The 457,128-nt window shown below is 59.4% G+C and carries 408 protein-coding genes, 10 tRNA genes, 1 other RNA gene and 7 pseudogenes (2 of these 426 cut by a window edge); 239 read left to right on the top strand and 187 right to left on the bottom strand.

Annotated features, from left to right (window positions below):
- A protein-coding gene (gene prpD / locus AB4P91_RS23785; protein WP_395603842.1) for a 2-methylcitrate dehydratase crosses the window boundary here: on the top strand, positions 1–929 show its 3' portion. It extends 556 nt beyond the left edge of the window; the window shows 929 of its 1,485 coding nt (coding positions 557–1,485); its start codon lies off the left edge, out of view; its stop codon occupies positions 927–929.
- An 8-nt stretch (positions 930–937) separates the two neighbouring features.
- Here prpD and AB4P91_RS23780 read toward each other — a convergent pair whose 3' ends face one another.
- Positions 938–1,852, bottom strand: coding sequence for a DMT family transporter (locus tag AB4P91_RS23780; RefSeq protein WP_395605001.1), 915 nt, complete (start codon positions 1,850–1,852; stop codon positions 938–940).
- Positions 1,853–1,965: 113 nt separating this feature from the next.
- Between AB4P91_RS23780 and AB4P91_RS23775 the strand changes: the two genes are divergently transcribed.
- A complete protein-coding gene (locus AB4P91_RS23775) occupies positions 1,966–3,375 on the top strand; it encodes a PLP-dependent aminotransferase family protein (RefSeq protein WP_395603841.1) in 1,410 nt (469 codons plus the stop codon).
- Between the two features lie 121 nt (positions 3,376–3,496).
- Here the strand turns inward: AB4P91_RS23775 and AB4P91_RS23770 are convergent, their stop codons facing one another.
- On the bottom strand, positions 3,497–4,315 hold the full coding sequence (locus tag AB4P91_RS23770) for a pyruvate, water dikinase regulatory protein (RefSeq protein ID WP_042558495.1): 819 nt from the start codon (positions 4,313–4,315) through the stop codon (positions 3,497–3,499).
- Between the two features lie 174 nt (positions 4,316–4,489).
- Between AB4P91_RS23770 and ppsA the strand changes: the two genes are divergently transcribed.
- The 8 genes from ppsA (at position 4,490) to AB4P91_RS23730 (ending at position 12,740) form a co-directional block, all read left to right on the top strand.
- Complete coding sequence (gene ppsA, locus AB4P91_RS23765) at positions 4,490–6,865, top strand: phosphoenolpyruvate synthase (RefSeq protein ID WP_150597026.1); 2,376 nt, start codon at positions 4,490–4,492, stop codon at positions 6,863–6,865.
- A gap of 186 nt (positions 6,866–7,051) precedes the next feature.
- Positions 7,052–8,041 carry an alpha/beta fold hydrolase gene (locus tag AB4P91_RS23760; RefSeq protein ID WP_395603840.1) on the top strand — a complete coding sequence of 330 codons (990 nt, stop codon included), beginning with the start codon at positions 7,052–7,054 and terminating at the stop codon, positions 8,039–8,041.
- Positions 8,042–8,270: 229 nt separating this feature from the next.
- Positions 8,271–8,762 carry a ribonuclease E activity regulator RraA gene (rraA, locus tag AB4P91_RS23755; protein ID WP_100847899.1) on the top strand — a complete coding sequence of 164 codons (492 nt, stop codon included), beginning with the start codon at positions 8,271–8,273 and terminating at the stop codon, positions 8,760–8,762.
- Between the two features lie 21 nt (positions 8,763–8,783).
- The gene (locus AB4P91_RS23750; protein WP_395603839.1) at positions 8,784–9,779 is read left to right on the top strand and encodes a zinc transporter ZntB; all 996 of its coding nucleotides are present in this window, start codon (positions 8,784–8,786) and stop codon (positions 9,777–9,779) included.
- Between the two features lie 63 nt (positions 9,780–9,842).
- The gene (locus tag AB4P91_RS23745; protein ID WP_008076827.1) at positions 9,843–10,091 is read left to right on the top strand and encodes a hypothetical protein; all 249 of its coding nucleotides are present in this window, start codon (positions 9,843–9,845) and stop codon (positions 10,089–10,091) included.
- Positions 10,092–10,093: 2 nt separating this feature from the next.
- Positions 10,094–10,918, top strand: coding sequence for a mechanosensitive ion channel domain-containing protein (locus tag AB4P91_RS23740; RefSeq protein WP_008048604.1), 825 nt, complete (start codon positions 10,094–10,096; stop codon positions 10,916–10,918).
- Positions 10,919–11,007: 89 nt separating this feature from the next.
- Positions 11,008–11,598, top strand: a complete 591-nt coding sequence (gene sigX, locus AB4P91_RS23735) for an RNA polymerase sigma factor SigX (protein WP_042558499.1) — start codon at positions 11,008–11,010, stop codon at positions 11,596–11,598.
- Between the two features lie 107 nt (positions 11,599–11,705).
- On the top strand, positions 11,706–12,740 hold the full coding sequence (locus AB4P91_RS23730; protein ID WP_042558500.1) for an OmpA family protein: 1,035 nt from the start codon (positions 11,706–11,708) through the stop codon (positions 12,738–12,740).
- 74 nt (positions 12,741–12,814) lie between these two features.
- On the opposite strand, the gene cobA is transcribed toward AB4P91_RS23730, so the two are convergent.
- The 8 genes from cobA to AB4P91_RS23690 all read right to left on the bottom strand — a co-directional run bounded on the left by cobA (position 12,815) and on the right by AB4P91_RS23690 (position 24,905).
- Positions 12,815–13,582 (bottom strand): uroporphyrinogen-III C-methyltransferase, encoded by a 768-nt coding sequence (cobA, locus tag AB4P91_RS23725; protein WP_395603838.1) that lies wholly within the window; start codon positions 13,580–13,582, stop codon positions 12,815–12,817.
- 14 nt (positions 13,583–13,596) lie between these two features.
- Positions 13,597–16,311 carry a molybdopterin-dependent oxidoreductase gene (locus AB4P91_RS23720; RefSeq protein ID WP_395603837.1) on the bottom strand — a complete coding sequence of 905 codons (2,715 nt, stop codon included), beginning with the start codon at positions 16,309–16,311 and terminating at the stop codon, positions 13,597–13,599.
- Complete coding sequence (gene nirD / locus AB4P91_RS23715) at positions 16,311–16,628, bottom strand: nitrite reductase small subunit NirD (protein WP_042558503.1); 318 nt, start codon at positions 16,626–16,628, stop codon at positions 16,311–16,313. Before nirD ends, AB4P91_RS23720 begins: the two co-directional genes overlap by 1 nt.
- On the bottom strand, positions 16,625–19,078 hold the full coding sequence (nirB, locus tag AB4P91_RS23710; protein ID WP_150594602.1) for a nitrite reductase large subunit NirB: 2,454 nt from the start codon (positions 19,076–19,078) through the stop codon (positions 16,625–16,627). Before nirB ends, nirD begins: the two co-directional genes overlap by 4 nt.
- A gap of 420 nt (positions 19,079–19,498) precedes the next feature.
- Positions 19,499–21,169 (bottom strand): protein kinase, encoded by a 1,671-nt coding sequence (locus AB4P91_RS23705; RefSeq protein WP_395603836.1) that lies wholly within the window; start codon positions 21,167–21,169, stop codon positions 19,499–19,501.
- Positions 21,170–21,176: 7 nt separating this feature from the next.
- Positions 21,177–22,388 (bottom strand): NarK/NasA family nitrate transporter, encoded by a 1,212-nt coding sequence (locus AB4P91_RS23700; RefSeq protein WP_150597032.1) that lies wholly within the window; start codon positions 22,386–22,388, stop codon positions 21,177–21,179.
- Positions 22,389–23,102: 714 nt separating this feature from the next.
- Positions 23,103–23,678, bottom strand: a complete 576-nt coding sequence (locus tag AB4P91_RS23695) for an ANTAR domain-containing response regulator (protein WP_042558507.1) — start codon at positions 23,676–23,678, stop codon at positions 23,103–23,105.
- 15 nt (positions 23,679–23,693) lie between these two features.
- Positions 23,694–24,905 carry a CmpA/NrtA family ABC transporter substrate-binding protein gene (locus tag AB4P91_RS23690; RefSeq protein WP_395603835.1) on the bottom strand — a complete coding sequence of 404 codons (1,212 nt, stop codon included), beginning with the start codon at positions 24,903–24,905 and terminating at the stop codon, positions 23,694–23,696.
- A 235-nt stretch (positions 24,906–25,140) separates the two neighbouring features.
- Here AB4P91_RS23690 and AB4P91_RS23685 point away from each other — a divergent pair, with 235 nt between their 5' ends.
- Positions 25,141–26,160, top strand: a complete 1,020-nt coding sequence (locus AB4P91_RS23685) for a quinone-dependent dihydroorotate dehydrogenase (protein WP_395603834.1) — start codon at positions 25,141–25,143, stop codon at positions 26,158–26,160.
- Positions 26,161–26,336: 176 nt separating this feature from the next.
- Here the strand turns inward: AB4P91_RS23685 and rmf are convergent, their stop codons facing one another.
- Positions 26,337–26,552, bottom strand: coding sequence for a ribosome modulation factor (rmf, locus tag AB4P91_RS23680; RefSeq protein WP_003223300.1), 216 nt, complete (start codon positions 26,550–26,552; stop codon positions 26,337–26,339).
- Between the two features lie 531 nt (positions 26,553–27,083).
- Between rmf and rlmKL the strand changes: the two genes are divergently transcribed.
- Together rlmKL and AB4P91_RS23670 are read left to right on the top strand one after the other, a co-directional pair.
- Complete coding sequence (rlmKL, locus tag AB4P91_RS23675) at positions 27,084–29,354, top strand: bifunctional 23S rRNA (guanine(2069)-N(7))-methyltransferase RlmK/23S rRNA (guanine(2445)-N(2))-methyltransferase RlmL (protein ID WP_150594606.1); 2,271 nt, start codon at positions 27,084–27,086, stop codon at positions 29,352–29,354.
- A gap of 146 nt (positions 29,355–29,500) precedes the next feature.
- Positions 29,501–31,885 (top strand): diguanylate cyclase, encoded by a 2,385-nt coding sequence (locus tag AB4P91_RS23670; protein ID WP_395603833.1) that lies wholly within the window; start codon positions 29,501–29,503, stop codon positions 31,883–31,885.
- A 139-nt stretch (positions 31,886–32,024) separates the two neighbouring features.
- Here the strand turns inward: AB4P91_RS23670 and dacB are convergent, their stop codons facing one another.
- Positions 32,025–33,485 carry a D-alanyl-D-alanine carboxypeptidase/D-alanyl-D-alanine-endopeptidase gene (gene dacB / locus AB4P91_RS23665; protein WP_210622361.1) on the bottom strand — a complete coding sequence of 487 codons (1,461 nt, stop codon included), beginning with the start codon at positions 33,483–33,485 and terminating at the stop codon, positions 32,025–32,027.
- A gap of 234 nt (positions 33,486–33,719) precedes the next feature.
- Between dacB and AB4P91_RS23660 the strand changes: the two genes are divergently transcribed.
- Complete coding sequence (locus AB4P91_RS23660) at positions 33,720–34,064, top strand: YggL family protein (RefSeq protein ID WP_042558513.1); 345 nt, start codon at positions 33,720–33,722, stop codon at positions 34,062–34,064.
- A 351-nt stretch (positions 34,065–34,415) separates the two neighbouring features.
- On the opposite strand, the gene AB4P91_RS23655 is transcribed toward AB4P91_RS23660, so the two are convergent.
- Entirely contained in the window at positions 34,416–35,606 is a 1,191-nt protein-coding gene (locus AB4P91_RS23655) for a benzoate/H(+) symporter BenE family transporter (protein ID WP_395603832.1), read from the bottom strand.
- Positions 35,607–35,962: 356 nt separating this feature from the next.
- Between AB4P91_RS23655 and AB4P91_RS23650 the strand changes: the two genes are divergently transcribed.
- Complete coding sequence (locus AB4P91_RS23650; protein WP_150594610.1) at positions 35,963–36,727, top strand: GntR family transcriptional regulator; 765 nt, start codon at positions 35,963–35,965, stop codon at positions 36,725–36,727.
- A 182-nt stretch (positions 36,728–36,909) separates the two neighbouring features.
- Here the strand turns inward: AB4P91_RS23650 and guaD are convergent, their stop codons facing one another.
- From guaD to xdhA, 4 genes are all read right to left on the bottom strand, one after another.
- Complete coding sequence (gene guaD, locus AB4P91_RS23645; protein ID WP_150597037.1) at positions 36,910–38,214, bottom strand: guanine deaminase; 1,305 nt, start codon at positions 38,212–38,214, stop codon at positions 36,910–36,912.
- 13 nt (positions 38,215–38,227) lie between these two features.
- Positions 38,228–39,085, bottom strand: coding sequence for a xanthine dehydrogenase accessory protein XdhC (gene xdhC / locus AB4P91_RS23640; protein WP_150594611.1), 858 nt, complete (start codon positions 39,083–39,085; stop codon positions 38,228–38,230).
- Positions 39,086–39,203: 118 nt separating this feature from the next.
- Positions 39,204–41,603 carry a xanthine dehydrogenase molybdopterin binding subunit gene (gene xdhB / locus AB4P91_RS23635; protein WP_395603831.1) on the bottom strand — a complete coding sequence of 800 codons (2,400 nt, stop codon included), beginning with the start codon at positions 41,601–41,603 and terminating at the stop codon, positions 39,204–39,206.
- Complete coding sequence (gene xdhA / locus AB4P91_RS23630; protein WP_150594613.1) at positions 41,596–43,050, bottom strand: xanthine dehydrogenase small subunit; 1,455 nt, start codon at positions 43,048–43,050, stop codon at positions 41,596–41,598. Before xdhA ends, xdhB begins: the two co-directional genes overlap by 8 nt.
- 267 nt (positions 43,051–43,317) lie before the next feature.
- Here xdhA and AB4P91_RS23625 point away from each other — a divergent pair, with 267 nt between their 5' ends.
- The 6 genes from AB4P91_RS23625 (at position 43,318) to ffs (ending at position 52,601) form a co-directional block, all read left to right on the top strand.
- Positions 43,318–43,977 (top strand): GntR family transcriptional regulator, encoded by a 660-nt coding sequence (locus tag AB4P91_RS23625; RefSeq protein WP_042558520.1) that lies wholly within the window; start codon positions 43,318–43,320, stop codon positions 43,975–43,977.
- A gap of 2 nt (positions 43,978–43,979) precedes the next feature.
- A complete protein-coding gene (gene smc / locus AB4P91_RS23620) occupies positions 43,980–47,468 on the top strand; it encodes a chromosome segregation protein SMC (protein ID WP_395603830.1) in 3,489 nt (1,162 codons plus the stop codon).
- A gap of 246 nt (positions 47,469–47,714) precedes the next feature.
- Positions 47,715–48,575, top strand: coding sequence for a cell division protein ZipA (zipA, locus tag AB4P91_RS23615; protein WP_150594615.1), 861 nt, complete (start codon positions 47,715–47,717; stop codon positions 48,573–48,575).
- A gap of 86 nt (positions 48,576–48,661) precedes the next feature.
- Complete coding sequence (gene ligA, locus AB4P91_RS23610; RefSeq protein ID WP_395603829.1) at positions 48,662–51,025, top strand: NAD-dependent DNA ligase LigA; 2,364 nt, start codon at positions 48,662–48,664, stop codon at positions 51,023–51,025.
- Positions 51,026–51,193: 168 nt separating this feature from the next.
- Positions 51,194–52,357: a putative zinc-binding metallopeptidase gene (locus AB4P91_RS23605; protein ID WP_150596836.1), complete on the top strand. Its 1,164-nt coding sequence runs from the start codon at positions 51,194–51,196 to the stop codon at positions 52,355–52,357.
- A gap of 147 nt (positions 52,358–52,504) precedes the next feature.
- Positions 52,505–52,601: signal recognition particle sRNA small type (gene ffs / locus AB4P91_RS23600), an RNA gene on the top strand.
- A gap of 209 nt (positions 52,602–52,810) precedes the next feature.
- On the opposite strand, the gene AB4P91_RS23595 is transcribed toward ffs, so the two are convergent.
- On the bottom strand, positions 52,811–53,560 hold the full coding sequence (locus tag AB4P91_RS23595) for a substrate-binding periplasmic protein (protein WP_395603828.1): 750 nt from the start codon (positions 53,558–53,560) through the stop codon (positions 52,811–52,813).
- 144 nt (positions 53,561–53,704) lie between these two features.
- On the opposite strand from AB4P91_RS23595, the gene dnaX reads away from it, so the two are divergent.
- The 5 genes from dnaX to AB4P91_RS23570 all read left to right on the top strand — a co-directional run bounded on the left by dnaX (position 53,705) and on the right by AB4P91_RS23570 (position 59,523).
- Positions 53,705–55,792 carry a DNA polymerase III subunit gamma/tau gene (dnaX, locus tag AB4P91_RS23590; RefSeq protein WP_395603827.1) on the top strand — a complete coding sequence of 696 codons (2,088 nt, stop codon included), beginning with the start codon at positions 53,705–53,707 and terminating at the stop codon, positions 55,790–55,792.
- Positions 55,793–55,860: 68 nt separating this feature from the next.
- Positions 55,861–56,199 carry a YbaB/EbfC family nucleoid-associated protein gene (locus tag AB4P91_RS23585; protein WP_042558527.1) on the top strand — a complete coding sequence of 113 codons (339 nt, stop codon included), beginning with the start codon at positions 55,861–55,863 and terminating at the stop codon, positions 56,197–56,199.
- 263 nt (positions 56,200–56,462) lie between these two features.
- Positions 56,463–57,497, top strand: coding sequence for an NADP-dependent oxidoreductase (locus tag AB4P91_RS23580; protein WP_150594620.1), 1,035 nt, complete (start codon positions 56,463–56,465; stop codon positions 57,495–57,497).
- Positions 57,498–57,563: 66 nt separating this feature from the next.
- Positions 57,564–58,166 (top strand): recombination mediator RecR, encoded by a 603-nt coding sequence (gene recR, locus AB4P91_RS23575; RefSeq protein ID WP_150594621.1) that lies wholly within the window; start codon positions 57,564–57,566, stop codon positions 58,164–58,166.
- Positions 58,167–58,374: 208 nt separating this feature from the next.
- Positions 58,375–59,523, top strand: a complete 1,149-nt coding sequence (locus tag AB4P91_RS23570; protein ID WP_395603826.1) for an acyl-CoA dehydrogenase family protein — start codon at positions 58,375–58,377, stop codon at positions 59,521–59,523.
- A 135-nt stretch (positions 59,524–59,658) separates the two neighbouring features.
- Here the strand turns inward: AB4P91_RS23570 and AB4P91_RS23565 are convergent, their stop codons facing one another.
- Positions 59,659–60,207: an adenine phosphoribosyltransferase gene (locus tag AB4P91_RS23565; RefSeq protein WP_028621413.1), complete on the bottom strand. Its 549-nt coding sequence runs from the start codon at positions 60,205–60,207 to the stop codon at positions 59,659–59,661.
- A 78-nt stretch (positions 60,208–60,285) separates the two neighbouring features.
- The gene (gene fnr, locus AB4P91_RS23560; protein WP_042558531.1) at positions 60,286–61,020 is read right to left on the bottom strand and encodes a fumarate/nitrate reduction transcriptional regulator Fnr; all 735 of its coding nucleotides are present in this window, start codon (positions 61,018–61,020) and stop codon (positions 60,286–60,288) included.
- A 154-nt stretch (positions 61,021–61,174) separates the two neighbouring features.
- On the opposite strand from fnr, the gene AB4P91_RS23555 reads away from it, so the two are divergent.
- Positions 61,175–61,657 carry a hypothetical protein gene (locus tag AB4P91_RS23555; protein ID WP_395605000.1) on the top strand — a complete coding sequence of 161 codons (483 nt, stop codon included), beginning with the start codon at positions 61,175–61,177 and terminating at the stop codon, positions 61,655–61,657.
- Here the strand turns inward: AB4P91_RS23555 and hemN are convergent.
- The 14 genes from hemN to ccoN (AB4P91_RS23485) form a co-directional block, all read right to left on the bottom strand.
- The gene (gene hemN, locus AB4P91_RS23550; protein ID WP_150596843.1) at positions 61,654–63,036 is read right to left on the bottom strand and encodes an oxygen-independent coproporphyrinogen III oxidase; all 1,383 of its coding nucleotides are present in this window, start codon (positions 63,034–63,036) and stop codon (positions 61,654–61,656) included. The two genes, AB4P91_RS23555 and hemN, sit on opposite strands and share 4 nt — an antisense overlap.
- 195 nt (positions 63,037–63,231) lie before the next feature.
- Positions 63,232–63,915, bottom strand: a complete 684-nt coding sequence (locus tag AB4P91_RS23545; protein ID WP_039770036.1) for a sulfite exporter TauE/SafE family protein — start codon at positions 63,913–63,915, stop codon at positions 63,232–63,234.
- The gene (gene ccoS / locus AB4P91_RS23540; protein ID WP_042558535.1) at positions 63,908–64,120 is read right to left on the bottom strand and encodes a cbb3-type cytochrome oxidase assembly protein CcoS; all 213 of its coding nucleotides are present in this window, start codon (positions 64,118–64,120) and stop codon (positions 63,908–63,910) included. The genes AB4P91_RS23545 and ccoS overlap by 8 nt, the downstream gene beginning before the upstream one ends.
- A 22-nt stretch (positions 64,121–64,142) precedes the next feature.
- Positions 64,143–66,593 carry a heavy metal translocating P-type ATPase gene (locus tag AB4P91_RS23535; protein ID WP_395603825.1) on the bottom strand — a complete coding sequence of 817 codons (2,451 nt, stop codon included), beginning with the start codon at positions 66,591–66,593 and terminating at the stop codon, positions 64,143–64,145.
- Between the two features lie 206 nt (positions 66,594–66,799).
- Positions 66,800–67,339, bottom strand: a complete 540-nt coding sequence (locus tag AB4P91_RS23530) for a FixH family protein (protein ID WP_395603824.1) — start codon at positions 67,337–67,339, stop codon at positions 66,800–66,802.
- Between the two features lie 11 nt (positions 67,340–67,350).
- On the bottom strand, positions 67,351–68,766 hold the full coding sequence (gene ccoG / locus AB4P91_RS23525; RefSeq protein WP_150688368.1) for a cytochrome c oxidase accessory protein CcoG: 1,416 nt from the start codon (positions 68,764–68,766) through the stop codon (positions 67,351–67,353).
- Positions 68,767–69,207: 441 nt separating this feature from the next.
- Positions 69,208–70,191: a cytochrome-c oxidase, cbb3-type subunit III gene (ccoP, locus tag AB4P91_RS23520; protein ID WP_150594628.1), complete on the bottom strand. Its 984-nt coding sequence runs from the start codon at positions 70,189–70,191 to the stop codon at positions 69,208–69,210.
- Positions 70,188–70,373: a CcoQ/FixQ family Cbb3-type cytochrome c oxidase assembly chaperone gene (locus tag AB4P91_RS23515; RefSeq protein WP_003175465.1), complete on the bottom strand. Its 186-nt coding sequence runs from the start codon at positions 70,371–70,373 to the stop codon at positions 70,188–70,190. Before AB4P91_RS23515 ends, ccoP (AB4P91_RS23520) begins: the two co-directional genes overlap by 4 nt.
- A gap of 5 nt (positions 70,374–70,378) precedes the next feature.
- Positions 70,379–70,987 (bottom strand): cytochrome-c oxidase, cbb3-type subunit II, encoded by a 609-nt coding sequence (gene ccoO / locus AB4P91_RS23510; RefSeq protein WP_150594629.1) that lies wholly within the window; start codon positions 70,985–70,987, stop codon positions 70,379–70,381.
- Positions 70,987–72,429 carry a cytochrome-c oxidase, cbb3-type subunit I gene (gene ccoN, locus AB4P91_RS23505; RefSeq protein WP_042558542.1) on the bottom strand — a complete coding sequence of 481 codons (1,443 nt, stop codon included), beginning with the start codon at positions 72,427–72,429 and terminating at the stop codon, positions 70,987–70,989. The genes ccoO (AB4P91_RS23510) and ccoN (AB4P91_RS23505) overlap by 1 nt, the downstream gene beginning before the upstream one ends.
- Positions 72,430–72,913: 484 nt before the next feature.
- A complete protein-coding gene (gene ccoP / locus AB4P91_RS23500) occupies positions 72,914–73,864 on the bottom strand; it encodes a cytochrome-c oxidase, cbb3-type subunit III (protein WP_150594630.1) in 951 nt (316 codons plus the stop codon).
- Positions 73,861–74,058 carry a CcoQ/FixQ family Cbb3-type cytochrome c oxidase assembly chaperone gene (locus tag AB4P91_RS23495; protein WP_150594631.1) on the bottom strand — a complete coding sequence of 66 codons (198 nt, stop codon included), beginning with the start codon at positions 74,056–74,058 and terminating at the stop codon, positions 73,861–73,863. Before AB4P91_RS23495 ends, ccoP (AB4P91_RS23500) begins: the two co-directional genes overlap by 4 nt.
- A gap of 3 nt (positions 74,059–74,061) precedes the next feature.
- The gene (ccoO, locus tag AB4P91_RS23490) at positions 74,062–74,670 is read right to left on the bottom strand and encodes a cytochrome-c oxidase, cbb3-type subunit II (RefSeq protein ID WP_150594632.1); all 609 of its coding nucleotides are present in this window, start codon (positions 74,668–74,670) and stop codon (positions 74,062–74,064) included.
- 10 nt (positions 74,671–74,680) lie between these two features.
- Complete coding sequence (gene ccoN / locus AB4P91_RS23485; protein WP_395603823.1) at positions 74,681–76,105, bottom strand: cytochrome-c oxidase, cbb3-type subunit I; 1,425 nt, start codon at positions 76,103–76,105, stop codon at positions 74,681–74,683.
- Between the two features lie 94 nt (positions 76,106–76,199).
- Here ccoN (AB4P91_RS23485) and AB4P91_RS23480 point away from each other — a divergent pair, with 94 nt between their 5' ends.
- The gene (locus AB4P91_RS23480) at positions 76,200–76,880 is read left to right on the top strand and encodes an alpha/beta family hydrolase (RefSeq protein WP_395603822.1); all 681 of its coding nucleotides are present in this window, start codon (positions 76,200–76,202) and stop codon (positions 76,878–76,880) included.
- A gap of 1,162 nt (positions 76,881–78,042) precedes the next feature.
- Positions 78,043–78,408: a DUF6124 family protein gene (locus tag AB4P91_RS23475; protein ID WP_150594635.1), complete on the top strand. Its 366-nt coding sequence runs from the start codon at positions 78,043–78,045 to the stop codon at positions 78,406–78,408.
- Positions 78,409–78,643: 235 nt separating this feature from the next.
- On the opposite strand, the gene AB4P91_RS23470 is transcribed toward AB4P91_RS23475, so the two are convergent.
- The 3 genes from AB4P91_RS23470 to inhA all read right to left on the bottom strand — a co-directional run bounded on the left by AB4P91_RS23470 (position 78,644) and on the right by inhA (position 81,973).
- Complete coding sequence (locus tag AB4P91_RS23470; protein WP_150594636.1) at positions 78,644–80,209, bottom strand: PAS domain-containing methyl-accepting chemotaxis protein; 1,566 nt, start codon at positions 80,207–80,209, stop codon at positions 78,644–78,646.
- Positions 80,210–80,311: 102 nt separating this feature from the next.
- On the bottom strand, positions 80,312–81,103 hold the full coding sequence (locus AB4P91_RS23465) for a CPBP family intramembrane glutamic endopeptidase (protein ID WP_150596847.1): 792 nt from the start codon (positions 81,101–81,103) through the stop codon (positions 80,312–80,314).
- Positions 81,104–81,286: 183 nt separating this feature from the next.
- Complete coding sequence (gene inhA / locus AB4P91_RS23460) at positions 81,287–81,973, bottom strand: isonitrile hydratase (protein ID WP_150688371.1); 687 nt, start codon at positions 81,971–81,973, stop codon at positions 81,287–81,289.
- Positions 81,974–82,062: 89 nt separating this feature from the next.
- Here inhA and AB4P91_RS23455 point away from each other — a divergent pair, with 89 nt between their 5' ends.
- Entirely contained in the window at positions 82,063–83,046 is a 984-nt protein-coding gene (locus AB4P91_RS23455) for a GlxA family transcriptional regulator (RefSeq protein ID WP_395603821.1), read from the top strand.
- Here AB4P91_RS23455 and AB4P91_RS23450 read toward each other — a convergent pair.
- From AB4P91_RS23450 to AB4P91_RS23430, 5 genes are all read right to left on the bottom strand, one after another.
- Positions 83,015–83,914 (bottom strand): alpha/beta fold hydrolase, encoded by a 900-nt coding sequence (locus AB4P91_RS23450; protein ID WP_395603820.1) that lies wholly within the window; start codon positions 83,912–83,914, stop codon positions 83,015–83,017. The genes AB4P91_RS23455 and AB4P91_RS23450 overlap by 32 nt on opposite strands.
- A 12-nt stretch (positions 83,915–83,926) precedes the next feature.
- Complete coding sequence (locus AB4P91_RS23445; RefSeq protein WP_150594641.1) at positions 83,927–84,559, bottom strand: BRCT domain-containing protein; 633 nt, start codon at positions 84,557–84,559, stop codon at positions 83,927–83,929.
- A 12-nt stretch (positions 84,560–84,571) separates the two neighbouring features.
- Complete coding sequence (locus tag AB4P91_RS23440) at positions 84,572–84,961, bottom strand: hypothetical protein (RefSeq protein WP_395603819.1); 390 nt, start codon at positions 84,959–84,961, stop codon at positions 84,572–84,574.
- A 253-nt stretch (positions 84,962–85,214) separates the two neighbouring features.
- Positions 85,215–87,041 (bottom strand): glycoside hydrolase family 15 protein, encoded by a 1,827-nt coding sequence (locus AB4P91_RS23435; RefSeq protein ID WP_395603818.1) that lies wholly within the window; start codon positions 87,039–87,041, stop codon positions 85,215–85,217.
- Positions 87,034–87,834, bottom strand: a complete 801-nt coding sequence (locus tag AB4P91_RS23430; RefSeq protein WP_150594644.1) for an SDR family oxidoreductase — start codon at positions 87,832–87,834, stop codon at positions 87,034–87,036. Before AB4P91_RS23430 ends, AB4P91_RS23435 begins: the two co-directional genes overlap by 8 nt.
- Before the next feature lie 270 nt (positions 87,835–88,104).
- On the opposite strand from AB4P91_RS23430, the gene AB4P91_RS23425 reads away from it, so the two are divergent.
- On the top strand, positions 88,105–89,277 hold the full coding sequence (locus AB4P91_RS23425; protein WP_395603817.1) for an MFS transporter: 1,173 nt from the start codon (positions 88,105–88,107) through the stop codon (positions 89,275–89,277).
- 46 nt (positions 89,278–89,323) lie between these two features.
- On the opposite strand, the gene AB4P91_RS23420 is transcribed toward AB4P91_RS23425, so the two are convergent.
- Entirely contained in the window at positions 89,324–90,457 is a 1,134-nt protein-coding gene (locus AB4P91_RS23420) for a cupin-like domain-containing protein (RefSeq protein ID WP_395603816.1), read from the bottom strand.
- Between the two features lie 129 nt (positions 90,458–90,586).
- Between AB4P91_RS23420 and AB4P91_RS23415 the strand changes: the two genes are divergently transcribed.
- The 5 genes from AB4P91_RS23415 (at position 90,587) to AB4P91_RS23395 (ending at position 123,552) form a co-directional block, all read left to right on the top strand.
- A complete protein-coding gene (locus tag AB4P91_RS23415) occupies positions 90,587–91,324 on the top strand; it encodes a thioesterase II family protein (RefSeq protein WP_150594646.1) in 738 nt (245 codons plus the stop codon).
- A gap of 243 nt (positions 91,325–91,567) precedes the next feature.
- Positions 91,568–103,981, top strand: coding sequence for a non-ribosomal peptide synthase/polyketide synthase (locus AB4P91_RS23410; RefSeq protein ID WP_395603815.1), 12,414 nt, complete (start codon positions 91,568–91,570; stop codon positions 103,979–103,981).
- Complete coding sequence (locus AB4P91_RS23405; protein ID WP_395603814.1) at positions 103,981–117,498, top strand: non-ribosomal peptide synthase/polyketide synthase; 13,518 nt, start codon at positions 103,981–103,983, stop codon at positions 117,496–117,498. The genes AB4P91_RS23410 and AB4P91_RS23405 overlap by 1 nt, the downstream gene beginning before the upstream one ends.
- Entirely contained in the window at positions 117,495–120,725 is a 3,231-nt protein-coding gene (locus AB4P91_RS23400) for an amino acid adenylation domain-containing protein (RefSeq protein WP_395603813.1), read from the top strand. Before AB4P91_RS23405 ends, AB4P91_RS23400 begins: the two co-directional genes overlap by 4 nt.
- A 337-nt stretch (positions 120,726–121,062) precedes the next feature.
- On the top strand, positions 121,063–123,552 hold the full coding sequence (locus AB4P91_RS23395) for a TonB-dependent siderophore receptor (protein ID WP_150594650.1): 2,490 nt from the start codon (positions 121,063–121,065) through the stop codon (positions 123,550–123,552).
- A gap of 171 nt (positions 123,553–123,723) precedes the next feature.
- Here the strand turns inward: AB4P91_RS23395 and AB4P91_RS23390 are convergent, their stop codons facing one another.
- The 5 genes from AB4P91_RS23390 to pvdM all read right to left on the bottom strand — a co-directional run bounded on the left by AB4P91_RS23390 (position 123,724) and on the right by pvdM (position 133,416).
- Positions 123,724–127,887 (bottom strand): amino acid adenylation domain-containing protein, encoded by a 4,164-nt coding sequence (locus AB4P91_RS23390; RefSeq protein ID WP_395604999.1) that lies wholly within the window; start codon positions 127,885–127,887, stop codon positions 123,724–123,726.
- A gap of 126 nt (positions 127,888–128,013) precedes the next feature.
- Complete coding sequence (locus AB4P91_RS23385; RefSeq protein WP_395603812.1) at positions 128,014–129,675, bottom strand: cyclic peptide export ABC transporter; 1,662 nt, start codon at positions 129,673–129,675, stop codon at positions 128,014–128,016.
- Between the two features lie 151 nt (positions 129,676–129,826).
- Positions 129,827–130,735, bottom strand: coding sequence for a formylglycine-generating enzyme family protein (locus tag AB4P91_RS23380; protein WP_150594653.1), 909 nt, complete (start codon positions 130,733–130,735; stop codon positions 129,827–129,829).
- A 33-nt stretch (positions 130,736–130,768) separates the two neighbouring features.
- The gene (locus AB4P91_RS23375) at positions 130,769–132,049 is read right to left on the bottom strand and encodes an aminotransferase class V-fold PLP-dependent enzyme (RefSeq protein ID WP_395603811.1); all 1,281 of its coding nucleotides are present in this window, start codon (positions 132,047–132,049) and stop codon (positions 130,769–130,771) included.
- Complete coding sequence (pvdM, locus tag AB4P91_RS23370; protein ID WP_395603810.1) at positions 132,046–133,416, bottom strand: pyoverdine-tailoring dipeptidase-like protein PvdM; 1,371 nt, start codon at positions 133,414–133,416, stop codon at positions 132,046–132,048. The genes AB4P91_RS23375 and pvdM overlap by 4 nt, the downstream gene beginning before the upstream one ends.
- 196 nt (positions 133,417–133,612) lie before the next feature.
- On the opposite strand from pvdM, the gene AB4P91_RS23365 reads away from it, so the two are divergent.
- On the top strand, positions 133,613–135,232 hold the full coding sequence (locus tag AB4P91_RS23365) for a PvdJ/PvdD/PvdP-like protein (protein WP_395603809.1): 1,620 nt from the start codon (positions 133,613–133,615) through the stop codon (positions 135,230–135,232).
- A 123-nt stretch (positions 135,233–135,355) separates the two neighbouring features.
- On the opposite strand, the gene AB4P91_RS23360 is transcribed toward AB4P91_RS23365, so the two are convergent.
- The 3 genes from AB4P91_RS23360 to AB4P91_RS23350 are packed head-to-tail and all read right to left on the bottom strand — an operon-like array spanning position 135,356 to position 139,904.
- The gene (locus tag AB4P91_RS23360) at positions 135,356–136,750 is read right to left on the bottom strand and encodes an efflux transporter outer membrane subunit (RefSeq protein WP_395603808.1); all 1,395 of its coding nucleotides are present in this window, start codon (positions 136,748–136,750) and stop codon (positions 135,356–135,358) included.
- 7 nt (positions 136,751–136,757) lie between these two features.
- Positions 136,758–138,731 (bottom strand): MacB family efflux pump subunit, encoded by a 1,974-nt coding sequence (locus tag AB4P91_RS23355; RefSeq protein WP_150688392.1) that lies wholly within the window; start codon positions 138,729–138,731, stop codon positions 136,758–136,760.
- Entirely contained in the window at positions 138,732–139,904 is a 1,173-nt protein-coding gene (locus AB4P91_RS23350; RefSeq protein ID WP_395603807.1) for an efflux RND transporter periplasmic adaptor subunit, read from the bottom strand.
- A 319-nt stretch (positions 139,905–140,223) separates the two neighbouring features.
- Here AB4P91_RS23350 and AB4P91_RS23345 point away from each other — a divergent pair, with 319 nt between their 5' ends.
- From AB4P91_RS23345 to AB4P91_RS23315, 7 genes are all read left to right on the top strand, one after another.
- Positions 140,224–140,706, top strand: coding sequence for a sigma-70 family RNA polymerase sigma factor (locus AB4P91_RS23345; RefSeq protein WP_150594660.1), 483 nt, complete (start codon positions 140,224–140,226; stop codon positions 140,704–140,706).
- Positions 140,707–140,838: 132 nt separating this feature from the next.
- Complete coding sequence (locus AB4P91_RS23340; protein WP_150596866.1) at positions 140,839–142,173, top strand: lysine N(6)-hydroxylase/L-ornithine N(5)-oxygenase family protein; 1,335 nt, start codon at positions 140,839–140,841, stop codon at positions 142,171–142,173.
- A gap of 704 nt (positions 142,174–142,877) precedes the next feature.
- A complete protein-coding gene (gene mgtA / locus AB4P91_RS23335) occupies positions 142,878–145,577 on the top strand; it encodes a magnesium-translocating P-type ATPase (protein WP_395603806.1) in 2,700 nt (899 codons plus the stop codon).
- Between the two features lie 223 nt (positions 145,578–145,800).
- Positions 145,801–147,009 carry an EAL domain-containing protein gene (locus AB4P91_RS23330; RefSeq protein ID WP_395603805.1) on the top strand — a complete coding sequence of 403 codons (1,209 nt, stop codon included), beginning with the start codon at positions 145,801–145,803 and terminating at the stop codon, positions 147,007–147,009.
- An 85-nt stretch (positions 147,010–147,094) separates the two neighbouring features.
- Positions 147,095–147,517 carry a chemotaxis protein CheY gene (locus AB4P91_RS23325; protein WP_395603804.1) on the top strand — a complete coding sequence of 141 codons (423 nt, stop codon included), beginning with the start codon at positions 147,095–147,097 and terminating at the stop codon, positions 147,515–147,517.
- A gap of 135 nt (positions 147,518–147,652) precedes the next feature.
- Positions 147,653–148,279 carry a response regulator transcription factor gene (locus tag AB4P91_RS23320; protein WP_150594665.1) on the top strand — a complete coding sequence of 209 codons (627 nt, stop codon included), beginning with the start codon at positions 147,653–147,655 and terminating at the stop codon, positions 148,277–148,279.
- Between the two features lie 10 nt (positions 148,280–148,289).
- Positions 148,290–151,508, top strand: a complete 3,219-nt coding sequence (locus tag AB4P91_RS23315; RefSeq protein WP_395603803.1) for a transporter substrate-binding domain-containing protein — start codon at positions 148,290–148,292, stop codon at positions 151,506–151,508.
- Positions 151,509–151,525: 17 nt separating this feature from the next.
- Here AB4P91_RS23315 and dkgB read toward each other — a convergent pair whose 3' ends face one another.
- A complete protein-coding gene (dkgB, locus tag AB4P91_RS23310; RefSeq protein WP_395603802.1) occupies positions 151,526–152,329 on the bottom strand; it encodes a 2,5-didehydrogluconate reductase DkgB in 804 nt (267 codons plus the stop codon).
- A 367-nt stretch (positions 152,330–152,696) separates the two neighbouring features.
- On the opposite strand from dkgB, the gene AB4P91_RS23305 reads away from it, so the two are divergent.
- From AB4P91_RS23305 to AB4P91_RS23295, 3 genes are all read left to right on the top strand, one after another.
- Positions 152,697–153,563 (top strand): pirin family protein, encoded by an 867-nt coding sequence (locus tag AB4P91_RS23305; RefSeq protein ID WP_150688398.1) that lies wholly within the window; start codon positions 152,697–152,699, stop codon positions 153,561–153,563.
- A 125-nt stretch (positions 153,564–153,688) separates the two neighbouring features.
- On the top strand, positions 153,689–154,483 hold the full coding sequence (gene xth / locus AB4P91_RS23300; protein WP_395599072.1) for an exodeoxyribonuclease III: 795 nt from the start codon (positions 153,689–153,691) through the stop codon (positions 154,481–154,483).
- A gap of 100 nt (positions 154,484–154,583) precedes the next feature.
- A complete protein-coding gene (locus tag AB4P91_RS23295; RefSeq protein ID WP_395603801.1) occupies positions 154,584–155,426 on the top strand; it encodes an arylamine N-acetyltransferase in 843 nt (280 codons plus the stop codon).
- Here AB4P91_RS23295 and AB4P91_RS23290 read toward each other — a convergent pair.
- From AB4P91_RS23290 to AB4P91_RS23280, 3 genes are read right to left on the bottom strand one after another with little or no spacing between them, the layout of a single operon-like run.
- Positions 155,408–155,833, bottom strand: coding sequence for a DUF4952 domain-containing protein (locus AB4P91_RS23290; RefSeq protein ID WP_395603800.1), 426 nt, complete (start codon positions 155,831–155,833; stop codon positions 155,408–155,410). The genes AB4P91_RS23295 and AB4P91_RS23290 overlap by 19 nt on opposite strands.
- Positions 155,834–156,583 (bottom strand): hypothetical protein, encoded by a 750-nt coding sequence (locus tag AB4P91_RS23285; protein ID WP_395603799.1) that lies wholly within the window; start codon positions 156,581–156,583, stop codon positions 155,834–155,836.
- Between the two features lie 49 nt (positions 156,584–156,632).
- Positions 156,633–157,127, bottom strand: a complete 495-nt coding sequence (locus AB4P91_RS23280; protein WP_150594673.1) for a PAAR domain-containing protein — start codon at positions 157,125–157,127, stop codon at positions 156,633–156,635.
- 207 nt (positions 157,128–157,334) lie between these two features.
- Between AB4P91_RS23280 and AB4P91_RS23275 the strand changes: the two genes are divergently transcribed.
- On the top strand, positions 157,335–158,861 hold the full coding sequence (locus AB4P91_RS23275) for a nucleobase:cation symporter-2 family protein (protein WP_150594674.1): 1,527 nt from the start codon (positions 157,335–157,337) through the stop codon (positions 158,859–158,861).
- 121 nt (positions 158,862–158,982) lie between these two features.
- Here AB4P91_RS23275 and AB4P91_RS23270 read toward each other — a convergent pair.
- Positions 158,983–159,058 (bottom strand) — tRNA-Asn (locus AB4P91_RS23270).
- Between the two features lie 219 nt (positions 159,059–159,277).
- Between AB4P91_RS23270 and AB4P91_RS23265 the strand changes: the two genes are divergently transcribed.
- On the top strand, positions 159,278–159,508 hold the full coding sequence (locus tag AB4P91_RS23265; RefSeq protein ID WP_042558588.1) for a hypothetical protein: 231 nt from the start codon (positions 159,278–159,280) through the stop codon (positions 159,506–159,508).
- Here the strand turns inward: AB4P91_RS23265 and AB4P91_RS23260 are convergent.
- Positions 159,505–159,705: a hypothetical protein gene (locus AB4P91_RS23260; RefSeq protein ID WP_115147584.1), complete on the bottom strand. Its 201-nt coding sequence runs from the start codon at positions 159,703–159,705 to the stop codon at positions 159,505–159,507. The two genes, AB4P91_RS23265 and AB4P91_RS23260, sit on opposite strands and share 4 nt — an antisense overlap.
- 224 nt (positions 159,706–159,929) lie before the next feature.
- Entirely contained in the window at positions 159,930–161,126 is a 1,197-nt protein-coding gene (locus tag AB4P91_RS23255; protein WP_150594675.1) for an amino acid aminotransferase, read from the bottom strand.
- Positions 161,127–161,462: 336 nt separating this feature from the next.
- Between AB4P91_RS23255 and uvrB the strand changes: the two genes are divergently transcribed.
- The 13 genes from uvrB (at position 161,463) to AB4P91_RS23190 (ending at position 173,164) form a co-directional block, all read left to right on the top strand.
- On the top strand, positions 161,463–163,478 hold the full coding sequence (uvrB, locus tag AB4P91_RS23250; protein WP_115147583.1) for an excinuclease ABC subunit UvrB: 2,016 nt from the start codon (positions 161,463–161,465) through the stop codon (positions 163,476–163,478).
- Positions 163,479–163,630: 152 nt separating this feature from the next.
- Positions 163,631–165,112, top strand: coding sequence for a glutamate--tRNA ligase (gltX, locus tag AB4P91_RS23245; protein WP_150596876.1), 1,482 nt, complete (start codon positions 163,631–163,633; stop codon positions 165,110–165,112).
- Positions 165,113–165,361: 249 nt separating this feature from the next.
- Positions 165,362–165,437: transfer RNA gene (locus tag AB4P91_RS23240), tRNA-Ala, on the top strand.
- A gap of 79 nt (positions 165,438–165,516) precedes the next feature.
- Positions 165,517–165,592 (top strand) — tRNA-Glu (locus AB4P91_RS23235).
- A gap of 53 nt (positions 165,593–165,645) precedes the next feature.
- Positions 165,646–165,721 (top strand) — tRNA-Ala (locus AB4P91_RS23230).
- 81 nt (positions 165,722–165,802) lie between these two features.
- Positions 165,803–165,878: transfer RNA gene (locus AB4P91_RS23225), tRNA-Glu, on the top strand.
- A gap of 181 nt (positions 165,879–166,059) precedes the next feature.
- Positions 166,060–166,599 (top strand): TetR/AcrR family transcriptional regulator, encoded by a 540-nt coding sequence (locus AB4P91_RS23220; RefSeq protein WP_150594676.1) that lies wholly within the window; start codon positions 166,060–166,062, stop codon positions 166,597–166,599.
- Between the two features lie 30 nt (positions 166,600–166,629).
- Entirely contained in the window at positions 166,630–167,463 is an 834-nt protein-coding gene (locus AB4P91_RS23215; protein WP_150594677.1) for an alpha/beta fold hydrolase, read from the top strand.
- Positions 167,464–167,510: 47 nt separating this feature from the next.
- Complete coding sequence (locus AB4P91_RS23210) at positions 167,511–167,954, top strand: thioesterase family protein (protein WP_150594678.1); 444 nt, start codon at positions 167,511–167,513, stop codon at positions 167,952–167,954.
- A 95-nt stretch (positions 167,955–168,049) separates the two neighbouring features.
- Positions 168,050–169,009, top strand: coding sequence for a tRNA dihydrouridine synthase (locus tag AB4P91_RS23205; protein ID WP_395603798.1), 960 nt, complete (start codon positions 168,050–168,052; stop codon positions 169,007–169,009).
- Positions 169,010–169,130: 121 nt separating this feature from the next.
- Complete coding sequence (locus tag AB4P91_RS23200) at positions 169,131–169,577, top strand: Hsp20 family protein (RefSeq protein ID WP_150594680.1); 447 nt, start codon at positions 169,131–169,133, stop codon at positions 169,575–169,577.
- 186 nt (positions 169,578–169,763) lie between these two features.
- Positions 169,764–170,462 (top strand): DUF1266 domain-containing protein, encoded by a 699-nt coding sequence (locus tag AB4P91_RS23195; protein ID WP_395603797.1) that lies wholly within the window; start codon positions 169,764–169,766, stop codon positions 170,460–170,462.
- Complete coding sequence (locus tag AB4P91_RS23190) at positions 170,459–173,164, top strand: DUF805 domain-containing protein (RefSeq protein ID WP_395603796.1); 2,706 nt, start codon at positions 170,459–170,461, stop codon at positions 173,162–173,164. The genes AB4P91_RS23195 and AB4P91_RS23190 overlap by 4 nt, the downstream gene beginning before the upstream one ends.
- Here the strand turns inward: AB4P91_RS23190 and AB4P91_RS23185 are convergent.
- The 3 genes from AB4P91_RS23185 to AB4P91_RS23175 form a co-directional block, all read right to left on the bottom strand.
- Positions 173,161–174,852 (bottom strand): Hsp70 family protein, encoded by a 1,692-nt coding sequence (locus AB4P91_RS23185; protein WP_395603795.1) that lies wholly within the window; start codon positions 174,850–174,852, stop codon positions 173,161–173,163. The genes AB4P91_RS23190 and AB4P91_RS23185 overlap by 4 nt on opposite strands.
- Before the next feature lie 85 nt (positions 174,853–174,937).
- Positions 174,938–178,216 (bottom strand): PAS domain S-box protein, encoded by a 3,279-nt coding sequence (locus tag AB4P91_RS23180; RefSeq protein ID WP_150594684.1) that lies wholly within the window; start codon positions 178,214–178,216, stop codon positions 174,938–174,940.
- 69 nt (positions 178,217–178,285) lie between these two features.
- On the bottom strand, positions 178,286–179,176 hold the full coding sequence (locus AB4P91_RS23175; RefSeq protein WP_395603794.1) for a LysR family transcriptional regulator: 891 nt from the start codon (positions 179,174–179,176) through the stop codon (positions 178,286–178,288).
- Between the two features lie 148 nt (positions 179,177–179,324).
- On the opposite strand from AB4P91_RS23175, the gene leuC reads away from it, so the two are divergent.
- The 23 genes from leuC (at position 179,325) to AB4P91_RS23060 (ending at position 204,443) form a co-directional block, all read left to right on the top strand.
- Positions 179,325–180,755: a 3-isopropylmalate dehydratase large subunit gene (leuC, locus tag AB4P91_RS23170; RefSeq protein ID WP_150594685.1), complete on the top strand. Its 1,431-nt coding sequence runs from the start codon at positions 179,325–179,327 to the stop codon at positions 180,753–180,755.
- 2 nt (positions 180,756–180,757) lie between these two features.
- Positions 180,758–181,402, top strand: coding sequence for a 3-isopropylmalate dehydratase small subunit (gene leuD, locus AB4P91_RS23165; protein WP_150594686.1), 645 nt, complete (start codon positions 180,758–180,760; stop codon positions 181,400–181,402).
- A gap of 137 nt (positions 181,403–181,539) precedes the next feature.
- Positions 181,540–182,313, top strand: a complete 774-nt coding sequence (locus tag AB4P91_RS23160) for a class I SAM-dependent methyltransferase (protein WP_150594687.1) — start codon at positions 181,540–181,542, stop codon at positions 182,311–182,313.
- Between the two features lie 63 nt (positions 182,314–182,376).
- Entirely contained in the window at positions 182,377–183,459 is a 1,083-nt protein-coding gene (gene leuB / locus AB4P91_RS23155) for a 3-isopropylmalate dehydrogenase (protein WP_395603793.1), read from the top strand.
- 66 nt (positions 183,460–183,525) lie between these two features.
- On the top strand, positions 183,526–184,638 hold the full coding sequence (asd, locus tag AB4P91_RS23150) for an aspartate-semialdehyde dehydrogenase (protein WP_042558607.1): 1,113 nt from the start codon (positions 183,526–183,528) through the stop codon (positions 184,636–184,638).
- Positions 184,639–184,899: 261 nt separating this feature from the next.
- The gene (locus AB4P91_RS23145; protein ID WP_150594689.1) at positions 184,900–185,910 is read left to right on the top strand and encodes an aspartate-semialdehyde dehydrogenase; all 1,011 of its coding nucleotides are present in this window, start codon (positions 184,900–184,902) and stop codon (positions 185,908–185,910) included.
- 209 nt (positions 185,911–186,119) lie between these two features.
- The gene (locus tag AB4P91_RS23140; RefSeq protein WP_150594690.1) at positions 186,120–188,777 is read left to right on the top strand and encodes a FimV/HubP family polar landmark protein; all 2,658 of its coding nucleotides are present in this window, start codon (positions 186,120–186,122) and stop codon (positions 188,775–188,777) included.
- 275 nt (positions 188,778–189,052) lie between these two features.
- Positions 189,053–189,877 (top strand): tRNA pseudouridine(38-40) synthase TruA, encoded by an 825-nt coding sequence (gene truA / locus AB4P91_RS23135; RefSeq protein ID WP_042558610.1) that lies wholly within the window; start codon positions 189,053–189,055, stop codon positions 189,875–189,877.
- A 65-nt stretch (positions 189,878–189,942) separates the two neighbouring features.
- Complete coding sequence (locus AB4P91_RS23130; RefSeq protein WP_395603792.1) at positions 189,943–190,563, top strand: phosphoribosylanthranilate isomerase; 621 nt, start codon at positions 189,943–189,945, stop codon at positions 190,561–190,563.
- Positions 190,564–190,763: 200 nt separating this feature from the next.
- Complete coding sequence (accD, locus tag AB4P91_RS23125) at positions 190,764–191,684, top strand: acetyl-CoA carboxylase, carboxyltransferase subunit beta (RefSeq protein ID WP_016984535.1); 921 nt, start codon at positions 190,764–190,766, stop codon at positions 191,682–191,684.
- Entirely contained in the window at positions 191,681–192,988 is a 1,308-nt protein-coding gene (gene folC, locus AB4P91_RS23120; protein WP_395603791.1) for a bifunctional tetrahydrofolate synthase/dihydrofolate synthase, read from the top strand. Before accD ends, folC begins: the two co-directional genes overlap by 4 nt.
- Positions 192,972–193,622 carry an SPOR domain-containing protein gene (locus AB4P91_RS23115; RefSeq protein ID WP_395603790.1) on the top strand — a complete coding sequence of 217 codons (651 nt, stop codon included), beginning with the start codon at positions 192,972–192,974 and terminating at the stop codon, positions 193,620–193,622. Before folC ends, AB4P91_RS23115 begins: the two co-directional genes overlap by 17 nt.
- A gap of 98 nt (positions 193,623–193,720) precedes the next feature.
- Entirely contained in the window at positions 193,721–194,281 is a 561-nt protein-coding gene (locus tag AB4P91_RS23110) for a CvpA family protein (protein WP_042558615.1), read from the top strand.
- 41 nt (positions 194,282–194,322) lie between these two features.
- A complete protein-coding gene (gene purF, locus AB4P91_RS23105) occupies positions 194,323–195,828 on the top strand; it encodes an amidophosphoribosyltransferase (RefSeq protein ID WP_042558616.1) in 1,506 nt (501 codons plus the stop codon).
- Positions 195,829–195,908: 80 nt separating this feature from the next.
- Positions 195,909–197,120: an O-succinylhomoserine sulfhydrylase gene (locus AB4P91_RS23100; protein ID WP_150594694.1), complete on the top strand. Its 1,212-nt coding sequence runs from the start codon at positions 195,909–195,911 to the stop codon at positions 197,118–197,120.
- Positions 197,117–197,893, top strand: a complete 777-nt coding sequence (locus tag AB4P91_RS23095; RefSeq protein ID WP_150594695.1) for an SDR family oxidoreductase — start codon at positions 197,117–197,119, stop codon at positions 197,891–197,893. The genes AB4P91_RS23100 and AB4P91_RS23095 overlap by 4 nt, the downstream gene beginning before the upstream one ends.
- A 183-nt stretch (positions 197,894–198,076) precedes the next feature.
- A tRNA-Val gene (locus AB4P91_RS23090) sits at positions 198,077–198,152 on the top strand.
- Between the two features lie 55 nt (positions 198,153–198,207).
- A tRNA-Asp gene (locus AB4P91_RS23085) sits at positions 198,208–198,284 on the top strand.
- A gap of 94 nt (positions 198,285–198,378) precedes the next feature.
- A tRNA-Asp gene (locus tag AB4P91_RS23080) sits at positions 198,379–198,455 on the top strand.
- Between the two features lie 413 nt (positions 198,456–198,868).
- Positions 198,869–201,700, top strand: coding sequence for a xanthine dehydrogenase family protein molybdopterin-binding subunit (locus AB4P91_RS23075; protein ID WP_395603789.1), 2,832 nt, complete (start codon positions 198,869–198,871; stop codon positions 201,698–201,700).
- The gene (locus tag AB4P91_RS23070; protein WP_042558620.1) at positions 201,693–202,232 is read left to right on the top strand and encodes a (2Fe-2S)-binding protein; all 540 of its coding nucleotides are present in this window, start codon (positions 201,693–201,695) and stop codon (positions 202,230–202,232) included. Before AB4P91_RS23075 ends, AB4P91_RS23070 begins: the two co-directional genes overlap by 8 nt.
- A 2-nt stretch (positions 202,233–202,234) precedes the next feature.
- The gene (locus tag AB4P91_RS23065; protein WP_395603788.1) at positions 202,235–203,470 is read left to right on the top strand and encodes a c-type cytochrome; all 1,236 of its coding nucleotides are present in this window, start codon (positions 202,235–202,237) and stop codon (positions 203,468–203,470) included.
- Position 203,471: 1 nt separating this feature from the next.
- Complete coding sequence (locus AB4P91_RS23060; RefSeq protein ID WP_150594698.1) at positions 203,472–204,443, top strand: XdhC family protein; 972 nt, start codon at positions 203,472–203,474, stop codon at positions 204,441–204,443.
- An 82-nt stretch (positions 204,444–204,525) separates the two neighbouring features.
- Here the strand turns inward: AB4P91_RS23060 and AB4P91_RS23055 are convergent, their stop codons facing one another.
- Positions 204,526–205,809 carry an FAD-binding oxidoreductase gene (locus AB4P91_RS23055; RefSeq protein ID WP_150594699.1) on the bottom strand — a complete coding sequence of 428 codons (1,284 nt, stop codon included), beginning with the start codon at positions 205,807–205,809 and terminating at the stop codon, positions 204,526–204,528.
- A 182-nt stretch (positions 205,810–205,991) separates the two neighbouring features.
- On the opposite strand from AB4P91_RS23055, the gene AB4P91_RS23050 reads away from it, so the two are divergent.
- The 3 genes from AB4P91_RS23050 to AB4P91_RS23040 all read left to right on the top strand — a co-directional run bounded on the left by AB4P91_RS23050 (position 205,992) and on the right by AB4P91_RS23040 (position 207,662).
- Positions 205,992–206,068 (top strand) — tRNA-Val (locus tag AB4P91_RS23050).
- A gap of 189 nt (positions 206,069–206,257) precedes the next feature.
- On the top strand, positions 206,258–206,488 hold the full coding sequence (locus tag AB4P91_RS23045; RefSeq protein WP_150594707.1) for a hypothetical protein: 231 nt from the start codon (positions 206,258–206,260) through the stop codon (positions 206,486–206,488).
- A 718-nt stretch (positions 206,489–207,206) separates the two neighbouring features.
- Positions 207,207–207,662, top strand: a complete 456-nt coding sequence (locus AB4P91_RS23040; protein WP_395603787.1) for a DUF2214 family protein — start codon at positions 207,207–207,209, stop codon at positions 207,660–207,662.
- Positions 207,663–207,882: 220 nt separating this feature from the next.
- On the opposite strand, the gene csrA is transcribed toward AB4P91_RS23040, so the two are convergent.
- Positions 207,883–208,077, bottom strand: a complete 195-nt coding sequence (gene csrA, locus AB4P91_RS23035) for a carbon storage regulator CsrA (RefSeq protein WP_003179932.1) — start codon at positions 208,075–208,077, stop codon at positions 207,883–207,885.
- Between the two features lie 250 nt (positions 208,078–208,327).
- Here csrA and AB4P91_RS23030 point away from each other — a divergent pair, with 250 nt between their 5' ends.
- Positions 208,328–208,696, top strand: coding sequence for an SPOR domain-containing protein (locus AB4P91_RS23030; protein ID WP_150594709.1), 369 nt, complete (start codon positions 208,328–208,330; stop codon positions 208,694–208,696).
- Between the two features lie 85 nt (positions 208,697–208,781).
- Entirely contained in the window at positions 208,782–209,693 is a 912-nt protein-coding gene (locus AB4P91_RS23025; RefSeq protein WP_150596891.1) for a siderophore-interacting protein, read from the top strand.
- 50 nt (positions 209,694–209,743) lie between these two features.
- On the opposite strand, the gene AB4P91_RS23020 is transcribed toward AB4P91_RS23025, so the two are convergent.
- The 3 genes from AB4P91_RS23020 to AB4P91_RS23010 form a co-directional block, all read right to left on the bottom strand.
- Positions 209,744–210,433 (bottom strand): endonuclease, encoded by a 690-nt coding sequence (locus AB4P91_RS23020; protein WP_150594711.1) that lies wholly within the window; start codon positions 210,431–210,433, stop codon positions 209,744–209,746.
- Positions 210,434–210,437: 4 nt separating this feature from the next.
- Entirely contained in the window at positions 210,438–210,707 is a 270-nt protein-coding gene (locus AB4P91_RS23015; protein WP_090282667.1) for a DUF1654 domain-containing protein, read from the bottom strand.
- A gap of 199 nt (positions 210,708–210,906) precedes the next feature.
- The gene (locus AB4P91_RS23010) at positions 210,907–211,995 is read right to left on the bottom strand and encodes an asparaginase (protein WP_150594712.1); all 1,089 of its coding nucleotides are present in this window, start codon (positions 211,993–211,995) and stop codon (positions 210,907–210,909) included.
- A gap of 348 nt (positions 211,996–212,343) precedes the next feature.
- Here AB4P91_RS23010 and AB4P91_RS23005 point away from each other — a divergent pair, with 348 nt between their 5' ends.
- From AB4P91_RS23005 to AB4P91_RS22970, 8 genes are all read left to right on the top strand, one after another.
- The gene (locus tag AB4P91_RS23005; RefSeq protein WP_150594713.1) at positions 212,344–212,790 is read left to right on the top strand and encodes a hypothetical protein; all 447 of its coding nucleotides are present in this window, start codon (positions 212,344–212,346) and stop codon (positions 212,788–212,790) included.
- 202 nt (positions 212,791–212,992) lie between these two features.
- Positions 212,993–213,949, top strand: a complete 957-nt coding sequence (locus AB4P91_RS23000) for a sugar ABC transporter substrate-binding protein (RefSeq protein ID WP_150594714.1) — start codon at positions 212,993–212,995, stop codon at positions 213,947–213,949.
- Between the two features lie 55 nt (positions 213,950–214,004).
- On the top strand, positions 214,005–215,558 hold the full coding sequence (locus AB4P91_RS22995) for a sugar ABC transporter ATP-binding protein (protein ID WP_395603786.1): 1,554 nt from the start codon (positions 214,005–214,007) through the stop codon (positions 215,556–215,558).
- Entirely contained in the window at positions 215,555–216,532 is a 978-nt protein-coding gene (locus AB4P91_RS22990) for an ABC transporter permease (RefSeq protein WP_150594716.1), read from the top strand. Before AB4P91_RS22995 ends, AB4P91_RS22990 begins: the two co-directional genes overlap by 4 nt.
- Before the next feature lie 3 nt (positions 216,533–216,535).
- Positions 216,536–217,555 carry a LacI family DNA-binding transcriptional regulator gene (locus AB4P91_RS22985; protein WP_395603785.1) on the top strand — a complete coding sequence of 340 codons (1,020 nt, stop codon included), beginning with the start codon at positions 216,536–216,538 and terminating at the stop codon, positions 217,553–217,555.
- A 24-nt stretch (positions 217,556–217,579) separates the two neighbouring features.
- Positions 217,580–218,497, top strand: a complete 918-nt coding sequence (rbsK, locus tag AB4P91_RS22980) for a ribokinase (protein ID WP_150688419.1) — start codon at positions 217,580–217,582, stop codon at positions 218,495–218,497.
- On the top strand, positions 218,494–218,898 hold the full coding sequence (gene rbsD / locus AB4P91_RS22975) for a D-ribose pyranase (protein ID WP_150594719.1): 405 nt from the start codon (positions 218,494–218,496) through the stop codon (positions 218,896–218,898). Before rbsK ends, rbsD begins: the two co-directional genes overlap by 4 nt.
- A gap of 31 nt (positions 218,899–218,929) precedes the next feature.
- Positions 218,930–219,958, top strand: a complete 1,029-nt coding sequence (locus AB4P91_RS22970; protein WP_150594720.1) for a nucleoside hydrolase — start codon at positions 218,930–218,932, stop codon at positions 219,956–219,958.
- Between the two features lie 30 nt (positions 219,959–219,988).
- Here AB4P91_RS22970 and AB4P91_RS22965 read toward each other — a convergent pair whose 3' ends face one another.
- The gene (locus tag AB4P91_RS22965; protein ID WP_395603784.1) at positions 219,989–220,195 is read right to left on the bottom strand and encodes a hypothetical protein; all 207 of its coding nucleotides are present in this window, start codon (positions 220,193–220,195) and stop codon (positions 219,989–219,991) included.
- A 132-nt stretch (positions 220,196–220,327) separates the two neighbouring features.
- Between AB4P91_RS22965 and AB4P91_RS22960 the strand changes: the two genes are divergently transcribed.
- Positions 220,328–220,633 carry a hypothetical protein gene (locus AB4P91_RS22960; RefSeq protein WP_042562020.1) on the top strand — a complete coding sequence of 102 codons (306 nt, stop codon included), beginning with the start codon at positions 220,328–220,330 and terminating at the stop codon, positions 220,631–220,633.
- Positions 220,634–220,798: 165 nt separating this feature from the next.
- A complete protein-coding gene (locus AB4P91_RS22955) occupies positions 220,799–221,116 on the top strand; it encodes an I78 family peptidase inhibitor (RefSeq protein WP_395603783.1) in 318 nt (105 codons plus the stop codon).
- Positions 221,117–221,187: 71 nt separating this feature from the next.
- Here AB4P91_RS22955 and AB4P91_RS22950 read toward each other — a convergent pair whose 3' ends face one another.
- Positions 221,188–221,400 carry a cold-shock protein gene (locus tag AB4P91_RS22950; protein WP_003179963.1) on the bottom strand — a complete coding sequence of 71 codons (213 nt, stop codon included), beginning with the start codon at positions 221,398–221,400 and terminating at the stop codon, positions 221,188–221,190.
- 287 nt (positions 221,401–221,687) lie between these two features.
- Positions 221,688–221,990, bottom strand: a complete 303-nt coding sequence (locus AB4P91_RS22945; RefSeq protein ID WP_042558691.1) for a hypothetical protein — start codon at positions 221,988–221,990, stop codon at positions 221,688–221,690.
- A gap of 370 nt (positions 221,991–222,360) precedes the next feature.
- On the opposite strand from AB4P91_RS22945, the gene thrS reads away from it, so the two are divergent.
- The 9 genes from thrS to AB4P91_RS22900 all read left to right on the top strand — a co-directional run bounded on the left by thrS (position 222,361) and on the right by AB4P91_RS22900 (position 229,813).
- The gene (thrS, locus tag AB4P91_RS22940; protein WP_395603782.1) at positions 222,361–224,283 is read left to right on the top strand and encodes a threonine--tRNA ligase; all 1,923 of its coding nucleotides are present in this window, start codon (positions 222,361–222,363) and stop codon (positions 224,281–224,283) included.
- Positions 224,283–224,834 carry a translation initiation factor IF-3 gene (infC, locus tag AB4P91_RS22935; RefSeq protein ID WP_176469887.1) on the top strand — a complete coding sequence of 184 codons (552 nt, stop codon included), beginning with the start codon at positions 224,283–224,285 and terminating at the stop codon, positions 224,832–224,834. The genes thrS and infC overlap by 1 nt, the downstream gene beginning before the upstream one ends.
- Before the next feature lie 59 nt (positions 224,835–224,893).
- The gene (rpmI, locus tag AB4P91_RS22930) at positions 224,894–225,088 is read left to right on the top strand and encodes a 50S ribosomal protein L35 (protein ID WP_002553160.1); all 195 of its coding nucleotides are present in this window, start codon (positions 224,894–224,896) and stop codon (positions 225,086–225,088) included.
- Positions 225,089–225,116: 28 nt separating this feature from the next.
- Positions 225,117–225,473 (top strand): 50S ribosomal protein L20, encoded by a 357-nt coding sequence (gene rplT / locus AB4P91_RS22925; RefSeq protein ID WP_042558693.1) that lies wholly within the window; start codon positions 225,117–225,119, stop codon positions 225,471–225,473.
- A gap of 109 nt (positions 225,474–225,582) precedes the next feature.
- Positions 225,583–226,599, top strand: a complete 1,017-nt coding sequence (gene pheS, locus AB4P91_RS22920; RefSeq protein ID WP_003226365.1) for a phenylalanine--tRNA ligase subunit alpha — start codon at positions 225,583–225,585, stop codon at positions 226,597–226,599.
- 26 nt (positions 226,600–226,625) lie between these two features.
- Positions 226,626–229,004 carry a phenylalanine--tRNA ligase subunit beta gene (pheT, locus tag AB4P91_RS22915; RefSeq protein WP_150594722.1) on the top strand — a complete coding sequence of 793 codons (2,379 nt, stop codon included), beginning with the start codon at positions 226,626–226,628 and terminating at the stop codon, positions 229,002–229,004.
- Positions 229,005–229,007: 3 nt separating this feature from the next.
- A complete protein-coding gene (ihfA, locus tag AB4P91_RS22910) occupies positions 229,008–229,310 on the top strand; it encodes an integration host factor subunit alpha (protein ID WP_002553164.1) in 303 nt (100 codons plus the stop codon).
- The gene (locus AB4P91_RS22905) at positions 229,291–229,647 is read left to right on the top strand and encodes a MerR family transcriptional regulator (RefSeq protein WP_003179985.1); all 357 of its coding nucleotides are present in this window, start codon (positions 229,291–229,293) and stop codon (positions 229,645–229,647) included. The genes ihfA and AB4P91_RS22905 overlap by 20 nt, the downstream gene beginning before the upstream one ends.
- An 89-nt stretch (positions 229,648–229,736) precedes the next feature.
- Positions 229,737–229,813 (top strand) — tRNA-Pro (locus AB4P91_RS22900).
- A 69-nt stretch (positions 229,814–229,882) separates the two neighbouring features.
- Here AB4P91_RS22900 and AB4P91_RS22895 read toward each other — a convergent pair.
- The 6 genes from AB4P91_RS22895 to AB4P91_RS22870 form a co-directional block, all read right to left on the bottom strand.
- Complete coding sequence (locus AB4P91_RS22895) at positions 229,883–231,064, bottom strand: tyrosine-type recombinase/integrase (RefSeq protein ID WP_395604998.1); 1,182 nt, start codon at positions 231,062–231,064, stop codon at positions 229,883–229,885.
- Positions 230,950–231,351, bottom strand: a complete 402-nt coding sequence (locus AB4P91_RS22890; protein ID WP_224790571.1) for a hypothetical protein — start codon at positions 231,349–231,351, stop codon at positions 230,950–230,952. The genes AB4P91_RS22895 and AB4P91_RS22890 overlap by 115 nt, the downstream gene beginning before the upstream one ends.
- Before the next feature lie 44 nt (positions 231,352–231,395).
- Positions 231,396–231,725 carry a hypothetical protein gene (locus tag AB4P91_RS22885; protein ID WP_395603781.1) on the bottom strand — a complete coding sequence of 110 codons (330 nt, stop codon included), beginning with the start codon at positions 231,723–231,725 and terminating at the stop codon, positions 231,396–231,398.
- Positions 231,726–231,980: 255 nt separating this feature from the next.
- The gene (locus AB4P91_RS22880) at positions 231,981–232,205 is read right to left on the bottom strand and encodes a hypothetical protein (protein WP_395603780.1); all 225 of its coding nucleotides are present in this window, start codon (positions 232,203–232,205) and stop codon (positions 231,981–231,983) included.
- A 70-nt stretch (positions 232,206–232,275) separates the two neighbouring features.
- Complete coding sequence (locus AB4P91_RS22875) at positions 232,276–232,677, bottom strand: hypothetical protein (protein WP_395603779.1); 402 nt, start codon at positions 232,675–232,677, stop codon at positions 232,276–232,278.
- Entirely contained in the window at positions 232,674–233,063 is a 390-nt protein-coding gene (locus tag AB4P91_RS22870) for a hypothetical protein (protein WP_395603778.1), read from the bottom strand. Before AB4P91_RS22870 ends, AB4P91_RS22875 begins: the two co-directional genes overlap by 4 nt.
- Before the next feature lie 188 nt (positions 233,064–233,251).
- Here AB4P91_RS22870 and AB4P91_RS22865 point away from each other — a divergent pair, with 188 nt between their 5' ends.
- Complete coding sequence (locus tag AB4P91_RS22865) at positions 233,252–233,497, top strand: hypothetical protein (RefSeq protein WP_060766146.1); 246 nt, start codon at positions 233,252–233,254, stop codon at positions 233,495–233,497.
- Positions 233,498–233,582: 85 nt separating this feature from the next.
- Entirely contained in the window at positions 233,583–233,828 is a 246-nt protein-coding gene (locus AB4P91_RS22860) for a hypothetical protein (protein WP_060766145.1), read from the top strand.
- Between the two features lies 1 nt (position 233,829).
- On the opposite strand, the gene AB4P91_RS22855 is transcribed toward AB4P91_RS22860, so the two are convergent.
- Complete coding sequence (locus tag AB4P91_RS22855; RefSeq protein WP_395603777.1) at positions 233,830–234,423, bottom strand: hypothetical protein; 594 nt, start codon at positions 234,421–234,423, stop codon at positions 233,830–233,832.
- A gap of 107 nt (positions 234,424–234,530) precedes the next feature.
- Between AB4P91_RS22855 and AB4P91_RS22850 the strand changes: the two genes are divergently transcribed.
- Entirely contained in the window at positions 234,531–235,148 is a 618-nt protein-coding gene (locus AB4P91_RS22850) for a hypothetical protein (protein ID WP_395603776.1), read from the top strand.
- 136 nt (positions 235,149–235,284) lie between these two features.
- On the opposite strand, the gene AB4P91_RS22845 is transcribed toward AB4P91_RS22850, so the two are convergent.
- A complete protein-coding gene (locus tag AB4P91_RS22845) occupies positions 235,285–236,013 on the bottom strand; it encodes a hypothetical protein (protein ID WP_395603775.1) in 729 nt (242 codons plus the stop codon).
- A gap of 98 nt (positions 236,014–236,111) precedes the next feature.
- Between AB4P91_RS22845 and AB4P91_RS22840 the strand changes: the two genes are divergently transcribed.
- Positions 236,112–236,465 carry a hypothetical protein gene (locus tag AB4P91_RS22840; protein ID WP_395603774.1) on the top strand — a complete coding sequence of 118 codons (354 nt, stop codon included), beginning with the start codon at positions 236,112–236,114 and terminating at the stop codon, positions 236,463–236,465.
- Positions 236,466–236,505: 40 nt separating this feature from the next.
- Here the strand turns inward: AB4P91_RS22840 and AB4P91_RS22835 are convergent, their stop codons facing one another.
- The 9 genes from AB4P91_RS22835 to AB4P91_RS22795 form a co-directional block, all read right to left on the bottom strand.
- Positions 236,506–236,895 (bottom strand): hypothetical protein, encoded by a 390-nt coding sequence (locus tag AB4P91_RS22835; RefSeq protein WP_395603773.1) that lies wholly within the window; start codon positions 236,893–236,895, stop codon positions 236,506–236,508.
- Between the two features lie 81 nt (positions 236,896–236,976).
- Positions 236,977–237,498 carry a hypothetical protein gene (locus tag AB4P91_RS22830; RefSeq protein ID WP_395603772.1) on the bottom strand — a complete coding sequence of 174 codons (522 nt, stop codon included), beginning with the start codon at positions 237,496–237,498 and terminating at the stop codon, positions 236,977–236,979.
- Positions 237,499–237,500: 2 nt separating this feature from the next.
- On the bottom strand, positions 237,501–238,163 hold the full coding sequence (locus AB4P91_RS22825) for a lambda exonuclease family protein (protein ID WP_395603771.1): 663 nt from the start codon (positions 238,161–238,163) through the stop codon (positions 237,501–237,503).
- Positions 238,163–239,152, bottom strand: a complete 990-nt coding sequence (locus tag AB4P91_RS22820) for a RecT family recombinase (protein WP_395603770.1) — start codon at positions 239,150–239,152, stop codon at positions 238,163–238,165. Before AB4P91_RS22820 ends, AB4P91_RS22825 begins: the two co-directional genes overlap by 1 nt.
- A gap of 55 nt (positions 239,153–239,207) precedes the next feature.
- Entirely contained in the window at positions 239,208–240,335 is a 1,128-nt protein-coding gene (locus AB4P91_RS22815) for a hypothetical protein (RefSeq protein WP_395603769.1), read from the bottom strand.
- A gap of 278 nt (positions 240,336–240,613) precedes the next feature.
- Positions 240,614–240,808 carry a hypothetical protein gene (locus AB4P91_RS22810; protein ID WP_060766136.1) on the bottom strand — a complete coding sequence of 65 codons (195 nt, stop codon included), beginning with the start codon at positions 240,806–240,808 and terminating at the stop codon, positions 240,614–240,616.
- Positions 240,805–241,056 (bottom strand): hypothetical protein, encoded by a 252-nt coding sequence (locus AB4P91_RS22805; RefSeq protein ID WP_060766135.1) that lies wholly within the window; start codon positions 241,054–241,056, stop codon positions 240,805–240,807. The genes AB4P91_RS22810 and AB4P91_RS22805 overlap by 4 nt, the downstream gene beginning before the upstream one ends.
- Positions 241,053–241,289 carry a hypothetical protein gene (locus AB4P91_RS22800; protein ID WP_395603768.1) on the bottom strand — a complete coding sequence of 79 codons (237 nt, stop codon included), beginning with the start codon at positions 241,287–241,289 and terminating at the stop codon, positions 241,053–241,055. Before AB4P91_RS22800 ends, AB4P91_RS22805 begins: the two co-directional genes overlap by 4 nt.
- A gap of 577 nt (positions 241,290–241,866) precedes the next feature.
- Positions 241,867–242,139 carry a hypothetical protein gene (locus AB4P91_RS22795; protein ID WP_150596909.1) on the bottom strand — a complete coding sequence of 91 codons (273 nt, stop codon included), beginning with the start codon at positions 242,137–242,139 and terminating at the stop codon, positions 241,867–241,869.
- 509 nt (positions 242,140–242,648) lie between these two features.
- On the opposite strand from AB4P91_RS22795, the gene AB4P91_RS22790 reads away from it, so the two are divergent.
- Both AB4P91_RS22790 and AB4P91_RS22785 read left to right on the top strand, forming a co-directional pair.
- On the top strand, positions 242,649–242,960 hold the full coding sequence (locus tag AB4P91_RS22790) for a DUF1654 domain-containing protein (RefSeq protein WP_047304417.1): 312 nt from the start codon (positions 242,649–242,651) through the stop codon (positions 242,958–242,960).
- A 103-nt stretch (positions 242,961–243,063) separates the two neighbouring features.
- Complete coding sequence (locus AB4P91_RS22785) at positions 243,064–243,498, top strand: hypothetical protein (protein WP_047304410.1); 435 nt, start codon at positions 243,064–243,066, stop codon at positions 243,496–243,498.
- A gap of 92 nt (positions 243,499–243,590) precedes the next feature.
- On the opposite strand, the gene AB4P91_RS22780 is transcribed toward AB4P91_RS22785, so the two are convergent.
- Positions 243,591–244,454, bottom strand: coding sequence for a S24 family peptidase (locus tag AB4P91_RS22780; RefSeq protein WP_395604997.1), 864 nt, complete (start codon positions 244,452–244,454; stop codon positions 243,591–243,593).
- Positions 244,455–244,537: 83 nt separating this feature from the next.
- Here AB4P91_RS22780 and AB4P91_RS22775 point away from each other — a divergent pair, with 83 nt between their 5' ends.
- The 12 genes from AB4P91_RS22775 to AB4P91_RS22720 all read left to right on the top strand — a co-directional run bounded on the left by AB4P91_RS22775 (position 244,538) and on the right by AB4P91_RS22720 (position 250,612).
- Complete coding sequence (locus AB4P91_RS22775; RefSeq protein ID WP_047304406.1) at positions 244,538–244,777, top strand: hypothetical protein; 240 nt, start codon at positions 244,538–244,540, stop codon at positions 244,775–244,777.
- 29 nt (positions 244,778–244,806) lie between these two features.
- Positions 244,807–245,007, top strand: coding sequence for a hypothetical protein (locus AB4P91_RS22770; RefSeq protein WP_039012569.1), 201 nt, complete (start codon positions 244,807–244,809; stop codon positions 245,005–245,007).
- 384 nt (positions 245,008–245,391) lie between these two features.
- Complete coding sequence (locus AB4P91_RS22765) at positions 245,392–246,126, top strand: phage antirepressor protein (RefSeq protein ID WP_395603767.1); 735 nt, start codon at positions 245,392–245,394, stop codon at positions 246,124–246,126.
- On the top strand, positions 246,123–246,425 hold the full coding sequence (locus AB4P91_RS22760) for a hypothetical protein (protein ID WP_395603766.1): 303 nt from the start codon (positions 246,123–246,125) through the stop codon (positions 246,423–246,425). The genes AB4P91_RS22765 and AB4P91_RS22760 overlap by 4 nt, the downstream gene beginning before the upstream one ends.
- Positions 246,425–247,231: a hypothetical protein gene (locus AB4P91_RS22755; RefSeq protein ID WP_395604996.1), complete on the top strand. Its 807-nt coding sequence runs from the start codon at positions 246,425–246,427 to the stop codon at positions 247,229–247,231. Before AB4P91_RS22760 ends, AB4P91_RS22755 begins: the two co-directional genes overlap by 1 nt.
- Positions 247,221–248,027, top strand: coding sequence for an ATP-binding protein (locus AB4P91_RS22750; RefSeq protein ID WP_395603765.1), 807 nt, complete (start codon positions 247,221–247,223; stop codon positions 248,025–248,027). The genes AB4P91_RS22755 and AB4P91_RS22750 overlap by 11 nt, the downstream gene beginning before the upstream one ends.
- 1 nt (position 248,028) lies before the next feature.
- The gene (locus AB4P91_RS22745; RefSeq protein ID WP_395603764.1) at positions 248,029–248,460 is read left to right on the top strand and encodes a hypothetical protein; all 432 of its coding nucleotides are present in this window, start codon (positions 248,029–248,031) and stop codon (positions 248,458–248,460) included.
- A complete protein-coding gene (locus AB4P91_RS22740) occupies positions 248,457–248,858 on the top strand; it encodes a recombination protein NinB (RefSeq protein WP_395603763.1) in 402 nt (133 codons plus the stop codon). Before AB4P91_RS22745 ends, AB4P91_RS22740 begins: the two co-directional genes overlap by 4 nt.
- Entirely contained in the window at positions 248,858–249,025 is a 168-nt protein-coding gene (locus tag AB4P91_RS22735) for a hypothetical protein (RefSeq protein WP_395603762.1), read from the top strand. Before AB4P91_RS22740 ends, AB4P91_RS22735 begins: the two co-directional genes overlap by 1 nt.
- On the top strand, positions 249,022–249,603 hold the full coding sequence (locus AB4P91_RS22730; protein ID WP_395603761.1) for a recombination protein NinG: 582 nt from the start codon (positions 249,022–249,024) through the stop codon (positions 249,601–249,603). The genes AB4P91_RS22735 and AB4P91_RS22730 overlap by 4 nt, the downstream gene beginning before the upstream one ends.
- Entirely contained in the window at positions 249,600–250,181 is a 582-nt protein-coding gene (locus tag AB4P91_RS22725; protein ID WP_395603760.1) for a hypothetical protein, read from the top strand. Before AB4P91_RS22730 ends, AB4P91_RS22725 begins: the two co-directional genes overlap by 4 nt.
- Positions 250,182–250,309: 128 nt before the next feature.
- Positions 250,310–250,612 (top strand): hypothetical protein, encoded by a 303-nt coding sequence (locus tag AB4P91_RS22720; RefSeq protein ID WP_395603759.1) that lies wholly within the window; start codon positions 250,310–250,312, stop codon positions 250,610–250,612.
- Between the two features lie 571 nt (positions 250,613–251,183).
- Here the strand turns inward: AB4P91_RS22720 and AB4P91_RS22715 are convergent.
- Complete coding sequence (locus AB4P91_RS22715; RefSeq protein ID WP_115148295.1) at positions 251,184–251,381, bottom strand: hypothetical protein; 198 nt, start codon at positions 251,379–251,381, stop codon at positions 251,184–251,186.
- 181 nt (positions 251,382–251,562) lie between these two features.
- Here AB4P91_RS22715 and AB4P91_RS22710 point away from each other — a divergent pair, with 181 nt between their 5' ends.
- Genes AB4P91_RS22710 through AB4P91_RS22700 form a run of 3 tightly spaced genes read left to right on the top strand, consistent with a single transcriptional unit; the run spans position 251,563 to position 252,769 of the window.
- Positions 251,563–251,934 (top strand): chemotaxis protein, encoded by a 372-nt coding sequence (locus AB4P91_RS22710; RefSeq protein WP_150594750.1) that lies wholly within the window; start codon positions 251,563–251,565, stop codon positions 251,932–251,934.
- Positions 251,934–252,272 (top strand): hypothetical protein, encoded by a 339-nt coding sequence (locus AB4P91_RS22705; protein WP_150601495.1) that lies wholly within the window; start codon positions 251,934–251,936, stop codon positions 252,270–252,272. Before AB4P91_RS22710 ends, AB4P91_RS22705 begins: the two co-directional genes overlap by 1 nt.
- Positions 252,269–252,769: a DUF2514 family protein gene (locus tag AB4P91_RS22700; protein WP_395603758.1), complete on the top strand. Its 501-nt coding sequence runs from the start codon at positions 252,269–252,271 to the stop codon at positions 252,767–252,769. Before AB4P91_RS22705 ends, AB4P91_RS22700 begins: the two co-directional genes overlap by 4 nt.
- A 30-nt stretch (positions 252,770–252,799) precedes the next feature.
- Here the strand turns inward: AB4P91_RS22700 and AB4P91_RS22695 are convergent, their stop codons facing one another.
- The gene (locus AB4P91_RS22695; protein ID WP_115148298.1) at positions 252,800–253,030 is read right to left on the bottom strand and encodes a hypothetical protein; all 231 of its coding nucleotides are present in this window, start codon (positions 253,028–253,030) and stop codon (positions 252,800–252,802) included.
- An 865-nt stretch (positions 253,031–253,895) separates the two neighbouring features.
- On the opposite strand from AB4P91_RS22695, the gene AB4P91_RS22690 reads away from it, so the two are divergent.
- The 12 genes from AB4P91_RS22690 (at position 253,896) to AB4P91_RS22635 (ending at position 263,496) form a co-directional block, all read left to right on the top strand.
- Positions 253,896–254,519: a putative metallopeptidase gene (locus tag AB4P91_RS22690; protein ID WP_395603757.1), complete on the top strand. Its 624-nt coding sequence runs from the start codon at positions 253,896–253,898 to the stop codon at positions 254,517–254,519.
- Between the two features lie 30 nt (positions 254,520–254,549).
- Positions 254,550–255,011 (top strand): DUF2280 domain-containing protein, encoded by a 462-nt coding sequence (locus tag AB4P91_RS22685; RefSeq protein ID WP_310407443.1) that lies wholly within the window; start codon positions 254,550–254,552, stop codon positions 255,009–255,011.
- The gene (locus AB4P91_RS22680; RefSeq protein ID WP_395603756.1) at positions 254,998–256,299 is read left to right on the top strand and encodes a terminase large subunit domain-containing protein; all 1,302 of its coding nucleotides are present in this window, start codon (positions 254,998–255,000) and stop codon (positions 256,297–256,299) included. Before AB4P91_RS22685 ends, AB4P91_RS22680 begins: the two co-directional genes overlap by 14 nt.
- A gap of 8 nt (positions 256,300–256,307) precedes the next feature.
- Complete coding sequence (locus AB4P91_RS22675) at positions 256,308–257,726, top strand: DUF4055 domain-containing protein (protein WP_395603755.1); 1,419 nt, start codon at positions 256,308–256,310, stop codon at positions 257,724–257,726.
- The gene (locus tag AB4P91_RS22670) at positions 257,716–258,762 is read left to right on the top strand and encodes a phage head morphogenesis protein (protein WP_395603754.1); all 1,047 of its coding nucleotides are present in this window, start codon (positions 257,716–257,718) and stop codon (positions 258,760–258,762) included. Before AB4P91_RS22675 ends, AB4P91_RS22670 begins: the two co-directional genes overlap by 11 nt.
- A 648-nt stretch (positions 258,763–259,410) precedes the next feature.
- Positions 259,411–260,121 carry a hypothetical protein gene (locus AB4P91_RS22665; RefSeq protein WP_395603753.1) on the top strand — a complete coding sequence of 237 codons (711 nt, stop codon included), beginning with the start codon at positions 259,411–259,413 and terminating at the stop codon, positions 260,119–260,121.
- A 12-nt stretch (positions 260,122–260,133) separates the two neighbouring features.
- Entirely contained in the window at positions 260,134–261,102 is a 969-nt protein-coding gene (locus AB4P91_RS22660) for a major capsid protein (protein ID WP_395603752.1), read from the top strand.
- Between the two features lie 49 nt (positions 261,103–261,151).
- Entirely contained in the window at positions 261,152–261,736 is a 585-nt protein-coding gene (locus tag AB4P91_RS22655; protein WP_395603751.1) for a hypothetical protein, read from the top strand.
- Positions 261,737–261,776: 40 nt separating this feature from the next.
- On the top strand, positions 261,777–262,166 hold the full coding sequence (locus AB4P91_RS22650; RefSeq protein WP_395603750.1) for a DnaT-like ssDNA-binding protein: 390 nt from the start codon (positions 261,777–261,779) through the stop codon (positions 262,164–262,166).
- Positions 262,167–262,169: 3 nt separating this feature from the next.
- Positions 262,170–262,529: a hypothetical protein gene (locus AB4P91_RS22645; RefSeq protein ID WP_198833647.1), complete on the top strand. Its 360-nt coding sequence runs from the start codon at positions 262,170–262,172 to the stop codon at positions 262,527–262,529.
- Positions 262,529–263,104, top strand: coding sequence for an HK97 gp10 family phage protein (locus tag AB4P91_RS22640; protein WP_395603749.1), 576 nt, complete (start codon positions 262,529–262,531; stop codon positions 263,102–263,104). Before AB4P91_RS22645 ends, AB4P91_RS22640 begins: the two co-directional genes overlap by 1 nt.
- On the top strand, positions 263,101–263,496 hold the full coding sequence (locus AB4P91_RS22635; RefSeq protein ID WP_395603748.1) for a hypothetical protein: 396 nt from the start codon (positions 263,101–263,103) through the stop codon (positions 263,494–263,496). Before AB4P91_RS22640 ends, AB4P91_RS22635 begins: the two co-directional genes overlap by 4 nt.
- Here the strand turns inward: AB4P91_RS22635 and AB4P91_RS22630 are convergent.
- On the bottom strand, positions 263,493–264,110 hold the full coding sequence (locus AB4P91_RS22630; RefSeq protein ID WP_395603747.1) for a hypothetical protein: 618 nt from the start codon (positions 264,108–264,110) through the stop codon (positions 263,493–263,495). The two genes, AB4P91_RS22635 and AB4P91_RS22630, sit on opposite strands and share 4 nt — an antisense overlap.
- 105 nt (positions 264,111–264,215) lie before the next feature.
- On the opposite strand from AB4P91_RS22630, the gene AB4P91_RS22625 reads away from it, so the two are divergent.
- The 3 genes from AB4P91_RS22625 (at position 264,216) to AB4P91_RS22615 (ending at position 265,935) form a co-directional block, all read left to right on the top strand.
- Complete coding sequence (locus tag AB4P91_RS22625) at positions 264,216–265,136, top strand: phage tail tube protein (protein WP_395603746.1); 921 nt, start codon at positions 264,216–264,218, stop codon at positions 265,134–265,136.
- A 71-nt stretch (positions 265,137–265,207) separates the two neighbouring features.
- A complete protein-coding gene (locus AB4P91_RS22620; protein ID WP_395603745.1) occupies positions 265,208–265,693 on the top strand; it encodes a hypothetical protein in 486 nt (161 codons plus the stop codon).
- 2 nt (positions 265,694–265,695) lie between these two features.
- Complete coding sequence (locus AB4P91_RS22615) at positions 265,696–265,935, top strand: hypothetical protein (protein WP_204895553.1); 240 nt, start codon at positions 265,696–265,698, stop codon at positions 265,933–265,935.
- Positions 265,936–265,956: 21 nt separating this feature from the next.
- Here the strand turns inward: AB4P91_RS22615 and AB4P91_RS22610 are convergent, their stop codons facing one another.
- Positions 265,957–266,352, bottom strand: coding sequence for an Arc family DNA-binding protein (locus AB4P91_RS22610; protein ID WP_336352968.1), 396 nt, complete (start codon positions 266,350–266,352; stop codon positions 265,957–265,959).
- Positions 266,353–266,392: 40 nt separating this feature from the next.
- Between AB4P91_RS22610 and AB4P91_RS22605 the strand changes: the two genes are divergently transcribed.
- From AB4P91_RS22605 to AB4P91_RS22535, 15 genes and pseudogenes are all read left to right on the top strand, one after another.
- Entirely contained in the window at positions 266,393–266,629 is a 237-nt protein-coding gene (locus AB4P91_RS22605) for an Arc family DNA-binding protein (protein ID WP_395603744.1), read from the top strand.
- The gene (locus AB4P91_RS22600) at positions 266,527–267,570 is read left to right on the top strand and encodes a phage antirepressor N-terminal domain-containing protein (RefSeq protein ID WP_395603743.1); all 1,044 of its coding nucleotides are present in this window, start codon (positions 266,527–266,529) and stop codon (positions 267,568–267,570) included. The genes AB4P91_RS22605 and AB4P91_RS22600 overlap by 103 nt, the downstream gene beginning before the upstream one ends.
- Before the next feature lie 90 nt (positions 267,571–267,660).
- Positions 267,661–267,999, top strand: coding sequence for a superinfection immunity protein (locus tag AB4P91_RS22595; protein WP_064361189.1), 339 nt, complete (start codon positions 267,661–267,663; stop codon positions 267,997–267,999).
- A gap of 54 nt (positions 268,000–268,053) precedes the next feature.
- Entirely contained in the window at positions 268,054–271,005 is a 2,952-nt protein-coding gene (locus tag AB4P91_RS22590) for a phage tail tape measure protein (RefSeq protein ID WP_395603742.1), read from the top strand.
- A gap of 19 nt (positions 271,006–271,024) precedes the next feature.
- Positions 271,025–271,609 carry a hypothetical protein gene (locus AB4P91_RS22585; protein ID WP_395603741.1) on the top strand — a complete coding sequence of 195 codons (585 nt, stop codon included), beginning with the start codon at positions 271,025–271,027 and terminating at the stop codon, positions 271,607–271,609.
- The gene (locus tag AB4P91_RS22580) at positions 271,609–272,211 is read left to right on the top strand and encodes a hypothetical protein (RefSeq protein WP_395603740.1); all 603 of its coding nucleotides are present in this window, start codon (positions 271,609–271,611) and stop codon (positions 272,209–272,211) included. The genes AB4P91_RS22585 and AB4P91_RS22580 overlap by 1 nt, the downstream gene beginning before the upstream one ends.
- Before the next feature lie 2 nt (positions 272,212–272,213).
- Positions 272,214–272,612, top strand: coding sequence for a DUF6950 family protein (locus tag AB4P91_RS22575; protein ID WP_042559958.1), 399 nt, complete (start codon positions 272,214–272,216; stop codon positions 272,610–272,612).
- Positions 272,609–275,735 (top strand): annotated as a pseudogene (locus AB4P91_RS22570) (DUF1983 domain-containing protein). Before AB4P91_RS22575 ends, AB4P91_RS22570 begins: the two are co-directional and overlap by 4 nt.
- Positions 275,732–276,055, top strand: a complete 324-nt coding sequence (locus tag AB4P91_RS22565) for a hypothetical protein (RefSeq protein WP_395603739.1) — start codon at positions 275,732–275,734, stop codon at positions 276,053–276,055. Before AB4P91_RS22570 ends, AB4P91_RS22565 begins: the two are co-directional and overlap by 4 nt.
- Positions 276,055–276,720: a hypothetical protein gene (locus AB4P91_RS22560; protein ID WP_395603738.1), complete on the top strand. Its 666-nt coding sequence runs from the start codon at positions 276,055–276,057 to the stop codon at positions 276,718–276,720. The genes AB4P91_RS22565 and AB4P91_RS22560 overlap by 1 nt, the downstream gene beginning before the upstream one ends.
- A 19-nt stretch (positions 276,721–276,739) precedes the next feature.
- On the top strand, positions 276,740–277,738 hold the full coding sequence (locus AB4P91_RS22555; RefSeq protein WP_395603737.1) for a phage tail protein: 999 nt from the start codon (positions 276,740–276,742) through the stop codon (positions 277,736–277,738).
- Positions 277,739–277,749: 11 nt separating this feature from the next.
- Positions 277,750–278,079 (top strand): hypothetical protein, encoded by a 330-nt coding sequence (locus tag AB4P91_RS22550; protein WP_395603736.1) that lies wholly within the window; start codon positions 277,750–277,752, stop codon positions 278,077–278,079.
- Entirely contained in the window at positions 278,076–278,441 is a 366-nt protein-coding gene (locus AB4P91_RS22545) for a phage tail protein (RefSeq protein ID WP_395603735.1), read from the top strand. The genes AB4P91_RS22550 and AB4P91_RS22545 overlap by 4 nt, the downstream gene beginning before the upstream one ends.
- A gap of 62 nt (positions 278,442–278,503) precedes the next feature.
- Positions 278,504–278,929: a cell wall hydrolase gene (locus AB4P91_RS22540; RefSeq protein ID WP_395603734.1), complete on the top strand. Its 426-nt coding sequence runs from the start codon at positions 278,504–278,506 to the stop codon at positions 278,927–278,929.
- Positions 278,929–279,444 (top strand): lysis system i-spanin subunit Rz, encoded by a 516-nt coding sequence (locus AB4P91_RS22535; RefSeq protein ID WP_395604995.1) that lies wholly within the window; start codon positions 278,929–278,931, stop codon positions 279,442–279,444. Before AB4P91_RS22540 ends, AB4P91_RS22535 begins: the two co-directional genes overlap by 1 nt.
- A 26-nt stretch (positions 279,445–279,470) precedes the next feature.
- On the opposite strand, the gene AB4P91_RS22530 is transcribed toward AB4P91_RS22535, so the two are convergent.
- The 4 genes from AB4P91_RS22530 to AB4P91_RS22515 all read right to left on the bottom strand — a co-directional run bounded on the left by AB4P91_RS22530 (position 279,471) and on the right by AB4P91_RS22515 (position 283,883).
- Entirely contained in the window at positions 279,471–281,447 is a 1,977-nt protein-coding gene (locus AB4P91_RS22530; protein WP_395603733.1) for an acyltransferase family protein, read from the bottom strand.
- Positions 281,448–281,748: 301 nt separating this feature from the next.
- Positions 281,749–282,081 (bottom strand): hypothetical protein, encoded by a 333-nt coding sequence (locus tag AB4P91_RS22525; RefSeq protein WP_395603732.1) that lies wholly within the window; start codon positions 282,079–282,081, stop codon positions 281,749–281,751.
- 78 nt (positions 282,082–282,159) lie between these two features.
- Complete coding sequence (locus AB4P91_RS22520; protein ID WP_016774031.1) at positions 282,160–282,369, bottom strand: hypothetical protein; 210 nt, start codon at positions 282,367–282,369, stop codon at positions 282,160–282,162.
- Between the two features lie 329 nt (positions 282,370–282,698).
- The gene (locus tag AB4P91_RS22515) at positions 282,699–283,883 is read right to left on the bottom strand and encodes a tyrosine-type recombinase/integrase (RefSeq protein WP_395603731.1); all 1,185 of its coding nucleotides are present in this window, start codon (positions 283,881–283,883) and stop codon (positions 282,699–282,701) included.
- Between AB4P91_RS22515 and AB4P91_RS22510 the strand changes: the two genes are divergently transcribed.
- On the top strand, positions 283,868–284,506 hold the full coding sequence (locus AB4P91_RS22510) for a hypothetical protein (protein ID WP_395603730.1): 639 nt from the start codon (positions 283,868–283,870) through the stop codon (positions 284,504–284,506). The two genes, AB4P91_RS22515 and AB4P91_RS22510, sit on opposite strands and share 16 nt — an antisense overlap.
- 72 nt (positions 284,507–284,578) lie before the next feature.
- On the opposite strand, the gene AB4P91_RS22505 is transcribed toward AB4P91_RS22510, so the two are convergent.
- The 3 genes from AB4P91_RS22505 to AB4P91_RS22495 form a co-directional block, all read right to left on the bottom strand.
- Positions 284,579–284,896, bottom strand: coding sequence for a hypothetical protein (locus tag AB4P91_RS22505; RefSeq protein ID WP_395603729.1), 318 nt, complete (start codon positions 284,894–284,896; stop codon positions 284,579–284,581).
- Positions 284,897–285,094: 198 nt separating this feature from the next.
- Positions 285,095–285,403 carry an ead/Ea22-like family protein gene (locus AB4P91_RS22500; RefSeq protein WP_047302523.1) on the bottom strand — a complete coding sequence of 103 codons (309 nt, stop codon included), beginning with the start codon at positions 285,401–285,403 and terminating at the stop codon, positions 285,095–285,097.
- Positions 285,404–285,473: 70 nt separating this feature from the next.
- The gene (locus AB4P91_RS22495; protein ID WP_395603728.1) at positions 285,474–286,139 is read right to left on the bottom strand and encodes a hypothetical protein; all 666 of its coding nucleotides are present in this window, start codon (positions 286,137–286,139) and stop codon (positions 285,474–285,476) included.
- 102 nt (positions 286,140–286,241) lie between these two features.
- Here AB4P91_RS22495 and AB4P91_RS22490 point away from each other — a divergent pair, with 102 nt between their 5' ends.
- On the top strand, positions 286,242–286,787 hold the full coding sequence (locus AB4P91_RS22490) for a hypothetical protein (protein WP_395603727.1): 546 nt from the start codon (positions 286,242–286,244) through the stop codon (positions 286,785–286,787).
- Here AB4P91_RS22490 and AB4P91_RS22485 read toward each other — a convergent pair.
- Both AB4P91_RS22485 and AB4P91_RS22480 read right to left on the bottom strand, forming a co-directional pair.
- On the bottom strand, positions 286,784–287,341 hold the full coding sequence (locus AB4P91_RS22485; RefSeq protein ID WP_395603726.1) for a hypothetical protein: 558 nt from the start codon (positions 287,339–287,341) through the stop codon (positions 286,784–286,786). The genes AB4P91_RS22490 and AB4P91_RS22485 overlap by 4 nt on opposite strands.
- Positions 287,338–287,919, bottom strand: coding sequence for a hypothetical protein (locus tag AB4P91_RS22480; RefSeq protein WP_395603725.1), 582 nt, complete (start codon positions 287,917–287,919; stop codon positions 287,338–287,340). Before AB4P91_RS22480 ends, AB4P91_RS22485 begins: the two co-directional genes overlap by 4 nt.
- A 49-nt stretch (positions 287,920–287,968) precedes the next feature.
- Between AB4P91_RS22480 and AB4P91_RS22475 the strand changes: the two genes are divergently transcribed.
- Complete coding sequence (locus AB4P91_RS22475; RefSeq protein WP_395603724.1) at positions 287,969–288,625, top strand: hypothetical protein; 657 nt, start codon at positions 287,969–287,971, stop codon at positions 288,623–288,625.
- Between the two features lies 1 nt (position 288,626).
- Here the strand turns inward: AB4P91_RS22475 and AB4P91_RS22470 are convergent, their stop codons facing one another.
- A complete protein-coding gene (locus tag AB4P91_RS22470; RefSeq protein WP_395603723.1) occupies positions 288,627–289,577 on the bottom strand; it encodes a phosphoadenosine phosphosulfate reductase family protein in 951 nt (316 codons plus the stop codon).
- A gap of 80 nt (positions 289,578–289,657) precedes the next feature.
- On the opposite strand from AB4P91_RS22470, the gene AB4P91_RS22465 reads away from it, so the two are divergent.
- Both AB4P91_RS22465 and AB4P91_RS22460 read left to right on the top strand, forming a co-directional pair.
- On the top strand, positions 289,658–290,131 hold the full coding sequence (locus AB4P91_RS22465) for a hypothetical protein (RefSeq protein ID WP_395603722.1): 474 nt from the start codon (positions 289,658–289,660) through the stop codon (positions 290,129–290,131).
- 95 nt (positions 290,132–290,226) lie between these two features.
- The gene (locus AB4P91_RS22460; RefSeq protein WP_395603721.1) at positions 290,227–290,442 is read left to right on the top strand and encodes a hypothetical protein; all 216 of its coding nucleotides are present in this window, start codon (positions 290,227–290,229) and stop codon (positions 290,440–290,442) included.
- Here AB4P91_RS22460 and AB4P91_RS22455 read toward each other — a convergent pair.
- The 4 genes from AB4P91_RS22455 to AB4P91_RS22440 all read right to left on the bottom strand — a co-directional run bounded on the left by AB4P91_RS22455 (position 290,429) and on the right by AB4P91_RS22440 (position 292,246).
- A complete protein-coding gene (locus AB4P91_RS22455) occupies positions 290,429–290,803 on the bottom strand; it encodes a hypothetical protein (protein ID WP_395603720.1) in 375 nt (124 codons plus the stop codon). The two genes, AB4P91_RS22460 and AB4P91_RS22455, sit on opposite strands and share 14 nt — an antisense overlap.
- A 74-nt stretch (positions 290,804–290,877) precedes the next feature.
- Positions 290,878–291,342 (bottom strand): hypothetical protein, encoded by a 465-nt coding sequence (locus tag AB4P91_RS22450; protein ID WP_395603719.1) that lies wholly within the window; start codon positions 291,340–291,342, stop codon positions 290,878–290,880.
- The gene (locus tag AB4P91_RS22445; protein ID WP_395603718.1) at positions 291,339–291,581 is read right to left on the bottom strand and encodes a hypothetical protein; all 243 of its coding nucleotides are present in this window, start codon (positions 291,579–291,581) and stop codon (positions 291,339–291,341) included. Before AB4P91_RS22445 ends, AB4P91_RS22450 begins: the two co-directional genes overlap by 4 nt.
- A 2-nt stretch (positions 291,582–291,583) precedes the next feature.
- The gene (locus tag AB4P91_RS22440) at positions 291,584–292,246 is read right to left on the bottom strand and encodes a lambda exonuclease family protein (protein ID WP_395603717.1); all 663 of its coding nucleotides are present in this window, start codon (positions 292,244–292,246) and stop codon (positions 291,584–291,586) included.
- A gap of 45 nt (positions 292,247–292,291) precedes the next feature.
- Between AB4P91_RS22440 and AB4P91_RS22435 the strand changes: the two genes are divergently transcribed.
- The 3 genes and pseudogenes from AB4P91_RS22435 to AB4P91_RS22425 all read left to right on the top strand — a co-directional run bounded on the left by AB4P91_RS22435 (position 292,292) and on the right by AB4P91_RS22425 (position 294,248).
- Entirely contained in the window at positions 292,292–292,624 is a 333-nt protein-coding gene (locus AB4P91_RS22435; RefSeq protein ID WP_395603716.1) for a phage tail protein, read from the top strand.
- Positions 292,625–292,686: 62 nt separating this feature from the next.
- Positions 292,687–293,112: pseudogene (locus tag AB4P91_RS22430) on the top strand (cell wall hydrolase).
- A 473-nt stretch (positions 293,113–293,585) separates the two neighbouring features.
- Positions 293,586–294,248, top strand: coding sequence for an SGNH/GDSL hydrolase family protein (locus AB4P91_RS22425; RefSeq protein WP_395603715.1), 663 nt, complete (start codon positions 293,586–293,588; stop codon positions 294,246–294,248).
- Between the two features lie 40 nt (positions 294,249–294,288).
- On the opposite strand, the gene AB4P91_RS22420 is transcribed toward AB4P91_RS22425, so the two are convergent.
- Complete coding sequence (locus AB4P91_RS22420; protein WP_395603714.1) at positions 294,289–294,738, bottom strand: hypothetical protein; 450 nt, start codon at positions 294,736–294,738, stop codon at positions 294,289–294,291.
- A 383-nt stretch (positions 294,739–295,121) separates the two neighbouring features.
- Positions 295,122–295,297: pseudogene (locus AB4P91_RS22415) on the bottom strand (site-specific integrase); the annotation flags it as partial.
- A gap of 144 nt (positions 295,298–295,441) precedes the next feature.
- Here AB4P91_RS22415 and AB4P91_RS22410 point away from each other — a divergent pair.
- On the top strand, positions 295,442–295,744 hold the full coding sequence (locus AB4P91_RS22410) for a hypothetical protein (RefSeq protein WP_395603713.1): 303 nt from the start codon (positions 295,442–295,444) through the stop codon (positions 295,742–295,744).
- A 218-nt stretch (positions 295,745–295,962) separates the two neighbouring features.
- On the opposite strand, the gene AB4P91_RS22405 is transcribed toward AB4P91_RS22410, so the two are convergent.
- Entirely contained in the window at positions 295,963–296,412 is a 450-nt protein-coding gene (locus AB4P91_RS22405) for a hypothetical protein (protein WP_150594793.1), read from the bottom strand.
- 366 nt (positions 296,413–296,778) lie between these two features.
- Here AB4P91_RS22405 and AB4P91_RS22400 point away from each other — a divergent pair.
- Positions 296,779–296,946, top strand: a pseudogene (locus tag AB4P91_RS22400) (phage holin family protein); the annotation flags it as partial.
- A gap of 152 nt (positions 296,947–297,098) precedes the next feature.
- On the opposite strand, the gene AB4P91_RS22395 reads toward AB4P91_RS22400, so the two are convergent.
- From AB4P91_RS22395 to AB4P91_RS22385, 3 genes are all read right to left on the bottom strand, one after another.
- Complete coding sequence (locus AB4P91_RS22395) at positions 297,099–297,836, bottom strand: SGNH/GDSL hydrolase family protein (RefSeq protein WP_191624502.1); 738 nt, start codon at positions 297,834–297,836, stop codon at positions 297,099–297,101.
- Between the two features lie 232 nt (positions 297,837–298,068).
- Complete coding sequence (locus AB4P91_RS22390; protein ID WP_395603712.1) at positions 298,069–298,557, bottom strand: NADAR family protein; 489 nt, start codon at positions 298,555–298,557, stop codon at positions 298,069–298,071.
- Positions 298,558–298,808: 251 nt separating this feature from the next.
- Positions 298,809–299,087, bottom strand: coding sequence for a hypothetical protein (locus AB4P91_RS22385; protein WP_395603711.1), 279 nt, complete (start codon positions 299,085–299,087; stop codon positions 298,809–298,811).
- 153 nt (positions 299,088–299,240) lie between these two features.
- Between AB4P91_RS22385 and AB4P91_RS22380 the strand changes: the two genes are divergently transcribed.
- From AB4P91_RS22380 to AB4P91_RS22370, 3 genes are all read left to right on the top strand, one after another.
- Positions 299,241–299,570, top strand: coding sequence for a hypothetical protein (locus tag AB4P91_RS22380; RefSeq protein WP_150594795.1), 330 nt, complete (start codon positions 299,241–299,243; stop codon positions 299,568–299,570).
- Between the two features lie 80 nt (positions 299,571–299,650).
- Positions 299,651–300,103: an anti-virulence regulator CigR family protein gene (locus tag AB4P91_RS22375; RefSeq protein ID WP_395603710.1), complete on the top strand. Its 453-nt coding sequence runs from the start codon at positions 299,651–299,653 to the stop codon at positions 300,101–300,103.
- A gap of 118 nt (positions 300,104–300,221) precedes the next feature.
- Positions 300,222–302,033, top strand: a complete 1,812-nt coding sequence (locus AB4P91_RS22370) for an ABC transporter ATP-binding protein (protein WP_395603709.1) — start codon at positions 300,222–300,224, stop codon at positions 302,031–302,033.
- Here AB4P91_RS22370 and AB4P91_RS22365 read toward each other — a convergent pair.
- The 3 genes from AB4P91_RS22365 to AB4P91_RS22355 form a co-directional block, all read right to left on the bottom strand.
- A complete protein-coding gene (locus AB4P91_RS22365) occupies positions 302,030–302,974 on the bottom strand; it encodes an alpha/beta hydrolase (protein ID WP_150597424.1) in 945 nt (314 codons plus the stop codon). The genes AB4P91_RS22370 and AB4P91_RS22365 overlap by 4 nt on opposite strands.
- A gap of 112 nt (positions 302,975–303,086) precedes the next feature.
- The gene (locus tag AB4P91_RS22360; RefSeq protein ID WP_395603708.1) at positions 303,087–304,085 is read right to left on the bottom strand and encodes an NAD(P)H-quinone oxidoreductase; all 999 of its coding nucleotides are present in this window, start codon (positions 304,083–304,085) and stop codon (positions 303,087–303,089) included.
- A 61-nt stretch (positions 304,086–304,146) separates the two neighbouring features.
- Positions 304,147–305,337: a YbfB/YjiJ family MFS transporter gene (locus AB4P91_RS22355; protein WP_395603707.1), complete on the bottom strand. Its 1,191-nt coding sequence runs from the start codon at positions 305,335–305,337 to the stop codon at positions 304,147–304,149.
- A gap of 110 nt (positions 305,338–305,447) precedes the next feature.
- On the opposite strand from AB4P91_RS22355, the gene AB4P91_RS22350 reads away from it, so the two are divergent.
- Together AB4P91_RS22350 and AB4P91_RS22345 are read left to right on the top strand one after the other, a co-directional pair.
- Positions 305,448–306,323 carry a LysR family transcriptional regulator gene (locus AB4P91_RS22350; RefSeq protein WP_150594801.1) on the top strand — a complete coding sequence of 292 codons (876 nt, stop codon included), beginning with the start codon at positions 305,448–305,450 and terminating at the stop codon, positions 306,321–306,323.
- 251 nt (positions 306,324–306,574) lie between these two features.
- Positions 306,575–307,045, top strand: a complete 471-nt coding sequence (locus tag AB4P91_RS22345) for a hypothetical protein (protein ID WP_395603706.1) — start codon at positions 306,575–306,577, stop codon at positions 307,043–307,045.
- A gap of 47 nt (positions 307,046–307,092) precedes the next feature.
- Here AB4P91_RS22345 and AB4P91_RS22340 read toward each other — a convergent pair whose 3' ends face one another.
- Positions 307,093–307,815: a pirin family protein gene (locus AB4P91_RS22340; protein ID WP_395603705.1), complete on the bottom strand. Its 723-nt coding sequence runs from the start codon at positions 307,813–307,815 to the stop codon at positions 307,093–307,095.
- A 220-nt stretch (positions 307,816–308,035) separates the two neighbouring features.
- On the opposite strand from AB4P91_RS22340, the gene AB4P91_RS22335 reads away from it, so the two are divergent.
- On the top strand, positions 308,036–308,986 hold the full coding sequence (locus AB4P91_RS22335; RefSeq protein ID WP_150597419.1) for a GlxA family transcriptional regulator: 951 nt from the start codon (positions 308,036–308,038) through the stop codon (positions 308,984–308,986).
- Positions 308,987–309,076: 90 nt separating this feature from the next.
- Positions 309,077–310,546, top strand: a complete 1,470-nt coding sequence (locus AB4P91_RS22330; protein WP_395603704.1) for an ATP-binding protein — start codon at positions 309,077–309,079, stop codon at positions 310,544–310,546.
- Here AB4P91_RS22330 and AB4P91_RS22325 read toward each other — a convergent pair.
- Both AB4P91_RS22325 and AB4P91_RS22320 read right to left on the bottom strand, forming a co-directional pair.
- A complete protein-coding gene (locus AB4P91_RS22325) occupies positions 310,511–313,435 on the bottom strand; it encodes an ATP-binding protein (RefSeq protein WP_395603703.1) in 2,925 nt (974 codons plus the stop codon). The two genes, AB4P91_RS22330 and AB4P91_RS22325, sit on opposite strands and share 36 nt — an antisense overlap.
- A 134-nt stretch (positions 313,436–313,569) precedes the next feature.
- Positions 313,570–314,001, bottom strand: coding sequence for a helix-turn-helix domain-containing protein (locus AB4P91_RS22320; RefSeq protein ID WP_150594807.1), 432 nt, complete (start codon positions 313,999–314,001; stop codon positions 313,570–313,572).
- A gap of 212 nt (positions 314,002–314,213) precedes the next feature.
- Here AB4P91_RS22320 and AB4P91_RS22315 point away from each other — a divergent pair, with 212 nt between their 5' ends.
- From AB4P91_RS22315 to ycaC, 6 genes and pseudogenes are all read left to right on the top strand, one after another.
- On the top strand, positions 314,214–315,137 hold the full coding sequence (locus AB4P91_RS22315; protein WP_150594808.1) for a LysR family transcriptional regulator: 924 nt from the start codon (positions 314,214–314,216) through the stop codon (positions 315,135–315,137).
- 2 nt (positions 315,138–315,139) lie between these two features.
- Positions 315,140–315,262, top strand: a pseudogene (locus tag AB4P91_RS22310) (metal ABC transporter ATP-binding protein); the annotation flags it as partial.
- Between the two features lie 114 nt (positions 315,263–315,376).
- A complete protein-coding gene (locus AB4P91_RS22305; RefSeq protein WP_150594809.1) occupies positions 315,377–315,793 on the top strand; it encodes a DoxX family protein in 417 nt (138 codons plus the stop codon).
- Positions 315,786–316,412 carry an antibiotic biosynthesis monooxygenase gene (locus tag AB4P91_RS22300; RefSeq protein WP_395603702.1) on the top strand — a complete coding sequence of 209 codons (627 nt, stop codon included), beginning with the start codon at positions 315,786–315,788 and terminating at the stop codon, positions 316,410–316,412. The genes AB4P91_RS22305 and AB4P91_RS22300 overlap by 8 nt, the downstream gene beginning before the upstream one ends.
- A gap of 31 nt (positions 316,413–316,443) precedes the next feature.
- Positions 316,444–318,282, top strand: a complete 1,839-nt coding sequence (locus tag AB4P91_RS22295) for an amidohydrolase (protein ID WP_150597416.1) — start codon at positions 316,444–316,446, stop codon at positions 318,280–318,282.
- A 72-nt stretch (positions 318,283–318,354) separates the two neighbouring features.
- The gene (ycaC, locus tag AB4P91_RS22290; protein WP_150594812.1) at positions 318,355–318,978 is read left to right on the top strand and encodes an isochorismate family cysteine hydrolase YcaC; all 624 of its coding nucleotides are present in this window, start codon (positions 318,355–318,357) and stop codon (positions 318,976–318,978) included.
- 220 nt (positions 318,979–319,198) lie between these two features.
- Here the strand turns inward: ycaC and AB4P91_RS22285 are convergent, their stop codons facing one another.
- Together AB4P91_RS22285 and AB4P91_RS22280 are read right to left on the bottom strand one after the other, a co-directional pair.
- A complete protein-coding gene (locus AB4P91_RS22285; protein ID WP_395603701.1) occupies positions 319,199–320,626 on the bottom strand; it encodes a mechanosensitive ion channel domain-containing protein in 1,428 nt (475 codons plus the stop codon).
- 63 nt (positions 320,627–320,689) lie between these two features.
- Positions 320,690–321,706, bottom strand: a complete 1,017-nt coding sequence (locus tag AB4P91_RS22280; RefSeq protein WP_150597414.1) for an alpha/beta hydrolase — start codon at positions 321,704–321,706, stop codon at positions 320,690–320,692.
- A gap of 132 nt (positions 321,707–321,838) precedes the next feature.
- Between AB4P91_RS22280 and AB4P91_RS22275 the strand changes: the two genes are divergently transcribed.
- The gene (locus AB4P91_RS22275) at positions 321,839–322,738 is read left to right on the top strand and encodes a LysR family transcriptional regulator (RefSeq protein WP_150594815.1); all 900 of its coding nucleotides are present in this window, start codon (positions 321,839–321,841) and stop codon (positions 322,736–322,738) included.
- Positions 322,739–322,809: 71 nt separating this feature from the next.
- Here AB4P91_RS22275 and AB4P91_RS22270 read toward each other — a convergent pair whose 3' ends face one another.
- The 3 genes from AB4P91_RS22270 to gspG form a co-directional block, all read right to left on the bottom strand.
- Positions 322,810–323,343, bottom strand: coding sequence for a hypothetical protein (locus tag AB4P91_RS22270; protein ID WP_395603700.1), 534 nt, complete (start codon positions 323,341–323,343; stop codon positions 322,810–322,812).
- A gap of 75 nt (positions 323,344–323,418) precedes the next feature.
- Positions 323,419–324,606 carry a type II secretion system F family protein gene (locus AB4P91_RS22265; protein ID WP_150597412.1) on the bottom strand — a complete coding sequence of 396 codons (1,188 nt, stop codon included), beginning with the start codon at positions 324,604–324,606 and terminating at the stop codon, positions 323,419–323,421.
- Between the two features lie 14 nt (positions 324,607–324,620).
- Positions 324,621–325,049: a type II secretion system major pseudopilin GspG gene (gene gspG / locus AB4P91_RS22260; protein WP_150597411.1), complete on the bottom strand. Its 429-nt coding sequence runs from the start codon at positions 325,047–325,049 to the stop codon at positions 324,621–324,623.
- A 206-nt stretch (positions 325,050–325,255) separates the two neighbouring features.
- Here gspG and AB4P91_RS22255 point away from each other — a divergent pair, with 206 nt between their 5' ends.
- The 22 genes from AB4P91_RS22255 to AB4P91_RS22150 all read left to right on the top strand — a co-directional run bounded on the left by AB4P91_RS22255 (position 325,256) and on the right by AB4P91_RS22150 (position 349,910).
- A complete protein-coding gene (locus AB4P91_RS22255) occupies positions 325,256–325,864 on the top strand; it encodes a lytic transglycosylase domain-containing protein (RefSeq protein ID WP_395603699.1) in 609 nt (202 codons plus the stop codon).
- 202 nt (positions 325,865–326,066) lie between these two features.
- The gene (gene mnxG, locus AB4P91_RS22250; protein WP_395603698.1) at positions 326,067–331,892 is read left to right on the top strand and encodes a manganese-oxidizing multicopper oxidase MnxG; all 5,826 of its coding nucleotides are present in this window, start codon (positions 326,067–326,069) and stop codon (positions 331,890–331,892) included.
- Positions 331,893–332,805: 913 nt separating this feature from the next.
- Positions 332,806–334,728: a cytochrome D1 domain-containing protein gene (locus AB4P91_RS22245; RefSeq protein WP_395603697.1), complete on the top strand. Its 1,923-nt coding sequence runs from the start codon at positions 332,806–332,808 to the stop codon at positions 334,726–334,728.
- 10 nt (positions 334,729–334,738) lie between these two features.
- Positions 334,739–335,389, top strand: a complete 651-nt coding sequence (locus AB4P91_RS22240) for an SCO family protein (protein WP_150597407.1) — start codon at positions 334,739–334,741, stop codon at positions 335,387–335,389.
- Positions 335,386–336,006: an SCO family protein gene (locus AB4P91_RS22235; protein WP_150594822.1), complete on the top strand. Its 621-nt coding sequence runs from the start codon at positions 335,386–335,388 to the stop codon at positions 336,004–336,006. The genes AB4P91_RS22240 and AB4P91_RS22235 overlap by 4 nt, the downstream gene beginning before the upstream one ends.
- Before the next feature lie 9 nt (positions 336,007–336,015).
- The gene (locus AB4P91_RS22230) at positions 336,016–337,566 is read left to right on the top strand and encodes an ABC transporter substrate-binding protein (protein WP_395603696.1); all 1,551 of its coding nucleotides are present in this window, start codon (positions 336,016–336,018) and stop codon (positions 337,564–337,566) included.
- Positions 337,567–337,581: 15 nt separating this feature from the next.
- Positions 337,582–338,343, top strand: coding sequence for a SurA N-terminal domain-containing protein (locus AB4P91_RS22225; protein WP_395603695.1), 762 nt, complete (start codon positions 337,582–337,584; stop codon positions 338,341–338,343).
- Positions 338,344–338,564: 221 nt separating this feature from the next.
- On the top strand, positions 338,565–339,098 hold the full coding sequence (locus AB4P91_RS22220) for a response regulator (RefSeq protein ID WP_042559804.1): 534 nt from the start codon (positions 338,565–338,567) through the stop codon (positions 339,096–339,098).
- Between the two features lie 83 nt (positions 339,099–339,181).
- Complete coding sequence (locus tag AB4P91_RS22215) at positions 339,182–340,888, top strand: GspE/PulE family protein (protein ID WP_047300533.1); 1,707 nt, start codon at positions 339,182–339,184, stop codon at positions 340,886–340,888.
- Entirely contained in the window at positions 340,869–341,672 is an 804-nt protein-coding gene (locus tag AB4P91_RS22210) for a hypothetical protein (RefSeq protein ID WP_395603694.1), read from the top strand. The genes AB4P91_RS22215 and AB4P91_RS22210 overlap by 20 nt, the downstream gene beginning before the upstream one ends.
- Position 341,673: 1 nt before the next feature.
- A complete protein-coding gene (locus tag AB4P91_RS22205; RefSeq protein ID WP_395603693.1) occupies positions 341,674–342,219 on the top strand; it encodes a PilN domain-containing protein in 546 nt (181 codons plus the stop codon).
- A complete protein-coding gene (locus AB4P91_RS22200) occupies positions 342,206–342,754 on the top strand; it encodes a GspMb/PilO family protein (RefSeq protein ID WP_395603692.1) in 549 nt (182 codons plus the stop codon). The genes AB4P91_RS22205 and AB4P91_RS22200 overlap by 14 nt, the downstream gene beginning before the upstream one ends.
- Positions 342,754–343,272, top strand: coding sequence for a hypothetical protein (locus tag AB4P91_RS22195; protein ID WP_115146746.1), 519 nt, complete (start codon positions 342,754–342,756; stop codon positions 343,270–343,272). Before AB4P91_RS22200 ends, AB4P91_RS22195 begins: the two co-directional genes overlap by 1 nt.
- On the top strand, positions 343,269–345,116 hold the full coding sequence (locus AB4P91_RS22190) for a secretin N-terminal domain-containing protein (RefSeq protein ID WP_395603691.1): 1,848 nt from the start codon (positions 343,269–343,271) through the stop codon (positions 345,114–345,116). Before AB4P91_RS22195 ends, AB4P91_RS22190 begins: the two co-directional genes overlap by 4 nt.
- A gap of 2 nt (positions 345,117–345,118) precedes the next feature.
- Positions 345,119–345,592 (top strand): type II secretion system protein, encoded by a 474-nt coding sequence (locus AB4P91_RS22185; protein WP_150688436.1) that lies wholly within the window; start codon positions 345,119–345,121, stop codon positions 345,590–345,592.
- 5 nt (positions 345,593–345,597) lie between these two features.
- Entirely contained in the window at positions 345,598–345,972 is a 375-nt protein-coding gene (locus AB4P91_RS22180) for a type II secretion system protein (protein ID WP_150594830.1), read from the top strand.
- Positions 345,947–346,486: a type II secretion system protein gene (locus AB4P91_RS22175; RefSeq protein ID WP_150594831.1), complete on the top strand. Its 540-nt coding sequence runs from the start codon at positions 345,947–345,949 to the stop codon at positions 346,484–346,486. Before AB4P91_RS22180 ends, AB4P91_RS22175 begins: the two co-directional genes overlap by 26 nt.
- Positions 346,483–346,875 carry a curli production assembly/transport protein CsgE gene (csgE, locus tag AB4P91_RS22170; protein WP_150594832.1) on the top strand — a complete coding sequence of 131 codons (393 nt, stop codon included), beginning with the start codon at positions 346,483–346,485 and terminating at the stop codon, positions 346,873–346,875. The genes AB4P91_RS22175 and csgE overlap by 4 nt, the downstream gene beginning before the upstream one ends.
- Positions 346,872–347,303 carry a curli assembly protein CsgF gene (locus AB4P91_RS22165; protein WP_150594833.1) on the top strand — a complete coding sequence of 144 codons (432 nt, stop codon included), beginning with the start codon at positions 346,872–346,874 and terminating at the stop codon, positions 347,301–347,303. The genes csgE and AB4P91_RS22165 overlap by 4 nt, the downstream gene beginning before the upstream one ends.
- Positions 347,304–347,332: 29 nt before the next feature.
- Positions 347,333–348,205, top strand: a complete 873-nt coding sequence (locus tag AB4P91_RS22160; RefSeq protein ID WP_150594834.1) for a CsgG/HfaB family protein — start codon at positions 347,333–347,335, stop codon at positions 348,203–348,205.
- 1,167 nt (positions 348,206–349,372) lie between these two features.
- Positions 349,373–349,750: a DUF6124 family protein gene (locus tag AB4P91_RS22155; RefSeq protein WP_395603690.1), complete on the top strand. Its 378-nt coding sequence runs from the start codon at positions 349,373–349,375 to the stop codon at positions 349,748–349,750.
- The gene (locus tag AB4P91_RS22150) at positions 349,743–349,910 is read left to right on the top strand and encodes a hypothetical protein (protein WP_191626420.1); all 168 of its coding nucleotides are present in this window, start codon (positions 349,743–349,745) and stop codon (positions 349,908–349,910) included. The genes AB4P91_RS22155 and AB4P91_RS22150 overlap by 8 nt, the downstream gene beginning before the upstream one ends.
- Positions 349,911–350,012: 102 nt before the next feature.
- On the opposite strand, the gene AB4P91_RS22145 is transcribed toward AB4P91_RS22150, so the two are convergent.
- The 6 genes from AB4P91_RS22145 to AB4P91_RS22120 form a co-directional block, all read right to left on the bottom strand.
- On the bottom strand, positions 350,013–350,282 hold the full coding sequence (locus AB4P91_RS22145; protein ID WP_150594835.1) for a type II toxin-antitoxin system RelE/ParE family toxin: 270 nt from the start codon (positions 350,280–350,282) through the stop codon (positions 350,013–350,015).
- Entirely contained in the window at positions 350,272–350,478 is a 207-nt protein-coding gene (locus AB4P91_RS22140) for an antitoxin (protein ID WP_150594836.1), read from the bottom strand. Before AB4P91_RS22140 ends, AB4P91_RS22145 begins: the two co-directional genes overlap by 11 nt.
- 300 nt (positions 350,479–350,778) lie before the next feature.
- Complete coding sequence (locus AB4P91_RS22135; RefSeq protein ID WP_150688438.1) at positions 350,779–352,230, bottom strand: curlin; 1,452 nt, start codon at positions 352,228–352,230, stop codon at positions 350,779–350,781.
- Between the two features lie 28 nt (positions 352,231–352,258).
- A complete protein-coding gene (locus AB4P91_RS22130) occupies positions 352,259–352,723 on the bottom strand; it encodes a curlin (protein WP_150594838.1) in 465 nt (154 codons plus the stop codon).
- Positions 352,724–352,804: 81 nt separating this feature from the next.
- Positions 352,805–355,036, bottom strand: coding sequence for an Ig-like domain-containing protein (locus tag AB4P91_RS22125; protein WP_395603689.1), 2,232 nt, complete (start codon positions 355,034–355,036; stop codon positions 352,805–352,807).
- Positions 355,037–355,071: 35 nt separating this feature from the next.
- Positions 355,072–356,418, bottom strand: coding sequence for a hypothetical protein (locus AB4P91_RS22120; RefSeq protein WP_395603688.1), 1,347 nt, complete (start codon positions 356,416–356,418; stop codon positions 355,072–355,074).
- 410 nt (positions 356,419–356,828) lie between these two features.
- Here AB4P91_RS22120 and AB4P91_RS22115 point away from each other — a divergent pair, with 410 nt between their 5' ends.
- The 3 genes from AB4P91_RS22115 (at position 356,829) to AB4P91_RS22105 (ending at position 361,498) form a co-directional block, all read left to right on the top strand.
- Positions 356,829–358,277 (top strand): sensor histidine kinase, encoded by a 1,449-nt coding sequence (locus AB4P91_RS22115; RefSeq protein WP_395603687.1) that lies wholly within the window; start codon positions 356,829–356,831, stop codon positions 358,275–358,277.
- A gap of 322 nt (positions 358,278–358,599) precedes the next feature.
- Positions 358,600–360,093 (top strand): sensor histidine kinase, encoded by a 1,494-nt coding sequence (locus AB4P91_RS22110; RefSeq protein WP_395604994.1) that lies wholly within the window; start codon positions 358,600–358,602, stop codon positions 360,091–360,093.
- On the top strand, positions 360,062–361,498 hold the full coding sequence (locus AB4P91_RS22105) for a sigma-54-dependent transcriptional regulator (protein ID WP_395603686.1): 1,437 nt from the start codon (positions 360,062–360,064) through the stop codon (positions 361,496–361,498). Before AB4P91_RS22110 ends, AB4P91_RS22105 begins: the two co-directional genes overlap by 32 nt.
- Before the next feature lie 123 nt (positions 361,499–361,621).
- On the opposite strand, the gene AB4P91_RS22100 is transcribed toward AB4P91_RS22105, so the two are convergent.
- Entirely contained in the window at positions 361,622–361,972 is a 351-nt protein-coding gene (locus AB4P91_RS22100) for a hypothetical protein (RefSeq protein WP_042559780.1), read from the bottom strand.
- 156 nt (positions 361,973–362,128) lie between these two features.
- Between AB4P91_RS22100 and AB4P91_RS22095 the strand changes: the two genes are divergently transcribed.
- Positions 362,129–362,926 (top strand): class I SAM-dependent methyltransferase, encoded by a 798-nt coding sequence (locus AB4P91_RS22095; protein WP_395603685.1) that lies wholly within the window; start codon positions 362,129–362,131, stop codon positions 362,924–362,926.
- 153 nt (positions 362,927–363,079) lie between these two features.
- Here AB4P91_RS22095 and AB4P91_RS22090 read toward each other — a convergent pair whose 3' ends face one another.
- The 16 genes from AB4P91_RS22090 to AB4P91_RS22015 form a co-directional block, all read right to left on the bottom strand.
- Positions 363,080–363,772 (bottom strand): N-acetyltransferase, encoded by a 693-nt coding sequence (locus tag AB4P91_RS22090; RefSeq protein ID WP_150597388.1) that lies wholly within the window; start codon positions 363,770–363,772, stop codon positions 363,080–363,082.
- Positions 363,769–364,959 carry a GNAT family N-acetyltransferase gene (locus tag AB4P91_RS22085; protein WP_395603684.1) on the bottom strand — a complete coding sequence of 397 codons (1,191 nt, stop codon included), beginning with the start codon at positions 364,957–364,959 and terminating at the stop codon, positions 363,769–363,771. The genes AB4P91_RS22090 and AB4P91_RS22085 overlap by 4 nt, the downstream gene beginning before the upstream one ends.
- Positions 364,960–364,963: 4 nt before the next feature.
- A complete protein-coding gene (locus tag AB4P91_RS22080) occupies positions 364,964–365,653 on the bottom strand; it encodes a GNAT family N-acetyltransferase (protein WP_150594849.1) in 690 nt (229 codons plus the stop codon).
- Positions 365,654–365,715: 62 nt separating this feature from the next.
- On the bottom strand, positions 365,716–367,635 hold the full coding sequence (locus tag AB4P91_RS22075; RefSeq protein WP_395603683.1) for a hypothetical protein: 1,920 nt from the start codon (positions 367,633–367,635) through the stop codon (positions 365,716–365,718).
- Positions 367,632–368,939 carry a lipopolysaccharide biosynthesis protein gene (locus AB4P91_RS22070; protein ID WP_395603682.1) on the bottom strand — a complete coding sequence of 436 codons (1,308 nt, stop codon included), beginning with the start codon at positions 368,937–368,939 and terminating at the stop codon, positions 367,632–367,634. Before AB4P91_RS22070 ends, AB4P91_RS22075 begins: the two co-directional genes overlap by 4 nt.
- Positions 368,936–369,937: a polysaccharide deacetylase family protein gene (locus tag AB4P91_RS22065; RefSeq protein ID WP_395603681.1), complete on the bottom strand. Its 1,002-nt coding sequence runs from the start codon at positions 369,935–369,937 to the stop codon at positions 368,936–368,938. The genes AB4P91_RS22070 and AB4P91_RS22065 overlap by 4 nt, the downstream gene beginning before the upstream one ends.
- Before the next feature lie 13 nt (positions 369,938–369,950).
- On the bottom strand, positions 369,951–371,087 hold the full coding sequence (locus tag AB4P91_RS22060) for a glycosyltransferase (RefSeq protein ID WP_150597383.1): 1,137 nt from the start codon (positions 371,085–371,087) through the stop codon (positions 369,951–369,953).
- The gene (locus AB4P91_RS22055; protein ID WP_395603680.1) at positions 371,080–372,048 is read right to left on the bottom strand and encodes a glycosyltransferase; all 969 of its coding nucleotides are present in this window, start codon (positions 372,046–372,048) and stop codon (positions 371,080–371,082) included. The genes AB4P91_RS22060 and AB4P91_RS22055 overlap by 8 nt, the downstream gene beginning before the upstream one ends.
- Entirely contained in the window at positions 372,045–373,412 is a 1,368-nt protein-coding gene (locus AB4P91_RS22050) for an O-antigen ligase family protein (RefSeq protein ID WP_395603679.1), read from the bottom strand. The genes AB4P91_RS22055 and AB4P91_RS22050 overlap by 4 nt, the downstream gene beginning before the upstream one ends.
- On the bottom strand, positions 373,409–374,494 hold the full coding sequence (locus AB4P91_RS22045; protein WP_150597460.1) for a glycosyltransferase family 4 protein: 1,086 nt from the start codon (positions 374,492–374,494) through the stop codon (positions 373,409–373,411). The genes AB4P91_RS22050 and AB4P91_RS22045 overlap by 4 nt, the downstream gene beginning before the upstream one ends.
- 2 nt (positions 374,495–374,496) lie before the next feature.
- Positions 374,497–376,089: a Wzz/FepE/Etk N-terminal domain-containing protein gene (locus AB4P91_RS22040; RefSeq protein ID WP_150594857.1), complete on the bottom strand. Its 1,593-nt coding sequence runs from the start codon at positions 376,087–376,089 to the stop codon at positions 374,497–374,499.
- A 16-nt stretch (positions 376,090–376,105) separates the two neighbouring features.
- Positions 376,106–377,128: a polysaccharide biosynthesis/export family protein gene (locus AB4P91_RS22035; RefSeq protein WP_150594858.1), complete on the bottom strand. Its 1,023-nt coding sequence runs from the start codon at positions 377,126–377,128 to the stop codon at positions 376,106–376,108.
- A gap of 21 nt (positions 377,129–377,149) precedes the next feature.
- Entirely contained in the window at positions 377,150–377,797 is a 648-nt protein-coding gene (locus tag AB4P91_RS22030) for a CpsD/CapB family tyrosine-protein kinase (protein ID WP_150594859.1), read from the bottom strand.
- Positions 377,797–378,543 carry a sugar transferase gene (locus AB4P91_RS22025; protein WP_150597380.1) on the bottom strand — a complete coding sequence of 249 codons (747 nt, stop codon included), beginning with the start codon at positions 378,541–378,543 and terminating at the stop codon, positions 377,797–377,799. Before AB4P91_RS22025 ends, AB4P91_RS22030 begins: the two co-directional genes overlap by 1 nt.
- A gap of 18 nt (positions 378,544–378,561) precedes the next feature.
- The gene (locus AB4P91_RS22020; protein ID WP_395603678.1) at positions 378,562–379,599 is read right to left on the bottom strand and encodes an NAD-dependent epimerase; all 1,038 of its coding nucleotides are present in this window, start codon (positions 379,597–379,599) and stop codon (positions 378,562–378,564) included.
- Positions 379,596–380,948, bottom strand: coding sequence for a UDP-glucose dehydrogenase family protein (locus AB4P91_RS22015; RefSeq protein ID WP_395603677.1), 1,353 nt, complete (start codon positions 380,946–380,948; stop codon positions 379,596–379,598). Before AB4P91_RS22015 ends, AB4P91_RS22020 begins: the two co-directional genes overlap by 4 nt.
- Before the next feature lie 389 nt (positions 380,949–381,337).
- Between AB4P91_RS22015 and AB4P91_RS22010 the strand changes: the two genes are divergently transcribed.
- The 7 genes from AB4P91_RS22010 (at position 381,338) to AB4P91_RS21980 (ending at position 388,774) form a co-directional block, all read left to right on the top strand.
- A complete protein-coding gene (locus AB4P91_RS22010; protein ID WP_150597378.1) occupies positions 381,338–383,035 on the top strand; it encodes a sulfatase-like hydrolase/transferase in 1,698 nt (565 codons plus the stop codon).
- A gap of 373 nt (positions 383,036–383,408) precedes the next feature.
- Complete coding sequence (locus AB4P91_RS22005) at positions 383,409–384,062, top strand: ABC transporter ATP-binding protein (protein WP_150594864.1); 654 nt, start codon at positions 383,409–383,411, stop codon at positions 384,060–384,062.
- Entirely contained in the window at positions 384,059–386,530 is a 2,472-nt protein-coding gene (locus AB4P91_RS22000) for an FtsX-like permease family protein (RefSeq protein WP_395603676.1), read from the top strand. The genes AB4P91_RS22005 and AB4P91_RS22000 overlap by 4 nt, the downstream gene beginning before the upstream one ends.
- Positions 386,520–387,587, top strand: a complete 1,068-nt coding sequence (locus AB4P91_RS21995; protein ID WP_395603675.1) for a lipocalin-like domain-containing protein — start codon at positions 386,520–386,522, stop codon at positions 387,585–387,587. The genes AB4P91_RS22000 and AB4P91_RS21995 overlap by 11 nt, the downstream gene beginning before the upstream one ends.
- A 79-nt stretch (positions 387,588–387,666) precedes the next feature.
- The gene (locus tag AB4P91_RS21990; protein WP_150594867.1) at positions 387,667–387,909 is read left to right on the top strand and encodes a hypothetical protein; all 243 of its coding nucleotides are present in this window, start codon (positions 387,667–387,669) and stop codon (positions 387,907–387,909) included.
- A gap of 11 nt (positions 387,910–387,920) precedes the next feature.
- Positions 387,921–388,103, top strand: a complete 183-nt coding sequence (locus tag AB4P91_RS21985) for a hypothetical protein (protein WP_150594868.1) — start codon at positions 387,921–387,923, stop codon at positions 388,101–388,103.
- An 86-nt stretch (positions 388,104–388,189) separates the two neighbouring features.
- Complete coding sequence (locus tag AB4P91_RS21980) at positions 388,190–388,774, top strand: hypothetical protein (RefSeq protein ID WP_395604993.1); 585 nt, start codon at positions 388,190–388,192, stop codon at positions 388,772–388,774.
- A gap of 342 nt (positions 388,775–389,116) precedes the next feature.
- Here the strand turns inward: AB4P91_RS21980 and AB4P91_RS21975 are convergent, their stop codons facing one another.
- On the bottom strand, positions 389,117–389,944 hold the full coding sequence (locus AB4P91_RS21975; protein WP_150688454.1) for a glycosyltransferase family 2 protein: 828 nt from the start codon (positions 389,942–389,944) through the stop codon (positions 389,117–389,119).
- Between the two features lie 226 nt (positions 389,945–390,170).
- On the opposite strand from AB4P91_RS21975, the gene AB4P91_RS21970 reads away from it, so the two are divergent.
- Positions 390,171–390,983: a VanW family protein gene (locus tag AB4P91_RS21970; protein WP_395603674.1), complete on the top strand. Its 813-nt coding sequence runs from the start codon at positions 390,171–390,173 to the stop codon at positions 390,981–390,983.
- Between the two features lie 45 nt (positions 390,984–391,028).
- Here the strand turns inward: AB4P91_RS21970 and AB4P91_RS21965 are convergent, their stop codons facing one another.
- Both AB4P91_RS21965 and AB4P91_RS21960 read right to left on the bottom strand, forming a co-directional pair.
- Positions 391,029–391,640 (bottom strand): hypothetical protein, encoded by a 612-nt coding sequence (locus tag AB4P91_RS21965; RefSeq protein ID WP_395603673.1) that lies wholly within the window; start codon positions 391,638–391,640, stop codon positions 391,029–391,031.
- A 32-nt stretch (positions 391,641–391,672) separates the two neighbouring features.
- Positions 391,673–391,855, bottom strand: a pseudogene (locus tag AB4P91_RS21960) (hypothetical protein); the annotation flags it as partial.
- 76 nt (positions 391,856–391,931) lie between these two features.
- Between AB4P91_RS21960 and AB4P91_RS21955 the strand changes: the two are divergent.
- A complete protein-coding gene (locus AB4P91_RS21955) occupies positions 391,932–392,924 on the top strand; it encodes a formylglycine-generating enzyme family protein (RefSeq protein ID WP_395603672.1) in 993 nt (330 codons plus the stop codon).
- A 36-nt stretch (positions 392,925–392,960) separates the two neighbouring features.
- On the opposite strand, the gene AB4P91_RS21950 is transcribed toward AB4P91_RS21955, so the two are convergent.
- From AB4P91_RS21950 to AB4P91_RS21855, 20 genes and pseudogenes are all read right to left on the bottom strand, one after another.
- Positions 392,961–393,164 (bottom strand): hypothetical protein, encoded by a 204-nt coding sequence (locus AB4P91_RS21950; protein WP_150594873.1) that lies wholly within the window; start codon positions 393,162–393,164, stop codon positions 392,961–392,963.
- Between the two features lie 133 nt (positions 393,165–393,297).
- Positions 393,298–393,567 (bottom strand): hypothetical protein, encoded by a 270-nt coding sequence (locus tag AB4P91_RS21945; RefSeq protein WP_395603671.1) that lies wholly within the window; start codon positions 393,565–393,567, stop codon positions 393,298–393,300.
- A 17-nt stretch (positions 393,568–393,584) separates the two neighbouring features.
- Positions 393,585–394,556 (bottom strand): tetratricopeptide repeat protein, encoded by a 972-nt coding sequence (locus tag AB4P91_RS21940; protein WP_395603670.1) that lies wholly within the window; start codon positions 394,554–394,556, stop codon positions 393,585–393,587.
- 223 nt (positions 394,557–394,779) lie between these two features.
- Positions 394,780–396,777 (bottom strand): hypothetical protein, encoded by a 1,998-nt coding sequence (locus AB4P91_RS21935; RefSeq protein ID WP_395603669.1) that lies wholly within the window; start codon positions 396,775–396,777, stop codon positions 394,780–394,782.
- A gap of 38 nt (positions 396,778–396,815) precedes the next feature.
- Positions 396,816–397,556 carry a hypothetical protein gene (locus AB4P91_RS21930; protein ID WP_395603668.1) on the bottom strand — a complete coding sequence of 247 codons (741 nt, stop codon included), beginning with the start codon at positions 397,554–397,556 and terminating at the stop codon, positions 396,816–396,818.
- Between the two features lies 1 nt (position 397,557).
- Positions 397,558–398,391, bottom strand: a complete 834-nt coding sequence (locus tag AB4P91_RS21925) for a DUF4123 domain-containing protein (RefSeq protein ID WP_395603667.1) — start codon at positions 398,389–398,391, stop codon at positions 397,558–397,560.
- Entirely contained in the window at positions 398,376–400,454 is a 2,079-nt protein-coding gene (gene tssI, locus AB4P91_RS21920) for a type VI secretion system tip protein TssI/VgrG (RefSeq protein WP_395603666.1), read from the bottom strand. The genes AB4P91_RS21925 and tssI (AB4P91_RS21920) overlap by 16 nt, the downstream gene beginning before the upstream one ends.
- 132 nt (positions 400,455–400,586) lie before the next feature.
- Positions 400,587–400,769: pseudogene (tssD, locus tag AB4P91_RS21915) on the bottom strand (type VI secretion system tube protein TssD); the annotation flags it as partial.
- A gap of 67 nt (positions 400,770–400,836) precedes the next feature.
- Entirely contained in the window at positions 400,837–401,982 is a 1,146-nt protein-coding gene (locus tag AB4P91_RS21910; protein WP_395603665.1) for a DUF6708 domain-containing protein, read from the bottom strand.
- 221 nt (positions 401,983–402,203) lie between these two features.
- Positions 402,204–403,283 (bottom strand): DUF6708 domain-containing protein, encoded by a 1,080-nt coding sequence (locus AB4P91_RS21905; protein WP_318190970.1) that lies wholly within the window; start codon positions 403,281–403,283, stop codon positions 402,204–402,206.
- 36 nt (positions 403,284–403,319) lie between these two features.
- The gene (locus tag AB4P91_RS21900) at positions 403,320–406,640 is read right to left on the bottom strand and encodes a toxin VasX (RefSeq protein WP_150597375.1); all 3,321 of its coding nucleotides are present in this window, start codon (positions 406,638–406,640) and stop codon (positions 403,320–403,322) included.
- The gene (locus AB4P91_RS21895) at positions 406,637–407,536 is read right to left on the bottom strand and encodes a DUF4123 domain-containing protein (RefSeq protein ID WP_150597374.1); all 900 of its coding nucleotides are present in this window, start codon (positions 407,534–407,536) and stop codon (positions 406,637–406,639) included. Before AB4P91_RS21895 ends, AB4P91_RS21900 begins: the two co-directional genes overlap by 4 nt.
- A complete protein-coding gene (gene tssI / locus AB4P91_RS21890; protein WP_150597373.1) occupies positions 407,529–409,571 on the bottom strand; it encodes a type VI secretion system tip protein TssI/VgrG in 2,043 nt (680 codons plus the stop codon). Before tssI (AB4P91_RS21890) ends, AB4P91_RS21895 begins: the two co-directional genes overlap by 8 nt.
- Positions 409,572–409,703: 132 nt before the next feature.
- Positions 409,704–410,219, bottom strand: coding sequence for an Hcp family type VI secretion system effector (locus AB4P91_RS21885; RefSeq protein WP_007919523.1), 516 nt, complete (start codon positions 410,217–410,219; stop codon positions 409,704–409,706).
- A 358-nt stretch (positions 410,220–410,577) separates the two neighbouring features.
- Positions 410,578–411,966, bottom strand: coding sequence for a VOC family protein (locus AB4P91_RS21880; RefSeq protein ID WP_150596716.1), 1,389 nt, complete (start codon positions 411,964–411,966; stop codon positions 410,578–410,580).
- 88 nt (positions 411,967–412,054) lie between these two features.
- Positions 412,055–413,275 (bottom strand): glycolate oxidase subunit GlcF, encoded by a 1,221-nt coding sequence (gene glcF, locus AB4P91_RS21875; protein ID WP_150596715.1) that lies wholly within the window; start codon positions 413,273–413,275, stop codon positions 412,055–412,057.
- A 2-nt stretch (positions 413,276–413,277) separates the two neighbouring features.
- Positions 413,278–414,327 carry a glycolate oxidase subunit GlcE gene (gene glcE, locus AB4P91_RS21870; protein ID WP_150596714.1) on the bottom strand — a complete coding sequence of 350 codons (1,050 nt, stop codon included), beginning with the start codon at positions 414,325–414,327 and terminating at the stop codon, positions 413,278–413,280.
- Complete coding sequence (gene glcD / locus AB4P91_RS21865) at positions 414,327–415,826, bottom strand: glycolate oxidase subunit GlcD (RefSeq protein WP_395603664.1); 1,500 nt, start codon at positions 415,824–415,826, stop codon at positions 414,327–414,329. The genes glcE and glcD overlap by 1 nt, the downstream gene beginning before the upstream one ends.
- Entirely contained in the window at positions 415,823–416,749 is a 927-nt protein-coding gene (locus AB4P91_RS21860) for an alpha/beta fold hydrolase (protein ID WP_150596712.1), read from the bottom strand. Before AB4P91_RS21860 ends, glcD begins: the two co-directional genes overlap by 4 nt.
- Positions 416,750–416,770: 21 nt before the next feature.
- A complete protein-coding gene (locus AB4P91_RS21855) occupies positions 416,771–418,225 on the bottom strand; it encodes a flavin-containing monooxygenase (RefSeq protein WP_395603663.1) in 1,455 nt (484 codons plus the stop codon).
- A 196-nt stretch (positions 418,226–418,421) separates the two neighbouring features.
- Here AB4P91_RS21855 and AB4P91_RS21850 point away from each other — a divergent pair, with 196 nt between their 5' ends.
- Positions 418,422–419,495 carry a diguanylate cyclase gene (locus AB4P91_RS21850; RefSeq protein ID WP_395604992.1) on the top strand — a complete coding sequence of 358 codons (1,074 nt, stop codon included), beginning with the start codon at positions 418,422–418,424 and terminating at the stop codon, positions 419,493–419,495.
- A 368-nt stretch (positions 419,496–419,863) separates the two neighbouring features.
- On the top strand, positions 419,864–420,166 hold the full coding sequence (locus tag AB4P91_RS21845; RefSeq protein WP_047300569.1) for a hypothetical protein: 303 nt from the start codon (positions 419,864–419,866) through the stop codon (positions 420,164–420,166).
- A gap of 117 nt (positions 420,167–420,283) precedes the next feature.
- Here AB4P91_RS21845 and AB4P91_RS21840 read toward each other — a convergent pair whose 3' ends face one another.
- From AB4P91_RS21840 to AB4P91_RS21805, 8 genes are all read right to left on the bottom strand, one after another.
- Positions 420,284–421,153, bottom strand: coding sequence for an oxaloacetate decarboxylase (locus AB4P91_RS21840; protein WP_042559747.1), 870 nt, complete (start codon positions 421,151–421,153; stop codon positions 420,284–420,286).
- Between the two features lie 196 nt (positions 421,154–421,349).
- The gene (gene astA / locus AB4P91_RS21835) at positions 421,350–422,384 is read right to left on the bottom strand and encodes an arginine N-succinyltransferase (RefSeq protein ID WP_395603662.1); all 1,035 of its coding nucleotides are present in this window, start codon (positions 422,382–422,384) and stop codon (positions 421,350–421,352) included.
- Between the two features lie 61 nt (positions 422,385–422,445).
- A complete protein-coding gene (locus tag AB4P91_RS21830) occupies positions 422,446–423,462 on the bottom strand; it encodes an arginine N-succinyltransferase (RefSeq protein ID WP_150595574.1) in 1,017 nt (338 codons plus the stop codon).
- A gap of 118 nt (positions 423,463–423,580) precedes the next feature.
- Complete coding sequence (locus AB4P91_RS21825) at positions 423,581–424,930, bottom strand: APC family permease (RefSeq protein ID WP_150595573.1); 1,350 nt, start codon at positions 424,928–424,930, stop codon at positions 423,581–423,583.
- A gap of 82 nt (positions 424,931–425,012) precedes the next feature.
- Positions 425,013–425,765 carry an N-formylglutamate amidohydrolase gene (locus tag AB4P91_RS21820; protein ID WP_042559743.1) on the bottom strand — a complete coding sequence of 251 codons (753 nt, stop codon included), beginning with the start codon at positions 425,763–425,765 and terminating at the stop codon, positions 425,013–425,015.
- On the bottom strand, positions 425,749–427,080 hold the full coding sequence (locus tag AB4P91_RS21815; RefSeq protein WP_395603661.1) for a glutamine synthetase family protein: 1,332 nt from the start codon (positions 427,078–427,080) through the stop codon (positions 425,749–425,751). The genes AB4P91_RS21820 and AB4P91_RS21815 overlap by 17 nt, the downstream gene beginning before the upstream one ends.
- Positions 427,077–427,721 carry a cysteine hydrolase family protein gene (locus AB4P91_RS21810; protein WP_150595570.1) on the bottom strand — a complete coding sequence of 215 codons (645 nt, stop codon included), beginning with the start codon at positions 427,719–427,721 and terminating at the stop codon, positions 427,077–427,079. Before AB4P91_RS21810 ends, AB4P91_RS21815 begins: the two co-directional genes overlap by 4 nt.
- Positions 427,722–427,723: 2 nt before the next feature.
- The gene (locus tag AB4P91_RS21805) at positions 427,724–428,578 is read right to left on the bottom strand and encodes a MurR/RpiR family transcriptional regulator (protein ID WP_150595569.1); all 855 of its coding nucleotides are present in this window, start codon (positions 428,576–428,578) and stop codon (positions 427,724–427,726) included.
- 330 nt (positions 428,579–428,908) lie between these two features.
- Between AB4P91_RS21805 and AB4P91_RS21800 the strand changes: the two genes are divergently transcribed.
- The gene (locus AB4P91_RS21800; RefSeq protein ID WP_395603660.1) at positions 428,909–429,478 is read left to right on the top strand and encodes a histidine phosphatase family protein; all 570 of its coding nucleotides are present in this window, start codon (positions 428,909–428,911) and stop codon (positions 429,476–429,478) included.
- Positions 429,478–430,233, top strand: coding sequence for a precorrin-6A synthase (deacetylating) (cobF, locus tag AB4P91_RS21795; RefSeq protein WP_150595567.1), 756 nt, complete (start codon positions 429,478–429,480; stop codon positions 430,231–430,233). The genes AB4P91_RS21800 and cobF overlap by 1 nt, the downstream gene beginning before the upstream one ends.
- A 217-nt stretch (positions 430,234–430,450) precedes the next feature.
- On the opposite strand, the gene AB4P91_RS21790 is transcribed toward cobF, so the two are convergent.
- From AB4P91_RS21790 to AB4P91_RS21780, 3 genes are read right to left on the bottom strand one after another with little or no spacing between them, the layout of a single operon-like run.
- Positions 430,451–431,632, bottom strand: a complete 1,182-nt coding sequence (locus AB4P91_RS21790; RefSeq protein ID WP_395603659.1) for an acetyl-CoA C-acetyltransferase — start codon at positions 431,630–431,632, stop codon at positions 430,451–430,453.
- Positions 431,633–431,643: 11 nt separating this feature from the next.
- Complete coding sequence (locus AB4P91_RS21785) at positions 431,644–432,309, bottom strand: CoA transferase subunit B (protein ID WP_150595565.1); 666 nt, start codon at positions 432,307–432,309, stop codon at positions 431,644–431,646.
- 24 nt (positions 432,310–432,333) lie between these two features.
- Positions 432,334–433,032, bottom strand: a complete 699-nt coding sequence (locus AB4P91_RS21780) for a CoA transferase subunit A (protein ID WP_150595564.1) — start codon at positions 433,030–433,032, stop codon at positions 432,334–432,336.
- Between the two features lie 179 nt (positions 433,033–433,211).
- On the opposite strand from AB4P91_RS21780, the gene AB4P91_RS21775 reads away from it, so the two are divergent.
- From AB4P91_RS21775 to AB4P91_RS21765, 3 genes are all read left to right on the top strand, one after another.
- Entirely contained in the window at positions 433,212–434,087 is an 876-nt protein-coding gene (locus tag AB4P91_RS21775; RefSeq protein ID WP_395603658.1) for a LysR substrate-binding domain-containing protein, read from the top strand.
- A gap of 155 nt (positions 434,088–434,242) precedes the next feature.
- On the top strand, positions 434,243–435,601 hold the full coding sequence (locus AB4P91_RS21770) for an MATE family efflux transporter (RefSeq protein ID WP_395603657.1): 1,359 nt from the start codon (positions 434,243–434,245) through the stop codon (positions 435,599–435,601).
- An 84-nt stretch (positions 435,602–435,685) separates the two neighbouring features.
- A complete protein-coding gene (locus tag AB4P91_RS21765; RefSeq protein ID WP_395603656.1) occupies positions 435,686–436,243 on the top strand; it encodes a YceI family protein in 558 nt (185 codons plus the stop codon).
- A 15-nt stretch (positions 436,244–436,258) separates the two neighbouring features.
- Here the strand turns inward: AB4P91_RS21765 and AB4P91_RS21760 are convergent, their stop codons facing one another.
- Entirely contained in the window at positions 436,259–437,296 is a 1,038-nt protein-coding gene (locus AB4P91_RS21760) for an AraC family transcriptional regulator ligand-binding domain-containing protein (protein ID WP_395603655.1), read from the bottom strand.
- An 8-nt stretch (positions 437,297–437,304) separates the two neighbouring features.
- The gene (locus tag AB4P91_RS21755; protein ID WP_150595559.1) at positions 437,305–438,219 is read right to left on the bottom strand and encodes a GGDEF domain-containing protein; all 915 of its coding nucleotides are present in this window, start codon (positions 438,217–438,219) and stop codon (positions 437,305–437,307) included.
- 403 nt (positions 438,220–438,622) lie between these two features.
- Here AB4P91_RS21755 and AB4P91_RS21750 point away from each other — a divergent pair, with 403 nt between their 5' ends.
- From AB4P91_RS21750 to AB4P91_RS21725, 6 genes are all read left to right on the top strand, one after another.
- On the top strand, positions 438,623–441,166 hold the full coding sequence (locus tag AB4P91_RS21750) for a TonB-dependent receptor (RefSeq protein ID WP_395603654.1): 2,544 nt from the start codon (positions 438,623–438,625) through the stop codon (positions 441,164–441,166).
- Between the two features lie 60 nt (positions 441,167–441,226).
- Entirely contained in the window at positions 441,227–443,131 is a 1,905-nt protein-coding gene (locus AB4P91_RS21745) for a phytase (RefSeq protein ID WP_395603653.1), read from the top strand.
- 90 nt (positions 443,132–443,221) lie between these two features.
- Positions 443,222–443,932, top strand: a complete 711-nt coding sequence (gene tolQ / locus AB4P91_RS21740; RefSeq protein ID WP_150595556.1) for a protein TolQ — start codon at positions 443,222–443,224, stop codon at positions 443,930–443,932.
- A gap of 14 nt (positions 443,933–443,946) precedes the next feature.
- The gene (gene tolR / locus AB4P91_RS21735) at positions 443,947–444,393 is read left to right on the top strand and encodes a protein TolR (RefSeq protein WP_395603652.1); all 447 of its coding nucleotides are present in this window, start codon (positions 443,947–443,949) and stop codon (positions 444,391–444,393) included.
- The gene (locus AB4P91_RS21730; RefSeq protein ID WP_395603651.1) at positions 444,390–445,205 is read left to right on the top strand and encodes an energy transducer TonB; all 816 of its coding nucleotides are present in this window, start codon (positions 444,390–444,392) and stop codon (positions 445,203–445,205) included. The genes tolR and AB4P91_RS21730 overlap by 4 nt, the downstream gene beginning before the upstream one ends.
- 211 nt (positions 445,206–445,416) lie before the next feature.
- Complete coding sequence (locus AB4P91_RS21725; protein ID WP_395603650.1) at positions 445,417–446,103, top strand: GNAT family N-acetyltransferase; 687 nt, start codon at positions 445,417–445,419, stop codon at positions 446,101–446,103.
- Positions 446,104–446,208: 105 nt separating this feature from the next.
- Here the strand turns inward: AB4P91_RS21725 and AB4P91_RS21720 are convergent, their stop codons facing one another.
- Positions 446,209–446,847, bottom strand: coding sequence for a TetR/AcrR family transcriptional regulator (locus AB4P91_RS21720; protein WP_395603649.1), 639 nt, complete (start codon positions 446,845–446,847; stop codon positions 446,209–446,211).
- An 85-nt stretch (positions 446,848–446,932) separates the two neighbouring features.
- Here AB4P91_RS21720 and AB4P91_RS21715 point away from each other — a divergent pair, with 85 nt between their 5' ends.
- On the top strand, positions 446,933–447,520 hold the full coding sequence (locus tag AB4P91_RS21715; protein ID WP_395603648.1) for an NAD(P)H-dependent oxidoreductase: 588 nt from the start codon (positions 446,933–446,935) through the stop codon (positions 447,518–447,520).
- Positions 447,521–447,606: 86 nt separating this feature from the next.
- Here AB4P91_RS21715 and AB4P91_RS21710 read toward each other — a convergent pair whose 3' ends face one another.
- The gene (locus AB4P91_RS21710) at positions 447,607–448,548 is read right to left on the bottom strand and encodes a class I SAM-dependent methyltransferase (protein WP_395603647.1); all 942 of its coding nucleotides are present in this window, start codon (positions 448,546–448,548) and stop codon (positions 447,607–447,609) included.
- A 198-nt stretch (positions 448,549–448,746) separates the two neighbouring features.
- On the opposite strand from AB4P91_RS21710, the gene AB4P91_RS21705 reads away from it, so the two are divergent.
- From AB4P91_RS21705 to AB4P91_RS21695, 3 genes are all read left to right on the top strand, one after another.
- The gene (locus tag AB4P91_RS21705) at positions 448,747–449,160 is read left to right on the top strand and encodes a response regulator (RefSeq protein ID WP_150596697.1); all 414 of its coding nucleotides are present in this window, start codon (positions 448,747–448,749) and stop codon (positions 449,158–449,160) included.
- A 77-nt stretch (positions 449,161–449,237) separates the two neighbouring features.
- Entirely contained in the window at positions 449,238–449,906 is a 669-nt protein-coding gene (locus tag AB4P91_RS21700) for an HAD-IA family hydrolase (RefSeq protein WP_395603646.1), read from the top strand.
- Positions 449,907–450,112: 206 nt separating this feature from the next.
- A complete protein-coding gene (locus AB4P91_RS21695) occupies positions 450,113–450,712 on the top strand; it encodes a DinB family protein (RefSeq protein WP_395603645.1) in 600 nt (199 codons plus the stop codon).
- Here the strand turns inward: AB4P91_RS21695 and AB4P91_RS21690 are convergent.
- Together AB4P91_RS21690 and AB4P91_RS21685 are read right to left on the bottom strand one after the other, a co-directional pair.
- Positions 450,627–451,553: a LysR substrate-binding domain-containing protein gene (locus AB4P91_RS21690; protein WP_395603644.1), complete on the bottom strand. Its 927-nt coding sequence runs from the start codon at positions 451,551–451,553 to the stop codon at positions 450,627–450,629. The genes AB4P91_RS21695 and AB4P91_RS21690 overlap by 86 nt on opposite strands.
- Before the next feature lie 290 nt (positions 451,554–451,843).
- Entirely contained in the window at positions 451,844–452,740 is an 897-nt protein-coding gene (locus AB4P91_RS21685; protein WP_395603643.1) for a LysR substrate-binding domain-containing protein, read from the bottom strand.
- Positions 452,741–452,852: 112 nt separating this feature from the next.
- On the opposite strand from AB4P91_RS21685, the gene AB4P91_RS21680 reads away from it, so the two are divergent.
- Genes AB4P91_RS21680 through AB4P91_RS21670 form a run of 3 tightly spaced genes read left to right on the top strand, consistent with a single transcriptional unit; the run spans position 452,853 to position 455,103 of the window.
- On the top strand, positions 452,853–453,875 hold the full coding sequence (locus AB4P91_RS21680) for an aldo/keto reductase (RefSeq protein ID WP_150595544.1): 1,023 nt from the start codon (positions 452,853–452,855) through the stop codon (positions 453,873–453,875).
- Entirely contained in the window at positions 453,872–454,669 is a 798-nt protein-coding gene (locus AB4P91_RS21675; protein ID WP_150596692.1) for an SDR family NAD(P)-dependent oxidoreductase, read from the top strand. Before AB4P91_RS21680 ends, AB4P91_RS21675 begins: the two co-directional genes overlap by 4 nt.
- Before the next feature lie 23 nt (positions 454,670–454,692).
- Positions 454,693–455,103, top strand: a complete 411-nt coding sequence (locus AB4P91_RS21670; RefSeq protein WP_150595542.1) for an SRPBCC family protein — start codon at positions 454,693–454,695, stop codon at positions 455,101–455,103.
- A 108-nt stretch (positions 455,104–455,211) separates the two neighbouring features.
- On the opposite strand, the gene AB4P91_RS21665 is transcribed toward AB4P91_RS21670, so the two are convergent.
- Positions 455,212–456,606 carry a HAMP domain-containing sensor histidine kinase gene (locus AB4P91_RS21665; RefSeq protein WP_150595541.1) on the bottom strand — a complete coding sequence of 465 codons (1,395 nt, stop codon included), beginning with the start codon at positions 456,604–456,606 and terminating at the stop codon, positions 455,212–455,214.
- Positions 456,584–457,128, bottom strand: the 3' portion of a protein-coding gene (locus AB4P91_RS21660; protein ID WP_150595540.1) for a response regulator transcription factor. The gene runs 139 nt beyond the window's last position; only the last 545 of its 684 coding nucleotides appear in the window; its start codon lies beyond the right edge, outside the window; the stop codon is at positions 456,584–456,586. Before AB4P91_RS21660 ends, AB4P91_RS21665 begins: the two co-directional genes overlap by 23 nt.

The following is a 457,128-nucleotide window of genomic DNA, read 5'->3' as shown; positions in this document are numbered from 1 at the left end:
AACTGATGGGCGCCAATCGCGAGCAGATGTTGTCGGCGCTGTCCCATGCATTTGCCGACGGTCAGGCGCTGCGCACCTACCGTCATGCACCGAATGCGGGCTCGCGAAAATCCTGGGCCGCGGGGGATGCGGCCAGCCGTGGCGTACGTCTGGCCGACATCGCCATGCGTGGCGAGATGGGCATTCCCGGTGTGTTGAGTGCCAAACAGTGGGGCTTTTACGACGTACTCTTCAGCCACACCAACAGCGACCTGGCGTTGAAGCCGGAAGACAAACGCGCCTTCGCTTTCTCACGGCCGTTCGGCAGTTATGTGATGGAAAACGTCCTGTTCAAGATCAGCTTTCCCGCCGAGTTCCACGCGCAAACTGCGTGCGAGGCAGCGGTGACGTTGCATCCGCAAGTGCGCAATCGACTGCACGAAATCGAGCGAATCGTCATCACCACCCACGAATCGGCGATCCGCATCATTTCCAAGGTCGGGCCGCTGGCCAACGCTGCCGACCGCGATCACTGCATTCAGTACATGACCGCCGTGCCGCTGGCCTTCGGCAACCTGATCGCCGAGCAGTACGAGGACGATTTTCACAAAGCTCATCCGATCATTGATGTGCTGCGCGAGAAAATGCTCATCGTCGAAGAGCCGCGCTTCACCCGCGAATACCTCGAGGCCGACAAGCGCTCGATTGCCAACGCCGTGCAGGTGTTTTTCAAGGACGGCACTAGCACCGACAACGTCGTGGTGGAATACCCGATCGGTCATCGCCGCCGCCGGGCGCAGGGCATTCCTTTGCTGGAAGACAAGTTCAAGGCCAACCTGGCAACGCGCTTCACCGGCCAACGTAGCGCCGAGATCCTGGCGCTGTGCAAAGATCAGGCGCGGCTGGAAGCGACGCCAGTCCACCGCTTCGTCGACCTGTTCATGATCTGACGAAAGCCCTACAGGGACGATTTGCGCCATTTTTCGACAGGCAGTTTGGTGATCGCAAAACCGCTCAACAAAATCGCCGAATAGATCATCAGCTCCCGGGACAGGGGTTGCCCTTCGTACCAGGCGCCGATGATCACGGCGAACACCGGGAAAATGATAAACACGAACGACAGAATGATCGGGCTGAGGCGTTTAAGCAGCAAAAAATAAACGATGAATCCACCCACCGACGCCACCAGCCCGAGATAGAACAGGGCAGCCCATGAGCGCGCGGTCACGTCCTGGAAGCTCGGCGCTTCGAAGCTCAATCCGACAATAAATAACATCAGCCCGGCGATGCCGATCGGCAGCGTGTTGTAGGTGATCACGCTGATGGCGCTGCCGTGTTTTTTCGTCACTACGTAGCACAACGCATGCATGACGGCTGCGCAGAGAATCGCCAGCACACCCAGCCATTCCGCCTGATCAAGGTGCAAGCCCTGGCTGCGAATGATCATGAACAGACTGGCGAAGCCGATGGCGATGCCGAGCATTTGCGACGGATAGATTTTCTCGCGCAGAAACAGTGCGCTGAACATCAGGATAAACACCGGCATGCAGCTGAACAGCAGCGCCGTCAGGCCAGACGACACGTGCATCTCGCCATAGTTGAGCAGGTAATACGGCAGGCTGAAATACGACAGCGTAACGAACACAAAAAACCAGCGACTTTGGCGCGGAAACAGCAGGGGTTCCTTGCGCAACACCGCGAAGCTGAGGAACAGCGGGAAGGCAATCAGAAAGCGCAGGCCGGCAGCGGTCAGTGGCGGCACGCTTTCCACGGCAATCTTGATCCCCAGCCACGTGGTGCCCCAACTCAGACAAACGATGAGAAACAGGGTGCTGGTGATCAATCCGGCAAGCCAGGGTTTGCTGATGTTCATTGGTGAGCTGACGACAGTTGACATGTAGGGTGCTCCGAGCGAGGAATTGACCTCATTACTGAAAAGGTCTATTCCTGATTGAACCTGTTTTCAATACGCTATTAGGGGCGAGAATGACTGTCAAAGTAAGTATTGCCATGGTGTCAATCCTTCGCGACGGCCTCGTCAATGGCGTCGGCGTCAAGTACAAACGCTTGGCCGATGCGGTCGAAAAGGCCATCGGCGAGGGCGTTATCGAGGCAGGTTGCAAGCTGCCACCGCACAGACTGTTGGCCGATAGTCTTGGCGTCACCATCGGCACCATCAGTCGTGCTTACGGCGAGCTGGAGCGTGTCGGGTTAGTCGTGGCCCGCGTAGGAGACGGCACCTATGTGCGTCAGCGCGGGATGGAACGGCCGCAGGACAAAGGCTTTCGCAATGTCAGCGACGAGCCGCCAGCGTGTTTCGACATGAGCCGCAACCAGCCGATCCCCGGTCAGGAAGCAGCGTTCATGCGCGAGAGTCTTGTTGAACTGGCCAATGATCCGGGCCTGTTACAGCAATTGACCGGGTATACCGCCGAAAGCGGATTGGCCAGGCACCGGGTGGCGGGGGCGGTCTGGTTGCGCCACGGGAATTTCGTGCCGCACGCCGATCAGGTGCTGTGCGTCAACGGTGGCCAGCACGGTTTGCTGTGCGCCCTGATGGCTTTGCTCAAGGCCGGCGACACGGTCGTGACCGAGCATTTGTCCTACCCCGGATTGATCAGCGTCGCACGTCAACTCGGGATAAAACTCATCGGCGCCGCGATGGATGACGAAGGACTGTTGCCCTCGGCGCTGGAGGACATTTGCCGTCAGCATCGGGTGGCGGCGGTGTATTGCACGCCAACGATCCAGAATCCTACAGCCGCTGTGATGTCGATCCTGCGGCGCGAGGCGATTGCCGAGGTGTGCCGCCAGCACAATCTGCTGATTATCGAAGACGAAGCCCATGCTGTGCTCGACCACCAGCGCCCGCTGCCATTGAGTTATTTCGCCCCCGAGCGTGCGGTGCTGATCGGCAGTCTCAGCAAGGCCGTTTCGGCGGGTTTGCGGGTCGGTTATCTGCATGCGCCGCAGGCGTTGATCGTGCGTATCAGCTCAGCCATTCGTGCAACGTGCTGGATGGCCAATCCGCTGTCGATGGAGGTGGCGCGCCTGTGGATCGAAAACGGCATGGCCGAACGTTTGCTGGATGAGCAGATCACGGAGATTGGCCGCCGCAAGGCGTTGGTTGCAGGTGTGCTGGACGGCTTGAACTACAAGACGCACACCTACAGTCCGCACTTTTGGGTAGAGGTGCCCGAGTTGTGGCGAGCGTCGCAGATTGCTGCGGAATTGAAAGAAAACAACTATCTGGTGGCGACTGCCGAGGCGTTTGCGGTAGGGCATGCGGCGGTGCCGCAGTTTATTCGGGTGAGCGTGTGTAATTCGGTGGGGAATGACGGATTGTTGCTTGGCGGTTTCGAAGCTTTGGCCTGGGCATTAACAGACATCGTGTAATCGTTCATCGCGGGCAAGCCCGCTCCCACAGGTTTCTCTGGTGTTTGCAACATTCACATTCACAACAAATCCCTGTGGGCGCTGGCTTGCCAGCGATGGCGTCAGATCAGACACCGCAAAACTACTTGAACCGTCGCTCCACCCCTTTCTCCACCAGAATCTTCGCTGAGATCTCTTCCACCGAAAAATGTGTGGAATTGATGTTCGGAATGTTTTCGCGGCGGAACAGGTTTTCCACTTCGCGCACTTCGAATTCGCACTGGGCATAGCTCGAATAGCGGCTGTTGGGTTTGCGCTCGTTGCGGATCGCGGTGAGGCGGTCCGGGTCGATGGTCAGGCCGAACAGCTTGTGCTGATGGGCGCGCAGGGCGGGCGGCAGTTGCAGGCGCTCCATGTCGTCTTCGGTCAGCGGGTAGTTGGCCGCGCGGATACCAAATTGCATGGCCATGTACAGACACGTCGGCGTCTTACCACATCGCGACACGCCCACTAGAATCAGATCGGCCTTGTCGTAATAGTGCGTGCGGGCGCCGTCATCGTTGTCGAGGGCGAAGTTCACCGCCTCGATCCGCTCCATGTAATTGGAGTTGTGCCCGATCGAATGCGACTTGCCGACAGTGTAGGAAGAATGCTCGGTCAATTCCTGCTCAAGCGGGGCGAGGAACGTCGAGAAAATGTCGATCATGAAACCATTGGACGTTGCGAGAATCTCACGAATGTCCTGATTGACGATGGTGTCGAAGATGATCGGGCGAAAGCCGTCGGTTTCGGCGGCTTTATTGATTTGTTGTACCATGGCCCGCGCTTTATCCACGCTGTCGATGTATGGTCGCGTGAATTTGCTGAAGGTAATGTTTTCGAACTGCGCCAGGAGGCTTTGACCCAGGGTTTCGGCGGTAATGCCGGTGCCATCGGAGATAAAGAAAGCAGATCGTTTCATTTGCACCTTGGGCCTTAAGCTAATAACGAATCTTGGATATGATAGGCGCGATTTGCCGGCCGCCATTGGCCTGCATTCTCACTTATTTTCCAGGTCCAGGCCATACAACCGGCCAACGCTCCCCCGAGCAGCCGGTTTCTGAGCTTTTCCAACACAGTTAGTGGAGAGATCACCTTGGTAGAGTACGTAGTTTCCCTCGATAAGCTCGGCAAACACGATGTTGAGCATGTGGGGGGCAAGAACGCATCCCTGGGCGAGATGATCAGCAACCTGGCGGGTGCCGGTGTGTCGGTCCCCGGCGGCTTCGCCACCACCGCCCAGGCCTATCGCGACTTCCTCGAACTGAGTGGCCTCAACGACCAGATCCACCAGGCCCTCGACGCGCTCGATGTTGATGACGTCAACGCACTGGCCAGGACCGGCGCGCAGATCCGTCAATGGATCATGGACGCCGAATTCCCGGAAAAACTCAATACCGAGATCCGCACCGCGTTCGCCGCGCTGTCGGCCGGCAACCCTGACATGGCCGTGGCCGTGCGTTCTTCAGCCACTGCCGAAGACTTGCCGGACGCATCCTTCGCCGGTCAGCAGGAAACCTTCCTGAACATCCGTGGCGTGGAGAACGTTATCCGCGCTGCCAAAGAGGTGTTCGCCTCGCTGTTCAACGACCGTGCGATCTCCTACCGCGTGCATCAGGGCTTCGACCACAAACTGGTCGCCCTGTCTGCCGGCGTGCAGCGCATGGTGCGTTCGGAAACCGGCACCGCCGGCGTGATGTTTACCCTCGACACCGAGTCCGGTTTCCGTGACGTGGTGTTTATCACCGGCGCTTACGGTCTGGGCGAAACCGTCGTTCAAGGCGCGGTGAACCCGGACGAATTCTATGTCCACAAGGGCACGCTGGAGGCCGGTCGTCCGGCGATCCTGCGTCGCAACCTGGGCAGCAAAGCCATCAAGATGATCTACGGCGAAGTCGCCACGGCCGGCAAGTCGGTCAAGACCATCGACGTCGACAAGGCTGATCGCGCGCGTTTCTGCCTGTCCGACGCTGAAGTCAGCGAGCTGGCCAAGCAGGCGATGATCATCGAGAAGCACTACCAGTGCCCGATGGACATCGAGTGGGCCAAGGACGGTGACGACGGCAAGCTGTACATCGTGCAGGCCCGTCCGGAAACCGTGAAAAGCCGCACCCAGGCCAACGTCATGGAACGTTACCTGTTGAAAGAAACCGGCACCGTGCTGGTTGAAGGGCGTGCCATTGGCCAGCGCATCGGCGCCGGTAAAGTGCGGATCATCAAGGACGTGTCCGAGATGGACAAGGTCCAGCCGGGCGACGTACTGGTTTCCGACATGACCGACCCGGACTGGGAACCGGTAATGAAGCGCGCCAGCGCCATCGTGACCAACCGGGGCGGGCGTACCTGCCACGCGGCGATCATCGCCCGTGAGCTGGGCATTCCAGCCGTTGTCGGTTGCGGCAACGCCACCCAGTTGCTGAAGGATGGCCAGGGCGTAACCGTGTCCTGCGCTGAAGGCGACACCGGTTACATCTTCGAAGGCGAATTGGGCTTCGACATCAAGAAGAACTCCGTGGACGCCATGCCTGATCTGCCGTTCAAGATCATGATGAACGTCGGCAACCCGGACCGCGCCTTCGACTTCGCGCAACTGCCGAACGCCGGTGTGGGCCTGGCCCGTCTGGAGTTCATCATCAACCGCATGATCGGCGTGCACCCTAAAGCGCTGCTGAACTACGACGGTCTGCCGCAGGAAATCAAGGACAGCGTCGACAAGCGTATTGCCGGCTACGACGATCCGGTTGGCTTCTATGTCGACAAACTGGTTGAAGGCATCAGCACCCTGGCAGCAGCGTTCACTCCGAAGAAGGTCATCGTGCGTCTGTCGGACTTCAAGTCCAACGAATACGCCAACCTGATCGGCGGCAAGCTGTACGAGCCGGAAGAAGAAAACCCGATGCTGGGTTTCCGTGGTGCTTCGCGTTACATCAGCGAATCGTTCCGCGATTGCTTCGAACTCGAATGCCGCGCGCTGAAACGCGTGCGCAACGAGATGGGCCTGACCAACGTCGAAATCATGGTGCCGTTCGTGCGCACCCTCGGCGAAGCCAGTCAGGTTGTTGATCTGCTCGCAGAGAACGGCCTCAAGCGCGGCGAAAACGGGCTGCGCGTGATCATGATGTGCGAATTGCCATCCAACGCGATTCTGGCTGAAGAGTTCCTCGAGTTCTTCGACGGTTTCTCGATCGGTTCCAACGACCTGACTCAGCTGACGCTGGGTCTGGATCGTGACTCCGGGATCATCGCGCACCTCTTCGACGAGCGTAATCCGGCCGTCAAGAAGCTGCTGTCGAACGCGATTCAGGCGTGCAACAAGGCTGGCAAATACATCGGTATCTGCGGTCAGGGCCCTTCCGATCACCCGGATCTGGCCCGCTGGCTGATGGAGCAGGGCATCGAAAGCGTGTCGCTGAACCCGGACACTGTGCTGGAAACCTGGTTCTTCCTCGCGGAAGGCCAAGCGCAGGCTTGATGGTTATGTGAACGGGTCGCTGCCCCTGAGGGAGCGAGCTTGCTCGCGAAGACGGACTGACATTCAACATCGATGTCGACAGATGTACCGCTTTCGCAAGCAAGCTCGCTCCCACAAGGGGCGGGGCTTTGAGATTGAAGTAGGGCGAGCGCCTCCGGATGCCGCCCTTTTTTGTGCAAGAGCATTATGCAAAGCAGCAGCAACCTATTTCCTGTCGCCCTGATCAGCGCCGAGCGGCGCGGCGATCTGAGCGAAGACGTTTATCGTCTGAAACCCGGCAACAGCCCGGACTGGTCCGTAGAAATCGCCGTCACCCGTTTGGGTATGGCCGATGAACCGGCGGTACGTGGTGTGCCGGTCATTCTGTTGCACGGCAGTTTTTCCAACCGACGCTTCTGGTTCTCGCCCAAAGGTCTGGGGCTAGGCGCTTATCTGGCGCGGCTGGGCTTCGACGTGTGGATTCCGGAGATGCGCGGTCACGGTTTATCGCAGCGCAACGAGGAATACCGCAGGAACCGTGTCGCCGACTACGCCAGGTACGACCTGCCGGCAATCGCTGCATTCGTGCGAGAGCAGAGCGGGCAGGTGCCGCACTGGATCGGCCATTCGCTGGGCGGCATTACCCTGGCGGCGGCTCTGGGTGGCGAGTATCTGGGCGAACCCGCCGTGGCGTCGGCGGCGTTTTTTGGCACTCAGGTCAGCCGTACTTACTGGCCGCTGAAGATTCCGCCGGTTGAATGGAGCGGTCGCTTCATTCTCAAGCGTTTCGCGCAGTTGTCGGGCTCACGTCTCAAGCGCGGACCGGAAGACGAGCCCATCGGCCTGGCCATCGAGAGCATGCGCTGGTACGGCCTGTTCGGCCGGTTTGGTTACAAGGACAAAGATTGGTGGGCCGGTCTGGCTGATGTTCACGTGCCAGTGCTGGCGGTGAGTGCAGCCGGGGACCATCAGGATCCTGCGTGGGCTTGTCGCAAACTGTTCGAGCAGATTGGCTCTGAGCACAAACAGTTCATCAATCTGGGGCGCGAACAGGGCTTCAACGATAATTTCGGCCATGTCGAAATGTTAGTAAGCAAGGCTGCACAGACGCAGGTATGGCCACTGGTGGCACGCTGGTTGAACGATCAGCACACGCCGTTACTGGGTGAGAAGCCGGATCTGGCGGCAGCGGTCTGAGTCGCGAGGCGCTGAAAAAAGGCCATTTCGTTCGGGTCGGCTTGCGGCTAAGATATGACGCATTGTGCGGTTCTGGTCACTTTTAGTGGCTGATTTGCTATTACGTTTCAGCGTTTGTTCAGGTTCGTTCAGCGACCCTTGCATGAACTAAGGTAAACAGCGACTGCCGGAACTCGTCTCACAAGAGTGCGTCATCCTTGATCGTCTTCCTTTTTACAGGAGTTTTTCGATGAACCATTACCTCACGCCTGACCTGTGCGACGCCTATCCGGAGCTGGTCCAGGTGCTGGAACCGATGTTCAGCAATTTCGGCGGCCGTGATTCATTCGGCGGCGAAATCGTGACCATCAAATGCTTCGAAGACAACTCGCGGGTCAAGGAGCAGGTCGAGCTCAAAGGGAATGGCAAGGTACTGGTGGTCGACGGTGGTGGTTCGCTGCGTCATGCCCTGCTGGGGGACATGCTGGCCGAGAAAGCCGCGAAAAACGGTTGGGAAGGGCTGGTGATCTACGGTTGCATCCGCGACGTCGATATCATCGCGCAGACCGATCTGGGCGTGCAGGCCCTTGCTAGCCACCCGAGGAAGTCCAACAGGCGCGGGCTCGGCGACCTTGACGTTCCAGTAACTTTCGCCGGAGTGACGTTCCACCCGGGCCACTACATTTATGCGGACAACAACGGCGTGATCATCTCGCCGAGCCCGCTGAAGATGCCTGAATAAGCTTTTGACAAAGGGATGAGGATGTTCGAGGAAGAAAACGCGCAATGGGGGCTGGTGCATGCCCTGGTGCTGGACGGTAGAGGCGGTGCGCGTTCGATAGCCCGGACTGAGCTCGACGATTTGCAGCTACAGGCCCATGAAAGTCTGTGGCTGCACTGGGATCGCAGTCATCCGCAAACGCAGACCTGGCTGCGCAAATCCAGTGGCCTGAACGAATTCTCCTGCGACTTGCTGTTGGAAGAGAACACTCGACCGCGCCTGTTGCCGTTGCCCGATTCCGAATTGCTGCTGTTTTTGCGCGGCGTCAACCTCAACCCGGGTGCCGAACCGGAAGACATGGTCTCGGTGCGGATTTTCGCGTCTGCCCAGCGCGTTATTTCCCTGCGTTTGCGCCCGTTGCGCGCCACGGATGAACTGCTGACGATTCTGGCGGAGGGCAAAGGCCCGAAAACGTCCTCTGAGCTGATCCTGTATCTGGCGCAATTCCTCACTAATAAAGTGCAGGATCTGGTCACTTGCCTCTCGGAAGTCGCCGATGAGGAAGAAGAAAAGATGGATGCCGACGAACGGTATACCCCAGAGCACGGATCGATTTTGCACATCCGTCGAAGGGCGGCTGGACTGAAGCGGTTTCTCGCTCCACAGCGGGATATTTTCGGCCAGATGACGCGGATAAAACTGCCGTGGTTTGTCGATGATGATGCCGATTACTGGAACGAGCTGAACAACAGCCTGACCCGTTATCTGGAAGAACTCGAATTGACCCGAGAGCGCGTGGGGCTTGTCCTGGAGGCAGAAGACCGGCGTTTGAGCGTGCGCATGAATCGCACGATGTACCGCTTCGGGATCATCACCTGCATCTTTTTGCCGATGAGTTTTATCACCGGGCTGTTGGGTATAAATGTGGGCGGAATTCCGTTCGCGAGCAGCCCTTATGGTTTCCTGATCGCCTGCTTGACGGTGCTTGCCATGGCCTTCGGCCAATGGTGGTTATTCCGTCGTTTGCGCTGGGTCTGAACATGGCGCATGTGACCCGACCAAATCTGCCCGCGTCTTTCACAGACATCACGAGAGGTGCGTATGCACGATCCGTTTGAACAGTCTTTGCGCGACATGCTCAACGCCTCGCCGTCCAGCCGTGACGACGATGCGTGTCTGGGCCGCGTACTCAAAACCGCCAACCGCCAGGTCGGCGCGGGTGATCTGTTTAGCCTGCTGGGCCGCTGGCTGCCCGCGCTGATGATCGCCCTGAATAACGGATCGGCCCATGTCTCGCCGGTTTCCCGTCTTCGTAAACCTACCGCTCGCACTGCTGATAAGGCTGATTGAATATGGAACTTGATCTCTGGACTCAGAGCCTCGTCACTGCAATGACTGCGTTGTGGACCAAAGTCGCCAACTTCATCCCGAACCTGTTCGGCGCACTGGTGGTGCTGCTGTTGGGTTTCGTCGTGGCCAAGTTGCTCGATACCTTGCTGTCCAAATTGCTCGCTAAATTGGGCCTCGATCGCCTGATGGGCGGCACCGGGCTGACCAAGTTGCTGTCGCGCGCAGGGCTTCAGGTGCCGATCTCGACACTGATCGGCAAGATCGTTTACTGGTTCGTGCTGCTTATTTTTCTGGTTTCTGCAGCAGAATCCCTTGGCCTTGAGAGAGTTTCAGCTACGCTCGATATGCTGGCGCTGTATTTGCCGAAAGTATTTGGCGCAGCCCTGGTGTTGCTGGTGGGTGTTTTGCTCGCGCAGTTGGCCAATGGGCTGGTCCGTGGGGCGGCAGAAGGCGTAGGCCTGGACTACGCTTCGGGGCTGGGGCGAATCGCTCAGGGGCTGGTGATCATCATCAGCATCTCGGTCGCGATCAGTCAGCTTGAGGTCAAGACCGACCTGCTGAACCATGTGATTGTCATCGTATTGATTACCGTTGGTCTGGCGGTTGCGCTGGCCATGGGGTTGGGAAGCCGGGAAATTGCCGGTCAGATTCTTGCGGGAATCTATGTGCGTGAGTTGTACCAGGTTGGGCAACAAGTGCGTGTTGGCGAGGTCGAAGGCCAGATCGAAGAGATCGGCACGGTTAAAACCACATTGCTGACCGATGAGGGTGAGCTAGTCTCTCTTTCCAATCGGATCCTGCTGGAACAGCATGTGAGTAGCCGCTAATCCGGCAAACCCTGCTAATGTATGCCGCCGCGAATGCCAGCTGAGGCTGGTTGCGGCGGACATTGACCTGACTGTCGGCACGACTTGTTTTGAATAAAGCCCAAACGCTATCTACGCGCTACGACCCCCGCGAGCTCTCTGATGAGGAGTTGGTCGCGCGCTCGCACACCGAGCTGTTTCACGTGACGCGTGCCTATGAAGAACTGATGCGGCGTTACCAGCGAACATTATTTAACGTCTGTGCGAGATATCTTGGGAACGATCGCGACGCAGACGATGTCTGTCAGGAAGTGATGTTGAAGGTGTTGTATGGCTTGAAGAATTTCGAGGGGAAATCGAAGTTCAAAACCTGGCTGTACAGCATCACTTACAACGAATGCATCACGCAGTATCGGAAGGAACGGCGAAAGCGTCGCTTGATGGACGCATTGAGTCTTGACCCCCTCGAGGAAGCGTCCGAAGAAAAGGCGCCAAAACCCGAGGACAAGGGCGGGCTTGATCGCTGGCTGGTGTATGTGAACCCGATTGACCGCGAAATTCTGGTGCTACGATTTGTCGCAGAGCTGGAGTTTCAGGAGATCGCAGACATCATGCACATGGGTTTGAGTGCTACAAAAATGCGGTACAAACGCGCTCTAGATAAATTGCGTGAGAAATTTGCAGGCATTGCTGAAACTTAGTTCAGCGCAAATATCTCTTACGTGTAGGCAAGTTCTGATAGACTTGCCGCCGAGTTGTCCCCCGGTTTGCGGGACTGCTTCACAATCACCAGATGGGGATTTAACGGATGAAACTGAAAAACACCTTGGGCTTGGCCATTGGTTCTCTTATTGCTGCCACTTCGTTCGGCGCTCTGGCACAAGGCCAAGGCGCAGTTGAAATCGAAGGCTTCGCTAAGAAAGAACAATTCGACAGCGCTCGTAACTTCAAGAACAACGGCAACCTGTTCGGCGGCTCGATCGGTTACTTCCTGACCGACGACGTTGAACTGCGTCTGGGCTACGACGAAGTGCACAACGTACGTGCCGACGACGGCAAGAACGTAAAAGGCGCTAACACCGCTCTGGACGCTCTGTACCACTTCAACAACCCGGGCGACATGCTGCGTCCGTACGTTTCGGCCGGTTTCTCTGACCAGAGCATCGACCAGAACGGTTCGAACGGTCGTAACCGTTCCACTTTCGCCAACGTTGGCGGCGGTGCCAAGCTGTACTTCACTGACAACTTCTACGCCCGTGCCGGCGTTGAAGCTCAGTACAACATCGACCAAGGCGACACCGAGTGGGCTCCAAGCGTCGGTATCGGTGTGAACTTCGGTGGCGGCTCCAAGCCTGCTGCTGCTCCAGTTCCAGCACCAGCTGAAGTCTGCTCCGACAGCGACAACGATGGCGTTTGCGACAACGTTGACAAGTGCCCAGACACCCCAGCCAACGTAACTGTTGACGCTGATGGCTGCCCGGCAGTTGCTGAAGTTGTTCGTGTTGAGCTGGACGTTAAATTTGACTTCGACAAATCTGTTGTTAAAACCAACAGCTACGGCGATATCAAAAACCTGGCTGACTTCATGAAGCAGTACCCATCCACCACCACTACTGTTGAAGGTCACACTGACTCCGTCGGTCCTGACGCTTACAACCAGAAACTGTCCGAGCGTCGTGCAAACGCCGTTAAGCAAGTTCTGACCAACCAGTACGGTGTTGAATCGTCCCGCGTTCAGTCTGTTGGCTACGGCGAATCCCGCCCAGTTGCTGACAACAAAACTGAAGCTGGCCGCGCTGTAAACCGTCGCGTAGAAGCGCAGGTTGAAGCTCAAGCTAAGTAATTAGCTGCCGCTCTGAGAAAAGCCCGGCTTAGGCCGGGCTTTTCTTTGTCTGCGATTTGGTAAAGCGTCAGCGCCTACAGGGCGCATGCACTCTCGGTGTGGACGCTCCCGCAGACTGCGATCTTTTGATCTTGCGTAACAGCAGCAACAGCACCAATCACCAGAATCGCTGGACTTTTCAGCTCAAACGCAGAGGCATCCAACTCCATCGCCATCAAATCACTGCGGCACTCACGCTGATGTGGCAACGAGGCATTTTCGATCATCGCTACCGGCGTATCCTTCGCCATCCCCCCCGCCAACAATTGCTCACGAATCTCGCCGAGCTTGGCCACACCCATGTAGATCACCAGCGTCGTCCCGCCTTGCGCCAGTGCCTGCCAATTTAATTGGCTGTCATCCTGCGTATGCGCAGTCACCAGCGTCACGCCGCGCGCGACACCGCGCAGGGTCAGGGGAATATCGCACTGCGTCGCACCGGCCAGCCCGGCGGTGATGCCGTTGACCAACTCGACCTCGACGCCACGCTCGCGTAACCACTGCGCCTCTTCACCGCCACGACCGAAGATGCACGGATCACCGCCCTTGAGCCGCACCACGCATTTGCCGTGACGGGCGTAGCGCAACATAAGACGATGGATGAAGGCCTGCGGCGTCGAGCGGCAGCCACCGCGCTTGCCCACCGCAATGATTCGCGCGGCGGGGCAGTGTTCCAGCACGGCGTCGTTGACCAGGTCATCGATCATCACCACATCGGCTTCACGCAGGGCGCGCACGGCTTTGAGGGTCAACAGTTCCGGATCACCAGGGCCTGCGCCCACCAACCAGACTTTCGCATTCATGGTGTCTTCCCTCATCAAATGACGGCAATCGGCTGCACGTTGGCGGCCAGCAAGCGCTTTATTTCCGGGACGCACGAGCCGCATTGCGTGCCGCATCCCAGTTGATTTTTCAAACCCTGCAGGTCAAGTCCTTGGCCAATACCGGCGCAGACTGCGTTGAGGCTGACGTTGTTGCAGTTGCACAAGGTTTTATCGTGACTGACCTGCGCCCCGGCGTTGCCCGGCGGCGCGCTCATTGGCGCCAGCAGCCAGCGTCGCAGTTGTTCATCCGCGCGACCTTCCAGCCACAAACCTTGCAGCCAGTGTTGCGCGAGGGTTTCGCCAGCCAGGCGAATGGCGGTAATCCGGCCGTTTTCAATGCGTACACGCTTGCCGATGGCCCGGCGCGGGTCGTCATAGGCCAGTACGGGGCCATCGATCAGCGACAGACATTCGTCGATCTCACCCAGCAACTGCGGGTCCGGTGCCGAGCCGCTGGCAGCGCGTATCAGCAATGCCGGGCGTTCACGTCCGACGAGGCTCAGACTCACGTAGGAAAACGCCTCGCACAGGGGTCGTAGCGTCTCGAAATGCTGTTGAACATCACCCTCGATCAGTGCGAAGAGTTGCCACGGCAGATTGACCGACTCCAAGCGCACACCGCTGTGTTTGAGTTCCGGCTGCTTGGACAAAGGGTCGAAGGCCGGCAGCGTCACGCTATTCACGCCGCCCTTGAGAAAGCGATCGCCCCAGTGCATCGGCAAAAAGGCCTGGCCCGGACGCACACTGTCATCGCTACCCACCGCAACGATCACGGCGCCTCGACGACTTTTAAGATTGACCAGATCGCCCGGCTGCAAACGGTGCCGGCGCAGTTCGTCCGGGTGCAGGCTCAATACCGCTTCGCTGACATGACCGAACAGTTGCGCCGCCGTGCCGGTGCGGCTCATGCCGTGCCATTGATCGCGCAGGCGGCCAGTGATCAGCGTCAGCGGGAAGCGCGCATCACGCTGCTCCTTGGCGGCGCGGTAAGGGTCGGCAATGAACTGCGCGCGGCCGTTAGCGGTAGGAAAAATACCGTCGCTGTACAACCGCGCTGTTCCGTGCCGGGCGCCAGCGGGGAAGGGCCACTGTTGCGGCCCGATCTGGTCGATCAGTGCATGACTGATCCCGCAGAGATCCAGATCACGCCCGCGGGTAAGCAACTTGAATTCATCGAATAGCTGCGAAGGTCGATCGAAGGCAAACAGGCTCGGGTGCTGCGGGCGCAGACGTTTCTCCAGACGCTGTGCGAAATCCACCGTAATTGCCCAGTCTGGCCGCGCTTCACCCGGTGCGAGAATGGCTTTGCGTACGTGGGAAATGCGTCGCTCGGAATTGGTGACCGTGCCTTCCTTCTCGCCCCAACTGGCGGCGGGTAATAACAGGTCGGCGAATGCAGCTGTTTCAGTGGTGCGGAAGGCTTCCTGCAATACCACGAACGGACACGCCTGCAGTGCTGCGCGTACCGAGTTTTGATCCGGCATCGATTGCGCAGGGTTGGTGCAGGCAATCCACAATGCCTTGATCTTGCCGCTTCGCACCTGTTCAAACAGTTCGACAGCGCTGAGCCCGGTGCTTTCCGGCAACCGATCGACGCCCCAGTAAGCCGCGACTTCAGCACGGTGCTCGGGGTTGGCCGCATCACGATGCCCGGGCAGCAGATTGGACAGACTGCCGGTTTCCCGCCCACCCATGGCATTTGGCTGACCGGTGAGAGAGAAAGGTCCTGCACCCGCACGACCGATTTGCCCGGTAGCCAGGTGCAGGTTAATCAGCGCGCTGTTTTTTGCGCTGCCGGCAGTGGACTGGTTCAAGCCCATGCACCACAGCGACAGAAAACTCGGCGCCGTGCCCACCCATTCAGCGCATTGCTGCAGTTGCTCGACACTGATCCCGCACAACTGCGACACCATCTGTGGCGTGTAATCACGTACCAGGCTTTTCAGCTCGGCCAGACCTTCGGTGTGGGCGTTGATGAAGTCGCGGTCGATCCATTCTTCCCACAACAGCAGGTGCAAAATCCCATGGAACAAAGCGACATCGGTGCCAGGCAGAATCGCCAGATGCAGATCGGCCAGATCGCAGGTGTCGGTGCGCCGTGGGTCGATGACGATGACTTTCATCTGCGGACGGCGCGATTTAGCCTCTTCGAGCCGACGAAAAAGTACCGGATGGGCGTAGGCCATGTTACTGCCGACGATCATCACGCAATCACTGAGCTCCAGATCTTCATAGCTGCATGGCGGTGCATCGGCGCCGAGACTACGTTTGTAGCCGACCACGGCCGAAGACATGCACAGGCGTGAATTGCTGTCGATGTTGTTGGTGCCGACCAGCGCCCGCGCCAGTTTGTTGAAGGCGTAATAATCCTCGGTCAACAGCTGTCCGGAGATGTAGAACGCCACACTGTCCGGGCCGTGTTCGGCGATGGTCTCGGCGAACACATTTACAGCATGGTCCAGCGCCGTGTCCCAGTCGGTGCGGCTGCGTGCGAGCGCTTTGCCCAGGCGCAATTCCGGATACAGCGCCCGCGCTGCGAGGTCGCCGGTCAGGTGCAGGGTCGAGCCTTTGCTGCAGAGTTTGCCGAAGTTGGCCGGATGCGCCGGATCGCCACTGACGCCGAGGATGCGCTCGCCGTCATGCTCGATCAGTACGCCGCAGCCGACCCCGCAATAACAGCAGGTCGAGGCGGTCGTCTGGCGGTTCATCAGATAGCGTCCCGCAGGGCCAATTGCACCCGGCCGTTTTCAACCCGCGCCGCGTGATGGTGGGCGCACCCGATATCAGGCGCCTGGGCTTCACCGGATTGCAGGTCGATCTGCCAGTTGTGCAGCGGGCAGGCCACACGTTTGCCGTAAATCAAACCTTGTGACAGCGGGCCGCCCTTGTGCGGGCAGCGGTCGTCGAGTGCGAATACTTCGTCGTCACTTGTACGAAAAATCGCGATGTCACCTTTGGGTCCGGCAATGATCCGCGAACCGAGGGTATTGATCTCTTCCAGGGCACAGATATCGAGCCAGTTCATGCCGGCACCTCCAGGTTTTTCACAGGGATCACGTCAAATTCTTTCTTCAATTGCGGCTGCGCCAGTCGCTCTTTCCAAGGGTCCTGCTCAAACGACAGGGAGAATTGCAGGCGCTCGTTCAACGCTTTGCGACGCTCGGGGTCTTCAAGCACGGCTTTCTTGATGTGCTCCATGCCGACCCGTTGCAGGTAGTGCACGGTGCGTTCGAGGTAAAAGGCTTCTTCGCGATAAAGCTGCAGGAATGCGCCGTTGTACTCGCGGACTTCTTCGGCGGTTTTCAGCTTGACGAAGAATTCGGCGACTTCCGTTTTGATCCCGCCGTTGCCACCGATGTACATCTCCCATCCGGAATCGACGCCGATGATTCCTACGTCTTTGATCCCCGCTTCCGAGCAGTTGCGTGGGCATCCGGAGACAGCCAGTTTCACTTTGTGCGGCGACCACATATTGAACAGGTCATGTTCAAGCTCAATGCCCAGTTGCGTCGAATTCTGCGTGCCGAAGCGGCAGAACTCGCTGCCGACACAGGTTTTCACCGTGCGAATCGATTTGCCGTAGGCGTGGCCGGAGGGCATGTCGAGATCCTTCCAGACGCCGGGCAAATCCTGTTTCTTGATGCCCAGCAGGTCGATGCGCTGACCGCCGGTGACCTTGACCATCGGCACGTTGTACTTGTCGGCGACGTCGGCAATTCGGCGCAATTCCGAAGGGTTGGTCACACCGCCCCACATCCGTGGCACCACTGAGTAAGTGCCATCCTTCTGGATATTGGCGTGGGCGCGCTCGTTGATCAGGCGCGATTGCGGATCGTCCCTGGCCTCGCCCGGCCAGGTGGAAATCAGGTAGTAGTTGAGCGCCGGGCGGCATGTCGCGCAGCCGTTTGGCGTGCGCCAGTTGAGGTAGCTCATGGTGCCGGCGATGGTCAGTAGATGTTGCTCGCGGATCGCCTGGCGGATCTGGCCGTGATTGAGGTCGCTGCAACCGCAGATGGCTTTTTCGCTTTTCGGTTTGACGTCCGCCGCGCCGCCGACGGTGTTGATCAGGATCTGCTCGACCAGCCCCGCGCAGGAGCCGCAGGAACTGGCCGCTTTGGTGTGTTTCTTCACGTCATCGACGCTGAACAGACCGTGTTCCTGAATGGCTTTGACGATGGTGCCCTTGCACACGCCGTTGCAACCGCAGACTTCGGCGGTGTCGGCCATGACCATGGCTTTGTCCTGGCCCTGATGTCCTACGTCGCCGAGGGCGTTTTCGCCAAACATCAGGTGATCGCGGATCTCGCCGATGACGTGATTCTCACGAATTTGTCGGAAATACCAACCGCCATCTGCCGTATCGCCGTACAGACAGGCGCCCACCAGAACGTCATCCTTGATCACCAGTTTTTTGTACACCCCGCCGATCGGATCAGAGAGGGTGATGGTTTCGGTGCCTTCGCCGCCCATGAAGTCGCCGGCGGAAAACAGGTCGATGCCGGTGACTTTCAATTTGGTCGATGTAACCGAGCCCTGATAGCGGGCGAAACCCAATTGCGCGAGGTGGTTGGCGCAGACCTTGGCCTGTTCGAACAACGGTGCCACCAGGCCATAAGCGATGCCGCGGTGGCTGGCGCATTCGCCGATGGCATAGACGCGCGGGTCATAGGTTTGCAGGGTGTCGTTGACCAGAATGCCGCGATTGCACGGAATGCCGGCCTTTTCCGCCAGTTCAGTGTTGGGGCGGATGCCGGCGGCCATGACCACCAGATCAGCTGGGATGATGTCGCCGTTCTTGAATTGCACCGAGCCGACCCGACCGTTGCCGGCATCGTGCAGGGCCTGGGTTTGCTCGCACAGGCGGAAATGCAGGCCACGGGATTCGAGAGCGCTTTGCAGGAGTTGGCCGCTGGTCTTGTCCAGTTGCCGCTCCAGTAACCACTCACCGAGATGCACGACGGTGACGTGCATGCCGCGCAGCATCAGGCCGTTGGCAGCTTCGAGGCCGAGCAGGCCACCGCCGATCACGACGGCGTGCTTGTGGGTTTTGGCGGTGTCGATCATTGCCTGGGTGTCGGCAATGTCGCGGTAGCCGATCACGCCGTGCAAGGTGTTGCCGGGAATTGGCAGAATGAACGGCGTCGAGCCGGTGGCGATCAGCAGTCTGTCGTACTCGGCTTCAGTGCCGTCCTCGGCAATCACCCGGCGCTTGACCCGGTCGATTTCCACCACTTTGCGGTTGAGCAGCAGCTTGATGTTGTTTTCCAGGTACCAGTCGAGGTCGTTGAGCACGATCTCCTCGAACGTTTGCTCACCGGCCAGCACCGGCGACAACAGGATGCGGTTGTAATTGGTATGCGGCTCGGCGCCGAAGACTGTGATGTCGTACAGCTCGTTGCTCAGCTTGAGCAGTTCTTCGAGGGTACGGACGCCGGCCATGCCGTTGCCGATCATCACCAGTTTGAGTTTTTTCATCAGGTTCTCCGGGGAGCGGCGGCTGGCCTCTTGTGGGCTTCAGGCCTTGCTCGAGAAATTTTGCGCAAACAAAAAAAGGCGTCCCGCTAGTTGCCTAGCGAGGACGCCTTTGTCCTGGTCCCGTTCTCTCGGGGAGCCCAGCCTTCGTCGTTGAAGGTTGGACTTTATGTGTGTGTTGAAAGGGCTAATGCAGTGGTTGTGCCAAGTCGGAGTAAGCCGGGTTTATTGGGGGGGCGCGGGTGGTGGATGGTTGTCTATGCACCGAATCGAAGCGAGTTGCTCGTTAGTGGGGCGAAAAACGGACGGATTTTTGAGTGGATGGGCGGGCGCTTTCGCGAGCAAGCTCGCTTCCACAGGGGGATTTGTGAACGCCATAGATCCCTTGTGGGAGCGAGCTTGCTCGCGAAAGGCGCGACTCGGTCAACCATGAAACAGTAAAACCAGCAGCACCAGATTGCCCAACAGCGCCACCAGCGCCATCGTCCGCCAGACCTTCACCGGCTCGCGCTCCAGCAGTGGTCTGGGGCGCACGCTCAAGCTGCGCCGCTCACCCTGTTCCAGTACCAGCAACCATTCTTCTGCCGTTTCAAAACGCTGTTGCGGGTCGGCAGCAACGCCGCGCTCCAGGCCCTGCGCCAGCCACTCCGGCAGATCGGGGCGGTAGCGACTGGCACTGACCGGCAAGCCAAATCGCGGCCGTTGAAAGGCTTCGATCTCGCCATAGGGAAAGTGCCCCGTGAGCAGGAAATACAGGGTCACGCCCAGCGCATACAGATCCTGTTGTGCGCCGGGCGGGTCACCGCGAAAGGCTTCCGGGGCGATATAGCTTGGAGTTCCCGGCAAAGTCGAAACAGCGTCTTCGGACAGGCCGGGACAGTAGGCCAGACCAAAATCCAGCAGGCGTAACTCACCATCGTCACCCAGCAGCAGGTTCTCCGGTTTGATATCCCGGTGCAGAATTTGCCGCCGATGCAGCAAGCCCACCGCACGCAGCAGTCGTTCTGCCAGTTCATGCCACTTTGCCAATGGTAACGGCCCGCTTCGCTGGAAAAGCTGCGCCAGGGTCGTCCCCGAATATTCCCGCATCACGTAGTACAAATGCTGACGCTGAAGGCACGCATGGACTTCAGGAAAATGCCGACCGGCCACGCGTTTCAGAAACCATTCCTCCGAAAGAAGCGCTTGCCCGGTCTGTGGATCATCTGCCAGTCGTGCGGGCAGGGTTTTCAGCAACCATGGCTGACCTTGGTCGTCGTGCACGCGATAGAGCAGTGATTGCTGACTCTGGCTGACAATTTCTTGCACCTGCCAGCCTTCGAAAGACTGACCGGATTTCAGCGGCGGGGGCAGCGGCCACTGCTGAAGATGCATCAGCGCATCGCCGATGTTCGCTTCACCGACGGCATCTACCCGCACCAGCAAGGCGCTGGCGTTGTCTTGACTGCCGGCCAGATGCGCGGCGTGCACCAGCGTGTTTGCCGCGCTTTGCAGATCCGGCTGGTCGCGCAGGATCGTTGCAATGGCGGTATCGCCCAACGTCGACCACACGCCGTCGCTGAGCAGCACGAAACACTCGCCCGCGCGCAATTCGCCGTCGAGAAAATCCAGCACCAGATGCTGATCAAGCCCTAACGCACGTTTGAGCACATGCTGCATGCCCGGCTGCTCCCAGACATGATCGTTGGATATCCGCTGCAAGCTGTCGGCATGCCAACGATAGACCCGACAATCGCCTACGTGGGCCAGGGTAAAGCGCCTACCGCGAATGACCAAAGCGCTGACAGTGGTGAGCAACGGTTGCCCACCGCCGTTGGCCTGCAACCAGCGATTTTGCGCCAGCAGCAGGCGATCCAGTGCCTGGGCCACGCTCCAGGTTTCGGGGGTGGCGTAGTAGTCGAGGGCCAGCGCCTGCAAGGTCGAGCGCGCAGCCAGTCCGCCATCGGCGCACTGGCTGACACCGTCAGCGATGGCGAACAGGTAACCCTTGCTAGCCGCCAGCGCCGGGGCGGGCGTGACCAGACGCAGGGCGTCCTGATTCTCCGCGCGCGGGCCGGTGGCGCTGGCTTCGGCGAAACTCAGTTGCAGGGCCATTCAGGTCTCAGACTCGAGCCGCAGTCACGGCCGCCGAACCCCAGGTGGTTCTCCAGCGCCGCTTGACGCCGTGCAGGCCAAACCACGCCAGCACGCCAAGGCTGGCGAACAGCCACAAGGCCAGTTGATAGCTGCCGGTGCTCTGTTTGATCGCGCCCATGCCTGCCGCCAGCGCAAAACCGCCGATACCGCCAGCCATGCCGATCAGCCCGGTCATCACGCCGATCTCAAGACGAAAGCGCTGCGGCACCAGTTGGAAAACTGCTCCGTTGCCTGCCCCCAAACCGAGCATGGTGCAGACGAAAAGTGCCAGCGCCGCGTAGGAACTCGGCAGATTGAAGCCGACCGCTGCGATGCAGATAGCCGCCACGGTGTACATCGCCAACAAGGTGCGAATGCCGCCGAAGCGATCCGCCAGTGCGCCTCCCAATGGCCGCATCAGGCTGCCACCGAATACGCACGCAGCGGTGTAGTAACCGGCGGTGACCGGGCTCAAGCCGTACTGATCGTTGAAGTAACCGGGCAGGGCGCTGGCCAGGCCGATGAAGCCGCCGAAGGTGACGCTGTAGAAAAACATGAACCACCAACTGTCGCGGTCACCCAGGGCTTTGAAGTAGTCGGCCATGGACTTGGCTTTCGGGCGTTGCGGGGCGTTTTTTGCCATCCAGGCGAACAGCACCAGCGTGAGGATCAATGGGATCACTGCGAAGCCGAAGACGTTGCTCCAGCCGAAGGATGCGGCCAGTATCGGCGCGAGCAGTGCAGCGAACACGGTGCCGGAGTTGCCCGCGCCGGCAATGCCCATGGCTTTGCCTTGATGCTCAGGCGGGTACCACTGCGACGCCAGCGGCAGCGCTACGGCGAACGAAGCGCCGGCCATGCCGAGGAACAGACCGAGGATCAACGCCTGTTCGTAACTGTGAATACCGAGTTTCCAGGCACCGAACAGCGCGCAGATGACGATGACCTGGCCGATCAGCCCGGCGGTTTTCGGTGACAGCCGATCCGCCAGCATGCCCATCGCGAAGCGCAGCACGGCGCCGGCAAGGATTGGCGTGGCGACCACGAGCCCGCGCTGTTGCGTGGTCAGGTGCAGGTCGGCCGCGATCTGCACCGCCAGCGGGCCGAGCAGGTACCAGACCATGAAACTCAGGTCGAAGTAGAGGAAGGCCGCGAACAGGGTCGGGGTATGGCCGGATTTCCAGAAGCTTTTATTCATCGCGCACCTCAGCTGTAAAGAGTCTCGAGAAGGAGTCATGAGTCAGCAAAGTGGGGCGCCACCACGGCCGCACCACCGGCCCCGGGCTGTGGGGCCAAAAACGCAAAAACGCCGCTACCTGATTCGCCGGGTGGGGCGAGCGGGTCAGCGACGTCTTTGTCGTAGGTGGGGCAACCGCCGTTGGTTACCTGTGTGGAATGTGTAGCGAGATTTGTGCCAACAGCCGAAAAAATCAAAAGCCCCTCACCCTAACCCTCTCCCGGAGGGAGAGGGGACTGATTGGGGGATGCTCGCGAAGTACACCGAGCTGTGATTTTCCGCTGTGAATCCATAATCGACTCGGTCTTTCACGTCGATGTTTAGCGTCAGGCATCTCGGTCAGTCCCTCTCCCAGAGGGAGAGGGGACTAATTGGGGGATGCTCGCGAAGTACACCGACCTGTGATTTTCCGCTGTGAATCCATAATCGACTCGGTCTTTCAGGTCGATGTTTAGCGTCAGGCAGCTCGGTCAGTCCCTCTCGCGGAGGGAGAGGGGACTGATTGGGGGTTGCCCGCGAAGTACACCGACCTGTGATTTTCCGCTGTGAATCCATAATCGACTCGGTCTTTCAGGTCGATGTTTAGCGTCAGGCATCTCGGTCAGTCCCCTCTCCCTCTGGGAGAGGGCTAGGGTGAGGGGCTTTTGATGTTCAATCGCGCAGGCTCCACAAACTTCAGCCGAGCAATTCACTCATCGCAATAATCTGCTCCGCCACCTGAATCAGCTTCTGCTGGCGGCTCATGGCCTGGCGCCGCATCAGGGTGTAGGCCTCTTCCTCATTGCAGTCCTTCATTTTCATCAACAGCCCCTTGGCCAGTTCGATGCGTTTGCGCTCCGCCAGTTGCTGATCGCGGGCGTGCAACTGCGCACGCAACGCCTGATCACTCTCGAACCGCGCCATGGCCACATCGAGAATCGGCTGCAAACGTTGTGCGTGAATGCCTTCAACGATGTAGGCACTGACCCCGGACTTTATCGCCTGACGCATCACGCCGGGGTCATGCTCGTCGGTAAACATCACGATGGGGCGTGGCTGGTCGCGGCTGACCAGCACCACTTGCTCCATGACATCGCGGCTCGGTGACTCGGTATCGATCAGGATGACGTCCGGGCGCACGGTTTCGACGCGTGCGGGCAGGTCGATGGTCAGGCCAGACTCGTCAATCACCTCAAAACCGGCCTCGGTCAGCGCCGCTTTCAGGCGTCCGACTTTTTTCGCTGTGTCGTTGATCAGCAGAATGCGCAGCATGTTGGCGGTCTCCTGTCAGCGGCGGGCGAGAAGGGGAGCATCGTCGCTCAGGGCGTGCAGCTTGAAACTGCGCGCGTAACCGGCCGGATCACTGCCATCCCAGATTTTGCCGTCGAGCAACTGACTGCTGCGCATGTCCGTGCCCCGTGCGGCAACGCCCACAGCGGTCGCTGCGTCGCGATAGAGGTCCAATTGCTGAACCTGACGCGCCACGGCGAGGTAATCCGGGTCTTCGCGCAGCAAGCCCCAGCGGCGGAACTGGGTCATGAACCACATGCCGTCGGAGAGATACGGCAGATTGACTTCGCCGTTGCCGTGAAAGCGCAAGGCGTGGGGATCCTGCCAGCGATGGCCGAGGCCGTCGGCGTACTCACCGAGAAAGCGGGGTTCGATGCACGAAATCGGCGTATCGAGATATTCCGGGGCGCTCAGCAGTTGTGCGGTGCTGCGGCGATTCTCCTGGCTTTCTTCGATAAATCGGCTGGCTTCGAGGATCGCCATCACCAGCGCGCGCGCGGTGTTCGGGTATTGCTCGACGAAGGCGCGGGTGCAGCCGAGGACTTTTTCCGGATGATCGGGCCAGATGGTCTGGCTGGTGGCCAGCGTAAAGCCGAGATCCTGCTGCACCGCGCTGGCGGCCCACGGTTCGCCGACGCAAAAGCCGTCGATTCGTCCCGCTTGCAGGTGCGCAACCATTTGCGGCGGCGGCACGACCACGCTGTCGACATCCTGTAACGGATGAATGCCTTGGCTCGCCAGCCAGTAATAAAGCCACATCGCGTGCGTGCCGGTCGGGAAGGTCTGGGCGAAGGTCAATTTTGCGCGGGATTGGTGCACGTGGCGATCCAGCGCTTCAGGACTGCTCACGCCGAGGCTTTGCAGGCCGTGGGAGAGGTTGAGGCTCTGACCGTTTTGGTTGAGGCCCATCAACACGGCCATGTCGGTGGATACGATGCCGCCGATGCCCAAATGCACGGCGTAGATCAAACCGTACAGGCTGTGGGCGGCATCGAGTTCGCCGCTGACCAGTTTGTCGCGCAGGTTGGCCCATGAAGTCTGACGCTTGAGGTTCAGGGTCAGGCCATAAGGCTGAGCGAAACCCTGAGTGGCGGCCACCACCACCGAGGCGCAATCGCTCAGGGCCATGAAACCAAGGTTGATCGCAGTCTTTTCCGGAGCATCGCTGCCGTTGACCCAGGCCAGCGGCCCGATGGAGGGTTCATTCATCGCATGCACCTGCAAAAGCCGCCTTCAAAAAAAACGCCGCCACCGGTTTTGCGCAGGCAAAACCCCATGACGACGCCATTGTCCTTGCCCGTACGCCGCCATTGGCGTGCGGGCTGATGGCAAGCAGGGTGCAAGGCATATGCCAGTCGCGTCGATTTGCGCGTGCGCCTCGCGCGGGGGGGCGATGCCCGGCTATAATCGCCGCCTCTTTTCGCCGCCCGAGTCATCGCCGCCCATGTACACCCTGGCCCGTCAGCTGTTGTTCAAACTTTCCCCGGAAACCTCCCACGATCTGTCGCTGGATCTGATCGGCGCGGGTGGACGTTTGGGCCTCAACGGTCTGCTGTGCAAGGCGCCAGCGAAGTTGCCGGTGACGGTCATGGGCCTGGAGTACCCCAATCCGGTGGGTCTGGCGGCGGGGCTGGACAAGAACGGCGCGGCCATCGACGGCTTCGCGCAGTTGGGTTTCGGTTTTGTCGAAATCGGCACCGTGACCCCGCGTCCGCAGCCCGGCAACCCGAAACCACGGATTTTCCGCCTGCCGGACGCCGAGGCGATCATCAATCGCATGGGCTTCAACAATCTGGGTGTGGATAACTTGCTGACGCGGGTAGCAGCGGCCAAATACAAGGGCGTGCTGGGCATCAACATCGGCAAGAATTTCGATACCCCGGTTGAACGCGCGGTTGACGATTACCTGATCTGCCTGGAGAAGGTCTACGCCCACGCCAGTTACATCACCGTCAACGTCAGCTCGCCGAACACCCCGGGCCTGCGCAGCTTGCAGTTCGGCGATTCGCTCAAGCAGTTGCTGGCGGACCTGGCCACGCGCCGCGCCGAACTGGCCCTGCGTCATGGCAAGCATGTGCCGCTGGCGATCAAGATTGCCCCGGACATGACCGACGAAGAAACCGCGCAGGTCGCGCAAGCGCTGATCGAAACCGGGATGGACGCGGTCATCGCCACCAACACCACGCTGAGCCGGGTTGGTGTTGAAGGCATGGTGCATGGTGACGAGGCGGGCGGCCTGTCCGGTGCGCCGGTGCGTGACAAGAGCACCCACACCGTGAAAGTGCTGGCGGCTGAGCTGGGTGGACGTTTGCCGATCATCGCAGCGGGCGGCATCACTGAAGGCAAGCATGCTGCTGAGAAGATCACTGCGGGTGCCAGTCTGGTGCAGATTTACTCGGGCTTCATTTATAAGGGCCCGGCGCTGATTCGTGAATCGGTGGATGCGATCGCGGCATTGCGCTGATCAAACCGACACACCAGTGATTTCGCTCCCACAGGTTTCGTCTCGGCACAAGAAACTGCAGGCATAAAAAAGGGCTCCTCGAAGGAGCCCTTGGGCCGTAGCCCGCCGTCCGGGAGGGACGTGCGTGTTTAATGCGTTGCAAATTCAGATTGTCGTGTCGGAATAAATGCCCTGTGTCAGCCGACGGCGTGAAGTTCGTTGAGTCTGTGGATTCCCGCAGTGCCGGTCATACCGTCCCAGTTGTCGCCGCGTCCTTCTCGCCAGCCGTTGATCCAGGCTTGACGTACCGACGGTAGAGTAAATGGGCAAAGCTCACGGGATTTACCACCAACGCCATATTGATATCCGCGCAAAAATGCTCTTTCCAACGGATCACGCTTAAGTCTTCTCATAGGGTGTTTCCCTCACTTGTTGACTGTATGTGTCGCGTTGACCTCAACCGAGGTCTGGCAGAAAAACTCTGCCGGGGGCGGCTCGCTGCCGGCGTGGCGAGCCAAGGTGTTGACGCCGTTGCGACGTCAACCTGTGCTCAGTTCTAACCAATGAGTCACACCGATGGAATGACCGATTTGTCATAAGAACGTAACGAATAGGATGCTATGGCAATAAGTAACTGCGTATTTGTTCAATGTTTATTGAGCAAACCCCGGTATGATCGGCACCGCGCTGCATGATGGGCTTAATCCTTTAGTGAGAATGACCCACGATTGCACTGGGGTACTATTCGACGAAGGGTTGCTTTGAGTCATTTTGTTGCTTCAACTTTTTTCTCTGTCCTTGCATCTAAGCTCTTTTAACCCGAGCAGCAGGGATGGGACGGCACACCTTCGTGCCACGCGGGCGTTCTTTTAGAAAAGCGCCTGATTGAAAACCGGATCGGCAATGCGTTGCCGGTTCACATAGCCAAAGGCTCTGGAAATACCATGTCCGACCAATTCGAACTCTTCCTCACGTGCCCCAAAGGTCTTGAAGGCCTGCTCATCGAGGAAGCCGTCGGGCTTGGCCTTGAAGAAGCCCGCGAGCACACCTCCGCCGTGCGTGGCATGGCGACCATGGAAACCGCCTATCGTCTGTGCCTCTGGTCGCGCCTGGCCAACCGTGTGTTGCTGGTGCTCAAGCGCTTCCCGATGAAGGACGCTGAAGACCTGTACCACGGCGTGCTCGACGTCGAGTGGCAGGACCACATGCTCAGCGATGGCACCCTGGCTGTTGAATTCAGCGGCCACGGCTCGGGCATCGACAACACCCACTTCGGCGCCTTGAAGGTCAAGGACGCCATCGTCGACAAACTGCGTACCCCGCAGGGCGACCGTCCGTCGATCGACAAGCTCAACCCGGACCTGCGCATTCACCTGCGCCTGGATCGCGGCGAAGCGATTCTCTCCCTCGACCTCTCCGGCCATAGCCTGCACCAGCGCGGCTACCGCTTGCAGCAAGGTGCAGCGCCGCTGAAGGAAAACCTCGCGGCAGCCATCCTGATCCGTTCCGGCTGGCCGCGCATTGCTGCCGATGGCGGCGCGCTGGCTGACCCGATGTGCGGTGTCGGTACGTTCCTGGTCGAAGCGGGGATGATCGCCGCCGACATGGCGCCGAACCTGCGTCGTGAGCAGTGGGGCTTCACCGCATGGCTGGGCCACGTGCCGGCGCTGTGGAAAAAGCTCCACGAAGAGGCGACCGAACGTGCGGCCGCCGGTCTGGCCAAGCCGCCGTTGTGGATTCGTGGTTACGAAGCTGACCCGCGCTTGATCCAGCCGGGCCGCAACAACGTTGAACGTGCCGGCCTGAGTGAGTGGATCAAGATCTACCAGGGCGAAGTGGCGACGTTCGAGCCGCGCCCGGATCAGAACCAGAAAGGTCTGGTGATCTGCAACCCACCGTACGGCGAGCGTCTGGGCGACGAAGCCAGCCTGCTGTATCTCTACCAGAACCTCGGCGAGCGTCTGCGTCAGGCCTGCCTGAACTGGGAAGCCGCGGTGTTCACCGGTGCGCCGGATCTGGGCAAGCGCATGGGCATCCGCAGCCACAAACAGTATTCGTTCTGGAACGGCGCACTGCCGTGCAAGCTGCTGCTGATCAAAGTCACTCCGGATCAGTTCGTCACGGGCGAGCGTCGCACCCCGGAACAGCGTCAGGTCGAGCGTGAGCAAGCAGCTTACGACCAGACGCCGGACGAGCCGCAAGAACGCAAGTTCAACAAGAACGGCAACCCGATCAAACCTGAGCCTGCACCGGCTCCGGTGGTCGAGCAAGCGCGCTTGAGTGAAGGCGGGCAGATGTTTGCCAACCGTCTGCAGAAAAACCTCAAGGCACTGGGCAAGTGGGTCAAGCGCGAAGGCATCGATTGCTACCGCGTTTACGATGCGGACATGCCGGAATACGCGATGGCCATCGACCTGTACCACGACTGGGTGCACGTTCAGGAATACGCCGCGCCGAAATCGATCGACCCGCAAAAGGCTTCGATCCGCATGTTCGATGCGTTGGCAGCGATTCCGCAGGCGCTGAACATCGACAAGAGCCGCGTGGTGGTCAAACGCCGCGAGCGCCAGAGTGGCACCAAGCAGTACGAACGTCAGGCGGCGCAGGGCAAGTTCAATGAAGTGACCGAGGGCGGCGTCAAGTTGCTGGTCAACCTCACCGACTACCTCGACACCGGGCTGTTCCTGGATCACCGGGCGATGCGCCTGCGCATTCAGAAAGAAGCCGCCGGCAAGCGCTTCCTCAATCTGTATTGCTACACCGCGACTGCCAGCGTGCACGCGGCCAAGGGCGGTGCGCGCAGCACCACCAGCGTCGACCTGTCAAAGACCTACCTCGACTGGGCGCGCCGCAACCTGTCGCTGAACGGCTTCTCGGACAAGAACCGCCTGGAGCAGGGCGACGTGATGGCGTGGCTGGAAAGTTGCCGCGAAGAGTACGACCTGATCTTCATCGATCCGCCGACCTTCTCCAACTCCAAGCGCATGGAAGGCATTTTCGACGTGCAGCGTGATCAGGTGCAGTTGATCGACCTGGCCATGGCCCGCCTGGCGCCGGGCGGCGTGTTGTATTTCTCCAACAACTTCCGCAAGTTCCAGTTGGAAGAGAACCTGGCCGAGCGTTACGCGATTGAGGAAATCAGCGCGCAGACCATTGATCCGGATTTCGCGCGTAACGCCAAGATTCACCGCGCATGGAAAATCACGGCTCGTTGACGCTGCAAAGGATTGGATCCACAGAGCCTTGATTTTTAAAGGCTCTTGGATCTGATCAACGCTAGCCAAATTGATGGCTAATAGCTATAAACTCACTCATGGCCAATGGGGGTTCCCCCGCAATGCTGGCGTAGTGAGTTGCCCTTATGTCGTTGCACCCCGTGCGTCCGAAGATTCTGGGTTTCATCAGCGAAGACGTCTCGGCCTGGCTGGTCGCGATGCTGGTATTGCTCGCCGGCGGGATCCTCACGGGGCTGCTTGCCTGGGCCACGTTCAGCCAGTTTGAACAACAACTGCGTCAGCGCTTTCAGTTGCTGGCCAATGAGCGTTACAGCCGCATCGAAGAGCGATTTCAGGACCAGGAGCAACGCCTCGACGGCCTGCGCCGCTTCTTCACCTATTCCCAATCGGTGTCTCGCGCCGAGTTCGATGGTTACACCCGACCCTTGTTACTGCGCACCCAGGCCTATTCGTTTGCCCTCAGGGTCAGTGCTGCCGAACGCGCCGAATTTGAGCAGCGCGTGCGTGAGGAAGGCCTGAGCACGTTTACGATGCGCGAGCTCAATGAACAGAGAGAATTGCAACCGGCGTCCCCCCGAGATGAATACGTGCCGGTGTTGTACAGTCAGACCCAAAGCCGTCTGGGCTCGCCGCTGGGCTACGATTTGCTCGCGCAGCCGCTGCGCCGCGACGTCCTGCAGCGCGCCGATGAGCTGCGTACCCTGGTCGTCTCGCAACCGATGCATTTGGTCAGTGTCGAGCCAGCTTATGCTCGCGGGGTCTTGCTGGTGGCGCCAGTCATTCGAGAGGGGCAGCAAAAGCCTTTCGGCTATGTGATGGCCGTGATCAGCATGCGTCAGTTGCTGGCGGATGGTTTGCCGGACGCGCTCCATGACTACCTTTCGGTGCGCATTCTCGACCTGTCGATCCCTGAGCAGCACGAGGTGCTCTACGAATCGGCCAACGATCCGGCACCCAGTGCTCTGGCCACGACGCGGCTGGTACGTATGGCCGATCACGACTATCAGGTGGATATCCTGCCGAGCGACGCTTTCATGCAGGCCAACCACTCGTCAGTGGGGAGTGTGCTGATTCTCGGTGGATTACTCAGTCTGCTGCTGAGTGCGTTGTTATATGTGCTGGTCAGCCAGCGCCAGCGAGCCTTGCATCTGGTCGAGCAGCGCACGCAAGAGTTGCACGACAGCGAACAGGAACTGCGCGGCACGCACGGCCAGTTGCGCGGCGTGCTGAATGCCGCAACGCAGGTGGCGATCATCGCCACCGATCTGCGCGGGGTGATCAGCACTTTCAACCCCGGCGCCGAACAGATGCTTGGCTACCGCAGCGATGAGGTGGTCGGCCGCATGACCCTGGAGAACCTGCATTTTCCGCGCGAGCTGATGGCCCGCGCGGCGGAATTGAGTGCGCGTTACGGCAAGACGATCCCGACCTGTCACGCGATGCTGGTCGAAGGCGGCGAAGTCGGCGGGCACGAGGCGCGCGAGTGGACGCTGATCTGCCAGGACGGCAGTCACCTGCCGGTGAACATGCTCGCCACCCCCGTGCTGGATGAGCAGGGCCTGTGGGTCGGGCATCTGGCGATCTGCATCGACATCACTGAGCGCAAGCGTGTGCACGAGGCGCTGGCGGCGCGTGATGTGCTGCTGAAAAAGCTTAGCGCTCACGTGCCCGGCGGCATTTACCAGTTCAAGATGGAATTCGACGGTCGCTTCAGTGTGATCTATGCCAGCGACGGCATTCGCGAGATCTACGAACTCGAACCGGATGTGCTGCTGCTTGATGCAGAGGCCATTTTCTCCCGTATCTATCCGCAGGACGTGATCCGCGTGCGCGCCTCGATTCGGGCATCCGCGCATAGCCTCAGCCCATGGCGCGAGGAATACCGCGTGCAGTTGCCCGTACGCGGTCTGCGCTGGGTGCGTGGCGAGGCGACGCCGGAGGAGCTGCCCGGCGGCGGCGTGCTGTGGCATGGCTATATCTCGGACATTTCAGATTTGAAGCGCGTGGAGGAGGAACTTCGGGCGCTGTCGATCACTGATTCGTTGACCGGTATTCACAATCGTCGCTATTTCCAGGAGCGCCTGACCACCGAAATGGCCCGGGTCGAGCGCGGTGGCGGTGAACTGTCGGTGATCATGCTCGACATCGACCATTTCAAACGGATCAACGACCTGCACGGGCATGCTGTGGGCGACCGGGTGCTGCAAGCCGTGTGCGAGCGCATCGGCCATCGCTTGCGCCGCACGGATGTGTTCTGTCGCTTGGGTGGCGAGGAATTCATGGTGCTCTGCCCGGACATCGACGGCGAACACGCGTACATGCTCGCTGTGGAATTGTGGCAGGGGTTGCGCAGTGCGCCGGTTGATGTGGTCGGCGTGGTGACCGCAAGCTTCGGTATCGCCAGTTGGCGACCGGGGGAGGGCGCTGATTCGCTGTTGCTGCGCGCGGACTACGGGGTGTACGCGGCGAAGCAGGGCGGGCGGGACCGGGTCGAGCGGCAGATGAATTGATATTGAACACAGCACAAACCCTGTGGGAGCCGGGCTTGCTCGCGAGAGCGTCAGTTCAGTCAGAATCCTTGGTGACTGACCCTGCGCTATCGCTGGCAAGCCAGCTCCCATAGGGTTTTAGGGTGTTGGCGGGACTGGATTACAAGACGGAAGCCGTCTGCGGCAGCTTCGGCTGGCGATACAGATCCAGCAGCACCTGATCCAGCACCGACGATGCACCAAACGGCGCTTTGTCGTTGAGGATCGCCACCACCGCCCACGTGTTGCCGTTGACGTCGCGGCTGAAACCGGCGATGGCTCGCACGGTGTTCAGGGTGCCGGTTTTGACGTGGGCTTCGCCGCGCATAGCGGTGGTCTTCAGGCGTTTGCGCATGGTGCCGTCGGTGCCGGCAATCGGCAACGAGCTGATGTACTCGGCGGCATACGGGCTGTGCCAGGCGGCTTGCAGCATGTTCGCCATCTCACGGGCGCTGACCCGTTCGGCACGGGACAGGCCGGAACCGTTCTCCATCACCAGGTGCGGTGCGGTAATGCCTTTTTTCGCCAGCCACTGACGAACTACGCGCTGCGCTGCCCTGGCGTCGTCACCGTCGGCGTCGTTGCGGAACCTCTGGCCCAGGCTCAGGAACAGCTGCTGAGCCATGGTGTTGTTACTGTATTTGTTGATGTCGCGGATGATTTCCGCCAGATCTGGCGAGAATGCGCGAGCCAGCAATTTGGCGTTGCTCGGGGTCGGCGCGAGACGATCCCTGCCCTGAATGCTGCCACCCAACTCCTTCCAGATCGCACGAACGGCGCCCGCGGTGTAGGTCGCGTGGTCGAGCAACGACAGGTACGTCTGCGAGCTGCAACCTTCACCCAACTGGCCGCCCACCGTCACGGTCACGCTGCCATCGGGCTGTGGCACCGGGTTGTAGCGCACACCGCCGGTGCATTGCTTGGAGGGGAGTGCTTTAACGGTGTTTTCGATGCGGATACTGGCGATCGGCGGTTCCACCGAGATCAACACTCGGCCACCGTCATTGCGGGCGACGAAGCGCAGGGCCTTGAGGTTGACCAGCAGCGAGTCGGGTTTGACCAGAAACGGCTTGTTCTGGTCATTGCCGTCATCGTTGAATTCCGGCAGCTGTGGCTGCACGAAGAAATTGCGGTCCAGCACCAGATCACCGGTGATCTGCGTGACGCCGTTGGCGCGCAGATCGCGCATCAACAGCCAGAGTTTTTCCATGTTCAGCTTCGGATCGCCGCCACCCTTGAGATAGAGGTTACCGTTGAGGATACCGCCGCTCAGAGTGCCATCGGTGTAGAACTCGGTTTTCCACTGGTGGTTGGGGCCGAGCATTTCCAGCGCCGCGTAGGTGGTCACCAGTTTCATGGTCGAGGCCGGGTTGACCGACACATCGGCGTTGAACACGGTGGCTGTGCCTGGGCCATCGAGCGGCACCATTACCAGCGACAGGGCGTTAGGCTGCAGTTTGCTCGCCTTGAGGGCTTTTTCGACGTTGGGGGTGAGGGCTGTATTGATTGGGGCAGCAGAGGCAGGCAGGGCCAGAGGAAGAAATAGGCCGGCGAAAAAAAGTGGACGCAACGATTTGATCATGTGAAATAAAACCCTGCAAAAGAGGGGGAGAAAAACGAGGACATGGATGAAAAAGCCCTCAGTGGTCACGAAAGTGTCGGCATTATGCCCCAAGGTGTAACTGCTTGTGCCGTCCCCGGGGTGGCTAATCACTGATTTTTTTACAGGCGGTCGGCCGCGGTGTCCAGAGAGTCGGGCAAATGACGCCTTAAACTGGTAAAGTGCCGGCCGTTATTACTTAAGAGGATTGTTCCAATGGCGACTAACCGTTCCCAGCGTCTGCGCAAAAAACTGTGCGTTGATGAATTTCAAGAGCTGGGTTTCGAGCTGAACCTGGACTTCAAAGAAGACTTGTCCGAAGAAGCCATTGACGCTTTCCTCGAAGCCTTCATCAAAGAAGCCATGGAAGCCAATGGTCTGGGTTATGTGGGCGGCGACGACTTCGGTCTGGTATGCCTGCAGAAGCGTGGCTCGGTCAACGAAGAGCAGCGCGCTGCTGTTGAAGCCTGGCTGAAAACCCGTAGCGAACTGACCGGTGCAACCGTCAGCCCGCTGCTGGACGTTTGGTATCCGGAAAAGCCGATCAACGCGGCTAAGTGATACTGAAAAAAACGGCGACCTGAGGGTCGCCGTTTTTTTTGCCTGGCGTTTGGGTGTTCGGCTTTGGATTTGCGGTGGAGCGGCCCCTCACCCCAGCCCTCTCCCGAGGGAGAGGGGGCCGATTGGTGGATAGTTGAAAACCTGCATTCAGCTCGGTATTCCAGGTCGGTGCGCATTCGGCAAACCACTCCGTCAGTTCCTTCTCCCTCCGGGATTGAGGGAAAGGGAGACGATGTGTGGGGTGTTCAAGGTTTGCATTCAGCTCGGTATCCCAAGTTGGCGCACCTTGCCAAACAACCCGATCAGTTCCCTCTCCCTCCGGGAGAGGGCTAGGGTGAGGGGCTTTTGATCTTACGCTTTACCCCAATTCAAAATCACCAGCGTCACAACCCCCGCAACAATCCCCCAAAACGCCGAACCGATGGAAAACAGCGTCAACCCCGACGCCGTCACCATAAACGTGATCAGCGCCGCTTCGCGTTCCGTCACTTCAGTCATTGCGATGCTCAAGCCATTGATGATCGAACCAAACAGCGCAAGCGCCGCAATTGACAGCACCAGTTCCTTCGGCAGCGCGGCAAACAGCGCCGCCAACGTTGCGCCGAACACCCCGGCGATCCCGTAGAAAATCCCGCACCACACTGCGGCGGTGTAGCGTTTGTTGCGATCTTCGTGGGCATGCGGCCCGGTGCAGATTGCCGCGCTGATGGCGGCGAGGTTGATGCCGTGTGAACCGAACGGCGCCAGTAACAACGAAGCGATGCCGGTCGTGGTGATCAGCGGCGAGGCCGGGACGGTGTAGCCGTCGGCGCGCAGCACGGCAATGCCGGGCATGTTCTGCGAAGTCATGGCCACGACGAACAGCGGAATGCCGATGCTGATGGTGGCCGCCAGCGAAAAGTGCGGCGTAGTCCACACCGGCGTTGCCACCTCCAGATGAAAACCGCTGAAGTCCAGCAGTCCCATGAAGCCCGACAGCGCGGTGCCGATCAGCAGTGCGGCGAGCACCGCATAGCGGGGCGACAGGCGTTTGACCAATAAATAGGTGAAGAACATGCCCAATACCAGACCGGTGCGGTGTTGCGCGGCGACAAAGATTTCGCTGCCGATCTTGAACAGAATCCCCGCCAGCAAGGCTGCCGCCAGCGATGCCGGGATCTTCTTCATCAGCCGTTCGAAACTACCGGTCAGCCCGCAGATCGTCACCAGCACCGCGCAGGTGATGTAGGCGCCGATGGCTTCGCCGTAACTCACGCCGCCAAGACTGGTGATCAACAACGCCGCGCCGGGTGTCGACCAGGCAATGGTGATGGGCGTGCGATAGCGCAGCGACAGGCCGATCGAGCACACCGCCATGCCAATCGAAATTGCCCAGATCCACGAAGAAATCTGCCCGCTGGTCAGGCCCGCCGCTTGCCCGGCCTGGAACATCAGGACCAGGGAGCTGGTGTAACCGGTCATCATCGCAATGAAACCGGCGACGATGGCCGAGGGCGATGTGTCCGCGATGGGGCGCAGTCGGGTGCGGGTGATGTCATTCATGACAGCGGTGTTCCTTATACAAATGAAGATGTCCGTCACACCAATGAACCATTGTGGGAGCGAGCTTGCTCGCGAAGACGGTATATCAGGCGACATCTGCTTGCTGACACACCACCTTCGCGAGCAAGCTCGCTCCCACAGGGGATTGAGCGTCAAAGGCGGATTCTGCTATCAAGCCTAAACTCAATCGTAACGAACCGTTGCAATACAGCCGTGGTCACAAACAGCCATACAGTCGTGTTGCCACCATCCATTGTGTACAATCGCGCTGTTTTTTACGCGATACTTGCCAGCGACCTACTGTGCCGTATTACAGTCACGGTCTATTCGCCGCAGTTCTCCCGACTCGAGTGCCCATGAACGAACAGTTGCAACCCCTCAAGAAACAACCGCGAGCAGGCAAAGCCGGCCGCAGCGGAACCCAGGACGATATTGTCTACGCGCACATCTTCGAGGCCATCCTCGAACAGCGTCTGGCGCCCGGCACCAAGTTGAGCGAAGAAGCGCTGGGGGAAATCTTTGGGGTCAGTCGCACCATCATTCGCCGCGCGCTGTCGCGTCTGGCCCATGAAGGTGTGGTGCTGTTGCGGCCGAACCGTGGCGCCGTCGTGGCCAGCCCGAGCGTGGAAGAAGCGCGTCAGGTGTTCATGGCTCGCCGTCTGGTCGAACGCGCGATCACTGAACTGGCCGTGTTGCACGCCACCGCCGAACAGATCGCCGAATTGCGCCAAATGGTCAACGACGAGCGCGACAGCTTCTCGCGCGGTGATCGCGGCGCCGGTATTCGTCTGTCGGGCGAGTTCCATCTGAAACTGGCGGAAGCGGCGAAAAACGCACCGCTGGTCAGCTTCCAGCGCAGCCTGGTCTCGCAGACCTCGCTGATCATTGCCCAATATGAAAGCGGTAACCGCTCGCACTGTTCTTACGACGAACACACCCAACTGATCGACGCCATTGAAGCGCGAAACGGTGAGTTGGCGGTGGATCTGATGATGCATCACATGGATCACATCGACAGCAAGCTCAACCTCGATGAGGAAGGCGCGTCGGATGATCTGCATGCGGTGTTCTCGCATTTGTTGCAGACCAGGAAGCCGGGGCGTCCTGCGGCCAAGCTTTGAGCTGATACCGAGTCGATCCTAATCGCTGGCAAACCAGCTCCCACAGGATTTTGTGGGGTTAGCAAATCTGCGATTCACCGAGAAACCTGAGGGAGCTGGCTTGCCAGCGATGCAATCTGACAGGCAACAAAAAATCCCCCGGGGCTGAACACCACCGGGGGATTTTTTTTGCCTGTGAAAACTTAGCGCTGATGCACCAGCGCACCCGCCGCATAAGTCTGCTGCACGGTCCGGTCATCGCCCAGCGTCATCAACACAAACAAGGTCTCGGCAATGTTATTCGCCTGTTTCAAGCGATAGCTCAGCAACGGCGTGGCGTTGTAATCCAGCACCAGGAAGTCAGCGTCGCTGCCCGGTTGCAGGTTGCCGATCTTGTCTTCCAGACGCAGCGCCCGCGCGCCACCCAGGGTCGCCAGATACAACGACTTGAACGGACTCAAGCGCGCACCCTGCAACTGCATCACTTTGTAAGCTTCGTTCAACGTTTGCAGCAACGAGAAACTGGTGCCGCCACCCACGTCAGTGCCCAGACCCACGTTCAACTTGTGCTTTTCGGCCATCGGCAGATTGAACAAGCCGCTGCCCAGGAAGAGGTTCGACGTCGGGCAGAACGAAACGGCGGAGCCGGTTTGCGCCAGTCGCGCACATTCGTCGTCGCACAGGTGCACGCCGTGGGCGAATACCGAGCGCTCGCCGAGCAGCTGGTAGTGATCGTAAACGTCCAGGTAGCCCTTGCGCTCCGGGAACAGTTCCTTGACCCACTCGATTTCCTTGAGGTTCTCGCTGATGTGGGTCTGCATGTACAGATCCGGGTATTCATTCAGCAATTGCCCGGCGAGGGTCAGTTGCTCCGGGGTGCTGGTCGGCGCGAAACGCGGGGTGACCGCATAGTGCAGGCGACCCTTGCCGTGCCAGCGCTCGATCAGCGCCTTGCTCTCGACGTAGCTGGATTCGGCGGTGTCGGTCAGGTAGTCCGGCGCGTTGCGGTCCATCATCACTTTACCGGCGATCATCCGCAGATCGAGTTTCTCGGCCGCTTCAAAGAACGAGTTCACCGACTGCGGATGAACGCTGCCGAACACCAGCGCCGTGGTGGTGCCGTTGCGCAGCAGTTCCTTGACGAAAATATCAGCCACTTCATCGGCGTGCGCCTTGTCGCCGAACTGACTTTCGCAAGGGAAGGTGTAAGTGTTGAGCCAGTCGAGCAGTTGTTCGCCGTAGGCGCCGACCATGCCGGTTTGTGGCAGGTGGATGTGGGTGTCGATAAAGCCCGGAGTGATCAGGGCATCTTGATAATGGTTGATTTCGATGTCTGCCGGCAGCGTCGGCAGCAAGTCGCTGGCGTGGCCGACGGCGCTGATCTTGCCGCCATCGACCACCAGCAGGCCGTCCTCGAAATATTCGTAGGAGGCTTCGATGCCGACTTCGGCAGGGTCGGCAATGCTGTGCAGGATGGCGGCGCGGTAGGCTTTGCGAGTCAGAGGCATGAGGGTTCTCTAATCAATTTGAGGCTTTGAGTTTGGTGGCCTGACTGCGGCGCGAAAGGGGCAGCAGTTTGGCAATCGGTTCGGCGCTGGCGGTGTGCTGGCCGAAATTGGCGTTATAGGTGGCGATGATTTCGCCGGCGATGGAGATGGCGATTTCCACAGGCAACTTGCCTTTGACTTCGCCAATACCCATCGGGCAGCGCATGCGTTGCACGACGCTGGCGTCGAAGCCGCGGTCACGCAGACGGTGTTCGAACTTGGCGCGTTTGGTCTTCGAGCCGATCAGGCCGAACCAGGTGAAATCGTTGCGCTTGAGGATCGCGGCGGTGAGTTCCAGATCCAGCTGATGATTATGAGTCATGACGATGCAATAGCTGCCGGCGGGCAGGTCATCGATTTCATCCACAGGCTCTTCGGCGACGATTTTACGGACGCCGTGGGGAATCTGCGCGGGGAATTCTTCTTCCCGGGAATCGATCCAGCGCACCCGGCAGGGCAGGCTGGCGAGCAGCGGCACCAGGGCGCGACCAACGTGGCCGGCACCGAACACGGCGATCTGCGCTTGCACCTGGCCCATCGGTTCGAACAGCAACACCGTGGCGCCGCCGCAGCACTGGCCCAGACTGGCACCGAGGCTGAAGCGCTCCAGATGAGTGTCCTGCTTGCCGCTGGCGAGCATCTCGCGAGCGATCTGCATGGCTTTGTATTCCAGGTGCCCGCCACCGATGGTGTCGAAGATCTGGCGGGCGCTGACGACCATTTTCGAGCCGGCATTGCGTGGCGTCGAGCCGAGCTCTTCGATGATCGTCACCAGCACACAGGGCTCACCCTGGTTCTGCAGGTCGGCGAGGGCGTCGATCCAGTTGTACATAGTTCACCCCTACAACATCGTTGTCTGTTCCGGCCTCTTCGCGAGCAAGCTCGCTCCCACAGGACAATGCTTTACATATGTGGGAGCGAGCTTGCTCGCGAATGGCCGCGCCTCGGTCTTAAAGCGGAGCCAGCTCGGTTTCAGCTTCGACGGCCTTCACCGCTTTCAACTGCCGCATCTGCTCACAGCCCCACAACACCCGCTCCGGGGTCGCCGGGGCATCGATCTGCGGTTGATGCTTGTAGTCACCAAGGCTCGCCACGGCGTCCTTGATTGCACACCACGCGGCAATACCGAGCATGAATGGCGGCTCACCAACGGCCTTGGAGTGGAACACGGTGTCTTCCGGGTTCTTGCGGTTTTCCACCAGTTTCACTCGCAGATCCAGCGGCATGTCCGCCACCGCCGGGATCTTGTAACTGGCCGGGCCGTTGGTCATCAGCTTGCCCTTGTTGTTCCAGACCAGCTCTTCCATGGTCAGCCAGCCCATGCCCTGGACGAAACCACCTTCAACCTGACCGATGTCGATGGACGGGTTCAGCGAGGCGCCGACGTCGTGGAGAATGTCGGTACGCAGCATCTTGTATTCGCCGGTCAGGGTGTCGACGATCACTTCGCAGCACGCCGCGCCGAAGGCGAAGTAGTAGAACGGACGCCCACGCGCCTGGCTGCGGTCGTAGTAGATTTTCGGGGTCTTGTAGAAGCCTGTGCTCGACAGCGACACCTGATTGAAATACGCCTGCTGGATCAGCGCTTCAAAGGTCAGGATGTGATCACGAACGCGTACATGACCGTTATGGAATTCGACATCTTCCTCGCTGACTTTGAAGTGCCGTGCGGCGAACTCAACCAAGCGTTGCTTGATGATCTCGGCGGCATTCTGCGCGGCTTTGCCGTTGAGGTCGGCGCCGCTGGAAGCAGCGGTCGGCGAGGTGTTAGGCACCTTGTCGGTATTGGTCGCGGTGATCTGCACGCGATCGATTTCGACCTGGAACACTTCGGCCACAACCTGCGCGACTTTGGTGTTCAGGCCCTGGCCCATTTCGGTGCCGCCATGGTTCAGGTGGATGCTGCCGTCGGTGTAGATGTGGATCAAGGCACCGGCCTGGTTCAAGAAACTCGCGGTGAAGGAAATACCGAATTTCACCGGGGTCAGCGCCAGGCCTTTTTTCAGGATCGGGCTGTTGGCGTTGTAGCGACGGATCGCTTCGCGGCGCTCGTGATACTGGCTGCTTTCTTCCAGTTCGGCGGTCATTTCCTCGAGCATGTTGTGCTCGACGGTCTGGTAGTAGTGGGTAACGTTGCGCTCGGTCTTGCCGTAGTAGTTGGCCTTGCGCACCGCGAGTGGGTCGAGGTTCAGATGACGGGCAATCGCGTCCATCACTTCTTCGATCGCGACCATCCCTTGTGGGCCGCCGAAACCCCGGTAGGCGGTGTTCGAGGCGGTGTTGGTCTTGCAGCGGTGACCGTTGATGGTCGCATCGCCCAGGTAATACGAGTTGTCCGAGTGGAACATGGCGCGATCGACAATCGACGCCGACAAGTCTGGTGAGCAACCGCAGTTGCCGGCCAGGTCCATGTTGATCCCGTGCAGGCGCCCGGTGCTGTCGAAGCCGACATCGTACTCGACATAGAACGGGTGACGCTTGCCGGTCATGAGCATGTCTTCGACGCGCGGCAGACGCATCTTGGTCGGCTGGCCGGTGAGATGTGCAACCACTGCGCACAGGCACGCCGGGCTTGCCGCCTGAGTTTCCTTGCCACCGAAACCACCGCCCATGCGACGCATGTCGACGACGATTTTGTTCATCGACACGTCGAGCACTTCAGCGACCAGTTTCTGCACTTCGGTCGGGTTCTGTGTCGAGCAGTACACAATCATGCCGCCGTCTTCGGTGGGCATGACCGAGGAGATTTGCGTCTCCAGGTAGAAATGTTCCTGACCGCCAATGTGCAGCGTGCCTTGAATGCGATGATCGGCCGTCGCCAGTGCGGAGACCGAATCGCCACGCTGGTGGGTGTGGCTGTCGAGGACGAAGTGGCGCTTGCGCAGCGCTTCGACCACATCCAGCACCGGTTCGAGGTCTTCGTATTCGATGATCGCGGCCATCGCTGCCTTGCGTGCGGTTTCCAGATCTTTCGCCGCCACGGCGAGCACCGGTTGCCCGACAAATTGCACATCGTCGATGGCCAGCAACGGGTCGCCCGGCATCAGCGGGCCGATGTCTTTCAGGCCCGGGACGTCTTCGTGGGTGATGGCGATGCGTACGCCTTCGAAGGCATAGCAAGGGCTTGTATCAATGCTGATGATCTTCGCGTGGGCGCGGTCCGACAGGCGTGCGTACAGGTGCAGCTGATTCGGAAATTCCAGGCGATCATCGATGTACTGCGCTTCACCGGACACATGTTTGGCGGCGCTGTCGTGCTTGACGCTGCGGCCGACACCGGTGGTCAGGTCCTGGGCGAACAATTCGGCCAGTTCAGCCTGGGTCTTCTCTACGGCGTGATGGTTAGACATAAGCGGTCACCCGAGTCTCGATGTGCGGTGTTTGCAGTTCGATGAAGTATTTGCGCAGCAGGTTCTGCGCGCTGAGCAGGCGATATTCCTTGCTGGCGCGGAAGTCCGAGAGCGGCGTGAAGTCTTCGGCCAGGGCAGCGCAGGCGCGTTCGATCACGGCGTTGTTGAACGGTTGGCCGATCAGCGCGGCTTCGCAAGCGGCGGCGCGTTTGGGGATCGCGGCCATGCCGCCGAACGCGACGCGGGCATCGCTGATCACACCGTTTTCGATGCGCAGATTGAACGCGGCGCAGACGGCAGAGATGTCGTCGTCCAGACGCTTCGAGACTTTATAGGCGCGGAACAACTGCTCGGCGCTGGCACGCGGGACGATAATCTTCTCGATGAATTCGCTTTCCTGACGCGCCGTGACGCGGTAATCGATGAAGTAGTCTTCCAGGTTCAGGGTGCGCCGGGTTTCGCCTTTGCACAGCACGATCTGCGCGCCGAGGGCGATCAGCAGGGGCGGCGAATCACCAATCGGCGAGGCGTTACCGATGTTGCCGCCGAGGGTGCCCTGATTGCGGATTTGCAGGGAAGCGAAGCGGTGCAGCAATTCGCCGAAATCCGGGTACTCGGCGTTCAACGCTTCGTAGCAGTCGGAAAGGCTGGTGGCGGCGCCGATTTCGATGCGGTCATCAAAACTGTCGATGCGCTTCATTTCGGCGACGTTGCCGACATAGATCATCACCGGCAGCGTGCGGTGGAACTGGGTGACTTCCAGCGCCAGGTCGGTGCCGCCCGCCAGCAGGCGCGCTTGTGGGTAAGCATCGTAGAGATCGGCCAGATCGGCGACGGTCAGCGGCACCAGGCAGCGCTTGTCGCCGCTGTTGAGTTCGCCGATATCGGTGGGGGCAATGGCTTTGAGCCGGGCGATGGTGTCCGCTTCGCGGGCGTCGAACTGATCCGGTTGCTTGGCGCAGCACGACTGCTCGGCAGCGGCCAGAATCGGCCGATAGCCGGTGCAACGGCAGAGGTTGCCGGCCAGCGCTTCGTGGGCCTTGGCGCTATCCGGCGCATCGCTGTTCTTCTGCAGCGCGAACAGCGACATGACGAAACCGGGGGTGCAGAAACCGCACTGCGAACCGTGGCACTCGACCATGGCCTTCTGCACGCTGTGCAGTTCGCCTTTGTGCTTGAGGTCTTCAACGCTGATCAATTGCTTGCCGTGCAAGGACGACACGAACGTCAGGCATGAGTTGAGGCTGCGATAGCGAATATGTTCGCGACCGTGGTCATCCGTCTGCAACTCGCCGACCACGACGGTGCAGGCGCCGCAGTCACCGCTGGCGCAACCTTCTTTGGTGCCGGATTTGCCGACGTGTTCACGCAGGTAATTGAGCACAGTCAGATTCGGGTCCAGGGCGTGCTCGCTACGGAGTTCCTGGTTAAGTAAAAACTGGATCACGGAAGGCCTCGCAGACTCATTATTGTTGTTAAGCGACTTGAGCCGAATTTAGCAGCTCTGACTTTTCGGTCAATGGTTTTCTGACTTAAAGGTCAAGAAAATGCATTTCGTCGATCAACAACCTGTCTATTCAGTATTGACCCTCATCGAGTCCCCTGCCTTTTTGCGGGAATCGTGCCAAAAACCGCTGAGTGGGCACTCCGCCATGACCTTGCATTTGCGCTACACTGCGCCGCTTGTGCAGATCGATAGAATTTGAAGGACACCATGACGTTCAAGGCCCCGGACAGCCTCGCCGAGCAAATTGCTCACCACCTCGCCGAACGCATCATTCGTGGCGAAATGAAGCCGGGAGAGCGCATCCAGGAACAGAAGGTCACGCTGGCGCTCAACGTCAGCCGCGGTTCGGTCCGCGAAGCCTTGCTGATCCTCGAGCGCCGCCACCTGATCGCGATCCTGCCGCGCCGTGGCGCGCATGTCACCGAACTGACGGCGCACAAGGTGCAGAGCCTGTGCACGCTGATGAGCGAGCTGTACATCCTGCTCGGCAATTCGGTGGCCAATGGCTGGCAGGTCCAGTCGGACATGGCCCCGTTCGTGCAGATTCAGCAGCGCCTGACCGCCAGCTACGAGCGTCAGGACATCCGCACGTTCGTCGATGACAGTTTCAACGTCATGCGCGCCGCGTATCCGTTCGCCAACAACCCGTACCTGCAAGAAACTGTCGAGAACCTCCAGCCGGCCATGAGCCGCGCGTACTTCCTCGCCCTCGAACAGCGCAAGGCGGAAATGAGCGAGTTCCTCGAACTGTTCGAGCGCCTGCTGGCTGCCGTGCTCGCCCGTGACCTGCCGCAGATCCGCATCGTGCTGACGGCTTACGCCCAGCGCAGCTGCGATCTGGTGGTGTCTGCCCTGACGGTCGCCTAAGCGTGCGGCTCAAGTGCATCAAACTGGCGGGATTCAAATCCTTCGTCGACCCGACCACGGTGAACTTCCCCAGTAACATGGCGGCGGTCGTCGGGCCGAACGGTTGCGGCAAGTCGAACATCATCGACGCCGTACGCTGGGTGATGGGCGAAAGTTCGGCGAAAAACCTGCGTGGCGAGTCGATGACCGACGTCATCTTCAACGGTTCGACCAGCCGCAAGCCGGTGAGCCAGGCGAGTATCGAACTGGTGTTCGACAACTCCGACGGCACGCTGCTGGGCGAATACGCGGCTTACGCGGAGATTTCGATTCGCCGCAAAGTGACCCGCGACAGCCAGACCACTTATTACCTCAACGGCACCAAATGCCGTCGCCGTGACATCACCGATATCTTCCTCGGCACCGGTCTGGGCCCGCGCAGCTACTCGATCATTGAGCAGGGGATGATCTCCAAGCTGATCGAGTCCAAGCCTGAAGACCTGCGTAACTTCATCGAAGAAGCGGCGGGCATCTCCAAGTACAAGGAGCGCCGGCGCGAGACCGAAAACCGCATCCGCCGCACCCACGAAAACCTCGCCCGTCTGACCGACCTGCGCGATGAGCTCGAACGTCAGCTCGAACGCTTGCACCGTCAGGCCGAGGCCGCCAGGAAGTATCAGGAATTCAAAGCCGAGGAGCGTCAGCTCAAGGCGCAACTGTCGGCCCTGCGCTGGCAGGATCTGAACGATCAGGTCGGCCAGCGCGAGTCGATCATCGGCACCCAGGAAATCAGTTTCGAAGCGCTGGTCGCCGAGCAACGTAACGCCGACGCGGCGATTGAACGCTTGCGCGACGGGCATCACGACCTGTCCGAACGCTTCAATCTGGTGCAGGGCCGCTTCTATTCGGTCGGCGGTGACATCGCCCGGGTCGAGCAGAGCATTCAGCACGGCCAGCAACGTTTGCGTCAGTTGCAGGACGACTTGAAAGAAGCCGAGCGCGCGCGACTGGAGACCGAGTCGCATCTGGGCCACGACCGCACGTTGCTGCTGACCCTTGGCGAAGAGCTGGACATGCTCACCCCCGAGCAGGAAATCACCAGCGCTGCTGCCGAAGAAGCCGCCGCTGCACTCGAAGATTCCGAAAGCGTCATGCACGGCTGGCAGGAGCAGTGGGACGCCTTCAACCTCACTGCTGCCGAACCGCGGCGTCAGGCCGAAGTGCAGCAGTCGCGCATTCAGCAGCTCGAAACCAGCATGGAGCGTCTGGCCGATCGCCAAAAGCGCCTCGGCGAAGAGCGTGCGTTGCTCTCGGCGGACCCCGAAGACGCGGCGATCATGGAACTCAACGAGCAGCTCGCCGAGTCCGAAGCGACCCTTGAAGATTTGCAGACCAGCGAAGAAGCCCAGGTCGAAAAGCTTGAGCAACTGCGTCAGGAACTCCAGCAGGCGCTGGCCGCGCAGCAACAGGCGCAGGGCGATTTACAGCGCCTCAATGGTCGCCTGGCCTCCCTTGAAGCCTTGCAGCAAGCGGCGCTCGATCCGGGCACCGGCACCGCTGAATGGCTGAAGGAACACAACCTCGCTGAGCGTCCGCGTCTGGCTGAAGGCCTGAAGGTCGAGGCCGGTTGGGAGCTGGCGGTAGAAACCGTGCTCGGCGCCGATCTGCAAGCGGTGCTGGTCGATGATTTCAGCGGCTTCGATTTGTCCGGGTTTACACAGGGCGATTTGCGCCTGCTCAGCCCTGGCACCGACGGCGTGCGGGTGGCAGGCAGTCTGCTGGACAAAGTCGAGGCGCAGATCGATCTGTCGCCGTGGCTCGGTCAGGTCAAACCGGTCGACAGTCTGGAGCAGGCATTGGCCCTGCGCGGCCAGTTGGGCGTCGGGCAGAGTGTGATCAGCCGCGACGGCTATTGGGTCGGCCGGTACTTTTTGCGCGTACGACGGGCCAGTGAAGCGGAAAGCGGCATGCTCGCCCGTGGCCAGGAAATCGAAGCGTTGCATCTTGAACGCGAAGAGCGTGAAGCCACGGTCGAAGCCATGGAAAACCGTTTGCAAACCCTGCGCGCGCAGCAGCGTCAGCAGGAAAACGGTCGTGAGCATCTGCGTCGTTTGCTGCAAGACGAAGCGCGTCAGCAAGGTGAACTGAAAGCGCAACTGTCCGCCGGTAAAGCGAAGGCGGAACAGCTGACATTGCGTCGTACCCGTCTGGATGAAGAGCTGGTCGAACTCGGCGAACAACGTGCGCTGGAGCACGAACACATCGGCGAAGCGCGCATGCATTTACAGGAAGCCCTCGATGCGATGGCGCTGGACACCGAGCAGCGCGAGTTGCTGCTGGCCCAGCGCGACAGCCTGCGCGAACGCCTCGACCGCGTGCGTCAGGAAGCGCGGCAGCACAAGGATCACGCGCACCAACTGGCCGTGCGTCTCGGCTCGCTGCGCGCGCAGCACGACTCCACGCGCCAGGCGTTGGAACGTCTGGAAATGCAGTCCGAGCGTCTGACCGAAAAGCGTGAACAGCTGAGTCTGAATCTGGAGGAGGGCGAAGCACCGCTGGAAGAACTGCGCCTGAAACTCGAAGAGCTGCTCGACAAGCGCATGACCGTCGATGAAGAACTCAAGACTGCGCAGATCGCGCTCGAAGATGCCGACCGCGAACTGCGCGACGCAGAAAAGCGCCGCACGCAAGCCGAGCAGCAATCGCAGCTGATCCGTGGTCAGCTCGAACAGCAACGCATGGAGTGGCAGGCCCTGACCGTGCGCCGCAAGGCCCTGCAGGATCAACTGCTCGAAGACGGCTACGATCTCAACGGCGTGCTCGCCACATTGACTGCGCAAGCCAGTGAACGCGAAGCCGAAGAAGAACTCGAACGGATCAATGCGCGGATTCAGCGTCTGGGCGCGATCAACCTCGCGGCCATCGACGAATACACGCAACAATCCGAGCGTAAACGTTATCTGGATGCGCAGGACGCCGATTTGGTCGAAGCGCTGGAAACCCTGGAAAACGTCATCCGCAAGATCGACAAGGAAACCCGTAACCGTTTCAAAGATACCTTTGATCAGATCAATGGCGGATTACAGGCGCTTTTCCCAAAAGTTTTCGGTGGTGGCCGCGCGTATTTGGAACTGACGGGCGAAGATCTACTCGATACAGGGGTGACGATCATGGCGCAGCCGCCAGGGAAGAAGAACAGCACCATCCATTTGCTCTCCGGCGGGGAAAAAGCCCTGACCGCGCTGGCACTGGTTTTTGCGATCTTCAAGTTGAACCCAGCGCCGTTCTGCATGCTCGATGAAGTTGACGCGCCACTGGACGACGCTAACGTTGGACGCTACGCACGCTTGGTCAAAGAGATGTCGCAGACCGTGCAGTTCATCTATATCACCCACAACAAGATCGCCATGGAAATGGCCGAACAGTTGATGGGCGTAACGATGCATGAACCGGGCTGTTCGCGACTGGTAGCGGTGGATGTCGAGGAGGCGATGGCAATGGTGGACGCCTAGCGGCGCAGCTTTGAGCTACAAGCTAGAAGCTTGCGGCTCGAAGCCTGAGCGAAGCGAGCCCACAATTTGCGCAGCGATTTCGACAGACGGTGTAAAGTTGTCTATGGTCGTGCTAGTTTAATGTCAATTTTTCGTATACGTGGGCAAAACGCCTGTCAGAACATAGAGTTGGCGCCACGTTTTAAAGCGGTTTGCACAGTGTAAACCCCTTATTTTTCAGCATTTTTTATAGAGGCACGGGATTACATGGAAATCGGTCTGCGCGAGTGGCTGATCGTCATCGGCATCATTGTGATAGCCGGTATTCTTTTCGATGGCTGGCGCCGGATGCGCGGCGGCAAGGGAAAACTGAAATTCCGCCTTGATCGAAGTTTGTCCAACCTGCCGGACGAGGACACCAGCCCTGAGCTGTTGGGCCCGGCCCGCGTACTGGACACACACAAGGAACCGCAACTGGACGAGCACGATCTGCCGTCGGTGAGCATGCCGGCCCGCGAAGCACGCGAGCCTCGCGAATCCGGCGCCAAACGTGGCAAGCGCGGCAGCAACGGTCCGGCCCAGGGCGACCTGAACCTCGATCTGGATCTGGACGGCGGCCCGAGCTTCAGCAGCCGTGACGACTTCGTAGAAGACGCCAAGCCAGCGTCTGCTGCGGTCGAAAAGGATCAACCGCAAGCCGAAGAAGTCCTGGTGATCAGCGTGATTTGCCGCGACGCCGCCGGTTTCAAAGGCCCGGCGCTGTTACAGAACATTCTGGAAAGCGGGTTGCGTTTTGGCGAGATGGATATTTTCCACCGTCACGAAAGCATGGCCGGCAATGGTGAAGTGCTGTTCTCCATGGCCAATGCGGTCAAGCCGGGCATCTTTGATCTGGACGACATCGACCATTTCAGTACCCCGGCGGTGAGCTTCTTCCTTGGCCTGCCAGGTCCGCGTCATCCGAAGCAAGCCTTCGACGTGATGGTGGCCGCAGCCCGCAAGCTGTCCCAGGAATTGAACGGCGAGCTGAAAGATGATCAGCGCAGCGTTCTGACCGCGCAGACCATTGAGCACTACCGTCAGCGCATCGTCGAATTCGAGCGCCGCGCCCTGACCCAAAAGCGTTGATTCCAAAGGTTGCCTCGCTATCCGGGGCAATCAGCAATATAGATTGAGCAGCCTCGGCTGCTCTTTTGCTTTATGAGAGAACACCCATGACCGCCGCCAAAAACCGCATTCTAGAGCTGCGCGCTGAACTCGATCAGCACAACTACCGTTATCACGTCCTCGACGAACCGAGCATTCCGGACGCCGAGTACGACCGGTTGTTTCATGAGCTCAAGGCGCTGGAAGCGGCCAACCCTGACCTGATCACCAGCGATTCGCCCACCCAGCGCGTCGGCAGCGTGGCGCTCACCGCATTCACGCAGGTACGTCACGAAGTGCCGATGCTCAGCCTCGGCAACGCGTTTGAAGAAACCGATATGCGCGAGTTCGACCGTCGGGTGACCGAGGGTCTGGACTTGCCTGCCGGTGATCTGCTCGGCGGCGGCTCGGTGGTGGAATACAGCTGCGAGCCGAAGCTCGATGGCCTGGCGGTCAGCCTGCTGTATCAAAATGGCGTACTGGTGCGCGGCGCCACGCGCGGTGACGGCACCACCGGCGAAGACATCAGCGTCAACGTGCGCACGGTGCGCAATATTCCACTGAAGCTGCACGGCGAAGGCTGGCCGGCGACCCTGGAAGTACGCGGTGAAGTGTTCATGTCCAAGGCTGGTTTCGAGCGTCTTAACGCCTCGCAACTGGAAGTCGGCGGCAAGACCTTCGCCAACCCGCGTAACGCGGCGGCCGGCAGTCTGCGTCAGCTCGACTCAAAGATCACCGCCAACCGTCCGCTGGAATTCTGCTGCTATGGCATCGGTCAGGTCTCTCACGATATTTCCGACACGCACATCGGCAACCTCAAACAGTTGCAGAAGTGGGGCATGCCGATCAGTCATGAACTGAAGCTGGCCAAGGGCATTGGCGAGTGCCTGGATTACTACCGCGACATCGGCGCACGGCGTAACGCGCTGACCTACGAAATCGACGGTGTGGTGTTCAAGGTCAACAGCATTGCCGATCAGCGTGAACTGGGCTTTCGCGCGCGCGAACCACGTTGGGCGATCGCGCATAAATTCCCGGCAATGGAAGAACTCACTGAGTTGCTCGACGTGGAATTCCAGGTGGGCCGCACCGGTGCCGTCACCCCGGTCGCACGTTTGAAACCAGTCAAGGTTGCGGGCGTCACCGTGGCCAATGCGACGCTGCACAACATGGATGAAGTCGCACGACTGGGTCTGATGATCGGTGACACCGTGATCATCCGCCGCGCCGGCGACGTGATTCCGCAAGTGGTGCAAGTGGTCACCGAACGCCGTCCGGAAAATGCGCGGCCGGTAGCGATCCCGGAAAACTGCCCGGTCTGTGGTTCGCACGTCGAGCGCACGCAGCTGATCAAACGCAGCAAAGGCAAGGAAACCGTCAGTGAGGGCGCGGTGTATCGCTGCGTCGGGCGGCTGGCCTGTGGCGCGCAACTGAAGCAGGCAATCATCCATTTCGTCTCGCGTCGCGCGATGGACATCGAAGGCCTGGGCGACAAGAGCGTCGAGCAATTGGTCGACGAAGGTCTGGTCAGTTCGCCGGCCGATCTGTACGCACTGAAGTTCGACGAGATCGTCGATCTGGAAGGCTTCGCCGAGGTCTCCAGCAACAAATTGCTCACAGCCATTGCCCACAGCAAGCAGCCGGGGCTGGCGCGCTTCATCTACGCGCTGGGCATTCCCGATGTCGGCGAAGAGACCGCCAAGGTGCTCGCGCGCTCGCTCGGTTCGCTGGAGCGTGTGCAGCAAGCCTTGCCGCAAGTGTTGACCTACCTGCCGGATGTGGGTCTGGAAGTGGCACACGAGATTCACAGCTTCTTTGAGGACGCGCATAACCAGCAGGTGATCAGCGAATTGCTGGGCCATGGTTTGCAGATTCAGGATCAGGGCGAGTTGGGCGCCGAGTTCGCCGCCAGCACCACGCTCGGTGGCTTTCTCGACAAGCTGCACATCCCCTCGGTCGGCCCGGGCGGGGCGCAAAAACTGGCGGACAAGTTCGGTTCGCTGGAAGCGGTGATGAACGCCGACTGGCTGGACATGCGCCAGGCGTTGCCGGAAAAGCAGGCGAATTCGGTTCGCGAGTTTTTTGCCGTGCCGCAGCATCGTCAGCTTGCCCTGGACGCCGAGAAACAGCTGCGTGATTTCGGCATGCATTGGGAGAGCGAGAAGAAAGTTGTCGAAGGCTTGCCGCTGTCCGGCGAGACCTGGGTGCTGACCGGCAAGGTCGAGTTGATGAGTCGCGATGTCGCTAAAGATCACCTCGAAAGCCTGGGCGCGAAAGTGGCTGGCTCCGTGTCGGCGAAAACCCATTGCGTGGTTGCGGGGCCGGGTGCCGGTTCGAAACTGACCAAGGCCAATGAGCTGGGCGTGAAGGTGATGGATGAAGAGGCGTTTATCGCCTTCCTCAAAACCCATGGCTTGAACGTTCAAGATTAAAACATCGCAGCCTGCGGGGTCAGTGTTTCGCCACGTCTATGTGACCGTACACTGATCCCCTGTAGGAGCTGCAGCAGGCTGCGATCTTTTGATGTTCCCCAATTGAAGCGCGGAACGATGTTGTCATGGCAATGATCTAGTCTTGGCAAGCCCCAGGGAGAGATCGCCATGTACCGCTTTTTCGAGCAGCTCAGTTCTCGCATCGTCGCGCCGTTCATGGCCGAGTCTTCACGCAACAGCAAAGTCTGGCCGTGCCGCTGCGGTCAGTCGCTGTTCTTTCGCAACAGCCAGTGTCTGGCCTGCAACGCCTTGCTCGGTTATCAACCCGAAGAAAGTCGCCTCACCTCGCTGCAGCCGGGCCCGAACGAGGGCACCTGGACGCTCGATGTCGATCCCGGGGCCGGCCTGTTCCGTCGCTGCGCCAATCTCGACACGCCCGCCGCGTGCAACTGGTTGCTGGCCGCCAACGATCACGACACCCTGTGCGTTGCCTGCAACCTCAATCGCACCATCCCCGACCTGTCCGTCCCGGAAAACCCCGAGCGCTGGCGCAAGGTTGAAATCGCCAAACGTCGCTTGGTCGCGCAACTGATCACCCTCGGCCTGCAGGTCATCCCGAAAACCGTGGATGAAGACGCCGGGCTGGCCTTCGACTTCATCGGCGTCGACCTCGAAGGCAACGCGCCCATGACCGGTCATGCCAACGGCCTGATCACCCTCGACATCAAAGAAGCCGACGACGCCCACCGCGAGCAGGTGAGGGCGCAGATGCACGAGCCGTATCGCACGCTGCTCGGGCATTTTCGTCATGAGGTCGGACACTATTACTGGGACAGGTTGATCGCCAACGGCCCGTGGCTCGACTCTTTTCGCAACCTGTTCGGCGACGAGCGCGCCAGCTACGCCGAGGCGCTCGACCGCCACTATCAACAGGGCGCGCCGCTGGACTGGCCGCAACACTACGTCAGCGCCTACGCGACCATGCACCCATGGGAAGACTGGGCGGAAACCTGGGCGCATTACCTGCACATGATGGACGCAGTCGATACCGCGCTGGGTTTCGGCATGAGCGCGCGTGAGATGGACTTCGACTATCAGCCTTTTCCGACCAGTACGTTGTACGACCCGGAACACCCGGGTGGGGAGGCGTTCCTGGCATTCGTCAACGCGTGGATCGAGCTGGCAGGCATGCTCAATGAACTGTCACGCAGCATGGGTCAGCCGGATTTCTATCCGTTCGTGCTGCCGGCGCCGGCGATTGCCAAGCTGCATTTCATTCATCTGGTCATCCAGCAGGCGGGCGGCAGGGCGGACGAGGTGCTGGCCCTGTAGAAGCTGCCGCAGGCGGCGGCCATTTCGGGCATAACGCATGTCCTTGAACCTGCTCATATTTTTTATCTGCAACCAACGGTTGTAACTTCGTCTCAGATAGGTACAATGGCGCGGCTCGCCGATAGGCAAGCGTCGTTATGGTGACCCCATCGGTCCCCCCGCAACGATTACCCGTGAACCTGGTCAGAGCCGGAAGGCAGCAGCCACAGCGGGAACATTGTGTGCCGGGGTGTGGCTGGTGGGGTTACCACCTTAACGAACAATCGAACGCTTCAACCGAACTGCATGGGTTTCGCCCACTGCGGTTTTTTTGTGTCTGGGATTTATCAAATCAGCACTAATTTCAATGTTGACGATGACCCTGTGGGAGCCGGCTTGCCAGCGATAGCGGTGGTCCAGATTCATCTATTTGACTGATATTCCGCCATCGCTGGCAAGCCAGCTCCCACAGGGTTAGTGGGTGTTTTCGGGTTTGCCGGTATACAACCGGATAATCTCATCAATCTCCCCCGACATTTTCATCCGCAGCAGCGTGCGCAATATCCTCTGCGCTGGCACGTTCGGATCATTCCTCACATAGCAGCCGACATGCTGCTCCTGTAGCACCGCCACGCCGTGCAGTTGCTGTTCGAAGGGCAGACGCTGGTTGAACCAGTCCAGTGTCCACTGGTTGCTCACGGCGTAGCGATAACGCCCGGCCAGCAGTTTTTCCAGCACCTGTTCCTGATTGCGCGCATCTTCGCGTTGCAGTTGATCGGCATCGAACAGCGGTTGCAGGGTTGGGTAGGTGTAACCGAGTACGGTGCCTATCGATTGGCGGGGCAGGTCAGCCGGGTCGAGTGTGTTCGGCAAACCCTGGCGGCTGATCAGCAAATCTCGCTGAAACAGCAGCGGCAGGCTCCAGATGTAATCGCCGGACTGATTCGGCTGCCACGACTGTGCGGCGTAGCAACGCACATCAATCTCGCCGTGTTCCATCGAGCTCTGCACCCGCGTGCGCGGCAGGACGACAAACTGCGCTGGCACGCCGACTTGGGTGGCCAGGCTGAGCATGATGTCGTACAGGATGCCCTGAGTCGGGTGGCCGCGTTCCAGTTGTACAATGGGCATCGCCCAGCTGTCGGGCACGACGAAACGCAGCGGTGTTTCCGCTGCCGTGACGCTCAGGCTCACCCCTAGCATTGCCCCCATGGCCCAACGCATAAACGCTCCGGTAATTCCGATCCCGAGCCTATGAAAGCCTCTGCTCATGCAGCTTAGCCATATTAGAGAAGGACACCGGATGCAATTTTGCCCTTGCTCCGCTAGCATTAGCCGCTTCAGCTTCCTTCGTTGCGACGGTTTTCGATGAGTTATCAGGTTCTTGCACGTAAATGGCGTCCGCGCTCGTTCCGCGAAATGGTCGGCCAGACCCATGTGCTCAAGGCTCTGATCAATGCCTTGGACAGCCAGCGGCTGCACCACGCGTACCTGTTCACCGGTACGCGCGGGGTGGGTAAAACCACGATTGCGCGGATCATTGCCAAATGCCTGAACTGTGAGACAGGTATCACTTCCAGCCCGTGTGGCGAATGTTCGGTGTGCCGCGAAATCGATGAAGGCCGTTTTGTCGACCTGATCGAGATCGACGCCGCCAGCCGCACCAAGGTCGAAGACACCCGCGAGCTGCTCGATAACGTGCAGTACGCGCCGAGCCGTGGGCGCTTCAAGGTCTACCTGATCGACGAAGTGCACATGCTCTCCAGCCATTCCTTCAATGCGCTGCTCAAAACCCTCGAAGAACCGCCGCCGTACGTCAAGTTCATCCTGGCGACCACCGACCCGCAGAAACTTCCGGCAACGATTCTTTCGCGCTGCCTGCAGTTCTCGCTGAAGAACATGACGCCTGAGCGCGTGGTCGAGCATTTGACCCACGTGCTCAGCGCCGAAAACGTGCCGTTCGAAGACGACGCACTGTGGTTGCTGGGTCGTGCCGCTGACGGCTCGATGCGTGATGCCATGAGCCTGACCGACCAGGCCATCGCCTTCGGCGAAGGTAAGGTCATGGCCACCGACGTGCGGGCGATGCTCGGCACGCTGGATCACGGCCAGGTCTACGATGTGCTGCACTCGTTGATCAAAGGCGATGCCAAGGCGTTGCTCGAAGCCGTCCGTCACCTGGCCGAGCAGGGCCCGGACTGGAACGGCGTGCTTTCGGAAATTCTCAATGTGTTGCACCGCGTAGCCATCGCTCAGGCGTTGCCGGACGGTGTCGACAACGGCCATGGCGACCGTGATCGGGTGTTGGCATTGGCACAGGCCTTGCCGGCCGAAGACGTGCAGTTCTATTACCAGATGGGCCTGATCGGGCGCCGCGATTTACCGCTGGCCCCCGACCCGCGTGGCGGCTTCGAAATGGTCTTGCTGCGAATGTTGGCCTTCAGGCCCGCGGACACGGTGGACGCGCCGAGACAACCGCTAAAGCCAGTGGGGATCAGCCAGGCCACAGTTGATTCCGCAAACTCCGTGGCTGCCGCGCCCAAGCCTGACGTTGCGCCGGTGGTCGCTGCGGCTGTTACGCCAACGCCAGTGGCTGCACCTGCACCTGCGCCAGTCTCCGCCCCGGCTCCCGAGCCTGTGGTTGCAGCTGAGCCAGAACCAGAGCCCGAGCCGGTCGCCGTCGAAGCCGTCGTCGACCTGCCCTGGGACGATCCGGTAGAACCTGAACCCGAGTCGGTGCAGCAACCTGCCGTCGAGCCCATGCTGGAAACCGCCGCCGAGCAGCCTGACCTGCCGCCGATGCCGCTACCGACCCCGGACAGCGTCGTTCCGGATGCGCCAGAGTGGGCCGCGGCGCCGATCCCTGAGCCGAGTGTTGCCGAAGTCGATGCCGCCACACCGGGCATGGACGCGGACGATGAGCCGCCGCTGGATGAGGATTACATCGAGCCGGACATGGATTCGGCCTACAGTTACCTCGACGAACTGGCCAGCGAACACGCCGCAGAGCCGGCCCCGGAACCCGAGCCTGAGCCCGCCGCGATGCCGGCCACAGGTTTGGCGTTGCAGTGGCTGGAGTTGTTCCCTAAATTGCCGATCTCGGGCATGACTGGCAGCATCGCCGCCAACTGCACATTGATCGCGGTCGATGGCGACCATTGGTTGCTGCACCTGGACCCGGCGCACAGCGCCTTGTTCAACGCCACTCAACAGCGTCGTCTCAACGATGCGTTGAACCAGTACCATGGCCGCACGCTGGGCCTGACCATCGAACTGATCAAGCCTGAGCAGGAAACCCCGGCACAGGCTGCTTCGCGTCGGCGCGTCAACCGCCAGCGCGAAGCTGAAGAGTCGATCCACGGTGATCCGTTCATCCAGCAGATGGTTCAGCAGTTCGGCGCGGTCGTGCGAAGCGATACTATTGAACCTGTCGACGCTCTGGTCACTCAGGGCTAATAACTGAAGGCGTTTGGTGTTAATCGCCGGGCGCTGTTTTTGATCCAAGTACTTTTGAGGTGATTCCCATGATGAAAGGTGGCATGGCCGGCCTGATGAAGCAGGCGCAGCAGATGCAGGAAAAAATGGCCAAGATGCAGGAAGAACTGGCCAACGCCGAAGTCACCGGTAAGGCCGGTGGCGATATGGTCACCGTGGTGATGACCGGTCGTCATGACGTGAAAAGCGTCAGCATCGACCCAAGTCTGGTTGAAGGCCTGAGCGAAGACGACAAGGAAATGCTCGAGGCCGTTGTTGCCGCCGCCGTCAACGACGCCGTGCGCAAGATCGAAGCCAACAGCCAGGAAAAAATGGGCGGCATGACTGCCGGCATGAACCTGCCAGCGGGTATGAAACTGCCATTCTGATTCGCCATCCGGCGGCAGATGAGCTACACAAAATGCCAGGCATTGCGCCTGGCATTTTTGTTTCTGACCGATGAGATGCGTGTTGACGGTGAGGGCGCCTTCGCGCGCAAGCTTGCTCCCTCATTTGAAATGCATTTCCCTGTGGGAGCGAGCTTGCTCGCGAAGAAGTCACCTCGGTCTGATTGAAACAACATCGAACCCGTCACGACCACAATGGTCTGCTCCCTATACCCCAGAATTCATCATTCACAGGAGACGCTGACATGTCCGACCCTCTGACCCTCAACCAGCGCTTTGTGCTGGCCTCGCGCCCGGTTGGCGCGCCGACCCCCGAGAACTTTCGCCTGGAGCGCGAAGCCCTGCCGGATCTCGAAGACGGCCAGGTGCTGCTGAAGACCCTGTACCTGTCGCTCGATCCCTACATGCGCGGGCGCATGAGTGACGCACCGTCCTACGCCGCCCCGGTACAAATCGGCGAGGTTATGACCGGTGGGGCTGTCAGCCGAGTCGAGCGTTCGCGTCATCCGAAATTCCATGAAGGTGATTTGGTCGTCGGTGCCACCGGGTGGCAAAGCCACAGCATCAGCGACGGGCGCGACATCATGCCGATCCCTTCCGGTCTGCCGAGCCCGTCGATGGCCCTTGGGGTGCTGGGCATGCCCGGTATGACCGCGTACATGGGCCTGATGGACATCGGGCAGCCGAAAGAAGGCGAAACTCTGGTGGTGGCTGCCGCATCCGGCGCTGTCGGCTCGGTGGTCGGCCAAGTGGCGAAGATCAAGGGCCTGCGCACGGTCGGCGTGGCCGGTGGCGCCGAGAAGTGCAGGTACGTGGTCGAGGAATTGGGTTTCGACGCTTGTATCGATCACAAGGCTGCGGATTTCGCCGAGCAACTGGCCAAGGCCTGTCCAGATGGCATCGATATCTATTACGAAAACGTGGGCGGGCATGTCTTTGACGCCGTTGTCCCGCTGCTCAATCCCAAGGCGCGTATTCCGCTGTGCGGCCTGATTGCCGGGTACAACGCCCACGAAGCACCACAAGGCCCGGATCGCTTGCCGATGCTGCAACGCACGTTGCTGACCAAGCGTGTGCGTATTCAAGGCTTCATCGTGTTCGACGACTACGGTGATCGTCAGCCGGAGTTCATCAGCCACATGGTGCCGTGGGTGCGCGACGGCAAGGTCAAATTCCGTGAAGACGTGGTGGAAGGCCTGGAGCAGGCGCCCGAGGCGTTTATCGGTCTGCTGGAAGGACGCAACTTCGGCAAACTGGTTGTGCGGGTTGCCCAGGACTGAGTATTTGACGCTGGCCAGAGGCGCGGGTATAAACCGCGTCTCGTTGTTTTGTCGGACTTTTTACCCATGAGCTTCAGCCCTTTGATTCGCCAACTGATCGACTCCCTGCGAATTCTGCCGGGTGTGGGTCAGAAAACTGCCCAGCGCATGGCGCTGCAGTTGCTCGAACGTGACCGCAGCGGCGGTACGCGCCTGGCCCAGGCGCTGAGCCAGGCCATGGAAGGGGTGGGGCATTGCCGCCAGTGCCGGACGTTGACCGAAGACGATCTGTGCCCACAGTGCGCCGATACCCGCCGCGACGACACGTTGCTGTGCGTGGTGGAAGGACCGATGGATGTTTACGCGGTCGAGCAAACCGGATTCCGTGGGCGTTACTTCGTGCTCAAGGGGCATTTGTCGCCGCTGGACGGCCTCGGGCCTGAGGCCATCGGCATTCCGCAATTGATCGCGCGGATTGAAGAAGCGGGTACGTTTACCGAAGTCATCCTGGCCACCAACCCGACGGTGGAGGGCGAGGCGACGGCGCATTACATCGCTCAGTTGCTCAACAACAAAGGCCTGATCGCTTCGCGGATTGCCCACGGGGTACCGCTGGGTGGCGAGCTGGAACTGGTGGACGGCGGGACGCTGGCGCATTCGTTTGCCGGGCGTAAACCGATCGCGCTCTAAATCCTCATTGCCTGTTGTGGCCCCATCGCTGGCAAGCCAGCTCCCAGAGTGATTTCGGTCGCTCACAAATATTGTGTACACCAAAGAAACCTGTGGGAGCTGGCTTGCCAACGATGCAGGCGCCTCGGTCTATCAGGTTCACACAATATTGTTGAAAACCAAGCAAGCGCTCGGTTAACGTCGGCGAACTCTTCGATGGAGCTCGCCCATGCCTGCCTTTCAGGAATACTTCGACCCCAGCCACCAAATGGTCCGCGACAGCGTCAGACGTTTCGTCGAGCGCGAGGTCCTGCCGGATATTGATGCGTGGGAAGAAGCCGAAAGCTTCCCCCGTGAGCTGTACCTGAAAGCGGGTGCCGCCGGCATCCTCGGCATTGGCTATCCCGAAGCACTGGGCGGCAGCCATGAAGGCGATCTGTTCGCTAAGGTGGCCGCCAGTGAAGAGCTGATGCGCTGCGGCTCTGGTGGCTTGGTAGCCGGGCTCGGCTCGCTGGATATCGGCTTGCCGCCCATCGTCAAATGGGCGCGACCTGAAGTGCGCGATCGCGTTGTGCCGCAAGTGCTCAGCGGCCACAAGATCAACGCGCTGGCCGTCACCGAGCCCGGCGGCGGTTCCGATGTCGCCAACCTGCAAACCCGGGCCGTGCGCGACGGCGACTTCTACCGCGTCAGCGGCAGCAAGACCTTTATCACCAGCGGCGTTCGCGCCGACTTCTACACTGTCGCGGTGCGTACTGGCGCGCCGGGTTTTGGCGGCATCAGTCTGCTGCTGATCGAGAAGGGCACGCCGGGTTTCACCGTTGGCCGGCAGTTGAAGAAAATGGGCTGGTGGGCATCGGACACGGCTGAATTGTTCTTCGACGATTGCCGGGTGCCTGTAGGAAACCTGATCGGCGCTGAGAACATGGGCTTCGCCTGCATCATGGGCAACTTCCAGAGCGAACGGCTGGCGTTGGCACTGATGGCCAACATGACCGCGCAGCTTGCGCTTGAGGAGAGCCTGAAGTGGGCACGCGAGCGTGAAGCGTTTGGCAAGCCGATCGGCAAGTTTCAAGTGATCAAGCATCGCCTCGCCGAAATGGCCACGGCGCTGGAGGTGTCGCGTGAGTTCACTTACCGGCAAGCGGCGAAAATGGCAGCGGGGCACAGTGTGATCAAGGAGATTTCCATGGCCAAGAATTTTGCTACGGACACCTCGGACCGCATCACCACGGAGGCAGTGCAGATACTCGGTGGCTTGGGTTACATGCGTGAAAGTCTGGTGGAGCGGCTGTATCGGGATAACCGCATCTTGTCGATCGGCGGCGGGACGCGGGAGGTGATGAACGAGATCATCGCCAAGCAAATGGGGCTTTGAATCCTGGGTGAGGCTGCTGGCCTCATCGCTGGCAAGCCAGCTCCCACAGGTTTTTGGGGCATACACAATATTTGTGAACGACCGAAATCCCTGTGGGAGCTGGCTTGCCCGCGATAGCTTCAGTACAGGCGCCGCTTACTTATCGGTCAAGGCAAACTGCGTCAGGCAGAACGTCGGAATCCCCATATCCTGTAGACGCTGCGAACCATTCAGCTCCGGCAAATCAATAATTGCCGCCGCCTCATGTACCCGTGCGCCCATGCGCCGAATCAGGTTGGCCGCCGCAATCAGCGTGCCGCCGGTGGCGATCAAATCATCAAACATCACCACCGAGTCGCCTTCGCACAGGCTGTCGGCGTGCACTTCCAGGAAGGCTTCGCCGTACTCGGTCGCGTAACCCTCAGCCAATACGTCGGCCGGCAGTTTGCCCTGCTTGCGGAACAGCACCAGCGGCTTGTTCAACTGATAGGCCAATACCGACCCGATCAGAAAGCCGCGAGCATCCATCGCGCCGATGTGCGTGAAGTCGGCTTCGACGTAGCGGTGAGCGAAGCTGTCCATCACCAGGCGCAGGGCCGTTGGCGACTGGAACAGCGGGGTGATGTCGCGAAAGATCACGCCCGGTTTCGGGAAGTCGATCACGGGGCGGATCAGGGATTTGATGTCGAAGGAGTCGAAGACCATCGTCGAGGTGTCCTGGCAGGGCTGCAAACGGCGCAGTATACCCGCGGCTGAATCGATTCGCTCGGCCGCGGGTCGAGATCAGCCTTCCAGCGAACCGCCAGCCAGGGCGCAGAGCTGGATCGGATCGAGAATGTGGATCTCTTTGCCTTCGGCAGCGATCAGTTGGTTTTGCTGGAAACGGGTGAATACGCGGGACACGGTTTCCACCGCCAGGCCCAGGTAGTTGCCGATTTCATTGCGCGACATGCTCAGGCGGAACTGATTGGCCGAGAACCCGCGAGCGCGGAAGCGTGCCGACAGGTTGACCAGGAAGGTCGCGATACGCTCGTCGGCGGTTTTCTTCGACAGCAGCAGCATCATTTGCTGGTCGTCGCGGATCTCGCGGCTCATCACGCGCATCAACTGCCGGCGCAGCTGCGGCAGTTGCAGGGCCAGTTCGTCGAGGCGCTCGAAAGGGATTTCGCACACCGAAGTGGTTTCCAGTGCTTGAGCGGAGACCGGGTGTTTCTCGGTGTCCATGCCGGACAGGCCGACCAGTTCGCTCGGCAGGTGGAAGCCGGTGAGTTGTTCTTCGCCGGAATCGCTCAGGCTGAAGGTTTTCAGGGCGCCGGAGCGTACTGCATAAACGGAATCAAACGTGTCGCCCTGGCGGAACAGGAACTCACCCTTTTTCAACGGGCGGCCGCGTTTCACGATTTCGTCCAGCGCATCCATGTCTTCCAGATTCAAAGAAAGTGGCAGGCAGAGAGGTGCCAGGCTGCAATCCTTGCAATGGGCCTGGTTGTGAGCGCGCAGTTTGACTGGCTCGGACATTTCTTCAATCCTTGTGGGAAAACACACATAAGCCGTAAGGGTAACTCACGGGAGGACATTCAGGCCAGTCAATGGCGAGTTTGTCCCGCGGGTGTAAAGCCGCAGGGCCATTGGCCGATAAACTGTTATCAGAGCTTTGGAAGGAACCGATTCAATGGCTGCCATTGGTACACTGGGCCCCGCTAGCAGCGGTGTTGAGGCAATGTCGGACACGTTTAAAAATGTCGACGACAAAGACCACGACGCCGAATCGACTACACAGGCAACCCCGACCTTGGTCGAAGGCGTCAAAGTGTCGCTGTCCGGTGCTTCAATCGAAAGATCGGCCGGTTCCGGTGGCGATAATCGCGACATCGAAGAGAGCGGCTTGCCCGAGAACATCCAGCAACTGCTGAAGATGATCCGTAAATTGCAAAAACAGATCGCCGAGAAAAAGGCACTCATCGAAAAGATCATGGCCGACAAGCGCCTTTCCAACGAAGAAAAGATCATCAAGGTTGCCGCTCTGCGCGGCGCAATTGCCGCGTTGAACACTGGTCTCATTACCGCCAATCTGGCTTTGTCCAAAGTGGTGGGGCAGTCGGGTCTGACCTCTGATCAGAACATGAAAGTGGGTTCGCTGTTGATGAAAAACTAGATGACCCGCGAGAAGCGCTGGCGATTCTGCTGTTCAAGGTAAGCGTCGAAGACCATGCACACCGAGCGCACCAGCAGTCGTCCGGCCGGCAATACTTCGATTCGCTCGCGATCAAGGGTAATCAAGCCATCCTTGGCCATCTCTTGCAGTTGAGGCCACAGAGCGCCGAAGTAACCTTGAAAATCGATGTTGAACTGTTGCTCGATCTCGGCGAAGTCCAGGCTGAAATTGCAGATCAATTGTTGAATCACTTCCCGCCGCAGCCGGTCGTCGGCGTTACACACCAAGCCACGGCTGGTCGCCAGTTGCGCTGAGGCGAGGGTGTTCTGGTATTCGTTGAGGTCGCTGCTGTTCTGGCAGTAAAGGTCGCCAATCTGGCTGATCGCCGACACACCCAGCCCCACCAGATCGCAATGACCGTGGGTGGTGTAGCCCTGGAAGTTGCGCTGCAAGGTTTGTTCTTCCTGGGCGATCGCCAGTTCGTCGTCGGGCAGGGCGAAGTGGTCCATGCCGATGTAGCGGTAGCCGGCGGCGGTCAGTTGTTCGATGGTGCGCTGGAGCATTTCCAGTTTTTGCGCAGGGCTCGGCAGTTCATGACCGTTGATCCGCCGCTGTGGCATGAAGCGTTCCGGCAAGTGCGCGTAGTTAAACACCGAGAGCCGATCCGGCTGCAGGCTGATGACTTCTTCCACCGTGCGGGCGAAGTTCTCCGGGGTCTGTTTGGGCAGGCCGTAAATCAGATCGATGTTGATCGAGCGAAATTGCAGCGTGCGCGCGGCGTCGATCACCGCGCGGGTTTCTTCCAGGCTTTGCAGGCGATTGACCGCGCGCTGCACTGCCGGGTCAAGGTCTTGCAGACCAATGCTGACGCGGTTGAAGCCCAGTTCGCGGAGCAGGCCCATGGTCGACCAGTCGGCTTCACGCGGGTCGATTTCGATGCCGTAATCGCCGGAGTCATCGTCCAGAAGATTGAAGTGCTTGCGCAGATGCGCCATCAATTGGCGCAGTTCGTCGTGGCTGAGAAAGGTCGGCGTACCGCCGCCGAAGTGCAGTTGCTCGACCTTTTGCGCCGGGTCCAGGTGGCAGGCAATCAGCTGGATTTCCTGCTCGAGCCGTTGCAGATACGGCAGGGCGCGGCCGCGATCCTTGGTGATGACCTTGTTGCAGGCGCAGTAGTAGCAAATGTTCGCGCAGAACGGCACATGAACGTACAACGATAGCGGGCGCTGGGCTTTACGGCTGTCGCGCAGGGCATGGAACAGATCGAACGTGCCGACCTGACTGTTGAATTGCACGGCCGTCGGATATGAGGTGTAACGCGGCCCCGCCAAATCGTAGCGGCGGATCAAATCGGTGTCCCAACGAATGGCGTCGAGCATGCGGGCATTCCCCGGATAGGCTGGCAGTGTGGCGAGTCTAGGGGCGGGCGCGGCGGGGCGTCTTGATTTGCATCAACGGGGAGGATTTGCGTTGGTCATGCGGGCCTCTTCGCGAGCAAGCTCGCCCCCACAGGGGATTTGAGGTGTACACAGACCTGTGGGAGCGAGCCTGCTCGCGAAGGCCGCGCCGCGGATCTAATGCCCCATCAACCAATGCTGATGCGGACCGGGCAATGTCCATATGCCGAACAGAATCACCAGCAAACCGCCGGCCATTCGCACGCTGCGCTTGCGCAACAGCGCCGTCACCCGTTCGGCGGCGAGGCCGGTGGCCAGCAACACCGGCCACGTGCCGAGCCCGAAGGCGAGCATCAACAACGCACTGTCCAAGGCATTGCCCTGGCTCGCTGACCACAGCAACGTGCTGTAAACCAGTCCGCACGGCAACCAGCCCCATAGTGCGCCAAGCAGCAAAGCACGCGGCAAGCTCGACACGGGCAGTAAACGATTGGCCACGGGCTGAATGTAGCGCCACAAACCGCGACCGAGGCTTTCGATACGAGTCAGACCGCTCCACCAGCCTGCCAGGTACAGGCCCATGGCAATCAGCAGCAACCCGGCCAGTACGCGCATGAACAACGCGGCCGGGCTGTTGGCCACGGCCCACCCGGCGAGGCCGATCAGCAATCCGGCCGTGGCATAGCTGAGGATGCGCCCCAGGTTATACGCCAGCAGCAAGCGAAAGCGTCGACTGCGTTGTTCCTTGGGGATCGCCAGGGTCAGCGCGCCCATCAAGCCGCCGCACATCCCCAGGCAATGGCCGCCACCGAGCAATCCGAGGATCAGCGCCGACACCAGCAGTGGTGCCAGTTCAAGCATGAGGAGGGGCCTTGTCGTCCGGTTTCTGCGCGCGGGCTTCGTCCACCGCAGCGGTGTGGTTCGGGTCCTGATCATCGAACAGGATACTGTGGGCCGGACCGTCGAGGTCGTCGTACTGGCCGCTGTCCACCGCCCAGAAGAAGATGTACACGGCGATGGCCACGATCAGCAGGGCGGCCGGGATCATCACGTAGAGAGCTGGCATCTGTACTCCATGCCCGCGCGGCTCAGGCCGGCAGCGGGCGGGTTTCTGATCGGGCGCAGGCTTGCGGCGAACTCGGCAGGCGAGTCAGGCGCAGGGCGTTGAGCACCACGGTCAACGAACTGATCGACATGCCGACCGCGGCCCACACCGGGGTGATCCAGCCGAGGGCGGCGAACGGCAGCATGAGGCCATTGTACAGCGCGGCCCACAGCAGGTTCTCGATGATTACCCGACGGGTGCGCCGCGCCAGCGTGAAGGCTTGCACCAACGCATCGAGGCGATTGGACAGCAGCACCGCATCCGCGCTGGTCTTGGCCAGATCGGTGGCCGACCCCATGGCCACGCTGATGTCGGCGGCAGCCAGCACCGGCACATCGTTGACGCCATCGCCGAGCATCAGCACTTTGCAACCTTCCTTGTGCAGTTGTTGCAACACTTGCAGCTTGTCATCTGGACGCAAGCCACCACGGGCCTCATCAATGCCCAATTCGGCGGCGACACTGGCGACCATCGGCGAACTGTCGCCGGACAGCAGTAATGTGCGCCAGCCACGCGCCTTGCACGCGGCGAGCAGGGCGGGCGCATCGTCGCGCAGGCGATCGTCGAGCACGAACCACGCCAGCGGCCCCGAACCATCACCGAGCAGCAGCCATTGGCCCGGCTCATCCGGCATCGCCGGGGCGGCGGCGGCACTGAGGGCGCAGACAAAATCAGCCTGACCGATGCGCAAACGTTGCTCGCCGACAATGCCTTCGAGGCCAAGCCCCGGCGTGCTGTGGACGTCTTCAGCGGCCAACGGTGCCCGGCCGAACGCGCGGGCAATGGGGTGTTCCGAACGGTTTTCCAGCGCGGCGGCGAGGCTCAGGCATTGGTTACTGTCCAGTGCGCCCAGAGGACGAATCGAGCGCAGCACCAGGCGACCTTCGGTGAGCGTGCCAGTCTTGTCGAAAATCACCGTGTCGATCTGATTCAAGCCCTCCAGCACATGGCCGCGCGTCAGCAGCAGACCGAGTTTGTGCAGGGTCCCGGTGGCAGCGGTGAGTGCAGTGGGTGTCGCCAGTGACAGCGCGCAGGGGCAGGTGGCGACCAGCATGGCGAGGACGATCCAGAACGCCCGCGACGAATCCAGCTCCCACCACAACAGGCCGATGGCGGCCGCAGCGATCAGTGACAACAGCAAAAACCATTGCGCGGCGCGGTCGGCGATTTCCGCCAGTCGCGGTTTTTCGGCCTGAGCGCGATCCAGCAAACGAACGATGGCTGACAGCCGGGTGTCTTGGCCCAGGGCCAGCACCTGCACGGTCAGCGCGCCTTCGACATTCAGCGTGCCGGCAGTGACCGCATCACCCGGTACCCGCGGTTGCGGCAGGTACTCGCCCGTCAACAGTGATTCGTCGATGCTCGACTGGCCGTCGAGAATCTTGCCGTCTGCCGGCAGGATCGACCCGGGTTGCACCAGAATTCGCTCGCCCAGCCGCAACTCACTGAGGAGGATGCGCTCGCTCTGGCCGGCCTCATCGAGACGCAGGCATGAGGCTGGCAACAGATTGACAAGCTGTGCGGTGGCGGCCGCAGTGCGTTCCCGGGCCCGACGTTCCAGATAACGTCCAGCGAGCAGGAACAGCGCGAACATGCCGACCGCATCGAAATACAATTCGCCGACGCCGGTGATCGAGGTCCAGATTCCGGCGATATAGGCGCTACCGATCGCCAGTGAAACCGAGACATCCATGGTCAGATGCCGCGTACGCAAATCACGCATGGCGCCCTTGAAAAACGGCGCGCAACTGTAGAACACGATCGGCGTGGTCAGGAACAGCGCGACCCAGCGCAGGATGGTGTGCAGCTCGGGGCTGAGGTCGATGTTGAATTCCGGCCAGGTGGCCATGGTCGCCATCATCGCCTGGAACCACAGCAATCCGGCGACGCCGAGTTGGCGCAGGGCCAGACGGTTTTCGCTGGCCAGTTGCTCGCTGGCGCGGTCAGCCTGATACGGGTGCGCGGCGTAACCGATGTGGCGCAGTTCGGCGAGGATCTGGCTGAGCGGCAATTGCCCATCGGCCCAGCTCACGTGCAGGCGATGGTTGGACAGGTTCAATCGCGCCTCGGCCACGGCGGGCAGCGTGCGCAGGTGCTTCTCGATCAGCCAGCCACAGGCGGCGCAACTGATGCCTTCCATCAACAGGGTGGTTTCGGCCAGATCGCCTTCGTGGCGGACGAAAGGTTTTTGCACGTCGGCACGGTCGTACAACGCCAGTTCATCGACCAGTTGCACCGGCAGCGCCTCGGGGTTGGCCGAGGCTTCGCTGCGATGCTGATAGTAGCTTTCGAGCCCGCCGGCCACGATGGCTTCAGCCACAGCCTGACAGCCCGGGCAGCAGAATTCGCGCGGCTCCCCGAGTACGGCGGCGGTAAAGCGGCTGCCGGACGGGACGGGCAGGGCGCAGTGGTAGCAGGGGAGTGGGGTGGTCATGGCATCGTCTGGGGGGTTAGCCCTTGCATGTGGGTTGTCCGCTTGCCCTCACCCCAGCCCTCTCCCGGAGGTAGAGGGAGCCGATTGATGTGAGCCGGAAAAACAGGTTCAGTCGCCGCTATCGTCACTGCCGTACACCAGGCATGTAAGCGCTAGAGAACAGTCGCCTCTCCCTCTGGGAGAGGGTTAGGGTGAGGGCTTTTGATCTACTTCTTCAGGTCTTCGGCGCCCTGCAGTGGTTCATCACCCAGCAGCAGATCCTTGTCATGGCTGACCAGTTCTTCTTCGAACATCCGCCAGATGTGCTCGTCCTGCGTGCCCAGCAACTCCACAAAGCGGCGACCTTCGACTTTATCGTTCAACTGGCCGATGTAGCGCCCCGATTCAGTTTCGCTGCGGGTCAGGACGATCTTGCGATCCTTCTCCGGCTGAGTCGGCGAGATCAGATTCAGCTCGAGGGTTTTCGGTTGGCTGTCGCCGCTTAAACGCAGGTCGACTTCGCCGGTCACGTCATCCAGAAACACCGCCGCGCGCATCCTCAGGGTTTGCGCCAGCAACTCGCGATCCAGCGAACGGTTGATGCCTTTGCCAGCCTCGTAATAGTTGTCGTTGACCAGATTGTCCGGGTTATTCACCGCGATGGTCACCATGGACAGGGTCAACGTCACCGAACAGGCCAGTATCGCGATGATGATCCATGGCCAGAGGTGCTTGTACCAAGGGCTTGCGGCGTTTGCTGCGGGCATGTTCAGTTCTCTCAACGAATTTGTGGGCCGATGAATCGGCTCTTGGCTTCAACGTGGACGCTGTCGTCATCGGCATCCTTGAGGATGAATTTCACCTCGTTGGTGCTCGACGGCAGTTGTTCCGGCGCGCTCGACAGTTCTACCGGCATGGTAAAGATATCCCCGGCGGCGACCTTGATCTCGCGCTTGCCTTGCAGACGCAGGTCCGGCAGACCAGTGGCTTGCAGCAGGTAGGTATGGTCGCGCTGATCCTTGTTCATGATCTTCAGGCTGTAGACGTTTTCGATCCGGCCTTCGGCGTTTTCGCGGTACAGCACGCGGTCCTTGCTGACGTCGAAACCGACCAGCGAGCGCATGAAAAACGCGCCAGCCAACAGGCTGATCATCGCCAGCAACACCACGGCATAGCCGATCAGGCGTGGCCGCAGTTTATGGGTTTTCTGGCCGGACAGGTTGTGTTCGGTCGTATAGCTGATCAGGCCACGCGGGTAATCCATCTTGTCCATGATGCTGTCACAGGCGTCGATGCAGGCGGCGCAGCCGATGCACTCGATCTGCAGGCCGTCACGGATGTCGATGCCGGTCGGGCAGACCTGGACGCACATGGTGCAATCGATGCAATCGCCCAGGCCCATGGCCTTGTAATCGACACCTTTCTTGCGCGGGCCACGGCTTTCACCACGGCGCGGGTCGTAGGAAACGATCAGCGTGTCCTTGTCGAACATCACGCTCTGGAAGCGTGCGTACGGGCACATGTAAATGCACACCTGCTCGCGCAGCCAACCGGCGTTGCCATAGGTGGCAAGGGTGAAGAAGCCGACCCAGAAATACGACCAGCCATCGGCTTGCCCTGTGAAGAACTCGAACACCAGTTCGCGGATCGGCGAGAAGTAGCCGACAAAGGTCATACCGGTGACAAAACCGATCAGCAACCACAGCGTGTGTTTGGCGCATTTGCGCAGCAACTTGTTGCCGCTCATCGGCGCCTTGTCGAGCTTGATGCGTTGGTTGCGGTCGCCTTCGGTGACTTTCTCGCACCACATGAAAATCCACGTCCACACACTTTGCGGACAGGTGTAGCCACACCAGACGCGTCCGGCATAAACGGTGATGAAAAACAGCCCGAACGCGGCGACGATCAGGATCCCCGACAGCAGGATGAAATCCTGCGGCCAGAAGGTCGCGCCGAAAATGAAGAACTTGCGTTCCGGCAGGTTCCACCACACGGCCTGATGGCCGCCCCAGTTCAGCCACACCGTCCCGAAATACAGCAGGAACAGGCCGGCACCGCCCATCATCCGCAGATTGCGGAACAGGCCGGTGAAAGCACGGGTGTAGATTTTTTCTCGAGAGGCGTAAAGGTCGACGCTGTTGTTCGCGTTTTTACTCGGTGGCGTGACGTCGTGTACCGGAATCTGGTTACTCATCATTGCATCCCACGGCAGTGGAAAAATGCCTCGGTCGATACGTGCGAACCGGGGTCAGAAAGGGTGTTGCAGTGGCGCAATGATACGCCTGTAACGCCGATGAACGGGTGCGACCTTTGGTCGCGTTGGGGAAAAATCCGGAATGGTGTAGCGAATGTAACAAAGCATGATGCAGGTCAATTGACTATAGACGAATCCTCCGTGCCACTGCCTACCGTCTCAACCGAAGCGCAGCGAGAGATGCTGCGCTCCAGTCCAGCCTTACTTGATAGCAAGCTTCGCTACTGATCGAAAGTCGTTCAATGTGCATCAGGTGTCTGACAATAACTGGCCATCACACAAGGTGATCGCCACTGTTGCGGTTCGCTGACAGCGACCATGGGCTGAAACGAAAACGGCCCCGTCAAATGACGGGGCCGTTTTTTGCTTCAAGCTTTGGCCTTACTCGGCGTTCGCTTCCGGTGCTTTTTCACCGTGGGACAGGCTGTAAACATAAGCCGCCAGCAGGTGAACCTTGTCGTTGCCTTGCAGCTGTTCTTGTGCAGGCATCTGGCCCTGCCGGCCGTAACGGATGGTCTGCTGCAGTTGCGCAAAGCTCGAACCGTAGATGAACGCGCCCGGGTGGGTCAGGTCAGGTGCGCCCATTGCTGGCGTACCTTTACCGGCCGGACCGTGGCACGCCACGCAGTTGGCGGCGAACAGTTTCTGGCCATTGGCGACGTCTGCCTTGGCACCTTCCGGCAGCTTGCGACCATCGAGGTTGGTGACCACGAAGGCAGCGACATCGGCCACGCCTTGCTCGCCGATCACTTCAGCCCACGCCGGCATGACTGCGTGACGGCCGCCCATGATGGTGGTCTTGATGGTTTCCGCTTCACCGCCCCAGCGCCAGTCGGCGTCGGTCAGGTTAGGGAAGCCATAGGCACCCTTGGCGTCGGAACCGTGGCAGACCGAGCAGTTGGAAGCGAACAGGCGACCCCCCATCTTCAGCGCTTGCGGATCCTTGGCCACTTCTTCGATTGGCATGGCAGCGAACTTGGCGAAGATCGGACCGAACCTGGCGTCCGAACGAGCCATTTCCTTTTCCCACTCGTGCACGCCAGTCCAGCCGGTCTGGCCGTTGGCGAACGCAGTCTGCTTTTCGGTATCGAGATAGTTGTAGCCCGGCAGCAGGCCTTTCCAGTTACCCAGGCCCGGGTACAGCACCAGATAACCCAGTGCGAAGATGATGGTGCCCACGAACAGCATGAACCACCATTTCGGCAGCGGGTTGTCGTATTCCTCGATCCCGTCGAACGAGTGGCCGACCGTCTCATCCGTCTGCTCGCTGCGTTGGCCCTTGCGGGTCGACAGCAACAGCCAGGTCAGGGCGAAGATGGTGCCAAGACTGAGGACTGTGACGTACAGACTCCAGAATGTAGTCATTCTTTGTTACTCCTAGAAGCTTGCTCGACGTGCTTGATGGCTTCGGGATCATCCGCAAAAGGCAGCAAGGTCGCGTCTTCAAACTCCGACTTGCGCTTGGGGCTGAACACCCACAACGCCAGACCGATAAAGGCCACCATCACAACAACGGTGCCCAGGCCACGAATCATCCCGATATCCATCTAAATCACCGTTTGCTTTTGATGATGGTGCCCAGGCCTTGCAGATAGGCCACCAGCGCGTCCATTTCGGTCTTGCCCTTCACGGCATCCTGAGCACCGGCGATGTCTTCATCGGTGTAAGGAACGCCGAGCGTACGCAGGACCTCCATTTTCTTGGCAGTTTCCTTGCCGTCGAGCTTGTTTTCCACGAGGAACGGGTAAGCCGGCATTTTCGACTCAGGCACCACGTTGCGCGGGTTGTATAAGTGCGCACGTTGCCAGTCATCGGAGTAACGGCCGCCGACACGGGCCAGGTCCGGACCGGTACGCTTGGAACCCCACAGGAACGGGTGGTCCCAGACGCTTTCACCGGCAACCGAGTAGTGGCCGTAGCGTTCGGTTTCGGCACGGAACGGACGGATCATCTGCGAGTGGCAGCCGACACAGCCGTTGGCGATGTAAACGTCGCGGCCTTCCAGTTCAAGGGCGGTACGCGGCTTCATGCCTTCGACCGGCTTGTTGGTAACGTCCTGGAAAAACAGCGGTACGATCTGGGTCAGGCCACCGATGCTGACGGCGATGACCATGAAGAAGGCCAGCAGGCCAATATTCTTCTCGACAGCTTCATGCTTCATCAGTGAGCTCCAACGACAGCGATCTGGGCAGCGGCTTCGGCTTCAGCCGGGTTCGAGGCGCGCACGGTGCGCCAGACGTTGTAAGCCATCAGCAGCATGCCGCTGGCGAAGAACGCACCGCCCAGGGCACGGACGATAAAGCCCGGGTGACTGGCTTGCAGCGCTTCGACGAACGAGTAGGTGAGGGTGCCGTCATCGTTGATTGCACGCCACATCAAACCCTGGGTGATGCCATTGACCCACATCGACGCGATGTAGAGCACGGTACCGATGGTCGCGAGCCAGAAGTGCGCGTTGATCAGGCCGACACTGTGCATCTGCGCACGACCGAACAGTTTCGGGATCATGTGGTAGATCGCGCCGATCGAGATCATCGCCACCCAGCCCAGAGCGCCGGCGTGTACGTGGCCGATGGTCCAGTCGGTGTAGTGCGAGAGCGAGTTGACGGTCTTGATCGCCATCATCGGCCCTTCAAAGGTCGACATGCCGTAGAACGCCAGCGATACCACGAGGAAGCGCAGGATCGGGTCGGTGCGCAGCTTATGCCAGGCGCCCGAGAGGGTCATCATGCCGTTGATCATGCCGCCCCAGCTTGGCGCCAGCAGGATGATCGACATCGCCATGCCGAGCGATTGTGCCCAATCCGGCAGCGCGGTGTAGTGCAAGTGGTGCGGGCCGGCCCAGATGTACAGGGTGATCAGTGCCCAGAAGTGCACGATCGACAGGCGATAGGAGTAGATCGGACGTTCGGCCTGTTTCGGCACGAAGTAATACATCATCCCCAGGAAGCCGGTGGTCAGGAAGAAACCCACGGCGTTGTGGCCGTACCACCACTGGATCATCGCGTCGGTCGCGCCCGAATAGGCGGAGTAGGACTTGAACAGATTCACCGGCAGGGAGGCATGGTTGACGATGTGCAGCATTGCGGTCACGACGATGAACGCACCGTAGAACCAGTTGCCGACATAGATGTGTTTGGTTTTGCGCTTGGTGATGGTGCCGAAGAACACCAGACCGTAGGTGACCCAGACAATGGCCAGCAAAATGGCGATCGGCCATTCCAGTTCCGCGTATTCCTTGGTGGTGGTGTAACCCAGCGGCAAGGTAATGATCGCGCCGACGATTACCGCTTGCCAGCCCCAGAAAGTGAAGGCGGCGAGGCTGTCGGATATCAGTCGCGTCTGGCAGGTTCGCTGCACGACATAGTAGGAAGTGGCAAACAGTGCACAACCACCGAAGGCGAAAATCACCAGGTTTGTGTGCAACGGGCGCAGGCGTCCAAAGCTCGTCCACGGCAGACCGAAGTTCAATTCCGGCCAGACCAGTTGCGAGGCGATGAAAACACCGAGCCCCATGCCAAGGATCCCCCAGACCACCGTCATGATGGCGAACTGGCGGACTACCTTATAGTTATAAGCAGTCGGACTGATTGCTGTGCTCATTCTAAGGTTCCACGGTTTGGGTATTTTATTAGGATGTAATTCGGCCGCAAGTATGGGCAAAGCAGGGGGTCATTGCAACGCGCCATGACCTGGGTCAATGCTTTCCAACGCTGATTCTGCGGCCTTTCCATACGCCGCGTAAGGACAAAATCGACCTCGGACAAAATGTCGCAGCGGATGAAAAAAGCGAGGGGTTCAGGTCGCTTGTAACGAGGTGTGTTCAAACGGTCCGTTCGGCTGACGGATGGCAATCGTCTCGACAGCCGGTATCTACCGGCGTTTGCGGCCACATCAGTCAGCCATTTCGCAGAACACAGTGGTTAGGGTCGACCTGGAACCGGCGCGAGCCAGTCCTCATCGAGCAAGCGTAGACCCGAATCAGGGGAACCGAAAGGCGAGGGTATGAAGGGTGCGACAATGCGTCGCAAAGGGGCAGGAAACTGCCGCACCTTAATCGGTGCGGCATAGGTGTAGGCAATAGGGTCTATTTGTTGTCTTCAGTTATAAGTTTTTCTGTGCTCAATCCGTGGCTCAGGCTGTACACATAAGCTGCGAGCAATTGCACCTTGTCGTTACCCAGCAGTTCGTTTTGCGCCGGCATATGGCCCTGACGACCGTGGCGAATGGTTTGTTCAAGCTGAGTGAGGCTGGTGCCATAGATAAACCCGGCCGGGTGCGTCAGATTCGGCGCGCCCATGGCTTCGGTGCCTTTGCCGGTTGCCCCGTGACACGCCACGCAAGTGGTGCTGAAGGCTTGCTGTCCGGCTTGCAGATCAGCCTTGCTGTCGGCAGGCAACGGCAGGCCGGCGAGTTCGTGACGCACGTACGCCGCGACGTTCTTCACGCCCGCTTCGCCCAACACTTCGCCCCAGGCCGGCATGGCTGCCACCCGGCCACCCAGGATCGTGGTCTTGATGGTGTCGGCATCGCCGCCCCAGCGCCAATCGCTGTCGGCGAGGTTAGGGAAGCCGAACGCGCCTTTGGCGTCGGAGCCGTGGCACACCGAGCAGTTGGAAGCGAACAGACGGCCACCCATTTTCAGCGCCTGCGGATCCTTTGCCACTTCTTCCACCGGCATGGCGGCGAACTTGGCGAAGATTGGTCCGAACCTGGCGTCAGCCTTGTTCATTTCCTTTTCCCACTCATGCACGCCGGTCCAGCCGTCCTCGTAACCCGGCAGGACGCCTTTCCAGTTGCCCAGGCCCGGATAAAGGATCAGGTAGCCCACGGAAAACACCAGCGTGCCGGCGAACAGCATGAACCACCACTGCGGCAGCGGGTTGTCGTACTCCTCGATGCCGTCAAAGCTGTGGCCCATGGTCTGGTCGACGCTGCCCTTGGTTTCGCCCCGGCGGGTGCCGATCAGCAGCCACGTCAGGCCGATCAGGCTGCCGATGGTCAGTACGCAGATCCACGTACTCCAGAAGGTGGTCATGGCCGGGTACTCCTTGGTTCAGATGCTGGGGTAGTGTCGGGTTGCGGTTCGTCGGCGAACGGCAGCAGACGCGCTTCGGCGAATTCCGGGTTGCGCTTGCGGTTGAACACCCACAGGGTCAAGCCAACGAAGGCAACGAACACCACAACGGTGCCCAAGCCGCGAATCAGTCCTGCACTCATTTCAAAGACCATGGCTCACCTCTTGCTCTTGATTGCAGTGCCGAGCACTTGCAGATAGGAGACGAGCGCATCCATTTCGGTCTTGTCCTTGAGGCTGGCCACCGCGCCGCTGATGTCGTCGTCTGTGTACGGCACGCCGAGGGTGCGCATGGTCTTGAGCTTGGTTTCGGTGTGGCTGCTGTCGACCGCTTGCGTGACCAGCCATGGGTAGGCCGGCATTTTCGATTCCGGTACGACGTTGCGCGGGTTGTACAAATGCGCGCGGTGCCAGTCATCCGAGTAACGTGCGCCGACCCGTGCCAGATCCGGCCCGGTGCGTTTCGAGCCCCACAGGAACGGGTGATCCCAGACGCTTTCCCCGGCCACCGAGTAATGCCCGTAGCGCTCGGTTTCAGCGCGGAACGGCCGGATCATCTGTGAATGGCACTGCACGCAGCCTTCGCGGATGTAGATGTCGCGGCCTTCCAGTTGCAGCGCGGTGTAGGGCTTCATACCTTCCACCGGTTTGTTGGTGACGTCCTGGAAGAACAGCGGGACGATCTGGGTCAGGCCGCCGATGCTCACGGCGAACACCATCAACAGCATCAGCAGGCCGACGTTCTTTTCAATCGTTTCGTGTTTCATGGCGGACTCCTCAGGCCATCTGCGCGGCGGCAACGACGTCAGCAGGCTGCGAGGCCCGCACCGTGCGCCAGGTGTTGTAAGCCATCAGGAACATGCCGCTGAGGAAGATCGCCCCGCCAACCAGCCGCACGACAAAGCCTGGGTGGCTGGCCACCAGGGTTTCGACGAAGGAGTAGGTCAGCGTGCCGTCCTCGTTGACCGCGCGCCACATCAGGCCCTGGGCGATGCCGTTGACCCACATCGAAGCGATGTAGAGCACGGTGCCGATGGTGGCGAGCCAGAAGTGCGCGTTGATCAGGCCGACGCTGTGCATCTGCGCCTTGCCGAAGATTTTCGGGATCATGTGGTACAGCGCGCCGATGGAAATCATCGCCACCCAGCCCAGAGCGCCGGCGTGAACGTGGCCGATGGTCCAGTCGGTGTAGTGGGAGAGGGCGTTGACGGTCTTGATCGCCATCATCGGACCTTCGAAGGTCGACATGCCGTAGAACGCCAGCGACACCACGAGGAAGCGCAGGATCGGGTCGCTGCGCAACTTATGCCAGGCGCCCGAGAGGGTCATCATGCCGTTGATCATCCCGCCCCAGCTCGGAGCGAGCAGCACCAGCGACATCACCATGCCCAGCGATTGTGCCCAGTCTGGCAGTGCGGTGTAGTGCAAGTGGTGGGGGCCGGCCCAGATGTACAGGGTGATCAAGGCCCAGAAGTGCACGATCGACAGGCGATACGAATACACCGGACGCTCGGCCTGTTTCGGCACGAAGTAATACATCATCCCGAGGAAACCGGCGGTAAGGAAAAAGCCTACGGCGTTGTGGCCGTACCACCATTGCACCATCGCGTCGGTGGCGCCGGAATACAGCGAGTAGGACTTGGTAAAACTGACCGGAATTTCCAGGTTGTTGACGATGTGCAAAATCGCCACGGTGATGATGAACGCGCCGAAGAACCAGTTGCCCACATAAATGTGCTTGGTCTTGCGCTGCATGATCGTGCCGAAGAACACGACCGCGTAGGCGACCCAGACGATGGTGATCAGGATATCGATCGGCCATTCGAGTTCGGCGTACTCCTTGGAGCTGGTGTAACCCAATGGCAGGCTGATCGCCGCCAACAGGATCACCAGTTGCCAGCCCCAGAAGCAGAATGCGGCAATCTTTGGCGCAAACAATCGGGTTTGGCAGGTGCGTTGTACCGAGTAGAACGAACTGGCGAACAGCGCGCAGCCGCCGAACGCGAAGATCACCGCGTTGGTGTGCAGCGGGCGCAGACGGCCGAAACTGGTCCAGGGTAAATCGAAGTTGAGCTCGGGCCAGACCAATTGGGCCGCGAGAAAAACCCCGAGCCCCATGCCGACGATGCCCCACACCACCGTCATAATGGCGAATTGGCGGACCACCTTGTAGTTGTAGGCGGTACAGATAGAAGTGTTCATGGTTCCCCATCCACGGTTCAGCCGAAGTGACCGCGCGCTAAAGAGCCGCAAATCCTTCGCCTGGAGTTATAGGCAGACTAAAAGCGAGGCAAGCATGAACAAACAGCACAAGGCCAGTATTGACGGGGATCAATGGGCGCAGTGCGTGCGTGATCATGGGTGGCTTTGGAACGCCGCCAGTGGCGAGGCTTCGGCGACGTTGATCCTGGCGCATGGGGCGGGGGCGCCGATGGACAGTGACTGGATGACGGATATGGCTGGGCGCCTTGCTGCGCTTGGGGTGAACGTGTTGCGGTTTGAGTTTCCGTATATGGCGCAGCGGCGGGTTGATGGGGTGAAGCGACCGCCGAATCCTGCGGGGAAATTGCAGGAGTGTTGGCGTGAGGTGTATGGCTTGGTGCGACGTCATGTCACTGGGGTTTTGGCGGTGGGTGGCAAGTCGATGGGCGGGCGGATGGCGAGTCTGGTGGCGGATGAGTTGGGGGCTGATGCGCTGGTGTGTTTGGGGTATCCGTTTTATGCGGTGGGGAAACCGGAGAAGCCTCGGGTTGAGCATTTGGCTTTTTTGCAGGCGCGGACGTTGATTGTGCAGGGGGAGCGGGATGCGCTGGGCAATCGTGAAGCTGTTGAGGCGTATGCGTTATCGCCGAGTATCAAAGTGTTTTGGCTGGTGGCCGGGGATCATGATTTGAAACCGCTCAAGGCTTCAGGTTTTACCCATGAACAGCATTTGTCCAGCGCCGCGCAAAAGGTATCCGAGTTTCTCAGCGACTGACCGAGCTGGGCTGAGATTTTGAACTGCATGAAGATCTGCTCCCTTCCCCCTCGCCCCCATGGGGGAGAGGGCTGGGGTGAGGGGGATGGATTTCAGCTACGACATATTTTTTGGGTACATATCCATTGCTGCGGTAACGGCCGCTTAGGGTTCCGCCCTTACGGCGGGTCACTTTTTACAAACGCCTAAAAAGTAACCAAAAACGCTTGCTCCTACGTGCGGCCCGCTCGCTGAGGCTCGGGGTCCCTTCGCTCCGGAATCGATCCGGGCGCAGCGTCTCCGGTTTGCTGCGCTGCACCTCCTCTCGCTGTGTTTGGCTTCGCCAAACGGTCGCTGCGCTCCCACCCCCCGGATCAATTCCTCCACTCAGCCTTCCGACGTCGCTCGTGGATCAAGATCAAGAGCGGCAGCCGAGCTTGCGCTCATCCTGTTGAGTGGTGAAGAGCGGGTGTTCGGCTTTGGTTCGGTGTTGGATTCGCCCCTCACCCCAGCCCTCTCCCGAGGGAGAGGGAGCCGGTTTTTGGGCTTTTCAGAATCTGAGTTCGACTCGGTATTTCACGTCGGCGTAGCCCTCCCAAACACCTCGGTCAGTCCCTCTCCCTCTGGGAGAGGGTTAGGGTGAGGGGCTTTTGATCTGATTCAGAATCTGAGTTCGACTTGGTATTTCACGTCGGCGTAGCTCTTCCAAACACCTCGGTCAGTCCCTCTCCCTCTGGGAGAGGGCTAGGGTGAGGGTGTTATTTCACTGACCCGATAAAAAACTGAAAGCGCTCACCGTCCGGCGTTTCTGTATTTAAACGTAATTTTGTGACCGCGTTTAAACCACACAAAGCGTTACGCCATGAGGCCTACAACACCTTGCGTCGTTACCTACGCGTACGCCAGAATCCGCCGGCTTACACGGCTATGGGGCGGGCGGTATCGTTTCCTTGTCACTGAAAATCAGTGATCGGGTTTGGTAGCCCGCTTCGGTACCGCCGTATGGCGCCACCTTATTCAGCCTCTTTTTTGCGGCTGCGTTTTTTATGGTGGACATGCGTGGGGCTCATTCGTGAGCGCCGGGTTTCCGTATCGACCGGTCTACCAACCCGCGCATGGCCGCCACCCATCGTTTGGTAGCGAGGGTGATGGCTCTTATTCATTTCGATACGAGACTTCATCCATGTTCAAAATCACGCCCAACCCACCCGCCACAGATCCAATCCCCCACGACCCAGCGCTCAGCCCGCAAAAGGTCAAAGAAGCAACCGACCGCGCCCTCGACTACTACCTCAAACCCGACGACCTCGCGGCCCCGCCAACCTCGCCCAAGTTTCGCCCCGTCTTTCTCGTAGACCCCACGCTGGATGACGAAACCCTGCTCGTCGAAGCCTGCGAATCGCTTTCTTACGCCCATGCCATGGCCGGTAACATCGCCAACTCCATAGGCGGCCCGGAGCGCAAACCACTGCTGGCGCTGCAACAGGTGATCATGCTCAACGAACTGTTGGTCAATCGACTGCTGGATAAGCTGAAGCTGCCTCAGTAGTTATGGGGCCAGCCCTCACCCTAACCCTCTCCCAGAGGTAGAGGGGACTGACCGAGGTGCATGTGCGAGGTACGCCGACTTGAGATACCGAGTCGAACTCAAATTCTGAAACGCACAGAGATCGGCCCCCTCGCCCCCTTGGGGGGAGAGGGCTGGGGTGAGGGGGGAATATTCAATGACACAACAAAAAACCCGGAAGCTCTCGCTATCCGGGTTTTTGTTATCGCCAGTTCAATCAGCGGTTAAACCGCTCCACCAACGAGTACTGCGTATTCGCCGTCTTGGTCAGCTCTTCACTCAGCAACGCCGAGTTATGCGCCTGTTCCGACGTCTGATCCGCCAACTCCGAAATATTGCTGATGTTGCGGCTGATCTCTTCAGCCACCGCACTTTGCTCTTCCGTCGCCGCAGCGATCTGCGTGGTCATGTCGGTGATATTAGCCACCGCTTCGCTGATCCCGACCAGCGCCTGATCCGCTTCCAGTACCCGCGCGACACCTTCTTCGGCCTGGCGATGCCCGGCTTCCATGGTTTGCACAGCGCTCGAAGCAGTCTGCTGCAGTTTGGCGATCAGGGCATGGATCTGCCCGGTGGATTCGCTGGTGCGTTGCGCCAGTTGACGGACTTCATCAGCCACCACGGCAAAACCGCGACCCATCTCGCCGGCACGGGCCGCTTCGATGGCGGCGTTGAGCGCGAGCAGGTTGGTCTGGTCGGCGATGCCTTTGATCACATCGACCACGCCACCGATTTCGTCGCTGTCTTTCGCCAGTTGGGTGACGGTCAGGCCGGTTTCACCCACCACAACCGACAAGCGCTGAATGGCTTCGCGGGTTTCGCCGGCGATGTCGCGTCCGCGACCGGTCAGGCGATTGGCTTCCTGCGTGGCGTCAGCCGTGCGCTGTACGTGGCTGGCCACTTCTTGCGTAGTCGCGGCCATCTGGTTGACGGCGGTGGCGACCTGTTCGGTTTCCACGCGCTGACGTTCCAGGCCGGTCGAGCTGCTGTGTGCCAGAGCATCGGACTGCTTGGCCTGATCGGTCAGGTGCTCGGCAGTGTCCTGCAGACGGGTCAGGCAGGTTTTCAGACGGGCTTCCTGACTGAGGATCGACATTTCCAGGCGTGCCTGCGCGCCACGGCTGTCGGTGTACATCTGCGCGATCAGCGGGTCGGAGGTGGTCTGCTCGGCCAGACGCAACAGGCGCTTGAGCCCACGTTGCTGCCATTGCAGACCCATCAGGCCCAGTGGCACCGACAGACCTGCCGCCAATGCAAAGCCCCACTGTGAAGTCAGCGTGGCACCGATCATGAAGCTCAGTTGGCTGACCAGAATGAACGGCAGCCAATCCTGCAGGATCGGTAGCCACTTATCGCTGGAGGGAATCGCCGACTTGCCCTGGTTGATGCGTTGGTAAAGCGCTTCGGCACGGCGGATCTGCTCGGCGGTGGGTTTGATCCGCACCGACTCGTAACCGACCACCTGATTGCCGTCGAACACCGGGGTTACATAGGCGTTAACCCAGTAATGGTCACCGGTCTTGCAGCGATTCTTGACAATGCCCATCCATGGCAAGCCTTGTTTCAGTGTGCCCCACATGTGCGAAAACACCGCAGCCGGGACGTCGGGGTGACGAACCAGGTTGTGCGGCGCACGGATCAGTTCTTCGCGCGAAAACCCGCTGATCTCGACGAAAGCGTCGTTGCAGTAGGTGATCATGCCCTTGGCGTCGGTTGTGGAAATCAACCGTTGCTGAGCCGGGAAAGTCCGTTCGCGTTGTGTAATGGGCTGGTTGTTACGCATGGTTGTTCAATCCGCAAGGCTTTGAAAGGTTGTCGGCGCTGTCAGGAAATTATTAAATTTTTCTTTCAGTAATCAGCACGGCGTCGCAAAACGCGGCTTGTCTCAACCGGCCAGCATCGGATAGGTAAACAAGCCAAAATGCAGCACATTCAGCCCGAAGTGTGTGGCGATCGCCGCCCCGAGTCCGCCGAAACGGTAGGCCAGACCATAGCCGACACCCGCCAGTCCCGCCAGTAACACCCAAGTCCAGCCAGCGCCGACATGCGCCAGTGCGAACAGTGAAGACGCCAGCAGCAGGGCAAGGTTTTCTCCGTACGGCAGATGCTTGAAGCGCCGGCTCAAGCCACCTTGTATATAGCCGCGAAACAACGCTTCCTCGACCAGCGTCACCAGCAGCAAATTGTTCAGCACCCACAGCCACGCCTGATCCGGCCATTTCGGCGCCCAGGCGATAACGCCAAGCAACACCGCACCACCGAGCGCGAGGACCGCGCTTAACGTCAGGCCCAGGGCGGTGGCATACACCGTCAGGCGCAACGAGCGCCGTGCGACAATCCACGGGCAGACCAGCAACAGCCAGAAACCGACCAGTGGTTTGTCCTGATTCAGGTACATCGAGAAGCGCACAGCGTTATCGGTGAAACGCTGCGGATCAATAGCGCGACCGTTGTAAAAACCCGGTAACCAATGCATCGCCAACGCCAGGGTCATCACGATGAACAGGCCGTGGCCCAGGTAGCGTGCGAACGGCACTTCTTGCTGGCGTACCGCGTACCCGGCGAACAGCAGCAGGCCAACGGAAATCAGTGCCAGCCAGCCGAGTTGGCCGTAGCTGAGCGCCATTCCGTAGCCGAGGCTGAGCAGCGCCAGATAAAGCCAAGGCAAAGCCTTCATCGAAAGTCCCTGTAAAAATGGGTGGAAGGGCTTTCTACACGGGTGGGGGGCGGGGGACAAGTAAAGGTGAGGCGGGAAATCGGTACAACACCAATATCGGTGGCCAAACACAAATCCCAATGTGGGAGCGAGCAGGCTCGCTCCCACAGGGGATTTTTATTCCGTCAGGACTTGGCTGAAGGTTCAGCGCAGGTTGAGTTTCGCCGCCGCACGCGCGGTAATTTCCGTGCGCAGTTTCAACGACGGTGCCGCCCGCAGCCGGGCCTCGTCGACGATTTTGCTCGGCGCTGAGTCCGGCGAGCCCGAGTTAAATGGCGGCGCCGGAGCATACTCAAGCTGCAGTTGCACCAACTGCGCCGTGTCGGCATCAACCAGTTCAGCCGCCAGCACCAAGGCAAAATCAATCCCGGCCGTGATCCCGCCGCCAGTGAACAGATTGCCGTCACGCACCACCCGATCCTTCACTGCAATCGCCCCCAGCGTCGGCAGCAAATCGTGATAAGCCCAGTGTGTCGTCGCGCGTTTGCCTTGCAGCAGACCCGCCGCGCCGAGCACCAGCGAGCCGGTGCACACCGAGGTCACGTAACGCGCTTGCGCGGCCTGGCGTTTGATGAAGGCCAGTGTGTGCTCATCCTCCATCAACGGTCCGACGCCAGCGCCACCGGGCACACAGATCACATCCAGATCAGGACAGTCCTCGAAAGTCGTGGTCGGTTTCAGCAGCAGACCGGTGCTGGCGGTGACCGGCATCAGGTCTTTCCAGATCAGATGCACCTGCACACCCGGCAACGACGCAAGCACGTCATAAGGACCGGTCAGGTCGAGTTGCTGTACCTGCGGAAACAACAAAAAACCGATCTGCAACGTCATGGTGTTTTTCTCCATTAGGGGGGTGGACGGCCTCACTGTAGGCGCGTACGTTCTGGCGCATACGCCAATAACCCCACGAATTACGCCAAATGCCCAAAGCCATTCACGTACTCGCGTTTGCCAACATGCAAATCCTCGACGTCACCGGCCCGTTGCAAGTATTTGCCTCGGCCAATGACCTTTGCCGGCAACGCGGCCTGCCAATTCCATATGCGCCGACGGTCATTGCCAGCGAGGGAGGGGCGGTGATGTCGTCGGCGGGGCTGGCGGTGCTCGCCGAACCGCTGCCGCTGGAGGCCAGCGACACGCTGATCATCGCCGGTGGCTGGGGCATTTATCCGGCGGCGGAGGATAGGCCGCTGGTGGATTGGGTGCGTAAACACGCGGCGAAATGCCGGCGCGTGGCTTCGGTGTGCACCGGCGCGTTTCTGTTGGCGGCCAGCGGCTGGCTCGATGGTCGGCGCGTCGTCACTCACTGGACGCGCTGCGAGCAACTGGCGCAGCAGCATCCGAAATTGCAGGTCGAGGCCAATCCGATCTTCATCAACGACGGCCCGGTCTGGACCTCGGCGGGTGTTACCGCCGGCATCGATCTGGCACTGGCGATGGTCGAGGAAGACCTCGGCAGCGATATTGCGCTGGACGTCGCCCGGCATCTGGTGGTGTTTCTCAAACGCCCGGGCGGGCAATCACAATTCAGCGTGACCTTGTCGCTGCAAAAGCAGGGCAATCGTTTTGATGACCTGCATGCGTGGATCGCCGAAAACCTCACCTGCGACCTCGGTGTGCCGACTCTGGCCGAACAGGCCGGCATGAGCGAACGCAGCTTCGTCCGCCATTACCGCGCCGACACCGGCCAGACCCCGGCGCGTGCAATCGAACTGATCCGCGTCGAAACGGCCCGGCGTTTGCTCAGCGATACCGGGCTCCCTGTAAAACGCATCGCGGCCAATTGCGGGTTTGGCAGTGAGGAGACCTTGCGTCGTAGTTTTCTGCGGGCGATTGGGGTGACGCCGCAGGCGTATCGGGAGCGGTTTTCGGTTAGCGTTGCAACAGATCCCGCAATGCCTTGAGGGTTTCGTGCGGTGCTTCTTCGGGAATGTTGTGGCCAACGCCGGCCAACACGCGCCGCTCATAAAACCCGCTGAAATGTCCGGCATCCTCATCTTCCTCCGACGCCGGACCGACCCCGTCGTCAGCGCCGCACAAGGAAATGCTCGGCACACTGATCGCCGGCTGCTTCATCAGCGCTTCCTCCATCCATTCCAGCACCGGATCACCCGGTGCATACATGAAACGATGACGATAAGAGTGGATCACCACCTCGACGAAATCCGGATTATCGAATGCCGGCGCGCTCAGCGGATAACGCTTGGCATTGCGCGACCACGTCGGTGACCACAATCGCCAGAGCAACTCGCAGAACGCTCGGCGGTTCTGCGTCAGTCCTTGAACACCGCGCTCTGTGTGGAAGTAGTACTGATACCAGAGCCGATGCTCAGTATCTGGATCCAGCGGATGGGTTGAATGAGGAATGTCCTGCAAGTTATAGCCATCGCCTGTGACTAAACCCCGGACCCGCTCGGGAAACAGTGCCGCAACGATGCAAGCCGCCCGCCCGCCCCAGTCGTAACCGCAAAGCGTAGCTTTTTCGATACACAACGCATTCATCAGGTCGAGCAGATCCTGGGCAAGGGCGGCTTGTTGGCCGGAGCGCAGCGTGCCGGGACTGTTGAATCGCGTCGGCCCGTAGCCGCGCAGGTACGGGACGATGACTCGATAGCCGTCGGCAGCTAGGGCCGGGGCTACTTCGTCATAGGCACGTGGTGAGTAGGGGAAGCCATGGAGCAGGATGACCGCGGTGCCGGTTTTCGGGCCGTAGTGCTCGTAAGCAATAGACAACGTTGACGTCTTGCTGAAAAAAATTCCGGAATCGGTCATCGCAGGTTCTCGTTAGCCGAACAGCACCTTTTGCCAGTGCTCTTCGCTGATGATGGCAATCGGTACGCCGCTGTCCCTGAGTTCGACGGCTCTTTTGATTTTGGTGCCATAGGTGCTGTGCAGCCATTGATCGTTGCCGATGCTGCCGACCACCAGATAATGGATCTTTTTACTGACTGAGCCACCGATCAGGCCACCTCGTTCGACGATTAGAGATTCGCACTCCTTTCGCGGCCCGTACGCCATGACGCCGGTAAACAGAAACACCCGTTCAGCCCAACTAAGTTCTGGGGCAGGGTTGTTGAGCGGAAGACTGGCAGGAGCGGAAAACGTAGGTGTTGTAGCGACGGGCAGGCCGGTGAATTGATGCAGCATTTCCAACAGTTCTGCAGACTCTGCAGCATCCAAAACGCCGTCGCTGAGCATGTCGGCAAGACGTCTGTAAAGTATGTTAACAACCGGATCGTCCAAGTGCACCAAATGGGTTTCAATCCAGGTTCTGAGAAATTCGGCTTCCTGCTGGTTGATGGTGTCGTCTGCAGCAAGCCCGGCAGCGATGCCAATCAGAGCATCGACCGAACGACGCTCAATCCTTGCCTGATGAAAGAATGAGCTGTTCTGAAACTCCTGATGTAAATCGACCATCGATACTTCTCCTTAAGCCTCAACTTCCGCCACCTGATTAAAATACTTCGTCCGATCCGGCGTGAAGGTCACCACCATTTTCGTCCGCGAGCATGTCAGCGCGCGCTCCACATTCAGATCGATATCCAGGTCTTCCCCACGCAACCCTTGCCACTGGGCGAGGTATTTCAGTGAGCCGTATTTTTCGTTCTTCTTCAGGCTGCGACTCACCCCGCCTTTCCAACCGAGGACGGGCAGTTCGTTGGCGAGGCAGCGTTGGGCGAGGTCGGGGAAACGGGCGGCGCGCTGGCGGCCGATTTCCCAGCATTTGATCAGGCCTTTGTCGGCGGCTTCCCAGAGCTGGGTGCGGCTCAGGCCGGTGCGCAGGGCGCTGTCGATGTTGCGCTGGACGTGCTGGGACATTCTGCTTCCTTGAATTCGGGTTTTGTTGGACAGCTCCGCTGTGCCCGTTGTGGTGGATGGTAGGGGCGGATGTAACAGCTGGCAACAAGGTATTTCGGGGTGTAAGTGCGAGTGGCGGGGGAGGGAGGGGTCAACAATTGTTACGAGTTTGTAGTCCCTCGCTGGAGGGGCTGGGGTTTGCTGGTTCAGGCGCAGGCTTGCGTCCTACAGCGAAGGTTTTTTCAGGGAAGTTTCCGACAGACTCCGGCGACTTTTACGGTTGCCATTCACTCTTTTCCCCACTCAAACGTCGATCGAGAAAACTCGCCGCACTGATCAATGCCAGATGTGTCAGCGCTTGCGGTGTATTGCCCAGATGTCGTCCATGGCTGTCGAATTCTTCGGCGTACAGCCCCAGTGGATTGGCATAGCGCAGCAGTTGTTCGAATTCCAGATGGGCCTTTTCCACCTGGCCGGCGCGGGCCAGGCATTCGACGTACCAGAAGGAACACGCGGCGAATGCGCCTTCGGTGCCGGCCAGACCATCAATGCCCGCGTCTTCGTTGCGATAGCGATAGACCATGCCGTCGCGCACCAAACTCTTTTCGATGGCTTCAAGGGTCGATAACCAGCGTGGGTCCTTGGCGCTGACGAAGCGCACCAGCGGCATCAACAGCATTGAGCCATCGAGTGCGGTGCCGCCCTTGTACTGGACGAAATGCCCGCGTTCTTCATCCCAGAAGTTGTCCCAGATGTCGGCGTAGATCGCCTGACGGGTCTGGTCCCATTGGGCAAACGGCGCTGGCAATGAACGTTTCGAGGCGAGGCGAATCGCTCGGTCCAGCGCCACCCAGCACATCAGCCGTGAGTGCAAAAAGTGATGCCGCTCACCGCGCATTTCCCAAATGCCTACATCCTTGGTCTGCCATGTCTCACACACCTGATCGACAACTTCGCGCACATGTTTCCAGCCTTCGTGGGAAATGGCGTCGCCGTACTTGTTGACCAGATACACCGCGTCCATCAATTCGCCGAAGATATCCAGCTGAATCTGGTCATACGCGCCGTTGCCGATGCGCACCGGTTTCGCGCCGCCGTGCCCCGACAGATGCGCAAGCTCGGTTTCCGGCAGTTCCTGGCGGCCGTCGATGGCATACAGAATGTTCAGTTTCATCGGCTGGCAGTTGCAATCGCTGACCCGGCCGCGCAGCCAGCGCATGTAGGCGTTTGCTTCGCTGACGAACCCCAGGCGCATGAACGCGTAAACGGTAAACGAGGCGTCGCGGATCCAGGTGTAGCGGTAATCCCAGTTGCGTTCACCGCCCGGGGTTTCCGGCAGGCCGAAAGTGGCGGCCGCGAGGATCGCACCGTGTTTACGTGAGGTCAGCAGCTTGAGCGCGAGCGCCGAGCGGTTGACCATTTCGCGCCAGCGTCCGCGGTAAGTCGACTGGCCGATCCAGTCACGCCAGAACTTCAGCGTGCGCTCCATGCAGAAATCGCCGGCGCCCTCGACGAACCGCGGGTCGTCGGTCGCGCCAAGCATGAAAGCGGCGGTCTGGTTCTGTGTCAGCGTGAAGTGGGCGACGGCTGCATTTGCGTCAACCTGCATCGGCTGATCCGACGCCAGACGCAGTGTCGGTTGGCCGGTTGCGCTGAACAGCACGTCCTTCTGATCGGCCTGCCCGCGGGTGTCGGCGCGGGCGTAGTCGTGGCGCACGGCGCAGCGCATATGGAACGTTGCTTCGCCGCTGACCACGCGCACGCGGCGCATCAGCAGCGGCAGGTCATCTTCGCTATCGCCCACTGGCAGCATGTCGGTGATTTCCACCACGGCAAATTCGCTGAGCCAGCGGGTTTGCAGAACGTTGGTGTCCGGCAGGTAAATCTGCTCACGTCGCGCATCGGGCAAGTCCGGCGCAAGCTGGAAAATCCCCGCGTCGGGTGTGTCCAGCAAGGAACAGAAAATCGACGGACTGTCGAACTCCGGCCAGCAGAAAAAATCCACGCTGCCCTTGTCGTTGACCAGCGCTGCACTGCGCATGTCGCCGATGATGCCGTGGGCGTCGATCGGGCTTTGTTGTTCTTGATGATGCTCAGCCATTGCCGCGAAACTCCGGATAGAGGCTCATGCCGCCGTCGATGAACAGGGTGGTGCCGACGATGTAATCGGCGGCGTCCGAGGCGAGGAAAACCACGGCGTTGGCGACGTCATCGACGTCGCCAATACGCCCATAGGGAATCAGATCAAGCAGCTTTTCACCCGCTGCACCGTCGGTGGCTTCTTCATTAATGGCCGTACGAATCGCCCCCGGCGCGATGCCGTTGATGCGGATGCGCTGATGGCTGACTTCCTGAGCCAGGGTCTGCATCAACTGATCGACGCCACCTTTGGACGCGGCGTAATTGACATGCCCGGCCCACGGAATGCGTTGGTGCACAGAGCTCATGTGAATGATCTTGCCGGCGGCGCGGGACACGCCTTCGCGAACGCCCTGGCGATTGAAAATCCTCAAAGCGGCGCGGGCGCAGAGGAACTGGCCGGTGAGATTGACGCCGATCACCGCATTCCAGTCATCCAGCGTCATGTCCACCGCTGCGGCGTCTTTTTGCAGTCCGGAATTGGCCACCAGAATGTCCAGCGAACCAAAGGCTTCGAGGGTCTGGGCGAATAGCCGTTCGACCTCATCTTCCTTCGACACGTCCGCGCCGATCGCGATGGCCTGGCCACCGTCGGCGATGATTTGCCGGGCGAGGGCTTCGGCGGGTTCGGCCTGGCTGTTGTAGTTGATGACCACTGAAGCGCCAGCGGCGGCCAGGGCTTTGGCGGCAGCGTGGCCAATGCCGGAGCTGGCGCCGGTGATGAGTGCGACCTGGCGGGCGAGGGAAATCTGCATAGGGAGGCGTCTGGGTGGAGGGCTTATTCAGCTGACAGGTTGCCTGGCGTGAGAGTTCATTTCTGTGGGTTCTGTAGTGAACGCTCGGGCCTCATCGCGGGCAAGCCTGCTCCCACAGGGAACATGGGTGAACATGAATTTATGCACGACATGGAGCGCTGTGGGAGCGGGCTTGCCCGCGATGGCGTCTTTACATCCCACCAACAATTCCCCGCTTCCACACCCCTCATCCATATGGCAACTTGGCCGCCCCTGACGAGGCTGTGACCGATGGCAAACCCCTACCGCGAATTGTTCAACGCCCCCGGCGCGCGAAATTTTGTTCTCGCCGGGATGATCGCGCGCATGCCGATTTCAATGACTGGCATCGGCGTGATCACCATGCTTTCGCAGTTGTACGGCGGGTATGCGTTGGCCGGTGCGGTGGCGGCGACGTTTGCCCTGGCCACGGCGTTCTGCGCGCCGCAGGTTTCACGGCTGGTCGATCGGTTTGGCCAGGGCAAAGTCCTGCCGATTTCGGCATTGATCGGCGGCGGGGCGCTGCTGATGTTGCTGCTGTGCACACGGCTGCAGGCACCGACCTGGACGCTGTTCATTTTCGCTGCACTGGCCGGGTGCATGCCGAGCATGTCGGCGATGGTGCGGGCGCGCTGGACCGAAATCTATCGCGGCCAGCCGCAATTGCAGACGGCGTATGCGCTGGAGTCGGTGCTTGATGAGGTCTGTTTTATCGTCGGCCCGCCGTTGTCGGTCGGCCTCTGCGTGGCGGTGTTTCCCGAGGCTGGACCGTTGGCGGCACTGTTGGCGCTGGCGATTGGTGTCACGGCATTCGTCGCTCAGCGCAGCACCGAGCCACCGGTGCACCCGCACGCGTCCGACCATCAAGGTTCGATCATTGGTTCTACGGACATTCAATTGCTGCTGGCGCTGATGATTGCCATGGGCATCATCGTCGGCGTGATTGATGTGGTCAGCGTCGCGTTTGCTCAGCATCAGGGACAACCAGCGGCGGCGAGTATTGTGCTGTCGGTGTATGCGATCGGCTCGTGCCTGGCCGGTATCGCCTTCGGCGCCATGCGCTCGAAACTGCCATTGCCTCGATTGTTTTTATACGGCGGCGTGGCGACCGCGGTGACGACCTTGCCACTGTTGTTGGCGAGCAATATTTTTGGCTTGTCGGTCGCTGTGTTTATCGCCGGGCTGTTCTTCTCGCCGACGCTGATTGTGGCGATGGCGCTGGTCGAGCGCATCGTGCCGCCGGCCAAACTCACTGAAGGCCTGACGTGGCTGGTGACCGGTTTGAGTATTGGCGTGGCGGTAGGCGCCGCCGGGTCGGGTTGGCTGGTGGATGCCTACGGCGCTCGGAGTGGATTCTGGCTGGCGATTGCGGCGGGAGCGGTGGTGCTAGGCTCGGCGATACAGAGTTACCGGCACCTGAAATAAATACATCTGCAGGCGCTGCGGCACGCTGCGCCTGCAGGAGTCTGGGTTACCAGCCCCGTCCCGAGTTCACCCAGAAATTCACCGACAACGACGTCGACACCGATTCCACCTGATGGAACCAGCCCTCCGGCAGAAACAACAGATCCCCAGCCTCCAGCATCACGCGCAAGAACGTAACATCCCGCGCCGACGGGAAGCGTTCATAGTCCGGCGCATCCGGATTGAAATCACAGCCATCCAGCCCACCCTCGGGCGCAGTCGACCAGGTGCCCAGCGCTTCGCGATGATGCGGCGCGGCGAGGGTGAATGTCTTCTGCCCCCAGACCTGCGCAAACAGATTGTCGGTGTCATCGCGATGCAGTGGCGTCAGCGTGCCTTTGGGGCCGATCCAGATGCGCGGCGGGATGAACAGCGAGGCATCGAAGTAGGCCGGGTACTGAATCTGCTGCATCAATGCGGCCGGCAGGATGTTGTTACCCATGTAGGCCGGTGGTTCGCCTTCCTCACCTTTGGCCGCCGGGCTGTCCAGCGAGGCGATGAAATCGGCCATCGATGTGGAGCGAAAATCGCGCTCGGTGGAGAAGGTTTTTTTCACGTAATCGCCATGGCGAGTGATGCCTTGCAGCTCGGCGAAATGCACCAGCGACTCTTCCCGGCTCAACTTGAACAACGGCCAGTCGTGCAGGGCATTGCTGATCACTACAGGGATGCCGTGGGGCAAGTAACGCTTCTCGAACTCGGCCACCGACAGCTCGCTGCGCGGACGACGCTCGATCTTGTGTTGAGTCGGCAGGCCGGCGGTGAGTTTTTCACTGAAGCGCGGCGGGGTTGGGTAACGCTTGTTCATGTCGACCTTTTGCACTACCGCACCGCCGTGGCGGGCGTGGTCGATGATCTGTGGCAGCAGCGTCGCCAGGCCCATGTTGCCGCCAATCTTCAAGCGACCGCTGGCGAAGAGTTCTTCAACGTTGGCCGTGCCGCCCATGATGCCGAGAAAATCCCGCTCTGCGACTGCAATGGTGACGTCGGGGCTGGCATGGCGGCCCGCTTCAGTGCGGGTGCTGGCCTTGACCTCGGACCAGTAGGCCTGTTGCGGGCCAAACACGAATTGGAAAACGCCTTCGATCCCGACGGCGCCGGCATTGATGAACAGTTTGCCCAAGATGCTCTGCATGTCCACGGCGATTCCTCATTATTGATTTTGGTCTGAACAATTAACGAGTGTCTGTACGTGGGATTTAGCAGGTGTCGACTAATTTGCCGGCGCCGTGATCCGTTTCTCTCTACAGACGAATTCTTTGAGGGACGCGTGGTGACCAAGCTGACTTTGCTGTGCCTGCCGTATTCAGGTGCCAGCGCGATGGTCTACAGCCGCTGGCGGCCGAAGTTGCCGCAATGGCTGCAACTGCAACCAGTTGAGCTGCCGGGGCGCGGCGCCCGGTTCGATGAACCGCTGCAAACCGACATGCGCACGCTGGCGATGCAACTGGCCAAGGAATTGCGCCCGACACTCAAGACCCCGTACGCGCTGTTCGGCCATAGCCTCGGCGCGTTGATGGCGTGCGAAATCGCCCACGCGTTGCGCGCGCTGGGGTGTTCGGAGCCGGTGGCGTTGTTTGCCTCAGGCACCGCGGCGCCGACGATGCGCGCCGATTACGATCGCGGTTTTGCCGAGCCGAAAACCGACGCCGAGTTGATCGATCAATTGCGCACGCTCAACGGTACGAGCGAGGAAGTGCTGGCCAATGAAGAGCTCATGAGCCTGACGCTGCCGATCCTGCGCGCCGACTTCCTGCTGTGCGGCAAATTCGAGCCGGCCCAGCGACCCTTGCTCAACTGCCCGGTGCACGTGCTGGGCGGCAAATCTGACAAGGCCACCACCGAACAATTGATCGGCTGGAGCAAGGAAACCTTAGGCAGTTTCTCCGTAGACATGCTGGCGGGAGGTCATTTCTTCATTCATGAACACGAAGCCAAAGTGCTGAAAGTCATCAAGGATCAGCTCGAAGTTCATCACCGCCGGCACTCAATGCTCGCCACTGCCTGAGCACCAGGAATTTCATGTGGGAGCGAACCTGCTCGCGAAAGGGCATTCCAGTCGACATCAACGTCGCCTGACGTGCCGCTTTCGCGAGCAGGCTCGCTCCCACAATGTTTCCTACCTGTCTGAAAAACCCCGCCAGTCTCCCGCCTGATAGTTCTTCTCATTCGCTAATTTTTCCGGTGTGCATTCGTTTTATAGGGACGACGTGCCTTTGTGCTGCCTGCCTACTGATCCGGATGACAAGAAATGAATGCTGAAGACTCCTTGAAACTCGCTCGCCGGTTTATCGGGTTGCCCCTGGAAAAGCGCCAGATGTTCCTGAATGCGCTGCAGAGGGAAGGGGTGGATTTTTCCCGGTTTCCGATTCCGGCCGGGGTCGAGGCCGAGGATCGGCAGGCGTTGTCTTACGCCCAGCAACGCATGTGGTTTCTCTGGCATCTGGATCCGCAGAGCGGCGCATACAATCTGCCAGCGGCGGTGCGCCTGACCGGTCGCCTGAATCAGCAGGCGCTTGAGCAAGCCTTCGCCAGCCTGATCGAACGCCACGAAACCCTGCGCACGGTGTTCCAGCAGCAGCCTGACGACAGCCTGCTGCAAGTACCGCTGCAACAACCGTTGGACATTCAGCGCGTCGACCTCACTGCCTTGGCGGCCGCCGAGCGCGAGGTGCGCGTGGCGGCGGCGGCAGAAGAGCAGTCGCTGCTGCCGTTCGATCTGGCCAACGGGCCACTGCTGCGCGTGCGTTTGCTGCAACTGGCCGAGCAGGAGCATGTGCTGTTGCTGACGTTGCATCACATCGTTTCCGATGGCTGGTCGATGGACGTGTTGATCGACGAGTTCTGCCGTTTTTATGACGCCCATGATCAGGGGCTGGTTGCCGAACTGCCCGCACTGGCGGTGCAGTACAGCGATTACGCGCTGTGGCAACGGCGTTGGCTGGAGGCGGGCGAGCAACAGCGTCAACTCGATTACTGGTTGGCGCAATTGGGCGACGAGCACCCGGTGCTGGAGCTGCCTGTCGATCGTCCGCGCCCGGTACTGCCGAGCTACCGCGGTCGTCGTCACGAGCAGACAGTGGAGGCGGCGCTGGTCGAGCAACTGCGCGGGGTTGCGCGTCAGCATGGCGTCACGTTGTTCATGCTGCTGTTGGGCACCTTCAATATTCTGCTGCACCGCTACACCGGCCAGAACGATCTGCGCGTCGGTGTGCCGATTGCCAACCGCAACCGCCGAGAAATCGAAGGCCTGATCGGCTTCTTCGTCAACACCCAGGTTTTGCGCGTGCAACTGGACGGTCAGACCCGATTCGGCGACTTGCTGAGCGCGCTCAAGGAAACCGCGCTCGGTGCCCAGGCACATCAGGACCTGCCGTTTGAACGGCTGGTAGAAGCACTCAAACTTGAGCGCAGCCTGAGCTACAACCCGTTGTTCCAGGTGATGTACAACCATCAGCCGGAAGTCGCCGATGTCACCACGCTCAAGGTCGGCAGCGGCCTGGAGCTGGGAGTGATCGAGTGGGAAAGCCGCAGCACGCAGTTCGACCTGAGCCTTGACACGTATGAGAAGGGCGGTCAGCTGCACGCTGCGTTTACTTACGCCAGCGACCTGTTCGACGGTGAAACCATCGAGCGCATGGCGCGGCACTGGACACACCTGTTGCACAGTATCGTCAACGATCCGCAACAAAGGGTCAGCGAGATCGGGCTGTTGCAGGCGCAGGAATATCAGCAGCTGACCCAGGACTGGGGGCGGCATGACGCGACCTGGTCGAGCGAGCGCCCGGTGCATGAGTTGTTCGAGGCGCAAGTTGCGCAGGCTCCGGATGCCGTCGCGCTGATTGTCGAGGGGCAGCAACTGACCTACGCCCAGCTCAATGCCCGAGCCAATCGTCTGGCCCGCACGTTGCTGGCGCAGGGTGTCGGCCCGGAAGTGCTGGTGGGTGTCGCCGTCGACCGTGGTCTTGAACTGATTGTTGCCATCCTCGCGGTACTCAAGGCGGGTGGTGCGTACGTGCCGTTGGACCCGCAATACCCGCGTGATCGCCTGCTGTGCATGATCGAAGACAGCGGCAGCCACTTGTTGCTGACGCAAAGCCATTTGCTCGAACGGCTGCCGGTGCCGCAGAACGTGCGCTGCCTGTGTCTGGATCATCCCCAAATCTGGACAGACTCAGACGAAAGCAATCCACAGTGTGCGGTGTGGGCCGATAACCTCGCCTACGTGATGTTCACTTCCGGCTCCACCGGTCGCCCGAAAGGGGTTGGCATCAGCCACGGTGCGCTGAGCAAACACGCCTTCGCCTCGCAGCATTATTACGGCCTGAGTGCCGCCGATTGCGCGCTGCAATTCGCCACCTTCAACTTTGATGCCTTCGGTGAGCAACTCTTCGGCCCGCTGACCTGCGGCGCCTCGGTGGTGTTGCGCGGCAACGAGGTCTGGGACAGCGAAACCCTGTATCGCCACATCGTCGAGCAAGGCATCACGGTCATGGACTTGACCACCGCTTACTGGAACATGATCGCCAAGGAATTCGCTGCCGCCGGCCCGCGTGACTATGCCGCGCTGCGTCAGGTACACAGCGGCGGTGAAGCAATGCCCCCGGAAGGCGTGCAGGCCTGGCGCGTAGCGGGGCTTGAGCACGTGAAATTGCTCAACACCTACGGCCCGACTGAAGCCACCATCACCGCGACCACGCTTGATTGCAGCGATTACGTGGCTGGTCGTCAGCCATTACCGCTGACAATGCCGATCGGGCAGCCGTTGCCGGGGCGGCATACCTATGTGCTGGATGCCGACGGTCAACCGACGCCGGTGGGCGTGGTCGGTGAACTGTTGATTGGCGGCGAGCTGCTGGCGCGCGGTTATTTCCAGCGTGCGGATCTGACCGCCGAGCGGTTTATTCCCGATCCGTTTTCCACTGGCGGTGCAAGGTTGTACCGCACTGGCGACCTTGCGCGCTTCAACGGTAAGGGCCAGATCGAATACGTCGGCCGGGTTGACCATCAGGTGAAAATCCGTGGTTTCCGGATTGAGCTGGGCGAAGTCGAGGCGCGTCTGCTCGAACTCGATGCCGTCAACGAAGCGGTAGTACTGGCGGTGCAGGGCGGTAGCAGCCTGCAACTGGTGGCGTACGTGGTGCCGAAGCAAGCCGACGTGGTTTCGTCGGCGGCCGATACGCAAGGCGCGGCGCGCGACGCGATCAAGGCGCAACTCAAAAACAGCCTGCCGGATTACATGGTGCCGACCCACGTGCTGTTCCTCGGCGCATTGCCGCTGAGCCCGAATGGCAAACTGGATCGCAAGGCCTTGCCGTCGCCGGACGCCAGCCAGATGCAACAAGCCTTTGTTGCGCCGCGCAGCGAACTGGAACAGCAGATCGCCGCGATCTGGCAGGACGTGCTCAAGCTCGAACAGGTCGGCCTGACCGACAATTTCTTCGAGCTGGGCGGTGATTCGATCATCTCCATTCAAGTGGTCAGCCGTTCGCGTCAGGCCGGGATTCACTTCAGCCCGCGCGACCTGTTCCAGCATCAGACCGTGCAAGGCTTGGCCAGCGTGGCTCGACAAGGCACCGCTGGCGTGACGGTCGATCAAGGGCCGGTGACGGGTGCGTTGCCGCTGCTGCCGATCCAGCAAGTTTTTTTCGCAGACGACATTCCCCAGCGTCATCACTGGAACCAGGCCGTGCTGCTGCGCAGTAATGAAACCCTGCGTGCCGAGGCGTTGTTGCAGGCGTTGAATGCGCTGCTGGTCCAACATGACGCGTTGCGTTCGCGCTTCGTCGAAAGTGCCGACGGTTGGCATGCCGCCGTGGCACCAGTCGTGATTGAGCCGGAACTGCTGTGGACCGCAGACAGCCTTGCTGACGCCGAGCTGCAAGCGCTGTACGCCAACGCCCAACGCAGTCTCGACCTGCAAAAAGGCCCGTTACTGCGCGCGGTGCTGGCCACCGTGGCCGATGGCAGTCAGCGCCTGTTGCTCGCGGTGCATCACCTGGCGGTGGACGGTGTGTCATGGCGGATTTTGCTGGAAGACCTGCAACTGGCGTATCAGCAAGCGCGGCAAGGTTCGAGCATCAAGTTGCCGGCCAAAACCAGTTCGTACAAGGCCTGGGGCGAGCATCTGCAATCCTTTGCTGCCACCGACGCGGTGCAGGCAGAGCTGGGTTTCTGGCAACAGCAGCTTGAGGGCGTGGCACTGGATCTGCCGTGCGACAACCCGCAGGGCAGCCTGCAAAGTCGTCACGCGCAAGTGCTGCACAGCCGACTCGACAAGACCTTTACTCAACAACTGCTGCAACAGGCGCCCGCGGCGTATCGCACTCAGGTCAACGATCTGCTGCTGACCGCGCTGGCGCGGGTCATCTGCCGTTGGACCGGGTACGTCGATACGCTGATTCAGCTCGAAGGGCACGGTCGCGAAGACCTGTTTGATGACATTGACCTGACCCGCACCGTCGGCTGGTTCACCAGCGTGTTTCCGGTGCGCCTGACCCCGGCGGACTCGCTGGCGAGCGCGATCAAGCAGATCAAGGAGCAATTGCGCGCGATCCCGAACAAGGGGCTTGGTTTCGGCGTGCTGCGTCACCTCGGTGACGAGCAGGCGCAAGCGTCACTCAAGGCACTGCCAGTGCCGCGCATCACCTTCAACTACCTGGGACAGTTCGACGGCAGCTTCGATGCCGAGGAAGGCGCACTGTTCAGCCCGGCCGGTGAGCGCGCCGGGCTTGAGCAAAGCCTGGACGCACCGCTGGACAACTGGCTGGGCGTCGAAGGCCAGGTCTACGAAGGCGAACTGGACCTGCGCTGGACCTTCAGTTGCGAGCAGTTCAACGAGGCAACCATTGCCCGTCTGGCCGACGACTTCACCCGCGAGCTGCAAGCGCTGATCGCCCATTGCTGCCTGCCGGAATCAATGGGCACTACGCCTTCGGACTTCCCGCTGGCGCGCATCGGCCAAGCGCAACTGGATGCGATCACGGTACCGGCCGCCGCTATCGAAGACATTTATCCGCTGTCGCCGATGCAGCAAGGCATGTTGTTCCATACCTTGTACGAGCAGGGCAATGGCACCTATATCAACCAGTTGAGTGTCGATGTCGACGGCCTCGATCCCGAGCGTTTTCGCGCCGCGTGGCAAGCCACCATGGACGCCCATGACATCCTGCGCAGCGGCTTCATCTGGCAGGGCGAATTGCAGGAACAGCTGCAGATCATCCATCGCCGACTCGAGTTGCCGTACACGCTGCTCGATTGGCGTGAGCGCGATGACATCACCCAGGCGCTGGAAGATTTCACAACTGCCGACCTGGCGCAGGGCTTCGACCTGACCGAGGCCGGGCTGCTGCGCGTCACGTTGATTCGTGTGGCTGAGCAGCGTCATCACCTGATTTTCACCAACCACCACATCTTGATGGACGGTTGGAGCAGCGCGCAGATGCTTGGCGAAGTCTTGCAGCGTTATGCCGGCCAGCAACCGCCGCGTCCGCTGAGCCGCTATGCCGATTACATCCAGTGGCTGCAACGTCAGGACGCTGCCGTCAGCGAAGCATTCTGGTTGGCGCAACTGGCGGACTTCCACGAGCCGACCGTGCTGGCGCAAGCCGCGGCGGGCGGTGGCGAGTTGCGTGCCGACAAGGGGCATGTGCTCAAGCATTACCAACTGGATGCGCTGCGGACTCGCCGTCTGAACGAGTTTGCCCGAGAACAGAAAATAACCGCCAACACCCTGGTGCAAGCCGCGTGGCTGCTGTTGTTGCAGCGTTACACCGGCAGCACTTGCGTCGCGTTCGGCACCACCGTGGCCGGGCGTCCGGCGGAGCTGGTCGGTATCGAGCAGCAAGTCGGACTGTTCATCAACACGTTACCGGTGATCGCCGGCTCGCGTCCGGATCAAACCGTGGCCGCGTGGCTGGCCGCTGTGCAGGCGCAGAACCTCAGCCTGCGCGAGTTCGAACACACACCGCTGGCGAATATCCAGCGCTGGGCCGGGCAGGGCGGCGAGTCGCTGTTCGACACGCTGCTGGTATTCGAGAATTTCCCGATTTCTGAAGCGTTGCAACACGGCACCGCGCAAGGCGTGGTATTCGGCGAAGTGGCCAACCAGGATCAGACGCACTACCCGCTGACCCTCGGCGTGACACTGGGCGACACTTTGGCGCTGCACATGAGTTTTGATCGGGCGCATTTCAGCGTCGCAACCATCGAGCGTTTGAGCGCGCAACTGCTGCACCTGCTGGAGCAGTTCGCCGAATCCGCCGAACGTCCTCTCGGCGAAATCGCCTTGGCGACGGCTCAAGAGCACGCGCGACAACTGGCGCAAAACCAGCCGCAAGCGTATCCGCAGGACATCCCCGTGCATCAGCGCTACGCTCGACTCGCGGCGCAACAGCCTGAACGCACCGCCGTGATTTTCGACGGACAGCATTTCAGCTACGGCGAACTCGACGCCCGCGCCAACCGTCTCGCGCATGAGCTGGTGGCCCGCGGGGTGCGGGCGGAAGTGCGCGTCGGCGTGGCGTTGCCGCGCAGCGAAGGCCTGATCGTCGCGCTGCTGGCCGTGCTCAAGGCCGGTGGTGCGTATGTCCCGCTGGACACCAGTTACCCACGCGAGCGTCTGGCGTACCTGATGGAAGACTCCGGTCTGGCGCTGCTGCTGAGCGATTCGCGGGTGTCGGCGCAACTGCCGATCGGTGATGCACTGACCGTGCTGGAGCTGGATCACCTCGACCTCAGCGCGCATTCCGTACAGGCACCGGTAGTCGCGCTGGATCCGGACAACCTCGCCTACGTGATCTACACCTCGGGTTCCACCGGCAATCCGAAAGGCGTCAGCGTCACCCACGGGCCGCTCGCCATGCATTGCCTGGCAATTGGCGAGCGCTATGAAATGCGCGACAGCGATTGTGAATTCCACTTCATGTCGTTCGCTTTCGACGGTGCCCATGAACGCTGGTTGACCAGCCTGACCCATGGCGGCTCGCTGTTGATTCGCGACGACAGCCTGTGGACGCCTGAGCAGACCTACAACGCCATGATCGAGCATGGCGTGACCGTGGTTGCGTTCCCGCCGGTGTACCTGCAACAACTGGCCGAACACGCCGAGCGCGTCGGCAATCCGCCACCGGTGCGGATTTACTGCTTCGGCGGCGATGCCGTACCGAACGCCAGTTTCGAACGGGTCAAGCGTGCACTCAATCCCGAGTACATCATCAACGGCTACGGGCCGACCGAAACGGTGGTCACCCCGTTGATCTGGAAGGCCGGTCGCGACGAGCCCTGTGGTGCGGCGTATGCGCCAATCGGCAGCCGTATCGGCGATCGCAGCGCCTACGTGCTTGATGCTGATTTGAACCTGTTGCCGCAAGGCATGGCCGGTGAGCTGTACCTGGGCGGCAGTGGCGTCGCTCGCGGTTATCTGAACCGTGCGGCACTGACCGCCGAGCGTTTTGTCGCTGACCCGTTCAGCCGCAGCGGTGGCGTGTTGTATCGCACCGGCGACCTGGTACGCCAGCGCGCCGACGGCACATTCGACTACCTGGAACGCATTGATCATCAGGTGAAGATCCGTGGTTTCCGCATTGAGTTGGGCGAAATCGAAGCGAGCCTGCAGGCCCTGGATGGCGTGCGTGAAGCCGTGGTCGTGGCGCAGGAAAACGCCGGCAGTAAACGCTTGGTTGCTTACGTCGTCGGCGACTCGTCGAGCGATGATTACGCCGAGCAATTGCGTGCGCAACTCAGGGCGACGCTGCCGTCGCACATGGTTCCGGCCTACGTGCTGCGTCTTGAGCGCATGCCGCTGACGCCGAACGGCAAGCTTGATCGCAAAAACCTGCCCAAGCCTGATGTCAGCCAATTGCAGCAACTCTATGTCGCGCCGCAAAGTGTGCTGGAGCAGCAACTGGCAACGATCTGGCAAGAGGTGCTGAAGCTGGAGCGCGTGGGCCTGAGCGATAACTTCTTCGAGCTCGGCGGTGATTCGATCATCTCGATTCAAGTCGTCAGCCGTGCCCGGCAGGCCGGCCTGCGGTTTACGCCCAAAGACCTGTTTCAGCACCAGACCATTCAAGCGCTGGCCGCCGTGGTGCAAACCGGCGAGCCGTTGCAAGTGATCGATCAGCAACCGGTCACGGGCGCAACCGCGCTGCTGCCGATTCACCAGTGGTTCTTCACGCAGGCGATTCCCGACCGTCACCACTGGAATCAGTCGGTGATGCTCAAACCTGCGCAGCCGCTGGATGCACAGGCGCTGGAGCAGGCACTCGATGCACTGGTGGTGCATCACGACAGCCTGCGCCTGGACTTTGTCGAGCAAACGCAGGGCTGGACGGCGCAGTACCGCGATGTCGCGACGCAAGCGGGTGAAACCATCCTGTGGCAAGTCGAGGTGGCTGATCTGGCGGCGCTGGAGACACTGGGCAACAAGGCGCAACGCAGCCTGCAACTGAGCGGCGGATCGTTGATCCGCGCGGTGCTGGCGAACCTCGCCGACGGCACTCAGCGCCTGTTGCTGGTGGTGCATCACCTGGTGGTGGATGGCGTTTCGTGGCGGATCCTGTTCGAGGACCTGCAAAGCGCTTACCGGCAGATTCTGTCCGGTGCGGCCGTGCAACTGCCGGCCAAGACCAGTGCGGTCAAGGCCTGGGCCGAGGCATTGCAAGACTACGCAGCCAGCGCGCCGTTGCTGGCTGAACTGGACTTCTGGCAGCAACAACTGCAAGGCGCCATGACCGAGTTGCCGTGCGATAACCCGCAGGGCGGCCAGCAACACAATCAGGCTCAGGCAATCCGCACGCAACTGGACAAAAACCTGACCCGTCAGCTGTTGCAGGAAGCCCCGGCAGCCTATCGCACGCAGGTCAACGACTTGCTGCTGACCGCATTGGCCCGTGTGATGGTGCGCTGGACCGGCGACGACAGCGTGTTGGTACAACTTGAAGGCCACGGCCGCGAAGACGTGTTCGACAGCGTCGATCTGACGCGCACCGTCGGCTGGTTCACCAGTGTGTTCCCGGCCAGATTGTCGCCGGTGGCCGATCTCGGTGCATCGCTGAAACAGATCAAGGAACAGCTGCGCGCGATCCCCAATAAAGGCATCGGTTTTGGTGCGCTGGCGCATCTGGGCGACGACTCTGCCCGACAAGCGCTGCAAGCCCTGCCGAAACCGCGCCTGACCTTCAACTACCTCGGCCAGTTCGACGGCAGTTTCGATGCTGGCGACGATGCCTTGTTTGTCCCGACCAGTGAGTCCGGCGGCGAAGAGGTCAACATGCAGGGGCCGTTGGGCAGCCCGCTTGCCCTCGACGGTAAAGTGTTCGGTGGCGAACTGGACCTGAGCTGGACCTTCAGCCGTGAAATGTTCAACCCGACGACTATCCAGCGTCTGGCCGACGACTACCTTCAGGAGCTGACTGCGCTGATCGCCCATTGCTGCGACAGTGCCAACCGTGGGGTGACCCCGTCGGACTTCCCGCTGGCGACACTCAGCCAGGCACAACTTGACCTGCTGGTGCCGCAACCACAGGCCATCGACGACATCTATCCGCTGTCGCCGATGCAGCAGGGCATGCTGTTCCACACCCTGCTCGAACACGGCGGCGGCGACTACATCAACCAGATGCGTCTGGACGTCGATGGTGTCGATCCACAGCGTTTTCGTGCGGCGTGGCAAGCGGTGGTCGATGCCCATGACATCCTGCGTACCGGATTCGTCTGGCAGGGTGATCTGGAGCAGCCTCTGCAAGTGGTGCAGCGTCATCTCGAGGTTCCGTTCCGCGTCCTCGACTGGTGCGGCCAGACTGATCTGGACGCCGCGTTGCAAACCCTGGCAGACGAGGAGCGCGCCCAGGGGTTGGACCTGACCCGCGCACCCTTGCTGCGTCTGGTGCTGGTACGTACTGCCGCCGACCGCCATCACTTGATCTACACCAACCATCACATCCTGATGGATGGCTGGAGCAGTGCGCAGTTGCTCGGCGAGGTATTGCAGCATTACAGCGGCGAAGTGGTGCTGCGTCCGAGCGGTCGTTATCGCGATTACATCGGCTGGTTGCAGCGTCAGGACGCGGCGGCCGCCGAGGCGTACTGGCAGGCCGCGCTCAATAACCTTGAGGAACCGACGCGACTGGCCGACGCCATCGCACGGCCGGGCAGCGCTTTGCCGAGCACGGGTTACGGCGATCATTTCCAGGTGCTGGACGCCGCTTTGACAGAGCGTCTGAGTGAGTTCGCTCGGGCCTCGAAAGTCACCGTCAACACCCTGGTGCAAGCCGCGTGGCTGTTACTGCTGCAGCGCTACACCGGCAAAGACTGTGTGGCGTTCGGCGCCACTGTCGCCGGGCGTCCGGCGGATCTGCCGGGGGCTGAACAGCAGATCGGCCTGTTCATCAATACCTTGCCGGTCATCGCTGCCCCGCGTGCGCAGCAGAGCCTGGCCAGTTGGTTGCAAGGCGTGCAGGCGCAGAACCTGGCACTGCGCGAATTCGAGCATACGCCGCTGGCGCAAATTCAGCGCTGGGCCGGGCAGGGTGGTGATGCGCTGTTCGACAGCCTGATGGTGTTCGAGAACTACCCGATTGCCGAGGCGCTGGAGCAGGGCGCGCCAGAAGGGCTGCGCTTCGGCCCGGTGGTCAATCACGAGCAGACCAACTATCCGTTGACGCTGTTGGTGCACATGGGCGCTGAATTGTCGGTGCACTTCAGCTATCAGCGCGACAGCTTTGCGGCGACCGGTGTCACGCAGTTGGGCGCGCATCTGCAACGTCTGCTCAGTCAGATGATCGATGGAGGCGAGCGCTCGCTCAGCGAACTGCAACTGATTGAGAGCCCGCCGTGCGTTATCGACGATTTCGTCACCGAGCTGTGCATCCATCAGAGCATTGCCCGTCAGGTGGCGGCCATGCCAGATGCGCTGGCCGTGACCTACGCCAGCACGCAACTGAGCTATGCCGAACTGGACGCACAGGCCAATCGTCTGGCGCACAAACTGGTTGAGCTCGGCGTCGGCCCGGAAGTACGCGTGGGCGTGGCGATGCCGCGTTCCGAGCAGTTGCTGGTTGCGCTGCTGGCGGTGCTCAAGGCCGGTGGCGCCTATGTGCCGCTGGACCCGGATTACCCGGCCGATCGTGTGGCCTACATGCTCGAAGACAGTCGTGCGCGGGTTCTGCTTACCGAACAACGGTTGGCGGCGACGCTGAATGTGCCGGCCCAAACCCAGGTCCTGCTGCTCGATCAGGTTGCACTGGAAAGTTATCCGGCCCATGCGCCACAGACCTCGGTGGCACCGGACAACCTCGCTTACGTGATCTACACCTCCGGCTCCACCGGCATGCCCAAAGGTGTGGCGATTGCTCACCGCAACGTCATGGCGTTGATCGACTGGTCGGCGCAGGTCTACAGCCGCGAAGACATTCAAGGCGTGCTGGCCTCGACTTCGGTGTGTTTCGACCTGTCGGTGTGGGAGCTGTTTGTGACCCTGGCCAATGGCGGCTCGCTGATCATCGCCCGCAACGCTTTGGAACTGCCGCAACTGCCGGCCCGCGATCAGGTGCGCCTGATCAACAGCGTGCCGTCGGCAATCGCCGCGCTGCAACGCACCGGGCAGATTCCGCCGAGCGTCCGCATCATCAACCTGGCCGGTGAGCCGCTGAAACAAAGCCTGGTGGAAGCGCTGTATCAGCAGAGCAGTGTCGAGCATGTTTACGACCTGTACGGTCCATCGGAAGACACCACCTATTCGACCTGGACCCGCCGTCGTGCCGGCGCCCAGGCTCGCATCGGTCGGGTTCTCGGTCACAGCGCCAGCCATTTGCTCGATGTCGATCTGCACGCGGTGCCACACGGCGTTTCGGCTGAGCTGTACCTGTCCGGTGCCGGCATCACTCGCGGTTATCTGGGGCGTGCGGCGATGACCGCCGAGCGGTTCGTGCCTGACCCGTTCGTCGCCAACGGTGAGCGCATGTATCGCACCGGCGACCTCATTCGCCAGCGCGAGGACGGCGAACTGGAGTACATGGGACGCATCGACCATCAGGTGAAAATTCGTGGATACCGCATCGAACTGGGGGAGATCGAGGCGCGATTGCTGGCGCAGCCAGCGGTCACCGAAGCGGCGGTGCTGGCCGTCGAAAGTGCGAGCGGCGCGCAACTGGTGGCCTATGTGGTCGCCCCGCCACTGGATCTTTACGACGACCAGGCGCAGCGAGTGCTGCGCGACGGACTAAAGACTGGCCTCAAGTCTTCGTTACCTGACTACATGATTCCCGCGCACCTGCTGTTTCTCGAGCAGTTGCCGCTGACGCCCAACGGCAAACTCGACCGCAAGGCGCTACCAGCGGTGGATGCCAGCCAGATGCAGGCCGCGTATGTCGCGCCGCACAGTGAGCTTGAGCAGCAGGTCGCGGCGATCTGGCAGCAAGTGCTCGACGTCGAACGCATCGGTCTCAACGATCACTTCTTCGAATTGGGCGGGCACTCGCTGCTGGCGGTCAACGTGGTGTCGCGCATGGCCCTTGAACTGGGCCTGACGCTGACCCCGCAACTGTTATTCCAGCACCCCGTCCTGAGCGAGTTTGTCGCTCACCTCAATACAGGAGGCGGGGCAATCAACGAACAGAAACTGAGCAAGCTGGAAGCCCTGCTTGACGATATGGAGGAAGTCTGATGGACACGAGTGTTGCTTTGAGGATTGCCAAGCGCTTTATCACTCTGCCGCTGGACAAACGTAAGCTGTACCTGGAAAAGATGCTCGAAGAGGGCGTCTCTCCGGCCAACCTGCCGATTCCAGAGACTCGCTCAAGCTTTGAAGCGATTCCGCTGTCCTACGCCCAGGAACGTCAGTTGTTCCTTTGGCAAATGGACCCGCACAGCACCGCGTATCACATTCCCAGCGCCTTGCGCCTCAAGGGCAAACTCGATATCGCCGCGCTTGAGCGCAGTTTCAATGCGCTGGTTGCACGCCACGAAAGCTTGCGCACCACCTTCGCCGAGCAGGGCGAAACCTTCTGCCAGGTGATTCACCCACAACTGCCGCTGAGCATCTCGTTGGCACCGTTGCAATCGGGCCTCGACGCCGCTGGCACGGACGCCGCGATCAAGGCTTTCGTCGAAAACGAAACGACCCGACCGTTCAATCTGCAACAGGGCCCGCTGCTGCGCGTTTCTTTGCTCAAAGTTGCGGAAGATGATCACGTGCTGGCGCTGATCCAGCACCACATCATCTCCGATGGCTGGTCGATGCAAGTGCTGGTCGGCGAGCTGATCAAGCAGTATGCCGCCGACACCAGCGGTCAGACGCTGAGCCTGCCGCCGCTGCCTGTGCAATACGCCGATTATGCGATCTGGCAGCGCCACTGGCTGGAGGCGGGCGAGCGCGAGCGTCAATTGGCGTACTGGATCGACACCCTCGGCGCTGAGCATCCGGTGCTGGAGTTGCCCATCGATCATCCGCGTCCGGCGGTGCAAAGCTTTCGCGGCGCGCGCCTCGATCTGCAAGTGCCATCGGCCCTGGGTGATGCCCTCAAACAACTGGCCCAGCGCGAAGGTGCCAGCCTGTTCATGGTGTTGCTGGCTTCGTTCCAGGCCTTGCTGCACCGCTACAGCGGCCAGTCGCAGATTCGCGTTGGTGTGCCGACGGCCAACCGCAACCGGGTCGAAACCGAAGGCCTGATCGGCTTCTTCGTCAACACCCAGGTGCTGAATGCCGAGGTTCACGGGCAACTGCCGTTCAACCAGTTGCTGGCGCAAGTGAAGCAATCGGCCATGGCCGCTCAGGCCCATCAGGATCTGCCGTTCGAACAGCTGATCGAAGCCCTGCAACCCGAGCGAAGCCTGAGCCACAGCCCGGTGTTTCAGGTGATGTACAACCATCAGGCGGTCAACGACCAGACCCAGCGCCAGAGCCTGGTGCAACTGCCGCAACTGAGTGTCGAGGACATCGTCTGGGAGGGTCGTACCGCGCAATTTGACCTGACGCTGGGTACCTACGAATCCAGTGAAGGGGTGGCGGCGGAACTGACTTACGCCACCGACCTGTTCAAGCCCGCCACCATCGAGCGTCTGGCTCGCCACTGGCTCAATCTGCTGCAGGGCATTGTCACCGCGCCGCACCAGCGCATTGGTGAATTGCCACTGCTGGAAAACACCGAACATCAAGGGCTGTTGCAGGATTGGCGCCGCGTAGTCGATCAGGCCGCGCCGGCGCCGTGTGTACATCAACGCATCGCCTTGCAGGCACAGCTAACGCCTGACGCCACGGCACTGATCATCGGCGAGGAGGTGCTGACCTACGCTCAACTGGAGACTCGCGCCAACCCGCTTGCACACAAACTGATCGAGCTTGGCGTCGCCCCGGACCGACTGGTCGGTATCGCCGTCGAGCGCAGTGTGGAAATGATCGTCGGCCTGCTGGCGATCCTCAAGGCTGGCGGCACTTATGTACCGCTGGACCCGGCCTATCCGCAAGATCGCCTGGCCTACATGATCGAGGACAGTGGCCTGCAATTGCTGCTGACCCAATCGCATTTGCAGACGCAGTTGTCGATCCCGGAGGGACTGCAAACCCTGTTGCTGGACCAACCGCAGGACTGGCTCGCGGCCTATCCGACCAGCGCCCCGAATGTGGCGGTGACCGGCGAACACCTGGCCTACACGATCTACACCTCCGGTTCGACCGGCAAGCCGAAAGGCGTGATGGTGCGTCATGCGGCCCTGAGCAATTTTGTCGCAAGCATGGTCGAGCAACCTGGCATCGTCGCGACTGATCGCATGCTTTCGCTGACCACGTTCTCGTTTGATATTTTCGGTCTGGAAATCTATGGCCCGCTGCTGGCCGGTGCCACCGTGGTCTTGACTGGCAAAGACGTGCATCAGGACCCGCAAGCGGTGCTCGAACTGATCGCCCGCCACGCCGTGAGCATGCTGCAAGCCACGCCTTCGACCTGGCGCATGCTGCTGGACAACGAACACGCCGCTGCCCTCAACGGCCGCACCTTTCTGTGTGGCGGTGAAGCGCTGCCACAGGAGCTCGCGCAACGCATGCTCGCGCGCTCGCCGAAGGTCTGGAACCTCTATGGCCCGACCGAAACCACCATCTGGTCGGCGCTGCATCCGCTGAGTGTGGACAACAGCCGTCCGTTTCTCGGCAAGCCTATCGACAACACCGCGCTGTATATCCTCGGCAGTGACCTGGAACTCAATCCGCTCGGCGCACCGGGTGAATTGCTGATCGGTGGCGATGGCCTGGCCCGGGGTTACTTTCAGCGTCCTGGGCTGACGGCCGAGCGTTTTGTGCCTGACCCGTTTTCGCGCACCGGCGAACGCGTGTATCGCACCGGTGACCTGACCCGTTACCGCGCCGAAGGCGTGATCGAATACATTGGCCGCATCGACCACCAAGTGAAAATCCGTGGTTTCCGGATCGAATTGGGCGAGATTGAAGCGCGCCTGCTGGCGCTCGACAGCGTGCGCGAAACCGTCGTCGTCGCTCAGGATGGCCCGACCGGCGCGCAACTGGTGGGCTATGTTGTGCCGTCGTCCAGCGCGGCGCTGAACGTTGAAGACGAAGCCGATTTGCGCGCGGCGCTCAAGGCCAGCCTCAAGGCCGAGTTGCCGGAATACATGGTGCCGGCACATCTGCTGTTTCTCGCGCAACTGCCATTGACCCCCAACGGCAAAGTCGACCGTAAGGCGTTGCCGGCGCCCGACGCCAGCCAGTTGCAATCAACCTACATAGCGCCGCAGACCGCCACCCAGCACACCGTCGCCGAGATCTGGCAAACGGTGTTGAAACTGGAGCAAGTGGGGCTGGGCGACAACTTCTTCGAACTCGGTGGCCATTCGCTGCTGGTGACTCAGGTCATCTCGCGGGTACGTCAGGCGCTCAGTGTGCAAGTGCCGCTGCGCACGCTGTTCGAACACAGCACGCTGGCAGATTTCGTCGCCGCCCTCGGAGTCGAGCAGGCGCATCAGGAGCCGCCGATCGTCGCGCTGCCGCGCTCGCAACCGCTGACATTGTCCTACGCCCAGGAACGCCAATGGTTTCTCTGGCAACTGGAACCCACCAGCACCGCCTATCACGTACCGGCTGCCTTGCGCCTGCGTGGCGAACTGGACTTGCCGGCATTGCAGCGCAGCTTTGATGCGTTGATCGCCCGCCACGAATCACTGCGCACCTGTTTTGTCGAAGAGCAGGGCCAGACCCTGCAAGTGATCCAGGCTCAGGCGACGCTGGAACTTGCCGTCGAAGACATTGCTGGCGAGCTGGACGATTGCGCGCAGCAAGCGTTGGTCGCCGCCGAAACCCTGCACCTGTTCGACCTGCACAAAGGCCCGTTGCTGCGGGTCAAGCTGTTGCGAATGGCCGCTGATGACCACGCACTGATCATTACCTTGCACCACATCGTTTCCGATGGCTGGTCGATGGGCATCATGGTCGATGAGCTGGTGGCGTTGTATGCCGCGTACAGCGCGAATAAAACTGCACAGTTGCCGGCATTGCCGGTGCAGTACGCCGACTACGCCGTGTGGCAGCGGCAGTGGATGGAGGCCGGTGAACGCGAGCGTCAGCTGAGCTACTGGACGGCGCAACTGGGCGACGGCGAACAGCCATTGCTCGAACTGCCGACCGACCGTCCGCGCCCGTCGGAGCAGAGCTACCGTGGTGCGCGCCAGGACATTGCGCTCAGCGCTGAACTGGCCGCGGGCCTCAAGCACGTCGCACAACGCGAGAACGTCACCCTGTTTGCGCTGTTGCTGGCGTCGTTTCAGACCCTGCTGCATCGCTACAGCGGTCAGACCGACATCCGGGTCGGCGTGCCGGTGGCCAACCGCAATCGGGTCGAGACCGAAGGTCTGATTGGCTTCTTCGTCAACACTCAGCTGCTCAAGGCCGAATTCGACAGCCAACAGACGTTCCGCAGCCTGCTGCAACAAGTGAAGCGCACTGTGCTCGACGCTCAGGCTCATCAGGACCTGCCATTCGAGCAATTGGTCGACGCCTTGCAGCCGGAACGCAGCCTGAGCCACAGCCCTTTGTTCCAGGTGCTGCATAACCACCAGAGTCAGGCGCGACAGGGTAGCGGTGCGACACGTCTGCCGCAGATCACTATCGAGGGCCTGAACTGGACCTCGCACACGGCGCAATTCGACCTGACGCTGGACACGTTCGAATCAGCCGATAACGTCTGGGCCGAACTGACTTACGCCACTGACCTGTTCGACGCCACCACCTTGCAACGCCTGGCGCAACACTGGACGAATCTGCTGCACAGCATCGTTGCCGATTGCACCCTGCGCATCGCCGAGCTGCCACTGCACGACAACGCCGAGCGTCAAGTCACTCTGTTGCAATGGAACCCGGCCGTGGCCGACTTCCCGAGTGACGCGTGCCTGCATCAACTGATCGAAGCGCAGGCCGAGCGCACCCCGCAAGCGATTGCCGTGACCTGTGCCGAGCAGACGCTGAGCTACGGCGAGCTCAACAGCCGCGCCAACCAATTGGCCCACAAGCTGATCGCCAGCGGTGTTGGCCCTGACGTGCGCGTCGGTCTGGCGGTGGAGCGCAGTCTGGAAATGCTGGTGGGTCTGCTGGCCATTCTCAAGGCTGGCGGCGCTTATGTGCCGCTCGATCCGAGCTATCCGCAAGATCGTCTGAGCTACATGATCGGCGACAGCGGCATCGAATTACTGCTGACGCAAAGTCATCTGCTGGAACGTCTGCCGGTGCCGGATTGCGTCCGCAGCCTGATGCTCGATCAGGAGCATGACGGTCTCGAAAGCTACAGCGACAACAATCCGCAAGTGTGCATGAGCGCGGACAACCTGGCTTACGTGATTTACACCTCGGGTTCGACCGGTCAACCGAAAGGTACTTTGCTCGCCCACCGCAACGTCTTGCGCTTGTTCGAAGCGACCGATTCCTGGTTCGATTTCGGCCCGCAGGATGTCTGGAGTCTGTTCCATTCCTACGCGTTCGACTTCTCGGTCTGGGAGATTTTCGGTGCGCTGCTGTACGGTGGCAAACTGGTGGTGGTGCCTTATGAGGTCAGCCGCTCGCCGGAAGATTTCCATGCGTTGCTGTGCCGCGAAGGGATTACGGTGCTCAACCAGACGCCGTCGGCGTTCAAGCAACTGATGCAAGTGGCCTGCGCCCCGGAGCACGCGGCAGCGCAACCGTCCCTGCGTTACGTGGTGTTCGGCGGCGAGGCGCTGGAAGTCAAAAGCCTGCGCCCATGGTTCGAGCGTTTTGGCGATCAGGCGCCGCAACTGATCAACATGTACGGCATCACCGAAACCACCGTACACGTGACCTACCGTCCGTTGTCGATGGCTGATCTGCAACGTGAAGCCAGCAGTCCGATTGGCGAGCCGATCCCGGACCTGTCGTGGTATCTGCTCGACGGCGATCTGAACCTGGTGGCCAAGGGTTGCATCGGTGAGTTGTACGTCGGGCGTGCCGGTCTGGCACGGGGTTATCTGAACCGTCCTGACCTGACCGCATTGCGCTTCATTGCTGATCCGTTCGCCGCGGATGGCGGGCGTCTGTATCGCACGGGAGATCTGGCACGTTATCGCGCCGATGGTGTGATCGAATACGTCGGTCGAATCGACCATCAGGTAAAGATCCGTGGCTTCCGTATCGAGTTGGGCGAAATCGAAGCGCAATTGCTCCAACAAGCGGCCGTACGTCAGGCTGTGGTGCTGGCGCAACCGGGCCTTGGCGGTCAGCAACTGGTCGCCTGGCTGGTGCCGGACGACGTCGCATTGCTTGAAGCCAGCCCTGCCGAACAGTCGCAGTGGCGCGACAACGTGCGTGCTCAACTCAAGGAAAACCTGCCGGATCACATGATCCCGGCGCACCTGTTGCTGCTGGCGCAACTGCCGCTGACCGGCAACGGCAAACTCAACCGCAGCGCATTGCCGGCGCTGGATGCGAGTCAGGCGCAGCAGGCCTATCAGGCGCCGAGAAGCGAACTGGAGCAGCGTCTGGCCGCCATCTGGCAAGACGTACTGAAACTGCCGCAAGTCGGTTTGAACGACAACTTCTTTGAGCTGGGCGGCGACTCGATCATTTCGATTCAAGTGGTCAGCCGTGCCCGTCAGGCGGGCATTCGCCTCAATCCCAAAGACCTGTTCCAGCACCAGACCGTGCAGCGTCTGGCGCTGGTCGCGCAATTGGGCGTTGAGGAGTCGACGATCGATCAGCGAGCGGTGACTGGTGTAGCACAGCTATTGCCGATTCAGCAGCGCTTTTTCGACGACCAGATCCCGGAACGTCACCACTGGAACCAGTCAGTGCTGCTCAAACCGCGTCAGGCGCTGGACGCCGCCAAGGTCGAGCAGGTGCTGCGTGCGCTGGTGGTGCATCACGATGCCTTGCGCCTGAGCTTCGCTGCGCACGATGGCGTGTGGCAGGCCAAGCATCGTGCGGTTGAAGACCCGTCGCACAATCTGCTTTGGCAAGAAGACGTCGCCGATGCTGCTGCGCTGGAAGCGTTGGGCAACCGCGCCCAGCGCAGCCTCGACCTGCAAAACGGGCCATTGCTGCGTGCGGTGTTGGCGACGCTGGCCGATGGCTCTCAGCGTTTGCAGTTGGTGATCCATCACTTGGTGGTGGACGGGGTGTCGTGGCGGATTCTGCTCGAAGACTTGCAAAACGCTTATCAGCAATTGCTCAACGATCAGCCACTGAACCTGCCGTCGAAAACCAGCGCCTTCAAGGACTGGAGCGAGCATTTGCAGGGGTACGCCAACAGCCCGGCGTTGCAGGCCGAACTGGCTTATTGGCAGGCCTGCCTGAGCAATGTCAGCGCTGATCTGCCGTGCAAGCGCGCCGACGCGGGCGAGCAAAATCGACTGGCGCAAACCGTCCAGACTCGTTTGAGTCCTGAGCTGACCCGACAACTGCTGCAAGAAGCGCCGGCGGCTTATCGCACTCAGGTCAACGACCTGTTGCTGACGGCACTGGCCCGCGTCATTGGCCGCTGGAGCGGGCAGGCTTCGACGCTGATTCAGCTTGAAGGTCATGGTCGTGAAGAGTTGTTCGGCGGTGTCGACTTGACCCGTACCGTCGGCTGGTTCACCAGCCTGTTCCCGGTGTGTCTGACCCCTGCGGCACTGCCGGGCGATTCGATCAAACAGATCAAGGAGCAACTGCGCTCGATCCCGAACAAGGGCATTGGCTTCGGCGCGTTGCGTCACCTCGGTGATGCCCAAGTGCAAGACAGCTTGCGCGCCTTGCCGACTCCACGGATTACCTTCAACTACCTGGGCCAGTTCGACGGCAGTTTCGAAAGCGACGACGGCGCGCTGTTCGTCCCGTCGCCGGATAACGCCGGCCTCGATCAGAGCCCGGACGCGCCGTTGAGCAACTGGCTGACCCTTAACGGTCAGGTGTATGGCGGCGAACTGAGCATCGGCTGGACCTTCAGTAGCGAACGCTTCGACAGCGCGGTGATTGAAGCGCTGGCCGAAGATTACGCTCAGGAACTTGCGGCGTTGATCGGGCATTGCCTGACGCCGGGGGTGGAAGGGCTGACACCGTCGGACTTCCCGCTGGCGCGGCTGACTCAGGCTCAGCTCGACCGCTTGCCGACTTCGCCACATCGGGTCGAGGACATCTATCCGCTGTCACCGATGCAGCAGGGCATGTTGTTCCACACCCTCTATGCGCAACAGTCGGGCGATTACATCAACCAGATGTGTGTTGCCGTGGATGGCTTGCAGGTCGAGCGATTCCGCGAGGCCTGGCAAGCGGCGATGGACAGCCATGAAGTGCTGCGCAGCGGTTTTGTCTGGGAGGGTGATCTGCCGTGTCCGCTGCAAGTGATCCACAAGGGATTGCAGGTGCCGTTCAGCGTGTTCGACTGGCGTGATCGCAGTGATTTGCCCCAGGCCCTGAGGGATCTGGAACTTGCACAGCGCCAGCAGGGTTTTGACCTGCACGCGGCACCGTTGCTGCGTTTGGTGGTGGTGCGAGTGGCGGCCGAGCGTTATCAGCTGATTTACACCTCTCACCATATTTTGATGGATGGCTGGAGCAACTCGCAGTTGCTCGGCGAAGTCTTGCAGCGCTACCACGGTCAAGCGCCGGTGATGGGGGCCGGGCGTTATCGCGATTACATCGAATGGCTGGCGCGACAGGACGCGCAGGGCACCGAAAACTTCTGGAAAGGCCAGTTGGCCGACTTCGAGACACCGACCTATCTGGCCGATGCCGTGGCACGCAGCGCTGATACCACGGTCGCAGGCCAGGGCGAGCATTTGCTCACACTGGACAGCGAGTTGACCGCCGAACTCAACCGCTTCGCCCGTGCGCAAAAAGTCACGGTCAACACCCTGGTGCAAGCCGCGTGGCTGTTGCTGTTGCAGCGCTACACCGGGCAAGACACCGTTGCGTTCGGTGCCACCGTATCGGGTCGTCCGGCGCAGTTGAGTGGCGTCGAAGGCCAGATCGGTCTGTTCATCAACACCTTGCCGATCATCGCCAGCCCGCGTGCCGAGCAGCGGTTGCCGCAATGGTTGCAACAGGTGCAGGCGCAGAACCTGTTGCTGCGCGAGCAGGAACACACACCGCTGTTCGACATTCAACGCTGGGCCGGGCAGAGCGGGGAGGCGTTGTTCGACAACATTCTGGTGTTCGAGAACTACCCGATTGCCGAAGCCTTGCAGCAAGCCGCGTCGGACGACCTGCGCTTTGGCGATGTCGAGCGTCATGAGCAGACCAACTATGCGCTGACGTTGATGGTCAACCTGGATGAGCAGTTGACCGTGCACTTCAGCTATCAGCACGCAAGCTTCGCCGCCGACACGGTGATCAAACTGTCGACGCAGTTGCAACAACTCCTGACCGATATGAGCGCCAGTGCTGATCGTTGCCTGGGCGAGTGGAAGCTGCTGAGTGCGGCGGACGAGCAAACCATCCTGCGTGACTGGAATCCCGTCGCCGACAACGCCCTTGAGGCGGTGTGCATTCATCAGGCGATCGAGCGTCAGGTGGCTGCCCAGCCGGACGCGTGGGCGGTGACGTTCGGTCATCAGGCATTTACCTATGCCGAGATTGATACCCGGGCCAATCGCCTGGCTCACCGTTTGATCGGTTGCGGCGTTGCCGCGGAAATGCGGGTCGGCGTTGCCATGCAACGTTCCGACAGCCTGTTGGTGGCTCTGTTGGCGGTGCTGAAGGCCGGCGGCACCTACGTGCCTCTGGACCCGGATTACCCGGCGGACCGGGTCGCCTATATGCTCGAAGACAGCCGCGCCCGCGTGCTGCTGACAGAGACCGACGTCGCCGCCACCTTGACGATCAGCCGCGATACGCAAGTGTTGCTTGTGGATCAACTGGAGCTGTCGGCCTATAGCGCGGTTGCGCCTGTTACCGATGTGGGAATGAACAATCTTGCCTACGTGATTTACACCTCCGGTTCCACCGGCAAACCCAAGGGCGTATCGATCACCCATCGCAACGTGATGGCGCTGAGCGACTGGTCGAAGAACGTCTACAGTCGCGAAGACATTCAAGGCGTCCTCGCTTCGACCTCGGTGTGTTTCGACCTGTCGGTGTGGGAGCTGTTTGTCACCCTGGCCAATGGCGGCTCATTGATCATTGCGCGTAATGCGCTCGAACTCCCACAGTTGCCGGCGCGCAACCAGGTGCGCCTGATCAATACCGTGCCATCGGCGATCAATGCATTACAGGACGCCGGCGACATTCCTGACGGTGTAAGGATCGTCAACCTGTGCGGTGAAGCGCTGAAGCAGAACCTGGTGGACGCGCTGTACCGGCAGGAAACCATTGTCGATGTCATCGATCTGTACGGCCCGTCGGAAGACACCGTTTACTCGACCTGGACCCGTCGAGAAGCCGGCGGCACGGCGAATATCGGTCGGCCGATGATCCGCACCGCCAGCTATGTGCTGGGCGGCGATCTGCAACCGGCGCCGCTGGGCGTGTCGGCCGAGTTGTACCTCGCCGGTGCCGGTCTCAGCCGTGGCTATCTGGGCCGGGCGGCGATGACCGCCGAGAAATTCGTGCCCAACCCGTTCGCTGGCAATGGCGGCCGCATGTACCGCACCGGCGACCTGACCCGTTATCGGGCGGACGGCGCCTTGCAGTACGTCGGGCGTATCGATCATCAGGTCAAGGTACGCGGATTCCGTATCGAACTGGGCGAAATCGAAACCCGCCTGTTGCAGATCCCGAGCGTGAGTCAGGCACTGGTGGTGGCGCAACCAATCGCCTCCAGTCATCAGCTTGTGGCGTACGTGGTGGTCGATGAGGCGGCAGCAGCAAGCGCGGATGCGCTGAAGTCGCGACTCAAGGAGCACCTGCCGGATTACATGATCCCGGCGCACGTGCTGTTCCTCGCCAGTCTGCCGCTGACACCGAACGGCAAAGTTGATCGCAAGGCCTTGCCGAGCGTCGACGCCTTGGTCTCGTCGGAGGATTTTGTTGCTCCGGTCGGTGCGCTGGAACAACAAATTGCAGCGATCTGGCAGGGCGTGCTGGAACTCGATCAGGTCAGTCGCGAGGACCACTTCTTCGAGTTGGGCGGGCACTCGCTGCTCGCCACGCAAGCGGTGTCGCGCCTGCGCAAACTGACCAGCGGAACGTTGGGGCTGCGTGACCTGTTCAATCATCCGCGCCTCAAGGATCTGGCAGCGTGGATGGCTCAGGAGCAAACGCCAACCGAGGACGGTTCGGTCAGTCAGTCCGTTCCGCTAAAGGCCTGGGGTAGCAAGTCGACGGCACCGTTGTCGTTGGTGCAACGCCGCTTGTGGGTCGCTGAGCAGTTGTCCGGTGGCAGTTCCGCGTATGGCATGCCGCTGGCCTTGCGCTTGCGTGGCGAGCTGTCGGTTGAACGCTTCGTCAGCAGCTTCGCCGAAGTCGTGCGCCGCCATGAAGTATTGCGCACGGCTTATTCCCAGGACGATGAAGGTGATCCGATCGCATTGATCTGCGAGCAGGTAGAGGTCGACTTCCCGTTACTTGATTTGTCCGGTCTGTCGCGCAGTGCCCAGGAAGAACACGTCGCGCAAGCGGCGCTGGATAACGCACGCACACCGATCGATCTGCAACAGGCGCCGTTGTGGCGTGGGCGCATTCTGCATCTGTCGGCCACCGAGCATGTGTTGCTGTTCTCGATGCATCACATCATCTCTGACGGTTGGTCGATGGGCGTGCTGGTCAATGAGTTGGTGCAGATCTACGAGTTGAGCAAGGCGGGGGATGCCACGCCGTTGCCGGCGCTGGAAGTGCAGTATTCCGACTTCGCCTTGTGGCAACAGGAACTGGAGCGCAAAGGGATTCTTGGTCAGCAGGCGGCTTACTGGAAAGACGCGCTCGACGGTTACAGCGGGCAGCTCAACCTGCCACTGGACACGCCGCGCGGGGCAGTTGCCTCATACGACGGTGACGCCGTGCAGTTCCATCTGCCGGGGGCTTTGAGCCAGGCGTTGCGCAAGCTCTCCACCGAGGCCGGCGTGACGTTGTACAGCACGCTGCTGGCGTCGTTCCAGGTATTGCTGCACCGCTTCGGCAATGGCGCCGATGTGGTGGTCGGTGCCGACGTAGCCGGGCGCGAGCAACCGGAGCTGGAGCGGTTGATCGGGTTCTTCGTCAACGTGCTGCCGCTGCGTTCACGCTTTGACGCGGCGGCGACGTTTGCCACGTTCCTCACCCGCACCCAGGACAATCTGCTCGGTGCGCTGGAGCATCAGGACCTGCCGCTGGACATGATCATCGACACCTCGGGCGTGCCACGGCACAAAGGCATGAACCCGCTGGTGCAGGTGTTGTTCGTGATGAACAACCTGCCGGGCCGCACTCAGTCCATGGGCGGTTTGAGCGTCGAGCCGCTGGCGGCATTGCAGACCCATTCTAAATTCGACATGGCATTGTTCGTTGACGAAGAAGAAGGGCAATTGCTGGGCAATTGGCAATTCGCCACAACCTTGTTCGGACACGAGCGCATTCAGTACCTGGTGAAGGCCTGGATAGCTCTGTTGGAACAGATCGTCGCTGATCAGGACATTCAATTGGGAGCTATCAGCATGCCAGTCGACAACTTAGCCGTGGCCGCCAGGCCGGCTGCGCCCGGGCCCAAGGCCGATAAGCTCGGCAAGTTTCTCAAACGCGGCGCCGCGCCGGTGGCCAAGGTTCGCCCGGCGCCGGTCCGTGAATCGCTGATCGCCGCGCCGCAGCCGTTTCCGCTGCTGATGGAGCCGAACGAGCCGCAACTGGACTTGATCGAGTGGATCAAGAACAACCGCCCGCTGATCGAAGAGAAGCTCGCCACTCACGCCGGCATTCTCTTCCGTGGCTTTGAATTGGACGGCATTCAGGGTTTCGAGGCGTTCGCCGAAGCGATTCAACCGGGGCTGTACGGCCATTACGGCGACCTGCCGAAGAAGGAGGGCGGTAAGAACACCTACCGCTCTACGCCGTACCCGGAACGCAAGATGATTCTGTTCCACAACGAGAGCTCCCATCAGGATCGCTGGCCGCGCAAGCAGATGTTTTATTGCGAGCAGGCCGCGCCGGTGGGCGGCGCGACGCCGGTGGTGGACTGCCGTCTGATGTACGAAAAAATGCCGGCGGACCTGCGTGACAAATTCGAGACCAAAGGCCTGCTTTACGTGCGCACCTTCACCGACAACCTCGACGTGTCGTGGCAGCACTTCTTCAAGACCGAAGACCGCGGTGAGGTCGAGGCCCGTTGCCGGGCTGGTGGCATCGAGTGGCGCTGGCTCGACAACAACGAACTGCAAACCCGCACCCCGGGGCCGGCCGTGATCCGTCACCCGATCACCGGCGCCAAGTCGTTCTTCAATCAGGTGCAGTTGCACCACATTTACTGGCTGGAGCCGGATGTGCGTGAGGACCTGTTGTCGATGTTCGGCGCCGAACGCATGCCGCGTCACGTGTATTACGGCGACGGCACACCGATTGAAGACGAGGTGATGCAGCGCATTGGCGATTTGTACGAAGCGTGCGCCGTGCGGTTCGACTGGCAAAAAGGCGATGCGATTCTGCTCGACAACATGCTGGTGGCTCACGCTCGTGATCCGTTCGAGGGCCCGCGCAAAATTGTCGTGGCCATGGGCGACATGTATGACCACAGCAGCCTGACGCCCGGGCAAACCGTGCGCGGCGCATTGAACACCGAGGAAAGCGGAGCATGAACGAGGTCATGATGGACGCACAGGATCCGGGTTTCGCCCTGACGCCTGAGCAACAGGCGCTGCTGGAGCAGCTGTCGAACACGGCGACCTGTGGCGAGGCGTTGCGTTGGTTGAGCGTGATCATCGAGGGCGACCTCGATCCGCAACGCTTGCAGGCCGCGTTCGATACGCTGCTGGTGCAACAGCCGATGCTGCTGGCGCGGCTGGGTAAAGTCGCCGGTTTCCATGGCTTGCGCCAGGCTGCCTCGGGCGTCGGTCGCTTTCCGTTGACGATTCGGGCGGGCGAGCAGCGTGCCGAGGAAATCCAGGCGCAGATCGGTGAGTCGATGGGCCGCGCGTTTGTCATTGGCGAATCGGCAAGCGTCGAGGCGGTGCTTTATCGTCTGGCGCCGCAGCAATGGCAGCTGTTGCTGGGTGTCGCGCGTTACAGCGCCGATGCGTTATCGCTGACGCTGCTGCTGGAGCAAGTACAGCATGCGTACACCGGCGACCAGACTGAGGAAGACGAGGCGCCGGGCGAGTTTGCCCAGTATCTGGAATGGCGCAGTGAAGTGGTGCTCGATGAAGACGCCGGCACTGCCCGTGCGTATTGGCAGCAACAGTTGCAAGGTGTGCAGGCGGACATCGCCACGCCATGGCTGGCCGCACGCCGCACAAGTGTTAAAAGGACCGCGGCCGACACGCACCTGTCCTTATCGCTGCAACCGACGCAGCGCCAAGCCCTGCAGGCCTTGGCCGAACAACTCGGTCAGCCGGTTGCCACGCTGCTGCAAGGCGCGTGGTGGCTGTTGCTGGGACGGTTGAGCGGACTTGAACAGGTGTTGGTCGGCGTGCGCCATGACAGTCGCATCGACTATGAATACTTCGCGAATGCCGTGGGGGTGTTCGAGAAAACCTTGCCGCTGTCTGTGGCGTTGCCTGTCAGCGCCCGGTTCAGCGATTGGCTGGTAGAACTGGCGACGCGTCTTGACGAACAGCGTACCTGGCAAGAGTACTGGACAGCGGAACTTGCCCCCGACGCGGCGCGCCCGGCCTACGGGTTTTCCCTGGCTCAGGTTGGTCGGGTCGACAGCCGCGGTGGTTTGCGCTGGTCGCCATCCGCAGCTGTACCTGTGCAGCCGGATGCATTCGAGTTGCTGTTGCAGGTACAACTGAACGATGCGCAGCAACTGGCCGCGGTGGATCTGCTGTACGCCAGCTCGCGTTATTCCCCGGCAGCGGCCGGGGTCGTGCTGGAACAGTTCGGCGCGTTGCTGGACTCGATCATTGCCGCACCGGACACCGCCTTGGCGCAGCTCAGCCTGCTCGGTCGCGCCGAAGAGCAGCGGTTGCTGGCAATCAATCCGTCGATGCAGACCTTGGCCGATAGCCGTTACCTGCCGCAGCGCATCGCTGATTGGGCGACCCGTACGCCCGATGCAGTTGCGTTGACTGACACGCGAGAGCAGTTGAGCTACGGTCAGTTGCAAGGCCGGGTCGACGACGTCGCGCAGGGCCTCAAGGCGCTAGGGCTGGGTGAGGGTTCGATTGTCGCGCTGGCGCTGCCGCGCTCGGCGGATTTGGTGACTGCCATGTTGGCGAGCTGGCGCATCGGTGCGGCTTATCTGCCGCTGGACGTGCACTGGCCGCAGGCACGTCAGGCATTGATGCTGGAACAGGCCGGCGCTGCACTGCTGCTGACCGATGCAACGCACCTGCCGGCCTGGCAGGATCAAATGCACAAGGCGCTGACGCTGGCTGAAGTCGGTCAGTCGGCTGCACCGTTGCCGGCAATTGCCACCAGTGGCAACGACATCGCGTATGTGCTGTTTACTTCAGGCTCCACGGGCATGCCAAAAGGCGTGGTGATCGAGCACCAGCAACTGCTCAACTATACGGCTCAAGCCAGTCAGGCGCTGGGGCTGGATCAGTGCAAAAACGTCGGTTTCAGTTCAACGGTGGCAGCGGATCTGGGCAACACGGCGTTGCTCGGTGCGTTGTTCAACGGTGCAACGCTGCATGTCGCCAGCGACGAGCAGATGCAGGACGGCGCGTTGTTCGCCGAGTATCTGCAACAACGGCAGATCGATTGCCTGAAGATCGTGCCGTCGCACCTCGCCGCGCTGCTCGACGGCGAGCGGTCGAGCCTGCCTCGCACGCTGGTGCTGGGTGGCGAGCCGATTGCGCCGACGCTGATCGAACGCATTGCGCGCTTGCGCAACGACTGCCGCGTGTTCAACCACTACGGCCCGACCGAGGCCACGGTCGGCGTCATGATTCATCCGTTGGATCTGCATGGCACGGCCAGCGATAGTTCGGCGTTGACGCAAGTGCTGGGCAATAACCAGGTTTACGTGCTGGACGCTGAGTTGCGTCTGGCGCCGGCGGGTGTGCTGGGCGAGTTGTATCTGGGCGGCGCGCAGCTGTGCCGTGGCTATTTGAATGTCGAGGCGGATGAGCAGACGTTTATCCAAAGCCCGTTTGATCCGGCACAACGTCTGTACCGCTCTGGCGACCTCGCGCGTTATCGCGCAGACGGCGCGATCCAGTTGCACGGTCGACGTGATCAGCAAGTCAAAGTGCGCGGTTTCCGCATTGAACTGACGGAGATCGAAGCCGAGCTTCTGCGCCTGCCGCAGGTTGCCGAAGCCTTGGTGCTGCCGGCCGCCTCGGCGGAGCAGGGGTTGTTGGCCTTTGTCGTGGCGCAGCAGGGAATGTCGGCGGGCTTGCTGGACGCCGCACGAGCAGAACTGGGTGCGCGTCTGCCGAGCGTGATGGTGCCGCAGCACCTGCAATTGATCGAGCGCTTCCCACGGTTGGCCAACGGCAAGATTGATCGCAAGTCGTTGCAGCAATTGGCGGGAGCGGCGGCAGATGACGAATATGCCGCACCGCGCGATGCACTGGAGCAATTGCTTGCAACCCGCATGGCGCAGTTGCTCGGGCTTGAACGCCTGGGCATCGACCGCGACTTTTTTGCCGCCGGTGGCCATTCGTTGCTGGTGATCAAACTGGTGGCCGGGATTCGCAAATTGTTGCAGTGTGAAGTTCATCCGGGGCTGGTTTTCGATCATCCGACCGTGGCGTCTTTGGCGTTGGCCCTGCGGGCGGTGGAGAGCGCACCGGGGCAGCTGGAGAAGATCGCCCAGGTGCGCTTGCGCATGGATGCGATGAGTCCCGAGGAAAAGGCTCGTCTGGCCGAGCAGGCTCGCCAGCTACACGCCGCCAGGGCTGCGCAAACAAGCTGACACAGCAAGAAACAAAAGGCCGTCGCCCACAGCGACGGCCTTTTTTTTAACTTTTTGCGCAAATGATAAATAAACTCATTCCGGTTTTTTGCAGGTGCTGCGTCTTACTTAGGTATGTGGGCAAATCAGGTCGGGCAGGGCAGCCCCAAACACCGGATTTGTTCAGCAGAAAGATTTCGTCGTTGTCCAGCCAAATGACCGCGCCCGGGGAGGGGCCGGTCGGCCATGTACTGAGATGTCGCCCCATGGGCCGTTGACAGTGCGTGGCTCCCTGTGCCGACAACGGCGGGCCCCTCGGCCCAATGGACTTCCACTTCTACCAATAATAGAGAGCACGATGTCAGCAATTCATGAGTTGAAACCTCTGTTCAAGGCACTCGTCATGTCCCGCGGCCTGCGTTCGCGTCGCGTATTGACCGGTCTGGGGCTGGTCTGCGTTATGCCACTCAGCGCCCAGGTGATGGCTGAAGACGTCAGCATCAACATTCCTGCTCAGTCGTTGCCGCAAGCGCTGCAAGCCTTCGGTCAGCAGACCAATCAACAAGTGATCTACAACGCTGACGACATGGCGGGCCTCAAGAGCCACGCGGTCAGCGGCAAGATGAGCCCGCAAGCGGCCGTCGCCGAACTGCTCAAGGGCACTGGCGTACGCTACAGCGTCGAGGGCAATACCCTGATGCTGGTGCGCGGCACTGCCACCGAGGGCCTGGAACTGGGCGCCACCACTATCAGCGCGCAACAGGTTGGCGCGACGACTGAAGGCAGCAACTCGTACACCTCCAACGCCGTGACGATCGGCAAGGGCACCCACACCCTCAAGGAAATTCCGCAGTCCATCACCGTGATGACCCGCAAGCAAATGGACGATCAGGACCTGGTCGACCTCAAGGATGCGCTCAACCAGACCACCGGCATCGTCGGCCTGCAAGGTGTCGGCAAGGGTTTGATCATTTCTTCCCGCGGTTTCCAGATCGACGACTGGCAGTACGACGGTGTGCCGATCCCGCGTAACACCTATTCGCTGGGCAACTGGGCTACCCAAGACCTGATCTTCTTTGATCGTCTGGAAATCCTGCGCGGTGCATCCGGGCTGTTGCAGGGCACAGGTAGCCCCGGCGGCGCGATCAACCTGGTACGCAAGCGCGGCCAGTCTGCTCCGACTGTGGCCATCACCGGCAAGGCCGGCTCATGGGATCACTATGGTCTGCAAGTTGACGCTGGCGGCCCGCTGAATCAGGCCGGCAACATTCGTGGTCGTATCGTTGCCGACGAAGATCAGAGCAACTCCTTCGTCGACAGCGAGTGGAGCAAGACCCATTCGCTGTACGGCTCGCTGGACGTTGATCTGAGTGATGACACCACTCTGGGCCTGGCGGTCAGCCGTACCGAAGGCGAATCGCGCCCAATGATCCGTGGCCTGCCACGTTACGCCGACGGTTCGATGCCGAATATCGGGCGTTCGACCTACGGCGGTGCCAAGTGGAACCACTCGCAGATCAATGTCACGACGCTGTACGCCGATCTCGAGCATCGTTTCAACGACGACTGGGCGTTCAAGGCCGGTGCTGTGCAAATGACCGAGACCAACACCTCGAAAAGCCAGCGCCTGCAAAGCTCCGGTGCCGGTCTCAAGCCTGATGGCAGCGGTCTGCAATATGCCGACTTCGTCACCGACTTCGATTCCACCAAGGTCGGTCTCGACATGAACCTGAACGGCAAGTTCGAAGCCTTGTCGATGCAGCAGGAAGTCATGCTGGGTGGCAACTACTCCCAACTGGAAACGGATGATCTGCTCGCCCGGACCTTCAACAACAGTGCCACCGACACGATCTTCAACATCAACAACAATCGCCCGGACATCAGCTACGACAGCTTGCTCAATACCCCGGGCGGGCGTGGGATCAAAAGCAAATACGATATCCGCCAGAAAGGTCTGTACGGTACCTGGCGTGTCAAACCGGTCGACGACCTGACACTGGTGTTGGGCTCGCGTGTCAGTTGGTATGACTTCAGCTACAAGGCCAAGAACCAGGCTGCATTCACGGACACGTTTGTGGCCGATACGCCAAGCACTTCGAACGAAAGCGGTGAAGTCACCCCTTATGCCGGAATCGTCTACGACCTGAGCCGCGAGTGGGCGGTATACGCCAGCTACACCGACGTGTTCCAGCCACAGACGAACCGTGATGCCGGTGGCTCGATACTCAAGCCGATCGTCGGCACCAACTATGAAATCGGCCTCAAGGGCGAGCTGATGGACGGTCGGGTCAACACCTCCCTGGCCCTGTTCCGGTATGACCAGGAAAACCGCGCCGTCGATGATATTTCCGGCGGTATGGAATGTGACGGCTGGTACTGCTCGACCGCTGCGGGCAAAGTGCGTAGCCAGGGCCTGGATGCCGAAATCAGTGGTGCGGTAACGGACAACCTGCAGCTGTTTGCCGGTTACACCTACAACACCACCAAGTACCTCGACGACCCGGACATGGAAGGTCGCACCTTCAGCACCTGGACGCCGAAACACATGCTGCGCGTGTGGGGCAACTACCAGTTCACCGGTGACTTGAACCGTCTCAGCACAGGTCTGGGTTTCACCACGCAGAACCACACCTTGGGTTACGAGGGCACTTATGAGGTGGCGGGTTACACCGTGTGGAACGCGCGTGTCGCCTACCAGCTGACGCCGGAGATCGGTCTGGCGGTCAACGCCAACAACCTGTTCGACAAGCAGTACATTACGTCGGCGTACAACCAGCTCAGCGGCAACAACAACTTCGGTGATCCACGTAACGTGATGTTCTCCGTGAAGTACACCCCAGAGTTCTGATGCTCTGACGAGTCGCTGAAGCGAACCGGCCCACGCTCCTTGAAGGAGGGCGTGGGCCGGTTTTTTTGTGCCTGGATTTCCCTCGCCAGGTCGACGGCAGCGCAGAATTGCAGGCATAAAAAAATGCAGAAGCCGAAGCTTCTGCATTTTTCGTTAGCAGGCGCTGAACGATCAGTCGCGCGCCGTCGCCTCACAAGCCAGGAGTACGGTTTCAAAGGAGTCCAACAGTGTTTCGCCGTAAATCATGCTGCGATGCGGCAATGGCGAATGGACCGAGCCTTGCAACTGACCGCTGACGTTGTGTTGGCGCAACACCTGCTCCGAGTGCAGCACTTGTTCCAGGGTCTTGTGCGACAGCGACCACCAGCAACTGGCTCTGACGTTGAGCCGCGGCAGCGAAAACGCGTCAAAGCTTTTGACCAGTCGTTCGTGGATGTCGAACGCCTGGGCATTCATGATTTCCTGCTTGATGGCCTCCAGCGTTGTGATCATCGCGTGTTCGTCAGTGGCGGCTTGCTGGCTGGCCCATCGATAGAAAGCCCTGAGATCGGTCGTCGGGTTCTCGGCGATGTAGCGCGCCGCCGGCTCCTCCAGATGGGCGAACATCAGGCTGAACATTTCCACGGCGACGGACAGTTCGTTTTCTGCACTGAAAAAATCGGGATTGTCTTCTTCCCGGGGTTTTCGTGGCAGATCCGCAGGGAAGATGCTTTCCGGCAGCGTGGTATCGACCAGGCCCAGGAACGTCACCTGTTTGCCTTGGCGCTCCAATTCGGCGGCCACGTCCATGGCGATCGCGCCGCCCAGTGACCAGCCCATCAGGCGATAGGGGCCGTTGGGACACTTGTCGACAATCTGCTGGGTGTAGTCGGCAATCATCTGCGGCCAGGTCTGGGTGCTGGCATCCTTGTCGGCGAAGCCTTTATGCATGATGCCGAAGGTGCGGGTGTGCTTGCTCAGTCGCTTGGCCAGCGGTTGATAACAAAAGACGATACCGCCACTGGGGTGCATGCAGAACAGCGGGGGGGCCGATGAAGTCGTGCCGCTGAGCTCGACCACGCATTGCACCTGCTGTTGATGCTCCATGGCGATAAACCGGGCCAGCACTTCGACCGTGGGGTGCGCGAGCATTTGCTGCAGGGCCAGTTTGATCCCCAGTCGGGCGTTCAAGGCCGCGATGAACTGAATGGCCAGAATCGAATGCCCGCCCAGTTCAAAGAAGTTGTCGTCCAGACTTACCCGCTCGACGTGCAGCGCCTCCTGCCATAGCTCGGCCAGTGCTGTTTCGAGCGGAGTTTGCGGCGCACGAAACGTGGCGTGGGTCTGATGGATCTCGGGCAAGGGCAGCGCCTTGCGATCCAGTTTGCCGTTTGGGCTCAGTGGCAGGGTGTTCAGCACCATCAGATGGCCAGGCATCATGTAGCTCGGCAACTGGCGTGTGAGTTCAGCCTTGAGGGTCTCGCGCAGGTGGCTTTGTTGCTGCTCGCTCGAAGAGGCGACCACATAGGCGATCAATTGTGTGCCGGTCACCGCTTCGTGAGCGATCACCACGGCCTCACGCACGGCTGGCATTTGCAGCAGGCACGACTCGATTTCACCAAGCTCGATGCGGAAACCGCGAATTTTTACTTGATGGTCGAGGCGTCCGACGTACTCGATGACGCCGTCGGCGTTGTAGCGAGCCAGGTCGCCGGTGCGATAGAGGCGTCCGCCCTTGAGGCTGAACGGGTCCGGCATGAAGCGCTCGGCGGTCAGCTCTGGTCGATTGAAGTAACCACGCGCGAGTTGGTCACCGGCAATCATCAGTTCGCCCACTGTACCGACGGGTACGGGTTGGCCACCGGCATCGAGCAGATACACCGCGCGGCCGGCCAGCGGTCGGCCGATCGGGATGGTTTTGGGCAATGGCGTGCGACCGCTGACGTAGTCGGTGCAGTCTTGCAGTGTCGAGTCGACTGTGGCTTCGGTCGGACCGTACACATTGAGCAGGCGCACGTGGCCAAGACCGGCCTGGCGCCAGGCAGCGACCGCTTCCGGTGGCATCGCTTCGCCGCCGACAACCATTTGCCGCAGTGATCCGTAATCCCGCGGGCCGGCGGCGGCGAAGTCCTTGGCCAGCATGTTCCAGTACGTCGTGGTCAGTTCACTGACGGTGATTTTTTTCTCCAGCAACTGCTGATACCAGGTCTCGCTGTCCCAGATAGCCTGTCCGCGCAGCACCACCGAAGCACCGCAGATCAGGGCCGGGTAAAGCTGATCGACAAACGCATCGAAATTGAAGGTGCCATATTGCAGCAGGCGGTCGGCCGGCGTCAGCCCGTGGAACTCCAGGCCGATTTGTGCGTGACGGGTCAGTGCCGAGTGAGTGATCCCCACACCTTTCGGGCGACCGGTGGAGCCCGAGGTGAACATCACGTACGCCAGATTGTTGCCGACGGTGCGGCAGGGCGGATTGTCGGTATGACTGTCATCGAGAGGGTCGATGGCATCCACACATACAACGTTGACCGACGGTGTGGATGGCAGACGTTCAAGGAGCGAATGTTGCGTCAGCAAGACGCCCAGACCGCTGTCTTCAATCATCCAGGTCAGGCGTTCCTGTGGGTAGTCGGGGTCGAGCGGAACATAGACGCCTCCAGCCTTGAGCACGGCCAGCAAGCTGATGATCATGTGCGCCGAACGCTCTACGGCGATACCCACCCGGACTTCTGGGCCGACGGCACATTCGATCAGGGTTCTCGCCAGTTGGTTGGCCGATGCGTTGAGCTGCGCATAGCTCAGTTGCAGGTCGCCAACGATCAGCGCGAGCGCGTTGGGTGTTGCCCGTGCCTGACGCTCGAATAACTGGTGCACGCTTGCGTCGGGCAAGGCCGAGGCGGGCGGGTTCCATTCCTTCAGTTGGACTCGGCGTTCCTCAGGACTCAGCAGTGTCAGCTCGCTCAGCGCGCAGTCCGAATCCTCAGTGATGGCCTGCAACAGGTTTTGCCAGTGACCGGCAAGACGCTGGAGGGTCGCGGGGGTGAACAAGTCGCGACTGTATTCAAGGCTGGCGTCGATGCCGTCGAGCGAGTAACCGACGTCCAGCGACAGGTCGAATTTGGCCTGGGTTGTCCCCGCCTGGAGAAAGTCCAGCGCCAGGTCGCCCAGCATCAGCGGACCGTCGCCAGACGCTTGCGTACGCCAGTTGAACAGCACCTGGAATAACGGATTGGCCTGTCTGTTCGACTGCAACTGCAGGGCGTCGAAGCTCAACTCCAACGGGTAGTCGGCATGATCCAGTGCGGCGAGAGTTTCGCGGCGCAGGCGCTGGAAAAAATCCTTGCACGGCAGCTGCGGATCTATCCGTACGCGATAGACCTGAGCGCTGACGAAAAAGCCCACCAGCTCTTGGGTTTCGCTGCGATTGCGGCTCGCGTTCGGCACGCCAACCGTGAAGTCATGCTGGTTGCTGTAGCGGCTCAACAACAGCTGCCAGGCGCCGAGCGCCACCACAAACGGCGTCAGTCCAGACTGCTGGCAGAACCGGTTCAAGTTCTGCGTCAGCACCGCAGGCAGGCTGAAATCGTATTTGCCTGCGGGATGAGTGTTCTGTTCGTGGCGCGGGAAGTCGGTCGGCAGGTCCAGCGGCGGCAGGGTGTGTCCGAGGTAGTCGCGCCAATAGTCGGCGCTGGCTGCGCACGCTGCACTGTCGAGGTATTCGCCACGCTGCCAGTTCGCGTAGTCGGCGTATTGAATGGCGGGTCGCCGCAACGGTGAAGGGTTGCCAGCCCCGACCTGTGCATACGCTTGCATCAAATCCTGCATCAAAATGGCATTGGACCAGGCATCGGAAGCGATGTGGTGCATGTTCATCAGCAGCAGGTGTTCATCGTCGGCAATCTGTAGCAGCGTCGCCCGCATCAGCGGCGCCTGCGTCAGGTCGAAGGGCTTGCCGGCTTCGCTGCACAGGCGTTGGGTAAGCTGTGCTTCGCGGAGTTCGGCACTCAGGTGGCGCAGATCCTCGAAGGCAAGTTTCAGTGTCGCGAGCTGATCGACGACCTGCATCGCCACGCCGTCGATCTCGACAATCGCACTGCGCAGGACATCGTGGCGATCGATGACTTTGTTCAGCGCCGCTTCCAGATGCCGGGTTTGCAGCGTGCCTTTCAGGCGCACGGCACGCGGAAGATTGTACGCGGCGCTGTCGGGGTTCAGCTGTTGCACGAACCACAAGCGCTGCTGCGCGAACGAGAGTGGCGCCGGGGCCAGGTGGGGGCGGGCGGGGATGCCTTGGAGTTGCACGCCGGCATCGGCCATCAACAGTGCCAGCACCTCATCATCGAGTAAGTCGTTCATCAGTCTCTCGTGGTTGGCAGCGCCGTGGTCGCTGACGGCGTTGCCGGCAGTCGGGTTCACGGCGATAAACATTCAGGTTCAACGCCAACAGCACGGACGTGCCGTCGGCAGACATGGCGCAATCGCTCAGGCGGTTTCCAGGGGCTTTTTATGGGTGACGACCCGGCCACCTTCCATGCGCACCAGTTGATCGGCGACGTCGAAATAGCGGTCGTCGTGGGAGATCACGATGATGGTCTTGCCCATCTGTTTCAGCTCCGGCAGCAATTCGGTGTAGAAGATCCGCCGGAAGGCCGGGTCCTGGTCGGCAGCCCACTCGTCGAACACCAGCACCGGACGCTCCTCCAGCCAGGCGTTGATCAACGCCAGGCGCTTGCGCTGGCCGGTGGACAGATCGGTGGTGCTGAAGACGCCGTTCTCAATGCTCACCTTGTGTGCTATTTCCAGGCGCTCCAGATAACGGCTGGCGTCGGCGGGTACCTGTTGATCGCCCTGTACCAGTTCGTCGAACAGGTAGTAGTCGGCAAAGATGGTCGTGAACAGTTGGCGGTAGTCATCACGGGCGCGGGCATCAACCACCTGGCCGTTGAGCAATACTTCGCCGCGTTGTGGCGCGTACAAACCCAGCAGCAGTTTGATCAGTGTGGTTTTACCGCCGCCGTTTTCGCCGACGATAAACACGATGTCACCCTGGGCGATGTTGAGATTGACCGGCCCCAACTCGAAGGCAGCACTGCCTTTGACGGCTGGAAATGCGTAATGCACGTTGTGCATTTGCAAGTGCTGGACGGGGGCTTTACTTGCCGGCGCCGATTCGCTCAGCAGCAGGTGAGGTTCCGGCGAGGAAAACTGTTCGGCCAGATCATTGATGCGTTTGAAGGCGATGTTCGCGCGGCTGATGACTGGCAACGTGGTGATCAGGTATTCCAACGGGCCCTTCATGTACAGCAACACCAGTACGAAACCGCTGAGCACTGCTTTGTCCGTGCCCAGCCACAATGACTGGAGCGCCAGTACGAGGCCGATGACGACGAAGAACAGCATCGAACCGAACGTTTTGGCCATGACGAAAATGTTGACCGAGCGGATGTGGGTTTTGCAGATGAAATCAGCGGTGCCTTCGATGCGCTGGCTGAACATGCGCTGGCGGCGAGGGCGGTGAATACGCAATTCCTTGGCGCCGGCGGCAATGGCGCTGTAGTGCTTTTGCAATTCATCTTCGGCTTCACGAGCCGTTTCGAAACCTTTGATGCCTTTGTTGCGGGCGACGTATTGCACCGCAATGCCAATCACCAGGGCTACCAACAGCAGGATAAACATCGGCAACGACAGAAACGCCAGATACCCCAGGCAACCGAGGGTCACGGTAAAGGCGATGGCCAGCGGCGCGAAGGAAAAGGCAAAGTCACTGACCGTGTCGACGTCGTGGGTCAGCACCGGAATCAAGCGGTGGCTGCGGAACCGTTCAATCTGTTCGATGGGGGCCAGCAGAACCTTTTCCCCCAGGGATTTACGCAACCCGGCAATGATGTGCTGGCCGACATGGTTGGTGCCGATGTCCGACAGAATCGAGGTCAACAGGGCAAACGCGCAGAGCCCGGCAAACGTCGCCAGCACCGTGGGCGATGGACTGCCTGAGCCGTTCAGGGCTTTGTTGATGGTCGCCAGCAGGGCGGTGACGCTGACGCCACCGAGCATGCCGAGCAGGATCGACAGCGCCACGACGACCCGGTGAGGCTTGAGCAGGCCGAGGACTTCACTGATGGCTCCGCGCGATTTTGTGGTCATGGAGGTTTCCGCTTTTAGTGCCGGTCAAGGCATTGGTTCAAAGGTTGGGCTGGTTAAAAGACGAAACCCGCGAGCAGCGATTTAGCCGCCCGCGGGTTTATCGAGGACTTAAGCGACGAGTGAGCGGCCGGCGCCGCGGTAGCACTCGGCGTTAGAGGTCGCGCGCCACGCGAAAGCCGATCCAGTCGCCGCGCTCTTCGGGCGCCAGCGCATTGCGGTTGCCGGAGCGGGAGAACACCGGCGCTTCACCCCAGTCGTTGCCGCGAATGCGCTTGAACTGGCACTTGCCGGTTTGCCACGCGCTGCCGTCGCTCGGCGCGCCTTCGTAGTTTTCGTTGTAGCAGTCGGCGGTCCATTCGTAGACGTTGCCGTGCATGTCGTACACACCAAAGGCGTTGGCTGCGAAGCTGCCGGCCGGCGCGGTGAAGTTGTAGCCGTCGGCCGCACCGTAGGTGTTGGCGTGCTGGGCGATGCTGTATTCCTTGCCCTCATCGAACGGAAAAGGGAAGGGGCCGCTGGTGCCGCCACGGGCGGCGTATTCGCGCAGAGACTCGCTGACCAGTCGGTACTGCTTGCCGGTTTTGTTCGACAGCCAGGCCACGTAGGCGTTGGCCTCGGCGAAGTTCATGCACACCGCCGGATGCTTGTCGGTGTACTGCTTGCGCGGGTCGCTCCCGGCATAGTCCGGGATCCCGGCCTTGCACGCGCGTCCCGGTCGGGGATCGCCATCCGGCATGACGTAACCGCTGTCCTTGAGGTAGGCGAACCACTCGCCCTTAAGGACCTGGAAGCGGCTGATCGCCAGAGGCTTGGCGAATGTCACCGGGTGCATCGGGCCTTCGTCCGGTTCGCGACCGACTTCGTCTTCAGGGGTGCCCATGGTGAACGTGCCGGTCGGCAGCACGACCATTTCCGGGCAGTCCTTGCAGTCCTTGAACACCTTGCCCGGAGCGGGAGCGGTGGCGGCCTGGGCAGCGGTCGGCAGCAGGCAGGCGGCGAGGGCGGTCAGCATCAGCGCCGACAGGCTCTTCACGGCAAAACGAGGCAATTCAGTGTTCATTTCGAGTCTCGTCAAAAGAAAAAAAGTTCGGGCTCATAACGCCTTATCCAGAATCGCGAGCAGGCGGTCGATTTGCGCTTCGTCGTTGAGCAGCCCCGGCGCAGTACGGATTACCGGCCCGACATCACGCTCTACGGCGTCGGCTACCACTTTGTTGGTCATCAGATACGCCGCGATCTTGTCGCTGTCCTTGCCCTTGACCCGGAAGAAGGTGAACCCTGCCGACAGCTCGGGGCTCAGTGGCGTGACCAGTTCGATCTGCGGGCGCTGTTGCAGGTGTTTTTTCAGGTAGCTGTTGAGTGCGTGAATGCGCGCCTCGACTTCGGCCTTGCCCAGCTGCAGGTGCAATTTGAAGGCTTCATCCAGCGCCCACCGATGCTCGAACGCGTGATAGCCGCCGGGCGTCATCGTGGTGGAAAACGTTGTCGCTTCAGAGAACGTCGGAATGATCGGCGTGACGTATCGGACGTCTTCGAAGCGGCTGCAAATGATCCCGGTGCCACGCGGACCGAACATCCATTTGTGGGTGCCGGCGACGAAAAAATCGCAGTTCATCTGCGCAAAGCTCAGGTTGTCCACGCCAAATCCGTGAACGCCATCCACCACGTAGATGATCCGGTCGGCATCGCTACGTCCGCGGTTGTGCTTGTCGACGAGGGCGCCGATGTCACCGATCGGCAGCTTCACGCCGCTGCCTGAATGCACCCAACACATACCCAGTACGCGGGTTTCGGGGCGAATGGCGCTGTCGATGGCGGCGAGGATTTCGGTTTTTGTCGCGGTTTGCGGGTCCTTGAACAGACGGATCTTGCGCACCTGGGTGCCATCACGTTCCTTGCGCAGAGCGAGGAGGGTGTGAACGGCATAGTGTTCGTGGGCGGTCGTGAGGATTTCCTGATCAGGGCGCACATGCACGCCGCCATAAATTGCTGCCAGACCTTCGGTGGTGCTACCGGTCAGGGCGATCTGTCTGGCATGGGCTTGCAGGTATTGACCCGCCCAGACCCGCACGTTTTCTTCGCGCTCCTCGATCACGCCCAGGTCCCAATCCATGGCCAGACCGGGATTCTTGTCGAGGGCGGCGCGATGCCGCTCGATCGCTTCGCGCACAGGTCTGGGGTGCGAGGTGATCAGGAAGTTGGAGAAGTGCAGGTAGTCCGGGTCCTGATCGAACAGTTGCTGCAACTGCGTCCATTTATTGCGCGGCAGTGGCGCAGCGGGCGAAACACTGGCCATGCTCGGCAGACTCGCGCCCAATGGCAACGCGGCAGCAAGAATCCCCGCCTGCTTCAGAAAGTCACGACGATTGCTCATGGCTTGGCGGCTCCCTGCGCTGTGGCCAGCGCCGGTTTGGCGGATTTTTCCACCTGATCCCAGACGCGCAGGAAGTTGCCGCCCCAGAGCTTGGCGATGTCGGCTTCGGTGTAGCCACGCGACAGCAGTTCGGCGGTGACGTTGCGAATCTCGCCGACGTTTTCCCAACCTTTGACGCCGCCGCCCTCGTTGAAGTCCGAGCTGATGCCGACGTGGTCGATGCCGATCTTTCTGACCGTGTAATCGATGGCATCGCCAAGGTCTTTGAGGCTGGCTTTTGGCTCGCCCTCGAGGATTGCGTAGAGTTGGCCGGCGTACTCGCCGAACTTCCGTTCTGACCACGCCGAGATGATCGGATCGCCGGGCATCAACGCCATGGCCAGGTTCGGCAATGGCGGCAGGTCGTAGCGCTTGCGCAACTCGTTGAGCTTGTCCTGGGTCTCTTGGGTGAGCGGCCGCAGGTATTGCGAGAAACCGACGACCTGCACCACGCCACCGCTGTTCTTGATCAGCTGCATTTCCTTGTCGCTGAGATTGCGTGGGATATCCACCATCGCCCGAGGGGCCGAGTGCGAGGCTACCAGCGGCGTGCGGCTCAGCTGCGCCACTTGCTCCAGGGCCTTGGTCGACATCTGCGACACGTCGATGATCACGCCCAGGTCGTTCAGGCGTTTCACCGCCTGTTGGCCCAGATCGGAAAGGCCATCGAGGGCGTCCGGTGAATCATTGAAGAATGGCAGCGGGCGCGACGAGTCAGCCCAGTCGTTGTTGCCGATGTAGCTGAAGCCGAACATGCGCATGCCGCGCGCCGTCCACACATCCAGCAGGTTCAAGTCATGGCCCAGTGGATAGGCGTTGAGCATGCTGATGAAGATCGCGAACTTGCCTTCGCCGTGCAGACGGCGGAAATCGGCCGGGGTATAGGCAATGCCAACCTGATTGGGGAAGTCGCGGACCATGCCGGAAATGATCTTGTAGCGGACTTCCTGCTGGTTACGCGCCTCGTCGACAAAGCCTGCGGTTGGCCTGTGCGGGGCGTTGGCACCGTTCCATATTTCCGGCCAGCCAAAGATTGTCAGCGCCGCGCCCGACAGGCGTCCGCGGTTAGCCTTGACCAGGTCGAACTGCTCGCTGCCGTCCTTGTCAACTTCATTGCCGGTGGTGCCGAAGTTCTGGGTGATGGTGATGTGGCTGTCGAACGAGAGCATGTGTTCGTGCAGTTCTTCGGCTTGCTGCATGACTTTGCGTGGATAGCCGGGATTGTCCTTGAACCAGATATCCCAGACCGCGAATCCGGCCCCGGCGCTGATTGCCAGAGCCAGCGGCAGGCCAATGTAAAAAGCCTTATTCGAACGTGGTTTTGTCATTGCCATCTCAGTCAGGTTCGCCGTCGAGGTGCAGGCACAGAGGCCTTTGCTATCTGGGAAGAACGAGTAGGCGACGGCGAAATTTAGCCCCGCCAACCTGTGTGGAGGTGATCCGTGTTGTTGGGCTTAAATTTGCCGCGGCAGTAAACGTTCTAGCTTGGATAAAGCCTGCTTCAGGGCTGACACAGGTAGGGCAATGAGGATTTCTCGACGATGGTTCATGGCAGGCCTGGCGCTGACCGGCGCTGCCGTGCCTGCAGCTTATTTTGGGCATCGCGAATGGACGAAGCCTGACCCGACAATCACTCCCGGTGAGGCGTCGTTCGACGTCGCCGACGTGGCCGGGCAACGCCTGGCGAACGCACTGCGCGGGGTCTGGAAGATCCGTTTCACGGGGGATGACGCGGGCCTCGATGGATTGCCAGCTCAGGGCCTGGAAGCGTTTATCGACATCGGTCAGAAAGGTCGAGGTGTGTGCGGCTTTCTCGACACGCCGCAGCGTCTGCGCTCTTCCGAAACACCGCGTTACCGAATACTCGGCGATCTGGCCGGGGCCGAGTCTTCGACACTTAGCTGGCGGTTGCTCGGCACTGGCGGCAGCGTCGACTACGAACTGAATATGGTCCTCGACGAAGTCTGGGCCGATTTCGGTAATGCCGGCAGCGGCACGCTCAGTGGCAGCGTGCAGCGTCTTGACCGCGCGTTGGCATTGCCGGCGCAGGATCATCGTTTCATAGCGGTCAAGTGTCTGTTCCCGGAAGCGCGTCAACGCACACCCCTGAATCCGCCATTGCTGGCCTGGCTGGTGTCGCCCGAACATCGACTGTTCCACCAGGTATGGCACGCCTCGCGCGACAAGTGGCACACCCTGTCCGAAGACAAGCGCAACGCCTTGCGCGGTCTCGGCTGGCAGCCCGGCCCGCGTGATCAGGAGCGCGACGCTCGTGGCCCACGCAAGGATCGCAACGGTTCGGGCGTCGATTTCTTCTTCATGCACCGGCACATGCTCGGTACGGCGCGCTCCCTGCAGGATCTGCCGTCGTGGCAATTCTTCCCGTTGCCGCAGCCAGAGCTGGTACGCGATCGTCAGGGCTTTGCCCGATATTTCGACAACCATGACGGCACGGCGCTGCCGCCGACATGGCTCGCCGAGGGCGACGATGAATTCAGCCAATGGGTCAGCGATATCAAGACCGCCGAAACCTATCAGAGCAACTTCGAAGTCTGGGAGTCGCAGTACCGCGACCCGCAGTACCTGTCGAAGCTGACCCTCGGCCAGTTCGGTTCCGAAGTGGAGCTGGGCCTGCATGACTGGTTGCACATGCGCTGGGCCTCGGTGCCGCGCGATCCATCCAACGGTCAGCCAGTGCCGCTGGCCCGTGATCTGGATGATTTCGCCGCACGCTGGTTCGCGCCGGAGAACGACTTCCTCGGCGACCCGTTTTCATCGCATGTGAGCCCGGTGTTCTGGGCTTTCCACGGCTGGATCGACGACCGCGTGGAAGACTGGTTCCGTGCCCATGAGAGGTTTCATCCGGGGCAAGTGACTCGTCTTGAAGTCAACGGCGTAAAGTGGTTTGCCCAGGGGCGCTGGGTCGAAGTGGCTGATCCGTGGCTGGGACCGACCACGCACGGGTGCAGCACCGTCCCCGGCTTGCAGGTTGGCAAATCCGTGGAGATGGACCCGGAAACCATGAAGCTGGCGCTGCGCATTGTGTTCGGCGCAGATGAGAAGAAGCTCGAAGGCTTGTTCCGGCGAGTGCCGAAGCGGCCTTGGTACGCGCGTAATCTGAACGCCAGGACCCACCCGGCTTAGAGATCACGTTATCGTTCATTCGCGAGCAGGCTCGCTCCCACATTCGACCGCGTTCCTTCAACAGGAATGAGATCCAGTGTGGGAGCGAGCCTGCTCGCGAAAGCGGTCTGACAGCTGATCCGGTTACATCGTCTGCCAACCACCCCCGAGTGCCTTGTACAACGCAATGCTCGCCTGCATCCGCGACAATCGCAGCTGCACATTCTGATCCTGTGCTGCATATAACGTGCGCTGCGTTTCCAGTACGGTCAGCAAGTCCTCGGCGCCGGCCTGATAGCGGCTCTGCGCGATGTTGAACGCGGTCTGCGCCTGACTGAGTTCTTCGCTCTGCCACTGACGCTGGTCATCGAGACCGCGGATGCTGTTCAGCGCTTTTTCCACATCGGCAAATCCATTGATGATTGCGCCGCGATAGGTTTGCAGCAGTTCTTCCTGGCGAGCCGTGGCCTTGTCGCGCTCGGCGCCGAGCCGACCATTGTTGAAAATCGGTGCGACCAGCCCGGCGGTGAGGTTGTAGAACGGGCTGCGCCACAGATCGTCTGCCTGATTGGCGCCGGTGCCGAGGCTGGCGGTCAAGGTGAGTTTGGGCAGCATGGCCGCGCGCGCTACGGTGACATCTGCCTGGGCTGCCGCCAGTTGTGCTTCGGCGCGGGCGATGTCCGGGCGGCGGGTCAGCAACTCGCTGGGAAGGCCGGCGGATATCGGCGGCCATTGCAGCTGATCGAAGGATTCCTGGCTGAGCGGCACGTCTTGCACCGGTCGGCCGAGCAGCGCGGCCAGACTGATCTGTGCCTCCCCGGCCTGTTGCTGGACGGCTGGCAACTGGCGCTGCTGCGCGGCCACCAGGCTTTTTTGCTGAGCGAGGTCAAGCGCGGTGGCGGAGCCGGCGTTGTAGCGGGTTTGCACTAACTGCAGGACGTTTTGCGCATTGGCCAGATTGAGTTCGGCGATGCGGCTCTGCTCCTGCAAGGACAGGAGCTGCGCATAGCTGTTGGCGACACCGCTGAGCAGCGTCAGCTCGACGGTGGCGCGGTCGAACTCGCTGGCTTGCAGGCTGAACTGCGCACTGTCGCGCGAGGCGCGCTTGCCGCCCCAGAAGTCGATTTCGTAACTGGCACTCAGGCCGACATCGAAGTAGTCCACCGCCTTGTTGGTGCTGTCGGCATCAAGTTGACGGTAGCCACTGCCGCGCAGCAGTTTCTGCCGATTGGCGTTGCCGGTGCCCTGTAGTTCCGGCAGTTGCGATCCACCGGCAATCACCGTCCCGGCACGCGCCTGACGCACGCGCGCCATGGCGGCGGCGAGGTCGTAACTGCCGACCTGGGCCTGTTCGATCAGTTGGTTGAGTTGCGGGCTGGCGAATCGTGTCCACCAACGCAAGTCATTGCGCTCGGCATTGGCGCTGTGAGGTGAGTGCCAGGCGGCGGGCGGCGCTATGCCACTGTCCGGCCGTTGGACGGGACTGGCGCAGGCACTGAGGATCAGGCATACGGTCAACAGGCTGAGGCGCGGTTTCATAGATCGATCATTCACTGGTAAGGGCCGTGACCGGGTCGAGCCGGGCAGCTTTGCGGGCCGGCATGAAGCCGAAGACAACACCGGTCACCAAGGCGCAGCCAAAAGCGCCCAACACGGCCATCAAAGAAAAGGCGACGGCGACTTCGCTGAGAATCAGCACACCACCGACCATCAGCGCCAGCGCGATCCCGGCGATGCCGCCGACCACCGAGAGCATCACCGCTTCAGTGAGGAACTGGCGCAGGATGTCGCGCTGGCGGGCGCCGGTAGCCATGCGGATACCGATCTCGCGAGTGCGCTCACGCACGGTCATGAGCATGATGTTCATCACGCCAATGCCGCCGACCAGCAGCGAGATGGCAGCAATCGAGCCGAGCATCAGCGACAGGGTATTTTGCGTGCGGGCTTCGGCCTGGATCATCGCGGCATTATTGGTCAGCTCGAAATCCTTTTTGCCGTTATGCAGGCGCAACATCAATTGTTCGATGGCGTGTTCGGTGTCCTTGACCTTGCGCGCGTCTGCGGCGGCGATGGCCACATACTCGGGGTCGCGTGTGCCGAACAGGCGCACGCTGGCGGCGGAGTAGGGCACGGCGATGCGGTTGTCGCTGTCCGAGTCGCCGGAGCTGGCGCCTTTTTCCGCGAGCACGCCAACCACCTGGAAAGGCACGTTCTCGATCAGGATGTATTGGCCGATCGGGTTGGCCACATCCTTGAGCAGTTTGGTGCGCACCTTGTGGCCGATGACCGCGACGGCTGCCGCGTTCTGCTCATCGGCCTCGGTGAAGTAACTGCCCTGAACCACCGGCCAGTTGAAAATCGCCGGGAAATTGGTGTCGTTGCCGCCGACATAACTCAAGTGATCGGCATTGCCGAAACGCACACCGGCCTCGGCGCCGTTGACCGGCATGATCCGCTGTACCTGCGGCAGGCTCGCCAGCGCATGGACATCGTCGAGGGTGACGACCCCCGGCGGCGTTCGCGGATTGGGTGCCGAGCCACTGAGATAAATGATGTTCGAGCCGAACGCGCCCATTTGCGCCATGACCTGACGCTTGCTGCCTTCGCCCACTGCGAGCATCACTACCACCGACGCCACGCCAATGATGATCCCCAGCAAGGTCAACGCCGTGCGGAAGCGATTGATCCACATCACCCGCCACGCGGCGTGCAGTGCATCGACCAGTTCGCCTTTCCAGGCACCGGTGGCTTCAGCCCCTTCGCTCAGACGCTTGCGCAGATCGACTGCTTGCAAGGCGCCTGGATCGGCGCTGGTTTGCGCTTGCGGATTGTCCTTGGCGCTGTCGCTGACGATCAGGCCGTCGCTGATTTCGATGATGCGCTTGGCGCGGGCCGCGACTTCGCGGTCGTGGGTGATGAGGATCACCACGTGTCCCTGGCTCGCCAGCTCGTCGAGCAGCGCCATGACTTCCTTGCCGCTGTGACTGTCGAGGGCGCCAGTCGGCTCGTCGGCCAGAATGATATGGCCGCCGTTCATCAGGGCGCGGGCGATCGACACCCGTTGTTGCTGACCGCCGGAGAGCTGATGCGGACGGTTGCCGGTGCGCGAGGCCAGCCCTAGACGTTCAAGCAGGGCGGCGGCACGTGCGTGGCGTTCGGCGGCGGGAATACCGGCGTAGATGGCCGGCATTTCGACGTTTTCCTGGGCCGAGCCGGACGGAATCAGGTGGTAGCCCTGGAACACGAAACCAAAGGCTTCGCGGCGAAGCCAGGCCAGCTCATCGCTGTCCAGCCCGGCGACGTTTTCCCCGGCAAAGCGGTATTCGCCGGCAGTGGGGCGGTCAAGACAGCCGAGGATGTTCATCAGCGTCGACTTGCCCGAGCCGGACGCGCCGACAATGGCCACGAATTCACCGGCATGGATCGACAGGTCGATACCGCGCAGTACGTGGACCTCAGGGGCGTCGCCACCACCGTAGGATTTGCGGATGTCCTGCAGGTCGATCAGAGGCGTTTGCATTCAACCTCCGTTGGCGTCAGCCGGGCCGATCAGCAAGTGGTCGCCTTCGTTCAGGCCATCGAGGATCTGCACTTTCAAGCGGTCGCTGATACCGGTCTGTACCTCGCGGGATTGAATTTCGCCATTGGCGGCGATCACCCGGGCGGTCTGGCGGTCAGCTTGGGCGCTGCCTTGCAGGGCGGCGACCGGCGCGGTCAGCACGTCTTTCGCCTGGTTGGCTACGAAGAACACTTGGGTGGTCATCTCGGCCATCAAGGCGTTATCGGCGTTATCAACGTCAAGCAACACGGTGTACAGCACCACTCGGGCGCTGCCGCTTTTGCTCGAACTGGACGGGCTGCCGCCGCCCTGACTGGTCTGATCCAGCGGTTTTGGGGGGACCGGCAGGATTTGCCGCACGGTACTGTTCCAGCGCCGGTTACCGCCGCTCAGGGTGGTGAAGTACGCGGACATGCCGGGTTTGACGTGGCCGATATCCGCCTCGGATACCTCGGCCCAGACTGTCATCGGCGAGAGTTTGGCGATGCGCAGGATCAAGGGTGTTTGTTGCTGGGCGTTGAGGGTCTGGCCTTCGCGGGCGTCGAGCGCAACTACGGTGCCTGCCATCGGCGCATAAATGCGTGTGTAGCCGAGTTCGGCCTGATCGCTGCGCAGACTGGCTTCAGCCTGGCGGATCTGCGCGCGGAACATGTCGATGCGCGCTTGCGTCGCCTTGAGCTCGGCGCGGGCGGTCTGCACGTCCTCTTCACGGGTGGCGCCGCCCGCGACCAGATTCTGCTGGCGCTGGTATTTCTGCCGCGCCAGTTCATGTTGGGCCTGTTGTTCCTGCAACTGCGCCTTGAGGTTTTCGATGGAAAACTGACTGGCGTCAAGTTTGGCCTTTTGCGTGGCGGGGTCGATTTCCACCAGCAACTGACCCTCCTTGACCACGTCGCCAACGTCGACATGGATTTTGCGGATCTGCCCGGACGCCTGTGCGCCGACGTCCACATAGCGCCGTGGCTGGAGAGTTCCCAGCGCGGTGACGCTGCTTTCGATGTCGCCGCGGCTCACTTGCACGGTGGCGAACTTGTCCCGGCTGGGCGGCAAAATCTGCCAGGCAGCAACGGCGACAACGGGAATCAGACAAAGGGCTACGAGCAGGGCGCGTCGGGCGGGGCGGGGACGTTTCATGCAGGGTTCCGGCCAGTGGAAATCGACCCGTCATTCAGTCGGCACCGCACGCGGGTCACGACCGAACGCTGGCGCAGCAAGCGACAGACACGGGGAGCTGTCCTTTAAACGAGGAAAGGGGCGGTAAATTTAAGCGCTGGAAAATGCGCTAACAGGTATAGCCCCTAACAATTTGTCGGGCAAACCGAAACAAGTCTTTAAATCTATATGAGAATTACTATAAATTACGCATCTGAAATTGCCACCATCCTGCCACTGTCGTTTTGACCGTAGCGGAGCTGGCTCAAGGATCGAAACCGCATCGCTGCGGCCAGGAGTCATGTTGGAAAACTACTATCGCGAGCTGGTGTGTTTCCTCAACGCCAAGCTGGGCAACCGCCAGGTTGCCGAGGATGTGGTGCATGACGCCTATCTGCGGGTGCTGGAACGCTCCAGTGACACGCCGATCGAACAACCCCGGGCGTTTCTTTATCGCACCGCGCTGAATCTGGTGATCGACGATCATCGACGCAATGCCTTGCGGCAGGTCGAATCCCTTGAAGTGCTCGACCATGAAGAGCGTTATTTCACCCCGTCTCCCCACGGCACCCTCGATCACGGTCAACGCCTGGAGATGCTCCAGCGAGCGCTGGCAGAATTGTCACCGCTGTGCCGCGACAGCTTTCTGCTGCGCAAGATCGAAGGTCTGTCCCACAACGAAATTGCCAGAAGCCTCGGCATTTCCAAGGCTCTGGTGGAAAAACACATCGTCAATGCCATGAAACATTGCCGCCTGCGCATCAAACAATGGGACGCCCATTGATCCTTCCCCGTTAAATTTTTTTTCACCGTCCTCGTTCCTACTCAACAGACGATCTGCTGTCCTGCTTCGGGCCGGTCAGGTCACCCAGGCTTTAGCCCCACGGTTGAGGGGTTCATCCAGAGGACACTGGAAATGACACAGGCAATTGCATCGCCCATCGTTCACGATCTGATCGGCGTCGGTTTCGGCCCTTCGAACCTGGCGTTGGCCATCGCGCTGCAAGAGCGCGGGCCGACCCAGGGTGAACTGGATGTGCTGTTCCTCGACAAACAGGCCAACTACAGCTGGCACGGCAACACCCTGTCGACCCAGAGCGAGTTGCAGATTTCCTTCCTCAAGGATCTGGTGACCTTGCGCAATCCGACCAGCCCGTACTCGTTCGTCAATTACCTCAAGTACCACGGTCGCCTGGTGGATTTCATCAACCTGGGCACCTTCTATCCGTGCCGTATGGAGTACAACGATTACCTGCGCTGGGTCGCCGGGCAGTTCACCGAGCAGAGCCGTTATGGCGAAGAAGTGCTGACCATCGAGCCGGTGCTGCACAACCATCAGGTTGAAGCGCTGCGCGTTATTTCCCGCGACAGCCAGGGGCAACAACATGTGCGGACCACCCGTTCGGTGGTGGTCAGTGCCGGCGGCACGCCGCGTATTCCTGAGGCGTTCAAGGCGCTGAAGGGCGATAACCGTGTGTTCCATCATTCGCAATACCTGTCGCAGATGGCCAACCAGCCGTGCGTCAACAATCAGCCGATGAGCATTGCGATCATCGGTGGCGGGCAGAGCGCGGCGGAAGCGTTCATCGACCTGAACGATTCGTTCCCGTCGGTGCAGGTCGACATGATCTTGCGCGGCTCGGCCCTCAAGCCAGCGGACGATAGCCCGTTCGTCAACGAAGTGTTCTCGCCGGAGTTCACTGACCTGGTGTTCCAGCAGAACAGTGCCGAGCGTGAACGTCTGGTCAACGAGTACCACAACACCAACTACTCGGTGGTCGACATTGATCTGATCGAGCGCATTTACGGCATCTTCTATCGCCAGAAGGTTTCCGGAATTGCCCGTCATGCGTTCCGCACCCTGACCACCGTCGAGAGTGCTACCGCCACCGAACACGGCATCGAGTTGGCGGTACGCAACAACGCCACTGGCGAAGTCAGCGTACGCCTGTACGACGCCGTGGTACTGGCCACCGGTTACGAACGTCAGATGCACCGCAAATTACTGGCACCGCTGGAAGAATACCTGGGTGAGTTCGAGGTTGATCGCAACTACAAACTGATCACCGATGAGCGCTGCAAGGCTGGCATTTACATGCAGGGCTTCTGCCAGGCCAGCCATGGTTTGAGCGACACATTGTTATCGGTGCTGCCGATTCGTGCCGACGAGATTGCGGGCTCGCTGTATGAACATGGCAAGCATCGTGGGCACCGTTCGATGGCGGATTTGCTGTTGGCGACTGCCAGCTGAAACCTGCGCCGGCTGATACACCGATATCGCTGGCAAGCCAGCTCCCACCGTATTTCGTGTGATGTCAGCTATTGCTTACCCAACACTGATCCCTGTGGGAGCTGACTTGCCAGCGATGGCGGCAGATCAGGCACCGCCTTCGCGAGCAGGCTCGCTCCCACATTTGGATCCTCGATGAATACAAAAACCGTGTTCGCTGGAGATTCCCTGTGGGAGCGAGCCTGCTCGCGAAGGCGCCCTCAAGAGCAGCAAAAAGTCCTTCCTGAACCCTTCCTGAAGAACCCTGACATTCCCCCGCCACACTGCCTTTCACGGGTTTACTCTCCAAACATCCAGGCGTAAGCTTCGCGCGTTTTCATCAATAGCGGAGACCCACAGTGGGTACTTGTTCGAGTGACAGTTGTCGGCCGGTCTCGGTAACCGGCAGATTCTCGGCAAGATAACGCGCATTTTTTTGCCGTTGTCTCGCCGTAACAGCGAGCAGCGGCATCCCGTGCATGGCCAGTCCTTGGTCATGTCTCGACGTCCTTCTCATCGACGCTGAACAGAGCGCGATGTCGACTTAAAAGTCGCCATCGCAGCCCTATCGACACGCCTGTCTTTTCTGACCGGCGCGCCATGCCTTGCCGTGCCGGTTTTGCCGGCGGACGAGGCGCGGTCGTACCTGCTTGACGGTTTCCCGGCTGACCACAGGGGCAACAGCCATGAAATTTACGCTCAAGGAATTTTTCGCAGGTTTTCTGCGTACCCGCCACATCGCCCGGCACTTCCGCCGCCTGGCGTTGCTGGAAACCATCAACGACACCACGGTCAGCCGTGAAGTCCCGCCAACCCTGGCCAACACCCTGGTCGATGCGGCGCACAGCGACAGCTCAGCACTGCTCTCTTCACTGGGCACGCACTCCGATGGCCTTACCGATTTCGAAGTCGATGCCCTGCGTGCGCAATACGGCCTCAATGAAGTCGAGCACGAGCAGCCGCTGCCATGGTGGATCCACCTGTGGCACTGCTACAAAAACCCGTTCAACCTGCTGCTGACGCTGCTTGCGGTGATCTCGTGGCTGACTGAAGACCTTAAAGCGGCCGTGGTGATTTTCTCCATGGTGGTGCTGTCGACGCTGCTGCGCTTCTGGCAGGAAAGCAAATCCAACCAGGCTGCCGACGCGCTTAAAGCGATGGTCAGTAACACCGCCACAGTGATGCGACGTGATGCACCGCGCAGCGAATTGCCGATCAAGCAACTGGTGCCGGGCGATCTGATCGTGTTGTCGGCCGGCGACATGATTCCCGCCGATTGCCGGGTGCTCAGCGCCAAAGACCTGTTCGTCAGTCAGGCCGCGATGACCGGTGAATCGATGCCGGTGGAGAAATTTCCGCGTCAGGCGGATCGCGATACACGCAATCCGCTGGAGCTGGACAACATCCTGTTCATGGGCACCAACGTCGTGTCTGGCACGGCGGTGGCGGTGATTCTCACCACCGGCAACAGCACCTACTTCGGTGCGCTGGCGCAGCGTGTCGGCGCTACCGATCGTGCGGTCACTTCGTTCCAGCAAGGGGTCAATAAAGTCAGCTGGTTGCTGATCCGCTTCATGTTCGTGATGACGCCGCTGGTGCTGTTCATCAATGGCTTCACCAAGGGCGACTGGACCGAAGCACTGCTGTTTGCGCTGTCGATTGCCGTCGGGTTGACCCCGGAAATGCTGCCGATGATCGTCACCTCGACACTGGCCAAAGGCGCGGTCTTTCTGTCACGCAAAAAAGTCATCGTCAAACGCCTCGACGCGATCCAGAACTTCGGCGCCATGGACGTGCTGTGCACCGACAAGACCGGCACGCTGACCCAGGACAAAATCTTCCTCGCGCGTAACGTTGATGTCTGGGGCGAAGATTCTGACGACGTATTGGAAATGGCTTACCTGAACAGCTACTACCAGACCGGGCTGAAGAATCTGCTGGACGTGGCCGTGCTGGAACATGTGGAAATCCACCGTGAGCTGAAGGTCGGCACAGCGTTTCGCAAGGTCGATGAGATCCCGTTCGACTTCAATCGCCGGCGCATGTCGGTCGTGGTAGAAGGGCGCGGCCAGGCGCATCAACTGATCTGCAAAGGCGCGGTGGAAGAAGTGCTGGCGGTGTGCAGCCGCGTGCGTCACGGCGACGTCGACGAAGCCTTGAGCGATGAATTGCTGACCCGGATTCGTCAGGTCACCGCAGCATTCAACGCTGAAGGCTTACGCGTGGTGGCAGTAGCGGCCCGCTCGATGCCTGAGGGGCGCGACACCTACAGCCTGGCTGATGAGCAGGAGCTGACGCTGATCGGTTACGTGGCGTTTCTCGATCCACCGAAGGAAAGCACCGCACCGGCGCTCAAGGCTTTGGCCGAACATGGTGTGGCGGTGAAAGTGCTGACCGGTGACAACGAGTTGGTCACCGCGAAGATCTGCCGCGAAGTCGGCCTCGCTCAGCAAGGCCTGCTGCTGGGCAACGACATCGAGCGCATGAGCGACGCCGAACTGGCCGTGGCGGTGGAAACCACCAACGTTTTTGCCAGGCTGACGCCGTCGCACAAGGAGCGCATCGTGCGCATCCTCAAAGGTAACGGCCATGTAGTCGGCTTCATGGGTGATGGCATCAACGACGCACCGGCGTTGCGCACCGCCGACATCGGCATTTCCGTCGACAGCGCGGTCGATATCGCCAAGGAAGCGGCGGACATCATTCTGCTGGAAAAGAGCCTGATGGTCCTGGAGGAGGGCGTACTCGAAGGGCGTCGCACCTTCGCCAACATGCTCAAGTACATCAAGATGACCGCCAGTTCCAACTTCGGCAACGTCTTCTCGGTGCTGGTTGCCAGTGCATTTATTCCGTTTCTGCCGATGCTGCCGATGCACCTGCTGGTGCAAAACCTGCTCTACGACATTTCGCAGATCGCCATTCCGTTCGACAACGTCGATGAGCAGATGCTGAAGAAACCGCAACGCTGGCAGCCGGGCGATGTCGGGCGTTTCATGCTGTTTTTCGGGCCGATCAGTTCGATCTTCGACATCACAACGTTCGCCTTGATGTGGTACGTGTTTGATGCCAACACCCCGGATCACCAGACGCTGTTCCAGTCCGGCTGGTTCGTGGTGGGTCTGCTGACCCAGACGCTGATCGTGCACATGATCCGCACGCCGAAGATTCCGTTCGTACAAAGCTGTGCGGCGCTACCGCTGCTGGTGATGACCGGAATCATCATGGCGGTCGGCATTTTCCTGCCGATGGGGCCGCTGGCGCACTACTTCAAATTGCAGGCGTTGCCGTCGATGTACTTCGTGTTCCTGCCGGTGATTCTGCTGGCGTACATGGCGCTGACTCAGGCGGTGAAAGGTTTCTACATCCGCCGGTTCGGCTGGCAGTAACAGCAGGGTCATCCAACCCTGAGCTGCTGAAGGCTGCGATCTTTTGATCCTGGTTTTTTGAAGTCAGATCAAAAGATCGCGTTACCAAAGACAGCCACTGCCTTCGATTAACCAAGTCCTCGATATTTAGGATAAGTCCGATGAGATTTAAGATTTTTCCTAACGAGTTCAACGCAGAAACGCAGGACACTTGAGCGAATTTCCCCTCATCGAGGCAACGAACATGTCCCTTCAACCGCTTCGAATTCTGGTGCTCGAAGATCATGCGTTCCAACGCTCGGTTGCGGTCAGCATCCTGCAAAGCCTGGGGTGTCGTCTGATATACGAAGCCAGTGACGGCGCGCAGGCACTGGCCCTGTTGAAGGACATCGGCTGCGTAGACATTGCCCTGTGCGACATGCAAATGGAGGGCATGGACGGCCTGCAGTTCTTGCAACGTGTAGGCGCGTCCGGGCAGGTCAAGTCGGTCATCATCAGCAGCTCGTTGTCGGCCGATCTGCGCCGCGCGGTGCATCAGATGGTTACGCTGCTCGGTCTGGACCTGCTGGGCGATGTCGGCAAACCACTGCATGCCCGGGTGTTGGCTGATCTGCTGGACAGATATGTTGAGCGGCCGAGCCTTCTCGAGGTTGCGCCTGCGGTCGTCACTCTGGCCGGTGAGGTGTCCGTGCGTCGGGCGCTGGCCGATGGGCAGTTGCACGCCTGGTATCAGCCAAAATTCAATCTTCGCAGCGGTGAAGTCTGCGGTGCAGAAGTGCTCTGCCGCTGGCTGCATCCAACCCGGGGCATTATTTCGCCGGCGCTGTTCATGCCAGTGCTGGAACGCTGTGGCCTGCTCGACGCGTTGCTGTTCTCTCAGCTCGATCAGGCTTTGGATATTCAACGAAGCGCCCGGGAGCAGGGTTTCGTCCTGAATCTGGCGTTCAACCTGCAAGCCGTGCAGTTGGCCAACGCTGAGCTGACCGCCTCCCTCAAAGGCATTTTGGCGCGCCACGCCGCTCAAGGCGCGTGCCTGACCTTTGAACTGACCGAAAGCGGTTTGCTGGAAGCGCCGGCCACCAGCCTGGAAAGTCTGGTGCGGTTGCGGATGATGGGTTGTCGCTTGTCGATCGACGACTTCGGGGCCGGGTTTTCCTCGCTGCAGCGCTTGTGTCAGTTGCCCTTCAACGAGATCAAGCTTGACGCTGATTTCATTCGTAACCTTGAGCGTGAACCCCGTTGTCGGGCAGCAATCAGCAGCACCTTGGCGCTTGGCGAAACCCTCGGCATGACCGTGGTGATCGAGGGCATCGAGACCGATGCGCAGCGCCGCGAACTGCTGGCACTGGGATGCACGCAAGGGCAGGGATACTGGTACGCAAGACCGATGTCCGGAACCGATTTGCTGAACTGGCTGCAACGGCGCAGCGATCGGCAGATCTCGGGCGAATGAATTTTTAGGAAATGTCCTACAGAACCGGCCGTTGAGGTTGCGTAGTCTTGCGGCACCCAAAAACCTGATCACCGGGAGGTTGACCATGATCAATAAAGCCCTGCGTATCCTTATCGCCGATCCGCAGCATTTTCACCGGATGAAAGTCGAGCGTCTGTTCAACGGCCTCGACTACTACCGCGTGGCCCCGGTGCAGAGTATTGCCGAGCTGTTGACGCTGGTGGACTACGGCTGCGAACCGTTCGACGTGGTGGTTATCAACGCTGAACTGGCGATGGGGTCGCTGGATCTGCTGGGGTTTTTCCTGGAAAACCCCCAGGTGCGTCATGCGCTGATCTACAACGAACCTTCGGCGCCGTTGCAGGGGAAATCAGGTTTTGCGCAGGAGAACGTGCAGATCAGTCATGCGGCGCTGCCCAATGAACAGGCAATCAGACACTTGATGGCTTTGGTCGATGCACCCCGATGGAAACAGGCTGGGGCTGAGCAGCGTCGGGCCTATGCATAAAAATGCCCTCGCCACAACTGTCAGATCTGACAGGTGATTTCCATTCCGTTGCGTGTAACAGTCGCTGCGCAGCCATTGAGTCTGGATCAGCCGATCCCGGTGGTCTTATTGCCAGATTTTGTAGTGGGAGTGGAAATGAAGTCAGCGCTGATCGTCGACGATCACCCGGTGGTGCGCGCCGCCATCCGAATCGTGCTGCAAACCGAAGGTTTCAAAGAGATTCACGAGGCGTCCAGTGGCAACGAAGTGGTGCAATTGGTCCGCGAGCACCGGCCCCGGCTGGTCGTGCTCGACTTGCATCTGCCAGCCCTCGACGGGCTGGACGTCCTGGCCCGAATCAAGGCCAACGACCTTGAGTGCCGGGTTCTGGTCTTCAGTTCTCACGACCCGTTGTTTTACCAGGAGCGCTGTCTGCGCGCTGGGGCGATGGCTTACGTCACCAAAACCAATCAACTGCAACAGCTGCACAAAGCCATTCAGGCAGTGATGTCGGGCTACACCTATTTTACCGCGATGCCCGACAACCTCAGCGTGTTGAATGCAGTACAAGCCACGGAAAAACAGATGATCGATCAGCTCTCTGATCGAGAGTTGAGCATTTTCGTGCAACTGGCGCAGGGCAAGCCCAACAAGACAATTGCCGAGGACATGCACCTCAGTCATAAAACCGTCAGTACGTATAAAACCCGATTGATGAAGAAGCTCGGGATGGGTACAGCGGTGCACTTGCGCGATTTCGCCAAGCGCAATCATTTGATCTGAATAGCCGGACATGAGCCAGGGCGCGCGTGTCTGTTGGCTGTGGCTTAGCCTTGTTACCACTTGCTGGGCGAATGAAGCGCCGCAGGTTCTCGAGGTGTTGACTCGCGCCGGGCTGGATAATGTCCAGCTCCGCCTAGACGAACAGGACCGCCAGTGGTTGCGTCAGCATCCGGTGTTGCGCATGGGCATTTCAGGACGCGATTACCCACCGTTCGAGATCACCCGCAATCAGCATGAACTGGAAGGGCTCACAGCCGATTATGCCGATCTGCTGGCGCAACTGCTTGGCCTCAGAATCGAAGTCCGGCGTTTTGCCAACCGTGATGCGGTGATGGCGGCACTCAAGAGTGGCGATCTCGATGTATTGGGGACCTCCAACAGTTTTGAGATCGCCGACCCTGCGATCGTTCTGTCCCGACCCTATGCCGAAGATCAGCCAATGCTGGTTACCCGGCTCGAAGAGTCCATGCCGATGAATCTCTCGGGCAAGCGGGTCGCCATGGTCGAGGATTACATGCAGCTGGCGACGGTGCAGGCGTTTTACCCTGAAGCGAGCGTGCATCTTTACGCCTCGGCAATGGATGCACTGGGAGCCGTTGCGTTCGGTGCGGATGATGTTTATCTGGGCGATTTCATCAGTGCCAGTTACTTGATCAACACCAATTATCGAAATGATCTGCAATTGGCAGGACCCGCGGGGCTTGATGCCAACCCGTTCGGCTTTGCGCTGATGCGCAGCGATGTGCGCCTCAAACGTCTCGTCGACAAGGCGCTGGCGGCGATTCCCATGGAGCATCGGCAACGTATCGAACAGCGCTGGAGCGTCGGTCTTGCCGAAATGGCTGAGCAAACACGGGTGCAACTCAGTGCCGCAGAACAGCAGTGGCTGGATCTACATCCGGTGGTGCGGGTCGGCGGCATCGAAGATTTTGCCCCACTGAGTTTTTTTGACGCGGATGGCCGTTTCAGTGGGCTTGCGGCCCAACTGTTGAGCCTGATCAGTCAACGCAGCGGGCTGAATTTCGAGATCGTGCGCGGGCTGTCGCTGGATCGTCAGATCGAGCAACTGCAGGCCGGTGAGCTTGACGTGTTGCCCGTAGTGACGCCCAGCAGCGAGCGTGAAAACGAGCTGCAATTCACTCGGGCCTATCTGAACAATCCGTTTGTGCTGGTCGGTGCGACAACGGCGTCGAGCCCGCGCAATCTCGATGACCTGATGAATAAACGGCTGGCGATTTATCGGGGCCACCCGTTGCGCGGTTATTTGCAGGAACGGGTCTGGGCATTACGTTTCGTTGAAGCCAAAAGCCCCGCTGAAGGCATGGCGTTGATTGCCAAGGGGCAGGCAGACGCCACCGTCAGTTCGTTGCTGGTGGCGCGGTTTGTGATTGCCCGTCAGCATCGCGAGCGTCTGCGTATTGTCAGCACCGTTGGCGATCAACCGGCCCGTATTGCCTTGGCCACCGCGCCACAGTCTCCGATGCTGCATTCGATCCTGAACAAGGCATTGCTGAGCATCGCTCCGCAACAGATGGACGAACTGGTTGCACGCTGGAGTCATGATGTGGTGGTGGAAGAAAGCTATTGGCTCCGACATCGCCGCGAGATTCTGCTGGGTTTTGCGGGGGCGGCGAGCCTGCTGCTGGCGGCGCTGATCTGGATCGGGTTTCAGCGCAGACAGATCCGTCAGCGTCAGCAGTGGTTACAACAATTGCAGCAAGCCAAGGACGCAGCGGACGACGCCAATCGGGCCAAAACCACGTTTTTGGCGACTATGAGTCATGAAATTCGTACGCCGATGAATGCATTGATCGGGATGCTTGAGCTGGCGCTCAAACGCGCCGATGAGGGCGTGACGGATCGCCTGGCCATTCAGGTGGCCTCCAATGCCGGGCAACAGTTGCTGGCACTGATCGGCGACATCCTCGACATCGCGCGCATTGAAACCGGGCATTTGTCCCTGGCGCCCGAGCGGGCCAACCTGCGGGAACTGGTGGTGTCGGTGTGCCGGGTGTTTGAAGGACTGGCGCGACAGAAGTGCTTGTTGTGGCACGTCGAGTTGGGTGAGCACAGCGACCTTGATGTATTGATTGACCCGACGCGCTTCAAACAAGTGTTGTCGAACTTGCTCAGTAACGCGATCAAGTTCACTGAAGACGGCGAGGTGAGCCTGTGGCTAAAAGTGACAGCGGTGTCGGCTGAGCGACTGGCCGTGAAAGTGATCATCAAGGACAGCGGGATCGGTATCAGCGCGCAGGATCGGCAACGGTTGTTCAGCCCTTTCGTACAGGCAAGCAATAACGCTCAATCGGCGCGCGGTGGTTCCGGATTGGGCTTGGTGATCAGTCGCAGCCTTTGCGAAATGATGGGCGGCTGGTTGCACCTCGACAGCGAGCCGGGTAGCGGTACGCAAGTGCAAGTCAACCTCGAACTGCCCCTGCTGGCCGGCATCGCGCATGCCCCGCCAACACCGCTGACGCAGGATACGCCTGTTTGCTCACTGAGCGTTCTGGTGGTGGATGATCATCCGGTGAACCGATTGTTGCTGAGCTGGCAGTTGAGTGAACTGGGCCATCGGACAATTGCCGCCGAAGACGGACATGAAGGACTGGAACGTTGGCGAGCACAGCCCTTCGACGTGGTCATCACCGACTGCAACATGCCGCGGCGCAACGGCTATGAACTGGCGCGGGCCATCCGTGACGAAGAAGCTGCGAGCGGCCGCGCGCCCTGCCTCTTGATCGGGTTTACCGCCAATGCGCAGGTCGAGGAGACGGTTCGCTGCCTTGATGCCGGCATGGACGAATGCCTGTTCAAACCCATTCGCTTGCACGATTTGCAGCAGGCGTTGACGGGGGCCAGCCATTGCGACAGTGGTATCGAACCGATCGAAGACAGGGCCCTGACAGAAATCGACCTGAGCGCACTGGAGCAGATGGCCGGCGATGATCACTCGATGATTGAGCGCCTGCGTGCAGAGGTTTTGCGCAGCCTGCACCACGATCTGCAACGCCTCGACGAGTTGAACCACGAGCATGACTGCGACGGGTTGCGCGAACTGGTTCATCACATCAAGGGCGGCGCGCAAATGGTGGGGGCAGCGCGTGTGGTGGCGGCGTGCGCGGGTGTTGAACAGGCGTCTATCGAGGCCGAAGCCGATACCGTGGTCATGGCGGTTTATACGTTGCGCGAGGCCATGAATGGTCTCGCGCAGCGTCTTCAGGGCTGAGCATTCAGTCGCGCTGATTAATCCCAGTCAGGCGCAATGCCTTTCGGGCTGGTAAGGCGATGGCCGCGATCCAGCGTGGCGATTTGCGCCATGTCGGCATCGCTCAACGTCAGGGCCGTGGCGCCGAGATTGCTTTGCAGGTTGGCGCGTTTGGTCGATGACGGAATCACCGCATAACCCGACTGCATGGCCCAGGCCAGAGTGACTTGTGCCGGGGTGGCGTGCAGGCGTTCGGCGATCTGCTGGATCAGAGGGTCTTTCAGCACTTCGCCATAGGCGAGGGTCATGTATGAGGTGATGTGGATGCCCTGACTCTGGGCGAACCCGGCTACTTTGCGGTTTTGCAGGTACGGATGCAGCTCTATCTGATGGGTCGCGATGTTGTCGGCACCGACGGCAGCAATCGCCTGTTTCATCAGGTCGATGGTGAAGTTGGAAATACCGATCTGCCGGGTCAGGCCCAAACGCTTGGCTTCCAGCAGGGCCGTCATGAACTCTTCGACGGTCACTTGATCGTCCGGTGATGGCCAGTGGATCAACGTCAGGTCGAGGTAGTCGGTCTGCAGTTTTTGCAGGCTCTCTTTGAGGCTGTCGATCAGGCGCTCTTTGGCGAAGTTGGCAACCCAGATCTTGCTGGTGATAAACAGCGCTTCACGCGGGATACCGCTAGCGGCGATGGCCTGGCCGACGTCGGCTTCATTCTCGTAGATCTGTGCGGTGTCGATGACCCGATAGCCGAGTTCGAGGGCGGTGCTCACTGAATCGATGACCACCTGGCCTTGCAGGCGGAACGTACCAAGGCCGAAAGCGGGAACAGACATGAAGACTCCAGGGGTTGCAGTGGGAATGGGGGGAGTATCCGCGTTTGCTTTTGTGGGAAAAACCGTTGGTAGCGCAAAGCATTGTTGATCAGAAATCATGAATCAATTCCGGGACTTGTGATGTCTGGCCTGGCCTCTTCGCGAGCAGGCTCGCTCCCACAGGGAATTGTGTTGGTGCTGAATTGTATTTACATCCCGAAAACCTGTGAGAGCTGATTTGCCAGCGAGCGCCGCGAGTCGGTCTTGAGGCTGCCGAAGTTCACTGTCCTCCAGATAGAACGATGAAGCTAATTTTTGCCATCTAGTGCAATCATCGTCATGCAATTAAGCTTAATCCATTGCGTCATTCACACCTTTGGAGCCAATCATGAAAAACATCATCGGGATTTACACCAGCCCTCGCGGCCATTGGGTCGGCGATGGTTTTCCGGTTCGCACACTGTTTTCCTACGACAACCTCGGCCAACACATCAGCCCGTTCTTGCTGCTCGATCACGCGGGGCCTGCCGAATTTACGCCGACCACCGAGCAGCGCGGCGTGGGTCAGCATCCGCACCGTGGTTTTGAAACCGTAACGATTGTTTACGACGGTGAAGTGCAGCACCGCGACTCCACGGGCAGCGGTGGCACCATCGGCCCGGGCGACGTGCAATGGATGACCGCCGCTTCCGGAATACTCCACGAAGAGTTCCACTCGGAAAACTTCGCCAAAACCGGTGGCAAGCTGGAAATGGTTCAGCTGTGGGTCAATCTGCCCGCCAAGGACAAGATGGCTGCGCCGGGTTACCAGACAATTCTCGATCGTGACATCCCGCGCATCGCGCTCAAGGACAATGCCGGCAGCCTGCGTTTGATCGCCGGTGAGTTCGACGGCCACACAGGTCCGTCGCGCACCTTTACGCCAATTGATGTCTGGGATCTGCGCCTGAACGCTGGCAAGTTGCTGACGCTGGATCTGCACGAAGGGCGCAATACTGCGCTTGTGGTGTTGAAAGGTTCGGTGCAGATCAATGAGCAAGAATCGGCGGAGCAGGGGCAACTGGTGTTGTTCGAGCGCGACGGCCGTCAACTGGCTCTTGAAGCCGCCACCGACGCTGTGGTGTTGCTGCTGAGCGGCGAGCCGATCGACGAACCGATCGTCGGCCACGGCCCGTTCGTGATGAACACCGAGCAGGAAATCCACCAGGCCTTCGCTGACTTCCAGTCCGGGCGTTTTGGCCGAATGCACGGGTAATTCCAGCCATAACATAAAACCTGTGGGCGTGGGCCTGCCCGCGATAGTCGCGGAACGATCCAATGCAACCAGTGCGGGGCCGACAAGGTCAGAATTTTCACAACCTCTGACACGAGCCCCGGACGATGAAAAACCTGCGGATCGCCACTTTCAACGTCAACGGCCTGCGCGCGCGGCTGCCCAATCTGCTGGAGTGGCTCAAGCGCGAGCAGCCGGACATCGTTTGTCTGCAAGAACTCAAATCACTCGACAGCGCGTTCCCTGCCACCGAACTGGAAGCGGCCGGTTACGGCGCGATCTGGCACGGTCAGGCGGCATGGAACGGTGTGGCGATCCTCGCCCGCGATGCGCAACCGCTGGAGAGTCGGCGGGGCTTGCCCGGCGATCCCGAGGACAAGCACAGCCGTTACCTGGAAGCGGCGGTGCACGGCGTGTTGGTCGGTTGCCTGTACCTGCCCAACGGCAACCCGCAGCCGGGGCCGAAATTCGATTACAAACTGGCATGGTTCGAACGGCTCATAGCCTATGCGAAAGATCTGCAAAGCAGTGATCACCCCGTGGTGCTGGCCGGCGACTACAACGTCGTGCCCACCGACATGGACATCTACAACACTCGGTCATGGCTGAAGGATGCGTTGCTGCAACCCGAAAGCCGCGAGTGTTATCAGCGATTGCTGGACCAGGGCTGGACCGATTCGCTGCGGCATCTGTACCCCGAAGAGCGGCTCTATACCTTCTGGGATTATTTCCGCCAGCACTGGCAAAGCAACTCCGGCCTGCGCATCGATCATCTGTTACTCAATCCGGTGCTGAGTCCTTACCTGCATGAGGCCGGCGTAGATGCCTGGGTACGCAATGAACCGCACGCCAGCGACCATGCACCGACCTGGATCCGCATCGGTTCACGGAAAAAACGCTAGAGGCGATTGGTGAAATCAATTGTCGAATTCAACGCCCCATACCGTATACATGGCGACCATCCACGCAGTGACTTGCGGCCCCATGCATAAGGACTGAGCAATGAGTGAGCCCCGCCTGACGAATCTGAAACAGTATCTGCAACGCCTGGGTTTCGAGGCGCCACCGCCGCCGACCCTGGAAACCCTGCGCAAGTTGCAATGGCGCCATACCGGCGCTTTCACCTTTGAAAATCTCGCAACGGTCACCGGCGCCCCGGTATTGATCGATCTTGCCTCGATTGAGCATAAAGTCTTGCACGGTGGTCGCGGCGGTTACTGTTACGAACTCAATCATCTGTTTTTTGCCCTGTTGCTTGAATTGGGCTTCGACGTTCGTGCCATCAGCGGGCGCGTGGTCATGACTCAGCCCGAAGGCACCTGGGCCGCGCGCACCCACCGCTTGAGTCTGGTCACCCTCGACGGCGTGCGTTACGTCACCGATGTCGGCTTCGGCGGCATGGTGCCGACCGCACCGCTGATGCTGGATACCGAGGCCGAGCAAGCCACACCGCACGAACCGTATCGCATCGAAAAACAACCCGATGGCTACATGCTGCGCGCCAATGTCGGGGGCGAATGGCGGCCGATGTACCTGTTCGATCTGCAACGCCAGGAAGACATCGATTTCACCATCGGCAACTGGTACGTCTCGACGCATCCGCAATCACCGTTTGCCCATCGCCTGATGGTTGCGCGTACTGGCGATGGCTGGCGGCGCACATTGAACAATGGCAGTTTCGCGATCCACCGCATCGGCGCCGAGAGCGAGCGGCGTGATGTAGCGGATGTGGAAGATCTACTCGATCTGCTTGAGGTTGAGTTCGGGATACAGGTCGCGAGCCCAGAATTGTTGAGGCCGGTGCTCAGACGCCTTATCGAGTCGGGTCAGGGATCCTCAGCGTAAGCATCGACCTGGATCGTAAAGAGATTGATCTTGGCCCACGACTCTCGTTGCCCGACCTCTGTTTCCTCTGAGCCAATGCTGATCAGGTAGTTGATGCCTGTTGCCGGATCCTTGAAACCATTTTGGGTCGAGTCCCAGGCGCAACAGGCGCGCGTGATCGGCGCTATCCCGAAGTGCTTTTCAAGGTACTGTTCGGCTTTCGAAGCATTGGCCCCGGATACTTCATAGCTGGCAGAAAATGGCTGGCCCATGCGGTCAATCGCCTGCTTGCAGCCTTTGAATTCAACAAACGATGGCTTGTCTGCGAGCTTCGACAGAAAGTCATCACAGCCAAAGTCGGCACTGGCGCTGTTGGCAATTACCAGCAACAGCGCGGGTATCAATCGGATCAGGAACAGCCGAATCATTTATTTCTCCACCAGCAGTTCGCCGACATATTTCCCGCCTTCACCTTTGACTCGCCGGCAAATGAGGTAATCGTAGACATCGTTCCATTTGATCAGCTCATAAAAAGTGACGCAGCCGTCGGACAAATGGCCGACATGGATGTAACGGCTACTGTTGCCTTTCGTGCCTTGCAGTTCGATTGGAAACCAGACATCCGTGCAATGCAGGCTGCCTTTGGTCTTATAGCCGCCGGTTGAAATGTTCCCGTGAGAGCGATCGGGTGCCATGATCCGGTGGCGGCCGGGCGGGATCGGTGTGTATTGGCCACCCCACTGACTATTGAGTGTCACCTTTGCCGTGATGCCGTTGAAACTGACCTGGGCCCATTGCTGAAGGAGTTTACCCTTGAACTCCGATACGGCATGGGTCGGTGCGCCGGTGTATTTGACCTTAACAGTCGCCGGCCCTGTGGGCGGCGTGTCCATCAGGTACTTCAAGGCATTTTCGGTCTTCAGGCTGGCGGTCTGCCCGACAAATTCCGAGTTGCCATCGGCAATCCGGAAGTAGGTTCGACCACCTGACTCCTTGGCGAGGGTCACTTTGGTGAATTCGCACAGCGCGACGAGGGTGCCCTTCGGTTCGAGCTTTACGCTTAGCCAGCCGTCGTCGTCAGCGCGTTTGGTGTATTTGGTGACGACGGTAGACGGGTGGGTACTGCCGCCCTGCCTGTTCGAGGGGGCTAGATTATTGTTCAGGATCGCAAGCGCCATGCTGGTTACAACTCCTTCAGATAATTTTCAGCAGACTGGTTCCATCTGTTCAGGCCAGGTCGTCGGGTTCCAGATGCAACAGTTCGGTTGCCCTGGTGGAAACGCGTTGGGTCAGCCCCCGTTCATTGGTGACTCCGCGGAAAATCTTGCCTGAGGCGGTGGTGATTTTATAAGCGAAGTCCGGCACAGGCTCGCCGTCGGCGTCCGACAGGGTGAATTGCTCGTCGAAGCCGAGGTTGATCGGGGGAACTGGGCTGACCGCTGCGCCACCGCCACTTTGGCCAATGATGACTGTGCCGGAGCCGCCGACGATGACATCGCCGTGAGTGCCAAGGCTGCCTTGCGTAGCGGCATTTTTTCCGTTGATGAAGACCGTTGCCGAAATATTGCCACTGATTGTGCTGCCGCAAGAGGCAGGATCTCCGAGGCGCGCGGCTGGCAATCCATCGAAAAAAACGTCGGGCGAGCCGGCTGCGATTTTCTGTGCGGCATGCCCAGGGCAGTTTGTGGCGTCTGTAGCGCGTGCTGCTGGTTTTCCACTCATGGTGAATTCCTTATCTGATCCCGAGAAGGGTTCCGTTAATCCATACGGCAGGCCGCCGATCCTGCCACGCGCTGAGGTTGAGCTCAATAGCTCTTCGCAGTTCTGATTTTGGATAACTGGAGATGATTTTTGTATACAAAGCGGTGGACACTTGTCGCGAGTATTGAATACAGTGTGCGCATAACAAAAACCAGGGAACCCCCCACCATGAAAACGCCCCATGTTTCACACCCACGGCCCGAGGACGAAAACCTCGGGGTCGGCGCGAATATGGCTTACGGCCTGCAACATGTTCTGACCATGTATGGCGGTATCGTCGCGGTGCCACTGATCATCGGTCAGGCGGCCGGGCTGTCGCCTGCGGACATTGGTTTGTTGATTGCTGCTTCATTGTTTGCGGGGGGGCTGGCGACACTGCTGCAAACCCTGGGTCTACCGTTTTTCGGCTGTCAGTTGCCGCTGGTACAGGGTGTGTCGTTCTCCGGCGTTGCGACCATGGTCGCGATCGTCAGCAGTGGCGGGGAGGGTGGCTTCCAGGCGGTGCTTGGCGCGGTGATTGCCGCGTCGCTGATCGGTCTGTTGATTACCCCGGTGTTCTCGCGCATTACCAAGTTCTTCCCGCCGCTGGTGACCGGCATTGTGATCACCACCATCGGCCTCACGCTGATGCCGGTGGCCGCGCGCTGGGCGATGGGCGGCAATAGCCACGCGCCTGACTTCGGCAGCATGCAGAACATCGGTCTGGCAGCGGTCACGCTGGTACTGGTGCTACTGCTGAGCAAGGTTGGCAGCTCTACCATCTCGCGCTTGTCGATCCTGTTGGCGATGGTGATCGGCACGGTGCTGGCAGTGTTCCTTGGCATGGCCGACTTTTCTGGCGTCACCACCGGCCCGATGTTCGGCTTCCCGACACCGTTCCATTTCGGCATGCCGACTTTCCACTTCGCAGCGATCCTGTCGATGTGCATCGTGGTCATGGTGACGCTTGTGGAAACCTCGGCGGACATTCTCGCGGTGGGTGAAATCATCGGCACCAAGGTTGATTCCAAACGTCTGGGCAATGGACTGCGCGCGGACATGCTGTCGAGTATGTTTGCGCCGATCTTCGGCTCGTTCACCCAGAGCGCCTTCGCCCAGAACGTCGGCCTGGTGGCGGTGACCGGGATCAAGAGTCGTTTTGTGGTCGCCACCGGTGGTCTGTTTCTGGTGGTCCTCGGCCTGCTGCCATTCATGGGCCGGGTGATCGCGGCAGTGCCGACTTCGGTACTCGGCGGCGCAGGTATTGTGTTGTTTGGCACCGTGGCCGCGAGTGGTATCCGTACGTTGTCGAAGGTTGATTACCGTAACAACGTCAATCTGATCATTGTCGCGACCTCGATTGGTTTCGGCATGATCCCGATTGCTGCGCCGAGCTTCTACGATCAATTCCCGAGCTGGTTCGCGACCATTTTCCACTCGGGCATCAGCTCGTCGGCGATCATGGCGATCCTGCTTAACTTGGCGTTCAACCACTTCACTGCCGGCAACTCTGACCAGCAGTCGGTGTTTGCGGTGGCGGAAGAGCGGACTCTGCGCTATCGCGATCTGGCGGCGCTGCGTGAGGGTGACTACTTCAGCGACGGCAAACTGCATGACTGCGATGGCAAGGAAGTGCCGGTGATCGAAGTGGACACGGATCACGAGCATGGTCACGGTGCACCGAAGGTGCAGGTGAAGAGCAGCGAGCACGTCTGATCGCTGGCAAACGAACGAAAAGGCCGATCTGTTGTGAGACAGATCGGCCTTTTCGCTTTTGTGATTTTTCGAGCGCCCACAAAAAAGCCCCTGAACCTTTCGAATCAGGGGCTTTGCTATTTGGCTCCACAACCTGGACTCGAACCAGGGACCCAGTGATTAACAGTCACTTGCTCTACCAACTGAGCTATTGCGGAATTGGTGCGTATGTTACTGATTCAAAAAGAGAAGTCAAGCGTCTGTTGTTGAATTTTGCAATTCGTCAGGACGGACGGTGGTTTATCGGCGATTGGCGGTTACCAGAATCGCCTCAGGGGTCTACCATGGCCGCCCGGAAGTGGTTACACGCGCTGCCGGCCATTCGCCGAAAAGGTACGCGCCATGAATCACACATCACTGTACATCGAGGTGCTCGCATGACCACCGCTCAGATCAGCCTGCCAAAAGGCGTCGGCCCGCACGCCGAAAAACTCTTCGATGCAATCACTCAGGCCAGTACCGCTGAAGAATTGAACCGCGCTGGCGGCAAGGCTGAGGGTTTTGTCCTCGGCCTGGAAACTGCCAAGGCCATCAAAAGCCAGATCGCCGAATCGCTGTACGTTGTGTATGACGATGCCGCCAGCCAGCGTGCGAGCGAACTGGCTTAACTGCCGAAGGTGATGGTGCCCATCATCAGCTTGGCGTAAGCCGCGGTGGTCGCCAGTTGCACCAGCCACAAGACCAGGCCGCCGAGAAACACCCCGGTCGCCACTTGCAGCACCAGGCTTTTTTCGCGTTTGGCCGGGGCGCGCGGGATGAAATCATCCATTTCGTCACGGTCGGCGCGCAGGTTGTCGTTTTTCATGTTGGCTCTCGCAGAATTCTCGGGTTGGCTCATACCCTGTGGGAGCGAGCTTGCTCGCGAAGGCGTCGTGTCAGTCGACAATAATGTTGAATGACAAAGCGCTTTCGCGAGCAAGCTCGCTCCCACAGTTAAATCTGTGTGCAGTTTAGAGGGTGTGGGCCGTTTACCGGGACAAATAAAAACGGGAAGCCAGAAGGCTTCCCGTTTTTCCTCACAGTGCGAAATCAGATGACCTGAACAATCGCATCCGTTACAGCCTTGATGTTGCTCTGGTTCAGCGCCGCCACGCAAATGCGCCCGGTGTCCAGGGCGTAGATGCCGAACTCGTTGCGCAGGCGATGAACCTGTTCAGTGGTCAGGCCGGAGTAGGAAAACATGCCACGCTGACGGCCGACGAAGCTGAAGTCGCGCTGCGGTGCTTTTTCTGCCAGCAGGCTGACCATTTGCTCGCGCATGCCGCGAATACGCAGGCGCATTTCCGCCAGTTCCGCTTCCCACTGCGCACGCAGTTCCGGGCTGTTCAACACGGCAGCGACGATGCTTGCACCGTGGGTCGGCGGGTTGGAGTAGTTGGTGCGGATCACGCGTTTGACTTGCGACAGCACGCGCGCGCTTTCTTCTTTCGACTCGCTGATGATCGACAGTGCACCCACGCGCTCGCCGTACAGCGAAAACGACTTGGAGAACGAACTCGAAACGAAGAAGGTCAGGCCGGACTCTGCGAACAGGCGCACAGCCGCGGCGTCTTCGTCGATCCCGTCACCGAAGCCCTGATAAGCCATGTCGAGGAATGGCACGTGACCTTTGGCCTTGACCACTTCCAGCACGTTGTTCCAGTCCGCCGGGGTCAGGTCGACACCGGTCGGGTTGTGGCAGCAGGCGTGCAGGATAACGATCGAGCCGTTTGGCAGGGCGTTGAGGTCTTCGAGCATGCCGGCACGGTTCACGTCGTGGGTGGCGGCATCGTAGTAGCGGTAGTTCTGCACCGGGAAACCGGCGGTTTCGAACAGCGCGCGGTGGTTCTCCCAGCTCGGGTCGCTGATCGCCACAACAGCGTTGGGCAGCAGTTGCTTGAGGAAGTCGGCACCGATTTTCAGTGCGCCAGTCCCGCCGACGGCCTGAGTGGTGATGACGCGACCGGCGCTGATCAGCGGCGAGTCGTTACCGAACAGCAGCTTTTGCACGGCCTGGTCGTAGGCAGCGATGCCATCGATCGGCAGGTAACCGCGCGAAGCGTGTTGAGCGACGCGGATCGTTTCGGCTTCGATAACGGCGCGCAGAAGTGGAATTCGCCCCTCTTCGTTGCAGTAAACACCGACGCCCAGGTTGACCTTCGTGGTCCGGGTATCGGCGTTGAATGCTTCGTTGAGGCCCAGGATTGGATCGCGGGGTGCCATTTCGACAGCGGAGAACAGGCTCATTTTTGCGGCGGCTCTGAGTGGAGAGTGGAGGGACGTGTCGCGCTCCAGCCGGATGCACTAGAGCGGTGCACAAACGGGGAGCTAGTATAGAGGCCATCACCGAGCAATGGCGACAGGCGATTCGGTTTTTAGGGTAAGTTTTTCCGATTATTTCTTGACCGTTAGTCGATTGAGCGTGTCAGAGTTTTTACCGGATGTAGGACGTTTGCCTTGAAAGCCAAGGCAATCGCCACCACATTCAGCACAATCCAGATTTTTCTTGCGCGACATCGGTCGTTTGCGGTCGTCCCCGTGGTGTTCCGCTTGACTCGGAACCCCGCGATCCCAGAGGTGTGTATGTCCGAATTCCAGCTAGTCACCCGCTTTGAGCCTGCCGGCGATCAGCCGGAAGCCATCCGCCAGTTGGTTGAGGGCATCGAGGCCGGGTTGGCGCACCAGACGCTGCTCGGTGTGACCGGCTCGGGCAAGACCTTCAGCATCGCCAATGTCATCGCGCAAATTCAGCGCCCGACGTTGGTGCTGGCGCCGAACAAGACCCTGGCCGCGCAGCTGTACGGCGAATTCAAGGCGTTTTTCCCGAACAACTCGGTCGAGTATTTTGTTTCCTATTACGACTACTACCAGCCCGAAGCGTATGTGCCGTCGTCCGACACCTTCATCGAGAAGGATGCGTCTATCAATGACCACATTGAACAGATGCGCCTTTCCGCGACCAAAGCGCTGCTGGAGCGCAAGGACTCGATCATCGTTACCACGGTGTCGTGCATCTATGGTCTGGGTAGCCCGGAAACCTATTTGAAGATGGTGTTGCACGTCGATCGCGGCGACAAACTCGATCAGCGTGCGCTGCTGCGGCGTCTGGCCGACCTGCAATACACCCGCAATGACATGGATTTTGCCCGCGCCACCTTTCGCGTACGCGGCGATGTGATCGACATCTACCCGGCGGAATCGGATCTGGAAGCCATCCGCATCGAGCTGTTCGATGACGAGGTCGAGAGTATTTCCGCGTTCGATCCGTTGACCGGCGAAGTCATCCGCAAGATGCCGCGCTTCACGTTTTACCCGAAAAGCCACTACGTGACGCCGCGTGAAACCCTGCTTGGCGCCATCGAAGGGATCAAGGTCGAGTTGCAGGAACGTCTCGAATACCTGCGCAGCAACAACAAACTGGTGGAAGCCCAGCGTCTGGAGCAGCGCACGCGTTTCGATCTGGAGATGATTCTCGAGCTGGGTTACTGCAACGGGATCGAAAACTACTCGCGTTACCTGTCGGGTCGCGACTCCGGTCAGGCGCCGCCGACCTTGTTCGACTATCTGCCGGCCGACGCCTTGCTGGTGATCGACGAATCCCACGTCAGCGTGCCGCAGGTCGGCGCGATGTATAAAGGTGACCGCTCACGTAAAGAAACCCTGGTGGAATACGGTTTTCGTCTGCCATCGGCGCTGGACAACCGGCCTATGCGTTTCGACGAATTCGAAGGCATCAGCCCGCAAACGATTTTCGTCTCGGCCACGCCGGGCAATTATGAGGCGGAGCACGCCGGTCGCGTTGTCGAGCAACTGGTGCGTCCGACCGGCCTGGTGGATCCGCAAATCGAAATCCGTCCGGCGTTGACTCAGGTTGATGATCTGCTCTCGGAAATCACCAAGCGCGTGGCGCTGGAAGAGCGCGTGTTGGTCACCACGCTGACCAAGCGCATGTCGGAGGATTTGACCGATTACCTCGCCGACCACGGCGTGCGTGTGCGTTATCTGCACTCGGATATCGACACCGTCGAGCGGGTTGAAATCATCCGTGACCTGCGCCTCGGCACCTTTGATGTGCTGGTCGGGATCAACCTGTTGCGCGAAGGCCTGGACATGCCGGAGGTGTCGCTGGTAGCGATCCTCGATGCGGACAAGGAAGGCTTCCTGCGCTCCGAGCGCTCGCTGATCCAGACCATCGGCCGTGCGGCGCGTAATCTCAATGGCCGGGCGATTCTCTACGCCGATCGCATTACCGGTTCGATGGAGCGCGCGATTGGCGAAACCGAACGCCGTCGCGACAAGCAGATCGCTTTTAACCTGGCCAATGGCATCACGCCTAAGGGTGTGTTCAAGGACGTGGCCGACATCATGGAAGGCGCCACGGTGCCCGGCTCGCGCAGCAAGAAGCGCAAGGGCATGGCCAAGGCCGCCGAAGAAAACGCCAAGTACGAGGCCGAATTGCGTTCGCCAAGCGAGATCACCAAGCGGATTCGGGCGCTGGAAGAGAAGATGTATCAGCTTGCCCGGGATCTGGAGTTTGAAGCGGCGGCGCAGATGCGTGATGAAATTGCCAAGCTGCGCGAGCGTCTTTTGGCTGTGTGATTGTGCGGTGAGCCATCCGGCCTCATCGCGGCCAACGGACCTGACAGACACAAAGCTGGCTTAAATACCCTGCCCGCTGGAGCGGGGCGGGTGTCGCCTGTTACCATTCGCCGCTTATTGATCTTTGCTTTTCATTCTTTTCGAGACATGCCATGACCACCGTCCGCACTCGCATCGCGCCATCGCCTACCGGGGATCCCCATGTAGGTACCGCTTACATCGCATTGTTCAACTACTGCTTTGCCAAGCAGCATGGCGGTGAGTTTATCCTGCGGATCGAAGACACCGATCAGTTGCGCTCGACCCGCGAGTCCGAACAGCAGATCTTCGACGCCTTGCGCTGGCTCGGCATCGAGTGGAGCGAAGGCCCGGACGTCGGCGGCCCGCACGGCCCGTATCGCCAGAGCGAGCGCGGCGATATCTACCAGAAATATTGCCAGCAGCTGGTTGAGCTGGGTCACGCTTTCCCGTGCTTCTGCACGGCAGAGGAGCTGGACCAGATGCGCGCCGAGCAACAGGCGCGTGGCGAAACTCCACGTTACGACGGCCGCGCGCTGCTGCTGTCCAAAGAAGAAGTCGCCGCACGTCTGGCCGCTGGCGAACCTCACGTGATCCGCATGAAAGTGCCGAGCGAAGGCGTCTGCGTGGTGCCGGACATGCTGCGTGGTGATGTCGAGATCCCGTGGGACCGCATGGACATGCAAGTGCTGATGAAGACCGACGGCCTGCCGACGTACTTCCTCGCCAACGTGGTCGACGATCACTTGATGGGCATTACCCACGTACTGCGCGGCGAAGAATGGCTGCCGTCGGCGCCAAAACTGATCCTGCTTTACGAGTACTTCGGCTGGGAACAACCGGAGTTGTGCTACATGCCGCTGCTGCGTAACCCGGACAAGAGCAAGCTGTCCAAGCGCAAGAACCCGACCTCGGTGACGTTCTACGAGCGCATGGGCTTCATGCCGGAAGCGATGCTCAACTACCTGGGTCGCATGGGCTGGTCGATGCCGGACGAGCGCGAGAAGTTCTCGCTTCAGGAAATGGTCGACAACTTTGACCTCAAGCGTGTGTCCCTCGGCGGACCGATCTTCGACATCGAGAAACTGTCGTGGCTCAACGGCCAGTGGCTGCGTGATCTGCCGGTCGAAGAGTTCGCCAGCCGTTTGCAGACCTGGGCGCTGAACCCGGAATACATGATGAAGATCGCGCCGCATGTGCAGGGCCGTGTTGAAACCTTCAGCCAGGTCGCACCGTTGGCCGGGTTCTTCTTCGCCGGCGGCGTTAATCCGGATGCCAAGCTGTTTGAATCGAAAAAGCTCTCGGGCGATCAGGTTCGGCAGTTGATGCAGTTGATTCTGTGGAAGCTGGAAAGCCTGCGTCAGTGGGAGAAGGACAGCATCACCGCGACGATTCAGGCGGTGGTTGAGTCGCTGGAGTTGAAACTGCGCGATGCGATGCCGTTGATGTTCGCGGCAATCACCGGGCAGGCGAGTTCGGTGTCGGTGCTCGATGCGATGGAAATCCTCGGCCCGGACCTGACACGCTTCCGTCTGCGTCAGGCGATCGACCTGCTGGGCGGCGTGTCGAAGAAAGAAAACAAAGAGTGGGAAAAACTGCTGGGCGCCATCGCCTGATTCCCCTGTTGGAGCGGCCGCACGCCGCGATCTTTTGACGTTGGTTTTTAAAAACGGAATCAAAAGATCGCTGCCTTCGGTAGCTCCTACCGTTCTGCGCAGGTTGTAAACCTCCCGAATTTACGGGGGGAGGGCGGTAAGTGATTGTTATGTCGGCAAAAAACTTTGAATTATTTTAAAAATAAGTTTGACAGCCCTCCGAAGCGCCATTAAGATTCGCCCCGTCCTCAGCGATGACATCAACGATGAGGGGCTATAGCTCAGCTGGGAGAGCGCCTGCATGGCATGCAGGAGGTCAGCGGTTCGATCCCGCTTAGCTCCACCAATTTACACTTTGAAGTCTGGCCACACCGGCTTCAAAGCGATCAACACTCAGCGTTGATCAGTTGTATAGAAGGGTTTGCGTCCCCTTCGTCTAGTGGCCTAGGACACCGCCCTTTCACGGCGGTAACAGGGGTTCGAGTCCCCTAGGGGACGCCAGTTTTACAGAAGTGATGTTGCAAGATGTCACTCCGCCGCGAGGCGAAAAATCCGGGGCTTTAGCTCAGCTGGGAGAGCGCCTGCATGGCATGCAGGAGGTCAGCGGTTCGATCCCGCTAAGCTCCACCAATTTTACAAGTTCAAGGTCTGGCCACACCGGCCTTGAATCGATCAGCTCTCAGCACTGATCAGTTGTATAGAAGGGTTTGTGTCCCCTTCGTCTAGTGGCCTAGGACACCGCCCTTTCACGGCGGTAACAGGGGTTCGAGTCCCCTAGGGGACGCCACGATTACCCGCTCTGCGGGATTTATAAGGGTCATTCAATTATTGAATGGCCCTTTTGTTTGTCTGGCGTTTGGCCAATTCTCCTTTTTTCTTACACTGTGCTTCAGACCAGCGGTCATATCCTTGACTTGCAGAATATTATTATGAGAATAATATTCTAGTCGTAATATTCGGAGGCGACGATGAACGATAAAAAAGCTCAAACCCGCGAACGCATTCTCAAGGCTGCCAGCGCCGCATTGATCCAGCGCGGCCCGGCAGACCCAAGCGTGGGCGAAGTGATGGGCGCAGCCGGCCTGACCGTCGGTGGCTTCTATGCGCACTTCGAAAGCAAGGACGCGATGATGCTCGAAGCGTTCAAGCAGTTGCTGGGCCGGCGTCGCGACCTGATCGCCGACATGGATACCGAATTGACGGGCGAAGAACGCCGCGCGCTGGTCGCTGCGTTCTACCTGTCGCGCAAGCACCGCGATTCCAGCGAATCGGCCTGTCCGATTCCTGCCTCCATTGGCGAACTGGGCCGTTTGCCAGAGTCGTTCCGCATCGCGCTGAACGAACACCTGGAATTGATGATTGCGCAGTTGGCGTCAAGCCCTGAGGACACCGACAAAGCCCTGGCCGACGTGGCCTTGATGGTGGGTGGTCTGGCACTCGCAAGAGCGCTCGGCCCGGGAGACTTATCCGATCGATTGCTGCGCGCCGCCAAGTCGGCGGTGCGTTGACCTGAAGGCAGCACGCCTGAGGAGAGAGCGATGAACACGTTGAAGTGGGTTCGTGGCGTAAATGGCACCTTGGGCTGGATTGCACCGCAACGGGTGGCGAGCAAAATGCGCCTGGCGTTCATGACGCCGCGCGCGCTGCCACTGCGCGATTGGGAGTTGCCGCTGCTGGCCAACTCAGAACGGATCACTTTGCGCTTCGGCCTCTCCGCACTGCGTTGGGGGCACGGTCCGACGGTGCTGCTGATGCACGGTTGGGAAGGGCGACCCACTCAATTTGCGGCGCTGATCACCGCTCTGGTCGACGCCGGTTACACGGTGGTTGCACTTGACGGCCCGGCCCATGGTCGGTCTCCGGGGCGTGAGGCCAACGTCGTGTTGTTTGCCCGCGCCATGCTTGAAGCTGCTGCCGAACTGCCGCCCTTGCAAGCTGTTATCGGTCACTCTATGGGCGGCGCCAGTGCGATGCTCGCCGTGCAATTGGGCCTGCGCACCGAAACCCTCGTCAGCATTGCCGCTCCCGCCCGCATTCTTGGCGTGCTGCGCGGATTTGCCCGCTACGTGGGGATGCCGCCCCGAGCGCGTTCCGCCTTCATTCGCCAGGTCGAGCAAGATGTCGGCATGCGCGCCGCCACCCTCGACGTCGCGCACTATCAACTGGAGATGCCCGGGCTGATCGTGCATGCCGAGGACGACAATTTTGTCTCGGTCAAGGAATCGCAATTGATCCACGAATCCTGGTTCGACAGCCGCTTGTTGCGCCTCGAAAGCGGTGGTCATCAACGCGTGCTGGCCGACCCTCGGGTGATTGATGGCGTGTTATCACTGCTGACCGGTCGCAATCTTCAGGCGCGCCAATCGGCGTGAGCATCCGTTACACTGCGCCGGTTGAATAATCTGACCGGGAGTGGGGCATGGGCTGGGATCGGGCGACGCCGTTTACCATTGATCTGCAAGTGGGCGCCGAGGACATCGACGGGCTGGGGCACGCCAACAACGCGGTGTACGTAACCTGGCTTGAACGTTGCGCCTGGCGCCACTCGCAGCGTCTGGGACTGGATCTGGTCGAGTACCGGCGGCTGGATCGCGCGATGGCCGTGGTGCGCCACGAGATCGATTACCTGGCGGCGGCCTACGAAGGCGACGAGCTGCAATTGGCGACCTGGATCGTCGATTGGGATCAGCGTCTGAAAATGACCCGGCATTTTCAGCTGATCCGCCCAAGCGACCGCGCCACGCTGCTGCGCGCTCAGACCACGTTCGTCTGCATCGAACTGTCCACCGGCAAGCCCAAGCGCATGCCGGCGGAGTTCATCGAAGGCTACGGCCCGGCGATCCAGGCTCCAGAGTCAGCGTAATTTGTTGTAGGCGCGGCCTTCGGCAGGTGGTCGTGGGTTTAACCTGCGCAATCCAGTAAACTGCCGCACGTTTTTCCTCAAGTAGTGTTTTCCCCATGCAAATTGCTCTGGCGCCCATGGAGGGGTTGGTCGACGACATCCTTCGCGACGTGCTGACCCGCGTTGGCGGTATCGACTGGTGCGTGACCGAATTTATTCGCGTCAATGACCAGTTGCTCACCCCAGCCTACTTCCACAAGTTCGGCCCGGAACTGCTCAACGGTGCCCGCACCGCGTCCGGCGTGCCGTTGCGTGTGCAGCTGTTGGGTTCTGACCCGGTGTGTCTGGCGGAAAACGCTGCGTTGGCCTGCGAACTCGGCTCCGAAGTCATCGACCTCAACTTCGGCTGCCCGGCCAAAACAGTCAATAAATCCCGAGGCGGTGCGGTGCTGCTCAAAGAGCCTGAACTGCTCAATCAGATCGTCGAGCACGTGCGTCGCGCCGTGCCTGCGCACATTCCCGTCACGGCCAAGATGCGTCTGGGCTTCGACAGCCCGGATGGCTCGCTCGTCTGCGCCACGGCACTGGCCGAAGGCGGCGCCGAACACATCGTGGTGCACGCCCGGACCAAAATGGACGGTTACAAACCGCCCGCGCACTGGGAATGGATCCCGCGCGTGCAGGACGTGGTCAAGGTGCCGGTGTTCGCCAATGGTGATATCTGGAGCGTCGAGGACTGGCGTCGTTGCCGCGAAATCAGCGGCGTGGAAGACATCATGCTCGGCCGTGGTCTGGTTTCGCGGCCGGATCTGGCCAGGCAAATCGCCGCTGCACGCGCCGGAGAGGAAGTGGTCGAGATGACCTGGGCCGAGCTGCTGCCACTGATCCAGGATTTCTGGCTGCAAGCCAAAGCGCAGATGACCGCGCGTCAATCGCCGGGCCGTTTGAAGCAGTGGCTGGCCATGTTGACGCGCAATTACCCTGAAGCTACCGAGCTGTTTACCGTGTTGCGCCGTGAGACGGAACCGGATCACGTCTCGCGTTTACTCGGTCTGCCGGTCGCCGAAATGGCCTGAAAAAAATCTGCAAATACGCTCTTGAAATCAAATCAGCGGTCCCTATCTAAGGGTTACGCGATGCCGAATTCGGGTCGCGGAGATAAAAAACCTTGCTGATTGTTTTCAGGAGATTTGAACCATGAGTACTGCATTTTCCCTCGCGCCACTGTTCCGTTCCTCGGTAGGTTTCGACCGCTTCAACGACCTGTTCGAAACGGCCCTGCGCAACGAGCCAGGCAGCAGCTATCCACCCTACAACGTGGAGAAACACGGTGACGATCAATACCGCATCGTCGTAGCCGCCGCCGGTTTCCAGGAAGAAGACCTGGAGCTGCAAGTCGAGAAGGGCGTGTTGACCATCAGTGGCGGCAAGCGTGACGCCAACGAAGACGTGACCTTCCTGCACCAGGGCATCGCCCAGCGTGCTTTCAAGCTGTCCTTCCGTCTGGCCGATCACATCGAGATCAAGGCTGCCGATCTGAGCAACGGTCTGCTGAGCATCGACCTGTTGCGAGTGATCCCGGAGGAGGCGAAGGCCAAACGCATCCCGATCAACGGGACGCAAAAACCGGCTCTGCAGCACTGATTCACGCGAAGACACATAATCGTCTGAACAAGCGATGAGCCGCTGAACGAAGGCCCCGATACGTCGGGGCCTTTTTTGTGCGCGCTGTAAAAGTGTTCGCAACGTTTGCCGCTATTGCCACGGCTCTTTACAATCCGCGCAGTTTTGCCGACCCCATTTCTCGGCGGTCGGCCTGGAGCCTTTTTCATGGATGAGATTCAACAGCGTTGGCTGTGCGCCCTGTCTGCCCCGATGGTGGCGCTTAATCCTCGCGCCGAGTACGACGAGCCGGCGTTTTACTCCGCACCGGAATTTATCGATTTGCAATGCAGCTGGGGTATCAATGACCGGCCGCAATTGTTGAGCATGTTCGAACGCATGACCGACAACGGTCATGCCAGGCACCTTAAAGGCGCCTATCACGCGTGGCAGCGCTGTCTGCCCGGCGAATGGCAGGCGCTGCTGGAAACCCTTGAACCGCGTGAGCGCATTCTGCACGAGTTCGCCAGTCGCACTTTTGGCGAATGCGGGCCGGGCGGCATTCTGTCCTGGGACTATGGCCGCATGGGGTTCCTGCTGCGTTGCGCGGTGCGTAACCAATGGATTGATTTGCCCGAAAGCACCTGGCTGCACGGGCGGTTGGCGGTCAGGGCGCAGTATCACTACAGCAGCTGGCAATCCTATTTCAACGGGTTTTTGATCGGTCGCGGATTCTGGGGGTGTGAGAACGAGGGCAACGACACCTTTGCCTGCGAGCTGGACCGACAGGGCGAGAACCCCAAAAGCGTGCAAATCGCTCGTGGGCTCCAACAGAACATGCCGGTTTTTCTGAAAAACCTGCCTTGGCATCTGGACCTCGACTTGCCGCAACGTCCCGAATCGCTCAAGGAGTTCGACTGGTCATGAGTTGCTGGATCCGCTTGGGCATCGAACCCACCACCGACGAAACCCTCATTCGCAACGCCTACCGCACGCGCCTGCCGGAACATCACCCGGAGACCGATCCCGAAGGTTTTCAGGCGCTGCGCATGGCCTACGAAAAAGCGCTTCGTCTGGCACGCGAAGGCGATGAAGAAGCACCCGAAGAATTCGAGGAATACCAAGAGCCCGAACAGACAATCATCGAGGTGCCACAGGCGTTCGTGGATTTCTGCGAGTTGCTTGATGATCCTGTACGGCGCTTCGACTTTGCAGCCTGGCAGTCGTTTATCCGAGGGCTGGATCAACTGCCTCTCGAGTCTCTCGATGACCTCAGTTGGAGCTTGTACCATCGGCTGGCTGACGCCGGGCCGCTGTCCTATCGTTGCGCAAACCTGTTGGCCGAGCGCATGGCCTGGGACCAGCAGTTGCTGGATCTGTCGTTTGACGACGCTCAGCGTGTTGAAGCATTTCTGCAACGGATCAAGGCGGGTGATCCGTTCGATACGGATCTGATGAGCGCCTGGTCAGAAGCCGCGCAGACCGAATCCCTGTGGTATGCGCGCAGTCTCGATTTCATCTTCGCCCAGCGTCCGCTCCATGAATTCGTCGACTTCGCCAGTCGGCACACCTGCGTGCCGTTGCCGAGCGATGAAATGTACATCAAGCGGCTCGTGACGCAGTTCACTCAGGCGGGCATGGGAGGGGCAGGGCTGCTGCAGTGTTGCGAAGAGCAGCAGGGCAAACATCCTGAGGATGTCGATTGGCTCTACCTGCTCGCCTGCCAAAGCACTCTACTGGGCCTGGACGATCAGGCGTGGCCGTGCTGGATCCGGCTCTGGCAGGAGTATCGTCATCCGACGGCCGAAAGCCACTTGATGGCAATGTGCGCAGAACGTCACCCGGACTTTCTGCCGCTGCTGATTCAGGCATTTGATCGAGCGCAGGTTTTCAGTGACTGGTCCCGCGAGCTCGACTCTGTCAGTCAGCAATATGGCAGCCCTTCACAAAGGCCGGAAACCCTGGCGCGATGGATGGGGATTGGCGGCCTCGAACTTCAGGGTCTGGCCAAGGCCTTCGTCGACTGGCGCATGGGTGACGATGAACTGCCGTTGCTGGCACTGTTGCTTGGCAATCATGACGACCCTAGGTTGCAGCGACTCTATCGACATGCCTGGGCACTGCATCGCGGTGACGTGCCGCTGTTACAGCAGATGCTCGACGAACCGTTGTCGGTGGATGCCCTTGAGGCGTTGGTGCTGAGCGGATTCAAGCAACAGGCCGAGCAGCATGTGCGTTGGTTGACGCAAGCACCCATCCCGTTGGCGATGAGTGCCTACACCGATGCAAACGCGGTTTCGCCACAACTGCCCGACGCCCTGAAGGAAGGTTTTGGGCACAGCCTCTGCCGACTCTGGTTGCGCAGATTGCGTCCTCACAGTCGCACCGCGCTTGAGCGCATTGCCGAAGATTTCAAACTGAACGATGCGCACGCCACCCTCGATTTGTCAGAGCTGGCGCTGCTGCTGCAACTGAGCCAGGGCGATGCAGCGTTGCCGCCGCCGGGGGCGGCAGAGGCGCTGTGGCAATGGCACGCTCAAACGCTGTTCCTGTTGGCGTTGCTGGGGCAGGCCGAGCGTTGGTTGCCATTGATCGACGTGCGACTACTGGAGCAACTGCCTTACAACCCGGCCCATCCGCTCAGCCGGTTGCAGCCGTTGTTGCAACGCTTGTTGCGTGAACAGGGGAACTGCGAGGGCTTGCTCGGCCTGCTGCAAACGGCGGACCCGGTGCATGCGCTGCTGGCCCGGAAAATGTGCGGTGTGCAGGAAGCGCTCGCCAGCCTGCGACTGTTGAGCAACGACCGGCTGTTCGAATGCATGCGCAGCGATCTGAGTGCATTTGACGACGATCTTTTGGGCCGGATGCTGTTGACGGCCGTGCTCTATCACTGCGGATTGTTTGACGCCAAACAGCGGCGCTTCCTGCTCGACAGAATGACCGAAGTCGTCAATCCCCAGGATTGGTTCGACGGTTTCCGCCACAGTCTGATCAAAGGCGAGCCGGCGCGCCCACCACGCGAGGCTCTGGAAGGCGAGGGCGTTAACGACATCGACGCGTTTTACCTGGCGCTCGACGTGCTCAAGGATCTGGTGCTTTACGGCAATGCCGGCGTGCCACGCCAGAAAATCCTGATGCGCCTGCAACGCGCCAAGGACGATCCACAGAACGGGCTCGGTTTACGGTTTGCCCTCAGCGCATTGCTGTCGTGGTCCGAACGCTTGTTGTTGGCCAAGGCCGACACACGTCCGGTCGCCGCCACGGCGTTCTGGCGCCTGGGCACACGGCTGGGGCGTGAGGCGTTTGTCGGGCAGGTGATTGGTATCGTGTTGCTGACGCCGCTGCTGGCATTGTTCAGTGGCTCAATGACTTCGGCCTTCGTTGTGTTGGCCGTGGCGCTGCTGCTGTTGCTCAGCGCCATGCTGCGGCGCCTGCACGACATGGGCCGAGGCGTCGCGACTTTTCTGGTGGTCGCGGGGCTGACGCCGGTTTTGCCGTTCCTGCCGCTGGTGCTGTTCGGTTTTCCTGGCGAGAAGCTGCCCAACCGATACGGCGTGCCACCGGAGAGTTTCCGTGAGGATCCATTGTCCGGTGGATTGCAGGCAGCGTTGCGCCGGCTCATTGGCTAGAGGCGCAACTCATCCAGCGCGCTGTTGAGCTGTGCGCGGTGGCTGGCGATCTCTGACGATTGCTGGCCACCAAGCACGGTGGTGAAACGGTGCAGCCATTCGGCAATGCGCTCGCGCTCCGTCCCCAGGCTCTGCATCCATGCGCGCTCCAGACGTGCCAGCAGCGTGCGGTTGGGTAGTGCATCGCGCGGGTGAACCTTGAGTGCGGCGAGCCGGTCATGACTGTTTTGTCGGGCCTGTTCATCGAGTCCGGTGGGGCTGCGGTCGATGCTGTGACTGTACCGTGCACCTGTTTCCAGCAGCGTGACGTCAACTTCGAGCAAGCCATTGATGTCGTAGCTGAAACGCACATCCAGTTGCTGGATGTGCTCGGTGGGCATCAGCGTGACATCGAAAGCGTCGATAAGAATGTTGTCGCGTACCCATGGACGTTCGCCCTGATACACCGCAATGCGGATTTTTTCCTGCCGCGAATGCGTCGTGTAATAGCGCTCCACCCGAGACGTTGGAATGATGGTGTTGCGCTCGATGATGGGCGAGAAGGCGCCTTCGATCCCCTTGCCGCGCATGGTCTCGATACCCAATGTGTAAGGGCAGACGTCCGTCAGGATCAGCTCTTCCACCGCACCGTCGCGCGCCTTGCACGCCGCCTGCGTCGCCGCGCCGAGCGCGACAAGGGTGTCGGGATCCAAATGACGATAAGGCAGGCGCCCGAACAGCGTGGCGACCATCTGCTGCACCGCCGGCATTCGCGTGGCGCCGCCCACCAATACCAGGCTGTCGAGATCGCGGGGCTTGAGCCGGGCATCGCGCAGGGCTTGTTCGATCGGTGCGCGCAAACGGCCGAGCAGTGGCTCCCAGATCTTCACCGCAGCGGCTTCATCCAGCGACCATTCAAATGTCTTGTCTGCATGGCGCCAGCTCAAATGTTGCGTGCCTTCACCGAGTTTGCACTTGAGCTGCTCCAGCGCATCACCCAGGCTGGCCATGCCTTGCGCGTCGACCATTGACGGGGTCAATTGCCAGGCCTTGAGGCAGGCCTGCAACAGCGCGGCGGTGAAGTCTTCGCCGCCGAGGAAGTTGTCGCCGGTGGACGCATGCACTTCGATCAGCGGCAGCGCATATTCCAGCACCGTGACATCGAAGGTGCCGCCGCCCAGATCGAAAATCAGCGTGCGTTCGAATTTCTGCTCGTGCAGCCCATAGGCCATGGCGGCAGCGGTCGGCTCGTTGATCAGGCGCGTCACGGACAAACCGGCCAGTTCGGCGGCAAACAGCGTGCGTTTGCGTTGCTCGTCACTGAAATACGCCGGTACGGAAATCACTGCTTCGTATACCGGGTGGCCGAGAAAGGCTTCGGCGTCCTGCTTGAGTGAGCCGAGTACCAGTGCCGACAATTCTTCGGGGCTGAACTGACGACTGCCCAGTTCAATCTGCTTGTCGCTGCCCATGAAGCGCTTGAAAGCCGCGGCGCTGCGGTCCGGGTGTGTGGTCAGTCGGGCACGCGCAGCCTTGCCGACCAGAATCGTGTCGTCCTCATCAAGGCTGACCACCGACGGGGTCAGCACGTCCCCGAGGGCGTTGGGAATCAACCGGGCCTGACCGTCCTGCCAGACGGCGATAAGACTGTTGGTGGTGCCAAGGTCGATGCCCAGCAGGGCCGGGCGTGGGTGGGTTGCATCCTGCATGATTGATCTCGAAACGGCGCAAAAAGGGCGACCCTACAGGTTGCCGCCAACACTGGCAATTGTTGGCGGGTGCAAGCGGAGCGCGTTATGCCAGCAGCTTTTTCAAGCCCTCCAGCGGCAGTGGCCGACTGTACAGATACCCCTGGTACAAATGGCAACCCAAGCCCTGCAAAAACTCAAGCTGCTGCGGGGTTTCCACGCCTTCGGCGATCACTTCGAGTTCCAGGCTGCGGGCCATGGCGACGATGGCGCGGATGATTTCCGCGTCGTTCGGGTCAGTAGTCGCATCGCGGATAAACGACTGGTCGATTTTCAACGTGTCCACCGGCAAGCGCTTGAGGTAAGTCAGCGATGAATAACCCGTGCCAAAGTCGTCCATGGCGAAACTCACACCGAGCTTTTTCAGGCGGCGCATCTTGCTGATGGTGTCCTCCAGGTTCTGGATGACGATGCCTTCGGTGATCTCCAGTTTCAGCAGCGAGCATGGCAGGCCGTGGCTGACCATGCTGTGTTCGATCCGCTCGACGAAGTCGTTCTGGCGGAACTGGCGCGGGCTGATGTTGACGCACAAACTGAAATTGAGCGGGTCGACCAGTTTCAGGGCGATCAGTTGTTTGAACGCCGAGCAGGCTTCATCGAGTATCCATGTACCGACTTCCAGAATCAGACCGCTGTCTTCCAAAACCTTGATGAACTCGGTCGGTGACTGTGCGCCGAGTTTCGGGTGGTTCCAGCGCACCAGGGCTTCGGCGCCGATGATGCGGTTGTCCTGCGCGTCGATTTGCGGCTGGTAATGCACCCGGAACTCGCCGCGCGACAGCGCCAGGCGCAAATCGGTCTCCATGCGCAGACGTTCGCTGGCCGCTTTCTGCATGGTGTTGTGGTACATCTGCGTGGTGTTGCGCCCGGAATCCTTGGCGCGGTACAAGGCAATGTCGGCACGCTTGAGCAGGTCGGTCGGGGTAGAGCCGTGATCCGGGATCAGTGCCACGCCGATGCTCGGTGTCACTTGCAGGCGCTGGCCGTCGAGGAACATCGGTTCCGAGAGCAGCTCACGAAGGGTGTCGGCCAGTTCGCGTACCTGCAAACTGACTTCATTGCGCGTGCCCTCAAGGCCACTGAGCAGCACCACGAATTCATCGCCGCCCAGGCGCGCCACCGTATCTTCCAGGCGCACGCTGGCTTCGAGCCGCGCCGTGATGATCTTCAGTACTGTGTCACCGACCGGATGGCCGAGTGAATCATTGATGTGCTTGAAATGATCGAGATCGAGAAACAGCAAGGCACCGCGTAGGTTGTGGCGTTTGAGCAGGGCGATCTGCTGACTCAGTCGATCCATCAACAACGCACGGTTAGGCAGGTTGGTCAGCGGATCGTGGTAAGCCAGATGGCGGATTTGTGCTTCAGCGTTTTTCAATAGGCTGACGTCTCGGGCCGTCAGCAGCAGGCAAGCCGTTTCATTCAGGGTGATAGGCTCCACCGAGACTTCCACCGTGAGGATTTCCCCGCGCTTGTTGCGCCCGAGCATTTCCTGGTGGTGCACGCGACCCTTGATTTGCAATTCGGCGAGCAGGGCCGAACGCTGTTTCTCCTCGGCCCAGATCCCGACCTGATACACGGTTTTACCCAACACTTCATCGGCGCGATAGCCGGTGAGGCGACAGAAACCGTCGTTGACCTCCAGATAGCGCCCGGTGTCGCGCTCGGTGATGGTGATGGCGTCGGGGCTGGAGTGAAACGCCTTGGCGAACTTCTCTTCACTGGCCTTGAGCGCCGCTTCCGAACGTTGCTGCTGGGTGATATCGCGCAATGTGGTGACGATGCACGGTTGATCGCCAACGCTGATCTGCCGACTGGAAATCACGCAGGTCAACGACTGGCCGTCCTTGTGCTGGACGATGATCGCGACATTGCTCAGGCCTTGTTCGCGGATCACCCGTTCGATGCGCTGCAGACTTTTCGCCGATGCGTCCCACAGGCCGATGTCTTCGGCGGTGCGGCCGATTACGTCGGCGGCGCTCCAGCCAAAGGTCTGGGTGAAGCTGTTGTTGATTTCGATGAACTCGCCGCTGTCCTGACGGGTGACGCAGATCGGGTCGGGGCTGACCTGGAACAGCGTGGCGAATTTCTCTTCCGAGGCCACCAGGCGTTGTTCGCGTTCGACCTGATCGGTGATGTCGAGCAAAGTGCCGGCCATGCGCAACGGCGCGCCATTGTCGTCGCGATAGAGGCGGGCGCGGCTTTCCAGATAGCGTGAGCTGCCGTCCGGCAATTGCACGCGATACGTCAGTTGGTAATTGCCCGCCGGGCCTTCGCGCAGGCTGCGATAGGCGTCGCGCATGCTGTCGCGCTCCTCGCCGGGCACACCTTCGAAAAACTCGTCGAACGATTCATGGAACGGTTTCGGGTCCAGTCCGTGCAATTGCGCCGCGCGCGCCGAGCCATAGAGCATGCCGCTGGGAATGTGCCAGTCCCACGTGCCGAGCTGCGCCGAGTCGAGCGCCAGGTCGAGGCGTTCCTGGCTGTCTTTCAAGGCGTGTTCCGCCGCTTTGCGCTCGGTGGTGTCGAGGAACGTGCTCAGCAGATAGGGCTGGCCTTCGAGTTCGACCTTTTGCGCACTGAGAATGCCGTCATGGACCTGCCCGTTGCTGGCGCGAAACTGCACTTCCATGCTGATCAGTTCGCCCTTGGCCTTGGTCTTCTTGACCAGTTCGCCGCGCTGCTCAGGGTGTACCCACAGGCCCAGTTCCAGCGTGGTACGGCCAATCGCGCTTTGCACCGGCCAGCCGAACAGGCTTTCGAAATACTGGTTGGCTTCGCTGATCAAACCGTCTTCCTGGCGGGTCAGCAGCACCATGTTCGGGCACAGATGAAACAGCGTGGCGAAACGTTTCTCCGAGCTGCTCAGGGCTTGTTCGCGTTGCCGCTGGTGGGTGATTTCGCGAATCACCCCGATCATTCGGGGTCGGCCGTTTTTGTCTGGCAGCAGGCTGCCGTTGATCTCCAGCCAATGCAGGCTGCCGTCGGGCCAGCGGATACGGTGATGCATCGCCTGTTCCAGCGGGGCGCCGGCAATCACCGCGTGGAAGGCGCGCACGGTTTTTGCCCGGTCTTCGGGTGGCAGCAAATCCAGGTATTCGAGATCTTCCGGCAGTGGCTGGCGCGGATCAAAGCCGAACAATGCCTGCGTGCCACGTGACCAACTGATCTGACCGCGCTCGATGTCCCAATACCAGGCGCCGAGCCGTGCGCCGTTCAGCGCTGCCAACAATTGCGGCGCGCTCTCCCAGCTCTGCTCGGAATGTCGCGGGTCAATCGCTTGAATGCGCGGCATCGGCGGAATTCGGTCAACAGATTTCGGCATTATCGACAGGCCTTGAGCGGGTGGTGGCGTTTAGGCACAGGGGCAGCGGCTCTATAGGATTAGCACAAGTTAGCCCTGACTCCCTGGCAGATCGATTTGTGCATCCAGCAAGGCCATAAACGCTCTTGCTGCATTCGATAGCGTCCGTTCGGTGTGCACGATATAGCCTAGCTGGCGACTGAGCTGTATGCCCGGCAATGCGATGCTTGCCACCTGTTCATCGAGCATGGTGCGCGGAAGCACGCTCCATGCCAGGCCAATGGAGACCATCATCTTGATGGTTTCCAGGTAGTTGGTGCTCATCGCGATGTTCGGTGTCAGCCCTTGGGCCTCGAACAGACGTTGGACAATATGGTGCGTAAATGTGTTGCCGCCGGGGAACACCGCCGGATGGCCGGCAATGTCCGCCAGACTGACGGCGCCATTACTGATCAGCGAATGCTCCGGGGCGACCACAAAATCCAGCGGGTCATCCCACACCGGTGTGGCTTTGACCAGCGTGTGCGGTTCGGGGGCCAGGGTGATGACCGCCAGTTCCGCGCGGCCGTGGAGTATTTCTTCGTAGGCCACTTCCGAATCGAGAAACTGAATATCCAGCGCGACCTTTGGGTAGCAGCGGGTGAACTCCCTTAATAGCGGCGGCAAGCGGTGCAGGCCAATGTGATGACTGGTGGCCAATGTGAGGCGGCCGCTGACTTCGCCGGTCAGGTTGGTCAATGCGCGACGGGTGTCGTCCAGCACATTGAGAATCTGATAAGCCCGCGGCAGCAGGGCGCGGCCAGCCTCGGTCAGGCCGACTTCGCGACCCAGTCGATCGAACAGGCGCACCTTGAGTTGCTGTTCCAGACCGGCGATACGCTTGCTGATGGCCGGTTGCGTCAGGTGCAGCCGCTCACCGGCACCGGAGAAGCTGCCGGTCTCGGCGATGGCGATAAAAGCGTTGAGGTTGGCCAGATCCATGGTTGTATTCCAGTTGGTTATCCAAAGCATAAAAAATATGAATTTGAGTTATTTAATCTAACCCCATAGGATCGACCTCACAAGCCAAAGGGTTATTGAATCTCTCAAAGACCCAGGGCATAGAAACAAGCTGATGAGGAACCGTCTGATGGCCGGCAAAACGCTCTACGACAAGCTCTGGGATTCGCATTTGGTCAAGCAGCGCGACGATGGCTCTGCGCTGATCTACATCGATCGTCACATCATTCACGAAGTGACTTCGCCGCAAGCCTTTGAAGGTCTGCGTCTGGCCGGGCGCAAGCCTTGGCGCATCGATGCCAACATCGCGACCCCGGACCACAACGTACCGACGACCCCGGAGCGCAAGGGTGGCATCGAAGCCATTGCCGACCAGGTCTCGCGTTTGCAGGTTCAGACTCTCGATGACAACTGTGATGAATACGGCATTGTCGAGTTCAAGATGAACGACGTCCGCCAAGGCATCGTCCACGTGATCAGCCCGGAGCAGGGCGCGACCTTGCCGGGCATGACCGTGGTCTGCGGCGACTCGCACACCTCGACCCATGGCGCGTTCGGCGCGTTGGCTCACGGTATCGGCACTTCCGAGGTCGAGCACGTGCTCGCCACTCAGTGCCTGGTCGCCAAGAAAATGAAAAACATGCTGGTGTCCGTCGAAGGCCAATTGCCGTTCGGCGTGACCGCCAAGGACATCGTCCTCGCGGTGATCGGCAAGATCGGCACCGCCGGCGGTAACGGCCATGCCATCGAATTCGCCGGCAGCGCGATTCGCGATCTGTCCGTCGAAGGCCGCATGACCATCTGCAACATGTCCATCGAAGCCGGCGCCCGCGTGGGTTTGGTGGCTGCGGATCAAAAGACTGTCGATTACGTCAAGGGCCGTCCGTTCGCACCCAAAGGCGCCGAGTGGGAGATGGCCGTCGAGTCCTGGAAAGACCTGGTGTCCGACGCCGACGCCACATTCGACACCGTGGTCGAACTCGATGCCGCGCAGATCAAGCCGCAAGTCAGCTGGGGCACTTCGCCGGAAATGGTCCTGGCCGTTGATCAGAACGTGCCGGACCCGGCTAAAGAGATGGATCTGGTCAAGCGCGACTCGATCGTCCGCGCCCTGAAATACATGGGTTTGACCGCCAATCAGGCGATCACCGACATTCAACTCGATCGCGTGTTCATCGGTTCCTGCACCAACTCGCGGATAGAAGATTTGCGCGCCGCCGCTGTCATTGCCAAGGGCCGCAAGGTGGCTTCGACCATCAAGCAAGCCATCGTCGTGCCGGGCTCGGGTCTGGTGAAGGCGCAGGCCGAGTCTGAAGGTCTGGACAAGATTTTCCTCGAAGCCGGTTTTGAATGGCGTGAACCCGGTTGCTCAATGTGTCTGGCGATGAACCCGGACCGTTTGGAGTCCGGCGAGCATTGCGCCTCGACGTCCAACCGAAACTTCGAAGGCCGTCAGGGCGCCGGAGGCCGCACCCACCTCGTCAGCCCGGCCATGGCGGCGGCTGCGGCGGTGAACGGTCGTTTCATCGACGTTCGTGAATTGATTCAAGGAGCACAGTAACGATGAAGGCATTTACCCAGCACACTGGCCTTGTCGCGCCTTTGGATCGTGCCAATGTCGACACCGATCAGATCATTCCCAAGCAATTCTTGAAGTCGATCAAGCGCACCGGTTTCGGCCCGAACCTGTTCGATGAATGGCGTTACCTCGATGTCGGGCAACCGTATCAGGACAACTCCAAGCGCCCGTTGAACAAGGATTTCGTGCTCAACGCCGAGCGTTACCAAGGCGCCAGCGTATTGTTGGCCCGCGAGAACTTCGGTTGCGGCTCCAGCCGTGAACACGCGCCATGGGCGCTGGAAGAGTACGGTTTTCGCAGCATCATCGCGCCGAGCTACGCCGACATCTTCTTCAACAACAGCTTCAAGAACGGCTTGCTGCCGATCATCTTGAGCGACGCTGAAGTCGATGAATTGTTCAAGCAGGTCGAGGCGGAGCCGGGCTATCAATTGCAGGTCGACCTGCAAGCGCAAACCGTGACGCGTCCGGATGGCAAGGTTTACCACTTTGAGATCGATGCGTTCCGCAAGCATTGCCTGCTCAACGGTCTGGACGATATCGGCCTGACCTTGCAGGACCACGAAGCGATTGCGACGTTTGAAGCGAAGCATCGCGTGAGCCAGCCCTGGCTGTTTCGCGACGCTTGATTGATTTGAGACTGATGTAGTTAGAGCGGGCCTCTTCGCGAGCAGGCTCGCTCCCACATTGGAATGCATTTCAAGCGTGGGAGCGAGCCTGCTCGCGAAGACGGCAGCCAAAACAACGCAAATGTCAGGATGTGACCATGACCAGCACCGCCCAGCACAGTCAGGTTGTACAAAAGCAATTCGGTGAACAGGCCGCCGCCTACCTGAGCAGCGCCGTTCACGCGCAAGGCACCGAATTCGCACTGCTGCAAGCTGAACTGGCAGGGCAGGGTGACGCCCGATTGCTGGACCTGGGGTGTGGCGCCGGCCATGTGAGTTTTCACGTGGCGCCGCTGGTCAGGGAAGTGGTCGCCTATGACCTGTCGCAGCAGATGCTCGACGTCGTGGCGGCGGCTGCCGTCGATCGCGGCATGAGCAATATCGCCACGGTCAACGGGCCCGCCGAGCGGCTGCCGTTTGCCGATGGCGAATTCGATTTCGTGTTCAGCCGTTATTCAGCGCATCACTGGAGCGATCTCGGTGTGGCCCTGCGCGAAGTACGCCGGGTGCTGAAGCCGGGCGGTGTGGCGGCGTTCGTCGATGTGTTGTCGCCGGGCAGCCCGTTGTTCGACACTTACCTGCAAAGCGTCGAAGTGCTGCGCGACACCAGCCATGTGCGCGATTATTCTGCCGGCGAGTGGTTGCGGCAGGTCAGCGAGGCGGGTTTGCATACGCGAAGCACTGCGCGGCAACGTCTGCGTCTGGAATACAGCAGTTGGGTCGAGCGCATGCGCACACCTGAAGTGATGCGCGCCGCGATCCGCCAGTTGCAGCAGTCGATGGGCAACGAAGTACGCGAATATTTCGAGATCGAAGCCGATGGCTCGTTCAGTACAGATGTGATCGTGCTCTGGGCTGAAAAACAGTTTTAGAACGACAAGAATTTTTCCGGGCGCGTCCGTTGATGGCGCACCGACTGAAGACACGAGGAAAGCATGAGCAAGCAGATTCTGATTCTCCCAGGCGACGGTATTGGTCCGGAAATCATGGCCGAAGCGGTCAAGGTGCTGGAACTGGCCAACGACAAGTACAGCCTGGGTTTCGAGCTGAGCCATGACGTGATCGGTGGCGCGGCCATCGACAAGCACGGCGTGCCACTGGCCGACGAAACCCTCGACCGTGCCCGCGCTGCCGACGCCGTCCTGCTGGGCGCTGTCGGTGGCCCGAAATGGGACACCATCGAGCGTGACATCCGCCCTGAGCGCGGACTGCTGAAAATCCGTGCGCAACTGGGCCTGTTCGGCAACCTGCGTCCGGCGATCCTGTACCCGCAACTGGCCGACGCTTCGAGCCTGAAGCCGGAAATCGTTGCCGGCCTCGACATCCTGATCGTCCGTGAGCTGACCGGCGGCATCTACTTCGGCGCGCCGCGCGGCACCCGTACGCTGGAAAACGGCGAGCGTCAGGCCTACGACACCTTGCCCTACAGCGAAAGCGAGATCCGTCGCATCGCTCGTGTCGGTTTCGACATGGCCATGGTGCGTGGCAAGAAGCTGTGCTCGGTGGACAAGGCCAACGTGCTGGCCTCCAGCCAACTGTGGCGTGAAGTGGTGGAGCAGGTCGCCAAGGATTACCCGGAAGTCGAACTGAGCCACATGTACGTCGACAACGCCGCCATGCAACTCGTGCGCGCACCGAAGCAGTTCGACGTGATCGTCACCGACAACCTGTTCGGCGACATCCTCTCCGACGAAGCTTCGATGCTGACCGGTTCCATCGGCATGCTGCCGTCGGCTTCGCTCGACTCCAACAACAAGGGCATGTATGAACCCTGCCACGGTTCGGCGCCGGACATTGCTGGCCAGGGCATTGCCAACCCGTTGGCGACCATTCTGTCGGTGTCGATGATGCTGCGTTACAGCTTCAATCTGCATGACGCGGCCGATGCCATCGAGAAAGCCGTCAGCGTGGTTCTGGATCAGGGCCTGCGCACCGGTGATATCCATTCGCCCGGTTGCACCAAAGTCGGTACGCAGGAAATGGGCGACGCAGTAGTCGCCGCGCTGCGGAATCTGTAATCTCTCGGGCCCGCTGCGAAATTCAATACAAAGCAGCGGCCCACTTTTCAAGAAGGTGTAGTTGCGATGAAACGTGTAGGTCTGATCGGTTGGCGCGGCATGGTCGGTTCCGTGCTCATGCAGCGGATGCTGGAAGAGCAGGATTTCGATCTTATCGAGCCGGTGTTCTTCACCACTTCCAATGTCGGTGGCCAAGGCCCGTCCGTGGGCAAGGACATTGCTCCGCTCAAGGACGCTTACAGCATTGAAGAGCTGAAGACCCTCGACGTGATCCTGACCTGTCAGGGCGGCGACTACACCAGCGAAGTGTTCCCCAAGCTGCGCGAAGCCGGCTGGCAGGGTTACTGGATCGACGCGGCGTCCAGCCTGCGCATGAACGATGACGCGGTCATCATTCTTGATCCGGTCAACCGCAAGGTCATCGACCAGCAGCTGGATGCGGGCACCAAGAACTACATCGGCGGCAATTGCACCGTCAGCCTGATGCTGATGGGCCTGGGCGGTCTGTTCGAGGCCGGTCTGGTCGAGTGGATGAGCGCCATGACGTATCAGGCGGCCTCCGGTGCCGGCGCGCAGAACATGCGTGAACTGATCAAGCAAATGGGCGCGACCCACGCCGCTGTTGCCGAGCAACTGGCCGATCCTGCCAGCGCGATCCTCGACATCGACCGTCGTGTAGCCGACGCCATGCGCAGCGAAGCCTACCCGACCGAAAACTTCGGCGTGCCGTTGGCCGGCAGCCTGATCCCGTGGATCGACAAGGAACTGCCGAACGGCCAGAGCCGCGAAGAGTGGAAGGCCCAGGCCGAGACCAACAAGATTCTCGGTCGCTTCAAGAGCCCGATCCCGGTCGACGGCATCTGCGTGCGCATCGGCGCCATGCGTTGCCACAGCCAGGCGCTGACCATCAAGCTGAACAAAGACGTACCGATCGCCGACATCGAAGGGCTGATCAGCCAGCACAACCCTTGGGTCAAACTGGTACCGAATCAGCGTGAGATCAGCATGCAGGAGCTGAGCCCGACCAAGGTCACCGGCACCCTCAATGTGCCAGTCGGTCGTCTGCGCAAGCTGAACATGGGCACCCAGTATCTGGGCGCCTTCACCGTCGGCGACCAGCTGCTGTGGGGCGCGGCCGAACCGCTGCGTCGCATGCTGCGGATTTTGCTTGAGCGTTGATCGTCTGAAGCAATGAAAAACCCGCGCCTTGCGAGAGGCGCGGGTTTTTTTATGCCTGAAATTTCTTGAGTGTCTGACCTGGCGATTTCGCGAGCAAGCTCGCTCCCACGGGGTTAGATGGTGTACACAAATTTATGTTTTAAACCGGCAACTGTGGGAGCGAGCTTGCTCGCGAAGGGGGCAGTGCAGGCGCCGGCGAATTGCCTGTGTGGCACTCACCCGGTAAAGTGCCGCTCCCCCCGTTTCGCCAGAGGCCGCACCATGACCCAGACCCTTGATATTGCCGTGATCGGCGCCACCGGTACTGTCGGCGAAACCCTCGTACAGATTCTTGAAGAGCGTAATTTCCCGATCGGCAACCTGCACCTGCTGGCCAGCAGCGAATCCGCCGGCAGCTCGGTGCTGTTCCGCAACAAGAACGTGCGCGTGCGTGAGGTCGATGAATTCGATTTCAGCAAGGTCAAACTGGTCTTCTTCGCCGCCGGTCCAGCCATCACCCTGAGCTACGCCGCCCGCGCCCACGCCGCCGGCTGCTCGCTGATCGACCTGTCCGGCGCCTTGCCGGCCGATCAGGCGCCGCAAGTGGTGCCGGAAGCCAATGCTGATGTGCTTGCCGGTTTGAAAGCGCCGTTCCAGGTCAGCAGCCCGAGCCCGTCGGCGACCACGCTTGCCGTGGTGCTCGCGCCGCTGCTCGACCTGATCGATCTGCAATACGTCAACGTCACCGCCAATCTGGCCGTTTCCGCCCAGGGTCGTGAAGCCGTCGCCGAGCTGGCACGCCAGACCGCCGAGCTGCTGAACATGCGCCCGTTGGAGCCCAAGTTTTTTGATCGGCAGATGGCGTTCAACCTGCTGGCCCAGGTCGGCACGCCTGACGCGCAGGGCCATACGCTGCTGGAAAAACGCCTGGTGCGTGAGTTGCGTCAGGTGCTGGCACAGCCTTTATTAAAGATTTCCGCAAGTTGCGTTCAAGCCCCGGTGTTTTTTGGCGATAGCCTTAGCGTGACCTTGCAGTCAGCGCAGGCCGTCGACCTGAAAAAGGTCAATGCCGCGCTGGAAGCTGCGCCGGGCATTGAGCTGGTCGATGCGGGTGATTACCCGACGGCCGTCGGAGACGCGGTGGGGCAGGACGTGGTCTATGTCGGTCGTGTTCGCAGTGGTGTCGATGACCCGGCGGAACTTAATCTGTGGCTGACGTCAGATAACGTGCGCAAAGGCGCAGCACTCAATGCTGTGCAGGTTGCCGAGTTGTTGATAAAAGACCTGCTGTAAAAGATACTTGGCAACAATTTGTCGACTGATTCTAGCTGGGCGCTATGCTTGGCCGAAGCAGTTGATAACGTGTCACCCTCCGGGACTTTCCGGGGCATCAAAGAAATGATCGCGCGCGGCAGTCTGTCGTCGTCGCGCGCAATGCCTTACGGCAGCGATATTCAACATCTTCTCGCTGGCCGAGGAACGTTCAAACAAAGGATGAGGCTATGGTTCAAGTTCGCAAACTGGTGTTAGCAATAGCGGCCGCCTCGGCGCTGTCCTCCGGTATGGCGCATGCCCTCGGGCTCGGGGAGCTGACCCTGAAGTCGACCCTGAACCAGCCACTGGTGGCTGAAATCGAGCTGCTCGACGTCAAGGATCTCACCGCTGCCGAAGTGGTGCCGAGCCTGGCCTCGCCGGAAGACTTCGCCAAGGCCGGCGTCGACCGCCAGGCCTTCCTCAATGATCTGACGTTCACCCCCGTACTCAACGCCAGCGGCAAAAGCGTGCTGCGCGTGACCTCAAGCAAGCCACTGTCGGAACCGATGGTGAAATTCCTCGTTCAGGTGATGTGGCCAAATGGCCGCTTGTTGCGCGACTACAGCGTGCTGCTGGATCCGTCGAAGTTCTCGCCGCAGACCGCTGACGCCGCTGCGCAACCAGCGCCGTCGCAAACCGTCACTGCACCGACCACCGGCGCCACACACCCGACGCAATACACCACCACCCCGCGCGACACCCTGTGGGAAATCGCGGCAAAGGCCCGTAACGGCGGTTCGGTGCAGCAGACTATGCTGGCCATTCAGGCGTTGAACCCGGATGCGTTCATCGGCGGTAACATCAACCGCCTGAAAGTCGGCCAGGTCCTGCGTCTTCCGGATTCGGTGCAAAGCACTGCGCTGCCACAGTCGGCGGCGATCGCTGAAGTCGCAGCGCAAAACGAAGCCTGGCGTCAGGGTCGTCGCTATGTGGCCAAACCTGGCGCCGGTCAGCAGCAACTCGATGCGACCAACCGTGGTCGCGGCAATACGGGCGCTGCGCCTGACGCGCAAGACAACCTGAGCCTGGTTTCTGCTGAAAGCGCCAAGGCGCGCGGCAAAGGCCCGGCGGGCGACGCCAAGGCCCTGAGCGACAAGCTCGCGGTCACCCAGGAAAACCTCGACACGACCCTTCGTGACAACGAGGAGCTTAAAAGCCGCATGACCGATCTGCAAAGTCAGCTGGACAAGCTGCAACGTCTGATCGAGTTGAAGAACAATCAATTGGCGAAGATGCAGGCCGAAGGGGCGGGCGCTGCGCCAGACGCTAATCCGGCGGTGCCTGCGATCACTGCCGAGTTGGCCGCCACACCGCCAGCGACACCGGCAGAAGCAGCTCCGACACCAGAGTCCGCCATTGCACCGCCGGCCGAGACGCCAGTTGAGCCAGTGGTCGAGCCGGTGGTCGAAACCACACCTGTCGCTGATGACGAAAAAACCTTTAACGAACTGCTGACCAATCCGATCTTGCTGGGGCTGGTCGGTGGCGGTGCCGTGGTCTTGCTGTTGTTGCTGTTGCTGCTGGCCCGTCGCCGCAAAGCCCAGCAGGAAGCCGAGAAGCATGTGCGCATGGCTCGCGCCCTGGCTGAGGAACAAGAGTTCTCCGCCGAGCACGATCTGCCGGAAAGCAGCTTCGAAGGTCTGGAAACCCCGGCCGCGAGCGTCAAACTCAACACGCCCGCTCCAGTTCCGGCACCAGCACCTGCGCCAGTAGTCGCCCCGATTGTGGCGCCAATCGTCATGGCCGAGCCCATTGCTGCACCGCTGGTTGCCCCGGCAGGCGAGCGCTCCGATGATGTCCTCGACAAGGCTCAATCGCACATCAACGCCGGGCGTCTGAATCAGGCTGCTGCGTTGCTGGAAGAGGGCATCAGCCTTGAGCCGCAGCGCAGTGATCTGCGTTTGAAGCTGATGGAAGTCTATGGTCAGCAGGGCGATCGCGATGCTTTCGTCGGCCAGGAGCGTCAGTTGGTGGCCAATGGCGACAACTTTGCCAAGGTCGAAGAGCTGAAAAGCCGTTTCCCGGCCATGGCAGTAGCGGTTGCCGGTGGTTTGGCCGCCGCCGCCATTGCAGCCGAGCTGGACGCCCAGTACGTCAAGGAATTGCTGCTGGATGAGCCCGAAACGCCTGAGCCGTCGCCAGCAACGGACGATCTGGACAGCGCGTTCGACTTGAGTCTGGACGATCTCGACAACATCACTCCGGTGGAACCGGCGCCAATCGTTGAGCCTGAAGCGCCTGTCGAGCTGGACGAGTTCCCGTCGGACGACGATCTGAGCTTTGAATCGGTGCTGCAACAGCAGACCGACATCAAAGAGAATCTCGATGATCTGTCGGATTTCGACCTGGATCTGGACCTTGGCGCTGAGCCAGCTCCTGCTCCAGCACCGTTGGCCGATGATGACTTCCTGCTGGATCTGGACGACGGTGTGAAGGACCTGTCGCCGGTAGAGCCACCGGTCGTCGCTGATGTGCCGCAGGATGATCTGGAGCTACCGGCCGATTTCGACCTGTCGTTGTCTGACGAGATGGACACCAACCCGGCGGGCGAGCCTGATGCATTTGCTGCCGAGCTGGATGACGTCAACGCCGAGCTGGATCGCCTGTCGCAAAGCATCGCCGAGCCGACGTTCACCGAGGCCGATGCGGCGCTGGGTGACGATTTGGGTGAAGACGATTTCGACTTCCTCGCGGGCACCGACGAAGCAGCCACCAAACTTGATCTGGCCCAGGCCTACATCGACATGGGTGACAGCGACGGCGCGCGCGACATCCTCAACGAAGTGTTGACCGAGGGTGACGAGAAGCAGCGCGGCGAAGCCAAGGACATGCTCTCCAGCCTTTAGTAAATCTGCGGTAAACAAAACGGCAGCCCGGTGAGGCTGCCGTTTTTGTTTGGGGGGGAGTGTGTGTTGTTTTGGCTATTGTCATCGCTGGCAAGCCAGCTCCCACAGGTATTGCGTGCGCCGCAGAAACTGTGGGAGCTGGCTTGCCAGCGATGAGGCCCGATCAGGCGACAGAGATCTCTCTGGCATCCCCGGTCCACAGCCTTATAATGCCCGCCTTTGCAAAAACAGCAGGCTGTCCCACCTTGGCAAACATAGATAACCCGGTCGCCGAAATGGCCCCCGACGGCTTTTACCGCGTTGCGCTGGGCGTTGAATACAAAGGCTCGCGCTACAGTGGCTGGCAGCGTCAGTTAACCGGAGTGGCGACGGTGCAGGAAGCGCTTGAAAAAGCCTTGTCGAAAGTCGCCAACGCGCCCGTTTCCTTGCAGTGCGCCGGGCGTACCGACGCGGGTGTGCATGCCTGCGGACAGGTGGTGCATTTCGACACGCAGGTCGATCGCTCGCTGAAGGCCTGGGTAATGGGCGCCAACATCAACCTGCCTCATGACATCAGCGTCAGTTGGGCGCGGGTAATGCCGGCGCATTTCCATGCGCGGTTCAAGGCCATCGCCCGGCGCTATCGTTATGTGATCTACAACGATCAGATTCGCCCGGCCCATCTCAATGAAGAAATCACCTGGAATCACCGTCCGCTGGACGCTGAGCGCATGGCCGAAGCCGCGCAGTATCTGATTGGCACTCACGATTTCAGTGCGTTCCGTGCCGGGCAGTGCCAGGCGAAATCGCCGATCAAGAAGATGCACCACCTGCGCGTGACCCGTCACGGCAAGATGATTGTGCTCGACATCCGCGCCAACGCATTCCTGCACCACATGGTGCGCAACATCGCCGGCGTCCTGATGACCATCGGTGCTGGCGAGCGGCCGGTCGAGTGGATGAAAGAAGTGCTGGAAAGTCGCGAGCGCCGGTCCGGCGGCGTCACAGCGCATCCTTACGGCTTGTATCTGGTGCAAGTCGAGTACCACGATGAATTTCCACTGCCCGAGCGTTTTATCGGTCCACATTTCCTTACGGGTTTCTCCGAACTTGACGGCTGACGCCCTCGAACGCTTTTGTTACCATCCGGGACTTTCCCGGATTCTGCCTCGGAGTTTTTCTCGATATGTCAGCCGTTCGCAGCAAGATCTGCGGCATTACCCGCATAGAAGATGCGCTGGCCGCCGTCGAAGCCGGGGCTGATGCGATCGGGTTCGTGTTTTACGCCAAAAGTCCGCGCGCAGTATCGGTGCAGCAAGCGCGGGAAATCATCGAGGCCTTGCCGCCGTTTGTGACCACCGTGGGCCTGTTCGTCAATGCCAGCCGCTGCGAGTTGGGGGAAATCCTCGATGCCGTGCCGCTGGATCTGTTGCAGTTCCATGGCGACGAAACCGCCGAAGAGTGCGAAGGCTGGCATCGTCCTTACATCAAGGCGCTACGGGTCAAGGCCGGCGATGACATTGCCGCGGCTGTCGATGCCTACCCAAGTGCCAGTGGCGTACTGCTCGACACCTACGTCGAAGGCGTGCCCGGCGGAACCGGCGAGGCATTCGACTGGTCATTGATTCCGCAAGTTTTGAGCAAGCCGCTGATTCTGGCGGGTGGTTTGACCCCGGAAAACGTCGCAGGCGCCGTGGCTCGGGTCAAACCCTACGCCGTCGACGTCAGCGGTGGGGTAGAGGCGAGCAAAGGCATCAAGGATCACGCAAAAGTTCAGGCGTTCATCGGCGCCGTCAGGGGCATTTAGGCCTGTGCATGATGTGACGGCTGGCACACTGCCGCCGTCCACAGCTTGGTAGAAAAGAGGCTGAGGGTTTTTGGGTTGTACGAAGGTCAGTTTTTCTGACCCGGCCATCCTTGATCATCGCCACACATGAATTTAGCTCAAGGGCATACACGGGGCTGCGAACCAGAGCGTTCGGGCCGCCGGTACTGGAGAAAGAAAGCATGAGCAACTGGTTAGTAGACAAACTGATCCCTTCGATCATGCGCTCGGAGGTCAAGAAGAGCTCGGTGCCTGAAGGTCTGTGGCACAAATGCCCGTCCTGTGAGGCTGTGCTGTATCGTCCGGAGCTGGAAAAGACCCTGGACGTTTGCCCGAAGTGCAACCACCACATGCGCATCGGCGCACGTGCGCGCATCGACATCTTCCTTGATGCCGAAGGTCGTAACGAACTGGGCGCCGATCTGGAGCCGGTTGACCGTCTGAAATTCCGTGACGGCAAGAAGTACAAGGATCGCCTGACCGCTGCGCAGAAGCAGACCGGCGAAAAAGATGCGTTGATTTCCGTCAGCGGCACCCTGCTGGGCATGCCAGTAGTGGTTTCGGCGTTTGAATTCAGCTTCATGGGCGGTTCCATGGGCGCCATCGTCGGCGAGCGTTTTGTACGCGCTGCCAACTACGCGCTGGAAAACCGCTGCCCGATGATCTGCTTCGCCGCTTCCGGTGGTGCGCGCATGCAGGAAGCCCTGATCTCGCTGATGCAGATGGCCAAGACCTCGGCCGTGCTGGCGCGTCTGCGCGAAGAAGGCATTCCGTTCATCTCGGTGCTCACCGATCCGGTTTACGGGGGTGTTTCCGCCAGTCTGGCAATGCTCGGCGACGTGATCGTTGGCGAACCTAAAGCCCTGATCGGCTTCGCCGGTCCGCGCGTTATCGAGCAAACCGTGCGCGAGAAACTGCCGGAAGGCTTCCAGCGCAGCGAGTTCCTGCTGGAGCACGGTGCGATCGACATGATCATCCACCGTCAGGAACTGCGCCCACGTTTGGGTAACCTGCTGGCACAAATGACTGGCAAGCCGACGCCGAAATTCGTCGCCGCGCCAATCGAGCCGATCGTGGTTCCGCCGGTACCTGCTGGCCTATGATCGAGCGCACCCTTGGCGAGTGGCTCGCCTACCTTGAGCAGTTGCATCCGTCGGCCATCGACATGGGTCTGGAGCGTTCGCAACAGGTAGCGTCCCGCATGGGGCTGGGCCAGCCGGCGCCTCGGGTGATCACGGTCACCGGCACCAACGGCAAGGGTTCGACCTGCGCTTTCGTGGCTTCATTGCTGCGAGCGCAGGGCCTGAGCGTTGGTGTTTACAATTCTCCGCACCTGCTGCGTTACAACGAGCGGGTGCAGCTCAATGGCATCGAAGCCACTGACGCACAGCTGTGCGAAGCGTTTGCTGCGGTCGAGGCCGGGCGCGGCGAAACCTCCCTGACTTACTTTGAAATGGGCACCCTGGCGGCGTTCTGGCTGTTTCAGCAGGCCGGGCTCGACGCAGTGGTGCTGGAAGTCGGTCTGGGCGGGCGTCTGGATACGGTCAACGTGGTGGACGCCGATATCGCGCTGGTCACCAGCATTGGTGTCGATCACGCCGATTATCTGGGTGACACTCGCGAATCCGTGGCTTTCGAGAAGGCCGGGATCTTCCGTCAGGGCAAGCCTGCTCTGTGCGGCGACCTCAACCCTCCGCAACCGTTGCTCGACAAGGCGCGCGAACTGGCGTGCCCGTTCTCCCTGCGTGGGCGCGATTTCGATCTCGGCATCACTGACCATAACTGGCAGTGGCGCGGTACCGATGCTCAGGGCCAGGTCGTCGAGCTGCATGATTTGCCGCTGCTTGATCTGCCGATGGAAAACGCCGCGCTGGCGTTGCAGGCGTACCTGCTGCTCGGTTTGCCGTGGAATGCACAGCAGATTGTGGCGGCCTTGCAGGCGACACGTGTTGTCGGGCGCCTGGACCGCCGTTCGTTCGAATGGAATGGCAAGCGCTTGAATCTGTTGCTGGATGTTGGCCATAACCCGCACGCGGCGGAGTATCTGGCTCGCCGTCTGGCCTCGCGGCCACCGGTCGGCAAGCGTCTGGCGGTGTTTGGTCTGTTGGCGGACAAGGATCTGGATGGTGTTGTCAGCGAGTTGAATGCTAGTGTCGAACACTGGGCTGTAGCGCCGCTGGATTCGCCGCGTGCGCGCCCTGTTGCGCAATTGCAGGCGGCATTGCAGAACCTTGGCGCGTCGGTCACGTCTTACGACAGTGTCGCCGCCGCACTTGAAGGGCAGTGCGCCGTCGCGACCAGCGACGATGAGATTCTGTTGTTCGGATCATTTTATTGTGTCGCCGAGGCCCTTGAATGGCTGGCCCGGCGCTCCACGGAGGAAGCGGCAAATGGCTTTGCTGGATAAAGCGTACAAACAGCGCATGGTCGGTGCACTGGTGCTGGTGGCGCTGGCGGTGATTTTCCTGCCGATGCTGTTTTCCCGTCAGGACGAACAGCGTCAGGTGACCGTCGAGGCCCCGGCAGCCCCGCCTGCGCCTGCCGTGCCGCAAGTGCAGTTGGAACCGGTCGCCGTTCCCGAGCCGCAAACCTTGCCGCAAGAGCCCGTGCCAAGCGATGACGAAATCGCCGAGCAAGTCGAGCCATCTGCGCCGATTGCCCCGACACCTGTTGTGCCGGCCCAGATCGCCAAGCCTGCCACGCCGCCGCCGGCGTCCAAGCCGATTCCTGCGCCTGCCCAGCCGATCGCTTCAGCGACGACCAAGCCTGATACCACTCAGAGCCGCGTCGACGCCAATGGTCTGTCGGTGAGCTGGTCGGTGCAACTGGCCAGCCTGTCGAGCCGCGCCAGCGCCGAGAGTCTGCAAAAAACGCTGCGCAGCCAGGGCTACAACGCCTACATCCGTTCCGCCGATGGCAAGAATCGGGTGTTCGTCGGCCCGCTGATCGAGCGCGCCGAAGCCGATCGTCTGCGTGATCTGTTGAGCCGTCAGCAGAACCTCAAGGGCTTTGTCGTGCGCTTCCAGCCCGAGCGTGGCTAGCATCTATCGATTCGATTGAAATGCACTGAAAATCGCAGCTTACCGATAGCCATGCGCTCTGCTAAAATGCGCCGCCTTATCCGTCTGTAGGCTGCACTGTGCCATTTACCTGGGTTGACTGGGCGATCGTTGCAATCATCGCCATCTCCGCATTGATCAGTCTGAGCCGCGGCTTCGTCAAAGAAGCATTATCGCTGGTGACCTGGATCATCGCAGGAGTCGTCGCCTGGATGTTCGGTGGTTCATTGTCCGAGTACCTCGCCGGATACATCGAAACCCCATCGGCTCGCGTGATCGCGGGCTGTGCCATCATGTTTGTCGCCACGCTGATCGTGGGCGCAATGATCAATTATCTTATCGGCGAGTTGGTTCGCGTCACCGGGTTGTCCGGGACCGACCGCTTTCTGGGAATGGCCTTCGGCGCGGCGCGTGGCGTGCTGCTGGTGGTCGTCGCAGTCGGGCTGTTGAGCCTGGGGCCGGTACAGCAGGACGGGTGGTGGAAAGAGTCACAGCTCGTGCCAAAATTTCTATTGGTCGCCGACTGGTCCAAGAACCTGATTCTTGGGTGGAGCAGTCAGTGGCTTGCCAGCGGAATCAGCGTACCCGCTGAAATTCCGTTCAAGGAGCAGCTCTTGCCGTCGGCCAAAACGCCACAGTGAGTGTTGTTCAGTTCAGATCCATTAAGTAGGGGTTGCGTCGCATGTGTGGCATCGTCGGTATCGTCGGTAAGTCGAACGTCAATCAGGCGCTGTATGACGCGCTAACCGTGCTCCAGCACCGCGGCCAGGACGCTGCCGGTATCGTGACCAGCCATGATGGCCGGTTGTTCTTGCGCAAGGACAATGGCCTGGTGCGTGACGTGTTCCATCAGCGTCACATGCAACGCCTGGTCGGCCATATGGGTATCGGCCACGTCCGTTATCCAACCGCGGGCAGTTCGACTTCGGCCGAAGCCCAGCCGTTTTATGTCAACTCGCCTTACGGCATCACGCTGGCGCATAACGGTAACCTGACCAACGTTGAACAGTTGGCCAAAGAAATCTACGAATCCGATCTGCGTCACGTCAACACCAGTTCCGACTCGGAAGTGCTGCTCAACGTGTTCGCCCACGAGCTGGCCCAGCGCGGCAAGCTGCAGCCGACCGAAGAAGACGTGTTTGCTGCCGTGACCGACGTGCATAACCGTTGCGTCGGCGGTTACGCGGTAGTGGCCATGGTGACCGGTTACGGCATCGTCGGTTTCCGTGACCCGCACGGCATCCGCCCGATCGTGTTCGGCCAGCGTCACACTGACGAAGGCGTCGAGTACATGATCGCCTCGGAAAGTGTTTCCCTGGACGTCCTCGGTTTCACCCTGATTCGCGACCTGGCGCCGGGCGAAGCGGTCTACATCACTGAAGAGGGCAAGCTGCACACCCGTCAGTGCGCGACCAGCCCGTCCCTGACCCCCTGCATCTTCGAACACGTCTATCTGGCGCGTCCGGACTCGATCATCGACGGCGTGTCGGTCTACAAGGCGCGCCTGCGCATGGGCGAGAAGCTCGCCGAGAAGATCCTGCGTGAGCGTCCTGAGCACGACATCGACGTGGTTATCCCGATTCCGGACACCAGTCGCACCGCTGCGCTGGAGCTGGCTAATCACCTGGGCGTGAAATTCCGCGAAGGTTTCGTCAAGAACCGTTACATCGGCCGCACCTTCATCATGCCGGGCCAGGCTGCCCGCAAGAAATCGGTACGCCAGAAGCTCAACGCCATTGAGCTGGAATTCCGCGGCAAGAACGTGATGCTGGTCGATGACTCGATCGTTCGCGGTACCACCTGCAAGCAGATCATTCAGATGGCCCGTGAAGCCGGCGCGAAAAACGTCTACTTCTGCTCGGCCGCTCCTGCGGTGCGTTTCCCGAACGTCTACGGCATCGACATGCCAAGCGCCCATGAACTGATCGCCCACAACCGTTCGACTCAGGACGTGGCTGATCTGATCGGTGCGGACTGGCTGATCTACCAGGACTTGCCTGACTTGATCGAAGCGGTCGGCGGCGGCAAGATCAAGATCGAAAACTTCGATTGCGCAGTGTTCGACGGCAAATACGTGACCGGCGACGTCGACGAGGCTTATCTGGACAAGATCGAACAGGCACGCAACGATGCCTCGAAGGTCAAGACCCAGGCGGTCAGTGCGATCATCGATCTGTATAACAACTGAGTTTCTACCGGCCCTGAGGGGCCGGTTTTGTATCTGGCAAAAGACTTTTTATTTATCGAGAACAGGCAAGGAGTGACAGCATGAGTCAGGAATGGGATGCCGGTCGTTTGGATAGCGACCTCGAAGGCGTAGCGTTCGATACCCTGGCCGTACGTGCCGGTCAGCACCGTACGCCGGAAGGCGAACACGGTGATCCGATGTTCTTTACCTCAAGCTATGTATTCCGCACGGCCGCCGACGCAGCAGCACGGTTTGCCGGCGAAGTGCCGGGCAACGTTTACTCGCGCTACACCAATCCGACCGTGCGCGCGTTCGAAGAGCGCATTGCTGCGCTGGAAAGCGCCGAGCAAGCCGTTGCGACAGCGACCGGCATGGCCGCGATCATGGCGGTGGTGATGAGCCTGTGCAGCGCCGGCGATCACGTGCTGGTGTCGCGCAGCGTGTTCGGTTCGACCATCAGCCTGTTCGAAAAGTACTTCAAGCGTTTCGGCATCGAAGTCGACTATGTGCCGCTGGCGGAGCTGCCGGCGTGGGATGCGGCGATCAAGCCAAACACCAGGCTGCTCTTCGTCGAGTCGCCATCCAATCCGCTGGCTGAGTTGGTGGACATCACCGCCCTGGCGCAAATTGCTCACGCCAAAGGCGCGATGCTGGTGGTCGACAATTGCTTCTGCACACCTGCGTTGCAGCAGCCGCTGAAGCTCGGTGCGGACATCGTCGTGCACTCGGCGACCAAGTTCATCGATGGCCAGGGCCGTTGCATGGGCGGCGTGGTCGCCGGTCGCAGCGAGCAGATGAAGGAAGTCGTCGGTTTCCTGCGTACCGCCGGGCCAACGCTGAGCCCGTTCAATGCGTGGATCTTCCTCAAAGGTCTGGAAACCCTGAACCTGCGGATGAAGGCGCACTGTGCCAACGCCCAGCAACTGGCCGAATGGCTGGAGCAGCAGGACGGCATCGAGAAGGTCCATTACGCCGGTCTCAAGAGCCATCCACAGCATGAGCTTGCTCAGCGTCAGCAGAAGGGCTTTGGTGCGGTGGTGAGTTTTGAGGTCAAGGGCGGCAAAGAGGGCGCGTGGCGCTTTATCGATGCCACCCGGTTGATTTCGATCACTGCCAACCTTGGTGATAGCAAAACCACCATCACCCACCCGAGCACCACTTCCCACGGCCGTCTGGCGCCGCAAGAGCGTGAAGCAGCGGGTATTCGTGACAGCCTGATCCGTGTCGCCGTCGGTCTGGAAGACGTGGCCGACCTGCAGGCCGACCTGGTGCGCGGTCTGGCGGCACTGTGATCGAATTGTCCACTGCGAAAGCCGGCACTCATGGCCGCGTTGCGCTGGTCACGGGCGCCGCGCGCGGCATTGGTCTGGGCATCGCCGCGTGGCTGATCAGCGAAGGCTGGCAAGTGGTGCTGACCGATCTGGATCGTGCGCGCGGTTCGAAAGTGGCGAAGGTGCTGGGCGAGCACGCCTGGTTCATCGCCATGGACGTTGCGGATGAAGGTCAGGTGGCGCTTGGTGTGGCCGAGGTGCTGGGCCAGTTTGGTCGGCTCGATGCGCTGGTGTGCAATGCTGCCGTGGCTGATCCCCACAACATCACGCTGGAAAGCCTTGATCTCGCCTATTGGAATCGGGTGCTGGCAGTGAATCTCAGCGGGCCGATGCTACTGGCCAAGCATTGCGCGCCGTATCTGCGGGCGCACAATGGCTCGATCGTCAATCTGGCGTCGACCCGTGCCGGGCAGTCCGAACCTGATACCGAGGCCTATGCGGCGAGCAAGGGCGGATTGTTGGCCCTCACTCACGCGTTGGCCATCAGCCTCGGGCCGGAGATTCGGGTCAACGCCGTCAGCCCGGGCTGGATTGATGCGCGGGACCCGTTTGCACGCCGTGCCGAGCCGTTGGCCGATTCCGATCACGCTCAGCATCCGGCGGGCAGAGTGGGCACGGTTGAGGATGTGGCGGCGATGGTTGCGTGGCTGCTGTCGAGGAATGCCGGGTTTGTCACCGGGCAGGAATTCGTCGTTGACGGCGGCATGACCAAGAAGATGATTTACAAGCCGTGAAGTGCAGCTTCGAGCTTCAAGCTGCCAGTCAAAGCACAACAGTGAAGTGACTGCGGTATGTGTTCTTGCTTTTGCTTGCTGCTCGACACTTGTCGCTAAAAGCTGTTTCTGAAAAAAACTTCAATCCTGCTATTGACTTAGGTTCGCTACCTGCGTAAATTTCGCGGCCTCGGAGATGCAAACGGGTGATTAGCTCAGCTGGGAGAGCGTCTGCCTTACAAGCAGAATGTCGGCGGTTCGATCCCGTCATCACCCACCACTTCCGAGTAACTTGCGAAAGCAAGAGGGTAGGCTGAAAGTGCCTGCACCGACGCGCAGCGGTAGTTCAGTCGGTTAGAATACCGGCCTGTCACGCCGGGGGTCGCGGGTTCGAGTCCCGTCCGCTGCGCCATTTTTAACGAGTCAGACATTGTCTGGGTCGAGATTGAAAAGCACCGAAGCTTTCAATCAAAACGAGTTACTTGAGCGCAAGCTCAAAGCGATACGCAGCGGTAGTTCAGTCGGTTAGAATACCGGCCTGTCACGCCGGGGGTCGCGGGTTCGAGTCCCGTCCGCTGCGCCATATCTGCTTCGAGGCCCACTGAACGCCTTGAAGCGCCGAAAGCAGCCATTGGCTGATTCGGAATCGATAGCAAAGACCCTGGTCGAAAGACCGGGGTTTTTTGTGTCTGAAATTTGACCCTCCATTTCTTCTTCCTGCCTTTCACCATCCTGTGCCCTATACAAGTCTTTGTGGGATCGCAGTTATCCCTACGGGTTTGCTGCGGTGCCACGTCGCATTGATTTTTTGATTCTTTAGTCAGAATTATGTAACTGGTTGTTTGCTGCGAGCCAAGAAACCTTTAAAGTTAACCTTTCGGTCAGCTTTGCACTGTCAACACAGCTCTTTGCTTCGCCAGAAAGAGCTTCTGCAAGACTCGAGATTCCCAGTAGATAACCAGAAGGGCGGACATATAACCGCCCAGAGGATGATCCATGTCCAACCGTGAAATATCCCGGCGCTCATTCCTTCAGGGCGGGCTGGTAGCGGGCGTGAGCGTCACGCTCACGCCGCTCAGCAGTCAGGCGCTGGCTGCCTTGATGGAAAACAGCGTCACCGTGCCGTCCGAGAAGTGGCTCGGCAACAACGGTAAGGCGCGTCAGCGTAACGATGCACTGTCCAAGGTCTGCGGCAGCAAAGTGTTTGCCCGCGATATCCGATCCAAGGACATGCCGGGTTGGCCTGAGCAGCAGGGCCACGCCATGCTGCTGAAAACCATCAAGGCCGATCGCATCTATGCCGGCTACGATCTGTCGTGGCTGGGTGCAGACTTGCAACCGGATCGCATCGTTACCGCTGCTGACTTGGACAAGGACGGCATCGTCTTTCCGGAAGAACACGCTCCGGATCCGCTGCTGCCGGAAGGCAAAGTGCCGATGTTCATCGGGCACCCGGTGGCAATCCTGATCTGGAACGATTTCGAGCGTTTCCGTCAGGCCAAGAACCAGCTCAAATTCAATGACAAGGCGATTCGTTACGGTGCTCAAGTGCCGTTCTACGAACGCGACCCCTACGGCAGCTTCCGCTATGTGCGTGTCGGTGGCCCGACCTCGGCCGATGAAGACGAATTCGCCAGCCTCAAGGATTCGATCCTGTTCCCGATGCTGAAAAACCGTCGTCCGGTGTGGGATGCGTCGCCGAATCTGCATGGCAACCTGACCGAGCGCGGGCTGTTCTACGCCGATCGCATGAAGAAAGAGATCGATACACCGCCGGACAACTGGCTGGTGTTCGATGAGCGCTACAAGACTCCGTCGATCGAGCCGGCCGCCATGGAGCCGGACAACGGCAATGGCTGGTATGACCCAAAGACCAAAACCCTGCACTTTGTCGTGGCGACCCAGTGCCCGCTGGAAACGGCGACCGATACCGCGAAAATGATCGCGCCTTCGCGCTTTGGCTTGGCCAACCTGAACATGCACCCGGGTTACACCGTGGGTTACGGTTCCAAAGACCACAACATCTTCGTTTACTACGCGGCCCTCGCTGCGCTGTACGGCGCCGGTGTGCCTGTGCGCCTGGCCAACGACCGCTACGAGCAGTTCCAGAGTGGCATCAAGCGTCACCCGTTCGACATTCGCTACCAATTGGCCGTGGACAAGAACGATTACAGCTTCAAGATTTTCCGCTCCGAAATGAGCGTCGACGGCGGTGGCCGGATCAACTACAGCCCGTCGGTAGCTGCAGTGGGTGCCACGGCAGCGCAGTCGATTTACTACATGCCGCAAAACGACCTGCAAGTCACCGCCTATCACTCGCGCGGTGTTGAGGCGGGATCGATGCGCGGCTACGGCACCCTGCAAAGCATGGCGGCGACCGAAATGATGGTCGATGAAATCGCCAATCGCCTGGGGGTCGACGCGATCGACCTGCGTCGCAAAAACGCGTTGCGTTCCGGCATGAAAAATACCCAGGGTGCGATCCCGGCCGGCGCGCTGCGACTGCACGAGATTCTCGACAAGGCCTCCGTGCACGAGGTCTGGAAAAACCGCGACGCGATCAAGAAACAGCGCGAAGCGGCAGACCCGGATAACTGGTATGGCGTTGGTTTTGCCATTTGCCAGAAAGACTTCGGCACCGGTTCCGAAGCGCCGATGGCCAGCATCGAATTCACGGCCGACGGTCGCATTACCCTGCGCCACATCGGCATCGAAATCGGCACCGGCATGTCCACGTCGCAAGCTTTGGTCGTCGCCGATTTCCTCGGCAGCCCGGCGCACGAAGTGAAGACTGGCGAAACCGAATGGAAGGAAATGCAGCTGATCACCAGCGGCAACCCTTACACCATGAGCCAGGCCGAGCAGGACAACCTGCTGCGCAACCCGCGCTGGGTGGGCAAATTGGCCTCGGCGTCGTCCGCGACCAACTCCGCTTACTACTTCAGTCATGCCACCCGTGAAGCGGCGCGTGTGTTGTTCAATCACGGTCTGTGGCCGGCGGCGCTGGAGATCTGGCGTCAGGGTCCTTACGGCGGCCAGGCCAACCCTTACGTGGTGCGACGTGAAGACGCGCATTGGGTCGATGGCAAGCTGACCGCCAACGGCATGCAGCCGTTGAGCTTCGAAGAGCTGGCCAAACGCGCTCACGAGCGTGGCCTGGTCACTGCGGCGACAGTTCACGGTTTCAACCGCTGGAGCTGGGCCGAGGCTGAGTACAGCATCGACGGCGTGAAAGAGCGTCTGCCACTCGATGGTCTGGCGGTGAAGTACGGCGACGGCGCACCGAAGGCCAAGCAAGCGTTGATGAGCACTGCCGGTTTCCACCTGCTGGATCGCCAGAACATCAACTACCCGGTGACCCAGCTGAACAACGCTGCCGTGACGTACTACAGCCCGGTCGCCACGCTGGTCGAGTTGAAGGTCAACAAAGGCTCGGCGGAAGTCGAAGTGCTCAATCACCATTCGTGGGTCGAGTGCGGACGTGTGCTGGTCGAAGAGCTGGTCAAGGGGCAACTTGAGGGCGGTATCGCCATGGGCATCGGCCACGCATTGATGGAAGAAATGCCGCTGTACGAAGGCGGGCCGGGGGAGGGTGACTGGAACTTCAACCGTTACCGTCTGCCGATGGCGCGTCACGTTGCGGTGTGGAAACAGACGGCGGAAATTCTGCCGCCGCTGTCGCCAAGCGATCCGTCCAAAGGCATCGCCGAAGTGGTGATGATCCCGGTAGTCGGTGCCATCGGTAACGCCGTGGCGCACGCCATCGGTAAACGTGTTCGCGATCTGCCAATCACTGCTGCGCGCATCAAGGAGGCCCTCAATGGCTAACCGTCCGCTTCAACTGACCCTCAATGGTCAATCCGTCGGCCCGGTGGACATCCCTGATGACCTGCCGATGATCGATTACCTGCACGAATACAAGAATCTCACCGGCTCGCGCCTGGGCTGTGGTCAGGGTATCTGCCACGCCTGCGTCGTGATCGTCGACAACCCGGACGGCACCAGCGAAGAAGTGCGCACCTGCATCACCGGCGCGCATTATTTCGAAGGCAAGAAAGTTCGCACCATCGAAAGCCACGCCAAGCGTGACGAGGACGGTCAGGTCACTGAGCTGAACCCGATCCAGCAGCGTTTCGTCGACGAGTTCGCCTTCCAGTGCAGCTACTGCGCCCCGGGCTTCGTCAATGCCGCGACCGTGCTGGTGGAAAAGCTGCAACGCCAGCCGATCGTCAAAAGCCAACTGGAACAAGTCATCGAGGACAGCCTTGGCCATCACATCTGTCGTTGCACCGGGTACGTGCGTTACTACAACGCTACCCGCAACGTGTTGACTGATCTCGGCCTGGTCAAGGAGGGTTAAGCATGAAGCTTTTATTGACCCGCCTGACCCTGGCGGTCGGGCTGACTGCGCCGATGTTGTTCGCGCACGCTGATGATCAGGTCAAGCGCGGCGAGTATCTCGCCCGCGCTGCGGACTGCGTCGCGTGCCACACGGCAGCGGGTGGTGCGCCGTATGCGGGTGGCCTGCCGATCGTCTCGCCGTTCGGCACGATCTACGGCACCAACATCACGCCGAGTAAAGAACACGGCATCGGTTTGTACAGCGATGAGGAGTTCTTTGCCGCGCTCACCGAAGGCAAGCGCCGCGACGGTGCGAATCTGTATCCGGCGATGCCGTACACCTCCTATCACCTGGTGCCGCGGGAAGATTCCGACGCGATTCATGCGTATCTGAAAACCGTCGAGCCGATCGAACGTGCTGCACCGGTCACCAGCCTGAGTTTTCCGTTTAACGTGCGTCTGGGCCTGATGGGCTGGAACATGATGTACGGCAAAGATGTGAAGCTGGATTCGGGGGAAGGCAAAAGCGAGGCGTGGAAGCGCGGCCAGTACATGGTCGACGTTCTCGGCCACTGCGGCGAATGCCATACGCCGCGCGGCCTTCCGGGCGCGATGCAGATGGACAAACGCATGACCGGTGGGATCCTCAACGGTTATCTGGCGCCGAGTCTACTGGCCACCGATCTGGCTGCTCGCGGCTGGAATCATCAGGACCTGAGCACGTTCCTCAAGCACGGTATGAGTGCGCAGGGCACGATGTTCAACGAGATGTTCCCGGTGTTCCACAACAGCACTCAGGGCCTGACCGATACCGATTTGGCTGCGATGGCCACGTTCCTGCTCGGTGATCAGCCGCCGGCAGCCAAGGCGCTGGTCGAAGTGCCGGTGGACAAACTCGGCGCGAGCGCCCAGCGCGGCCGTCAGGATTACTTGAACGTCTGCGCCGGATGTCACGCGGTCGGTGGCGAAGGCAAACCGCATATCGCGGTGGCCATGCGCGGCAACACCACGCTGCGTCTGGAAGATCCACGCAACTTGCTGCGCGTGATCGAGGATGGTATCGGCGAACAGAAATTCTCCGGGTTCGAGCACATGCAACCGATGCCGGGTTTTGCCGACAAGCTCAGTCCTGAGCAGTTGACCGATCTGCTGAACTACCTGCGTCAAGGCTGGGGTGGTCAATCCACTGAACTGACCGTAAGCGAAGTGCAGAAGCTGCAAGCCGACGCTCCGGCCCTTGAGCACAAGGCGCACTGATATGCAGCATCTCGATCTGCAAGTGGTGCGCCGCGCGCTGGAGTGGTCGGTGGCGGGGCAGTGCATCTGGCTCTGCACCGTGCTGACGACCTACGGCTCGGCACCGCGTGCGCCGGGTTCGCTGCTGGCGGTGAATGAAGGCGGGCAGTGGATCGGGTCGTTGTCCGGCGGTTGCGTCGAGGAAGATTTTCTCGAGCGCGTCGCCGAAGGTGCGTTTCTCGATGCGGTCAATGTCGTGCGTTACGGTGAGGGCGACGATCCGCGCTCGCGGGTCAGCCTGCCCTGTGGTGGCATTCTCGATGTGCTGGTAGAGAAATTTGACGCCGACTGCGACGTGCAGGCGCATCTGCGCGAATTGGAGTCGGCGCTGCTCGGTCAGCGACGATTGATTCGCGAGGTCGATCTGGCCAGCGGTGCGCGCAGTCTGTTCGCTGATCGCGAGCAGGGTGCGCGTATCGAGCGGGAGATTGATCGGGTGCGGATCCGCATCGGTGCAGCGCAGCGTCTGTTGCTCGCCGGATATTCCAGCGTGGCGCAGGCGTGCGCCGAGTTTGCGGTCGGCCTCGGTTTCGAAGTGATCCTCTGCGATCCGCGCGATGAAGTGCTCGAGGGTGTGGTGCTCAGTGGCGTGGAGATTCGTCGGCAACTGCCGTCGGTGTTCATTGCTGATGGCGGTTGCCATCGAGATACCGCGGTCGTGGCGCTGACCCATGATCCGCGCATCGACGATCTGGCGATGATGGAAGCGGTGCGTACCGAAGCGTTCTACATCGGCGTGATGGGCTCGCTGCAGACTTCGCAGAAACGCTTCGAGCGTTTGCGTCGGATTGGCGGGCTGGGGGAGGGCGAGTTGGCGCGGATACATGCACCGATCGGCCTTAACCTGGGTAGCAAGACGCCGGCGGAAATTGCCTTGGCGGTGCTGGCGGATATCTTGCGCATACGCAGTGGGATTGCTCGGGATCAGCTCTGATACTGAGTGGCGGATGTCATTGTGGCGAGAGAGCGTGCTCCCTCGCCACAGTTGTCTCTGAAGAATGAAACAGGGCGTTTGATCAGAAACCGTATTTGTCGCGCAACCCGTAATACCAAGCCCCCAGCGCCGCAAACGGCGTGCGCAGCAGTTGCCCGCCCGGGAACGGATAGTGCGGCAGATCAGCAAACGCATCAAAACGCTCCGCCTGACCACGCAACGCCTCGGCCAACACTTTGCCGGCCAGATGCGTGTATGTCACACCATGACCACTGCAACCCTGCGAGTAATAGATGTTGTCGCCCAGGCGCCCAACCTGCGGCAGGCGCGACAGGGTCAGCAGGAAGTTACCGGTCCAGGCGTAATCAATCTTCACGTCCTTGAGCTGCGGGAACGCCTTGAGCATTTTCGGGCGGATGATCGCTTCGATGTTTGCCGGATCCCGTGCGCCATACACCACGCCGCCGCCGAAGATCAGGCGCTTGTCGCCCGTCAGGCGGTAGTAGTCCAGAAGGTAATTGCAGTCTTCGACACAGTAATCCTGTGGCAGCAGGTTTTTCGCCAATTCATCGCCCAATGGCTCGGTGGTGATCACCTGAGTGCCGCACGGCATCGATTTAGCCGCCAGTTCCGGCACCAGATTGCCGAGGTAGGCGTTACCGGCGACGATGATGAACTTGGCCCTGACCTTGCCCTGCGGTGTATGAACCACTGGATTGGCACCGCGCTCGATACGCACGGCGGGCGATTGCTCATAGATAGCACCGCCCAGCGATTCGACTGCCGCGGCTTCGCCTAGCGCCAGGTTGAGCGGGTGAATGTGGCCGCCACTCATGTCGAGCATGCCGCCGACGTACTGATCGCAGGCAACGACCTCACGAATGCGGCGTTGATCAAGCAATTCAAGCTGCGTATGGCCGAAGCGTTCCCACAGACGCTTTTGCGACTCCAGGTGGCCCATCTGCTTGGCTGACAGCGCCGCGAACACGCCGCCGTCCTTCAGATCGCACTGTATGTTGTACTTGGCGACGCGTTCGCGAATGATCCGGCTGCCTTCGAAGGCCATGTGGCCGAGCAGTTGCGCTTGCTTCGGGCCAACGGTGCGTTCTATCACGTCGATGTCGCGGCTATAGCTGTTAACAATCTGGCCACCGTTGCGTCCCGAGGCGCCGAAACCGACTTTGGCTGCTTCCAGCACGGTCACGCGAAAACCGCTCTCCAGCAGAAACAGGGCGGAGGACAATCCGGTATACCCGGCACCAATCACACAGACATCCGTCTCCACATCATCCTGCAAGGCCGGACGAGCCGGTACGGCATTGGCCGACGCAGCGTAATAAGACTCTGGGTAAAGGGTGTTCGCCATCCTGCAGCCTCTGTTTAATATATTTTACGAGTGCGCCGATCCTACCCGAGTTGAAAAACCTCCGCCAGCCACTGAAAACCTCCGTTGCTGAGCGGAAATTAAATATTTTGCATATTCATAGGGTTAGGTGAAAAAAAGGTGTTGACACCCCTCCGGAATTCCGTAGAATGCCGCCTCACAGCAGGCACGTAGCTCAGTTGGTTAGAGCACCACCTTGACATGGTGGGGGTCGTTGGTTCGAGTCCAATCGCGCCTACCAAACAAAATCCGCTCTGCTGGGCGGTCTAGAAGGGCTCACCGAAAGGTGGGCCCTTTTTTGTTGTCTGCTTGTCGGGTGGCCCGCATCGGCGACTACTCTCGGCGAAAATAGGTGATATAGTTTGATGGCATTTTGATGACCATTCGGTTAGTTTTCTCTCCTCGGCATGACGCTAAAGGGAGAAACGAAGTGGCTATTGTTCGTGAAAATGCGCTTCAGACCGCATTGATGTCGGTGCTGATCGCATCAAAAAAACAGGGTGTAGACGTTGCAGCTCTCGTTGATTGTGCGCTTTCCATGACTGCGAGCTATCCACGTGATTCGTCGATTGGCGTGGCTCCTACGCGAGCCAGTCTCGAATTGCAGAAGGCGTACCAGGCTGTATTGAAAGGCACGGGTCAGGATTACAGCAAGGCGTGATCGGGGGTTAAACTGCTCGATTAAGCCGCCTTCAGGTTCGTCTGGATGCATGCCTAACCGCTGTAACCCGGCGACTCTCAGCTGACGCACTATCTCTTCGCTCGGCTGGCACGGTATTGCGACAGCCCTAAGCGTGCACTCATGCAATTCGAAGGCGGCAACCATCGGATTCTTCAGTAGTCGCTGGTAAATGTCGTGGCTGGCCGTTGATGCCGAAGGTCTTCATGACTTTTACGGGTTTGACATGAACACCTGGGCCATTTCCTGAGTTCAGTGCAGCACCCTGAGCTGTCGCGTAGCGCTTCCTGGCTTCTGCCGACAGCTTCGGTCTTTCGCCTCGGCCTGGCTGTGATCTTCCTGTCGGTTATTTGCTCGGCTTTAGAGCCAGCCATTCCAGCGCGTGATCTTCTCATTCCATAAAAATAGTCCGGATATTGAATGAGTTACGAGCTTTTTTAACCGACCGGTTATCGAAAAAATATTGTCGCTGAAGCGATTAATCAGTAATATCCGCTCCGCGTTCACCACCACGGTTTATGCATTTTTAATCCCAAGCTTCCATCAGCTGCTTGGGATTTTTTTTGCCTGCGATTTGGCTTTCGCAGCGCTACTCTATCGCGTTCCTCCGCTGCACACCGGCAATGTGGCCCGAGCCAATCTCCGCTTTTTGAACTACTACTGACTGGCCGATTTTCAACTCTTATAAAGGAGTGTGTCTGTGCTGGCTCACTGGTTTCTAGCGGCTATTCATCTACTGGCTTTTGCCTTGGGCTTTTGGGCCGTGCTGACGCGTGGAGAGGCGTTCAGTTGTTTGGCGTCCGGCACGGGGGAGGTCAGGCGCGTGTTGCTCGCCGATAATCTGTGGGGCATCTCTGCGTTGATTCTGTTGGTGACGGGCGGGATGCGTGCCTTTGGCGGGTATGAGAAGGGCACTGACTATTACCTTCATCAGCCACTGTTCCATCTGAAGATGACACTGTTCGTGCTCATTCTGCTGATGGAGCTCGCGCCGATGATCACGTTGGTCAAATGGCGCATCGCGTCAGCGCGCGGTACGGCACTCGATACCGGGCGTGCGAAGTTGTACGCGCGAATCAGTCATGTCGAAGCGTTGTTGCTGATGCTGATGGTGGTTGCCGCCACTGGCATGGCACGTGGCGTGACATTCGCTTAGGAGGGCGAATTCCCTGCGCTCTATCGGAATCGTCCGACATCCAGCCTTTGGAATGGCCGGTAATATCGAGTGGCAACAGGGGATAGGGAAGACGAATCGAAAGGGGGGGGTGTGTCAGGCGCCGTGCCCAACAGAGTGGGAGCGGGTGGCAATACGGCGCGTGTATCTCTAGCCAGTCATTGTGCGGGGCAAACGAACTGGCTACTGACTGCGATGCGGCTCAGGGTGTTTGTGGTTTGTCCGGAGCGGTCAGGCCAGCTTGAATGCGCTGGTAGATCTCTTCACGGTGCACCGCAACGTTCTTCGGAGCGTTGATGCCAATTCGTACTTGCTGGCCGCTAACGCCCAGGATGGTGATGGTGATGTCATCACCAATGTTTATGCTTTCACCGACTTTGCGGGTGAGTATCAGCATGGTCTTCTCCTTGATTGCTTTGTAGGGCACCTGATTCAGACAGTGCAGAGGTCGGTGGTACGTATAGATTAGTGCGAAGTCTCACAGTTTGGGTGCCTCTTTCTGACGCGCAGATCCGGCATTAATTCCCAGGGCGTAACTATACAGAGGCTGCAATCATCAATCTCGTTGTTTCGTGCCCATTTTGCGGGGCTCGCGAAGTATTTATGAATGGTAAGATCGCCGCTTTGAGATTTCCGAGGAAACCGTTGTGCGCAAATTGGTCTGGATAGTCGCGGCACTGGCATTGGCAGGATGTGGTGAAGGCAAGAGTGTAGACGCGCAAAAGCCGAAAACGCCGGTTGCGACTGCCCCTGCGATGGCCTCTGCTCCGCAGTGGGATCTCGAGGTGCGCGGCGAAACGCCTCAGGCTGTCAGTGATCTGAGCGGTTGGCTGATCGAGCATGCATTTGTTCCGACGGTAATCAAGGACAGCAGCGGCAAAGTGCGAATTCTGATTGGCCCTTTCAACTCCAAGGCTGAGGCCGAAGCTCGGCAGGTGCAGGTCGATGCGGCATTGGCAAAGGCCAAAAAACGGAATATCGAATCGGTGGTGATCGAGCATCCGATCCAGCCGTAACATTGGTTTCAGCGGAGCAGCTTAAAGGGTGTCGGATGCGATTCGTCTTATACGAGTCACTTACGATTTCTTGAAGGAGCTCCGCATGGCCTCCGCCAATCCCTACAAGCTCTTCAGTGCTGTGCTGCAGCGTACAAGCCGGTTGAGCCCGCACTTGTTGCGGATCACCTTTGCCGGTCCTGAAATTGCCAATATGGCCACCTGGGCGCCCGATCAGCGGGTCAAACTTTTTTTCCCTGCCGCAGATGGTTCTCCTGCAAATCTTGCGCAGGAGGAAGGTTGGTACGCGCGTTTCCGTTCGATGTTGGCGAGTCGCCGTCCGGCGATGCGTACTTACACGATTCGTCATCTGCGTACCGAACAAGGTGAGGTCGACATTGATTTCGTCTTGCACGGCGAGACAGGACCGGCTTCGCGCTGGGCGTTGCGAGCGCAGCCGGGCGAGTCGATGCAAATCCTTGCGCCTGACAACCGCTTCTCTGCGAAGGAAGCCGGAGGATTCGAGTGGCGGCCGCCTCAGGCCCTCAAGCAAGTATTGCTGGTTGCCGACTCGACGGCGTTGCCGGCAGCCATGGGCATTCTTGATGAGTTGGCTGCCCTTGCTGATCCACCCCAGACGCAAGCTTTCTTCGAAGTCGACAGTGCCCACGACATGCTTTCAGTGCCTGACTGGCCGGGGCTTACAGTTCAATGGCTGATCCGTGAGCAGGCAGATACGCCAGTCGCCGGGATGTTGATGGTTGAGGCGGTGCGGCAGGCGACTTTGCCCATTCATGCTTCCTCAGCGAGCCAGGCCATCGAACTCGCTGAGGTCGATGTGGATAAAGATATTCTTTGGGAAATCGCCAATACGGCGGAAGAAGGATTTTACGGCTGGATCGCCGGCGAAAGTGCGGCGGTCATGAGCTTGCGCAAATACCTTATCAAGGACTGCGGGATCCCTCGTGAATCGCTCAACCTGATGGGATATTGGCGCTACAACAAGCCTGGCGGCTAGCCACAAAAAAGGCCTCGAACATAACGTTCGAGGCCTTTTTTGTTCTGCGATCAGCCGCAGGCTTTCATGCTCACCGGGCCGACGAATTCGTTGCCGCGCCCCATCACGCACGCCACACTTTGATTGCGCTGGCGTTCCCAGTCTTGCACCGGGTAGGTCTTGTCCCACGCCTCATACAACTGCCGGTCCTGTTTCGACAGGCGCAAGCCGTATTGCTTGCTCATGTAGAAATACGTGCGGGCAATCATGCCGCGAATTGAAGGGCGGGGCATGACCTTCTTGGCCTTGAAGTCGACCTGGGTCAGGCAAGAGCCGTACTGACCGGATTGCACTGGCAGCCAGCCATAGCTGAAATTGCTGCGATCGCCATTGACCTCGCCAATGCTCGGTACCAGGTTATGCAGGTCAGCTTCGGCCTTTTGGTAGATCGGGTCGTAGCGTGTGCAGTTCTTGCGTCCGCCTTCCTGCCAGCATCGGCGCTGATGGCCGAACTGCCAGGCGGGCACGATGTGCTCCCATTCGATACGTGACGCGCGCTTGGCATTTTTGCGCGGTACGTAACCGCAGGCTTTCAAATCAACCCGGTTGCCGGTGTATTTGCAGCCGCAATAGAACTCGGTGGACTGCGGTGCGTACAGCTTCCAGGCGACCTTCTTGGCTTCGGAAAATGTGCGAGGCGCGCCCGCTTGGGCGCCCAGGGCGATGAACAGCAAGAGCAAAGCAAAACAGCGGACAATCATTGAATCAATCTTCCTTCGGCACAACCCAAAAAATCTGCACGCCGCCGTCGTCGCGGTAGGCGAGGGTAACGTTGTCGTTCTCGTCGATTTCCTCGAGCAGGCGCTCCCAGTCATCCATCGGCTCGTCCGGCAGACGGAAGATCAATGCGGCTTTGGCTTTCTGTGCGGTGGGGGAATTGATGATTTTTTGAACGCGCATACCCATGCGTTCATAAGCGTCAGGAGCATCAGGGGAGGTGGCCACGAGGTTATCCTTATTAAGCTGTACGTGCATACAGTATTTAACTGTAAGCATTTTCGCAACTGCTTAAAATTCAAGAAAATCTTCTGACAGCGCTTTTCCGATTTTGGTGTAGGGCGAGTCGAATTTTTTGTGGGGAAGATGCACGCGTGGTCGTAGGCGACGCACCACCCGCCAATCCGGCGAGTGGTGAGAAGATTGCCCCATCAAGAGTCGATCGGGCGAAGGTCAATCAGTATTCCCAGAACATCCGTTGCAGCTCTTTGCTGTCATTGGTTTTGGTCAGTGCGACCATCGCCAGGATGCGGGCTTTTTGCGGGTTCAGGTCGTGAGCGACGACCCAGTCGTACTTGTCGTCAGGTTGTTCGGCATTGCGCAGAACGAAGCCGCCAGCGTTGACGTGGGACGAACGGATGATTTGCACGCCATCTTTGCGCAGGGCTTGCAGTGAAGGGACCACGCGCGAGGACACCGAGCCGTTACCAGTGCCAGCGTGGATGATGGCTTTGGCGCCGGATTGGGCGAGTGCCTTGTAGGCGGTATCGCTCACGTTGCCGTAGGAATAGGCGATTTCTACGTCAGGCAGGCTCTTGATGTTTTTGATGTCGAACTCGGAATCCATGGTGTGACGCTTGGCTGGCAAACGGAACCAGTAGGATTTGCCTTCAACCACCATGCCCATCGGGCCCCAGGCACTTTTAAAGGCCTCGGTCTTGATATTGATCGTTTTGCTCACGTCACGACCGGACTGGATCTCATCGTTCATGGTCACCAGTACGCCTTTGCCGCGAGCTTCTTTGCTGCTGGCCACCGCGACGGCGTTGTACAGGTTGAGCATGCCATCAGCGGACATGGCGGTACCTGGACGCATCGAGCCGACGACGATAATCGGCTTTTCTGTCTTCTCTACCAGGTTCAGAAAGTAAGCGGTTTCTTCCAGCGTGTCGGTGCCGTGGGTGATGACGATGCCGTCGACATCTTTGCTGTCAGCCAGCTCGGCGACGCGACGTCCCAATTGCAGCAGGTTGTCGTTAGTGATGCTTTCCGAGGCGATCTGCATGACTTGTTCGCCACGCACATTGGCCAGTTTGCTCAATTCAGGAATGCCGGCAATCAGTTGCTCGACGCCGACTTTGGCTGCCTGGTAAGTGGCGCTGTTGGCGGCGCTGGCGCCAGCCCCGGCAATAGTGCCGCCGGTGGCGAGGACCACGACGTTGGCGAGTTTGGTCTGGGTTTCGACTTCTTTTGCCTGAAGCGCAGTCGGCAGGAGCAGGAGGAGGGCCAAAGCGCCCGGGACGAAGGTGTTGAAAGCAGATTTCATTATTTTTCTCTCTAGTAGTGAGACGGTGCTGATGCAGGTTCATCTAGATGCGCCCCGAGCCGATCTGGATGCCGGGGTGCGGTGTAGGGAGCAGGATCTGTACCAGCCGTACTTTGCGTTAGAGAAATGTTTAACCTGATGATTTACATCAGTATTTTGTGATTCTAAAAAGAGCGACTGACTCTCGGTATCCGGGTTTCCGAACAATGCGGGCCTTCATGTTCGGCTCTCCGAAACGGACTACTGCTTCTGTCGAACGAATCGGGTTGCCGTATCTGGAATAGGTGCTAAAGAAACCTTGGCGCTGGCCGATGCGTGTTCAGGGAAACTAAAATTTAGGGAGTTCTCATGTCACTGACGATCGGTTTATCCAATCCCGCTGCTGTCACCATCGGCGGCAAAACCGCTGCGACGATCAATGCATTGAGTGAAGCGGAAGCGGACGCTTCTGCCGAGGCGCTGGGCGTCGAGAAAGAAGAGAGCAATCAGGTTAGAACCGGTGGTCCCGCGGAAGAGGGCAGCAAGGCTGAAAGCGGCGACAACCTGAGCATTACCGTCAAGATGCTGCTGAAGCGGATGCAGGAATTGCAGAAGCAACTCCAGGAACAGCAGCAGCAACTGGCTGCGGCACAAGCTCAGAGTTATCCGACGCCGGAGGCCAAATCGCAAGCTGTCATGTCCATTCAGGGGCAGATCGCGCAAACCAGCGGCGCGATGGCGGAAGTAGCGGGGGCGCTGGTCAAGGAAATGTCCAAGAGTTCCACCAGTGGCAATCTGGTCAGCACCACAGCATAGATAGCAAAGGGGGCGAGTCGAATGATTCGTCCTACGATAAATGGTGATTTCCGATTGTTGACAAATCGCGGCCAGCTTCGCATAGTTCGATCTACGCAAACGTTTGCGCGGCTTCCTCTAGGTACAGCTCAATCGGTGGAAGCGCTGTAGCTTACGTCGGCGCAAACGTTGCTCAGAATAATCATAAGATCGGAGTGAACCCATGAAGCTGCCATTTGCTGGACGTCTTCTTGCTGTCGCTATGCTGGCTGCCACAGCCGCTGCATTACCCGTCTCTTCGGCGTTCGCCGAATCCCCGGAAAAACCCAAAGTCGCACTGGTCATGAAATCTCTGGCCAACGAATTCTTCCTGACGATGGAAGATGGCGCCAAAGCCTACCAAAAAGAACACGCCGCCGATTTCGACCTGATCTCCAATGGCATCAAGGACGAGACCGATACCGCAGGCCAGACGCGCATCGTCGAGCAAATGATTCTGGCCAAGGTCAATGCCCTGGTCATCGCGCCTTCTGACTCCAAGGCCATGGTGCCGGTGATCAAGAAAGCCGTCGATGCCGGTATTACCGTGATCAACATCGACAACCAGCTCGATCCGCAAATTGTCAAAAGCAAAAATATCAGCGTGCCATTCGTAGGCCCGGACAACCGCAAAGGTGCACGTCTGGTAGGCGAGTATCTGGCCAAACAGCTGAAGGCCGGTGACGAAGTCGGCATCATTGAAGGCGTGTCCACGACGACCAACGCTCAGCAGCGTACCGCTGGCTTCAAGGATGCGATGGAGGCGGCGCAGATCAAGGTGGTTTCCCTGCAGTCCGGTGACTGGGAGATCGATAAAGGCAACAAGGTTGCCGCGTCGATTCTCAGTGAGTACCCGGATGTCAAAGCGTTGCTGGCCGGTAATGACAGCATGGCCGTCGGTGCCGTTTCTGCCGTGCGTGCTGCCGGCAAGGCAGGCAAGGTGCAGGTTGTCGGCTATGACAACATCAATGCCATCAAACCAATGTTGAAGGATGGTCGTGTACTGGCGACTGCGGATCAATATGCCGCCAAGCAAGCGGTGTTCGGTATCGAGACCGCGCTGAAAATCATCAAAGGCGAGAAGGTCGACAGCGGTACCAATGGCGTGATTGAAACGCCGGTCGAACTGGTCACCAAGTAAGTCCTCTGGCGATACAACGGCGCTCGCCCGATCGGGCGAGCGCATGGAGATTTTTATGTCAGTTTCCGCTCCGAACGCTGTCCTCTCGGTCAGCGGTATCGGTAAGACCTATGCGCAACCGGTGCTCACGGGCATTGATTTGACGCTGATGCGCGGTGAAGTACTGGCGCTGACCGGTGAGAATGGCGCCGGTAAAAGCACCCTGTCGAAGATCATTGGCGGTCTGGTTACCCCGACCACTGGCCAGATGCAGTTCCAGGGCAAGGACTATCGTCCGGGTAGCCGTACCCAGGCTGAAGATCTCGGCGTGCGCATGGTCATGCAAGAGCTCAATCTGTTACCGACACTGTCGGTGGCGGAGAACCTGTTTCTCGACAACCTGCCGAGCAACGGCGGCTGGATCAGCCGCAAGCAATTGCGTAAGGCAGCCATCGAGGCCATGGCACAGGTAGGGCTCGATGCGATCGATCCGGACACCCTGGTCGGCGAATTGGGCATCGGGCATCAGCAGATGGTCGAGATCGCCCGCAACCTGATCGGCGATTGCCATGTGCTGATTCTCGACGAGCCGACCGCGATGCTTACGGCGCGTGAAGTCGAAATGCTTTTCGAGCAGATCACTCGCCTGCAGGCGCGCGGCGTCTCGATCATCTATATATCCCACCGTCTCGAAGAATTGGCCCGAGTCGCGCAGCGTATTGCTGTGCTGCGTGATGGCAACCTGGTGTGCGTCGAGCCGATGGCCAATTACGACAGCGAGCAACTGGTCACGCTGATGGTCGGGCGCGAATTGGGCGAACACATCGACATGGGCCCGCGCAACATCGGTGCCCCGGCGTTGACGGTCACTGGTCTGACTCGTTCCGACAAAGTGCGCGACGTCTCGTTCGAGGTGCGTGCCGGGGAGATCTACGGGATTTCCGGTCTGATCGGAGCAGGGCGCACCGAACTGCTGCGGCTGATTTTTGGTGCCGACGTCGCTGACAGCGGCACGATTGCACTGGGCTCGCCAGCGCGAGTGGTGAGCGTTCGTTCGCCGGTCGACGCGGTGCGCAATGGCATTGCGTTGATCACCGAAGATCGCAAAGGCGAAGGCTTGCTGCTGAGCCAGTCGATCAGCGCCAACATTGCCTTGGGCAACATGCCGGAAATTTCCAGTGGTGGTTTCGTCAACAACGGCGACGAAATTTCACTGGCGCAACGACAGATCGACGCAATGCGCATCCGCAGCTCGAGCCCGACACAGTTGGTTTCGGAACTGTCCGGGGGTAATCAACAAAAGGTCGTGATCGGTCGCTGGCTGGAGCGTGATTGTTCGGTGCTGCTGTTCGATGAACCGACTCGTGGCATCGACGTCGGTGCCAAGTTCGACATCTATGCCTTGCTCGGTGAGCTGACGCGCCAGGGCAAAGCGCTGGTGGTGGTGTCCAGTGACCTGCGTGAATTGATGCTGATCTGCGACCGGATCGGTGTGTTGTCGGCGGGGCGTCTGATCGACACCTTTGAGCGCGACACCTGGACCCAGGATGATTTGCTTGCTGCCGCGTTCGCCGGCTACCAAAAACGTGATGCGTTGCTCAACGAAGCGGCGCCTAGGGATCTCCCATGAAAACTGCATCTCCTGCCAGCAAGCGTAGTGGCAACTTTTACGGGCTGGGCACCTACCTGGGGCTGGCCGGTGCACTGCTGGCGATGATTGCGCTGTTCTCGGTCTTGAGCAGCCACTTTCTGTCCTATAACACTTTCAGTACGTTGGCCAACCAGATTCCCGACCTGATGGTGCTGGCCGTCGGCATGACCTTCGTGTTGATCATTGGCGGTATCGATCTGTCGGTGGGCTCGGTACTGGCGCTCGCGGCATCAACGGTCAGCGTGGCCATGCTTGGTTGGGGTTGGAGCGTGTTACCGGCGGCGTTGCTCGGTATGGCGGTCGCGGCATTGGCGGGCACTGTCACAGGTTCCATTACCGTGGCCTGGCGCATTCCTTCGTTCATCGTTTCTCTCGGTGTGCTGGAAATGGCCCGAGGTCTGGCTTACCAGATGACCGGCTCGCGCACGGCTTATATTGGGGATTCGTTCGCCTGGTTGTCGAACCCGATCGCTTTCGGTATTTCACCGTCGTTTATCATTGCCTTGCTGGTGATTTTTATTGCGCAGGCGGTTTTGACGCGCACGGTGTTCGGACGTTACCTGATCGGTATCGGTACCAACGAGGAAGCGGTGCGGCTGGCGGGTATCAATCCAAAACCCTACAAGATTCTGGTGTTCAGCCTGATGGGCCTGCTGGCCGGTATCGCCGCGCTGTTTCAGATTTCTCGGCTGGAAGCGGCGGACCCGAATGCGGGCTCCGGTCTGGAGCTGCAAGTGATTGCTGCGGTGGTGATCGGCGGCACCAGCCTGATGGGTGGGCGCGGTTCGGTCATCAGCACTTTCTTCGGCGTCCTGATCATTTCCGTACTGGCGGCCGGTCTGGCGCAGATCGGTGCCAGCGAACCGACCAAGCGCATCATCACCGGTGCGGTGATTGTGATCGCGGTCGTGCTCGATACCTATCGCAGCCAACGCGCCAGTCGGCGGGCTTGAAACATGGCGACAATCAAGGATGTGGCGGCGCTCGCGGGGATTTCCTACACGACCGTGTCTCACGTGGTGAACAACACACGACCGGTCAGTAAAGAGGTCCGGTTGAAAGTCGAGGCGGCCATCAAAAGCCTCGATTACGTGCCGAGTGCGGTGGCGCGCTCGCTGAAAGCCAAAACCACTGCAACCATTGGCTTGCTGGTGCCCAACAGTCTCAACCCGTACTTCGCCGAGCTGGCGCGGGGCATCGAGGATTACTGCGAGCGTAATGGCTACTGTGTGATCCTCTGCAACTCCGATGACAACCCGCAAAAGCAGCGCAGCTACTTGCGTGTCCTGCTGGAAAAGCGCGTCGACGGCTTGATCGTCGCGTCGGCCGGCGGTGACAGTGGTCTGGCGCAGGGGCTGGCCGGGGTAAAGACGCCAATGGTGATTGTCGACCGTGGACTGGATGGCGTGGATGCCGATCTGGTGCGCATCGACCATGAGTACGGCGCTTACCTCGCGACCCGTCATCTGCTGGAGCTTGGCCACCGCGATATCGCGACCATTGGCGGCCCTGCGAGCACCAGCGTGGCGCAAATGCGTCAGGCCGGTTTTTGCCGGGCGCTGGAAGAGGCGGGCATCGACGTGTCGCCAGCGCGCATGCTTGAGAGCGATTTCACCAGCACCGGCGGTTACAACGCAGCGACGACGCTACTTGCGAGCGACCCGCCGAGCGCGATTTTTGCCGGGAACGACATGATTGGCATCGGGGTGCTGCGAGCGGCGGCTGAGCGCAAGGTGCGAGTACCGAGCGAGCTGTCGGTGATCGGCTTTGACGATATCCAGATGAGCCGTTACGTGTACCCGGCTCTGACCACCGTCGGCCAGTCGATCCTGCAACTGGGCGAGATGGCGGCTGAAGTGCTGCTGCGAAGGATTGCTACCCCAGGCCTGGTCACTGATCAACGGATCGTGACCCCGAGTATTGTCTTGCGCGAATCGACTGCGCCGCTGTCCGGCGTGTTCACCGAGTACCGCTGAAACCGAATTGACGAGTAGTGATGTATGCCAGCAAATGTAGTGGTAATAGGCAGCCTGAACATGGATCTGGTCACCCGGGCGCCACGGCTGCCCCGTGGCGGTGAAACGCTGATCGGACATTCCTTTGCCACCGTCTCTGGTGGCAAGGGCGCTAACCAGGCGGTGGCTGCCGCGCGCCTAGGTGCGCAAGTGGCGATGATCGGCTGTGTAGGCAGCGATGACTATGGCGTGCAGTTGCGCGAAGCATTGCTGGTCGAGCAGATTGACTGTCAGGCGGTCAGCGTTGTCGAGGACTCCAGTGGCGTGGCGCTGATCGTGGTCGATGACAACAGTCAGAACGCGATCGTGATTGTCGCCGGTGCCAACGGCGCCATGACGCCGGCGGTGATCGACCGCTTCGACGCCGTGTTGCAGGCCGCCGACGTTATCATCTGCCAGCTTGAGATTCCGGATGCAACCGTGGGCCATGCGCTCAAGCGTGCGCGTGTGCTGGGCAAGACCGTTATCCTCAATCCTGCCCCTGCCAGCCGTCCATTGCCGGCAGACTGGTTCGCAGCCATTGATTACCTGATTCCCAACGAAAGTGAAGCCGCTGCCTTGAGCGGGTTGCCGGTTGATTCGCTGGAAACTGCAGAAAGCGCGGCAAGTCACCTGATCGCGATGGGCGCAGGCAAGGTCATTATCACCCTTGGCGCTGAGGGCTCGTTGTTCGCCAATGGCAAAGGCTTCGAGCATTTCCCGGCGCCGAAGGTGAAGGCCGTCGATACCACGGCAGCGGGGGACACCTTTGTCGGTGGTTTTGCCGCTGCGCTGGCCGGCGGCAAGTCCGAGGCCGAAGCGATCCGCTACGGGCAGATTGCCGCCGCTCTGTCGGTTACTCGCGCCGGCGCGCAGCCTTCCATTCCAACCATGTCCGACGTACAGGCCTTTAAACCCGCATGAAAAAGACTCCTTTGCTGAACGTCGCGCTGTCGCGACTGATCGCATCTCTGGGCCATGGCGACATGGTGGTGATTGGTGATGCCGGCTTGCCGGTGCCGCCGGGTGTCGAGCTGATCGACCTGGCGCTGACCCATGGTGTCCCGGACTTTGTCAGCACCCTGAAAGTCGTGCTAAGCGAGATGCAGGTGGAAAGCCATGCGTTGGCCAAGGAAATCTTCGACAAGCAACCGACTGCGTTGACCACGCTCGACGCGTTGAATGACGAAGGTGCGCTGGGTCGTCGCGATCTGCTCAGTCATGAGCAATTCAAGGTTCTTAGCCGACAGGCACGGGCGATTGTTCGTACAGGCGAATGTCAGCCGTACTGCAACATCGTTCTGGTGGCTGGTGTAACGTTCTAACTTTCGATTTCACATGCACAAGGAATGCGCCATGCAACGCTATGCTCAAAAACTGCACCAACTGCTCCGGAGTCTGCTGCTTTTGTCCCTGATATCTGCAACCGGCGCTCACGCGGCGGAAAAAATCGACCTGATCATCGACACCGATCCGGGTGCCGACGACGTGGTCGCCTTGCTGTTCGCGCTGGCCTCGCCGGACGAACTGAACATCCGTGCGTTGACCACCGTGGCTGGCAACGTGCGCCTCGACAAGACTTCGCGTAACGCACGCCTGGCTCGCGAGTGGGCGGGGCGCGAGGATGTACCCGTCTACGCCGGCGCGCCGAAGCCGCTGATGCGCACGCCGATCTACGCCGAGAACATCCATGGCAAGGAAGGCCTGTCGGGTGTCACCGTGCACGAACCGAAAAAAGGTCTGGCTGAAGGCAGTGCTGTCAATTACCTGATCGATACCCTCAAACAAGCCAAGCCACACAGCATCACCATCGCCATGCTTGGCCCGCAGACCAACCTTGCACTGGCATTGATCCAGGAGCCCGAGATTGTGCAGGGCATCAAGGAAGTGGTGATCATGGGTGGCGCGCACTTCAACGGCGGCAACATCACCCCGGTGGCGGAATTCAACCTGTTTGCCGATCCGCAAGCTGCTGAAGTGGTACTCAAGAGCGGCGTGAAGCTGACCTATCTGCCACTGGACGTCACCCACAAGATTCTTACCAGCGATGCGCGCTTGAAGCAGATTGCTGCGCTCAACAACAACGCGAGCAAAATTGTCGGCGACATTCTCAACGAGTACATCAAAGGGGATATGGAGCATTACGGCATTCCGGGTGGCCCGGTGCATGACGCTACTGTCGTGGCTTATCTGCTCAAGCCAGAACTGTTCACCGGTCGCTCGGTAAACGTCGTGGTTGATAGTCGTGAGGGGCCGACTTTCGGTCAGACCGTCGTCGATTGGTATGACGGTCTCAAGGCGCCGAAGAATGCATTCTGGGTGGAAAATGGCGACGCTCAAGGGTTCTTCGATCTGCTGACCGAACGCCTGAAACGCCTGAAGTAATACCCTGTCCGCAGGTGCCAGCCTGCGGATTTATTCCCCCAGCGCGTGCTCGGTCTGTTCGATCGGGTACCGTTCGAAAATCTGCTTGATGAATTGCTGGGCCGCTTCGGTGCCCAGCTCTTTGACCAATAGATCGATACCAATAAGCGCCAACTCTTCAGTGGACCCCGGGCTGTAGGAACTGTATCCGTCTGCCCATTTGGCTTTGATGTCGGCGTCGATGCTTACACTGGTCATGATGAGGCTCGAAAAGTCGGGAGGTCTGTGTGCCGAGTTAACCATTTTGTCGGGCATTTGGCACTGCGACTTAGGCATGAGCGGAGCGCTATGCGACACTTGGTCTTTTCCGGCGAATTCAAGGACAGTGCTGTGCAGATCGATTTGAATACCCCTGACGGCCTTACGCTTGATGCTGTGCGTCGATTGCTGGCCTCGGCCAGCGATGATGAACACACGCAGTTGCGAGTGACCAAAGGCGGTATGGCTTACATCTCTTCGGGTGTGACGGGCGGGCAGGACATCGATGGCTTGTTGTTTCGCTTGGAAACATGGGCCAAGGGGTCGGGTTACGTTGGCAACGTTGCGGCCAGCGACGAGGTTTGGGTGATGCAAATTTTCAACGCGCTCAAGGACAATTGGCCGAATCCGCCCTATGACTACATCGACGTTTACTGAGCTCGTTAATATTCAGTCACGATTGATTGATGAGTGGCCCGCGCCGCTCAGGCACACTCGGCGTTTTTCCGATTGTGTGGCCGGGTGACGGCATTTGTCATGAAACCAAACGTTGGATCGGCGGTCGCACGATCTCAGCAAACTATTTGAAAACAAGGAGGCTTCATGCCTTTGAAGTTCGCATCACTGGGTGCACTAATGGCCGTGGCCATGTTGGCCGGTTGCAGCACAACCTCCAGCGAGTCGGCAAAGGATCCTGTGGCGACCGAAGCCGGTCATAGCCGCTGTGAAGCAACGGCAGCGGAGTTCGCCATTGGCAAGAAAGCTTCGCCCGTCCTGTTGGAACAGGCTCGCGCCAAGGCTGGTGCGCAAAACGCCCGCTTCCTCAAGCCAGATGACATGATTACTCTGGAATACCGCTCGGATCGCTTGAACCTGAATACCGACAAGAGTCTGGTGGTCACCCGCGTCAACTGCGGCTGATACCGGCAGCTTTTCCTGCAGGCATAAAAAACCCCGTCACATGGACGGGGTTTTTTTAGTGCGCCGAGAAATTACTCTGGGCGAACCTGTGCAGCTTGCATACCCTTTTGGCCTTTCTCAGCCACGAAGGAAACGGTCTGGCCTTCTTTCAGGCTTTTGAAACCGTCGCTTTCGATAGCTTTGAAGTGTACGAACAGGTCGTCACCGCCACCTTGAGGAGTGATGAAGCCGAAGCCTTTTTCATCGTTGAACCACTTAACGGTGCCGGTTTGGCGATTAGACATGGTGTATCTCCAAGAAACATATATTTTTCAGTACTGTGCTGCTCAGGCCAACTGGGCACACCGGGATATCATAGTCGAAATGTTCGCTTTGTAACCCCCCGGACGTGCTGTTTGCCAGTCAGTCGCGTTTTCTTTACTGCCTGTTTCGGCTGGAAGCCCCGGATTCAAAGGCTTTTAGTCGAAAGTAAAGACTATAAAAAAACCTGTAAAACCTGCATAAATCGATCAGAACAGCTCAAAACAAGAGACTTTTCGCAGGTTTCAGTTTGCTCAAAATGAATTTTTTGTCACTTTTTCGCCGGCGTGTTGGCCTTGCATTTGGCAATCTGGCCCAGTGCTTTCTGTTGCAGTTCAGGCGTTGCCTTGTTGTCCATCAAAGCCTGAATGTCGCTAGCGGGATAAGACTTGATTGCATCAGCGCCGCACGCGCAGTGAGCCTTCGCCGCTGCAGCGCCGATCTGAGGCGTTGCGGCCTGCGAGCATTGCGCCATGTATTTATCACGTTCGCCCTTTGGCCAGTCTGCGTGAGCACTCAACGGCAGCAGTAGAACAATAGGGGCGACTACCGCGAACAGGGTATTCAGACGCATGTGAGGATGCTCCTTGTGGGTCAATGTCTTGTTATCTGATGGCTGAATGGCCAATCAAGTTCAGCACTCTGGCATAAAACGGACGATTTGCCTCACGGCAAGGCGAGAGTACATCGGCGACCGTTCATCTGTGCTAGCATGCCCGACTCGGGCGTTTGCAGGCTCCGGATGACCTCTAGTCCCGGCAGCGGCAGCGTACGAAAATCCCGATTTGAATCCCAGTCACTCTGGTTCGGTTTCCGGTTGGCCGCAAGGCTCCTGCCGCTGTAAGGCAGGCGTTCGTCATTGAATGGCCTGGATCGGATCTTGTACTGGCTCATCCCAACCCACGTGACCTTTGGTAGGGGTCACCACTAGGAGAGGAGGCGCCATGCCAACTATTACTCTTCCCGACGGCAGTCAACGTTCATTCGATCACCCGGTTTCCGTAGCCGAGGTCGCCGCATCCATTGGTGCTGGTCTGGCCAAGGCCACTGTGGCCGGCAAGGTCAATGGCCAACTGGTCGACGCCAGTGACATCATCGACAGCGATTCGACGCTGCAAATCATCACGCCAAAGGATGAAGAGGGGCTGGAGATCATTCGCCACTCTTGCGCCCACCTGGTTGGCCATGCGGTCAAGCAGCTGTATCCGACGGCTAAAATGGTCATCGGCCCGGTCATTGACGAAGGCTTCTATTACGACATCGCCTTCGAACGTCCTTTTACTCCGGACGACATGGCTGCCATCGAGCAGCGCATGCAGCAGTTGATCGAGAAAGATTACGACGTCATCAAGAAAGTCACTCCGCGCGCTGAAGTGATCGAAGTGTTCAAGGCTCGCGGCGAAGACTACAAGCTGCGCCTGGTCGAAGACATGCCGAACGAGCAAGCCATGGGTTTGTACTATCACGAAGAGTACGTCGACATGTGTCGCGGCCCTCACGTGCCGAACACACGTTTTCTGAAGTCCTTCAAACTGACCAAGCTGTCCGGCGCTTACTGGCGCGGCGATGCCAAAAACGAGCAATTGCAGCGCGTTTACGGCACTGCATGGGCTGACAAGAAACAGTTGGCAGCCTACATACAGCGTATCGAAGAAGCTGAAAAGCGCGATCACCGCAAGATCGGCAAGCGCCTGGGCTTGTTCCACACTCAGGAAGAGTCCCCGGGTATGGTGTTCTGGCACCCGAACGGCTGGACTCTGTACCAGGTGCTCGAGCAGTACATGCGCAAGGTGCAGCGTGACAACGGCTACCTTGAGATCAAAACGCCACAAGTCGTTGATCGCAGCCTGTGGGAGAAATCCGGGCATTGGGCCAACTACGCCGACAACATGTTTACCACTCAGTCGGAAAACCGTGACTACGCCATCAAGCCGATGAACTGCCCGTGCCACGTGCAGGTGTTCAATCAAGGCCTGAAAAGCTACCGCGAACTGCCGATGCGTCTGGCCGAATTTGGTGCCTGCCACCGTAACGAGCCATCGGGTGCGCTGCACGGCATCATGCGCGTGCGTGCGTTCACTCAGGACGACGCCCACATCTTCTGCACCGAAGAGCAGATGCAGGCCGAGTCTGCTGCGTTTATCAAACTGACCATGGACGTTTATCGCGACTTCGGCTTCACCGATGTCGAAATGAAGCTGTCCACTCGTCCGGAAAAACGCGTTGGTTCCGACGAGTTGTGGGATCGCGCAGAAGCCGCATTGGCCGCAGCCCTTGACAGTGCGGGCCTTGCGTACGATCTGCAGCCGGGTGAGGGCGCGTTCTACGGTCCGAAGATCGAATTCTCGCTCAAAGATTGCCTTGGTCGTGTCTGGCAGTGTGGTACCCTGCAGCTCGATTTTAACCTGCCTATCCGTCTGGGAGCCGAATACGTCTCCGAAGACAACAGTCGCAAGCACCCGGTAATGTTGCACCGGGCGATCCTTGGATCCTTCGAACGATTCGTCGGAATCCTGATCGAGCACTACGAGGGTGCATTCCCTGTGTGGCTGGCTCCGACCCAGGCAGTGATCATGAACATCACTGACAAACAGGCCGATTTTGCCGCCGAGGTTGAAAAAACTCTCAACGAAAGCGGTTTTCGTGCCAAGTCTGACTTGAGAAATGAAAAGATCGGCTTTAAAATCCGTGAGCATACTTTGCTCAAGGTTCCCTATCTCTTGGTTATCGGAGATCGGGAAGTCGAGATGCAGACTGTCGCTGTGCGTACTCGTGAAGGTGCTGACCTGGGCTCGATGCCCGTCGCCCAGTTCGCTGAGTTTCTCGCGCAAGCGGTTTCCCGGCGTGGTCGCCCAGATTCGGAGTAATTACTATTAAGCGTGAAATGAGACAAGATAAACGAGCTGCACCGAAAGCCCCGATCAACGAGAATATCTCGGCACGCGAGGTTCGGTTAATTGGGGCTGAAGGTGAACAGCTTGGGATTGTGTCAATTGAAGACGCGCTTCTTAAGGCTGAAGAGGCCAAACTGGATTTGGTGGAAATTTCCGCCGATGCAGTACCCCCTGTTTGCAAACTGATGGATTACGGCAAATCGATCTTCGAGAAGAAGAAGCAGGTTGCCGCAGCCAAGAAAAACCAGAAGCAGATTCAGGTTAAAGAAATCAAGTTTCGTCCAGGGACGGAGGAAGGGGATTACCAGGTAAAACTGCGCAACCTGGTACGTTTCCTGAGTGATGGGGACAGGGCCAAGGTATCCTTGCGATTCCGCGGCCGTGAGATGGCCCACCAGGAGCTGGGGATGGAACTCCTCAAGCGAGTTGAAGGTGACTTGCTCGAGTACGGTTCGGTCGAACAGCATCCTAAGATGGAAGGACGCCAACTGATCATGGTCATCGCCCCGAAAAAGAAGAAGTAATCAATAGGGCACGGCAGGCCTTCTGATTATGTTTATCAACTGAATGCGGAGTACCGAACATGCCAAAGATGAAAACTAAAAGTGGTGCTGCTAAGCGGTTTCTGAAAACTGCTAACGGTATCAAGCACAAGCACGCTTTCAAGAGCCACATCCTGACTAAAATGTCGACCAAGCGTAAGCGTCAACTGCGCGGTAGCAGCTTGCTGCATCCGTCGGACGTCGCAAAAGTCGAGCGCATGCTGCGCCTTCGTTAATTTTAGTCAAGAATAGAGGAAGTAACTCATGGCTCGTGTAAAGCGTGGCGTCATGGCGCGTAAGCGCCACAAGAAAATTCTGAAACTTGCTAAAGGCTACTACGGTGCACGTTCGCGCGTATTCCGTGTTGCCAAGCAAGCGGTTATCAAGGCTGGCCAATACGCCTACCGTGACCGTCGTCAGAAAAAACGTCAGTTCCGCGCTCTGTGGATCGCTCGTATCAATGCTGGTGCTCGTGTTAACGGTCTGTCCTACAGCCGTTTCATCGCTGGCCTGAAAAAAGCGTCCATCGAGATCGACCGTAAGGTTCTGGCTGATCTGGCAGTGAACGAAAAAGCGGTGTTTGCTGCGATTGTCGAGAAAGCTAAAGCCACCTTGGCTTAAGTACCCCCGACAATCATCTGGCCTCACTTTCGTGGGGCCAGGTGGTAAACTTCTTAAATAGGGGAAGAGCCTTCAAGCTCTTCCCCTATTTTGTATCTGGAGTCTGTACATGGAAAACCTGGATGCGCTGGTCTCTCAAGCACTAGAGGCTGTGCAAAGCGCTGAAGATATCAATGCCCTGGAGCAAATCCGGGTTCAATACCTTGGCAAAAAGGGTGAATTGACTCAGGTGATGAAGACCCTGGGGAATTTGCCGGCAGAAGAGCGTCCGCAAGTCGGCGCCCTGATCAACGTTGCCAAGGAACGTGTTACAGGCGTTCTCAATGCGCGCATGGCCCTGTTTGAAGAAGCCGAACTGGCTGCCAAACTGTCTGCCGAGTCCATTGACGTGACGCTGCCGGGCCGTGGCCAGACCTCTGGTGGTCTGCATCCGGTTACCCGGACTCTGGAACGTGTTGAACAGTTCTTCACTCGCATTGGCTACGGCATTGCCGAAGGCCCCGAGGTCGAAGACGACTACCACAACTTTGAAGCGCTCAACATCCCAGGCCATCACCCGGCCCGGTCGATGCATGACACCTTCTATTTCAACGCCAACATGCTGCTGCGCACCCATACCTCGCCGGTACAGGTCCGCACCATGGAATCGAAACAGCCGCCCATCCGCATTGTCTGCCCAGGCCGTGTGTACCGCAGCGACTCCGATATCACCCACTCGCCGATGTTCCACCAGGTCGAAGGCCTGCTGGTCGATCGCGACATCAATTTTGCCGATCTCAAAGGCACCATCGAAGAATTCCTCAGGGTGTTTTTCGAGAAAGAACTGGCCGTACGTTTCCGTCCTTCGTACTTCCCGTTCACCGAGCCATCCGCTGAAGTCGACATGGAGTGCGTGATGTGCAGCGGTAAAGGCTGCCGTGTCTGCAAGCAGACTGGCTGGCTGGAAGTGATGGGTTGCGGCATGGTTCATCCGAACGTGTTGCGTATGTCCGGCATCGACCCGGAAGAGTTCTCCGGCTTTGCCTTCGGCATGGGCGTCGAGCGTCTGGCCATGCTCCGTTACGGCGTGAACGACTTGCGTCTGTTCTTCGACAACGACTTGCGGTTCCTCGCGCAATTTCGCTAGTCGTAACGAATTCTTAGGAGAGCAGGATGAAATTCAGTGAACAATGGCTGCGTGGCTGGGTTAGCCCGCAGGTAGATCGTGACGAGCTGGTGGCTCGTCTGTCGATGGCCGGTCTTGAGGTCGATAGCGTTACGCCGGCCGCCGGCGTATTCAGTGGCGTGGTCGTGGGCGAGGTGTTGAGCACCGAGCAACACCCCGATGCCGACAAATTGCGCGTTTGCCAGGTCAGCAATGGCGCGGAAACCTTTCAGGTAGTTTGCGGCGCGCCAAACGTGCGCCCGGGCCTGAAGATCCCGTTCGCGATGATTGGTGCCGAGCTGCCGGGCGACTTCAAGATCAAGAAGGCCAAGCTGCGCGGCGTCGAGTCCAACGGCATGCTGTGTTCGCAAGCCGAATTGCAAGTCGGTGAAGGCAACGACGGCTTGATGGAACTGCCGGCCGATGCCCCGGTGGGCGAAGATTTTCGGGTGTATCTGGATCTGGAAGACGCCAGTATCGAGGTCGATCTGACCCCGAACCGTGGCGACTGCTTGTCCCTGGCTGGTCTGGCACGTGAAGTTGGCGCGCTGTATGCCGCTCCAGTCACCCGTCCAGCGGTGCTTGCCGTTCCTGCCGTGCACGACGAAGTGCGTTCAGTAGAGGTGCTGGCGCCGGCCGCATGCCCGCGTTATCTGGGGCGTGTGATCCGTAACGTCGATCTGTCCAAGCCAACGCCGCTGTGGATGGTTGAACGTCTGCGTCGCGCTGACGTGCGCAGCATCGACGCCGCCGTCGACATCACCAACTACGTCATGCTTGAGCTGGGCCAGCCGCTGCACGCGTTCGATCTCGCCGAGATCAATGGTGGCATCCGCGTGCGTATGGCTGAAGAGGGCGAGAAGCTGGTGCTGCTCGACGGTCAGGAAGTCAGTCTGCGTAGCGATACGCTGGTGATCGCTGACCATACGCGTGCTCTGGCAATTGCTGGTGTGATGGGTGGCGAACACAGCGGTGTCTCTTCGACCACTCGCGATGTCTTCCTTGAGTCCGCGTTTTTTGATCAGATCGCAGTCGCTGGCAAGGCTCGTTCATACGGCCTGCACACTGACGCGTCGCATCGCTACGAGCGTGGCGTCGACTGGCAGTTGGCTCGTGAAGCCATGGAGCGTGCCACTGGCCTGCTGCTGGAAATCACTGGCGGTGAAGCCGGCCCGATCATCGAGACCGTCAGCGAGCAGCATCTGCCGTCGATCGCGCCGATCACCTTGCGTGCGCAGCGCATCACCCAGATGCTCGGCATGGAAATGGATTCGGCGCAGGTCGAGCGTCTGCTCAGCGCCTTGGGTCTGAGCATTTCTGCTGATGGAGCAGGGCAGTGGCGCGTAGAAGTGCCAAGCCATCGCTTCGACATCAGCCTGGAAGTTGATCTGATCGAAGAGTTGGCCCGTCTGTACGGTTACAACCGTTTGCCCGTTCGTTACCCGCAAGCGCGCCTGGCGCCACAAGCCAAGGCTGAAGCGCGTAGCGATCTGCCGGAACTGCGCCGCTTGCTGGTCGCGCGCGGTTATCAGGAAGCAATCACTTACAGCTTCATCGATCCACGGCAGTTCGAACTGTTCAACCCGGGCGTCGAGCCGCTGTTGCTGGCCAATCCGATCTCCAACGACATGGCTGCCATGCGTTCTTCGTTGTGGCCAGGTCTGGTCAAGGCGCTGCAGCACAACCTGAACCGCCAGCAAGATCGCGTGCGTCTGTTCGAAAGCGGTCTGCGCTTCGTCGGTCAGCTCGAAGGTCTGAAGCAAGAGCCGATGCTGTCCGGTGTTGTCTGCGGTAGTCGTCTGCCGGAAGGCTGGGCGCAAGGTCGCGACACCATCGACTTCTTCGACGTCAAGGCTGACGTGGAAGCGGTGCTGGGCTTTGCCGGTGCACTGGATTCGTTCACTTTCGCTCCGGGCAAACACCCGGCGCTGCACCCGGGTCAAACCGCGCGCATTGAACGGGAAGGGCGTGAAGTCGGTTTCATCGGCGCCATTCACCCGGAATTATCGAAAGCGTTGGGCCTGGACCGCCCGGTCTTCGTTTTCGAACTGGTTCTGGCTGAAGTGGCACTCGGTAAAATGCCGAAATTCCACGAGTTGTCGCGCTTTCCTGAAGTGCGTCGTGACCTTGCACTGATCGCGCATAAAGACGTCGCAGCCTCGGCTGTACTGGACGTAATCCGTGAAAATGCAGGCGAATGGCTCACAGATCTCAGGCTGTTTGACGTATATCAGGGTAAAGGTATTGATCCTGATAGAAAAAGCCTTGCAGTTGGCTTGACCTGGCAGCATCCATCGCGCACTCTTAATGACGATGAGGTGAATTCGACGACGCAAAATATCCTCACCTCGCTCGAACAAAGGTTGAACGCCACGTTAAGGAAGTGACGTATGGGGGCTTTGACGAAAGCTGAGATGGCGGAACGTCTATATGAAGAGCTGGGCCTGAACAAGCGGGAAGCCAAGGAATTGGTCGAACTCTTTTTCGAGGAAATCAGGCACGCTCTTGAAGACAACGAGCAGGTTAAATTGTCCGGTTTCGGCAATTTCGACCTTCGGGACAAACGCCAGCGGCCTGGCCGCAACCCGAAAACGGGGGAAGAAATCCCGATCACGGCTCGCCGTGTGGTCACCTTTCGTCCAGGGCAGAAGTTGAAGGCCCGAGTTGAGGCTTATGCTGGAACCAAGTCATAACGACGAACTACCCGTTATCCCGGGCAAACGCTACTTCACCATTGGTGAAGTCAGCGAGCTGTGTGCCGTAAAGCCACACGTGCTGCGCTACTGGGAGCAGGAGTTTCCTCAGCTCAACCCCGTCAAACGCCGCGGGAACCGCCGGTATTATCAGCGCCAGGACGTGCTGATGATCCGGCAAATCCGCGCGCTCCTTTACGATCAAGGGTTCACCATCGGGGGCGCACGCTTGCGTCTGTCCGGCGATGAAGCCAAAGACGACACCACCCAATACAAGCAAATGATCCGCCAGATGATCGCCGAACTCGAAGATGTGCTGGTGGTGCTCAAGAAATAAAAAGCTGCGTTTGAATACTTCCAGTTTTCAAATGCTTGCGATATATTCTTGAGCGTTCTTCGAGGTGAAGAACGAGATGCAGAACCAGTCGGGGCGTAGCGCAGTCCGGTAGCGCACTAGCATGGGGTGCTAGGGGTCGAGTGTTCGAATCACTCCGTCCCGACCATATATTTCAATGACTTAGCCCAACTTTCGCGAGTTGGGCTTTTTCATGCGTAGGGACTTTTGCGGGGGTTCATCCCGTTTTTCTCCTCAAGATGGTCAGAGCCGGTCCTCGCGAATCGGTGGCCGACACTTTATTTGCCGCCTCAATCAACTGCTCAAGCTCTGCGGTAGAATAGTGGCTCGTAACGCTGCCATTCTTGTGCCCCAAGAGCGCCTTCCGATCCTCCAGTGTCACGCCCGCTGCACGAAGCCTTCTGCCAAAGGTGTGTTTGAGGTCGTGAATCCTGATCGATCTGAACCCAGGGTGTGCCGGTGACTTTTGTTCCATTTCCCACTTCGCCGCCGCTCTCACCCTGGCCTTCTTCCACGCTGTGTCATTCATCCGGTGCATCGGGGTTGGTCCGTACTCGTCCGACTGCCCATACGGGAAGACATACTTCGAATGCAGGCCGCGTTGTCCATCGATGACCGACATCGCCACCTTGTTCAGCACCACCAGCCTTTCATCGCCATTCTTCACGCCAGACTTTTCACTCCTCCCGCCAAAGTCAGCAGGAATCAGGAACACACTCGTTCCCAGTTCCGGCACTCGGATTTCCCAATCCCACTGAAGCTTGCAGACTTCCTGCTCCCGGCAACCCGTGTTCACCTTGTAGAGCGACATCCTCAACAGGTGGTCAGGGATTTCCGAGAACAACATCGACTGCTCTGCCCATGACATGGGGTAGGGCTTCCTGCTCGACTTCCTTTCCTCCAGCATCGAGATCATCGGCACGCTATCCAGCCACGGCCGTTTCTCTGCGTCTCGCCACTTCCTGTGGCACAGGTTCAAGATCCGAACGATTCGCTGTAAGGCGATGTTCACCGTGCGGTTCGAGACACCTGGCTTCACCTTCCCCTTTTCGTTCTTCGTCGGCTTTTGCCTGTCGCGCTTGAAAGCCGCCAGTGTTCCGTCATCTATATGGGTGATCGGTAGATCCCCGATGTACGGATCCAGCTGTTCAATGTGTGATGCTGACAGGCCAATCGACGCCTGATCCTTGAACTCCACCAGGAACCGCGTCGCTGCCTCACGCCAGGTTCGCACCTGGCGCACACCGTAGACCTTTTCCTGCCTGAGCTTTTCCAGCCGGTGAATCAGGTACTGCTCCGCTTCCTGCCTTTCGCTTGCTCCAGTGCTTTCCTGAAGTCGCTGACCTCTGACGACCTTGTCGATGTGCCAGATTCCGTTTCTCTCGTAGAGACCGGAGATCGTTTTTCGCGCCATTTATTGACTCCTTGGCGCCCACTGCGGGGCTGATTGTTGTCCTGATTGGCCGCTTTATCAATTGCCATGGACTCGACGTAGGCGTCTGCCCACTGGTCCAACTCGATCCGGTCGAAGCCGACGCCCTGCTTCCCGATCGGGAATTCGCGTACGTTCGGCCGGACTGTTTTGTTGAATTCGTCCCGGCACATGCCGAGGTAGCCGTATGCCTCGCCGGCGCGAATGAAGCGCGGGAGGATTGGCGCGACCTGGGCCGCGCTGCGATTTGACATATGGATGCTCCATGCCGCGCGTGGCGGCAGAAGGTGGTGAAGGGTTAATCCGTTTGGTACCAGACGCCGCAATCAACGCATTCGGCTATGAGGGATTTGTACATGGCCTGCACGCCGGCGTAGCGCCGATTGCCTTGGCCATCAAAGGGTGCGCCGAGGTGGAAGGCGCGGACGTGGTAGGTGCTGGCTGACTGCATGTACCCGTGAAGGCCGGCATCGTGCAGCGTCTTCTCGCGAAGGCGGCTGACGCGCAGATAAACGCGATCAAGGTTCGCGCTGCCGCCATCGTCCGGAGCGGCTGCTGCTGCGGCTTTACCTGCTTCGATCGCGCGCGCGACCGCCGCTACCAGCTTCGGCAACTGATCTTTGGTCATGAAAATTCCTCGCCCGCCGTACACGGCAGGCCGTTGAGTAGGGGGAGGGGTTACTGCTGGGCGCGGCGCTGGAAGTCAGTGCAGCGCACGATCACTGTCTGGCCGTCGTTCGAAAGCGGCGGCATGGTGCTGAAGGGGAGGTGGCTGCAATCGCGGTGGGCGTGGGCACAGGTGGCGCACATGCCGCCTTTGGGTTGGTGGTTCATCGCCACGGCCCTCGGTAGATGTGCTGGAGCATGAACAGGGTGGCGAGGATCATAGTAGGTGCGCTCCTGCTTCGAGTAGGCCGTCGCGGTCTTGGCGCAATGCGTCGTTCTCGGCAATCAGTGCCAGCACCGCCTCGGGCGAGCACTCCTTGAGAAACTGCTCATCACGTTGCAATAAGCCGGCATCTTCGATCATGCCTGCCCAGCCGTGCGAGCGAATGACCTCGTCGCGGCAGCCTTCGGCCAGCTCTTTGAGTTTTGAATGGTCGCTCATGAGGTCACCGCTGCAACAGAGAGGAAGATCAAGCCCCAGAGGCAGACGCTTATGGCTGCTGCTTTGAGCATCATGGCGTCACCTGCTTGATGTGGGAGTCGACCCATTTGCGCATCCGCTGCCAGCGCTGCTCGGGCGTTTCATTCCAGCCGCACTCGTCGTTCTCAAATACGACCTCGGCGGCCATTGCCTCCGCGATCCCGAAAGCCTGCGACACGCTTTCACGGCAATGGGCGTCGATGCTCGCCATGTCCAGGCCACGCTTGGCACCGAGGACGCCCAACGTGCAGAACTGGCCGTCGGCTTCGAGCGTGTCTGTTACCAGCCGCTTGTCCGGCATCGCATCCATTGCGTCCCGCAGTTCGACCAGAAACGCTTGGCCGCGCTTCCCGCTCAGCGCCGACTTCACGGCGCCCCGCCAGCAGATCAGATCCCATCCGCCGCAATCGTCGCTGTATCCGCTACGGCTCATGACCTTCTCCCAATTTCAGCGGCAGCCTCTACGATTGCGCGGCGCGTCGCTGCGAACGGATCGGCGTGGTGGTACATGGTGTGCTCACCGAACTTCTCGGCATCCACGTAGGTATATGGCCCTGTGTCCCCGTCGAAAGGCTCAACGATGTGGATGGCCACTCCCAGTCGCTCCATTCGCCCCATAACTACTGCCAAGCGCAGGGCATCCCCGTCGTTGATGAGCGGGTTCCAGTGCCCACGGACGCCGGACTTGCCAGCCAGCCGGAAAGGCCACTTTGGATCGCTGCAGGTGCACGGTTCGATATCGATGCGAGCGGAGTGCGCGGCCTGAATGAGTAACTTGCGGTCAGCCGCTTCCAGATCCTGTTTGTTTTCTTCAGACATGACTTCGTCCTTGCCGCTATAGCGGCTGACTTTGAAGGGGGAGGGGGTAGCGACACTTAACCGGTGATCGCTGCGGAATTACTTGTACAGGTATATGGTGTTTGTATAAGAACCTGTCAAACTTCAGCTAGGAGAATCGCGCTTCAAAACCTGCCCGCTACGCCGCGATCGCACTTTCGAGAACTACCATGACTTCGAATGACGACTTCAGATTTCAATCGCACGCTCTTCTTGTAGAGCTCGACGCTGCAACAACCCAATTGATGATGCTAGTAGTAACCGGTGAACTCTCAGGATGCGCCTGGGATGAAGCGTTCGCCCGGCAAAGCGCCGCCTACGCCGCATGGTTGAAAGCGGCAACCGGAGTGAGCGTTGACCCGATGCCGGTCCTTGATGGGCGCCCACTTGATCGCGAGAACCCGACTGTAGAGTGAGGGATGGCTTTTTGCCTCAATAGGCGAAGCGGCCCATATCGTCGAAAATCACTGTCCTGCCAACGGGTGCCTATAGGAAGAGGACATGTCCCACAACAGCCTGGATAGGCCAATCGCCCACGAATATCGAGGGCATGAAGTGATCATCAAATTCGACTGGGACAAGCCGAACGACGAAGCCCCCGTGGGTGCTCATGTCATTGAGGCCAGCGAAGTACCAGGTTTTGCCAACACTGTTGCCGATCTCTCTGGCCCGTGGGAGGACTATCAAAGCGCGCTGGCGGAGGCGCTGGCCACTGCTGAGCGATGGGTCGACAGTCAGTTGCCTTGATTCAAGCTGCTAGCTGCTCCAGCGGTTGTTGACGCAGCGCAGCCTGTACTGCCTCAACCACCCGGCGCAGGTAGTTGAATTCGTGATTCTCCTCGACCGCCTTGTCGCCAACCGGGTAGTGCCACTCATCTCCAAACAGCTCAGTCAGTAGCCTGTCGTGATGCCAGCACTCGTTTGGCGACTCCACGCTTCGCAGAACGTCGATGTCGTGCCAGAGCTCGCGCGCCTCATCCTTGCTCAGCTCATCCAGCTCCCAGTCATGTAGGCCGGTCTGTTGTCGGCGGCGCTGAACGATGCACTTCTTGGCCAGAGCGTGGAGGGCGTGACCGCTGAACACGGTGGGGCTGATCCCGCTATCTAGGCAGTTGAGGATGTAATGCCAGTCGCAGTCGGCGACAAACTCCGCGACGGTGCGCGGGCCCATGCCACCCCAGTAGGCGTTCCAGCTGTTGTCCCAGCAGTTGATCGTGATCTTGCCCTGGGCGGTCTGATAGCTCGGGTCGGATTCAGTAGGGCAGTCGCGGCGGCCGAAGTCCTCGAGGAACACGGTAATCGGGTCAAGCCGCGGTGCGCCGGTGATTACCAGCTTGGTCACAGTCGAGCTCTCAACCTTCAGCGGCTCGACCTTTTTTTTTCTGTGGGCATGGGGATACCTCGGACTATAAATATGGCAAAGTGCCTGTTTTTCGGAGGTGAGTAGCGATGGACGCGATGATGTTGTGGTTTTATTCGATCCCTGAGATAAAACTAAATACAGGGACAGATTGGCTGGCTCTTGCAGGTGTAGTTCTAACAGGTGCGATTGTTGCTATTGGTGCATGGACAACCATAAAGAACTTCAAGGCCTCAACTGACTCACAAGAGCGAATAGCTGAACGAAATGCTGCAGAGCAACTGGAACACAGCAAAGCCCAAAATGTCGCAAAAAACCGGCAGGAATGGATTAATAGTCTTCGTATGTCTGTTTCCGAATTCATTTCGGCATGTTATGAAATCCGCGCACTCCAGAAAATTTCTCAGAAAAACTACAATATGAAGCCGGAGTGTTTTGAGGATGAGATGGATCTTGAGAGGCATGAGTTGGAGATACAATCCAGGCTCATTCGTGCCCAGGGTGAGGCCAAGAAGCAATTAGCCCTAGTGGAACTCTATATTAACCCCAGTGAACATGAGTCCCGCGAATTGGTGAGGATGGCTCACATCTTTTACGAAAGTGCTGGTGATCAAAATTTCAAAATTTCTTGGGAGGCTGATACGTTAATAAAGGTCTCACAGGAGATTTTGAAAACCGAATGGGAACGAGTGAAGAAGATGGTCTAGATTAGTCGCCGCAAAGCAGTCAATATCTTCATTGATAAAATCAAAATCCGTCTGTCGGGATCGTTGCTCGGCAGGCCAGCCTATCGTTTTGTAGGCAGCGCGATCCTGACGGAACACCTGGCCGAACTGTTCTTCGTTACCTGACCACCAGATCACCCGTGACGGGTCGTCCATGATGGTCTTGGATCAGCTTTCCTTCGTTCTTCTTCCAGCACAGGTCGCATTTACCGAAGTCTGAATCCATTCCAAGATCGAAGGGCTGGGCCAGCCAGAACACCCCGACGTCCTCCTTGGTGATGCCGGCCGTGTAGGACGGACAAACGTTGTCCCAGCGGGTGCCCCCTCGATCATTGGCGGCCATCATTCGGTGGTATCGCTTCGGCTCGTCGTACCGGATCCCGACGACGCAGTCCCACTCGGTGTAGCCCAGGGCACGCATGTGCTTCTCGCCGATCTTCACCTTCAGGTATGCCGTGCACATGTTGTTCGAGAAGTTCGGAAGCACCGGCGGCAGGTTTTTCTCTGCCTTCCGGTATGCGGCGTAATACTCGAGCATCATGGTGAAGGGCTCGCCGTTGCGGCTTGCTGTTTCGAAGTCGACCAGTTTGTACCAGGGGGCGTCGTCAGGCTGCCCATAAACCCGGCACCACTCCATCCATACGATGTTCACGTTCCAACGCTTGGCGATCTGGTCGATGAAGACCAGCGTTTCCTCGCGCTCCTTGCCGGTGTTCTGGAAAAATAAGTGCACGTCTTCCGGTAGGGCGCCGCCATGCGCTTCGAGAATTTTGTAGACCATGTGCCCGCTGGTGCGACCACCGCTGATGCCGATCTGGGCAGGACCCGTGATCAGATAGGGATTCATAACTGCTCCAGACAGCCGATTGCCTCGCCGGCTGGCGTGATTCGTTGAATTGGGGTATTTGTGTTCGGCCCGGCATGGAGCCGGATTAAGGAGATGCAATGAAACTCAATGACGAATTCGAGCCAAAATGCCCAGGCTGCAAGTCTAATCCGGCAAATTTCGGTGCAACGCAGGTGATTGTAGATCGCGCAGACAAACCCATCACTCTTCTTTCCTGCGTTGGTTGCGGACATGTTCTGGGAGCGTTCCCAGAAAGTTCGCACCAAGAATCTGCCTTAAAAGCCGGGGCTGTAGCGGCCAAATCACCTTGCTGCGGCTCTGAGAAGTTTGTCGCATATCTCGACCGGCACAGTTCCGGCTTAAAGGACCAGCCAGCACTGATCCTTTGCGGTGAGTGCGAGACCACAGTAACAGCAACCCTGGCAGCAACTTCTGTTTGGAATGATATTTAAGCTAGCACCCGCTTCCGGAGGATGAAGCGAGCCGGATGAGTTATGAAGGTCTTTCGATTTCGATTTCGTCTTCAGGCTCAGGCGGGTCGTCGGCGAGGGACTTCAAGCCGGCAGCCTCAATAAGTCGCGACACCTTTTCGGTAACAACATAAGGTGTCGTGACACAGCGCAGCATCTTGGCCTGGGTTTCGAAGTCTGCGGCGATCAGGTTCATCAGGAGCAGCTGGTAAATCTCCTGCTGGTTGTTGATGCCGTGGGCCTTCATGACTGCCTTCAGGTCAGCCTTGAACACGCCAGCCACTTCAACCGTAAACTTCTCGACGCCCAATGCAGCGTCCTTTGCTGCAGCCTTCTCGCGCTTCCTGCGCTGCTTGATGGCTTCCGCTGTCGGTTGCGGCTCTTCCGTCGGGAGCTGCTGTTCTTCGGCCATGGCCTACCTCTTCAATTCCGCTGGCCGGAAAGTCCAGCCAGGTCTGTCGGCGGCGCTGGTGCGCCCGGTTGATGGTTCGTTTCATCGAAATGCAGGCTTCAGCTTCGGGAAGTCGATCTCGTTGTCCCGGGTGATCCGGTCGAGCATGTTGTAACTGATCGCCAGAGCCTTGCAGCACTGGCTCCGGTTCATGCCGCCGGCGATGCATTCATTGATCTGAGCGACCAATCGCGCTTCCAAATCTGGCGGCGCTTTGTTCGGCGCGGTGCCGATTTTCTGCCGAACTTGGAACTTGATGGCGTGCTTGGTGGCGATCGCCTTCAGCGTCGCCAGCGCAATTCCTTCCCGCTCGCAGATCTCGCTCCGGGTCAGCGTCTTGGCCATTTCACGGATTCGCGCAACGCGAGCGGTCGTTGCGTCCTTCACCTTCGGTCGCTGAAAGCTTGGCGGGTGCTTCCGCTCGGAGGTGCTGGTGAACTTGATCGGCGCCGGTTCCGGCTCTTGGATCTTTCCGCCCGCGGCCAGGTACTGGGCAATCTGAGCGGAAAGGTCGTTTGCGTCCTGACGCCGCCGCTCGACGTCGTTGAGGTGGTTGCTGATCATGCTCAAGCTCCTAATCTATGGGCCTGTGCCCGCGCTTTGTCCGCGACCTCATCAACCATGCGGTTTAGTTCCAGATTGAATTGGACAAGCTCTCTGTGAAGGTTGGCGATGTAGTCTTCGTCGCGGTAAATCGTTTCGATGTAGAGCTGACATTCCTCGTCTTGGCGAGAATCGAAGGACAGAAAGTCCCACCATTGCCTGCCCGTTACGAACATGCAGCCCTGAATCTGCGGCATATGTTCCTCGGGCATGCCCTCCAGCCAGGTCCTGACGTGGATCGCTTCATTGAAAGGGCACTTTGATTCGGTACCACCGTCGTCGTTGACTAGGCCGTCTGGCGAGCAGCCGAGCCAGTCATACTTCGGGTGAACGATGAATTCCGACGGCACAACAATGTTCCCTGTCAGCATCTCGTAGGCGTCTTGAGCCTTCTGTTCTTCCGTGTGGCCCCACTTCATGGAGGCGCTGCTGACGTTGTGCTTGGACTTCTTCGCCAGTCGTTCGAAGCACAACTCGCGCATGTAAGAGGTGCGCGCGCCCATCGGCTCGCGCTTTCCATTTTTGTCAGGCTTCCCCCAAGCGATCACGTCTTTGAATCGACTGGCCGTCACGCGACCAGACCGGTCTGAATGCCACTTTTCAGTGCCTTGAAGTTCGGTTCTCACTACGCCGCTTCCTCGACCTGAGACAGATCGTCGCCGGTGCCAGTCATGTCGGTGAAGTCAGCATCAACGGTTGCTGCCATGCTCTTGAGTGCTTCATGACACTCCAAGCCGATCGCCGCGCGCTGCTTAGGCTTGAGAGCTGCCCAAGCTGCCGCATATGCATCGATGTCCTGTCGCTTCGCTACGACCAGCAGGTCAGCGAATACACCGTCGATTTCCGGTGATGGGGATTTCGGTCCAAAGGACACTTCGGCGACGGCAGCGGTGTTTGAGGCTTGCTTCGCAGGGGTGATATCGATTTCGCCACCGTAGGAGTCTTCGAACTCATCGGGTGTGTAAACACCGAGGATGACGTCGGGGCAGAAGAGCCGCGCCCATTTTTTCGTCACCAGATACGCGATTTGTTGTTTTGGATCTTCGGCCCATAGTGTCGAGTTCCGAGTGCGAACCTGAGTGAGCAGAAGTTCCAGAGTGCGAGGTTCATCCTCGCCCTTGAACGTTGCCCAGACCTTGATCCCAAGCCCTTTCTCGTCGTCGAAGCTCCACCCCGGAACGCGGTATTTTTTGAACTCGCCCGTGTCCTCGTCCTTCTTGGTTCGGCTGGTCACTTCGCGCATCTTTCCGATGACGTTTTCCCAGGTGCCGAACCACTCGAAGTTCAAGCGGCCCTTAACTGGCGCCTTGGCAGTGATCACAGCATTGACGAGCTGAGCCTCGTAGCTCAATGCGCCGCCGTTGACGATGAAAGTCTTCTGCGCAACAGCGAATGGGTTCATCTGCCACTGCATCGCTTGAAGCACCACTGCCATGCAGTCGGCTTGATTGCCCTTAAGATGCTTGGGGACTGTTGTCACGCCCTTCGACATCATCAAGGCGAGATCGCTCATCGACTTCATGGTGTTCGGGTCGAGAATGAGCGCTGCCGCGTTGTGGGACGGATCTTGGTAAGTGGCAAGGCCGGTCGGGGCTTGGGTGTCTGAGTCGTTCATTGCGCTCTCCTTGGCCGACGATGTGTTCGTCGACCTTTAGAGGGGAAGGGAAGGGTTAGAAGCGAATTGCACGAAGCCAGGATCGGGCGGTGTCGATGTTTACATCGAAGCCCAGCGCGACGACCTCGACGATGTCTTCGACCGGTGGCGCGGTGGTGGTCTCGTCGTCGAATTCAGCGGCGATCGCCTGCGTGTTGGCAGGTGCGACCTCGACCTTCTCTTCGACCAGCGGCGTTACCGCGGCAATGGTCGGGGCCGGCGCGGCAGCTTGTGCGCGCAGGCGGGCTAGTTCTTCCTGATCACGTTGGTTCTGCTCGTCCTTCAAACGCTGGGCGTCTTGATCACGCTGCAGTTGCTCGCGCTGCCGGTTGAGTTCTGCCTGCTGGTCTGCAATGCGCTGGCGATCTTCTGCTGCGATCCGTTGGCGTTCCTTTTCTGCGTTTTCATCGGCAATCCGTTGCTTCTCGCGCAACTCGTCGAGCTCTTTCTGCTGAGCCGCAAGCTTGGTGGCAGCTTCCTCACGATCAACGGCAGCCCTGTGCAGCGTTTCAAGCTGCTCAATAGCGTTGTCCCGGGCGATGGTGCCTTCCGCTTCGAACTCGGCATATTCCTCTGGCAGGATTACCGACTCTTTGACGTTCTGCAGGACGCTCGCAACATCGGAAGCGCTCCGGCTCGCGTATGCAGCAGCGACTGAACTGAATCGGGTGATCTTTGCCCGGATGGCTTCGACGCGCTCAGCTTCAATGCGCTCGCGTTCTGCCTTGGCATCAGCTACGCGCTTCTCTTCCGCCTTGATGGCTTCGTCGATAGGCGCTTCAATCGCCAGAACTCGATCCTTCAGCGCCTCGCCAAATTCCTTCACCTGGTTGACGCGAGCCTGGGCTTCTTTGACTTTCTGCTGGTAAGGAACGAGGGCAGTCTTTGTGGTGTTTGCCAAGGCGTAGCGCACGTCGCGGATGTCGACCCGCACTTCCTTGGCGTTTGCCAGCCCCTCACTGGTTGAGCAGTCAACGACAAGCTTCCCGTAGCTGGTTTCCAAGCGGACGATCTGTTCCTCATGCGGCCGATACTCGGCGATGTCGGTGACGGCAACTGCAGGAGCAATAGCGTTCTTTGTGCTTCCGGTTTCACTCAGGTCGAGGTCGGCCGATACGGGGGCTTGTTTGGGGTTTGCGGACATGACGATTCCTTGCCGCGCCGAGCGCAGCGTGTGGTGGTTTTGTTTATTGAGTGACGCGATCGGCGAGGGCGCTGAGCAGCATCAAAAGGGTGTAAACGCCGATGGCGGAGAACGATCCGCGCCGAATCAACAGCCGGCGCGCTCGCTGAAGGCTGGTCACCGGAAAACCCGGTAGGTGGTTGAGTGCGGCACTTCGCAGACACCAGACGAATCGCGTGCCGTCGTGTAAGCGGCCATCCCGGCAACGAGGACGGAGGCGAGGATCCAGTAGGCAAGCTTCATGGCCGAGCCCTCACCGCGATGCGACCGCCTTTCATGGTGACCGAGAGGCGCTGCGGGAGGTTGTCGACCAGGTCCTCGCGTTTGCGGCCGATCACCTCGTTGAAGGGGAGACCGAAGCCGAGGATGGCGATGCGGCGCTCAATGTCGTCGAGCTGTTCATCGACCAGCGTTTTTACCGGTGGCGTTGTCATGCGGCTCTCCCTTTTCGGAATTCGTATGCATGGTTCAGTCGTTCGCTGTAATCAGCGTCCTCTGTCGCGCTGATAATGCTTAGCGCGCGGAAAATCATCAGAGCGGTGTTAGCTGAGGACCGGACGGCCACTGCACTGCAATCGGGGTCGGACATGCTTTTGATGTAGCCTTCGAGCATCCCAACGGCCAGATCGTGATTGCCTGCACCGGTATGGCTGGCGGTCACTGGGAGCTGCTGAGCGCTCATTTCAACCCCCAGAATTCACCGTAAGCGACCACTGCTGCCGAGACGCGCTTTGCCCGCGCTTTACGGTCTACGAGTTCCTGAGCGGCCATCAGCGCTTGACGGTGCGTGCGCTTTTGATCAGCAGCTTCGTAGTCGTGGAAGTCTTCAACCTTCGGCGTCTTCGGGCGCCCCCAGTCGTCGTAGCGCCTGTCCCACTCTCGGGCCTGCGCACTGTCTGCATAGCTGGTTGCCATGGTCGCCTCCGTGGTGGCGGGTGTTGATCCAACAAAACTCGGATGCACTCATCCGCTCCGCTGGTTGCCGTTGGGCGCGGAGGGGAGTGCATTCGGGATTGGTCGGGGAGGGTGGCCCGGTCTCGCTGCTGGCGACAGACCGGGTTTGCAGCGTCAAATTGTCTTCGTGCGCTGGGGTGGCCTACCGCATTCGGCCGATGCGCGGTGACATCGACGGCCTACTGTCCGCTGCCTGTTCATGGAGTCTCGAGCGAATACTGCAGGCTTTCTTCGCTACCCAAGTTGAAGCGTTCGTCTATTTCATGGTGGTCATCCTCCAATGCGCGCCGTTGGCATCTTGGCGGGCGCTCGCCGGTCTCTGGTGTTGCTGCATGCAGGTGGGCGGTTATAGGCCGCAGCTTCGTCCGCATCGGGGTGTGATCTGGCCGGGGCTCAACCGGCATTCGGCGGAAGGGGTAGCCCTGTAGGCGACCGGTCGGCACATCCGCTGCCCGAGACTTGGCCTCAGATCACACCCCGATGCGCTCTCATAGAGAGGATCGGGCAGTTAACGACAGGCTGTCGTGGCGCTGGTTGTTCAGTCGTCTTCGCCTTGGGCGAGCATCTTCTCGATGTCAGCGGCGCCAGGCTTCTTCCAGTTTTTGATCTGCCCGGTTTCCAGATCGATGTTCAGGATCAGGTAATCGCCGTAGTGCTGGCCGGGGAAGAAGTCCGGCACGTAGCCTTCATAGCTGCCGACTTCCTCTCCCTGAGCGTCTTTCAGGCCTGCGGCGAATCCATCGCGGACCTTGATGTAGAGGTGCAGCTCAGTCACGTCGACCTGCACCGTTTTCTGCGTGTTGATTTGCATGCTGCTGCCTCCGGTTGATTTCCCGTCTGGCCCTGTCGCCAAGGCCAGCCAGTGAAATCTGTTTTTCTCCGCACCCGCTTACCAGGTCATTCACTCAGTTCGGTCAACACCTCGTCCGCCGTCGCAGTGGGCTGCGCGTGGGCAGGCTTTCGGGCCTGTCGGATCGCCGGTCGCCGGTAGAGGCAAGTGCGGTTTTGTTCATCGGTTTACTGACCTCCCACCGATGGAGCCGGGAGTGACCTAACCGGACTGGCCGGGTAGTCGTTCATGGCGCTGGTTGTTAAAGAGCGGCGGGTCTGTTGAGGCCCTTCGCAGTGGCTGTGTGTCGCTGCGATGGATGAAATATGAACCAACAGTTCACATTAGGTCAAGTACCAAAAGTACATATTTTAAAAAAAGTACATATTCGATGAAATTTCACCGGTCGACGTTTTAGGGATTTACCGCTATGGATGGCTTCGCTATAGTCCCTCGAATACTGGATGCATATACAGCATGAGGAGGTGGAAATGGCTAAGCCGAAGAGACAGGAAAAACCAGCAGCGCGTCATGAAGTGAGCGGAATTGAAAGGCTCGGGCTGCGCGTGTCGTCGATGATCAACCACCCGCTAGCGCAGACTCAGCGCTGGGTAACGATCCATCGGCTCGACACGGACGGCGACCGGGAGTGGGAGGAGGTGATGGGTCTGCTTTCCGAGACGGACGGCATAGAGATGACGTTCAACGACGATGAGTCGGTGACGTTGAAGTGGGAGGCGAGTGCCGAAGAGGATCGGCCAGTAGAGGTTTTGGAGCCGGCGGAGGAGCCAGCGCCTTTCTGACAAACCTGCGACGATAATGTCTATTTGCCATCAACTCTGTACAATCGCGAACGGCCGAATCCCGGCCAAGCCAATGATGGCGATACGGAGTGGGTGAGCAGTGATGATTCTTCGGAAAGCGGTAGCGGTGGTGTCGGCATTCACACTGTTGGGTCTGGCAGGCTGCGCGAGCATTGTGAGTGACAGCAAGCCAGAGGTAGGGATCTACAGCACGCCCACAGCCGTGAAATACGAAATCGTAAATAGCCGGGGAATGGTCGTTGCTCGAGGCGTCACGCCTGGTCGGGTACTGCTAGAAAGTGGGCGAGGGTACTTCAAAGGCGAAGACTACAATGTGACCTTCCGTAAAGAAGGCCATCAGGACAGCACGGTGCCGCTCAAAACAACAGTCAACGGTTGGTATTGGGGCAACATCTTGTTCGGTGGCCTGATAGGCATGCTGATTGTGGATCCTCTCACTGGAGCCATGTACACGCTGCCAGATGACGTAACAGGAAACCCGATACCGCTCGCTACAGCACAGGCTTCCGCTCAGTAAAAAGATTAAAAGAAGCCCGGCGACTTGCCGGGCTTCTTATTGACGTGATCCGAGGCCTGTCCCTAAGCTTCGCATTGTCAGCATTACGCTCATCAAACCAGGTTGGCGTTCCACACCAGCAAAACTCGAGCCTGGATGAAAACGTCTTCAGCCCGGATCGTCTCCGGCGAATGCCGGGTGTTGTCAGAAATCATTTTAACTTGGCCGTCACCCATCCACTGCAAGCGCTTGATGTACAAGTGCCCATCCCATGAAAACATGTAGATCCCATCGCCAGCGAAATCGCGAATGCTGATGTCGACGAGTAGGGGGTCGCGATGCTTGATGGTGGGTGCCATGGACTGCCCCCAGCCGGTCACCATTTTCAGATGGTAGTGCTCGGTGAACTCAACGCCCATCTCGCGAAGATGCTGTGGACTGACCCTCACGTCCTGAAGCATCTCTGGATAGTCATGCGGGATTTGTCCGCCACCCATGGCCGCGCGAACGTCGTAATGGGCAATCCATACCTCATCACCAACAGCGCCGGTTCGGTAGTAGTCGATCTCGAGTGCGCCCCCATCATCGGATTCCGCAACGGCCAGTAGCCGCCGGCGAGCATCCTCCGACAGCCCTTTACCTTGCTTGGCAAGCATCTCTCGGACGATTGCCGCCGCGGATGCCGAGGGCTCATCGGTGGCGGCCTTGTCAGCTTCTGCAAGCTTCGAAAAGCTTGGCTCTTCTCCAGCGCCGTGCTGAAGCCACTCGATTTTTACACCCAGGCCAGACGCAATTGCGGTCATCTTGGCGGGGCCGGGCATTGCCTCGCCATTGAGCCATTTGCTTGAAGCCTTCGGCGTTACTTTGGCGATTTCGGCCAAGCGAGCGCCTGCGCCCCACTGGTCGATGCCGTGGGCGGATAGAGCTTTTTTGAGGCGAGCAACAAAGGCTGCGCGAATTTCTTCTATCTGAACCATAGGTTCAGCATCGCATGCCCTTGCATGTACTTTCAGTTCCGACATAATATGTACCGCAAGTTCATATTTAACTCGGAGGCCTTATGCGGCCGCTCAAGAAATCGATAGACGCTGCTGGCGGTGTTTCGGCTGTGGCTTTGGCCTGCGGAAAAACTCCGCGCGCCATCTACAAGTGGCTCGTCGCCGACGCTCTGCCGCGCACCGAGTACACCGGGGAAACCCAATACGCCAAGAAAATTGCAGACCTTGCCAGCATCAACGGCAAGCCGTTCGAGCCTGCCTGGCTGCTCGCCGAGGCTCACCCCAAGAAATCAGCTGCATAACCCAATTCATCAGCCAGGAGCATCGAAGCATGTACATGGACCCCAATCAAAAGCGCGCCATCCCGGTGAAGGTTCGTTTTGAACCAGTGCTTGATCGGATTCTGCGTAAGGCCGCGACCAAAACCCGTATGCAGCACGCCACCTACCTCTACGAAATCATCGAGTGGGCAGTGGCCAATGGCGTGATCGAGGAACTCATGCAGGACAAACAAGAAGATATCGCGGGCTGAAGCCCCTTTGGAGGGCCAAATGACCGTAGAGCTGGAAAGGCTGCCTCCGCGTACTCGACAGCGAGTGGAGGAACTTATGCGCGTAAACGGCTGGAGCTTCAGCCGTGCGATCAACGAAATGACGGAAACCGCCATCGCGAGTGGGGCGCTTTCCGAGGTGGGGAGGAAGAAGGCGCCAGTCCTTCAACTGGTGACCCCAATGAGGGCCTCTGGCAGGGACTCTTCGGGGTAATCCAGAGGGCCTCTGCCAAATTCGGGACGAAAAAAAGCCGGGGTAGTGACCCGGCTCTCTTAAAACGCGTTGTGGAGCAAATCATGCACCAATCAATCCAAACGATCAATACCCCGGCCAGTGTCGCGACACAATTTGGCAACGGTGAAAACGTGTCGCGTGAAAAAATGAGCAGCTTCGACTTGCTCGACCTGGTCAACGCGGCCCGAAAGGAATTTGGCGAAAGCGAAGTTCGTCGCAATGATTTCACCGCGCGGTGCCGCGACGAGCTGGACGGCGAATACTACGAAACTTTCGTAGTAAGGAATCAGCGCGGCCCAGCCTCTGAGGCGTTGATGCTGACCAAGGATCAGTGCCTCCTGATCTCGATGCGGGAATCGAAAGCAGTACGCCGCTCGGTCGTCTCCAAGATCAATGCGCTTTCTCAGCCACGCGAACTCTCCCGCATGGATCTTATCCAGATCGCGTTCGAGGCTGAGCAGCAGCGTCTGCAGCTGTCGATCCAGGTCGAGGCACAGGCCACCAAAATCCACTCCATGGAGAACCTGTTCAAGGAAGGGATGACGCACACCCAATTCTGCAAGGGCCTCAATGGGGTCAACGTCATGCAGGTGGGCAAGTTCCTCGAAGGCCGCAACTGGCTCTACAACGAGAGCAAATCTGGCCTGCGCTTCCGCGTGGCGTCTTACGCCCGCGACAAATACATGACCGAGCATCAGCACGAAGTCACTCCCCACGGCAAAGAGCCGTTCGTTTCCTTCACTCCAGTCCTGCTCAAGAAGGGCGCTGTGCGCCTGTACGACCTGTACCTGGCCGGCGAGCTGCCAATGAAGAAGACTTGGGACGGACTGTTCACTCATGACAAAGCGTTGCGGGGTGCCGCATGAAAACCTATCCGCTGGAAATCGAATCCGTCGGCAGCGACACCTACATCGCCATGAGTCGCGGTCATCACGACTTTGATCTGTTCATGGCCGAGGCCGTAAAAGAATGTCCAGACTGGTTCTTGGGCGGCCCGGTACACGTCTGGGTCAAGTCCACGCCGGACCGCACTGGCGAGTTCAGCATGCGCTACGTGTTCGTTGAGCCCGGCACAAGAGGCGCTTGGCCTGCAACCTATTGCCATGAGTTTGGCGAAGGATATCAGCGCTACAACTCTGCACAGAACGCACCGGAGGCCCAATGATGGCCAGATCCAGAAACATAAAGCCGGGGTTCTTCTCGAATGAACACCTGGCCGAAGTAGATTTTGCAACGCGCCTCCTTTTCATCGGCATGTGGACCGAGGCAGATCGGGAAGGGCGCCTCGAAGATCGCCCGCGCCGCCTGAAAATGGCTCTGTTCCCGGCTGACAACGTCGACATCGAAAAGATGCTCGCCGACCTGGATCATTTGGGGTTCATCACGCGGTACACCGTTGGATCATTCAAGGCGATCCAGATTGTGAACTGGTCGAAGCACCAGAACCCTCACGTCAAAGAGGCGAAGAGCGTCATCCCTGAAATGCCCGGTGTAGAGGCTTCAGAGGGTGAGCATGGTGCAAGCCCGGTGCAAGCACCAGACAAGAACAGTTCTTTCCCGGCTGATTCCCTCTCTCTTGATTCCGGATTCCTGATTCCTGATTCCCTCACTCCGTCGCCTGCTCCGGTGGTGACCGAGGACCTGTTCCCGAAGTTCTGGAAGCTCTACCCGCGCAAGGTCGGAAAGGACAAGGCCGAGAAGGCGTGGGCGAAGCTCAAGGTCACTCAGGCGCTGTACGACCTGATGGTCGCAGCTCTGGCCAAGCAGGTTCTGACGCCTGACTGGACCAAGGAGCGGGGCCAGTTCATCCCGCACCCTGCGACGTGGCTCAACGGCAAGCGCTGGCAGGACGAGATCCCCGAGCTCGCCAGCAATGTTCACCCGTTCCCGCAATCCCGCCATACCGGCTTCGCCGATCGCGATTACACCTCTGGCCTGAAGATGCGGGAGGACGGCAGCTATGCGCTCTGAACCAGTCCAAGCCACTCCGGAATTGCCGCCCGGCACTCGCATCCAGCCTGCCGAGTGCGAAACCCACGGCGCGTACGAGCAGCGGGTCTTTCCTGTGCTGGGCCGGGAGCTGAAAAGCAACTGCCCTGAGTGCACTCGTATCTCCCGCGAGAAGTCCGAAGCCGCTGAGCAGGCCAACAAGGCGATGGAGCTGCGCATGTCCCTCGCTCGCAAGCTGGGCGACGCGCTGATCCCGAAACGCTTTACCACTCGCACCCTGGGTAACTACCAGGCCGAGAACGATGGCCAGCGCAAAGCCCTCCGGTTCTGCCAGCACTACGTGCAGATCTTTGACGAGATCCTGAAGACGGGTCGCTGCATGGTCCTGATTGGCAAGCCCGGTACCGGGAAAACGCACCTCGGCGCCGGCATGGCCAACGAGTTGCTGCACAACACGTCCCGCACGGCCGTGTACCGCACTGTCGGCGCAATCCTTCAAGCGATCCGCTCCACGTACGACAAGCACAGCGAACGCAGCGAGGCCGAGATTCTGTCGAGCCTGATCGATCCCGATCTGCTGGTGCTGGACGAGGTAGGCGTGAGCAAGGAGCAGCCGAGCGACTTCGAGCTGACGACCCTGTTTGCAATCATCAATGGCCGCTACGAGCAGGAGCGCCCCACGGTGGTGATCTCCAACCTCGAAGCCAGCCAGTTGCCGCCCGCAATGGGTGACCGCTGCGTCGACCGTCTGCGCGAGGGTGGAATGATCGTTGTTCCTTTCGATTGGGAATCGCAGCGCGGCAAGGAGGGCTTTTGACATGAACGACTACACCGAACTCAAACGGCTGGCCGAGGCAGCCGTTGGCAAGACGTACAGCAGCGGTGAGAAGTTCTTTTTCTCCGCAGAAGCGACACCTGAGCAAGTCCTGGCCCTGATCGCCGAGAACGATTCGTCCCGCAAGCACTGGCAGAACGAGTCGAATAACGTTCAGGCGCTGATGGTTGAGGTAGCCCGACTCAAGGCCGAAAACGCCGGCCTGCAGACCGGCTACGAAGCCTATGAGCAGGTAGTGCGGGGGCTGAAGGCTGAGGTTGAGGCGCTGCGCAAGTCCGCGCCGAGCAAAGAGGTTGTCTGGTGCTCCTGCGGTGACGGCCACGCGGCGAACTCCTACGGCGCAGGCTTCATGGATGCGAATGACGGTGTTTGCGCGAACTGCGACGCCGCCATGGGCCAGGGAGAGCAGTCATGAGCACGGAGTTCGCAATCCGCAGTCAGCGCGATATCAGCCGCCTGATGGGCGTACTGCACGCCACCGACTTCACCAAACCCAAGATCGTAGTCATCAAGGACGAGAAGCGCCCTGACGTCTGCAACCGGAAGATGTGGGCAATGCTCAAGGATGTATCTGAGCAGGTCATCTGGCACGGCAAGAAGCTGAGCAGTGAGGACTGGAAGTGCCTCTTCAGCGCCTCGCTGGAGAAGCAGCGTGCGGAGCCTGGCCTCGACGGCGGCTTCGTCGTGATGGCCGTATCGACCCGCAAGCAATCGCAGAAATGGTTCAGCGATCTGTTCGAGCTGATGCATGCCTTCGGCGCCGAGCATGACGTGCGCTGGACTGAGCAGGACAAGTGGGGAGGGCGGTATTGATGACTCCAGCAGAGCAATTCTGGATTGTTATTTTCCTCTCCTTGGTCGTCGGGGTGATTGCTGGGCATTTCATCGAACGCCGCCGCAAGCAATCGCTCGCAGAGTTCGAACGCAAGCGCAAAGACCGAAAGGAAGAAGTAGAGCGAGCTGCAAGGAAAGCACTATGAACCTCACTGTGAAGCGGTCCCGCCCGAAGAAATGCCGAGTCGCCGAATGCCGAGCCACATTCGTCCCTGCGCAGCCATTTCAAACCTGGTGTTCGCCTGACTGTGCAGTAGCGATCATCCGTCAGCGACAGGAGAAGCAGCGCAAGTCGTTCGCCCAGCGCGAACGCCGCGAGATCAAGGTCCGCAAGGAGAAGCTGAAGAGCAGGGCGGATCACATGAAAGACACGCAGAAAGCCTTCAACGCGTGGGTGAGGGAGCGAGACGCCAATCTGCCGTGCATCAGCTGCGGGCGACACCATCCGGGCAAGTATGACGCGGGTCATTACCGGACGGTGAAGAGTAACCCAGCCCTCCGATTCGAGCCGCTCAACTGCCACAAACAATGTGTGCCATGCAACCAGCACCTGTCTGGAAACATAGTGAACTACAGGGTAGAGCTGGTGAAGCGCGTCGGAATAGATCAGGTCGAGTGGCTGGAAGGCCCTCATGATGCCAAGAAGTACACCATCGAGGAACTGAAGGCGATGACCGCCGATTACCGGGCAAAAACAAGAGAGCTGAAGGGGAGAGCAGCATGAAAATCCATTCCGCACGCCAGGCTTGGCACGATTGCAATTACAACCCGGCCCCCGGCCAGACGTCTGACGCTGCTGAGCTGGGTGTGAGAGTGCAGAGCACAGAGCGCGGTCCTACAGCGAACCCTGCAATGCACGGAGCGTTGGCCGGCCACATTCAGTCGGCGATCGCGCGTCTCCATTTCCAGCTTCGGGCCTTTGGCAATGCCATGTACGCAGCTGAACCGACAGATGACGATCGGGAGGACGCCGAGGCGGCGGTATTCAACCTGGCATGCTCACGTGTAGAGCGCATGACTGCCAGCAAGCGGGAGCGCGCCGAGTATGTCGCCAAGGGTGTTTTCCGTCGGTACCGGTACATGCACCAGGGCGGACAGTCAGCGAATGCCGATCCGCTGATCAAGCCCGAAGTGTTCCGCGCATGGATGAGAGGGGAGTACGGAATCGAGCTTCCTTCAGCGGCATGGGGTCGGGACTGGGAGCCGTTTGTGCAGCTTTGTTTTGATGCCTGCTATGACATCGACGCTCGAGCTTTGAGCCCGATTGGTGGGGTGATTTACAAGATGCGAGAGGCTGCTTGACTTCCCGCACGGCTGAGGGCATCATTTCGCCATAGTTACAATTTTGCCTTCGGCAACTGACACAAAAACCCTGCTTTCGAGCGGGGTTTTTTGCGTCTTGAGAAAACCCAACCTGCAAGGAATGACCGATGATGAAGCGAATCACGATGTATCTCGGGTTGGCGTTCGCCGCCTGCCTGTCCTGTTTCTCTGTGGCCGCGATGGCGGAACCGTTGCGCACCGCAAGCTATCACCTGGCGGCATTGGCCGAGCCCCAGGGTGTCGCGATGCAGCGCATGGAGCTCACTCTCGCGATGTGGCGAACGGGTGGCCAGTCGACTGATGAAGGTCTCGCTTTCAACCTGCGCGCATCCAGCAATCACTTCGTGATGACCTCGACCAAGCCTGCGCCTGAAGGTGTTGGCGTTGGTGAAGGCCTGTCGCGCTGCTGAATACGCCTGGAAGAAACATAAAAAGCCCGGACATTTGTCGGGCTTTTTGTACCTCCGAGGAAAGCTTCTACCAAAGTGGATGCTTTCCCGGATGTATCACGTCCCACCATTTCGGCTCCACCACACCCATCGCTCTGAGCTGGGAGTGCTGCTGGAGCTGACTCATTCACCGCAGCCAGGGCGGCCTCACGGAAGGCCTGGACACTGATAAGCCGGCAAGTGCAGTGCTACGGAAAAACACCGGCAGCCCGTGCACCCTGACCTCACAATGCTGCAGGGTGGCGCGAGACTGGATCAGCGAGATCGATGCAAAGGGGCGTCGACGCTGGGATGGTCTTTGGCCGACAGCTCGGAAAGACGAGCGCACCTATTCAGGGCCTCTGCATTCGCAGGGGCTTTTTCGTTTGAGGGGGTCGATATGGCTGATATTGAAAATCGGCTTACAAGCCTTGAGTCTTCCGTGAATGAGATCCTCGTTGAGATTCGAGGAATCAAACTCGAGATACTGGCGGCAAAGGGTGAATCCGATGCCGCCGCGCCATTGCTTGAGCAGCGGCTTCAGAAAGTCGAATCAGTCGTTGGCCTTTTCGAACTCGGAAAGGGCGTAGGCCTTTAACTCAGCCAGTGTCAGATCGTCAGCGTTGTCTGGGATCGCGGGGTAGTAAGTCGTTGTGGTTCCGGCTGGCAGCATGATCGTTGCGATCAGGTTCCAGTGTGGCCATTGATTGATGTTCCCGCAGTTCAGGTGAACGAGTTTGTATTTGCTCATACCAATTCCTTTTGTGGCTTTTTCGAGAGTGGAATTTCGATACTAGCCGCAAGTCATGGCCCGCATCTAGCGGGTCTTTCGTTTTCGGCTCCCCACACCCATAGCCCCGAGCTGGGAGTGCTGCTGGAGCTGACTTATATGTACAGGTCGTACCTCGGCCACCTTTCTCTATGGAGTGGCGATGGATCCTAACGACCTGGGGCCTGGCACGTTCGCGTGGCTCGGCGGTACCGGCACTGTGTTGCTCGGCGGCCTGTTGTGGTTAAGGAAGTTCCTCTCCAAGGACGCGACTGACCGGGCGATGGATAACGCAGATATCGGCACCGTCCGCCGGCTGAATGAGCTGCTCGATACCGAGCGTGCCCGCGCCAACGCCGCCGAAGCCCGCGCTGACCAGTTCGCCAAGGAGCGCAACGAGCTTGCCGCTACCGTCGGCCGCATGGAAGGCAGGGTAGAGCTTCTGGCCGGACAGATTGCGACCCTCACTGAAAGAGTGACCACGCAGAGCGCAGAGATTGCGCGTCTGCGGGCTCAGCTCGGAGGTATCAACTGATGGACAGATGCGCTATCAACTTCATCGCCCGCCACTGGTGGAGACGAGCCGAGGTATGGGTCATCGCCCTATTGCTGGTAGCTGGCGGATCGATCCTTGGCTACCAAGCCGGGGTCTGGTCAGCCAGCAGTGAGCAGACAAAACAGCTTGCCGAGGTGCGCGCAGCTTACGACGCCGCGCTGGGCAAACGTGACGTTCGCCTCAACAGCCTGGCAGAGAAGGCGCAGGACGCGGCAGTGAAGGTGCAAGAGGCATCGAACTCAGCAGTCCAAGCGGCGGACACCGCCAGCAAGGCGGCGGAGAAGGTCAACGAAGCCGTCGAACGTCAGACACCATGAGCGCCTTGCTGAAGTTGGTCCCTGCATGGTTGTGGGTGGTGCTGGCAGCGCTCGTTGTCGTCGGTTACCTATCGCTGCGTCTCGATAGCGTGAAGGACGATCGAGCAGCCATCACCGCCGAGCGCGACACTGCCGCCGCCCGCGTGGACTCGCTCACCAACACGCTCCGCATTCAGCGCGAGATCACCAATGACATCAATCGAGTCTCCGATGATGCGAAAGCCAAAACTGAGCATGTGTCGGCTGCCGTTGTTGTTGCTGATAACCGGGCTCGCAGCCTGCAGCAGCAAATCGCCGACCTCCTCGCCAAGAGAAAGTCTTGTGCTGCCGAGGTTGCCAGAGGAAGCAAGGCAAGAGCCAACCTTACCGTTCTGCTCGCCGAACTGCGTAGAAGCGCTGACGAAGAAGCGGGAAGAATGGCAGAAGCGCTTGATCGAAGCCGAATAGCCGGCTTTGCGTGTGAGGCGGCATACGCGGCTGCGCAGAAGGGCACTTAAACCTCGCTAACAAAGAATAGCCAACGGAGGTCAGTCGCCGTCTTTCTTCACCAAGCGAAGATTGGGTCCGTCAGGCCTGGTTGTTTTTTCATACCGCATCCCAATCTCGGCTGCAATTTTTTTGAGTTCCCGGGCCGTCTCAGCGAGCTCTCGTAGGGCTTCTTGTAAGTCTGCTTCTGAAGCTGGAGGATTCTTTATCATCTGGTCATAGCGTTCTTGCAGTGACGTGTATTCGTCTGAGAGAAGATCTATATCACTCATAGCAACCTGCCTCATGTGCTCTGTATGTGTAATCGGGACACCTGGTACGCACATTCGAGCTCTTCGCTCAACTGCGTCAATTGGTCGTCACTTATCACCCCTGCAATCTTAAGGGATTGGTTGTAGCCGGACGCCCCGTTCTTCAACCGTAGCAGATGGACTTCATCTTGCGCTTCAGTCAAATATCCGAAGTTAGCTCGAGCCTTGGCCATGGCTGTGATTGCGTCGTCGGCATCGCTGACTCATAAGAGTTAAAGGGAAAGGCAGATTGCCTCCACCGCGTGTCTTTTGCCAGCATTTATTGGTCGGCTCTTACCATGAAGTACGCGACACGTTTCGCGAATCAGCAAATTGTGTCGCGACACCGGGCTGAAAGTGATCAACGTAATCAAGCAGCGCTTATGGTGGACTTGAAATAGAACTCCGAATGAACATGCTTTCGAAGCAGTCCGCGTTAAGTCTCTCGCACTCCGCATCAGCTTCTGCTCGGGTTAGAACCCAAAACTCTAGCCGTTGCTTTTTTTCATTGTCGTAAATGTTGAATCCGGAGGGAGCTGTGGTGCTGTAAAAGCGCACACCGCTTCGCCAGGTGCCCGTTTCTTTAGGGGTTGCCGGGATGGTGACAAATCTATGCATCATGCTTGTTCCTCTAAGACAAGTCGGTGGCAGGTAAAAGGAATAGCGGCTACTGGCCATTCGATCAAGTGACGCCGGATTGCTTCCGACGGACAGTCTGTTGCACCGAATACTCATTCGAATGTGCATGTAGAGTTGCGAATTCATCGCGTTTCATATGTGTAAAATTTTCGGACTATTGAGGCTCAGGAAAGCGCATGACAACCAAGCAACCCGAATGGGAGGCCGCATGAACAGGCCGGTGCCCTCGCCGTCATTGCTTGAGCTGTCAGAGCTATCTGAATTTGGTATTCGTCTGATACCTGCGCCAGAAGTGTGGGACTGGCTCCAAGCCGAAATCCTTGCCGAAGCCGGCAGCATTCACAACGAAGACCATGCCCATCTGATCGATGCGGATGTTCGAGTCATGTGGGCATCTGCCGCCTTCACGAAGAAGGGGCGCACGGTGGTGGGCCAGGCCGAACAGGTAGCGTTCCGCGCTGGTGGCTGGCAGAAGGCCCGAATGGAACAGCAGATGCTGGATTGGTTCGGCAATGTGCCGGCCTACATCATCACGCTGGCTGCTGACTACTGCGCCCAGTGTTCCGACGCTGACTTCTGCGCACTGGTCGAGCATGAGCTCTATCACATCGCTCAGGCCAAAGATCAGTACGGCGCACCCAAGTTCACCCAGGAAGGCTTGCCCAAGCTTGAGATGCGCGGACACGACGTTGAAGAGTTCGTCGGTGTAGTGCGTCGGTATGGGGCAAGCCCTCAAGTGCAAGAGCTGGTGGACGCTGCAAACAATCCTGCCGAGGTGGGGAAAATGAACATATCGAGGGCCTGCGGAACCTGTCTGCTCAAGTCGGCCTGACTTTGACAGTACTTTGACGGATGCCCACTTATGGCCGCACTCAGAGACGAGGTGAAAGCCTTTGTCGTACAGGCTCTCGCCTGCTTTGACACGCCATCGCAAGTGGTGGCGTCCGTCAAAGAAAGATTCGGGCTCGAAGTTACCCGCCAGCAGTGCGAGGCATACGACCCAACCAAGTACGTTGGACGCAACCTGCACGTGAAGTGGCAGACGCTGTTCAACGACACCCGAAAGAGGTTTCGCGAAGAGACGGCAGAGATCCCGATCGCCAACCGAGCGTATCGACTTCGCACTCTGGGACGCATGGCCGAGAAGGCCGAGAACATGAAGAACATAGCGCTGACTGCCCAGTTGCTGGAGCAGGCGGCGAAGGAAGTCGGCGATGTCTATGTGAATCGCCAAACCAAAAACGAAAACCCTCACGACAACCTCCCGCCCACCCGAGTGCAGGTAGACGTGGTGGACGCGAGGAAGCCTGATGCCGACGCTTAACGTACCGCAGGCAAAATTCCTCCAGATGGAGAACAAGTTTCGCGGCTTTGTCGCTGGGTTTGGTTCCGGGAAAACGTGGGTAGGCTGCGCAGGCATCTGCAAACACGTATGGGAATGGCCTCGGATCAACTCGGGGTACTTCGCTCCGACCTATCCGCAGATCCGCGACATCTTCTTCCCGACGATTGAAGAGGTGGCTTTCGACTGGGGTCTGAAGGTCAAGACGAAGGAGAGCGACAAGGAGGTCGAGTTCTACAGTGGCGGTCAGTATCGCAGCACGACCATCTGCCGTTCGATGGAGAAGCCGCAGACGATTGTTGGTTTCAAGATTGGCCACGCGTTGGTGGATGAGCTGGACGTCTTGCCCGCATTGAAGGCTGAACATGCGTGGCGCAAGATCATTGCTCGGATGCGCTACAACGAGCCGGGGCTCAAGAACGGCGTAGATGTGACCACCACCCCGGAAGGCTTCAAGTTCGTCTACCAGCAGTTCGTGAAGCAGCTGCGCGAGAAGCCTTCGCTCCAAGGCATGTACGGCCTGGTGCAAGCCAGCACGTTCGACAACGAGTTGAACCTGCCGCCCGATTACATCCCGTCCTTGATGGAGTCTTACCCGCCGCAGCTGATCCTGGCCTACCTCAACGGGCAGTTCGTCAACCTGAATGCCGGTTCGATCTACCACGCGTACGACCGGAAGCTGAATGGCTGCTTCGATGCGGTTGAGCCAGGCGAGCCGCTGTTCATCGGCATGGACTTCAACGTCGGCAAGATGGCGGCGATCACGCACGTCAAACGCGCAGACGGGAAGCCTCTGGCAGTCGACGAGCTGATCGATGGCTTCGATACCCCGGACATGATCAGGCGCATCAAGGAGCGCTACTGGCGCTACAACGGCAAGGACTACGAGAAAACTTGCGAGATTCGAATCTATCCGGATGCCTCGGGTGGCTCCCGCAAGTCGGTAAATGCCAGTGAGACAGACATTGCCATCCTGCGCCAAGCGGGATTCAGCGTCATTGCACCAGATGCGAACCCACCGGTGAAAGACCGCATCAACGCCATGAACGCGATGTTCTGCAACGCCAATGGCGAGCGGCGTTACCTGGTCAACCCGCTGCGCTGCCCGACTTATGCCGATGGCCTGGAGCAGCAGGTGTGGGCGCCGAATGGCGAGCCAGACAAGAAGTCAGGCGTCGACCACGCGAACGACGCAGGCGGCTACTTCATCCACCACGACTACCCGGTCATCCGGCCGGTCACGCACATTCCTGTCACATTCAGCTTCTGAGGCCATCCATGGCGAATTTCAGCACTCCCCGGGCAGAGTACGCACAAGCCCTGCCTGGCTGGCAGTTGGTGAAACGCTGCGTAGCCGGTGCGCGAGAGGTGCGCAAGCACGACGAATACTTGCCGATGCCAGACCCGGAAAACAAATCACCTGAGAACCTGGCTCGGTATAAGCAGTACAAGAAGCGGGCGATGTTCCTCAACATCACCGGTCGCACGCGCACCGGCTTGATGGGGGCGGTTTTTCGCAAAACTGCCGAACTCTCGCTGCCGACTGCGGTGGAGTACCTGAAGGAGAACGCCTGCGGAGACGGCACCAGCCTTGAGCAGTTGTCGAAAGAATCGGTTGGCGAATGCCTGGACAGCGGGCGAGGCGGCTTTCTGGTCGACTTCCCAACCGTGGCCACTGAAAGCGGTGTCAGCTCGATGGCCGATCTGGCAACCAAGCGCGCTCTGATCCACCACTACGACGCCATGTCGATCATCGATTGGGACGAGCAGGTGATCGATGGCGTGAAGCGTCTGGTGTACGTGAACCTGCGGGAATGTGTTTCTGAGTTCAACCCTACCGACCTGTCCCGTGAGACGTACCAGCAGAACCGGGTCTTGCTCTTGGTCGATGGGCGATACATTCAGCGTGTCTACAAGGAAGGCGAGGAAAGCGTCGAGGAGACGCAGCCTACCGATAAGGCCGGCCAGCCATTCGATCACATCCCGTTCAGCTTCTACGGCGCCCAGAACAACGACGCCAGCATCGACAAGTCTCCGCTGGAAGACTTGGCCGACGTCAACATCCTGCACTACGGCAATAGCGCCACGGTGGAGGAGAGCGGTTTCATCAGCAGCCAGCCGACGCTCTTCATCACCACCAGCATAGATGCCGACGAGTTCGCAAAGCTGAACCCGAATGGGATGCACATAGGTTCGCGGCGTGGTCACAACCTTGGCAAGTCCGGGTCTGCGGTCATGCTGCAGGCCACCGAAACCCAGCTCGCCCGAACCCTGATGAAGGACAAGGAAGAGCAGATGCTGATGATCGGCGCCCGTGTCGTCCAGAAGGGCAGCGGGGCGGAGACGGCAGAGGCTGTCCGAATCCGGTACAGCTCGGACAACAGCGTGCTGGGCACCATCGCCGGCAACGTATCGGAGGCCCTGAAGCGAGCCATCCTCGACGCCGAGCGTTTCATGATGGACGCGGCGGACGAGAAGGGCACGGTGTTCTGGCTCAACCAGTCGTTCTTCGACGAGACGATGACCGCGCAAGACATCCTTGCCCAGGTGCAACTGTGGCAGCAGGGCTTCATTGCGAAGTCGGATGTCCGGGTGAACCTGCGTCAGGGCGGTTTGCTTGAAGCGGATCGCACTGACGAGAAAATCGACGAAGAGCTGGCCAGCGCGCCACCTGTAGGCGGGAACGATGAGCAATGAAGGCTTTCTTGAGGACGCCGCCACGCGGCACCAGATTTACGTCCAGCGGTACGCCTGCGGAAACCTGAAGCGTGTGGCATCGTTCATCACCAAAGCAATCAAGACCGCCAAGCAGCGCGTGTCGGACGGCCTGAGCGCTTACGGTACGCGTCGGTACAACACTCAGATCGAAACGCTTCAGGGCGACTTGCGGGGCATCTACGACGATCTCAAAGGGCGCGCTCAGCTAGATCTCGGCGAGTTCGCCACCTACGAGGCCCAGTTCAACGCGACGATGCTGGGCAAGGTTGTCCGTGCGGTGGTTCAGCTCAATGTGCCATCAGCCGAGATGATCTCCGCCGCAGCCCTGGCTGATCCGCTGCAACTCGAAGCGCGCAAGGGCATTCAGCGCATCAGCATCAGCGGCGCACTCGACCAGTTCGGAACCAAGAAGGCCGCCGAGATCATCGGCGAGATTCAGATTGGCTCCAGCTTGGGTGAGACGAGCCAGCAGATCAGCCGACGGCTGACGAGCATTCACCAGCTGCAGCAAGACCAGGCTGGCGCACTGGTTCGCACCATGACCAACCACATCGCCAGCACGGCGCGAGTGGAGACGCTGAAGGCGAACGACGACATCCTGGCAGGAATGCGCAGGGTGGCGACTCTGGACTCGAAGACCACGCTGTTCTGCATGAGCGTAGACCAGACGGTGATCCCGCTGGATGGGCCGAAGCCGCCGTATCACTGGGGCTGCCGCACGACGCTCATTCCTGTGTTGAAAGACGAGTTTGCCCGCGAGATTAAAGGCTCAACGCGGCCAACAATCGGCCCTGAAGGGGTGGCGCTGGTATCGAGCAAAACGAGCTATCAGGAATGGCTGGCGCGGCAGCCTGCTGCCTTCCAGCGAGACATCCTTGGCCCGAACCGCTACGCGCTCTTCACCAAGGGCGAGCTGGCGCTGGAGAAGTTCGTGGATGACAACGGTAAGACGCTTACGCTCCAGCAGTTGAAGGATCTTGAGCCGCTTGCGTTTGAGCGGGCAGGCATAAGGTAATGAACTCTGGGGATGGAGGCGCAGTTGAGCATCTACTGCTTAGAAAAACGGAGAGGGTACTGTTGGTCTAGCTCTGATTGTACGCGTCAAGCTCATCTGATAGCTTCTTGATATCAATTAAGGAGCTCTGCCATGAAATGGCCTCTTATCGGCGCTTCACTGCTGATCGCAACTGTCACCGTTAGCGCCAATGCTCAGGGCTACATCTACGGACAGCCCAGCACGAATTACAATAGCATCGGTAATACGGTGTACGGATCTGATGGAAGTTCCTATAACCAAATAGGGAATACGACCTACGGTTCAGACGGCTCGACGTCCACTCGCATCGGGAACAGCACGTACGACTCCAGTGGCGGGACGAGCACACAGATAGGTAACACGATGTACAACTCTGACGGCTCTAGTGCAACGCAGATCGGAAATACGGTTTACGGTTCTGATGGGCGCTCTTGTACTCAAGTTGGTAATTCGACCTTCTGCAACTAGATTCATCGGAAAGCGGCTACACGAATTCGCGATTTCCGACCCCAAAGCCCTGGCAGCCGCCGGGGTTTTTTTATTCCCACGATTTACACAAGCCTCGTCAACGACGGGGCTTTTTTATGTCCGCAGGCAGGGCCTGCACTACGTCTCTGGGAGACAGCAATGACCTTGAAATTCCAACTGGACAGCCTCGAAGGCGTCGACGAATCCATTCAGGCCCTGTACGTCGAGAAGGACGGCAAGTTCGTCCTCGGCATTGAAGGGCTGCCACAGCCGGAAGATGTTTCCGGTCTGAAATCCAAAGTCCAAGAGCTCCTGGACGAGAAGAAGTCAGAAGCCGAGAAGCGTAAAGCCGCCGAGGACCAGGCACGCTTGGATCGTGAAGAGGCGCTGCGCAAGTCCGGCAACGTCGAAGAGCTCGAAAAATCCTGGTCTGAGAAGTACGCACGCCGCGAAGCTGAGCTGACCGGCCAACTCGAAAGCACGAATAGCACACTGCAAGGCCAGATCCGGGATCTGACTGTGGGCCGTACTGCTACCGAGATCGCGACCACTCTGGCCATTCCCGGCAGCGCCAAGGCATTGCTTCCCCACATCGAACGCCGGCTCAGCGTTGAGCAGCGCGACGGCAAACCAACCGTCGTCGTGCTGGACGCGGCCGGCAAGCTCTCGGCGGCAACGCTGGACGAGCTGAAAGCAGAATTTACCAACGATCCGGCCTTTGGTCCGCTGATCGCTGGCAGCAAGGCATCGGGCGGCGGGGCCGGCGGTGCTGGGAAAGGCGGCGGGGCCGCAAAAGGAAACATCGGCGGCACCAAAGAGGAACGACAGGCCGCAATCGCGAGCCGGTTCCCAGACCTCCCTCAGAAATAAGGAAAATCACTCATGTCCCTGTCGCAAATGCAGGTCTTCAACGAATACGTAATGCCGGCGACCATCGAGACGCTGGACCAGATGCTGGTGGCGTTCAACGCTGCCAGCCGTGGCGCCATCCTGCTGTCGCCTGACGGTTTCACTGGCGACTTCCTCCAGGAGTCATTCTTCCAGACCCTGGCCGCCGCTCAGCGCCGCGTCGATCGCTACGCCGCCAATGGCGCCGCACCAATCACCGACTTGACCGAGCTGAAAAACTCGTCGGTGAAGGTCGCCGGCGGCTTCGGCCCGATCCGCTATGAGCCATCGCAGATGACCTGGCTGGAGCGACCAACCGCTCAGGGCATCGAAGTCGCTTCGCGCGCGTTCGCCGAGATCCTGCTGAAGGATCAGCTTAACACCGCGATTGCTGCTCTGGTGGCCGCTATCACCGCTCAGGCGGCAGCCGTCAACGACGTCTCTGCAACTGCTGGCATCAGCCAAGCCGCACTGAACAACGCCCACGCGAAGTTTGGCGATGCGAGTCAGTCGCTGGTAACCCAGATCATGCAGGGCACCACCTACCACAAGCTGGTCGGTCAAGCGCTCACTAACAGCGAGCAACTGTTCCAAGCAGGCAATGTTCGCGTGGTGGACATCCTCGGCAAGATCTCGGTTGTGACCGACGCCCCGGCGCTGATGCAGACCGGTACGCCGAACAAGGAAATCGTCCTGTCGCTGGTGCAGGGCGCGGCGATGGTGCACGACGGTCGGGACATCATCAGCAACGTCCAGACCACCAACGGAAAGGAGCGCATCGAGACCACGCTACAGACCGATTACACCTTCGGCCTGGGCCTTAAGGGTTACACCTGGGATACCACCACCGGCGGCAAGTCGCCGACCGACGCCGAGCTGGCGACCGGCACCAACTGGGACAAGACCGCCACCAGCATCAAGCACACCGCCGGTGTTGCTCTGATCGGTGATGCCTCCAAGTAACCGTGACTGCTGAGCCGGGCTTCGTGCCCGGTTCCGCGAGGACATGATCATGAGCAACAAAATCTGGTATCTGCCCGGCCCGTTCCACCAGTACCGGGAAAACGTGAAGGCGCTGGCGAAAGAGCGCGGCTTGCGAATCGTTGATGCCAACGTCACCGAAGACCGCGAGGGCGAAGCTGTCGATGTGCCTGAAGTGACACTGCGACAGGCTGCCCCGGTGCCGGTACTGGTGATCGGCGGCCAAGGCGGTGTTGATGGCGCAGCGCTGCAGGAGCTGATCGACAAGTTGAATGTCGAGCGCGACGGCATCGTGCTGCTGATCGAAGCGGCTGAAGGTCTTGCTCCGCTGGAGCATCCCGGCGCCGGCGAACTGCCGATTCGCCTGTTTGATGCCTTGAACTCCATTCACGAAGGCATCGCCTCGCTGAAGAGCAAGCGTGATGAGCTGCTGGGTGAAGTTGAATCGCTCCGCGAAGACGTCGCGCGGCTGACTCCTGCATCGCAGAACAATGGCTCATCTCTCGACGAACTGACCGTCGTGCAGATCAAGGAACAGCTCGACGCCAAGGGCGTGGCCTACAAGGTCAACGACTCGAAGCCTGAGCTGCTCGCGCTGCTGAAGGCCAACAAGTAACACCCGGGGCTTCGGCCCCACTCATTCAAGCGGAGGCCTGATGGCTACCTACATCACCGTGGCGGACGTTGACGCCATCCTCGGGGCTTCGTGGGCTCCAGATGACAAGAAGGCCCGGGCGGTGCTGCAGGCGAATGCCTATATGACCTCGCTCAGCCTGGTCGGTGTCGATATGGACGCCATCCCTGAAGAGGTGAAGCAGGCCGGCGCCGAGCTGGCGGTCGTCGCTTCTGAGGGCAAGCTGTACCAGCAGCAGACCGAGGGATCGCTGGAGGCAAAGACGGTGAAGGCCGGTTCGGTGACCACCAGCAAGACGTTCGCCTCGATCGACACCACCAAATCTACCGCGCTGCCCGATGGCGTCCAGTTCGCACTGGGGCTGCTCGCACCATGGCGTGCCAGCGGCTTCAGCTTCAACGTGTACAGGTGACCCATGGGTCTACGTGAAGAGATACAGGCGGATCTGGCCGAGGCTTTCGACACTGATCTGGCGGACGCAGTGCAGCCATTCAGCGGTGGCGTGACGCTGCCGGGAACGTGGGATCCGGTCACTGAGGCGGCGGGCGACCCTGTTGTGATCGCCTACACCGGTCGTGGCGTGTTCGACGCGTTCAAGATTGCTCAGGTCGATGGCGTGAACATCCGCGCCACCGACCAGCTGCTGATCGCGCTGACTAACGAAACGATCGGCGGTGTTCCGGACATCGGCCACAAGATCAACGATTTCGACGTGGTCAACGTCCAGACCGACCCGGCCGGCGCCCATTACGAGATCCAGCTGAGGAAAGTCTGATGACGAACAAGGCGGGCTGGAGCCATAGCCTCACGGACTTCGCCGATCAGGCTGGCGAGGACATCACCCAGATGGCGCGCGTCATCGCGACCGCCATGCTCGCGGAAGTGGTGAACCGCTCGCCGGTCGGCAACCCTGACCTATGGCAGGCCAACGTGGCGTTGCGCACGAAGAACGTGGCGTTGGCGGATGCGTATGACGCGAACGTCGACGCACGTAACGCGGCGCGCACCGGTGGCCGAGCCTTCAAGAAGCTGACCAAGCGCGAGCGCGAGGAGAACTATTTCGTCAAAGCGCAGGCGGCGGGGAAGGGTTACATCGGCGGTACGTTCCGAGGCAGTCACCTGGTATCGATCGGCGCGCCCGACATGAGCGTGACTGATAACGTCGACCCTTCCGGCCGCGAAACGATCAGCAAGGGCAGCATGCTCATCAAGGCATCGGGCCAGTTTCCCGTCATCTACATCCAAACGAACAGCCCCTACGGCGAGATGCTGGAGCTGGGGCATTCCACTCAGGCACCCGGCGGGGTTTATGACCTCGCGTTCATCGGCGTATCCGAGGCCTACAAATGACCTTCGAGCATATCAGAGCGCTCATCACCGCGCGCATGGTGGCCTTCACCGGCATTGACCAGGAGCGGATCGATTACCCGAACCAGCCGGAAGTTTTCACACCACCGGCGACCGGCCTCTGGTGCCGGCTGAATATCCAGTACGCCTCAGCCTTCATGGCTGGCATGGCTGACCGGCCGCACACCCGCAAGCCCGGGCAGATCAGTATCCAGTGTTTTTCTCGAGTGCGAACTGGAACCAAGGCGATCAACGAACTCGCAGACGAACTCGAAGAGCATTTCGCTTACTGGCAATCCGGCGACCTTGAGTGCATGGAAGCCAGCCAAGTCGTGGCCGGTGAATTCGAGGGCTTCTACCAGATCAACGTCAACATCCGGTTTCGAGCAGGTTAGCGGAGCGTGCCGCAGTATTGGTGCAGCCTGAACCAGTTATCTAAAGGCTTAAGTTTGGTAACGGCGTCCTGCGCATCTTTGTACTTTTTCAGAGGGTCTTCCTTCCCTCTCTCCCAGTCAGCGAAGGAGTGAACTATGACCGCGGATACTTGATTTATGCATTCGACACTTCCACCCTTGGAGTAATACTCCAAGCTACCGCCGGCAAGGCTCTCTAGTCTGAGATAGAACTGATGGCGCCAGTGCTCTTCGTGACTTTGGCATTCTCTGAGTATGACGGCGTCGTTAATTAGTTTTTTCGCATCCTTGTACTGTTCTATGAGTCTTGCAGATGTGAGCCATCCAAGCCTGTCATTCGGTGGGATTTGTCCAGGGGGAGTCTGGTTGACTAGCGCGATAAATGACCGCTCCAGTGTTCTTACGGCATCGCCGAGCAATCTTTCATTCTTTCTTGCTTTTGCGGTTGATCGAATGGTTATTGCTGCAAAAACTGCTGAGGCAGCACCTGCGTAGGCCGCGCACAACTCTGCCGATGGAAACAATTCCGTGATCGTTGCGTAAATAACACTAAATTCCATGGAAAATTCCATTTCTTGATGGCGATTGGTAATCATCAGTCATCAGTACTCTCCTTTTCAAGCATAGAACCATACCCAACCGTCGACATTGAATTGCCCGCCTTGAGCGGGTTTTTTTATGCCCGCGAATAGGAGGCTCCAATGAGCTCTGGCGCAAAAGTTGTAAGCCACATCATCAAGGAGGTGACGCCCGGCGTTACCCCCGTCGGCACCTGGGACACGCTGCGCCTCACCGGCAACGCGTTGACCCCGACCGTCAACACCGAAGTCAGCGACGAAATCACCGACACCCGCCTGAGCCAAGGCTCGGTGGCCACCAGCATCGATATCGGCGGCGATCTGACGGCCGAGTTCTCGTTTGGCTCGTTCGACCAGCTGCTCGAAGCAGCCTTCTACGGCGTGTGGACGGCTGACGTGCTGCGCGTAGGCGATACCCGCAACACCTTCAGCATCGCCAAGGGCTACAACGACGTCGGCGTCTACGGCGTGTTCAAGGGCGCGCACGTCTCGACCTTCGCACTCGACATCCCGTCGGAAGGCAAGGTGACCGCCACGTTCAACATGGCGTGCCTGGACTACACCGACGGCGACACCCCGATTGTCGTTTCGCCAAATGCGCCGACCACCACCCCGTTCCTGTCGAACAACAACGTCGGCACGATCCTTGTGAACGGCCAGTCGCTCGAAGGCGTGGCCTGCGTCTCGGCCATGACCGTGAATTTGGACAACAGCCTGCAGACTCAGCGCTGCCTTGGTTCTGATCGTCTGGGCCCAGGCGCGCACATCGCCACCGAGGCGGCGGTCACCGGCAGCATCACGCTGGCCTGGTCGAAGCGCGCCTGGGAGATCTGGAAGAACACCTTCACCCGGACGCCGATCGCAGTTGTCTTCCCGATCACCGACTCGCTGGGCAACAAGTACACGTTCAACTTTCCGGCCGTGGAAGTGGACGGCGAGCTGCCGAACGGTGGTAAGCGCGACCTGATCGAGGTCACGCTGAACTACACCGTTGCGAAGCTCAGCCCGACCATCACCCGCGAAGCGGCTGATCCAACCCCGTAAACCCTTTGGCTCCCTCGGTTCAAACGCCGGCCGGGGGAGCCCTTTTATTGGCGTGGCGTTGAGGAATTGAAATGGCTCTGCAACTGGGCAAGAAGAAGCCGGCGATCGCCGGTGAGCGCTGGGCGAAGTTCGACGAAGATACCAAGATCCTGCTGGCCAGCATCGACAACCCTGAATATCAAGTCGCCCTCGAGCGCATGCGCCGTCGGATCGTGCGCAACGACGCGCGGTTTGAAGAAGGCCAGGTGGGCGTGGTCGCCGGCGAAATGACCGAGCACCAGAACCACGCGATGCTGCTCAGCCACTTCATCGTGAAGGACTGGGAAGGCGTGCTGGATGCCGACGGCAACCCGATCAAATACAGCCCAGCAGTGGCTGCTGAGCTGCTGGAAAACAACATCGAGTTCTTCATCTTTGTCCTGCGCGAAGGCGCGCTGGCTGCCAACGATGCCGCCGAGGAGCGAGCCGAGTCGGTGGGAAAGCAGTCGCCCGCTTCGAGTGGGAGCAAGAGTGGGGCGGGGAAAGCGAGAAGCGCCGGGCGGTCTACTCGCGCCTGAAGATGGCGATCCCCGGCGAGCCAGAGAATGACCCGCTCACCGCCTATCTGCTCAACCTGTACCGGAACGTGTCTCGCGGCCGCCGGTACATCGCCGGGATGGCCGGAGCCTTCCCGTTGCCGCTGTCGGCGCGGGAGATATCTGACTGGCTGGAGTCGCATCCGTCGCCGCTGCCGCGCGATGAGATTGATGATGTGATGTTTGCGCTGGATGCGGTGTGCCTGGCTGGGGATGAGGAGTGACGCCCTAGCTTAAAGTTGGGCCTACTCCTTCGGAAATTTCTTGCGAGGCTTGGGGCCTTTCGGCGACGCCGCTCCCTCCTGCCATGCATCAAGAACCTTCAGCATGGCATCCATTACCGCTGAGTTAAGGTCCTTCTTGGTGACGGGGCTGTCTTGATCGAGCGATGCCAATAAACGCTCCCTAGAGATGCGGGGCGTGACTGGCATTGGCTCGGAGTCTTGTTGAAAGAACGCGTGCTCTGGGTTCATCCGATCCCTGTCACTGATTCCCATTTCGTCAGGCTCGCCAACGCTGCGTTCTAGCCGAGCAACGATTTCAGCAGTCAGAGAGCGCCGGTTTCGCTTGGCGAGCGCCTCAAGCTCATCCTTTAGGGATGCGGGCATACGAAAATTGACCTGAAGGTCTACACGGCTCATTTGGTTGGCGCCTTTCACTGAAAGTAAAACGAGTAAAAGGATGAAGCACTTTGCTATAGACGGCAATAAAGCAAAGTGCTTTAATGAAAACCAAGCAAAATGCTATAGAGGGAGAAAGCTGATGAGCAGGAAAGATCCGCAATTCAATTTGAGGTTGCCAGAGGAGGTCAAGGAGTGGGTAGAGCAAAGCGCGAAGGAGAATTGCCGATCCCAGACAGCCGAAATTGTTTATTGGCTGACGGCGGCGAAGAGGCAGAAAGAGCAAGCAGTAGCTTGAAAATGAAGAAGCCCCAGTGCGGGAACACTGAGGCTTCGGAAAACGAGATCAACTTCGAGGAAGAAATCGTCATGTCGAATATTAGCACAGCGGTATCGAATGTCATCCCGTTCCGTTCAGCCAGTCTGTTGCTGGTTGAGAAGGGTGGCGAGCCATTCGTGCCGATGAAGCCGGTCGTTGAAGGCATGGGCCTGGCATGGCAGGCGCAGCACGCCAAACTCACATCGGGACGATTCAATTCAGTTATCACGATGATCGTGACAACTGGTGTCGACGGCAAGCAGTACGAAATGGCATGTCTTCCGTTGCGAAAGCTGCCGGGCTGGTTGATGTCGATTCATGCAAGCAAGGTCCGGCCTGAGTTGCGCGAATGCGTGATCGCTTTTCAGAACGAGTGCGATGACGTGCTGTGGCTGCATTGGAACAAGATCCATACGCCTGTCGAGTTGGCAGCGAACACTAATTACACCTTGATCGGAACCACCATCGGCTCCGACGGCTTTCACTGCCTGTCTGCTGTGATCGACGGGAAAATCAGCCGCCTCGATAAGCGTGCTAAACAAAGCGCGCGCATGCACATCTGGTCGCAGGTACACAAAGCCTTCAGCGTCGTGCGCGGGGAAGACATTCCCGCTGAAAAGCTTGAATCAGCGATGAATTTCGTTGCTGCATATGCCATCGAAGGCCAGTATCTGCCAAAACCAGCAGAGCCGTATTTCGATGTCGGCCAGGATGGCCGCTATATGCTCAGCTTCAATCACAAAGGTGAGCAACAGATCACGCGGATTCCTGATGACGCTTATGTGTTGTCGAGCCAGGAATTTTTGAAGGGCATCGCGCACATCCCTGGCGACATCCCGATTTCTACTGACGACCTTTTCGAGTTCGCCCTCGCGGCGCTGAGCAACCTGCGCCTGAGGTCTAAGCACAGAGCAGCCTGACAAAGCTTTCACCCATCACCCCGCACCAGCGGGGTTTTGGCGCTTCCGGCGGATGGTGGTAGATTGCTGCCATCTACAGGGAGATTCACCATGTCTGACCCATCGAGCCCGATAACTGGATTTATCCTATTGGCGATCGCCTTCATCGCTTATTTCCTCCCCACTTTCATCGCGGCAAAACGGGATCATCCGAACGGAACGGGAATCTTTTTACTGAACCTGTTCTTGGGATGGACCTTCATTGGATGGCTGGCAGCCCTGATTTGGTCGGTATCAGCTTTCAAACAACCAGCGAAATCAGCGCCGGCCACTGCTGACGAGCCGAATACTCGTATCAGCCAGTTACAGACACTTGCAGCCTTGAAGGAAAAGGGGGTTTTGACGGAGGCTGAGTTTGAAGCCGAGAAGGCGAAGCTTTTGCAGTCTTGATTCAATAATTTCAATAACCCGCTTCGGCGGGTTTTTTTATGCCTGGAGAAAGTCATGACCCAAACGTCACGCCTCGTTTTGGAGATCGATAGTCGGGACGCAGAGAAAAAGGCAGCGGACACTCGTCAGGCTTTGGAAGAGCTTGAATCCCTCGGGATTCCCACACAGAGATCGATGGCCAAGGCCGCGGCTGGTATAGGCGATTCAGGAAAAAGCGCTGATGGCGCCCGCAAGTCTTACGGCTACTACCGGGACGAAGTTGAGCAGCTGCTGGGTCGGCTGGATCCTCTGCGGAAGAAGCAGCAAGAGCTCGCCAGAAGCCAAGCTGAATTGGCTTCGGCGTTCAAGCGAGGCGATATTGGGGAGGCGGGCTACAAGGAGTTTTCAGCAATCATTCGGGATCAGTCCACTGCCATATCAGCGCAGCGTTCGGCCTTGAAAAACCTCAATGGTGATTTGGGCAAGACGGGAATGACAGCAAAGGCCACCGCCGCAGCGCTTAGGGGCGTGCCCGCGCAATTCACTGACATCGCGGTTTCCCTTCAGGCAGGCCAGGCGCCGTTAACCGTTCTGCTTCAGCAGGGGGGGCAGCTTAAAGATATGTTCGGTGGTATTGGCCCTGCTGCGAAAGCTCTTGGTGGCTATATTGTCGGGCTTGTAAACCCGTTTACTGTCGCCGCTGCAGCTGTCGGTGGCTTAGCAGCCATTTATTACGATGCAGAGAAGGAAGCAAGCGCTTTCAACAAAGCATTATTTTCGGGCTCCGCCAGTTCGGGGCAGACAGCATCTAGCCTGTCGTCGATAGCAAAGGACGCGTCGAGCTTAACGGGAAGCCTCTCTCAGGCGAAGGAGGCAGTGATAGCGCTCGCCGCCAGCAGTGGATTGAGCCAGGTTCAATTCAGAAATCTCGCCGAGGCGGCGACTTCGATCAGCGAATTCACAGGCAAAAGCGCGGCGGAAGTTGCTAAATCTCTAGGCGATCTGGGCTCGAACGCGACTAAGGCTGCCGAGAAAATTAGCGCCCAGTACGGGCTTCTCACGGCCGCACAGTACGAACTGATCACCAGCTTGGACGCCCAAGGGAAAAAGCAGGAAGCCCTCGACGCTCTAAGTGAGTCGCTCAATCAAAATGCCCAAGCAAGACTTAAGCGCTATCAGGAGTCTTTATCGGCTGTTGAGAAAGGATGGAATAGCATCGGCACAGCAATAAGCAGCGCCTACAGCCAGTTAAAGGGCGAGCTTTTTCCGGACAGCGCCAAGCAGATCGAAATTATTGAGCGGATTCTGAAAACCCGACAGGAAGGGGGCGTAACTGGCGCTTTATCCACTGGGCTGAGCAAGCTCAACGGAATGCTCGGGCTGGCCGATGGTGAGAATGATGATTCAACAGAGGCGCTGGAAAAAAGACTTTCTCTGATGAAGCTTGGTTTATGGGTAACACAACAAAATGCCCTAGCCGAGGGAGAGGCCACTCGCAAAAACCAAGAGCGTATCGACGCGGAAAGCAAGTGGAGCTCGATCACCAGAAAGAACATGTCGGATCAGAAGAAGTTGGCGCTGGAAATTGCCGAAGCGAGGAAAGTCGGTGTCGAGGCCGGCAAGTCACAGGCGGTGATCGACAAGGAAGTAGCCGATATCCAGGCAAGGTTCGATAAGAGCCAGCCGAAGGAAAAGGCTTACCGCGAAGACGCCGGCATGAAGGCGCTTGATCAGGCCCGCCAGCAATATGCCGTGCTGCAACAGCAGAACTCGCTGATCGGCGTGCAGAAGGGCGAGGTCGACAAGCTTGGCGCCGCCGGGCAGGCGCTGGTGAAGTGGGAGCAGGAACTTGCCGATATCAAGGGCAAGCAGATCCTGACGGCCGATCAGAAGGCTCTGATCGCGAACCAGGAACTGATCACCGCCCAGCTGAAAAAGAACGCCGCGCTTGAGAAGGAAAACCAGCTCAAGAAGATCTCCACGGAGGAGACGCAGAAGCTCGCGGCATTCCAGACCAATCTGTCCAGCCAGCTGGCAAAGGCACAGACGGGATTGGACAACAACCTCGCCGGCATGGGTATGGGCGACCAGCAGCGTCAGCGCTTGCAGGAACAACTCAGCATCGAGCAGCAGTACCAGTCGCAGATGGATGCTCTGCAGCAGCAGCGTAACGAGGGGCGCATCAGCGAAAAGCTGTACAGCGAAGAGACTGATGCACTCCGCTCAGCGCTGCAAACCCGTCTTGCCATGCAGCAGCAATACTACACGGATGTGGACAAGGCCCAATCGGACTGGGCGCTTGGTGCTTCATCGGCGTTTCAGACCTACTCTGAGCAGGCGCGAGACGTCGCCGGCCAGACCCGCAACCTGTTCACCAACGCCTTCAGCAACATGGAAGACGGCATCATCCAGTTCGTGAAGACCGGAAAGTTGTCGTTCAAGGATCTGGCGGACGGCATCATCGCCGACCTGATCCGCATCCAGGTGCGGCAGGCGGCGGTGGGCATCTTCGGCACCATCTTCAGCGGATTGACCGCCGGCGCCTCAGCAGGCAATGGCCTCGCAGCCGGATCCGCCGGCGCGACGTCTTCCACGCTCGGCGCATCCGCCGCTGGCTACGGCTCGAAGTTCGGATTCTCCGACGGCGGTTATACCGGCGACGGCGGCAAGTTCGAGCCGAAGGGTGTTGTGCACGGCGGCGAGTTCGTTGTCCGCAAGGAAGCAGTGAGCCAGCCAGGCGCACGGGAATTCCTCGAGCGCATGAACGCGAACGCCAAAGGGTACGCAGATGGCGGCTACGTTGGCGCTACCGCTGCGGCATCGACCTCCAATGTCGTACCGATCTCGTCGGGCTCGTCCACTGCGCCGGTCATCCAGCAGAGCTTCAGCTTCCAAGGCACACCAGATGACGCCACCGTCAACATGGTGCGCGAGGCGGCGATGCAGGGTGCTAAGGGCGGCTACGAGCTGGTCGTGCGCGACCTGAAAATGAACGGAACCATCCGCCAGCTGATCGCGCGGCGCTAAGCAATCTAAGGAGTACTGCATGGCTCTCACGTGGCCGGCTTCGCTGCGCCCGTCAGAAATGACGTGGGGCATCGTCAACAACAGCAGGGCGTTCACCTCGACGCTCTCGAATGCCCAGCAGATCGTCGGCTACCCGGGCGCTTACTGGCAGTGCACCTTGACCTTCGGATTGCTGACCCGAGAGGAGGAGCGACAGCTGACCTCTTTCCTCGGGAAGCTCGACGGCATGATGGGCACCTTCAACCTGCCGGCCTTCACCCGCCGGCGCACCAACAGCGTCGGCGCGCTCTCAGTGGTCACCGGCAACGCGCAAGCGCGGTCGATGGTCATCGGCGGCGCGCCGGTGAATGCTGCGGTGTTTGCTGCTGGTGACTACATCACCATCGCTGGCGAAATGTTCGAGGTCACCGATGCAGCGTCGGCGAACGCGCAGGGCAGGGTGACGGTGTCGCTCAACAAGCGGATCCGCAGGACGCTCACGGCCGGTACCGCCGTCGAGTACCTCAATCCGTATTCGGAAATGCGCATGACCACCGACACCTGGGCGATGTCCATCAAGCCGGTGATCGCGAACGGCAGTTACCAATTCAGGGAGGCCTTCTGATGCCCTCAGCATTCCCGTTCAGCCAGAGCGTTGTGAACATCATTGCGACCGGCCGCTTCATGCCGGTCTACGCGGTCCAGCTCGACTTCGTCGACGGCATGGTCTTCGCGCACACCGGTACCGGTGATCTGGTGGTCGATGGCATCACCTACCTCGGCGTGGGTAACTTCGGCCAGGTGAGCCAATCGCAGGAGAGCGACAACTCCGGCTCGCCAATGTCGGTCGAGCTGACGCTCAGCGGGTTGGATGCCTACATCCTCTCCGAGACGAACGTCCGAGGCTGTCGCGGGCGAATGGCAAAAGTCATATTCGTGGTGTTCGACGAGGTCGGCAACTACGCGGCGGACATTCTGTTCTCTGGTCGCATGGACGCGGCGAAGTTCTCCTTTGCCGGCAATGGCGAGGACGGCAACAGCATCACCGTGCCGGTTATCGACCGCATGGCCGAGTGGAGCCGCACCGGTACCGAACGATTTACCGATGAAAATCACCGCGCGCGCCATCAGGGTGACCGGTTCTTTTACGCCATCGCCCAAATGTCCGAGTGGCCCATTTATTGGGGCTCGAAGAAGGACGCACCGACATTCACCTATGGAAGCTAGCCATGCGCTACCGAGACTGGACAACCCGCCTGAACGAAACGATCAAGGCCGCCCAAGAGCGGCCTTTTTCATGGGGCGAATTTGACTGCTGCCTGTTCGCTGCAGACTGCACGGCCTCGGTGTGTGGTGTCGATCCGGCGGAGAACTACCGCGGCAAGTACACGACGGAAACCGGTGCGAAGCGGCAACTGAAGAAGCAGCACGGCAGCCTTGAGGCGGCGTGGGATGTCCACTTCGCCCGGGTGCCGTTGGGTTTCATCCAGCGCGGCGACGTCGTGCTGTACGACGCACCCGGCGGCCGAAGCATGGCCGTTTTCTGGGCTGGGGATTACTGGGCTGCCACCGATGACGGTGCGGCTCGGGTTGAGTGCGAGCCATTGGCCGCGTGGAGAATTGAATGAGCGGCGGCGTTAAGAAACTCGCTTCAGTCGTCATCGGCGCGGTGGTTGGTTTTGCTCAGGGCGGCCCCTGGGGTGCTGTGGCTGGCGCAGCGCTTGCCTTTTACGCTGCCGAGCAACAGGAAAAGCTCAACACCAAGTCGCCACTGCGCGACAACGAGCCGTCTGCCCAGACCGTACGCTCCTCGAAGGCGCCGGTGCGCTACATCCTTGGACGCGTTTCCACCGGCGGCGTGCTGGTGTGGGCGCAGGAGCAGGCTGGCGATCAAGGGGAGGGCGAATGGCTGCATCTGGTGTACGTGCTTTGCGAAGGGGCGATCGATGCCCTCGAAAACATCTACCTTGGCGAAGAGGAAATTGGTGCGTTCGGTCCTTTCGCCACCTACGAGCTCGTCGTCGAGCCGACGCAGGTGAATGCATTCCTCAAGGCCAACTGCCCGGACTGGAAAGACTCACAGATCGGTCGTGGTTTGTCCTTTGTCCGCATCTCTCTTTTTTACAGCGCCGAAAAGTTCCCGTCCGGCATCCCCGACACTCGCTTTGTCGTGCGCGGCCGTAAGGACATTTACGATCCCCGGAGCAACACGGCGGGCTACAGCGCAAACACTGCGCTGCATCTGCTGTGGTACCTCCGCGCCCGCTGCGGGGTTCCTGACGATGAAATCGTTTTCGAAACTTTCGCGAGTGCTGCGAACGTGTGCGATGAGGCCGTCACCAATGCGGACGGCTCTACCAGCCAGCGCTACCGCAGCGGTTGCGTGATCGGTGCAGACGAGCAGCGAACCGGAGTCCTGCAGAAGCTCGAAGCCGCTGCTGGTGGCCACCTGATCCGAGTTGGTGGTCGCTGGATGTTCCAGGCCGGGGCCTACTACGGGCCGTACGACTTCGAAATCACCGAAGATATGGTGATCGGCACCGTCACGGGTAGCACTGAGCCAACCAACGACTCAGCAATCAACACCGTTCGCGGAACGTTCATCGACCCTTCGCAATCTTGGACGGAAACCGACTATCCCGAGGTCAGCGTAGCCGAGTGGATCGTTGAGGATGGCGGTGAGGCGGCGGAGACGCTGACCTACTCCTATGTCACCGATCCTTACCAAGCGCAGCGTCTGGCGAACATGGAGCTGCGTCGACGCCGAGCCGGTGGCGCAATCAGCATCCCGATGAATTTCGCCGGCTACAACTGCCGGCCGGGCCGCGTCGTTCGGGTGAACCTCCCGTCGCTGAACATCCTTGGCGAGTTCATCGTTTCCGATTGGTCGATGGGCGATCGCGAGGGGTGCACGGTCCAGGTCAAGCAATACGAGCCGGCAATCTTTGATGATGCGGTGGGGCAGCCGTATAACCCGATCGGGTTTATCAACCTGCCTTCCGGCGGGCTTGGCAGCCCTACCAATCTCACGTGGACACAGGACACCACTGCGGAAGTAATTCAGGGCGTTCTGTCCTGGCTGCCGCCGAGCGGCATCGTGAAGGAATACATCGTGATCGTGCGCCAGGGCACGACAGCGATTCAGTCGCACAACGTGCCGTCAACCTCGACAGAGTGTGCAATCAATGGCTTGCCGTCGGGCAACTACACGATGAGCGTGGCCGCCGTAGGGCCCATGGCCCGATCGCGCGAGGTGACGATCACCGTCAGCATCAATGGCCCACCCATTCCGGAAAGCTGCGTGGTGCAGTCTTCTATCGACAGCATCGTGCTTATTCCGAGCAACTCGCAAAACGGGCTGAACGGAGGCACCTACGAGTACTTCTTCAGCACGTCACCGACAGCCACCTCTGCTGATGCCGAGTATCTGGGGCAGGGACTTTCTTTTACGCACACCGGGCTGGGGTTCTGGACGAACTACTACTATTTCGTCCGCTCATCCAACGCCTACGGGAAGAGCTCTTTCCTCTATGTTCCGGCTCAGACTTCGAACGACGTTTCGGCTTATCTGGCGGCGCTTGCCGGCAAGATCACCGAGACAGAACTCGGCGAGGATCTTCTAGCAGAAATCGAGAAGATCCCTGGTCTACAGGCGCAGATCGATGCGCTGGACGGGCTTAAGGGCTATAAGCCAGAGCAAACCTATCTCAAGGGGCAGATGATCGTTGTTGACGGCAGGGTCTATCAGGCGGCGAAGGCGGTACCGGTGCAGACGCCGCCACCGAATCCGACATATTGGATAGACGTCGGGCAGTCGGTGGAGACAGCCAATGGCTTGGCTCAGCAGGTGGCGACCAACACTGCTGACATCAATGAAATAGACGGCGTAGTCACCGCTCAGGCGGCGGCGACCCAAACCCTGCGCGCAGCATCCCGCGAGGATGACGGAAGCGGTGATCTGGCGGATGCGATGAAAGGGTGGACCAGCACAGCGTCGATTGCTGCGGAAAGCAAGGTGCGCGCCTCAGAGGCGGAGGCAACTGCACAACGGCTCACAACCTTTGATGCAAAAGTCGCTGCGAATGCGGCAAACATCACCGAGCTGACACAGGTGGTAACCACCACCAACTCAGCGACGGCAACGCAGATAGGTCAGTTGAGCGTGTCTGTCGCGCAGCAAGGATCTGACATTCAGCAGAACGGCTCAGCTATCCAGCAGAACGGCTCAGCTATCCAGCAGAACGGCTCAGCGATTCAGCAGAACACTGCTGCGATTCAACAGACCGCGACTGCATATGCGGATACGGCAGGCAAGTTGTCGACGATGTGGTCAGTGAAGATGCAGGTCACCGCGAATGGTCAATACGTTGCGGCCGGTATCGGGCTGGGTATTGAGAACACCGGAGCGGGCCTGCAGAGCCAGTTTCTCGTTGCCGCCGATCGATTCGCCGTCGTCAATAGCATTGCTTGGTGGCGGTATGTCGGTGCCATTTGCGGTTGAGAACGGCCAAGTGTTCATGAATGCAGCGTTCATTAAGGACGGCAGCATCACCAACGCAAAAATCGGGAGCTACATTCAGTCCAGCAACTACCAGCCCGGCTCCACTGGCTGGCGTTTGAATTTCGATGGCACCTTCGAAATAAATGGTTCGGTTCCCGGGCAAGGGCGCTCAATGCAAACCCATCGGTCTTTGCGTTTCTGGGATAACAACAACGTAAAGCGAATACAGCTTGGAGATCAATACGAATGAGTTATGGGCTGCGAATGTGGGGCCCCAATGGCGAGCTCCAGTTCAATACAGACACAGCAACATGGAGAATAGTGATTTCAACCGTTGTCTCGTTCGCGGGTGCACAAGGAAAAGCCACTCAGCAATTTTCTGTACCTGGATGTAATCCCAATAATGCAGTGGCGATTGTTCTGCCTATTGGCACGCCGTCTTCCAGCGATCGTCAGCTTGAGACTGAAATGGCGGATGGTGTTGCCTATGTTAGAAATTTTATTAACGGCTATGCAGGGGCCAATATCTCACGGAGTGAGATGCGGTTGATTGTTATGAGGTGGTATTGATGGCGGGCTACGGGCTTACTGTAATCAATGATGCTGGCGCTATTTCCATCGATTCGGAGTACGCAAGATTGTGCGTGCTTCAATCCGGAAGATATTCAGGCGCGTCGGGCGCTGCGGTAGTTTCTTTTAGCCCAGCAATTTCCACGCAAGAACCGCCAATGGTATTCGTAAGGCCCGACAGCAACGGGGGGATCGTAACGATCGGCTGCAGCATTTCAGGATCACCAGGTAACTGGACAGGAATGATCATTACGGGACCCGTCAACTACAACCCAGCAGGAAAATATTTTGTCTCTGGGTTTGCAGCTTCGGCGACTGCGTTGTATGGCATGAGGCTGTGGGACGGCAACGGAAAGTTGCTATTCGATAGTGGAACTCAGGCAGCTGTGTTTACAAGGTTCTTTCAGAACTGGACTTACGTAAAGTCTACAATTGATGCTCAAGGTTATTATACAAATTGGTATTCCTCGCCGTTTAGCTACTCCGGTGATGAATATCTAATGATTAATAATGCCAGTATGCGAATGATTTCTGGAGACAATGTTGGGAGGATTTGCGGGGTTGTTTATGACTTCTCTCTTTCTCAGCTTTGGTTTACTACTACAGCTATAAACAATCCTTACGCTTTCAGTCTTCCTGCAATCTTCGCAAAAATCAGCGCTTAATTAATATAGAGATCACATTATGCCTTGGCACAGATTGGGCACGGTTTCTGTTACCCAAAATTCACCAACTATCACCGGCGTCGGAACTGCGTTTGCAGCCAACACCCGTATCGGTGACGCGTTCATCGGCCCGGACGGTCGCCAGTACGAACTCGCCAACGTCGCAAGCGATACCGTGATTTCGATCATCCCGGCGTACATTGGGCCGAGCGTCTCCGGCGCGAGCTACGCAGTAGCGCCGATTCAGGGATATCAGAAGGGCCTGGGCGACGAGGTGCGGAGTTGGGTCAATACCTACGGCCCGAAGATGGCGGCACTTGGCTCCACTGGTAATTACGACACCCTGCCATTGTACAAGGGCGGTACCGGTATCGCTGTGAACAACAACACTGAGCTGTTGGCAGGGTTGGGCGCTATGCCTGCGGCGGGGGGAGGGTATTCGCCAGTGTTCAATGCGCTGCGTGTGATATCGACAGCCTTTACCGCGTCAGGGGGAGGTTACGTCGGGTGGAACGAGAACAACGGAAGCGGCCTGTCCGGAGCTATGTCCTTCAGCTGCAACATGGGTGGTGGTACTGGTGGTTTCAGCTGGCGGACGGTGAATCAAAACAACACCGTCGGCGGCCCTTTCATGACCTATTCCTACGCAGGGGTCTTGAACGTACCAACGGGTCTACAGCTTGCTGGGCGCAATGTTGTGGAGAGCGGTTCAAACACCAACGGTTACTGGGTGCGCCTCGCCGACGGAACTCAGTTTTGTTCATGCACTACAGGGGCGGTCGGTGCGACCACAGTTTATGGCAACGCTTGGATAAGTGCGGACTCGACATGGACATTCCCCGCAGCATTCGTGGCCGGATCAGAACCGGTGGTTGTGGGGACCCAAAATTCGGCCAAAGGCGTGATCGGATTGAATACGCCAGCTACCCCGACGAGTGTGATTTGGGCGCGCATTGCATTCTTTAGTGATGGAACCGGTCGCGCATCGCGCCTTTTGGCCTTTGGTCGCTGGTATTAATGGGAGAACTCATGATCATCAATCTTTCACCAATCCGTTCAGACGAAGAGCTGAGTGTGATTAAGCAGGGCGCGACATTGATCTTGAACGGCGAGCCCTTCGATTTCACCAACATCGGCGATGGCGACACGCTTCCGCTTGAGGCAATTGCATCTACCTGGTTCGCTGACGCCGTGATCAAAACCAGCGACACCATAGAGGTGACCTTGCGTCTTCCGCTGCCGGCGAACTTCAGTCCGGAGCAAGCTTTCCCTGTGCCACTGCTAAACGTTCCGGATGGTGTCGTGCAGCTTCCGCAACCATTACCGACATCGGTCGTCACCGTGGAGATGACCCAATGAACATTGATTGGAGCAAGCTAATTACCAAGGCAATGAAGGATGCCGCCGCGGCGAGTGAGGCGCTCGCTGCATCCAAGATTGAGTTGGCGGCTCGTAACAGTTTCGCGGTGGTGCAGATCGCGCGCATTCAAGATCGGGTAGACACACTCGGATATGGGATCGACGCCGGCGAAGCCACTGAAGAGGACGAATCTGAGCAGGCGGCGCTGCTGATCAATCTGAAAGCCTGGAAGGGCTATAAGTTCGCGCTAGGCAAAGTCACTGCGCAGCCTACCTGGTACGCCGCGCCGGTCTGGCCGGTTGAGCCAGCGATCCCAACGATTGCGGCCAGTCCAGAAGCACGGGTTGCCGACCTGATTTAGCGCCTTGATGTCACCGCACGCACCCGCCATCGAGCGGGTTTATTTTTGCCTGGAGAAAAGTTATGACCGTTACCGAAAGAGACCGCGACATCCTCGCCCGCACCTTGTGGGGTGAGGCGCGCGGGGAAGGAACGGCCGGCCAAGTGGCCGTCGCTTGGACGATCCGAAATCGCGTGTTCGACGGCAAGGAAAAGTCGTGGTGGGGCGAGGGCTACGCTGGTGTCTGCCAGGCCAAGTACCAGTTCAGCTGCTGGAACAAGACCGACCCGAACTATCAGTTCCTGATCGGCGTGAAGCAGATCCCGTTCCGCGAGCTGGCGCAATGTCGTATCGCTGCTGACCAGGTGATCGACGGCAAGGTGCCAGACCCTACCGGCGGCGCCACGCACTACTACGCGCTCAGCATGAAGAAGCCGCCAGGGTGGGCGGCGAAAGCGAAGCAGACCCTGAAACTGGGCGGTCATGTCTTCTTCAAGGATGTCCCGTGATTGTCGTGCCTTGGCGTACGATCGGCGTGATGGTGCTGGTGCTGATCGGCGCCGGCAGTGTCTGGCAGTTTCAGGACTGGCGCTACGGCAAGCAGCTGGCCGATCAGGCGCGGCTGCAAGCCGAAACGCTCAATCAACTGACTCAGGTCGCGGCGACCGCGCAGCAGGCCGAGCAGAATAAGCGCCTGGCGCTAGAGCAGCGACTGGCGGCCCGCGAGAAAAACCACTTCGAGAAAATGACCGATGCTCAAAAGAACCAAGATCGCTTGCGCGATCGCCTTGCCACTGCTGATGTCCGGCTGTCAGTCCTCATCGACGCAACCGACGCTGCCAAGGCCTGTGGCGTGCCAACCACCCCCGGCTCCAGCGGCGTGGATCATGCAGCCCTACGAGCCCGACTTGACCCAGCGCATGCTCAACGAATTGTCGCCATCACCGGTGAAGGTGACCGCGGACTGATAGCGCTGCGCGCGTGCCAAGCCTATGTCAATGAGCTACGTTTGATCTCGGATTGATCTCGCCGCCGGCATTGCAAACCCCGCTAGTTTTCTTCTTGTGCGACCAAGGATTTTAGAATGTACGGTGCGACGTATTGAGACCCAAAAAAGGAAAGATGGTTAATGTCCTTATAAAGGATCTTACCGCTCTTTGCCACGTAGCAGCTATTGCTATCACATAGCTGCGAAGATAGATCGATTATTTGTACATTGCTAAAATCGTTTGCGACTCGCTGCACGATTTCCTTATATGCGACGTACACTCCGTCTTTGTCATATACGTCCCTTGGGAACGCGCAGCCATCATCTTTTGCAGTGATTCTGAACGGTCTTGTGCTACATGCCGAAGGATCGAATGGAAGCGTTGGATTGTCCAGAACAACAACGACGTTTTTATTTGCATCTGATAGCATTTGGAATGATCTTCTCATGCCATTCTCCAAAACCTTCCTAAAGTTAACTTCGGAAGGGTTTGCAATGTCTATTGCATCTTCATAAGAGCAGCGCGGGTTATGAGCTAGAAGCACGTTAATTACGGATTCATCCTTTACAACGTAATCATATGCCTGATTAATCAGGCGGTATGCATTTTCGCGAACCCTCGTTGCTCGCTTGTCTTTCTGTGCGGTAGAGGTATCGTAAAAAGGGGCCGCGCAACTTGCTGGGAAAACAGCTATACCCTGATTGTCCGATGAGTAACTACTAAGCCCAACAAATAGGTGTGATGCATGGGAGTCGCCTATGACTGCACTGGTGAAAGCGCCATCTTTAATCTTACATGGGCTGTCAGTCATGGTTAACCAGTCAGGAAATCGACTTGTGCATTTTGCAATGGAAGCGGCGATGTTTTTCTCGATATTTTGAGATTCTTCATTATCGATGTTTTGGGAGGCGGTGGGGTACCTATATGTAGCAAACCCACCAATCGCGACAACCATCATCAGAGCTGCTAAGCCAGGTGTTTGGCGTGGAAGCCTTATAGCCCCTGCTCGAAGAGGTTTTTCGATCACCGAGTAAGTAGCCCACGCGAACAAGATTGACACCGCTACCGCCGCCGCTCTGATTTCGATGCTAGGGGTTTCACTCTGCACAATGCGAGCGAACGCGAGTAGAGGCCAGTGCCAGAGGTACAGCGGAAAGCTGATAAGACCGATAGCTACAGCTACACGTGTTGAGAAAATTTTTCTGTTGATGAAGGAGGAAGGCCCAGCAGCTATAAGCAGGACCGAACCAAGAACAGGAAGTATCGCACGCCACCCCGGAAAGTGATCACTGGCCTTGATACTGAACACAGCGAATACTATCAATCCAAGCCCAGAAGCACTCAATACATTATTGAGCAATTGGCGTTTTTCAGATCCTGAAGCCCACCAAGGCTGGAGGCAAGCCCAGGCTAGCAATGTTCCTGCCAAGAGTTCCCATGCGCGGGTCGGCAACAAGTAGAATGTGGCATCTGGATCTATGTCGATTAAGTATAGATTTAATCCAAGTGATACTGCTCCTATCACTAAGATCGTTTTTATCGCACTTAAACCCATTTTCCAATTTGCCCATAGTATTATGGGGAATAGTAAATAAAACTGCTCTTCAATAGCTAACGACCACAGATGGAGTAAAGGTTTAAGCTCAGCTGAAGTGTCGAAATAACCGCTTTCGTACCATAAGGCAAAGTTCGCTACAAATCCTGCACCTGCTATCACGTGTTTTGATAGGCCGGTCATCTCTTCCGGTAGCAGTATAAGCTTGCCAATAGCCCATGATGATATTAGTACAACTGTTAAGGCTGGAAAGATTCGCCTTATCCTTCTAGCGTAAAAGTCCGAGAAGCTAAATGTTCCCCGATCAATGCTTTTTAGCAGGATGGTCCCAATTAAAAAACCGGAGATCACGAAGAAAACATCAACCCCAACAAAACCCCCGGGAACTAGGCTTGGGAATGCGTGGAAAATCACGACAGAAATTACAGCCAAAGCGCGAAGTCCGTCTATATCTCTTCTATATTTTATATTTGGATTTGTCATTGATGTTGACTCGGATTTGGCTTAGCCGCTAAGTGGGGCGGCAGAAGGCGGCGATACTGCCATCATTCTGGTGCGAAGGAAACCGCCCGGTGCCGTAGGCGACGGTGAGTTATTCCCCAAAACGCAACCGTTTGGACCAATGTTTATTGGGTTCTGAAGAGTCGCAAAATAGCGTGGTTTTCAGTGCTGATTTACGGCTCAAGGCCTTGATTTTAAAGGCCTTGTTCCGTTCTTATGCGGCATCCCAGGCTGTGACACCGCAAACGAGATCACCACTACTTTTTCACTGATGTGCGTGCGCTCACTCCTCCTCCTCACTAACGCGAATCTCTCTTAGCAGCCGTTGATTTTCTCGGAAGAGGTGGTCTCTCTGGTGCTCCACATCCGCAAATCGACGTCTTTCGCTCAGTAAATCCCCCTCGGCGTACTGAAGCTTTGCCCTGAGAGAGTTTCTCTCCAGGGTGAGCGCGTCATTGTCACGAACCAAGCCATCAATATTGTCAAGTGCCCGATCGAGTTTGAGGGTGAGCATTTCGAATTCGTTTTCGTACATCCTGATCTGGTGACGGCAGGTTTCGAGCGAAGTCGGGGTACCGAGCCAATCGTCGGTGTCTTCTATATAGAGGGAATCCACGGGCATGCCTTGCTTGATACTGGTTGCATATACAGTACTCGAGGCGCAGGGAGCGGGCGAGGGGGAAGCGACGAACAGTCAGTCGGGCGTCATCAAAACGGCGAGCGTCATCTTGATGAACTCTTCGTTCTTGTCGATTGCCCAGAGCGCGCCGCGAACATTCTCAGCCACATCGGCCGATCCGCGCTGCTCGACCCAATTTGACAGCTCCATGATGGCGGCTTCCAGGGCGAGTTGATTTTCGTTGATCTTGAAGAGCAGGGAAGGGAGTAGGTCTGAGTTTGGCATTTTGGTTTCCTCCTTGGACGAAACCAGCGTAGCAGGGAAGTGTTCGGTCGGCAGGACGCCGTAGCGCAGGGACTTTCCAGTCGAAAGCCTGTAGGGACTTTTGCGGGGATTCGTGAAATACGGTTAGTCACGGTTAGGCATCGATTGCAGTGGGCGCCGTTCCAAAGGACTGTTCCGTATAGCTTTTTAGCACTTCTGCAAGCATGGGGTGCTAGGGGTCGAGTGTTCGAATCACTCCGTCCCGACCATATATTTCAATGACTTAGCCGCTTTCGAGCGGCTTTGTTGTTTTTGCCATAGTGACTTTTCAAGTGACCCTGGCCTTTTCTTCATGCCTCCCTCCTTTTCAGAATCGTCAACGCTGGTGCGCGTGAGTCGGTTGCTGATACCTTATTTGCCGCCGCAATGAGCTGATCCAATTCCGCCGCCGAGTAGTGACTGGTGATGCTTCCGTTCTTGTGGCCGAGCAGCGCTTTCCGATCCTCCTCAGTCACGCCAGCTGCACGCAGCCTTCTCCCAAAGGTGTGCTTCAAGTCGTGAATTCGGATTCTGGCAAAGCCGTCATGTGCCGGCCGCAAGAATTTCTCCTGCCACTTCTTCGCCGCTCGGATCCGCGCCTTCTTCCAGGCCGAGTCATTCATGCGATGAACCGTCGTTTCATTCCCATCACCATCTGGCTTGCCAAACGGGAACACGTAGAGCGGATGCTTGCCGCGCTGCTTCTCGATCACTGACTTGGCAACGTCATTCATCACGACCAGACGCTCGTCTCGGTTCTTCACGCCAGACCTGGCGCTTCTACCCCCAAATCCCGCAGGTATCAGGAACACGCTCGTTCCTAGCTCAGGTACCGCAATCTCCCAATTCCACTGAAGCTTGCAAACTTCCTGCTCCCGGCAACCTGTATTGACCTTGAACATAGCCATGGTCTGAAGGTGCGCCGGGAGTTCGGCGAACAAGATCGACTGCTCTTCCCATGAAAGCGGGTAGGGCTTTCGGCTGTTCGTCGTCTCGTCCAGCAGGGAAATCATCGGCACCACGTCCAGCAGCGGCCGTCGCTCCTCGTCACGCCACTTTCGCGCGCAAAGGTTCAACACGCGGATGACCCGTTGAAGCGCGATATTCACTGTCCGGTTCGTGACCGGTTTCCCTACCGCTGGATTCAGCTTCGACTGGATGTAAGGCGCGAGGGCATCGTCATCGATGTGGGTCAGCGGCATATCGCCAATGAACGGGTCGAGCTGCTCCATATAGGTGGCCGAGATGTGAATTGAAGCCTGATCCTTCACTTCCAACAGGAAGCGAGTTGCCGCCTCCCGCCACGTCCTGACCCGCCGGACGCCGTATACCTTCTGCTGGCGCAACTGCTCCAGCTTGTGAATCAGGTACTGCTCTGCTTCGGCGCGGTTACAAGTGCCAGTACTCTCTTGAATTCGTTCTCCTCTGTACTTTTTGTCGATCTTCCAGATGCCGTTCGGCATTTGCTGGAGACCGGTGATTGCTTTTTGGGCCACGGCGTTGCTCCTTTCTTCTTACCCTGGCGCTCGCTGCGAGGGCGATTGTTGTCCTGATTGGCGGCCTTTTCAATTGCCATGGTCTCGATGTAGCGATCGGCCCACTCATCAAGCTCGATTCGGTCGAAGCCGACGCCTTGTTTCCCGATCGGGAATTCGCGGACGTTTGGCCGCACCGTTTTGTTGAATTCCTCCCGGCACATGCCGAGGTAGCCGTATGCTTCCCCGGCGCGAATGAAGCGCGGGAGGATGGGCGCGACCTGGGCCGCGCTTCGATTTGTCATGAGTTATTGCTCCATGCCGCGCGTGGCGGCAGAAGGTGGTTAAAGGTTTCGAAGTTCTTTTCGCTGCTCGGGGGATTGAGCGGGGTACCCGAAGTGAAAGCGCCGCCTGCCCGTGTAGCCGCACTCGCTGCATCCGGACGATGGACCGCAACTGCAGCCACCCTCACATCCGCAACTGCACCCGCTACAGGACAGGGTCACAACGCCTTCTTCCTCGACATCGCCGTCTTCGGTGATCCAGTACTTGCGCCGACGATCAAGCCTGAACCCTGCTGCCGCTTCGGCCTGTTCATATGTTGCAGGCTCAAGTCGGAAACCGTGTTCCGCGCCTGGATCTGAGACCGATCGCATTACTTTTGGCATGCAGATTCCTCGCCCGCCGTACACCGGCAGGCTGTTGAGTGGTTGGGGTTATTGCTGAATCAGTTCGGCGGGCACTTTCACCGCGGCGCCGCGCTTGGCGAAGACCACGGCGCGGAACACCGCGATGGTTCGGGTTTCGCCGGGCTGGCGGTTGAACGGATCGTTGGTTGCGTCGGCCAACCAAGGCTGATGGTGGCCAGCATCGACCCAGATGCCGTACTTCGTGATCAGTTGCTCGGCGTCGGGCAGGGCGAAGAGATCCAGCTGACCGGTGTCGGGCTGCTGGTCACCCTCGATCGCGTAGATTGCCCAGTCCAGCGCAGGGCCGGTCAGTTCCTCGGTGCGGACGCTGACCATACGGTTCATCGCTCGCGCCTCTGGAAGTCAGTGCAGCGCACGATCACTGTCTGGCCGTCGTTCGAAAGCGGCGGCATGGTGCTGAAGGGGAGGTGGCTGCAATTGCGGTGTGCGTGGGCACAGGTGGCGCACATGCCACCTTTGGGTTGGTGGTTCATCGCCACGGCCCTCGGTAGATGTGCTGGATCATGAAAAGGGTGGCGAGGATCATAGTAGATGCGCTCCTGCTTCGAGTAGGCCGTCGCGGTCTTCGCGCAGGTTGTCTCGTTCCTTCCGCAGCTCTTCGTTCTCGGCGATGAGGGCCAAGACTGCGGCAGGATTAGCGGCTGCAATGAAGTCGGCGTCGGCGAGTGGCTGAGTGCCAGAACCATGCAACTGCGCCGGACCAGCGTTCTCCCACGACCAGTAGGCTTCATCACCTTCGTACGAAACGCTGACTTCGTTGCCGTCGCTGCGATCCCATGGCCCGGGCGTTGCGGCCTCGGCCAGCTCTTTTAGTTTTGAATGGTCGCTCATGAGGTCACCGCTGCAACAGAGAGGAAGATCAAGCCCCAGAGGCAGGCGCTTATGGCTGCGGCTTTGAGCATCATGGCGTCACCTTCTTGAATTCGACGACCCAGACCCACGGGTTCGCGTCCCAATTGCCGGCGGTGGACTCCCACAACTCACGCCATGCCGCCGGATACCAATCTCGGTAGTTGGGCGACACATCATCGCTGGCCAGTTCCGGTGGGCATTGCAAGCCTTCTGCTCGGATATCGGCGCGGCTGATGTCCTGCAACCGCTCGACGCGGACGGCGGTGATCTCCAACAGGATGCGGCAGGCCCAGCGGTTCATGTGGATGCTTGGCCGGTGACGCCAGATCTTGTTCGGGGCCGCCGCTGAGTAAGCGCCGTTGCGCAAGCCGTTTGGGTAGCTGGTGTTGGGCTCGTCTGGTGGTGCGCCGTCAGCCGAGTAAACAACCCTCTTGCTGCCGAACCAGGCACCGGTGTCGTCTTCGGGGTATGTAGCCTGCCAGTCGCCAGCCTGCCACCAACTCTCGCGAACCCACAGCCGGTCGCCGGGCTTGCCGTAGGGGCAAAGGTCAGCATTGCCAGGCAGCGCCAGAAAGGAAGGCTCAAACCCAGCAGCCAAGCAATCCAGCGCTGCACGTTTGGTCACCGGCCGCCGCGTGACCGTCTTCCGGCCCTCCAAGATGGCGCGCACCATCGGGGCCGAGAACAAGATCGGCCGTTCCTTGATTTCAGGCATGACTGTTCCTTTGCCGATATAGCGGCTGACTTTGAAGGGGGAGCGATGCGTAGCGCGGAGAATCAGCTAGCATCAAGGTTCTTTAATTTGGGGGATTAATACATGGAGCGATTTACTGGAGCAATACTCAAGTCTGTTGAGGTTGGAAATTTCTATGGTGCGTTATTCATGTCTCTAACGATGCCAGATATATGCGCAAGGCTGTCGTCTGAGAACGATAAAACTAACGGTAAAAAATATGGATCTTGGTTCAACGAGTTTATGGGGCCGAAGTATTCGATCTTCCGCCCACACTCGGGGCAGACGGATATTTTCATGTCAGGCGATTCATGCTACGCCCTGCGCTGTGCAATGCTTCACCAAGGTGAAGCTGATTTGACTGGGCAGAGAGTTAAATCAATCTTAACTAGTATCCATTTCACAACTGGGTCTACCCATTGCAATCGTATAAATGGAGTATTGCAGTTGGACGTCGCAACGTTTTGCACGGATATGTGTGAGGCGGTATCAACTTGGTATGAAAAATTTAAGAAATCGGACACCTCCGCTGAGAAGTTAGAGACCTTGATTACCATCTACTACGGAGAGAGCAGCATCATGGGTGGCGCTGTAGTGTTTGGAGCGATACATAATCCCAAAACAAATTAGTTGTCAGTCCCGGTGTAGGTGCGCCAAGGCACCTTCACTCCGTTTACGAGGAATCCCCAGTCACCGCGCCACTTGCTGGTGATGAAGAGAGTGACAACGCCTTCGTGGAAAACCTTGTCGATCCGGTGGTATTCGCCGTGCAGCAGTTGCGCGGTGTCACCTGGTTGGCGGTCGATGTATTCGGTGGTTTGGGCGCTGGCCGGGACATTCAGTCCGCACAGTGCCGGGTCGTCGTGATCAAGCAAGCGCTGCTCTGTGTAACAGCCGCGCAAAATGAACGTCCTGGCGTTCCACGGGTGATCGTGCAGATCCCGATCTTCATCCGGACGCATGATGTGGTGAATGCGGAACGACCACGGGCACCACCAGTGCGCCGGCTTGTGCGTCTCCCGGCTGTACGGGTTGAACAGCCACCAGCGGCCCATGTACATCTCGGTGCCATCGGCAGACATGATGTGCTGGTACGGGGTGCGCTTGGCGCGGGCGATGAGCCAGTCGGCGATGGCCGGGCGCGCGAGTGCCTTGGCGATGATTCGCCAGAAGAGATTGATCATGCTGCCTCCTGCTGCCGCTGTTCTTGGCGAAGCGCCTGCTGAACAGCGAGGATGATTCGCTTGAGGTAGTCGTAATCAGGATTCGGCTCGGTGGCATCGCTCGTCATGTGCCACCACTCGTCGCCGAACAGCTTGGTCATCAGCTCGCCGTGGGCGCCGTGGAGATGATCAATCGAAGGCGATTCGCGCAGATCCTCTGCCGCGTCGAACATTTCACGCGCTTCGTACGACGTGTAGCCGAATCGACGTCGCTCTTTCAGCACCAAGCGCTGCGCTTCGTTTGCAAGAGCATCACCGCTGAATTGTCGTGATCTCAGGTCTTGGTCGAAGTAACCGATGATATAGCAGGTGTTCAACTCGCAGAAAAACTGCGCCATGGTGTGGCCGTCCCACATGCCACCCCAGTAAGCCGTCCAGCTCTTGCCCCAACAGCTGACCGTGATCTTGCCTTGTTTAGGTGCGAGGTCTTCGAGGAAGACAGTGATTCGATCGAGATTCTTCGCGCCGGTGATAACCAGCTTCGTGCCTGCCGAGCGCTCAACCTTCAGCGGCTCGGCCGGTTTGTTTTCTGTGGGCATAGGAATACCTCGCGGTTATAGTGCAGTCAGCTAATTAGGGAAGACGACAATGTCTATATGTTTTGCGATCACGGATGCCGATTGGGAATTGACTAAAGATGTGTTCGGGATAATTAGTACGCTAGTAAGTGCCGCTGGAGTTGGCGTGGCAGGATGGATCGGTTTTGAAGGCCTTAAGACTTGGCGAAGACAAAGCAAGGGCGCATCAGATCATGATCTTTCTCGACGCCTGTTACTCGACCTTTATAATCTTCGAGACTGCGTTAGTGCCTTGAGAAGTCCTGTAATGCTAATTAACGAGTCGGCAATACCTCCGGAGCAGCTCGCAGGGCTAAACTTTCAGCAGGTAAGCTACAAACATACCGCGTATAGCTATCAGCAGCGTTTCGTACCTCTCGATGAAGTTCGGAATCGCTTACGAGGGGAGATTTTAGAAAGCGAAGTGGTGTGGGGTGAAAATCTAAAATCTTTGTACGATCCGATAATTACTCTCATCCATGAATTGTGGACGTACGTAAGAGCACATCTAGTTACGATGAATCCTGATGAGAGTGATGATATGATCAAGTCCTATCGGAATATGTTGACTAAGCGTCGCGATGTACTATATGAGTTGCCGCTTGAAGGTGAAGACGAATTTAAGAAAGAGTTGATCTTGGCTTTAACCAAGCTTGAAGAGTATCTTAAACCAAAATTGATAAGTTGATTTACTCGCAGAGCCCGTAGGCTGAAGAGCAACTGTTATGACTGTCGGTGCGCGCAATAAGGTCGACCATGTCGAACTGGCGGCCGCCGCGTGCGGTGTTGCTCCAATCGACGATCCGGTCAATGCCGTGCGTTACGGCGCTCACCTTGTCATCCGATCTGACGGTGGGGTCGGTCACGGTGGCGAAGAACGTGGCCGCTCCACGTTTGCTGGCAATGCTCACCAGTCGTTCCCACTCGCGCACGCGGTCAACTTCGTCTGGCCACCTGGCGGCGATTTGCCTGAGTTCGTCTTTCGCACACATGATGCATGGCATACAGCCAACGCGATTGCAGCCTTGTAAGTAGAGAGGGTTCGGCTTGATGCCCGCTGCGCGGTGAGCCTCGAAGACCGAATCAACCGTCCACTTCAAGATCGGCCGGTAGTTAAACAGGCCCCCTCCAACCTCATCGCACTCTGGCAGGTACTTGCGGGCCGGCGATTCATCGGCCCGAACACCCTGCCAGGACAGCAACATGTTCTCGCCGTCCATGAGCGGCAGGTACACCTGCTCGATGATGGGGTTGCGCTTCAGCTCGTCGGTGCAGAAGCGGGCTTTGGTGCTGGGGAATCTGCCTTTCCATAAGCACAAGTCCAGAAACGGATTACCGGTTGGGTGCAGAACTTCCAGAGCGCCCAGCACCACGGATTCCGCCACACCCTTTTCGCGCCACTTGGTCTCGATGAATTTGCGCTTGCCGGCGATCTGCCTGGAGAAGTCGGCCTTCACCCACCGGATAGCAACGCCAGTGGCTTCAGCCAGGTAGTGGATGTAGTCGTACGTCTCTGGATGCTCATGCCCGGTGTCAGCCACTACAGCGCTGAGGTTCGGCACCTCCAGCTCGCGGGCGACCAGCAGCGTAGCCGTGCTGTCTTTACCGCCGCTCATGCTGACGATGTTGTGAGTAGGCATAGGGGATCCTCGCCGGCTGGCGTGATTCGTATAAGTGGGGTATTTGTTCGTCCAAGAATATTTTCGAGGACGGACGTGGAATGGTTACTTTTTGGGTGCCGCTTATATTGGCGATCGCCGGCGCGGCGGTAGGCGCCTACTTCGCGATCGTCAGAACAAAACGAGAGAAACTATGGACTGAACGCTACGAGCGGATCGGCTCAGCTCTGGAAAAAACGGATTTGATTCACCGTTTTTTGGACAGCGAGGTAAATGGTGAGCACCAAGTTCACGGATTGACCAAGCATGAAAAACAAGAGCTCGATACCAACTGGCCCATCGCGAGGTACAAGCTCGCAACAGACATCATCATGTTGGAAATGCTTTTTACTGAAGAGGAGTTCGACGAAACCTCAAACCGTTGGACGGGATTGCAAAAGAAACTCTTCGCACTTATCGAAGACTCATCGACTCATGACGCGCATGAATACGTAAGGGAGGCGCGCATCAAAGCTGAAAAGCTCCAGGCTTCGTTGATCGATCTTTCCAGGCGTAACTGCCTAGGGTGGTTTTGAGTGAAAGGCGCCGCCCTCCGTGATCGGTGGTGGCAATTTGGTTTGGGCTGGGGTATTACGGGTGACCGGCATGGAGCCGGGGACAGGGAGGAATAATGAATAAGCGTGAGTGGCTCGACGAGTATGGCCGTTTGGTTCGTGAAATGATGACGAAGGCCGAAGCATCTAATAGGTATGCAAAGCACGACGATCCTAATCGTCCTGGCCGCGATGAGGAATTCGCAAGGGTTCAGGAAGAACTGATGGTCGCAATGCATGAGCTTGAAGAGTTCTGGCGGAAATTTCATTCAGGACAAATTACTCTGGAATAATCAGCTCATCGCCAGGATCCTGTTGAATCATCAGCGTGCTCTGGTTATAAAATGCTCGCGACACCTTTTCAGTAACAACAAAAGGTGTCGTGACACACTTGAGCATCTTTGCGGCGGTATCGAAGTCGGCGGCAATCAGGTTCATCAGGAGCAGCTGGTAAATCTCCTGCTGGTTGTTGATGCCGTGGACCTTCATGACTGCCTTCAGGTCAGGCTTGAACACCCCGGCCACCTCGACCGTAAATTTCTCTACGCCCAATGCAGCGTCCTTTGCTGCTGCCTTCTCGCGCTTCTTGCGCTGCTTGATGGCTTCCGCTGTCGGCTGCGGCTCTTCCGTCGGGAGCTGCTGTTCTTCGGCCATGGCCTACCTCTTCAATTCCGCTGGCGGCAAGTCCAGCCAGGTCTGTCGTTTGCGTTGTTGGGGTCTGGAACGTCTCACGCAGCTACCTTCACCTGATGCCAGGCGCCGGCTGCGTAGAACAGCTTCGCGGCTTGGGCTTCATCCATCGAAACTTCGTCCGGAATGGCGATCCAGCCTGAAGCGACCAGATGGGCCGGGTTCGCGCTGTTGCGCAGCTCCAGGTAGTAATGCTCGATGGCGTCGGTAAGGCGCTCGGCCTTGTAGATACCTTCTGGCGAGATCTCGACCGACTTGATGTACTCGGCGCCGCGCTCGTCGCGACACATGGCGCCGATGTAGATCGTCCAGCGATAGGAGAAGTCGAAGATGGCGTTGGCGATCGCCAGACTGCGGATCTGCCGGCAGCTCTTCCAGTTCGCGATGATCTGGCTGCCGCTGGGATCAATGTTCACCACCGCGACGTGATTGGTTCGCAGCAGCGATCGGCAACTGCGTTCAGCCCGAGCGAAACCGTTGTTGGGTTTGCGTTTCGACTTCATAGCGAGTCCGCCATTTTGCGCAGAGCCTTTCGGTCGGATGCCGATATCGGCTTCGGGCGCCGCTTGAGGAGCGTTTCAGGGTCTATTTTGTTAGAGCGCGGAGGATTTGGCTTCATGCGGGCGCTTGGCAGCTCTTTGAAGCTGGCGCCGGGCCGCGTCCAGAAGTCAGCCATCGCTTCCTCGATTCGGGCTGACTCTGCCTGTTTGGCTCGAACTGCGTTGAGGTGGTTGCTGATCATGCTCAAGCTCCTAATCTATGGGCTTGTGCCCGTGCTTTGTCCGCGACCTCATCAACCATGCGGTTCAGCTCCAGGTTGAATTGGACGAGCTCTCTGTGAAGGTTGGCGATGTAGTCTTCGTCGCGGTAAATCGTTTCGATGTAGAGCTGACATTCCTCGTCTTGGCGAGAATCGAAGGACAGAAAGTCCCACCATTGCCTGCCCGTTACGAACATGCAGCCCTGAATCTGCGGCATATGTTCCTCGGGCATGCCCTCCAGCCAAGTCCTGACGTGGATCGCTTCATTGAAAGGGCACTTTGATTCGGTACCACCGTCGTCGTTTATCAGGCCGTCTGGCGAGCAGCCGAGCCAGTCATACTTCGGGTGAACGATGAATTCCGACGGCACAACAATGTTTCCTGTCAGCATCTCGTAGGCGTCTTGAGCCTTCTGTTCTTCCGTGTGGCCCCACTTCATGGAGGCGCTGCTGACGTTGTGCTTGGACTTCTTCGCCAGTCGTTCGAAGCACAGCTCGCGCATGTAGGAGGTGCGCGCGCCCATCGGCTCGCGCTTCCCATTTTTGTCAGGCTTCCCCCTAGCGATCACAGCTTTGAATCGACTAGCAGTCACTCGACCGGATCGGTCTGCATGCCACTTTTCAGTGCCTTGAAGTTCGGTTCTCACTACGCCGCTTCCTCGACCTGAGACAGGTCGTCGCCGGTGCCAGTCATGTCGGTGAAATCAGCATCGACGGTTGAAGCGCTCGCTGCATCCAAGATTGGGTTGGCGGCTCTTAACAGTTTGGCGGTGGTGCAGATCGCTCGCATCCAAGATCGGGTAGACACACTCGGATATGGCATCGACGCCGGCGAAGCCACTGAAGAGGACGAATCTGAGCAGGCGGCGCTGCTGATCAACCTGAAGGCTTGGAAGGGATATAAGTTCGCGCTAGGCAAAGTCACTGCGCAGCCTACCTGGTACGCCGCGCCGGTCTGGCCGGTTGAGCCAGCGATCCCAACGATTGCGGCCAGTCCAGAGGCACGGGTTGCCGACGTGATTTAGCGCCTTGATGTCGCCGCACGCACCCGCCATCGAGCGGGTTTATTTTTGCCTGGAGAAAAGTTATGACCGTTACCGAAAGAGACCGCGACATCCTCGCCCGCACCTTGTGGGGTGAGGCGCGCGGGGAAGGAACGGCCGGCCAAGTGGCCGTCGCTTGGACGATCCGAAATCGCGTGTTCGATGGCAAGGAAAAATCGTGGTGGGGCGAGGGCTACGCTGGAGTCTGCCAGGCGAAGTACCAGTTCAGCTGCTGAAACAAGACAGACCCGAACTATCAGTTCCTTATCGGCGTGAAGCAGATCCCCTTTCGAGAGTTGGCGCAGTGCCGGGTCGCGGCTGACCAGGTGCTCGATGGCAAGGGGGCAGACCCTACCGGCGGCGCCACGCACTATTACGCGTCCACCATGCCGAAGGCGCCGGCTTGGGTAAAAGGAGCTAGTCAGACCCTGAAGCTAGGTCACCACGTCTTTTTCAAGGATGTGCCGTGATCGAAGCATGGCGTGCTTACTGTAAAGCGCTACAGACGGTCGATTTGACTGTTACAGCACCTTCGTGGCTGGTCGCTCCAGTCTGAGTCCGTAGCACCGCTGCCCGCACTGACGGAAAGCCGACAACTTCTGTTTTGCCTGGTCGCGACTCGACTACTTGAGCATTTCGCGCCTTTCGTGGTTGACGAGAAAATTCGTCAGCCGCTTGATGCTACCAGGCTACCTCTGTGATTTTTTCTGATCATTAAGTGCGTCTAGTAACGGTGCCGATATCAGCGCTGTGTGCTCGATTGGATTGCAGCGGTAGTGAAGTGGATTTTGATTCAGTAGGGACTCTTTAAGCTTTCCATTGTGATTTATTGATTGAGAAACCAGCGAGATATAAGTGAACCTTTTATCGGCGTCCGGTTAAAGCTATCCTTTGTTGGTCTTGGGTCTATCCCACGCTCGATCAAATAATATGGAGACTTTTAGTGATAGGTGACGCCCTCAAGAATTTTTTCATCGCAGCGTTGATGCTTTTGGTCATCAGTGGTGAGGTCGCTGCTAATGAGAAAGAGCGGGTGCTCATAATTGGCGATTCTATTTCCCTCGGTTACACACCTTTTGTCGAGAAGGCACTGAACGACCGCGCGGTCATTGTGCACAGCATCGGTAACTCTCAAGACTCGCTCAATGGCGTGAAAAACATTGATGCGTGGATTGGTTCTGAGAAGTGGGACATGATCAGCTTCAATTTCGGTCTATGGGATCTGTGCTACCGCCGGCCTGGGCCTATTACCCAAGAAAACCGGGACAAGGTAAACGGGTCCATCGCGGTTCCTTTTGATCAGTATGAGCAGAATCTGACACGGATCGCTGAGCGCCTGAAGAAAACCGGCGCCAAAGTGATTTTCCAGAATACTACCGTTGTCCCAGCGAATGAGCCTGGTCGTTATGCAGGCGATGTCGAACGATACAATCGCGCCGCTAAAGCTGTGATGAGGCGTTTTGATATCAAGGTGAATGACCTCAACGCCGTATCAGCAAAACTCCCTTTTGAAATGCGCGAATCTGATACCGATGTCCATTACACAGAGCCGGGTTATGCAGAACTGGCCAAGTCAGTGGTTCAGAGTATCGAGCCCGAGCTCTAGTTGCTGAACGTCTATCGACCCCCGCCAAGTGCGGGGTTTTTTACCTCGAGAAAAGTATGACCGTTATTACGAAGGCGGCGACTTGGTGAAGGGTGCCACTCAGACCCTGAGGCTCGGTCACCATCTGTTCTTCAAGGATGTGCCCTGACCGTGCAGCCGATTTACTCCTTCTCGCTATCGCTGCGCTCCATGAGTAGGCGTTGGTTTTCTTGGAAGAGATGGTCTCTCTGATGCGAAACGTCAGCGAATCTGCGTCTTTCGCTCGTAAATCCCCCTCGGCGTACTGAAGCTTTGCCCTGAGAGAATTTCTCTCCTGGGTGAGCGCACCGTTGTCTCGAACCAAACCCTCAACATTTTCAAGAGCTCGCTCGAGCTTGATTGTGAGCATTTCGAATTCGTTTTCGGACATCCTGAGCTGGTGCCGGCAGGTTTCGAGCGAAGTCGGGGTGCCGAGCCAATCGTCGGTGTCTTCTATAAAGAGGGGATCCACGGGCATGCCTTGCTGAATACTGTCTGCATATACAGTAATCGAGCCGAGTCAGGCGAGCGAGCGTGAGACGACGAGCTGTCTTACGTTATGTATCGGGCGCGACTCGCTCCGCATTAAACCTGCAAAGATTTTCAGTTTCGCGAAGATCGAAGTACTGCATTAGCGTATAAAAATTCGTTATTGCACGGTCCAAAATATCGAAAGCTTCGCTTTTAGGACCAAAATACACATCGTCGTCGCCTTCCCGATCGATGTGCTTGGTTCGGTTTCGTGCGTAGTTCATCAAATTTATGATGTCCTTGGGTTTTGCCCCCGCTTCGTCATTCGATAATTCTGTAAATTTCACTGCAACGGCATGTAGGCTATTGAACGATGACTCGTGAAAAAACCCATTCCTTGTTCAGGCCGCGCTGCTTATCAATGATCGACTTGGCAACGCTGTTCAGCACTACCAGCGCTCGTCGCCATTCTTCACGCCAGCCCGTTTGTGTCTGCTGCCAAAGTCAGCCGGGATCAGCAACACGCTGGTGCCGAGCTCCGGCACCGAAATTTCCCAATCCCCTTCAGATGCTTGGCGGTGTGGTTTCAGGTGCGGTGAGTGCAGGGGCTTTTTTACGGCCGCTCGTCGAAGAGATTGCACTCCGTGTTTTCGAAACTTCTCTCAGTAGTAAGCGCAGCCCTGCGCGTCTGAAAGGAGAGAATAATGATTGACGACAACAACGGCCCTGAAGCGCCATATCCGGGGCCAGACGAGAAAGCACCCGACTCTGGCGAAGTTCATGATTCCGGTCTTGAGCAGGCTGTGTCTGAGCCCAAGCAGGGCACTGAAGAGAGACCAGAAGATTGGAATCCTCCACCTGGAAACCCAGGTTCTGACCAGGACGCCCAGACGGGGCGTGACAATGGTGGCGCGGATTCTGATGCTGATCAGCCAATGAATGATCAAAGCGACGAAGATAATGAGCCTCGCTCCATTCCTGCGAGCGATCCTGAATCCGGCGCTTGAAAAGTACGACTTCCCATTGCCCGCCAAGTGCGGGCTTTTTTATGGCCAGGACAGCCCTCGGGAAGGCCTGGACGTCGATTGCCGGAGAGTACGACGTACGCAATGAACACCGGCAGCCCGCGCACCCTGACCTCACAATGCTGCAGGGTGGCACGGAATTTAAAGCCGAAGACGCTGAGCATCAATCCTGCTCGGCGCCTCCTGGATCATTCTTTGGATCAGAGTGCCGAATTGGTATCGAGCATTGCCTTTTTCGCAGACTCAAAGTTTTCTGAAGAGAACTTGACGACGTCGCCGCCCTCAATCACAACGGTTGCTGGGCCGCCGAGGATTGCGTTGGCCAAGAAGGCCTTTCCTTTTTCAGTCTCCGGAGAAAGAACTCTTTTCCCACCGAGGCAGGCTTGAACGAATTTCACATTGGTGCCGTTTATTTGAAAAGGGCCCGCGGGTCTAGGATTAGAGTTTTCCCCTTTTTCACAAAATGCCCCCGACAAGTCCACCAAATTCATGACCACGTGTTCTCCTTGAAACAAGCTTGCCATCGCAAGCAACGGTTGCTCGCCGGCCGGGTCGAGAACGTACATCGTTGAGGTGAACTGCCGCCACTCGTTGGCTTGGGCGGAAAAAGACAGGGCAGATGCAAGTGCAAAGGCGAATAGCTTGCGCATTTATAACTCCATTCTTGAAAGCATTGGTTGTTTCCGGCGCTTTCCAAAGCGCTCGATCAGCAGGGAACTGATGGCAGCGTAATATTACACATACCCTACAGATTGGTCATAAGCTTCGTCGCCAAAGTTGTTGGCGGGCCAAAGACCGCTATAGATTTCAGTTACTTTGCGATTTCTTCGTGCAAGGACTGTAGCGAAGACGATTTTTCGCTTCATGGAAGTCAACGAGTCTTGGCATTCGCCGGGGCTTTTTCATTTTCGGCTCCGCCACATCCATCGCATGAAGGATGGAGTGCAGTCGTAGCTGATTAAAATCCGCGGGCCAAACCTTCACGAATTCATACTCCCTGACGGGGAGGAACCGAGATGCCAAACATGCCCGACAAACCAGACACAGGGCGATAGCACTTGCGTGGTAGAGCCAGCATTCGCCAATCCTCTATGCGGCTGCGCTGGCCTGCGCGATGGCCGTCTTGCGGATTACCTACGGTGGGGGGGCGTCGCCAGATGTTGGTGGTAGGCGCCATTTGCGGCGATCGACGTGGCCACCGATCGCGGTGCCTACCAGCAGGTGTTGGTAGACGCCGTCGACGGCAAGACCACCATTTGCGTTGAGTGCTCGCACCGTATCGATCTGCCGCACTGACGCAAGCCGGAAACTACTGCTATAACCGATTGCGACTCGACTAATTGAGCGTTTCGCGTCGTACGCGTTTAACGAGAAAATTCGTCAGCCGCTTGATGCGTCCAAGCTGCTTCTTTGGTTTTTGCTGATCGTTAAGTGCTGTGAGCAATGGTGCCGATATCAGCGCTGTATGCTCGATTGGATTGTAGTGATGATCAAGTGGATTTTGGTTCAATAGCGACTGTTTAAGCTTTCCATCTTGATTGACTGATTGAGAATCCAGCGAAATATAAGTGATTCCTCTTGTCTCACAAAAACAACTTATGGCGTTATTAAAGCGGATCGTCAGAGCTGTGCGTTCTGCCTGTGTCGCTTTGACGTCTTTTCTCAAGTTGGCTACTTCTCCCCACTGCATATCATCTTGAATAGTAGGGAGCGGAGTGCTTATGCAAATGACTTTGAATTTTTCAGAAATTTTAGATAGAAAATTCTGGTAATTTACTATTGCTAAATTCAGCATGTCATCGACTGGGGTTTCATATTTTTGAGCCCTGTACCAAATAACGAAACCAGTATCGACTTCGCCAAGCATTACCACTACTGTTTCAGCCAGCGTAGCATCAAGAGCCTCAACGTACTTAGGCATTGCTTTTGTCGCTGAATTTGGATTTTCTAACCCGGAAACCGTCGCGCCACCAACGGGAACAACCTCGAACTCAAATTCTGGAAACGCTGATTTCATGTGCTCTGAGTTGAACACTTCGGCATGCGAGTCTCCTAGCACCAATACGGTCTTCATAAGAGCGGGTTGTTCCTTTCCATTTTTTGGTGTGAAGGTCATGTTCGTTTTTTGAAAACCTCAAAAAACGATGATATCGAATATTTACGTGGCTAGTCATGCCCATCATCGCGTATCTGTTGGAACAGAAAAGTGGTGGTGGGGTGAGGGATACACCGGCTTCTGCCAGGCGAAGACATCCTGTGAGCCGCCTTGACTCATCCGCCTCGAGATGAGTTCGGGCACGCGCGGGTCATTGCCCATCGCGCACCTGCATTAACGCAAACCCCAAGAGATTCAAGCCCTGCCACAGGTTTGGATTATTAGCGTTCGCGTGATCCTGGGCGAGGCCAATCCCCCAAATGTTATCAACCGGGCTCGCTTCAACAATGATGGAAGAACCGGTTTCCTTAAGGAAATTATTCAATTCCGGGTTTTGCGAGAACTTGGCTTTGTTCGCGCGCACTACAATCTCATATCGATGTTTTAGCCAATCCTGTTCATTGAATCCGGAGATCTTGCGACCCAGTGCCTTGGCTGCATTGGGGGTGGTCGCCTGAAGTATTTGGGCGCGAATTTCCTGATCACCAAACAAAGCAGCTTTCTCGGCCATCATGTAGTGTTCGGCAGTTGGGTAGCGTTGCCCATCAACAATGAATTCGGCGATATACCATTGGCTGAAGCATGAAGCGGTAACGCCTTTCTTGCCGGGTTGGTGCCCCCAGAAAAAAGTAAATTCCATGTTCGCTCCGCAGTTGAATCGGGAGCGCAAATCTTCGAGATATTTAGAGTCGTGCAATGGGTCTTCCTTGGTAAAGGAGGGCGAGATGAGCATTTAATCTTTCGTTGCCCCGCAGGGCGCATCAATAAGCCCCTATGACATCAGAGGCGGATTTAATACCGCCAGCGGCTACGATTCAAGGCTAGGTAAAGCTTGATGCAAGCATCGTCGAGCCTTGAACAGGCAACCGCGAATGACCCATTTAACAGACGCTACTGTGTCGGCTCCTTCTTCATGTCTTGGGAATCACTTGAAGTCGCAGCATCCTTTTGCGTCTCATGCGCCTGTGCGCCGGCGTTACCTCCTGAAGACTCCTCGCCCTTTTTGTTAGCCTTATCATCATGTGCGCTCGAGGTTTTCGAGTGGTTGACGCCCGGCAGGGCATTCGGCGGGGCGGCAGATTCAGCAGTGTTTTTCTCAGTTGCCGAGGCGCTCATCGGACCAATAACGAGCAGGCTGGCAAGCGATAGCAGCGCAATTGTCTTGTTCATCATCTAAGCCTTCACGCGAGGGGATGTACTGGTTTGGAGGCGCGAGAGAGGCAAAGGTGCAGGGGGCTGGACGAGTGGTAGGGCAAATTGCTGGCCCCCGAGCGCAATTTTCATCGTCAAACTCGCCTTTTTTCAAAAGGTTAGGTTGGCTATATGCGGACGATTGTCATCACCGTGGCAACGCTTTCCCTGGCTGTCTTTGCTTCTGGAGCCCAGGCGAAAGAGTTGAGCAAAGGTCATCGTTTTGCCTGTATCTGGGGCTCGGATATCGCCGCAGGTGCGCAGCATTCCAAACTGTCGGGAGTTTCTTTGTATGGCGCGCGCAAGCAGTTGCAGGTGCGCAAATTCCAGCAGCCGTGGATGCGCATGACCGCGATGGGGATTACCGAGCAAACTTATAACAGCACCTCGAAGCTCAAGCCGGCGGCGGTCAAGCAGACCTACTATGAGCAATGTGTGCGCCACGAACTGGCTCAGCGTTAGGGACGGATCAGCGCTGCCAACGACTGTGGGCATCCCGATCTACTATCCTGTGAATCAAGCCATTGTCTGAGAGTACGGATATGTTCAGATCAACTCGATGCATTGCAGGTGTGATGTCGCTGGTTCTGGTCGCGGGCCCGATTGCCGCGCTCGCGGATCCCGGCAACGGTAAGGGGCAGGGCAATAGCAAAGGCAACCCGCACAGTGCACAAGGGGCAGGAAACAAGGGCAAAAACGCTAACAATGGGGATTACCGCCATGGCCCGACCGTCGATCGCAGCCACGTCATCGGCTTGGTCGGTGGATATCGTGACTATTGGCAACCCGGCCCTGCATTGCCCCCCGGAGTCCAGAAGAATCTGGCGCGTGGCAAACCGTTGCCTCCGGGCATTGCGAAGAAACTCGACAATCGTCTGCTTGGCCACCTCCCGCACTACGACGGTTACGAATGGCAGCAAGCCGGTACGGATCTGATACTGGTTGCCCTCGCCACTGGCCTCATCTATGAAGTCCTCAGCGGCGCGTTCGATTAAGCACTTGCAGCATCGAGCCCGACTTTTTCAGGTCGGGCTTTTTCTTGCCTCGAAGATTCGTAACGGCGGCGCTGGAGTACCATGACGCACTCTCATCCTTTGCCGAGCTCAATGCCCTATGCCTGTTTTATCGCGCGTTACTTCATTGCTCGACCAGGCGCAGCGTGCCTTGCACCTGGTTTGGGGCACATCGCGCAGTTTGTTTATGGGGCTGGTGCTGGCGACATTGGTTGCCGGTGTGTTGCCGGCGCTGGCGGCGTGGCTGGGCCAACGGATCGTCGATGCGGTGGTGACGGCGATGCAGTTGCATGCACAGCAGGGCGATGCGCCGTTGTGGCCGGTGTTGCGTTACGTACTGATGGAGGCCGGGGTGTTGGCGTTGATGTCCGCAACGCAACGGGCGCTGTCGGTGCAGCAGTCGTTGTTGCGGGTGCAGCTGGGGCAGAAGGTCAATACGTTGATTCTGGAGAAGGCGCAGACCCTGTCACTGGTGCAGTTCGAGAACTCCGAGTTCTACGACAAGCTGGTGCGCGTACGCCGCGAAGCCTCGACCCTGCCCCTGGCATTGGTCATGAAGTCACTGGGGCTGATCCAGAACCTGATCATGTTGATCAGCTTCGGTGTGCTGCTGGTGCATTTTTCACCGTGGGCGCTGGTCTTGTTGGTGATCGGCGCGCTACCGGTGTTCTTTGCGGAGGCGCACTTTTCCGGCGATGCCTTTCGGCTGTTCACCCGTCGGGCGCCGGAGAGCCGACAGCAAAGTTACATCGAAACCTTGCTGTCCCACGAGGCGTACATCAAAGAGGTCAAACTGTTCGGGTTCGCGCCGCTGCTTTTACAACGCTACCGAGACACGTTCGCGAGACTGTACGCCGAAGACCGGCAATTGACGTTGCGTCGCGATGGCTGGGGCTTTGGTCTTGGATTGCTCGGCACGGCGGCGTTTTATGTGGCGTACGCCTGGGTTGTGATCGATGCCGTGCACGGCAATATCAGTCTGGGCCAGATGACCATGTATCTGGTGCTGTTCAAGCAGGGGCAGGGCGCTGTCAGCAGTAGTTTGAGTGCGATCAGTGGGCTGTACGAAGACGGCCTCTACCTGTCGAATCTTTACGAATATCTCGCCGAGCCGGTGTTGGCTGATAGTGGTCATCTCACCGCTGGCGTGCGACCGGGCGATGGTCTGCGTTTTGAAAACGTCGGCTTTCGTTATCCGGGGTCTACCCGTGCGGCACTGGAGGGCATCGACCTGCATCTGGTGCCCGGAAAAAGCATGGCACTGGTCGGTGAAAATGGCTCAGGCAAGACCACTCTGATCAAATTGCTGACACGACTTTATCGGCCTGATCAGGGGCGTATTCTGCTTGATGGCAGCGATTTGCAGGATTGGGAAGAGACCACGTTGCGTAGGCGCATCGGGGTTATCTTCCAGGATTACATTCGTTACCAGTTCACCGTCGGTGAAAACATTGGTGTTGGCGACACTTCGGCATTCAGTGATGAACAGCGCTGGAAAGACGCTGCTGCCGAAGGCATGGCTGCGCGCTTCATTGAGGGGCTGGAACGCGGTTACGCCACACAATTGGGTCGCTGGTTTGCCGGCGGTCAGGAGTTGTCTGGCGGGCAGTGGCAAAAGATTGCTCTGTCGCGGGCTTACATGCGCCGTGAGGCCGATATCCTGATCCTCGACGAGCCGACCTCGGCCCTCGATCCGGCAGCGGAGGCAGCGGTGTTTGAGCATTTCAGCCAGCACACCAACGGTCGCATGACGTTGCTGATCTCGCACCGGTTTTCCAGTGTGCGCAATGCTGATCACATCATTGTGTTGGAACAGGGACGGATCCTGGAGCAGGGCGCCCACGATGATTTGATTGAGACTGCCGGGCATTACGCGCAGCTCTTCGATTTACAGGCTCGCGGTTACCGTTAGGAGTCGCGTGCGCTGCGCGGCGTCGCTGGCCCCGCGACCCGTGGCAACGGTTTGGTCTGCATCAAGGCATCGAGCGCCTTGCGATAATTTTGCCCGCCCAGCGCCATGCTGTTGTTGTGCGTTGCGCCGGGCACCAACAACAAGCGTTTGGGTTGTTGAGCAGCGTTGAACAGTTGCTCGCTGAAACGCGGTGGCACGAACGCATCGGCCATGCCATGCACCACCAGCAACGGCATGTGAATGTCGGCAATCTTGTCGATGGAATCGAATTTCTGTGACAGCAGCCAGCGCACCGGCAGCGAGGTGTTGGCCACGGCGGCAGCCACATCCGCCAGCGAGGTGAAGGTGGATTCGATCACCAAACCGCGCACTGGAAGCGGCCTCTTGTCGCGCGCGGCGTCCTGGCCAATTTCGGCGGCCAGATCAACCGCGACCGCACCACCCAGGGAGTGGCCGTAGATCAGACGTTTGTTCGGATCCGGTTGCAGCAGTTTGAAGCGCTCCCACGCCACCCGCGCATCTTCGTAAACGCTGCCTTCGGACGGCAGATCCCCCTTGCTCTTGCCGAACCCGCGGTAATCGATGGCCAGTACCGAGTAGCCCGCCGCGCGCAATTGCTCGATGCGGAACAACTGCCCGGTGAGGTTCCAGCGCACGCCATGCAGATAGAGGATCGCCGGGGCGTTGGCTTTTTCCGCCGGCCACCACCAGGCATGAATGTTTTCCCCGGCCTTGAAACTCTTGGGTTGCAGATCGAGTTCCTGCACGCTGCCCGGCAAACCGCGATACCAGCCAGCAGTCCCCGGTTCGATGCGGAACAGCAGTTTGCGCTCGGTATGTTCCAGCACGGCACAACTCGTCGGCACGCCGATAATCAAAGCGGCCATGCAGGCAAATGCCAAGCGACGACGGCGCAGACGCGTCATGAAGGAAAGGAACATTAAACGTTTCACCACGGCGCAGACAAAGAACGCTTTTTACCAGATGCCTCGGTCTGCGCGCGATATTTTCGACCACCGCCCGTACGCAACGATTACAAAATGCTGCAACGGCTCAATTCACCTTCAGCACGATCTTGCCGATATGATCGCCGGCCTCCATGTGCGCATGGGCCTGTGCCGCCTCTTCAAGTGCATAGACCTTGTCGATGATCGGCAGGCAGCGACCGGCACTCAGCACCGGCCAAACGTGCTCGCGCAATTGATCGGCAATGGCTGATTTCTCCGCCGCAGTGCGTGCGCGCAACAGCGAACCGGTGACCACCGCGCGTTTTCCCAGGATCGCCAGCAGATCGACGTCGTTTGCCTTGCCGCCCCCAAGGAAGCCCAGCATCACCAATCGCCCATCCATCGCCAAAGCGCTGACGTTACTGTTGAAGTAGGAGCCGCCCATGATGTCGAGGATTACATTCACGCCCTGGCCGGCGGTTTTCTCGGCGATCACCGCAGCGAAATCCTCTTCGCGGTAGTTGATCGGTTGGCCACCGAACGTGCTGATCGCTGCGCATTTTGCCGGGCTACCGGCCGTGGCGAAGGCTTCGATGCCAAATTCGCGACACAGCATCAGCGCCGTGGTGCCGATGCCGCTGGTACCGCCATGGATGAGTGCGCGTTGCCCTCGGCTGGCGCCGCCGAGACCGAACAGGTTGGCCCACACGGTAAAGAAGGTTTCCGGAATCGCGGCGGCCTGCACCCAGTCGAGTCCGTCCGGAATGGGCAGGGTCTGCCCGGCCGGAACGCAGCAATATTCGGCGTAGCCGCTACCATTCGTCAGAGCACACACGCGGTCGCCGAGGGCGAACTGGTTGACACCGGCGCCGAGTGCCACGACTTCGCCGGCCACTTCCAGGCCTGGGATCGGGTTCATCCCGGGCTTCATCGGGTACTTTCCGGCGCGCTGCAAGGCATCCGGTCGGTTGATGCCGGCAGCGTGCACGCGGATCAGCACTTCGCCTTCGGCGGCCACCGGCAACGGCACGCGCTTGGGTTGCAGAACTTCAGGGCCACCGGGTTGGGTAATTTCGATTCGGGTCATTTCATTGGGTAACGTCATGTCGACTCCTGTGGTTAAAGGTTCTGTAGATGGGAGCGTGGTCTGGAGGCAATGATTCCCTTCAGTGAGTGCAAATGCGCGATTCAATGGAAGAGGGCAGCCACCGCATTGCCTGCTCCAGCAACAACGCCACGGCAATCGCGCCTGCGGCAATCACGAACAACAACGTGTGATGTCCACCCGAGGCATTGAACAACGCCGAATAGGCAAATCCGGCCAGCGCCTGGAATGTGGCAAACGATACGGTGGCCCGGCTCCAGGCGATTTGCTGGCGATGATGTTCAGGAATCAATTCGTGCACGCGGGCCAGAGCCAGTGGCACGATGCCGGGCGGGAATGAACCGAGAATCACCGCCAGCACTGCCAGCGCTACAAATGAGTGGGAAGTCGCCAGCAGTCCGAGCGTAATCGCCTGCACCACCAGGACGACACGAATGCTCGTCCGCGCCCCCAACTTGTCCGCCAGAAAGCCATAAGTCACCGGCCCGATAATCGCGCCCAACCCGTACATCACCCATACCAGCGCGCCGACGTGCGCTCCGGCTCCGAGCCCGCGCGCCACGTAATCCACCAGAAACACCATGGCCGGCACCAGACCTGCGGCCATGAAGGCGTATTGCGCGAACAGCAAATACACGCCCGGTGGGGTTGGCTGAACCGTCGCGCTCCCTTGGGTCGCAACCGGATGCGGCAAGTCAGCAGGCCAGCCGAACCAGCTCACCGCGGTCAACAGCAAGGACAATGCGCCGAGCCCTAGCCAGGTTGATTGAAGGCCCAGGCTCAACAGTGGCGGGACAATCGTCCCGGAGCCGGCAATCCCAAGGCCGATGCCAAGGAATATCGCGCCGCTGGCCAATCCTTTTCGGGCTGGCGGCACGTGGGGCAAGACCGTCGCAGCCACCAACACCATGATCGCGCCACCGGTAATTCCCGACAGCAACCGCCAACCAAAAAACCAACTCACCGACAACGGAAACGCACAGGCAAAGAACGCGGCGGTAACCAACAGCATCATCAGCCGTAACGCATTTTTATTGCCGAGGTGGCGTGCGATTGGCCGGCCGAGCAGGGCACCGATCAGGTAGCCGACCAGATTGGCCGCGCCGAGATAGACCACATCGTTGGCAGAAAACCACTGCGCCTGAATCAGCGCGGGAATCAGCGGGGTGTAAGCAAAGCGTGCGAGGCCGATGCTGACCAGACTGGCGCAGAGTCCGGCGAAAATGGCCGATGCTGAGGATGACGTACGCATGAGTGCGATCTCAAGAAGGTTTATGGCGCCCAGCATATCGGCTATGTTTGCTGCATTCGCGCAGCGAATAGGCTGCGCAGCGATGCAAATATGCATCACAAGGGGGCGGGATGAATTGGGACGATGCACGGGTATTTCTCGCGGTTTGTCGCGAATCGACATTACGTGGCGCGGCGCGGGTTCTGGGAGTGGATCAGGCCACCGTCGGGCGGCGGATCACGGCGCTGGAAAAGTCCCTCGGCGCGACGCTGTTCTTGCGTACTTCTGAGGGTTACGCGCTGACGGCTGTTGGCGAGACAGCGCTCAAGAACGTAGCGAAAATGGAGCATTCGGCGCTGGAGCTGGAGCGGCAGATTCAGGGGCTGGATGATCGCCTGACCGGTAACGTGCGGGTCAGTAGCACCGACTCGCTGGCCATCGACTTTCTGATTCCGGCCATCGCCCGTCTGCACCAGCAGCATCCGGACGTACGCGTGCAACTTGATGCCTCGACGCAGATCCTCAGCCTGGCCAAGCGCGAGGCGGACATCGCCGTGCGTAATACCCGACCTGACAATCCGGACCTGATCGCACGGCGGATTGCCCGATGGCCGGTGGGGTTGTTCGCTTCACAGGTCTATATCGATACGCATGGCGTTCCTGTTCCGGGCGCGGCTTTCGAGGGACATGACCTGGTGGTTTACCAGCCGTACCTGCAGAGCAACAAGGATATGACGCTGGTCTCCGAGCCCCTGCATCGCGGGCGTATCGTCGCCAGTCTCAGTTCCAGCCTGTTGGTGCGCCGCTCGATTGCGGCGGGCCTGGGTGTAGGAGAAATCCCGGTGTACATGGGCGAACGCGATGGTTTGGTCAGACTCTGGCCAGAGCGTCATCGTCCGCAGCCGTATGAAGTGTGGCTGGTGACCCATGCGGATTTACGCCACACCGCAAGGGTGCGGGCGGTGATCGAGCAGATTGTCGAAGGGTTTGCGCTGGAGAATGGGTGAGTGTCTGGCGTGCTTTGGAGAGGCTACGTTGCCTGACGAAACAACCTACAACTCAGGCAGAATCTGCTGGCTTGCGGGCTTGGTTGATGGGCTCTATTGTGGCTGCAACTCACCGCGATAGAAATCACGTTTGTGAGTGATAAACCAGGGACGGGTATCGGTAACCAAGGAAGGGGATCGGATTGAAAGCCAGTGAGTTACATCAATATCCAGTCAGTGAGACATCGAGCGAAGGTCGGAATACTCAAGTCATGAGCACGGTAAGCCGCGAAGAATTCAATGCCAGGATCGAGACCATTGAAACCAGAATGGATGCTCGAATCGACGGTGTACGCGCAGAAATTCGCGAGTTCCTTGCGATTCAGAGCGAGCGGGACAAGGCGCGAGATCAGGCTCAAATTGAACGAGACAAGACGCAAGTTGAAAGAGACAAGACTCAAGTTGAAAGAGACAAGCGTTACGACCTGATTTCGCAGGATATGCGAAAAATTTCCCGGGGAGCTGAGGAAGCCGCGAGGCAAGCGTCTACCGTCAAGGCTAATGTTTGGGCAGCCACTGTCGTCCAGTTGCTTGGAATCGTTGCCATCGTCGCAGGGGCCTATTACGCGAACCAAGCCAACATGTATGTCGCGATACAAACCACCCTGGCTGCGGTTCAAGCGGGCAAGGATATGCACGCACCGTCACCGCTGGCATTACCCTCACTTACACCACCGCCATAAAAACGGCCTTCATGAGAAGGCCGTTTTTTTGTGGTCGTCAAGCAACCTCATGGCATCTGCGGCAACTCCTGCGGCCGCAAGTCAAACACCAGCACCTCGGCATCCACGCCATTACTCAACGTCAGCGCCTGTTCTTCGCGAACCCGCACGCCGTCACCTTCCTGCAATCGCTGGCCGTTCAGTTCCACACTGCCGCGCGCCACATGCACGTAGGCGTAACGATTGACGGGCAGTTCCAGCGTAGCGCTCTCTTTGCCATCGAACAGTCCGGCAAACACTCGCGCATCCTGGCGTACTTTCAGCGAACCGTTGCTGCCGTCAGGCGAAATGATCAATTGCAACTGACCGCGTTTTTTCTGGGTGCTGAAGTGCTCCTGCTGATAGCGCGGTTTGGCGCCGCTGACGTCCGGCACGATCCAGATTTGCAGGAAATGCACAGGTTTGTTGGCCGAATGGTTGAACTCACTGTGCGCCACACCACTGCCGGCGCTCATCAGTTGTACGTCGCCTGGGCGGATCACGGAACCGGTGCCCAAGGTGTCTTTATGTTCCAGCGCGCCTTCGAGCACGTAGGAAAAGATCTCCATGTCGCGATGCGGATGCTGGCCGAAACCTTTGCCAGCGGCAACGCGGTCATCGTTGATGACCAGCAGGTCGGAAAAGCCTTGCTCCCGCGGATCGCGATAGCTGGCGAAGGAAAAGGTGTGGAACGACTTCAACCAGCCATGATTGGCGAGGCCACGGTCGGAGGCTTTGCGAAGAGTCAGCATGATGAAATCTCCTGGCGGGACGTGAATTCGTCCGAGTGAGGAGAAGCTTACTGTTAACCGTTTGAAGCAATAAGTAGATGGAAATTGAAACACTGTCGCGATCAGGTTGACAGTTATGCTCGCCAGTTCACGCATTCTTTTCCAACGTTCAGAGCGCGCTTCGCCATAATGCTCATCCTGACTTTTGCGTTTATTCTTTTTTGATCAGTGATGTAAAACCATGAAAACCGTGGCAATGGTGTTGTTCCCCGACTTTCTGCTGCTCGATATGGCCGGCCCGATGGAAGTGTTTTCGGTTGCCAATCGTTTCCTGGAAGCAGAATCACATTATCAATTGATCACCCTTGGAACCGAGCGCGGCCCGCTGCGCGCCTCCAATGGCGTATGCGTGCACGCTGACCTGCCTATCGGTGACAACGACGAGTGCTATGACTTGCTGCTGGTGCCGGGTGGCCCGGGGGCCTACAACGAAAAATTCCCGACGCTGTTCGCCTGGTTACCCGGGGCCGTACGGCGGGCCGAACGTTTCGGCTCGATCTGCACCGGCGCTTTCGTGCTGGGCCACGCCGGATTGCTCGACGGGTACCGCGTGACGACGCACTGGAACTATACCGAACGCTTGATCAAGGGATTCCCGAAAGCCAATGTGACGACCGATCAGATTTACGTCGAAGACCGCAATCTGATTACCTCGGGCGGCGTCACGGCGGGTATCGATCTGGCGTTGGCCGTGGTCGCCCGGGATCATGGCAAGAAAATCGCTCAGGACGTGGCCAAAGTGTTGCTGGTGGTGATGAAGCGCCAGGGCGGCCAAGCCCAGTTCAGCCCGTTGATGGCTGCTGTCGCTCCGCAGGAAACCCCCGTCACCCGGGCTCAGCACTATGTGCTGGAACATCTCGACGAAGCGTTTACCGTCGAGCGCATGGCCGGGCTGGCGAACATGAGTGCGCGGCATTTCGCCAGGGTGTTCGTCCGTGACGTCAACATGACGCCGATGGAGTTCCTGCAAAGTGCGCGCATCGACTGTGCACGTAATTTGCTCGAAACCAGCGATCTGCCGCTGAAAACCGTGGCCTATAAAAGCGGCTTCGGCAGCGTGCGGCACATGCGTTCGCTGTTTGCTGAAAAGCTCGGCCTGACGCCTGCGCAGTACCGCGAACAGTTCAGCTAGAGCGGTTCTGTCCGTCCAGGGCACCCGGATGTCCGTGCGACGTCCTGTGTGGCGGTTGTGCCGTCATCTGAGGCTGCCAAGATAGTTGCCATGGACAATTTCAACGATATGAACACGGCGGCGGTGCTGCGTTTCGGCCCTTACGCGTTTCATTTGCGCCAGCGGCTGATCCTCGACGGGGATCGGCCACTGCGCATGGGCGGTCGCGCGCTGGACATTCTTCAGTTGCTGGTCGAGCGGGCGGGTCGGGTGGTCAGCAAGGAGCAGTTGATTGCTCGGATCTGGCCAACGTCGGTGGTCGAAGAGATCAACTTACGCGTGCACATTGCTGCCCTGCGGCGGGCGTTGGGCGATGGTCAGGATGGTCAGCGTTATATCGGCACTGTGCCGCAACGCGGGTACAGCTTTATCGCCCCGGTGCATTACGACAGCGTGCCGCAAGCAGTCTTCGAAAGGCTGCAACCATCGCAGCACAACTTGCCCGCGCGACTGACCCCGGTCACCGGCCGCGATGCGCTGGTTGGCGGCATGGTGCGGCGCCTGCCGCTGTGTCGACTGATGACTGTCACCGGGCCTGCCGGTGTCGGCAAGACCACCGTGGCGCTACGCGTGGCGGAGTTACTGCTGCAACATTTTCGTGATGGCGTGTGGTTGGTCGATCTGACGCAGATCGATGTCGAAATCCCTTTGCTGGAACACCTGCTGCACACCCTCGATTGCGATTTCGCCACGCTGCGCGTGCGTCATGCATTGCTGGTGCTGGACAATTGCGAACACCGGCGCGAGGCCTGCAAGGCAATGGTCGAGACGCTGCTGGACGCCGCGCCGCAATTGACGATTCTCGCAACCAGCCGTGAGGCCTTGCAGGCTCACATGGAAACCCTCCAGCCTTTGCAGCCGCTGACATTCCCTAACAGTTCGGCAGTCGATTGTGTCGCGCAGGCCATGGGCTATCCGGCGGTGCAGCTATTTGTCAGCCGTGCCCGGGCTCGACAGCACGATTTCAATTTGCGCGAACAGGATTTACCCGCCGTACGCGAAATCTGTCGTCAGCTCGATGGCCTGCCGTTGGCGATCGAGTTGGCGGCGGCGCAGATCGACGCACTGGCGTTGGTCGGATTGCACGCGCAGTTGGTCAACGGCCTGCAATTGCTCAACCACGGCCGGCGCACGGCGGTGTCTCGTCATCAATCCATGCAGGCCGCACTCGACTGGAGTTATCAACACTTGAACGCGCAGGAACAGCGCGTGCTGCAACGCTTATCGGTGTTCAAATTGGCGTTTACTCTGGAGGCGGCGCAAGGCGTGATTAGCTGCCCGCAACTGGCTGCGTCGCAGCTGGCGGCGATCATCGAACGGTTGGCGCACACGTCATTGCTGGCGGTGGAGCAGGGCGCTGGCGCGCGCAGATACCGGATGCTCAATACCACTCGGCGTTATGCCCGCGAGCAACTTGAGCGCAGTGGTGAAAGTATTGAACTGGAGCGTCGACATGCGCGCTTTATCAGTCGTGTGCGTCATGCGTCAGGCGAGCACGGGATCGCGCAACTCGTCGAGTAACTGGCGCACTGTCCGCAGGTCTGGCGTGGCGTAGCCTTCGGTGAAACGTTGATGGATCGGCGTCAGCAGATCCAGCGCTTCGCGATGACGGGACTGACGTTGCCAGAGCTGGGCGAGCGAGGTGGCGCTGCGCAGTTCCCAGGCCAGGGCACCTTGGGTGCGGGCGATGGACAGGGCTTGTTGCAGGATGGCTTCGGCTTCCTGAGCCTTCGCGGTGACTGGGCTGGCCTCTTCGCGAGCAAGCTCGCTCCCACAGTGGTTTTGTGTTGAACGCAAACTCTGCGTACACCCCAAATCCCTGTGGGAGCGAGCTTGCTCGCGAAGGCGTCCGTCCTGAAAACCTGAGTCTTCAACCATTAACGCATTCGCCCGAGCCCGCAAAATCTCCGCCGTACTCCACCCCGCATCACCGGCCAGCGCCCGCGTCAGCAAATCATCATCAACAAATCGCTCATCCAGCGTCACCATGATTTCCCGCACCAGCCCGCTGCCATCCGCCGGCAAGGGCATAGTGGTTTCAGCGTCGATCACCTGTGCGTAGTGCAGCGCCCAGCGATAAAACAACAGCACCGAATGCTTCTGCGATTGCTCAAGCAACAGATGCAACAGTGCCCGGGCGTTCTGCTTGTCGCCGTTGTAATGGGCGATCAGGCAACTGGCCAGTGCCAGGGTGTAGCAGATCGAGGTGCCGTGGTTAATCTGCACGGCAATGTCCAGTGCCTGTCGCGCCGTGCGCCACGCTTGCTCGGGAAATCCTTGCAGCCACAGCACCCGGGCGAGCACCGTCAGCGAGGCGACGCTTTGGTCATACTGCACGCCAAAACCGTGGGTAAAGCGGTTGAGATGACCGCTGTGCGCCATGCGTTCGATCACTTGCTCGGCATGAATGCGCGCCTGTGGCTGGTCGCCAGCGTAATGCAGGGCCAACACCCGCAAGCGGTGCGTGCTCAGCGATAGCAACGGGTCGCCGTGCAGGCCGAGGCGGTCGAACTGTTCGCTCTGCTCCAGCGCCATCCGGTAGCGCCCCCAACTGAGGTTGACCGCCAGATGCCCGGATATTGCGCGCAATTGGCCGGCGATATCAGCATGTGTCTGGGCCAGTTCGCGGGCGTCGACAAAAGCCCCGATAGTCTCCGGGGTCGCGCCCCAGGTGTGATAGCAGGCACTGCCCAAGGCCAGTTTCAGGGCGATTTTCAGATGCGGGCAGGGGGCGCCAAGTTCGTCCAGCAGGCGCAACGCCCGCCGCACGTATTCGCCGTACTCCGTGAGTAGCGACAGCTCCTGCCACAGCGGCGCCGAGGCTGCGGTCAGCTGAATGGCCAGATCATCCGGCCCGCCCCTGTTCAGGCTCCACTCCAGCGCCGCCCGCAAATCCTCCAGCCCCCGGGCATAGCGCTCGATCCACACCGAAGTGGGGGTGTTTTCCCAGTGCGCTTGCGCCTGGTGCATCAGGGTCAGGCAGCGTTCGGCGTGGCGCTGACGAGTCTCATCGAGTTCAGCCGCGACATCGAGTTTTTCCAGGGCATAGCGGCGTGTCGTATCGAGCAGGCGATAGAACACCTCTTCATCACCCACCTCGACACTGAGCAAGGATTTGGCCACCAGTTGTGTGATCGAGGCGAACACCGCAGCGGGATCGATCTGCTGCCCGACGATCACGGCCGCTGCCGACTCTAGGGTGAAACCGCCGCGAAACACACCGAGTCGGCGCAAGCAGGTTTGCTCGCAGCGATCGAGCAGGTTGAAACTCCAGTCCAGCGTGGCACGCAACGTCAGGTGGCGCTCGGCGCTACTCTGGTCGCTCGCCGCCAAGGGAGGCAAACGCCCCTGCAACTGCGCCAGCAAGCCGTCCAGCCCCAGTTCGGCGACTTGTGCCGCCGCCAGTTCCAGCGCCAGTGGAATACCGTCCAGTCGGTGGCAAATCTCGATGGCTTGCGGCAACTGGGCATCGCTCAATTCGAAGCTGTCCTGCGCCGCCATCGCCCGCTCGACAAACAGCTGCAACGCGGAAAAACCCAGTGCCTGGGCCCGGTCCAGTTCGACAGGCAACGGCGGGTAATCGAGGGTTTCCAGACGTTGCACAAATTCGCCTTCCGCTCGCAGGCTTTCGCGACTGGTGGCAAGAATATGCACCTGCGCAGCGCCGCGCAGAATGCTTTCACTGAGCGCTGCAACGGCGTCGATCAGGTGCTCGCAGTTGTCGAGCACCAGCAGCATCTGGCGCTGGCGCAAGCCATTGACCAGACACCTCAGCGGATCGCCGTCGAGCAGCGACAGCTCGAGCAAGCCTGCCAGGTGCGAGCAAATCAGCTGTGGGTCATTGAGCGGCGCCAGATCCACCAGTCGAATACCGTCGCGATAATGCCCGATCAATTGTTCAGCCACGCGCAAGGCTACCGTGGTTTTACCGATCCCACCGGGGCCGACCAGGGTAATGCAGCGCCGACGTGGCAGCTGCGCCATCAACCGGTCGACCAGCGGCTGACGGCCAATCATCCGCGTGCGCCGCAGGGGCAGATTGTGCCGACTGTCGGCATCGCCCGTCGGTCGCTGCTCGATAGACTCGTGCAGGATCGGCGCAACAAAACTGTACCCGCGTTGCGCCACGGTGACGATATAGCGCTGGCCAGCCTGACCGTCGCCCAATGCCTTGCGCAGCGCTGCCATGTGCACCCGCAGGTTGATGTCTTCGACGACGCTGTCCGGCCAGACGGCGGCCATCAATTGCTGCTTGCTCACCACCTCGCCGGCGTGGCCCAGCAGAGTCAGGAGAATGTCCATCGCTCGCCGACCCAGTCGCAACGGCTGATCGCCCTCAAGCACCAGCCGTTGCCCGGGATGAATCCGATAGGGGCCGAAACCGAGGGCCTGATTCGGGAAAAGACTCAACAGCTCACTCCTGGGGTGCTGCGGCGGACAGAGCGAAACAGCGCCGGGCGCAAGCGCAGGCCGTCTATTTCGGGGTGTCCGGGCATAATCCTCAGGTTTTGCGATCAGTGCAACGGGTGACGCAAGGGTAAAGGTCAAAACATGGCAGAGGGCGAGCGTTGTCTTTTGGGTTCACCCATGACCTGGCAGCGCCAGGCGAACGGGTTGATGCCTTCGCTGCGGGTGAACATATGGCAGAAATGCGCCTGATCGCAGAAACCGCATTCCAGGCTGATTTGCGTCAGGCTCAGGCCGGTGTGCTGGATCAGCAGTTTGGCGCGGGCGATCCGTTGGGTGCGGATCCAGTCTTGCGGGGAGAGCCCGGTGCTGCACTTGAATGCCCGGGAGAAGTGGCTGCGTGACAGTGAACAGGCGTGGGCCAGTTCGGTGACCTCCAGGCTTTCGCCGAGGCGTTCGAGGATGAGTTGTTTGACGCGTCGTTCGCGTTGCGGGCTGAGTCCGCCGATCCCGCTTTTGCGCGGTTCGCAGGCAGGGGCGAGGGCGACGGTGGGGTGTAATTGAGCCATGGCCAATGTCCGTGTCGGTGGGGAAGGCACGGTCAGCGCTCTCCCTCAATCAAAAAAACAACGCTGCGCAGAGGCATTCATTGTTGAGTGGGGCGCCGTGACTGACGAGTTAATCGTTGTTAATTTCGCGCTGGCGCGGCGTGTACAGCGCCATTGATCGGGTAAAGTGCGCAGCACTTGCGTGTGGCTGGCCATAAAAGGAAACCGAGCCGATGAACCGTAACGATCTGCGTCGCGTCGACATGAACCTGTTGGTGATTTTCGAAGCGCTGATGTTCGAAAAGAACCTGACCCGCGTCGCCGAAAAACTGTTCATGGGCCAACCGGCGGTGAGTGCGGCGCTCGGGCGTCTGCGTGACCTGTTCGATGATCCGTTGCTGCTGCGCAACGGTCGCGGCATGGAACCGACCGCTCGCGCCCTGGCGATCCTCAAGGAACTGCAACCGGCGATGGATGTGATTTCCGGGGCCGTCAGTCGCGCCAAAGAGTTCGAACCGTCGAGCAGTTGCGACGTGTTCCGTATCGGTCTGTCGGACGATGCCGAGTTCGGTCTGTTTCCACCGCTGTTGCGCCAGTTGCAGCAAGAGGCGCCGGGCATTGTCGTGGTGGTGCGGCGTGCCAACTACTTGCTGATGCCGGCATTGCTGGCTTCTGGGGAAATCTCGGTCGGCGTCAGCTACACCACGGATCTGCCCGCCAACGCCAAACGCAAGAAACTGCGCGACATTCCCTGCAAAGTCCTGCGTGGCGATACCCGCGAGGGGCCGCTGACGCTGGATGAGTATTGCGAGCGTCCTCACGCAATGGTGTCGTTCTCGGGCGACTTGAGCGGCAACATCGACCTCGACCTGGCCAAGCTTGGCCGTTCGCGCCGCGTGGTTCTTGGGGTGCCGCAATTCAGCGGCTTGCGTGCCTTGCTCGCTGGCACCGAAATGATCGCCACCGTGCCAGATTACGCCGCGTGTGCGCTGGTCGAAGGCTGTGGCCTGCGCGCCGAAGACCCGCCGTTCCCGATTGATGCCGCGCAATTGTCGATGGCCTGGAGCGGCGTGCACGACAACGATCCGGCCGAGAGATGGCTCAGGGCGCAGATCAGCCAGTTCATGTCGGCAGCGCTGGATATCCCCCCGGTCTAACGTTGCGACAAACGTCGCAATTCACACAAAACCCTGTGGGAGCGAGCTTGCTCGCGAAGGCGTCCGTCCAGCCGCGATCATCGCTGAATGACACACCGCATTCGCGAGCAAGCTCGCTTCCACAGGGATCCTCGGTGCCCTTGATGGTTAACTCGAACGACCAACTGAGCACACCTGTTCAATTTCCCCCCGCCCGGCATCGGCATTATTCAGGCCAATGACATTTCAAGGGTCGGGTCATGAACGCTTCACAATGCGATGAACGGTCGGGCGACGTCGGTTTGCTGTTCCTGCGGGTCAGCGGCGGGTTGTTTCTGCTTTGCGTGCACGGCATGCCCAAGTTGCTCGACTACACGGCGCAACTGCAACTGATCGAAGACCCGTTCCACCTCGGCGCCCACCTCACGTTGATCCTGGCGATCTTCGCCGAAGTCCTCTGTCCGCTACTGGTCGTCGCCGGAGTGCTGGCGCGATTGGCCTGCTTGCCTATTCTCTTTGTGCTGCTGGTGGCGTTACTGCTCGTGCATCCGCAATGGACTGTGGCCGAAGGGCAGTTCGGCTGGCTGCTGTTAATCCTCTTTACCACTGTATTCATCGCCGGGCCCGGACGGCTGGCGCTCAATACGCGTCTGCCCGGAGTGCTGCGTTATGCCTGAAGTCCTGAGTCCAACAGCACCGGGGGCCGGTGAGACCGTCACGCTGATCGTCAAGCACCGGGTCAAGGCCGGGTTTGAAAAGCCCTATGAAGCCTGGCTGCGCAATATTGTCCGAGTGGCGGGGCTGCGCGAAGGGCATCTGGGCGTTGACGTTGTGCGCGGCAAGCTGGCGGGACTCGACGCGTACACCTGCGTTTTGCGTTTTAGTTCGACTGAAGCCATGCAGTTGTGGCTGGAGTCGCCACAGCGCCAGGCGCTGGTCGACGAAGCCGCGCCAATGCTGGCCGATGGCGACCAGACAGAAGTCGCCCCGATCAACGAATTCTGGTTCGCCCCATTGGCCGATGCCGCCTCGCCGCCGCCGCGCTGGAAGCAGGCGGTGATCACGCTGTTGGTGATTCTGCCGCACACCCTGTTGGTGCCACTGATCTGGGGGCCGCTGCTCAAGCTGCATCCCGTACTTTCCAACTACGTGGTTGCCACGTTCCTGATCACCCTGACCATCGTGCTGTCGGTGGTGTACGTATTCATGCCCCGCGTGACCCGTTTGTTCGCGCCCTGGCTGGAAGCCAGTCAGGCCCACGCCCACGTCGAACCCACAGAACACCCGTCACGCTGAAGCCCATTCATTTTTTGTCGAAGGAACTGCGATGAGCGCCGATCTGATTCTGTTCAATGGCCAATTTCATACCGTAGACCGCACTAAGCCGCTGGCCAGCGCGGTGGCGATCAAGGACGGCCGTTTCGTGGTCGTTGGTAACGACACGCAAGCCATGGCACTGCGCGGTCCGGCCACACAAGTGGTCGACATGCAGGGTCGCTGCGTCATCCCCGGTCTTAACGACTCTCACTTGCACCTGATTCGTGGTGGTCTGAACTACAACCTCGAACTGCGCTGGGAAGGCGTGCCATCGTTGGCCGATGCGTTGCGCATGCTCAAGGAGCAAGCCGACCGCACGCCGACCCCGCAATGGGTACGCGTGGTGGGGGGCTGGAATGAATTCCAGTTCGCCGAAAAACGCATGCCGACTCTCGAAGAGATCAACCAGGCTGCACCGGACACCCCGGTATTCATTCTGCATTTGTACGACCGCGCGCTGCTCAACCGCGCCGCATTGCGCGTGGCCGGCTACACCCGCGACACGCCGAACCCGCCGGGCGGTGAGATCGTCCGCGATGCCAACGGCAACCCGACCGGCATGCTGGTGGCGAAGCCGAACGCGATGATTCTGTACTCCACGCTGGCGAAGGGGCCGAAGCTGCCGCTGGAATATCAGGTCAACTCGACGCGTCAGTTCATGCGCGAGCTCAATCGCCTCGGCCTGACCAGTGCGATCGATGCCGGCGGCGGTTTCCAGAATTATCCGGACGATTATCAGGTGATCGAACAACTGGCCAAGGATGACCAGTTGACCGTGCGCATCGCCTACAACCTGTTCACCCAAAAGCCGAAAGAAGAGCTGACCGATTTCCAGAACTGGACCGGCAGCGTGAAATTGCATCAGGGTGACGACTTCCTGCGGCACAACGGCGCCGGCGAAATGCTGGTGTTCTCGGCCGCGGACTTCGAAGACTTCCTCGAGCCGCGCCCGGACCTGCCGCAGACCATGGAGCAGGAATTGGAGCCGGTGGTGCGCCACTTGGTCGAGCAGCGCTGGCCATTCCGTCTGCACGCCACGTACAACGAATCGATCAGCCGCATGCTCGACGTGTTCGAGAAGGTCAACCGTGACATTCCGTTCAACGGTTTGCCGTGGTTCTTCGACCATGCGGAAACCATCACCCCGCAGAACATCGAACGGGTCAAAGCGCTGGGCGGCGGTATCGCGATTCAGGATCGCATGGCGTTCCAGGGCGAGTATTTCGTCGACCGTTACGGTGCAAAAGCCGCCGAAGCCACGCCACCCATCAAGCGCATGCTTGCCGAAGGCGTACCGGTCGGCGCTGGCACAGACGCCACGCGGGTGTCCAGTTATAACCCGTGGACCTCGCTGTACTGGATGGTCAGCGGTCGCACCGTCGGCGGGCTGGCACTCTACGAAGAAGGTTTGCCACGCACCACCGCGCTGGAATTGTTCACCCACGGCAGCGCCTGGTTCTCTTCCGAACAGGGCAAGAAAGGGCAGATCAAGGTCGGGCAACTGGCGGATCTGGCGGCGCTGAGTGCGGACTTCTTCCACGTCGAGGAAGAAGCGATCAAGTGGATCGAATCGGTACTGACCGTGGTCGGCGGCAAGATTGTCTACGCCGCCGGCGACTTCCAGGACCTCGGGCCGGCCAGCGTGCCGGTGCTGCCGGACTGGTCGCCGGTGGTCAAAGTCCCGGGCCACTGGCGGCCCAACTCACCGTTGCAGGCGCAAGTGCACCAGTGCAGCGGCCCCTGTGGCGTGCACTCGCACAGCCATGAAAAAGCGCGTTTGTCGAATGCGCCGGTCAGTGACTTCGCCGGTTTCTGGGGCGCGTTCGGTTGTTCCTGCTTCGCCTTCTGATCTCTTTCAAATGCGTCGGCCACGCGGTCGGCGCTTCACGCAACATCCATCCGTCCATCAAGGAGTTTCCCCATGAGCGTTCCTTACACACGTTTGAACAAAGACGATGCGGTTGTGCTGTTGGTCGATCATCAGACCGGCCTGATCTCGCTGGTGCAGGATTTCTCGCCGAACGAGTTCAAGAACAACGTGCTGGCGCTGGGCGACATCGCCAAGTTCTTCAAACTGCCGACCATCCTCACCACCAGTTTCGACGCCGGCCCCAACGGCCCGATCGTGCCTGAGCTGCTGGAGCAATTTCCGGACGCGCCGTTCATTCAACGTCCAGGCCAGATCAATGCCTGGGACAACGAAGACTTCGTCAAGGCGATCAAGGCAACGGGTCGCAAGCAATTGATCATCGCCGGTGTGGTGACTGACGTGTGCGTGGCATTCCCGACGCTGTCGGCGATTGCTGAAGGTTTTGAAGTGTTCGTGGTGACCGACTCTTCCGGCACCTTCAATACCACCGTGCAGCAAGCGGCTTGGGCGCGGATGTCGGCGGCCGGTGCACAACTGATGAACTGGTTCTCGGTAGCGTGCGAGTTGCAGGGTGACTGGCGCAACGACATGGAAGGGCTGGCGCATCTGCTGTCGGAGCGCCTGCCTAACTACCGCAATTTGATCAACAGCTACACCAAGTTCACTGCCCAGTAATGAGTAGAGCTGAAAAGCCCCTCACCCTAACCCTCTCCCGGAGGGAGAGGGGACTGACCGAGGTGCATTTTCGAGTTGTGCCGACCTGAGCTATCGAGTCGAACTCAGGTCTTGAAAAGCGTGAAGATCGGCTCCCTTTCCCCCTCGCCCCCCCTGGGGGAGAGGGCTGGGGTGAGGGGGTGAGATGTTCAGCTGGAAAAACCATTGCGAGCTGCGCACATCACCGCTTCTGCAACCACCCCAAAAACCCACCTTTCCTCACCGCCACCGGTTTGGCCATCAACGCGAGGCGACTGTTCTGCTGCCGCACCGCCTGCAACTTGTTCAACGCCCGACCGACCTCAGTGCGCTGCTCCATGCATTCGCGCGTGAGGGTCTTGTCGAGACGGTAGATGATCGAAGACGTCAGCGCCGTAAACGTCGCCTGCGACGGTGTGTCCGCCAGAATGCTTTGCTCACCCATGACCTCGCTCGGCCCCATGCGTCCGGCCTCGGTTTGCCCATCGCCATCCGGCACCGTCGCACTGACCACGCCCGTAGCAATCACAAACAGACTGTCCGGCACTTCATTCAGATCCAGCACGACCTGGCCGGCGCTGTACTGCTGCGCGACCATCGATGCTGCCAGTCGGTCGCGTTCATCAGGACTCAGCGAACGGAAGATCTTCACTTCATCGAGCAATGCGCGGGAGCGGGTCGTCGGCTCGATCACGCCGTCCGGGTGCCGCGAAATCCCGGCAGCCTCAAGATGCCGATGAGCCAGGTCGAACAGTTGATTGCGCACTTCGCTTTTCTTGCCCAGCTCGGCGATAAAACCACTGGCCACGTATTCGGACATTTCCTCACCGGCCTCTTTCAACACCACTTTCGGCGCCGGCGACAACAGCAGGCTGCTGCTGCCTTGCAGCGTGCGGTCGAGGGCATCGAGTACGCGGCGCGGGCGGATGTGGTTGGGCACTTTGATGCTGATCGACACGCCGTGCATGTTGTCCGGGCGACTGAGGTTGACGATCTTGGCCTTGGCCGCCACCGAGTTCGGCACCACGGCCATGGTGCCGGCACTGGTCAGCAAGTGTGTGGCGCGCCAGTCGATATCGAGCACCTTGCCTTCGACGCCATCGATCATCACGAAGTCGTCGACTTGATAGGGCTTTGTGGTGTTGAGCACGATCCCGCTGAACACATCAGCCAAGGTGCTTTGCAGCGCCAGACCGACGACGATGGCGACCACGCCGGACGTGGCGAGCAAGCCTTTGACCGGCAACTCCAGCACGTAACCCGCCGCTGCGACAATCGCGACCAGAAACACCAGCGCACCGATCACGTCCTGCAACAAGCGACCGCTGTGGCCGATGCGGCGCATCAGCACCAGGCCGATCACCTCCGTCAGCACTCGCGCCGCGTACAGCCACCAGAGGATGCCCAATGCCGTCGCCCCGAGCTGCGCCACCCGGTCATCGACGAACAGCGGCGCCTGCAAAGGGCTGACACCGGCATTGATGACCAGCGCGCTAAACCCCAGAAACAGCGCCAGCCGCACCCCGACCCGTGGCGCACGATGGGTAAATGGCGTGAAGTGCCACAACACCGCGTCAGCCACCAGCAGCAGAGCACTCCAGGACAACAGGTGGGCGAAGAAAAAACTCATGAAGTGCACTCCGATGGGCACAAAAAAACTCGCCACACCCAGAGGTGTGGCGAGGGCCTGGACTCAGTTTAGATGCGTCTTGAGTTCAGCCGCCGCCTGACGCACCGCGGCCTTCACCTCAGGAATCTGACTCAGCGGGTTGAGCAAACCGAAGTCATGAATCATCCCGTTGTAGCGCACCGACGTCACCGGCACACCGGCAGCATCCAGATGCCGTGCATAACCTTCGCCTTCGTCACGCAGCACGTCGAACTCGGCAGTCTGCACCAGTGCGGCAGGCAGGCCTTTGAGCTGTTCGGCGCTGGCGTTGAGCGGCGAGGCATGGATCTGCGCGCGCTCGGCCGGGTTAGTGGTGTAGTTGTCCCAGAACCACTGCATCATGCCTTTGGTGAGGAAGTGGCCCTCGGCAAATTGCTGGTACGAGCCGTCGTCGAATTGCGCGTTGGTCACCGGCCACATCAACAACTGAAAGCGCAGGGCCGGGGTTTTCTGTTCCTTGGCCATCAACGCGACGACCGCCGCCATGTTGCCGCCGACGCTGTTGCCGGCGACTGCCAGACGCTTGCCGTCGACGTTGATGTCCTTGCCGTGCTCGGCCACCCATTTTGTGGCGGCGTAAGCCTGGTTGATCGCGGTCGGGTACTGCGCTTCTGGCGACGGCGTGTAATCGACGTACACCGCTACCGCGCCGGAACCCACCACCAGATCACGGATCAGGCGTTGGTGAGTCGGGTAATCCCCCAGCACCCAGCCGCCACCGTGAAAGAACATGAACACCGGCAGGTCACCTTTGACCTTGGCCGGACGCACCACCTTCAGGTTGATGGTCTGGCCGTCGACCTTGATCGCCTTGTCGCTGACTTCAACACCGGACAGGTCCACTTTTACCGAGGCCTGGGCGCCGGTCAGTACTGCGCGGGCGTCCTTCGGGCTGAGCTGCTCCAGTGGTTTGCCACCACCGGCGGCAAGGGCGTTGAGGAAGGCTTGGGTGTTGTGCTCGACAGCGCTGGTCTCGGCGGCGAAAGCGTTGCCGATGGACAGGGCGAGGAGGGTAGCGGTCAGCGTCTTTTTAATGATCATGTTCAATTCCTTTTTCAAGTGTGTTCGCGGTTGGCTTGTGGGTTGGTTTCAACACCGTGAACACAGATTAATCGGGTGCCGTGAAGTGAAAAAGCGGCTATAAAGCGTTTAACTGTCCACCAGAGAGTGACAATGAACCCGTTCGAAGACATGCGTATTTTTTGCCAGGTCATGGACTCCGGCAGTTTCACCGCGGCGGCCGATCAATTGGGCCTGTCCAAGCAGTTCGTCAGCCGCCGACTGATGCAACTCGAAGAACGCCTCGGCGTGCGTTTGCTCAATCGCTCGACCCGGCGCCTCGACGTTACGCCGCTGGGCCAGAGCTATTACGAATCGGCGCTGCGCCTGCTCGGCGAAGTCGAACAGGTCGAACAAGGCATCGCCGGGCAGACCGCCGAGCCTCGCGGCACGATCCGTCTGAGCGCGCCATTGTCGTTTGCCGTGGCCCACCTCGGTTGTCTGCTGCCGGTGTTTTTACAGCGCTACCGCGAGGTTACGGTGGAAGTGGATTTGAGCGACCGCCCGGTGGATCTGCTCGGCGAAGGTTACGACCTGGCGCTGCGCATCGGTGTGCTGGAAGACTCGACGCTGATCGCTCGACGCATCGCCAGCATTGAGCGGGTGTACTGCGCCAGCCCTGCGTACCTGGCCGAACGCGGCACGCCGGTCACACCGGAAGATCTGCTCGGGCATGACTGCTTGCCGTATGGCCATGGGCGTTCAGTGCAGTGGCGGTTCAACGCGGGACAGGGCAAACCGCTGCTGGTGAATGTCACCGGGCGCATGCGCGTCAACAATGGTGAGTTGCTCAGGGATGCGGCGGTGCAGGGGATGGGGATTACCTATCTGCCGACGTTTATTGTTGGCGCGGCGTTGAAGGAGGGGCGATTGGTGCCGGTGCTGGATGACCTGCGGCCAGAGCCGCTGACCTTGTCGGCGGTATACCCACAGCACCGCCAGGCTTCACGGCCGGTGCAGGCGTTGGTCGAGTTTCTGCGGGAACGGTTGAATCAGAGCAACGTCGCCCTTTAAGCCGTATGCAAATCAACTGTAGGAGCTGCTGAAGGCAGCTCCTACAGGGATGGCGGTGTTTTCAGGATGGTTTAGTTAGTGCGTTTGTCATCGCCCGGTTCGCCACCGACATGCACGCCGCGATCGTCGCCTGGTTCGCCCGCTGCATGCACGCCGCGATCGTCACCGACTTCGCCGGCGCGGTGCACACCATGATCGTCGCCTGGCTCCGAGTGGGTGCCGCTGCGTCCCGAGGAGGATGCGGAACCGCCGGAGTGTCCGGCGCCCTGACCACCGCTGCCACTGTGACCGCCGCCGTCGCCATGGCCGCTGCCTCCACCGCCACCACCATTGCCGCCGCCTCCACTGCCGCCATGTCCACCGCCGTTCCCACCGCCACTCCCGCCACTTCCGCCACCACCGCTCCCGCCATGGCCGCCGCCCCCACTTCCGCCACCACCGCTTCCTCCATGGCCTCCGCCACCGCCTCCACTACCACCGCCGCCACTCCCTCCGTCCTTCGCCTGAACACTGGAAATTCCCGACAGACTGTCTGGAATCATTACGGTAGACGCCGACAGAACTGCGCCGATGGCCATTGCGAGCATGAGCTTTTTAATGTGCATGTCGTTCTCCGTCTTGTTGTCTGGGGTGGGAACGTGAATGTGCGTTGTTGCGATTGATCCGACCGGTTCCCGCGGTCAGTGAATACTCGAAGCCAGTTCGAAAATCGGGATGTACATCAGGATCACGATCACCCCGATCAGCAGGCCGATGAACGTCATCAACAGCGGTTCGAACAACCTCACGAACCATTCGATCCAGCGGCTGATTTCTTCGTCGTAGAAGTCGGCGCTACGCTCCATCATTTGCCCGAGGTTGCCGGATTGTTCACCGGCGCGCAGCAGGCGTAGCGACACCGGCGTCACCAGGCGGTTGAGTTCCAGCGCGGTGGACAGCGACTGTCCCTCGCGCACGCGTTCGCACGCCTGATCGAGCCGCGCCCGTGACGCTACAGTGAGCAGGCCGCGCACCATGCCCATAGCGGTCACCAGTGGAATCCCGCCTTGCAGCAGAATCCCCAGCGAACGGTAAAAACGCGCCAGTTCATACATGAAAATCCGTTGGTGCACGGCGGGCAGCTTCTCCACCAGCCGATCCAGCCCACGGCGAAACGCCGGTTGTTTCTGCACCACGGCGAGGGCGACGACGATCGCCGCCAACCCGCCGAAAAACGCTAGTTGATGCGCGTGCAGAAACAGGCCGCCGCTCATCAGAATCTGCGACAGCCACGGCAGGTTCGAGCCCAGTCCTTCGAACACCAGACTGAAGCGCGGCACCACGTAGCCCATCAAAAACAACACCACGCCACCGCCGACCACCAGCAACAGCAACGGGTAGATTGAAGCGCTGACGATCTTCTGCCGCACCTCGTCCATACGTTGGCGGTAACTGACGTAACGGCCCAACGCCTCGCCGACCGCGCCGGTCTTCTCGCTGGACTGCACCAGCGCCACGTACAGCGGTGGAAACACTGCCGACAACTGACCGAGGGCCTGCGAGAAGGATTTGCCTTCGTACAGCAGGCGCACCAGTTCACTCAGGGTTTTGCGCGCAGCGGGGGCGGTTTCTTTTTCGGCGAGGCTTTCCAGCGCATCGATCAACGGCAGACCGGCATTGAGCAGGGTGGTCAGCTCCTGGCTGAACAGCACCAGATTGAACGTTTCGCGCTGACGCAGGCGCAACGAGCGCCAGTGTTTTTCGGCATGCAGGCTGAGCACGCGCAAGCCCTGATCCTCGGCAATGTGCCGCGCTTCGCTATGCCCCGGCGCCTCGATACTCAAGGAGACCACGCCCGCCTTGCCGACGGCTTTCAGATGAAATCGCATGGGCTGCGCTCCACTCACTGCCAATTGGTCACTTCGGCGTTTTCGCCTTCACCGCCGGGTTGGCCGTCCTTGCCCATCGACAGCAAGTCGTACTCGCTGTTTTCGCCGGGGTAGCGGTAGGCGTAGCTGCGGCCCCAGGGATCCTGCGGAAGTTTTTTCTGCAAGTACGGGCCCGTCCATTTAGCCTCATCACTCGGCGCAGCCACCAAGGCCTGCAAGCCTTGTTCGGTGGACGGGTAGTGGCCAACTTCCAGGCGATACAGATCCAGCGCCTTGCTCAGGCCTTCGATCTGCGCCTTGGCCACTTTCACTTCCGAGCGGCCAAGTTGAGCGAAGTATTTCGGCGCGACGATCCCGGCCAACAGGCCGAGCACCACCAGCACCACGAGCAATTCGAGCAGGGTGAAACCGCGTTGGGCACGCGGACGAACATGCAGCTTCATGATGACCTCCCGTAAGTGGCAGTCGAGTCGCCTGAAGGGTCTATGCAATTGCCATGCTCAGCCTCGACAAACATTCGGTTGATGGGCGCAAGCCCTCGAATTACGGGCCTCTCACGACTCGGCACAGTGCTTGCGTATGGCTCAAACGTGATCGGCCATTGGGGCATTTCCCCCAATTTATCGGGGTCGGTCCGGGGAGGCCCGACATGAAATTTCTCACTGGCGGATTGCTCGGTTGTGTACTGCTGAGCGGTGCCGCGCAAGCCGATGTATTCATCTCCTTGGACGCCAAGGGCAGCTACGTTCTGTCCAATGTGCATCGTCCCGGGCGCACTTACGAACGGGTGATTCACGAGGCGCAAGCGCCGCTGGTCAGCCTCGATCAACAGCCGCAAATGATCGCCAACCAGCCTTACGCGGAGCTGGTCTCGGCGGCGGCCAAGGTCAATCAATTACCTGAAGCGCTGCTGCACGCGGTGATCAACGCCGAGTCGCGTTACAACCCCGGCGCCACCTCACCCAAAGGCGCGGGCGGGCTCATGCAATTGATGCCCGCCACCGCGCGGGAAATGGGCGTGACCGACGTCTACGACCCCAAGGCCAACATCCAGGGCGGGGCCAAATACCTCAAGCACCTGATGACCCTGTTCGACAACGACATCACCCTCGCCGTGGCGGCTTACAACGCCGGGCCTGATGCAGTGCTCAGCCGTGGCCGGGTGATCCCGCCGTTCGCCGAAACCCAGCGTTACGTGCCCAGCGTTTTGCGCCAGTACCGGCGCTTGCAAGGGCTGGCAGTGGACGCGCCGTTGTAAAGGAAGTCCCCGGTTTGCCCCACTATCGGGGCAATGCCGGCAGGCGCGAAAAGTGGGGAATCGGGTGGGGAATATCCCCCGGGCTCTTAAATGGTTTGAGTAGCTCATTGAAAAACAACGGATTTTTTTGTGGCACGCGGATTGCTCAAACGGTTTTGTCGAGAATCGTTCCCTGCGAGTATCCCTGTCGAGGTTTCTGATCATGGCCGGCCTTCATCCCGCTCCGTCCCTCATCAAACTGCTGCTGTTGCTGGCCCCGATGCTCAGCGTCGACGTGGTCAGCGCGGCAGTGCGCTGCGAGCGCAACCTGGTGGCCAACGTCGTGGCGTTCGATCAGCCGCTGATGTTCAACCGCCTCGGCGCGCAGAACGCCAACGGCATGATGTACGCGCTGCGCCGCGACGTGGTCGATGACCACGACGTCTCGCTGGCCTTCGGCGGCGCGGCAGTGCCGGGCAAAGTCTCCTTGCGCGCCGACAAGCGTCCACGGCCACTGGTGTTGCGCGTAGCCGCCGGGGATTGCCTGACGATCAATCTGCAGAACCTGCTCGACTATCAGGCCAACCCGAACAAGCACTTCGAAGACGAGGGCGAGGAGGGTGTGCAGAACGCCAATGCCGGCGAACAGTTCAAGGTCGATGAGCAGGTCGCCGACCGCCACGTCGGGTTCCAGGTCAACGGCCTGCAAGCGGTCAACAGCATCGACGACATTTCTTCGTACACCGGCCGCAACGCCAATAGCCTGGTGGTGCCGGGTGCCAGCCGTTCCTATACGTTGTATGCCGAACGTGAAGGCGCGTTTGCCGTCAGCAGCCGTGGCGCCACCTTCGGTGGTGAGGGCGCGGCGGGTAACGTTGCCAATGGCCTGTTCGGTCAAGTGGTCGTGGTGCCGAAGGGCGGCCGCACTTACCGCAACACGCTGACTGAAGAAGAAATGCGTCTGGCGACGTCGGGGCGCACGCCGGCCGGTCATCCGATCGTCGATTACCAGGCGCGCTACCCGCAGCGCGATCCGTGGCTGCGCGAAGGCAAGGCCGGCACACCGATCATCAATATGGTCGATGGCAACGAAATCATCTCCAGCGAAAGCGATGCCATCGTGATGGGCAGCAACGCTGACGGCAGCTTTCCAGCCAGCACCTATCCGCTGGAGTCGGTGGGCAAACGCAATCCGGCGATCCCCAATCGGCTGGAGCCGTTCCGCGATTTCGCCTCGCAGTTCCAGGACGAAACGGCGGCGACTCAAGCCTTTCCTGCCTACTGGGCCGACCCGGTGATGGCGCATGTGCTGGAGCCGACCCGCGACGCATTCATGATCAACTACGGCTCCGGCGGCATGGGCGCGGAAGTGGTCGCCAACCGGTTGGGCGTGGGACCGATGCACGACTGCCTGTCCTGCGCCTACGAAGAATTCTTCCTCAGCTCGCACACCGTCGGTGACGTGGCGATGCTGGTCGACGTACCGGCCAACGCCGGGCTTGAGAACATCGCGCCGGGGCAGATCCCGCGCGCCGATCAGATTGGCGTCAAGGCAACCATGGCGCTGTATCCGTCCGAACCGTCCAACGTCAACCACAGCTACATCGGTGACTTCGTCAAATTCCGCAACACCCATAACGGTCACGAACAGCACATCTTCCACCTGCATGGCCATCAGTGGCTGTTCAATCCCAATGACGACAATTCCGATTACGTCGACGCCCAAGGCATCGGCCCGGGCGCCGGTTACACCTATGAAATCGCCAACGGCGGTTCGGGCAATCGCAATCGGGTAGCCGGTGACGCGATCTATCACTGCCACTTCTACCCGCATTTTGCCCAGGGCATGTGGGCCATGTGGCGCGTGCACGACGTCTTCGAAGAAGGCACTCGCCTGGAAGTCTCGCAGCAAAGTGAAGACGGCTACCACAGCGAACCGTTCGCCTTGCGCAGCGGCAAACCGGCAGCGGGTGCACGCGCCTTGCCGGACGGTGAAATCATTGCCGGCACGCCGATCCCGGCCATTGTGCCGCTGCCCGGCAAAGCCATGGCGCCGATGCCCGGCAAGGTGGTGGTGGTGCCGAAAATCGGCGAAACCCTGGTTGCCGGCAACGACGGTGACGAAGAAGAGACCGATGACGACGGTGAACATCTCGGCGGCAACGCGTCTGGGGCAGCCATCGGTTCGCTGGCGCTGGTGGATCGCAGCGAAGCCAACCGCAACGCTGACGGCACATTGAAAAACCCTGGCTACCCATTCTGGATTGGCGGCATGGAAAGTTCGGTCGGCCAACGCCCACCCACTCCACCGCTGGACATGCTCGACGCCGCCACCGCACAAGCACTCAAGGCCAGCGGCAAAGCGCTGTGGGCCAACCTCGACCCTGCGCAATCGGGCGGCTGGGATGGCGGATTGCAGCGCCATACGCTCGACGGCGTGGCTGCCGGTGGCGAGGCGAACACCGTGACCACCTCGCTGGATTTCTCCAAGGAAGTCACCCGCGCCAAGCCGATTTATCTGCCGGAGGAAGGCACCGAAGTCGAGCAATCGGCGATGGCCTTCCACGCGAAAAAAGATCACCCAAGCTTTGCTTTGCTGCCCGGCAACCAGGTGGTGGCCAAGGCCTTTCGTACCAACGGCGCCTTGCCGATGGCGGGCGCGCCGTACTACGAACCGTGCATGGATGATCGGGCCAAACGCCTGACCAGCAGCGCCGGCACCGGTGAATTCAACAGCGGCGAACGCATCGACGGCATGTCCTTCACCGGCGCGTCGACCTTCACCGCCGACCGCCCGCGCCTCTACAAAGCGGCAAACATTCAATTCGACGCGGTGTACAACAAGGTTGGCTATCACTTCCCGCAGGCGCGCATTCTGGCGCTGTGGGAAGACGCCTGGCCGGTGATCACCAAGCAGCGTCCGCCAGAGCCACTGGTGATGCGCATGAACACCTTCGACTGCGTGCAATACCAGCAAACCAACCTGGTGCCGGCCACTTATGAGATGGACGACTATCAGGTGCGCACGCCAACCGACGTGATCGGCCAGCACATTCACCTGCCCAAATGGGACCTGACCTCGGCCGACGGCTCGTCCAATGGCTGGAACTACGAAGACGGCGTGCTCTCGCCGGGTGCCGTGCAGGAGCGCATTCTGGCGATCCGCGAGTTCAACCAGTGCGAAGGCACCGACCCGCGCGATGGCACCCAGGCGTGCCCGAAAGCCAAGGCGCACCCGTTCTTCGGTCAGTACGGACGCAGCGACTGGATGGGCGCGCGCACGGCGATGCAGCGCTGGTTCGTCGACCCGGTGGTCAATGCCAAAGGTGTTGACCGCGGCCTCGGCACCATCTTCACCCACGACCACCTCGGCCCATCGACGCACCAACAGATCGGGCTGTACGCCACCGTGCTCGCGGAACCTGCAGGTTCCACCTGGTTCCACGCCGAAACCGGCGAGCCTCTGTACAGCGGCGCGCGTCAGGATGGCGGGCCGACTTCGTGGCAAGCGGTGATCAACACCGGCGACCTCGACGGTGACGGCAAGAACGACAGCTTCCGCGAGTTCTTCCTCGAATACAGCGACTTCCAGCACGCCTATGAAGCCGGCGTGTATGTAGGCGCCGGGCCGAACGGCGTGCCCAACCCGCAAAGCTTCCCGGCCACGCCTGACAGCTTCCGCTACGCGATCAATCCGCCGGTGCGCAACAACGCCAGCACTTTGCTCGACGGCATCGTGGAAGTGCAGGGCGGTCAGCTCCCAGGCTGCCCGAGCCGGCCGTGCCCGCAGGCAATCTCGGTGGATGACCCAGGCATGTTCGTCGTCAACTATCGCAACGAGCCGCTGGCCCTGCGCGTCTACGACCCGAACAAACTCGGCCCGGACGGCAAACGCGGCATGCAGGCTGACGGCCTCGGCGGCGATCTTTCGTTCGCCATGCACAGCCGCACCGATCGCGCTATCCCGGCGATGAACCTGGCGCCGAACCTGATCACCTCCGCCACCGGCCCAACCGGCGGCACCACGCTGTTCCCGCCGCACATCAACAAGGGCGGCGCTGAACCTGGCGATCCGTTCACACCGATGCTGCGCACTTACACCGGCGACAACGTGCGGCTGCGGGTGCATGCCGGCGGCCACGAAGAGGAGCACAACGTCACCCTGCACGGCGTGAAGTGGCTGCAAAGCGGTTCCGGCTTCGGCAACAGCTCCAACTCGGGCTGGCGTGCCTCGCAGATGATCGGGATCTCCGAGCAGATGGGCTTCATCGCGCCCGTGTCGATGCTGTCCAGTTCGGCGGCGACCACCGGGGATTATCTGTACTCGATGGACGCCTCGATCGAAGGCTATTGGAGCGGCATCTGGGGCGTGATGCGCAACTACACTGCCCAGCGCAGTGACCTGTTCGCGTTGTCGAACAACGCTAAACCGACGGGGATGCGTAACACTGTGGCGTTCGACGGCAGTTGCCCACGGATCAGCGCCAACCCCAACGGCATCGGCACCCGGCCGACCGTGCAGCGCAACTATGAAGTAGTCGCGGCTCTCGCCAACGACATCCTGGGCAACTCGCTGGGCCTGACCATCGGCGACCCGGACGGTCTCGGTCAGCATGTCGGCGGGCCATTGAATCCGGCGGGCGGCACCCTGGTCCTGAACTCGCGCACCGTGAGCATTCCACAGGTCACGGTGACCGATCCGGAGGATGGCGAAACCATCACCATCGGCGGCCAGAGCGGGCCGTTGCATGATCCGACCGCGATTCTGTATGTGCGCAAATCCGACCTCGACGCGAGCACCGGCAAGCTCAAACCCGGTATCCCGGTCGAACCGCTGGTGCTGCGCGCCGCCGCCGGTGACTGCATCAACATCACCCTGGAAAACCGTCTGCCGAGCATGATGCCCGACCTGACCCAGACCGCGGTGATGCAAGGCATGGTCAAACGCGACCGCAACAGCGGCCTCGGCTCGACCACCTTCAGCAACAACCTGATGCGGCCGTCCAGCCATGTGGGTCTGCATGCGCAACTGCTGGCCTATGACATCACCAAATCCGACGGCGTCAATGTCGGCGCCAACCCGATCCAGACCGTGCCACCGAGAGCAGGCAGCAGCGGCGCGTACCCGACTCGCACTTATCAGTACTACGCCGGGCACCTGGAGCGTGAAGGCAAACCGGTGACGCAGTTGGGCCGCAGTGTCGACAACATCAACGCCACGGCCATCGAGTTTGGCGGTCTGAATATCACGCCGGCTGACGTGATCAAGCAGTCGCAAAAAGGCCTGGGCGGCGCGATGAGCATCCTGCCAATCGGCTCTACCTGGGTCGACGATGCGCGCAAGGCCAATGCCACCGTCACCGCGCCTGGGCAAACCGTCTACCGCGACTTTGCGATGGTCTGGCACAAGGCGTTGAACACTCGCTGGGCCAATGGCCGGCCGGTGGAAGGCATTGCCGCCGAGGGCTTCGGCGTGCCGACCGATCCGCAGGACAACTCGAGCATGGCCATCAACTACAAGACCGAGCCAATGTGGTATCGCTTCGGCCTCGCCCCGGATGCACCGTTCGGACATGCCGATGGTGCCGGTTATGGCGACATGCTCAACGCGCACATGGCCTACAGCAACGCGCTGGTCGGCGGTGATCCGCAAACACCGGTGCTTTACGCCAAACCGGGGCAACCGTTCCGTACGCACATTCTGATGCCAACCGGTGGCAGCCGCGGCAGCACCTTCCAGATGGATGGGCACGTGTGGTCGGTCAACCCGTTCCTGGCCGAGAAGAGCGATGTCGGCGGCTATCCGATGGGGACGCCGGGCGTGGGGTCGGTGCGGTTCGGTTACAACCCGATGTCGATGTACATCGGCGCCCGTGAGAGCGTGCTGCCGGCGGCGCACTTCAGCTCGATGATCCCGAGTGCCGGGGGCAGCAACGCGATACCGGGTGACTACCTGTTCCGCGACTACGGCGCCTTCGGCAATACCTCGGGCCTGTGGGGATTACTTCGGGTGACCAACGAGCCAGAACCGACACCGCCTGCGCAGTAGCTGGATGGTGAAGCAACTGACGCCTTCGCGAGCAAGCTCGCTCCCACAGGTTCAGTTGTTTGGCAGGAAAGTGCGGGATGGAGGCGATCCCTGTGGGTTGGCAGGAAAGTGCGGCATGGAGGCGATCCCTGTGGGAGCGAGCTTGCTCGCGAATGGGATCGACGCGGTTTAGGACGGTGAGGCAGAGGCCGCCATCGCTGGCAAGCCAGCTCCCACAGGTTCAGTGGGTTGGCCGGAAAGTGCGGCATGGATGCGATCCCTGTGGGAGCAAGCTTGCTCGCGAATGGGATCGACGCGGTTTTGGACGGTGAGGCAGAGGCCGCCATCGCTGGCAAGCCAGCTCCCACAGGTTCAGTGGGTTGGCGGGAACGTGCGGCATGGATGCGATCCCTGTGGGAGCGAGCTTGCTCGCGAATGGGATCGACGCGGTTTAGGAAGGTGAGGCAGATGCCGCCATCGCTGGCAAGCCAGCTCCCACAGGTCCAGTGGGTTGGCAGGAAAGTGCGGCATGGATGCGATCCCTGTGGGAGCGAGCTTGCTCGCGAATGGGGTCGACGCGGTTTTGGACGGTGAGGCAGAGGCCGCCATCGCTGGCAAGCCAGCTCCCACAGGTCCAGTGGGTTGGCAGGAAAGTGCGGCATGGAGGCGATCCCTGTGGGAGCGAGCTTGCTCGCGAATGGGATCGACGCGGTTTTGGATGGTGAGGCAGAGGCCGCCATCGCTGGCAAGTCAGCTCCCACAGGTTCAGTGGGTTGGCAGGAAAGTGCGGCATGGATGCGATCCCTGTGGGAGCGAGCTTGCTCGCGAATGGGGTCGACGCGGTTTTGGACGGTGAGGCAGAGGCCGCCATCGCTGGCAAGCCAGCTCCCACAGGGGACGGCGGTGTTTTGCAAATAGAGTCAGGGGAGAGGATATGAACGGGATCATCAATTTCATCGGAGTTTGTGCGCTGGCCATGGCAGGCGCTTGGCTGACGCTTGGCGAGGTGGCGCTGGCACAGGCCGAACCCGGCCAGACCCTGGCCCGCGACGGCGTATCCATCGCCTTTAACCTCCAGCCGCTGGCCAGCGACGGCAAGTTGCGTGAAGGCGAGTTTGCCGATGTGCAGTTCCGTGTCACTGACGGCGCGTCAGGCCAGCCATTGTCCGGTGTGGCGCCGGGGGCGTGGATCGATGCGCAGGCGCTGGCCGCCGATCAGGCCCAGGGCCGCGACCAAAGCTGCAAATCCCGCGTCGGGGTGTACCTCAAATCGAACATCGGCGCGCGGCCACTACTGGACCTCAACAGCTATTTCCTGCTGGTGATGAACCGCGATGCCAGCGTCGCAGTGGTCGATCCCTCAGTATCGGTCGGCGGCATCACCAGCACCCTGGCGCGCATCGAACTCAAGCAATCGCCGATGGATTGGGTCACGCCCAAAGACAACAAACGCGTGTTCATCTCGATGCCAGCGGCGGGCGAAGTGGCGGTGATCGACAGCGAACAATTCAAAGTCATCGACTCGATCAGCGCCGGCAGCCAGCCGGTGCGCGTGGCGCTGCAACCGGATGAGCGCCTGTTGTGGGTCGGCAACAATGCCGCCAAACCCAACGAATCCGGCGTCACCGTGATCGATGCGCAAAGCCTGAAACCGCTCAAGCATCTGGCGACCGGCCTCGGTCACCACGAAATCACCTTCAGCAAGGACAGCCGTTTTGCTTTTGTCAGCAACCGCGACGACGGCACCCTGAGCGTGGTCGATGTCGCCAGCCTGAGCATCGTCGGGCAAATCAAGACCGGCTCCGGCCCACTGTCGGTCGCGTACTCGCCATTGTCCGGCGCGGTGTATGTGGCCGATGGCAAGGACGGCACGGTGACGGTGGTCGACAGTGCCAGCCACAGCGTACGTCGAGTGATCAAACTGCAACAGGGGCTCGGCCCGATGGGCTTCAGCGCCGACGGGCGTTTCGGTGTGGTGCTCAACACCGTTGAGAACCGCGCGACGGTGATTGATGCCTCCACCGATGCCGCTATCCACGACCTGGACGTGTCCGCCGAACCCTACCAAGTGGTGTTCACCAAGGCCTACGCGTACGTGCGCGGATTGGCCTCGCCAAAAGTCACCATGATCAACCTGGCCTCGCTCGGTGAGGGCCGCCAGCCGATCACCCAAGGCTTCGAAGCTGGCCCGCAAGCGCCGCGCATGGCCGGGGACTTGCCGCTCGCCTCAAGCCTTGCGGTGTCGCGCGATGACAACGCGGTGTTTGTGGTCAACCCGGTGGACAACACCACCTATTTCTACGCCGAAGGCATGAACGCGCCGATGTCCGGTTACCCCAATCGCGGGCAGATCGCCCGTGCCGCCATGGTCATCGACCGCAGCCTGCGCGAGGTCTCGCCGGGGCTGTACAGCGCGCGAGTGAAACTGCCGGCGGCGGGACGTTTCGACGTGGCATTCCTGCTCAATCAACCGAACATCATCCATTGCTTCACCGCGCAGATCGAGCCAGACGGCATGCCGGAAAAACATGTCGGCGTGCCCAAGGTCGAGTTCCTTCTGGACAAGACCGCCGTCGCGCTCAACGACCCCTATGTGGTGCGTTTTCGCATCGTGCAGGGCAAGCAGAAAATCCAGCGCAGCGGCGTCAAGGATGTGCAGTTGCGTTACTTCCTCGCGCCGACTTCACACCCCCGCGAAGTGGCCGCGCACGAAGTCGCCGATGGCGTGTACGAAGCGCCCGTGACCCTCGACCGCAGCGGCGCCTGGTATCTGCATGTGCGTGCGGCATCGCTGGGTGCCGGGTTCGATGACAAGACATTTGCCAGTGTTCGGGTCACCCCCGGCCAGACTCAGTGAGGACATCACCATGAAAGACATCACTTGCCGTGGTTTGCTCAGCCTGTGTCTGCTGGCCGTCAGCGTCCAGCAAGTCCAGGCGCATTCGGCGGATGAACACGCCGGCCACACCGCGCCCGCCAGCAGTACTCAGGAACACGCCCAGGTGAAATTCGCCAACGTGCCGCTGCTCGATCAGAACGGCAAAACCGTGCGTCTGGAGCAAGATCTGGTGCAGGGCAAAATCGTCGTCATCAGCTTCATCTACACCAGTTGCACCACGGTGTGCCCAGTGGTTTCGTCGATTATGGGCAAGGTGCAGAAACAGCTCGGTGCGCGGGTTGGCAACGAAGTGCAGTTGGTGTCGATCAGCATCGACCCGCAACGCGACGACCCCAAGCGCTTGCAGGATTACGCCCGCGCGTTCCAGAAAGGCCCGGGCTGGAGCTGGCTGACCGGTTCGCCACAATCGATCAATGAAACCCTCAAAGGTTTGGGCAGTTTCAGCGGCGACTTGAAGAATCATCAGCCGCTGATCCTTGTCGGCGACGGCGACAGCCGCCACTGGATGCGCTACTACGGCTTCACCGACCCGACAGTGCTGGCCAAGGAAGTCGAGAAACTCAGCGGCCAGCGCACTCATGCCAAACACACCGCCATCGCCATGGAGCAACAGCCATGAGAATGCTCGACTGGATCGCGCTCACCGTGTGTTTCTGGGTGTTCAGCAATGTCGCGTTTGCCCACGAGGGGCATGCCCCTGAGCCATCAACCGCGGTTGCCGCCGCACCCGCCAAGGGCACCCACGACGCGCAAGCCTGGTTCACCGATACGCCGCTGCAAAATCAGGACGGCGAAACGCTGCGCTTCTACAGTGATGCGCTGCAAAACCGCGTGGTGCTGCTCAACGTGATTTTCACCCGTTGCAATGACGCCTGCCCGTTGATCACGCGCAAGCTCAAGGAAGTCCGCGAGCTGCTCGGTGACAAGGCCGACGGCATCACTTTCATTTCCCTTACCAGTGATCCGCTGCACGACACGCCGGCGGTGCTCAAGGCTTACACCTTGAAACAGGGTTCCGATGACCCTCATTGGCTTTTTCTCACCGGCGACAAGGCGCAGATGGACCTGGTGCTGAGCCGTATCGGCCAGATCGTGCCGACGCCTGAGCAACATTCCACACAGTTGATCGTCGGCGATGTCGCCAACAAACGCTGGAGCAAGATTCGCCCCGATGCGCCGGCCGCCGCCATTGCCCAGCGCCTGCAATTGCTGACAATGCCCGTGGCCGGCCGCTGAGCCCGCGCCATGAACAGCGCCTGCGTCCTCGCCCTGATCCTGCTCGCGAGCGTCAGCCTCGGCGCGGCGGCAGTGTCGCTGACGCCGGAGGAGGCGGCCGGTAAGCGTCTGTACCGGGAAGGCCTGTCGGCCAGCGGTGAAGCGATCATGGCGCGGGTCGGCGCGGCGGATATGTTGCTGCCGGCCACCCGTCTGCCGTGCGCCAATTGTCATGGCACCGATGGCCTCGGCCGGCCCGAAGGCGGGGTGCGCCCGCCGCAGTTGAGTTGGTCGCGACTGACCAGCACCTACGGCCAGCAACAGGTCAACGGCCGCAACTATCCGGCCTACAACGATGCAAGCCTTGCGACAGTCATTCAGCAGGGCCGCGACCCCGGCAACAACCGCCTCGATCCGAGCATGCCGCGCTTTGTGCTGTCGATGAAGGATCAGCGCAATCTCACTGCCTACCTCAAACGCCTCGCCGATGAACGCGACCCCGGCCTCGATGCCGAGACCTTGCATCTGGGCACTTTGCTGCCCAGCCAGGGGCCATTGGCCGAGGAGGGCGCGACGGTTGCTGCGGTGCTCAACGGCAGTGTGGCGCGGATCAATGAGGCTGGCGGGATTCATGGCCGGCAATTGCGCCTGACCATCGCCGATCCTGGCGCTGATCGCGCCAGTGCCGAACAAGCGCTTGAACGGCTGATCGACGATGAACAAGTGTTCGCTCTGATCGCGCCGATGGCCCCGGCATTGGGCAGCGAACTGGCCCTGCGGCTGGAGCAGGCGGGCGTGCCGCTGATCGGCACCTTGTCGTTGCTCGGCGCGGTGCAGGCCAGTCCACACATTTTCGAGCCGTTGCCGGGCTTGCGTGAACAGTTGATCGCTCTGGCCGATTACGCGACCGCCAGCCTGCGCGTGTTGCAAGGGCCGACACTCATCGCTTATCTCGACGACCCGGCGCAGGCGCAGACAGCCAAAGTGCTTGGTGAATATCTGCACAGGAACGGCTGGCAGAACGTCCGGATTCAGGCCTACGACCCGGCAGGTGACAGGTTGCCGTTGGGCTCGCGCTCGGTGTTCTACCTGGGCAGCGGCGGCGGCTTCAGCCATTTGGCGGCGGGTTTGCAGCGTGCCGGGCAGGTGCCGTATCTGTTCGCGGCGTCGAGCCAGGTGGCCGGGGATCTGCTGCAAGTGCCGGAAGGATTTTCACGGCGGGTGTTTCTCGCCTATCCCTTCGTGCCCAGCGACTGGACCCAGGCCGGTCGCATGGCCCTGACATTGTTGCGCGAGCATCAAGGCCTCGGCGCCCAGCACGCGGTGCTGCAAGTCGGTGCTTACGCCTCGATGTTGCTGCTCGGCGAAGGCATGAAGCAGGCCGGACGTGACGCCAGCCGCGAGAAACTGGTGGCCGCGCTGGAAGGCCTGCACGACTTCGACACCGGCCTGACCCCGCGCATCAGCTTTGGCCCCGGACGGCGTCTGGGCTTGAGCGGCGCACATGTGGTCACCGTGGATCTGCCCGATCAGCGTTTCTATCTGGTTGCACCCTACAAACCGATTGTCGCCAGCCCCTGAACGGAGGCGCTGCTCATGAAGCTCAAGACGCTGTTATTACTGCTGACGTGCTGGCTGCCGATGGCGTTCGCCAGTAATGGTCCGGCGGCTGCGCGGGTCAATGGCGAAGAGATTTCCGAGTTTCGTCTTGAGCGATTTTTTGCCGAATATCTGGAGGATCAGGGCCGCGCAGTGGCGAGCATTCGCAGCCCAAGAGCCTATAAACAGCTGCGTCAGGCCGCACTCGATGCGCTGATCGACAAGGAACTGCTCTGGCAGGAATCGCGCAAGCGCGGCCTGACAGTCGATGACCAAAAGGTGCAGCAGCAAGTCGAGCAAACCCGCCAGGCCATCGGCGGTAACGAGCGATTCGTGCGGCGCTTGCAGGATGCCGGTTTCGATGAAGCCTCGTTCACCGAGTACACCCGCCGTGAGCTGGCCGCGCAGCAAATGTTCGCCCAACTGATCCGCGCCAACACGTTGCAGCCGCGGCACCTGCTGGTCCGGGTCGAGCCGCAAGCGGATGCCGCAACAGAGGCGGCGGCGCGTCTACGCTTGATGAAGATGCGAGCCTCTATCATTGATGGCGCGATCTTCGCCAGCGATGCGGTACGTTCGCCATTCGGCTGGCATTTGATCTATGTGGCGAACCACTGGGAGGTGGGCGATGTCCCAGATTTGCAGGGACTTGATTCAGCTCGGGCGCAGCTCGCCCGGCAGCAACAGGCCCAGGCTCGTCGCCAGGTGCTCACGCAATTACGGGCGCAGAACAGGATTGAACGAATTGACGACGATTGAAGGTTCCCCCCCAATAGTGGGGAATGGCTTCGATGCCCATTCAGGTGCTTCCCCGTTTCTGGGGAACGGGGTACCGGGACGAGCGGGCATTGTCATTGAATTCAAGGATATGAAGACTTAAATTTTCCGGCACTCGGCCTGGCATGAAGTGTGCGTTAGCCATTGTAAGGCGCACTTCAGCGGGTTCAGTTTTCGGACTTGCAGGTTTCAAGGAGTCGACCTTGGTTAACAAAGTACTGGTTGTCGAAGACGAACAGCTGCTTGCACAGAACCTGCAGGATTATCTGTCGGCGCAAGGGCTGGATGTCCGGATTGCACATGACGGCGCGACGGGTATCGGCCTGGCCGAGACGTTCGCTCCCCAAGTGTTGGTGTTCGATTACCGCTTGCCCGATATGGAAGGCTTTGAGGTGCTCGACGCGGTCCGCCAGAACAGGACGTGCCATTTTGTGCTGATAACGGGTCACCCGACCGCTGAAGTCTGTGAGCGGGCGCGGCAACTGGACGTCAGCCACATCCTGTTCAAACCGTTTCCATTGGCGGAACTGGCCCGAGCTGTCTGCGACCTTCTGGGCATCCAGCGCGAAGCGAAACCCGGTGCGAGCCCTTCGGAGGGCTTCGTCGAACGACGCCAGAGCAGGACCGAGAGCTTCCCGTTGCAGTTGTACGATGGCAGTTGGGTGCTGGCGGATCGCCGAAGAAACAGGTTGGCGACCCTGGCACCGGACGACGATCAAATGCTCACCGGGGAGTAATGGCGCGATAGACGTTCCGGCACTCGCCGCAATAGCCTCCCGCGCCGTCAGGGCCTCAAGCCCCGGGTGTTGGAGAGCAAGCCATGGATCGTCTGTCCGTTGTCGTCGAACCGCAGGTTGCGCAAAGCGTTGCATCCAGTTTTTCAAGTGAACAACTGTCCCAGGCCCGGGCGCGGGCCGCCGGTTCCGGCGAACGGGTGCTGGATGCGCTCGGCGTGCTCTGCGAACTGGCGCCGATGCCGTTCATTGATTGCCTCGGCGCGACCCTGCATTACCCGGTGCTCGACACCGACAGCCTGTTCGCCGCGACACCGGTATTTGACCGGGTCACCCTCGCACAATGCCTCAAGCGTGAATTCATCCTGCTGCGCCACAACGACGAAGTCATCGGTGTGTTCGCCGACCCCTTCGACCCGGCGCGGCTGGCCTGGATCGACGACTGCCTGCACGGCGCGCCGCTGTATCTGGTGCACGCCGACGACCTCAAGGCCTATCTGGCCCGTCACGAAGAAAGCTTCCACGCCGTCGAATCGCTGAATGCCCAGGGCGACACCCACAACGAAATCGACACCCTACAAAGCCTGTCCCTGACCAGCATCAGCGAAGACGCCAGCAGCGTGGTGAAACTGGTCAACTCGACCCTCTACGACGCGCTGAAAATGCACGCCAGTGACATCCATCTCGGCACCACCGGCCACGGTCTGGTGATCAAGTACCGCATCGACGGCGTACTCAACAACATCAGCAAGGTTCAGGGCGCCGAGTTCGCCGAGCAGGTGATCTCGCGGGTCAAAGTCATGGCGGAACTGGATATTGGCGAGAAGCGGGTGCCGCAGGACGGCCGTTTCAAGATCGGCATCAGTGGCCGGCAGATCGACTTTCGCGTGTCGATCATGCCGAGCATCTTTGGCGAAGACGCGGTGTTGCGGGTGCTCGACAAACAGGATCTGGCCGACAAGGTCTGCGGCGTGCAATTGCAGGCGCTGGGCTTTGAAGACGAAACGCTGCGCCAGCTCCGTCGCCTCGCCGCCGAACCCTACGGCATGGTCCTGGTGACCGGCCCCACCGGCAGCGGCAAGACCACCACGCTGTACGCGATGATCACCGAGATCAACCACGGTGTGGACAAGATCATCACCATCGAAGACCCGGTCGAATACCAGTTGCCCGGCGTCCTGCAGATTCCGGTCAACGAGAAAAAAGGCCTGACCTTCGCCCGTGGTCTGCGCTCGATCCTGCGCCACGACCCGGACAAGATCATGGTCGGTGAAATCCGCGACCCGGACACCGCACAGATTGCCGTGCAGTCGGCACTCACCGGCCACCTGGTGTTCACCACCATCCACGCCAACAACGTGTTCGACGTGATTGGCCGTTTCACCCAAATGGAAATCGACCCCTACAGCCTGGTCTCGGCGCTCAACGCGATTCTCGCGCAGCGCCTGATTCGACTGGTGTGCGCCAGTTGCAGCACGCCGGTCAATCCGAGTGACGAAGAACTGCGCGCCTCGGGCCTCGATCCGCAGAAAGTCGACCACTACCATTTCGTCCACGGCAAAGGCTGCGGCCACTGCCGGGGCAGCGGTTACCGCGGGCGCACGGCGATTGCTGAGCTGCTGCACCTGGACGACGAACTGCGCCAGATGATTGTCGAGCGCCAACCGATTACCAAAATCAAAGCCCTGGCGTGTGCCCGTGGTTTGCGCCTGTTGCGTGAATCGGCGCTGGAGCTGGTGGAGCAAGGTCGGACCACGCTGGAGGAGATCAATCGTGTCACTTTTATCGCGTGATCAATTTGTCGCCGTGCTCGGCGCCAGCGGTGTCGGCCTGGGGCAGCGGCGGGGCAGCGAAACCCTGTGGCTGGGCAGCGTCGGTTACATCGACGAAGGCTTCCAGAGCTACGCGGTGGCGCTGGATATCCTTGACCGTCTGCTCGGTGAACATGCCCGCGCCGGTGCCGAGTTGAGCGTGGTGATTTCCAGTCACTTCTGCCGGTTCTGCCTGGTGCCGTGGAGCGCGCACATCAGCAGCCCTGAGGAACTGCGCGGCTTCGCACAACTGTGTTTCGAAGACCTGTTCGGCGCACCGACGCAAAGCTGGGGGTTGGTGCTGTCCGCCGAACCGGCAGGGTGCGACCGCATCGCCAGCGCCTTGCCGCAGGACTTGCTTGATCGCCTGCGAGCGTTGGTCAGCGGTCGGCGTCTGCGCCTGCATTCGGTGCAGCCGTACCTGATGACGGCGTTCAACCGTTTCGATAAAAGCCTCGAGGCCGGCGATTTTTTGTTCGTCGTCGCCGAACCGCAACGCAGCGTCTTGCTGCTGGCGCGGGAAGGGCGCTGGGCCGGTGTGCGTTCGGTGGGCGGCAGCGATAGCGACGCAGCGATCAATGCCTTGATCGGCCGCGAACGGCAATTGCAGGCGTCGACCAGCGAACGCGGCTTCAACATTTATCTGCATGCACCGGCGCGCCTTGATGCGCAGCCGCAAGTGGCGGGCGTGCAATTGCGCACCCTCGAAGACAACGTGATGACCGTGCGTGACGGCTTGTACGTCATGTCCCGGGCGGTGGCCTGACATGCGCGCCTTAAATCTCGACTTTCAGCCACGACCACGTTCCGGCCCGTTGGGCTGGAGCCTGCTCGGCTGCGGTGTGTTGCTGGCGCTGCTGTGTCTGGGCGTGCAACAGCATCTCGATACCCAAGCCGAACAGCAGCAAGGTCATTTGCAAACCACGCAACGCCAGCTCACCGGCGACAGTGCAAGTAAAACCACCTTGAGCCCGGCCGAAACCCGCGAGCAAGCGCAGAACCTCGCTGAAATGCGCAAGGTCTCGCAGCAGTTGCGCCGCCCTTGGGAGCGTCTGTTTGCGATGCTCGAAAGCATGCCGCGCGACGACATTGCCTTGCTGTCCCTGACCCCGGATGCCCGCAAGGGGCAAGTGCGGATCAGCGCTGAAGCGCGTGATCTGCCGGCGATGCTGGATTTCCACAAGCGCCTGGAGGCCAGTGACGAACTGTCCGACGTGTCGTTGCTCAGCCATGAAATCGTCGTCAAATCGCCGGAACAACCGGTGCAATTCAACCTGTCGGCGACTTGGGAGATTGGCGATGCGAATCCCTAGACTGATCGTTCACGAATATTTGCAAGGGCTCGGCCTGCCGGGCCTGGCCGGGCTGGCGCTGCTATTGATCGTACTGGCCTGGGCACTGGGCGGCTTGTTGCCGGGCTGGCAAGCGTTGCAGCACCTCAGCCAACAGACGCAGGAAGCCAGTGCCTACCTGGCCAAGGTCGAGGACGGCAGCATCGCGCCGCCGGTGGTGCCGCAACGCCAACTCGATGACTTTCGCAACAAACTCCCGGCGCAGCCCCAGGCCACCGTGGCCATCGACCGCATCTACGCCCTTGCGGCACAAGAACACATCACCCTGGCGCGCGGCGAATACGCCCTCGGCATCGATCCGAAAACCCATCTGGCGCGCTATCAGATCCTCTTGCCGGTGCGCGGCAGTTACCCGCAACTGCGCCGCTTCCTGCATGCCTTGCTCGGCCAGTTGCCCGCAGTGGTGGTGGAAGACGTCGAGTTTCAACGCAAGAAGATTGGCGACACCGACCTCAGCGGCCGGATCCGTATGACCCTTTATCTGTCGAGGTCGTGATGAATACCAAGCGCGTGACGGGTTGGGTGGCGTTCTTCGGCGTGACGGCCGCGCTGGCCTGGTTGCCGGAATATTTCTCGCCGAGCGACGACGCGGATTCGACTGATGTTGCCGTGGCCACCCCAGCGAAAACCGCCGCCCGTGGCGCCTTGCCGGCCAGCACCACAAAGGCCAAAACAGCGGCCATCAAGGACCTGACCCCTGCGGGCGATCTGTTCGCCGGGAAATCGTGGAAGGCCGCGCCAACCCTGGCCACGGTCACCGAAACAGCCGTCAACCTTACACCTGTGGTGCAAGCCCCGAGCCTGCCACCGGTGCCGTTTCAGTTCGTTGGCAAGCTGCATGACCGCAGCGACCTGCAGGTGTTTTTGCAGAACGGCGAAAAGATCTACGTCGTGCGCAACGGCGATGTGATCGACGACACCTGGAAGATCACCGGCATTTCCGATCTGGAACTGAGTCTGGTCTACCTGCCTTTGCATTTGTCGCAGACCTTGTCTGTGGGGAGTACGCAATGAACCGATCCCGTTTGCTGATGAGCCTTGGCCTGTGTGCGGGGCTGACCGCGTGCAGCTCCGCGCAAGTGGCCAACAAGGAAGCCGCCGACCTGATTGAACAGGGGCAGTACGAAGCGGGTCTGGCGCGGGTCGAGGAAGGCTTGCGCGAGAACCCGCGGGATACCGAACTGCACCTGCTGCTCAACAGCGGCCGAGCCAAGGCCATCACCGCACTGCTGACCTCGGGCGACACCGACCGCTCACGCCGCGATTTCGCTTCGGCCCGCACGGCTTACAGCCGCGTGCTGACCATCGAGCCGAATAACCGCCGCGCCCAGGATGCGCTGCGTCAACTCGAATACCTGCGCAGCATGAACGAGAAGCTCGAACTGGCCCGGGGTGACCTGCGTCGCGGCGACATCTACGGCGCCGACCGCCAGGTCAAACAGATCCTCGAACTCGACCCGGCCAACGAGGGGGCGCGGGAGCTGCAAGGCAACATTCGTCTGGTGCAGAGCCGCAATGTGATTGCCTATCCGCAACTGCGCACCAAGCTCGACCGGCCGGTGACCCTGGAATTTCGCGACGCCAACCTCAAGACCATTTTCGAAGTGCTGTCGCAGGTCGCGGGGTTGAATTTCATCTTCGACAAAGACCTGCGTCCGGACATGAAAGCCACGATCTTCGTGCGTGACGTGCGCATCGAAGACGCGGTGACGCTGCTGCTGCAACAAAACCAGTTGCACCAGAAAGTGGTCAACGAAAACACCTTGCTGATCTACCCGGATTCGCCGCAGAAAGTGAAGGATTACCAGGAACTGGTGATGCGCACCTTCTACCTGACCAGCATTGACGCCAATACCGCGCTGAACATGGTCAAGACCATGCTCAAGACCCGCGACGTGTTCATCGACGAACGCCTCAACACCCTGACCATGCGCGATAGCGAAGATGCCGTGCGCATGGCCGAAAAGCTCCTGCAATCACAAGACCAGTCCAACCCCGAAGTGGTGCTCGAAGTGGAGGTGATGGAAGTCGCCACCCAGCGCATTCTCGACCTTGGCCTGCAATGGCCCAACACTTTTGGTGTGGTCAACAGCGACGGCTCGGCGGTGACCCTGCTTGATCAGCTCAAGGGCATCAACTCCAGCCGCATCAGCATCTCGCCATCGCCGCAAGCCAAGATCAACGCGCAGGACAACGACATCAATACCCTGGCAAGCCCGGTGATCCGCGTCAGCAACCGTGAGCAGGCGCGTATCCACATCGGTCAGCGCGTGCCGATCATCAGCGCCACCTCGGTACCCTCGACTCAAGGCCCGGTGATCACCGAAAGCGTCACTTACCTGGATGTCGGTCTGAAACTCGAAGTGCAACCGACCGTGCACCTGAACAACGAAGTGGCGATCAAGATCGCTCTGGAAGTGAGTAACGCCACGCCTCTGGAACCGACCCGCCAGGGCACGATTCCGGTGCAGGTCGACACCCGCAACGCACAGACCACGCTGCGCCTGCACGACGGCGAAACTCAGATCCTCGCAGGGCTGATGCGCAACGACCACGGCGCGACCGGCAACAAAATTCCGGGTCTGGGTGATATTCCGGGTCTGGGCCGTTTGTTCGGCAGCAACAAGGACACCGTCGGCAAGTCGGAACTGGTGCTGTCGATCACCCCACGGATCGTGCGCAACCTGCCATACCAGAGCCCGTCGGACATGGAGTTCTCCACCGGTACCGAAACCAGCATGCACATTCAGGCGCCGGATCGTTCGCAGAGCTACGTGATGCCGTCGCCTGCCGGACAGCCGCGTGCAGTCGGTGAATCGGCCGTGGCCACCACCCGTGTCACTGTCGAGAAGCCTTGATCATGAACGCCTCCCAGCGCGGTTTCACCCTGATCGAAGTCGTGGTGACGCTGGCCCTGATTGGCTTGCTGGCGAGCATGGCCGCGCCGCTGACCGAGACCCTGGTGCGGCGTGGCAAGGAGCAGGAATTGCGCAACGCGCTGTATCAGATTCGCGACGGTATCGACGCCTACAAACGCGCATTTGATGCCGGTTACATCGAGAAGTCGCTGAACAGCAGCGGCTACCCGCCGAACCTGAAAATACTGGTCGAAGGCGTGCGCGATGTGCGCAGTGCCAAAGGCGCCAAGTTCTATTTTCTGCGCCGTATCCCGCGTGATCCGCTGGTGCCGGCCAAACGTGATGACGAAGGGGGTTGGGGCCTACGTGCCTACAACAGTTCGGCTCAAAATCCGCGCGATGGCGAGGACGTTTTCGACGTCTACTCCGTGGCACGCGGCAAGGGCCTCAACGGCATCGCCTACCGCGAGTGGTGAACCTCATGCGCCGCGAAAAAGGTTTTACCTTGCTGGAGCTGATGGTGGTGATGGCGATTATCGCCACGCTGATGACCATTGCGCTGCCGCGCTACTTCAACAGCCTTGAAGCGTCGAAGGAAACCACGCTGCGCCAAAGCCTGTCGGCGATGCGCGAAGCGCTGGATCACTTCTATGGCGACACCGGTCGCTATCCGGACTCCATCGAGCAATTGATCGAACAACGTTACCTGCGTAACGCACCACTGGATCCGATCACCGAACGCAAAGACCAGTGGGTGCTGATCGCGCCACCGGACGGTGTGGCGGGCGGCGTGGCCGACATCAAGAGCGGTGCTACCGGGAGGGCGCGTGATGGCAGCCAGTATGCCGAGTGGTAAACACGCGCAGCAGGGCGGCTTCACCTACCTGGGCGTGCTGTTTCTGATCGTCGTGATGGGCATGGGTCTGGCCAGTGCCGGCGAATTGTGGTCGACCGCATCGCGCCGCGATCGCGAGAAGCAATTGCTCTGGGTCGGCACCCAGTACGCCCAGGCGTTGCGCAGCTACTACCGCAGTTCGCCGGGGCTGGCGCAGTACCCGAAAGAGCTTGCTGACCTGCTCGACGATCAGCGTTTTCCCGAAGCCCGGCATCATCTGCGTCAGCTCTATCCGGACCCGATCGGCCAAGGCGAATGGGCATTGCAACGCGGTTTTGACGGGCGCATCACCGGTCTCAACAGCCCTTCGACCGAGGTGCCGATGAAGCAATCGGGCTTCCCCACGCAGTGGTCGGATTTCGAAGGCATGCAGCGTTATTCGGACTGGCAGTTCGTCGCTGAAAAAGCCTTCCTCGACGGCACCAGTGGCCCGGCCAAGGGACAGTCGAACCTGCCGCAGGCGTTGCAGCCATGACTCGTCAATGGTGGTGCGCGCTGGCCCTCACCGTGGTGACGTGCTGCGCCCAGGGCAGTGAAGAAGACGAGTTGATGGGCTTCATCGTCGACGACACGATCTCGCACATCGGCCACGACTTTTATTACTCGTTCAGTGAACGCCTGCGCGACACCAGCCCGATGAATTTCAACCTGGTGGTGCGCGAGCGGCCCGACGCGCGCTGGGGCAGTCTGGTGACCGTGGAATATCAGCAACGCCTGGTGTATCGGCGCTTCCTGCCACCGAACACCGTGGAACTGAAGGAGGAGGCCTATGCGGCCGCCGACTGGGTTCGACGCCAGGTTGTCCAGCGCAAGCTGGAGGCACTGTTGCAGGACACCACCGACCTTGAGAAGGACGAACTATGAAAACCACCACGTTCTCACGGCGCAGCGGATTCTGGATCTCGGGGTTGTTGGTCGGCCTTGCCAGCGTTGCCGCCGCCCAGGCCACCGAGCTTGTCTACACGCCGGTCAATCCGTCGTTCGGCGGCAACCCGCTCAACGGCACCTGGCTGCTCAACAATGCCCAGGCGCAAAACGATCACGACGATCCGGATCTCAAGAGCCGTTCGAGCGTGGCCGGCACTTCCGCGTTGGAGCGCTTCACCAGTCAATTGCAATCGCGACTGCTAGGGCAGTTGCTGGACAACATCTCCACCGGCAACACCGGGAGCCTGTCCACTGACTCTTTTATCGTCAACGTCATCGACGACTCCGGGGCACTGAGCATTGAAGTGACGGATCGGGTAACCGGTGAAATTTCGGAAATTCAGGTGAACGGCCTCAACCCATGACGGGCTGACGGTTCCGGGGAGTGCTGGACATGAAAAAAATAATCGCGCTAGGGCTGATGTTGGCGACATTACAAGGGTGCAGTCTGCGCGAGCCGATGTCGGCCGAGCAGGACACCGAAACCCCGACCCTGACGCCACGGGCGTCGACCTACTATGACTTGCTGAAGATGCCGCGGCCCAAGGGTCGCTTGATGGCCGTGGTGTACGGTTTCCGTGATCAGACCGGGCAGTACAAACCGACGCCGGCCAGTTCGTTTTCCACCAGCGTGACCCAGGGGGCGGCGTCGATGTTGATGGACGCGATGCAGGCCAGTGGCTGGTTTGTGGTGCTGGAGCGTGAAGGGCTGCAGAACCTGCTGACTGAACGCAAGATCATTCGCGCGTCGCAGAAGAAGCCCAATACCCCAGTGAATATTCAGGGTGAGCTGCCACCGTTGCAGGCGGCGAACATGATGCTTGAGGGCGGGATCATCGCTTATGACACGAACGTGCGTAGCGGTGGGGAAGGGGCGCGGTATCTGGGGATCGATATTTCCCGGGAGTATCGGGTGGATCAGGTGACCGTGAATCTGCGCGCGGTGGATGTGCGTAGCGGGCAGGTGTTGTCGAATGTGATGACCAGCAAGACGATTTATTCGGTGGCGCGCAGTGCCGGGGTGTTCAAGTTTATCGAGTTCAAGAAGTTGCTTGAGGCCGAGGTGGGTTACACGACTAACGAGCCGGCGCAGCTTTGTGTGTTGTCGGCGATTGAGGCGGCGGTGGGGCATATGGTGGCCCAAGGAATTGAACGGCGGTTGTGGCAGGTGGCGGGGGACAGTTCTTCGCCTTCGCAGGATGATGTTTTGAATCGGTATTTGAGTCAGAACAAGGTTGATCCGGGGGCTGAGGCTGAGGCCGAGTGAACGTGGCGGCCTTTGGGCCGACCAGGTTCTTGCAGAGGTTGGCGGGGCAATGTCCCCAAAACCTGTGGGAGCTGGCTTGCCAGCGATGGCGGCCTTATAGCCGACCAATCTCTGGGAGATGTACCCAGTTCCAACTGTGGGAGCGAGCTTGCTCGCGAAGGCTTTTTGTCAGGTGGTGGAGTTCTTTCTGACTGAGTACATATCCATTCCTGCGGCAACGGCTGCCTAGGGTTTCGCCCTTACGGCGACTCACTTTTTTTACAAACGCCTAAAAAAAGTAAGCAAAAAAACGCTTGCCCCAACGTTCGGCCCGCTCGCTAAAGCTCGGGGTTCCTTCGCTCCGGGATTGATCCGGGGGCATCGCTTCCGGTTTGCTGCGCTGCACCTCCTTTCGATGTATGCGGCTTCGCCGCACGGCGCTACGCGCCTACCCCCCGGATCAATCCCTGCGCTCAGCCTGCCGACGGGGCCGGTGGATCAAGATCAAAAGCAGCAGCCGAGCTAACGCTCATCCTGTTGAGTGGTGAGGAGCACAGCGTGGTCGGCTTTGGATTTGTGGTGGATTTGCCCCTCACCCCAGCCCTCTCCCGGAGGGAGAGGGGGCCGATTTGTGTGCTTTTCAAAGTCCGAGTTCAACGCGATATTGCACGTCGGCGTACTTCCACCAATCAACTCGGTCAGTCCCTCTCCCTCTGGGAGAGGGCTAGGGTGAGGGGCTTTTGATTCAAGCTGTAGAACTTGAGTTCGACGCGGTATTTCACGTCGACGTATCTCTACCAATCCGCTCGGTCAGTCCCCTCTCCCTCTGGGAGAGGGCTAGGGTGAGGGCTACGATCTGAAGTTTGTTTAAAAAAGTGTCTGAATCGGCGGAACCTTCCCACAATGTTTTCAGGTTGTCCGTCGGACGTCCGGTCTCTAGTCTGTGTTGGTCGCTGCAAATTCAGCGAACGGGCCTGGAAACCCGAGGATACGAGAGAGCGGGTACGCCTTTCATAACGTATGCTTGCGCACTTTCATTGTGTGCACTCTGTTATGGCGGCTGTGCGCGGGAGACATTCGTGTCTGCCGGGTTGCTCTCTCCCGGATTTCCAGCCTGCGTACAGCTGCCACCCATTTTTCCTGGAAGTCGAATGGGCCAGCTGCAACTATTAATGAGAGAGAATTAGCATGAAAAAACCAACACCCAACCCACCAGAATCCGAAGCCACCCCCGACACCACATCCCCCTACGCCTCAGTCGACAGCAAAAAACTCCACGAAGCCGCCGACCGTGCGCTCGATTTCTACCTCAACCCCACCGCCCACATCATGTCCAGCGCCAACGAGCCGGAACCCATGTACCTCGCCAATCCCAGGTACAACACCGAATCCCTGCTCGCCAACGCCAGCGAAACCCTCGGCTCGGCCACTGAAATGCTCAACAACTTCGCCGCCTCGCTGCCTGCTTCACACCGAAAAACGGCCCTCGGTATCGCACAAGTCGTGATGCTGGGCGAACTGGCAGTCAACCAGGCCCTTGATCACGTCGAGTTGAAGGATGGCTAATTCCCCGAAGATTCAAAACGATCAGGAAGTAGAAAAGCGCCGTCTGACCTTGGAAGCGTTGGCCGATGTGGATGCTGGTCGCGTTATTGATGATCAAGCAGTGCAGGACTGGGCTGAATCTTTGAGTTGCCCGGAATCACCATCCAAGAGTTCCCCATAACTCAGGAAGGATGGGAAACAAAAAACGCGATCCTCGAAAAGGTCGCGTTTTTGTCGTTAACAAAATAATTACGTTTGATCTGCCGGCATTTTTCGGTCTGCATTATGGATATTCCTGACGCGCATGCAAAATGCTCAAAATATTTATCCGACCCACCACTTGATAAATGATCAGGTAGTTTGGGTGCACAACGATCTCGCGAGTGCCGGGCGCTCGACCTATTCGATAGAGGTGTGGATGTTGAGCAAGGGTAACCGTAGCACCTTCGATAGCTTGGGAAAGTCTGTCAGCCGCTACTAAGTTCCGGTCACTGATGTAATCAAGGATTTTCAGGAGTTCAGCCCGAGCTTCGGGCTGCCACTCAACCTGCATCGTATTTTTTACGCTTTGCTTCCATTAGGGCACGCATCTCGACCATAACCTGATCATTTGGAATGCTCGGTCGTGGATCATTCATAGAAGCCTGCACCTTGGCGATCAACCAGCGGTCATAGCTCGCGGCTTGCTCTTCAAGGTCAAGATCTGAAACGACTGGGCACAGTGGGTCGATTAAAGACGGGTCGATCATGGCACCTCCGGGTTTAATGCCTCGAAGTCTATTCGGTAAAGCATTTGCTGTCGTCGCTGGCTGGATGAATAGCACGTTGGTCAAGCTCCATGAGGATCAATTTGTCCCGAAGAATCCTAGACGCCGTACTTCCGACGGCCAACCGCCAGAAGTGGTAGGAAAACACCACCGATTTACTAAAAGCTTTCTTTTTTCTGTAGGACTCGGCTGATCTGACAAGCCTCGCGTGTGGTTACGTCAGCCTACAAAAAAACCGCGACCCCCCTCACCAGAGAATCGCGGCCCATCAACACCCAACCCCTACTGCTGCAACACCGTCGCCTGGTTAGCCGACCCAAACTGCTGAATATTTGCTGTTTGCGTTACGCCACTCTGATCGACATTGGCAATGTTGCCTATCCCGCCTTGTGTTACATACGCCACGTTCATGGTGTCAGCCTGTTTGACCGTGATCATGTTGTCGCTGCCGTAAAGCTGCGCGGTGTAAGCCTGGTTACCCGTGCCGGATTGATCAAACTCGGCGCTGTTGCCAGTGCCAGTCGACGACCCCTGAATCAGGTTGGTGGTGCCGCGTTGATCGGAGATGAGGATGTTGTCGCTGCCGTTTTGATCAAAATACAACTCGTTGTAGGAATCAGCCTGGGTGACCGTGGTTTTGTTGCCGGTGCCTGTCTGGCCAGTGGTCATGATCTGGCCGACGCCATCCTGTGTGAAGTTGGCGATGTTGCCGTTGCCAGCCTGGGTGACGGTGGCGCGTTGGGCGCTGCCGAATTGGCCACCCGATTGCGGGCCTTTCCAGTTGCTGGCGTAGACCTTGTTGTCGTTACCCACGGAGGTGGCATTGAGCACGTGGCTGTCGCCGTTCTGGTAGGTGAAGTGCACGTTGCCGTTACCGACTTGATACAGCGCCAGGGTCGAGTTGACTGACTCGAACTGGTCGGCATAGATCGCGTTGGTGTTGCCGATCTGGGTGACGGCGGCGTTGTTGTTTTCGCCGAAGCTTTGGTCGACCACCGTTTCGTTGCTGTCGCCGGATTGGTTGATGGTGGCTTGGCTGGCCAGTTGCGAGTCTTGCCAGACTTCGCTGCCGTTCATGTTGCCCAACTGGTTGACGGTGATGTTGCCGCCCGTGCCGTTGCGCTGGTCGGCGTAGGCGTAGTTGCTTTCGCCGGCCTGGTTGATGCCGATCTGCCCGCCGTTGTGGAGGACCTGCTCGGCGGTGCCGTAGTTGGCGGTGCCGTATTGGGTGATCACTGAGCTGTTGCCCACGCCTTCGTAAAGTTGTTCGATGTTGGCTTCGTTGCTGTCGCCGAACTGCAAGGTTTTGCCTTCGCTGCCGTTCTGCGAGTCCTGATAGACGAACGAGAAGTTGCCGGTGCCTTGCTGCTGTTGCAGCGCCTGGTTGCCGGCGCCGAAGCCGAGCGACTGGCTGGCGTGGCTGGTGTTGAACGCGCCGACCTGTTGCTGGGTGATCACACCGTTGTTTTCGAACAGCTGCTCGGCGTAACCGGCGTTGTAATCACCGACCGCGTCCTGGGTGATGACGCTGGTGGCGTTGTCTTGCACGGCAGCGGCGTCGTTGCCCTGACCGAGTTGGGTCTGGGTCGCGCTGCTGAACGGGGCGCCGGTCTGCTTCACATCGGCGATGTTGGCGGTACCGAACTGGCTTTGAGTGGAGAGGCTGTCGTCAGCCATGGCCTGGGCACTGATCATGACCAGGATCGCGGCGGTGAGGGGCGTCAATTTGAACATGATGGAATCTCCAAAGGGTTGCAGTGCTTTAGCGGTATTGCTTGACCGAGACGCTCATGCCGTTGCCCGACTGGGTCACGGCGCTTTGCAGCCCCGCGCCGGCCTGCTCGATGCTGGCGTCGTTGTTGTTGCCGTTTTGCGAAATCTGCGCGCGGTTGTGGTTGCCGTTTTGCGTGATTGAGGCGGCATTGCCGTAACCGTTCTGAGTGATCAAAGCCATCAGGTCGCTGCCTTGTTGCAGGATGTACGCCTCTTGATTGCTGCCCGACTGAACAATCCGCCCGAGCAGCGACTGACCGTTCTGTGAGAGCAGGGCGACGTTGGCCTGGCCGATCTGCTCGATCAGGGCCTGCTGGCCCACGGGGGGCGGCAGTTCGCCGAGGTCGATGCTGGTGGGCGCGAGGTCATCGTTCTCCATTAAATCGTCGGCGCGTACACCCGCACTGGCGCACAAGGCGAGCAGGCAAAGCAGGGCGGCGGTCGGCGTGTTCATGGCGTTGTCCTGTGTGGATGTGGCCGAGCTTTTGCCCCACCCACCCGAAAGAGGGTGGGGCGCATGCCGGTATTAACGGAGCTAGAGCGTGTTCACCGAGACCGTGCGCACGGTGCCCTGGGATGAACGGATGGTCGCCGTCGGGTTAGCCGAGGGCACTATCAACGTGTTGGCCAGCGTCAGCCGCCAGCGTCCGGTCACCGGTACCGTGGTCGTGCCCAGCGTTACCAGCCCGGTCGGGGTGGTGACCTGCACGGTGATGGTGTTGCCGGTGGTCACTGATGAGGTGCCGGTGAAGTCCCAGTTGAAGCGACCACCGGACCGCGCCTGCACCGTCGAAGCGGTGACCGCGAAGGTCTCTGTCGCTGGCCGTGGCGACACTTGCACGGTGACGGTCGCCGGGGTCGACAGGGCGCCGAAGCTGTCCCGTGCGATGTAGGTGAACGTCGTGGTGAAGGCGGTGGTCACGGTGGCCGGTGGGGTGTAGTTGATCACCGTGCCGTCGGTGTTGACCGTGCCGCGGCCGACGGCCGGTTGGGTCAGGCTGTTGACCGCCAGCGGTACGTTGCCTTCCGGATCGGTGTCATTGGCCAGCACGTTGATCGGGATCGCTACGCCCAGTGTGGCGACGCTGTCGGCGACGGCGGTGGGTGCCCGGTTTGGCGCGACGGTAATCGTCACGGTTGCCGGGTTGGCCGACGCCAGGCCTTTGGCATCCTGCGCCTTGTAGGTGAACGTTGTGGTCAGTGGCACGTTCACCACGGCTGGCGGGGTGTAGACCACGGCGGCAGAACCGCTGAGGGCGACGGTGCCTTGGCCTGCGGCGGGTTGGGTCAACGCGGTGATACCCAGTGGTGTGTCGCCGTCAGGATCGCTGTCGTTGGTCAACAGGCTGAGGGTAATCGGTACACCGAAGGTGGTGCTGCCGGTGTCTGCGTTGGTGATTGGCGCCTGGTTTTCACCGGTGTCCGGCGCGGTGCCGACGACAACAACCGCCTCGCTATCGCTGCCGCCGGCGGCAGATTTTACCGTCACGGTAGCCGGTGGCTGAGTCAGGTCGGCGACGGTGATTCGTTGCAGGGTGCCGGTTTTCGACAGGCGTCCGTAACCCTGGGCAACCATGTCTGGCACCGCGATTTCATCGGTCGAAGTGGCTTCGATCAGCAGGTCGTGGTTGGCCCAGTTGTAGCGCGCGGTCTGTATTTTCACCACGTCGGTGAGCTTGGCCGACACGGCGGTTGGACGTGTGGTGCCGGTCGGGTTGGTCGCGGTCACGACGATGACTGGCGGCACAGTCCCGCTGCCCAGACGTTGGCCGAAGAACAGTCCATTGTTGTCGCTGAGCATATTGGTCTGGCACGGTGTCTGCGGTGGGCCGGGCAGCAGCGCAACGCTTTCGCGAAAACACAGGGTCGAACTGTTATCCGCCTTGGCGAACACCTCGGCACGCACGCCAGCGGCGGTGCGACGATAGGTGGCGCGGTCGATTTCGACCTGGGTTTGCTGGCGGTTGTCGAGCACCTTGCCAGACAGGCTGAACACACTGGACTGGATGGTCCCGGCCGGCCCGGTGATGCGCACGAAATTGGTGTTGAACGGGCTGCCGGTCACCGCTTCAGTGAGGTTCGGGTCGCCGACGTAGGTTTCGGTGGCGCCGGTGTCCGGGTTGACCTCGGTGTAGGGGCCGTTGACGCTGCGCAGGAACGGCCCGATCGCGCCGTTGAGTGCACCGCTGAAGTTGCCCGGCGCACCAATGCCGATGTCACGGGTGATGTTGATCGCACGTCGACCGGGTGTGGTGACGTTGACCGTTTCCACGCCATACGGGTGGGTGATGGTGTAGGTGCCGGCGGTGGGCACCGAGACCCGAATGCGGATCCGCGCGAAGCTTGCCTGATCACCGTCGACCGGATTTTCCGAAGCGAATGCCGCTTCTATCCCGGCCACGTAGGCGTCCAGTTCATAGCCGCTGTTGCCAATCTGCGGGATCGTCGTTTCTGCCAGGAACCAGAATGCTTCCGGCGGCCAGTTGTCAGGGAAAATCATCGGCTCGGCATCGTCGTAGATGCCCGGCTCGGCCAGCAGGATGCACATGTAGGCCGGTGGAACGCTGGCTGGCACCCGCGAACTGGCGGCGCGCGACTGACAGAGTTCCATCGACAGTTGATTGTTGTCCTGATACCACATCGGGAATTTCCCGGTGGCGAAGGTGTAGGGGCCGGGGTCGACAGCGGCGAGTTGCGCGTAGGCACTGCCGGTCAGTGAAAGAGCAAGCCCGAGCGCGTTGAGCGCAAAGCGTGGCCACTTGTTCATGATGCCTCCTGATGCGGATCTGGGCATGTGAGCGTTCATTGCACGATGACCACTTCTTCGGTATCGCTGCCGCCGTTGGACGACGTCACCTGAACCTTGGCCGGCGGTATCGGCGAGATCCCGGTGGCCAGGGTTTTCAACGCGCCGTCGCCGCCCAGCGCACCGATGGCGGCGCCGCTGCCGGAGGAGGCGGTGAGTACGGGGGGGGAGGTTTCGTCACTGGTCGAGGCCACCACGGTCAGTTGCCCGGAGCTCAGGCTGTACTGGGCGCTCTGGATAATCACCAGATCGGTCAGGACCATCGGCAGGGTGGTCGGCGTGCTGCTGGCGATCGCCAGATGGTTGTCGGCGGTCACTTGCAACGTGGTCGGCAAGGTTGGGTTGACCGAGGACTGCGCGTACCAACTGCCGGTGCTGTTGGCTTCGGTCATGTTCAGCACTGGGGTGCTGCTGGTGATTGCTGCGGTGCCGGGCGCAGGCGGCGCGAGGACGAACACGTCTTGCTGGGCCACAGGCGTGCTTTCACCGGCCTTGCGCGAGTAGGTGCTGCGCTGCGTGATCATTGGCGTTGGTCGCACGACGGTCGACAACTTGCCGGAGACCGCAAACGTGGTCGTGCGCAAATCCAGACCGTTAGGGCCTTCGATCCGTACGTAATTGGTGTTGAACGGACTGCCCGTGACCGGCTCGCTGAGGTTCGGATCGCCAATGAATTGTTCGGCGGCGCCGGTCAGCGGGTTGGTCTCGGTGTACGGCCCGTTGACGCTGCGCAGGAACGGCCCGATGTCACCCTTGAGCGCACCGTCGTAGGTTTTCGGGGAGCCGATGCCGATGTCGCGGGTCATGTTGATCGCGCGCCGGCCGGGTGTGTCGATGTTGAACACTTCGACGCCGTAGGGGTGGGTGATCACGTAGGTGCCGGCGGTCGGCACATCGACCCGAATGCGCACGCGCGCGAAGCTGACCTGATCGCCTTCGACCGGCTCTTCGGCGGCGAACGCGGCTTCGATGGCGCTCACGTAACCGAGGTCGATCCCGCGTGCCGCATCGACCAGTGCAGTTTCGCCAGTGAACCAGAACGCTTCATCGGGGAAGTTGGTGGGGAAAACGATTGGCTGCGCGTCGTCGAACACACCGGGGGTCGGCAGCAGTGAGCACATGTACGAAGGCGCGCCGGGTGCGCTGGGCACTCGAGAACTGAGCGCTTTGGACAGACACAGATCCAGCGTGCGCCCGTGGGTGTCTTGATACCAACTGGCGAAACCGCCGGTGGCCGGGGCATATGGCCCCGGATCAACAGCAAACAAAGCGGCCTGGGCGATGCCCTGGGCCAAGGCGCTCACGACCAGGACGGTCGCGGTTTTGGACAGTAAAGGGTGCATGAGTTAAGCCCTCTATCAAAGTACCTGCCCCTTGGGGGTGGGTCAGTTGCAGAGGGCCTGTACACCTTCCATGCCAAAGTCTGGCGGATGGGTTTGAAAGGCCCGGATCAGGGCGGTTGTGAGGCTTGGAAACCTGGCTGAAGACTGGGCAGTACAGGGCGTCAGTCCCCAGCATTGGGGCCGGTGGGGATCAATGCCGAGGGCAAACCCTGTGAGAGCCTGGCTTGCCAGCGATAGCGGACTTCCAGCCCCGAATGTGTCGCCAGACGCACCGCCATCGCTGGCGAGCCAGCTCCCATAGGGTCTTGTGGTGTTCGGACTACCAGCGCAAGCAGGCCAGTGGCCCCGCATTCGGGCAAACACCCAACCGTGGGCTATAACCCTATAGGGAAGTTTCGGGAAGTCGCGCCATGAACATGCAGTCGAAATCACTTCCACTTGATGAAAGCAGCCTGCGGCGAGGCCCGCGAGCGAAGCCGTTCAATCTGTTGCGCTGGTTTTCGTTGATCAGCATGGCGGTGATCGGCACGGTCGCGGTGGCGCTCGGTGCGGTGTCGACGCGATTTGTGATTGAGGAAAGCGTGCAGCGCGATGCATTGCTCACGGCGCAGTTTATTCAAGCCATCGCTTCGGCCGAGGTGCGCCACGTTTCGATTCCCAATGTGCGGACCATGGGCGAGCTGCTTGATCCGCTACAGGACAAGGATTTTCCCGACGTCAACCCACAAGCGCGGGCTGATGCGCGCGGCGAGTTTCTTGATCACATCGAGCATTTGCCTGACGTGATCCTCGCCAATATCTACTCGCCCGACCGGCGAGTGATCTGGTCAACCAACCCGGAGCTGATCGGCACCAGCATTCACGCCGACGAAGACCTCGATCGGGCCTTCAATCAAAAGATTCCGGTGTCGGCCAGCTATCACGGCGTCGAAGAGGACCGCGCCGAGCAGAAATTCGTCGTGCCGCCGCAATACATTTTCATCGAGAACTACATCCCGCTGTTCGACGCCGAGGGCAAGAACGTCACGGCGATGGTCGAGATCTACAAGGAACCCAAAGACCTGATCGCGCGCATGGAGCGCGGCATGGTCCTGATCTGGCTGGCCACGGCCCTTGGCGGCGGACTGATTTACCTGGGCTTGTACTGGATTGTGCGGCGCGCGGCGATATTGTTGGCGGCGCAGCAAAAGCAACTGATTGCCAACGAAACATTTGTTGCGCTGGGCGAGATGTCCTCGGCAGTGGCGCACAGTCTGCGAAACCCCTTGGCGACCATCCGCTCAAGTGCCGAGCTGGCGCTGGAGTTCGATGCCGGGCCGGCGGAGAAAAACATCAAGGACATCATCGGCCAGGTTGACCGCATGTCGAAATGGGTGAGGGAGCTGCTGCAATCCCTGCGGCCGCTCAACGATGATCCGGAGCCGGTAAACCTGGTGGCGGCCCTGCATGAAAGTCTGGTCGCCTTCGAGCAACAGATTGCCAAAAACCAGGTACAGGTGGCGTTTCGTCCGCAGAACACGCCGATGGTCCTCAGCCAGCCGGTGCAACTGACGCAGATCCTCAATAGCCTGCTGGCCAATGCCCTGGAAGCGATGGACAAGGGCGGCACGCTGACCATCAGCCTTGAGCCGGTCGACAACCGCAGCGTCAGCGTGGTGCTCAGCGACACGGGCAAAGGCATGAGCGAAGAGCAACGGACCATGGCCTTCCGGCCGTTTTTCACTACCAAACAGGGCGGGCTCGGCGTTGGCCTGGTGCTGGTCAAACGGATCATGGAGCGCTATGGCGGTGGTGTGACCCTCGACAGCCGCGAAGGCGAGGGCACCAGCGTGCGTCTGGCGTTCCAGCTCATTCATTAACGCCCACCGGCTCCTGTTGGTTATCCCCGCGAGTGGCGATCAGATGGGCAGATCTGCTTTCTCGACACTTGCCCCACTATCGGGTGAACGTCCCCATTCGTCGCGTGGCGAAACATTGGGCTATTCCGCTAACGTCTTGTTTTACAGGCAATTACTGAGTTGGCGGGTTAGTTGCAGGGTGTCATCAACGCAATCTCGGCCCGATGCGCAGCCAATAGCGGCAAAATAGAATCATCGAGCCGTGGGTCACGTTCATTGCCGCCTACACTGATCAGTGATGGCGGCAACGAACGGATTGATGCACAACCTCCAGGGCACGTCCATGCAGCGACTGGCATCACAAAAAATATCGACTCCGAGCGCAACGGCAGAGGCCTGCGGAGGCTGGCGCGGGCAGTTCAATTTGCTGCGCTGGTTTTCGCTGGGCAGTTTTCTGATCATCGCGGCCGTAGCGTTGGGGTTGGGCTATATCTCCACGCGTTTTGTGGTCACCGAAAGCGTTGAGCGTGATGCGCTGCTCACCGCGCAATTCGTCCAGGCCATCGGCGAAGCCGAGATGCGCCACGCCAAAATCAATCCGAACCGCACCATGGGCGAAATGCTCGACCCACGCGAAGACAACAGCTACCCCGATGTCGATCCGGGGGTGCAAGCTGCGGCGCGCATTGAGTTTCTCGATCATGTCGAACATTTGCCCGACGTTCTGCTGGCCACCGTTTATGCACTCGATCGCACGATCATCTGGTCAACCAACCCGGAGCTGATCAACGTCAGGATTGAAGACGATGAAGAGCTGGACGAGTCGTTCGAAATGAAAGTCCCGGTAGCCTCCAGCTACCACAAAATCGACGACGAGAAGCCTGAGCAGCGGATGTCGCGCGAGCCGAAATACCTGTTCATCGAGAACTACATCCCGATGTTCAATGCCGACCAAAGCAAAGTCGTCGCCATGGTCGAGATCTACAAGGAACCGTCGGATCTGGTCGACCGGATCGACCGTGGATTCGCCTCGATCTGGGTGGCGACGCTGCTCGGCGGCGCAGCGATTTATCTCGCGCTGTTCTGGATCGTCCGCCGCGCCGCCACGCTGCTGCAGAGCCAGCAGCAGCAACTGATCAGCAACGAAACCTTTGTCGCGCTGGGGGAAATGTCCTCGGCGGTGGCGCACAGTTTGCGTAACCCGTTGGCGACCATTCGCTCCAGCGCCGAACTGGCTCAGGAAGTCGCCAGCGACGGCGCCCAGCGCAATATCGGCGACATCATCAGCCAGGTTGATCGCATGTCACGTTGGGTGCGCGAGTTGCTGGTGTCGTTACGGCCGATGAGTGACGACGGTGAAGCGGTGGATTTGCTCGCGACGGTCGAAGACACCCTCGGCGCGTTCGAGGCGCTGATTCGACGCAACGGAGTTGTCGTGCGATTCGCCCCGCAAGATTGCCCGCCCATCGTCAGTCAGCAGGTGCTGCTCACGCAAATTCTTAACAGCCTGTTTGCCAATGCCCTGGAGGCGATGCCCAAGGGCGGGGTGTTAACGGTCGAAATCGAAACGCCCCAGCCCCATCAGGTGCGCATGACCCTGAGCGACACTGGCAAAGGCATGAGCGCGCAACAGCAACTGTTGGTGTTCAAACCGTTTTTTACCACCAAGCAGGGCGGACTCGGCGTCGGCCTTGCATTGGTCAGAAGAATCATGGAGCGCTTTCAGGGTTCGGTCGTCTTGACCAGCCGCGAGCAGGAGGGAACCCGCGTCAGTCTCAACTTTAAAGTGGCATCGGGAGGGGAATATGGAACACAGCATTCTGCTGGTCGAGGATGACGAACTGTTGGCCGACAATATTCAGACCTACCTGGAGCGCAAAGACTTCGAGGTGACTGTCTGCCATTCGGCCGAAGACGCGCTGGGGCAACTGGAAACCTTCATGCCCGACATCGTGCTGACCGACAACTCGTTGCCGGGCATGAGTGGACACGACCTGATCCAGAAGCTGCGCATCAGCGCGCCGGATCTCAAAGTGATCATGATGACCGGCTACGGCAACGTCGAAGATGCCGTGGTGGCAATGAAAGAGGGCGCCTTTCATTACGTCACCAAACCGGTCGCATTGCCTGAACTCAAATTGCTCCTCGACAAGGCCTTGGCCACCGAGCGAATGGAGCGCACGCTGTCGTTTTATCAGGAGCGCGAGGCGCAGAAATCCGGGGTGCAGGCGTTGATCGGCGAATCAGCGCCGATGCAGTACCTGAAGAACACCATCGGGCAGTTGCTCGACGCCGAACGTCGCATGGCCAACACCGATCTGCCGCCGGTACTGGTCGAAGGCGAAACCGGCACCGGCAAAGAATTGGTGGCCCGTGCGTTGCACTTCGACGGCCCGCGCAGCAAAGGCCCGTTTATTGAATTCAACTGTGCGTCAATTCCGTCGAATCTGGTGGAGTCCGAGTTATTCGGTCATGAAAAAGGCGCGTTCACCGACGCCAAGGATCGGCGGGTCGGTCTGGTGGAAGCAGCGGACGGCGGCACGCTGTTTCTCGATGAAGTCGGCGAAATGGACCTGCTGTTGCAGGCCAAGCTCTTGAAGCTGCTGGAAGATCGCACCATTCGCCGTGTGGGCTCGGTGAAGGAGCGCAAGGTCAATTTGCGGGTGATCAGCGCGACCAACTGCAACCTTGAGCAAATGGTGCAGCAGGGTAAATTCCGGCGGGATCTGTTCTTCCGGTTGCGCATCATTTCGATCAAGGTCCCGCGTCTGCACGCGCGTGGCGAAGACATCCTGCTGCTGGCCCGGCACTTCCTCGCCAGTCATGGCAAGCGCTATGGCAAACCGCATCTGCATTTCAGTGGTCAGGCCGAAGAGTTGCTGCTCAGTTACACCTGGCCGGGCAACGTACGCGAGTTGCGCAACATGCTTGAGCAAACCGTGCTGCTGGCGCCGAACGACACCATCGCCGCGCATCAGTTGAATGTCTGTATGAGCCTGTGCGACGAGTTGCCGCCGCAACATCAGCATGACGAACCGGCGCCGCATTACGAGCCGCGTCCGGCCAGCAACATGGAGTCGATGAACCTGCCGGAAGTCGAGCGCGACATGGTGCGCAAAATGCTCGACAAGACCGACTGGAACGTCACCAAGTCCGCCCGCTTGCTGGGCCTGAGCCGCGACATGCTGCGTTATCGCATTGAAAAACTCGGCTTGGCCCGACCGGACAAACGCCAGTGGTGACCGGTGAGCTGTGGGCACCACAAAACCCTGTGGGAGCGGGCTTGCCCTCAAAGGCGTCCTGTCAGCCAACCGATAGGGCGACTGACACTCCGTCATCGCGGGCAAGCCCGCCTCCCACAGGGTTTAGTGTTGATTCGGTGGGGCGAGGCAAGCCAACAGGCACGTCGGATCCAGCACCTCATCATTCACATAAATCCCGCGCTCGGCATCGTACGTGCGGACAAACACCCGCACTGTTGCATCCGCCACGGTCGGCAGTTGTGAATCACGAAACACGTGGCGATCCGGGATGACCACGAAATCCTGCGGCGCGGTGTCATCAAACGGCCGTGGCGGCTGCGCGGACAATGACGGCGGAGCGGGGTGGGCGAAGGGCTGGTTCGGCCCGTAGTAGATGAAATTGCTGTCCAGCGCGTGCGCCTGTGTGGCGGCGAGCAGACAACCGGTCAACAACAGCCGTTCGAACATTTGCATGGCGGCACCTGCGAGTGCGGTTTTCCCCAAGGCTATTAACTATAGCTGCCCTGCGGCAGGTCCTACAGCGTTGGCTTACAAGTTTGCAACAACCGCAACTGGCGGGCTGATTTAGACTCGGATCCGCTCAATCACGAGCATCGTCCGGAGTGCGCCATGGAAGTGCCAAACAATAAAACCGCCATCGAAAGCAATCGGCAGGCGTGGAACGATTCCGCCCGTCACCATCAGGATTCGCCTGACTGGCAGGCGTTGCTCAGCGAAGTCGCTCAGGCGGACTTCTCCTGTCTTGATGAGACTTTGAGCGGATTGCTGGCGGTCGACGGTAAAGACGTGATTCAACTGGGCTGCAACAACGGCCGCGAAAGCCTGTCGCTATTCGCCCTTGGTGCGCGCAGTGTGGTCGGTGTCGATCAATCGGCGGCGTTCCTCGAACAGGCGCGTGAGTTGAACAAGCGTTCACCGCACAGTGCTGAATTCATCGAAAGCGATATCCATCATTTGCCGGCGACCTTGCACAACCGCTTCGACGTCGCGCTGATCACCATCGGCGTACTGAACTGGATGCCCGACATTGGCGAATTTTTCCGCCACGTCGCGCAGGTTCTGAAACCGGGCGGACAACTGGTGATCTACGAAACCCATCCGTTTCTGGAAATGGTCGACCCTGACGGCGAAGACCCGTATCGCCTCGCGACTTCGTACTTCCGCGCAGAGCCGTTCGTGCAGGAAGAGCCGATCGTCTATGTCGGCAAGGTCGAACAGCAGGCGGCGAAATCCTACTGGTTCGTGCACACCCTCGGCGCGATCTTCAGCGGCGCCATCGGGGCAGGGCTGAACATTGCGCACTTCAAGGAATATGCGCATTCGAATCGGGAAGAGTTGTACGACCAATACCTGAACCAGCAAGCGCAGTTGCCGATGTGTTTCACCCTCACCGCCATCAAGGCCTGAGATTCTTTATCGCTTGAGCTGGCCCCATCGCGGGCAAGCCAGCTCCCACCGGTTTTTGCGTTGTACGCAGATAATGAGTACACCAAAAATCCCTGTGGGAGCTGGCTTGCCAGCGAAGGGGGCATCACAGCCGCCATCAATCTCAGGATTGAATCAAGCCTGCGCCGCCGCCGTCACCACCGGTCTTTCCGGCTTGCGCAAAGCTTCCAGTCTTGAGCCGCTGTAGCGCGTTTCGCGGAAGAAACGCCAGTGCCCGAACAGATCGTAAACATGTGTGATACGCCCCTGTTCCTGATAGCCCAAACGCATATGCATCTTCAGGGCCGGTACATTGGCGCCGTCGCAGATGTCCACCACTTTTTCGAAACCTCGGGCAGCCATGACGTGCCAAAGTGCGGTCTGTGCATCGACGGTCAAGCTACTGCCGAAATACCGCCGTGCAATTTCGGCCCCGAACTGAAAGTATTCACCGGGCTTGACCGGGAACGTGCAGCGGTAGAAGTGGCGGTCGTAATAGTCGCGAGTGCTGGCCCAGACGAACCCGACGGTGTGATCGTCCTGGTCCAGATACATGTGCCCCGTATGCCCTTCAGCGGCCAACTCGGCCATGGTCTGCACGCGGTCACCAAAGTACTTGCTGAATGCCTTGGCGTTTTCCTCGGTGATGTCGACTCTGCGCAAACCTTCACAGGGGCGCAAATTGTGCGGGGCAATCGGTGTGACCAGATCGCGCTCCATCCACAGCAATTCACGGTGAGCGAATACGTAACGTTTCCCCAGCGCGCCGAGGGTGCGGCGCAGGCCTCTTTCTCTGATGCGCAGAAGCAGTTTTTCGATGACTTTCATGATGTTCTCCGAGGCGCTAGCCCAGGTGTGGGGGATGATGTTGCCGGTTGAGTTTCGGGTGTGTTCGCCGCTGTCGAGTTGCCGGCACGCCGCGTGCGCCATTTTTGCAGGGACGGTTTGACGTGGTGCCAAACGCGTAGCCCCAGGCCCAGCAGCAAGCCACTCGGTCGCCACGAGTAGAAGCTCCAGCGCCAGTGCTCCAGTTGCCCGGTCATGCGTTCGTGCAGTTGATGGCTGGAGTTGTCCAGGCTGACCCGCGACGCGTCGATCCAGCGCCAGTGCTCATCCAGCCCCCAGCGAATCCATTCCTCCAGCAACACCCGGCCGCTACCGAGGTCGGCGTATTGCGGCAAAAACGCCAGGTTGTAATCGTAGAGCCGACCCTGTTCGAGCAGGCCGAGTCGATAGCTGATGCAGCGGCCGTCCAGCTCGAGCATCACCACGCGTACCAGCCCTTGGCCGGCGAGAGCAGTGAAGGCAGATTCGATCCATTGGCGACTGCGCGGCGTGGCGAAAATCCCCACGCCTTCATCGCCTTTCCAGCTCACCGCTTCCACTTCGCTGATGGCCTGCAGCAAGGCGCCGATGCTCAGCGCATCCGGGGTGATCCGACGTATCTGCGCACCGCATGCCGCTATCCGTTTACGCGCCCGACGCAACTTGTAGCGCGGGTCGCCGGAGACCTCCCGATGATCGGCGTCGCTGATCAGATGCACCGGCACCCGGCAACTCAGGCGTCGTTCAGCAGTGGAACTGCGCGCCATCCATTCGGTGAGCGCACTTTCTTCACCGGCAGGTTCCGACTGTTCGTTGAGTTGCAGCAGCGCATGGGGCAGACGCTTATGGATCAGCACCAGCGCCTTGTGCATGTCTTCGCCGTCGAGCAACGACAGCAGGGCCAGGCGATCGGCCAGCGGATAACCCAAGTGATGCAAGACACGAAACGGCACGCCAGCGAAGCGTTCACGGCTGGCCACCAGTGGCAGGCACAGATGCAATTGCTCTGCTTCCCAGCCGAGCAGGATGTGCAGGCGCTGATCTTCGGCCAGGGCCTGTTCTGCCGCTCGCAACCAGCCCAGGTTGTTGAACGGCGTGTGGTCGGCCACACGCAGGCGCAGTGCCTCGTAGGCGGTTGCCGGGAAGTCGGCAGCGCACAGGGACGTGCGCCATTCGAATCGCATCACCATAGGTTCAGGCCGCCGTTGCGCTTACAGATGGACGGGAAGGTTTACGCAGTGCGTCCAGGCGCGAGCCGCTGTAGCGAGTTTCGCGGTAGAAGCGCCAGCGACCGAACAGCGTGTAGATATTCATGATCCGCTGTTGTTCGGTATAGCCCATGCGCAGGTGCAGCTTGAGCGCCGGGATGTTGTTCGACTCACAGACATCGACCACTTTGCTGCAACCTTCCTCGGCCATGGCTTTCCACAGGCGCACTTGCACATCGACTGACAATTCGGTGCCCCAGTAGGCGCGAGCCATTTCGCCACCGAATTCGAAGAACTCGCCGGGTTTTACCGGGAACCGGCAACCGTAGTAATGCCGATCGAAATAATCGCGCGGTGTGCCCCAGATAAACGCCACGGCATCGCCATGCTCGTCGACATGCATGTGCCCGGTGCGACCTTCATTGGCCAGCTCGGCCATGACGCCGACACGATCACCGAAGTAACGGGTGAAGGCACTGGCGTTATCTGCGGTGATCTTCATTACGCGCAGCGGTGGGTAGGGTTTGAGGTTGTGCGGCGGCACGGGGCTGACCAGATCGCGCTCCATCCACAGCAATTGCTGATGGGCAAAAATGTACTTTCTGCGGATCTTGGACAAGGTCGCTCGCAGGCCATTACGACGGATATGTCCGCTGAGTTTTTGCAAAACATCCATGGTCTCTTCTCCTGATGAAGGTAGCCACGCGCAGCATGGCGCTCGCAGGGCAGAAGGGCGGTTCATGAAGCGCTCCAGCTCAGGGCAAACAGGGTTTGCCCCGGTAATTCGAAACGCACGCGCCCGTTTTCACAGACAAACGGAGCGTCGTGTCTGCGGTTGTCGGCGCCGAGGTAACGCAGGGCGCCATGTTTCAGCGGGCACTTGGCCCCGCTCAAATCAATCCGTTGCAGGCGGGTGCCTTTGTTCACCCCCAAAAGTGCACGCTGTTCGTCGCCGGCCATCGCCAGGACATCCACCTCAAAAGCGTCGTTATCCAGTTGCAGTACTTGCGGCAGCCAATGCCGGGCGATGAATTGCTGGGCAAGGCCCACCGGTTTGAGCTCGAAGCGATCGTCGCCCAACACACGCACCATGCCTTTGCCGTAGGGCGGCTCATCGGCTGCCTGAAACCAGTTGAGCATGCTCAGCAAGCCGTCCTGAGAGGCGTTGATGACCACCGATGTCCACCACAGCGCCGCGTAGTGGGTTTCCTGCTCGTACGGGCTCAGGCTTGAACCGCTGGATAGGTTGGTCTGATCCAGCAACAAGGCCTTGCGTGGTTGCCCTTTGGCGTCCAGCCCCACCAGGTCTGCGGCGCGGCGCACGCTGTCGCGGTAGACCCGGGTCGCGAGCAGGTCGCGGATCATCCATTCGTGCCAAGCCAATGCGTCGACCTGATCGGCGGATTCGCCGAGCAGCCGCCGCGCCCAGTCGATGCCGCGCTTGCTCGCCGCGTTTTCGGTGAACGGTCCGTTGACCAACCGTGAACTGGCGGGCATGGCAATGCGCACTCCGGCCTTGGCGTTGGCCGGATCGCTGCGCACCTGCCGCGCCATGCTGCTGAAGATCGCCCGATACTGTTCGTAGCTTGAATAGTTGAGATTAGGCTCGTCGGCGAAACCGATGTAATGCGTGCCTTTGCCACCCAAAGCGCGGGTGCCCGCGAGCCAGGCGTCGAGGCCGCTGTTGCTTTGCACGTCGGCGCGCAGATCGGCCTGACGCCCGGTGCCGGCGAGCAGGGTGATGTCTTGGCGGATGCCGAAGCGATTTTGATAAAGATGACGGAACGCGTCTTCGAAATGCGGATTCTTCGAGGTGACGTCAACGAAGCTGTAGTAGCTCGCAGCGGTGGGTTTCAAGGCATCGAGTAGGGCGTGACTGGACGGCGGCGGTACGAGGTAAGGCAGTGCGATTCCCAGATCCGGCGTGCGTCCGAGGACTTTGTCGTGCAGGGTCAGACGCGTCTGCCCCGGTTCTGACTGCAAGGGTTTGAGCTGCTGCGGATTCTGCGCAAACAGATTCGCCGTGCCATCGAGCCAGAATGCTGCTTTGCCCCTGCCTTGTAGAAGCAGGCGCCAGACCTGCGGTTGTTCGCTGACGGGCAACGCGACTTGATCGAACTGCCAATAGGCACGATAGGGTTTCAACGCCAACGACAGCTGCTGGCCATCACCCACCCGCTGCGCTTGCACGGCGCTCACGCCGCCATGGAACTTGCCGGCCAGCACCGCGTGTTCGCCGGGTGCGACTCTGAAATACAGCTCAGTGCCGTTACGCACTTCCGCGCTGAAATGCACCTTGGCCGGTGCAAACAGCGCCACGGTGTTTTCGTCATGTTCGATCCGGTAACCGCGGAAACTGTAGCCGGGAATCTCCAGTTGATAACTCGCCGCGCCAGGCGCCAGCGGCCAGCGCTGGCTGCCACGGGTTTCACTGGCCTTGATCAGCCGTTCGCCCTGCAACTTGCCCTGACCGTCGAGCAGATACAGATGTTCTTCATTGGCCTCGGCCTGCCACGCCGGCACCCAACTCACAATCACGGTGTCCGGGCGATCGGTTTGCAGATACAAACTGCCGTCACGGATATCGCCCCAGCGCATCGACGCCGCGTAGGCGTCCAGCGACAGGCCGAGACCGAGCAGCAGGGCCAGGCGTTTCATGCTGCCTTCCGGCGTTGCAACATCAGCCACATCGGGGTGATGTCGCTGGGCAGAATGATCAGGGTTTGCCAGAACGGCACGCCACTCAAGCGGCAATAAAGCACCAGCATCGCCACGGTGACGGCCAGATAGGCAATCGATGAAGCCGCTGCTGCACCGACAATGCCGAAGGCAGGAATCAAGACCAGGTTCAGCGCCAGGTTGAGCAGGGCGCCCATGCCCATCAGCAACGACACCGTGCCGGGGCGATCCTTGCCAATCAGGTCCAGGCGCAAAATGCTTGCGTAGCACAGGCCCAGCAGGCCGGGCAGCAACGCGAGCAGCGCTGGATACGCCGGTTGATACGCCGCGCCAAACAAAGTGATGATCAACCACTCGCCGATCACCGCCATGGTCAGACAGGCACCGAGCATCACCGTCGCCGTCAGGCGCAGCGCCAGCGGGGTGACTTTGTCCATGCCTTTGTCCTGTTGCAGCAGGCGCTTCATCAGCGGCGTGGTCACCGCCTCGGGAACGATCAGCAGCAGTTCGGCGGCGGCGCTGGCCATCGCGTAGTGACCCAGCGCGGTGCTGCCGAGCAGGGCGCCGATGAATAGATAATCCGAGCGCAGAATCACTTGCTGAAACAGCAGGTCCGGATGGCTGCGGGCGCTGAAGCGCAGCAGTTCGTTCTGGCTGGCGCGGTCCCATTGCAGCTGCATCGGTTGCGCCCGCTTGAGCCAGACCCAACCGGCCAGTACCACCAGACTGATCCCGGCCAGCCAACTGATCAGCGCCGCTTCCAGCGCAGCACTTTTCCACATCCAGAACAGCGCAAGAAACAACAGCAGCGGCGCCAGCGATTCGATCAGGCGCAGCACGTTGAACGCGACCACGCCGCCAGAGGCGTTGTGCAATGTCAGCAGGCCGCTTTTGAGTACGGTCAGCGGCACCGCCAGCAACAACAGCCAGGCCAGCAGACCGAGCTGCATCGTCACATCCAGTTCACCGCCGAACTCACGCACCAACGCAACCACCAACAAGGTCAGCAGCCCCGCCAGCAGACAGCCGAACACCAGCACCTGAGCAAGCAACAAACCCATCGGCCGCTGCTTGGCCGCTTGATAGCCGACTGCCGAATTCAGCCCGCCACTGGTGGCGGCGCTGATCAAGTCCGGCAGGGTGCTGAGCAAGGCAAACAATCCGCGTTCACTCGGCCCGAGAATCCGCGCCAGCAACACGTTGCGCAGCAGACGCAGGGCGATCATCGCCAGTTTGGTGCCCATGCTCAGGGCCAGATGCTTGAGGTAGTGGCTGCGGCTCATGGCCGTGCCCCGCGAAAGATCCGCAGCGACAGCAACTCTGGATTGCGCGCGGTGCGCTGGCTGACGCCGAAGCGCGGCAGGTTCAACGGGTCGCCAGCCCCGCGATAGAGGCCTGTAGCGGTGCCGAGGGCAAACGGATAATCGTGATTGGCGACCTGTTCGCGTACGCGTTCATCGTTGTCGCCGTTGGGGTAGCAGTACACCGGTAACGGCCGATTGCAGCCGTTGTGCAGGGCATCGCGGCTGCGGCTGATCTCTTCGCGCAGACGAACTTCATCGAGTCCGGTGAGGATCGCGTGACTGGCGCCGTGTGGGCCGAAACGCACCAGCCCGGACGCTTCCATGGCGCGCACCTGATGCCAGTCCAGGGCCTGCGGCAGAGAATCCTGCGGACACTCGTCGGTGAGCCGTTCAAGCGCCTGGGAGTCGCAGTCTTTCAAGCTTTGCAGATAATGCAGAAGGGCCAGACTGCGGCGCTGCACATCAATGTCATCGCACAGCACCGGCAGTGGCTTGCCTATCGAGCGCAGGCATTCGATCAGATGCATGCGCGCCTTGTCGCCATGGCTGCCCCACAGGGTTTCGCCCAGGCTTTCCCACCAGAATCGTTGACGGCTGCCAATGAAATCGGTGGAGAGAAAAATACTCGCCGGCACCTGATGTTTTTGCAGCAGCGCGAAGGCGTTGACTGCGTTGTCGCGCCAGCCGTCATCGAAGGTCAGCGCCACTTGCGGGCGTTCGCTGCGCAGCGAATTTGGCTGAAGAATTTCCATCAGCGGCACGCAATCAAAATGCTTGCACAGCCACAGCAGCAGGTGTTCGAACGCCTGCGGGCCGACGCACAGTTCATTGCGGTGCGGCAGGCTGGCGGCACGGTCATTGGCCAGCACCCGGTGGAGCATCAGGATTACCCCGGCCCCTTGCAACTGGTTGCGCCCCATGGACGAGTTGAGATAGAGCCAGCCACTGGTGCGTTTTATCAGCTGTTTGATCGCCATGGCATGAGTCCTCTCAACGATTTTGTTCAGGGTTCCACTGCGCGTACCGCTGACCGCGCAGGAACTGCCACAGGCCAAGGCTCATGCCGGCCAGTGTCACCAGCAGGAAAGCCGCGAAGCGAAACGGTTTGGGCAAACGGTGTTGCGAATCCAGCAGGCCGATGACCGCAATCGTGTAGCCAATCAGTTGTGCGATCAGGCTCAGGCGATAGAAACCGTGTTCACTCCACAGCCAGAAGTTGCTCAGCAGCAACGGCAGCAACAGAATCGGGGCGAGACGGCGGATCAGTTTGTGGCTGATCAAGGCGATGGAATACAGGCCGTACTTGAATGGATTCAGCAGTGCGCTGCGTTGCGCCAGGCTTTGCAGGCCACCGACGGTGACCCGCTGGCGGCGGCGCCATTGCTTGCCCGCCTCATCGACGCCATGGTCGATCACTTGCGCCTCGGGTACATAGACGATGCGCTTGCGCGCCACCGGTGCACAGGTGCTGATAAAGAAGTCGTCGTTCACTTCCGCCGGAACGTGCTGGAACAACTCGCGGCGCAGGGCGAGCAGGGCGCCATCGGCCGAGACCATGCACCCGGTGCGATTCTCCATGCGGCGCAACCAGCCTTCGTAATGCCGATACAGACTGTCACCGATGCTCAAGCCACCGCCAGTCACCGGGATGACCATGTGCCCTGCACACGCGCCGACCTGCGGATCGCTCAGCGGTGCGAGCAAGTGGCCGAGGGTGTCGCGTGACCATTGATTATCGGCATCGGTGAACACCAGAATATCGCCGGTGCTCAGCGCGGCGCCGGCATTCAGCGTCGCGGCCTTGCCCTGCCGGGGCAGGTCAAGAACGGTGATGCGCGGATCAATCACTTTGTGCGCGCAAGCCACGGTGTCATCCGTCGAGCCATCACTGGCGAGGATGATCTGCAGGGTGGCGGGCTGATAATCCTGAGCCAGCAGCGTGCGCAATTTGTGCTCGATGTGCCGCGCCTCGTTGTGCGCGGCAATCACGATGCTGACGTTCAGCGGCGCCGCCGGTGTATGGCGCCTGGCCGGGAACAACGGCGCCAGCAAGGTCAGCAGCAGTGGATAACCGACGTAGGCGTACACCGGCAGCAGCAGGCACATCCAGAAAATGAATTCAGCCACGGGCAGGCCTCCTGGCGTTCCAATGACACAGACTGAGAATAAGTGCCGCGCTGGGCAGGTGCAGGCGTAACCAGTGCAGACCCCACAGTTGCAAGGTGAGGCGAACATTGTGGTGCTTGATACTCTGCCGCACGCTGAGCACCAGGCTTGGCAGCAGGGCCAGCACCAGCAGGATCACCGCGAGCTGCGCGAGGCCGGCGAGCAAGGCAACGATCAGTAGAAAATCCGTCACCCAGACCAGCAACGACAGCAGCGGAAAACGCAGCAGGCGCAGGCTCATGCCATGGGTGCGCAGCAATTGCAGGTGACTGCCCTGACGCCACAGTTCCTTGCCCATCCATTCGCGCCAGTTCATTTCGTAGCCCCAATGCAGGGCGACGCTTTTATTCACCGACACCAATCGTGCGCCCTGTTTGCTCAGGCGCAGGGTGTATTCCTTGTCCTCGCCGGTGCGCAGGGTTTCGTTGAAACCGCCGACGTCGTCAAACCAGCGTTTGCGCATTAACAGGTTGGCGCTGGGCAGCCAGTCCACGGAGCGGCTGGCATGCGCTGAGGGGCGCAGCATGCGCCGTTGCCATGCGGTGGCGTACCACGGCGCGGCGGCGGGGGTGTGCAGATCCAGGCCGAAGATGTCGCCCTGAGCCTCTGCTTCGAGGGCGAACAATTGGCTGAGCCACTCTTCGGGCATTTCAATGTCGGCATCAATGAACGCCAGCCACTCGCCGTGCGCTGCGGCCGCGCCACGATTGCGCAAGGCGCCGATCAGCAGGCCGGGCATGAGCAGAACCCGCGCGCCGAATGCACGAGCGATCTGCGGACCGTCATCGCTGGAGCCGTTGTCGACCACGATCAACTCGCAGTCGATATTGGCGGCATTCGCCGCTTTCTGCGCGGCCAGCAACGTGCGGCCAATGTGCCGTGCTTCGTTGAACATGGGGATGACGATGCTGATCTGGCTCATGCAGTGGCCTCCGTCAGCGGCGCTTGTTCAGCCTTCAGCCGCAGGACGCAGGTCAGCGCCAGCATGATCCACAGGTATTTGAGGTTCGGCGCACTGAGGAACATCAGGAACAATGTCAGCGACACAAAACTCATTCCAAGGTGAGTGATCAGGCCAGCCTGCTGCCACTGTTGTCGCTGCAGCCACGCCCGCCGTGCACGGATCAGGTTGTAGAAACCCTGAAGCAGCATGCCGACAAACAGCAGGCCGGCCGGAATCCCCAATTCGCTGAAAATTTCCAGATAAGTGTTATGCGCCCGGCGATACAGGTCGCCGATCTTGCGGTTGGCGGAGAACGCCTTGGCATAACCGGTGGTGGCGTAGTGCAGCGGGAAGGTGCCGGGACCGGAGCCGAGCAGCGGATGCTCGCGGATGATCTGGCTGCCGACGACAATGTAGGAGGCGCGACGACCAAGCGATTCATCCTGAGCCTTGGCCCCGGCGCTCAAGATACTCAGCGACTGAATGCGTGCGAGATAACCGGCAGGCATGGCGTAAATCGCCAGTGGAATGACGATGGCTGCGCCCAGCATGGCAAAGCCCAGATGCCGGGGACGAATACGCACCAGTTGCGCACGGTAATGCCAGACGCCGATGGCCAGGCTCAAGGCCAGTACCACCAGCCCCGAGCGTGACTCTGTCTTGGTCATGCCGCCCAGCAACACCAGGCAGCAAGCGCCCCAGAACAAACGCTGCAGCAGGTTGGGGCTGCGGATCACCAGTAGCAACGCCAGAGGCACGGCAAAGGCAATCAACAGGGCGAAGGCGTTGGGATCTTCGAGCAGGCCGGCGGCGCGGCCCTTGTCCTGGAATTTGCTGGAAAACATCGCCATGGCGCAGGTGGCGCTGACGCTGAGCGTGACCAGCCGGGCGAACAGATCGAGGTTCAGCTCGCGGCCGATCAACAAGGTGATCACGAACAGAATCAGGCCCACGCTCAGTTCACGCAGATGACTCTGTGACATGCCCAGGTTGTCGGTGGCGAGCAGGCTCAGCAGGTACAGCGCCATGAAACCGATCAGGTAGCGCCACAGATTGCTGTGCAGGCGCTGCGATGGGATCTGATGCAATGCCAGTTGCAACATCAGGATCAGCGCCAGCGAAGCACCGAGGAATTTGCTCCCGGAAAAGGCGCTGTCCTTGAAGAACCCCTCGAACGGCACGAGCGCGACTATGCCGAGTAAACCCCAGCTCGGCTTGCGATACAGCACCGCGACACCCACCAGACCGAGCACCGCGCCTGGCGCCAGATAAGGATAAGGACTGACCAGCAGAGCCAAGCAGACCAGTGCGAGCAGACTGACGATAGAGAGTGGGAAAATCATGCGCGTGCCTCCCGTGCGGTGCGGATGTACAGCTGCGACCAGTGTTCGGCCAGCGCCTTGAGGTCATAGCGATCCTTTTGCGTGCGTTTCGCGTTGTCGCGCAGTTGCCGGGCCAGGCCTGGTTGCGTCAACAACGTGTCGAGCTGCCGGCCGAGTGCAGCGCTGTCGTTGGGCGCCGCGAGCAGGCCGTTATGACGATCCTCCAGCACATCGGGAATCCCGCCGACACCGAACGCCACCACCGGCACCCCGGCCTGCATGGCCTCCAGCAAAATCATCGGAGTGCCCTCGGTGCGCGAGCTGATCACCAGCGCATCGAGTTGCTGCCACCAACGGTGCATGTCGGTCTGGTAACCCGGCAAACGAATGCGCCGCTGTAAACCGGCGGCATCAATGCGCGCCTGCGACACCTCGCGTTCCGGGCCGTCGCCGAGCATCACCGCGTCCAGTTGCGGGTGTTGCAGGCACAGCGCAATCAGCGCGTCGAGAAACAGATCCGGGCCTTTCTCGCTGCTCAGGCGCCCGACGTAACCGGCGAGCCAGCGCTGGCGATCAGCATTGGGAATCATCTCGGCGTGAGCCGGCAAACCGTTGGGAATCACTTGCAGTTTGTCGGCCCGCACGCTGGCCTGGCGGTGAATGGCGGCGATGCTTTCGGCCACGCACACCACGCGATCAACCGACGCAGTGCGGCACAGTTGCAGGCTCAGCCAGGTATAGAATTTCTGCTTGCGACTGCGCGGGGTAAAACCGTGCTGAGTAATGACCAGCGGCAGGCGCAACAGCGTCGCGCCGAGCCAGCCGAATAACAGCCCTTTGAAATTGTGCGTATTAATCAAAGGTCTTTCGCTGCGGCGCTGACGCAAGTGCCGCAGCAACGTGCCGAGCCCTGTGCAACCCTTTGCGTCGACCCCGGCCTCACGAAAGCGCGCGATCAGTTCCGGCGGCGCGTCAAGGAACAGCACTTGATGCTGTCCCGGCGTCGCCAGGCAATGATCGAGCAACATACGCTCGGCGCCATAGAAGCCACCGCTGCTGAGCAAATGAATGATCGGCAGCGCGGCTTTCGGCGGGGTCGACAGGCTCAATTGCGCACCCAGTGCGCAAAGCCTGGCACCGACCAGCTCTTGTGCGGATTGCCCGGCAGCGCTGCTTGCTCGTTGATTACCAACAGCACCGGCAGCCCCAGTTCATGGCTGATTTGCGCCGGATGTTTGAAGCGATGATCAAAGAACTCCCGCACATAGACGAACGCGATCGCCAACAGCAGGCCGGTCAGCATGCCGAACGGAATGATCAACATCGGTTTGGGAAATGCTGCTTCAGTCGGTTCAAATGGCGGGCTCAACACCCGGGCATTGGACAGGTCATTGTCCAGTGAGCGGGTGGTGCTGCTTTCGGCAAAGCGTTGCGCGTAGGTCGAGAACGCGGCGTGCAGGGCGCCTATTTCGGTGTCCATCTGGCGCAGCTTGCTCTGGGTTTGCTGCAACTGGTGGATACGCTCCTTGAACTCGGCAATGCGCGCGGTTTTCTGCTCGATCACCTGGCTGACCACCGACAGGTCGGTGGTGCGTTCCTGGATGCGGTTATTGACGACTTTGAGGAACTGCTGACGAGTGCGGGCGATTTGCTCGCGGGTCAGCAGCATGGGCTCGCTGCCGGGCTGGAACACCGCCAGATCATTCATGTAGCGGCTGACCTGAGTGGTCAGCGCCTCACCCATCTGCCTGATCTCGCGGTCTTCGAACGCGATGTTGTCCACCGTAGTGGTGAAGGTGAACGGGAAGGTGTAGTCGTTAAGCTTGTTGGAGTTGGCAGCGGCCAGGCTGGTTTTCAGGTAATCAAGCCAGCGCTGGCTTTGCAGCAAGCGATCGCGGTACAGATTGAGTGCCTGTTCTTCAGTGTTGATCGCGTTGAGGCGGAAGGTGATTTCCTCTTTCGGATCGGAAGAACCCACACTTTCCAGCAGACCCAGCCGAGCGCCCTCCAGTCCGTCGAGACGCACCTGATATTGATGTTTTTTGGATTCGTAGAACGAGTGCGGCAGTTCGATCGATTGCAGCGCCTGACGGCTGACCAGATAGTTCTGCAGCAAAGCCGCGACAAACGTCGTGCCCTGGGCAGGATCTGCAAAGCTGTAGATGATCGAGATCACATTGGAACCCGGCAGGGTTTCGATCTTCAGGTTATCGATAGCTTCTTGCGTCAGACCGTCGAGTACCGTGTCGCGCACGGGATCGGTTTCCAGGCCCAGCGTGCCGCGCAGCGGGTTGACCACGTATTCGCGCAACGGCGAGCTGACGTAGCGTTTAAACGGCTCACCGACCAGCTTGCTTAACATGCCTGGCGCTGGGGTGTACTCGCCGTTGTCGCGCAGCTCGCTGATGGTTTGGCGGATCAACGCTGGCGAACGCAGGATATTGCTTTCGGTTTCCATGTCCGCCAGCGACGGCGGAATGAACGTGGCGTTGTCTTGGGTGAGCGAGGTGGTCGCATCGCCCTGGGAGAGTTTTTTCGACTGCACGATCACCTGCGCGGTGATATCGAAGCTCTGTTTGAGCAACAGCGGCAGCAACAGCGCGATCACTGCAAAGATCAGGAAGATGCGCTTCACCAGTTGCTTGTTGGCGAAGAAAATCCTGAAGAACTCGTGCAGGTAATTTTCTTTTGGGTTCATGTCGTTCACCTGAGAGTCAGTTGTCACTGCCTTTGTTGTCGACGCGGTAGCCGAAGCTGAACCCCACGCCCTGGAACAGCACCACGTCGGCCAGTTGGCGGGCGAGTTCGCCGGCGCTGGCAAGCTTGGTTTTTGGCACGTAAAGCATGTCGTCCGGTTGTAGATAGGCGATTTGCGGCGCCTCGCCCGACAGTGCTTTTTCCACGTCGTAGTTCATTGCCTGCACCTGATTGCCATTGCGCCGCATGATCACCACCGAATCGAGGCGCGCCTTGACGTTGGTGCCGCGGGCGAGCGTCAGGGCTTCAAGCACCGAAACCGGACGGCGAATCGGGTACGAGCCGGGTTGAGCCACTTCACCCAATACGTAGATTTCGTTGCCAGCGGTGGATTTGAGCAGCACATCGACGGTCATCCGGCCCGGCAGTTGCGCGTACTTGCTGTTGAGGAAGGCTTCCAGTTGATTGACGGTCATGCCTTGCATCGGCACGGCACCGATTTCCGGGAAGCTGGCGTAGCCGTCAGTGCCCACGGTGATTTCGCGGCTCATGCCGGTGGCGGGGTGGTTGAGGGCGCTTTTGAGGTTCTGTTCGTTGCTCAACGGGCTGAGAATCTGCACCGAGAGCTGATTGCGGTTGGGTTGGAACAGCTGCTTGCGTTGGTAGGCGCGCTGGATTTCCTGACGGGCCTCGTCGCTGGTCAGCCCGGCGATTTTCACCGAGGTGTTGGCGCCCGGCAGTTCGATGGTGCCGTCGGGCAGCACCAATTGCGTGCCGTTGAGCTGGCTGGCGGCGGTGAAGTTGAGGCCGATCTGATCACCCGACTGGACGCGGTAAGCGTCCGAGCCGCTGGTACTGATGTGGAAAATCACATCCAGCACGTCTTTCGGGCGCAGGGTCTGCTCGACCCTCGGCATGTCGGTGGCCTGGGCGTTGGCCGGGGTGGCGGTGAGGATATTCACCGGCATGTTGCGGGTATCGGAATTGCTGGAGCAGCCCGCAAGCGGCAGCAACAGCAAGACAAGCATTTTGGCGTTCATGGCGTCATCCTTTGCGGTTGCTCACAGATTTTTGTAAAGCCACTTGGGCATGTAGTACTTGCGCCGGTTGAACACGCTGCCAACCACTTTCGCCCCGGCCTGGGTAAGGCGTTGCACGGCGGCCTGGGCGACTTCCCAGCGGGTGTCTTCAGCGCGAACCACGAACACCACGCCATCGACCTGAGTGCTGATGACCAGCGTGTCGGCGGCGGAATACACCGCGTCGCCATCGATCACCACGAAGCGGTACTGGCTGCCCAACTGATCGAGCAACGGGCTCAGACGCTCGGCGGTCAGGTGCTCCATGGTGCGGATTGGCCGGCCGTTGGGCAGCACGTCGAAGGGCAGGCTCGAAACCTGCACCACGCAGTCCTGCAACAGCGGCGGGTTGTCCGGGTTGAACAGCAGGTCGCGCAGGCCGCGCTCCTTGCTCAGGTTCATCTGCTGGGTCAGGTTGCTCGCCGATTGGCTGGCATCGACCAGCAGCACCTGGCCGCTGCTCATCTGCGCCAGTTGACTGGCCAGTGCCAGCGCGCTGGTGGTGGTGCCGGCGCCGGGGTTGGCGGCGGTCAGGAACAGAATCCGCAGATCCAGATCCAGCACGGTCGAGGTCAGGTTCGATTCGCTGGGGTTGGCGATGCTCAGGCTTTTATTGGTTGAACCGTCCATTAGCTTGCTCCGTGGCCGCTGAATACTTTGAAGGGGGTTTTCAACAGGATCTTCAGATCAAGCAGAAGGCTCTGCTCGGCGATATAGCTGAGGTCCAACTCAACGCGCTGGTCGAAGTCGATGTTGCTGCGTCCGGAGATCTGCCACAGGCCGGTCATTCCGGGATAGATGCTCAAGCGAGCGAGGTGATTGTCCTTGTAGCGGTAAGCATTGAAGGAGGTCGGACGGGGGCCGACCAGACGCATGTCGCCGCTGATCACGTTGATCAGGTTAGGCAGTTCGTCGAGGCTGGTGCGGCGCAGAAAGCCGCCGATACCGGTGATTCTCGGGTCCTTGTCGATCTTGAAATCAATCGCGTCGGCCCCGTGCTTGTTCAGGTGGCGCAACGATTCCTTGAGGTCTTCGGCGTTGGCAACCATGGTGCGGAATTTGTACATGCCGAATTTGCGCCCGCGATAACCGGTGCGTTTTTGCACGAACATCACCGGCCCCGGGCTGGTGAACTTGACGGCCAGCGCCAGGCCGATCAACAGCGGCGAAAACACCAGCAGAATCGCCAGGGCGCCGAGACAAGCCACAATCCGATTGGTCCGCGACACCTGCCATGGCCGGCCACCGTCACGGCCAGTGACCCAACCGCGACCCTGGCGATGAATCGCGGCATCGAGGCGCATCCGATGCTCGGGGTCTATGCGCTTGTCACGACGCAGTTCCTGCATCGGTATCGCTTTCTCATGTCCAGTCATAACGTTCTCCACTGATGGTCAGCCGCGTGCGGCGCGTGGGCGATAGGCCGTTGGGTAGTAGTCACGGAACCAGGCGATGAAGCGCCCGAGTCCTTCATCCAGCGCTATCCGGGGCTGAAAACCGGTGGCCTGGGCCAGATCGCTGGCCTCGGCGCAAGTGTTGAGAACGTCGCCCGGCTGCAAGGGCAACAGCTCGATCACGGCGTTTTGACCCAGGTGTTTTTCGATCAGCGCCACGTAGCTTTTCAATTCCACCGGGTGCTGGCCGCCGATGTTGAACAGCCGCCACGGCGCCATGCTGCTGGCGGGGTCGGGCTGTTCGCGGTTCCATTGAGGATTGGCCTGTGGCGGTTGCGGGATGAGGCGGGCGATGCTTTCGATGATGTCGTCGATGTAGGTGAAATCGCGCTGATGCTCGCCGTAGTTGAACAGCTTCAGCGGTTGCCCCTCGCTGATCGCCTTGGCGAACTGGATCGGCGACATGTCCGGCCGGCCCCACGGCCCGTACACGGTAAAAAAGCGCAGCCCGGTGCAAGGAATGCCAAACAAGTGGCTGTAGCTGTGGGCCATCAGTTCGTTGGCTTTCTTGGTCGCTGCGTATAGCGACAGCGGATGATTGACGCCGTCCTTCACCGAATACGGCGTGGTCTGGTTGGCGCCATACACCGAACTCGACGAGGCGTAGATCAGGTGCTCGACCGGATGCTGCCGGCAGCTCTCCAGAATATTGAGGAACCCCTGCAGATTGCTGTCCAGGTACGCCCGCGGATTCTCCAGCGAATAACGCACCCCGGCTTGCGCCGCGAGGTGGATGACCGCTTGCGGACATTCCCGGACGAACAGCGCTTCGATGGCCGACGCATCCGCCAGGTCAACCGTAGCGAGCTGGAAATCGCCGACCTGCTCACGCACCCATTGCACGCGGTCGTGCTTGAGCTGCGGATCGTAGTAGGCGTTGAAATTATCCAGACCGACCACTGTGTGTCCGTCGCGCATCAGCCGCAAAACGCAATGGGCACCAATGAAGCCGGCCGCGCCGGTGACCAGGATTTTCATGGGCGCAGCCCTTCGGGGGCGATGTGGCGCAGGCCGATGCCGCTGTAATGCAGGCCTGCAGCGGCCAGATGTTCCGGGTTGTAGAGGTTGCGACCGTCAATCACCACCCGCGCTCGCAGCTTGCTGGCCAGCCATTCGAAATCCACCACGCGGAAGTTTTTCCACTCGGTGCAGATCACCAGCGCATCGGCGTCTTCCAGTGTGTCGTCACGGGTGGCGCACAGGTGCAAGTCGTTACGGTAGCCATAGAGGCGCCGGCACTCGGACATGGCTTCCGGGTCGTAGGCCTGCACGCTGGCACCTTCGGCCCATAGCGCATCCATCAAGTAACGACTGGGGGCTTCACGCATGTCGTCGGTATTGGGCTTGAACGCCAGGCCCCAGATCGCGATGGACTTGCCGGCCAGTCCTTGGGGGAACTGCGCTTTCAGTTTGCTGAAGAGGATGTGCCGCTGGCTGTCGTTGACGTCGGTAACGCTGCGCAGCAGTTTCAACGGCATGCCGTTGTGTTCGGCGGTGTGCAGCAGGGCGCGCAGATCCTTGGGAAAGCACGAGCCACCGAAGCCGCAGCCCGGATAGATAAAGTGATAACCGATGCGCGGGTCGGAACCGATGCCCTTGCGCACTGATTCGATATCGGCACCAAGCAACTCGGTGAGGTTGGCCAGCTCGTTCATGAAGCTGATGCGCGTGGCAAGCATCGCGTTGGCCGCGTATTTGGTCAGCTCGGCGCTGCGGTTATCCATGAACATGAGTTTTTCGTGGTTGCGGCAGAACGGCGCGTACAGCTCGCTCATCTGCTCGCGGGCCTCTTCATCGTGGGTGCCGACGATGATCCGGTCGGGGCGCATGCAATCGGCGAGGGCGCTGCCTTCTTTGAGGAATTCGGGGTTGGAGACCACGCGCACGTTCAAATCCGTCCTGGCGCGGCGCAGCAATTCGCTGTTGGCGGTGGCGAGGACTTGATCGGCGGTGCCGACCGGCACCGTGGATTTGATGATCAGGGTGCGATCGGCCTCCATTAAACCGGCGATCTGCCGGGCAACGTTGAGCACATGGCTGAGGTCAGCGGAGCCGTCTTCATCGGCCGGCGTGCCGACCGCGATGAAAATCAGCTCGGCGTGTTCGACCGCGTCGCTGGCCTGGGTGCTGAACAGAAGGCGCCCAGCCTTGATGTTTTCTTCAAGTGTGCTGGACAGCCCTGGTTCGCTAATGGGCGGCACCGCTTGTTGCAGTTGTTTAATCTTCTTCGGGTCGATATCGACGCATAAAACCCGATGTCCGACATCTGCAAGTGCGGCAGCTTGTATAAGTCCAACATAGCCCGTGCCAAATACGCTCACGTCCATCTGCGCACCCTCGATAGAGCGAAAAGAAGAAGTTGTTTAAAAGACCGTAGAAGGGGTATAGCGCAGCGTTTGAAAAGCGTGTCAGCAAAATGACATGTTGCGTCGGTATAACACTTGAGCGTTTTTTGGCGATTGGCCATCAAGTCATTGCTGCGATTGGATTTGTTGAATTTTTGCAGATTTGTTCAGATTTAAAATAAGCGATAAACGGTTGTAAGCCTTACATTTCAAGGGTTGTGGCGGCATCGGTGTGTCAGATTTGAGTCAACGTTTTTTTGACGCTTTGCTGGAGAATCAGTCAATTCTTGCGCTTTGATGGCTGGGTGCTAGTGTCAGGTTTTACCTGACAAACCTTTGACTCCCCGCCTTTTTGCACGACCGGTATCGCCATGCTCAGATATGCGAAAGAACTGCTTTTAATTATCTATCTGCTGTTTTATTGCGCTTATTACATTGAGCGGGTAAATGCTATCGGCCTGAGTTTTTCTGTACTTCTTTTTGGCGCGATGTTTTTGGCGCTGACGTTCGCGTTATATCTAACGGCGTATATACGGCAGACACTCATTCGACATCTATTCGCATTGGCGATGTTTGTTTCGGCAGTGTTTTTCGACGTTTATACCCGGGTCACCGCGGATTACCTGAGCTACAGCAATTTCGTCTCGCTGGTGTATTCCGGCGGCTTCATTCAGGAAGCGGCGTACCAGTATCGGGACGCAATCATCCGCGGCGTGCTCAGTGGCCTGCTGCTGTTGTTTGCCATCGGCCTCAAGCCGCGCCATTCGCTCATCGTGCCGAACGTTTTGCGTGTGGCCGCGCCGTTGTGTGGGGTGCTGCTGCTCAGCGCGGTGCTGTTTTTGCGCGCGGGCGAGGGCGCCCGGGGTTTGCCGATCATGTACACGCCGTTGGCCTATCTGAACCTGTTTGCCTATGAAGCGCTGCACAACACCGTGGGCCCGCGTGAGCCGGTCACGCTGGCGCGCACTTCGCAAGCGGTGGGTCACGACATCGTGCTGATCATCGACGAAAGCATCTCCGGCAATTATCTGGATATCAACGCGCCGTTTGGCGTGCACAGCAACCTCAAACAGCCGCATGCAGGCGTCGACATTTTCAATTACGGCTATGCCGCGTCCATCGCCAATTGCAGCGCCGACACCAACATTACCCTGCGCTACGGGGGCACCCGCGCCGACTACATGCGCATCAACAGCACCCTGCCGTCGATCTGGCAGTACGCAAAACAGGCCGGCCTGCGCACGGTGTACATCGACGCCCAACGCACCGGTGGCAACCTGCAAAACCTGATGAACGACGCCGAGAAAAAGGACATCGACGAGTTTGTCCAATTCGACCGCACCAGCGTGCGCGACCGCGATATGGCCGCTGCCGCGAAGCTGATCGAGCTGCTCAACGACGACAAGCCCGAGCTGATCCTGATCAACAAGGTCGGCGCGCATTTTCCGGTGCACGACAAATACCCGGATGCCTTCATGGCCTACCGCCCGACCTTGCCGCGCGGGCAGTTCACGGAAGTCGCCGATACCGGTGAACGCAATGGTTTCAATGGCCAGTCGGATGACTGGGTGCTGTATCGCAACGCCTACAAAAACACGGTTTTATGGAACGTCGGCGAGTTTTTTGCGCGGGTGTTGGCCAAGGGCAATCTGAACAATGCACTGCTGATCTATACCTCCGATCACGGCCAGGATCTGCACGAACGCGGCAACCCGGGGCTCAATACCCATTGCGGCGGGGATCCGGTAGAGGAGGAGGGCCTGGTGCCGCTGGTGGTGATTCAGGGCCGCGATCTGAAAACCTTCGACTGGTCGGCGCAGTTGGCGGCGAACAAGGATCGCTCCAGTCACTACAACATTTTCCCGACGCTGTTGCAGCTGATGGGATATGACCTGGCGGGCATCGAATCGGTGTACGGCAAGCCGCTGACGGTGCCGACGGGGGATGAGTTCACCTTCAACTATCGCTTCAATGCGCGGTTGGGGGCCAAGCCTGAGTGGAAACATATCGATCTGGGCAGCATTGTGACGCCGACGCAGGCGCCGGCGAGTGTGGCGGCGGGGCAGTAGGTTTTGTATGGGCAGAACTGGCCTCATCGCTGGCAAGCCAGCTCCCACAGGGATATTGGCCTCCCCATGAAACACTGTGGGAGCTGACTTGCCAGCGATGAGGCCGGGCCGGTCGCCACCCCTTTCTGATGCTGATCCACCGAGCCCGATACGCCCCGGCGCACACCCAAACCACCTCGAACATGCGCGGTTAACACTCTGCACATGGCTATATCCCAAGCGATCAAAGACCTCGACCAAGGTTCGAATTGACCGATTCCGGGGCCTGAACCCCGGCGATGACGGTTTGGCCAAGGCACGGCGATGATCATCCGCGGACAAAAACCATTCAGCACCGCTATCCTTGGCTCACGTCCATCGATCAGGTTTGCCCATGCTTGAGGTTCGCAACGTCTTCAAAAACTACGCCACCCCCCAAGGCCCGTTACCCGTGCTGCAAGGCGTCGACCTGACGCTGGAACCCGGCAGCAGCCTGGCGTTGATGGGCGAATCCGGCAGTGGCAAAAGCACCTTGCTGCACTTGATCGCCGGTCTCGACAAGGTCGACAGCGGCAGCATTCGCAGCGCCGAGCATCGGCTCGAGAGCATGAACGAAGCGCAATTGGCCAATTGGCGGCGCACGGAAATCGGCTTGGTGTTCCAGCAGTTCAACCTGATCGGCAGCTTGCGCGTCGAAGACAATCTGGCGTTTCAGGCGCGTCTGGCCGGGCGTCACGATGCGCGTTGGCAAGCGCATCTGGTGCAGCGTCTGGGCCTGGGTGATTTGCTCAAGCGCTATCCCGAGCAGCTCTCGGGCGGCCAGCAGCAGCGTGTCGCGTTGGGCCGGGCGCTGGCCTCGCAGCCGAAACTGCTGTTGGCAGACGAACCGACCGGCAGCCTGGATGAAGCGACCAGTGACGAAGTGCTGCGATTGTTGCTGGAGCTGCTCGACGACACGCCGACGACCTTGCTGATGGTCACTCACAGCCCTCGGGTGGCGGCGCGGTTGGCGAAACGAGTGGTGCTGTCCAGCGGACGTCTGACGTGATCGTCTTCCGGCAAACCCTGCGTGCGCTACTCAGCCATTGGCGACGGCACCCGGTGCAGTTTTTCAGTGTGCTGACCGGGCTGTGGCTGGCCACCAGCCTGTTGACGGGCGTTGAGGCGCTGAACAGTCAGGCTCGCGACAGTTACGCTCGCGCCAGCCAATTGATCGGCGGCGAACCGCAAGCCAGCCTCAGTGCACCAAACGGCGCGACATTCCCCCAACAATGGTTCATCGACCTGCGGCGCCAGGGCTGGCCGGTGTCGCCGCTGTTGAATGGACGCTTGAGCCTCAAGGATCACGACAATCAACGCCTGCAGCTGATGGGCATCGAACCGGTGTCGCTGCCAGCCGATTCCGCTGTGGCCGGGCAGGCGATGCCGATCGAGCGGGTCGTCGAATTCTTCACGCCGCCGGGCAGTACGTGGATTTCCCCGGAAACCTTGCGGGCCTTGAACCTGCGCGAAGGCGCTACGCCGCAAACGGTCAGTGGCCAGACGTTGCCGCCGTTGCTGGCGCAAAAAGACATGGCGCCGGGCGTGTTATTGGTCGACATCGGCGTCGCGCAAACCCTGCTCGAACAACCCGGACAACTCTCGCGTTTGCTGTTGCCCAAGGATTTTCACGGCGAGTTGCCGGCCACGCTCAAAGGCCAGTTGCAGCTCAAAAGCAGTGGCGAGGAAAACAATCTGGCGCGCCTGACCCAGAGCTTTCACCTCAATCTTGATGCCTTGGGTTTTCTATCGTTTGTTGTCGGCTTATTCATCGTGCATGCGGCCATCGGCCTGGCGCTGGAGCAACGGCGTGGCCTGCTGCGCACGTTGCGTGCCTGCGGGGTCAGTGCGCGGATGTTGATCGGTTGCCTGATTTTCGAATTGGGAGTGCTGGCGCTGATCGGCGGAGTGTTCGGGGTGATCAGCGGTTACTGGTTGGCCAGTGTGTTGCTGCCGGATGTCGCCGCCAGCCTGCGCGGGTTGTACGGCGCAGAAGTGGCGGGGCAGTTGCGCCTGAGCCCTTGGTGGTGGTTCAGCGGGATCGGTTTGAGTCTGCTCGGCGCCTTGCTGGCCGGTGCCAACAGCCTGCTTCGCGCAGCCCGTTTGCCGCTGCTGGCCGTGGCGGATCCGCAAGCCTGGCATGAGCAATACACGCGCTGGTTGCGGCGTCAGGGCTGGCTGGCCCTGGTGTTGGGCGTGATTGCGCTGGTGGCGTTGCTTTGGGGCGATAGCCTGGCCAGCGGTTTTGTGCTGATGGCGGGGTTGCTGATCGGCGCCGCGCTGGCCTTGCCGGTGCTGCTGAGTGGCGTGTTGAATCAACTGCTCGGGCGCAGTCGTTCGGTGCTCGGCCAATGGTTTCTCGCCGACTGCCGTCAGCAATTGCCGGCACTGAGCCTGGCGCTGATGGCGTTGCTTCTGGCGCTGGCGGCCAACATCGGTGCTGGCAGCATGACCGCCGGTTTTCGCCAGACTTTCGATGACTGGCTCGAACAACGCCTGAGTGCCGAGCTATACATCAATCCGAGCAACCCGGCTCAGGCCCGCGAGATGTCCACTTGGCTGAAACAGCAGCCACTGGTGACGGCGGTGCTGCCCAACTGGCAAGTCGCGGTCACGTTGCAAGGCTGGCCGGCGGATGTCTACGGGGTAATTGATCATCCTTATTATCGTCAGCATTGGCTATTGCTCGATGCCAGTGGCGGTGATCCGTGGGCGCACCTGGCGACGGATGATGCAGTGATGCTCAGCGAGCAACTCGCCCGCCGTCTGCAGGTGCGCGCCGGCGATCGTCTGACGATTCCTGCACCGAATGGCGCGTGGTCGCCGCGCGTTGTCGGCATCTACGCCGATTACGGCAATCCCAAGGGCCACTTGCTGGTCAATAGCAACCATCTGCTGCGCGGATGGCCGCAGTTGACGCCGAACCGTTTCAATCTGCGCATCGACCCACAAAACATTGCGCCATTTCTGAGTGCATTACAGGCGCGTTTTCAGCTCGATGACAGCCGCATCGTCGATCAGGCGCGCCTCAAGGGCTGGTCGGTTGAAGTGTTCGAACGCACCTTCGCCGCCACGGCGGCTTTGAACACCTTGACCCTGGCGGTGGCGGGCGTGGCGCTGTTTATCAGCCTGTTGACTCAGAGCCAAAGCCGTCTCGGCCAACTCGCGCCGCTGTGGGCGCTGGGCGTGACACGGCGCCAATTGATGCTGCTCAATCTCGGTCAGACCTGGCTGCTGGCGGTGCTGACGCTGGTGTTGGCGCTGCCACTGGGGATCGCGCTGGCGTGGTGTCTGGACGCGGTGATCAATGTGCAGGCGTTTGGCTGGCGTCTGCCGTTGCGCGTGTTCCCTTGGCAGCTTTTGCAACTGATGGGGTTGGCGTTGCTGGCCACCTTGCTGGCGTCGGCGTGGCCGTTGTATTCGCTGTACCGCACGCAACCGGCGGATCTGCTGAGGACGTTTGCCCATGAGGACTGACTTCGTTGTGCTGATGGTTCTGCTCTTGCTCGGCGGCTGCGATCAGTCAGTGCCCGAGCAAAAGGGCTTCGCCGGAATGGGCAATCAGGCACAGGCATTTACGCCGGTGGTACCGGGGCGGGTGTTCAGCTTTCCGGCGGATCACGGCGCCCATGAGGGGTTTCGCATTGAGTGGTGGTACGTCACCGCCAATCTCAAGGATCAGCAGGGCAACGATTTCGGCGTGCAATGGACGCTGTTTCGCAGCGCCCTCAAACCGGTGCCGGAGCAGGCAGGTTGGGGCAGTCAAACCATTTGGCTGGGGCATGCCGCGGTGACGTCGGCAACGGCGCATCATGCCGCCGAGCGTTATGCCCGCGGCGGCGTGGGTCAGGCCGGCGTGCGTTTGGCGCCGTTCGAGGCGTGGATCGATGATTGGCAGTTCAGCAGTCAGGCGGTCGATCCTTTGAGTGACTTGCAGCTCAGCGCGCGCGATAAATCATTTGCCTATCAACTGCATCTCACCTCCAGCCGCCCGTTGGTGCTGCAGGGCGACAAGGGGTTCAGCCAGAAATCCGAACAAGGGCAGGCATCGTATTACTACAGCCAACCGTTTTTTCAGGCCAGTGGCACGCTGCAGATCGATGGCCAGACTTACACCGTCAGCGGCCCGGCGTGGCTCGACCGCGAGTGGAGCAGCCAGCCGCTGACCGCCAGCCAGACTGGCTGGGACTGGTTCTCCCTGCACCTGGACAGCGGTGAACACCTGATGCTTTATCGCATGCGCCAGAAGGAGGGCGCGCCGTACCTGACCGGTACCTGGATCAGCGCCGACGGCCAGACGCAAACTCTGCGTAGCGAGCAGATCAAACTCGTCCCGCAAGACACCGCCAAGGTCGCCGACCGCGCGATGCCGGTGCGCTGGAAGATCAGCATTCCAGACAAGCACCTCGACATCAGCCTCTCGGCGCTCAACCCCAACGCATGGATGGACCTGCGCATCCCTTATTGGGAAGGCCCGGTGCGTGTCAGCGGCAGCCACGGCGGCAAGGGGTATCTGGAAATGACCGGGTACTGATGCGACTCCTGCGTGGATCCGGTTGAACTCCATTCGGTCGTCGAACCTCTACAAAAGTACTACCTGTTGAGGACGAGAGATGAGCGACGACCTGCAACCCCCAGACCTCACCACTTGGCAGCGTCTGTTCGACGACGACACTCTGTGGCAGCAATCCCCCGACGCTCATTTCCTCGACTTGCAACGCATCGCCGACGACCTGTTCGGGCAGGGCGCCATCGACCTTGAGCAATGGCAGATCCTGCGCGCCAAAGCCGATGACCTGCACAAGGATTCCCCTGCCGTAAACGTCGCCCGCGAACTTGACGACCCTGAAGCCTGAGGACAACACCGATGAAACCTGAATCTGAAAACCAGCATCCTGACGAACCCCGGCCAGCGGGGGAAACCGAGCGCGACAACGACGCTCTGCGTCCTACCGATCCGAAGCAGCGCGAGCAGAGCGCTAAGGGCACGGCCAGTGGCGAATCGACCGCACAGGAAACAGCCGCGCCACAAACCAAAGCCAAGCCCTGACCAGCGTCTATGCTCAGTGACACACCCCACGTCTGAAATGATTTCGGCGTCGGGTGCTGCCACTCAACGACAGGGAAAGTACGCTTATGAAGCTTCATGCACTCGCCAAGTCCATTGCCCTCGCAACGCTGCTGTCCGCCTCCAGTCTCACTGCGTTTGCCGCCGACATACCGCTGTCGGCAACGGTTGAAGCCGACAAAGTCACCACCAAAGTGTTAGCGGTTGATGCGCAGAATCACCAGGTTGTGCTGGAAGGCGCCGAAGGCAAACAGGTTCACGTACAGCTCACGGAAAAGGCGAAAAACCTCGCCAATCTCAAGGTTGGCGACCAGGTTACCGTGGAGGTCATGCGCTCCTTCGCGGCCTATCTCGATACTGATGTGGATAAAGGTCTGCCTGGCACCACCGAGCGAACCGGCGAGTTGCGCAATGCTCCGGGCAGCAGCAATCCCGGCGGCGAAGCATACCGTCAGGTTCAGGTGCAATTGAAAATCACCAAAATTGATTTGAAGACAAATCAGGTGACGCTGCAGAACCCTGCCGGCGTATCGAAAACCCTCAACGTCGAACGCCCTGAAATTCAGGACAAACTGAAAAACCTCAAAGTCGGGCAGAGTGTTGTTGTCACTTATACTGATGTATTAAAAGTGACCAGTCAGCACGAAAGTTGAGTTTTAGCTCTACAGGATGACTGCTCTTGTACAATCTTTGTATTAGAGTAGTCATACTATTAGTTGGTTTTGCGGGCTCTGAAAGTTTCGTGAAAGGTTGGTGTCGGATTTGATCGATAAATATCTATTAACTTTCTTGTACATAATATTTACATTGAAGTATGGCGACATATCCGCCAGCTTCTATTAAAATCCTTCGCGTTCGCCCAGTGTCAGGGCTCTTTACCGGTGCATGGATTGCCAGGCCATTACACTGGGCGAACACCTCCACCGGAGCAAATGTATACAATTTCAGTTAAAAAAAAGGGTGACTTTTAAAGTCACCCTTTTTGTTGTCGTGAGTTAAACCGATGTTTGTATCCCGCGTTTGCCTCGCTGTCCCTGGAAACGCTCGATAGTCGCCTGGTACATTTTCGTGCGACGGTGATTTTTCCCGTAGGTGCCCGCCGCGGCGACCGTTCCTGCCTGGATGTGATCGAGATAACGGAAGATCTTGCGCGGCGACAGCAGCTTGATGCCGTATCCAAGGCTCACCATTCGATCCTGCAGCGTGTAGCCGGGTACGCGATCATCCATGCAGAAGTGCAGGCCTTGGGACTTCATCAGTCGCACGTTCCACAACGTACAGAAACTTTTCAGGTGAGTTTCCTTATAAGGTCTTGGCGGTTTGGATTTCATCCCCAGACTAACTTTTGCCTGGCGAACATAATGCTTGCAAAAGCGTGAAGTTAAACGCCAGGTATCCCGCACTATCCCCCGATTGATTTGCTCGACACAACCCACTGCGGCGATGTCCGCACTTTTTGTGCACTCGCGTAGCATCATTTCAAACACTTCTTTGTCATAGACGAAGGTGTCCGTGTGGAGCAAAAACAAATAATCGGTTTCAACCTGTTCCAGCGCCAGATCAAGTGCCTTGCCATGGGCAATATGACCCGCTTCTTTGCCCGGAGAAGGCCGCTCGATCAAGTTGATCCAGTCGAGCGAACGCAAGTAATCCAGACTTTCATCCGCTGAATCGTTGTCCACCACCCAGACTGGAATGCGCTGTTCCTTGACATGCTGGTGCAATAATTCCAGGCACATCCGGGTAATGTCCGCGGTCTTGTAATTGACCAGGACAAGGCTGAAGTTCGGCTGTGGTTGGGTTGGCAGATTAAACGCACTCATAACAGAAAGACTCATCCACGGGTCAATGACGACAGGGTTTATGAGCCGGGAGGGTAGCGAGCCAACCTTAGGCGAAGCTTAATTTGCAGGTCTGGCAGCGCTTCAGAATGTGTCGAAGTGAGACCGGAAAAGCCGCTTCGTTTATTTGGCGCGGGCCGGTTACAGGCTAAAATACGCGCCCAATTCACGGTTCAAGGAAGAAACGGCGATCGCCGTTGCGCCACGGATGAAACCACTTTCCCTCTACCACCCGGCCTTGTACTGGCTGCGCGTGTGGCAAAAAAGACTGTTCCGACACATGGCCTGGCACTGCTCCAGCAAGCGTTACGCCCGATCCGTCGTATCGTCCGAACGCCTGCCATTTCGCTACCTCAAACACACCTCGAAACTCATCCGTAAACTCGGCGACTCCGACCTCGCCCTGCAACACAACAAAGTCATCAACCTCAAACTCGCCGTCGCCGCCATCGATGGCGTCATCATCGCCCCTGGCGAATACTTCTCCTTCTGCCGGCTCGTCGGCCGCCCGACGCGTAAACGTGGCTACGTGGAAGGGATGGAGCTGTCCTTCGGCGAGGCCCGCACCGGGGTGGGTGGCGGGATATGCCAATTGAGCAACCTGATTCACTGGATGGCCATACATTCCCCGTTGGTGGTGGTCGAGCGCTCCAATCACAGCTTCGATCCGTTTCCGGATGAGGGACGCGTACTGCCGTTTGGCTCCGGTGCGGCGATTTTCTATAACTACATTGACCTGGTGCTGCATAACCCGACAGACCGGTGTTTTCAGTTGAGTTTGAATGTCGGGCAGACGCAACTGGAAGGGGAGTTGTTATGTGATCAGGTGCGGGTGTATCGGTATCACGTTTTCCAGGAAGGGCATCGGTTTGTGCGCGAAGGGGAACGGGTATATCGCGAGAATGAGATCTGGCGGGAAGTTCGGCAGAAAGGGCAGGTGGGGGCATTGGTGATGCGCGAAAGGCTTTATCGCAATCGTGTGATGGTCAAGTATGCGGTGGCGGACGAGTTGATCGGATAGGGCTGGCGCAAATATGCATCGCTGAACATGGCGCGCCGCGTCTGATCAGTTTCTGAAATAAAGCTCGTCGAGCTGACGTCTGCGTATCGATAGATATTCATCCCATACCTTGGGGAAGTCCTCATCCCTCGTCAGCGGAAAGGTCAGATAAATGTATCTTCCGACAACACTGATGTATTGCCGCGCTCGTTTGAAAGCCGGCTGCTCGAAAAGCGCAACGCTCTCATCGTAGGCGTCATGGTAATGACGAATACTCACCCGATGCGGGGCGATCATGCCCCGCGCAAAATCGATTACCCAGCAATTATCAACGGCTGTGCTCAGGTACCCGTAAACACCATCGCTCGACAAACGAATACATGAATTGGCCTGGGTACCGTCTTCATCGTTGACCAAAACAATCTGGTCTGCGAAATACTGGATCATCCTGTTATCGGGCCCTTGCAGGAGCAAGCTCCAACCTTCTGCCCCCATGTGGAATTCACCGTTGTTTTCAAAGGTGGCGGTCCAGCCGTTGGCGAGTGTGATTTGGCGGGTGTTTATCGGTTTTCCCTGGGGCATATTCGGAGAGTAAGCCTTCGAGGATTGATTGCAGCTTGAGGCTCTAATACCCGTAATCAAGATCAAGCAGGAAAGAGGAGTCTGCGTTTTTTCCATTCGAAAGCAAACGCTTTTCCTTTGATTCACTCGGTGGTGTCGCTGGTCACTGACTCTTCGAGCACTTGCGGCTGTTTGCCTTCGTGGAGGACTTCGGTGAGCAGCCAGAGGTCGTTCCATTTGGCTTTCGGGTGTTGCGTCAGTACGAGGAAATGACCACTGACCAGCAACGGCTGATCGCTTTTGCATTCGGCGAGCTGGAAGTCGCTGCGGTGGCTGGTTATGTGTTTTGTAGTCTTGGTATGGGATGTTACGGTTTGTGCTTTGACGCACCTTATAAGGATATTGCTCGTGTTACGTCAGTCTTTACTTGCCCTTCCTTTCATTATGCTGCTGGTAGGTTGCGAAGCCGAGTCAGGCCCTTTGCCAACCAGTAAGAGCTTGCCTGCGGCAAAAGTCGCATCGATTGCAGCGACGATCAAGACGAAATATCCGGACCTCTCGAACGAACTACGCGACAAGGTGCTCAATACGGTTGTTCAGTCGATCGACAATATGGTGTTTGTCGAAGGTGGCCAGTTTGACATGGGCGATTTTGGCTGGATTTGTGAGTACGATGAAAAAGATGTTTGTACCTGGCCTTGTGGGCAGGAGCCGGAGCAGCTCTGTAATATTAGTAGTAAAGGCAATGATGATTTTGTTCATCCGGTGAAGTTGAGCAGTTACTATCTCTCAAAGTATCAGGCTACGTTGGCGGATTTCGACCTTTTTTTCGTGGCTAACGGTAAACCTCTTTATGATGAAGAGGATCGAAAACGTGAAGATCTAAAAGAGTTTTACTTGCCTAATCTTCCAGCGCCAACTCAAAGCTGGCAGGAGGCAAAAGATTATTGCACGTGGATTGGATCTTTAAGCGGTTACGAAGTGGACTTGCCGACAGAGGCGCAGTGGGAATTCGCGGCCCGCAATCGTGGCCAGCACATCCTGTTTCCTACCGATACTGGAAGTCTTGATTTCGGTAAGAATTTCCCTTTTGAAAATGAAGAGGGGAATTTTCCAGTGAACCGCTTTGCACCAAATCCTTTGGGGTTATACGGTATGGCTGGCAATTCCACTGATTGGGTAAATGACTGGTACTTGGAAGACTATTACAAAATTTCTCCCATAGAAGATCCCCAAGGGCCGGTAACTGGCCAAAATAAAGTCAGAAGAGGGTCTACAACGTTGGAAGCCCCTTTATCCGCAGCCCCCCTCGTCCGTCGCTGGCCAGAAGAGTTAGTTAAAAAATATCATTCAAGCGGCACAAGTTTTAGGTGTGCAATTCAGTCCAGCAAACCGCTTTAATAGCTCAGGGTGAAGGCGTCTTCGGCGCCTTCATTTTTAAGCTATTCTGTCAAATAGCCCACTTCTTTGGGCTGCCAGTAATGTCTTTTCTTTTCTCCATGTCTCACTTGGTTGCCAGGCAATCAATGCTGTTTTTTCAGGTGCTGTATCATTGTTGACTGCAAGTGATTTAGTAAATTTGTTGAATTGCAATTGCTCATGCCCGTCGAGCAGGGCGTTGATGCGATTCAGGCTACGCATTGCGTCAACTTTCTTTCCGTCGCTGGAGCAGTGTTCTAATACATGAAGAAATGTCGCCAAGTGCGAATGTGAGAGAGTTAAAATACTACTGCTTTTTCTTGCTCTTCTGCCCAGCTCTCTACAAAGCTTTCAGTCAGAAGGTAGATTGTCGCCCCAAGGCCTCCTCTGCAATGTAACGGTTACTTAGGCGGATGGCCTCGCCTAAGTAATACTGAGCGTCTCGATCGCCTGCTTCGGCAGCGGTTTGCAAAAAAGGCTGTGAGGAAGTCCATGCACTTTGCTTGTAAAGCATAATGCCAGTGTCTTTCGCTGCCGCTTGATTTTCAATGACTTGGGCGTTGGAAATTGATGTGGTGGAAATCCAGAAAGCGATGCTCAAGAAAATAGGGCGGAAAGCGGACACAGATAAACTTCCTTAGATCAGTAGCCGTAAGCCGGAACAAAGTAGGAAAGTGGTGGGTGAGTCTTTTCCCAATCTTTGGCAAAGCGGATCCCATCCTTGATTTCTTGAGGACTCATCTTTTCGGCAATTTCAGGAAGGCTTCTTCTAGCATCCTCAGGGGCTACACCACCGCCTTGCAAATGGGAGATAAGGTAGGTGATCCCATAGGCTTCTACTAAGTCCAACGGAAATCCGTAACTGTCAGGGAGATGCGCTACAGTGAGGGCATATCCACCAGCGGCATCAATGTGACCTGACTCAGCGGCCTTTTTTAGCCAATATCCTACGTTTTCTTTGCTTGCTTTATTTTCATATAAAAAATTTGCGTAAAGGTACATACCCGGTGGGTAGCCGCTCTCCGCTGAAGCTTTGAACCATTTCTCAACGGCTTTTTCGCGGCTGCCAGGAATAAGGAACCAGCCTTCACCATCTTTGTACTTACCAGCAAGGACTTTTTGAGCAAATCCACTGCCTGCCGTCGCTGCTTTTTCCAACCATTGCAAACCTTGCTTGGCGGTAAATAAAACAATCATTGCCTCAGTATCGCCTTTCTCGGCGCGCTCATTTGCAACCTGTAGTGCATAATTCCGCCATTCTTCATCGCTTTTACCTGAGCAACTCCCCATCTCTTTGCACAAATCATGCGAATTACTCAGCCGAAGCATTGCATACAAATCTCCTTGCTTAGCTGCTGATTCGTACCATTTTTTTGCGTCTTCGGTGGTGTAGCGGTTGCTGAGGCGGATAGCCTCTCCCAAGTAATATTGCGCCGTACTGTCTCCCGCATCTGCCGCGATTTTCAGTAGCGGCTGAGAATCGTACCAATCACTTTGTTGATACAGGATAAGGCCTTTATTTTTTGCTACTTGTTGATCGCTCGTAAGTTCTGCAAAAGCTGAGGTGGATAGAAATAATGAATATAAAATTATGGCGTATATTGTTTTAATCAATGTTTTGTCCTTTGTAGAAGGCCTTGACTTCTTGAATAGGTGCAAATGCAGGGCCGGTATATGTGCTCGAGTAAGTGCAGTGGCTATTCATTCTCGCCCCTAGAAGTTTAGCGTTTTCTGAGTACCGCTCCCGCATTCTGTTGTTACCCGGGATGTGGCCTAAAACCCTTTCATTCATGAATAGATCGAGTTTTAACTTATTTTTGCAGAACATAAGTCCTGCCTACGGGGGACGAATCCCGTCACGATTCATGCAAATAATTGCTTCTTCAAATTGCAAATTTGCATTGGTTTTTTTTGAAATCCAACTAAGGCATCTTTCAATTGCTTGTTGTTGAATGAGGTATGCCTCGTCGTTGTTGTAGCTTTTACTGTCCTTATCATCTTCAGCAGAAAATGACCTGGGTGAAGTACTTAAAGCCATTAGTAATGGGCCTAGGGCCTGTGGGGTTAGGTTGTAAACCCAATCCTGCATTACTTTTTGGTTTTTATCCAAGATAAGTGTGTGAGCAATTTGTCCCCCACGTCCCCCCTCGGTCAGCGCATCAAATATCCCTTTAACAATGGCATACCCACGCACATAGGCAAACGCCACATCAATACCCGTGGCGCCGAGGAAGCTCAGTTTCTGCAGATAGTCCATGGCTTCGCCATCGACCCACTCAAGATCCTTGTATTGGTTCGCGGCCATTTCCTGTCGCACCAGTTCCGTCAAGGCCACGATGCTGTCGTAGCCGACTTCAAAGGTCAAATACCCTTTGACGCCTGCGCCCCAGACCAGCGCGCCCTTGATCGATAACAGCAGTAGGCCGTTTTGCATCCGCAGGTGCATGTCGCCCGTGTAGCCGGCGCCGATGGCCACGGCCACTTCAACCTCCAGTTTGGCCAAAGGGCGCCACTGGTTGGCTGAAATGCGATTGGGCACGGGTGCAGGTGGGAGGACGCTTGGGGGAGGGCACCAGAACAGTTTGCCTGTGACTTTGCACCCGGCTTGAGCGCCGGCAAACACTTCGAACTTCGCCAGGTCGCCGGATTTTTCGGCAATGTCCACACCGACCAGGCTGGTGTAGCCGGTTTTCTGATCCAGGGTCAGGTCGCGTGACAGCATGAGGCTTGCGCCAGCGAATCCCCAGGCCTTGGCTTCCAGATCCAGAGACAGTTTGCCGAAGTTGACGCTGCGCACGCTGCCGTCCTGGGCCTTGTATTTCGCGACCCAAGGATCGGCTTTTGCCCGTTTCGGGAATTCGACTTTGAGTAAGCTGACTTCCCCGCGCCACGCTGTTACATCCAGTGCAACTTCTACGTTGGCAATCTGAGGGGAGCCACTTTTCAGAGTGGGGCCTTCCATTTTGACTTCGGACAGCAGGTTGGCACTTTCCGGGAGCAAGCATCGAACCAGTTGGGCCTGCGGGCTGTTGTCGAACAGCATGAGGTTGCGCAACTGCTTATCTTCGAAAACCATGGCTTTGAGGTTTTCACCCCAGCTTTTGCGCTTGGCTTCAGCTTTGATGCTTGCGACTCTGTAGCCTTTGGCTTCCAGGGCGGTGAAGAATTTTTCAGGCACGAAAAGTCCATGTTCATCGAACCATGGTCCCTTTTCAGTGAACTGCAGCGCGCCTTCCTGTTCCAGCCAATCACTGAATATTCGGTCGTCGTCGGATTCTTTGGCAATCGACTTGGGCAAACTGGTCGCGAGTTCTTTGAGTTGACCCTCGAATGCGTTGCCGCTGACCTGTGCCAGATGTTTCAAGCTGATGTGGTTCAGGATCGTCGTAGAAGAGGCGCTGCTGAGCTCACGCAGTGGAATGTTTGTTTTGGCCAGTCGTTCGAGGGGTTTTGGCTTGTAGCTTTCCGCGTCCCAGAGAAACAGCCGGGGCGGCTTCAGTGCTCGAACGCGTGCTTCGGCGGTGTTCTGAATTCGCTCTGCCTCGTCATTCAGGTCGTACCACTGTTTCTGTAAGCTGACGAAGAGCACGCCGGGTGGAGCAGATTTGCCGCCAGTGGCCGAGACCCATTGGGAGTAACGTTCTTCGATCTTTTTCTCAAGCTCATCGCGTTTGGTGGTCAGCTCGATGAATGCCTGAAAATCCTCGGTACCGGCGTACTGGTCATCGGGACTCAGCGCAAACTCGGGAACTGCAATGCCGCACTCGGCAAGCTCGACGATGGCATTGATGTACTTGGACATCAGATCTTTCAACGCCAGGATGTTGATTTGCACACCCTTGAGTTTCTTTTCGTCGATCTCGCCTGTTTCAATCAGTTGCTTGTGAAGGGCCTTATATTCTTTGAGATGTTCCCAAGCCGAAGCAATCTTCTTGGTGCTTGATCGAACATTTTGTAGCCGTGGGCTTTCGCCTTGTCGCGCTCTTTAATGTACGTATCGATGGCGTCACGCGCCTTTAACGCGCGTGGGGTATAGAAGACGCCGCTTTCTCGTTTGTACCCCAACGTTTTTGCTTTTTCGTCGGAAACTTTTTCGAGGGTTTCCATGTTTTTCTGGTTTTTCTCGATGCGCTGTCCAGCGTGGAACATCTCGCGCTCGGCGTGCATCGTGGCGTCGCTGTCACCCTTGGCTTTTGCCGCCTCCCAATCCTTGCGGCATTGCGCCTTTTTGGCAGTGTCTTCGGGGATTGCCGACTTCGAGTCGAGGTAACTACTATGTTGCTCGCCTTCGAGAAAGGCTTCCGGGCCCGGGGTGAGGAAGTAGTCCATCAACCCCGCGTCGGCGATGTTGCTCATGCGCGTGGCTTTATCAGCGTTGACGGTTTTCTGTTTGAGCAGGCTGACGCTTTCCTTGAGTTTCTCGGACGTGCGCTTGGGCAACAGCCAGAAACGGCGCTGACCGGTGACGTAGATGATGTCGTCATAGCTGCTGCTGCAGCCCGGCTTCTTGTCTTTGCAGAACGTTTCCGCGTCGGCAGTCTTGTTTGGTGGATCGGCCGGAATGACAACAGGTGATTGTTCTGGCGCGGGTGTTTGTTCGGACGTACCTGTCATCTCAGACTTCCAGTCGTTGTACTTTCTCGAATGCCGGCATATCGCTGCTCAGCACGTTCATGACGTCGGTGCGGGCCTGCAACGGACCTTGGTTCAGATTCGGCAGCAGGTGCTCAAGATGACGTCCTTCTTCAATGCCGTGATCCACCAGCAGTTGCAAATTATCGGACACACCAGACAGTTGAGAATCCGATAAGCTCGCAGCGGACTCGGCGTTCCGCAGCCGAATCCAGTACCACCAGCGAATCTCATCGAACGCTATCAGCGTGTCGCTCTTCAGGTGCAGCGGATATTTTTGTTCGCCATTAGAGGCATCAACTTTTTCTGTTTGTTCCCAAACACGCCATTGTTGATCGTCTCTGTGGGCGGGCGGGGTGTAGACGCTGGCCCAAGGGCCGAACAGAGCTCGGGCGGGTACCGTCAGCGCCAGCGCGCTCCAGAATGCCGGGTCGTAGTAGCGCGCCAGCGAGTCACCATGAGACGGGTCGTTCATGCGCAGGAGGCGACGAGCATGCAATAGCGCGGTCTCCGGCTTTTCACGCGAGGTCAGCAAAATGCCGGCGCGGTTGTCGCGGCATAGCTCAATGGCTTGGACGGCGGCGGAGCCTCCAGGTGTCAGTTGTAGCCAGATCGGACTGGCATCATTCATTTCGGCAAACGGCGTGTCCTGAAACAGCTTTTCAACACCATTCAACCCGGACTGTTGGTAAAGCTTTTCCAGAGCCCGAGGCTGGCGAACGCTGTCGATGATGCCATACAGGGGGCGGTTTCCACTGCTGCCCGATGGTGTCGTGGCCACGGGTTGTTCAAGAAAGTGACTTAACCATTCAGACATGGGCAAACCTCTCGCGAGCAAGCGCCATTGGCTTGCTTTCCACAGATCGGAACAAGGGGGAGGCCTTGAACGCTTTTTCGTACAAACGGGTTGAGCATGGCGGGCACTAACACCGTGCCAGCCTTATCCGCATCCGCCTGCTTCAACGGCCCCGGCAACAACGGCGCAGCCCCTGTGCCGCTACCCGGCCCACCACCCGAGTTCATATTGATCACCGGCCCGCTCATGGTCACACCGCCAGCATCGATCTTGATAAAGCTGCCACCACCGACCAATGTCAGTTCGGCGCCGGCTTCCATCACCACTTTCATGCCGCTGCTGAGGTGGATTTCCTGGCCGGCATCGATGAACTGCCCAGTCCCAATCTTGATGTGCTGATTGACGCCCACGGTCAGGTGATCATTCGCCCGCGCCTCAACTTTACGATCGGCATAAACCGTGTGGTGTTCTTCGGCCTTGAACTCGCTGTAGCTATTTTTTTCAACGGTGTCGTGACGCTCGTTGCCGACGCGGATTTTCTGGTCGTGCTCGACGTTCTCGTCCCAGTCACGCTGGGCGTGGAGATAAATCTGCTCCTGACCTTTTTTGTCTTCGATGCGCAGTTCGTTGTAGCCGCCGCCACCCATGGAGCTGAGGGTTTTGAAGGTGCTGCGGGTTTTGTTCGCCGGCAGCGCATACGGGACGGTGTTTTCCTTGTGGTACAGGCAGCCGCTGATCAGTGGCTGGTCTGGGTCGCCTTCAAGGAAAGTGACCAGCACTTCCATGCCGATGCGCGGGATGGCGATGCCGCCGTACTGGGCGCCGGCCCAGGCGCTGGAGACGCGCAGCCAGCAGCTGGTTTTGTCGTCGGCCTGGCCTTCGCGGTCCCAATGGAATTGCACTTTGACGCGGCCGTACTGGTCGCAGTGGATTTCTTCACCTTTGGGGCCGGTGACCACGGCGCTCTGGCTGCCGAGGATGCGCGGTTTCGGGTGGCGCAGGGGCGGGCGGTTCGGTACGTCCCACGGCGTGGCCTGGAAACGGTTGCGGTAGCCCTGATGGAAATCGTCTTTCAGTGCGGTGGTGTCGCTGGTCACCGATTCTTCCAGCACTTGCGGCTGTTTGCCTTCGTGGAGAACTTCGGTGAGCAGCCAGAGGTCGTTCCACTTGGCTTTCGGGTGCGCGGTCAGCGCGAGGAAGTGGCCGCTGACCAGCAACGGCTGATCGCTTTTGCCTTCGGCCAGTTGGAAGTCGCTGCGGTGGCGTTCGAGGGCGCGTTTGGCCAGGTGCTTGCCGCGCTCGCGGTCGATGAAGCGGCCCGGGTAATCGTAGTCTTCGAGGTCGGGCAGGGCGTCGCCACGGTTTTCGCTTTCCAGCTTCAGGCGTGGTTTTTCGAAGTCGTAATCGCGGCGGGTGGTGCGGCTGGTGCGGGTTTCCAGGCGCAGGTCGAAGCGCTTGATCACCGGGTCGCTGGCGACCATGCCGGAGTCTTGCTGATAGGCCACAGGCTTGAGTTTCGGGAACACCGTCTGGTCATCGCCGAACACCAGTTTGTGCGCCGTCGCCGTGTGCTGGAAGTGGTAGTGGATACCTTCTTCCTCGCACAGGCGCTGAATGAAATGCAGGTCCGATTCATCGTATTGCACGCAGTAGATGCGCTCGGGGTAGATCGAGCCGATCTTGAATTCGTAGGCGTTGCTTTGGATGCCGTGCTCTTCCAGCACTTGGCCGATGATTTTCGGCACTGTGAGGTTCTGGAAGATGCGCTGGTTGACGCGGTGCGCCAGGTACGACAGTTGCGGGCGCAGGGTCACCGAATAACGGGTCAGACGTTTGCCTGAGTCACCTTGCGCGGCGCGGTAGATCTGGCCGTGGATGCCGCTGCCGTCGGGCGACAGCTGCAGGAAGGCCGGTTTGTGCAGCAGGGTTTCGAGGTCCAGCGCCGGCTGCTCACTGACCAGCTCCACCTCGAACACAAAAGGCTGGCTGATGGCTTCCCGACCTTGCAGGGTAAACACCTGGAAATCAGCGGAAAGACCTTCGATGGTCAGGGCAAAGTGGGTTTCATTGGCCGGCGCGAACATCCCTTGTTCCTCGTGCTGTGCAGCGGCGCTCGTCGACGCCCGCAAAAGCGGGTCAACGTACGCTAAATTCTGGAGGGGCGTAAACAACATCGACCAGCAGAGCTGGCCGATGCTTGTAACGATCAGCCGTAATTAAACGACTGGAGCACGCCAGTCATCGGAACCCGAAGTACCGGATACTTCGTGGGTCCAGGTGATTTTGCGGTAGGTGAACTGCACTTCTTCCAGGTGGGTGAAGTGCGAGTTGCCTGGATCCTGGCAGTTGTGCATTTTGTTGTTGATGGCGACGATAATCGCGTCTTCCAGTTTTGTAGAAGCTCAGACTTGATGTAACGGTTACCGGGCCACCTGATTTTGGCAACTATATAGCTCAGCTGTTTTTTTATTTTTCTGCCTTGCTTTCATTTACGTTTGCCTTGAAGTACGTCATGAAATCTTGTCCCTGAGCAAAAGCCTTTTCGATCTTGGCGCTTTGCTCTTTCAATGCATGGCTTGGTTTGGCCCATTGCTCAGTTGGTATAGGTTTTGACCACTCAGCAATGGAAGCAGGTAGAGACTTCATACTGAAACGATGGTCCCATTCCGCAACCCAGTACGGAAAGCGCCATAAAGTGATTACATGAGTGAAATACCACCAGCCAACACCTAACGCGGAGCGCTCGTTGTGTTGATATTCCTCAAGCATATCTCCGTGCTCTTTATCAAATGTATGGCGGCCTTCGTATGGAGCTTTACCGGGGCAGTGTTGTGGCCCTCTTTCCATGTAAATATGTATCGCCTCCCATTTACCCAAACCATGAACTGGAGTCATTACTTCCTGGTTCACAAAATGAACGGTATCAGTTTTAGTGTCGTCAAATGCCATGCCAAATGTATAAGTACTCATGACGCCGACCCCAGTTACACCGGTACTGACAGAAAGCCAAGAAACCATTTCTTCCCAAGGTTGGATGACCGGATCGTCAGACCCGTTCGCAAAATAACAGACTTCGCGACGTTGACGATTGAAGCGTATTGGGTGGGTACGGACTTTGGCAAGAGTAGTGCTGAAGACAACATAGAGCCCCAGAACTGTGGCCCCTGCTGCTCCCCAAACTCCAATTGCAGCACCGGTGGGGAAAAACTCTATGAAAATATGTGTAAATGTTCTGCCATAGGGATCACCAAAACTCATAAGTCCGGCGATGAAGGGGCCGATTATTAAACTCACAATCAGAATGAGCATGCTGCTTGCGATCATCACTCTGGTTTGGAATGCCTTATTGACGTTACTGCTACCGAGGTCCAGGTAGGTGTCGTTGATATCAAGAAAACTTCCCCCCAAATCCATTGGGATCTGGCCGGTAGGGACGGGTAGTGGCGAGAAAAACACTGCTTCGCCGGTAGTAAAACGTCGAGATTCACCAGCGACGGGGCGCTGATGCTTGAGATGAAGTTCGTCGTTATTTGTTGATTTGGATGACATGTAATTCAACCGGAAAGTGGTGAAGCGGGCACCTACAGGAAGTCGCTGTTGACCAATAGCCATGGTGCATCGGTTTTGCGCGACTTTAATACAGAGACAGCCGAAAGTAGCTTGCTATTTTGCGTAACCAACGTCGTAGTTTGGATGCTCGAAAAGGGGGCGGGATTATTTTCTTTTGAAAATAAATCATCCCCTTTGTTTTTCATTTTTGTAAAAGCTTAGATTTGACCCGGCGGTTATCGGGCTATCTGATTCTGACAACTATATAGCTCAGCTGTTTTTTATTATTCTGCCTTGCTTTCGTTTAGGTTTGCCTTGAAGTACGTCATAAAGTCCTGCCCTTGAGCAAAGGCTTTTTCGATTTTCGCGCTTTGCTCTTTAAGCGCTGGGCTTGGCTTGCCCCATTGTTCAGGCGGAAGAGGTTTGGACCACTCAGCAATGGAATCAGGTAGAGATTTCATGCTGAAACGATGGTCCCATTCTGCTACCCAATACGGAAAACGCCACCAAGTGATCAGGTGTGTCAGGTACCACCAACCAACTCCTAATGCGGAACGTTCGTTGTGCTGGTATTCCTCGTGCATGTCTTTTCGTTCTTTATCGAAGGTATGGCGACCCTCGTAGGGTGTTTTAGCAGGGCAGAACTCCGGTCCTTTTTCCATGTAGGCACGTATGGCTTCCCATTTGCCTAGTCCATGAATAGGAGTCATGACCTCTTGTGTGAGAAAGTGCACCGTATCGGCCTTGGGATTATCTATTGCCATGCCAAAGGTATAGCTACTGATTACGCCTACTCCAGTGAATCCAGTACTGACTGATATCCACGCAACCGTGTCTTCCCAAGGCTGGATCACGGCTTCGTCGGAGCCATTCGGGAAGTAACAGACCTCTCGGCGTTGACGGTTAAATCGGATGGGTCTGGCGCGGGCTTTGTTCCTTGTGGTGCTGATAATCGCGTACAGTCCAATCAGCGCTGCTCCCCCTCCACACCAGAGCGCTAGTGATATTCCGAACTCAAAAAAATCGTTGAAGTAAAACCAGAAGCTTCTGCCGAATGGGTTTATGAATGCTGCGAAGCCCATCAATGTTGGGAGAACAAATAGACAAACGATAACTACGACTGTTGGGAGTGACACAGCTAATCGTGCTTGGAAAGACTTGGTGATATTGCTACTACCCAAGTCCAGATAGGTGTCGTTGACTTCAACAAAACTTCCGCCGAGATCCATTGGGATTTGCCCGGTCGGAACTGGCAGCGGTGAGAAAAATAATGCTTCACCTGTGGCAAAACGACGAGTTTCACCCGCCGTGGGGCGGTGATTTTTAAGGTCAAGTTCGACTTGCTGTTTAGGTTTGGATGGCATGCAATTCAACCGAGAAAACGTAGGCGGTTTAGGCAACTACAGGGAGTCGCTAGTTACTAGCAACCAAGGGGCATCCGTGGTACGTGTCCTTAACACAGATACTGATTGAAGCAGCTTGCCATTCTGTGCGTTTAGAGTCGTGGTTTCGAATCGTTTCTCTCGGAAAGATTTATCACCGGCTACGGGGTGGTAGCGTAAAATGACGGCAAGGCCATGCTGGGCATTAGCTTCGTGTTGGAATATTTCCAAGCCGAGCTTAAGAGGTTCGCCCGGAGCACCTAGCAGATTGAGTTGATACAGCAACGGTTCGCTCCACGCTTCCCAGTCATTGCGCTGTTGGTTAGTTAACCAGTAAGCACTGAGGCCGAGACTGACATCTTCTAGATCATTGGCTGTCATCCCCGGCACGCTCAAGACGGCCATGGGCTTGCTGTTTACTTGTTGTAGGGCTATCTGCGGAGCGGCAGTAATACTTGCTAACATCAAACGCTCCTCCGCAAGACTTCGGTTTTCGCTCTGCTTGCCCCAAGGACCTTTAAGCAGCCATTTATCCAGTTCCGTCTTATTATTACGGTTGTATAGCCATTCACCACCTAACTGGAGGCCTGTCAGGACTAGGCCAATCAGGTTGGCACGTGCGGCGACGCTGAGCAACTTACCACCAGCAGTAACCCACGCAAGAGCACGCGCCTGGCTTGCATTCGTCATAGCTTCAAAAGTGTATTGAACTGTTCGTGCGGTCGCCCAGCCATTGACAACTAGTTGGCCGGAGTCTCCAGCCAGCGTCATGCTAGCCCCAGCTAGCTTGGCGCCATCGCCTGACCGTAAAGCTTCGGTCCATCTTGCGGCAGACCCTTTTTCACCATACAACCCGGTGCCTGCGGCAATAGCGCCAAAAAAATATGAAAACGGCCCCAATACGCCTGTAATTTTGCCTAACTTGGAAGCTAATCCGATTTTAGCGGCGGCACTCGCATAGTTTTCAATTGCCACAGAAAGGCCAGTAATGGCAATCCCTTGGGCCGCGGCAATTGCCCCCCCAAACATTGAAAAAAGAGCATTTGCTACAGCCAACTTATCGGAGGAGTCAGCCTCTTTTTTTCTAGCAAATTCACCATAAACAGTCGCAAAGCTGATGATTTGCAGAACCGCTGCAGCTGAAGCAAACAAATCCCCTCCAGCTGATGCGAAAACCGCCTTGCTTATTCCCTTGGAAGGACGCTTGAGCCGATAGTCATCGGCCATCCGCTCAAACTCAAGCACCTGAGCATTGTTAAGCCCTTTAATCTTGTAGGCAGCCTTGCCCGGTCCGTCACCAACAGGACTCATGGCCTGAGCTATCCGCCCTTCAAGGGGAGCGACAGTCTGTTGAATGGCTTTGCGGCGAGATACCAAGGTTTTATAACCGCCTTTTGGTGACCTTCCTTTACGTTCATCAGCCAGGGTTTGCCGAATCTGATTTTTCAGCGAGGTCATTTGCTGGCGCAGATCTGTCAGTTTGGCCATATCAGCTTTGAACGCAGCAATTTGATTCGCAGAGGCAAATTCTAATGTAATACCTCCCTTACCAAAGGCACGAAGAACATCTATCCAGGCCGAGCCAGGAATTCGGCGCAATACTTTTGCTGGATCTAGCGGCTGTCCATTGCGTAGCGCTTGGATGGCCTCATCCAGCGCTCCTGCCAGGCGCAATTGCTTTGCCGGCTCATACGCCGTGTTGCGCAACTGACCGAGCACAATGCCGTTTTCACTCAATTGCATTGCTGCTGCGAGATTCTGAGTGAGCAAATTGCCAAATTTTCCGCTGAGTGCCTGGGCACCCTGATAGTCGTCCTTGACCATATAGGTATCGCGCAGGGACTTGATGAAAGATGTGACCTTGGAATGCATGTCCTTCTGATCAGTCAAGCTCAATGTGAAGAAGGTTGGTACGGTAAACCCCGGCTGTTTCTCGAGCAGATCGGCAAGCTTTTCAGTCGCTTTATCTGTCCGGCAAATGTCTCTCATACAGGCATATTCAGTAGCGAGAGTTGTGTCGAGTTGATCGCCAAATTTAGGATCAAAATACCAGGCTGAGCGTTGGAAGCGTTCTTCACAGATTAGATTCGCGCGATCGTCACTGATCAAATCTAGTCGTTTGTTCCAACGATTGAGTTGGGCGCGTTGCTGTTTCAGGAAGGCTTCCATAGCTGGTCGGTCGATCAGATCGTTGATGCCCTGTTGTCCCATCTTCGCGCCTTCGAGCGCATCATCCGCGTTGTCTTCGATGGTCTCGATCAGGTCTTCGTACTTGGAATGCAAAGGTCCAAGACTCGTACGCATCCGCGACTTTGAAGCTGCAATAGCCCCACGATGCGTACCAGCGCCTGAATACTGGGTTTGATTTTTAACGTTGACGTAGTCGACGATCGATTGCCGCTGCTCTTCGCTTGTTTCGTCCTTGAGTTTGGCAAAGCGTGGATCGCTTTGTGCAGCATTCAGGATGGTATCGCCGGTGACTGTGTACAAGGATTCGATGTAGCAACCAAATACGTATTTTTTTTGGTTTGTCTCCGCATCACTCCAGTCACTGATCCAGCCGGTGACCAAATCCTGATGTTCGGCAAGGTCGCGCAGCACGCCGATGTCATCCTGTATGACCATATACAGATGGTCACGCTCGTTTTCTGCTTTGACCTGTTTTTTCAGCGCACCCAGTTGAGTCTTTTTGAAGTGCGATGCTTGCTCCCAGAGGTAGTCTTTGCTTTCTTCGGGTTTGGCGCCCGTAGCTGCTGGGTCTTTGCTCGGTTGCTCTGCAACTTCCGCAATCCACTTTTCCGCCTGACTTGGAGTCAGTAGATTAGCTGCGCCTTTCTCAGGGTCTGCATTGGTGAGATCGACCTTCTGCATGAAGTACTCACGTTCAGACTTGTGCTTGATGACCTGCGCGCATTTCGCGGCGGTCCATTGCACCTCGGAGTAGTTGACGTAAAGTTTGCTCAAACGCGGGAAGACCAACACGGCTTCACCCACATTACTTTCGCGTTTATTTGCGGTGATCTCACCTTTCTCCCACAGCAGTTGCGTAACGATGCCGTCCTGAAGACGGTATTCGTGCATAACGGCTTCAGGCTTCTTGTCGACGATGACGTAGAGCCAGCCATCACGCATCAATCGAATGCCTAGTGGGCGAGAAGTGGTTTTGTACGGCATGGTCAGCGAGCTTGACGGGTCGAGTCGTTCAACGAGGCCGTAACGCAGTGGGATGAGCTGGATTTTTGCCTTCATCAACGAGCAGCCGCCCATGGCACACTTGCCGTCGTCCCGGCTTTTTGCAACGTTGTTCGGGCTTTTGCCGGTCGATGTTGGCGTTGTCATCCTTGGCTCCTTAGCGGGGTTTCAGCCCGTTCCTGGGCAATATCAGCGACTCGTTCGAGTCGTTGTGCGGGCGTTTGTTCCGACGGGGTTTTGAGTATGGCGTCGAGGTCTGGATGTTCTTCCAGCGCTCGCTCGCCAAGGAATCCGTGAATGTTGGCGTAGAGGGTGATATCGAGTTCGGTGTTGAAGCCGCGTTCGTAGGAGGTCGACGCCAGCGCATGCAGGTGTTCCCAGCGTTGTTGGGAGGTCGACTGTGCCTGATAGCTTGGAAAGTATTCTTGCATGTGTGCATCGAGGCGCATTACTACGTTGCGAAAGTTCACCTCATCCAGTTGACTAAGTTGTGCGTCGCTCAATCGATAGCGCTTATTGTGGTCGGGCTCGGGAGAATTGCCCGGCCGCTGGTTTATGTACCAGCAACCCAATGCAGCATCGGCAGTAACGATTTGTTTGCAAGGGCCGAACAGGGTCGGATCCTTGATGGTTGCTGCGTGGGCGAGCAGTGCATGGGTTACGGCCGGATCCGCGATACGCAACAACACTTCTTCGCCCATCGGGTGCAAGACGCTGGTGAGCCAGCGAAAGTGTGCGACCAGTTGATCCCATGATTGATCGCTGAACACCAAGTGACCCCATTCTTGGTTTGAGGCGTTTAGGAACTGAGCCAAGATCGGGTCGTTTTGGTTTTTTATGAGCACGAGGCATGGGGAAATATCGCCCAGTTCTGCCCAGCGTGTCCCGAGATAAAGCGGCTCGAATTGAGGGTTTTCTGCCCACTGATATAAGTGCTGTGGGAGCTTCTCAACGCTGACACCATCAAGCAATAAACCAACCGTGCCATTCCACGGAAGACCTTGGGGAAGGCCGTTTTCCAATGGAAATACCGCCTTAAGCATTCTGAGCCTCCAGTTTGGCCTTCTCGCACACCGCACAAATCGGCTTCTTCTGCATCAACGCCTGCCGCTGGGCCGGCACCAGCAATTGCCCAGCCTTATCCGCATCCGCCTGCTTCAACGGCCCCGGCAACAACGGCGCAGCCCCTGTGCCGCTACCCGGTCCACCGCCGGAGTTCATGTTGATCACCGGCCCACTCATGGTCACACCGCCAGCATCAATCTTGATAAAGCTGCCGCCACCGACCAGGGTCAATTCGGCGCCGGCTTCCATCACCACTTTCATGCCGCTGCTGAGGTGGATTTCCTGCCCCGCATCAATGAACTGCCCAGTCCCAATCTTGATGTGCTGATTCACACCCACCGTCAGGTGATCATTCGCCCGGGCCTCAACTTTGCGATCGGCATAAACCGTGTGGTGTTCTTCGGCTTTGAATTCGCTGTAGCTGTTCTTTTCAACGGTGTCGTGACGCTCGTTGCCGACGCGGATCTTCTGGTCATGCTCGACGTTCTCGTCCCAGTCGCGCTGGGCGTGGAGATAAATCTGCTCCTGACCTTTTTTGTCTTCGATGCGCAGTTCGTTGTAGCCGCCGCCACCCATGGAGCTGAGGGTTTTGAAGGTGCTGCGGGTTTTGTTCGCCGGCAGCGCATACGGGACGGTGTTTTCCTTGTGGTACAGGCAGCCGCTGATCAGCGGTTGGTCGGGGTCGCCTTCAAGGAAGGTGACTAGCACTTCCATGCCGATGCGCGGGATGGCGATGCCGCCGTATTGGGCGCCGGCCCAGGCGCTGGAGACGCGGAGCCAGCAGCTGGTTTTGTCGTCGGCCTGGCCTTCGCGGTCCCAATGGAATTGCACTTTGACGCGGCCGTATTGGTCGCAGTGGATTTCTTCACCTTTGGGGCCAGTGACGACTGCGCTCTGGCTGCCGAGGATGCGCGGTTTCGGGTGGCGCAGGGGCGGGCGGTTCGGTACGTCCCACGGCGTGGCCTGGAAACGGTTGCGGTAGCCCTGATGGAAATCGTCTTTCAGTGCGGTGGTGTCGCTGGTCACCGATTCTTCCAGCACTTGCGGCTGTTTGCCTTCGTGGAGAACTTCGGTGAGCAGCCAGAGGTCGTTCCACTTGGCTTTCGGGTGCGCGGTCAGCGCGAGGAAGTGGCCGCTGACCAGCAACGGCTGATCGCTTTTGCCTTCGGCCAGTTGGAAGTCGCTGCGGTGGCGTTCGAGGGCGCGTTTGGCCAGGTGCTTGCCGCGCTCGCGGTCGATGAAGCGGCCCGGGTAATCGTAGTCTTCGAGGTCGGGCAGGGCGTCGCCACGGTTTTCGCTTTCCAGCTTCAGGCGTGGTTTTTCGAAGTCGTAATCGCGGCGGGTGGTGCGGCTGGTGCGGGTTTCCAGGCGCAGGTCGAAGCGCTTGATCACCGGGTCGCTGGCGACCATGCCGGAGTCTTGCTGATAGGCCACAGGCTTGAGTTTCGGGAACACCGTCTGGTCATCGCCGAACACCAGTTTGTGCGCCGTCGCCGTGTGCTGGAAGTGGTAGTGGATACCTTCTTCCTCGCACAGGCGCTGAATGAAATGCAGGTCCGATTCATCGTATTGCACGCAGTAGATGCGCTCGGGGTAGATCGAGCCGATCTTGAATTCGTAGGCGTTGCTTTGGATGCCGTGCTCTTCCAGCACTTGGCCGATGATTTTCGGCACTGTGAGGTTCTGGAAGATGCGCTGGTTGACGCGGTGCGCCAGGTACGACAGTTGCGGGCGCAGGGTCACCGAATAACGGGTCAGACGTTTGCCTGAGTCACCTTGCGCGGCGCGGTAGATCTGGCCGTGGATGCCGCTGCCGTCGGGCGACAGCTGCAGGAAGGCCGGTTTGTGCAGCAGGGTTTCGAGGTCCAGCGCCGGCTGCTCACTGACCAGCTCCACCTCGAACACAAAAGGCTGGCTGATGGCTTCCCGACCTTGCAGGGTAAACACCTGGAAATCAGCGGAAAGACCTTCGATGGTCAGGGCAAAGTGGGTTTCATTGGCCGGCGCGAACATCCCTTGTTCCTCGTGCTGTGCAGCGGCGCTCGTCGACGCCCGCAAAAGCGGGTCAACGTACGCTAAATTCTGGAGGGGCGTAAACAACATCGACCAGCAGAGCTGGCCGATGCTTGTAACGATCAGCCGTAATTAAACGACTGGAGCACGCCAGTCATCGGAACCCGAAGTACCGGATACTTCGTGGGTCCAGGTGATTTTGCGGTAGGTGAACTGCACTTCTTCCAGGTGGGTGAAGTGCGAGTTGCCTGGATCCTGGCAGTTGTGCATTTTGTTGTTGATGGCGACGATGATCGCGTCTTCCAGTTTGGTGGTGTAGTAGTGCTCTTGAGTACCTTGAGCCGAAGTACGGAACCACTGGATAACGATTTCGCTCATGCGCTCGCCGGAAGTCAGAGCGGCTTGCAGCAGAGGCGAAGCCTTGTCGTAGACCTTGGTGATCACAACTGGCTTGTGAACGCGCTGACCGGTTGGCTGACCGGATTGCGGGTCACGCGGGATGATCACGTCGTGGCTGAAAGCCTGAACCATGACCTGGTCTTCGTGGCCTTCCTGGTAGGTGTTGCCAACGGAGTCAGCGGTGAATGCGCCTGCAGTGATCAGGCCTTGTTTTTCGCCGGTAACCGACATGTACGCTGGTGTTGCCATGGGGTGCTCTCCTTGCGGATAAATTTAAGGTGCCCGGGAGGCGAAATCGCCGGGTGGGTGCCTGACTGTTATCAAGGAGCGTGCCAGGTTTTGCGAAGTCCCCGGAGGGCGGGGGGCAAAGTGCTCTGGGCTGCGGTTGCGAGGGTTTTTTACACAGAATCGAAGGGGAAAGTGCGCAAGAAGTTGCGCAGTACTGCGCAACTTCTTGCGCACTTGGCTACAGGCCACGTGACGTATGGGCTGTAGCGCTTCAGAGGGGTGTTTTATTATGGGGTACTGCGCAACTTCTTGCGCAGTACGGCCGAAGGCCATCATTGGCCGTGCAATGAGTCAAAAGCAAACGATCGACGACCTGCCGTTAGATTATTTTCAGCCCCAGCACTTTCGCGCACTCTTCAATCGAACGCCGCTGCGTCTCTGCATACAACCCCAACTCATCAATGGTCGAGCGCCCCAGCGCTTGTTCGAACGCCTGTCGATTGGAGTGCTCGCCGTAGTGCGTTTGCGCCGCATCCCCAAGGTTCGACTGAAAAATCCCCGCCGCACTGACCGGCAGGAAATCTTCGTACACCAGTGGCTCAGCTTTCACATAGCCATCGCGTATCAAATCCTCCAGCGAGGCGTCACCGAGGCTACCCGACGCCAAGCCTTTTTCCGTAGCGAAGTAGCGAAAGTACGCCAACTCATGTTCGCGCATGCCGTCGACGCTGTCGGGAAATTCGCCAAAGTGTTGAGTCATCAGCGTGTTGTAGCGTGAGGCATTGCCTTCGTTGGGGAAATCGCCGAGCTCATCGCGGGCAGCATTCAGTAATCGGTCATACAGCGCCCGGCCCTTGGGGGTCAGCGCGGCGCCGCGTTGTTCGATTTCGCCGAAACGCGCGCTGTGGCTGCCTCGGGTTTCACTCTGATCGGTGAATGCGACTGGCTCATCCAGCGCTTTGAAACTGGTCTGGCGCAGCAGGATCGGGCATTGCCGGCGAGGTGGGCCTTCGATCACCGCTTTGGGCGTGATGCCATGGGCCGGCATTTGTTCCTGGACGATATCGATGTCCAGCGTGCGCGGGGTCAGGTGGTTGATGTGCGGGCCTTTGAACGCCACGACATCGGCGATCAACCGGTGTTGGGCGCTCAACGTCTGATACTGCGCAGCGGTAACGGTTGCGCTGTGATGCCAACGAAAGGTTTCCAATACCTGTAGGACGAATTCCTGCGATTCGGCTTCATTAAGTCCGCCAGCCGTTTCAGCCTGGGCGATCAAACGCAGCGCGGCGTCGGTAAAGATCGAACGTTTGGCCAGGACTGATTCGGCGAAAGCGCGCAGCTCAGGGTCTTCAATCAACTCCAGCCGCAACAACGATGTGAACACCCGGAACGGACTGATCTGCAGCGCATCTTCATGCACCGCGCGAAATGCCGTGGAGTGCACCGGCACGCCCGCTGGCGTCAGGTCGTAGTAACCCACCGGTTGCATGCCCATGACCGCGAACAAACGGGCGAGGGTGGCCAGTTCTGTCGCGGTTCCGACGCGGATGGCGCCATGGCGTTCCATGTCCAGGCGTTCGATTTCGCCGGTGCTGTCTAGCTGCCGAGCGATGCCTGGCTCACGGGAAAGTACGTCACGGTTGGTCTGTTCCACCAGTTCCATCAGTGCGCCGTACAACGGCACTTCTTCGCGGTACATGTCGGACATCGCTTTGGAGAAGCGTTGGCGGATCAGGTCGGGGCTGACGAAAGGCTGCACGGTCATGAAATAAATTCCTGCCACGGTCACGTAATGGATAGGAGAAAAGATCGCAGCCTTCTCCTGCGCGGGCAAACGAAGAATCCTACGAACTTCATTCTGCCAACGACTGATCCACCCGTTCGATCCAGTGCATAACCGGCGTGCGTCCGGCGCTGGCCAGGTGGCTCTGGCAACCGATGTTGGAGGTGACGATCAACTGCGGGCGGCCGCTTTCCAAGGCATTGAGGCGGTTGTCGCGCAGTTGCCGCGCCAGTGTCGGCTGGGTCAGGGAATAGGTGCCCGCCGAGCCGCAGCACAAGTGGCCGTCCGGCACCGCCGTGAGGTTGAAACCGAGGCGTGTCAGCACCGCTTCCACCGCGCCGCCGAGTTTCAGCGCGTGTTGCAAGGTGCACGGGCAATGCACAGCGATCCGCTGTTCGCTGGCGGCGCAGATCTGCTCCAGCGGTTCTTGCGCGAGAACCTGCACCAGATCGAGGGTCATTTCGCTGATCCGCCGTGCCTTGTCGGCATAGACCGGATCGGCCTCGAGCAAATGCCCGTAATCCTTGATGAACGCGCCGCAGCCGCTGGCGGTCTGCACGATGGCTTCGGCGCCGTTTTGCAGGTGTGGCCACCAGGCGTCGATGTTCTGCCGGGCGCGGTCGAGACCTTTGGCCTGGGCGTCGAGGTGATAATCCAGCGCCCCACAGCAACCGGCCTCGGCTACCGGGATGACGCTGATGCCGAGTCGATCGAGCACCCGCGCCGTGGCGTCATTGGTGTTCGGCGACAAACCCGGCTGCACGCAGCCTTCCAGCAACATGACGCGGCGCGCATGCCGAGGGACGGGACGCAACCCCGACGTCAGCATGGGCGGCGGCAGTTTGCTTTCAAACATTCGCGGCAACAGCGGCCGAAACGTGGCGCCCACCCGCAGCAAACCTTTGAACAATCGCGGATTCGGCGCCAGTGCGCGCAGGCCTTCACGCAATAGGCGTTGCGCCGCCGGACGCGGCACGGCCTGATCAACCACCGCCCGACCGATGTCGAGCAAGTTGTGATAGTCGACGCCGGACGGGCAGGTGGTTTCGCAATTGCGGCATGAGAGACAACGGTCCAGATGCAGTTGCGTCTGTGCGGTCGCCGGTGCGCCTTCGAGCACTTGCTTGATCAGATAGATGCGCCCGCGCGGACCATCAAGCTCATCGCCGAGCAACTGATACGTCGGACACGTCGCGTTGCAAAAGCCGCAATGCACGCAGCTACGGAGAATCTTTTCCGCCTCGGCGGCGCGGGGCAACTGTCGGGATTGCTCGCTGAGGGTTGTTTGCATGGCTAAAACTCCGCGTACATCCGGCCGGGGTTGAACAGCCCTTGCGGGTCGAGTTGCGCCTTGAGTTGCCGGTGATAGCGCAGCAGTGTCGTCGGCAACGGCTGGAACGGTGACGAGGTGGCGCCATGGGTGAAGCAGGTGGCGTGGCCGCCGAGTTCCTGGGCAAGGCGATGAATATGTGGGCTGTCGGATTTCAACCAGCGTTGCGCGCCGGCCCAGTCGACCAGTTGCGCGCCGGGCAGATCCAGAACGCCGAGATTGTTCGGTAGCGACAGGCGCCACAACGGCAGGCCTTCGTCAAAGAATGGCGAACGTTGCTCGTTCAAATCACGCCAGAACAGCGAGTCCAGCGGCTCACCCCCCAGGCGTTGATGAGCCGCCGTCACCGAGCCCTCGCCACCCTCAAGGCGCAGATACAAACTGTCGCCATCGTGGCACGCGGCGCTGATCGGCAGCGGTTGCTGGCCCCATTCGGCGAGATTGGCCAGTGCCCTGGCGCAGTCGATATCCAGGCGAATACTCAGGCATTGCCGCGGTTTGGGCAGGACTTTCAGCGAGACTTCGGTGAGCACGCCGAGGCAGCCGTAACTGCCGGCCATCAGCCGCGAGAGGTCATAACCGGCAACGTTTTTCATCACTTCGCCGCCGAAACGCAGGTGTTGGCCCAGACCGGTAATCACTCGTGTACCCAGAACGAAATCGCGCACCGAGCCAGACCATGGCCGCCGAGGCCCGGACAACCCCGTCGCAATCATGCCGCCGACCGTGGCGCTTTCACCGAATGCGGGCGGCTCGCACGGTAACATTTGCCCGGCGGCATCCAGTGCCGCGAGCAACTCGGACAATGGCGTTCCGGCGCGCACGCTGACCACCAGTTCGGTCGGCTCATAGCGCACGATGCCGCGATGCACGCGAGTGTCGAGCACCTCACCGGCCACTTCGCGGCCGAGAAACGCCTTGCTGTTGCCACCCTGAATTTTCAGCGGCGTGGCATTGGCCCGCGCTTCATTGACCTGATCGAGCAGGGCGCTGGCGCCGTCGACGTCTGCCATCAGAAGCGCTCCAGCTCGGGAAATGGCAATTGCCCGGCATGAATGTGCATCGCGCCAAACTCGGCGCAGCGGTGCAGCGTCGGGATGTTCTTGCCGGGGTTGAGCAGGCCTAGCGGGTCGAACGCGGCTTTGACGGCGTGGAACAGGGTCAATTCTTCGCTGTTGAATTGCGCGCACATCTGATTGATTTTTTCGCGGCCGACCCCGTGTTCGCCGGTGATGCTGCCGCCGACCTGCACGCACAATTCGAGAATTTTGCCGCCCAGGGCTTCGGCGCGGTGCAGTTCACCGGGTTGGTTGGCGTCGAACAGAATCAGTGGATGCATGTTGCCGTCGCCGGCATGGAACACATTCGCCACGCGCAAACCGTATTCCTCGCCGAGGCGGGCGATGCCTTGCAAGACGCCGGGCAATTCGCGCCGCGGAATGGTGCCGTCCATGCAGTAATAGTCCGGCGACAAGCGGCCGATGGCCGGAAAGGCGTTTTTGCGCCCGGCCCAGAAACGCACGCGCTCGGCTTCGTCACGCGCCTGACGCACCTCAGTGGCGCCGGCCTGGGTCATCACGTCGCGAACCCGCTGGCAGTCGTCGTGGACATCCGCTTCGACGCCATCGAGTTCGCACAACAGAATGGCTTCGGCGTCGACCGGATAACCGGCGTGGATAAAGTCTTCGGCGGCGCGAATGGCGAGGTTGTCCATCATCTCCAAACCGCCGGGAATGATCCCCGCGGCGATGATTTCGGCCACGGCGCGTCCGGCCTTTTCCACGGAATCGAAACTGGCCAGCAGCACTTTGGCGACCTGTGGTTTGGGCAGCAGTTTGACCGTGACTTCGGTGATGATCCCCAGCAGACCTTCAGAACCGGTGAACAGCGCAAGCAAGTCGAAACCGGGCGAATCGAAGGCTTCGGAGCCCAGGGTCAGGCGTTCGCCTTCAATCGTCAGCACTTCGATTTTCAGTAGGTTGTGCACGGTCAGGCCGTACTTGAGGCAATGCACACCACCGGCGTTTTCAGCGACGTTGCCGCCAATCGAACAGGCGATCTGCGACGAGGGATCCGGCGCGTAATACAGCCCGAACGGCGCGGCGGCCTGGGAAATCGCCAGATTGCGCACGCCTGGCTGAACCCGTGCAGTGCGGGCGGCCGGGTCGATGTGGAGGATGGCGTTGAAGCGCGCCATCACCAGCAACAGGCCTTTTTCCAGGGGCAACGCGCCGCCGGAAAGACCAGTGCCGGCGCCGCGGGCGACCACCGGGACGTTTTGTTGATGGCAGAGCTTAAGCAGGGTTTGCACCTGCTCGAGGCGCCGGGGCAGGGCGACCAGCATCGGGGTGGTGCGGTAGGCGGAGAGTCCATCGCATTCGTAGGGTTTGAGTTCCTCCTCGCGCCAGAGAATGTCGAGGTCGGGGATGGCGTGTTGCAAGGCCTTGAGCAGATCGGCCTTGTTGACGTCAGGCAGCGGACCGTCGAGGCGTTCGTCGTAAAGAATGTTCATTTTTGCTTGCCCAAAAACTCCCGGTACAACCGCGCGGTGTCTCCTGGCTGTTCGACCATCGGCATATGCCCGACGTGGTCCCAGACGTCCACCTGCAAATTGGCGATGCCTTTGCTCCAGATCGGCACGCTGCTGACATCGATTAAACGGTCCTTGCGGCCCCACAGCAGCAGCGCCGGGCATTTGATGTCCGGCAGTTTCGGTTCCATCGGCGGGCTGGCGCGGAAATCGCGGAAGATCTCTTCCAGTTCATCGCGCTGGTTTTCATAACGCTGGGCGATCGCATCCAGCACCGCCTTAGGCACCCACGGCGGTGAGGCCATGGTCATCGCATAAAACTGCTGGAATTCTTCCCGGGAGTTGATCAGAAACGGGTTGTGCCCACGTGCCAGGTGGCGCTCCATGTCGCTGACCTCGGGGGCGGTGACGCCAGCCGGGTCGATCAACGCCAGCGAAGCGATCCGCTCCGGATACGTTGCCGCCAGCCAGGCCGCGATGTAACCGCCCATGGAGTTGCCGATCACGTGGACTTTCTCCACGCCGCAGACGTCGAGCAACTGGATCATGCGCTTGGCCTGAACCGCAATGTCATAGCCGCCACCCGCCTTGAAGCCGGTTTCACCATGGCCGGCCAGATCCGGAATGATCACCCGATACTCGCGGACGAAATGCCGGGAGAAGCGCAGCCACAGGTTTTTGTCGCCGCTATAGCCGTGCAGCATCAGGATCGCACTGGCCGCTTCATACGGCCCACCCTGCCAGGTCGAGACGGTCATCTCGGCGATCGGCACTTCGATCTTGTGCAGTTTGTACAACTTGGCCTCGATGGCCATGTTCAGGTCATACAGCCAACGGCCGACCGCCGGATAACTCAACCAGCTCCAGGCCACGAACACCGCGAGGGCGACAAACAGCAAAAGCATCGACGTCTTCCTTATACGTAGTCAGGACAAAATGTGATCGGCCGGTTTCAGCGCCCGGGTCAAACGGTGATAGCTGAAACTGAAGCCGGGAAACATCGCGATCACATGACCGCTCTTGCTTTGATACCAACTGTGGCAGCCGCCGGACTTCCAGACCGTACGCTCCATCTCCCGGTGAATCATTGCAGTGTAGGTACGTTCTGCCTCGGGGCGCACTTCGATGCTGCGCAGACCTTTGGTTTGTACGGTGCGGATGCAGTCGATGATGTAGTTCATCTGCGATTCGATGATGAACAGCGCCGAAGTGTGGCCAATGCCGGTATTGGGTCCGGTGACGATAAACAGGTTGGGAAAGTCCGGCAGACTGGTGCCGAGGTAGGCGCGAGGATATTCGGCCCAGACATCTCTGAGTTGCACGGCGTTCTTTCCGCTGACGGGGTAGGAAATAACGCCGTCGGTAGCGTCATAACCGGTCGACCAGACGATCAGATCAACATCGATGTGTTCGCCGTCCTGGGTGATGATTCCGCTTTCATCGATCGACGCGATGCCCTGCTCGCGGCTGTGCAGGGTGACATTGGGCCGGGTCAGCGCCGGGTAGTAGGTGCTGGAAACCAGCACTCGCTTACAACCGATGGTGAAATCCGGCGTGAGTTTTTGCTGGAGCAGGGGATCGTGCACCTGGCGCTTGAGAAAACGCAGCGCTTGCTTTTGCACCAGGTTAATCGCCGGTTTCGAGTATTTGAAGGCGATCACGCGGGTCTCGAACTGCCAGTAAATCAGCCAGCGCAGCAGTTTGTAGGCCGGTTTCAAACCGAGTAGCCAGCGCTGAAACGGCCCGAATACGCGATCGGCGCGCGGCAGCACCCAATGCGGCGTGCGCTGGAATACATGCAGTTGCTCGACCTGCGGGGCAATCGCCGGGATGACCTGCGCGGCGCTGGCACCGCTGCCGACGATGGCCACGCGTTTACCGCGATAGTCGTAGCTGTGATCCCAATTGTTTGTATGAAATGTCTTGCCCTGAAAGCGATCCTGCCCGGGGAAGTGCGGGATGACCGGTTGGCTCAATGGCCCGCTCGCATTGATCAGAAACTGCGCATGGAATGTGCCCTTGGCGGCGGTGTGGACGGCCCAGCGTTTTTCCGTGTCGTCCCATTCGACGTGTTCGACGTTGGCTTGCAGCTCCACGCGTTCACGCAGGCCGAACGTATCGATCACGTGCTCGGTATAGCGATGCAATTCCGCCTGTTCGGCGAACATCTGTGACCAGCGGTACGGCGCGAATGACAGCGAATAAAGCGGTGAGGGCACATCCACCGCCGCGCCGGGGTAGGTGTTCTGGCACCAGGTGCCACCAAAGAAATCGCGCCGTTCCAGCAGGCGAAAATCGTCGATCCCGGCCTTGAGCAGGTTGATCGCCGCGCACTGACCGCCAAATCCGCTGCCGATGATCAGCACTTGATAAGTCTGCATGGGCCTCCTTCTTATAGTCGTTTTTCCGTTTTGCTCCCTTCATGTATAGCCAATGATTTGCACTGTGGGAGCCCAAATCCATGGAAAGCAGGCGTATTTCGGGCCGCTGACCGGTGATGGCTATTTAACGTTGCCCTGTTAGACTTCGAGTACATCCGTCCTGCACTTTGCAGGTGCCGTCGTGGTCGAGGCCCTTATGGGAAATACGGGACGAAAGGGACTTTCATTGGCCAGGAGGCTGTACACATCGAGAGTCCTGGGGCTGCTGCTTGGGCTTTTGTGTGTGTCCGTGTCGATGTACTCGCTCGATCCGCCGTTATGGGTCTGGGCGCTGATGTTCTCCAATGGCCTGGTCTGGCCCCATCTGGCCTATCAGTTGGCGCGCCGTGCTCGGGTGCCTTTTCATGCCGAACACCGCAACCTGTTGATCGATGCCTTTTTCGGCGGCTTCTGGGTTGCTGCCATGCACTTCAATCCACTGCCTACTGCAACAACCATCTCGATGATGGCGATGAACAACGTTGCCATCGGTGGGGCGCGTTTTCTGCTGGCCGGCTCTGCGGCGCAGTTGCTTGGGGTTGGCGTAGGGTTGGTGGTGTTTGTCCCGGCGTTCATTCCGCAAACCACGCCGGCGCAGATGTACGCCTGTTTCCCGCTACTGCTGTTGTACCCGCTGGCGTTGGGCTGGATCTGCTTTCGCCAGGCCTACACGCTGGGCGTGCATAAACGTGAATTGCTGGCGCTGAGCCGCACCGACAGCCTCACTGGCCTGCTCAATCACGGTGCGTGGAAGGATCAACTGGAAATCGCCTTTCAACGTTGCATCCGGCAGAAGCAGGGCGCGGCCATTGCGTTGATCGACATCGACCATTTCAAGGCAATCAACGACACTTACGGGCATGTGGCCGGCGACATTGTGTTGCGACAATTCAGCAAGATGCTCAAGCAGAACCTGCGTGCGACCGACGTTGCCGGGCGTTATGGCGGCGATGAGTTCTGCGTGATTCTCCCGGAGTTGCCGCTGTTCAATGCCGCTCAGGCCATGGAAGCGTTGCGCGAGCGTTTTGCGACACTGGGTTACGAGCAGAATCCGGCGTTGCAGGTCAGTTTGAGTATTGGCCTGGCGGCGTACGATCCGGCGCACCCCGATGCGACCCGTTGGCTCAGTGAGGCGGATCAGGCGCTGTATGAGGCCAAGGCGAGTGGAAGGAACCGGGTGATCTGCCATTGCGACAGTTTGCCCAAGCAGCCGTTGCTGGACTCGGTCTGAGATAAATCCCCGCTGTTGGAACTGTGGGAACCACGTCGGATTTGTGGTGTGGCCGCCCCTCACCCTAACCCTCTCCCGGAGGGAGAGGGGACTGACCGTGTTGTTTGCAGTCAATGCAGCAACCGCCAGATCAATTTGAATTCACGTTTTCCATTCAGCGCGGTGTATCACGTCGGCGCTGGTCCCGAGCATTTCCCAATTAGTCCACTCGCCACATTGGTTCAACTACGCACGAAAATTAGCGAAAAGTCTGAAAGAGGCTCTCGTTGCGACACTCTATCGACACACTTATAGTCCCTGTTCGCGAAAATCTCCGCGACGATCTTGGCCGGTCGAATACAGCACCTGACCCATCTGGAGTGAACTTTATGACCGACCAAGTAATGCCACGCTACCTCCCCATCGACACTTACGACGCCGAATCCCCGGTGCTCTTCATCAATACCCACAAAGAACTCAGCGACATGGCGGCCTGCGCGATGCATCGGTTTGTGGTCGTGCGCGATTTGGCGGACACCTTGTCCAGCCTCAACCTCAAAGGCATTTCAGACTTTGATCTGACGCGGGTCACCAGCGCGGTGCATCTGTTGATGCGCGAAGGGTGTGCCATTCTGGATGTGATTCAGGCGCGGGCGGCGCAGCGGGAGGAGGCTTACAAAACCCCGGTTTAGCGGCGGGCCCCTTCGCTGGCAAGCCCCCACAGGGTTTTATGGCGAACGCAAGTTTGTCGCCAATCACAACCTGTGGGAGCCTGGCTTGCCAGCGATGGCGTCAGTTCGGCCAGCACATCACTCCTTGACGCTCATATATTCCTTGGCCCAGAGAATGTATTCCTCCGGCTGGGTATAGGTGTGCGTCAGCTCGGTGGCGCTCAAGTCCGAAGCCTGGGTAAAGATCTGTCGCTGTTCACGCAAGCTGTCGTAAGTCGCCTTGATCGCCGCGAAGTAAGCGCCGTGGCCGTCGATGGTCACGCGCACCCCCAGTTCGGCCAGACGCTTGTCGTCGCGCAGCGCCGGGTTGCCATAGGTGACCAGCATCAGTGGCACGGTCAGGTGTTCGGCGATCTGTTCAAGCTGATCAAAATCCTGCACCCCGACCATGCAGATGCCATCGGCGCCCGCGCCCTGGTACTGGCGGGTGCGGCTGATGATTTCCTGAATCGGCAGGATCCCGGCGTTGGTGCGGGCGATGATCGCCATTTCTGTATCAACACGGGCTTCCAGCGCCGCGCGAATTTTGCCAACGCCTTCGGCCACGGTGATCAGGTCGGTGGATTTGCGCCCGAATTGCGCAGGCAACAAGGTGTCTTCGATGGTCAGGGCGGCGACGCCGGCGCGTTCCAGTTCGACGATGGTGCGCATCACGTTGAGGGCGTTGCCATAGCCGTGGTCGGCGTCGGCAATCACCGGTAATTGGGCGACGCGGCCGATGCGGGTGGCTTGTTCGGCGAACTCGCTGAGGGTGATCAGGGCAAAGTCCGGTGCCCCCAGCACCTGCAACGAGGCCACGGAGCCACCGAGAATCCCTACTTCAAAACCCAGGTCAGCGGCAATCCGGGCGGACATCGGGTCGAACACCGAAGCCGTGTGGTAGCAAGTGTCGGAGGCCAGCAGCTGACGGAAATTACGGCGTAAATCTTGATGAGAAAGCCTGGTCATACGAGTTCCACCAATACCAAAGGAATGGAACGGCTTGAGCAAAGGTGTCAACGCCGAAGAATGAAAAGGCTATCACGCGAATGGGTCAAGGATCATGACGAATTTTCGAGGTTGCTGCTAACCGTGGCTCCAGTGCTGAAAGGATTCACTTTGGTGAAGGGGTTTGTCGGTGGCTTCGGGGGGCATTGGCAAGCCTTCAAGCCGCAGCGGCCTGCTGCTGTTGGTTGGGCAGGATCACCGCCCGCACCGAATTCCCCGGCTGCAGTTGCAGGCGTTTGGCCGTGAGACGGTCGATGACCAGGCTACTGCCGACCCGGCGCGCCCGAGCGACGGTGATGCGACAGTTTTCCAGGCGCCGGTTGTGGATCAGCCACAGCGGTGCCTGTTCGTCCGGGCTGCCAAGGCTCAAGGACAATTCCAGGCTGTCACGTACCGTGCGGATGTTGCGGATCGGCGCTTCGATGACCGGCCCACCGTCGAAAATATCGATGTAGCCCTTGTGGGCGAAACCCTCGGCCTGAAGGATTTTCAGCGCCGGCTCAGTGTTCGGGTGCGCCTGACCGATGGCCGCTTGCGCCTGTTCGGTGAGCAGGCAGGTGTACAGCGGTTGGCGCGGCATCAGTTCGGCGATGAACGACTTGTTGCCCAGCCCGGACAGGTGATCGGCATGGCAGAAATCCATCTGGAAGAAGTGCCGGCCAAGGCTGTCCCAGAACGGCGAGCAACCCGTTTCATCGGCGCTGCCGCGCAGTTCGGCGATCATCCTCTCGCCAAACAAATGCGGAAACTCGGCAACGAACAACAGGCGCCCCAGCGACAGCAAGCGGCCGTTGCTGCCATGGCGATGGTCATGGCTCAGGAACAACGAACACAGTTCCGATTGCCCGGTCAGTTCGTTGTTGAGGAACAACGTCGGGATCTGCCGTTGAATGCCCAGATTCGGCGCCGAACTCACGGTCAACCCGACCCGATAGTTGTACCAGGGTTCACGCAGGCCGACCGCCCCGGCCAATGCACTGACACCGACCACACGCATGTCATCGTCTTCGAGCACGAACAGATAATCGGCGTCGGCACGCTCGACCTGCTCGGCGAACGCGCGTTGCGCCCAGCGCACCCGGTGGGACAGGCGATCTTCATTGACCGGCAGGGTGGTGAACCCCGGGCCGGCCTGTTCTACCAGTGCCATCAAGGCTCGTAGGTCGCTGACTTTAACCGGGCGGACAATCATGCTGTAACTCCTTCTGCGCGCCTGTTCGGGCACTGTCGTTGGGTGCAGAACCGGGCGTGGTTCACAGGGCAATCAGCCGAATCGGGCTGCCATTGGTCACGTTCAACGCCGCACACATTGCAGGGGTGAGGGACAGGGGGTGATCGGGTTGGTAATCCAGTTCGGCGACGATGGCGCGGAAACCGTGCAGCGCGTCGTTGCTCAACAGGTAACGGCCACGGGCATCAATGCGGGGTTGTTGCTGCACAGGGGCGATCTGGCTGCGGACGATCGTGTGGATGTTCGTCGTGCGCGCATACAGCGTCGGGCCGGCGTCGAACAGGTCGATGTAGCTGTTGGTTTCAAAGCCTTCACGCTCAAGAATGTCGAAGGCCTCCTGGCCGTCCGGATGAACACGGCCAATGCAGTCCTGCGCGGCTTGCGGCAGCATCGGTACATAGATCGGGTATTGCGGAAACAATTCGGCGAGAAACGCGCGGCTCTGCATTCCGCACAGCCGCTCGGCTTCGACGTAAGGCAGGTCGAAGAAATGCTTGCCCAGGGCATCCCAGAACGGCGAATGGCCGTTTTCGTCGCTGTAGCCGACGATTTCGGTGATCACTGCTTCGGCGAAGCGTTGCGCGTGAGCGGCGATGAACAGCAATCGTGCCCGCGAGAGCAATTCGGAAAAGGGCGTTCGCACCAGCGCGGCGTCGATGTGGAAACCGCGCAGCAGCGTGTGGTCGTTCAGGTCGTGACACAACGACAGCGCCGGCACGCCGTGCTCAATGTTCAGTTCCCGCGAGGCACTGGTGAAGTGACGGTTGCGCAGGCTGTAGAACGGTTCGTCGAAGCCGGCGGTGGCGAGAATCTCCGAGCAGCCGACCAGACGTTGACTGTCGAGGTCTTCCAGCACGAAGAAATAGTTCTCTGGGCCCTGGGCTGTGGCGTCACTGGCAAACGAGGCACAGGAACCGGCGATTTTCTCGCGCAATCGCTCACTGTCGTCCGGCAGGGAGGTGACCCCCACCAGACTGTCACGGGCCAATTGTTGGAGCTGGGTCAGGTCAGTCTGCTCGACTGGGCGTAAGACCAGCATGGATGTACTCCTGTATCAAAAGGTTCGGCAAATTTGCCGAACCTGACTATCACTGTCGGTTTCCACGCGTTAAATCGGCAGTCGCCTGATTTGTTGTCAGACGCTGCTCTTTTTCTTGTCAGCCGTTGCTCGGGTCAGGCAGCGCGGGCGTGGCGCTGAACTTGTTGAGGAAGAACAGGTACACCAGGCCCAGAGCGATCCAGATCAGGCCGAGTTTCTGCGCATCGACACCCATGTTGACCATGATGGCCGCGACGATGATGAAGCCGATCACCGGGCAGATCAGGTGGCGCACAACCTGGCCGGACTTTTGCCGACGCCAGTAATAGTTGATCACTGTCAGGTGCAGCAGCATGAAACCGCTGAGCGCGCCGAAGTTGACCAGCGAGGTCAGGGTGTCGACCGAGTTGATGAACAGGTAGCAGATCAGCAGCGACAGCACCGCCACCAGATAAATGCTCATGTACGGCGTGTTGTGTTTCGGGTGAACCCTGGCCAGTATTTTTGGCAGCTTGCCGTCACGGGCCATGCCGAACAGCAGGCGCGACACCGCGGATTGCGAAGTGACCGCCACAGCGATACCCCAGGACAGCGCCGTGGTGACGGCCGTCAGGGTCGCCAGCCAGCTACCGGCGGCGAGTTCAGCGATTTCATAGAACGCGGTGTCGGCGGACTTGAAGCCCAGACCGGCGGCCAGATCGGTAGCGATCCAGGTTTGCACGACGAAAATCGTGCCCATCACCACCAGCGTGATCAAGGCAGCTTTGCCAACACTGCGCCCCGGATCGCCCTTGATTTCTTCGGCGAGGGTGGAAATCGCATCGAAACCCAGGAACGACAGCACGGCAATCGACACGGCTTGCATCAGCAGGGCGAAGTTAAAGGTTTGCGGGTTGTACAGCGGCGCCAACGTCAGCTCGCCGTTGCCGCCACCGTTGTGCAGGGCGGTCCAGGCGTAGAACAGGAAGATGCCCAGCACGACCAGTTGCGCCAGCAGGAAGACAATGTTCATCCGTGCGGTAAACGTGATACCGCGCAAGTTGACGAAGGTCGCGCTGACGAGGAATGCCAGAATGAAGCCGACTTTCGGAATGTCCGGGTACAAGTGGTTGAGCGCCATCGCCGCGTACACGTACAGCAGCGGTGGGATCAGCAGGTAGTCAAGCAGCATCAGCCACCCGGCGATGAAGCCGACGTGTTGATTGAGGCCGCGTTGCGCGTAGGAATACACCGAGCCTGCAACCGGGAAAGCGCGGGCCATACTGCCGTAGCTCAACGCGGTAAACACCATGGCCACCATGCCGATGATGTACGCCAGCGGCACCATTCCCGGTGCCTCGGCGTTGACGTAGCCGTACACGCCGAACGGGGCGATGGGGATCATGAAGATCATCCCGTATACCACCAGGTCGGTGAGCGTCAGGCTACGTTTCAACTCTTGCCTGTAGCCGAATTCTTCAATGTCCATGAAGCGCAACTCCTTGTAAGCCAATCAGTCGTTTTTTAGTTGTTATATCGGTCCATCGTTTACAGCTTCAGCAGTGCTTTCGTTACAGCAACGGCGCGAGGTATCCGGCCCAGCGCGACACCGCTTCGGGGCTGCGCAGCAAGTCGTTGCGCACCTCGATCAACACCGAATCCAGGCCGCGGGCATCGCCGTGTACCGGTACTGTCATGTCGCCCAGCGGGTCAATCCTGTACGGCTGATTGCCTGCGACTATCAGCGGATGTTTTTCCAGATCGTCGAGCAGGCGCTGGGCATAGGCCCTGGCCTGGCCAAACAGCACGCCGACTTCCATGGCACGCGGCTGGCCGTAATACACCGGCGTAAAGCTGTGAATCCCGACTATGCGCACTGGTTGACCCTTGGCAATGCGCGCGTCGATCAGTGTTTGCAAGCGCGCGTGAAACGGCTTGAACAGCGTCTGCCGGCGGTACTCGCGCGTGGCTTCGTCCAGCTCACGATTGCCCGGCACCTGATAGATCTCGCTCTGCAGCGGAATGCTGTCGGGGGCATGCCGTGGCCGATTGAGGTCGATCAGTAGCCGTGAATAGTTGGCGCTCAACAGCGTGGCGCCGAGTGTTGCCGACAATTGCTCGGCCAGTTCCAGCGCACCAATGTCCCAGGCGATGTGCTCGCGGGCGGCTGTATCGTCCAGGCCCAGATTATTCAGGGCCTCGGGGATGTAGCGACTGGCGTGCTCGCACACCAGAATCAATGGATGCGTCGAGTCGGCGCGGCTCAGGTTGTAGACCGGTCTGGTAAACAACCCCAGCTCGGCGGATTCAGTACACGCGTGCATAGTGCTCACACAGTTCAGCGATCGAGAGCTGTTCCGTCAGCGCCAGTTCCTCGGTTTTAAGGGCGTAATAACTGTCGAGCAACGGTTTGGGCAGCCATTCGTTGAGGGCTGCACTGTCGCGCAGGCAATCCAGTGCCTGAGCCAGCGAGGCGGGCAGGGCGACGATGCCCCGCGCCTGACGTTGCTCGTCATTGAGTGAATCGGGGATTTCATTGGTGATTGCGTTCAGCGCCAGGCGCTGTTCGATGCCCAGCCGTCCGGCGATCAGCAGCGCGGCCATCGCCAGATGCGGCGAGGCGGTGGCGTCCATGGCGCGAAATTCCAGGTTGAACTGCTTCGCCACGGCTTTGCTGCCCAGCGTCGAGGTCGGGCAGATGCGCAACGCTGCTTCGCGGTTCTGCTGCCCCAGGCAGGCGTAAGAGGCGCTCCAGTGATGTGGCTGCAAGCGCTCGTACGAGAGCGGTGTCGGTGCGGTGATTGCACACAGCGCCGGCAAGTAATGCAGGATACCCGCCGCCCAATGCTGGCCGAGGCTCGACAGACCATTGCTGGTGCCTGCGTCGTAGAGCATCGGCTGGCCGTCCAGATCAAGCAGGCTGATGTGCAGGTGCACGCCGTTGCACATTGCATCAGCGGCGGTCTTCGGTGCGAAGCTCAGGTCCAGGCCCATTTGCCGGGCGATCTCACGGGCAATTTCGCGCACATTCACCGCGCGGTCTGCGGCCGCGACCCCCAGCGCTGGTCGGCAAGTGATTTCGAATTGATGCTTGCCGTATTCGGGGAGAAACATCTCCGGCTCGACGCCGCCAGCACGCAAAGCGCTGAGCAGCCAGCCGCCGAACTCGGCGCCCTGACGCTGGGCTTCAAGTGAAAACGCCGGGGGTTCGGCCAGGTCTGCATGCAGGTTGAATTCGTGTTCGAACGCGGCGTTGACCTGCAAGCCCAAATCGTCGCGGTAACGCTCGATCTCATCGCGCAGCAGCGTGCGCGGGCAGGCGCCGAATGGCTGGCCATCGGTTTCGCGAAGATCGCCGTGGATGAAGTCCAGCGGCGGGGCGTTGGCATTCGGCCCGTTGCTCACGGTGACGCGGCTGCTCAGATCCGGAACCAGGCGCAAGTCGCCATAAGCGCCCCACGGGCTGGTCGAAGCGATGGAATCCTGCGGGGTCAGGGCGCTGTTGGCTGGCACCCAGCCACAACCGGGGGCTTGGTAATGCTCAAGTTCGTCGGTGGGGAACGAGCGGCCACGGGTAATGCCGATCAGGTCAGTGGTGACGATAGTGGTCATCGGCAGCGGCGTCAGACGGGCGCTCATGGCTGCATCTCCTGCAGCCGGCCGAGCACGGTGTCGGTGTCGGTGATCCAGCAGTAACCCTTGATCGCGTTAAGGCAGGCGTCATGGCGTTCGGCAGTGTGGGTGGCGCAGGCGTCCTCGACCAGCGTCACCAGATAGCCACGGTCGGCAGCGTCGCGCACGGCCATGTCCACGCACTGGTCGGTAACGATGCCGGCGATGATCAAATGGCGGGTGGTGAGGTTGCGCAGCACATAATCGATGTTGGTCGAGTTGAAGACCCCGGACGAGGTCTTCGGCAAATAGATTTCGTTTTCTGCGGGCGTCAGTTCGGTGATGATCTGCGCCTGAGGGCTGCCTTTGGGGACGTCCAGATTCGACAGTTTGTGGTCCAGCGAGCGGTCGCGGCCATCAGCGGTAAGGCTCTCGATGACGGTGTGCAGCACGTTTTGTTGCGCCGCGCGAAAGCCATTCAGCAGACGCTGTTGATTGGGCACGACCTGCGTACGCACACGGCTGCGAAAATACTCACCACCCGGCTCAGTGAGGTGCGGGTCGAACTGCGGATCGAGCCAGGCACGCTGCATGTCCACCAGCAGCAAGGCCGTGTGGTCGCTGACAAAGGGCAGGTCTCGCGGCGAGCGGTGTGGAAGGGTGAACATCCTTATTTATCCTCCAGAAGGTGCGTATTGAAGTCGTTGCGCAGGGCGTCGATGCCTTCCAGGCGATCGGCCAGATTCGTGGTGCGCAGGGTCAGGCTGGCGATCAGTGCTTCGACTTGCGCCAGCGCCGGCACCATGGTGTCGAACGGCGAGGCTGACTCTACGGGCGCGCTGATAATCAGGTCGGCCAGTTCACGCAGTGGCGAGGCGTAGATGTCGGTGAAGAGCACCACGCGTGCGTTGTTGTTTTTCGCCGCGCTGGCCACGCGCAGGGCCTGGGACTGGTAACGGCGATAGTCAAACAGCAACACCACATCCTGGCGTTGCAGATCGAACAGGCGATCAGGCAATTGCGCGTTGTCTTCCAGTGCAAAGCAGCCGGTGCGCAGAAGGCGCAAGTGATTGAGCAAGTAGCTCGCCAGCAGGCTGCTGAAGCGTCCGCCGAAGCAGTGCACCTGATGCCGGGTATCGAGCAGCCAGTCCGTGAGGATGCGTACGTCTTCAGGTTGAGTCAGCGACTGCGTTTCAACCAGCAGGCGATGGCTGTCGGCCAGATAATGACCCCAGGCGTCGTCCTTGTTTTGCTGGGCACGCGGTTGCAGCAGGGTGCGTGGTGAGCGCAGGCGATGATCCATGTCGCTCAGGAGCGCATCCTGGAACTCGGCGTAACCGCCGAAGCCGAGTTTTTTCACCAGTCGCACGATGGTCGGGTCGCTGACGCCGGCGTGTTCGGCCAGTCGTGCCATCGGTCCCAGACCGTTACGCGGGTATTGATCAAGCAGGGCGCGAACGACTTTACGTTCTGACGGTGTCAGATCGAGGCCGGGATCAGTGATCAGCTCTCTGAGAGGGGGCATCCTGGCTCCTGCTGGATGGGTGTGTCGAATTCGCTTCACAATCCGTTAAAACAGTATTTATGTAACTGACGCTACATGTCTAGTGAATTTTTCAGTGTGTTGAAAAGGCCCCGAAATGGGGCAAGATGCCCGTGTAACAAGGGCTACACGGAAGGCGACAAGCTTTGTAGTCCATTGCTCATGAAGATGTGAGACATTGCCGATTTTTGAGCGTGTCGACGTGATAGGGCTGTTCACGGGAGAGCCTTGAAGCCCTTGATGTACGGCACAATTGGCCACTGATCGGCCTCGCGCCGTTATTTTTCATGACTCTCGACAGAGTGATTGATCGTGCAGACCACCCGTTTAACCCTGATTTGCCATGCGCGAACCGTCGCACAAAAACTGGCGCGTTTTCCTACGAACGAGCCTGTTGAAAATATCGGCCTGGCTTCTGACGCGTTGGCTGCGTGCTTCCACGCCCCACGGCGCCTGATCTGTGCGCCTGAACGGCGTACACGTCAGACCGCCGCGTGGTTGGGTGCCGACGCACATATTGATCAAGCGCTGCGCGATTGCGATTGGGGGCAGTGGCGCGGGCAGGCGATCAAGGATCTGCAACGCTCGCAAACCGCGGCACTACAGGCATGGCTGGAAGATCCAGACGCCACGCCCCACGGCGGTGAATCGATCGCGCAGGTGTGCGAGCGAGTGTCGAAGTGGCTGGTGAGTCTGCAAACCACGCCAGGCCATGTGGTGGCGGTCACGCATCCGTTCATCATCCGTGCCGCGTTGATTCACGTTATGCAGGGCTCGGCGTTTCATGACATTGATGTCGAGCCGTTGTCAGCGGTTGGACTGCGCTTCACCGGGCGCTGGCGGCTACGCTTGCCTGGTCTCGACATTGAAGGAGCACGCTGATGAAGCAGCTGCTGGTGATCGGCATCGGCGCCGGTAATCCGGACTACATCACGATGCAAGCGGTGAAAGCGCTGAATCGGGTGGATGTGTTTTTTTTGCTGGATAAGGGCCAGAGCAAGGACAAACTGATCGAGCTGCGTCGCGAGATTTGTGAGCGCTATATCACCGATCCCGGGTATCGCTTCGCCGAAGCCGACAGCCCGGAGCGCGAGCGCGGCGACGTGGACTATACCGCCAGCGTCGATGATCTGAACCGCGCCAAGCAGCAAACCTTCGAACGGCTGATCAACGACGAAATGTCTGACGGCGAGTGCGGAGGTTTTCTGGTGTGGGGCGATCCGACGTTGTACGACAGTACCGTTCGCATCCTGCAGGCGATACTGGCGTCGGGTCGCTGTACCTTCGAGTTTGAAGTGATTCCCGGGATCACCAGCGTTCAGGCGTTGGCGGCGCAACACAAAGTGCCGTTGAACACGATTGGCCGCTCCATTGAAATCACCACGGGCCGGCGCCTGGCAGCAGGGCAGGTGAGTGATGCCGACAGTCTGGTCGTGATGCTCGATGCCGAAGATTCCTACCACCACGTGGCTGATCCGCAGACAGAGATTTACTGGGGGGCTTACTTGGGCACGCCGGATGAGATCTTGATCAGCGGCAAACTCGGCGATGTGGCGGATGAAATCGAGCGCGTGCGCCAGGCTGCGCGGTTGGAGCATGGATGGATCATGGATACGTATTTGCTGCGCAAGCCCTAGATCTTTGGGGCTTGAATGGGCCCCTTCGCGAGCAGGCTCGCTCCCACTGTGGAATGCATTTAAAAATGTGGGAGCGAGCTTGCTCGCGATGGGGTCATCACATTCACAGATGATTTGGATAGGCAAAAAAAGACCCGGTGCAACGCAAGTCGCCCCGGGTTTTTGTTACCAGCGAGCGGAGGATGTCGTGGATCCGCCGTTCGCTGTTGAACTCTGGTTACGCGCGTTCCAGCGCCAGCGCCACGCCCTGTCCGCCGCCGATGCACAGGGTCGCGAGACCTTTTTTCGCATCACGCTTGTTCATTTCATGCAGCAAGGTCACCAGCACCCGGCAACCCGACGCACCGATCGGGTGACCCAGCGCGATGGCGCCGCCGTTGACGTTGACCTTGTCCAGATCCCATTGCAGATCCTTGGCCACGGCCAGCGATTGCGCGGCGAAGGCTTCGTTGGCTTCGATCAGGTCAAGTTGCTCGATTGACCAGCCAGCCTTGTCCAGGCAGCGGCGGGTGGCCGACACCGGGCCGATGCCCATGATCGCCGGGTCAACGCCCGCGTTGGCGTAAGCCGCGATGGTCGCCAGGACTGGCAGGCCCAGGGCTTTGGCTTTCTCGGCGCTCATCAGGATCACCGCGGCGGCGCCGTCGTTGAGCGACGATGCGTTGCCCGCAGTGACGCTGCCGTCCTTTTTGAACGCCGGGCGCAGTTTGGCCAGCGATTCAGCGGTGGTCTCGCCACGCGGTTGTTCGTCGACCTTGAAGGCGACCGGATCGCCTTTGCGCTGCGGAATCAGGATCGGGGTGATTTCATCGACAAAACGCCCGGCCTCGATGGCGGCAGCGGCTTTTTGCTGGGAGGTGGCGGCGAAGGCGTCCTGCTGTTCGCGGCTGATCTCATATTTGTCGACGAGGTTTTCCGCGGTGATGCCCATGTGGTAATCGTTGAACGCATCCCACAGGCCATCGCTGATCATGGTGTCGACGATTTGCGCGTGCCCCATGCGCAGACCGGTGCGTGCGCCCGGCATTACGTAGTTGGACAGGCTCATGTTTTCCTGGCCGCCCGCGATAATCACGTCGGCGTCACCACAACGGATGGCTTGCGCGCCGAGGTGCAAAGCCTTGAGGCCCGAGCCGCAGACCTTGTTTAGGGTCATGGCCGGCACCGCGTGGGGCAGGCCAGCCTTGATGGCAGCCTGACGCGCCGGGTTCTGGCCGGCGCCGGCGGTCAGTACCTGGCCCATGATCACTTCATCGACCTGCGCACCGTCCAGACCGGTCTGTTCGAGCAACTGGCGAATCACCGCTGCGCCCAGATCAACCGCGGATACGCTGGCCAGGGCACCCTGGAAACTGCCGATCGCGGTGCGCGTAGCAGCAACAATGACGACGTCTTGCATTTTCAAATTCCTCACTGGGCAGCGAACTGCATTTCCGGCACATGATCAGGCACGATCAGTTTACCGGCGGTTTTGGCCACGATCTCTTCAACACTGACACCCGGCGCGCGCTCCTTGAGAATGAACGCACCGTTCTCGATTTCCAGATAGGCGAGGTCGGTCAGCACACGCTTGATGCACCCGGCGCCGGTCAGCGGCAGGCTACAACGGGCTAACAGTTTGGACTCACCGTCCTTGGACGCGTGGGTCATGATCACGATGATGTTTTCTGCGCCGGCTACCAGGTCCATGGCGCCGCCCATGCCCTTGACCAGTTTGCCAGGGATCATCCACGAGGCGATATTGCCTTCGACGTCCACCTCAAATGCGCCCAGCACGGTGAGGTCGACATGGCCGCCGCGGATCATGGCGAAGGACTCGGCCGAGGAAAAAATCGACGCGCCGATACGCGCGGTCACGGTTTGTTTGCCGGCGTTGATCATGTCGGCATCGATGGTGTCTTCAGTAGGAAAAGGACCCATGCCGAGCAGGCCGTTTTCCGATTGCAGCATGACTTCCATGCCTTCGGGGATGTAGTTGGCGACCAGGGTCGGAATGCCGATGCCGAGGTTGACGTAGTAGCCGTCCTGCATTTCGCGGGCGACGCGCTGAGCCATTTGTTCGCGGGTAAGTGCCATGTTGTTGTTCTCCGTAGGCCTGAATTATTTGCGGATGGTGCGCTGTTCGATGCGTTTTTCGAACGTGCCGCAAATGACCCGATCGACGTAGATGCCGGGAGTGTGGATGTGCGCCGGGTCCAGTTCGCCGGGCTCGACGATCTCTTCGACTTCAACCACGGTGATCTTGCCGGCGGTGGCGGCCAGCGGGTTGAAGTTCTGCGCGGTATGGCGGTAGATGACATTACCGAAGTGGTCGGCTTTCCAGCCTTTGACGATGGCGAAGTCGCCAGTGATGGATTCTTCCATCAGGTACTTGCGACCGTTGAATTCGCGGACTTCCTTGCCATCGGCCACCGGAGTGCCAACGCCAGTCGCCGTGAAGAAGGCTGGAATGCCAGCCCCGCCTGCGCGCATTTTCTCGGCGAGGGTGCCTTGCGGGGTCAGGGTGACTTCGATTTCGCCTTTGAGCAGTTGCTCTTCGAACAGCTTGTTTTCGCCGACGTAGGAAGCGACGACCTTGCTGATCTGGCGGTCGGTCAGCAGCACGCCGAGGCCAAAACCGTCGACACCACAGTTGTTGGAGACGACGGTGAGGTCGCGGGTGCCCTTGCGCTTGATCTCCGCGATCAGGTTTTCCGGAATCCCACACAGACCGAAGCCGCCAGCGATAACGGTCATGCCGTCTTCAAGCCCGGCGAGGGCTTCCTCGTAGGAACTCACGCGCTTGTCGAAACCTGCCATATGCACCTCTTTTATTATTTGCGGGCGGCTGGCTAGCCGAATGGGTGGAGTGTCTCGCTGAAGGATATATTTGTTAAGTTGATTTTTAAGGTTGATTGGTAGATAAAACTCAACAATCAATTTTGATTCGCTGGAGGCGTTGCCTTCGGCACCTCCTACATTAGGGACGTACGGCGCCCATGACCATCAAACAAATCCGTGCCTTTCTGGCCGTGGCCCAGAGCCTGAGTTTCGCCGTGGCCTGCGAGCGGTTGCACCTGTCGCAATCAGCGCTGAGCCTGACCATCAAAGCCCTGGAAGAGGGCTTGGGTGGGCGGCTGTTCAGCCGCAACACGCGCAATGTGGCACTGACCGCAGAAGGTGAATCCCTGCTGCCGCTGGCCCGGCGCCTGATCGCCGACTGGGATAACGCCGAAGACGAAATGCGTCAGCGCTTCAGCCTGCAACGCGGGCGGGTGACGCTGGCGGCGATGCCGTCGTTTGCTGGCAATCTGCTGCCGCCGATCCTCAAGACCTTTCGCGCGCGCTATCCCAACGTCAACGTGACGGTCAATGATGTGATCAACGAGCAGGTGCTGGAGATGGTGCGCGACCGCCAGGTGGAACTGGGCGTGGCGTTCGAACCGATGCAGAACACCTCGATGACATTCACACCGCTTTACATGGACCGCTTCGTCGCGGTGGTGCCACAGGATTCACCGCTGGCCGCGCGCACCGAAATCGACTGGAAAACGTTGTTACAGGAACCTTTCATCACGCTACAGCGGCCGTCCACGGTGCGGGTGATGCTCGAAGAGCACTTGCAGGCGCGGGGCATGAAGTTGCCGGTGGAATTTGAAAGCCACCAATTGGCGACAGTGGGGCGGATGGTTGCCAGTGGGCTGGGCGTGAGCGCTGTGCCGGCGCTGTGTGCCGAGCAGATGCAGGCGTTGGGGGCGCGGTGCCTGACGTTGAACGACTCGGTGGAGCGGGCGATTGGCGTGCTGACTGAACCGGGTAATGAACTGTCCGCGGCGGCGCAGGCACTCTTCGACATCCTCAGGGCTGAGCACTGAAACGCTGCCGCAGGTTGCGGTTTTTTGACCTTCACCCGTTTTCAATCTTGATGGGGAATTATAAACACCTGTCTTAAATGTTAATTGCACCCCGCTCACAACTCACCGAAGCTATCCTGCATCAGCTTCCCGCCGTCGAGATGGACCTCTATTCAATGCAGACCCCCAGCGTCACCAAACCCCTCTGGCAAACCTACCTGCTGTTTCTGGCGCCGATGGTGTTGTCGAACTTCCTGCAGTCCATGTCAGGGACGGTCAACAGCATTTACATCGGCCAGATGCTTGGCACTCAGGCGCTGGCGGCGGTGTCGGGGATGTTTCCCGTGGTGTTCTTCTTTATCGCGTTGGTGATCGGCCTCGGCGCGGGTGCGGGGGTGTTGATCGGCCAGGCCTGGGGGGCGCGTGAGCCGCATCTGGTCAAGGCGATTGCCGGGGCGACGCTGTTGCTGGGTGTATTGATCGGTTTGGTCGCGGCGGTGTTGGGCAGTGTGTTTGCGCGGCAGGCGTTGACGGGGTTGGGGACGCCCGCGGATGTCCTGGACGATGCGGTGGCGTACGCCCACGTGATGATGTGGATTCTGCCGTCGCTGCTGGTTTTTGTGCTGTTTACGCAGTTGTTGCGCGGGGTCAGCGATACGGTGTCGCCATTGCTGGCGCTGGTGGTGTCGACCTGTGTCGGGCTGGCGCTGACGCCGGCATTCATTCGTGGCTGGTTTGGCTTGCCGCAACTGGGTATTCAGAGTGCCGCGTATGCGGGGCTCGCGGGCAACCTGGCGGCGATGGCGTGGCTGGCGTGGCGGCTGATTCGCAAGCACCATCCTCTGGCGCCGGACCGCGAATTTTTTGCGGCGTTGCGGCTCGACAGGGTGATTCTTGGCAAAGTCCTGCGTATCGGTTTGCCGACCGGCGTGCAGATGATTGTGTTGTCGCTGTCGGAATTGGTGATCCTGGCCTTGGTCAACCAGCACGGCTCGCAAGCGACGGCGGCGTACGGCGCGGTGACGCAGATCGTCAACTATGTGCAGTTCCCGGCGTTGTCGATTGCGATCACCGCGTCGATCCTCGGCGCACAGGCCATCGGCGCGGGGCAACTGGAACGGATGGGACCGATCTTGCGCACCGGTCTGTTGATCAACGTGTGTTTAACCGGCGGCTTGATCGTGCTGGGTTACCTGTTGTCGCACTGGTTGCTCGGCTTGTTCCTGACCGAGGACTCGACGCGGGCAATGGCCGAGCATCTGTTGCATATCATGCTCTGGAGCCTGTTGGTGTTCGGCTTCCAGGCGATCATCGGCGGCATCATGCGCGCCAGTGGCACGGTGCTGGTGCCGGTGGTGATCGCCATTGTCTGCGTGGTGGGCGTGCAATTGCCGGCGGCCTATTGGCTGGACGGGCAGTTTGGTTTGCAAGGTGTCTGGATGGCCTTCCCCGTGGCCTATCTGGGAATGCTGGTGTTCCAGACGCTGTATTACAAACTGGTCTGGCAGCACCAGAAAATCGAACGCCTGGTTTGATGGGTGTAGAAGGTGCGAGGAAACCCTGTGAATCGGCCTGTTCAAGCATGAGCTGGCGCAACTGCCTGATGTTTGGAGAATCCCATGTCAATCCGCTTGCTGCTCGCTGCCGCGTTCTACCTGTGGGCCATCCCCGCCGCGCAGGCCGTCGAATACACCCGGGTCAACACCACCGCCAGCCAGATCAGCTTCACCTACAACCAGATGGGCTCGCGGATGTACGGCACCTTCGGCAAGTTTGACGCGACGCTGGACTTCGACACTGACAACCTCGCCAACGCCCACACCACCTTGCACATCGACCTCACCAGCATCGACGCAGGCAGCGAAGACGCCAATACCGAACTGGTGAAACCGGCGTGGTTCGACACCGCGAAATTTCCCGTGGCGGTGTTTGAATCGAGCCATTTCACGCAGGTTTCCGAAAACCAATATCTGATCACGGGTCGATTGACCCTCAAGGGCATCAGCCGTGAAGTTGCGGCCTCGGTGGAATTGAAAGCAGGCAACGCCATCGGTATTTTCGACGGCGAACTGGTGCTCAAGCGCGACGAGTTCGGCCTCGGCGCGGGGGAGTGGGCGGATACCGTGGTGTCCAAAGACATCGCCATCAAGTTCAAAGTCGTAGCGCCACAGCAGTGACGCGAGCCCGACACCTCAATGGCTGCCGAACAACTGACGGATCAGGTTCGGAGTGCTGCCGGTCCAGCGTTTGAACGAACGTCGAAAGTTGGCGGCATCGGTAAAGCTCAGGTATTCGGCGACTTCGTCGTTGCTCATGGCCTTGACCTGATACAGATACAGCGCCACGTGTTTGCGCACCAGATCCACCTGTTGCTGGAACCCACTGCCGTGTTTTTGCAGCTTGCGTTTGAAGGTCGCCGGGCTCATGGCAAATGCCTGCGCAGCCTGTTCCAGGCTCGGTGGCTGACGGACGTGGTCCTGCAGGTGACGGTAAAGGCAATCGGTGAAGCTGGCGGCAAAACCCAACTGCTCGATCTGCCGCATGGCTTCCTGGCGGGCGACCTGACCGGCCGTGGCGGAGGCGCCGGGCCACGGTCGGGCGAGAAATTCGCGCGGAATGCGCATCATGTCCAGCGGTCGCTTGAACTGCGTGTGCTCGCCCAGATGCACCCAATATTGCTCGACATAACGCGGCTCGGCATGACTGAAGCTGCATTCCCACGGCAGGCGCTGGCCGCTGAGCCACTGACTCATGGCGATCAGCGAGGTCATGCCGGCTTCCAGCAGAAAACGCCATTGCTCGCCAGCGCCGCAACTGTCCAGCCAGTACACGTAGGCAAAACTGTCATCGAGCAACAGACGCGGTGTCATCAATGGGCTGAGCAAGGCCTGTTGCTGCACCAGCGTGTCGAGCGCCTGATGCAGATTTTGAGCGTGACGCAAGGCATGGCTGGCCGCGCCGTAATGGCCGGGCAGCAAGCGTTGGCCGAACAGGAAGCTGCTGTCATCGGCGTCGAGCAAGCGCCGACTGTTGCCGATCAAAGCGAGAAACTGCTGCGGACTGAGGCGAGTCTGACCGGCCAGAATGTCTTCATGAAACAACCCGGTGCCGCGCAGCAGCCGATGGCTGTCGATGTCACGCGACAGCGCCAGGTCGATCAGCGTCGCCGGTTGGTAATGCCCGGGGATGAAGCGGCTGTCGCTTTCGTACCAGTTGGTTTTGACGGTCATGGTCGGCCTCAGGCGCTTTTGGCCAAGGGCGACTTGGCGCGTGCCAGTGCCAGGTTCAAGCGCTTGAGCAGCGCTTCAGGCGTCTCATCGAGGGCCATGACAGCCGCGGTACTGGCCGCCAGTTGCAGGCGCTCGCCGTGTTGGCGGGTTTTGTGCGCAAGCGCTTGCACGGCGACCTGCAGTTCATGCGCGAGCAGTTGCGCCTGACGTTCCCCCGTATTGGGCAGCAGCACCACAAAGCGGTCGCCGGCCAGGCGACAGAGCAGATCCTGACGGCGCAGGTTGAGCAGCAGCAAATGGCTGAGGGCCTGCAACACGGCATCGCCTTCGGCATGCCCATAGGCCTGATTGATCGCGGCGAAGTTATCCAGATCCAGCACCAGCAAGGACAGCGGTTGTTGCTGGGCGATGCTCTCGCCGAGGCTGGCGGCCAGTTGCCGTTTCAGATAATCGGCGCCGCCCAGCGGGGTGAGTTTGTCGAACAGCCGGTGCTCGCGGAACAATCGCTCGCGTTTCTCCATCTGCGCGCTGATCGCCAGTTGTTCGCGGTGCCAGTGATAGATGCCGATGGTCAACAGCACCATGCCCACCGGCATTGGTCCCGACTCCAGCCAGTGATCCCAGGTGATGCTGTCGGGCAGGCGGATGAATTCGTCGAGGCTGTCGATCCACCAGGAAAAGAAGATGCAACTCAGTCCCAGCGCCAGGTAATGGGTGACCCGTCCGGCCGGGCGGCTTTTCAGCACCAGGCCCAGCCAGACCAGCGCCAGCAGCGCCGAACCGCCTTCGCCGATGATGTCCAGCCAGACCCATTCGCTGACCGCTTTAAGCTCACCGCAGGCCAGGTGCAACAGCAAACCGAGGTTGGCCGCCAGCAGCAGTGCAACGAGTTTCCAACGATGGGGTTTGAGCACTGAGAACATGGCCGCGATCCTTTGGCGAAGAAGCAATGCGCGCCAGCACAGCAGATGTTTATGACAGCCGGATGACGGCCGGGGGAGGTCGAATCAGCTCATTGCGGCAGCTGCTTATTTTACAAAAACATCGCCGAAACGGTGGGAGCAAGCTTGCTCGCGAAGGCGGCGGCACATTCAACATCAATGCTGACTGACCCACCGCTTCGCGAGCAAGCACGCTCCCACAGGGTTAGTGGTGGGTGGGACAGGTCATTTCAGCTCATTTGCACAGACAAACCGCAGCGAATGCCCGGTTTACACGGTTCGCCGTCAACCCTGTCACAGAAGCGTCATGCGTCAGCCCTAGCTTGCCCTTCCAGTTGCCGGGCCACTTGCCTGGCCTGACCGGATTCTTTGGGGGAGGACACACATGTACCAGCGCAGCAGTGATCCGCGCAGCGGCACCGTCGGGCTCTTCAGTTTCACCCTGACCGCTTTGGCCATGGCGATGGCCAGCGCGCAACTGCACGCGGCCGATGCCAGTGCCAATGTTGAACACGTTGAAGTGGTTGGTCAGGCGGCGAGCATCGACTCGGCGCTCAAGGAGCAGCGTCGTTCCGACAGCATCAAAAGCGTGGTACACGCCGACGGCATGGCGCAGTTGCCCGATGAAAACGTCGCCGAAGCGGCGCAGCGCCTGCCGGGTATCAGCGTCGAACGCGATCAGGGCGAAGGGCGTTTTGTCAGCGTGCGCGGCCTGGGGCCGGATCTGAACAGCGTGACCATCAACGGCACGCTGGTGCCTTCGCCGGAAAGCGAACGCCGCGCCGTGGCCCTCGACGTGTTGCCTTCGGAGCTGGTGCAGTCGCTGTCGGTCATCAAGACCCTGACACCGGACATGGACGCCAACTCGCTGGGCGGTACGGTCGATGTCAAAAGCCTGTCGGCGTTCGATCACAAAGGGCTGTTCTACACCGGCGGCACCGAGGCCAGTTACGACAAGAACTCCCATCAGACCAGTCCCAAGTTCTCCGGTGCGGTCAGCGATCGGTTCAGCCTGGGCGACGGCATCGACAACTTCGGTGTCGCGGCCGCGTTGAGTTGGCAGAAGCGAGATTTCGGTTCGGACAACGTCGAAACCGGCGGCGCCTGGGATTTCGCCCGTGGCGCGCAACTGGAAGAGTTCGAACAGCGTGACTATGACATCCGTCGCGAACGCACGGGCGGCGGTCTGAATTTCGATTACAAACCCGACGACCTCAGCAGCTATTACCTGCGCACCCTCTACAGCCGTTACAAGGACAGCGAAACGCGCAACGCCACCAGCATCGAGTTTGCCGACCCACAGGCCGGTGGCGTATTGGGCGACGCTGAAGGCAAACGCAAACTCAAGCAGCGCGAAGAAACCCAGGAAATCCAGTCGTACGTGTTCGGTGGCGAACGCATGATCGGCCTGTGGACGCTCAGCGGTCAGGCCGGTTACAGCCGCTCCAGCGAAGACAGTCCCGGGCACATCGCCAACGCGCAGTTCGCTGGCAACGACGATTTCGCCGACAGCGGTTTTTACAGCAACGACCAGCCGCGGCCGATCATCGGCCAGGGCTTCTACGACGCCAATAACTTCAGCCTCGACAAGGTCGACTGGGAACAGCAGAACACCCAGGACACCGAGAAAAACCTGCGTCTGGATCTGGCCCGTGACTATGACTTGAGCGGCTACGCGTCGCAGGTCAAGTTCGGCGGCAAAGTCAGCCGCCGCAACAAGGGCAACGACCTCGATGCCTGGGCTTATGAAGATTTCGACGACCTCGGTTTCAGCGACGATCAACTCAACCTGAGCCGCTTCGCCAGGGGCTCGGTGGATTATCGACTGGGCCGGTTCGGTCCGGGTATCAGTGGCAGTGCGATCAAGAACCTGATCGGCGGGCTGAACCGCGACGACTTCTATGACCCGGTCGAATCCACCGTCAACGACTTCAAGATGAGCGAGGACATCAACGCCGGTTACCTGATGAACACCGTCGATATCGACGACTGGCGTTTCATTGCCGGCCTGCGTTACGAGGGCACCGAGTTCGAAGCCAAAGGTACCGGCGCTACCGACGGCGACTTCGAGCCCACCGAGACCAAACGCAGTTATCACCACTGGCTGCCGGGCCTGCATGCGCGCTATCAGCTGGACAAAAACACCCAGGTGCGTGCGGCGTGGACCAAGTCCGTGGTGCGTCCGACTTTCGGCCAACTGGCGCCGGGGTTTGTCATCGACGGTGATGAGGCGACGTTCGGCAACCCCGAGCTGAAACCACTGGAGTCGAGCAACCTCGACCTCGGGATCGAGCACTTCATGGGCCATGCCGGCACGGTGTCGGCGTTTGTGTTCTACAAAGACATCCAGAACTTCGTCTACAACACCGACGTGGCCGGCACGGGTGCCTGGACCGACTTCTCCGAAGCGCACACTTTTGCCAACGGCGACAGCGCCAAACTCTACGGTCTGGAGCTGGCGTACTCGCAAAAATTCGACTGGTTGCCGGCACCGTGGAACGGTCTGTTGCTGGGGGCGAACACCACGTTCAGTCGCTCCGACGCCGAAATAAAAGGCTTCGATGCCGCCACGGGCACTAACCGCAAACGCAGCATCGATCTGCCCAGCCAGTCCGACACGGTCGGCAACCTGATGCTCGGCTGGGAAAACGACAAGGTCAGCCTGCGTCTGTCGGCCAACTACAAATCCGACTACCTCTACGAACTGGCTTCGATCAGCGACAAGGCCCACGACCTGCACGTCGATGCGCAGACCTTCGTCGATTTCAGCGCGCGTTACTCGCTGACGAAAAACCTGCAACTGAGCTTCGAGGCGCAAAACCTCACCGACGAGTCGTACTTCGTCTACACCGGCCACCGCGCCTACAACGGCCAATACGAAGAATACGGCCCGACCTACAAACTCGGCCTGACCTTCACCCATTTTTAAGCCTCGGAGGGCGGCCGGGTGCCGCCGTCGATCCACGCACGACAAGGATTCTGCCGGTTCATGAGTATTTCTTTGCGACACAAACACTGGCTGCTCGGCGCCCTGATCGCCCTGACCTCTAGCCAGACGCTGGCCGCCACGCCGAGCCTGTCGCTCACGCCTTGGGCGCCCAAGTTGAAATTTGAAGCGCTGGGTTTTTTGCCCGGTGAAGCGCGCCTTGGCGTCAGTGCTGCCGAAGGCTTGCTGCTGCTTGATGGCCAGGGCACGGAGCTGGCGCGTTTTCCCGGTTCCTTCAGCGGGCTCGACAGCCGCGCTGACGAGCGTCACGTGTGGGTTGCCAGCCTGGACAACGCCAGTCAGCGAGCGCTGGTGGTCGGCCTCGATCCGGCGCAGCGGCAGTGGGGTGCGCCGCTGTATCTGCCGACGCGAGACTTCGCGGTAAACGGCGTGTGCCTGTACCGCGACAGCGCCGCTAACCTGTTTGTGTTTCTGGTTGGTGAAGAGGGCAAGGGTGAACAATGGCTGGTGGGCAACGGCGTCACGCTCAATGCCCAGGCGCAACGGGTGCGGGGTTTGCCACTGCCGCCATCGGCGCAGTTTTGCCAGGTCGACGATGCCGCCGAGCAGTTAGTGGTCAACGAAGAAAACGTCGGCTGGTGGGCTTACCCGGCGGCTGCCGAAGCCGAGGTCAAACGCTCGCCGGTGGCGCTGCGCGAGCCATTCGGTCAGATCAAAGGCGAGGCCGGTGCCATGGCGCTGGTGCCTGGCGGCGTCATCGTGCTCGATCCGAAAGCGGCGCAGTTGCACCTCTACCAGCAACAGGGCGAGGGCTGGACGGCGCAAGCGACGTTGCCATTGGCAGATTTGAAAGAGCCGGAAAATCTGGCCGTGCGCCAAACCGCAAAAGGCCTGCAAGTGGTGATCCGCGACGATGACAATGGCCGCGTCTACCAGGGCCATCTCGACTGGCAAGCCACGCCGGTGGCGTTGCCGCCGAAGCTGCCAAATATCGCGGCACAAGCGCAGAGCGATCCGGTCGCCCGGCAGGGTGATGCCGCGGACGACCCGGCGATCTGGGTGCATCCGCAGCAGCCATCCCTCAGCCGAGTGCTCGGCACCAATAAAAAACAGGGCCTGATGGTGTATGACCTGCAAGGCAAACAGGTGCAGGAGTTGCCAGTCGGTCGCCTGAACAACGTCGATGTGCGGCCCAACTTCAAACTGGGCGCGCAGACGGTCGACCTGGCGGTGGCCAGCCATCGCGATCACAACAGCCTTAGCCTGTTCGCCATCGACCGCAACAGCGGCGAGTTGCGCGACATTGGCGAAGTGCCGACGCCGTTGAAAGACATCTATGGCCTGTGCCTCTTTCAGCCGGCCAGCGGCGAGATTTACGCCATTGCCAACGACAAGGACGGCACCTTTCTGCAATACCGCCTCGGCGCCCCGAACGGCACGGTGCAGGGCGAGTTGGTGCGCCGCTTCAAGGTCGACAGCCAGCCCGAGGGTTGCGTCGCCGACGATCAGCGTCAGCGTCTGTTCATCGGCGAAGAAGACGTCGGGGTCTGGACCGTGGACGCCCGCGCCGAGCAGCCGGCGACCCTCACCAGCGTGATCAAGGTGGGTGGGCCGTTGCACGCCGACGTCGAGGGGTTGGCGCTCTATCAGAGCCAGGCGCGGGACTATCTGGTGGTGTCCAGCCAAGGCAATGACAGTTATCTGGTGCTGGACGCCGAGCCGCCATTTGCCGTTCACGGCGCATTTCGGGTCGGGCTCAACGCGGCGGCGGGGATTGACGGGGCGTCGGAAACCGATGGCCTGGAGGTGACCTCAGTCAACCTCGGCGGGCCCTGGAGCCAAGGCCTGTTGGTGGTGCAGGACGGCCGCAAACGCATGCCCGAGCAAAGCCAGAACTTCAAGTTCGTGCCGTGGGCCGAGGTGACCAAAGCCCTGAAGTTGCCCTGAACCGTCATCAATCGGTCATCACTTTTTCATCGAATAGCGGCACGGTCGTTGCCTCGGCAGCGCCGGCCATTGCCCACAAGGAGTTTCACCATGCAGGCCACGCTCGAACACATGACAATCTGGGGGCTGATCAGCGACGCCAGCCTGTTGGTCAAAGCCGTGATGCTGACCCTGTTGCTGGCATCGGTGCTCAGTTGGTACTTGATCATCCAGCGCAGCCGCGTGCTGCAACGGCGCGACCGCCAGTTGAACGGTTTTATCCAGCGCTTTCGCCTGGCGCCCGAGCTGTTGCCGCTGTACCGCGAAACCGCCCAGGTGCAAGAGCCCGAGGCCGGTATCGAACCGATCTTCAACGCCGGATTCGCCGAGTTTCGGCATCTCAATCAGCACCCCGGCAGCCAGGCCGACGCGGTGCAGGAAGGTGTCGAGCGGGCGCTGCATGTCGCCATCAGCGAACAGGAGCTGCAACTGGAAAAGGGTTTGCAGTTTCTTGCCACCGTCGGTTCGGTCAGCCCTTACATCGGTTTGTTCGGCACTGTGTGGGGGATCATGAATTCGTTCCTCGGCTTGTCTCAGGTGCAGCAGGCGACACTGTCGACTGTCGCCCCGGGCATCGCCGAAGCACTGATTGCCACGGCCATCGGCCTGTTTGCGGCGATCCCGGCAGTCATCGCCTACAACCGCTTTGCAGCGCGGAGCCAGATGCTGCTGACGCGTTACTACGCCTTCGGCAACGAGCTGCAAGTGCGGCTGCATCGCCAGTTGCACGGCACGCCGATGAACCTCGCCGCTGCGGCCTGAACAGGAGAACCACGATGCTAGTCAGGCCACAACGCAAGCATGGGCCCAAGGCTGAAATGAACGTGGTGCCTTACATCGATGTGATGTTGGTGCTGCTGGTGATTTTCATGGTGACCGCGCCGATGCTGACCCAAGGGGTGAAAGTCGAGCTGCCGAAGATCGCCAGCGAAGCCTTGGCCACCGACACCCACCAGCAGATTCTGACGCTGTCGGTGAAGACCGGCGGCGGCTACTTCTGGAATCTGGGCGGCGAGCTTGATACGCAGCATCAGACCGACAGTGCTGTGGCGCTCGAGGAAATGCGCGCCAAGATCGAGCAGATTGTCGCGCAACGCCCGGACACGCAGGTGTATATCCGCGCCGACAAGGACGCCGGTTATGGCAGCGTCGTTGCCGCCATGGCCGCGTTGCAGCAGGGCGGTGTCAGCAATCTCGGGCTGGTGACCGAGGCCCCGCAATGACGGCGATGATCATGCACAATCCTGCACCCCTTGCAGCGCCGAAGCCGTACCACGACTTCTGGCAACACAGCCTCGGGGCGACGCTGGCGCTGGCGTTGCATGCCGGGGTGCTGGCGCTGTTGATCAACACCTGGTCGCCGTCGGCACCCGAGGTCACGCCCCCACGGGTATTGACCACGCAACTGGTGATGGTCGCGCCCGCGATCCAGCCGCCAGCGCCAGCGCCTGAACCGACGCCGGCGGCGATTGCCGAGCCGGTTGTCGCACCGCCGGTCGAAGCGCTGAAACCGCTGGCCGAGCCGAAACCTCAGGCGCCAAAAGTCGAACAGGCGGCACTCGCACGCAAGCGAGTGGAGGCGCGCAAACGCGAGCAACAGGCTGAGCAACAGCGCCAGCAAACCGAGGCGCGCAAGCGTGCAGACGCCGCCGCGCAGCAACGCCTTGCGCAACAGCAAGCCGCACAGCAACAGGCGAATCAGGCCCTGCAACAGGCACAACAGGCACAACAGGCCGAACGCGCACGCCAGCAGGCACTCGCCGACAGCCGCCAGTATTTACCGCTGAGCAAAGAGGCGCCGGAGTATCCGGAGCGGGCGCTGGACAAAAATATCGAGGGTGATTGCTCCGTGGAATACACGGTCAACCCGCAAGGCCGGGTCGAGCATCCCAAGGTGCTGGACGGCTGCCATCCACTGTTCATCCGCCCGTCATTGGCGGCAGCGCAGACCTTCCGCTATCAGCCGCGGTTCGTCGAGGGTGTCGCGGTGTCGGTGCCAGCGGTGCGCAATACCTTTCATTACCGGATCAAGTGAGCCGGGTGATTTACCCGCTGGATTGAGGCTGAACACTTTGGCCCCTTCGCGAGCAAGCTCGCTCCCACCGCTGGATCTTGATTGTCCGGCTGAACGCGTTCCCTTGTGGGAGCGAGTTTGCTCGCGAAGGGGCAGGTTCAGGCAGCACAAATGCAGGCTGGCCCTACGCACAAGGTATGATGTCGCGGTTTTCCGTCGGAGTTCAGCCGCCATGCACCGCATCACCCACTACAAAACCCCTTGCCCCGAGGCCGTCAACAGCCAGATTCTGCAGATGGTCGTTGACTACCTGACCGACATCAGCGCGGTCGGCCTCGGCCCGAGCAACCTGCTGTACAACGTCTATCAGTACGCGGTCGGCTACGAAATGCATCTGTATCTGGAAGCGTTGAATGGCGAGAAGGGCACTGAGGTGGAGCTGCTGGTGGCAACCGATGAGGAAGATCCGGAGCAGGTGATCGGCTTCCTGTTGTACCTGCCGGTGCAGGGCGACTGGGAGGCGTGCAGCGTCGCCTACATGGCGGTGCGTGAAGGGCGTCGGCGCCAGGGTGTGGCGCGGGCGATGATCGGCGAGATGGTCGGGCGCTATCCCCACGCCGAACTGGCATGCACCGTCGGCAAGGTTCCGTATTTCGAGGCGCTGGGCTTTGAAGTGATCGGCCAACGCGAGACGCAGGTGCTGATGAGTACACGGCATTACCGCAGCAACGGCCTGCGCGGATATATCGACACCACGCCCATCTACCGTTCGCTGGAGGTGCAGCAGATTCATACTTATCTGCTGAACAAGAACAGCAAGCGCGCCATGCTCGACGCCGAGAAGCAACGTGATCGGCATTTGGACCAGACCACGCGTCATACCGAAGAATTTGTCCGTCAGCGCCTGACCGTGCATTGATCAGTCATCGGCATGCCAGGCCGGGTTCAGAGCACTCACGCCTGCACACCCCTGGTTGAACAAAGCCGCTGCGTAATTCCATCACGGGAACCTGCGCGGGCGCTCTCAAGTACCACTGGTCCCTCGCGCGACGGCTCGTTCGACCATCGCCATGATGGTTGCATACAGTTCGTCACTCGCCTGTTCAGCGCTGATTTCGCCATTGGCGGCTGCGTTGGACAGCGCTTCAGCGGCGCCAAGCATTGCGCGTAAACCGGCTTGGGTGATTTGCCCGTCTTTGGCATGAAGCGTCAGGACGCTGCGACATTTTTCCAGGAAGATCGCCTCATACTCTCGCTTGATCCTCTCCAGTTCCGGTGTGCTGGCCAGTGCAGCAATCACCCCGGGAATCTCCTTGCCTTGCAGCAGAACGCAATCGACGTACGCCGTGGCGATCACCGTTGCGGTGCCAGTCAATGTCGGTTCGCAATCGGCGATGGCGGCGTCCATGACCAGCGTCTGCCGGGTATCGAAATCCCGATACAACGCAGCGAGCAAACCTGCGCGGGTGACGAAGTGGTCATAGACAACGGGTTTGGTGACACCGGCCTGCTCGGCGAGATAGCCGAGGGTGAGGGCGTCGGTGCCTTCGGCGCGAATGATCTGCCAGGCGACGTCGAGCAACTGGCGCAGACGGTCTTCGCGGGACAGGCGTCGGCGTGGTTGGGCGGGGGAATCGGGCTCGGGAATTTCTGCGGTTGACATGGCTATATACCAAACGTAACTTAAGGAGCGTAACTTACCAAGAGTATATAAGCCTTGGTCAACAATCACCAATTGGAGATTTCCCATGCACACATTGATCGTTGTCGCTCATCACGATCCTCGTTCATTGACTCATGGCGTGGCGACACAGATTGCCGAAGGTCTGACGCTGGCTGATCCGCAGAGCACCTTTGAAATCGCCGATCTCTATGCCGAAGGGTTTGAACCACGCTTCGGCGCAGCGGATTTCGCCGTGCATCACCGCGAGGCCAGGCCGCCCGCTGATGTTCTGGCGGAACAGGCCCGTATCGATCGCGCCGACACCTTGGTGCTGGTGTACCCGGTGTACTGGTGGTCGATGCCGGCCCTGCTCAAAGGGTGGATCGACCGAGTGTTCAGCAACGGCTGGGCATTCGATTTCAGTGGCGATCTAAAGCATGTGAAGCTGCTGCAGCGCATGCGCGTGCATCTGGTTCAGCTCGCCGGGGCGGATGCGCGCACTTATGAGCGCCATGGTTACGGCGCGGCGATGAAGGCGCAGATCGAACACGGAATCTTCGATTACAGCGGCGCGACAGTGCTGAGTTCGACGTTGTTGCCGGAGTCTGAGTTGCGTGATCCCAAGCAGCCGTTGGAAGTAGCCCGCGAACTCGGCAGCCAAATGCACACGTAACCCCGTGTAGGAGCTGCCGCAGGCTGCGATCTTCAATATCAAAAGATCGCAGCCTTCGGCAGCTCCTACAGGGGATTTGTGGTGTGTCAGTGGATGTGTTTGAAGATCAGGGCTTTGAGGCCGCTTTCAGCGTCGATGTCCGGAAACTCCGGTGGGTTCTCCAGGCGCTGCTCGAAGCGTAAACTCGGCGCCTCCTGCGTCACCCCGTCGATCAAAAAGTCCGAGCCGAATGCCGGATCATTCATACACGCCAGCACAGTGCCCTGCGCGGTCAGCAGTTCCGGCAGGCGGCGCAGCACGCGCTGGTAATCCTTGGTCAGCAGGAAACTGCCTTTCTGGAACGATGGCGGGTCGATGATCACCAGGTCGTACGGGCCGCTGTTGATTACCTTGCCCCAGGACTTGAACAGATCGTGGCCCAGGAAAGTCACTTTGCTCAGGTCATGCCCGTTCAACCGATGGTTGTCGCGGCCGCGGCTCAAGGCCGCGCGGGACATGTCCAGATTGACCACATGGCTGGCGCCGCCTTCGATGGCCGCCACGGAAAAGCCGCAGGTGTAGGCGAACAGGTTCAACACGCGTTTGCCGTTGGCCTGCTCGCGCACCCAATCGCGCCCGTAACGCATGTCCAGAAACAGCCCGGCGTTTTGCTTGCGGCCAAGATCAACGCGGTATTGCAGGCCGCCCTCGACGATGGTCATTTCGTCGATCTCATCCCCCAGCAACCATTCGGCAGTACTTTGTGGCAGGTAACGATGCTGGATCAACAGGGTATGCGCGCCGGATTGCTGCCACTCGGTTGAACCGCTGATGCCTGTCAGCAAACGCTTGAGGTCGTCAAGCTGCTCGGGCGCAGGCTCTTTGAACAGCGATACCAGCACTACGCCTTGCAACCAGTCCACGGTCAGCTGTTCCAGTCCCGGCCAGCAACGCCCGCGCCCGTGGAACAGACGACGGGTTTCGCTCGGCGCCGCCGCGAGTGCGGGCAGCAAATGGGCGTGGAGGGTGGCGAGGGCTTCAGGGTTCATCGGTCACGGTCGGCAAGCAAAAGGGTGGGCATTTTAACCACAATCACGCCACCGCGAACGGTTGTCGCGGGCATACCGGCAAGAGCTTTTGGAAAAGACCTGTATCAAAAATGAATTTCTGCAAAAGCCGCTGCTCATACCAGTTAGCAGCGGATTTAAACCGCTAAATCGTTAATGCAATTCAGGGAGTGCAGTTCCATGTGCCCAACACCGATGGCGGACACGCACCTTCCTGACGGATTGATTCTGGTGGTTGAGGATGATCCGTTGATTCTGGAGTTTCTTTGCGAAATTCTTCAGGAGGAAGGTTTCAAGGTCGAGCCGTATACCAGTGCCGATGCGGCATCGATCTATCTGGAGCAGCATGCGCAGCAAGTGGCGTTATTGCTGACCGATATCACCATGCCCGGCACCATGAATGGTGCGGATCTGGCCAATCTGGTCGGCGAACGCTGGCCAGAAAAACCGGTCATGGTGATGTCTGGCTATGAAACGCCGGAGTCGTCCGGAGTCAAGCGCGAGGTGGAATTCATCAAAAAGCCTTGGGCCATCGGTCAGTTACTGGACTGTGTGGGCAGCGCGTTGAAGCCGAAGGCGCCGCAGTTGCATTGACAGGCTGGGTGCAACGGCCAGGCAAGTGCTACATTGCCCGGCCAACCTGCCAGCCCTTGCCAGAGGATGCGATCCTTTTGTCTGCTCACGATTCTGTTTTCGACCGCGCGTTCGGCGCGTTCCTCTTCGACATGGACGGCACCGTCCTCAATTCGATCGCCGCTGCCGAGCGTGTCTGGGCAGCGTGGGCGGAGCGTCATGGCGTGGACGTCACGACGTTTTTGCCGACCATCCATGGCGCACGTGCCATCGACACCATCCGGCGTCTGAGCCTGCCGGGTGTGGACGCCGAGGCGCAAGCGGCGTTCATCGCGCAAGCGGAATTCGAAGACGTTGAAGGTGTTGTCGAGATTCCCGGCGCAAGGGCGTTTCTTAATAGCCTGCCCGCCGAACGCTGGGCGATGGTGACGTCGGCCCCGCGGGATCTGGCCTTGCGCCGGATGGCAGCGGCTGGCATCGACGCGCCTGCCTTGTTGATCACCGCCGAGGATGTACAGGCCGGCAAGCCCGACCCCGCCGGTTACCTGCTGGCGGCTAATCGCTTGGGAATCGAGTCCGGCGACTGCCTGATTTTCGAAGACGCGACCGTCGGCATCCAGGCCGCCGAAGCCGCCGGTGCGCCGCTGATGATCATCACCACAACGCATCAGCACCCGCTTGAAACTTCGCACGCGACCCTGGCCAGTTACGACGCAATCAGTGTCAGCGTCGACAGCGACGGCCAACTTCGACTGCAAAAAACCTGACACCCCACAAACGTGTGGGAGTTGGCCTGCCAGCGATGGCAGAAGCTCAGGCAATTAACGTACAAGCTCGGCGGGCCTCATCGCTGGCAAGCCAGCTCCCACAGAATCGGGTGTGCTGTTCGACCGGTGATCAGCCGCCACGCCAGTGCGGCAAACTCGGACTATCCTAGGCGGAGCCTTTTTTTTGCGCTTATGGGGTACTCGCGATGATCAACCTGGCCACTGCCCATCTGTTCGCCGATTACAAAACCTGGGCCAACCGACGCTTGTTTGACAGCCTCGAAGCATTGCCGCCGGGGGAAACCACCCGGGAACGCAAAACCATCTTCACGAACATGATCGGCACCCTGAACCACATCTACGTGGTTGATCGCATCTGGCAGGCGCATCTCGAAGGTCGGGAGCATGGTTTCCAGTCTTCCCACGATCTGGTGCACGCTGACCTCGGGGAATTGCGCCAGGCCCAGCAGGAAGTCGACAGTTGGTACCGCACCTGGAGCGCGCAGCAGACCGAGGCGTCGCTGAGTCGCGAGATCGACTTCAAATTTGTCTCCGGCGATGGCGGCACCATGAACGCCGGGGCGATTTTGCTGCATGTGATCACCCACAACAGCTATCACCGGGGCTGGGTGATCCAGATGTTTTTCGAGATTCCACAGATGCCACCGATGACCGACCTGCCGGTGTATCTGCGTGAGGTTGATCCTCTTTTCAATGCACTTATTGCGCCTGCAGCGGCAGCGGAGCCGACATATGTCGGGCAATCAACGAACGCAGCCAGCGCTCCGCCGGGTCGTTGTCGTTAACCCCGTTCCAGACCATCGACAGCTCCGAGGGCACGATGTCGAACGGTGGGTCGTCGGCGCGCAAACCATTGCTGCCTTCGACCAACGCGCACGCGGCGAAATCCGGCACCGTGGCGAGCATTTCGGTGCCGGCCAGAATCGCCCGCAACCCGGCGAACTGCGGCACCGCCAGCACCACGCGACGGCAGCGATTGACTCGCGCCAGATCGTTGTCGATCGCTCCGCCCAAATCCCCTGAAAATGACACCAGCGCGTGGGGGCGCTCACAATAATCGTCCAGGGTCAGCGCGCCGGGGCGGTCGTCGGCGCGCAGAATCTTGCAACGCAGGTCGCGCAGTTTTTTCCGTTTGGCGTTGGCCGGCAGCTCGGTGGTGTAACTCACCCCCACGGAAATTTCGCCGGTGGCGAGCATTGATGACATCAGCAGAAAATTCACCCGGCGGATTACCACCACGACATTGGGGGCTTCTTCGCGCAGTTGCTGGAGCAGCGGCGGCAGCAGGCCGAACTCGGCGTCGTCGGAAAGACCGATGCGGAACACATCGCGGCTGGCCAACGGGTCGAAGTCCTTGGCCCGGCTGACCGCACCCGAGATGGTGTCCATCGCCGGCTGCAGTTCCTTGAGGATTGCCAGTGCGCGTTGGGTCGGCTCGAGGGTGCGGCCGTTGCGCACCAGCAGCGGATCGTCGAACAGATCACGCAGGCGAGCGAGGGAAGCGCTGACCGCCGGTTGGCCGAGGAACAGTTTCTCCCCGGCGCGGGTCAGGTTCTTTTCGAACATCAGGGTTTCGAAAATCACCAGCAGGTTCATGTCGACGCGACGCAGGTCGTTGCGGTTCATGCTGGAAGGCTCGTTTGGGGGCGGAGTCTTCTCATTAAAGCAGCAATGTCTGCAAGCGCTGGTTATTGAGCGGGTTGTGGATCGGTGTCTGGCTCTGGATTTGTCCCTCACCCTAACCCTCTCCCAGAGGGAGAGGGGACTGATTCGGGAATGCTGAAGAGGTGCGTCGACCTAGGAAATTGGCTTTGAATCCATAGTCGGCTGCATCTTTCAGGTCGGCGTTTTATGCCGCACAACGCGGTCAGTCCCCTCTCCCTTGGGAGAGGGCTAGGGTGAGGGGCTGCGGATGGTCAGTTGCCAAGGCTGTTGGAGTCAGTCAGGACTTTGCGAAACGTCTCCACCAACGGTCGCAAATTGATCCGGTGCCAAGCCGCCCACAGCGGTGTGGTAAACGCCAGCCACGGTACTTCGCGCAGCACCACACCCGGTGGCGCGTTGTGGCTCAGCCCCTTCTGAATCATCGCGATCCCCAGCCCCGACGCCACCAGCCCCAGCGCGGTAAACGGTTCGGTGGCCTGCATGCGCACATCCGGGGTGAAGCCTGCGCGGATGCACGCGCTGACAAACTCGTCGCTTGCACCCTGGCGCGGCTGCACGCCGATCCATTCCTGATCGGCCAGATCCTGCGGATTCAGCAAAGCTTTTTGGGCCAGCGGATGCTGCTCCGGCAATGCCAGCAGCATCGGATCATCCAGCACTTGAAAGCCGAGCAGATCCGGATCGTCATCGGTCGGCGGCTCACTCACCAAGGCAATATCAAGACTACGCTGACGCAGGCCTTCCAGTTGCTCGGCGGAGCTCAAGTTGTACAGCGCGACATGCACATTGGGCCGATCGACCCGCAGCACGCGCAAGGCGTTGGGCAGGACGCCGGCGTGCATGGCGTTCTCGATGTAGCCGATGCACAAGCCGCCTTCTTCGCCACGGCCCAGACGCTTGCCGAGGGATTCGAGGCGATTGGCATGAGTCAGCAGGGCGCGGGTCTCAGCGAGAAAAGTCTGGCCATCGCGGGTCAGGCGAATGCGCTGCTGACTGCGCTCAAACAGTGTCAGGCCGAGGCGTTCTTCGAGCTGGGCGATTTGTCGGCTCAGTGGCGATTGGGAAATATGCAGGCGTTCCGCAGCGCGGCCGACGTGTTCTTCCTCGGCGACGGCGACGAAGTAGCGCAATTGGCGAATGTCGATCATGTCAGACCTCTGGGGACTCAAGTGCTGCGCATTATGTCTTGGACGGTCTCGTCATCGCAATCTAGGATTTGCTCAACGGTCACGCAGACCACGAACGAATGAGGACAAACCAATGAGCTTGAAAGACAAACTGCCCGGCCAACTGGGCTTCGGCACCGCACCACTGGGCAACATGTTCCGCGCCATCCCCGAAGAAGAAGCGCAAGCCACCGTGCATGCCGCATGGGAGGCCGGCGTGCGTTACTTCGACACCGCGCCATTTTACGGCTCGGGTCTGTCGGAGATTCGTCTGGGTGAAGCACTCAAGCAGTACAACCGCGATGACTATGTGCTCAGCAGCAAGGTCGGCCGGGTGATTCTCGATGAAATCGAAGACGCTGCCGCCCGTGATCTGGGCGAGAAAAGCGGGGTGTTCGAACACGGTCGCCCGAACAAAATCGTCAACGACTACAGCGCCGACGCGACCCTGCGCTCGATTGAAGACAGCCTCAAACGTCTGCAAACCGATCGCCTCGACATCGTCTGGGTCCACGACATCGCTCAAGACTTCTACGGCGATCAATGGCTGGAATACTTCAATCAGGCCCGCACCGGCGCTTTCAAAGTGCTGACCCGTTTGCGCGAAGAAGGCGTGATCAAGGGCTGGGGGCTGGGCGTGAACAAGGTGGAGCCGTGTGAACTGACGCTGGACCTGACCGAAGCGCAGCCGGATGGCTTCCTGTTGGCCGGCCGCTACACGCTGCTCGACCACGAACGGCCGCTGCAACGCCTGATGGATTCGGCACTGGCGCAAAACGTCGAAATCGTCGTCGGCGGCCCTTACAGCTCGGGCATTCTCGCGGGTGGCGCACACTTCGAATACCAGAAGGCCAGCCCTGAAGTCATGGCCAAAGTGGAACAGATCAAACGCATTGCGGCCGCTTATAACGTTGATGTGAAAGCCGCGGCCCTGCAATTTTCCCTGGCCAATCCAGCGGTCGCCGCAGTGATTCCCGGGGCGAGCAAACCGGGGCGAATTGCTGAAGATGTCGCGGCACTGTCAGCGGTCATTCCTGCGGGGTTTTGGCAGGCCATGCGTGAAGCGAAACTGGTGTCCGAACGTGCACCATTGCCAATCGATGAGGTGAAAGCATGAAGATTGATCTGAGCGGGAAACTGGCAATTGTCAGCGGCAGCACCGCAGGCATTGGCTTGGGCATCAGCCTGTCGCTGGCCGAATCCGGCGCCACGGTGGTGGTGATCGGCCGCGACGCGGCCAAGGTCGAACAGGCGCTGGCGAGTATTCGCCAGAAAGTGCCGGGCGCACAATTGCGCGGTCTGACGGCGGATCTGGGCACGGCGCAAGGCGCAGAAAAACTCTTCGCTGCGGAACCGAAAGCCGACATTCTGGTGAACAACCTCGGCATCTTCAATGACGTCGATTTCTTCGATGCACCGGACAGCGAGTGGACGCGTTTCTATGAAGTCAACGTCATCTCCGGCGTGCGCCTGGCGCGGCATTATGTGCCGGCGATGGTCGAGCAGGGCTGGGGGCGGGTGATCTTCCTGTCTTCGGAATCCGGGGTGGCGACGCCGGCCGACATGATCAACTATGGGGTGACCAAAAGCGCCAATCTGGCGGTGTCCCACGGCTTGGCCAAACGTCTGGCTGGCACCGGCGTGACGGTCAATGCGATCCTGCCGGGGCCGACCTTCACCGATGGCCTGGAGGAGATGCTCAAGGATGCCGCCGCCGAATCCGGTCGCAGCCTGCGCGATGAAGCCGACGCCTTTGTGCGCAAGGCTCGTCCGACCTCGATCATCCAGCGCGTGGCCGATGTCGAAGAGGTCGCGCATCTGGTGACGTACATCGCTTCGCCGCTGTCCTCGGCCACCACCGGCGCCGCCCTGCGGGTTGATGGTGGTGTGGTCGACAGCCTGACTATCTGAATTTCTTGAGAGAGACGTTTTTTATGGCAACTGCATCAGCAACAATCGATATTCCGGCTACGGCCGATCAGGTCTGGCAATTGATCGGCGGCTTCAACACGCTGCCGGACTGGCTGCCGTTTATTCCAAGCAGCGAACTGAGCGATGGCGGGCGTGTGCGCAGCTTGAAAACCGCCGATGGCGCGGTGGTGGTCGAGCGTCTGCAAGCGTTCGATAACGCTGCGAAGACCTACAGCTACTCGATTGAACAGGCACCGTTCCCGGCCACCGATTATCTGGCGACCATCAAGGTTGAAGCCCAAGGGCAGGGCGCGCGAGTCACCTGGTCGGGTCGCTTCAGCGCCAAAGGCGTGAGTGATGAGGAAGTGGTGGCGCTGTTCACCGGCATCTATCAAGGCGGCCTAGAGGCGCTGCGCGCCAACTACCCGGCCTGATAGCCACAACATAAAACCTGTGGGAGCTGGCAAGCCAGCTCCCACAGGTTTTTGTGCTGTTCGCAGAGTGTGCTGGCAACCCAAAAACCTGAGGAGTGAGCCCAATAATCAAGTCTGTGAAATCAGGCTCTGCCGACAATCCAGCACCAGTTTCGCCCCGCCCACATCACTGCTGCCCACCGCCAGATTGAAGCCATGCAAGCTGACAATCGCCGCCACAATCGACAGCCCCAGACCAAACCCGCCTTGCGGTTGCCCAGCCTCGGCGCGGTAGAAACGCTGGAACACCGCTTCACGCTCTGCTTCTGGAATGCCTGGCCCTGAGTCGTGCACTTCGATTCGCGTATGCCCGGCATCATTCACCCCGCGCAATATGACCGTGCCACCGGGGGGCGTGAATTTTATCGAATTGCTCAGCAGGTTCGCCAAAGCCTCGAACAGCAACGCCCGATCACCGTTGAGCGGTGGCAAGGTCTCTGGCATGTTCAGTTCAAAGCGCAGCTCGCCTTCCTCGGCCAGTGGCAGATAAAATTCGTGCAATTCCTCCAGCAACGACACCGGATCAAGCTCGACAAAACCGGAACGGCGCTGACGATCCTCCAGTTCCGAAATCCGCAACAACCCACGAAACCGCGCCATCAGGGTGTCCGCCTCGGCCAACACCAGGTCCAGTTGCGCCGCTTCTTGCGAGCCTTCGCCGGCTTGCTGTTGCATGCGATACAGCTGCGCGCGCAAGCGGGTCAGCGGTGTGCGCAAATCATGGGCGATGTTGTCGCAGACGCCTTTGACTTCGTTCATCAAGCGCTCGATGCGCTCAAGCATGGCGTTGACGATGGCGGCAAGCATGTCCAGTTCATCGCGGCGATTGGACAGCGGCAAACGGTGGGTCAAGTCCCCGGCCACAATGGACTGCGCACTCGCCTGAATCGCCCGGATGCGTCGCAACGGCCGACGTCGCAGCAAATGCCAGCCGGCAATTCCCGGCAGAATCGTCAGCGACACGCCCCAGAACAACGCATGCAAAATGATCTTCGTCACCGCGAACAGCGAACCGTTGTCGCGCAGCAACACCAGCCAGCGGCCGTCGCGGGTCTGGGTCGCGACGGCGTCGCAGCTGTCGCTGGGCAAGGTCGGATCATCGGAGTCGGCGCATTCGGCGAGCATGTGAATCTTGCCATCGAGCGGCAGGCCTTCGGGGATCTGCTGCAAGGCGCCACTGAGGTAGACGCCTTGGGTGTCGAACAGGCCGTAGGCATCGATGCCGCGAATATCGAAGGTCATGCTGGCGGCGAGCGCGTCTTCCAGTTGCTCACCGCGAAAGTGTGAAAACAGGTGCTGGCGTTGCATCAGCGAATGTTTGGCGAGGTTGTCGAGGTAGCCGGAAACCTCGTAATACATGACCCCCATGAGGATCGCGCTCCAGGCCACGAACAGCGAGCTGTACAGCGCCAGCAAGCGGCTGCTGGAAGAACGCCAGCCGTCAGACGGGTTCGGCAATGACATAACCGGAGCCTCGTACCGTGCGGATCAGCGGCACATTGCCCGCCGCGTCAATCTTCTTGCGCAAACGGCCGATGTGCACATCGATCAGGTTGGTCCCGGGGTCGAAGTGATAGCCCCAGACTTCTTCGAAAATCATCATTCGCGAGAGGATCTGGCCGCTGTTGCGCATCAGGAATTCCAGCAACTTGTACTCGGTCGGCAGCAGCGTCAGCACTTGTTCGGCGCGGCGTGCCTCATGGCTGATGAGGTCCAGTTGCAAATCGGCGACCTGCAAAGTGGTGGCCTGGGTGGCGCCGCTGTTCTGCCGGCGCAGCAGGACTTCAACGCGCGCTGCCATCTCGTCGGTGGCGAACGGTTTGGTCAGGTAGTCATCGCCACCGGCACGCAAGCCGCGCACGCGCTCGTCGACATCGGAGAGGGCGCTGATCATCAGAATCGGCGTAGCGACGCCCATCGTGCGCAGGGTGGTGACGATGGCCAGGCCGTCGAGCTCCGGGAGCATACGATCGAGAGTGATCAGGT

Source organism: Pseudomonas sp. B21128, assembly GCF_044218865.1.
In the GTDB taxonomy this organism is placed as follows: Bacteria; Pseudomonadota; Gammaproteobacteria; order Pseudomonadales; family Pseudomonadaceae; genus Aquipseudomonas; species Aquipseudomonas iridis.
The sequence above is the reverse complement of the archived record's forward strand: the minus strand, read 5'-3'. Positions and strand labels throughout refer to the sequence as shown.

What these genes read in the sequence shown, in the direction of transcription:
- AB4P91_RS23000 (WP_150594714.1), top strand. Translation starts at nt 212,993, where the DNA reads ATGAAGCTGCCATTTGCTGGACGTCTTCTTGCTGTCGCTATGCTGGCT.
- AB4P91_RS22625 (WP_395603746.1), top strand. Translation starts at nt 264,216, where the DNA reads ATGAGCTCTGGCGCAAAAGTTGTAAGCCACATCATCAAGGAGGTGACG.
- thrS (WP_395603782.1), top strand. Translation starts at nt 222,361, where the DNA reads ATGCCAACTATTACTCTTCCCGACGGCAGTCAACGTTCATTCGATCAC.
- AB4P91_RS22815 (WP_395603769.1), bottom strand. Translation starts at nt 240,335, where the DNA reads ATGTCCGCAAACCCCAAACAAGCCCCCGTATCGGCCGACCTCGACCTG.
- nirD (WP_042558503.1), bottom strand. Translation starts at nt 16,628, where the DNA reads ATGAACTGGCTCGATATCTGTGCCCTGGAAGAGATCAATACCCTCGGT.
- AB4P91_RS23745 (WP_008076827.1), top strand. Translation starts at nt 9,843, where the DNA reads ATGCACGATCCGTTTGAACAGTCTTTGCGCGACATGCTCAACGCCTCG.
- AB4P91_RS22700 (WP_395603758.1), top strand. Translation starts at nt 252,269, where the DNA reads ATGAGCGCCTTGCTGAAGTTGGTCCCTGCATGGTTGTGGGTGGTGCTG.
- AB4P91_RS22870 (WP_395603778.1), bottom strand. Translation starts at nt 233,063, where the DNA reads ATGTCTGAAGAAAACAAACAGGATCTGGAAGCGGCTGACCGCAAGTTA.
- AB4P91_RS21840 (WP_042559747.1), bottom strand. Translation starts at nt 421,153, where the DNA reads ATGACCAGGCTTTCTCATCAAGATTTACGCCGTAATTTCCGTCAGCTG.
- AB4P91_RS23450 (WP_395603820.1), bottom strand. Translation starts at nt 83,914, where the DNA reads ATGACCGATTCCGGAATTTTTTTCAGCAAGACGTCAACGTTGTCTATT.
- AB4P91_RS22750 (WP_395603765.1), top strand. Translation starts at nt 247,221, where the DNA reads ATGCGCTCTGAACCAGTCCAAGCCACTCCGGAATTGCCGCCCGGCACT.
- AB4P91_RS22690 (WP_395603757.1), top strand. Translation starts at nt 253,896, where the DNA reads ATGAACAGGCCGGTGCCCTCGCCGTCATTGCTTGAGCTGTCAGAGCTA.
- purF (WP_042558616.1), top strand. Translation starts at nt 194,323, where the DNA reads ATGTGTGGCATCGTCGGTATCGTCGGTAAGTCGAACGTCAATCAGGCG.
- AB4P91_RS22085 (WP_395603684.1), bottom strand. Translation starts at nt 364,959, where the DNA reads ATGGTGATGCGATTCGAATGGCGCACGTCCCTGTGCGCTGCCGACTTC.
- AB4P91_RS22025 (WP_150597380.1), bottom strand. Translation starts at nt 378,543, where the DNA reads ATGACTGGACATGAGAAAGCGATACCGATGCAGGAACTGCGTCGTGAC.
- AB4P91_RS22285 (WP_395603701.1), bottom strand. Translation starts at nt 320,626, where the DNA reads ATGAGTTTTTTCTTCGCCCACCTGTTGTCCTGGAGTGCTCTGCTGCTG.
- ccoO (WP_150594632.1), bottom strand. Translation starts at nt 74,670, where the DNA reads ATGAAACACGAAACGATTGAAAAGAACGTCGGCCTGCTGATGCTGTTG.
- AB4P91_RS23060 (WP_150594698.1), top strand. Translation starts at nt 203,472, where the DNA reads ATGCAGCATCTCGATCTGCAAGTGGTGCGCCGCGCGCTGGAGTGGTCG.
- AB4P91_RS23290 (WP_395603800.1), bottom strand. Translation starts at nt 155,833, where the DNA reads ATGATTCGGCTGTTCCTGATCCGATTGATACCCGCGCTGTTGCTGGTA.
- cobA (WP_395603838.1), bottom strand. Translation starts at nt 13,582, where the DNA reads ATGAATGCGAAAGTCTGGTTGGTGGGCGCAGGCCCTGGTGATCCGGAA.
- AB4P91_RS22355 (WP_395603707.1), bottom strand. Translation starts at nt 305,337, where the DNA reads ATGCGTACGTCATCCTCAGCATCGGCCATTTTCGCCGGACTCTGCGCC.
- leuD (WP_150594686.1), top strand. Translation starts at nt 180,758, where the DNA reads ATGAAGGCATTTACCCAGCACACTGGCCTTGTCGCGCCTTTGGATCGT.
- AB4P91_RS21990 (WP_150594867.1), top strand. Translation starts at nt 387,667, where the DNA reads ATGAGCGACGACCTGCAACCCCCAGACCTCACCACTTGGCAGCGTCTG.
- AB4P91_RS21860 (WP_150596712.1), bottom strand. Translation starts at nt 416,749, where the DNA reads ATGCTTTTGCTGTTTGTCGCCCTCGCGGTGTTCGTGGCCTGGAGCTGG.
- AB4P91_RS23325 (WP_395603804.1), top strand. Translation starts at nt 147,095, where the DNA reads ATGATCAATAAAGCCCTGCGTATCCTTATCGCCGATCCGCAGCATTTT.
- AB4P91_RS23670 (WP_395603833.1), top strand. Translation starts at nt 29,501, where the DNA reads ATGTCGTTGCACCCCGTGCGTCCGAAGATTCTGGGTTTCATCAGCGAA.
- AB4P91_RS22350 (WP_150594801.1), top strand. Translation starts at nt 305,448, where the DNA reads ATGAATTGGGACGATGCACGGGTATTTCTCGCGGTTTGTCGCGAATCG.
- AB4P91_RS23195 (WP_395603797.1), top strand. Translation starts at nt 169,764, where the DNA reads ATGGATGAGATTCAACAGCGTTGGCTGTGCGCCCTGTCTGCCCCGATG.
- AB4P91_RS23430 (WP_150594644.1), bottom strand. Translation starts at nt 87,834, where the DNA reads ATGCAGATTTCCCTCGCCCGCCAGGTCGCACTCATCACCGGCGCCAGC.
- pvdM (WP_395603810.1), bottom strand. Translation starts at nt 133,416, where the DNA reads ATGACAAAACCACGTTCGAATAAGGCTTTTTACATTGGCCTGCCGCTG.
- leuB (WP_395603793.1), top strand. Translation starts at nt 182,377, where the DNA reads ATGAGCAAGCAGATTCTGATTCTCCCAGGCGACGGTATTGGTCCGGAA.
- AB4P91_RS22225 (WP_395603695.1), top strand. Translation starts at nt 337,582, where the DNA reads ATGAAGCTCAAGACGCTGTTATTACTGCTGACGTGCTGGCTGCCGATG.
- AB4P91_RS21995 (WP_395603675.1), top strand. Translation starts at nt 386,520, where the DNA reads ATGAGGACTGACTTCGTTGTGCTGATGGTTCTGCTCTTGCTCGGCGGC.
- AB4P91_RS22455 (WP_395603720.1), bottom strand. Translation starts at nt 290,803, where the DNA reads ATGGCCGAAGAACAGCAGCTCCCGACGGAAGAGCCGCAGCCGACAGCG.
- AB4P91_RS23655 (WP_395603832.1), bottom strand. Translation starts at nt 35,606, where the DNA reads ATGAATGACATCACCCGCACCCGACTGCGCCCCATCGCGGACACATCG.
- AB4P91_RS22795 (WP_150596909.1), bottom strand. Translation starts at nt 242,139, where the DNA reads ATGCAAATCAACACGCAGAAAACGGTGCAGGTCGACGTGACTGAGCTG.
- AB4P91_RS22730 (WP_395603761.1), top strand. Translation starts at nt 249,022, where the DNA reads ATGAACCTCACTGTGAAGCGGTCCCGCCCGAAGAAATGCCGAGTCGCC.
- AB4P91_RS23025 (WP_150596891.1), top strand. Translation starts at nt 208,782, where the DNA reads ATGGCCTCCGCCAATCCCTACAAGCTCTTCAGTGCTGTGCTGCAGCGT.
- AB4P91_RS22885 (WP_395603781.1), bottom strand. Translation starts at nt 231,725, where the DNA reads ATGACCAAAGATCAGTTGCCGAAGCTGGTAGCGGCGGTCGCGCGCGCG.
- AB4P91_RS23740 (WP_008048604.1), top strand. Translation starts at nt 10,094, where the DNA reads ATGGAACTTGATCTCTGGACTCAGAGCCTCGTCACTGCAATGACTGCG.
- csgE (WP_150594832.1), top strand. Translation starts at nt 346,483, where the DNA reads ATGACTCGTCAATGGTGGTGCGCGCTGGCCCTCACCGTGGTGACGTGC.
- tssI (WP_395603666.1), bottom strand. Translation starts at nt 400,454, where the DNA reads ATGTTCGCGCCGGCCAATGAAACCCACTTTGCCCTGACCATCGAAGGT.
- AB4P91_RS22180 (WP_150594830.1), top strand. Translation starts at nt 345,598, where the DNA reads ATGCGCCGCGAAAAAGGTTTTACCTTGCTGGAGCTGATGGTGGTGATG.
- xdhB (WP_395603831.1), bottom strand. Translation starts at nt 41,603, where the DNA reads ATGTCTAACCATCACGCCGTAGAGAAGACCCAGGCTGAACTGGCCGAA.
- AB4P91_RS23065 (WP_395603788.1), top strand. Translation starts at nt 202,235, where the DNA reads ATGAAGCTTTTATTGACCCGCCTGACCCTGGCGGTCGGGCTGACTGCG.
- AB4P91_RS22865 (WP_060766146.1), top strand. Translation starts at nt 233,252, where the DNA reads ATGACTTCGAATGACGACTTCAGATTTCAATCGCACGCTCTTCTTGTA.
- tolR (WP_395603652.1), top strand. Translation starts at nt 443,947, where the DNA reads ATGCTAGTCAGGCCACAACGCAAGCATGGGCCCAAGGCTGAAATGAAC.
- rpmI (WP_002553160.1), top strand. Translation starts at nt 224,894, where the DNA reads ATGCCAAAGATGAAAACTAAAAGTGGTGCTGCTAAGCGGTTTCTGAAA.
- AB4P91_RS22720 (WP_395603759.1), top strand. Translation starts at nt 250,310, where the DNA reads ATGATGAAGCGAATCACGATGTATCTCGGGTTGGCGTTCGCCGCCTGC.
- AB4P91_RS22165 (WP_150594833.1), top strand. Translation starts at nt 346,872, where the DNA reads ATGAAAACCACCACGTTCTCACGGCGCAGCGGATTCTGGATCTCGGGG.
- AB4P91_RS23410 (WP_395603815.1), top strand. Translation starts at nt 91,568, where the DNA reads ATGAATGCTGAAGACTCCTTGAAACTCGCTCGCCGGTTTATCGGGTTG.
- AB4P91_RS23220 (WP_150594676.1), top strand. Translation starts at nt 166,060, where the DNA reads ATGAACGATAAAAAAGCTCAAACCCGCGAACGCATTCTCAAGGCTGCC.
- AB4P91_RS23770 (WP_042558495.1), bottom strand. Translation starts at nt 4,315, where the DNA reads ATGAAACGATCTGCTTTCTTTATCTCCGATGGCACCGGCATTACCGCC.
- ihfA (WP_002553164.1), top strand. Translation starts at nt 229,008, where the DNA reads ATGGGGGCTTTGACGAAAGCTGAGATGGCGGAACGTCTATATGAAGAG.
- AB4P91_RS23130 (WP_395603792.1), top strand. Translation starts at nt 189,943, where the DNA reads ATGTCAGCCGTTCGCAGCAAGATCTGCGGCATTACCCGCATAGAAGAT.
- AB4P91_RS23140 (WP_150594690.1), top strand. Translation starts at nt 186,120, where the DNA reads ATGGTTCAAGTTCGCAAACTGGTGTTAGCAATAGCGGCCGCCTCGGCG.
- AB4P91_RS23070 (WP_042558620.1), top strand. Translation starts at nt 201,693, where the DNA reads ATGGCTAACCGTCCGCTTCAACTGACCCTCAATGGTCAATCCGTCGGC.
- AB4P91_RS22605 (WP_395603744.1), top strand. Translation starts at nt 266,393, where the DNA reads ATGAAGCACTTTGCTATAGACGGCAATAAAGCAAAGTGCTTTAATGAA.
- AB4P91_RS22475 (WP_395603724.1), top strand. Translation starts at nt 287,969, where the DNA reads ATGTCTATATGTTTTGCGATCACGGATGCCGATTGGGAATTGACTAAA.
- AB4P91_RS22280 (WP_150597414.1), bottom strand. Translation starts at nt 321,706, where the DNA reads ATGATCATTAAAAAGACGCTGACCGCTACCCTCCTCGCCCTGTCCATC.
- AB4P91_RS22620 (WP_395603745.1), top strand. Translation starts at nt 265,208, where the DNA reads ATGGCTCTGCAACTGGGCAAGAAGAAGCCGGCGATCGCCGGTGAGCGC.
- AB4P91_RS23295 (WP_395603801.1), top strand. Translation starts at nt 154,584, where the DNA reads ATGAGTGAGCCCCGCCTGACGAATCTGAAACAGTATCTGCAACGCCTG.
- AB4P91_RS22740 (WP_395603763.1), top strand. Translation starts at nt 248,457, where the DNA reads ATGAGCACGGAGTTCGCAATCCGCAGTCAGCGCGATATCAGCCGCCTG.
- AB4P91_RS22955 (WP_395603783.1), top strand. Translation starts at nt 220,799, where the DNA reads ATGCCTTTGAAGTTCGCATCACTGGGTGCACTAATGGCCGTGGCCATG.
- AB4P91_RS22135 (WP_150688438.1), bottom strand. Translation starts at nt 352,230, where the DNA reads ATGTTCAAATTGACGCCCCTCACCGCCGCGATCCTGGTCATGATCAGT.
- rplT (WP_042558693.1), top strand. Translation starts at nt 225,117, where the DNA reads ATGGCTCGTGTAAAGCGTGGCGTCATGGCGCGTAAGCGCCACAAGAAA.
- AB4P91_RS22715 (WP_115148295.1), bottom strand. Translation starts at nt 251,381, where the DNA reads ATGAGCAAATACAAACTCGTTCACCTGAACTGCGGGAACATCAATCAA.
- ccoP (WP_150594628.1), bottom strand. Translation starts at nt 70,191, where the DNA reads ATGACTACATTCTGGAGTCTGTACGTCACAGTCCTCAGTCTTGGCACC.
- AB4P91_RS21675 (WP_150596692.1), top strand. Translation starts at nt 453,872, where the DNA reads ATGAAGATTGATCTGAGCGGGAAACTGGCAATTGTCAGCGGCAGCACC.
- AB4P91_RS22160 (WP_150594834.1), top strand. Translation starts at nt 347,333, where the DNA reads ATGAAAAAAATAATCGCGCTAGGGCTGATGTTGGCGACATTACAAGGG.
- AB4P91_RS22675 (WP_395603755.1), top strand. Translation starts at nt 256,308, where the DNA reads ATGGCGAATTTCAGCACTCCCCGGGCAGAGTACGCACAAGCCCTGCCT.
- AB4P91_RS21910 (WP_395603665.1), bottom strand. Translation starts at nt 401,982, where the DNA reads ATGGCTATTGGTCAACAGCGACTTCCTGTAGGTGCCCGCTTCACCACT.
- rbsK (WP_150688419.1), top strand. Translation starts at nt 217,580, where the DNA reads ATGCCAGCAAATGTAGTGGTAATAGGCAGCCTGAACATGGATCTGGTC.
- AB4P91_RS21830 (WP_150595574.1), bottom strand. Translation starts at nt 423,462, where the DNA reads ATGCTGGTCTTACGCCCAGTCGAGCAGACTGACCTGACCCAGCTCCAA.
- AB4P91_RS22745 (WP_395603764.1), top strand. Translation starts at nt 248,029, where the DNA reads ATGAACGACTACACCGAACTCAAACGGCTGGCCGAGGCAGCCGTTGGC.
- AB4P91_RS23395 (WP_150594650.1), top strand. Translation starts at nt 121,063, where the DNA reads ATGTCAGCAATTCATGAGTTGAAACCTCTGTTCAAGGCACTCGTCATG.
- AB4P91_RS23440 (WP_395603819.1), bottom strand. Translation starts at nt 84,961, where the DNA reads ATGTCCCAGCACGTCCAGCGCAACATCGACAGCGCCCTGCGCACCGGC.
- AB4P91_RS23015 (WP_090282667.1), bottom strand. Translation starts at nt 210,707, where the DNA reads ATGCACGTACAGCTTAATAAGGATAACCTCGTGGCCACCTCCCCTGAT.
- AB4P91_RS22615 (WP_204895553.1), top strand. Translation starts at nt 265,696, where the DNA reads ATGGCGATCCCCGGCGAGCCAGAGAATGACCCGCTCACCGCCTATCTG.
- AB4P91_RS23495 (WP_150594631.1), bottom strand. Translation starts at nt 74,058, where the DNA reads ATGGTCTTTGAAATGAGTGCAGGACTGATTCGCGGCTTGGGCACCGTT.
- AB4P91_RS21970 (WP_395603674.1), top strand. Translation starts at nt 390,171, where the DNA reads ATGAAACCACTTTCCCTCTACCACCCGGCCTTGTACTGGCTGCGCGTG.
- AB4P91_RS23330 (WP_395603805.1), top strand. Translation starts at nt 145,801, where the DNA reads ATGTCCCTTCAACCGCTTCGAATTCTGGTGCTCGAAGATCATGCGTTC.
- AB4P91_RS21695 (WP_395603645.1), top strand. Translation starts at nt 450,113, where the DNA reads ATGATCAACCTGGCCACTGCCCATCTGTTCGCCGATTACAAAACCTGG.
- AB4P91_RS23180 (WP_150594684.1), bottom strand. Translation starts at nt 178,216, where the DNA reads ATGCCGAAATCTGTTGACCGAATTCCGCCGATGCCGCGCATTCAAGCG.
- AB4P91_RS23315 (WP_395603803.1), top strand. Translation starts at nt 148,290, where the DNA reads ATGAGCCAGGGCGCGCGTGTCTGTTGGCTGTGGCTTAGCCTTGTTACC.
- csrA (WP_003179932.1), bottom strand. Translation starts at nt 208,077, where the DNA reads ATGCTGATACTCACCCGCAAAGTCGGTGAAAGCATAAACATTGGTGAT.
- AB4P91_RS23605 (WP_150596836.1), top strand. Translation starts at nt 51,194, where the DNA reads ATGTACCGCTTTTTCGAGCAGCTCAGTTCTCGCATCGTCGCGCCGTTC.
- AB4P91_RS22065 (WP_395603681.1), bottom strand. Translation starts at nt 369,937, where the DNA reads ATGGCGATCAAACAGCTGATAAAACGCACCAGTGGCTGGCTCTATCTC.
- AB4P91_RS21980 (WP_395604993.1), top strand. Translation starts at nt 388,190, where the DNA reads ATGAAGCTTCATGCACTCGCCAAGTCCATTGCCCTCGCAACGCTGCTG.
- AB4P91_RS21750 (WP_395603654.1), top strand. Translation starts at nt 438,623, where the DNA reads ATGTACCAGCGCAGCAGTGATCCGCGCAGCGGCACCGTCGGGCTCTTC.
- AB4P91_RS22370 (WP_395603709.1), top strand. Translation starts at nt 300,222, where the DNA reads ATGCCTGTTTTATCGCGCGTTACTTCATTGCTCGACCAGGCGCAGCGT.
- xdhC (WP_150594611.1), bottom strand. Translation starts at nt 39,085, where the DNA reads ATGTACAACTGGATCGACGCCCTCGCCGACCTGCAGAACCAGGGTGAG.
- AB4P91_RS22565 (WP_395603739.1), top strand. Translation starts at nt 275,732, where the DNA reads ATGAGTTATGGGCTGCGAATGTGGGGCCCCAATGGCGAGCTCCAGTTC.
- AB4P91_RS23215 (WP_150594677.1), top strand. Translation starts at nt 166,630, where the DNA reads ATGAACACGTTGAAGTGGGTTCGTGGCGTAAATGGCACCTTGGGCTGG.
- AB4P91_RS21760 (WP_395603655.1), bottom strand. Translation starts at nt 437,296, where the DNA reads ATGACCGTCAAAACCAACTGGTACGAAAGCGACAGCCGCTTCATCCCC.
- AB4P91_RS23595 (WP_395603828.1), bottom strand. Translation starts at nt 53,560, where the DNA reads ATGCGTTGGGCCATGGGGGCAATGCTAGGGGTGAGCCTGAGCGTCACG.
- AB4P91_RS21715 (WP_395603648.1), top strand. Translation starts at nt 446,933, where the DNA reads ATGCACACATTGATCGTTGTCGCTCATCACGATCCTCGTTCATTGACT.
- AB4P91_RS22540 (WP_395603734.1), top strand. Translation starts at nt 278,504, where the DNA reads ATGACCGTTACCGAAAGAGACCGCGACATCCTCGCCCGCACCTTGTGG.
- nirB (WP_150594602.1), bottom strand. Translation starts at nt 19,078, where the DNA reads ATGAAAAAACTCAAACTGGTGATGATCGGCAACGGCATGGCCGGCGTC.
- AB4P91_RS22200 (WP_395603692.1), top strand. Translation starts at nt 342,206, where the DNA reads ATGCGAATCCCTAGACTGATCGTTCACGAATATTTGCAAGGGCTCGGC.
- AB4P91_RS23275 (WP_150594674.1), top strand. Translation starts at nt 157,335, where the DNA reads ATGAAAACGCCCCATGTTTCACACCCACGGCCCGAGGACGAAAACCTC.
- AB4P91_RS22820 (WP_395603770.1), bottom strand. Translation starts at nt 239,152, where the DNA reads ATGAACGACTCAGACACCCAAGCCCCGACCGGCCTTGCCACTTACCAA.
- AB4P91_RS23475 (WP_150594635.1), top strand. Translation starts at nt 78,043, where the DNA reads ATGTTCAAAATCACGCCCAACCCACCCGCCACAGATCCAATCCCCCAC.
- ccoN (WP_395603823.1), bottom strand. Translation starts at nt 76,105, where the DNA reads ATGAACACTTCTATCTGTACCGCCTACAACTACAAGGTGGTCCGCCAA.
- AB4P91_RS23700 (WP_150597032.1), bottom strand. Translation starts at nt 22,388, where the DNA reads ATGAATAAAAGCTTCTGGAAATCCGGCCATACCCCGACCCTGTTCGCG.
- AB4P91_RS21855 (WP_395603663.1), bottom strand. Translation starts at nt 418,225, where the DNA reads ATGCAGACTTATCAAGTGCTGATCATCGGCAGCGGATTTGGCGGTCAG.
- AB4P91_RS23340 (WP_150596866.1), top strand. Translation starts at nt 140,839, where the DNA reads ATGACACAGGCAATTGCATCGCCCATCGTTCACGATCTGATCGGCGTC.
- AB4P91_RS22055 (WP_395603680.1), bottom strand. Translation starts at nt 372,048, where the DNA reads ATGAGCCAGATCAGCATCGTCATCCCCATGTTCAACGAAGCACGGCAC.
- glcD (WP_395603664.1), bottom strand. Translation starts at nt 415,826, where the DNA reads ATGAACATTCTTTACGACGAACGCCTCGACGGTCCGCTGCCTGACGTC.
- AB4P91_RS21820 (WP_042559743.1), bottom strand. Translation starts at nt 425,765, where the DNA reads ATGCACGCGTGTACTGAATCCGCCGAGCTGGGGTTGTTTACCAGACCG.
- AB4P91_RS22890 (WP_224790571.1), bottom strand. Translation starts at nt 231,351, where the DNA reads ATGTCAAATCGCAGCGCGGCCCAGGTCGCGCCAATCCTCCCGCGCTTC.
- AB4P91_RS22245 (WP_395603697.1), top strand. Translation starts at nt 332,806, where the DNA reads ATGAACGGGATCATCAATTTCATCGGAGTTTGTGCGCTGGCCATGGCA.
- AB4P91_RS22645 (WP_198833647.1), top strand. Translation starts at nt 262,170, where the DNA reads ATGGGTCTACGTGAAGAGATACAGGCGGATCTGGCCGAGGCTTTCGAC.
- AB4P91_RS22460 (WP_395603721.1), top strand. Translation starts at nt 290,227, where the DNA reads ATGAATAAGCGTGAGTGGCTCGACGAGTATGGCCGTTTGGTTCGTGAA.
- fnr (WP_042558531.1), bottom strand. Translation starts at nt 61,020, where the DNA reads ATGTCCGAGCCAGTCAAACTGCGCGCTCACAACCAGGCCCATTGCAAG.
- AB4P91_RS21815 (WP_395603661.1), bottom strand. Translation starts at nt 427,080, where the DNA reads ATGAGCGCCCGTCTGACGCCGCTGCCGATGACCACTATCGTCACCACT.
- AB4P91_RS21850 (WP_395604992.1), top strand. Translation starts at nt 418,422, where the DNA reads ATGGGAAATACGGGACGAAAGGGACTTTCATTGGCCAGGAGGCTGTAC.
- AB4P91_RS22550 (WP_395603736.1), top strand. Translation starts at nt 277,750, where the DNA reads ATGATCATCAATCTTTCACCAATCCGTTCAGACGAAGAGCTGAGTGTG.
- AB4P91_RS22840 (WP_395603774.1), top strand. Translation starts at nt 236,112, where the DNA reads ATGAAACTCAATGACGAATTCGAGCCAAAATGCCCAGGCTGCAAGTCT.
- AB4P91_RS21665 (WP_150595541.1), bottom strand. Translation starts at nt 456,606, where the DNA reads ATGTCATTGCCGAACCCGTCTGACGGCTGGCGTTCTTCCAGCAGCCGC.
- AB4P91_RS22655 (WP_395603751.1), top strand. Translation starts at nt 261,152, where the DNA reads ATGAGCAACAAAATCTGGTATCTGCCCGGCCCGTTCCACCAGTACCGG.
- AB4P91_RS21680 (WP_150595544.1), top strand. Translation starts at nt 452,853, where the DNA reads ATGAGCTTGAAAGACAAACTGCCCGGCCAACTGGGCTTCGGCACCGCA.
- AB4P91_RS21985 (WP_150594868.1), top strand. Translation starts at nt 387,921, where the DNA reads ATGAAACCTGAATCTGAAAACCAGCATCCTGACGAACCCCGGCCAGCG.
- AB4P91_RS22095 (WP_395603685.1), top strand. Translation starts at nt 362,129, where the DNA reads ATGGAAGTGCCAAACAATAAAACCGCCATCGAAAGCAATCGGCAGGCG.
- AB4P91_RS22040 (WP_150594857.1), bottom strand. Translation starts at nt 376,089, where the DNA reads ATGAACCCAAAAGAAAATTACCTGCACGAGTTCTTCAGGATTTTCTTC.
- AB4P91_RS21790 (WP_395603659.1), bottom strand. Translation starts at nt 431,632, where the DNA reads ATGCAAGACGTCGTCATTGTTGCTGCTACGCGCACCGCGATCGGCAGT.
- AB4P91_RS22385 (WP_395603711.1), bottom strand. Translation starts at nt 299,087, where the DNA reads ATGAACAAGACAATTGCGCTGCTATCGCTTGCCAGCCTGCTCGTTATT.
- AB4P91_RS22580 (WP_395603740.1), top strand. Translation starts at nt 271,609, where the DNA reads ATGCCCTCAGCATTCCCGTTCAGCCAGAGCGTTGTGAACATCATTGCG.
- AB4P91_RS22240 (WP_150597407.1), top strand. Translation starts at nt 334,739, where the DNA reads ATGAAAGACATCACTTGCCGTGGTTTGCTCAGCCTGTGTCTGCTGGCC.
- AB4P91_RS23360 (WP_395603808.1), bottom strand. Translation starts at nt 136,750, where the DNA reads ATGAAACCGCGCCTCAGCCTGTTGACCGTATGCCTGATCCTCAGTGCC.
- AB4P91_RS23185 (WP_395603795.1), bottom strand. Translation starts at nt 174,852, where the DNA reads ATGCAGGATGCAACCCACCCACGCCCGGCCCTGCTGGGCATCGACCTT.
- AB4P91_RS23190 (WP_395603796.1), top strand. Translation starts at nt 170,459, where the DNA reads ATGAGTTGCTGGATCCGCTTGGGCATCGAACCCACCACCGACGAAACC.
- AB4P91_RS23470 (WP_150594636.1), bottom strand. Translation starts at nt 80,209, where the DNA reads ATGCGTAACAACCAGCCCATTACACAACGCGAACGGACTTTCCCGGCT.
- AB4P91_RS23570 (WP_395603826.1), top strand. Translation starts at nt 58,375, where the DNA reads ATGCCTGCCTTTCAGGAATACTTCGACCCCAGCCACCAAATGGTCCGC.
- AB4P91_RS22300 (WP_395603702.1), top strand. Translation starts at nt 315,786, where the DNA reads ATGCCTGAAGTCCTGAGTCCAACAGCACCGGGGGCCGGTGAGACCGTC.
- glcF (WP_150596715.1), bottom strand. Translation starts at nt 413,275, where the DNA reads ATGCAAACAACCCTCAGCGAGCAATCCCGACAGTTGCCCCGCGCCGCC.
- AB4P91_RS22635 (WP_395603748.1), top strand. Translation starts at nt 263,101, where the DNA reads ATGACCTTCGAGCATATCAGAGCGCTCATCACCGCGCGCATGGTGGCC.
- AB4P91_RS23075 (WP_395603789.1), top strand. Translation starts at nt 198,869, where the DNA reads ATGTCCAACCGTGAAATATCCCGGCGCTCATTCCTTCAGGGCGGGCTG.
- AB4P91_RS22905 (WP_003179985.1), top strand. Translation starts at nt 229,291, where the DNA reads ATGCTGGAACCAAGTCATAACGACGAACTACCCGTTATCCCGGGCAAA.
- uvrB (WP_115147583.1), top strand. Translation starts at nt 161,463, where the DNA reads ATGTCCGAATTCCAGCTAGTCACCCGCTTTGAGCCTGCCGGCGATCAG.
- AB4P91_RS21725 (WP_395603650.1), top strand. Translation starts at nt 445,417, where the DNA reads ATGCACCGCATCACCCACTACAAAACCCCTTGCCCCGAGGCCGTCAAC.
- AB4P91_RS23355 (WP_150688392.1), bottom strand. Translation starts at nt 138,731, where the DNA reads ATGCAAACGCCTCTGATCGACCTGCAGGACATCCGCAAATCCTACGGT.
- AB4P91_RS23580 (WP_150594620.1), top strand. Translation starts at nt 56,463, where the DNA reads ATGTCCGACCCTCTGACCCTCAACCAGCGCTTTGTGCTGGCCTCGCGC.
- AB4P91_RS23400 (WP_395603813.1), top strand. Translation starts at nt 117,495, where the DNA reads ATGAACGAGGTCATGATGGACGCACAGGATCCGGGTTTCGCCCTGACG.
- AB4P91_RS22275 (WP_150594815.1), top strand. Translation starts at nt 321,839, where the DNA reads ATGAACCCGTTCGAAGACATGCGTATTTTTTGCCAGGTCATGGACTCC.
- AB4P91_RS22610 (WP_336352968.1), bottom strand. Translation starts at nt 266,352, where the DNA reads ATGAGCCGTGTAGACCTTCAGGTCAATTTTCGTATGCCCGCATCCCTA.
- AB4P91_RS22470 (WP_395603723.1), bottom strand. Translation starts at nt 289,577, where the DNA reads ATGCCTACTCACAACATCGTCAGCATGAGCGGCGGTAAAGACAGCACG.
- AB4P91_RS21720 (WP_395603649.1), bottom strand. Translation starts at nt 446,847, where the DNA reads ATGTCAACCGCAGAAATTCCCGAGCCCGATTCCCCCGCCCAACCACGC.
- AB4P91_RS21785 (WP_150595565.1), bottom strand. Translation starts at nt 432,309, where the DNA reads ATGGCACTTACCCGCGAACAAATGGCTCAGCGCGTCGCCCGCGAAATG.
- AB4P91_RS22660 (WP_395603752.1), top strand. Translation starts at nt 260,134, where the DNA reads ATGTCCCTGTCGCAAATGCAGGTCTTCAACGAATACGTAATGCCGGCG.
- AB4P91_RS22195 (WP_115146746.1), top strand. Translation starts at nt 342,754, where the DNA reads ATGAATACCAAGCGCGTGACGGGTTGGGTGGCGTTCTTCGGCGTGACG.
- AB4P91_RS23465 (WP_150596847.1), bottom strand. Translation starts at nt 81,103, where the DNA reads ATGAAGGCTTTGCCTTGGCTTTATCTGGCGCTGCTCAGCCTCGGCTAC.
- AB4P91_RS22835 (WP_395603773.1), bottom strand. Translation starts at nt 236,895, where the DNA reads ATGGCCGAAGAACAGCAGCTCCCGACGGAAGAGCCGCAACCGACAGCG.
- AB4P91_RS23320 (WP_150594665.1), top strand. Translation starts at nt 147,653, where the DNA reads ATGAAGTCAGCGCTGATCGTCGACGATCACCCGGTGGTGCGCGCCGCC.
- AB4P91_RS23380 (WP_150594653.1), bottom strand. Translation starts at nt 130,735, where the DNA reads ATGAACACTGAATTGCCTCGTTTTGCCGTGAAGAGCCTGTCGGCGCTG.
- AB4P91_RS22705 (WP_150601495.1), top strand. Translation starts at nt 251,934, where the DNA reads ATGGACAGATGCGCTATCAACTTCATCGCCCGCCACTGGTGGAGACGA.
- AB4P91_RS23585 (WP_042558527.1), top strand. Translation starts at nt 55,861, where the DNA reads ATGATGAAAGGTGGCATGGCCGGCCTGATGAAGCAGGCGCAGCAGATG.
- dacB (WP_210622361.1), bottom strand. Translation starts at nt 33,485, where the DNA reads ATGATCAAATCGTTGCGTCCACTTTTTTTCGCCGGCCTATTTCTTCCT.
- AB4P91_RS22125 (WP_395603689.1), bottom strand. Translation starts at nt 355,036, where the DNA reads ATGAACAAGTGGCCACGCTTTGCGCTCAACGCGCTCGGGCTTGCTCTT.
- AB4P91_RS22380 (WP_150594795.1), top strand. Translation starts at nt 299,241, where the DNA reads ATGCGGACGATTGTCATCACCGTGGCAACGCTTTCCCTGGCTGTCTTT.
- AB4P91_RS22500 (WP_047302523.1), bottom strand. Translation starts at nt 285,403, where the DNA reads ATGAGCGACCATTCAAAACTAAAAGAGCTGGCCGAGGCCGCAACGCCC.
- AB4P91_RS22880 (WP_395603780.1), bottom strand. Translation starts at nt 232,205, where the DNA reads ATGAGCGACCATTCAAAACTCAAAGAGCTGGCCGAAGGCTGCCGCGAC.
- AB4P91_RS22520 (WP_016774031.1), bottom strand. Translation starts at nt 282,369, where the DNA reads ATGCCAAACTCAGACCTACTCCCTTCCCTGCTCTTCAAGATCAACGAA.
- AB4P91_RS22445 (WP_395603718.1), bottom strand. Translation starts at nt 291,581, where the DNA reads ATGATCAGCAACCACCTCAACGCAGTTCGAGCCAAACAGGCAGAGTCA.
- AB4P91_RS23375 (WP_395603811.1), bottom strand. Translation starts at nt 132,049, where the DNA reads ATGAGCAATCGTCGTGACTTTCTGAAGCAGGCGGGGATTCTTGCTGCC.
- AB4P91_RS23305 (WP_150688398.1), top strand. Translation starts at nt 152,697, where the DNA reads ATGAAAAACATCATCGGGATTTACACCAGCCCTCGCGGCCATTGGGTC.
- AB4P91_RS21730 (WP_395603651.1), top strand. Translation starts at nt 444,390, where the DNA reads ATGACGGCGATGATCATGCACAATCCTGCACCCCTTGCAGCGCCGAAG.
- AB4P91_RS22965 (WP_395603784.1), bottom strand. Translation starts at nt 220,195, where the DNA reads ATGACCAGTGTAAGCATCGACGCCGACATCAAAGCCAAATGGGCAGAC.
- AB4P91_RS22185 (WP_150688436.1), top strand. Translation starts at nt 345,119, where the DNA reads ATGAACGCCTCCCAGCGCGGTTTCACCCTGATCGAAGTCGTGGTGACG.
- AB4P91_RS23530 (WP_395603824.1), bottom strand. Translation starts at nt 67,339, where the DNA reads ATGCCCGCAGCAAACGCCGCAAGCCCTTGGTACAAGCACCTCTGGCCA.
- AB4P91_RS22770 (WP_039012569.1), top strand. Translation starts at nt 244,807, where the DNA reads ATGTACATGGACCCCAATCAAAAGCGCGCCATCCCGGTGAAGGTTCGT.
- AB4P91_RS22585 (WP_395603741.1), top strand. Translation starts at nt 271,025, where the DNA reads ATGGCTCTCACGTGGCCGGCTTCGCTGCGCCCGTCAGAAATGACGTGG.
- AB4P91_RS22805 (WP_060766135.1), bottom strand. Translation starts at nt 241,056, where the DNA reads ATGAGCGCTCAGCAGCTCCCAGTGACCGCCAGCCATACCGGTGCAGGC.
- AB4P91_RS22230 (WP_395603696.1), top strand. Translation starts at nt 336,016, where the DNA reads ATGAACAGCGCCTGCGTCCTCGCCCTGATCCTGCTCGCGAGCGTCAGC.
- AB4P91_RS21965 (WP_395603673.1), bottom strand. Translation starts at nt 391,640, where the DNA reads ATGGAAAAAACGCAGACTCCTCTTTCCTGCTTGATCTTGATTACGGGT.
- AB4P91_RS22435 (WP_395603716.1), top strand. Translation starts at nt 292,292, where the DNA reads ATGTCGGTGAAATCAGCATCGACGGTTGAAGCGCTCGCTGCATCCAAG.
- AB4P91_RS22330 (WP_395603704.1), top strand. Translation starts at nt 309,077, where the DNA reads ATGGACAATTTCAACGATATGAACACGGCGGCGGTGCTGCGTTTCGGC.
- astA (WP_395603662.1), bottom strand. Translation starts at nt 422,384, where the DNA reads ATGATTGTCCGCCCGGTTAAAGTCAGCGACCTACGAGCCTTGATGGCA.
- AB4P91_RS22995 (WP_395603786.1), top strand. Translation starts at nt 214,005, where the DNA reads ATGTCAGTTTCCGCTCCGAACGCTGTCCTCTCGGTCAGCGGTATCGGT.
- AB4P91_RS22790 (WP_047304417.1), top strand. Translation starts at nt 242,649, where the DNA reads ATGGCTAAGCCGAAGAGACAGGAAAAACCAGCAGCGCGTCATGAAGTG.
- AB4P91_RS23175 (WP_395603794.1), bottom strand. Translation starts at nt 179,176, where the DNA reads ATGGATCTGGCCAACCTCAACGCTTTTATCGCCATCGCCGAGACCGGC.
- mnxG (WP_395603698.1), top strand. Translation starts at nt 326,067, where the DNA reads ATGGCCGGCCTTCATCCCGCTCCGTCCCTCATCAAACTGCTGCTGTTG.
- AB4P91_RS22070 (WP_395603682.1), bottom strand. Translation starts at nt 368,939, where the DNA reads ATGAGCCGCAGCCACTACCTCAAGCATCTGGCCCTGAGCATGGGCACC.
- hemN (WP_150596843.1), bottom strand. Translation starts at nt 63,036, where the DNA reads ATGCTCGACGCCATTCGTTGGGACACCGATTTGATCCGCCGCTACGAT.
- AB4P91_RS22850 (WP_395603776.1), top strand. Translation starts at nt 234,531, where the DNA reads ATGGACGCGATGATGTTGTGGTTTTATTCGATCCCTGAGATAAAACTA.
- AB4P91_RS21975 (WP_150688454.1), bottom strand. Translation starts at nt 389,944, where the DNA reads ATGAGTGCGTTTAATCTGCCAACCCAACCACAGCCGAACTTCAGCCTT.
- AB4P91_RS21930 (WP_395603668.1), bottom strand. Translation starts at nt 397,556, where the DNA reads ATGACAGGTACGTCCGAACAAACACCCGCGCCAGAACAATCACCTGTT.
- AB4P91_RS21780 (WP_150595564.1), bottom strand. Translation starts at nt 433,032, where the DNA reads ATGGCAGGTTTCGACAAGCGCGTGAGTTCCTACGAGGAAGCCCTCGCC.
- AB4P91_RS23390 (WP_395604999.1), bottom strand. Translation starts at nt 127,887, where the DNA reads ATGAACGACTTACTCGATGATGAGGTGCTGGCACTGTTGATGGCCGAT.
- AB4P91_RS22020 (WP_395603678.1), bottom strand. Translation starts at nt 379,599, where the DNA reads ATGAAAATCCTGGTCACCGGCGCGGCCGGCTTCATTGGTGCCCATTGC.
- ligA (WP_395603829.1), top strand. Translation starts at nt 48,662, where the DNA reads ATGACCGCCGCCAAAAACCGCATTCTAGAGCTGCGCGCTGAACTCGAT.
- AB4P91_RS22105 (WP_395603686.1), top strand. Translation starts at nt 360,062, where the DNA reads ATGGAACACAGCATTCTGCTGGTCGAGGATGACGAACTGTTGGCCGAC.
- AB4P91_RS22080 (WP_150594849.1), bottom strand. Translation starts at nt 365,653, where the DNA reads ATGGATGTTTTGCAAAAACTCAGCGGACATATCCGTCGTAATGGCCTG.
- AB4P91_RS22735 (WP_395603762.1), top strand. Translation starts at nt 248,858, where the DNA reads ATGACTCCAGCAGAGCAATTCTGGATTGTTATTTTCCTCTCCTTGGTC.
- AB4P91_RS21845 (WP_047300569.1), top strand. Translation starts at nt 419,864, where the DNA reads ATGACCGACCAAGTAATGCCACGCTACCTCCCCATCGACACTTACGAC.
- AB4P91_RS22035 (WP_150594858.1), bottom strand. Translation starts at nt 377,128, where the DNA reads ATGAACGCCAAAATGCTTGTCTTGCTGTTGCTGCCGCTTGCGGGCTGC.
- AB4P91_RS22215 (WP_047300533.1), top strand. Translation starts at nt 339,182, where the DNA reads ATGGATCGTCTGTCCGTTGTCGTCGAACCGCAGGTTGCGCAAAGCGTT.
- folC (WP_395603791.1), top strand. Translation starts at nt 191,681, where the DNA reads ATGATCGAGCGCACCCTTGGCGAGTGGCTCGCCTACCTTGAGCAGTTG.
- AB4P91_RS22505 (WP_395603729.1), bottom strand. Translation starts at nt 284,896, where the DNA reads ATGAACCGTATGGTCAGCGTCCGCACCGAGGAACTGACCGGCCCTGCG.
- AB4P91_RS21885 (WP_007919523.1), bottom strand. Translation starts at nt 410,219, where the DNA reads ATGGCAACACCAGCGTACATGTCGGTTACCGGCGAAAAACAAGGCCTG.
- zipA (WP_150594615.1), top strand. Translation starts at nt 47,715, where the DNA reads ATGGAAATCGGTCTGCGCGAGTGGCTGATCGTCATCGGCATCATTGTG.
- AB4P91_RS22315 (WP_150594808.1), top strand. Translation starts at nt 314,214, where the DNA reads ATGAACCGTAACGATCTGCGTCGCGTCGACATGAACCTGTTGGTGATT.
- AB4P91_RS22335 (WP_150597419.1), top strand. Translation starts at nt 308,036, where the DNA reads ATGAAAACCGTGGCAATGGTGTTGTTCCCCGACTTTCTGCTGCTCGAT.
- AB4P91_RS23010 (WP_150594712.1), bottom strand. Translation starts at nt 211,995, where the DNA reads ATGAAATCTGCTTTCAACACCTTCGTCCCGGGCGCTTTGGCCCTCCTC.
- AB4P91_RS22485 (WP_395603726.1), bottom strand. Translation starts at nt 287,341, where the DNA reads ATGATCAATCTCTTCTGGCGAATCATCGCCAAGGCACTCGCGCGCCCG.
- asd (WP_042558607.1), top strand. Translation starts at nt 183,526, where the DNA reads ATGAAACGTGTAGGTCTGATCGGTTGGCGCGGCATGGTCGGTTCCGTG.
- AB4P91_RS22345 (WP_395603706.1), top strand. Translation starts at nt 306,575, where the DNA reads ATGAGCACGGTAAGCCGCGAAGAATTCAATGCCAGGATCGAGACCATT.
- AB4P91_RS22010 (WP_150597378.1), top strand. Translation starts at nt 381,338, where the DNA reads ATGCTCAGATATGCGAAAGAACTGCTTTTAATTATCTATCTGCTGTTT.
- pheS (WP_003226365.1), top strand. Translation starts at nt 225,583, where the DNA reads ATGGAAAACCTGGATGCGCTGGTCTCTCAAGCACTAGAGGCTGTGCAA.
- AB4P91_RS21705 (WP_150596697.1), top strand. Translation starts at nt 448,747, where the DNA reads ATGTGCCCAACACCGATGGCGGACACGCACCTTCCTGACGGATTGATT.
- glcE (WP_150596714.1), bottom strand. Translation starts at nt 414,327, where the DNA reads ATGGCAGACGTCGACGGCGCCAGCGCCCTGCTCGATCAGGTCAATGAA.
- AB4P91_RS22450 (WP_395603719.1), bottom strand. Translation starts at nt 291,342, where the DNA reads ATGAAGTCGAAACGCAAACCCAACAACGGTTTCGCTCGGGCTGAACGC.
- AB4P91_RS23565 (WP_028621413.1), bottom strand. Translation starts at nt 60,207, where the DNA reads ATGGTCTTCGACTCCTTCGACATCAAATCCCTGATCCGCCCCGTGATC.
- AB4P91_RS23265 (WP_042558588.1), top strand. Translation starts at nt 159,278, where the DNA reads ATGACCACCGCTCAGATCAGCCTGCCAAAAGGCGTCGGCCCGCACGCC.
- AB4P91_RS23255 (WP_150594675.1), bottom strand. Translation starts at nt 161,126, where the DNA reads ATGAGCCTGTTCTCCGCTGTCGAAATGGCACCCCGCGATCCAATCCTG.
- AB4P91_RS22050 (WP_395603679.1), bottom strand. Translation starts at nt 373,412, where the DNA reads ATGATTTTCCCACTCTCTATCGTCAGTCTGCTCGCACTGGTCTGCTTG.
- guaD (WP_150597037.1), bottom strand. Translation starts at nt 38,214, where the DNA reads ATGCCTCTGACTCGCAAAGCCTACCGCGCCGCCATCCTGCACAGCATT.
- AB4P91_RS22100 (WP_042559780.1), bottom strand. Translation starts at nt 361,972, where the DNA reads ATGCAAATGTTCGAACGGCTGTTGTTGACCGGTTGTCTGCTCGCCGCC.
- accD (WP_016984535.1), top strand. Translation starts at nt 190,764, where the DNA reads ATGAGCAACTGGTTAGTAGACAAACTGATCCCTTCGATCATGCGCTCG.
- AB4P91_RS21710 (WP_395603647.1), bottom strand. Translation starts at nt 448,548, where the DNA reads ATGAACCCTGAAGCCCTCGCCACCCTCCACGCCCATTTGCTGCCCGCA.
- AB4P91_RS21765 (WP_395603656.1), top strand. Translation starts at nt 435,686, where the DNA reads ATGTCAATCCGCTTGCTGCTCGCTGCCGCGTTCTACCTGTGGGCCATC.
- AB4P91_RS22405 (WP_150594793.1), bottom strand. Translation starts at nt 296,412, where the DNA reads ATGCGCAAGCTATTCGCCTTTGCACTTGCATCTGCCCTGTCTTTTTCC.
- AB4P91_RS22155 (WP_395603690.1), top strand. Translation starts at nt 349,373, where the DNA reads ATGAAAAAACCAACACCCAACCCACCAGAATCCGAAGCCACCCCCGAC.
- AB4P91_RS22530 (WP_395603733.1), bottom strand. Translation starts at nt 281,447, where the DNA reads ATGACAAATCCAAATATAAAATATAGAAGAGATATAGACGGACTTCGC.
- AB4P91_RS22985 (WP_395603785.1), top strand. Translation starts at nt 216,536, where the DNA reads ATGGCGACAATCAAGGATGTGGCGGCGCTCGCGGGGATTTCCTACACG.
- AB4P91_RS22590 (WP_395603742.1), top strand. Translation starts at nt 268,054, where the DNA reads ATGACCCAAACGTCACGCCTCGTTTTGGAGATCGATAGTCGGGACGCA.
- rraA (WP_100847899.1), top strand. Translation starts at nt 8,271, where the DNA reads ATGAACCATTACCTCACGCCTGACCTGTGCGACGCCTATCCGGAGCTG.
- AB4P91_RS22320 (WP_150594807.1), bottom strand. Translation starts at nt 314,001, where the DNA reads ATGGCTCAATTACACCCCACCGTCGCCCTCGCCCCTGCCTGCGAACCG.
- AB4P91_RS22140 (WP_150594836.1), bottom strand. Translation starts at nt 350,478, where the DNA reads ATGATCGACCCGTCTTTAATCGACCCACTGTGCCCAGTCGTTTCAGAT.
- AB4P91_RS21810 (WP_150595570.1), bottom strand. Translation starts at nt 427,721, where the DNA reads ATGTTCACCCTTCCACACCGCTCGCCGCGAGACCTGCCCTTTGTCAGC.
- cobF (WP_150595567.1), top strand. Translation starts at nt 429,478, where the DNA reads ATGAAGCAGCTGCTGGTGATCGGCATCGGCGCCGGTAATCCGGACTAC.
- AB4P91_RS22465 (WP_395603722.1), top strand. Translation starts at nt 289,658, where the DNA reads ATGGTTACTTTTTGGGTGCCGCTTATATTGGCGATCGCCGGCGCGGCG.
- dnaX (WP_395603827.1), top strand. Translation starts at nt 53,705, where the DNA reads ATGAGTTATCAGGTTCTTGCACGTAAATGGCGTCCGCGCTCGTTCCGC.
- AB4P91_RS22775 (WP_047304406.1), top strand. Translation starts at nt 244,538, where the DNA reads ATGCGGCCGCTCAAGAAATCGATAGACGCTGCTGGCGGTGTTTCGGCT.
- AB4P91_RS23535 (WP_395603825.1), bottom strand. Translation starts at nt 66,593, where the DNA reads ATGACCACCCCACTCCCCTGCTACCACTGCGCCCTGCCCGTCCCGTCC.
- gspG (WP_150597411.1), bottom strand. Translation starts at nt 325,049, where the DNA reads ATGAAGCTGCATGTTCGTCCGCGTGCCCAACGCGGTTTCACCCTGCTC.
- rlmKL (WP_150594606.1), top strand. Translation starts at nt 27,084, where the DNA reads ATGTCCGACCAATTCGAACTCTTCCTCACGTGCCCCAAAGGTCTTGAA.
- AB4P91_RS23210 (WP_150594678.1), top strand. Translation starts at nt 167,511, where the DNA reads ATGGGCTGGGATCGGGCGACGCCGTTTACCATTGATCTGCAAGTGGGC.
- AB4P91_RS21805 (WP_150595569.1), bottom strand. Translation starts at nt 428,578, where the DNA reads ATGCCCCCTCTCAGAGAGCTGATCACTGATCCCGGCCTCGATCTGACA.
- AB4P91_RS22650 (WP_395603750.1), top strand. Translation starts at nt 261,777, where the DNA reads ATGGCTACCTACATCACCGTGGCGGACGTTGACGCCATCCTCGGGGCT.
- AB4P91_RS23435 (WP_395603818.1), bottom strand. Translation starts at nt 87,041, where the DNA reads ATGGCTGAGCATCATCAAGAACAACAAAGCCCGATCGACGCCCACGGC.
- AB4P91_RS23720 (WP_395603837.1), bottom strand. Translation starts at nt 16,311, where the DNA reads ATGAACCGCCAGACGACCGCCTCGACCTGCTGTTATTGCGGGGTCGGC.
- gltX (WP_150596876.1), top strand. Translation starts at nt 163,631, where the DNA reads ATGACCACCGTCCGCACTCGCATCGCGCCATCGCCTACCGGGGATCCC.
- AB4P91_RS21825 (WP_150595573.1), bottom strand. Translation starts at nt 424,930, where the DNA reads ATGGACATTGAAGAATTCGGCTACAGGCAAGAGTTGAAACGTAGCCTG.
- tssI (WP_150597373.1), bottom strand. Translation starts at nt 409,571, where the DNA reads ATGTTCGCGCCGGCCAATGAAACCCACTTTGCCCTGACCATCGAAGGT.
- AB4P91_RS22150 (WP_191626420.1), top strand. Translation starts at nt 349,743, where the DNA reads ATGGCTAATTCCCCGAAGATTCAAAACGATCAGGAAGTAGAAAAGCGC.
- AB4P91_RS22390 (WP_395603712.1), bottom strand. Translation starts at nt 298,557, where the DNA reads ATGGAATTTACTTTTTTCTGGGGGCACCAACCCGGCAAGAAAGGCGTT.
- AB4P91_RS23425 (WP_395603817.1), top strand. Translation starts at nt 88,105, where the DNA reads ATGGCAAACCCCTACCGCGAATTGTTCAACGCCCCCGGCGCGCGAAAT.
- AB4P91_RS22490 (WP_395603727.1), top strand. Translation starts at nt 286,242, where the DNA reads ATGGAGCGATTTACTGGAGCAATACTCAAGTCTGTTGAGGTTGGAAAT.
- truA (WP_042558610.1), top strand. Translation starts at nt 189,053, where the DNA reads ATGGCCCCCGACGGCTTTTACCGCGTTGCGCTGGGCGTTGAATACAAA.
- AB4P91_RS22075 (WP_395603683.1), bottom strand. Translation starts at nt 367,635, where the DNA reads ATGAAACGCCTGGCCCTGCTGCTCGGTCTCGGCCTGTCGCTGGACGCC.
- AB4P91_RS21755 (WP_150595559.1), bottom strand. Translation starts at nt 438,219, where the DNA reads ATGTTCTCAGTGCTCAAACCCCATCGTTGGAAACTCGTTGCACTGCTG.
- AB4P91_RS23200 (WP_150594680.1), top strand. Translation starts at nt 169,131, where the DNA reads ATGAGTACTGCATTTTCCCTCGCGCCACTGTTCCGTTCCTCGGTAGGT.
- AB4P91_RS23555 (WP_395605000.1), top strand. Translation starts at nt 61,175, where the DNA reads ATGGCTGCCATTGGTACACTGGGCCCCGCTAGCAGCGGTGTTGAGGCA.
- AB4P91_RS23445 (WP_150594641.1), bottom strand. Translation starts at nt 84,559, where the DNA reads ATGGTCGATTTACATCAGGAGTTTCAGAACAGCTCATTCTTTCATCAG.
- AB4P91_RS22090 (WP_150597388.1), bottom strand. Translation starts at nt 363,772, where the DNA reads ATGAAAGTCATCGAAAAACTGCTTCTGCGCATCAGAGAAAGAGGCCTG.
- AB4P91_RS21900 (WP_150597375.1), bottom strand. Translation starts at nt 406,640, where the DNA reads ATGACAACGCCAACATCGACCGGCAAAAGCCCGAACAACGTTGCAAAA.
- rbsD (WP_150594719.1), top strand. Translation starts at nt 218,494, where the DNA reads ATGAAAAAGACTCCTTTGCTGAACGTCGCGCTGTCGCGACTGATCGCA.
- AB4P91_RS22685 (WP_310407443.1), top strand. Translation starts at nt 254,550, where the DNA reads ATGGCCGCACTCAGAGACGAGGTGAAAGCCTTTGTCGTACAGGCTCTC.
- AB4P91_RS21685 (WP_395603643.1), bottom strand. Translation starts at nt 452,740, where the DNA reads ATGATCGACATTCGCCAATTGCGCTACTTCGTCGCCGTCGCCGAGGAA.
- AB4P91_RS22175 (WP_150594831.1), top strand. Translation starts at nt 345,947, where the DNA reads ATGGCAGCCAGTATGCCGAGTGGTAAACACGCGCAGCAGGGCGGCTTC.
- dkgB (WP_395603802.1), bottom strand. Translation starts at nt 152,329, where the DNA reads ATGTCTGTTCCCGCTTTCGGCCTTGGTACGTTCCGCCTGCAAGGCCAG.
- AB4P91_RS23345 (WP_150594660.1), top strand. Translation starts at nt 140,224, where the DNA reads ATGTTGGAAAACTACTATCGCGAGCTGGTGTGTTTCCTCAACGCCAAG.
- AB4P91_RS23545 (WP_039770036.1), bottom strand. Translation starts at nt 63,915, where the DNA reads ATGCTTGAACTGGCACCACTGCTGGTGTCGGCGCTGATCCTCGGATTG.
- AB4P91_RS22270 (WP_395603700.1), bottom strand. Translation starts at nt 323,343, where the DNA reads ATGCACATTAAAAAGCTCATGCTCGCAATGGCCATCGGCGCAGTTCTG.
- AB4P91_RS22480 (WP_395603725.1), bottom strand. Translation starts at nt 287,919, where the DNA reads ATGCCCACAGAAAACAAACCGGCCGAGCCGCTGAAGGTTGAGCGCTCG.
- ccoS (WP_042558535.1), bottom strand. Translation starts at nt 64,120, where the DNA reads ATGCCAGCTCTCTACGTGATGATCCCGGCCGCCCTGCTGATCGTGGCC.
- AB4P91_RS23760 (WP_395603840.1), top strand. Translation starts at nt 7,052, where the DNA reads ATGCAAAGCAGCAGCAACCTATTTCCTGTCGCCCTGATCAGCGCCGAG.
- AB4P91_RS23455 (WP_395603821.1), top strand. Translation starts at nt 82,063, where the DNA reads ATGCCCAAAGCCATTCACGTACTCGCGTTTGCCAACATGCAAATCCTC.
- AB4P91_RS22810 (WP_060766136.1), bottom strand. Translation starts at nt 240,808, where the DNA reads ATGACAACGCCACCGGTAAAAACGCTGGTCGATGAACAGCTCGACGAC.
- AB4P91_RS22110 (WP_395604994.1), top strand. Translation starts at nt 358,600, where the DNA reads ATGCAGCGACTGGCATCACAAAAAATATCGACTCCGAGCGCAACGGCA.
- AB4P91_RS22575 (WP_042559958.1), top strand. Translation starts at nt 272,214, where the DNA reads ATGCGCTACCGAGACTGGACAACCCGCCTGAACGAAACGATCAAGGCC.
- AB4P91_RS22725 (WP_395603760.1), top strand. Translation starts at nt 249,600, where the DNA reads ATGAAAATCCATTCCGCACGCCAGGCTTGGCACGATTGCAATTACAAC.
- AB4P91_RS22695 (WP_115148298.1), bottom strand. Translation starts at nt 253,030, where the DNA reads ATGAGTGATATAGATCTTCTCTCAGACGAATACACGTCACTGCAAGAA.
- AB4P91_RS21690 (WP_395603644.1), bottom strand. Translation starts at nt 451,553, where the DNA reads ATGAACCGCAACGACCTGCGTCGCGTCGACATGAACCTGCTGGTGATT.
- AB4P91_RS22710 (WP_150594750.1), top strand. Translation starts at nt 251,563, where the DNA reads ATGGATCCTAACGACCTGGGGCCTGGCACGTTCGCGTGGCTCGGCGGT.
- AB4P91_RS23280 (WP_150594673.1), bottom strand. Translation starts at nt 157,127, where the DNA reads ATGAGTGGAAAACCAGCAGCACGCGCTACAGACGCCACAAACTGCCCT.
- AB4P91_RS23705 (WP_395603836.1), bottom strand. Translation starts at nt 21,169, where the DNA reads ATGGCCCTGCAACTGAGTTTCGCCGAAGCCAGCGCCACCGGCCCGCGC.
- pheT (WP_150594722.1), top strand. Translation starts at nt 226,626, where the DNA reads ATGAAATTCAGTGAACAATGGCTGCGTGGCTGGGTTAGCCCGCAGGTA.
- AB4P91_RS22360 (WP_395603708.1), bottom strand. Translation starts at nt 304,085, where the DNA reads ATGACGTTACCCAATGAAATGACCCGAATCGAAATTACCCAACCCGGT.
- AB4P91_RS23405 (WP_395603814.1), top strand. Translation starts at nt 103,981, where the DNA reads ATGGACACGAGTGTTGCTTTGAGGATTGCCAAGCGCTTTATCACTCTG.
- AB4P91_RS22190 (WP_395603691.1), top strand. Translation starts at nt 343,269, where the DNA reads ATGAACCGATCCCGTTTGCTGATGAGCCTTGGCCTGTGTGCGGGGCTG.
- AB4P91_RS23350 (WP_395603807.1), bottom strand. Translation starts at nt 139,904, where the DNA reads ATGAAACGTCCCCGCCCCGCCCGACGCGCCCTGCTCGTAGCCCTTTGT.
- AB4P91_RS22130 (WP_150594838.1), bottom strand. Translation starts at nt 352,723, where the DNA reads ATGAACACGCCGACCGCCGCCCTGCTTTGCCTGCTCGCCTTGTGCGCC.
- AB4P91_RS21745 (WP_395603653.1), top strand. Translation starts at nt 441,227, where the DNA reads ATGAGTATTTCTTTGCGACACAAACACTGGCTGCTCGGCGCCCTGATC.
- AB4P91_RS22875 (WP_395603779.1), bottom strand. Translation starts at nt 232,677, where the DNA reads ATGAGCCGTAGCGGATACAGCGACGATTGCGGCGGATGGGATCTGATC.
- AB4P91_RS22640 (WP_395603749.1), top strand. Translation starts at nt 262,529, where the DNA reads ATGACGAACAAGGCGGGCTGGAGCCATAGCCTCACGGACTTCGCCGAT.
- AB4P91_RS23685 (WP_395603834.1), top strand. Translation starts at nt 25,141, where the DNA reads ATGTACACCCTGGCCCGTCAGCTGTTGTTCAAACTTTCCCCGGAAACC.
- AB4P91_RS22860 (WP_060766145.1), top strand. Translation starts at nt 233,583, where the DNA reads ATGTCCCACAACAGCCTGGATAGGCCAATCGCCCACGAATATCGAGGG.
- AB4P91_RS21775 (WP_395603658.1), top strand. Translation starts at nt 433,212, where the DNA reads ATGACCATCAAACAAATCCGTGCCTTTCTGGCCGTGGCCCAGAGCCTG.
- inhA (WP_150688371.1), bottom strand. Translation starts at nt 81,973, where the DNA reads ATGACGTTGCAGATCGGTTTTTTGTTGTTTCCGCAGGTACAGCAACTC.
- AB4P91_RS23260 (WP_115147584.1), bottom strand. Translation starts at nt 159,705, where the DNA reads ATGAAAAACGACAACCTGCGCGCCGACCGTGACGAAATGGATGATTTC.
- AB4P91_RS23660 (WP_042558513.1), top strand. Translation starts at nt 33,720, where the DNA reads ATGGCGACTAACCGTTCCCAGCGTCTGCGCAAAAAACTGTGCGTTGAT.
- AB4P91_RS21670 (WP_150595542.1), top strand. Translation starts at nt 454,693, where the DNA reads ATGGCAACTGCATCAGCAACAATCGATATTCCGGCTACGGCCGATCAG.
- AB4P91_RS23205 (WP_395603798.1), top strand. Translation starts at nt 168,050, where the DNA reads ATGCAAATTGCTCTGGCGCCCATGGAGGGGTTGGTCGACGACATCCTT.
- AB4P91_RS23625 (WP_042558520.1), top strand. Translation starts at nt 43,318, where the DNA reads ATGACGTTCAAGGCCCCGGACAGCCTCGCCGAGCAAATTGCTCACCAC.
- AB4P91_RS22845 (WP_395603775.1), bottom strand. Translation starts at nt 236,013, where the DNA reads ATGAATCCCTATCTGATCACGGGTCCTGCCCAGATCGGCATCAGCGGT.
- AB4P91_RS22665 (WP_395603753.1), top strand. Translation starts at nt 259,411, where the DNA reads ATGACCTTGAAATTCCAACTGGACAGCCTCGAAGGCGTCGACGAATCC.
- AB4P91_RS22365 (WP_150597424.1), bottom strand. Translation starts at nt 302,974, where the DNA reads ATGTTCCTTTCCTTCATGACGCGTCTGCGCCGTCGTCGCTTGGCATTT.
- ccoO (WP_150594629.1), bottom strand. Translation starts at nt 70,987, where the DNA reads ATGAAGCATGAAGCTGTCGAGAAGAATATTGGCCTGCTGGCCTTCTTC.
- AB4P91_RS22015 (WP_395603677.1), bottom strand. Translation starts at nt 380,948, where the DNA reads ATGGACGTGAGCGTATTTGGCACGGGCTATGTTGGACTTATACAAGCT.
- AB4P91_RS22630 (WP_395603747.1), bottom strand. Translation starts at nt 264,110, where the DNA reads ATGATTACCAATCGCCATCAAGAAATGGAATTTTCCATGGAATTTAGT.
- AB4P91_RS22375 (WP_395603710.1), top strand. Translation starts at nt 299,651, where the DNA reads ATGTTCAGATCAACTCGATGCATTGCAGGTGTGATGTCGCTGGTTCTG.
- AB4P91_RS22595 (WP_064361189.1), top strand. Translation starts at nt 267,661, where the DNA reads ATGTCTGACCCATCGAGCCCGATAACTGGATTTATCCTATTGGCGATC.
- AB4P91_RS22785 (WP_047304410.1), top strand. Translation starts at nt 243,064, where the DNA reads ATGATTCTTCGGAAAGCGGTAGCGGTGGTGTCGGCATTCACACTGTTG.
- AB4P91_RS22395 (WP_191624502.1), bottom strand. Translation starts at nt 297,836, where the DNA reads ATGAAGACCGTATTGGTGCTAGGAGACTCGCATGCCGAAGTGTTCAAC.
- AB4P91_RS23780 (WP_395605001.1), bottom strand. Translation starts at nt 1,852, where the DNA reads ATGAACATCAGCAAACCCTGGCTTGCCGGATTGATCACCAGCACCCTG.
- AB4P91_RS22005 (WP_150594864.1), top strand. Translation starts at nt 383,409, where the DNA reads ATGCTTGAGGTTCGCAACGTCTTCAAAAACTACGCCACCCCCCAAGGC.
- AB4P91_RS22295 (WP_150597416.1), top strand. Translation starts at nt 316,444, where the DNA reads ATGAGCGCCGATCTGATTCTGTTCAATGGCCAATTTCATACCGTAGAC.
- AB4P91_RS23515 (WP_003175465.1), bottom strand. Translation starts at nt 70,373, where the DNA reads ATGGATATCGGGATGATTCGTGGCCTGGGCACCGTTGTTGTGATGGTG.
- AB4P91_RS22800 (WP_395603768.1), bottom strand. Translation starts at nt 241,289, where the DNA reads ATGGCAACCAGCTATGCAGACAGTGCGCAGGCCCGAGAGTGGGACAGG.
- AB4P91_RS21925 (WP_395603667.1), bottom strand. Translation starts at nt 398,391, where the DNA reads ATGTCTGAATGGTTAAGTCACTTTCTTGAACAACCCGTGGCCACGACA.
- AB4P91_RS21905 (WP_318190970.1), bottom strand. Translation starts at nt 403,283, where the DNA reads ATGCCATCCAAACCTAAACAGCAAGTCGAACTTGACCTTAAAAATCAC.
- AB4P91_RS22830 (WP_395603772.1), bottom strand. Translation starts at nt 237,498, where the DNA reads ATGATCAGCAACCACCTCAACGACGTCGAGCGGCGGCGTCAGGACGCA.
- ccoN (WP_042558542.1), bottom strand. Translation starts at nt 72,429, where the DNA reads ATGAGCACAGCAATCAGTCCGACTGCTTATAACTATAAGGTAGTCCGC.
- AB4P91_RS22760 (WP_395603766.1), top strand. Translation starts at nt 246,123, where the DNA reads ATGAAAACCTATCCGCTGGAAATCGAATCCGTCGGCAGCGACACCTAC.
- AB4P91_RS22115 (WP_395603687.1), top strand. Translation starts at nt 356,829, where the DNA reads ATGAACATGCAGTCGAAATCACTTCCACTTGATGAAAGCAGCCTGCGG.
- ccoP (WP_150594630.1), bottom strand. Translation starts at nt 73,864, where the DNA reads ATGACCACCTTCTGGAGTACGTGGATCTGCGTACTGACCATCGGCAGC.
- ycaC (WP_150594812.1), top strand. Translation starts at nt 318,355, where the DNA reads ATGAGCGTTCCTTACACACGTTTGAACAAAGACGATGCGGTTGTGCTG.
- AB4P91_RS22670 (WP_395603754.1), top strand. Translation starts at nt 257,716, where the DNA reads ATGAGCAATGAAGGCTTTCTTGAGGACGCCGCCACGCGGCACCAGATT.
- AB4P91_RS22945 (WP_042558691.1), bottom strand. Translation starts at nt 221,990, where the DNA reads ATGCGTCTGAATACCCTGTTCGCGGTAGTCGCCCCTATTGTTCTACTG.
- mgtA (WP_395603806.1), top strand. Translation starts at nt 142,878, where the DNA reads ATGAAATTTACGCTCAAGGAATTTTTCGCAGGTTTTCTGCGTACCCGC.
- AB4P91_RS23480 (WP_395603822.1), top strand. Translation starts at nt 76,200, where the DNA reads ATGAACAAACAGCACAAGGCCAGTATTGACGGGGATCAATGGGCGCAG.
- AB4P91_RS22120 (WP_395603688.1), bottom strand. Translation starts at nt 356,418, where the DNA reads ATGCACCCTTTACTGTCCAAAACCGCGACCGTCCTGGTCGTGAGCGCC.
- AB4P91_RS22990 (WP_150594716.1), top strand. Translation starts at nt 215,555, where the DNA reads ATGAAAACTGCATCTCCTGCCAGCAAGCGTAGTGGCAACTTTTACGGG.
- AB4P91_RS23055 (WP_150594699.1), bottom strand. Translation starts at nt 205,809, where the DNA reads ATGGCGAACACCCTTTACCCAGAGTCTTATTACGCTGCGTCGGCCAAT.
- AB4P91_RS22545 (WP_395603735.1), top strand. Translation starts at nt 278,076, where the DNA reads ATGAACATTGATTGGAGCAAGCTAATTACCAAGGCAATGAAGGATGCC.
- AB4P91_RS22205 (WP_395603693.1), top strand. Translation starts at nt 341,674, where the DNA reads ATGCGCGCCTTAAATCTCGACTTTCAGCCACGACCACGTTCCGGCCCG.
- AB4P91_RS22555 (WP_395603737.1), top strand. Translation starts at nt 276,740, where the DNA reads ATGCCTTGGCACAGATTGGGCACGGTTTCTGTTACCCAAAATTCACCA.
- xth (WP_395599072.1), top strand. Translation starts at nt 153,689, where the DNA reads ATGAAAAACCTGCGGATCGCCACTTTCAACGTCAACGGCCTGCGCGCG.
- AB4P91_RS22755 (WP_395604996.1), top strand. Translation starts at nt 246,425, where the DNA reads ATGGCCAGATCCAGAAACATAAAGCCGGGGTTCTTCTCGAATGAACAC.
- AB4P91_RS22305 (WP_150594809.1), top strand. Translation starts at nt 315,377, where the DNA reads ATGAACGCTTCACAATGCGATGAACGGTCGGGCGACGTCGGTTTGCTG.
- AB4P91_RS21950 (WP_150594873.1), bottom strand. Translation starts at nt 393,164, where the DNA reads ATGCGTAGCCTGAATCGCATCAACGCCCTGCTCGACGGGCATGAGCAA.
- AB4P91_RS23650 (WP_150594610.1), top strand. Translation starts at nt 35,963, where the DNA reads ATGAACGAACAGTTGCAACCCCTCAAGAAACAACCGCGAGCAGGCAAA.
- AB4P91_RS22235 (WP_150594822.1), top strand. Translation starts at nt 335,386, where the DNA reads ATGAGAATGCTCGACTGGATCGCGCTCACCGTGTGTTTCTGGGTGTTC.
- AB4P91_RS23365 (WP_395603809.1), top strand. Translation starts at nt 133,613, where the DNA reads ATGAGGATTTCTCGACGATGGTTCATGGCAGGCCTGGCGCTGACCGGC.
- AB4P91_RS22265 (WP_150597412.1), bottom strand. Translation starts at nt 324,606, where the DNA reads ATGCGATTTCATCTGAAAGCCGTCGGCAAGGCGGGCGTGGTCTCCTTG.
- recR (WP_150594621.1), top strand. Translation starts at nt 57,564, where the DNA reads ATGAGCTTCAGCCCTTTGATTCGCCAACTGATCGACTCCCTGCGAATT.
- AB4P91_RS22145 (WP_150594835.1), bottom strand. Translation starts at nt 350,282, where the DNA reads ATGCAGGTTGAGTGGCAGCCCGAAGCTCGGGCTGAACTCCTGAAAATC.
- AB4P91_RS23115 (WP_395603790.1), top strand. Translation starts at nt 192,972, where the DNA reads ATGGCTTTGCTGGATAAAGCGTACAAACAGCGCATGGTCGGTGCACTG.
- AB4P91_RS23145 (WP_150594689.1), top strand. Translation starts at nt 184,900, where the DNA reads ATGACCCAGACCCTTGATATTGCCGTGATCGGCGCCACCGGTACTGTC.
- AB4P91_RS22495 (WP_395603728.1), bottom strand. Translation starts at nt 286,139, where the DNA reads ATGCCTGAAATCAAGGAACGGCCGATCTTGTTCTCGGCCCCGATGGTG.
- AB4P91_RS22030 (WP_150594859.1), bottom strand. Translation starts at nt 377,797, where the DNA reads ATGGACGGTTCAACCAATAAAAGCCTGAGCATCGCCAACCCCAGCGAA.
- ccoG (WP_150688368.1), bottom strand. Translation starts at nt 68,766, where the DNA reads ATGAGTAACCAGATTCCGGTACACGACGTCACGCCACCGAGTAAAAAC.
- AB4P91_RS23695 (WP_042558507.1), bottom strand. Translation starts at nt 23,678, where the DNA reads ATGCTGCGCATTCTGCTGATCAACGACACAGCGAAAAAAGTCGGACGC.
- AB4P91_RS23750 (WP_395603839.1), top strand. Translation starts at nt 8,784, where the DNA reads ATGTTCGAGGAAGAAAACGCGCAATGGGGGCTGGTGCATGCCCTGGTG.
- AB4P91_RS22950 (WP_003179963.1), bottom strand. Translation starts at nt 221,400, where the DNA reads ATGTCTAATCGCCAAACCGGCACCGTTAAGTGGTTCAACGATGAAAAA.
- AB4P91_RS23690 (WP_395603835.1), bottom strand. Translation starts at nt 24,905, where the DNA reads ATGAATGAACCCTCCATCGGGCCGCTGGCCTGGGTCAACGGCAGCGAT.
- AB4P91_RS22410 (WP_395603713.1), top strand. Translation starts at nt 295,442, where the DNA reads ATGATTGACGACAACAACGGCCCTGAAGCGCCATATCCGGGGCCAGAC.
- tolQ (WP_150595556.1), top strand. Translation starts at nt 443,222, where the DNA reads ATGCAGGCCACGCTCGAACACATGACAATCTGGGGGCTGATCAGCGAC.
- AB4P91_RS22680 (WP_395603756.1), top strand. Translation starts at nt 254,998, where the DNA reads ATGCCGACGCTTAACGTACCGCAGGCAAAATTCCTCCAGATGGAGAAC.
- AB4P91_RS23385 (WP_395603812.1), bottom strand. Translation starts at nt 129,675, where the DNA reads ATGACCACAAAATCGCGCGGAGCCATCAGTGAAGTCCTCGGCCTGCTC.
- leuC (WP_150594685.1), top strand. Translation starts at nt 179,325, where the DNA reads ATGGCCGGCAAAACGCTCTACGACAAGCTCTGGGATTCGCATTTGGTC.
- AB4P91_RS23775 (WP_395603841.1), top strand. Translation starts at nt 1,966, where the DNA reads ATGACTGTCAAAGTAAGTATTGCCATGGTGTCAATCCTTCGCGACGGC.
- AB4P91_RS22560 (WP_395603738.1), top strand. Translation starts at nt 276,055, where the DNA reads ATGGCGGGCTACGGGCTTACTGTAATCAATGATGCTGGCGCTATTTCC.
- AB4P91_RS22780 (WP_395604997.1), bottom strand. Translation starts at nt 244,454, where the DNA reads ATGGTTCAGATAGAAGAAATTCGCGCAGCCTTTGTTGCTCGCCTCAAA.
- AB4P91_RS23160 (WP_150594687.1), top strand. Translation starts at nt 181,540, where the DNA reads ATGACCAGCACCGCCCAGCACAGTCAGGTTGTACAAAAGCAATTCGGT.
- AB4P91_RS22970 (WP_150594720.1), top strand. Translation starts at nt 218,930, where the DNA reads ATGCAACGCTATGCTCAAAAACTGCACCAACTGCTCCGGAGTCTGCTG.
- AB4P91_RS22255 (WP_395603699.1), top strand. Translation starts at nt 325,256, where the DNA reads ATGAAATTTCTCACTGGCGGATTGCTCGGTTGTGTACTGCTGAGCGGT.
- AB4P91_RS23730 (WP_042558500.1), top strand. Translation starts at nt 11,706, where the DNA reads ATGAAACTGAAAAACACCTTGGGCTTGGCCATTGGTTCTCTTATTGCT.
- AB4P91_RS22340 (WP_395603705.1), bottom strand. Translation starts at nt 307,815, where the DNA reads ATGCTGACTCTTCGCAAAGCCTCCGACCGTGGCCTCGCCAATCATGGC.
- AB4P91_RS21770 (WP_395603657.1), top strand. Translation starts at nt 434,243, where the DNA reads ATGCAGACCCCCAGCGTCACCAAACCCCTCTGGCAAACCTACCTGCTG.
- AB4P91_RS23100 (WP_150594694.1), top strand. Translation starts at nt 195,909, where the DNA reads ATGAGTCAGGAATGGGATGCCGGTCGTTTGGATAGCGACCTCGAAGGC.
- AB4P91_RS23020 (WP_150594711.1), bottom strand. Translation starts at nt 210,433, where the DNA reads ATGATTGTCCGCTGTTTTGCTTTGCTCTTGCTGTTCATCGCCCTGGGC.
- AB4P91_RS21880 (WP_150596716.1), bottom strand. Translation starts at nt 411,966, where the DNA reads ATGACCGTGCAGCCTTTCGTCAGCCCCGACCTGATCCGCCAACGCTTC.
- rmf (WP_003223300.1), bottom strand. Translation starts at nt 26,552, where the DNA reads ATGAGAAGACTTAAGCGTGATCCGTTGGAAAGAGCATTTTTGCGCGGA.
- AB4P91_RS21895 (WP_150597374.1), bottom strand. Translation starts at nt 407,536, where the DNA reads ATGCTTAAGGCGGTATTTCCATTGGAAAACGGCCTTCCCCAAGGTCTT.
- AB4P91_RS23005 (WP_150594713.1), top strand. Translation starts at nt 212,344, where the DNA reads ATGTCACTGACGATCGGTTTATCCAATCCCGCTGCTGTCACCATCGGC.
- AB4P91_RS23285 (WP_395603799.1), bottom strand. Translation starts at nt 156,583, where the DNA reads ATGGCGCTTGCGATCCTGAACAATAATCTAGCCCCCTCGAACAGGCAG.